The sequence below is a fragment of the Amycolatopsis sp. lyj-112 genome, from assembly GCF_046549055.1.
Lineage (GTDB): Bacteria > Actinomycetota > Actinomycetes > Mycobacteriales > Pseudonocardiaceae > Amycolatopsis.
The window spans coordinates 57,672-516,561 of sequence record NZ_JAJPWS010000004.1 but is presented as its reverse complement, the minus strand read 5'-3'; the positions used below and the strand labels follow the sequence as shown (position 1 = coordinate 516,561).

Sequence of the window (458,890 nt, the reverse complement as noted above, 5' to 3'; positions counted from 1 at the left end):
TAGGCGCGCATTTCCTCGCGGGAACGGGGGACTTGCGCGATGTCGATCGTCTGGAACTCCGCGGCCCGCGCGCAGTCCGCCCAGTATTGATCTTCCTCGGCCTGGTCGGCGGAGTGCCAGGCGGTCAGGTGGATCCAGAGTTGGGCTTCGGGGTCGTTGGTGTTGTACGGAAGTCCGCTGATCGGTTCCGTGCCGACGATCCTGCTGTGGATCTTGACCAGGATGTCGGCGGCCTTCAGCACCGACTCGCTATCACCGAAGACGATCATCGCCATGTACTGCAAGGTGCGGTCATAGCGCAGCGCCGGGCGGGTCATCACGCCTTGGGTGTCGTTCACCGAGGCGAGCAGGAACGGTTCGAACATTTCGCTCACCACGGTGCGCTGGAACCCGACCGTGAACGTGGTCGGATAGCTGAAAACCTTCCATGCGACCGAGTCCGGCCCGAAGAAGCCGTAGTCGGCGGGAACGGGGTGATCTGCCGAGTTCGAGCAGCGCGGCGCCATCGGCGAGACCGGCCTCGATGAGCCTGCCGGGCTCGTGGGTCGCGGTGCGGGCGATCACCGGATGTTCACGCGCGACCCGGAACGCGGCGACGAAGCCCTCGACGAGTTGTTCGGCCGGTTCACTGATCCCGTCGACCGCCCCCAGGATCGTCGCCGCCATCCGGCCGCCTTCCCGCATTGTCATCGCGGTAAGGACGCCATCGAGGTCACCGAATCGCCGGTACACCGTGGTCCGGTTGATCCCGGCCCGGCGGGCGAGTTGTTCCACGGTCAACCGTTGCACGCCGCCGGACGCGATCTCGGCCATTGCCGCATCGATGATCCGCGTCGACGTCGGGTCTTCGGGAACGCTCGAGTCGTCGACGAGCCATGGCCGGTAGTGCTCGGTCTCCGCGTCGGCGGCGATCGAAGGACTGCGGCCGCAGTCGCTGACGCGTGTACTCAACGCGCTGGAGGAGGACGGTTGCGTCATTTCTGTCGGTGTGGCCTCGTATCGTCCCCGGCATGACAGTGCAGCCGGCCCACGACCCGCGTGTGGTCTTCGCTCGGGCCCTAGATCAAACAGGGCAGCAGGTCGCAGCGGTACGCCCCGGCGAGCTGACCAACCGCACTCCCTGTGCCGACTACGATGTTCGCGCACTGATCGGACATATGGTCGCGGTTCTGCACAAGCTCACCGATGTCGGCACCGGAGGCAGCGCACGCGACTTCCCGGATGTGGTCGCCGGCATCGCCGATGATGGCTGGGTCGGCGCATTCGCCCGGGCCCGTGGCGAGGTCGAGCGGGTGTGGGCCGGCGATACGATGCTTGACCGCGAGGTCACACTGCCGTGGGCCACGTTGCCGGGCCGGGTCGCCTTGGAGGCCTATACCCATGAGTTCACGGCGCATTCCTGGGACCTCGCGCACGCCACCGGGAGGGTCGCCGCACTCGATCCGGACCTTGCGGTGCTGGCACTCGAAGCGTTCCCGAATTTCGCGCCGCCCGAGGCGCGCAGCGGGCAGGGCCCCTTCGGACCGGTCGTACCGGTCTCCAACGACGCCGACGTCTATACCCGGTTGGCTGCCTATCTGGGCCGCCAACCATAACCTCCAGCACCTGCCGCGATCGCGAGACTCGACTCCGCGGACCTCCTCAGGCGCCAAGGAAAGAGCCGGCCGCTTCGTGCGGCCGGCTCTTTCCTTGGCGGCATCCGACGACGGCTTGCCGTGAGGCGTCGTGCAACTGGCGGCCTGTCCCGGCGCGGTCAGCCGACCGCGCACCGCCCACATCTGGCGTCGTCGTCGGCCAGATGCGCTTGAGCGTGCGCCTGATCGGCCAGAGGCTCCGGGTAGAGCGTCAACGCTCTGTTCCAGAGCTGGCGAGCTTCGGCCTGCTCATCGTTTCGCAGTGCTACGTGGGCCTGGCCTTCGACGGCGCGGGCCATCTCCAGGATGAGGTCGCGGCTCGTGGCCAAACTCCCGGCGCGACGGTGCAGGTCTGCGGCCGTCTCGAGGTCACCCAACGCCAGGTACGTCTCGCCGAGGCAGTTGAGCGCGTCGCACTCGACGTCGGCGATCCCCGCTGCCGCGCCGACTTCGAGGGCCAGCCGGCCCAGCTCGATCGCCGACGCAAGGTCGCCTTCCCGGCGATGCAGGGCGGCCAGCCACGCCAGCGCCCACCCCTCGCCGAACCGGTAGCCGATCTCGCGGCTCAGTGACAGCGCCTCCGTCAGATGAGATCGGGCTTGCGGATACCGCTGGAAGTGCCCGTGCAGCCGGCCGATATTGGCCAGCGACAGCGCCTCGCCCTGCCGGAAACCGGTTTTCCGGTTGATGGACAGTGCTCGCAGGAACTGTTCCAGCGCCTCGGGGAACTCGCCGAGATCCGCCGCCACGAACCCGAGATTGTTGATGAGCACACCGACGTCACGTGTGCTGCCCAGCGTCTCCGACAGGTTATGGGCGATCCGGAAGCATTCCCGCGCCTCGCGGTACCGGGCGATCCGCACGTAGGTGATGCCCAGGTCCGCGGTTTGGTACGCCTCGCCCGACTGGTCGCCGGCCGCCTGACTGATGAGCAGGGCACGTCTCAGCAGCTCGATCGCCTCGGTGAGCTGGCCGAGCTCACGCCGGATAACGGCGATGTTGGCCAGCGCGGTGGACTCGCCACGCGGATCGCCCAGCTGCCGCGCCGCGACGAACGCGCCCTCGAACAGGTCCAACCAGGCGACGCGGAAGTTCATCCGCTCCAGGAACGGGCGCAGGACGCAGGGCAGTTGCCAGGAGTGCAGGGACCAGCCCGACGCCTGGGCGAGGGAGGCCACCGCGATCAGGTTCTGGTACTCGATCTCCAGCAGGCCGATCGCCTCGACCTCGTTCCGGGCAGGCGGTACCGCCACCGGGCCGGAAGGGATCTCCGGCTCGAAGAGCGAGAGCTTGCGGGCCATCGGGCTGCAGTGCAGGTGGGCCAGGTACAGGTAGTAGTCGAAGAGCCGTCCCGTCGCTTCATCGCGACCGGGCTCGGCTTCCTCGGTTTCCACGAGCTGCTTGGCGCAGTCGCGAACCAGGTCGTGCAGCTGGTATCGCCCCGCGACGGGTTGCAGGAGAAGGTTGCAGTCACAGAGGCTTTCCAGCTGCTGCTCGGCTTCATCCACCGAAAGGCCGGTGAGCGCGGCGATGGCATACCGGTCGAAGTTCTGGCCCGGATGGATACCTAGCAGGCGGAAGGTCTCACGCTGGCGCTCCGAGAGCGTTTCGTAAGACAGCCACAGTGTCGTGTAAACGCTGACGTCGTCCACCGTCAGGGTATGCATCCGGCGGCGGGTTTCCCGCAGTCGTTCGGCCAGATCCGCGACGGTCCAGGCAGGTCTGTGCCGCAGGCGGGACCCGGCGATCCGGATCGCCAGTGGCAGCCGGCCGCAGAGCTCGATCACGTCCTCGATCGCGGACGGGTCGCCGGTGGGCCGATCCGCGATCCGCCGGAACAGCGCGACCGCTTCGGCGGAGGACAGCACGTCCAGCGAGACCGGACGTCCGCTGTCCAGCGTCGTCAGCCGGCGGCGGCTGGTCACCAGCACCAGCGCCTCGGACGTGCCCGGCAGCAGCGGCCGTACCTGTGCCGCGTCGACGGCGTTGTCGAGGACGACGATGATCCGTCTGCCCACCGCCATCGACCGCCACCGCTCGGCGCGTTCGGTGAGCCCGGGCGGTACCAGTTCCACCGGAGTACCCGCTTGCCGGAGCAGGACGTCCAGCGCCGCTTCCGGCGTCCGCGGCCGCTCCTTGACGGAGAAGCCGTGCAGGTCGATGAAGTACATCCCGTCCGGGTAGTCGTGGTCCAAGAGCTCCGCCAGACGGATGGCGAGCGCGGTCTTGCCGACACCGCCCATACCGTCGATCGCGGTGATGATCAGCGGTCCGCTGAGTCCGCGGCGGACCTCGGTGAGCACCTGGTCGATGTCGGCCGAGCGGCCGACGAAGTCGCTCGCGCCGGCGGGCAGGCGGCGCGGCCTGCCGGGTGTCACCGGTGACGGTTCGAGCGGGACGCCGCGCAGGATCTGGGCGTGCGCCTCACGAAGTCGCTTACCCGGGTCAAGGCCCAGCTCGTCGGCAAGAAGCCGACGGCCCTCTTCGTACATGGTCAAGGCTTCGGTCTGCCTGCCCAGCGCGGCGAGGGTCAGCATGAGCAACGCCCGGAGCGGCTCTCGAAACGGATGTTCGCTCACCAGGCTGGTCAGCTGGATCACGAGCTCGTCGGCTTGTCCGAGCCTCAGCCGGAGCTCGCTCAGCCGTTCCACCGCGAGCAGATACTGCTCGTCCAGCCCGGTGGCCGCGGCGTCGATGGCACGACCGGTCCGTAGCCCGGCGAGCGCGGGCCCGCGCCAAAGTGCGGTGGCGGCCGACAGCGCCTCCATGGCTTCCGCCGGGTGGCCGTCGGCCTCGGCCTTTTCCCCGGTCTGGACCTCTGCCCAGAACCTGTTCAGATCGAGCCGGTCATCCGGCAGCACCAGCCGATAACCGGCGGGCTCGGTAACGATCGAATCCCCGTCCCCGCCCGCCTTGGTGATCGTGCGACGCAGGGCCCAGACCGCGTTGTGCACCTGTGCGTGGGCCGTCGGCGGGGCCGCTTCGTCCCACAGTCCTTCCACGAGGCGGTCGAGGGTGATCACCTTGTTCACATGGATCAGCAGCATCGCCAGCAGCCGCTGCTGGCGGCGACCGCCGAGGCGCACGACCCCTTCGTCAGTCCTCGCCTCGAGCGGTCCGAGGATGTGAAAGTCCATGCGCAACAGCCCCCTCCGCGTCGCGAACCCCACACAGGGTAGACCAAAGAACGAGGCGGTCGAGGCGCCGCTAAGAGCCGGTCGGCCGGTTCGATAGCGAACGAATAGCGGCCGTTGCCATCATGGGGCCCGCTGGGAAGATCTCCCAGGTAGGCGGGGTGTCTCGTCCGTGACATACCGCGAATCGACCGAAAGAGGAGTGCGCATGCGGAAAGCCGTCGTAACGGGTCTGGCTGTGGCTGTCACCGCCCTGGGGGTGCTGCTGGGGCTGTCCGGCGTCACCGAGGGGCCCTCGCCCACCTCGGCCGGCTCCGACGCGATGATGATCAACCGCCAGGCCCCGATCTGCCACCCGTCCTGCTAGCTCCTTCGCGATGACCGAACCGTCTTCCCCGAGGAAGAGCACCAGGAGTTTCGTTTCATCGCTGATCGCTCTGGCCGTCGTGTTCGCGGCCACCTGGTCGGTCCAGGCCGGGGCTCCGCGGTCCACCTCGGCTTGGTGGGCACACCAAGCCGAGACCGCGAGCCTGGTCTGGCACCAGGACTGGAGAGTTTTCACGCGGGCACCGATCGGAGAGGACACCGTCGTCTACGACGGGGGGCACCTGACCCCGGTCACCCTGTACGCGACCAGCCCCGGCAATCGCCGGGGTCTCAGCCGCATCGCCTACACCCAGTGGATGGAGACCGCGGCGCTGAAACAGAGAGTTCCCGCTGACCGGTGGTACGCCTGCGCGGCGAACGCGATCGAGGAGTGCCGTCCGGCCCTGGCGTCGGCTCCTTCTTTCCCGGTCGTGAACCCCACCCGCGACGCGACGATATGCGGGAAGGTCGTTTTATCCCAAGAAGTTCCGCTTCTCTGGCGGGACGCCGAGCCCGCCGCGGCCCGGACCCGCCGGATCAGCGCCGTCTCGCTGCTGGACGTGACATGCGGCCGGTGAGGCGATGGTGGGCGGCCCTCACCGGCGCGGCGGACCGGTTCGAGCCGCGCGGGCGGCCGCTGGCGGTGGGCCGGTCCCTGCTGGCATTGGCGAGCGGGTGCCTGCTGGCGTTCAGTCCGGACGGGGCGTTGTTCCCGCGTACGGAGGGCGTCACCGATGGCCCGGTCTGTACCGGGATCGGCCGGATCTCCTTGTGGTGCTTGGCCGAGTCCGCCGGGGTGGACCTTCAGGTCTGCCGGATGATCGCCCTCGCCGTGTTCGCGACCGTGGCGCTCGGCTACCGACCCCGGTGGACCTGCGTCCCGCACTGGTATGTGACCTACAGCCTCAGCGTGGCCGTGGCCCTGCCCGACGCGGGGGAACAGGTGATCCGCATCCTCACGCTGCTGCTCATCCCGATCTGCCTGGGCGATGACCGGCGGTGGCACTGGCAGCGCCCCGGCCGTCCCCTGTCCGCCGCTTGGCGGGGCCGTGCCTACGCGGCGTACCTCTTCGTCCGCATCCTCGGCGTCTCGATCTACGCGCAGGCCTCGCTCAGCAAGCTCGCGGTGCCGGCCTGGAGGGACGGGACAGCGGGCTACTACTGGCTGGTGCACCCGCATTACGGCTCGACCATGGCGATTCAACCGCCGGTCGGGGCCATCCTGCAGCAGCCGATCGGCGTGTCGGTCGTGACCTGGGGCGCGCTGGCGACCGAGCTGGCCCTGGCCGTGCTCCTGCTCTGCCCCGGACGTGCCCGCAGGGCAGGATGGGCGCTGGCGATCGGCATGCACGGCGCGATCGCGCTTCTGATGGGGTTCACCACGTTCGCCATGACCATGGTGGGTCTGTGGGCCATCGCCTGCGCCACGACGGCACGGCGCGAGAGGCCGGTGGACTTCACCTCACGGACAGCGTCGCCGGTGGCCCGCACCGACGTCTAGGGCTTGTCTCGCAAAATCCGGGCCGATATCCCTTCCGGCTCTTCGCCTCTCGGACCGCCTCTTCGTATGGCGGTCCGGCTCTCGCCTTCGGGATTCGAGTCGAGAGCCTCCCGAGAGAAGACGGTTCTAGCGTTGGCCGAGCTGAATCCCGGCATTTCCGGGAAAGGGTCGTTGCCAAGGTTGTGGGGGAGCTCGTGTCCGTTTCACCCGAAATCGATCAGGTGCCGGTCGAGGTGCCGTTGGCCGCCGAATCACCCAGGCTGGCCGGTGAAAATCTCGAATATGTCCGCCTCCTCGCGGAGGTCGACACCGAACTCCCGCCGATCATCGTCAACCGCCGGACGAATCGGGTCGTCGACGGTATGCATCGGTTACGCGCTGCCAGATTGCGCGGCGAAAGAACGATCGCGGTCCGATATTTCGACGGTGACGACGAAGCCGCGTTCCTGATGGCGGTGGAGATCAACATGCGGCACGGGCTGCCGTTGTCGCTCGCGGATCGTGAGGCCGCGGCGGTGCGCGTGCTGGCCAGCCGTCCGCAGTGGTCGGACCGGGCCATCGCGGCCAGTACGGGCCTTGCCTGGACGACGATCGGCGCCCTGCGCAAACGCGGTGGCCCGGACACGCCCCAGCCCACCTCCCGCCTCGGCAAAGACGGCCGGAGCCGCCCGGTCGACGGAAGTCTCGGGCGAGTGCTGGCGGGCAAGGAGATCGCGGCGCGCCCGGACGCGTCGTTGCGGCAGATCGCGAAGGCCGCGGGAATTTCCGTGGCCACCGCACGCGATGTGCGAGACCGCTTGCGGCGTGGGGAAGATCCGGTTCCCGCGCGGCTGCGCCGGGACTCCTCGCGGCCGGGAAGGCCCGTGGAGGTCGTCGACGTGCAGGCGACCGTGCGCGGTTTGAAGAACGACCCATCGCTGCGGCTGACCGAATCCGGTCGCGCGCTGCTGCGCTGGCTCGACGGTCACGTCATCGAAAGCGACGAATGCACGTTACTGGCCGCGGCGGTCCCGCCGCATTGTGTCGAAGTGATCGAGGCGATCGCGCGCAGATGCGCCGAAACCTGGTCGGAGCTGGCCACGGCGGTGCGGAAGAACGACTGTTCAACCGGGTGAATCCGCCGGTTGAACACCATGTCATTCACGCTTCTTGCCTCCGGAACGGTGTGACCGCCATTGTTTGCCGGGCGGATCACGGTGCATCGGTATTCGGAACAGCCGATGAAGGCGTCGGCCGATCCGGCCGGTAAATCGTCACACGGCGCGGAACGACGAAAGGTGCTGGCAGTGCTGAGTGTTCACCATGTCGGCGTACAAACAGACCATTTCGAGAATTGCCTTGACTGGTACCTCGATTTCTTCGAAGCCGAGCAGATCTGGCAGTTGGACCAGTTCTCGAGACTCACGCTGAGGCGGCTACCGGGTATCCGGCGGCTGACCGAGGTCACCGCTGGCGACGTCCGGTTCCACCTGTTCGACCGCGCCACGCACACCGGCAAGACCCCGCCGTCCGACGACTTCCAGTTCCAGCACGTGTGCTTGGTCGTCGACGACGCGGAGGAGCTGTCACGGATCCGGTTGCGATGGCTGAAGTTGTACAAGTCCGGCCGCTACAGGTTCACGTTGCCGGACCCGCCCTCCGAGATCGCGACCGACGCCGACGGTATTCAGAGCCTCTACCTGTTCGACGTGAACGGGCTGGAGTTCGAATTCACTTACGTGCCAGGAGAAACCGATGGGTGAAGCGAGGACGAGTGTCCTGGCTCCGGCCACCGAGCAGTGGGACTACGGTGATTTCCCGTACGGGTTGGAGCCCCTGGTCATCCCGCCGTGCGGATACGGAGCCGTCGCGACCGCGCAGCCGGCCGACCTGCTCGCCGTGTACGAGGTGGAACGGGCGTGCATCGGCGCCGAGCCCGCGCGTGACGGTGCGAAACCGTCCTCTTCGGACGCGTTGTACTGGTTCCGGTGGATCACCGGCCACCAGGTCACGTTCCTGCTGTGGCATCTGATGGGTGCGCACGTGAAGGCGATCGCCGCCGGGCGGGCGGCCGACGAAGCGACGCTCACCAGCCTGGAGTCGTACACCCACGGCTATTCCGCGATGCTGCGCTACAGCGGGTCGTGCCCGGTGGAGGTCTACCAGACCTTGATCCGGCCCCGGCTTTACCTGCAGCACCGTGGTTTCAGTGGTCTGTGGGCGGCGGATTTCGCTCCGCTGCGGCGGTTGTTGCGTGGGCACGATCAGCCGTGGATGACCGGGCCGGGTGGTGCGCGGCTGGCTGCGGCGATCGCGACCAACCTGGCCGCGCACGAGGCGCTCGCGGACCGGCTCGTGTCCGGTGGCAAGTCGTTGTTGCAGGAACGGGCCCCGGACACCGCCGTGCGGCCCTCGGCGCGGACCACCGCGCTGTTCGACAACCTGTTCGTGACGCTTCGCGCGCCGGTCGACCGGGACACGGTCATCGCGCAGCTGTTCCGCCGGTTGCGTGCCGTCCGCATGGACCTCGTGACCAACCGGCTGGATCCGGCCGGATCCGACGAGGACCGGCTGTTCGACGCCCTCCGGCGGGTCGTGGCGTCCGCGCTGACCGACCGCGAACGCCTTCCGCACTGAGCTTTGCCGTAATCCTGCAGGAAAGGGAACCGAGACGATGTCCGAAGATCTGACCTTTCAGGTTGTCCGCAACCACGAGGAGCAGTACTCCTTGTGGCCCGCAGAGCGTGCCCTGCCGCTCGGCTGGACGGCCGAGGGCACGACCGGGACCCGTGAGGCGTGCCTCGCGCGGGTGAGCGAGATTTGGACGGACATGCGGCCGCTGAGCGTCCGACAGGCCGCACGATGACGATCGGCACGCCGGCGGTGGACAGCCCACCCGCCACTCGGTGGCGACGGGCCGAGGACCGCTCGACGCTTTCGTACGCCGAGCGGCGGCTGTGGTTTCTCGATCAGCTGCACCCGGGGTCCACGGGCTATTCGCTGCCGTACTTGTTCCGTGTCAGCGGTCTGCTCGATCTCCCGGCGCTGCGCGCCACGATCACCGGCCTGCACCGTCGGCACGAGGTCCTGCGGTCCATGTATCGGGCCGAGGCCGGAGCACCGAGGCGGGTGATCACCACCCCCGGTGACGTAACTCCGGTCCTCACCGTCGTGGACTCCACGGGCGACGAATCCCTCGCACGCGAGTTGCTCGAACGTGAGCACCGGACGCCTTTCGACCTGGCGAACGAACATCCGGTCCGGTGGACGCTCATCCGGCTGGCGGCGGACGAGCACCTCCTGGCGCTCACCGTGCATCACATCGCGTTCGACGAATGGTCCGGTTACGTCCTCAGTGAGGATTTCACCGCTCTCTACGAGGCCGCGGTGGCCGGAGTCTCGCCGGGACTGAGCCCGCTCGTGTTCGACTACGCCGATCACGCGGCACGCGAACAGGCGACCGGGGCGATCGCCTATTGGGAGCGGCAACTCGACGGCGTGGACACAGTGGACCTGCCGCTGGATCGCGCCCGGCCGCCGGTGTGGCGTCCCGAGGGTGGCAGCGTGTCGATCGAGATGTCCGCCGAACTGACGGCGAAGCTGACCGCGCTCGGCCGCGCGACCGGAGCGAGCCGGTTCATGACGATGCTGGCCACGTTCACCGGTCTGCTCGCCAGGATCAGCGGCCAGGCCGATATCTGTGTCGGCACGCCGATGTCCTGCCGTACGGACGAAGAGACCCACGGCATGGTCGGCCTGTTCGCCAACACCGTGGTGATCCGGGGAAACGTGCGCCGGGAGACCACGTTCCGGGATCTGCTGGGAGAAACGGCCGCCACGTCCTTGGCCGCCATGGACCACCAGGACGTCCCCTTCGATCTGCTGGTCGAACGTCTCGGACCGGATCGCGACCTGTCGCGCAATCCGTTGTTCCAGACCATGTTCGTACTCGAAGAAGGATCCAGCGGCTCGTTCGAGGCCTCCGGTCTGCGCTTCGAGGAAATCCCCATCCCGCCGTCGGCCGCCAAAGTGGACCTGACGCTCGCACTGTGGGACGACGAGAACGGCGGGCTCTCGGGGCATCTCGAGTACGCGACGGCGCTGTTCGACAGGTCGACGATCGAGCGGATCGCCCGGCTTTTCCTGCGTCTCGCCGAAAGCGCGGTCGCCGAGCCGGACCGTCGCGTCTTCGACCTTCCACTTTCCTCCGCGCGGCAACAGCGCGAGGAGATGGGCTACCGGCCCGCTCGGGTCGAGGACGTCTCGGCGGTGGCGCTGGTGGCCCGGCAGGTGGAGTGGCGTCCGGACGCCACCGCGATCGAGGAAGGCCTTACCTACCAAGCAGTTGCCGACGAGGCCGACAGCCTCGCGCACGCCCTGACCCAGGCGGGGATCGCCCGCGGATCCGTGGTGGGCGTATGCGTGGAGAGAGGCCTTCGCCTTGGGCCGGCACTGCTCGGCGTGATGGCCGCGGGGGCCACGGTGCTGTGGCTCGATCCCGCGCAGCCGGCCGAACGGTCGCGCGAACTCGTCGCGGATGCCGGTGCGCGGTCGGTCGTCGCGAGCGGCGCGCTCGGCGACGTCGGGGTGCCGGTGCTCGACGTCGAGGCGGACCGGCCACCCGCGGACCGCGGGTACCTGGCGACGGCGCGGATCGACCAGTCGGACACCGCTTACCTCGCCTACACGTCAGGCTCGACCGGAAAGCCCAAGGGAGTAAGGATTTCCCACGGTGCCCTCAGCGAGCACCTGCAGGTCATCGCGGCCGAATACCGGATCACCGAACGGTCGAGGGTGGCGTTGATCGCGGCCCTCGGCTTCGACGTGTCGTTGGAGCAGATCCTCACCGCGCTGGTCAGCGGCGCCCGGGTGGTCCCCTTGGACCCTCGGAGCCTGAGCGCCGACCGAGTGCTCGACGGCATCCAGCGGCATCAAGTCACCCATGTCAACGTGACTCCGCTGTATTACCGGGAGCTGGTGGGCCGGGCGGCCGTGGGCGACCCGAGATTGGCCTCGGTCGAACTGCTGAATCTGGGCGGGGACGTCGTGCGAGGCAGCGACATCCGGCGCTGGCGCGACGGCGGTTTCACCGCGCGGCTCACCTGTTGCTACGGGCCCACCGAAGCGACGGTCACCTGCGCGCTGCTGGACACACCGGACGACTTCGCCTCCGACAACGTCGTGCCCATCGGACGGGCCGTCGCGGGGACGCGGGCCTACGTCCTGGACGGCGACCTGCAGGCGGTTCCCGTCGGCGTGCCGGGCGAGCTGTATCTCAGCGGTCGTCGTATCGCGACCGGCTACCACGAAAGGCCGGTGGCGACGGCCGAGCACTTCCTGCCGGATCCGTTCTCCGACCGGGCCGGGGCCCGGATGTACCGCACGGGCGACGTCGTCCGCCGTCGCGCCGACGGGGTTCTCGAGTTCCGCGGCAGGGTGGACCGGCAGCTCAAGGTGCGCGGGCACCGGGTCGAACCCGCGGAGATCGAGGCCGCGCTGCTCGCTCATCCGGTGGTCCGCGCCGCCGCCGTCGTGGCGCGCGATGCGGAACTGGTCGCCTACGTCGCGGCCGATTCCGAGCACGGAATCCGGGAGTGGCTCAGAGACCGGCTGCCCGCGTACCTGGTACCCACCACGATCGTCACGCTGGCCGAGCTTCCCCTGACTCCGAGCGGGAAGTTGCGGCACACCGCGCTTCCCGCGCCGCCACGGACCCGGCCCGAATCCGGAGCGGAAGCCGTCGCACCGCGTTCGGCCTCGGAGTCGACAGTGGCCGAGGCGTTCTCGGCGGTGCTGGGCATCGAGGGAATCGGCGTGCACGACGACTTCTTCCGGCTCGGCGGCCACTCGCTCGCCGCGACCCGGCTGGTGGCGCGGCTCCGCGACACCGCGGGCGCCGACCTGCCCGTCAGCGCCGTGTTCACCGCACCGACCCCCGCCGCGCTGGCCGTCGAGATCGACAGCGCCGGCGCGGCGGCCGGCGTCTCGATCGGCGGCGCCGACCGTGGTGCCCCGCTGGTCCTGTCCGCCGCCCAGCGACGGCTGTGGCTGCTGGACCGCCTCGACACGTCACGCCAGGAGTACCTCGTCCCGATGACGTACACCCTCAAGGGCCCGTTGGATGTCGCCGCTCTGCGGCGCGCGGCCGACGGGGTGGTGGAGCGGCACGAGATCCTCCGGACGCGGTACGTCGCCGGCGAGGACTTGGTGCAGGTCGTCGACGAACCCGGGACCGTCGTGCTGGAGGTCGTCGAAGCGGGCGAGCGTTCGGTCCAGCAGATCTTCGCCGACCTGACGAGGGACGGATTCGATCTGGCACGGGATCACCAGTTCCGGCTGGGGCTGGTGCGTTTGGGGCCTGAGCACCATGTTCTGCTGATCCTGACCCATCACATCGCGTGCGACGGCCGGTCGTGGCAGATCATCGGCGACGAACTGGCCGAGCTCTACCGCGGGGTGGAACTCCCGCGACCGGCTTGGCAGTACGCCGACTACGCGGCTTGGGAACACACCCAGGACTTGGCGCGAGGACTGGATTCCTGGAGTACGGCGCTGTCCGGGACCACCCCGCTGCACCTGCCCGCCGACCGGCCGCGTCCTGAGGTCCGTGACCCTTCAGGCGCGGTGTGCTCGTTCCGGGTACCGGGTGAGATCGTCCAGCTGGGTCAGCGCGATGGGGCGACCGTGTTCGCGACCTGGTTCGCGCTGTACTCGGTGCTGCTGAGCCGGGTGTCCGGGCAGGACGACCTCGTGATCGGTACCCCGGTCAGCGGACGTGATCACGACGGATCCGACACGCCGATCGGCTGTTTCGTCAACACGATGGCGGTGAGGGTGCCCAAGGTGGGCGGGAGTTTCCTCGCCCACCTCGCCTCGGTGCGGGCGCTGCTGATCGAGGCGTACGAGCATCGGCACGTTCCCTTCGACGACGTGGTCGCCACGCTGGGCTTGAATCGCGATCCGGCCAGAACGCCGGTTTTCGACGTGATGTTCCAGGTTCTCGATGAGGCCGGGCCCGGATTGCCACTGGACGGGTTGTCCGTCCAGGACGTCGAGCTGACCGCACGGTCCGCCATGGTCGATCTGAGCCTTTCCCTGCGCCCGAACCCGGACGGCAGCTGGACGGGCGAGTTCGAATACGCCACGGCGCTGTTCGATCCCGCCACGATCACCAGGCTGTCCGAGCGGTTCGCCCGGTTGCTCGCCGCGGTGGCCGAGCGGCCGGACGCCGACCTCGCGGAGATCGACCTTCGCTCGGACGCCGAACGGGCCGAGCGGGCGGCCGATCACCACGACGATCCACGGACCGTGGTGGAGATCTTCGCGGAGCAGGCGCGGAATCTGCCCGACGCGATCGCGGTCGCGGACCAGGCGGGGACGGTGACGTACCGGGAATTGGACGAGCGAAGCAACCGGCTCGCGCGGCATCTGATCGCCGGCGGTGTGGGCGCCGACGCGGTGGTGGCGGTCCGGGCGGGACGGACGGTGTGGACCGTCGTGACTCTGCTGGCCGTCCTCAAATGCGGCGCCGTCTACCTTCCGATCGACAACGCGGAACCCCGGCACCGGATCGACTCGCTGATCGCGGAGACAGCGCCGGTGGCGGTGGTGACGAACGGGGCCTTCGAATGCGGCGTCCCGGTGATCGATCTCGTCCAGGACGCCACCGCGATCGACGGGCGATCGTCGCGACCTTTGCGGGCACCACGGGCGGATCTCGCGTACATGATCTTCACGTCCGGCTCGACCGGCCGTCCCAAGGGGGTGCTGGTCGATCACGCCGCACTTTCGCATCACTGCCAGGTGATGGCGCGGGCGTACCGGCTCGGACCGGGGGAGAGGCTGGCCCTGCTCGCCTCACTGAGCTTCGACGCCTCGATGGACCAGATGCTGGCCCCGCTGGTCAGCGGCGCCGCGGTGGTCGTGCTCGACGCGCGGGCGGTGACGCCGGACCGGCTGCTGCAGGAACTCCACGACCACGGTGTCACCGTCGTGGACGTCACCCCGGTCTACTTCCGGGAACTGTGCCGAGCCGCGCGACCCCGTGATCCCCGGCTCGACCGGTTGCGGTTGATGAGCGTCGGCGGCGACGTGGTGACCGGGGAAGACGCGTCCGCCTGGCACGCACTCGGCGTGACGGCGGGGTTCGGCTGCACCTACGGGCCGACCGAGGCGACCATCGCCTGCACCTTCCAGCTCATCGACGAGCAGGAGGCCGAGCGAGCCGGACGGGGTGCCCTCCCCTTGGGGCAGGCACTGCCCGGCAGCCGGCTGTCGGTACTCGGCTCGTCGGGCCGTCCCGTCGTTCCCGGAGCGGTCGGCGAGTTGTACGTCGGTGGCGGCAGGGTCTCCCGCGGCTACGTGAACCGGCCCGACCTGACCGCGGACCGCTTCGTCCCGGACCCGTCCGGAGCACCGGGGGCACGCCTTTACCGCACCGGCGATCTCGTCCGCATGAGGCCGGACGGTGTCGTCGAGTTCTTCGGCCGCGCGGACCGCCAGGTGAAGATCCGCGGCTTCCGGATCGAACCGGCCGAGGTCGAGAGCGTCCTGTCCGCCTGCCCGGGGGTGCGGGCCGCGGTCGTGATCCCGGGCCCCCTCCCCGCCGGGGATCAGGGGCTGCTCGGCTATGTCGTCGTCGACACCGGAATCGAAGCCGCCGCGGTGCGGGCGTATGTCCACAAGCGACTCCCGGCGCACCTGATTCCCGCGGCGTTGACCGTGATTGACGAGATCCCTTTGACGCCCAACGGAAAGGTGGCTCACGCGCGGTTGCCGCGGCCGGTCTTCCTCGACAGCCGGGTGGACGTCCGCCCGATGGACGCCACCGAACGGGAGGTCGCTCGGATCTGGGGCGAAGTCCTCGGCATGACCGGCATCGGACCGGCGGACGACTTCTTCCGGCTCGGCGGCCATTCCCTGTCGGCCACGCGGGTGTCCATGCGGACGCAGCAGGCCTTCGGGGTCGAACTGCCCCTGCACCGGTTCTTCACGGCGACGACGGTCGAGGCCCTCGCCGCCACGATTCGCGGCGAAGTGGAAGCGGCCTTCGCCGGTTTGACAGACGCCGAAGTCCTGGCACTAGCAACCGAGAACTGGGAGGCCGACCAGCGATGACGATCGACGCAGAGCCCGCTGGGCGCACGCTCGCCGAACTGCGCAAGGCCTTGCTGGACCGGCAGCTGGCGGGCCGGGCTTCCGCACTGTCCGCCGCGGGAGGGATTCCCCGGCTCGACCGTACCGAGCCGCTGGCGCTGTCCTTCGCCCAGCAACGGCTGTGGCTGCTGGACCAGCTGCGGCCCGGCCAGGACGAATACCTGGTGCCGATGGCGTTCCGGCTCGACGGTGCACTCGACGAGAGCGCGCTGGCCGACGCGTTCACCGCTGTCGTCGCGCGCCACGAAGTCCTGCGTTCGCGTTATGTCCTCGACGGACGCGCGCCGGTCCAAGTGATCGACGAACCCGCCCCGGTGACACTCCGCCGTACGGCTTGTGACGAGACGCAGCTCCAGTCCGTGATCGCCGAGCTGACCCGGACGCCGATGGACCTTCGCCGCGAACATCCGATCAGGGCTGATCTGATCGAATTGGGACCCGCTTGGACCGTGCTGCTCGTCTGTGTGCATCACATCGCCTTCGACGGCTGGTCCAGCGGACTGCTGCTGCGCGAAATCTCCGAGCTGTACTCGGCGAAGGTGCAGTCCCGGCCGCCGTCGCTGCCCGAAGTCCGCACGCAGTACTGCGACTACGCCCGGTGGCAGCGAGACCGGAGCCGGGGGACTGTCGGCCAGGGACAGCTGGAGTACTGGCGTACCAGGCTTTCTGGCCTGCACACGCTCGCCTTGTTCACCGACCGGCCCCATCCGGTCGAATGGCGGTCCGCCGGCGGCTCGGAGGGGTTCGTTCTTCCCTCGGCCGTGGTGGACGCGCTGCGGGCGACCGGCCGGGACGTCGGTGCCACGGCGTTCGTCACCCTGCTCGCCGCGGTGCACGCGTTCCTCGCGCGGTACTCCGGGCAGCGGGACATCGCCGTGGGTGTGCCGTCCGCGTCGCGGCCACGGGCCGATCTGGCGGACACCATCGGCTACTTCGGGAACATGTTGGTCATGCGAGCCGACCTGTCGGCCGATCCGTCCTTCCGGGACTTGCTCGACGACGTACGGACCACGTCGGTCGAGGCGTATGCCAACCAGGACGTGCCGTTCGACTGGCTGGTCACCGAATTGCGGTCGAACCGGGATCTCTCGCGCAACCCCCTGTTCCAGATGAGCTTGACCGTGGCGGAGGGCGACGACGACGAAGACCTGGCGATGACCGGTCTCACCGGGGCGGCGGTGGACGTCGACTGGATCGCGGCGAAGTTCGACCTCTCGTTCGCGATCACCGTGACCGGGGAAGGTGACTGGACCGGCGACATCGTCTATCCGACCGCCCTGTTCGACCAGGCCACGGTCCAGCGGATGGCCAGGCATTTCGAGGCACTGGTCGCCGCCGTCGCCGCGCGGCCCGAGATTCCCGTCTCCCGGCTGGGTTTCAGCACCGAGCAGGATCGGCGGGAACCCGTCGAGACGACGTCGATCCCGGTCGTCCACGGCATCCACGAACAGGTCGCGCGGCGAGCCGCCGAGGCGGGCGAGCGTACGGCGGTGTCCTGCGGGACGAGCCGGCTGTCCTATCGGGAGCTCGACGAGCAGGCCAATCAGCTCGCCCGGCACCTGCGCGCTCTCGGTGTCGGCAAAGGTGACCTCGTCGGCGTCCGGCTGCCCGGCGACCCTCGCTTGATCGTCGCGCTCCTGGCGGTGCTGAAGGCCGGTGCGGCGTATCTCCCGCTCGACCCGGACCAGCCGGACGATCGTGTCAACTTCATGATCGGCGACGCGGCCGTCCGGCTCGTCATCACCGAACCTCGGTCGGGGCAAGGGATCGACGCACGGACGCTCGTCCTCGACGCCACGGCGCAGGACGTACTCGACGCGTACGCCAAGGACGACCCCGCCGTCGCGGTGGATCCGGACGACCTCGCGTATGTCATGTACACCTCGGGGTCGACCGGTCTGCCCAAAGGCGTCATGGTCACCCATCGCAACGTCATGCGGCTGTTCGGCGCTGTCGACCTCGATTTGGCGACCGGCCCCGGCGACGTCTGGACGGCCTTCCACTCCTACGCCTTCGACTTCTCGGTCTGGGAGATCTGGGGAGCGCTGGCGCACGGCAGCCGGCTCGTGCAAGTGCCGTTCGAGGTTTCCCGTTCACCGGAGGACTTTCTCCGGCTGCTGGTCGATGAAGACGTGACGGTGCTCAGTCAGACGCCGTCCGCCTTCGCCGGACTCACCCGGGCACTCGAGGAACGGGGTGACTACGCCGGGCTGGTGGTGAGGGCGGTGATCTTCGGCGGGGAGGCGCTCGATCCCGGCCTGCTCGGCCCGTGGTTGCGGCGGAGTGGCGCGGCCGCGCCGGTGATGATCAACATGTACGGCATCACCGAAACCACGGTGCACACCACTTTCCGGGTGATCGAGGCCGCGGAGTGCCAGGGGGGAACCGGCGTGGGCCGCAGCCCGATCGGCCGCCCGCTGGCCGACGTGCGGCTGCACGTCCTCGACGATGCCGGGCACCCCGCGCCGATCGGCGTCCCCGGCGAGATCTACGTCGGGGGAGCCGGGGTGGCGCGCGGCTACCACGGTCGCGCGGCGTTGACAGCGGACCGGTTCGTGCCGGACCCGTTCGCCGCCGAGCCGGGAGCGCGGCTCTACCGGTCGGGCGATCTCGGCAGGCTGACCGCCGCCGGCGAGGTGGACTACCTTGGCAGGGCGGACCAACAGATCAAGATCCGCGGTCACCGGATCGAGCTCGGCGAGATCGAGGCGGCACTGTCGAGCCACCCGGCCGTGGCCGCGGCGGTCGTCGACGTGGTGTGGTCGGGTCCTGGCGACGGACGCGTCTTCGGCTACGTGGTCGCCTCGGGGGAGTTCGAGCCCGCGGACGTGCTCCGGCACGCCGCGGCCCGGCTGCCGCGGTACATGATGCCCGCGGCGGTCGTCGTCATTCCCCGTATCCCGTTGACGGTCAACGGGAAACTCGACCGGGCGGCGTTGCCCGAACCGCGGGTGGAGTCCACGATCGCTTACGTGGCACCGCGTTCGGCGGCGGAGACCGCCGCCGCTGCGATCTTCGCGGCTGTCCTCGAAACGCCCCGGGTGGGGGCGGGGGACAACTTCTTCACCCTGGGCGGCGACTCGATCCGGGCCGTGCGGGCGGTGGGCATGCTGCGCGCACAGGGTTTCGAGGTCACCGTCGCCGACCTGTTCCGGCGCCAGACCGTCGAAGAGATCGCCGGGCTGGCAGGCGGATTCGTCGAAGCGGAAGAGCTGACGCAGCCGTTCGCGCTGATCACCGACGAGGACCGCGGCCGCCTGCCGGACGGTGTCGTCGACGCGTATCCGCTGGCGGAGGCCCAGGCGGGCATGCTCTACGAGTTCCTGCGCGACGACGACGTCCACCGCTACCACAACGTGACCAGCTACCCGGTCCGGGAAAAGGGGACGTTCTCCCTCGACGCGTTGCGGCGTGCGGCCCGGATCGTGACGGCACGCCACGACGTGTTGCGGACTTCGTTCGACGTCGAGAACTTCACCGTGCCACTTCAGCTCGTGTACGGGGAACCGGCGGTCGCGATCCGGTGTACCGATCTGCGCGACCTCACCGAGGCGGAACAGTCCTCCCGTCTGTGGGAGGTCATCGCGGCCGAGCGTGCCGAGCTGTTCGACCTCGAGGCGGCTCCGTTGTGGCGCCTGCACGTCGTGGTTTCGGCGCCCGACCGCTGGCAGATGTGCCTGGTCGAGTTCCACCCGATTCTCGACGGCTGGAGCCACAACTCCTTCGTCGTGGAGCTGTTGCGGACCTACGAGAAGTGCCGCGACGGCCACGAGATCGAGGAGTCCGGGCCGGACACGGTGCGGTTCGCCGACGCCATCGCACTGGAGCAGGCTTCGATCGGCTCCGCGGCGGATCGGGCGTTCTGGGCCGAGCGGGTGACCGGGAAGTGGGAGCGGCTCACGCTGCCCGAGCTGTGGTCCGGCCCCGCCGGCGCGCCGCACTACGAGGTGCGGGTGCCGTTGAAGGGGATAGAGGAGGGCCTGCGGGCTCTCGCGCGGACCGCGGCGGTGCCGTACAAGACCGTCGTGCTCGCCGCGTACCTGCGGGTGCTCGGAATCGCGACGGGGCAGGATCGGTTCTTCGCCGGCCTGGTGACCAACGGCAGGCCGGAACGGCTGCGTGGTGACGATGTCCGGGGCATGTTCCTCAACATCGTGCCGTTCGCCGCCCCCGCCGTCCCGGATACCTGGACGGGGTACGTCAAGGACGTCTTCGCCGAGGAGATCGCCATCCATCCGCATCGCCGCTATCCGATGCCCAAGATGCGACGGGACTGGGGAGGCGACGCGCCGCTCGTCGAGACGGCCTTCAACTTCCTGGACTTCCATGTACTCGACGAGGAACTGGTCGACGTCGGCGAACTGCAGGACGTCAGTCCCAACGAGTTCGCCGTCGCGGTGTCGACCGAATACGACTGCGTGGCGATCACGGCCCGGCCGGAGCGAGTGGCGCCGGAGTACGGCGAACTGCTGGGCCGGTTGCTCAACCAGGTGCTGACCGCGATGGCCACCACACCCCTCGGCGATCCCCGGCGGTGCCTGATCGATCCGGCAGACCGGCTGCGCGCGCTCGCCGTGTCCGACGGACCGGTGGAGCGGGCCGACACGGCCTTCGTCGACCTCGTGGATCGATGGGCGATCGAACGCGCCGACGAGCCCGCGGTCTGCGATGCCGACGGTGACCTCACCTATGCGCAGCTGTGCCACAGCTCGGATCAAGTGGCGGCCGGGCTCGCGGCGCGGGGCATCGGCCCGGACGACGTGGTCGGCATCGGTCTGCCGCGCGGCAGGCGACTCGTGGCGGCCCTCCTCGGCGTGCTGCGCGCGGGCGCCGCGTTCCTGATCCTGGATCTCGCGCAGCCCCAGGCGCGCAGGGAGACGGTCCTCCGTGAGGCCGGAGCGGTCGCGGTGCTCGGTGTGGACACCACCACCGCCGAAGTCCCGGTGCTCGACCCCGCGTCGTTCGACGGCCTGCCCGGCCTCGGCGCACCGGTCCCCGTCCTGCCCGATTCGCTGGCGTATCTGATCAGCACCTCGGGCTCGACAGGTACGCCGAAGAGCGTGATGCTGACCCATCGCGGGTTGACCAACCTCGTCGGCCCGCACGCCGCGGACCTGGGCATCGGACCGGGTGCCCGGGTCGCCCAGCTGGCGCCGGTCGTGTTCGACATGGCCGTGTTCGAGATCGTCCAGGCGCTGGCGCACGGCGGCACGGTCTGTGTGCCGGATCCGGAGGTGTCGGCGGTCGGGGACGCCCTCGCCGGCCAGCTGACCGAGCTGAAAGTCAGCCATCTCGTCATCGTCCCGTCTGCGCTGGCCATGCTCGACCCGGATAAGGTGCCCGGTCTCTCGGTGATCGCCGTGGCCGGGGAGAACTGCCCGCGACAGCTGGCCGACACCTGGTCGGACCGGGTGCGGTTCTTCAACCTCTACGGCCCCAGCGAGTACACGATCTGGGCGACCGGTACCGAGGTCGTCCCGGAGCTCGAACGAGGGGTGACGATCGGACGGCCGATCGCCAACACCGAGGCCTACGTCCTGGACTTGCGGCTCGATCCGGTGCCGGTCGGAGTACCGGGGGAGCTCTGCCTCGGTGGTGCCGGCCTCGGCCGTGGGTACGCCGGCAAGCCCGGCCAGACCGCGGACCGGTTCGTACCGGATCCGTTCGGCGAGGTTCCCGGCGCGCGCCTCTACCGGACCGGTGACCGGGTGATCCGCCGTCCCGGCGGCGAACTGGTGTTCCTCGGCCGGATCGACCACCAGGTGAAGGTCAACGGGCACCGGATCGAGCTCGGCGAGGTCGAGTCGGCACTCCAGGCGCATCCGGAGGTGCGCCAGGCGGTCGCCGTGGTCCAGGGCGAGGGCGAACTGAGGCATCTTTCCGCCTTCGTGACGACGGCGGAAGGCAGCCCCGTCGCCGAAACGGAGCTCGAGGACTTCCTTCGCGACCGGCTCGCCGGCTACCTGATGCCCTCCCGGATCGTCCGTCTCGACGAACTGCCCACGACTGAGAGCGGCAAGATCGACCGGGCCACGCTGGAAAGGACGCGGGTGGAGGACACCCGCCTAAGCGCTCTGGTGCCGCCGAGGAACGCGCTCGAAGCCGAGATCGCGGCCGTGTGGCGACGGGTCCTGCGGGTCGACCAGGTCAGCGTGCATGACGACTTCCTGCGGCTGGGCGGCCATTCCCTGCTGGCCGTGCGGCTGGCTTCGCAGCTGGCGACGACCCTGGGGCACGCCGTCTCCGGAGCCGACGTGCTCCGGTGGCGGACGATCGCCAAGATCGCGGAGGGAGCGGACAGCGCGCCGTCGTCGGAGGGGCCGCTGGTCTGGTTCCGCGAGACGGGTGACGCGGCGCCGTTGTTGTGCGTGCACCCCGGCGGAGGTGACGTGCACTGGTACGAGACCCTGGCCGGGTTGCTCCCCGAAAACCAGCCGGTGGGCGGATTCCGGTTCGAGGGATCGCGGCGGTTCCCCCATGGCGTGACGTCCGCTCAGCTGGCTCGGTACTACCTCGAGCAGCTGGACGATCGAGTGATCGCGGCGGGGGTGCGGCTTCTGGGCTGGTGCGGTGGCAGCCCCATCGCCTGGGAGATGGCCAGACTGCTCACCGAGGCGGGCCGAGACGTGACGCTCACCCTGATCGATCCGGTGGCCCCGGTTTCCGATGCCACCGACCAGCTCCGGGATTTCCAGCGGTGCGAAGAACTTTTCGCCGCGCTGAGCGGAGGCGAGGACCGCGTGCGCGCCGAGGCGTTCGCACTGCTGGCAGAGCTGCTCGACGAGGAATTGCCGGAAGACGTCCTGACCGATGACGAGTGGTCGGAGCGAGTCCGGGGATGGAACAGCCTGCTCAAGGCGATCTTCGGATATCGCTTCGGGGCCGCGCGGTGGCCGGTGGACCTCGTTTTCGGCGCGGAGATCGCCACCGGCACGCATACGGTGGTCCGCGACATCGACCCGGCCGAGTATTCCGCTTCGTGGCAACGGTTGCTGGTGAACACCGCGCACTCCCGGACCACCGTTCCGGGCAGTCATCTCGGAATCCTGGAGGAGCCGCACGTCAGGCGGGTCGCCGAACTGCTCGACGTACAGGGGAGCAAACCGTGATGGGGCAAGGTGTTCCGCTCAGCCGGAACCGGGACTTCCGGCTGTTGTGGATCGGCCAGGCGCTGTCCGCGCTGGGCTCGACGATGTCCTCGGTCGCGCTTCCCCTGCTCGTGCTGGTGGCCACCGGGTCACCGGTCAAAGCGGGGATCGTCGCTCTCGCGGGAAACCTGCCCTTCGTCCTGCTGCAGCTTCCCGCCGGGGCCTTCGTCGACCGGCTGAACCGGCGCATGGTGATGCTCGTCTGCGACCTGGGCCGGGCGTTGGCCGCCGGCAGCGTCGCGGTCGCGTTGCTCGCGGGCGAGCTGCACTTCATGCATCTCGTGGCGTTCGCCGCGATCGACGCGACGCTCGCGGTTCCGTTCCAGCTGGCCGAATCGGCGGCGTTGCGCAGGATCGTCGTCGACGAGAGTCAGCTTTCCACCGCCATCGCCCTGAACCAGGGCCGTGCCTACGGCGCCGAGCTGGCCGGACAGCCGTTGGGCGGTCTGCTGTTCGGCATCAGGAACTTCCTTCCCTTCGTCGCGGAGGCGATCGCCTACCTGGGTTCGATGCTGACCGTGCTGGCCCTGCGCACGCCGTTGCCCGCCCCGCCGCGGACCCGGTCGCCACATCTGCTGCGCGAGATCAAGGAGGGGGTGACGTGGTTCTGGAGCAAACCGTTCCTCCGCTGGACGGCGTTGTTCGTCTCCGCGAGCGACTTCGTCATCAACGGTCTTTTCCTGCTGCTCGTGGTGATCGCGCAGCGGAAGGGGACTTCGGAGGTCGAGATCGGTTTCATGCTCGCGCTCGGCGGTGCCGGGGGAGTGGTGGGTTCTCTGCTGGCGCCACTGGTGCAGCGGCGGGTCGGCTCGATGCGGCTCATCGTCGCCGGCGTCGCTTGGATCGGCGCGCCGATGATCGCGGCGCTCGCGCTGACCACCGACTATCTCTCGATGGGCCTCCTGCTCGGCCTGACGCTGTCGGTCTGGCCGGTGTGGAACGCGGTCATCATGGCGCGCTGGCTGGTGCTGATCCCGGACGAGCTGATGGGCCGGGTGCAGAGCGCGGCCGTCCTGATCGCCGGAGCGCCGGTCCCGCTGGCCGGACTCGCCGCGGCCTTCCTTTACGAATCGCTCGGTGCCGTCGGCGCCCTCCTCGTTTTCGCGGGCATCATGCTGACCGTCGCGATATTCGCCACGCTGAACAAAGCGGTCCGCGACGCCGACACGCCGATCGACGCCGATCGCGCGCTGACCTAGCTCGCGGTTCCCTTTCGAAACCCTGATCGTGAACAAAGGAGTGACCATGGCCAGGAATCCCGACAGCGTGCTGTCCTGTGTGGACATGAACGGGGACGTGCTCGCCGACGGCGTGCTCACCTACGCGTTCCGGCAACTGCTTCGGAACAACGGATATGTGCACGTCGTGAACGTTCCCGAAAGCTTCGACCACGTCGATTTCCTCAAAGAGATGGGCGAGTTCCAGCCGACGTCGACCGGGACGGTCGTGGGCGACGTGAAACCGGAGCGCGGCATGGACGACGTCAACCACGGGCAGAACCGCGGTGGCCTGACGCCGCATACGGAAGGCTACGAGTTCCACGGGCTCCCGCCACGCTATCTCGGCCTGTGGTGCGTCAACCCGCCCGCCGGGCAAGGCGGGGAGACCACGATCTTCGACGGCAACCGCATTCTCACCGAGTTCACCGACGGCGAGCGTGTCCATCTGCGTGACACCGCCTACAGCTGGGGATCCACCGAAGGCCTTGCCCGGCACGGCGTCCGCCCGACGGCGGAGCACCCGGTGCTGGAAGAACACGGTGACGAGACGATCTTCCGGTTCTCCAGCAACTATCTCGTCATCCCCGACGGCGACGAAGTGGCCCGGCGGGTGATCGACCGGGGCAACGAACTCTTCACCGACGGGCATATCGCGGTCCGCTATCAGCGGCACGACCTGCTGGTCTGGGACAACTGGCGGATGCTGCACTCCCGCAACGCCTTCGAGGACCCCGAACGGCACCTCAAGCGTGTGCAGATCGCGGCATGAACGGCGCACAAGTGGTGATGGAGACGCTCGACGCCGCCGGTGTCGACCTCTGTTTCACCAACCCGGGGACCTCGGAGATGCACCTGGTCGCCGAAATGGCCACCAGGCCCGCGATCCGCAACGTGCTCTGCCTGTTCGAGGGAGTCGCGACCGGCGCCGCCGACGGCTACGGCCGGATGGCCGGGAAACCCGCGGCGACGTTGCTGCACCTCGGGCCCGGGCTCGGCAACGGCCTGGCGAATCTGCACAACGCTCGCCGGGCCGCCACCCCGCTGGTGAATCTCGTGGGCGACCACGCCACCTACCACAAGGCGTTCGATCCACCGCTGGACTCCGACATCGAGTCCATGGCGGGAACGGTATCGACCTGGGTCCGCCGGACGACGAGGGTCGAGGACATCGGCTCGGACATCGTCGACGCCCTCGTCGCCGCGCGAACCGGGCGCGGCGTGGCGACCCTGATTCTCCCGTCGGACGTCTGCTGGTCGGACGGGGGGAGCGTCGCCCGGATCCCGGCGACCTCGCCGGAGGAGTTCGACGCGGGCGAGGTGGAGCGGATCGCCAAGGTCCTGCGAGACGAGGAAGGCTGTCTGCTGTTCGTCGGCGGCGCCACCCTGCGGCGTGAGGGATTGCGCGCGGCCGGCCGGATTGCGCGAGCGACCGGCGCCCGGTTGCTGGCGGAGAAATCCCCTGCACGGCACGAGCGCGGCGGCGGCATCCCGGACCTGGAGCGCCTGCCATATCCGATCGACGAGGCCCTGGCCACGTTGCGGGGATATCGGCACATCGTCTTCGCCGGTACCCGGCCTCCGGTGGCGTTCTTCGCCTATCCGGGCAAACCCAGTGCTCTCGTTTCCCCCGAGACCGAGGTGCACGAACTCGGCCAGACCTCCGCGGCACTGGAGTACCTGGCCGAACTGGTCGCGGCAGACACCCGCCCGGACGACGGGCCGCGGACGCGGCCGGGCCTGCCCACCGGAGGGCTGACCGCGGAAGCGGTCGCGGCCGTCACCGGTGCGCTGTTGCCCGAAGGCGCCGTGCTCGTCGATGAATCCATGACGTCCGGTCAGCGGTTGCCCGCCGCGACCGCCGGTGCGCCGTGGCACGACTGGCTCAGCCTCACCGGCGGATCGATCGGCATGGGCACGCCCGTCGCCACCGGCGCGGCACTGGCCTGCCCGGACCGGCCTGTGCTCTGCTTCGTCGCCGACGGCAGCGCGATGTACACGCCGCAGTCCTTGTGGACGCAGTCGCGCGAGAGCCTGAACGTCACCACCGTCGTCCTGAACAACTCCTCGTACGCGATTCTGGCGGGCGAACTGGGCAGAATCGGTGTCTTCACCGACGCGGATCTCGACCGGGCCCGGGAGTTCATCGACATCTCAGGGGTGGATTTCGTTTCACTGGCGGCGGGGATGGGCGTACCCGGCGCACGCGTCGATACCGCGGAAGGATTCGCCGGAAAGCTCCGCGAGGCACTCGCCGAGCCCGGCCCGCATCTCATCGAAGCCGTCGTGCCGCCCGTGGCCGCGTTGTGACGCGCGCGACGATGACGGCCACCTTCTCCCAGATCTCCGTGATGCCCGGTGTCTGGCCGACCACCGAGTTACTGGAGCGGTTGCGCGCGATGAGCGAGCGATCGCCACTGGTGCTGAGTGAATGGCCGTCCGCGGACTCCGTGGATCGCCGGGCGTTCGTCGGAACCGACGCCATCTTGGCCGGTTGGAAGGACGAACTCGGCGCGGAACGGCTGGCCCAGCTGCCCGCTCTGCGCTACATCGGCTTGCGGGCCACGTCGACCGACCGGGTGGATCTGGACTACACGACCAGCCACGGTGTCACCGTCTCGCCGATCCAGGGTTACGGAGACATCGGGACCATGGAGTTCGTCGCGGAACAACTCCTGCGGCACGCGCGGAACGGCGGCCCGGGGTGCGGGGAACTGGCCGGACGACGCCTGGGCGTCATCGGCTACGGCAGCGTGGGGCAAGGCGTCGGACGGATCGCCGCGGCACTGGGAATGGACGTCCTGTTCCATACGCCCACCCCCCGCCTCACGCCGGCGGACGGGCCGCGGTGGGCCCCGCTTCGGACGGTCCTGGAGACCGCCGACTACCTGACGTTTCATTCACCCGCCTATCGCCCCGTCGCCGGCATCGACGAGTTGAAGCGCGTGCCGTCGGCGGCCGTGGTCGTCCTGACGACACTCGGCCTGCCCATGGCCGAAGCCGATCTGATCGAGTGGCAGCGAAACCGCACCGGAAAGGTCGTACTCGACCTGTGCGCGGGGCATGGCCTGTCCCACGAGGCCAAGCAGGTGCCCGGACTCGAACTGCACGAACTCTATGCCGCCAGGACCACGGAATCGGTGCGTCGTGCCGAAGCCAAGCTGCTGGCCAACCTCACCGCCGGCCTGAACCCGGATGAAAGGGAAAGCCGTTGACTCCCAACCCCTTCGACGCGCCGGACGAGCCGTTCCGCGTGCTGGTCAACGCCGAGGGACAGCATTCGCTCTGGCCGGCTTTCGCGGACGTGCCCGCGGGATGGACCGTCGTTTTCGGACTCGCCGATCGCGAGTCCTGCCTGACGCACATCCGTGAGCACTGGACGGATATGCGACCACAAAGCCTGCGGGCACAACTGAGCTGACAGGAGCGAGCGAGTGGACGTCGGCCTTCTCATCGACGAACAGATCCGCCTGCGTGGCGACTCCGCGGTCGCGGTCGCGGCCGACGACGGCCGAATGACCTACCGTGAATTCGGCGCCGAGGCGGGAAGAATCGCCGCGGCGCTCATCGAATCCGGGGTCCGGCCGGATGACGTCGTGGCCGTGCGGCTGCCGAGAGGAGCCGGGCTCGCCGCCACCCTGCTCGGCGTACTCTGGTCCGGCGCCGCGTACCTTCCGCTGGACCCCGACGCGCCGCGCCCCCGCGGCGACCGGATGATCCACACCGCGGGAGCGCGGTTCATCGTCACCGACGAACCCGCGCCCGAGGGCGTGCGGAGGGTCAGGCCGGGGCGGGAAGTGGCGGGCCCGCGTACGTCACATCCTGAAGATCTCGCGTACGTGGTGTTCACCTCGGGTTCGACCGGCGAGCCGAAACCAGTCGCGATCCCGCGTCGCGCACTGACCAACCACACCGTGGCGGCGGGCCGGAAATACGGGCTGACGGGCGAGGACCGGGTGCTGCAATTCGCCAACGTGGCCTTCGATGTCTACGCCGAAGAGCTCTTCCCGACACTGGCGGCCGGTGCCCGGGTCGTGGTCATGCCCGAGGCCGTGCCGCCGCCGGCCCGCTTCGAGGCGTTCCTCGAGCGGGAACAGGTCACGGTGGTCAACTTGCCCACCTCCTACTGGACACAGTGGACCAAGGACCTCGACGCCTCCCGGCTGGACAGCCTGCGGTTGGCCGTGATCGGCAGCGAAGCGGGGCATGCCACGAATCTGCGCGTGTGGCGGAAGAGTTCCCCGGTGCCGGTGATCAACGCGTACGGGCTCAGTGAAACGACGATCACCACCACGGCGGCCGAACTGTCCGATGTGGAGGAAGGTGTGCTGCCCCTGGGGCGGCCACTCGCCGGCATGCGGATCCACGTCCTGGACGAACGACTCGAAGAGGTCATCGACGGTGCCGTCGGCGAACTCTACGTCGCCGGTGCGGGGCTGGCACGGGGCTATGTGGACCGACCGGGCCTGACGGCCGAACGGTTCGTCGCGTCCCCGTTCCAGTCAGGGGAGCGGATGTACCGCACAGGTGACCTTGTCCGGAGGAACGAGGATGGCGAGCTTCGCTTCGAGGGGCGCGCGGACGACCAGGTCAAGATCCGGGGAATCCGGGTGGAACCGGAAGAGGTCCGGGCCGCGCTGGAGGAACATTCCGAGGTCGTGTCCGCCGCCGTGGTCGCGCGCCGTCACGACAGCGGGGAAACCGGCCTGATCGGGTACATCGTCTCCCGGCACGATGACTCGCTGGGGCGCGTACGCAAGTGGCTCGGGCAACGGCTGCCCTCGTATCTGGTGCCGCACAGTCTCGTTCCGCTGGAGCGGATTCCGTTGACCAATAACGGAAAACTTGACCGCGCCGCGCTGCCGGTACCCGAACGGACGGCGGATTTCTCTCCGCCGCGCAACGCCGAAGAAGCGAACCTGTGCACGTTGTTCGCCGAGGTGCTCGGCGTGGACGAGGTAGGGGTGCACGCGAATTTCTTCGAACTGGGCGGCCATTCGTTGCTCGCCGCCCAGTTGGTCGGCCGTCTCGACGCCGAGGTGTCCCTCCGCTGTGTCTTCGACGCGCCCACTCCCGCCCTGCTGGCGGGTGTGGTCCGGGAACAGGGGACGGCCCGGACGGGGATCCGGCCGGTGGCGCGGCCCGAGTTGATCCCGCTTTCTCCCGCGCAGCAACGCTTGTGGTTCCTCGGCCAGCTGGGTGCGTCGCCGACCTACAGCTTGCCTTTCGCCGTCCGGTTGCGTGGCGATCTGGACCGCGCGGCCCTCGAAGCCTCGGTGGCGGACGTCCTGGCCCGGCACGAGGCCCTGCGCACGGTCTTCCCCGAGAATCAGGGCACGCCGTATCAGCGGGTGCTCCCGGTCGACTCGGTGCGCGTCGACCTGCGTGTCGAGTACCCCGAGGATCTGGACGCCGCGATCCGGCACGACATCGACACGCCGTTCGACCTGTCCGCGGATCCGCCGTTGAGGGTCCGGTTGTTCGCCGCCGGGCCGGAAGAGCACGTCCTGCTGCTGACGATGAACCACATCGGCACCGACGGCTGGTCGATGCGGCCCTTGGCACGAGACCTGCATGACGCGTATTCAGCGCGGCTGGCCGGACTGGCTCCCGAGTGGTCACCGCTGCCCGTGCAGTACGTGGACTACACGCTCTGGCAGGCCGATCTGCTGGGGCCACCGAGGAACCGGACGCCGCTCGCCGCGCGGCAACTGGACTTCTGGCGCCGGACTCTGCGGGACCTGCCGGAGGACGTGCCCGCGACGGATCTGCCGAGACCGTCCGTGATCAGCGGCCGTGGCGAGGCGGTGCCGATCACCCTCGAGCCGGCACCGCACCGGGCCGCCGTCGCGCTGGCCAGGCGGACCGGGACCACGGTCTTCATGATCGTGCAGGCTACCGTCGCCGCGTTGCTGACCAGGCTAAGTGCCGCGACGGACATCCCGATCGGCACGCCGGTGGCGGGCCGCGGCGATCCGGCGCTCGAGCACCTGATCGGGTTCTTCGCCAACACCGTCGTCCTGCGGACGGACACCTGGGGCGACCCCACACTGCTCGATCTGATGCGCCGGGTCCGGCAGACCGATCTGGACGCGTTCGACAACCAGGACGTTCCGTTCGGGGACGTCGTCGAGGCGGTCAACCCCGGACGGTCGCTCACCCGCAATCCGCTGTTCCAGGTGATGCTCCTGCTGGCCGCCGAGAAGGACGGCGAGGGGTTCCGGTTTCCCGGTCTGACGGCCGACACGAGGGACGTCTTCACCGGCGCGGCACTCGTCGACCTGCTGTTCGATCTCGTCGAGCGGTACAGCGAGGACGGGACACCCGCCGGCGTCCACGGCAGGCTGGAGGTCGCCGCCGATCTCTACCTGCCGGAATCGGTGTCGTTGATGGCGAAGCGCTTCGCCGCGCTCTTCGAAAGGTGGGTCGCGCGGCCGGACCTTCCCTTGTCCGAAGTGGACCTTTTCCTCGGTACCGAACGCGCGGATGTGCTTGACCGGTGGAACGCGAACGAGGTGCCGCTGCCCGAGACCACACTGCCCGAGTTGATCGAGAAACAGGTCGCCGCGACACCGGAAGCCCCGGCGATCAGGTCAGCGGACGGAGAGGTGACCTTTGCCGAGCTGAACGAACGGGCCAACCGGATCGCGCACCTGCTTCTCTCGCGTGGTGTCGGCCCGGGCGATCACGTCGGCGTCCTGCTGCCTCGTGGTCCCCGGCAGATCGAGGCGTTCGTCGGGGTTCTGAAATGCGGTGCCGCGTATCTCCCGATCGACCCGGCCTATCCCGGCGATCGGATCCGGTTCATGATCGAAGACAGCCATCCGGCGATCGTTCTCGCGGCGGCAGCCGATTCGCTGCCCGGCGACGTGCTGGCGCTGGACGACCCCGCGACGGTCGCCGACTTGCCGGTGACGAATCCCTTGCCGACGGATCGCCCACGGCCCTTGACGGCGGACACCCCGAACTACGTCGTCTACACCTCGGGCTCCACCGGACGACCGAAAGGCGTGGTCCTTCCCGCCAAGGTCTTGATCAACGAGATGCTCTGGCACGCCACGCAAGCACCGTACGAGCCGGACGCGCGGGTGGCCCAGTTCAGCGCCATCGGGTTCGACATGTCCGAGCACGAAATGCTCACGGTCCTGATCAACGGCAAGACGCTGTGCGTTCCCGACGAAGACACCCGCTCGGATCCGGCACGCCTGGCGCGCTGGCTCGACGACGAACGCGTCACCGAGTTCTACGCGACCAACGCGATCATGGCCGCGGTCTACGAGGCGGCCACCGAGCAGGGGCTGGGTTTCACCGCGCTGCGGCATCTGGTGCAGGGCGGTGAAATGCTCCACCTCACCCCGTCGGTCCGGGCGTTCCACGCCGCCCGGCCGGATCTGGTGCTGCACAACGAGTACGGCCCATCGGAAACCCACGGTGTCACCGGCGCCGCCTTGCCCGCCGACGTCGACGAGTGGCCGTACCTGCCCACGATCGGCCCGCCGATCTGGAACACCCAGGTCTTCGTGCTCGACGAGCGCCTCCGGCCGGTACCCGTCGGGGTCATCGGCGAGTTGTACCTGGCGGGCAACAACGTGGCGCACGGCTATCTCGGACAGCCCGGTCTGACCGCGGCACGGATGGTCGCGAACCCGTTCGGCCCGGCCGGCTGCCGGATGTACCGCAGTGGTGACCTGGGCCGCTGGCGCTCCGGCGGCTCACTCGAACTGGTCGGCCGGGTCGACGATCAGGTCAAGATCCGCGGTGTGCGGGTCGAACTGGGCGAGCTGAACTCGGTGATCGGGACGCATCCGGCCGTCGGACAGGCCGCCACCGTCCTGCGAGAGGACCAGCCGGGGGAGCGGCGCCTGGTCGCGTATGTCGTGCCCGCCCTGTCCGGCCCCGCGCCGACGGCGGCGGAACTGCGCAGGCATGTCGGCGCGGCGGTGCCCGAATCCGTTGTCCCCTCGGCCTTCGTCGTGCTGAACGCGCTGCCGGTCACCGCGAACGGCAAGGTCGACCAGGCTCGGCTTCCGAAGCCGGTCCTGGTCGGCACGGCACGGCACGCGCCGAGTACCGAACAGGAGGCGGTGGTGTGCGACCTGTTCATGGAGGTCCTCGACGCCGCCGAAGTCGGTGTGCACGACAACTTCTTCGAACTGGGTGGTCACTCGTTGCTGGTGACCCGTCTGGTCAGCCGGGTGCGCGGGAAACTCGGAGTGGAGTTGACCGTACGGATGGTGTTCGAGACGCCGACGCCCGCCGAACTCGCGGCCCGCATCGACAGCGCTGTGTAGTGGACACGCCAAAAGGCGGTGAGCGCGAGTCGCTCACCGCCTTTTCGCTATTTCGCGAAGACGTCGTCCAAGGACTCTTCCACGACACTCGCCATCAGTTCCAGCTCGTCGGATGTGATCGCCAACGGCGGCATGAGAACCAAGGTCCTGCCCAGCGAACGGATCCAGACCCCCCGCTCCTGCGCGGCCTGGCATACCCGGAAACCGGCTCGGGGATGGTCGGAGGCGAGCTCGATACCGGTCATCACACCGAGCCTCCGGACCTCGTGGACCGCTTCGTGTTTGGCGACGCGCTCGAGCAGATCACCGAGCAGGTCACCCTTCTGCTGAGCCATCGCCGGCAGATCGAGTTCGGTGGCGATGGCCAGGCTCTCCAGCGCCGCGGCGCAGGCGAGCGGATTGCCCGCGTAGGTGTGGCCGTGGAAGAACATCGACGAGGACTCCGACTCGGAAAAGGCGCTCGCCACCCGATCCGTCGTCAGAAGGGCCGACAGCGGGAGCACACCACCGGTGACTCCCTTACCGCACAACATGATGTCCGGCACGATCCCGGCGTGCTGCGTGGCCCACATCCGTCCGGTCCTGGCGACCCCGGCCGCCACTTCGTCGCAGATGAGCAGGATGCCGTACTTGTCGGCCAAGGTGCGGCACGCCCGCAGGAAGTCCGCGTGATAGGGCCGCATTCCGCCCGCGCCCTGGATCATCGGCTCGACGATGAGCGCACAGCACTGGCCGCCGACCTCGGCGAGCGTCGCTTCGAGTGCGGCGATCGCCCGCGCCGCCGCCACCGAGGCGGATTCGCCGTTCACCGGGCCGGGCGAATCGGTTTTACGGACCTTGAGCAGCAAGGGCCCATAGGTCGACTGCGACTGATCGCCACCCATGATGCTCGAAGCGCCGATGGAGTCACCGTGGAACGAGTTCTCCAAATGGACGATCACTTCCCGTGGGCTTCCCGACTGCACGGAGAACTGATAGGCCATCTTGAGCGCCGCGTCGACCATGGAAGCGCCGTCATTGCCGTAGAATACTTTGGAAAGGCGTTCGGTGCTGTCAGTGGATGTCGGTGCCAGCTCGATCAGCCGCTCGGCGAGTCGGATTCCCATCGTGTGTGTCGCCCCGAAGAACGAGGAATGATCCAGCTGCTGCAGCTGCGCGGCCACGGCCGCCTTGATACGAGGATCTCCGTGCTGGTACGAGGTCACCCAGAGTGAGCCGCATGCGTCGAGAAACCTGCGGCCGGAAACATCTGTCAGCCACACGCCCTCGGCACGATCGATGACCGGCGGATTGTCGGAAACCCAATTCTGGTGCTGAGTGTAGGGATGCCATACCGCTTTCTCGTCCCGCAACTGCCAGTCGTGGACAACATTCATTTTTTCATCCCATCTCGACAAAGGTGAAGTGAACTGGGCGCGGCGAGCAATGCGCTGCACTTTCCGAGTGGCGTGGAAAGGCCGATGACTTCATCTTTGCTTTGTCGGATCTGGGGTGTCAATGCTGTTGTTCGCACAGGGCCATGGTGGGCCGATGCCCTGGTATATCGCACCGAGCAGGTTTCAGCTGTCGAGGGGTGGTTCGCCGAGCAGGATGTGCACGAAGATTCCGGACAGTCCGTAGGTGCTGACCCCGGCGATGGCCGTGCCGGGGTGGGGCCAGGCGAGCTGGTCGCGCACGGGAGCGATGCCGAGCCCGGTCCAGTCGACGCTGGAGGTGGGCTGCGAGCAGTGCAGGCTGGCCGGCACACTGCGGTGCCGCAGCACGAGAGCGGTTTTGATCAGGCCGGCCAGACCGCCGGCCGCCTCGGGGTGGCCGATGTTCGTCTTGACCGACCCGACCAGGCACGGCTGTCCCTGCGCGCGACGGGTTCCGATGGCGGTGCCGATCGCCTGCAGTTCGATGGTGTCCCCGGTGGGGGCGGCGTTGCCGTGCGCTTCGACGTAGCCGACCTGTTCCGGCGCGATACCGGCGTTGGCGCAGGCCCGGGTGATCACCTGGAGGTAGCCCTCCGCCGACGGTGCGATGATGGCTTTCGCGGTGCGCCCCTTACTGGCCTGAGCGCTGCCGAGGATCACCGCGTGGATGGTGTCGCCGTCGGCCCGTGCCTGGTCCAGCCGTTTGAGGACGAGCACGCCCGCGCCGTCGCTGCGGATGAAGCCGTCGGCGTTCTCGTCGGCGAAACGGCAGCGGCCGGCCGCCGAGAGCATGCCCGCCGCGGAATAGCCGACGGTGTGGTCGGTGCCTAGCACGAGGCTCACGCCGCCGGCCAGGGCGGTGTCGCACTCGCCGGTGCGCAGGCTTTGGCGGGCCAGATGTACGGCCAGCGTGCCCGACGAGCAGGCGGCGTCCACGGTGGCGCAGGGACCACGCAGGTCCCAGGCGTGGCTGATACGTCCCGAGGCCATGCTGCGGGCGGCCGCGCCCACGATGGCGTACATGTCCACGGTCACGTTCGCGCGGAGCGCGTCCCAGTGCTCTGTCCCATGAAGACACCGATGTCGCGCCCGGCGATCGAGTCCGCGCTCAGGCACCGGGATGACCACTACCGGCAGGCGTTTTCGGAAGTTCCTGTGCTGCCAGGGGAAACGGGTGTCCAGCGCCGGATGCGCGAGGTGTTCCACCTGCACCTGACCCGGTGGCTGCCCGGCCTGCTCGACCGCAAGGACCGGCTGAGCATGGCCGTCGGCCTGGAGGTCCGGGTCCCGTTCTGCGACCACCGGCTCGTCGAGTACGCCTTCAACACCCCGTGGGTCCAGCACACCTTCGACGGCCGGGAGAAATCACTGCTGCGCGCGGCCACCGCCGACGTGCTCCCGGCCAGTATCGCGAACCGCACCAAGGCGCCGTATCCCGTCACGCAGGATCCGGCCTACGACCGGGCGATCCGGGAACAGGCGGCTGATCTGGTGGCGACACCGACCGCGCCGGTGTGGACTTTCCTTGACCCGCAACGGCTTCGTGCTCGGCTGGACCGCGAGATGACCGATCGCGCCACCCGTGCGGGTATCGACTTCGCGCTCAACCTGGACCTGTGGTTGCGGAGCACTCTCATGCCGAGGTGAGTGCGGACGCTACCGCAGTTGGTCGCGGCGGCGGGTCAGGTAGGCGTTCTCGGCGGTGTTGCCCGCCAGCTCGATGGCCTTGTCGTACGCCGCGCGCGACTGCCGGCTTCGGCCCAGCCTGCGCAGCAGGTCGGCGCGGGCGGCATGGTAGGCGTGATAGCCGGCCAACCTGTGCTCAAGACGGTCGACGGCCGCCAGCGCCACCTCCGGGCCGTCTAGCTCGGCGACCGCGATGGCCCGGTTGAGGGCGATGATCGGCGACGGGTCGAGGCGGACGAGCTGGTCGTAGAGGGCGACGACCTGTGACCAGTCGGTGTCGCGGATGTCGCGGGCGGAGGTGTGCACGGCGTTGATCGCGGCGAGGATCTGGTAGCGACCCGGAGCCACCCCGGCGGCGGCAGCGGCGAGGCGCTCGCGCACCAGCCGATGACCTTCGCCGATCAGCGTCGCGTCCCAGGCCCCGCGGTCCTGCTCGTCGAGAGCGACGAGTTCACCGTCCGCCGAGACCCGGGCGGTGCGGCGGGCCTCGGTGAGGAGCATCAGCGCCAGCAGCCCGGCCACCTCGCCGTCGTCCGGCAGGAGGGCACGGATCAGGCGGGTGAGCCGGATCGCCTCGGCGGTCAGGTCGTGACGTACCGGGTCGGTGTCCGGCCCGGTCGCCAGGTAGCCCTCGTTGAAGACGAGAAAGAGGACGGCGAGCACGCCGGTGACGCGCGCGGGGAGATCCTCGGCGGACGGCATCCGATAGGGGATGCGGGCCGCCTTGATCTTGGCCTTCGCGCGGGTGATCCGCTGCCCCATGGCACTTTCGGCCACCAGGAAGGCGCGGGCGATCTCGGGCATGGTCAGGCCGCCGACCATGCGCAGGGTCAGCGCCAGCCGGGCTTCCATCGCCAGCGCCGGGTGACAGCAGGTGAAGATCAGCCGGAGCCGGTCGTCGTCGATGGCGCCGGGAGGCTCGGGCGGGTCGTCGTCGTACCCCATCTGAGCCTCCTTCTGCTTGTCGTCGCGCTTGTTCTCGCGCCGGATCCGGTCGATGGCCTTGCGGTGGGCGGTGGTGGTCAGCCAGGCGCCGGGGTTGGGGGGTACGCCCTCGGCGGGCCATCGCTCGACGGCGGTCGCGAACGCCTCGGCGGCCGCTTCCTCGGCGATGTCGAGATCGCCGAAGCGCCTGGTCAGCGTGGCGACCACCCGTGCCCACTCCTCGTGGTGGGCCCGGGTGATCGCTTCCTCGACGTCGCTCATTGGAACGGCCGGACCTCGATCTTCCGATCGCAGACCTTCGACGCCTCGGTGGCGAGCTTGAGCGCCACATCCAGATCGGGGGCCTCCCAGACCCAGACGCCGGCAAGGTACTCCTTCGATTCCACGAAAGGCCCGTCGCTGAACACCGCCTGCTCGCCCCGGTTGTCGATCACCGTGGCCGCGTCGGTGTCGGCGAGTCCGCCCGCGAAGACCCAGTGGCCCTCGGCGATCAGGCGTTCGTTGAACTCGCTGATGGCAGGCTCCCGGTCCGTGCTGCCGGGATTGCTCTTGTCGTCGATCACGGAAACCAGATACCGCATCTGAAGATCATCTCCTCTGGGTGTCAAGACAGCGTGGGTGCAGTTCAAGCCGTCGCATACCGCGGGCGCCCGGCAGGCCGGAAGAGCTGAATCGTCACGCCCTTCGAGTCGACGCGCGACTCGACCAGGTCGAGCGCCAGATCCGGGCCGGTCTCCGGGAACAACCGCGCGCCCTGGCCGAGAATCACCGGTACCACGATCAGCGTCACCTCGTCGATCAGATCGTTCGCCAGCAGCCACCGGATCAGGGTGCCGCTGCCGTGCACCTGCAGCTCACCCCCCGGCTTGGCCTTCAGCTCCGCGATGGCGGTCGCGAGGTCGCCGGGCAGGACGCTGGTGCCCGGCCACGCTGGATCGGTGAGCGTGGTCGAGGCAACGTACTTGGGGGTCTCGTTCAAGGCCACGCCGACGGGATGTGCGCGCATCTGGTCGAGTGATCCCCAGGAACCGGCGAACAAGTCGTAGGTGCGCCGGCCGAACAGGAACGCTTCGGCACGCTGGTAGGTCCGCGTGATGAACGCCCTGGTCTCGTCGTCACCCGCCCCACGGGCCCATCCGCCGCGCTCGAATCCGTTCCTGCGGTCCTCTTCCGACGCGCCGCCGTTTCCCTGCGTCACTCCATCAAGGGTGATCTGGGTCATGGTGGTCAGCTTCATGATCGGGGTTCCTCACCTCGGCGCCGCCCCTCGCGGGCGGCCTCACCCCTGCTACGAACACCACCGACCCGATCCGACACCGGCTCCCGGAATTCTTCGGAGAACTTTCCGTCAGGGGAGGAGTTTGCCGAGCTTGTCCAAACCTTCGCTGATCCCGTCCTCGATGCGCCGGTAGGTGTCGGCGCCGGTGACCAGGCTGTCCGCGATGCCGCCGACCGTTTCCACCCCCGCGGTGAGCCGGTCGCCGGCCGCGGTGATGTGCTCGGTCAGCGTGTCGCTGAAGGTGATGGCGGCGGGAACGTCGCCGAGCAGGTGGGGCACCAGCTGCAGCCGCGACATCGAACCGGCCGCGCCGCTCAACGCCGACGTCGCCCCGTCCAGGACACCCGCGGCACCGACCAGCGAGTCGGGATCGGTTTCGTACCCGGCTTCCGCCGAGGAGAGCGCGCCGTCCGGGTCGAGGCCCAGCTCATCCAGGGAGATCCTGGTCAGCTCGGGCTCGTCCCACTTCGAGCCCGGGTTCTTCTGGTAGCCGTAGGCGCCGGATTCGTGCGCCAACACGATTTCGCCGTCGATCTCGACGGCTTCTTCGACGCCGTGCGAGTCGTAGCCGTCGTCGTTGCCCGGCTCGCCGCCCTTCAGCTCGATTTCTTCGCGATCGTTGAAGTCGAACAGCTCCGGCGTCCGGTCCTGCTTGTAGAACTTGCCGCTGTGCCCATCGGACGAGGAGAAGATGAACTCGTCGTCGCGCACCACGACACCCTGCACGTTGTTCGGTGTCTCGATCGGTTCCCCGGCTTTGTCCGGCTCGGGTGAGCCGTTCTTGCCGACGGGGATTTCGTACAGCCGGTTGTTGCCGTAGTCGCCCACGAAGAGCTTGCCCTGGGCGTAGGTGACATAGCTGTGGGCAGGTGTCGGGACCACGTCCACGGCGTTGACCGGTACGCCGCTGTCCTGTGCCGCGTCGAGTTCGGCCTTGTCGTAGACGTACACGTGTTCGTCGGACGACACCCAGACGTGTTCGCCGTCGGTCGCGACGCCCCCTGTATGCGTGGGCGCGCTTACTTTGCCGTCACCATTGAGGTAGACGTTCCCCGTTTCTTCGCCGGTCTCGTAGTCGACGTAGGTCAGCCGGCTCGGCGTCAGCCGGGGATCGATCGGGCTGTCGCCGTCCCCGTCCCCATTGCCGTCGTGGTACGAGCCCACGAGCAGGTTCTTGCCGTCGTAGGCCAAGCCCTGGGACGTCCACGGCTGCCCCGGATCGACACCGCTGATGTCGGCGTTGCCGTCACTGTCCCAGCCGCCACCGCCACCGCCGCCGTCGGTCGTGGCCGCCAGCGCGTTCAGCTTGCTTTCGTAGGTCTGCTGGGCGACGGTCAGCGCCCGGACGGTCCGCAGGGCGATTTCCGGCGCTTCGAGGAGGTCGCTCAGGCCGAGCTTGCGCCAGGGCGCGATGGCCGACTCGGCCGACGTCCGCAGCGCGGAGTAAGCCTTGGCAGCACCCTTGAGAGCCGACTCCGCGGTGTGGAGCTGTCCATACACCTCGGCGACGGCCCGCGATGACTCCTTCGCCTTACCGACGAACTCCGCCGCCGCAGTGCCGCGCCAGGACCGCGCCGCTCGCAGGGCGCCGTCGGAGATCCCGTCCGCGACGGTCTGCAACGACGTCTTGGCGTCGGCGATGGTGGCGCCGACCTCGGCGATGCCCGCCGCGTCGCCCGACGTGAGCTTGGCGTAGAGCGGTTCGGGATCAAGGAACGGCATCGGCTCCTCCTCGGGCGGTAGGTCGCGTTCTGACGTGGGCGGGCGAACACCGGTTCCCACGACCTTCCACCACCGCTGAGACGGTCGGGGGCCGACAGTACTGTGAAGCGGGAGTGCGGCCGGTGGCGCCGCGGGGTGCCCGAGAAAGTCAGGTTGTCTGTCTGTGTCGAGTCTTGTCTCCCGGGCGTCGACGCGCCTGCGCGGTTCGCGCCCGTCGTGGTTGTCGCCCAAGGTCGCCCGTACCGAGATCCTGGCCGGGCTGGTGGTCGCCCTCGCGTTGATCCCGGAAGCGATCTCTTTCTCCATCATCGCGGGCGTGGACCCGAGCGTAGGGTTGTTCGCCTCGTTCACCATGGCGGTCGTGATCTCGATCGTGGGCGGTCGTTCGGCGATGATCTCCGCCGCGACCGGCGCGATCGCGCTCGTGGTCGCCCCCTTGACGCGCGAGCACGGCCTGAACTACCTGATCGCCACGGTGATCCTGGGCGGCCTGTTCCAGATCGTGCTCGGCTCGCTGGGGGTGGCCCGGTTGATGCGGTTCATTCCGCGCAGCGTCATGGTCGGCTTCGTCAACGCGCTGGCGATCCTGATCTTCATGGCGCAGGTGCCGGAACTGATCGACGTGCCGTGGCCGGTGTACCCGCTGTTCGCGGCCGGTCTCGTGCTCATGGTGCTGTTTCCGAAGCTGACCAAGGTGATTCCGGCCCCGCTGGTGTCCATTGTGGCCTTGACCGCGCTGACGATCGCCGCGGGGATCGCGGTCCCGACGGTGGGGGACAAGGGCGCGCTCCCGTCGTCACTGCCTGCCCTCGGCGTTCCGGACGTGCCCTTCACCTTCGGCACGCTCGGCCTGCTCGCGCCGTACGCGCTCGCGTTCGCGCTGGTCGGGCTGATGGAGTCGCTGATGACGGCGAAGCTGGTCGACGACATCACCGACACCCACTCCAACAAGACCAGGGAAGCGATCGGTCAGGGTGTCGCCAACATCGTCACCGGCTTCTTCGGCGGCATGGGCGGCTGCGCGATGATCGGCCAGACCATGATCAACGTGAAGACCGCCGGTGCCCGCACCCGGCTGTCGACGTTCTTGGCCGGGACGTTCCTGATGGTGTTGTGCATCGCTTTCGGGCCGCTCGTTTCCCAGATCCCGATGGCCGCGCTGGTAGCGGTCATGGTGCTCGTGGCCTTCGGGACGTTCGACTGGCACAGCGTTGCTCCCGCCACGCTCAAGCGGATGCCCGCGGGCGAGATCATCGTCATGGTCGTCACCGTGGCCGTCGTGGTGGCCACCGGCAACCTCGCGATCGGCGTGGTCGTCGGGTCGATCACCGCGATGGTGATCTTCGCGCGCCGCGTCGCGCACCTGGTCGAGGTCGACGGCGTGGTCGGCCCGGACGGCACCCAGATCGTCTACACCGTCACCGGCGAGCTGTTCTTCGCCTCCAGCAACGACCTCGTCTACCAATTCGACTACGCGACCGACCCGGACAAGATCGTCATCGACCTCACCGACGCCCACATCTGGGACGCCTCCACCGTCGCCGCACTCGACGCGATCACCACCAAATACGGGTCACGGGGCAAGACCGTCGAAATCGTCGGGTTGAACAAGCACAGCGCCCGGATGCACGGCAGGCTCTCCGGCGAACTCACCGGCGGCCACTGACGCGACTCATCAGGGCTGGAGGCGTGCGCCGCGGCGAAAGGTGTTGACCCCGCCCCTGGGTCAGGCCGGAGTCTGGCCGTATGACGAACAAAATCACTTCCCCGGTTCGGCGGGGTTTCCGGCGAGTGGCGGTCACCGCGCTGGCTGTCGCTCTGCTTTCCGGTGCGGCCGCACCCGGGGCGGAGGCCGCCAGGCCGGGGCTGCAGGAGGCCGTCCAGGAATTCGTCGACATCGGTTTCGCCGGGGTGCAGGTGCGCGTGCACGATCAGCGAGGCGAGTGGGCGGGCAGCGCCGGGGTGCGCAAGCTGGGCGAGACCGCGAAACCGTCGACGGGCGGCCACTTCCGGATCGGCAGCAACACCAAGACCTTCGTCGCGACCGTGGTGCTGCAACTCGTGGCGGAGGGCAAGATCGGGCTGGACAGCCCCGTGGCCGGCTATCTGCCGCGGTTCGGGCTGGACGGCCGGATCACGGTGCGGATGCTGCTGCAGCACACCAGTGGGGTGTTCAACCACACCGGCGACGTCTATCCCGACGGGACGGCGAGGCCGGGGCTCCCCTCGGCGGGCGAGGAATGGGTGGACAACCGGTTCCGCACCTACCGGCCGGAGGAACTGGTCCGGTTCTCGCTGGCCAAGCCGCCGCTGTTCGCGCCGGGGACGGCCTGGAACTACTCCAACACCAATTACACACTGGCCGGACTGCTGATCGAGAAGGTCACCGGCCACTCCCTCGCCGAGGAGATGAAGCGGCGGATCCTCCGGCCGCTGGGGCTCTCGGGCACCGTGGTGCCGGGCGCCTGGCCGGGGATTCCCTCGCCACACGCCCACGGCTACTACCGCTACCAGGACGCCGGCCGGCCGGAGACGGTCGACGTCACCCTTCAGAATCCTTCCCTGTTGTTCGGCGCCGGTGACATGATCTCGACGACCCGGGATCTCCACACGTTCTTCTCCGCGCTGATGAGCGGCGCGCTCCTGCCCGCCCCGCTGCTGGCCGAGATGCGCAAGACACCTCCGAACGGCTACGGCTTCGGACTGGGGGTGCGCGTGCAGGACCTGGGTCCGAACTGCGGCGGCACCGTCTTCTTCCACAACGGCAACACCGTCGGCTACGGGGCGCTGATGTACAGCACGCCCGACGGCGGGAAGACCCTGACCGCGTCGGTGACCGGCGGGGACGCCGAAATCGATCTGGAAAAGAAGTTCCCGGCGGCGTTGGACGGACTCCTCAAGGAGGTGTTCTGCGGCGCGCGGGCCGGCCGGTGAGAGGACGGGCGGGTTGACCCTGACCTCGGGTCAGGCTTCACACTCGTCGCATGGCTTCCTCGACCGACTCGGTCACACCGACCGGCGGCGTCACGATCGGCCAGGCCGCGGCCTTCGCCGGGGTCACGGTGAAGACCGTGCGGCACTATCACCGGCACGGGCTGCTCGACGAACCACGACGCGACAGGTCCGGCTACCGGCGGTACGGATCGACCGACCTGCTTCGGCTGGTCCAGATCCGGACCCTGGCCACCGCCGGGGTACCGCTGGCCGAAGCCGGGCCGCTGCTCGACGCCGACGCCGAGCAGTTCGCTGCCGGACTCGTCGACGTCGAACGGCGTCTCACCGAGCGGATCGCCGACCTGATCGCCCGGCGCGACACACTGCGGCGGCTCGCCGACGGTGAGCGGCTCCTGCTGCCCGACCGTGCTCTCGCGATCCTGGACCGGCTCACCGATCTCGGCTTCGATCCTGATTACGTGGCCGGTCAACGGGAAGCCCTGGTGCTGGCCAGGGCGCTGGAGCCGGAGCTCTTCGACCTCTTCGTTACCCAGCTCGAACATCGGCTCGACGACCCGGAGTTCGTCCACCTGATCAAGCGCGGCTGGGACGCGAGGTCCTGGCATCCGGAGGACCCTCGGATCGACGAACTGGCGTCCGCGCTGGCCGACAACCTGCTGGCCGACCGTGAGCTGCTCGCGGTGCCGACGGGATTCCGGCCCCGGCCCGACGCGGTCACTCGGTACGGGCTGATCAATCACCACCGCGAAGACCAGGCAACGACGACCTGGGCACGGCTGAACGCGCTCGTCGAAGCCAGACTGCGCGCCGCGGGCGTCCCCATCCCTCATCAATGACGGCGAGCACCGAACGACACTAGAGGCGGGCCGGATTCGTCCTCGGCCTGGTCGGCCTGATCTTCGGCATCGTCGGAATGCAGCGTGCGAGCCGGGGACAGGCCAGCAACAAGGGCATGGCCATCACCGCGGTCGTGCTCTCGGCGATCGGTCTCGTCATCTGTGTCATCTGGACGGCCGCGTTCGGCAAGGCCGTCAACGACACCGCCAACGGCCTGCCGACCCAGGCCGCTCCGCCCGCCATCGAGGCGGAGGGTGCCCCGCCCGCCGCGGCCTCGGCCGAGCACACCATCGTCCTGGAAGTCACCACGGCCGCGAAGTCGAATTTGCAGTGGAGCAGCGGGTTCTCCGCGAACTCCCAGGAGGTGCTGGAGAAGGGCAAGACCTGGCGCCAGATCCTTTCGATGGACGACCTGACATTCACCTCGGTCAGCGTCAGCCCGGTCGACTTCAAGCTGGGCACCAAGGACAGCACCTGCAAGATCACCGTCGACGGTAAGACGGTCGTGGAGCAGTCCAACAGTATCGGCGCCTTCTGCACTTACCAGCCGTGAGCTAATTGCGTCTGGGTAAATCATCAATTCAGATACTTGCATTTGATGTTAAGTGTGGGGCTGCCTAACGTTTTCGGTATGAACCTCACCGTCCTCGCGGCCTCCGGCCAGACCGAAATCGCCCTCACCCGGCAGGCGCTGCGACGTGGTCACACCGTGACCGCGATCGCGCGTGATCCCGAGCGGATCGCCCTGCCCGACTCGCCGAACCTGCGCAAAGTGGCGGGCGACGTGAACGACGCGGCCGGTATCGCCGCCGTCGTGGACGGGGGTTCCGTGGTTCTTTCCGCGCTCGGCACGGACGGGCCGGGATTCTCCTGACCGGCGCCTGGCAGTTCGACAACGTCCGCTCCCACACGGCAGGCGTACTGCTGGTCCAGGAGGCCGGAGGCGTCGTGACCGACCTCGACGGCAAACTGTGGGAACCCGCCAGCGAGAGCTACCTCGCGGCGGCGCCGGGTGTGCACGCCGCCGCGCTGGAAGTCCTTACCTCCTAAGGAAAGTCCGGACCCTGTTTCGGTGTCAGCTGGAGGTGGGGAAGGTGAAGGCGGCGGTGTGCGCGCCGGTGTGCGGCCAGCGGGTGGTGACGACCTTGGCGCGGGTGTAGAAGTGGACGCCTTCGGGGCCGTGGATGGGGCTGTCGCCGATGAGGGAGTCCTTCCAGCCGCCGAAGGAGTAGTAGGACATCGGTACCGGGATGGGCACGTTCACGCCGATCATGCCGACCTTGACCTCCCGCTGGAACTTCCGGGCGGCCTCGCCGCCGGCGGTGAAGATCGCGGTCCCGTTGCCGTAGGGGTTGGCGTTGATCAGCGCGATCGCCTCGTCCACCGTGTCGACGCGGATGATGCCGAGTACCGGCCCGAAGATCTCCTGGCGGTAGGCGTCCATTTCCGCGGTGACGTGGTCCAAAAGGGACGGTCCGACGAAGAAACCCTCTTCGTGGCCCTCGACTTTGAGGCTACGGCCGTCGACGACCACGGTCGCGCCCTGTTCCGCGCCGGTGGTGACGGCGTCGGCGACGCGCTCCTGCGCGGCCTGGGTGATGACGGGGCCCATGTCGTTGCCGTCCTCGTGCCCGGGGCCGACCTTGACCTCGCCGGCTTTGCGCTTGAGGATCTCGACCAGCTTGTCGCCCGCCGCACCGACGGCGACGCCGATGGAGATCGCCATGCAGCGCTGCCCGGCGGAGCCGAACGCGGCCGCGGTCAGATGGTTCGCGGCGTACTCCAGATCGGCGTCGGGGAGTACGACGGCGTGGTTCTTGGCCCCGCCGAGGGCTTGTACGCGCTTGCCGGTCGCGGTGCCGCGTTCGTGCACGTATTTCGCGATCGGGGTCGAGCCGACGAAGGAGACCGCGGCGATGCCGGGATGGTCGAGGAGCGCGTCGACGGTGACCTTGTCGCCGTTGACGACGTTGAACACCCCGTCCGGCAGGCCGGCCTCGGCGTACAGTTCGGCCACGAGCCTCGACGCGGACGGGACCCGTTCGCTGGGCTTGAGCACGAAGGTGTTCCCGGTCGCGATGGCGATCGGGTGCATCCACGACGGGACCATGATCGGGAAGTTGAACGGCGTGATCCCGGCGACGACTCCGAGCGGCTGCCGGAAGCTGTGCACGTCCACGTCACGCGAAACCTGGTCGGAGAAGCCGCCCTTCAACGCGTCCGCGATCCCGCACGCGTATTCCACGACCTCGCGGCCGCGGACGATCTCACCGCGGGCGTCGTCGATGACCTTGCCGTGCTCGGAAGAAATGATCCGCGCCAGCTCGTCCTCGTGTTTCACCAGCAGTTCGCGGAACGCGAACATCACCTTGGTCCGCTGCGACAGCGACGAATTCCCCCAGGACTCGAACGCTTTCGCCGCCGCCGCGACCGCTGTGTCCACATCGGACGATTCAGCGAGCAGGACGTGCGACTGCGGCCGTCCGGTCGCCGGGTCGTAGACCTGCGCGGTGCGAGTCGAACCCGCGGGTGTCGCGGTGCCGTTGATCCAGTGTTCGATGGTCTTCACAGCGTTGCCCTTCACAGGTAGTGCTTCTTTCACAGCAACCCCACCGCGATGTCGACGGCTTTGGTGACGTCGCCGTCGTGGGGGTAGAGCAGTGATCGGCCGACCACGAGGCCTTGCACGGTCGGGAGCGCGAGTGCCTGTTGCCAGGCGGCGAACGCGGCGTCGGGGTCTTTGACCTCACCGCCGAGCAGGACGGCGGGCAGTGTCGAGGAGGCGAGTACGCGTTCCATTTCCTTGACGACGGGGAGTTTCAGCCAGGTGTAGGCCGAGGTGCGGCCGAGGCCGGAGGCGATGGTGATCGAACGGATCACGGCGTCGGGGGAGAGGTCGTTGCGGAGGCGTCCGTCGACCCAGTCGGACAGGAACGGCTCGATCATCGCGATCAGTTTCCGGTCGGCGAGTTCGTTGATCGCCTTCGCGGTGTTTTCGAGGACGTTCGGTGTCGCCGGGTCGGTCAGGCAGATCCGGGTGAGGGTCTTGCCACCGTCGAAGCGCATTCTTTCGATCGCGTCGGCGTCGTAGCAGGCGAACCGGTCGTCGATTTCGAAGCTCGACCCGGCGAGGCCGGTGCGGTTCATGGAGCCGATGACGGTCTTGCCGTCGAGTACGCCGAGGAGCAGCAGGTCGTCGATGATGTCCGAGGTCGCGAGCACGCCGGTGACGCCGGGGCGTTCCAGTGCCAGGCAGAGCCGGTCGAGGAGTTCGCCGCGGTCGGCCATCGCGAGGGGGTCCGGTCCGACGCCGTTGGCGCCGCGGGCGGGGTGGTCCGCGGCGATGATCATCGTGCGGCCCTTGTCGTTGAACGGCGACTTCGCCCGGATCCGGTTCGTCGCGGCCTCCGCGATCGCCTTCGGGTCGTGTACCCGTTTGGCGACGATCCGCTGAACTGTGTCGGACACTCTGAGCTTCTCCCGACTTGCGTTGTACCTGGTCTCCCGACCCTCGCAAGCTGACGAGACTTTGTCAAGACATACGGACATAGTGTCATGCTGATCTGAAAACGATCCCGGTAGGCTCCGCACGATGAACGTGCTTCCACTGTCCGAGGCCTGGGAACCGGGCGAGATCGTGGTGGATCCGAACAGCCCGGAGCCGCTGTACTCGCAGGTCGCCCGGCAACTTCGTGCCGCGATCGAGGACGGCAGGTTGCCGACGGGTGGGCGCTTGGACAACGAGGTCGACTTGGCGGCGCGGCTGCATCTGTCGCGGCCGACGATCCGTCAGGCGATTCAGACACTGGTCAACGAGGGTCTGCTCGTGCGCAAACGCGGGGTCGGCACCCAGGTGGTCCGCACGAAGGTCGACCGTCCACTGCGGTTGAGCAGCCTCTTCGACGACCTCAGCGAGCTCGGTGACAAACCGGAGACCGTGGTCCTGGTCAACCGCGTCGAACCTGCCGGCGAAGACGCGGTCGAAGGGCTGGAGACGCCGGGGCTGACGCGGGTCCGGCGGCTGAAGCGGGTGCGTTCGACCGGCGGCGAACCGCTGGCGATCATGAACAACTACCTGCCCGACGGCATCGTCGACCCGGGCGACGACGAACTACGGGACAGGGGTCTCTACCAGTTGCTGCGCTCCGCGGGCATCCGGTTGCACGCCGCCCAGCAGAGTGTCGGTGCGCGTCTGGCGACCGAGGAGGACGCCGAATTGCTGGGGGAGAAGCCGGGAGCGGCGCTGCTCACCATGCGGCGCACCACCTACGACGACACGGGCCGGGTCGTCGAGTACGGCTGGCACGTCTACCGCGCCTCGCGCTACTCGTTCAACCTGTCGCTCACCAATACCCTTTAGGTCGCCTTCACGGACTTCCCTGATCCTGCGGTGAATTCGTTTCCCGGGTGACGGCCAGCGCGCCCAGGCCGATGACCGCACAGGCCGTACCCCAGACGCCCGGTGCCCCGGCCCAGCCGGTGGCGGCGACGAGCGAGGTGGCGATCGCGGGACCGAAGCCGGCCGCGACGATGGTGCCGAGGTTGAGCCCGATGGAGATACCCGTGAACCGGGTGCGGGCGGGGAAGAACTCCGCGACGCTGGTGAAGACCGCCGCCGAGACGAACGGTTCGACGAGCAGATAAACCAGCAGGACCGGGAGTACGGCCCAGAGGCTGCCCGCCGAATCGACGTAGAGGAACAGTGGCACGGGCAGGATCACCGACGCGCTGAGGCCGAGCCACGCGACCGGGCGGCGGCCGATGGAGTCGGACTTCGCGCCCATGACGGGAAAGAGCCAGACCGTCGCCGCGAGCGCCAGCCCGAGCAGTGTGTAGACCTGGACCGGCGGGAAGTCCTTCTCCTGCACCAGATAGATGGCGATGTACAGCTTGCCGAGGGTCGAAGGGCCGAGGACGCCGATCGTCAGCGCGATGACGCGCAGCACGTCGAGCGGGTGCTGCCGCACCGTGTCCCGCACCGGTGTCCGGCTCACGCCCTCGGCCGACTCGGCGATGGCCGTGAACTCGGGGGAGTCCTCGAGGCGGTAGCGCAGTGCCACACAGACCACGGTGAGCGGAATGCAGGCCAGGAACGGAATCCGCCAGCCCCAGGTGCTCATGTCGAGACCGCTGCCGGATACCAGGGCCACCACGAGAGCGGCCGACAGAAATCCGATGCCCACGCCCATGGCGGGAACCGACCCGTACAGCCCGCGTTTGCGCGGCGGCGCCATTTCGGTGATGTAGGTCAGCGCGCCCGCCCATTCCCCGCCCGCGGAGAAACCCGCGAACAGCCGGAGGACCAGCAGCAGGATCGGCGCCGCGAGGCCGATGGACGCGTAGGTCGGCAGCACCCCGATGAGCGAGGACGCGATCCCCATCACCAGCAGGGTGGCCATCAGGATGGGGCGGCGCCCGAAGCGGTCACCCAGCACGCCCCACACCACGCCGCCGAGCGGCCTGGCCAGATATCCCGCGCCGTAGACCGTGAGTGCCGAGAGCGTGGCGGCCGCCGGTGAGGCGGAGGGAAAGAACAAGGGGCCGAACACGACCGCGAGGAAGCCGTAGATGGTGAATTCGTAGTACTCGACGACCGTGCCGACGAGGGACGCGCGAAGGGCGCGCCGGCGCGTGAGATCACTGACTGCCGGTGCGGGGTGGGTCGCGGGCCCTCGGGGATCGGGCTTGGTGGGCGACATTCGTTCTCGCTTCGTCCAGGGAAACCGTGTCGGGCGGAACGTGGGACGTTCGGACGGTTTCCGAAACCAGGCGGGGAGTTTCCCCGTCCAGGTAAGCACGATCCGCGGACGAGCGGTGTTGATCAGCTCAATCGGCTGCCAGAATTGTCGTCGATCGGCGGGAGCGCCTCGCGCGCCGCCCGGTACTCCCGCACGATCTTGGCCACGATCTCGGCCGCGGGCAGGACGTCGTCGACGAGCCCGGCGGACTGACCTGCCTCGACCTTGCCCCCGGAGACGTCGCCGTGCAGCGCGGCGTCCTTGAGCGTCGAAGCCTGGAAGATCTTGCGCCGCAACGCTTCTTCGGCGCCGGCCGCTTCCAGTTCGAGCATCCGCGCGGTGAAGTCGTTGTCCAGGGCGCGGATGACACCGAGGCCGCGCCCCACCGTGCGGGTGGCGTCGACGCCCGCTTCGAGCACCGCCCGCTTGTAGGCGTCGTGGACCGTGGCTTCCACACTGGCCAGGAACCGGGTGCCGAACTGGGCCGCGCCCGCGCCGAGCGCGAGCATCGCCGCCAGGCCGGCGCCGTCCGCGATCCCGCCGGATGCGATCACCGGCAGAGAGACCGCCCGAGCCACTGCCCGCACCAGCACCGAAGTCGCGACCATCGCGGGCGGCGGGTGACCGCCGGCTTCGGCCCCGACGACGACCAGGGCGTCGACGCCCGCGTCGGCGGCCTTTCGCGCGTGCTCGACCCCGGCCACCACGTGCAGGCACCGCGCGCCGACGTCGTGGAACCGGTCCAGGTATCGCCGAGGCCCGCCTTGCGACGCGATCAGCACCGGCGGCCGGTGACGTAGCAGGAGGTCGATCACCTCGTCCGCGCCGGCGCGGTACAGCGGGAGGTTCACCGCCCACGGCTTGTCCGTGCCGGCGGCCACCTCGGCCAGCGTGCGGTCCAGATCGGGTAGCCGCATCGGCCCCGCCGCGACCACGCCCAGACCGCCCGCGTTCGAAACGGCCAGCGGCAGCGCGGAACACGACGACGCCCACGACATTCCCGCCTGCACGATCGGCAGGTCGGTGCCGAGCAGCCGGGTCACCGGGGTTTCGATGCGGGTCACGCCTGCTCCAGGAGGGCTCGGGCGTGGGCGGCCAGCCGGTTCTTCTGCACCTTCGAGCTCGCGGTCATCCCGATGCCCTCGAAACCGTCGACGACGCGCAGGTGCCGTGGCACCTTGAAACCGGCCATCCGTTCACGCGCCCACGCCAGCAGTTCGGCCTCGGTGACGGCCGGCTCGGTCAGCACGACGAACGCGAACGGCACTTCCACCAGCCGGGCGTCCGGGACGCCGACGACGGCCGCCTGCTGAACGAGGGGGTGCCGGTGCAGGGTGTCCTCGATGTCGGCGGGCGCGACGTTTTCGCCGCCGACCCGGATGATGTCCTTGGTGCGGCCGGTGAAGTGGAAGCGGCCGGTCTCATCGAGCAGGCCGACGTCGCCGGTCGCGAGCCAGCCGTCGGCGTCGATCGTCTCGGCCGTCTTCACCGGGTCGTCGAGGTAACCGGCCATCACGTTCCAGCCGCGCACCAGGACCGAGCCCGGCTCGCCCGGGTCGCAGTCGCGGTCGTCGCCGAACGCGCGGATCCGGACCTCCACCCCCGGCTCGACGGCCATCGCGCCGGACGCGCGGATTTCCTCGGGTTCCCACCACGCCGATTGGGCGACGTTCGGTGACGCTTCGGAAAGTCCATACCCCGCAACGCATTCCCGCGCGCCGAGCTCGTCGATGACCCGCCGGATCACGGTGGGGGAGGCGGCGACCCAGGCGCCGCGCAGACACAGCCGGCGCCGCGCGCGATCGGGATGGTTGAGCAGAAGCAGTGCGATGGTGTCGTTGCCGGAGAAGTGCGTGCAGCGCTCGGTTTCCAGCAGGCGCAGGGTTTCCGCGGGCTCGAACTTCGGCATCGTCACCAGTGTCGTGGCGTGCTGGATCGACGTGAGCACCGAGAGCGTGCTGCCGGCGACGTGGAAGAACGGCCGCGCCGAGTGGAACCGGTCGCCCGCGCGCAGCCCCATCCGCGCGCCGGAGAAGAACGCGTTCGCGCACATGCTCCGGTGCGTGAGCAGGACGCCCTTCGGCCGCGACGTCGTGCCGGAGGTGTACTGCACGAGCAGGACGTCGTCGGGCGTCGCGGCAGGCTCGGGAACGTCGTCCGCGGCGAGGAAGTCCGGCCACGAGGTCGCGAACGCGGGGACTTCGTCGCCGAGCACGACAACGGATTCCAGCGCGGGCAAGGAATCGAGGTCGAGTTCGGCCAGCATGGCCGCGAAGTCGACGTTGAGCACCCGTGAAGCGACGAACAGCGTGCGGACGCGGGCGTGGGCCAGCGTGTAGTGCACCTCTTCGGCGGTGAACCGGGTGTTGACCGGCACGGCGACCGCGCCCGCCGACCCGACGGCCAGGAACAGCGTCACCCAGTCCGGACCGTTGCCGAGACAGATCCCGACGCGGTCGCCACGGCCGATACCGGCGGCCGCCAGCCCGGCGCGGACGTGCTCGACCCGGGCCGCGAGCTCGCCGTAGGTGATCCGCTCTTCGGCGGTGACGACGGCTTCGACATCCGGCGCGAGCAGGGCCGCGCGGGCCAGCACCTCGTGCGTGGTGAGCGGGCAGGCGGTGCGCAGCGCGGTCACTGGTCTTCTCCGTTCCCGGCGGTGAAGCGGGCGACGCCGTCACGCCAGCCGCCGTCGGCGAGGCACTGTTCGATGGCGGCGAGCTCGATCCGGATCCCGCGGTCCAGGTCGGTTTCCGAGCCGAGGTCGACCGCGCGTTTGGTGAGCGCGATGGCCAGCGGTGGCGCCTTCGCGATGCTCGCCGCCGTTTCGTCCCCGGCCGCCGCGAGCTTGTCCGGAGCGACGACGCGGGTGACGATGCCCAGGTCGGCGGCCTCGGCGACGTCGAGCGCGCGGTTGGTGAACAGCAGCTCCTTGGCCCGGCGCTTGCCGATCGCGCGCTGCAGGCGCTGGGTCGCGCCGACGGTACCCCAGTGCGGCTCGGGGAACCGGAAGACGGTGCCCTCGGCGGCGAGCGCGAAATCGGCGGCAAGGGTGATTTCGCCGCCTGAGCCGACAACCGCGCCCTGGACCACCGCGACCACCGGCACCCGGCATCGCTCGATCGCCGAGTACGCGGCGAACGCGGCGACCCGGCGGCGCCGGACCCACGCGGCGTCCTTGCCGGTGCGTTCCTTGAGATCGGCACCCGCGCAGAACACCGGCCCACGTCCGCTCAGGAGTACCACGCGAACACCGCCGTCAGCGTCGATCTCGTCGAACGCTTCCCGGAGCTGGTGGCACATCGGCAGGTCGAGGGCGTTGCGTGCCTCGGGCCGGGCGAGCTCGACCCGCGCGATCCCCTCGGTCACCTCGAGGTGCACCCGCTCGGTCATCAGATCACCCCCGCGGCCCGGAGGCCTTCGATGTCGGCGGCTTCGAGCCCCAGCTCCGTCAGTACGTCCTCGGTGTCGGCGCCGAGAAGCGGGGGAACCCCGGGAACCGGGGCGTCCCCGGCAGTCTCACGCAGGGGCGTCCGCAGCGCCGGGAACGATCCCTCGGCCGGGTGGGTGAACTCGCCGACGACGCCGCGGGCGAGGGCGTGCGGGTCGGCGAGAGCTTCCCGCACCGAACGGATCGCGCCGGCCGGGACATCGGCTGTCCGCAGTTCCTTCACGAGCGCGTCCCGGTCGTGCCGCGCGATGGCGCCGCGCAGCGCCTTCATCACCCGCGCGCGCTGCTCGACCCGGCCGGAATTACTTCGCAGCAAGGGATCCGCGGCCATTTCCTCAAGGCCGAGGACGGTACACAGTGGACCCCAGTGCTGGTCGCTGCCGCTGATGTGCAGCCATTCGCCGTCACCCGCCTGGAACGCCGCCGAAGGCACCCGGCCCGGATGCTCGGTGCCGGACCGGACCGGGTCCTCGCCCAGCGCGAAGAGCCGGGCCGCGTTGAGCGCGTGCAGACTGAGCTGGACGTCCATCATGGACACGTCGAGGTGGCGGCCCCGGCCGGACGCCGCGCGTCCGGCCAGCCCGGTGAGCACCGCGATGACCACCCAGAGCCCGGAAGTCATGTCCGCCACGGGGATCCCGGTCTTCGACGGCGGCCCGGCCGGCTCCCCGGTCATCGCCATCACACCGGACAGCGCCTGGAAGACGGTGTCGTAGCCCTTGCGGTCGCGGTCGGGGCCGGTCTGCCCGAACCCGGTCGCGGAGACATAGACCAGCTCGGGGTGCTCGGCCGAGAGGTCCGCGTAGCCGAGGCCGAGGCGGTCCATCGCGCCGGGCAGGAAGTTCTCGACGACGACGTCCGCACGCTCGGCCAGACGTCGTGCCACCTCCTGGCCGCGGGGGTTCTTGAGGTCGAGCGTCATTGACCTCTTGCCCCGGTTGAAGGCGAAGAAGTAGGCGCTTTCCCCTTGGGGCAGCCGGGGTTCGAAGCCGCGGGTCTCGTCGCCGGACCCGGGGCGCTCGACCTTGATGACGGTGGCGCCGAGCTCGGCGAGCACCTGCGTCGCCAGCGGAGCCGCGAGGACACGGGAGAAGTCCAGGACGGTGACGCCGGCCAGCGGGCCGGTCATGCGCGGAACCCCCGCATCAGCGCGTTGACGTCTTGGCCGGCGCGCATCGCGGCGTCGGTCGGCAGGTCCGCGACGCGGTAGAACAGGTCTTTCGCGGCGGCGATCGCCCGCGGCTCGACCTTCGCCCAGTGTTCGGCGATCTCCAGCGCGGTGGGCAGTACCTCCTGCGGCTCGACGACGCGGTTGACCAGCCCGTGACCCAGGGCTTCGGCCGCGGTGAGCAGCCGTCCGGTGCTGACCAGTTCGAACGCGAGTTTGCGGCCGAGGTGCTGGACGAGGCCGGTCATGACCAGCGCCGGGACGATCGAGTGCTTCAGCTCGGGATAGCCGAACTTGAGGTCGGCCCCGGCGACGACCATGTCGGCGCCGATCGCCAGCCCGGCCCCGCCACCCACCGCGGCGCCGCGGACCGCGGAGACCACCGGGACCCGCAGCTGCCGCGCCTGCACCTGCAGTCTGGCGGTGAGCGCGGCCCGTTCCAGGACGGCGTCCGGCTGGTCGGGGGTCAGCGTCGTGAACTCGCCGAGGTCGGCGCCGGCGCAGAAGCCGCGGCCGGCGCCGGTGAGCACGACGGCGCGGACGTCGCGGTCGGCGTCGGCGGCGGTGAAGGCTTCGCTCAGCTCGCGGGTCAGCGCCGTGTTCAGGGCGTTGAGCTTCTCGGGCCGGTTCAGCGTCAGGACGCGGACGGGGCCGTGGTCCTCGACGGCGAGGGGGACGGTCACGGGTTCTCCTGGGTCGGGTCGGAAATCAAATCAAGCTGCGCGGGTGAACCCGGCGCGGGCGACCATGCTGTGCAGGGGCCGGCCGAGTGCTTCTTCGCAGGCGGCCGACGCCTTGGCCAGCCGATCGAGGTCGAGGCCGGTGTCGACGCCCATCGCGTCGAACAGGCAGGCCAGGTCCTCGGTGCAGACGTTGCCGGTGAGCCCGGCGCCGTACCGGATGGCGGAGGGGTGGCCGCCGACGCCGCCGAGCGCGGTGTCGAAGTCGCGGCAGCCGGCTTCCAGCGCCGCGACGGCGTTGGCGATACCGGTGCCGCGGGTGTTGTGGAAATGCGCGACCACGGGCAGCCCGGGATGTTCGCGCTCCAGCCGGGCGAACAACGCGTGGACGGACGGCGGGGTGGCGACGCCGGTGGTGTCGCCCAGGGTGACCAGGTCGGCGCCGAGATCGGCGAACCGGGCCACGTCCTCGGCGACCCGGCCGGGGTCGACGGCGCCCTCGAACGGGCAACCGAACGCCACCGAGACGACCCCGACCAGCCGGAACCTGCCGTCGGCCAGCCGGATCATCTCGGTGATCCGCTTCCACTGCCCGGCTCTCGACGTGCGGAGGTTGCGCTCGGTGTGGGCTTCGCTGGCCGAGACCAGCAGGCTCAGCTCCTCGGCGCCGTGCCCGGCGTCGAGGTCGTCGAGGGCGCGCCGTACCGCGCGCGGGTTCGGGCAGGTCGCCTTGAACGCGACGCCGGGGCGGCGGGCGATCGCGGCGAGGACGGCGGAGGCGTCCGCGAAGCCGGGTACCCGTTCCGGGTGGCTGTAGCTGGTCGCCTCGATACGCCGGAACCCCGCGTGGGAGAAGGAATCGAGCAGCGCGACCTTCGTCGCGGTCGGCACGAACTCCGGTTCGTGCTGCAGCCCGTCGCGGGCGAAGCACTCGCAGATCGTGACGGCGTCGGACATCGGGCCACCTCCTCGTCGATGGCTCCAGATCTACGCATCAGTGTTGATAAAGTCAACAGCTGATGTCGTCCGGGTGGGCCCGCTCACGTTCTTCGACGGCCAGGGCCAGGTCGGCCAGCTTGTCCAGCGCGCCACTCAAGGTCGCCGCCTCTTCGGGGGTCAGCGCGGCCAGGAACTCCGCGTCGCGCTCGTTCGCCGCGGCGATCAGGCCGCGGTAGACGCGGGTGCCCTCGCCGGTCAGGGCGAGCTGCGACGTGCGGCCCGAGCCTGCTGTCCGGTCGACCAGGCCGCGCTCGGTCAGGCGGCTGACCACCCGGCTCATCTGCGCTTTGTCCAGGCCCGCGCGGCGGGCGAGGCGGTTGAGGGTCAGTGTGGGGTCGGCGGCGATGAGGGCGATCGCGCGCCATTCGCCGAGGCTGACGTCGAACTCCCGCCGGTAGCGCAGCGCGGCGCTGCGTGACATCGCCGATGACGTGCGTGAGAGCCGGTAGGAGAGGAGTCCGGAGATCGACTCGAGGTCTCGGCCGTCCGCGCGTTCCGCCATGCCGGTCATCGTAGCCGTTGCCGATCCAGTGTTGACAAACTCAACACCGGATGTCGACACTGGCGCCGCACGCCCCGCCTGACGAAGGAGTCGAGTAGCGATGGCCGAACCACCCGCCGTCACCGGACGGCCCGAAACCCCGGTGGCCGGCGTCGACCGCGCGTCGACGTACCGGACCATCGCCCTGCGGGTCATGCCGCTGCTCGTGGTCTGTTACGTCGTCAGCTTCATCGATCGCACCAACATCGGCATCGCGCAGCAGGGCCTCAAGCGCGACCTCGGGTTCGGCTCGGCCGTCTACGGGCTCGGCGTCACGCTGTTCTTCGTCGGGTTCATCCTCTTCGAGGTCCCCAGCAACGCCCTGCTGGCGCGGATCGGCGCCCGCAAGACCCTGGTCCGGATCATGGCCACCTGGGGCGTGATCACGATCGTCACGATGTTCGTGCGCGACGAGACCACGTTCTACATCGCGCGGTTCCTGCTCGGCGTCGCCGAAGCGGGCTTCTTCCCCGGAGCGCTCTACCTGCTGTCCCGGTGGTTCCCGTCCGCACGCCGGACGCGGATGACCGCGGTGTTCTTCATCGGCGTCCCGGTTTCCGGCGTGATCGGCTCGATCGTGTCCGGCTGGATCATGCACTCGTTCGGTGGCGTCGCCGGGCTGGCCGACTGGCAGTGGCTGTTCCTCATCGAGGGGATCCCGCCGATCCTGCTCGCTCTGCTGGTGGCGTTCTTCCTGGTCGACGAGCCGGAGCAGGCGAAGTGGCTGACACCGGCGCAGAAGGCCGCCGTCCGGGCCGACCTCGACGCCGACCGGCGCGGCAAGGACGAGACGCCGGAGCGGCACGGCGGCCTGCTTTCGGCGTTGCGCGACCCGAAGGTCTGGATCCTCGGCCTGTGCGCCTGCGGTGCCTACACGCTGGCCAACGCCGTGTCGTTCTGGACGCCGCGGATCATCGCCGAGGCCGGCGTCGGTGACGTGCTGAACCTGGGACTGTTCTCGGCTCTCCCGCCGCTGCTCGGCATCGTCGTGATGCTGGTGGTCGGCCGCCACTCCGACCGCACCCTGGAGCGCCGCTGGCACGCGGCGGTGAGCTGGCTGGTGGCGGCCGTGGCGATGCTGACGCTGGCGTTCTCGGGCGGCAACGTCGTCGTGGTGGTCCTGCTGCTCGCGGTGATGGCGGCGGCGCACTACTCGGGCCTGACGGTGTTCTACTCGATCCCGTCGATCTACCTGAGCGAACGGGCGGCGGCGACGGGTATCGCGGTGGTGACGTCGATGGGCTCGTTCGCGGCCGCGGCGTCTCCGTCCTTGCTGGGCTTCATCCAGGCCTCGACCGGCAGCCTGTCGCTCGGTCTGGTGATCAGCTCGGGCATCGTGCTGCTCGCGGTCGTCGTGCTGCTGGTCGGCGTGAAAGCGAAGGACCTCAAGGAGAAACGCCCGTAGGCCGGTCAGGGAAGGGGAACTTTGAGTGTCCGGGGATTGCCCTCCGCCGAATTCGGGTACCAGAGGATCATGTGGATGGTGCTGGTGATCCCGTTGCTGATCATGTCGTTCGCCTTGGTGATGGAACGCGTCGAAGCGATCGTGCCCGGCCGGGGTCCGCGGTCCAAACCCGGATCCACCGCCTGAATCGCGTGAAGCCTGCCATGGTCATTCGCCCTTCATCGGACGGTGGCGTCACGCTCGTCCGGGTCGGCGCCGCATTCTCGGATCGTGCGTCGGGTCGGCATACATCGGCGGACGGTCGCCGTCGATGGCTTCGGGGCGCAGTTCGTAGTGCCAGGGCTCGTTGCGGTAGATCTGGCACAGCCCGTACCGGGCGCCGTGCTCGGACAGCCATGCCCTGGCCTCGGAACGCCCGATGTCGACGGCGTCGCCCGACACATGGGCGGACGTTTCGGGGGTGGCCACCCAGCGGGCGGCTTCCGCTTCCGAGCCGTACTTCGAGACCGCCTCGTGGAGCAGCCGTTCCTGGTACTCGGGGGAGCGCCAGCCGCCGTTGACGAAGAATTCGACGCCGTCGTCCGCGGCATCGCCCGCTGCTCGTCGCAGGGCGCCTAGCAGCTCGGGATCCAGGTTGGCCACCGCCGGAATCCCGTCATCGAAGACGGTGACGGGGTCAGGGACAGCGCCATGGGCCTTGCCGAGTGCGCGCCGAACGGCCGAAGATGTCATGCCTCCAAATCAAGGCAATGCGCTGTTGCCGGCCCGTATGAGGTTTTCGATAGGCCGACGATATGCGGCTGCTCGTAGCATCGGAGCATGCGTGTGTTGGTCGTCGAGGACGAGCCCTTCATGGCCGAGGCCATCCGTGACGGGCTGCGCCTCGAAGCGATCGCCGCCGACATCGCCGGTGACGGCGACACCGCTCTGGAACTGCTGAGCATCAACGCCTACGACATCGCCGTCCTCGACCGGGACATTCCCGGGCCTTCCGGGGACGAGGTCGCCGAAAGCATCGTCGCTTCCGGAGGCGGCATGCCGATCCTGATGCTCACCGCCGCCGACCGTCTCGACGACAAGGCCTCGGGGTTCGAACTCGGCGCCGACGACTACCTCACCAAGCCGTTCGAACTCCGGGAACTCGTGCTCCGCCTCAGGGCACTCGACCGCAGGCGCGCCCACAACAGGCCACCCGTGCGAGAGATCGCGGGCCTGAGCCTGAATCCGTTCCGCCGAGAGGTCTACCGCGACGGCCGCTACGTCGCGCTGACCAGGAAGCAGTTCGCCGTTCTCGAAGTCCTCGTCGCCGCCGAAGGAGGTGTGATCAGCGCCGAAGAGCTGCTGGAACGGGCCTGGGACGAGAACGCCGACCCGTTCACCAACGCCGTGCGCATCACGGTCTCAGCCCTGCGCAAACGGCTCGGCGAACCCTGGATCATCGCCACCGTGGCCGGCGTCGGGTACCGCGTCGACACCGCACCGGACACCGGAGGCGGGGGAGGCGAGCGTGGATAGGGCACCCGGTTTGAGCGCTCGCCTCAAACTCACCCTCAGCTACGCCGGCTTCCTCGTGTTCGCGGGTGCCTTGCTCCTCGCGGCCGTGCTGGTCTTCTACCTGTACTTCCTGCCCCACGGCTGGATCCAGATCGACTCCGGTGATTTCAAGATCAACCGTTCGGTCCTCGTGCGCGCCTTCGTCCCGTTCATGGCCATCGTGATGGTCGCCCTGCTGGTATTCGGTCTCGTGGGCGGGTGGATTCTCGCCGGCCGGATGCTCGCCCCGCTGACTCACCTCACCGACGCCACCCGCAGGGCCGCGGCCGGATCGCTCTCCCATCGCATCCGGCTGCCGGGCCGTGAAGACGAGTTCCGCGAACTCGCCGACACCTTCGACGTCATGCTCTCGCAGCTCGAAACACATGTCGCCGAACAGCAGAGATTCGCGGCCAACGCCTCGCACGAGCTGCGCACCCCGCTGGCGATCACGCAGACTCTTCTCGACCTCGCCGCCAAGGATCCGGACCGCGCCACCAGCGGGATCGACGAACGCCTCCGCGTCGTCAACACCCGGGCGATCGCCCTCACCGAAGCCTTACTGTTGCTCAGCCACGCCGGCCAACGGTCCTTCACCCGGGAACGCGTCGACCTTTCCCTCATCGCGGAAGAAGCCACCGAAACGCTCTTTCACCTCGCGGAAAAGTACGGCGTCACCCTCGAGACCTCCGGCGACATCACCCCGACCACCGGCTCACCTGCGCTCCTGCTGCAGATGGCGACGAACCTCGTGCACAACGCGATCGTCCACAACCTGCCGGATCAGGGCACCGTGTGGGTCACCACCACCGAGCACCCCGGGTCCGTGGTGCTCGGTGTCGAGAACACCGGCGGGAAGCTCACCTCGCAGCTGGTCTCGACCCTCACCGAACCGTTCCAGCGCGGCACCCAACGCGTACGCGCCGACGACGCGGGTGTCGGACTCGGACTGGCGATCGTCAAAAGCGTCGCGCAAGCCCACAACGGAAGCCTGACTCTCACGCCCCGGGCCGCTGGAGGGCTTCGCGTCACGGTGCGGCTGCCCGTCGCTCGGCGACCGCGGTGAGCACGTGCCGGGCCAGGACGACGTCCGCATCCGCCGCGCCGGCCGTCGACGCGCGGGCCGACATCGCCGCGATCCGCCCGGGATCGGTGAGCACCGGGATCAGGGTGGTCTCTATCCAGGCCGGATCGAAGCCGGCGTCGTCGACGAGCAGCGCCCCACCGGCCGCGACGACCGGTTCGGCGTTCAGCCGCTGCTCACCGCCGCGCACCGGGAGCGGGATGTACGCGGCCGGTAGGCCGACAGCGGCCAGTTCGGCGCACGTCATCGCTCCCGAGCGGCAGAGCACGAAATCGGCCGCGGCGTAGGCGTACTGCATCTCGTCGACGTAGGGGATGACGACGTAGGGCGGGTCGCCGGGGCCGTTGCCCGGCACCTCGACCCCGTGCCGCGGCCCGGTGATGTGCAGGACCTGCACGCCGCTCGCCCGGAACGCCGCGGCCGCGCCGGACACCGCGGCGTTGATCGTCACGGCGCCCTGCGAACCGCCGGTGACCATCAGTACCGGCCCGTCGGTTCGCAGGCCGAACCGTCGCCGGGCGGCGTCGCGCAGCGCGGGCCGGTCGAGACCGGTGATCGCCGGCCGCAGCGGGATCCCGATGGCGGTGGCGTGCGCCAGCCGGACACCCGGCGCGGCGGTGAACACGAGTGTCGTCATCCGGGCGGCCAGCCGATTGGCCACTCCCGGCCGGGCGTTCGCCTCGTGGACGACGATCGGCAAACCTCTCTCGCGGGCGGCGAGGTAGGCCGACACGGCCACGTAGCCGCCGAAGCCCACCACGACCTCAGCCCGCACGCGGTCGAGCACCGCCCCGGCCGCCCGCACCGAGTCGCGCAGCCTGCCCGGTGTCCGCAGCAGAGCCCGATTCGGTCTGCGCGGCAGCGGTACCGGCGGAATGAGTTCGAGCGGATAGCCGCGGGCCGGGATGAGCGTGGTGTCCAGGCCGCGGACGGTGCCGAGGGCGGTGATCTCGGCCGACGGCTCCAGCCGGCGCAGCGCGTCGGCGAGGTTCATCGTGGGCTCGATGTGCCCGGCCGAATGGCCGCCGACGACCACGACGCGCGGCCGGGATGTCTGTGCCGGTCGTATCTGCATGCCTTCTCTGTCAACCTCGAAACGGATGCCCGGCGTGGGGCTCGGCTATACGATGGGAAAATCGAAATAGGTGGCCGGATAAGGCTCGTCTTTCAGTGTGTAATGCCACCATTCGCAAGCGTAGGCGCTGAAACCGCAGGTCTCCATGATGGAGCAAAGGTGTCGACGGTTTCTCGCTTCGATGTCCGTGACTTCCTCTGCTTGATGATGGGAGATCGCATCCATCAGGTCATGGCCGCCACCCATGGGGGCGAGGTCGCCGGTGGCCAGGTCGTACAGCGTCAAGTCGACCGTGCTTCCCCGGCTGTGGCCCGATTTCGTGGCCACGTAACCTTTTTCGAACATCTCGGCTCTGTCGATATTCGGATAGTGTCGTTGTTTCGTCCGGCCATCCTCCGGCTGCGCTGACCAGCGCAGAAAGCAGTTCACGGCCCGTTGCGGCCGATAGCCGTCCCAGAGAAGCAGGCCGAAGCCAAGGGAGGCGGCCTTCTCCTGCGCACACTCCAAAGCCGTGCACAAGGTCCTCGTGCCGACGATCCGGTTCGCCGTGTAGCCGTCCACGGGCTTGCCGGTGAAGTTGTCCCAGGTGGCGTACTTCGTATCCCAGCGTATTCCAGGCACGAACTCGTCCACGAAGACGAAATCGACCTTCATCGGGGTTTTCCGGTCAAGGCCAGCGACACCAGCCTGTCGACCACTTCGGCGAGCGGCAGTCCGGCGGCTTCCATCATCCTCGGATAACGGCTGTAGGAGGTCATACCGGGAAAGGTGTTGACCTCGTTCAGGGCCACCGTGCCATCCTCCTTGAGGAACAGGTCCACTCGCGACAGTCCCTGGCAGCCCAAGGCGCGATAGATGACCTTCGCCGTCTCTTGGACGAGCGATCGGGTCTCCGCCGAAATGTCCGCGGGAACGGTGATCGACGAGTTTTCGGAGCCGCTCTCAGGATTGCTTTCCTGATGGATCTTGAAAAACCCATGAGAGAGGGAGATCTGATCCACCTCGCCCGCGATCAGGTCCGGCTCGTTCCCCAGGATGGCGCATCCGACCTCGCTGCCCGCGACGGCCTCTTCGATCACCACCTTCGAGTCGTACAGTCCCGCGGCCTCGACCGCTCCCGGCAGTTCTTCTTCGCTGGATACCTTGCTGACGCCGAACGAGGACCCCGAGCGGGCCGGTTTGACGAAGACGGGATAGGCGAGCAGGCCGGGATCGATCTTCTCGTGCGCCGAGACGGTCCAGAAATTCGGCGTCGAGACTCCCGCGCTTTTGACGACCGCGTAGGCGAGGGACTTGTCCATGCACAGAGCGGAACTCTGGACATCGCAGCCGACGTAGGGGATGCCGGAGAGCTCCAGCAGGCCCTGCATGGCGCCGTCCTCGCCGAGCTTGCCGTGCAGGACGGGCAGTACGACGTCCAGGCTGATCGCTTCGTATCGTCCCTGCTCCAGGACGAGCAATCCGTGGACGCCGCTGTCCGGGGACAGCATGGCCGGGCGGCCGCCGGTGCCTTCCCAGTCCGCCTCCGGACTGTCGCAAAGCCGCCAAGCGCCGCTCTTCGTGATCCCGATCCAGAACGGTTCGTACTTGTCGGGGTCGAGGTTCTTGGCGATCTCTTGCGCCGACTTGACGGAGACGGGATGTTCTTCGGAAACTCCCCCGAAAATAATTCCGATTTTCATATCCAGCGCTGCTTCCTGATTTCAAAGTTCAGACAGTTGGTGATGGAGTTCTCGACGGTGTCCCGCAGGGCGTGGTCCGTGAAGTAGGCGGTATGCGGGCTGATGATCACGTTCGGCAGTTTTTGCAGGCGCAGCAACAGGTCGCTTTCGAGCAGTTTGTTGCTGTGGTCGGCGTAGAATATTCCGTCTTCGCCTTCGAGGACGTCCAGTGCCGCGCCGCCCAATCCGCCGCTTTCCAGTGCCGAAATAAGGGCATCGGTGTCGAGAAGCGAACCACGTCCGGTGTTGACGATATACGCGCCGGGCTTCATCTTCTCGATACGTCGGCGATCGAGGAGATGGCGCGTCGCGGCGTTGAGCGGTGTATGAAGCGTGACGATATCGCTCTGGTGTAGCAGTTCATCGAGCGGAACGTGGCCGGCGGGGGTCTGAGGTCGAGTGTCATGGGCCACGATGCGGCAGCCGAAGCCCCGCAGCCTGTCCATGACCGCTGTGCCGATGCGTCCCGTTCCGATCACGCCGACGGTCAGGTCGCGCAGTTCTTTCCCGCGTACCTCGTTCAGCCGGTAATCATGAACCTCTGCGCGCAGGATGGTGGATTTGGCGTTTCGTACCGCCATCAACATCAGCATCAAGGTGTAGTCGGCCACGCTGTCCGGCGAATAGGAGACGTTCTCGACGGAAATGCCGACGCTCTCCGCGTAGTGCACATTGATGTGGTTGTAGCCGATGCTTCTCGTGGAGATGTACCTCACGTCGGCTCGGCTGAGCGCGAGAAGGGTGCGATCCGTGATGCGGGTCTTGTGTCCCACGCTGATACATCGATTTCCGGATGCCAGTGCGAGAGTGGCTTCGGATGCCGCGGCCTCCGTGATGGTCGGCCTGACGCCCAAGCGAGGCGCCATCTCTCGGAACAGGACAGCCTCGTCCTGCCCGCATCCGTAAATCGTGATTCCCATTCCCGGGACGGCGGCGAAGGACCAGGGCGCCGGCGATCGAGTGCGGCGGGCCGCTGCTCGTGCCGGTTCGCTGTCGGACATGCCTTCAGTCAAGGCTGCGCGGTGTTGCCGGCACGTATGCGATTTTCGATATGCCGGCGATATGTTACCAAAGGGTAACATGTGGCGCGTCCGGATTTGTTCTCTCGGGCAGTTCGAAAAGTGCGTACGGGCAAGGACGCGGCCGGGTAGCCCGCGGGGTCGGTGCGGCTGCCCTAGTATGCCGAGCGAAACGGTGTTCATGATCTTCGAACTTGAAGACACCCAGCGATGACCAGTCTGAACCGAGTCGAGGCGGCGCATGCAACCCAATTTCGAAGCAGGTGAGGACTTCGCCCTCCTCCTGGAGCGGGAAGCCGGCAAACTCCAGGAGAAAGCCAGCGCCCTGACCGCCGCGTTCACCGCGTCCGCCTCCACGGCCCGGTCCTCGGACGGCTCGGTGACGGTGAAGGTCGAGGCCAACGGGTCGCTGAGCTCCATCGAGTTCGGCAACCGTGCGTGCACGCTGGGCCCGGCCCGGCTCTCCTCGCTCGTCATGCAGACCGTGCGCGAGGCCCAGCGCAACACCGCGGACAGGCTCATCGAGTCGTACATCGGGATCAACGGCGACGACCAGGCCGCGGAGCTGGTCCGCACGTTCATGCCGAAGGTGGACGACGTCGAGGAGACCGCCCCGGAGAACCCCGAACAGAACAAGTGGGCTCCGGAGGCGCACGACGACGTCCCGCCGCCGCCGGGCCGCCCGATGCCGCCGTCGCCACCCGCGTCACCGCGACCCCGTCGTCCGGTCACCTCCGACGACGATGAAATGAGGCCGTGGTGAGCGGATTCGGTGTCACGACGGAAGCGCTGAAGAAGTACCGCACCCACCTCGACCAGCTCGAAGAGGCGCTGCAGAAGAGCGCCGACATGGTGGGCAGCTGCGTCGCCGACCCCGGCATCTTCGGGATCATGGGCGGCCAGATCTACGGCGCCGGCGCGAGCATGCACTGCGCGAAGGCGCGAGATCATCTGAACAAGTACTCGGAGAACATGAAGGAGTTCTCCGACAAGGTGAACGAAGCCGCGAAGAAATACGAAGAAAACGACCAGGAGGCGGAAAAGATGATCACCGCCGCCGGTGACGGTCTCGGGGAGGTGAAGGTCAAATGAGCGACGAATACCACCGGGGCGATTTCGGGAACGGCACCGGCGTCCACGCCGACGACTTCAAGGACGAAAAGAACAGTTTCGGGGGTGGGGGTGACACCGCCGGCGCGGGGTTCTTCGATTCGGCGTTCGGGCTGAAGAGGGCCGTCAACGAAGGCGACACCGTCGCCGTCGCCATGGCCGGGGTCGGCATGGGGATCGACGCCCTCGGCATGATCCTCGACCCGCTCGGGTCGGTGCTCACCGCCGGGATCGGCTGGCTGATCGAGCACCTGGTCATCTTCCGCTGGCCGCTGGACTTCCTGATGGGCGACCCGAAGGGCATTGAGGCCGCCAAGACGGCGATCTATGCCGAGGGCAAGACAGTGAGGCAGTGGTCGGAGGACCACGCCAAGGCCACCAAAGACCTCATGACGGACTGGAACGGCCAGGCCGCCGACCAGTTCCGGGCCGACATGGAGGGCGTGGTCGCCCAGATCGACGCGCTGTCCGAGTACGTCGATTTCGCCGCCAAGCAGATGGGTATCGCGGGTGCCATCATCGGCACGGTCCGCGGCATCGTCCGAGACATCATCGCCATGACCTTGGCCGGCATCATCAAAGCCGCGATCGTGGCGGTGGCACTGGCGCCGATCACCTTCGGCGGTTCGATCATCGCGGCGATCACCACCACCATGGTCACGGTCGGCGTGGCGATCGGCAAAATCGCCTCGAAGATCGCCGATCTCGCCAAGACACTCGCCGAGATGCTCAAACTGCTGGCCAAGACGCGCGGGAAAGCCGACGAGGTCGTCAAGCTGACGCTCGGCGGCGGCAAGGTCAAGCTGCCCCAACCGAAACCCAAACCGCCGGCAGGTGGCGCGCCGGGCGGCGGCGGGAAGCCGATCGAAGGCGCGCCCGGCGGAGGCGATCACACGCCGGGTAGCGGCACTCCGGACGGGAAGAAGCCCGACACACTGTCCACGGCCAAGCCGGACAAACTCGGCGACATCGCCACCTGGATGGTGCGCGACAAGCTGTCGAAGATGCCGGACGCGACTCCGGAGATGATGAAGAAGTTCGACTATTGGTGCAGTATGCCGATGCCCGAGCTGGTCAAGAGGTTCGGCAAGAGCGCTGAAGCGCTGGAGAAAGCGGTCAAGCTCATGAGCGACCCGACCTACGGTGCGCCGGGACTGGCCGGGAAGATCATCATCGACACGATGAAGAACGTCTCGCCTGCCGTGTCGGAACCCAAGCCGGAATAGCTTCGGTTCTGGTCCGTGAAGGCCTCCTTGAGGGACTCAGAGTCCCTCAAGGAGGCCTTCACGGCATCAGCGGCGGATGAGGCCGAGGTCGGTCGCGGTGGCGACGGCGGAGGTCCGTGAGTCGACGCCGAGCTTGGTGTAGCTACGGGCCAAATGGGATTTCACGGTGCCTTCGGTCAGGTAGAGCCGGTCGGCGATGGCCCGGTTGGACAGTCCGTCGGCGACCAGGGTGAGGACTTCGATCTCACGCCGGGTCAACGCGGTGTCGGGCATGCGCATGCGGTTCATGAGCCGGTCGGCGACGGTGGGGGCCAGGGTGGTGCGTCCGGCCGCGGCGGTGCGTACCGCCGCGGCCAGATCCTCGGGATGGGCGTCCTTGAGGAGGTAGCCGGTGGCCCCGGCTTCGATCGCGGGCAGGGTGTCGGCGTCGGTGTCGTAGGTGGTGACGATCAGGACGCGGGGAGCGTCCGGTCGCGCGGTGATCGCGGCGGTGGCGTCGGCTCCGGTCATGCCGGGGCCGAACTGCAGGTCCATCAGGACGACGTCGATGTCGCCTTCGCCGGCGCGGGCCACGGCCTCCTCCGCGGTCGCCGTTTCGGCGACGACGACGAGACCGGGTTCGGTTTCCAGCACGGCGCGGAGCCCCGCCCGCACCACGGGATGGTCGTCGGCCAGGAGGAGACGGATCGGGCTGTCGGTCACGGGCGGTCCTCAGGCTGGGCGTCGATCGGCAAGCGAGCGGCCAGGGCGGTGCCGCGGCCGGGGGACGACTCGATGGTGAGGGTGCCGTCGAGCGCTTGGGTGCGGCTGCGCATCGCCGCCAGTCCGTAGCCACCGCTCTCGGGGTCGGGGGAGGGCGGCCGAGCGGCGTCGAAGCCGATGCCGTCGTCGACGACGTCGAGGGCGATGTGCTCGCCCAGAAAGCTCAGGGTGACCTCGGCGGTGGTGGCCCGGGCATGGCGGACGGTGTTCGCGAGGGCGGCTTGGCCGATCCGCAGCAAGGCGACCTCGTGGGCGGTCGGCAGCGGAACGGGATCGCCGGTGAGGTGAAAGCGCGCGGTGATCCGGTGGCGGGCGCTGGTGGTGGCGCACAACCGTTCCAGCGCGCCGGCCAAGGTGGTGTCGTCGAGAGCGGGAGGGCTGAGGGCGGCGACGAAGCGGCGAGCCTCGGCGAGGTTGTCCGCGGCCGCCTGGCGCGCCTGTTCGACGTAGCGGCCGGCGTTTCCCGCGGTGCCCGGCAGGGTTCGTTCGGCGGCGCGCAGCAGGAGCTGGATGCTGGACAGCCCTTGAGCGAGGGTGTCGTGGATTTCGCGGGCCAGGCGTTCCCGCTCGGCCATCACACCGGCGACGTGCTGTGCCTCGGCGAGGTCGGCGCGGGTGGCGGTGAGCTCCTCGATCAGATGCCGGCGTTGTTCGCTTTCGCGGTACAGGGCCTGGTATCCCCACACGACGGCGACCGCGACGGCGGCACCGAGGGCCGGGCCGATCGCGGCGGCCGGGCTGAAGAAGCCTTGGTGGGCGGCGAACGCGGCGATGGCGGCCAGCGCGGTCGCGGTCACCGCGAGCAGACCGGACCTGCGGGGAAGCAAATGGAGCTGCAGGAAGTACAGCGGGAAGGCGACCCACACGCCGTCGGCGGTCAGGACCACCAGGACGAGCCATACCGCGCTCACGGCGGCCAGCCATCCCGCGGCGTGACGGCGGGACGTCCGCACCCGTGGCAGGAGCGGCCCGGCGGCGTACACCAGGCCGCACGTCACCGCCACCACGACGATCGCTCCGGACCGGGGCAGGTCACCGGTCACGGCCCGGCCTGCCGCCAGGAGAAGCAGGGCGATGAACAGCAGGTGCAGGCACCAGGTCAGCACCCGGCTGGTCGGGGTCAAGGCGGGCGCGGCGGTGTTCACAGTGCTTCCAGGCTACGGAGAGGGATCGGGAATCGCCTCTATCGAAAGGTGGAACCGGCGCGCCGTCTTCCGGCCGGCCAAGTGCCCACTCCGGCCAGATGCCCGGCGGTACTCCGGCGGCGAAGGTGGAGACGTACCCAGTCCACCCGCCGGAAAGGACAGACCGGAGCCGTGTTCGTCGCCTGGAGAGACCTGAAGTTCGCCAAAGGGCGGTTCGCCTTGATGGGCATCGTCGTCGTGCTGATCACCCTGCTGGTCGGCCTGTTGTCCGGACTGACCGCCGGATTGGGGCAGCAGAACATCTCCGCCATCACCGGCCTGTCCGCCGACAAGATCGCCTTCGCCGCTCCCGGTGACGGGCAGAGCCTCTCGTATGCCAACTCCGTGATCACCGAGAAGCAGCGCCGGCAGTGGGCCGAAACCCCTGGCGTCACCGGTGTCGAACCGCTCGGCATCACCACCACCAAGGCCACCGCCGGGGACCGCGCCGGCGGGGTTTCCGTGTTCGGCGTCCGGACCGGTTCCGCGCTCGCCCCGGACAGCGCCGCGATCACCGGAGACTCGGTGGTGCTCTCGACACCGGCCGCCGACGACCTGGGAGTCCGGACCGGAGACACCCTCGTGCTGGCCGGGCGACGGCTCGCGGTGGCCGCGGTGTCGGGTGACGCCTGGTTCAGCCACACCCCGGTGATCTGGGCCGGCCTCGACGTCTGGGCGAAGATCGCGCCACCCACCGGCGGCGAACCGATCGCGACCGTGCTCGCGCTGACCACCACCGCTGACGCCGACCTCGCGGCCACCGACCGGGCCGCGTCCACCGCGACGGTTCCGACGGACGATTCGCTGTCCGCGATCGGCTCCTACACCTCCGAAAACGGCTCCCTGCAGCTGATGCGCGGCTTCCTGTTCGCCATCTCCGCGCTGGTGATCGGCGCCTTCTTCACCGTCTGGACCATCCAGCGCAGCGGCGACATCGCCGTCCTCAAAGCGCTGGGCGCCTCCACGGCGAACCTTCTGAAAGACGCGCTCGGGCAAGCCGTCGTCCTGCTCGTCGGCGGCACTCTCCTCGGCACCGGCCTGGCCGCCGGTTTCGGCGCCGTCCTCAGCGGTTCCGTCGTGCCCTTCGTGCTGACCCCCGCCACCGTTCTCCTCCCCGCCGCCGTGATGACCCTGCTCGGCGCGCTGGGGGCCGGACTGTCCGTCCGGCGTGTCACCTCCGTCGACCCGCTGACCGCCTTGGGGAGCGCACGATGAGCCTGCACCTGACCGACGTCACTCTCACCTACCCCGACGGCGACTCCCGCCTCACGGCCCTCGACGACGTCACCCTGAACGTTCCGCGAGGCAGCGTGGTCGCGGTCGTCGGCCCCTCCGGCTCCGGCAAGTCCAGCCTGCTCGCCGTCGCCGCCACCCTCATCAGCCCCGACAGCGGAACCGTCATCGTCGACGGCACCGCGACCACCGGCCTGACCCGCGGCGAGCTCACCGACCTCCGCCGCCACAAGATCGGAATCGTCTTCCAGCAACCGAATCTGCTGCCTTCCCTCACCGCCGTCGAACAGCTCCAGGTGATGGCCCAGATCGACGGCCGCTCCCCGGCCAAGGCACGCGGCCGCGCCATGGACCTGCTCGACGCCGTCGGGCTCGCACCGCAGGCAGGACGTCGTCCGCATCAGCTCTCCGGCGGCCAACGGCAGCGCGTGAACATCGCCCGCGCCCTGATGAACGAGCCCACCGTGCTCCTGGTCGACGAGCCGACGAGCGCTCTCGATCATGAGCGCGGCGCGGCGGTCATCGACCTGATCACCCGCCTGACCCACCAGCGGGCCACCGCGACCGTCCTGGTCACTCACGACCCCGCACACCTCACCGCGGTGGACCGGATCGCCGAAGTCCACGATGGACGGCTGAGCAGTCCGGCGCCGGTGAGCTGACGTCCCTTCCGCGCTGCGCGGGCAGGACGTGGGTGCGGTCGCGATCGGTGCTCAGGCACAGCGAGCAGACCGTGCCCCCGGCGGCACTCGCGGTCAGGTCGGGCCGTTCGTACTGCTGCCCGCAGACAGTGCAGCCGTAGTGGCTGCCGCTGGGGTTACCGTCCTCGTCCAGCAGCGGTTCGGCAATACCGTCGTCGGTGCGGCGCAGGTAGAACCGGCCTCGGGTGAGGATCGCCATCAACGGGGTGAGCACGACCGCGATCCCGACCGCCACCAACGGAGAATACGGCCGCAGGGTGTCACCGAAGAGTCCGAAGTAGACGGAGATCGACAGGAGCGAAGAGGCAAGGAACGACACGACGCCCACCGGATTGACGGCGTACAGCATGCCGCGGCGGAACTCCGGCTGTTTCGGCGACAGCTTGAGGACGAACTTGTTGATCGCGATGTCGGTGGCGACCGTGACGACCCACGCCATGGCGCAGTTGGAGTAGAAGCTCAGGATGTTGTTGAGGAAGCTGAACATGTTCGCTTCCATCAGGATCAGCGCGATCGTCAGGTTCACCAGCACGAACACCAGCCGGCCCGGGTACCGTTTCGTGACGCGGGTGAACGAGTTGGTCCAGGCCAGGGAGCCGGAGTAGGCGTTCGTGACGTTGATCTTGACCTGGCTCAGCACGACCAGGACCAGTGCGAGCGGCACGACCAGCCACGGCGGCATGAGTTCGGTGAACACCCCGGTGAACTGCTCGATCGGCTCCACCGCCGCCACCGCGCCGACGGCGTCGAGGATGTAGACCGCCATGAACACGCCGATGGCCTGCTTGATCGCTCCGAACACGACCCAGCCCGGCCCGGCCATGACCATCGACGTCCACCAGGCGCGCCGGTTCTCCGCCGTCCGCGGCGGCATGAACCGCAGGTAGTCGACCTGCTCGCCGATCTGTCCCATCAGTGACAGGCACACCCCGGCGCCGAGCATCACCGCCGCCGAGCTCAGACCGGAGCCACTCGTTCCCTGGTGAGCCAGCCACCGTTGCACCGAGTCCGGGTCCTTCACGATGAGGAACACCAAGGGCCCGACCATCAGCAGCAGCCACAGCGGGTTCGTCCAGCTCTGGAGTTTTGCCAGCGTTTTCATCCCGTAGATCACCAGCGGGATGATGGCCAAAGTGGACACGAGATAGCCCAGCCACAAGGGCAGTCCCAAGGCGTATTTCAAGCCCTGCGCCATGATCGAGCCCTCGAGGGCGAAGAAGATGAACGTGAAACTGGCGAAGATCACGCTGGTGATGACCGACCCGTAGTAGCCGAATCCGGAGCCGCGGGTGATCAGGTCGAGGTCGATGTTGTAGCGGGCGGCGTAGTAGGCCAACGGGAATCCCGTGAGGAAGATGATGACCGCCGCGACCCCGATCGCCAGCAGTGCGTTCGTCGTTCCGTGCGTGAGGCCGATGCCGGCGCCGATGGAAAAGTCCGCCATGTAGGCGATCCCGCCCAGCGCGGACGCCCCGACCACCGCCGGTGTCCACCGTCGATAGGTACGCGGCGCGAACCGCAGCGTGTAGTCCTCAAGGGTTTCCTTCGTCGCCCCCGGCGTGGTCGCCTGCGCGCGGGGGGTCACCTCGTCAACGGTCATCGGCTTCTCCTCGGGTGGGGACAGGCAGGGAGGGGGTGCTCAGAACACGGTGGCGTGCAAGGACATCGCCGACCACGCGCGCTGCGCGCGTTCCAGCACCACGGCCAGCGACTCGCCGACATGCGTGTGCAGGGCACGCAACGCGGCTTCGAGCTCACCGGCGAGGACGAGTTCGGCGATCTGAATATGCTCGGCGATCGTCGACGTGACACGGTCGGCGGTCAGGAAGTCGTACATCCGGACCCGGCGGATCCGCTGATTGATCCCGACCAGGGCCTCGGTCATCGCCGGGTTACCCGAGGCACGCGACAGCGCCGCGTGGAACCGTTCATCGAGAACCACGAACCGGGGGTCCGGATCGGGCGGAGCCTCCCGCAGTCGATACCACTGCTCCAGTTCGTCGCCCAAGACCTGTCGGTCGTGCCGGACACCGGCATCCTCGATCGCGCGGCTGATCCCGCGTAGTTCGAGAGTGACGCGTAACTCGTACAAGTCACGTAGTTCTCGCAAGTTCGGGACCGTGGCGAAGAAACCCTGTTCGCGACGCTCGACCAAGCCGTCGGACAGCACTCGTGCCAGCGCCTCCCGGACCGGCGTCCGCGATACCCCGAACCGTTCGGCCAGCGCCACCTCACCCAGGCGTTCCCGCGGCGAGATACGGCCGTTCATGACCTCCTCGCGCAGCAGGAGGTACACCCGCTCACGCTGGGACACCTCGCCCCCGGCCGGACGTGCATCCAGGCGTGTATACAGAGTCGCGTCCACGGAGGGGAACGTACGAACCCCGCGTTTCACGCGGCCACCGCTGATGTCACACGCGCGTTTCCGCGTGTAACCAGGAGCAGGGGAGGGCCGTAACACTCCACGCCACCATTTCACGGCCGCCCCAGGTCGCCTGCGGTGGCGAATCCTGGTCACCACGGCGGCCCCAGCGCGTTCTGGCTGTGGGCATGGTGAGGAGCCCGTCGCCGGTGTGGCTGGCGGGCTCCTCTAGTCAGACGAGGGCGCGATGGAGGGTGTTGCGTCTCGGCCGTTGTAGCGGGTCCAGGTATTGGGGCGGAATGAACTCCGGGAGGCCGTCGGCGGCCATGCGGACTTCCCAGTCGCCGTGGTGGATGAGGCGATGGTGGAACGAACAGAGGAGGCACATGTTGCGGAGGTCGGTGAGTCCTCCGTCTGCCCAGTGATGAACATGATGGGCGTGACAGCGCTTCGGTCTCCGTTGACAGCCGGGGAACGAGCAGCCCCGATCACGCGCGTTCAAGGCCCTTCGCTGGCCGGGGGTGACGAACCGTTTGATGCGTCCGACGTCGAGGGGTTCTCCGGCGGCGTTCATGACGATGGGGAGCATGAGGCAATCGCAGGCGGCCATGCGTGCTTCGCGGGCCGTCATCTGGCCGACGAAGTCGACGCTGGCGGTGCCGAGACCGGTTTTGAGTTCTTCGAAGCCGATCAGGACGTGCACCATGGTCCGATACCCGCAGGTGCCGGGCTGGTCCGGGCTCGCGATGGCCAGGTCAAGCAGGTCGACCCACGCGTCGCCCTGGCGTTCCCAGACTGTCCGCAGGTCGGCTTGGCCGAACTCGTCGACCGGTCGAGGCTTGGAGTAGGCCTCGATAGCTGCCATGGTCCGGGCGCCCGCTTCGTCATCGAGCAGGCCAGTGAGCTTCCAGAACCCGTCCTTGCGCCGGTGCAACCGCAACTCACGACGCGGCTGAACGGGTTCGGGATCCTTCGGCTCAGAGCCATCCGGATCCAGCCACGCCATCAAACCTGCCTCAGCGGCCGCGATCTGCCCAGCACCCCCATCACGAGCCAGATCAGCGAGAATCTTCTCCGCCGCGTCACGGTTCTCCACCGACACATGACCGGGGATCCTCTGCAGCACTCCGATGATCTGGTCGATGTGCTGATCCCCGACAGCGCCTTCGGCTGCCGCGACGGCGGTGGCGGGTGCGAATGCCGGGACTTCGGTGCCATCGAGAGCGCGGGTCGGGTTCAGCGCCACCGCGCGATCCACAACCTTCTTCGCATCAGCCGGAGCGATCCGCGCGATATCAGCAAGCCACATTTTCGTGCTCGCATACCCGTAAAGGTCTTTGGCGCCGCGGGATTCGATCTCCGCCAGATATGTGCCCAACACGGCGGACGCGGCACGCGCCAACCTCAACGCCTCAGTCGCACCACGGGCAAGCTCCAGTTTCCCGGCACGCCATAACTCCTGCGGCAGTGGGGGAAGAATGGAGGTCTCGGACACCTCTCCATAATACCAGATATGCGTCGAACATGTGTTCGTAATTATCTGCAACTACGAACCGGTGCGGATAACGCTAAAGGATGATTCGGGTCGTTGGAGCCTAACGTCACTAAGCTCGGTGGCATTGCCTCTAACGACCCGAATCACTCACGGCACGTCAGTCGACCTCGTTGACTATGTCGTTGATGTCCTTGCCCGAGTCCCGGATCGCCTTGAAGGACTCTTCCGCGACCGCGCTGCCGATGATGCCACCGGCGAACCCGCCACCGGTGCCGCCGAACCTTCCGCCGACCACACCGCCGACCACACCGCCGACGGTTCCCGTGCCTATTTCGCCCGGGGTCTTCTCGCCGTCGAACCAGTCGTACCCGACGCCCGCGCCGGTCATCAGCCCGTTCGTCACACGCCCGAGTGCCTTTGTCGTCTTCGCGACCTGCTGTCCGACCCGGAAGTCGTTCGCGGCTTCGGTGGTCACGGTCCTCAGTGCTTCGCGTTTCCGGGTCAGTTCCGCTTGATGCTGGGCCGGGATGCTGCCGTCGGCGTTGCGCACGCTCCTCTTGAAATCGGTCAATTCGCGAGCGGATGTCCGCGCGTTCGCCGCTGAAGTGGCGAACTTCTTCTTGGCGGCGGCGTCGTCCCTCTCCAGCTTCGCTCCCGCGCCGGCGTCCATGGCCGCGAGTCCCATTTTGATCGGGTCCACCAGGTCCCCGCCGATACTTTCGGCGATCTTCTGTGGGACCGATTTGCCCACGTCGTTCACGTACTCGAGCCAGACGGCCTTGCGCTTCGCGTCCTTGACCAGACCGTCGAACGTGGCTCGCTCCTCCGAGCCCTCCGGCTGCTGATCGCGGAGGGTTTCCACCGCTTTCACATCGTCCTTGGCCGGTTCGACGGCCGCTTCGATCTCGGCCTTGACCTCGAGGGCCCGCAGCCCGCTGACCGGGCGCGCCGGCTGCTGATATCCCCGGCGGATCGTCGGCTTCTGCTTCGGCGGTGGGGTGATGTACTTGTTCTTCGGGCCCCGGATCTTTTCCAGGCGCTTGGCTTCGGTTTCGGCCTCGTCCGCCAGGCGTGCCGTGGTCTCCCAGGCTCGAACCGATCCGACCGGCCCCTTGGCGCGATCCTTGGCCAGCCGATCCGCTTCGTCGCGCGCCTTGTCGGCGGATTCGTCGATTTCGATCTTCGTTTCGAGTGCCTTCAAGCCACTGGCCGCCGGGGCCTTCGGCTGGGTCGAATCTTCGTCACGGGTCTTCAGATAGATGTTGCCCTTCCCGGTCTTCCGGGTCTGCTCGTTGTTCTCCTCCCGCTCCTTGTCGCGGGTGTTGATCGCCTTCAGCTTCCGGTCGTTCTGATCCTCGATCGGATTCTTTTTCGCTCGCTCCACGGCGTCTTTCTCGACCCGCTTCGCTTCATCGGCCTTGTCCTGGTTCTTCTGCGGCGAAGAAGAACCGAAATTGTTCTCCTTCTGCGTTTGCCGGGCCTTGCCGGGATTTTGCCGCGCTTGCTCACCCTTCTCCTGCTGCTTCGGGTTCGCGGGTGGCTGCGCCTTGGCGGGTTTCGGCTGAGCCGCGGCGGCCTTCGCGTTCGCTGTCCTCGCCTTGTTCATCATGACTTTTTCGGCGTTCTGCTGGCTCGGGGTCCCGCCGGGTTCATTCGGGACGGCGGCCTGCGCCGCGGCCGCGCCGAGTACACCGAATGTGACTGTCAGAACCCCGCCGGACACCGAGTAAAAGACGGCTTTTCGCAAGTCGATACGGGTATTTTTCACACTATCCTCCGAACCTCGGACTCGCCGGTCACGATGCCCTCACGAGGTTCAGCGCCGGTACATCGGCGGTTCATCACGAGCTCAGCCGATGCGGTAGCCGGCCCTCGGGACCAGGGTGATCAGCGGCGGCGTCAGCAGCTTCCGCCGGAGGCCGGTCAAGACGACATCGAGGACATTGGACGAGGGATCGGCCTGCTCATCCCATCCGGTCCTGATGAGTTCATCCCGGGATACCGCCTGCCCCTGGTTCTCCAGCAGGCATCGCAGCACAGCGAATTCCGTGCGGGTCAGGCTGAGCAGCACCCCGCCCCGCCGGACCTCGTACCGGCCCGTGTCCAGTTCGAGGTCGCCCGCCCGCAGTACCGGCGGTGGCGCGACCCGGCCGCGGCGGCAGAGGCTGCGCACCCTCGCCACCATTTCCGCGCTGGCGAAGGGTTTTTCGAGATAGTCGTCGCCTCCGCGCCGTAGCCCGGCGACCCGCTGATCGGGGTCGCTCAGCGCGGTGAGGAAGAGCACGGGTGTCGCCCAGCCGGTTCCGCGTTTTCGCTCGACGTAGTCCAGCGCGTCGCCGCCGGGCAGCAGCCGGTCGAAGACCGCGCAGTCGTAGGAACTGACGAAGAGGGCCTCGTCGGCCGCGCCGAGATCGCCGACGGCGTCGACGGCGAAACCGGCGGAGCGCAGCGAGGAGAGCACCGCCGTCCTGAGCACTTCGTCGTCTTCGATGACCAAGATCCGCACTCGGCCACGGTAGCCAACCCTTACGCTGATCCGCACCGTGGCGCCGGAGCTGTAAGGATCTGATGACATGAGCGCGAGGGTGATGGTCGTCGAGGACGACGAGGACATCCGGATGGCGGTGTCCGCCGAGCTGCGAGCCGCTTCGTTCACCGTGGACACGGCGGGTTCGCTGGCCGCCGCGGCCGGTGTGCTCGACTCGGCGGGCGGGCAGCACGCGTGCGTGATCTTCGACCGGATGCTGCCCGACGGTGACGCCGCTCGGTTCGTGGACGAACGCCGGCGGCGGGGCTGGGCCGTGCCGGTGCTGTTCCTGACCGCGCTGGATTCGGGCAGCGCCCGGGTCGAGGGGTTCGAGCACGGCGGGGACGACTACGTGGTCAAGCCGTTCGTGATGGCGGAACTGCTCGCCCGGGTGATGAACCTGTGCCGCCGCGGTGACGGCAGGCCGCCGGTGCTGCGCCACGCCGATCTCGAGGTCGACTTCGCCCGGTGCGAGGTACGCCGGGGCGGCGTGCTGCTTTCGCTGAGCAACCGGGAGTTCGCGATCCTCGAATATCTCGCCAGCCGGCCGGGAATGGCGGTCTCGCGGGCGGACCTCATCGAGCACTGCTGGGACCTCGAGAGCGAACCGATCGCGAATGTGGTGGACGCCGTGGTCAAACGGCTGCGCCGCAAGCTGGGGGAGCCCGATCCGGTGGAGACGGTGCGCGGCATCGGGTACCGGCTCTCGTGACGGACTCCTCGACCGGACGGCTGCGCCGCCTCCGTCGCCTGCTGACGCTCCTGTTCACCACGATGAACGCGCTCGGCCTGGTGGTGCTGGCGTGGTTGCTGATCGACGCCGACGACGATCAGGGCAGGCAGCGGCTCGACAGCGACGTCCGCCAGGTCGCCGCCACGCTGGCCAGGCTGATCACCGCCGACGGCGGCACGATCGTCACCGCCTACATCGGCACCGACACCGTCAACGAGCAGTGCCCGCAGTTCGCCGTCCTCCCCGGTGACGCGCCGCGATTCGAGCCCTACCGCGGGAAACGTGAGTGCGTCACGGTGGACGACGCGCTGCTGAACCGGCTCGCGACCGAGGCGACCGGCACGAACCGGTCGCAGACCGGCTACGAGACTACGGCCGAGGGGCGGCTCGTGTACGTCGCGGCCGATCCGATCAAGGACCCTGAGAAGCAGATCGTCGGTGCCGTCGTCGTGGTGGCCGACGCCGAAAGCGTGCGGGAGGAGCACACCGAGTGGATCCTGCTGGTGGTCGGCGGGTGTGCGCTCCTGGTGCTCGGGCTCGGCGCCGCCGGGTACTTCATCGCGGGCCGGGCGATCCGGCCGGCCGCCGCCGCGCTGGAACAGCAGAAGGCTTTGCTGGACGGCGTTTCCCAGCTCGTCGACGGCGTCGTCCACGACCTCAAGACCCCGGTGGCGGGCTTGCGCGCACTCGCCGAAGCGGCGTCGCGGAATCCGGCCGAACAGGCCGAGATGCTGCCGAGGACGATCCGTCTGGCCGCGATGATGGGCGACATCATCGACCTCTGGCCGAAACGGGCCCGGGTCACCGCCGGGGTCGAGGAACTGTCGATCGGCCCGCTGATGCTCGACCAGCTGGTCGAGATGGTCGTCGAGGACATGCCGGGCGACGACGCGCGGATCGCGGTCAGCACGGTGCCGACCCGGGTGGACGGCGACGCGACGCTGCTGCGGCGCGCGGTCGCGAACCTGATCGGCAACGCGTTGAGCCACGGCCGGGCACCGGGTGAGGTGGCCGATATCCAGGTGACCGTGCTCGACGGCCGGGTGATCATCGCCGACCATGGCCCGGGCGTGGATCCGGAGGGGGCCGCGGCCCTGTTCGAACGGTTCGTCAGCGGGGGTGGCTCGACGGGGATCGGCCTGGCCGTCGTCCGGTGGGTGGCCGACATCCACGGTGGGACGCTGCGCGTTTACAACCGTGACGAGGGCGGGGCGATCTTCGAGCTCGACCTGCCGGTCAGCGCTCCCTGACCCGCGCCGGGGACCGGTCCCGGCCGCGGCGGGGGATCATCGCGATCCGAGCTCGGAGGGGGCGCGATGAATCAGCCGGCAGCGACCGCGGTGTACCGGGCGGTCGCCGAGAACGTGCAGCGCGTGCTGCGCGGAAAACCGGAGGTCGTCCGGCTCGCGATCGCCGCGCTGCTCTCCGAGGGGCATCTCCTGATCGAGGACGTGCCCGGACTCGGGAAGACGACGCTGGCCCGGTGTCTGGCGCGCAGCATCGGTGGAAGCTGGAACCGGATCCAGTTCACGCCGGACCTGCTGCCCGGCGACGTCACCGGGGTCATGGTCTACCACCAGAACAAGGAGCAGTTCGAGTTCCACCCCGGCGGTATCTTCGCCAACATCGTGCTCGCCGACGAGATCAACCGGGGCACCCCGAAGACCCAGTCCGCGCTGCTCGAGGTGATGTCGGAGCGGCGGGCCACCGTGGACTCGATTCCGCACGAAGTACCGCATCCGTTCCTGGTGGTCGCCACCCAGAACCCGATCGAGATGGAAGGCACCTACCGGCTGCCCGAAGCGCAGCTCGACCGGTTCATGATGCGGATCTCGGTCGGCTATCCCGATCACGACGCCGAGGTGCGCGTGATCATGAGCGACTGCGCCCGGGTCAGCCCGGACGAGCTGGATCCGGTGGTGGACCTGGAAACCCTGCGCCGCGCCATCGACCAGGTGCGCGAGTCCTATTTGGACCCGGCGATCTGTTCGTACGCGGTCCGGCTGGCGGCGGCGACCCGGGAACACTCGGCGGTCCGCTACGGGGCGAGCCCGCGCGGGAGCATCGCGCTCGTCCGTGCGGCACAGGGGATCGCGGCCACCGACGGCCGGAATTACGTGACCCCGGACGATCTCAAGGCCGTCGCGAAGCCGGTGCTGGCCCATCGCCTGGTGCTCACCTCCGACGCCGAACTCAACCAGCGGTCGGCCACCGAGATCGTCGACGAGGCGCTGGCGGCCACGCCCGCCCCCGCCGTCAACGCGGTCTGAGCCGTGGGTACGCGGCTGGATGCGCGGTTCCTCCGCGCGAGGGCGCCGATCGCCGCGATCGTCGCCGGAACCGTCGCGCTGGTGGGCGTCGCGGTCAGCGGAGCGGCGAAACCCCTGCCGGGTCTGGACATGATCCAGACCGGGCATTGGATCTACAACTCCGCGCTGGCGTCCGCGTTCCATATCGACGGCTCCGGCAAGCAGGCCGACGCCCAGGTGCCGTTGCCGGACGCCGACCCCGGCAGCCGGGTCGCGCAGGGGCCCACGCAGGGCTACGCGGTCTCGCCGTCGAGGATCATCCAGTTCGGGAAGTCGACGCTGTCGGTCGAGAACAGCACGCAGTCGCCCGCGAACGAATGGCCGGTGACCATCGAGACCAAGGGCGGGCCCTACGCCGTTTACCGTGATGCGGGAGTGGTGATCCGGCTCGGCGAAGGCATGGCGAAGATCCCGGTCGGTGGCAGGCTGGGTGATCCGGTGGCGACCGCCGACGGGCGCCTGTGGCTGCACCAGGTCGACAACGGGCTGCTGTGTGAGCTCGCGCCGGACGCCGACAGGGTCTCGTGCCCGATCGGGATTTCGGGCAGGCACAAGGGTTCTCTGGTGGTCACCGCGGACGGACCTGTGTTCGTGGACAACGACGAAGACACGGTGCGGCCGGTCGCTTCGACGGGATTCGGTGATCCGGTCCGGCTCGGGGTGGACGTGCCGGAAACCGCCGTCGCGGCCTCCTCCGACGTCGACGGCAAACTGGCGATCCTGGACCGGGCCGCCGCGAAACTGCACCTGATCGGTGGCGGCCGGCCGGTCACCGTCCCCCTGCCACCGGGCGACTACGTGGGGCTGGCCTCGTCCGGCTCCGTGGTCGCCTTGGTGGACAAGGGAAACCGGACCCTGCACACCTTCGACAGTGAGGGCCGGGTGAAGGACAGCAGGCCGATTCCGGGCGGTGCCGAGCATCCGCCGGTCCGCGGCCAGGATTCCCGGGTCTATGTGGACGGTGCCGACGGCGCCCACGTGCTGGTCGTCGATCAGGACGGCGCGGTCAACGAGGTTCCTGTGACCGGCGGCCCGAATCCGGCCGACAAGCCGAATCCGGTGATCCCGCCGACGCCCGGGAGGCCCGCGGACCGGCCCCAGGCGCCGCTGCCCCCACAAGGGCGGCCCGACGACAAGCCGGTCGCGCCGGTGCAGCCGAAGCCTCCGCCGAAGACACAACCGCCGGTGCCGGCGAGCCCGCCGGGCGCGCCGCGTTCGGTGACCGCGACACCCGGTGACGGTTCGGCGACGGTGAAATGGAACGCGGCCGCGACCAACGGCGCGACACTCACCGGCTATCGGATCACTTGGGCGGGCGGCGAAAAGACGGTCACCGGGGGAACGCGGACGACGTCGATCACCGGGCTGGCCAACGGGACGGCGTACACGTTCACGGTGGCCGCGAGCAACCGGGCGGGTACCGGCCCCGGCGCCACCTCGGCCCCGGTGACCCCGGTGAAGCCGCAGCCGAGCGTCAAGGTCCCCGGTGCGCCGGCGGGTCTCGACGTCCGGATCAAGACCGGGGACACCGACGCGAACGTGACCTGGAAGGCCGCGGCGGCCAACGGGGCGCCGGTCACCGCGTACCACGTGTCCTGGCGGCGTGCCGACGGTTCGGGTGCCGGTTCGGCGAAGGTGGCCGGCACCGGCAGGGCGCATCTCATCGCCGACATCGGGATCGAGCAGCCGATCACCGTCACCGTGACCGCCGAGAACTCGGCCGGGCGAGGTGCGGCCGCGCAGGTCACCAAGGCGCGCGGGGACGAGCCCGCCGACCGGGGCATCGTCATTTCGCGGGGTGCCGACACCACTGCCGATCAGTGCGAGCCACCGGTCTGTGGGCTGATCCGCATCGTGATGACCGGGTTCACGCCCGGCAAGACGGTGTCGGTCACCTGCACCACCGACGACGGCGTTCACGGCAGCAAGTCCGCGAAGATCGGGCAGGACGGAAAGCTGACCTTCGAGGCGTTCCCCCAGGGCAGTCCCGGCCGCAGAGTCTGGATCAGCGCCGAGGGTGTCGAATCGAACAAGCTGGTCTGGAAGTAGCGGATGAGGCTCACTGGACGCGGAACCGGGCTGCTGGTCGCCGCCGTGCTGCTCTACGGCGCGGGCGAACTCGCCGGGTACCCGTTGCTGCGCGCGCTGGCTGGAGCCGCGATCGGCGCGCTGCTCGCCGGGGTGGCGCTGGCGATCCGCCGTCCCCGCGTCGCGGTGAGCCGGGACGTCTTCCCGGACCGGGTCGAACGCGGGCGCCCGGCGCTGGCCCGGCTGCTGGTCGGGAACCCGGGGACGCGGCGGGAGCCAGGGTTCACCGCGCGGGAGCACGGGGAGCACGGCGCCGAACTCGCCGTGCTGGTCCGTTCGCTGCCACCGGGCGGTGAGGCGACGTACCACTACGAACTGCCGACACGGCGGCGTGGCCGGTTCACCGTCGGCCCGCTCATCCTCGAGCGGGCGGACCCGTTCGGCCTGGTGCGGCGGCCGCTCCCGGCCGGGGACACCGCGACGTTGTGGGTCTACCCGAAACTGCATCCCGTGCGCGCGCTCGCGACCGGTCATCCGCGCCACCACCACGAAGGGCCGACCACGGACGATTCGCTGCATGGTTCGGCGGACCTGCGCGACGTGCGCGAGTACGTCGTCGGCGACGAAGTCCGCCACCTGCATTGGAAGGCCACCGCCAGGACCGGGCAGCTGATGGTCCGGGACTACGTCGACCCCGACCACCCCCGGTTCACGCTGTTACTCGACACGCGGTCGAAAGTGTTGTCGGAGAACGAATTCGAAGAGGCCGCCGAGCTGGCGGCGTCCTTGGTGAACGCCGCGGCGACGGCGGGGCACCGCTGCCGCCTGGTCACTTCGACGGGCGAAGACCTGACCACGTTCGGCGGGGCACAGGCGGCCCGGCGCCTGCTCGACGTGCTCTGCGAGGTCGGCCAGGAACCCGCCGACCGCTCGCTGATCCCGATCGCGTTGTCCCGCAAGGGAGTCCGCGGTGGCTGTCTCGTGGTCGTCACCGGCCGGGCCGGTCCGGAGTTACGTGGCCTCGCGGCGGTCCGGCCGCATTTCTCGTCGATGTTCGTGCTCGGCGTGGGCACCCACGGGCTCGGCATGGACGGCCTCGGCGTGCACGGCGTCGACGGGGTGCCGAGCGCGCGCCGGATCAGCGCGGCGGACGCGGCCGAGGCGGTGAGCCGATGGAACGAGGTGGTGTCGTGACGCCTCGGCTCGCCGATGCCGCCGTGCTCGCCGCGGCGGCGATCGGCGGACTGCTCTTCGCGCCGGTGTTCGGTTTCGCCGCGCTGCTCCCACCGATCGCAGTCGTGCTCCTGGTGACGTACGGGGTGACCGAACTCGGCAGGCGGTTCCCGGGTCTGGTGCCGTGGCGGCCGCTGCTCGCGCTGGTGGCCGGCGCGCTCGCGGTGATCGAGACGGTGCTTCCCGGGACGACCGTCGCGGGGATCCCGACGGGGGAGACGCTGGCGGTGCTCGCCGACGGGACGGTCCACGGCTGGCAGTCGACCCTGCAGTCGACCTGGCCCGCCCGGCCGGAACCGAGGCTGCTTTCCTTTGTGCCGTCGGCCGTCCTGCTCGCCGCCGTCCTGGGAATCGAGCTGCTGCACCGGATGCGGCGGCCGTTGCTCGCACTGGTGCCTGGGCTGCTCGTCCTGATGCTGAGCCAGGCCTATGTCGCGGTCACCGGGGTCGCCGCGGTGGCGACAGGGATCGGATACGCGGCCCTGGGCGGGCTGGTGCTGGTGAGCGGCAGGGGAACGGCTCTGCCCCGGCTGCTGAAGCTGGTCGCTCCCGGAGTGGTGCTCGGCGTCGCGGGCGCGCTCGCGCTGACCGTGGCCGACCCGCTCGCGAGGACGGCGTACTCGTTGAAGGACAACGAATCCGTCCCGCTCGCCGAGGTGTCCGTCGCGAGCCCGCTCGCCGAGATCGCTTACCGGACCAAGAATCCTTCGCCTCAGGTGTTCCGGTACACCGGCGAGACCCCGGCTTCCCGGCGCTGGCCGCTGGTCGTGCTGGACGATTTCGACGGCTCGAACTGGTCGCCCGGCGGGGGATTCCGGCGGATGGGGGCGGAGGTCGCGCCCGGCGCCGGGATCGAGGTCCCGGCAGGCAGGCGCCAGGCCACCATCGAGATGACAGGCTCGGCGGGCCCCTGGCTTCCCGGCCAGACCTCGCCCGCCTCGGCCACCGGGACCGACGTCCTCGTGGACGAGGCACGCGGAACCCTGGTCGCCGCGCAGCCGTCACCGCGGTCCCGGTACACGCTCACCTGGTGGGAGCCCGAAGTCGGACGGGACGCGCTGGTGGGGGCCCGGATGAACGCCGGGCTGCCGGGCGGGCTCGGTGGTCTGGGCACGGTTCCCCCGGCGATCGACGATCTCGCCGACCGGGTGCTGCCCGAACTGCGGCCGTCGTTCCAGACCGCCGTGGCCCTCGAACGGTACCTGGCCGAGAACCACCGGCTCGCGACCGGCGACGACCTGCCGACCGGGCACGGCTGGCCGCAACTGCGCCGGTTCCTGATCGACGGCAAACGGGGAACGAGCGAACAGTTCGCCGCCGCCTATGTGGTCTTGGCCCGTCTCAAAGGGATCCCGGCCCGGCTCGTCGTCGGCTATCGCGCACCGGAACGGCCCGAAGCCGACGGTGCCCACGTCGTCCGCAACGCCGATATCGTCGCGTGGCCGGAGGTCGCGGTCGACAAGGTGGGCTGGGTGGCGCTCGACCCCTCGGGTGCGGCGGAACAAAGCGGTTCCGGGGCCGCGAGCGGGGTCACCGCCGCGGTGGCGGAGGTGCGGACCCAGTTGCCGCCGGTGCGGAAACTGGAGAACCCGAGGCTGCCGCCGGAGGAGTCCGAAGAGGACGGAACGGCCGGCACAGGGGACTGGCAAGCGACGGCGGTCGTCGTCGCGATCGGGGTCGCCGCCCTGCTGGTGCTCTGGGGCGCCGGCGTTCCCGGGGTGACCGGGTTCCGCGCCTGGCGGCGACGCCGCCGGAACGGACGGGCCGCGGTCATCGGTGCCTGGGCGGAGGCCAGAGACCGGATCCGGGCGCACGGAATTCCGGTGACCCCGGGAATGACCGTCCGGGATCTTGCCGCGTCCGCCACCGGCTTCGGTCAGAGTTCCACAGTGGACGGTCTGCACTCGCTGGCGAGATCGGTCGACGCCGCACTGTGGTCCGGGACAGCGTGGTCCGGGACAGCCCCGAACGCCGCCGACGAGGCGTGGGCCGCGGTGAAGACCGTCCGGAAAGGACTCAGGCGACGACCGTGGGGCGCGAGACTGCGGGCGGCGGTCAACGCCCGCGTCCTGTTCCCGCCGCGTGGTGCCTGACTCAGGGTTTGCACACGGCGCCCCGGATGGGATGCGGCGAGGTCTCATGGACTTCGCCGCCGTCGGTGATCTGGACCAGGAAGCAGTACTTCCGGCCCGGTTCGACGGGCACCTTCATCGTGCGTTGCTGCCGTACGATCGTGGTCCTCGCGTCACCGGTCTCGCCCGCGACGACGACGGCCGCGTCGAACCCGTCGGGTGCCCGCCAGGACAGTTCGACCATCGAGCCGTGGTCGATCGGCGTGGCCAGCTCGACCTGTGGCGCGGGCTTCGCGCTCGGCTTCGCCGGCCAGGCGGAGGCCGACGGATTCGGCTGCGCCCGCGGTGCGGGGTCCGGCGAATCCGGCAGGAGGAACCACGCGGTGACGGCGAGCGCGGCGACCGCGCCGAGGGTGAGCACGGGCCACAGGGATCTCTTATTCGACGCGGGTGGCGCGATCGGCTCCGGACCGATCGTCAGGAGCGGGACGCCCTGGATACCCGTCGTCACGGCAACGGGCTCGCCGCCGTCCACAGTGGACACAGCGGACATAGTGGATGCCGTGGACACAGCGGATGCCTCCGACAGGCCGCTCAGGATCTCCGCCACCAGAGCGGCGCCGGCCGGGCGGGAGGCGGGATCCTCGGCGAGGAGGTTTTCCGTGAGCGCGAGGAGGTCGATCGGCGCGTCCTCCCGGTGCAGGGTCGGACGGCCGGGCTGCCCCGTCAAGGCCAGGTGGAGCACGATGCCGAGTCCATAGAGGTCCGTGCGCTCGTCGACGACCTCGTCCGGGGCGAGGAAGCCGCTTCCGTGGTCCGGATCGCGGACGAACACCGGGCGGAGAGTGCGTTCGAAGTCGTTGATCACCGGCTCGCCCGACGCGCGGAACAGGACGTTGCCCGGGGTGAGCCTGCCGTGGACGATCCCGGCGTCGTGGGCCGTCGCCAGGGTCGAGGCGATCGCGGTGCCGAGTGTCAGGGTGTCCGCGACCGAGAGCGGGCCCGCCGCCTCCACGAGATCCAGCAGTGATCCCGTGCAGAGTTCGCTCCGGAGAGCGCACCAGCCGTCGGGCAGTTCCTCGATGGCGCCGGGTACGAGAATCTGCCCGTCCAGTGCGGAAAGCCGGTCGAGTTCGCGCTCCAGCCGGAGATGGGTACGCCGGTACAGCCTGCCCGCGAAAACCTTGAGCGCGACCTCGCCGCCGTCCGAAGGCACCGCGAAGACGACACCTGCCGATCCGCCGCCGAGTGCTTCGCCGTCCTCCGGTCGCATCGCCCCAGGATAGCTGTTTCCCGTCGCGTTTCGCGGCGGATGAACCGCCGATGTACCGGCACTGAACCGGCTCACCCCAAGCTGCTTTTCAGCAGCGCCGCGACGACGGCACGAATCAGCGAGGTGGGACGGATGAAGCAGAAGAACAATCTCCGGCGGGCCGCCGTCTACGGCGTCGCCGGTCTCGCCACCGCGGCCATCGGCGCCTCCACCGCGAACGCGCTGGTGGACGACCGGCCCGACGAGAAGCCCGCGCAGGACGCCGCCCAGGCCGCGCGACCGCAGCAGGTGCAGGCACCGGCGCCCCAGCAGCCACGGCAGCCACAGCAGGCCGGAAAACCTGTGCTCCGGAACGAAACCGCTCCTCAGCGGGTTTCCCCGCAGCCGGCGGTGAAGCCCGTCTCGCCGGTGCGGCATCCCGCCGCTCCGGTCGCCAAGCAGACGACGCCGCAGCGGCCGGTGAAAGTCGCGCCGCCGGTAAAGAAGGTGTCCCACTCGGTGCCGGTGGTGAAGAAGGCCGCCGCTGTCAAACCCCAGGCTGTCAAACCCCTCGCTGCCAAGGCCATCGCGCCGAAACTGGCCGGCGCCCCCGCGGCGAAGTCTTTCGTCGTCCGTGCCGCCGTCGTCGACCCGCCGACCTCACCGCGCGCGATCCGCAAGCAGGTGCAGGACACGGTCAAGGTGGTCGATTCCGCGAACGAGGCCGTCGAGCAGGCGGGCAAGGTACTGGAGAAGGCCAGGGCCGATCTCAAGAAGGCCAAGGGCGACCTGGAAAAGCTCCGCAAGAGCGTCGAAACGCTGAAGGACCACGACAAACCGTTCAAGATCATGACCGGCGACCGGGGCTGAGTGCCATGACCACGACCCTGGTCGAACGCCCGGTGCTGTCGCTGCGCGCGGCCTTCCGGCGGTTCGCCGCGCCTCGGATCCCGGTCATGCCGCAGCCCCGGTACCTCGTGATCCCGGAAGAGTTCTGGCTGGGCCAGTCACCGTCCCTTTCGGACACGGACACGGACGAGGCCGAGCGGACCGAGTACGACTACTACCTGGAGCACGAGGAACGGCCGCTCAGCAGGAGCACGGTCACCGGTTTCGGCGGTGGGACGGCGTCCTTGGTCTTCGGGGTGACCACCGGCCTGGTCATCGCGACCCCCGTCGGCATCGCCGTCGGCGTGGCCGCCGGGATCTTCGGCGGGCTGATGGGCAGGTCCTTGGCCGAAGAGTTCTATCAACGCCACCACGAGGACGAAACCCTGTCGTGACCGTCACGGCAGGCAACACCGAAACCGAGGTACCCATGGACATCAAGCGTGTAGGCGTGATCGGCGTCGCCGGACTGACGACAGCGGCCGTCGGCGCGTGGACCTTCGGCGCCTTCGACGGTGGCGAAGAGCCGACCGCGGCCGCCGCGCCCGCCGCCGTCACCGCCCCGAAACCGGCTGCCACACCCGCCCTTCCGCCGGTGAAGCAGGCCGCGCCGGCCGCCACGATCCCCGTGGCACCCGCCGCGAAACCGGTCCAGGTCAAGAAGGTGGCCAAGATCAAACCGGCCGTCGCCGTGAAGAAGGTGCCCCGCCAGAAGGCGCGGCCCCCGGTGGTCAAGGCGGCCGTTGCCAAGGAAAGCCGGGAACTGCGGCTCGTCCAGCACACGCCCGGCGTGATCGTCGTCCAGAAGCCCGCCACGGTGGCGCCGGACAGCGCGAAGAAGATCACCGACTCGGTCGACAAGGCCCGCGGCTCCCTCGACAAGGCCGAGAAGCTCGTCGAGCAGGCGAGGGGCGAGGTCAAGAAGGCCAAGGGAGAGCTGGACAAGGCGAAGGGCGAGCTGAAGAAGCTGAAGCCCGGCAAGCACCGGACCCTTCCGGAGAAGTACAAGCACGGCAAGAAGCCGTCGCACGGCGGGCATGTCTCCGTGGACGGCAAGGGCCTCAAGCCCGGCCAGACACGCACCGTTTCGACGTCCAGCCCGGACGGCTCGTCCTGGTCGAGCGCCACGGTCACCGTCAAATGAGCGGTTCCGGCCACCCGGTGGAGCACCGGGTGGCCGGAACGGTGTTCGAGTCAGGCACAGCCGCGGAGGGCTTCGTGGTGAGCGCCGGACAGCACGGCGCCGGGCTCGACGCCCAGCTCCCGCACGATGACCGACCGGGCGCGGCGATAGGTCGCCAGTGCCTCATTGCGCCGACCGGTTTCGGTGAGCACCTGGACCAGTTTCGCCCACGTGTGCTCGCGCAGAGGGCTCTCGTCGAGGAGACCGTGCAGAAGCGTGATCGTCTCGAAGTGCTTGCCCAGGCAGTGGTAGGCCTCGGCGAGGTCTTCGCGGAGCTGGGTGTGCAGACGGTCGAGGCGTGCGACTTCGGCGATCGCGGCGGGAGTCCGGAGACCTTCGAAAGGCCTGCCACGCCAGAGGTCCAGCGCGTCCGCGAGCAGCTTGGCCGCCCGTTCGGGATCGCCGTCGGAGAGTGCTTGGCGGGCCTCGGCGGCACCGAGGTCGGCGTGGTCGATGTCCACCTCGCCGACCTCGACGCGGAGCCGATACGCCCCCTGCCTGCTCTCGATGCGCGTACCGCTCCTGGCCGGCGGGAGCACCTGCCGCAGTCCGCAGACGTAGGACTTCAGATTGCCGGCGGCCGAAGCCGGAGGCGTCCGGCCCGTCCAGGCCGCGTCGATCAGCCTGTCGACGCCGACCCACCGGTCGCGGTCGAGAAGCAGCGCGGCCAGCACCGTGGTCGGTTTCCCCGGCTTGATCGCGAGCGGAGGACCTCCCGGCGTCCGCCCTTCGAGTGGTCCGAGCACCTGGAACAGCATCCGACGTCCCCCTTTGGCGTACTTGGTGCGATCCGAGAGGACGATCATGCCAAAGACGCAATGAGGATTTCGTGACAGTCGCGGGCGCTGCCGATCAGGGCAGCGGGCAGCTGACCAAGGACGCGGAGAGCCGCTTGTCCTTCGGAGCCGGGCACAGCAGGGAATCCACGCTGGTGTCGCCGTTCACGAAGCGTTTGAGCCAGGCGACGGTGTAGATCCCGGTGATCTCGTTGGGCGAAATCGGCGTGAAATGACTTCCGCCGGCGAATTCCAGATAGGCCTTGGGGCCTGCCTGCTGCTGGTAAAACGGCTTGGCGTGGACACCGGCCGGCGCGATCATGTCCGATTGCCCGGCGATGACCAAGGACGGGACCTTGACGGAGGAATAGTTCGCGCCGATATTGAAGGGCGCGAGAGGGATGGTTGCTTTGAGCGACGGAAACTTCTTCGCCGCGTCCAGGGAACCGCCGCCGCCCATCGAGTGCCCGAGCACGGCCAGCTTGTCGGGGTTCACCAGGCTCTTGATCTGGCTGGATCCGGTCAGATACTTCAGGGCCGCGAGCAACTGGTCGCCCCGCGAGCCGGGGGAGTCGAACAGGCTGTTCGTGTCGATGTTGATCACGGCGAAGCCCTGCTCCGCGAGCACTTGGGCCAGCCAGGCCAGAGCGCCGCGATTCTCGGTGAAACCCGGAGAGATCGCGGCCGCGCCGACCTGGCCGGTGATGCCCTTGGGATAGGAGATCGTGGCTCCGCCGAATCCGTTGCCGCCGGGCACGTCGAATTTCGCGACCTCGTAGGTCGCCGCCGACGCCGGCTTGTCGACGGTGAACGCGACGGTCATCGACATCGCGACGACCAGGGTGAGCACGAACGCGACGGCGCGTATCGAGAGGAAACGATTTCGGGGAGACGAAAAAGACCGACCGGTCATGGCATCCTCGGATTTCTCGGACAGTGATTCGAGGACGCCCATGATGGCGATGGCCGCCCCTACCGGTCCAGAGTTTTCACTCACGTCGAGAAAAGCCACGAAAACCCCTTATTCACACACTAAAAACCCCCAACACCACTCTGATCCCCATAACAAGATTTAGTGGTCCGTGAAGGCCTCCTTGAGGGACTCTGAGTCCCTCAAGGAGGCCTTCACGGACCTGGAGGACGGCCGTAGCGGGAGGGCTGGCCCGTTCGGCACGGCCCGTTGCGCCGAACGGGCCCTATTTGTTCCGCAACAGAACAAAACCATTGACCGGCATGTGACCTCCCCGTCATCGTCAACCGGGAGAGCGCTCTCTCGTTCCCTGCAGGAACCGTCGAGAGGGAGGTTGTCTTCAATGGCGAAGAAAATCAGATGGCTGACGCTCGGTCTCGCCGCGGTGCTGGCGGCAGGCACGGTCGTCAGCGGCGGGTTCGCGAGCGGGCCGGCCAAGGCGGTGATCCGCGTGGCCGAGTTCCCCGCGGACTGCCCGCTGAGCCACCGGTTGCCGGACGACCCGATCGTGCTGCCGGGCCTGCCCGGCGCGTCCCACTCGCACGACTTCTTCGGGAACCGTGCGACCAATGCCCACTCGGACTACCAGAAGCTGGCCGGAGCCACCGGTAACTGTGACCCGGCCATCGATATCTCGTCGTACTGGGTACCGACCTTGTACCGCAACAATCAGGTCGTGGTGCCGACCGGCACCACCTTCTACTACCTGGGCGAAGGGGTGAACAATCCGGCCGCGATCAGGCCGACCCCGGTCGGGCTCAAGATCGTCGCGGGGAACGCGAAGGCGACCGGTGACGCCGACAGCATCGCCCGCTGGTCGTGTCTGCACGCCGGGCACGTGGCCCCGTCGAAGAACTTCGTGAACTGCCCGTCCGGCACCCAGCTGGAGACCTATCTGGACTTCCCGCAGTGCTGGAACGGCACCACTTTGGACTCGCCGGACCACAAGTCGCATATGTCCTACCCGGTCGCGGGCAATTGCCCGTCGTCGCATCCGGTGCCGGTGCCGAAGCTGCGGATGGTGTTGCGCTTCCCCGTTTCCGGGGATCCGTCGGTGCTGCGGCTCTCCTCCGGCGACGGGCGAACCATGCACGGCGACTTCTTCAACGTCTGGCCCGCGGCGGAGATGGAGCGGCGAGTGCGGGACTGCATCAACCCGGTGATCAAGTGCGGGCACGACGGTCGTCCGCAGTGATCCGATGCTCGATGGTGGTCCTGCTGGCCGTCGTGCTCACCGCATGCGGCCGGCAGGATCCCGCTCCCGTCCCGCGACCGGAAGTCCAGGCGGCCGCTTCGCAGGGCGGTTTCGACGCGACCGCCCAGGCGTTCGTCGAGCTGGTCATCGCGACGGATGCCCAGGCCGCCAAGCTCATGGATCTCGGCGCCGCCCGCGCGAGCGACCCCGCGCTGCGCCGGTTCGCCGGCGAACTGGCCGCCGCCCGGCGGAGCGAGGCGGCCGGGCTCCACCAAATCCTCGGCGCGGCTCGAATCCCTTACGTGGACAACCATGCCGGGCACGACATGCCCGGTATGCCGACGGAGGCCGAACTGACGGCGCTGCCCGCGGCGGCCGATTTCGACGGCGAACTCACGAGGCTCGTGCGGGCTCACCTGACCGAATCGGCCACGGTGGCGACCTCCGGGGCGACGTCGATCACGCATGAGGAGACGAAGGCCGTCGCCGAGAAGATGGTGCTCGATCGAGCGACGGCGCTGAGGTCGCTGGACGCACTCGGCTGACCTCGTTCGTCCTGGCGTGTGGTTCGATCAACCCCTTACGACCTCGTAAGGAGCGGCTAGGTTCCCTTTTGTCAGAGTGCATTCTCTCCGAGTGAATCACCGACAGAAGAGGTGGAACCGAAATGGCCGAGGAGAAGAACCGTCCGGCCCGGAAAGCAGCGAAATTCCGGCGATACGCGGTCGCGCTGACCGTGGCCACGGGTGCGATCCCGTTCATGGCGGGCACGGCGCAGGCCGCCGCCTTCGTGCCCATTCCCAGCGGTTATGTGTACGACGTGAACCGTGGTGCGTGGCACGACTACTGCACTTTGTCGCCGGACAAACCCGTCGTGCCGCCCTGGGGCCAGGTGGACTTCCGCGGGCCGTGCGCGAACCACGACCTGTGCGAGGAAGGCGGCGGCCAGAACACTCTGCGCTGTGATGACCTCTTCTTCCGGCTGATGCACCAGCAGTGCGATCACACCTTCGGCGCCGGCCCGGCCCGCGGCCCCTGCGACTTCATCGCGGACACCTACTACAACGCGGTCCGCAACACCGGCTGACCCGGGCCCGACGGCCTGCGGCGGCTGGGGGTCGCCGCAGTACCCCTCGGTTTTGACGTCTTGATCGACGGCGACGAGCCCGCCTGAAAGCCCGAGAGTCGAGTGTCATACCGCCAATACGGTGAATGATAGGTAGGGTCCTTGATAGTTCGATGGTGGAAAGGTCCGCCATATGACTTGATGAGAGGCTCTACATGGCTCAGAAGGTTCTGGTCGAGATCGTTGATGATCTCGATGGCGAGGCTGCGACGCAGACCGTGCCGTTCGCGCTCGATGGTGTCTCGTATGAGATCGACCTGTCCGAGGAGAACGCGGTGGCCCTGCGCGAGGAGCTCGCGCGGTACATGGAAGCAGGCCAGCGTACGGGCGGCCGCCGGATCAAGGTCGCGGTAGGCCAGACGACCGCGAGCGGTGCTCGTGGTGGGACGTCGGCGACCGATCGGGAGCGCAATCAGCAGGTGCGTGCCTGGGCGGCGGCGAACGGGTACGCGATCGGTGATCGCGGTCGTATCCCGAACGGGGTCTACACGGCGTTCGACGACGCCGAGCTCGCCGCGTCCCGGGCCGCGGCCGAGCCCGTCGAAGCACCGGCCAAGCCGGCGCGGAAGCGTGCCACGCGCAAGAAGAAGTAGTCAGTATTCCGGTCGTCGTCACCGTCCTGAGTGGACGGTTCAGCGGTGGGCGGAGTCGTGGAGGGCCTGGATCAGCGCGGCCGAGGCGGGCGGGTCCGGTGGCTCGCCGTAGGTGACGGCGTAGAGCCGGCGCGGTGAGCTGTCGAGTTCGGTGGTGTGGATGTCGGACCGGCGGTGGGCTTGGAGGGCGAGTCCGGGCAGGGTGGTGACGCCGGTGCCGGCGGCGACGAGTGCCTGCACGACGACCATGTCGTCGCTGACGGACGCGATACGAGGGGTGAAGCCTTCTCGCCGGCACACGGTGGTCAGCTCTTCTCGGCACCGTGCGCAGCCGCCGATCCAGGGGGAGTGGCGATGGTTCGCGATGCTGTCGTCAGGTCGGCGGCTCACGAGATAGATCGGGTCGTCGCGGATGTAGACGAGCCGGAATCCGTCTTCCTCGACCGGGGCTTCGGCGTATCGGAAGATGAGCGCGACGTCGATCTCGCTGCGACGCAGCATCTCCAGCGCTTCGACCGGGTGACGGTCGAACACGATCAGCTCGACGCCGGGATGCGTCCCGGCCAGCAGGGTGGCCGCCCTGGGCACGATCGTGCTCAGGGCCGATGCGTTGGAAGCCAGGCGAACCCGACCGGACCGCAAGCCGACCTGTGCCGCGAGTTCGTGTGTGGCCGCGTCGACTCGGCCCACGATCTCGGTGGCCCGATTGGCCAGCAGTAGTCCTTCCGGCGTCAAGCGGATTCCGCGGCCGACGCGCTGTATGAGTTTGACTCCCACGGCCGCTTCCAGTCGCGACAGGTGATGGCTCACCGTCGGCTGGGAGTAGTGCAGTTCCTTCGCCGCTTCGGTCACCGACCCGTGACGCGCCACCGCGGCCAGGACGGTGAGATGCACCAGGTTGAGCATGTATAGAGGTTATCAATGTGTTCGCCACAATAATGGCATTGGACGCCATGAATCGAAGGGCTCAAGCTGAGTGCACAAGCAGCTCAGCGGATCAGCCGTCGAGCGAACACCTCTGGGGAGACACCCATGAGCAAGGTCACCAGCAACCTCACGATCTCGGCCGATGGCTACTCGGCCGGGCTCAACCAGACCGAGAAGCGTCCGTTCGGCGACGACGGCGGCGACGGCTGGGGCGACAAGCTGCACGCCTGGTACTCCGAAACCCCCGAGGAGGACCGGGCCGAGGTCGACCGGCTGACCGCCAAGGCCTTCATCATGGGGCGCAACATGTTCGGCCCGGTGCGTGGCGAGTGGGATCGTGAGTGGAACGGCTGGTGGGGCGGTAATCCGCCGTATCACGTCCCGGTCTTCGTGCTCACCCACTACCCGCGCGATCCGCAGCCGATGGACGGTGGCACCACGTTCCACTTCGTCACCGACGGAATCGGGTCGGCACTGGCCCAGGCGCGCGAGGCGGCCGGGGACGGCGATGTCGCGATCCACGGCGGCGCGACCACCATCAACCAGTATCTCGCCGCCGGCCTGATCGACGAGCTGCGGCTGCACATCGTGCCGATCACGCTCGGCGCCGGCACCCGGCTCTTCGACGGCGTCCCACCCCTGAATCTCGAGCAGGTGGATTCGCAGGCGACGAGCACGGTCACTCATCTGACCTATCGCGTGCTGTCCTGAATCCGGACTTCCGAGGAGATCCACCATGGAACCTCATGACCTGCAGACCTTCATCGACGACGTAGGCCTCGTGGTCGCCGGAGGCGACGACCAATACGGGATCACGAAGCGGCCGGTGAACAAGTGGGAACGCGGCCAGGTCACCGTGTGCTGTACGACCGACGACGACGTCCACGCTGTTGTCGCGGTCGGCGACGAGCCCACCGTCGGGATCCACGTCTACGGCGGCAACATCGGCACCATGAACCGGCCGTCGTACGACCCGGCCACGGGAGCGACCCGCTGGTTCGTCTCCGGTTGGGACGACCCGGCGGCCGACTTCTGATTCATTTCGGCGGTGATGCTCGTCCCCGATCATGCCGCCGATCATGAGGCTCTCCTCGTTGTACCGCAACAACTTTCGAAGAACTTTCGAAGACTGGCGGGATCGCCCGGTTGGAGGGTTGCTGCCGTCGGAAGCCACGCTACCCTCTGCCTGGGAGCGCTCCCGGAAATGCCACGACGAGGTGGCGGCAAAGGAGACAGTCATGGCTCGGCGAACATGGCAAGCGGGAATCAGCGCGATGGTGACGGCGCTCGGCGTCGTCGCGATCACGCTCACCAATGCCCCGGAAGCGGCGGCCGCGAGTCCGTTGCGGGACCTGGCCGCGGCGAAGGGAGTGTATTTCGGCACCGCGGCCACGGTGGGCGAATTGAACGACTCGGCGTACAAGGCTTTGGGCGCCAGGGAAGCCGACATGATGACGCCGGGCAACGAGATGAAATGGGACACCACCGAACCGAATCGGGGTCAATTCAACTTCGGCCCGGGGGATGCGGTGGTGGCGGCCGCGACAGCGGCGAATCAGCGGGTCCGAGGCCACACCTTGGTCTGGCACAGCCAGACGCCGAACTGGGTACAGAACCTTCCTGCCACCGAACTGCGTCAGGCGATGGTCGACCACATCACCACCGAGGTGAATCATTACGAGGGCAAGCTCTACGCCTGGGACGTCGTCAACGAAGCCTTCAGTGAGGATGGCACGCGCCGTCAATCGTTCTGGCAACAGAAACTGGGAGACGGCTACATCGCCGAGGCGTTTCGTGCCGCCCGGGCCGCCGATCCGGCGGTGAAGCTCTACTACAACGACTACAATACCGATGGCGTCGGCGCGAAGAGCGACGCCGTCTACAACATGGTGAAATCCTTCCTGCAGCAGGGAGTTCCGATCGACGGCGTGGGTTTGCAGGCGCACCTGATCGTGGGCCAGGTGCCCGGCTCGATGCGGCAGAACATCCAGCGATTCGTGGACCTCGGCGTCGAGGTCGCGATCACCGAGTTGGACATCCGGATGCCGACCCCGGCCACCGCCGCCAAGCTCGCCACACAGGCGTCGGACTACAAGGCCGCGGCGGACGCGTGTCTGGCCGTGGCCGGGTGCGTGGGCATCACGACCTGGGGGTTGTCGGACAAGTACTCATGGATCCCTTCGGTGTTTCCCGGGGAAGGAGCGGCGTTACCGTTCGACGACGCCCTGCAGGCGAAGCCCGCATACGACGCGCTGAACCGGGCCTACGGTGGAACCGGGAGCACGCCGACGTCGACAACAACACCGACTACACCGACCACGCCGACGGGTGGGGCCAAGAGCTGCACCGCGAGCTATGCGATCGTGAGCCAGTGGCAGGGCGGTTTCCAGGGCGAGGTCAAGGTGACCGCGGGCGGTAGCGCGGTCACAGCGTGGACCGTGACGTGGACATTCCCGAATGGACAGTCCGTGTCCTCCGTGTGGAACGCCTCCGTCGTCACCAGCGGATCCGGTGTCACCGCGAAGAACCTGAACTACAACGGCCGCCTCGATCCCGGCGCCGGCACGGCGTTCGGTTTCCTCGGATCATGGAATTCGGCCAACGGCATCCCGTCGGTCGCCTGCACGGCAAGTTGACGTCGTGAGTGATTTGGGTCGTTCTAACGACCCAAATCACTCACGACAACTTACGCCGCCGTGCAGGTGGTCGTGTTCAGCACAAAGGCGCTCGGGGCCGTGTTGCCGCCTGTCCAGGAACCGGTGAAGCCGATCGTCACCGAGCCGCCCGCCGGGATACGGGCGTTGTACGACGCGTTGGTCGCGACCACGTCCGCGTTCGTCTGTGCCGGCACGGCGTGCCACATGTTCGTGACCCGTTGCCCGGAAGGGAACGCCCACCGGATCTGCCAGCCTTCGATCGCCGCCGACCGGCGGTTGTGCACCGTCACCTCGGCCTGGAAGCCGTTCTGCCATTGACCTGTCACGCGGTAGTTCGCGGTGCACATGCCGGGCTCGGGTTCAGGATCGGTGCCGCCGCCGTACACGGTCGCCTCGCGGGACGTCGCCTTGATTCCGTCGGTGCCGTTGAAGATTCGCTGACCCCAGCTGGTGAGCCGTGCCGGGTCGAAGCCGGTCACCATGTCCAGGTACTCGACGCCGCCGCCGTTTCCGCTCCAGCTCCAGCCGAGATAGCCGATGCCCTGCGACCGCGTGGTCGCGAAGATGGTGTCCTCGTCGGGATTGCCGTCGGAGTGGTCGTGGCCGAATTCGCCCACCACGATCGGCAGGCCCGCGGAGCGGAAGCGGCCCAGATAGTCGTTGATCTCGGCGGCGGTGTCGAAGACGCCGTACATGTGGATGGAGAACACCGTGTTGCGATCCGGGTCCCCTGCGAACACCGACGCGGCGTTGTCACGCATCGTGAACGTCCAGTCCTGGCCCCAGTTCGGGGCGTCCACCATGATCGTGTGGGTGAACCCCGCCGCGCGCAGGCGCTGAATGGCCGTGGACGTGTCCGATGCCCACGTCTGGTAGCCGGTGTTGCCGTACGGTTCGTTGCCGATGTTGACGATCACGTACTTCTCTTGGCCCGTCAACGCGCTCTGTACCGACAGCCAGTAGTCCACGGCCTGCGCGAGTGTCGCCGCGCCGGACTGTTCGCCGAATCCGGTGGTGTCGTGTACTTCCAGAACACAGATGAGCTTGTTCTGTTTGCAGGACGACACCACGTTGGCGACGTCCGCGGTGTCGTTCTTCGTCCACCGCTGGCCCGACGCGAGTACGACTCTCACCGTGTTGGCGCCCAGTGCCTTGGTGTCGGCGAGCGCGCTTGTCTGCTGCTGGTACCAGGTGTGCGCGTGATTGACGCCGCGCATCACGAATTCGGCGCCGTTCGATTCGTACAGTTTTCCGCCGGACACCCGAAAACCCGTCGGCGCCGCCGAAGCGGTCACCGGCAGGCACAGGGTGGCCGCCATCAGCGCGGTCACTATGGCCAGTGCCTTTCTCATCGCCGTCCTCTCCCGTGACTATGGCTGGGAGCGCTCCCAGCCACGGCACCTTAGCGCGGGCCCGAGAGAGGGGGAACAGGTCCGAATGAGTGAGAATTTTCCGGTTCCGGTCATTTTGCGTAACAGTCTTCCCAGGTGCGGGGACTCGCGTTAGATTGTGGGAGCGCTCCCAAGAATCGGACTCCGAAAGGATCACGACGTGGTGGTCAGCAAGTGGTGGCGGATGGTGCTGCCCGCAGTTCTTGTCGCGGCTGTGGCGGTCGCTCCGGGGGCGCCGTCTTCGGCGGCCGAGGGGGTCGCCGAGTACGAACGGATCGTGAACGGCGACTTCTCGGGTGGCGGCGTCGACCCTTGGTGGGCCGGCGCGAACACCCGAGGCTCGGTGGCCGGCGGGGAATATTGTGTCGACGTCACCGGCGGTACGGCCAACGGGTACGACGCACTGTCCGGCCAGAATGGTGTGCCCTATGAGGCGGGCCAGTCCTACACGCTGAAGTTCGACGCGCGGGCGACGGTCGAACAGCCGCTCTCCGCGGTCGCTGGCGAGGCCGTCGCGCCGTACCGGAAGATCGCGCGCACCGAGGTGGCCGTCACGCCGGCCAAGCAGACGTTCACCCTGACCTTCGAGTCCACATTGGACTTCCCGGCGGCGGGCAACGGACAGTTCGCGTTCTGGTTCGGTGGCCAGTCGTTCGACAATACCGTGTGCGTGGACAACGTGTCGCTCGTCGGCGGGGTCCTGCCCCCACCGGGAGTGGAACCGGCCGGGCCACTGCGGGTGAACCAGGTCGGCTACGTGCCGGGGCTGCCCAAGCAGGCGAGCCTCGCGACCGGCTCCGCCACCCCGCAGACCTGGACACTGCGGGACGGCACGGGTGCGTCCGTCGCCACCGGCCAGACCATCCCGAAGGGCCACGACGCGGCGTCGGACGAGAACGTCCACGTCGTCGATTTCTCTTCCTACGACAGGCAGGGAAGCGGCTACACGCTGGCCGTCGGCGACGCCGTGAGTGCCCCGTTCGACATTTCCGCGACCGCGCTGACCGGGCTGCGGTACGACTCGCTCGCCTTCTTCTACCACCAGCGCAGCGGCACGCCGATCGAGGCGCGGTACGTGGGGGAGGAGTACGCGCGGCCCGCCGGGCACGTGAACGTGGCACCGAACCAGGGGGACGACGCCGTACCGTGCCGGGCGGACCTGAACTGCGGGTACACCCTCGACGTACGGGGCGGCTGGTACGACGCGGGCGACCACGGCAAGTACGTGGTGAACGGCGGCATCGCGGCTTGGCAGCTGCAGAACAGCTACGAGCGCGCCGTGCGGTTCGGCGACAAGACGGCGCTCGGCGACGGCACCCTCGCCATTCCCGAGCGGTCGAACGGTGTACCGGACGTGCTCGACGAGGCGCGGTGGGAGCTCGAATTCCTGCTGAGCATGCAGGTTCCCGACGGGAAGCCCCTGTCCGGCATGGCGCACCACAAGATCCACGACGAGCAGTGGACCGGTCTGCCGACCCTGCCGCACAAGGACGCGCAGCCGCGCAGGTTGTCCGCACCGAGTACGGCGGCGACCCTGAACCTCGCCGCGGCGGCGGCACAGGCTTCGCGGCTGTGGGCGCCCTACGACACCACGTTCGCGGCCCGAGCGCTGTCGGCGGCCGAGAAGGCATACACGGCCGCGAAAGCGCACCCCGACGTGATCGCCGACCCGAACGACGGCACCGGCGGCGGCTCCTACAGCGATCCCACGGTGACCGACGAGTTCTACTGGGCGGCGGCCGAGCTGTACGCGACCACCGGCCGATACCGCGCGGACGTGACGGATTCCCCGCTGTTCGGGGGAAAGAGCTTCAACGCGCGCGGTTTTGATTGGGGCTCGACAGGAGCGCTCGGCGACGTCTCGCTGCTGCTGGTACCGCGTGAACTGTCCACCGACGCGATCCGGTCCGCCATCATCGCGACCTCGGACACGCATCTCGCGAACATGGCGCCCGCCGGACACCCGGTTCCCTATCGGACGGCCGACGGCGGGTACGAGTGGGGTTCGAACGGCCTGGTCGCCAACAACGGCATGGTGCTCGGCCTCGCGTACGACCTGACCGGCACGGCGAAGTACCGGAATGGCGCCTTCGCCGCGATGGACTATCTGCTGGGCCGCAACCCGGTCGACCGGTCCTATGTGGCGGGCCGGGGTGACCGGCCGGTGCGCAATGTGCACCACCGGCACTGGGCGAACCAGGCGGACCCGTCGCTGCCGACCGCGCCGCCCGGCACCCTGTCCGGCGGACCCAACAGCGCGCTGCAGGACCCCGTCGCGCAGCGGCTGCTGCCCGGTTGCGCGCCCCAGCGGTGCTGGGTCGATCACATCGAGGCCTACTCGCTGAACGAGGTGACGGTCAACTGGAACTCGGCGTTCGCGTGGCTGTCGAATTGGGTGGCAGAGCGTTCGGTGCCTCCGGCGACGGCGTCGGGATGCCAGGTGAAGTACACGGCGTCCCTCTGGCAGACCGGACTGACCGCTTCGCTCACCGTGAAGAACACCGGCACGACCAAATGGGACGGCTGGGTCTTGGGGTTCGCCTTCGGTGGCGCGGAGCGGATCACGCAAGGGTGGAGCGCCGTCTGGACCCAGCAGGGTTCGGCCGTCCAGGCGGGCAACGTGCCGTGGAACGCCCGCGTCGAGCCGGGCGCGTCGGTGACCATCGGCTTCAACGCGGAGAAGACCGGTATCCACAAATCACCGGCGGAGTTCTCGGTCAACGGCGGGCCGTGCACACCCGCCTGACGTCCCGATCGGCTTCGCAACGATTTCCGGAGGTAGGGATGGCGCTCAAGAAATGGGTCGTGGCGGTCGCCGTGCTCGCGGTGGTTCCCGTGACCGCGGGGCCGGCGCAGGCCGCGCCGAACGGGTTCTACGTCGACCCGCAGACCAGTGCGGCCCGCTGGGTCGCGGCGAACCCGAACGACGGCCGCGCCGCGGTGATCCGCGACCGGATCGCGAACGTGCCGCAGGCACGGTGGTTCACCACGACCAACACCGGCACGGTGCGCGGCCAGGTCGACGCCTTCGTCGGCGCGGCGGCCGCGGCGAACCGGATCCCGATCATGGTCGTCTACAACATCCCGAACCGGGACTGTGGCGGTGCCAGTTCGGGCGGCGCGCCGTCACACGCCGCTTATCGCGCCTGGGTGGACGAGGTGGCCGCGGGTCTCGCGGGGCGGCCGGCCTCCATCGTGCTCGAACCGGACGTGCTGCCGCTGATGACGAATTGCCAGAACGCCGGCCAGCAGGCCGAGACCAGCGCGTCCATGGCGTACGCGGGCAAGCGGCTCAAGGCCGGGTCCTCGGCGGCCAAGGTGTACTTCGACATCGGGCATTCCGCCTGGCTGTCTCCGGGTGACGCCGCCGCGCGGCTGCGGGCGGCGGGTATCTCCGCCGGCGGGGACGGCATCTCCACCAACGTGTCCAACTACCGGAGGTCCGCCGACGAGGTCGCCTTCGCCAAGGCGGTACTCGCCAATGTCGGAGACGGCAGGCTGCGTGCTGTCGTCGACACCAGCCGCAACGGCAACGGACCCGCGGGCAGCGAGTGGTGCGATCCGCCGGGCCGTCGGATCGGTACTCCCAGCACCACGAACACCGGGGACGGTCAGATCGACGCGTTCCTGTGGGTGAAGCTGCCCGGCGAGGCCGACGGTTGTATCGCGTCGGCGGGCCAGTTCGTGCCGCAGCGCGCGTACGAACTCGCCACTTCCTGACCGCGTGCGGGTACGACGTCGGCCGCGGCCGACGTCGTACCCGGGCGTTACGCGGTGACGAGCGACAGGCCGTAGGTCTGCAGGATCTCGTTCACCGGCTGGAACCAGGTGTTCCCACCGGAGCCGCAGTTCCCCCAGCCGCCGGAGGTGACGCCCTGAGCCTGGTCGCCGGTGATGAAGGAGCCGCCGGAGTCGCCTGGTTCCGCGCAGACGTTGGTGCGCGTCATCTGGTGGACGGCGCCCTGCGAGTAGTTGACGGTCTCGTTGTGTCCCAGCACGGTGCCGCAGTGCCAGTGCGTCGTCGAACCCGACCGGCACACCGAGGTGCCCACCGGCGCGACCCATGATCCCCGCACGAGCGCGTCGCTCACCGTGCCCCAGCCGAGGACGACGGGTGCGGTCCACCAGCCGTTGCCGATCCGGATGAACGCGTAGTCGTTGCCAGGGAAGGAAGAACCGGCGAAGCTGCCCATCGCGGAGCCGTCCCAGCCGACCACCGGGCTTCCGTTGCCGCCGCAGTGTCCGGCGCTGACGAACCCGCCGTGCACGGAGAATCCGATCGAGCAGCGGGTGTTCCCGTTGATGTAGTAGGGATCCCCGCCGACGGTGCCGGCCGCGAACGGTTCGGCCGCCGGTGCGGTGACCACGGTGACCGGACCCGCTTTCCGCGCCCTGGCAAGGAAGTCGTCGACGTCGGCGCCGCGCGCGCCTGGCTGCAGGGCGACCACGACGCTGCCGCTACGCGAGTCTGCGCGCCAGCCGCTGACGGCCGCCGGGGCGGGCCGGGTCTTGACGGAGGAGTCGATCTCGGCCTTCGCCGCCTCGAGTTTCGCCGCGCTGATCGCGACGGCGGCGGGCTCGGCACCGGCCTGCCGGACAGCGGACGCCGCCGCGGGGTCGGTCACCCCGACGACGAGCTTGCCCAGCGCCGGGTCGAACCAGGCGCCGCCGAAGGCCGCGCCGGCAGCGTGCTGGGCAGCGGGCATCACACGCGTGGCGGTCATTTCCTGGGTGATCCGGGTTCGGGCCTGTGCGGCGGTGAGCCCCAGATCTCGCTGCATGGCGGCGATCTGCCCGGGGGAAGCCAGCGCGACGGGCGCGAGGGCGGCGGAGGCGAGGCTTGCGGTCAGGACGGCGGCGCCACTGAGGGCCAGGGCGATTCTTCGACGCATGGGAACTCCTCCAAGGCCGGGGGAAAGAAACACACTGCCCGACGAGTGTGAGGCCGAGCCCCGGGCGAGTCGAGAAATGTCCCGTCTTCTGTCCCGAACTCACAACGACACTGCCCTTTCCGGTAGGTGCTGGTCGCCGATGTCGATCACGTCGTCGAGGAACCGGTGCGACAACTTCAACGAAGTTGATCTCCGATCGGGGCGCTCATGCCAGGGTTTGCTCGCTTCTGTCGTGCGGCAACGAATTTGGCGTGTTGCCGCCACGGTCCCCGTTGCCCGAGGTCGCCAACAGCTACTTGGAAAGAGGCAGGTCGGTGTCTCTGTGTATTTTGCCACTGTATCAATGCCACTATCGGGTTAAATGCTCGAATCTATTCGTCACGCAAATTGAGCTAGCACAGATGTTCGAATAGGGGTAACGTTGAATCCGTGGTCAGCGAGAACAGTTCCCCGTCGACGCGCACCGAGTGGTGGCGTGTCGATACTGCGACGCTGCATGCCCGTAAGCAGGAGCTGGAAGTTCTGAAGCGTCAGTTGGATGCGGAGCAGTATACGATTCTGGCGGAGTTGAATACGCGGGGGATTCGGGGCTGTTCCGGGCATGCGACGTTGGCGGCGTTGATCGCCGAGGATTTCCATGTCTCGGAGGCGGAAGCGAAGTTGCGGGCGGATCGGGTACTCGCCCTGCATCCCGGGCCCGGCTTCGGGGATCCCACACCGCCGCTCGCGCCGCTAACCTTCGCTGCGGCTGCGGAGGGCGCGATCGGCGGTGGGCAGATCGACGCGATCATCCGGACCTTGGATCGCATCCCCTCGCACGTGCCCGAAGCTGCTGTCCGGAAAGGGGAGAAGGCGCTCGTCGACTTCGCCCGCCACTCCGGTCCTCGGGCGATCGCGCGGGCGGGTCGGCGTCTGCTGGACAGGCTCGACCCTGACGGCAAAGAACCCCGCGACGAGGATCCGAAGGACGCGCGGCCGGAGTTGCGGTTCATCAAGCACCGCAACGGCACTCTCGGCCTCGCCGCGACCCTCGACCTGGAGACCTACGCCCGCTTGAAGTCGGATCTCGATCCGCTGGCGAAACCACACAAGGCCATCGACGGCGTTCGTGACTCCCGAGGTCAGGATGAACGTTACGGCGATGCCTTTACTGACTATGTGCGGCTCAAGACCACCAGCCGGAACTTGCCCGGGCAGGCAGGCGAAGCCACTCACATCCTCGTGACCATGTCCTACGAGGACTTGATCAGCGACCTCGGCGCCGCGCATCTGGACCTGGTCGGGCCGATCAGCGCTACGGACGCCCGGATTCTGGCCTGCGACGCCCGCGTCCGGCCAGGTGTTCTCGGCACCGCCGGGGAGCCTCTGGACATCGGTCGCTCGAAACGCACGGTGTCGTTGGCCCAGAAGTATGCGTTGACCATCCGCGATGGCGGTTGCAGCTTCCCCGGTTGCGATATGCCTGTTCCGCGGTGTACGGCTCATCACATTGTTTTCTGGCGCCATCACGGTGAAACGAGAATCGACAATCTCGTGCTCTTATGCGCGCGACATCACCGGTTGATCCATCACAGCGAATGGAAGGTTCGGATAGCCCGAGACGGACTCCCCGAATTCGTCGCCCCTGCCTACCTCGACTCCACCGGGACACCGCGCCGCAACACCATGCACCTCAGGACATAGACCAGCCCACGTGAGGCTGCAGGACCTTGCTCGTGAGATCGGCGTCGTCGAGAGGGCCACCTTCCACGGCATCGTCACCGACGCGATGGCGCTGCCGCACCTGGTCTACTCCGGACTCAACGGCTACCTCATCCGCCCCGGGGACGTGGCGGAGCTCGGCGCGCACCTCGCCACCCTGGCCGCGAGGCTTTCGGAGAGCTCTACCGAGCGTCGCTCGGAGCTCACGTGAGCGCAGCGTCTGCGAGAGCTAGAGCCGCTTCCCGCGGTGCATAACTCGCCAGCGCGGTGACGAGGTCCCGGATCTCGTCGAGTGCCGATCGTGGCAACCGCGCATGCCGCGCGACGTCGAGTTCGTTGGCGAGCGTCAGCACGGCGAAGTCGCGCAGTTCGGCTGCTTGGACCGATCGCGGCTCGCCGGTGAAGCGGTCGGTCACGGGCAACGGCTGTCGGCCGAGGTCGCGGTAGGTCGGTGAGCGGTCGCATGCGCCGTAGAGGTACACCAGCGCTTCCGCCTCGGACCCGATGGCGGCTTGTAGGCGTTGCCGATCGGTGACCGGGAGGAGCGCACGCCGGAACCCGTCGGTTCCATAGGACGCGTGGCAGATCGAGGCCAGCCGTGTTCGCGGCGAGGCGGCCCATTCGACCGTGAGGGCGTGCACCCGGCGAAGGTGGGCGTACAGGGTGCCACCGGGGTGCTCGATCTCCTCGGCCCCGAGTGCGCGCTGCAGCTCGAACGCGCGGCGGACGACGTCGTCCGTGGCAAGCCACGTGGTGGCGTGGGTCGCGACGAGGTGCGCGAGCTCTTCCGGGGCATCCCGCGCCACCAGGTGGCCGGCGGCAGGCACGTGCGCGAGGGTGACGCGGCTGTTGGCCGTGTGCAGACGGCGTACGTCGGTGTCGCTGAGCGGCGATCCCTTTCCACCACGGATGAGCAGGATCGGCAGGTCCAAAGCGCCGGCCGTCGCGAGAAGGGCGGGGCCGGAGCCGAGGATGTCCTCCACGATGCAGGTGTAGCGATCGCCGAGTCCGTGGAAGTCGAGCCACGAGCGAGCGCGGGCCGGAGCGAGATCCGGGACGACGTCGACGAGCACGAGCCCGGCGACGCGCTGCGCGGCGGACGGTTCCGCGAGGGCGGCGATGGCCGCGAGGCCGCCGACGGAGGCGCCCACCACGACGAACGGCCCCGGTTCGCGGCTCACCATCTCGATCACGTCTTCGGCGAGCGCTCGCAGTGTGGACGCCCGGCCGGAGCTCTCCCCATGACCGCGCAGGTCGAAGGCGACCGTCCGCAGCCCGTTCCCGGCCAGCAAGGCGGCGACCGGAGCCCAGACGCCGCGTCGTTCCCCGCCCGCGTGCAGCAGCAGGACCGTCGGGCCGGTGCCGGTCACCGTCCCGCGCAGGGTGACCTCGCCCAGGGCGAGGCTGATGTCGGGCATGAGTTTTCCCCCACTGTGTCGGCGAACGCGCCATTACCTTGAGAGGTCAAGGTATCTCAGAGTACCTTGGTTCATCAAGGTAGGATGCCGATCGTGACCGCACCACGAACACGAAGGACTCCGGAGGAGGCACGCCGGTTGATCCTCGACGCCGCTGCTTCGCTGCTCGCCGAGGCGGGAGTCGCCGCCGTGCAAGTACGCGCGGTGGCCGCGCGGGTCGGCATGACCGACGCCGGCGTCACGCATCACTTCGGCAATCGCGAGAAGCTGCTCGCGGAGCTCCTTCGGCACGGCGGGCGCCAGCTTCGCGACGCGCTCCAGGACGTCCTCGCGGTGTGGCTGGACAACGATGCCGATCTGCACGCGCTCGTCGAGTCACTCCATGCCTTCTATCAACGCGGCTACGGCGAGCTCGCGGTGGCGCTGCACACGGCGGGATGGCGTGATCCGGGCAGTGGCATGCTCAATCCGGTCGTCGACGCGCTCCACGGCCTTCGGGCGCCTGGCAGCTCCATCGACGACACGCGGCTCGCCCTCGCGGCCTTGCACCAGGCGATGGCGACGGAAGCCCTTTACGGGAGCGGCTTCCGTCGCAGCACCGGCCTCACAGTCGCGGCTTCGAACGACTCGGCCACGCCCGTTCGCTGGTGGGCACGCCAGCTCCAGCTCGCACTCGAACTCGAACCGCGTTATGAGGGAATTGAGACAGCGGGTTCCCGGTGGCGCGCCGGCCAGGAATAGGGTCCGGGCTGTGGAGAGTCTGTTCCTGACCCGGGTGCTGGGCGCGCTGCGTTCGGGCGGCGACGAGGTGCTGTTCGTGCGGGACGGTCTCACGACCACCTACGCGCAGGCGCTCGAATCGGTGCGCCGGATGTCCGCGGGGTTGCCGGACGCCGGGGTGGTCGCCATCGACGCCGGTAACCGGCCGGAAACCCTGCTCCTGCAGATCGCCGCGCAGGTGCGGGGTTCGACTGTTCTGCTCATCGCCGCTTCGGCGAGCTTGCCGGACCGGCTCGCGGCGGTCGAGGCGGCCGGGGTCACGACGTTGGTGACCGATCAGGTCGGGGAGTGGCCCGCAGACGACGCGCGGGTGGTCGCGCTCGAGGAACTGACGAGTCATGAAGGCGCCGAGCCGGCCGGGCTGCCGGAGTCGGTCACCGTCATCTTTCCCACCGGAGGGACCACCGGGGCGCCGAAACTCATCCGGCACAGCGGGATCTACGACGGGATGGCGCATATCTTCGCGCCGGATCCGGCGGGGCCGGGGCGCACGCTGCTGATCGCGCCGATGACGCATATGACCGGGAACGCCACCGTGCTGGGAGCGATCCTGCGGCGGGAAAGTGTGGTGCTGCTGCGGGGGTTCGACGCGGGCGCCGTGCTGGACGCGATCGCGGAACACCGGGTCACCACGTTGTCGCTCACTCCCGCGCGGCTGGCCGCGGTGCTCGATCATCCGGCCATGACCTCGACCGACGTCAGCAGCGTGCGGCAGCTTTCGCTGGGTGCCGCACCGCTTCCGCCTCGGCGGCTGGCTCAGGCGCTCGACGTGTTCGGGCCCGTGGTCGGGCAGGGATACGGGCTCACCGAGGCGCCGATGATCGCGAGTATCTCCGCGGCGGAGCTCGACGGCCGGCCGGAGCGGCTCGAGTCCGTGGGCCGGATCGTGCCGGGGATGGAGGCACGCATCGACGACGGGGAGGTCCTGGTGCGCGGACTGTCCATGATGGACGGTTACCACGGGGCCGCGCCGATCGGGGACGGATGGTTGCGGACCGGCGACCTCGGGCGGTTCGACGACGAGGGGTACCTGTACCTGCTGGACCGGGCGAACGACGTCATCATCACCGGCGAGCACGGCACCAAGGTGTTCTCGACGGTGGTCGAGAACGCGCTCGCGCGGCATCCGCTGGTCCGTTCGGTCGCCGTGTTCGGGGTCCCGGGTGACGGCGGTGAGGGCGAACGCGTGCACGCCGTGGTCGTGCCGGTTTCTTCAGGGGCGTTGTCGGCCGAAGAGATCCGAGTACACGCCAGGGAGTTCTTCGGGCGTGAGCATTTCGTGCCGTCCGATGTGGACTTCACCGACGCGCTGCCGCTGACCGCGATCGGCAAGGTGGACAAGCGGGCGCTGCGGGCGCCGTTCTGGGCCGGGCACGACCGCCATATCGCCTGACCGTGCTTGACCGGTTCGCGGTCATCCGCCGAGAGCGGGTCCGATCCAGCGGCGGACGAGTGCCCGCAGCCGGTCGTCGGTGAGAGCGGGCGTCGAGGGGTACCGCAGAAACGACAGGAAGAGCCGCATCAGGATCTCGGCGAGCCCTTCGAGTTCGTCGTCGGTGGTGACGCCGACGGCCGTCCAGTCGACCGGCAGGTTCCGGAGGATGCGCGCGCCCAGGGCGAAGGCCTGCGGAGACGTGACCTCGACGGTGAAGAAGTCGGTCTCGCCCGCCTGCAGGAGCAGGCCCAGGTACGGCTCGTCGGGGAGCGTTCGGACGGCGAACACCACGGATTCCACGGCGGCTTCGGCGGCGCTTCCGAAGGTGTCCAGGTGGCGCTCCATCCGATCGGCGAACTCCTCGACGCCGGCGAGGGCGACGGCGCGGAGGATGTCCGCCAGGCGCGGGAAATAGCGGTAGACGGTCTGCCGGGTCACGCCGACCTCGGCGGCGACCTCGGAAAGACTGGTCTTGGCGAGTCCGTTGCGGTCGATGCAGGCCGTCGCCGCCTCGACGATCCGGCGGCGTGCCTCGTCCTCGGTGCGGGGTGGGTTGCCCTGCCAGCCATGATGCCCCATGCGCTCTATCTTCCCCGAGAGGAATCCTCAGACGGTGGCAGGTGCCTTCCGGCGATACAGCGCGGCCAGCAGCAGACCGGCCCCGAGGAAGCAGGCAAGCACGTACGGGCCGCTTCCGATCGGGGTGCCGTCGCTGGTGATGCCGTCTTTCGCGGCGAAGTAGCCCGGTAGGGCGCCGATCCAGAATACGGCCATCCCACCCAGATAGACGGCGGGATAGAACCGGGCGAAGGGGGACAACGGCTCGGCCGGTCCGGGATCCGGAGTCCGCAGGTGCGAGAAGATGATCCAGGCGCCGGCCAGCCAGAGCAGGGCCAGCTCGATGCCGAGGATCCAGGCCTGCGCGGTGGTGTCGGGATCCGGGCCGCCGAAGAAGCTCGACGGGATGCCGGCGATCGCCATGGTCGGCGGAGTGAGGACGCCGGCCATCACGGTTCGCAGTACCAGGGACCTTCCTCGTCGCGGGCCGCCGTCCGCGGCCGGTCCACCGGTCAGGCGTACGACCAGGTAGGTCATGGCTCCCATCGAGACGGAGGCGAACAGCAGCATGCTGTTCATCGGCACCGACGCCAGCGCGGGATGATTGACGATGTGGTTGTCCCCGTTCCAGGCCCACCACTTCAGTTGCGGGCCAAGGTGATCGAAGACCTCGTAGAACACCTGGCAGGCGAAGGCGACGGCCACCGACCCGGTCAGCGCGCCACGGCGCCGGAAGATCCCGAGTGAGCGCACGAGTTCGTAGGCGACCTGACTGATCACCGGATAGAACGCAACGATGTAGAGCGGCAAGCGGTCCCACATGAACTGCACGGTGAACTGGTTGTGGGCGAAGATGAAGCCGTACTGCTGCTCGAGACCGAACCATTCCGGGAAGTACAGCGGCGGTTCGATCACGAAGAGGTAGATCAGCGAGGCGGACCACAGCGCCAGGTTGATCGGATCGCCCTCGCGGCGACGGCGGAGGGCGTGCACCAGTGCGAACACCGCGCCGCCGATGATGAGCGCTTCGAGCAGTGGCATCGACCAGTGGGCGAGTTCCCAGGGAAAGCGAATCGAGCCCACGGGGGAGACGCCGTGGCAGTCGAAGCCGAGGTCGCGGGTGACGGCTTCCGCCTCCGGCCCGCATACGGCACTCATCGTGCGGGCGCCGGTGTCGCGGCACTTTCGGTGTCGTCCGGTGAGTAGTCCGTCGCCGGTGGCTCGGCCTGGGGATCGAACCCGAAGGGAATCCGGTGCTTGCCCAAGGCGGCACGGATCCGGTAGCGCGCCAGCCCCGCGAGCACCCGTGGGTTCCGGAGCATGTCACCGAGTGACTCGTCGAGATTGAACACCTTGGCGAAGTGCTCGTCGATGACCGGGTCCTCGCGGGCGGCCCCGACGATGAGACTGAAAGCGGGCCCGGACGCGGCCGCGACGACGCGACGTCTCCACTCCGGCAACTTCTCGGTACCCGCCGCGCACTCGTATCCCTGATCCCTCGCCATCGCCAGTTGCCACGGCACACCGAGCAACTTGCGCTGTGCCAAAAGGAATCGGGAGGAGAACCTCGTGTCGAGGCGCTCGGCGCGGGAGAGGTGTTCGCGCAGTAGCAGTGCCGAACCCGATGCGGAGCTGATTCCTTGTGCGTAGAAGGGATTGAAAGCGCAGATCGAGTCGCCGATGAACACCAGGCCCTTCGGAGGGTTCGCCCAGCGGTCGTAGCGCCGCCACTTGTTGCCGGTCGACCGGGTCAGGTGGACCTCCGAAGTGGGGGCACACCGGTCCATCGCGGCGGCGAACAACGGCGTCCGCACCCGGCGGGCCGACTCGAGGAACGCGTCGGTGGTGTGCGGCATCTTGAGCCCCCAGGAGCCCATGCAGGCGATGACGCGGTTCCCCTCGATCGGGAAGAAGTTCACCAGGAACTCGTGCTCGGCGGGGTGCTCACCCTTGTCCGGCGTCGGCATGATCACCAGGTGCTGCCACCACCAGGACGGGGGCCGCTCCGCCGGTGAGGGCAGGTCGTACCAGCGCGAGGTGTAGGTGACCTTGGCGTCGAGGGTCCGGACCTCGGGCTCGGGCCACCCCGCGTTCACCAGCCAGCCGCCGACCGGGGAACCGCGGCCCATCGCGTCCACCACGAAGTCGGCGTCGACGTGCTCATCGCCGGTGGACGCGGAGAAATCGACCCCGGTGACCGCTCCGTCGCGGGTGCCGCCACCTCGCACGGTCAGGCCGTTCACCGCGACGTCTTCGCGGATGACCACGTTGGCCAGACCGCGCACCTTGTCGCGCAGCACCCGCTCGATGAGGATCCGCGAGCCGTAGATCATCGTCATCGTGCCGCGTTTGCGTGCCGACCAGCCCTCGCCGTCGAGATAAGCGGCCTCCATGGACGGCATCAGATGCAGCCCGCCCGCGGCGATGAGTTCGTCCTCGAAACCGGGGAAGAGCGCCCCGATCGCGCGACGGCCCGAGTTCAGCAGGAAGTGCGGGTGTTTGCTCTGCGGCACGCCACGCCGGTGCTCGGCCTCCTCCGGAAGCTCATCGCGTTCCAGCACCAGCACCTGGTCGAAGTGCGGGGCGAGCGCCCCCGCGGCGCACAGACCGGCGGCGCTGCCACCGAGGACGACGGCGGTCTTGCCGAGCCGCATGCGGATCAACTCCCGTCATTCATACAAAGTGAGGATGAATGTATGAATGACGGGAGTTCGTGTCAAGGAGCCGGCCGCGAACGGCCTAGCAGCGGGAATCGCGTTCCACGTCGCTGAGGGGCGCCGGCCGGTCGGCGAGCGGACCGCCCGACCGGAGCAGGGTTTCCAAGGTCTCGAGCGGTTCGGGGACGATGGTGTACCAGCTCCAGGTCCCGCGCCGTTCCCGGTCGAGGATGCCCGCGGAGACCAGGACGCGCAGGTGATGGCTCAGCGACGGCTGGGGCATGTCGAATTCTTCGGCCAGGTCGCAAAAACAGGCCTCGCCGCCGGGGGAGTGTCGCACCAGCGACAGCAGGCGGATGCGCACGGGATCCGCCAACGCTTTGAAGAGCTTCGCGGCCGTTTCGGCATCGTCCGGGTCGACGACCGCGGCGGGTTCGGCCATCAGCAGGGTCACCGGAGCCGGCTTTCGGGTGCGACCGTTTTCGCTCGCCACGTGTCCCTCTTCCGTCGCGGATGACTGCCGGGACCGAGTCTACCGCCTGAATTGACAAATATCGATCCAACGTCTTCACTTTGTATCGACATACTTCAATCCAGCTGTCCTCGGGAGGGAACGGGCCATGACCCGCACACCTGAAGTGCTGTTCGTGTGCGTGCACAACGCGGGCCGGTCGCAGATGGCCGCCGCACTGGTGCAGCACTACTCGCTCGGCCGCATCGCCGTCCGGTCCGCGGGCTCGGAGCCCGCGGACCAGGTGAACCCGGCCGCCGTCGCGGCGCTCGCGGAGTGGGGATTGGACATCACCGCCGAGGTCCCGGCCAAGCTGTCCACAGAGGACGTCGAAGCTTCCGACGTGGTGATCACCATGGGGTGTGGCGACACCTGCCCGATCTTCCCCGGAAAGCGGTACCTCGATTGGCCGCTGGAGGACCCGGCCGGGCAGGGGGTGGACGCCGTCCGCCCGATCCGCGACGAGATCGACCGCCGCGTCCGCGGCCTGATCGCCGAAATCCTCGACGCGTGACCCGCGCCACCGACAAGACCTCGGGCGACGCCGACGTCTTGCGCAAACTGTCCTTTCTGGACCGCTATCTGCCGGTATGGATCATCGTCGCGATGGTGATCGGGCTCTTGTGGGGCAGTGTCACGCCAGGTTTGCAGGGGGTGCTGGACGCGGTGAAGATCGGGCAGGTGTCGCTGCCGATCGCGCTCGGGCTCCTGCTGATGATGTATCCGGTGCTGGCGAAGGTCCGCTACGACAAGCTTGGCACCGTGACCAAGGACAAGCGCACGATGGTGCTCTCCTTGGTGCTCAACTGGGTTCTCGGTCCGGCGCTGATGTTCGCGCTCGCCTGGCTGATGCTGCCCGATCTGCCCGAGTATCGGACGGGGCTGATCATCGTCGGTCTCGCCCGGTGCATCGCGATGGTGATCATCTGGAACGACCTCGCCTGCGGTGACCGCGAAGCCGCGGCCGTGCTGGTCGCGCTGAACTCGGTCTTCCAGGTGATCATGTTCGGCGTGCTCGGCTGGTTCTACCTCGACCTGCTGCCCGGCTGGCTGGGCCTGGACACGACGACACTGGACTTCTCGCCCTGGGAGATCGCGCTCAGCGTGATCATCTTCCTCGGTATCCCGCTCGCCGCCGGGTATCTTTCCCGCCGCATCGGTGAACGCAGCAAAGGACGCGACTGGTACGAGGGGAAGTTCCTGCCGAAGATCGGCCCGATCGCGCTCTACGGCCTGCTGTTCACCATCGTGATCCTGTTCGCCCTGCAGGGCGGCAACATCACCTCGCGGCCGCTGGATGTCGCCCGGATCGCTTTGCCGCTGCTGGTGTACTTCGCGATCATGTGGATCGGCGGCTATCTGCTGGGCAAGGCATCCGGCCTGTCGTATGAGCGCACGACGACGCTGGCGTTCACCGCCGCGGGCAACAACTTCGAACTCGCGATCGCCGTCGCCATCGGCGTCTTCGGCGTGACCTCGGGACAGGCGCTCGCCGGAGTGGTCGGCCCGCTGATCGAGGTTCCGGTGCTGGTCGGCCTGGTCTACGTCAGCCTCTGGCTGCGTAAACGCTGGACGGCGGGGTAAGCGGCGTCATGCGACAAGGCTCCGACCCTGACGCAGGGTCAAGGTCGACCCCGACTCGTCTCGAACGTGTCAGGAGAGGCGCGGGAGCGCGAGCCAGTCCTGCCAGGTGATGTCGCGGCCCAGGAAACGGGGCAGGCGGAAGGGCCAGTCGGCGGCGATCCACCGCGGCACCAGCGCGTCGAGCGTGCGCTCCACCTCACCGCCGACGAGATCGTCCACCACCCACCAGGAGACCTCGCCGTCGGCGCCGGTGCGTTCGGGCGGGTCGATGTAGACACAGCCGAGGATTGCCGTCTCTTCCTCGTCCATCAGCACGTAGTTGAACGACTGGTGCGCGGCTATCTCCTTCTCGTGCCGCAGCAGATCGATGCGATCCTCTTCATAGGTCATCGTCTCCTGGGGCCAGGCCCAGGCCGGGCCGAAGATCTTCCACAGGCGCTCTCGGGAGCCCATCACGGCCGGGTAGTCGAGAGCGGTGTCCGCCTCCCGGATCGGCCGAAGGTGAAGCGCGGTGTCGGGCACGGCCACGGAGACCGGGTGGACGAAGTCGTCAGGCAGCCAGCTCATAACGGCCGAGGCTACCGCCGGTCGCTCGACGCGACACCCGCATTGAGTTAGGGTTCGATCAACGCCTGCGCGTGATGCACCGCGCAGATCTTGCGAATCCCAGCCGCACGAGCCCCTCTCTGGCGCAACGCGGTCATCTGCCCCCTGCCGAACCGGGTGCCGACAGTCAAAACCAACCCTGCGAACAGAATCGAGCCGACAATGACGACCTGGTCCATCCCGCACCTCACCACCGGCGCCGAACGCCGTCTGCTGGAGGCCATGCTCGACCGCAACCGAGCCGAGCTGATCAACACCGCGCGCGGTCTGTCCGAAGCAGAGGCCCGCCGCCGCCTCGTCGCGTCGCCGACCACCCCGATCGGCTTGCTCAAGCACGCCGCGGTCGCCGAACGGATCTGGTTCCAGCACGTCCTGGGGGGAGTGCCCAAGAGCGAATGTGATGGCGGCACGACGCCGCGCGACCCCAGTTTTTTCGTCGACGACAACGAAACCCTGGCCGACGTGATCGCCGAATTCGAGCGTGCCAGCGAGCGATCGCGGGTGATCGCCGCCGGCTTCGACCTCGATCACACCACGCCGCACTACGACCTCGGCGACGTCAACCTGCGGTTCATCTATCTGCTCATCATGGAGGACTTCGCGCGTCACGCCGGCCACGGCGACATCCTCCGCGAGCAGCTCACGAATCCCGTCTGACGTCCCGGTACGCGTCTCTTATCGCCGTATGTGGGCCGCGATGCCGTCGAGGAGGAAGGCCAGCCCGGTCCGGAAGGTCTGGTCGGCGTCCAGATGGGCGGCATCGCGCACCACCGTGGCCAGCGCCGGGTGCCGGCCGTCGGCGAAGGTCCGTTCCAGATAGGGCCCGAGTGCGGCCTGCCAACGCTTTTCGTCCATTCCGGTGGCCCGCTCGGCACGTCGCTCGGCGATCTCCCGGCGCACCGCGCCGATCACGTACGCGTTGACGGCGGCGACCATCGGCATGATCGAGTCCACGTCGACGTCGCCCAGCGCGGCGACGATGGTTTCCCCACCGGCCAGCGCGTGCGGCCCGAGCTGGGGCCGGCCACCCAGGAGATCGGCGAGCCATTCGTGCTCGTGAGCGGCGTGCCGAGTGGCTTCGGCCAGGGACCGCAGGGCCTCCCGCCAGTCGTCTCCGGACGGCCGGATCTCGGCGTGGGCGGCGTCGACCATCAGGTCGAGTAACTCGTCCTTGGTGGCGATGTAGCCATACAGCCGCATCGGTCCGACATCCAGCGCGGCGGCGACCTTGCGCAGCGACACCGCGTCCAGGCCGTCCGCGTCGGCCAGCCGGATCGCCGCTCGCACGATCCGCTCCCGGCTCAGCTGGGCAGGCACCGGTCGATTCGGCGGCTCCGGCCGCTCCCACACCAACATGCCGAGGACAATACATCGCATGGTGCGATACAGTGTATCGGTAAATACACTGTATCGAAGGGGGCGTTATGAGGATCGCCATCGTCGGAGCCGGCCTCGGCGGACTGGCTCTCGCCCGCGTGCTGCACGTGAACGGCATCGACGCCGTTGTGTACGAGCGTGAATCGTCGCGCGGCGCGCGCGGTCAGGGCGGAATGCTCGACATCCACTCGGGGCAGCGGGCACTGCACGAGGCCGGTCTGATCGACCAGTTCCACGCGATCGCCCGTGGTGAGGGCCAGGACATGCGACTTCTGGAACCGGACGGCACCCTGCTGCTTCAGGAGGACACGCCCGAGGACGCCCCGCTTTTGCGACCCGAGGTGGACCGTGCGGATCTGCGCGACCTGCTGCTGGACTCTCTTCCGGACCACGCGGTGCGCTGGGGGCATGCGTTCGAGTCCGCTGACGACGGCGTGCTGCACTTTGTTGGTGGGCACAGTGTTGATGGCAGCACCGCGGCGTATGACCTGCTGGTCGGCGCCGACGGCGCGGGCTCCCGGGTCCGCGCGCTGCTCACCGACGCGCGTCCGGCGCATATTGGCCAGAACATCGTCGAGGTCGGTATCCCCGACATCGACCGCACCTACCCCGACCTCGCGGCGATGGTCGGGCGCGGCAACTACTGGGTGCTCGGCAACGGGAAATCCCTGGGGGCGCAGCGAAACGGCGACGGCCGCGTTCGCATCGGCCTCAGCTTCTACAACACCGCCGAGGACTGGCTCGCCACCAGCGGGATCCCGTTCGACGATCCAACCGCCGCCCGGGCGCGGCTGATCGAGCTGCTCGACGGCTGGGACTCACGGTTCACGGCGCTGATCGCGGCCTGCGACGACATGGTCGTGCCGCGGTCGATCACCACGCTCCCGGTCGGCCTGACCTGGCCGTCGAAGCCGGACGTCACGCTGGTCGGCGACGCCGCGCACCTGATGCCGCCGGTGGGGGAGGGGGCCAACATGGCGCTGCTCGACGGCGCCATGCTCGGTCTCGCGCTGGCCGCGCACCCGGACGACTTTCCCGTCGCGGTCAAGGAATACGAACGCGAAATGTTCGAACGCACCAGCGCCGCCGCCCGGGCGTCCGCGGATATGCAGGAATTGCTGATGTCGCCGGACGCCAGCCGGAGATTGCTCGAGTTCTTTCAGTCGTGAAGCCGTTCTCCCGGACATCGCTCATCAAGCGGGCGCGGTCCAGTCGCGGATCGCGGCGACGAATTCCTCGGGTGCGTCGGATTCCACGTAGGTGCCGGCACCCTTGACGATCACGGTCTTGTGGTCGGCGAAGGTCGCTTCCAGGCGTTCGCGTTCCTGGGGGCGGAAGGCGATGTCTTTGTCACCCCACACGATCAGTGTCGGCAGGTGGGCGATGTCCGCGAGGCCGGTCTCGACCTCGGCGAAGAAGGCTCGGCTGGCGAGGACCCGGCGGGGGAATACAGCGGAGGCCCGGCGCCGCTCGGGGGTGTCCATAGGCCGCCGGTAGTGGTTCATCTCGGCTGCCGTCGGCTTTCGCCGCCGGTGGCCCAGGGGGACGAAAATGTTGACGACGAAGTTCAGCCGCCGAGCCAGAAACCGGCCTGGAGGGCCGCCGAAGAGGCGAGAAAAGTATTCGAAGTGGAAGACGCCGTTGACCGGCCATGCCCAGGTGTTGGCGAGCACCAGCCGATCGAAGATGCCTGGCCGTCGCTGCGCGGCGGCCAGGCCGATCAGACCGCCCCAGTCTTGCCCGACCAGGGTGACCCCCTTGAGGTCGAGCGTGTCGACGAACGCGGTGACCACGTCTGCGTGCTCTTCGGGCAGGTAACGGTAGCCGGGCTTCGGCATCGACAGCCCGAAGCCCGGGTAGTCGAGGGCGATGCACCGGAAGTCGTCGCGCAGCGCGCGAATCACGTCGCGCCAGAGGAACGACCAGGTCGGGTTGCCGTGCAGGAACAGCAGTGTGGGACCCGAGCCCTCGTCGATGTAGTGCACGGTGTGCCCGTCGATATCGACGAAACGGCTCTCGAACGGGAACAGGTCGTCGTCGACCCAGGCGGGCCGCACGCTCTTGGTGGTATCAGTCATGGCGGCCCCCTCGGCTCGACCTTGCGGTAAACTTGAGCTTGTCACGCGTACTTGAGAAAGACAAGTAGAAGGAGATCATGCGTAGCTACGGCCAGTACTGCGGGCTCGCCCGGTCCCTCGAGGTCGTCGGCGATCGGTGGAACCTGCTCATCGTCCGCCAGCTCCTCATCGCTCCCGCCCGCTACCGGGACCTGATCGACGGTCTCCCCGGCATCGCGACCAACTTGCTCGCGGACCGGCTCCGCGACCTCGAGGGCTCGGGTGTGGTCGAGCGGCGACTGGCCGGCGCGGGCAGCGTGGTCGAGTACGCCCTTACGCCGTGGGGTGCCGAGCTGCGCCAGCCGATCGAGAGTTTGATCCGCTGGTCGACCCCTTTGATGGTCCGCGGTCCCGACAGCGACTCCTTCCGTCCGGAGTGGCTGGCCCTCGCCGTCCCCGCGCTGCTCGACGCCCGGGTCAAGGTCCGCCTCTCGGCGACGGTCGGCCTCGAGATCGGCGGCCGGCTCTTCGAGCTCCGCGCGACGCGCTCCGGATTCGAGGTCGGTCCGCATGACGGCCGCGACCTCGACGCCACCGTCCGCGCCGACCCGGCCTACGTCCTCGGCCTCGCTGCCGGCGCCCTCACACTCAGCGACGCCAGCACTCTCGGGCTGGTCGAGATCGACGGCGACGAGTCCGTCGTCCGCACCGTGTTCGCCGCTTGACGACGGCGAGCAGCGTCCTGCCTTGACCTTTCAACCTCTGTAACGGTCGGAGTATTCGGAGAAGATCCCGCCGAGAACGCGACGCGCGTTCGCGGCTTCCTCGTCGTCCCAGCCGATGGTCTGGGCGCAGACGACCAGCGTCTTCCACAGGGCCCAACCGCGTCCGCGCGCCCAAGTTTCCTCGTCGACGGACAGGCGCTCACGGAACGCCTTCCGGCCGTCGGCGGTCAGCAGCGTCCAGGAAATGGCCATGTCACAGGAGGGGTCGCCGACACCGCAGGTCCCGAAGTCGATGACCGCGGCCAGCTTCCCGCCGTCGAGCAGGAGGTTCCCCGGTGCGATGTCGCCGTGGAACCAGACGTCCACTCCGTCCCAGGAGGAATCCAGTGCGGTCTCCCAGATCTCGCGGGCCAAGTCGACGTCGATGTGGCCGTCCAGCGCCGCGAGCGCGCGCCGGACCTGCGCGTCGTAGGTGCGCAGCGTGGCGCCCCGGAACCAGTTGTGCTTACCCGGCTGGGGACCGTCGGCGGCATCGATGCTCTGCAAAGCAGCCAGGAACTCGGCCAAGTCGACGGCGAAGCGGACCGGGTCGGCAATACGGTCCGCGCTCGCAGGTTCGCCGTGGAGCCATCGGTAAATCGACCAGGAGAAGGGATAGTCCGCGCCGGGGCGTCCCTTCGCCAGCGGAACAGGAATGGGTAGCGGCAACCGGGGAGCGAGCGCCGGAAGCCACCGCTGTTCCTTGTCGACGGCCAGGGTGTATTCGGACGCGCTCGGCAGCCGCGCCACCATTCCGTCGCCGACGTGGAAAGTGACGTTGTCCCAGCCACTCTTGGCCACGGGCCGGACCGGGAGGCCGGCCCACCGCGGGAACTGGTCGCCGATCAGCCGGCGCACCTGCTCCGCGTCGACTGTGACGCGCCGGGGAAGGGGACCGAGATCCGGTGTGCTGCTCAGAGCGGATTCCTTGCTTGATAGGGAAAGTCGAACGGTCGCGCTGGTCGAGCGGTAACCCGGCCAGCGCGACCGGATGTACCTGTCCTAGTCGAGTGTCCAGTACGCCGCGTGGTCTTTCCCGGCAGCGGTGGTGGCGGTTCCGACGACGCGGCCGCCGTCGGTGATCCGGTAGGCCTGGCTGCGGTTGCCGCCGGGCAACAAGCCGAGTTGCCTGCGTTCCCCGTTCCGGTACCAGACTGTCGCCTGACGCTGGAAAGTGCCCGCCACGGTACCGTTCGCGTCGACCGCTTCGGCGTCGGCGCCAAGGCCGTCGTCAGGCAGGGCGGTGAGATCGCCGTCGGGGGCCCAGAGAACCGCCGATCGCTTGGGTGGGTAGAGGTAGCCGGAACCGACCACGTAACCGGTGGAGCCGATCTGGTAGACCCACAGTGAATGGGGGCTGGGCCATTCCAGTGGGTGCCTCGTGCCGTCCCGATCCCAGGTCGCCGGGATACGGGGCCCGCTCTTCGTGACGCTCAGCGCTCCGGCGGCCACACTTTGGTCGTTGATGCTGTGGGCCCCGCTGCTGTAATCCTGCGGTGCCAGCTCGGTGATCGGCCCGCCGTCCACCCACCGCACGGCTTGGTTCGCTCCGGTGCGGACGCCGCTGCCCACGATGACGCTGCCGTCGCTGGAGATGCCCTGGGTCATGCTCCAGGTCTCGCCGGGCAGCGCGCCCAGATCGGTGGCCTGGCCGTCCGGGTCCCAGCGGAAGCCGTGAAACTGGTTGTCCGGCGTCAACCAGTTTCCGACGACGACACCGGTGTCACTGATCGCTGCCGCGGTGGCGTTGTGGTAGCCGGGCGGAACCTGCAGCGTGGTCACCATGCCCGCGGCGTCCCAGCGGGCCGGCACGGCGGCGGTCGGGGTCAGGATGTAGCCGGCGGAAACCCCGTGACCGTTGATGTCACGCACCTGCCCCTCACTGCCGCCTGGCGTGGGCAGCGCCATGATCTGGCCCCCGGCGTCCCAGCGAACGGGACGAGTGAGCCGCGGGGCGGTGCCCCCGAACGACAGCCCCACCATCGCCCCCGCTTCATTGACCGCCAGAACCGTGCTGGAGTCGTCGCCGGGCAACGTACCGAGATCCACCGGCCCGGCCGTGGTGGCCTGCGCGGTCCCCGTCATTGAGCCGGCGAACACGACAAGAGCCGCCATCAGCGACCACACCGGTCTTCGGCCAACGGCCACACGATTTCTCATCACGATGACTCCCCATCCCTGCCCAGTAGTGTGCGATGTACAAACACCCCTACGTGGAACACTAATACAAGCGATTCACGAATTGCTCGCGCGGCGATGGCGTCCACACGAATAGCCGACTGACTGCCTGTCGCGAAATTAGGCCTTATAGCCCAGGTGCGAACATTGACAACCGGCGTGCGGCCTAGTAATTCATCGAGAATAGGAGGAAAATGCCGGAAGAGTGAAGAGGTGGTGCCTGGCCTGTCATGCTTCGGTCGCCGGGCGGTCGAGGTCGAGTGGCGGCATCGGTGCCGCACCCGGCTTCCAGGTGTTCAGAAATCCCTCTTGTGCGGTGAGGTCCACCAGTTCGACTCGTGCGCCGATGCTGTCGATGCGGTGATAGGTGAAGGGGCGACCAAAGGGGCAGGAGTCGAACTCCAGTGGTGCCCCGCGGTCCTCGAGCCGATGCTTGTCCGTGGCTATGTCCCCGGACCAATAGCCGATGTGGTCGAAGCGAGACCCCTCGGTCGCATCCCACGGGCTGCCCGGATCGCCTTGGATCACCTCGAAGAACGGCGGCCCCTCGACGGAGAAGACAATGCGGTACTCCCAGGCCCCCAGCCGGCCGGCGCGGATCGGACTCCATTGCACACCCAGGGTGCGCGTGAGGTCACCGGTCGCCCGCTCGATGTCCTGGACGACGAAGCACAGGTGGTAGAAGTTGTTCACCGAACACGTTGTAGCAGCGTGAGGACTTCCCGCTCCGGGCTGTCCTGAGACGTCGCTTATTCGGTGAGAAGGCCTCGCGGATACGGCGCGGGGTGGTAGCGGGTGAACGCCGGGGCGACCCGCACTCGCGTTTCGCTGAGGACGTCGAAGATCGTGCCAGCAGAGCGGCTTCGGCGTTGAGCGCGGCCGGGCCGTTCGCCGTCCAGCGTCCCTTGTCCAGGCGTCGCACCAGGGTTTGCAGTGCGGTGATCTCCTCCGACGCGGTGAACACACAATGCCCGCCGCGGTTCACGAACAACTGGCGGAGTTCCTTCCGGTCGCCGAACAGAGCGACTCGCTCGGCGTAGGCACGTTCATGCGCCGCTGGCGCGATGCCTGTCCAGAACCCGTTCAGACCAGTGCGTCCGGAGAGGAGAGCCGGTCAGTTGTCCCCGGCGCGGTGCGCCTCCGCCGCTACCCAGGCGGTGATGCCGTCCAGGAAACGGTCCACTCCGAAGCCGAGCTCGGCGGGCAGTACCTGCCCGTCGGGCTCAGGCTTCCGAGGCCCGGCGGCGCTTTCGGCGGCTTGGACGGCTGCCAGTGCGGGGTATTCCCGCGGGTCGATGAGCTCGGTAAGTGCTTGCGCCAGCTCGGTTTCGTTCTGTGGGCGGCCGTCGTCCGTCTTGTGGGCGCTGGTCATGTCCAAGCTGATCTGCGCGGTCCCGCGCACGACCGCGGTCAGGTGCAGCGCCGCGGCCCTCGCCTCGACCGCCGGCAGTCCGGCCTTGAGCAGGGGCTGAAGCAGGCTGTCGAGCCAGGCGAGCTGGTTGGGACCGATCGGGGTGTGGTCGAGCGGGAGGCGGAGCATCCAGGGGTGAGTCCGGAAACCGGCCCACAGCGCACCGACCCAGTGCCGGACCGCGTGCCGGAAGTCCGCCTTCTCGAGTTCGGAACCGTCGAATTCGGGTGGCTTCCCGGCCGCGATGTCGGCTGTCACCTCCAGGAGCAGGTCCTTGCTCGGGATGTGGTTGTAGAGGGACATCGTCGAATACCCGAGTTCGGTGGCGATCCGCTGCATGGACAGCGCCTCCAGCCCGTCGGCGTCCGCGATGAGGATCGCGGCGTGTGCGATGCGCTCCACGGTCAGCTGGGGGCGAGGCCCGCGCCTGCCGGGGGAGCGCCCGGCCCACAGCAGCGTGAGGCTGCGCTGAAGGTCCGGGGCCTTGCTGTCTCGTGTCGCCATCTGCCATCCCGTCGGTGTCGTCTTGACCATCCTAAAACTATGTACGACATACGTTCATGTGTATGTTGTACATAGTTTCTGGCTGTCACTTCCCGAATGGATCACCATGACCTCGACGACGAAACCGAACGTGGCACCTCCGGCTCCGCCTCGACCCGCGCAAAGCTGGTGGCGCCGCCCCTGGATCGGGCCGCTGATGCTGGTGGCGGCGGCCTTCCTGGCCTTCTCCGTGCCGCCCTACCTGACTTTCGACCCGGCCGCTTCCCGCCTGGAACCGCCGCCGGGCAACGACTTCTACTACCCCTTGCTCGTCGCGCACGTTCTCTTCGGCACGGTCGCCATGGTGACCGCCTGCTTCCAGATCTGGCCCGCGTTCCGGGCGCGCTACCGGCGCGGGCACCGGATCACCGGCCGGATCTACGTCTTCGCCGGAGCGCTCCCCGCCGGACTGCTGGGCCTGTACATCGGCTGGCACACGACGGCCGGACCTTCGGTGCGGGTGGCCAACCTCGTAGGCTCGACACTGTGGATCACGGTCACCCTCGTCGGGCTGCGGATGGCCCGCCGGCGCCGGTTCGGCGATCACCGCAAGTGGATGTCCCGCAGCTTCGCGCTCTCGATGTCGATCGTGTTGAGCCGCGTGATCAACGTGGTGGCCACGATCGTGTTGACGCCGCAGGTGAACACCACCTTCGGCGGCAGTGAAGAACTGATGCGGTACAGCGCCCTGAGCATCGGGGTCTGGCTCAGCCCCTTGCTCCTGCTCCTGCTCACGGACTGGCTGCTGGACCGCCGCAAACCCGGCGCGCGCCGCCCGGCCGCTGTTCGCTGACGGGTTCTGGGGAATCAAATCCGGCCGTCGGACGCTTGAAGGTGCTGTGAAGAAGATTGGATTCCTGTCGTTCGGTCACTGGTCGGCGAGCGCGCACTCCGAGACCCGCTCCGCCTCCGACTTCCTGCACCAGTCGATCGACCTGGCGGTCGCCGCCGAGGAACTCGGCGTCGACGGCGCGTACTTCCGTGTGCATCACTTCGCGCGGCAGGCGGGCAGCCCGTTCCCGTTGCTCGCGGCGATCGGCGCGCGCACGTCGAAGATCGAGATCGGCACCGGCGTGATCGACATGCGCTACGAGAACCCGCTGTACATGGCCGAGGACGCCGGCTCCGCCGACCTCATCTCCGGCGGCAGGCTCCAGCTCGGTGTCAGCCGGGGATCCCCGGAGCAGGTGATCGACGGCTGGCGTTACTTCGGCTACGAGCCCGCCGAGGGGGAGACCGCCGCGGACATGGCCCGGCAGCGCACCGAGGTCTTGCTGGACGTGCTCGAAGGCAAGGGCTTCGCGAAACCGAACCCGCGTCCGATGTTCGCCAACCCGCCGGGGCTGTTACGGGTCGAGCCGTATTCCGAGGGACTGCGCGAGCGCATCTGGTGGGGTTCCAGCTCGAACGCGACCGGCGTCTGGGCCGCGAAGCTGGGCATGAACCTGCAGAGTTCCACGCTCAAGGACGACGAGACGGGCGAGCCGCTGCATGTCCAGCAGCGCAAGCAGATCGAGGCCTACCGGCAGGCGTGGAAGGAGGCAGGGCACCCGCGGGAGCCGCGGGTCTCGGTCAGCCGCAGCATCTTCGCGCTGACCAACGACCTGGACCGGGCCTACTTCGGCCGCGACCGCGACTCGCGAGACCAGGTCGGCATGATCGACGAGACGACCAGGGCGATCTTCGGACGCTCGTACGCCGCCGAGCCGGACGAGCTGGTGAGGGAGCTGAAAGCTGACGAGGCGATCCAGGCCGCGGACACTCTGCTGCTGACCATCCCGAACCAGCTGGGCGTCGAGTACAACGCCCACGTGCTGGAAAGCATCCTCACCCACGTGGCGCCGGAGCTCGGCTGGCGCTGAGCCCGGTTTCGTGCAGCCCCGAAACGCGTACAGGGAATGCGCGATTCGGCGGCTGGCCGCGGCGCCCGGGCTGGCTACGATCGAGGCACTTCCCTGGCCATCGGAGGCCCCATGCGACCGCCCCGATTCCGCTGTCTGCTCGGTTTCTTCCTGGCGCTGTGCCTCGCAGCGCCGCCCGCCGCTCAAGCCTCCGCGCCTGCTCCGCTCGGCGGAGGCAGCCCTTTGGAGACCGGTAGTTCGTACCGGTGCACCGCCGGATTCGCCGCGACCGCGGGGACCGTCGGCTACCTGATCGCCCATACCGCCTGCGGCAAGCCCGGCGACACCGTCCGCAGCGGAGGCCGCCTGGTCGGCGTGGTCGCCGCGGCGCCGGTGCCGCCGAGCGGCGCGATCGTCATCCGGGTGACCAACACCGCCGAGTGGCGGCTGGTGGGGTCGATTCCGCCCACTGACAGCCGAGTGACGATCACGGGTTCTACCGAGGCCCCGGTCGGCGCGTCGGTGTGCAAGTACGGCAGGACCACCGGGTGGCGATGCGGGGTGATCCAGGCGAAGAACCAGACGATCACCTTCCCCGAGGGCACGCTGCGCGGTCTGACCCGGACGAACGTCTGCGCGGAGCCCGGCGACATCGGCGGTCCGTTCGTCAGCGGTACGCAGGCCCAGGGAGTGCTGGTCGGGGGCAGCGGGAACTGCACCTCCGGCGGTACCTCCTATTTTCTTCCGGTCAACCGGGTCCTGGCGGCCTACGGGTTGACCATCCTCACCGGAACGTCCCCTTGACCTGAGAAGGCCCGGACGGAGTCGGCGAGCTGGCGATCGTGTATCCGGCGCCAAATCAGCAGGGAAAGTATCGCGCCACACAGGCACAGGAACATGTCCCACTGCGTGTCCCAGATATCTCCTTGGGTGGCAAGGAAATCATCCGCGCCCGCTCCGGCGAGGAGCGCGCTGAACCATTCCACGAACTCGAAACAGGCGCCGATCGCCACGCAGACGCTCACGGTCAGGAACGCGACCCAGCCGCCGGGGCGCAGGGGTGTCCTGCGCAGGAGTACCTCGCGCACGGCGACAGCGGGTACGAAGCCTTGGATGAAGTGGCCGAGCCGGTCGTAGTTGTTCCGTTGCGTGCCCAGCAGGTCCTGTGCCCATTCGCCGATCGGGGTTTCGGCGTAGGTGTACTGCCCGCCGTAGCAGAGCACGATCGCGTGCAGCACCAGCAGCCAGCAAAGTAAGCGGGTCAAGGGAAAGCGCTTGCGCAGCGCCACCACCAACGGTAGCCCGATCAGCACCCAGACGACTTCCATGAACCAGGTGCCGAGCGACTTGGCCTGCAACCCGGTCGCCACAAGCGCTGCGAGCACCACGCCGGCCAGCAGCATCCCTTCGGCCCGACCGACTCCGCGCACCATTCGGAAACCCTACAGCGAACCGGATGAACTACCGGACCACTGGGCCCAGTGGTCCGGGTTACGCCGATCGGCCCTGGTTTCCTCCATCACCGGGCAATATGTTGCGACTAACAACAAATTCCTGCCGTCATCGATGCCCGTGGGAAGGACACCGTCAATGAGGTCTTCACTGCGGTGGCGCGCGACCATCGCGCTGCTGTCATCCGCACTACTCGCGGCGCCCGCACCGGCGGCCGCGGCACCGGCGGCCGCGGCACCGGCGGCCGCGGCACCGGCGGCCGCGGCACCGGCGGCCGAGGCTCCGGGCGCGCCGGGCACCGGTTCGGCCTGGACCACGGGGGGCAAAGAGGGTTTCGGCACCTCGGCCGGTACCGCGTCCAAGGTCTGGTTCACCCTCGGCCAGGGCATCAGCCACGAGGTCTATTACCCCACCGTGGACGTGGCGAACGTCCAGGACCTGCAGTACGTCGTCTCCGACGGGGCCGGGTTCACCCAGCTGGAACGCGATCACACCACGAAACAGCTGGTACTCACCGATCCTCGTTCGCTGAGCTACCGGCAGATCAACACCGCCACCAACGGCCGCTACCGGATCACCAAAACGCACACCACCGATCCGGCCAGGTCCACGATGCTCATCCAGACCCGGTTCGAGGTGCTCAGCGGTGGCCCGCTGCAGTTGTACGCGTTGTACAACCCCTCGCTGAACAACAGTGGCATGGGTGACACGGGCGCGAGTTCGGGTGGGCAACTGGTCGCCTCCGACGGCCCGGTGTCCAGCGCTTTGGCCGTCTCCACCGGTTTCACCAAGCAGACCAGCGGTTACAGCGGCAGCGTGAGCGACGGGTACGCCGACCTGAGCGGCAACCACGTCCTCGACACGCAGTACGACTCCGCCGCCACCCCGGGGAATCTCGTTCAGCTGGGCCAGATCCCGGTGGGTACCGACACGACGTTCACCCTCGCGCTGGGCTTCGGCAGTGATCGCGGTGCCGCGTCGGCGAACGCGTCGGGCTCGCTCGCCGGCGGTTTCGCGGCGGCAGACACCGCGTACCGGTCCGGCTGGAGCGGCTATCTGTCGTCACTGGCCGCGGTACCCGGCTCGATCACCGGCGCCGGGCTGACCACGCAGTACAACGTCGCGCTGATGACGCTGAAAGCCCACGAGGACAAGACTTATCTCGGTGCGAACGTCGCGTCGCTCACCAATCCGTGGGGTGAGGCGAAGGACGCGAACGGCACCGGGGACTGCGGCTACCACGCCGTCTGGTCCCGCGACCTCTACCAGGTCTCGACCGCGCAGATCGCCGCCGGGGACACCGCGGCCGCGAACCGCTCAGCCGACTACCTGTTCACCGTCCAGCAGCGCGCGGACGGTTCGTTCCCGCAGAACACCCGCCTCGACGGAACCAACTGCTGGACCAGCCTGCAACTCGACGAGGTGGCCTTCCCGATCGTCCTGGTGTGGCAGCTCGGCCGGTTCGACGCGGCGACCTGGGCGAAAGTGAAGAAGTCGGCGGACTTCCTGGTCTCGCGCGGTCCGGTGACCCCGCAGGAACGCTGGGAGGAGAACGGCGGCTATTCGCCGTCCACCATCGCCGCGGAGATCGCCGGGCTGATCTGCGCCGCCGACATCGCCGCGCGCAACGGCGACACGGCCGCCGCGAATTCCTACCGTGCCACCGCCGATCACTGGCAGGCGCAGGTCGCCGGGTGGACGTTCACCACGTCCGGCCCGCTGGGTGACGGCCGGTACTTCGAGCGCATCGACGGCAACGGGAATCCGAACGACGGCCAGAACATCACCCTGCAGAACGGTGGAGGCAACCACGACGAGCGCGCCATCATCGACGCCGGTTTCCTCGACCTGGTGCGCTTGGGCGTCAAGCCGGCCGGGGACCCGGACGTCGCGGCCGCGTTGCCGGAAGTCGACTCGACGCTCAAGGTGACCACGCCGAACGGCCCGATGTGGTACCGCTACAACCACGACGGCTACGGCGAACCCGCTTCCGGCGGCCCTTACACAGGTGCCGGCATCGGCCGGTTGTGGCCGCTGCTCACCGGTGAACGCGGAGAGTACGAACTGGCCAACGGGCGGCCGGCGAACCTGCATCTGGCCACCATGGCGGCTTCGGCGAACGCGGGTCACCTGATTCCGGAACAGGCATGGGATCGCGCGAACGCCAGTGGCTTCACCTTCGGGGAGGGCACCGGCTCGGCGACTCCGCTGGCGTGGTCGATGGCGCAGTTCGTCCGGCTGGCGCACTCGATCGACGCGGGCGCTCCGGTCGAGACACCGTCGGTGGTCAAGCAGCGGTATGCCAACGGGTGCGCCGGTTTGTCCGCGAACTTCTCGGTCAACGCCACCACCACGTGGGGCCAGAACATCTTCGTCGTCGGCGACCGGCCGGAACTCGGTTCCTGGAATCCGGCGAACGCGATCCCGATGTCCTCCGTGAACTATCCACTGTGGACGGCGAGCACCGCGCTGCCGAAGGGAACCGGATTCCAGTACAAGTATCTGCGCAAGGAGGGCGGCACCGTCACCTGGGAGTCGGGCGCGAACCGGGCGGCCACCGCTTCCGGCGGCTGCACGCTGGCACTGAACGACACCTGGCGGCCGTGACGGCTCGGCACGGCGATGACGGGTCCGTCATCGCCGTGCCTCGCTGCGGGCCAAGTCCTCGGTGAGGGCGTGTGCCTCGCGGAGCAACAGGGATCCGAGCTGGGGGAGCCGCTCAGCGTTGAACCGGTGCTCGACGCCGGTCAGGCTGAGCGCCCAGCGAGGTATCCCGGAGCGGTCGAAAACGGCCGCGGCGGCACCCCAGCTGCCTTCCAGCACGAGTCCGGGATTCACGGCGTACCCGTGGGTCCGGGTCGCCGTGATGTGCCTGCGGATCTCCCCGATGTCGTGCTGCGGCCCGAACCGCGCGCGCAGGTCCGCGTGCTCCAGGTATTCGTCGATCTCCCTGTCCGGCAGGTGGGCCAGCACCACCATGCCGGCGGAGACGACACCGAGGGGGAACCGGGCGCCTTCGTAGAGGACGTGGCTGCGGATCGGGAAGGCGCCGTCCTCCCGGATCAGGCAGATCGTCTCCTGTCCTCGCCGCGCCGAGAAGAACGCGCTCTCGCCGGTCGCGAGGGCGAGGCGGCGAACCACGGGCAAGGCGACTTCGGTGACGTCGTAGCGCCGCGCCGCGGCCGCGCCGAGCAGGTACAGCTCCGGCCCGAGCACCCAGTGATCGGTGCCCGGCACCCGGTCCACGAGCCCGACCCGCTGCAGCGACGTCAGCAGCCGGTGCACGGTGGGTCTCGGCAAGCCGGCTTCCCGGGCGATGGCCGTCGTCGTGGCGCCGTCCGGCTCGTGCGCACCGACCGCGCGCAACGAGAGGTAGATGCGCCCGACGAGGTCTTGAGGTGCGTCCACTCAGTGAACACTACCCCTTCGATTTCGGTCACGAAATGAACAATCCGCAGCCGGACGGTGTTCACTGATTGACCACCTGGTCGTGGTGTCGTCTGATGGCGGCCATGGACAAAGTGATCGTGTCAGCCGGGGAGGCCATCGCCGACATCCCGGACGGCGCCACGCTCGCGGTCGGCGGCTTCGGGTTGTGCGGGGTTCCCGCCGTCCTGATCCGTGCGCTCTTCAAGGCCGGCGCCAAGGACCTCGAGGTGGTCTCGAACAACGCCGGAGTGGATGGCTGGGGCCTCGGGATACTTCTCGGCGCGGGCCGCCTCCGGCGCGTGGTCGCTTCCTACGTGGGGGAGAACAAGGAGTTCGCGCGCCAGTACCTCGGCGGCGAGCTCGAAGTGGAGCTCACGCCGCAGGGGACCCTCGCCGAACGGCTTCGAGCGGGCGGATCCGGGATTCCCGCCTTCTTCACCGCCACCGGCGTCGGAACGCAGGTCGCCGACGGCGGTCTGCCGTGGAAGTACGACACCGAAGGCAACGTGGCGAAGGCCAGCCCGGCGAAGCAGGTGCAGACCTTCGATACCGCCGATGGCCCGAAGGAGTTCGTGCTGGAGCACGCGGTCGTCGCCGACTTCGCGCTCATCCGAGCCTGGCGTGGAGACCGGCACGGGAACCTCGTGTTCAAGGATTCCGCGCGCAACTTCAACCCGCTCGCCGGCATGGCGGGACGGGTGACCCTCGCCGAGGTCGAGGAACTGGTCGAACCGGGCGACATCGACCCGAACGAGGTCCACCTTCCCGGTGTCTTCGTGCACCGCGTGGTGCAGCTGACGCCCGAGCAGGTCGCGGACAAGCCGATCGAAAAGCGCACCGTGCGGGCCGCGAACGCGGGAACCACCAGCAAGGAGAACGACTGAGATGGCCTGGGACCGCAATCAGATGGCCGCCCGTGCCGCCGCCGAACTGCGAGACGGCGACTACGTCAACCTCGGCATCGGTCTTCCCACCCTGGTACCCAATTTCGTACCCGACGAGGTCGACCTCGTCCTGCAGTCCGAGAACGGCATCCTCGGCGTCGGGCCGTACCCGGCCGAGGACGACGTGAAGCCGGACCTCATCAACGCGGGCAAGGAGACCGTCACCGTCCGAAAAGGAGCTTCCTTCTTCGACTCCGCACTCTCCTTCGGCATGATCCGCGGCGGCAAGATCGACGCCGCGATCCTCGGCGCGATGCAGGTCTCGGCGGCCGGCGACATCTCCAACTGGATGATCCCCGGCAAGATGGTCAAGGGCATGGGCGGTGCCATGGATCTGGTCCACGGCGCCAAAAAGGTCATCGTGCTGATGGAACACGTCGCCCGGGACGGCACCCACAAGGTCGTCGACGAGTGCACGCTGCCCTACACCGGCCGCCGTGTCGTCCAGCGCATCATCACCGACCTGTGCGTCCTCGACATCACCGCCGACGGCCTCGAGCTCGTCGAACTCGCCCCGGATGTCACCGCCGAGGAAGTCCAGGAGAAGACCGGGCCGAAGGTCCTGGTTCGCTAGCTCCACGGGTCGTGAGTGGCGATGCGCGTGAGGGCCACCCTCAGGGACTCAGAGTCCCTGAGGGTGGCCCTCACGCGCTCCGGACCGGGATTCCCCAGGCGTCCGCAACCTGCCGCGAGGTCAGGACCGCTTGCGGCGGGCCTTCCGCGACGAGGCCGCCGTCTCGCAGCAGCAGGCAATGATCAGCCTTGCCCGCGACGGTGAGGTCGTGGGTCACGCGCATGATGGTCGTGCCTTCGGCGAGTGCGGCGTGCAGTGCCTCGTCGATCAGTTTCCGGGCATGCAGGTCCAGCCCCGACGCCGGCTCGTCGAGTAGCAGCAGTCCGGATTGCTGGGCCAGGCCCTGCGCCACCAGCGCCCGTTGACGCTGCCCGCCGGACAGGGTGCCGATCAGCCTGTCCGCGATCGACGTGATGTCGAGCCGTGTCAAACATTCTTCGACCACCTGGCGGTCCTTTGTGGTCAGTCGCCGCCACGCGCCGCGATGCGCCCAGCGTCCCATCGCGACGGTGGCGCGCACCGTGACCGGCAACGATCGCGACACCTCGCTCTGCTGGGTCACGTAGGCGACGCGGCCGGAATCCCGGCGGGTCACCGAACCGGCGGTCGGGGACAGCACCCCGGCGACGAGGTTGAGCAGCGACGACTTACCGGCTCCGTTCGCGCCGGCGATCACCGTGACCTGCGCGTGAGGTACCCAGGCGGTGACCCCGCGCAGGACCTCGCGGTGGCCGTAGTGCGCGTGTACGCCGTCGATCGTGAGTGCCGCTGTGTCCGGTTTCATCCCACCTCCTGAAGATAATGACAATCATTACCACTATAGTGTGACGCGTGGAGTGGTTGACGGTCCCCTTCGAGGTGTCCTTCGTGCAGCGAGCGCTGGTGGCGGGAGTGCTCGTGTCGGTGGTGTGCGCGGTCGTGGGCACGTGGGTGGTGTTGCGAGGCATGGCCTTCATCGGCGACGCCTTGTCGCACGGCATGTTGCCCGGCGTGGCGATCGCCTCGCTGACCGGCGTCAACCTGCTGATCGGCGCCGCGGTCAGCGCCGGGGTGATGGCGCTCGGCGTCACGGCACTCGGTCGTTCGCGGCGGTTGTCGGAGGACACCACCATCGGCTTGCTCTTCGTGGGCATGCTCGCGAGCGGCGTGATCATCGTTTCGCATTCACGGTCGTTCGCGGTCGACCTCACCGGATTCCTCTTCGGTGACGTGCTCGCCGTCGGATCCGGCGACCTGGTGGGCCTCGCGATCACGCTGGTCGTCGTGGCGGTGGTGGCCCTGCTGGGACACCGTTCGTTCACCGCGCTCACTTTCGACGTCCGGAAGGCGATCACGCTGGGCCTGCGCCCGCGCCTGGCCAACGCCTTGCTGCTCGCGCTGGTCACCCTGACGATCGTCGCCTCGTTCCGCGTGGTGGGGACCCTGCTGGTGTTCGGCCTGCTCATCGCCCCCGCGGCCGCGGCGCTGTTCTGGTCGCGGCGGATCACCACGGTCATGCTCGTCGCGGCACTGGTGGGCGTCGTGGCCACGGTCGGCGGCCTGCTCGTGTCCTGGCACTGGGGCACCGCGGCGGGCGCGACCATCGCCGCGGCCGCGGTCCTTCTGTTCTTCCTCTCGGCGTCCCTTTCCTTCGCGCGAGAGCGATTCCGTTCCCTGACACCGGAGATCGAGCGATCAACATGAGTCTCAAAACAGGCTGGGCGGCGGCGTTCCTCGCGGTCACGGCGGCGACCATGACGGCGTGTGGCAGCGAGCCGCCGCCGGACGTGCCCGCGGAGGCGCCCCATGGCTACATCGAAGGCGCCGAGGAGGCGGCCGAAGCGCAATCACGGCTGATCGTCGCCGACGACGTATCGGGCGCCGTGCGTGTGGTCGACCTGATCACCGAAGAGGTCCACGACGTCGGGCGCGTGGACGGCGTGCGCACCCTGACCGGTGACGGGCGATTCGGGTACCTGGCGGGCCGTGACGGTGCGGTTCACGTGATCGACAGCGGAGCCTGGATGGTCGACCACGGCGACCACGTGCACTACTACCGCGCCAAGGCCCGTGAAGTGGGTGTGGTGCCAGGTGAACGGCCGCTGGGTGCCTACAGCGATCCCGCGGTCTCGGCACTGTCCTTTCCGGACGGTACGGCGATCCTGCTCGATCGGACCCTGCTCGACAAGGGATCCGTGGCGGAACTGGGCAGGATCGTGCGGGAGCCCCATGCCGGTATCGCGGTGCCCTACGGCAAGCACATCCTGGCTTCGGTGGCGGATACCGGGAAGCCGCTCGCACGGGGAGTGCGCGTCCACGATCGTCAGGGCAGACCGGTGGCGGAGATCGATCAGCCCTGCCCGGAACTCCAAGACCAGGCGGTGACCCGGCGCGGTGTGGTGTTCGGCTGCGCGGACGGCGCGCTGCTGGTGTCCGAAAAGGACGGCGTCTTCACGGGGGAGAAGATCCCGTACCCGCAAGAGGCCGGTACGCGGGAGCGTGCCACCGGGTTCTCCCACCGGCCGGGCGGTACCACGCTCGCGGCCAAGGCGGGCGACGACGCCGTGTGGTCGCTGGACGTCGGCCGCCACGCCTGGCGGTACATCGAAACCGGACCGGTCGCCGCAGTGAACGCCGTAGGGGAGGGCGGTCCTCTGCTGGTGCTGACCCGGGACGGAAAGTTGCGCTCCTTCGACAGCGCCACCGGAAAGGAACAGGCGCAGATTCCCTTGCTGCCGCCCGAAGCGACCGGCGCCGCCGCTCCCTCGATCCAGGTCGACACGACACGCGCCTACGTCAACAACCCGCTGTCCGGAGAGGTGCACGAAATCGACTACAACGACAACCTCCGTCGCGCCAGGACCCTGAAGGTCGGCGGCAAGGCCGGCCACATCATCGAGACCGGCCGATGAGGCGCCGGGTACTCGCGCTCCTCACCGCGGCGCTGCTGACCGCCTCGGGATGTTCCGGGAGCGAGGGCGACAAGGCTTCCGTGGTCGTCACCACGAACATCCTCGGCGACATCACCCGCACCATCGTGGGAGATCAGGCCGAGGTGACCGTGCTGATGAAACCGAACGCCGACCCGCATTCGTTCGGCATCTCGGCACAGCAGGCGGCCGGGGTCGAGCGCGCCGGGCTGATCGTCTACAACGGACTCGGGCTCGAAGAGGGCATGCTGCGCACGGTGCGCGCCGCCGAGGAGAACGGCGTACCGGCGATTCCGGTGGGGGAGCGGGCGAACCCGATCGGCTACGCCGGGAACGACGCGGTGGACCGGCCCGATCCGCATTTCTGGACCGACCCGGGGCGAGTGCGCGACGCGGTGAAGGCGATCGCCGACGACGTCATCGCCCACGTGGCCGGGGTCGACGCGGCGGTGATCCGGGGCAACGCCGAACGCTATCGCGGCGAGATCGAGGCACTCGACGCCACCATGGCCGAGAAGTTCGGGCGCATCCCGCCGGAGCGCCGGAAACTGGTCACCAACCACCACGTGTTCGGCTATCTCGCCCAGCGGTACGGGTTCGAGGTCATCGGTGCGGTGATCCCCGGCGGAACGACCCTCGCCTCACCCAGTTCGTCGGACCTCAAAGCGCTGGCCGACACCGTGCGTTCGGCAGGGGTGCCGGTCGTCTTCGCGGACTCCTCCCAGCCGGACCGGCTCGCCCGGGTCCTGGCCGAACAGGCCGGTCTGCACGTGGAGGTCACCTCACTGTTCTCCGAATCGCTCAGTGAACCGGGGCAGGGCGCGGCCACCTACCTGGAAATGATGCGCGCCAACACCGAATCGATCACCACCGGCCTGACCCGATCCTGAATGACCTGGCACAGAAGAAAGGTGCAATGAAAATGGCACGAACCACCCGGTACGCCGCGCTGATGGTGACAGGGGTGAGCACGCTCGCGCTCACCGCCTGCGCGACCGAACAGCCCGCTCCGCAAGCTCAAGGGAACAACGCGGCGCCGGCGGCCGTCGTCGCCGACCCGGTCGCCGTGACCTATGACGGAGGAATCCTCCTGCTCGACGGGAAGACCTTGGCAGTGGCCAAGAATCTCCCGCTGGAAGGCTTCAACCGGATCAACCCCGCCGGGAACGACCGGCATCTGCTGGTCTCGACCTCCACCGGGTTCCGGGTACTCGACGCCGTCGGCGCCGTACTGACCGACACCGAAGTGAAAGCGACCAAACCGGGTCACGTCGTCCGCCACGCCGGCAAGACGGTGCTGTTCGCGGACGGGACCGGGGAAGTGACGGTATTCGATCCGAAGACGCTCGCCGGGTCGGCCGTTCCGGCGCCGAAACACAAGACGCCGGAAGCACATCATGGCGTGGCCGTCGAACTCGCGAACGGCGAACTGGTCACCACCATCGGGAACGAGGACGAGCGACCCGGAATCGTGGTACTGGACAAGGAGAAGAAGGAGATCGCGCGCAACGACCAGTGCCCCGGCGTGCACGGTGAAGCCACCGCGCGAGGCGAGGCGGTCGTGATCGGATGCGAGACCGGCGTCCTGATCTACCGCGACGGCGCCATCACCAAGGTGCCGAGTCCCGACCCCTACGGCCGGATCGGCAACCAGGCGGGCTCGGACCTCTCGCCGATCACCCTGGGCGACTACAAGGTCGACGAAGCGGCGGAACTCGAGCGTCCGACCCGCGTCAGCCTGATCGACACCGAGAAGGGAACGCTGAAGCACACCGAACTCGGGACCAGCTATACCTTCCGCTCCCTGGCCCGCGGCCCGCAGGGCGAAGGCCTGGTGCTCGGGACCGACGGGCAGATCCACGTGATCGACCCGGTGACCGGTTCGGTGACCCGGAAGATCGCGGTGCTCGGCACCTGGCAGGAACCGCTCGAATGGCAGCGTCCGCGTCCGGCGATCTTCGTCCGCGGCGGAACCGCCTATGTCACCGATCCGGGCAAGAAGGAGATCCATTCGGTCGATCTGGCCACCGGCGCGAAGACCGGCACCGCCACGTTGCCCGGAACGCCGAACGAGGTCAGCGGAGTACTCGCCCACTAGCCTGGGTGGACACCCCGGCGAACGCGTTCGATAGTGAGAGCCATGTACACCGGCAACCTCGACCTGCGGGCGCAGGCCGCGGAGATGGGGTTGTTCGGCACGAACAACGGCATCGCCGGACAGGTCCTGGTCGGCTTCGGCACCGAGGACCAGCGGGCGCGGTGGCTGCCCGGGATCGCGTCCGGCGAAATCGTGGCCTCGTTCGCGCTGACCGAGCCCGGCGCCGGATCGAATCCGGCCGGTCTGCGGTCCAGCGCGAAACCGGACGGCGACGGCTGGATCATCGACGGCGGGAAGCAGCTCATCACCAACGCCACCGAGGCCGGCCTGTTCGTCGTGTTCGCCCGCACCCGGCCCGCGTCGGAATCCGGCACCGGCATCGCGGTCTTCCTCGTGCCCGCCGATACCCCGGGCATCCAGGTCGGCGCCAAGGACGCCAAGATGGGCCAGGAAGGTTCCCGCACCGCGGATGTCACCTTCTCGCAGGTCCGCGTCGGCTCCGAGGCGCTGGTCGGAGGCGATGGGGACGTCGGCTACAAGGCGTGAACCGGCCGCTCGACGGGGTCACCGTCTGGAGTGGACGCGGACGATTTCCTCGCTCGCGGAATCGCCCTGCAAGCGTCCTGAGTCGAGCGTGCCGGCGGCTAGGAGGTGAAGACCGGGATCACCTCCGCGATCTTCGGCGCGACACTGCCCGGCGCCCAGAGAAGTCGAACGCGGTCGGTCACGGCGCCACCGGCGGGAAGTTCCCCGTAGTGGTCCTCGAGCCTGCCGATCGTGCGCCAGCCACCGGTCGCGTCCGCGATCTGGACGTCCGCGTTCGCACCGGGTTCCGTTGCCAGCACGACGACCTTGCCGAGCGGCTTCGCCGTGGTGGCAGTGACGACGAGCGCGTCACCGGGCACCGGCGCCGATCCCGCCGTGTACACCGAATCGGCGTTGCCGTCCGCGGCGGCCGGGAGATTCGTCCCCGCCGGCGTTCCGGTCACGGTGTACTTAGGAGTGTCCGGTGTGGACACGGTGAACTCCCGGATCACCAGCCAGAAGATCTGGCCGGCGGTCGCGCGTATGCGCACGAACCGGGCCTCGGCGCCGGCGGGAAGATCCGCCGACACCGTGGGTTCCGTGACTGTCTTCACCGTCGTCCAGTGCTCGCCGTCGGCCGAGTATTCGAGTACGCCTTCGTGGAAGAAGTCGTTCGGGTTGGTGGGCATGCCCATCGTGACGTCCACATGGGACACCGGTCGCACGGTTCCGAGGTCGACGCCGACGGACTCGTCGGCGTGCGGTCCCCGGTCGCTCCAGAAGTAGGTCTCGGGGTCGCCGTCGACCATCCGGTAGGGAAGGTTGTCGGTGTGGGTTCCCAGCGATGTCGTCGGCTGCGGCCGGATCCCCGGCAGGCCGAACCCGCGGTCGGCGGTGGCCAGCGCGGTGTTCAGGAACGGCACGCAGACCGAGATGCAGGTACTCGGATTGCGCACGCCTCGCGCGGTCGGGACACGGATCGCCTGCGCCTTCTTGAGCGCGGCAAGGAGTTCTCCGCGTTCCGCCCACGCCTTCCGCCCGTCACCGACGTACTGTGCCAGCAGCATTTTCACCGCGTGCACGCCCGCCTGGCCGTAGAGACCGACCTGATCGAGCCACGGACCGACCTCGGCGAGGAACTGCTGGTTCGAGGCCATCCCTTGCCGCAGATCGCCGGGGGCCGACGTCATCGCCGCGAGATAGCGATCCAACTTCGCCGCGGCGTCCCAGGGATCCTTCTTCTCCAGCGCCGTCCAGAACGCGCTGAGCAGCGGCCGCAGCACCGGTGAATCCAGGTCCGGTTTCCCGGTCTCGAGGCGGACGAGCAGACTCGAATAGTTGTTCTCCGCGAACACCTTCAGCGCCGGAGCCGACGACCCGGCGAGATCGGCGATACCCGCGAGCCACGACTTGTCGGGGTCGTATTTTTCCGGGTTCCACAGGAAGTCGCCAGAGGTGAACTCGGCGATCTTCGACGCCTCGGCCTGCACCATCGGGTTCGCGGTGATCCCCGACAGGAACTTCGCGACTCCGGGCTCACGGCCGATATACGGGCCGAGCAGCAGACGCTCGGTGATGTAGTCGTTGACCGGGTAGTTGTCCCAGATCAGGATGTCGTGCCCGAAGACCTCTTTCGCCTGCAGCGCCTGCTTTTCGGTGATCTGCCCGGCGATCACGCCGACGCCGGTCCACTCCACGATCACGGCCTTGTCGAGCTGGGTCCGCAGCGCGGTCTTGTACGCGGAGTCGGCGAGGTCGTAGTACTCGGTCGGGACCATCTGCAGCTGCTCGACACCGGGTTGGGTGGCGATGAAATCCTGCTGCACCCGGTTGAGCAGGAACGACTGAGCCGCGCCCGCGGCGCCGCCGCCGGTACCGAACTTCGCGGCGTCGGCGTCGCAGTTCCAGCGGGTGTAGGAGATGTCGTCGAGCGGGATCGCGAACGACCGCACACCGATGTCCCACAGGGATTGGAACTTCGTGAGCAGCGCGGCCTTGTCGGTGTCGGAGGAGTAGCACACCGAGAGACCGGGGGAGAGGGCGTAGGTGAATTCGACGTGGTTCGTGGTGGCCTTGGCGACCAGCTGCGAGATCAGGGCGAGCTGATCGGGTGGGTACTGGTCGCGCCAGCGGGCCCGGAGGTACGGATCGTCCTTGGGGGAGTAGACGTACATGTTCTGCTTGTTGCGGCCGTAGAAGTCCAGCTGCGCCAGGCGATCGGTGTGCGACCAAGGTGCGCCGTAGAAGCCCTCGATGACCCCGCGCAGCGGCGCCGCCGGCCAGTCGCGCAGGCTGAAACCGCCGCTCTTGCCGGAGGCGAAGAGCTGCCGCAACGACTGCGCGGCATAGAACGTTCCCGTGGTGTCCACTCCGGACAGTGCGATCAGGCCGCGCTCGGCGGCGAGGACGTATCCTCCGCGAGGCAGGCCTTCCGGGCCGCCCAGCCGTAATGCGGCGAGCGCGAGCGCGGTCGCCTCACTCTCCGTGGGGCCACCGACGAAGACGACGAGACCGCCGTTGGCGCGGTCCCGGGCAGCGGCCTTCGCCTGGTCGCCCGCGGCGATCTTGACGATGGTGCTCGCCCCTGACGAGCGGAGCACCTGCTCCACGACGGCCAGTGCGGACGGGTCGGTGCCCGGGCCGACGACCTCGACGACGGTGCGGGGAACGGCCACCTGCCCCGGCCGTGCCTTCACCTGCTGCGGTGTCGGCCAGACCTTCGCCAGACCTGCGGAGACATCCTCCGCCGCGCTCGCCGGTGCGGGAACGGCCACCGCCACCGTGACCGCGAGCAGCGTCACCGGAAAGAGTTTGATCACTCGACCGAAGGACGGCATCTGGCCCCCAAATCGTCGATAGTCGACGGTAAGTGAGCCAGTAAACACCCAATGCGATGACGGGGGACAGCTCCTTTCGGTGGTTCTTGGCCAACTTCACGCACGTTAGGTCAACGTTGTACCGCCCTTCGGCGGCAGCGGGCACCTCTCCGGATGCCTGAGACGTGACCTCCGAACGGATCTTGAATCACGACAGTGTCCATGTTTCGATGTGCTCGATAGATGCGTCAAAGGTGCAATTTCGATCACATTCGAACAGGTTCAACGCAGTTCCTGGAGGGCTTCGTGCGCCGTCGTACCCTGCTGAAGGCCGCTGGCGCGGCCTCCGCCTTCACCTTGCTCCCGGAGAGCGTCCGGCAGGCACTCGCCGCCGACGCACCGACGGGCGGCCTCGACGTCATCGAGCACGTCGTGGTGTTCATGCAGGAGAACCGATCGTTCGACCACTACATGGGGACGCTGCGCGGCGTCCGGGGCTTCAGTGATCCGGTGGCGATCAGGCTGCCTTCGGGGGCGTCGGTCTTCGAGCAGCCCGACGGCACGGGCACCTTGCTTCCCTACGCGATCGACGATCAGTTCATGGCCGACGTCGCGCACGGGTGGTCCGATGGGCACCGGGCGTGGAACAAGGGCCGTCACGACGGGTGGCGCGCGGCGAAAGGTGTGCGTTCGCTGACCTACCACACCCGGTCCGCGCTGCGGTTCTACCACGAGCTGGCCGACGCGTTCACCGTCTGCGACGCCTACCACTGCTCGGAAATGGGCCCCACCAACCCGAACCGGATGTACCTGTTCACCGGCAAGATCGGCTTCGAACCGGACGGCACGACCCGCGCCACCGGCAACGCCGCGTGGCAGAACCCCGGGCACACCGGCTACACCTGGAAGACCTACGCCGAGCGCCTCCAGGCCGCGGGCCGCAGCTGGCGGGTCTACCAGGAATGGGACAACTACGGCGACAACTCGCTGGACTACTTCACCAGCTTTCTGGCCGTCGGGACCAAGGCGCTGTCGAAAGTGAAGGACTCCGCGGGCAAGGCGTTCCCGAAGCTCGAGTACCTCTACTACGCCTTGGATTCCGCGTCGGCGGCCGAGCGGACCCGCCTGCTCGAAGGACTGGCGGCGGGCGTGGCGACGCTGACCGCGACCGAGCGCGCCCTCTACGACCGAGGGCTGGCCCGGGTCGCTCCGAAGCAGTTGCTGAGCACCTTCAAAGCCGACGTCGACGCGGGCAGGTTGCCGGCGGTGTCGTGGATCGTCGCGCCGGAACCGCAGACCGAGCACCCGGCGTGGGGGCCCAACACCGGTGCCGATCTGGTCAAGTCCACTTTGGACGCGATCGCCTCCAAACCGGAGGTGTGGAACAAGACGTTGTTCCTGCTGACCTACGACGAGGACGGCGGCTTCTTCGACCACATGCCGCCACCCGCGCCGCCCGCCTCCGACGACGAGGGCAAAAGCTCGGTCGCCACCACCGACGAGTTCGTCTCCGGCGAGCCGATCGGGTTGGGCGTGCGGGTGCCGATGGTGGTCATCTCACCGTGGAGCCGCGGAGGGAAGGTGTGTTCGGAGGTCTTCGACCACTCGTCCGTGCTGCGATTCTTGGAGCGGTGGAGTGGTATCGGCGAACCGAACATCTCGCCGTGGCGCCGCACGGTCTGCGGGGATCTGACGTCGGCGCTGGACACGACGGCGGCGGGCGCGACCTATCCGGCGCTGACGCCGCCGGTGCCGACGAGCGGTCCGTGGAACACGCAGCCGCAGCCGCCGTCCGTGCCGAAAGCGCCGGTGCCCGAAAGCGGAATCCGGGCGGCGCGACCGCTGCCGTATCAGCTGGCGGCCTCCGGCCGGGTGACGGCGGAGCGGTTCTGGATCGACTTCGCCAACACCGGGTCCGCCGGCGCGCACTTCTACGTCTACGCCACCGCGCACCGGACCGACGGGCCGTGGCGCTACACCGTGGGCGCGGGGGCGACGCTGTCGGACTACTGGCAGGTGGGATCCCCGGAGGGCGCGTACGACCTCACAACGCACGGCCCCAACGGTTTCGTGCGGCGCTTCGCGGGCAACCGGATCACCGCGACCACCGCGGGCAAACCGAATCCGGAGGTCGTGCTGCGGCCGGGCTCAGGAGTGGTCCACCTGAAGATGACCAACGCCGGCGGCGCGGGATGCGAGCTCACCGTGCGCACCGGCAACCGCGGCGGCGGACCGTGGACGTACACGGTGGCCCCCGGCGCGACCGTCGAGGACTGGTTCAGCACCGAGGGCGGCATGAGCGGCTGGTACGACCTGACAGTCCAGGGGCCCGACGGCTTCCTGCGCCGCTTCGCGGGTCACGTCGAGACCGGCGCGGAGACCATCAGCGACCCTGTCATGGGTTCCGGGCCGCTCCCGGCGACCGTCCGCTCGGCCGACAGCCAGGAGACCGTGGGCGAGCCCGGCGCCGCCGCGAACGTCGTCGACGGGAAGCCGGCGACCCATTGGCACACCAAGTGGTCCGGCGGCGCGGACCCGCTGCCGCACGAGGTGCAGCTCGATCTGGGCGCCACCCGCACGGTCACCGGTATGGCCTACCTGCCCCGCCAGGACGGCCATGCCAACGGCCGCATCGGCCGCTACGAGGTCCACCTGAGCACCGACGGGACGGCCTGGGGGAGCCCGGTCGCCGCCGGGGCCTTCCCCGACGACGCCGTCCGGAGGACGCTTCGCTTCTGGCCCACGCGGGCCCGTTACGTCCGAGTGCGTGCGCTTTCCGAGGCGGGGGACCGCGGGCCGTGGACGTCGGCGGCGGAGATCACTCCGCTGGGGTGGGCTTGAGCGCGAGCCTCCGCACCGCCCGGCCACGGGAGTTGTGAAAGCCACTTTCGCAACGTTGAAGGTTGTGAAAGTGGCTTTCGCAACGCGCGGCGGGCATCGGCACCCCGGGATCTCAGCCGAGCCGCACCCCGGAACGCCGTGCGGCGGCGATCCAGGGGGAGCGGTCGCCACTCGGTTCGTAGCGGGCGAAGGGCGGTTCCGGGCGGGCGTGGATTCCGGCGGCGCGGGCTTGGACGAGGATGTTGCCGACCGCGCTGGCCTCCACCGGGCCGGCGAGGACCGGCAGTCCGCAGGCTTCGGCGGTGAAGCGGCACAACAGTTCGTTGCGGGCACCGCCGCCGACCAGGTGGACGGTGCTCAGCTCGCGACCGGACAGCTCGGCCGCGGCCTGGAGGGTCGCCGCGTGCGCGAGGGCCAGGGATTCCAGGATGACGCGGACCATCCCGGCGCGTGTCGCGGGCACGGGCTGGCCGGTGCGCCGGCACTGTCCGGCGATGCGGGCCGGGATGTCGCCCGGCGCCAGCAGGGCCTCGTCGTCCGGGTCGATCACGGCGGCGAACGCGGGTTCGGCCGAGGCGGCGGACAGCAACGGTGCCAGGTCGGCGTTCCAGGTCCGGAGTGATTCGCTCAACAGCCAGAGACCCATGGTGTTGCGCAGGAACCGGACCGTTCCGTCCACACCGGACTCGTTGGTGAAGTTGGCCGCGCGAGCTTCTTCGGTGAGCACCGGCGCGTCGAGCCGTAGACCCGCGAGAGACCAGGTGCCGCAGCAGATGTAGCCGAAGGAGTCGCCGGTGGCGGGGATCGCCGCCACCGCGGAGGCCGTGTCGTGGGAGGCGACCGTGATGATCGGGGTCGAGGAGAACCGGCCGGCGGGTTCACCGGGCTGCCGCAACTTCGGCAGGAGGCCGGCGGGGATTCCGCTCCGGGAAAGGACTTCGGCCGACCAGGTGCGTGAGGTCGCGTCGAGCAGGCCGGTGGTGGACGCGTTCGTGACCTCGGCCCCCCTTTCGCCGGTCAGCAGGTAGGCGAGCAGATCGGGGACCAGCAACAGGGTGTGGTCCTTCAGCCGCTCCGGGGGTTCGGCGAGCAACTGATAGATCGTGGTGAACGGCAGATGCTGCAGCCCGGTGATGCCGTACAGGGAACGATCGTCGATCCGTTCCCGCAGGACGTCCGCCATGCCGTCGGTGCGGGGGTCGCGATAGCTGCGCACGTCGCCGTCGAGTTCGCCGTCGGCGCCGATCAGTCCATAGTCGACAGCCCACGAGTCCAGCCCGATGGAGACTGGGGCGGCTTGTTCGGCGAGCCTGAGCCCCTCGATCGTCTCGGCGAGGATTTCGTCGATGTCCCAACGAAACCCTCCTCCGGGCCGGGGTCGCGCGCCGGTGGGAAAGCGGTGCAGTTCGGTCAGCTCCACCAGCCCGGAATCGGCCGGCCCTGAATCGACACGGCCGAGCATCACCCGGCCGCTGCTGGCACCGAGATCGACGGCGGCGAACGTCGGCATCGGTCAGCCGACCTCGATCAGCGGCAGCCCGAGGAGGCTCGCGACCGCGCGCAGGGCCGGGATCCGGTGACCGGTGCCGAGTGCCCAGTGGTGCCCGATCCCGCTGGCGGACCAGTCATCGGTCCAGTCGCCGGGGTTGCGGCCGAAGTCGACGCGGCTGGTGGTGTTGCCGATCCGCATATGGGGCCCGTCGACGACGTTCCCCTCGGCGGCGATCAGCGTGTAGCGGCCGTCCCTGGTCTGCCCGACGCCGAGAAGGGTGACGGGGCCGTGAGTGACGTCGAATTCGACGGAGACGCCCCAGCCGCGTTTGCCGTGGAAGACGCCGAGGCCGCGCAGAAGGGGCTTGTTCGAGCTGATGCCGAGGTGGGCCGGTCCGTCGTGGCCCATCTCGACGTGCCCGCGCGTGAAGTCCAAGGCCTGGAGTTCGGTGAACGATCCGCCCGCGCCGAGGATGTCCATGACGAGCATGGCGAGGCTGGTGCGGAGTTCGTATTCGCCGACGGCAGGGGTGCCTCGGGCGGTGAGGAGACTGGCGCCGAGGATCATTCCGGCGGCGAGCCGTTCGTGCTGTTCGCCGCCGAGTCCCCGGTGGTAGTAGGCGAGGCTGTCGAGGCCGAAGTCGGCGACCAGCCTGTCGAGGCCGACGGAAACCTTGGCGCCCCAGGCGAGATCGTCGGCCTTGACTGAGTCGGTGACGTCGAAGACCGCTTCGGTTTCGGTGATCTTGGCGGCGACTTCGGCGTCGGTGACCTTGTCCACGCGGACGCGGAGGTCGTCGAATTCGAGGACTTCGACGTGGCCGCCGAGGTGCGCGTTGACCATGGTGAGGTCGGTGGAGACGTCGTACATGCCGGGGTAGAGGTGGCCCATGAGGCCGTGCCGTCCGGAACGGAGGACCTTGCGGACACCGGCGGCGTTGATCCAGTCGCCGATCTTGGCCCAGGCGCGTTCGTCCCGCAGATAGCCGGACACGCTGCGGAAATCGATCCCGGCGCGAGTGAAGGCGTTCGCCATCTCCGGTAGCGGGCAGGCGCCGCAGTAGGCGAGCCACTGCCCGGTGTCGACGCTCGCGTGGTCCATGGATTCGGTGGGCTGCAGGTTGATCAGCAGGACCGGGGCACCGGACCGCTGCGCGATCGGCATGAGCATGGTCGCGGTCATGTAGGTGGTGAGGAACCCGACGATCAGGTCGCATCCCGCCGTGCGCAACCGTTCCGCGGCTTCGGCGCCTTCCTGGGCGTCGGAGATGAACCCCGTGTCGACGATTTCCGCGTCATAGCCCGAGATCTGTTCGCCGACATAGGCGGCGGACCGCTGGAGGGTGGGCAGGAGATCGGGGAACTGCGGCCAATAGGCGCCGAGGCCGCCGGCGACGAGCCCGATCGTCGGCTTCCGGCGAGTCGTGGTCATGGCGGGCTCCTAGCGGAGGAAGGCGGCGGCGACACCGGCGTCGACGGGGATGTGCAGGCCGGTGGTGTGCGAGAGTTCGCCGGCGGTGAGCACGTAGACCGCGTTGGCGATGTGCTCGGGGAGGACCTCGCGTTTGAGCAGGGTCCGCTGAGCGTAGAACTCGCCGAGTTTCTCTTCGGGGACGCCGTAGACGGCGGCGCGCTGGGCACCCCAGCCGGAAGCGAAGATGCCCGATCCGCGGACCACGCCGTCGGGGTTGATCCCGTTGACGCGGATGCCGTACTCGCCGAGTTCGGCGGCGAGGAGCCGGACCTGGTGCGCCTGGTCGGCTTTCGCCGCACCATAGGCGACGTTGTTGGGTCCGGCGAAGACGGCGTTCTTGCTGGCGATGTAGACGATGTCACCGCCCATCCGCTGCGCGATCAGTACCCGGGCGGCCTCGCGTGCGACGAGGAACGAGCCCCGCGCCATGACGTCGTGCTGGCGGTCCCAGTCCGCGATCGTGGTGTCCAGCAAGGGTTTCGAGACCGACAAGCCGGCGTTGTTGACGACCAGGTCGAGCCCGCCGTAGGCCAGGCAGGCCACACGGACCGCCTCGGCGACAGCATCCTCGTCGGTCACGTTCGCGGTGACCGCGACCCCGCCGATGTCCGCTGCCACGGCGGAGGCCGCGTCGGCGTCGAGGTCGGCGACCACGACCGCGGCACCCTCGGCGGCCAGCCGGTGCGCGATCGCCTTGCCGATACCCGAGCCGCCGCCGGTGACCAGCGCGATCCGCGTGGCGAGTGGTTTCGGCGCCGGTTTGCGGCGGAGTTTGGCCTCTTCCAGGTCCCAGTACTCGATCCGGAACTTCTCCGCCTCGGGGATGGGGGAGTAGCGGGACACGGATTCCGCTCCGCGCATGACGTTGATGGCGTTGACGTAGAACTCGCCCGCCACCTGCGCGGTCTGCGGATCCGCGCCGAAGCTGAACATGCCGACACCGGGGACGAGCACGATCGCCGGATCCGCGCCGCGCATCGGCGGGGAATCCGGGGTCGCGTGCCGCTCGTAGTAGGCCGCGTAATCCGTTCGGTAGGCGGCATGCAGTTCGGTGACCCGGGCGATGACGTCCTCGAGCGGGGCGGTGGCGGGCAGATCCACCACCAGCGGTGCGACCTTGGTGCGCAGGAAGTGGTCCGGGCACGACGTTCCGAGCGCGGCGAGCCGCGGATGCTCGGACATGGCCAGGAAGTACAGGACTTCCTGGGTGTCGGTGAAATGCCCGACCTGCCGGTTGTCGGTGGACGCGAGTCCGCGCAGCACCGGGAAAAGCGCCGCCGCGCGCGCCTTCCGTTCCGGCTCGGGCAACGCGCGATGGCCCGGCAGTTCGGTGCCGAACGGGTCGGCCTTGCCGTGTTCGGCGAGGTAGCGCTCGGCCGTCCGGATGATCTTCAGCGAGTTCGCCTGGCACTCTGCACTGGTCTCGCCCCAGGCGGTGATGCCGTGCCCGCCGAGCACGCAGCCGATCATGTCCGGGTTCGCGCGCTGGAGTTCGGCGATGTCGAGCCCGAGCTGGAAACCGGGACGGCGCCAGGGAACCCAGCCGACCTTGCCGCCGAAGATCTTGCCCGTCAACGCTTCGCCGTCGGCGGCGGTGGCCAGCGCGATCCCGGAATCGGGATGCAGATGGTCGACGTGCGGGGCCTCGACCAGGCCGTGCATGGCGGTGTCGATACTCGGCGCCGCCCCGCCCTTGCCGTGCAGGCAGTAGTCGAACGCGGCGACCATCTCGTCTTCCCGGTCGACGCCGGGATAGACGCCGGTCAGGGCGCGCAGCCGGTCCAGTCGCAGCACCGCCAGGCCGGCCTCGGTCAGCGTGCCGAGATCGCCGCCCGAACCCTTCACCCACATCAGCTCGACGTCTTCGCCGGTCACCGGATCGCCCGCGAACGCCTTCGCCGACGCGTTCCCGCCGGCGTAGTTGGTGTTGCGGCGATCCGCGCCGAGTTCGTGCGCGCGGCTCAGCAGATCGGTCACGGCCGGCTGGCTATTCAAGAGATCTCCTTGAAGTGAAACGTTTCACTCAACGCATCCAAGCTAGGCGACCGTGGAAGGGCGGTCAACCCTGCCGGTCGGGGAATATCGGCTTGATACGATTCAGTCCATGGGTGCGAGCATCAAGGACGTCGCGGTGCGTGCGGGCGTCTCGATCGGCACGGTGTCCAATGTGATCAACCGGCCGGAGAAGGTCGCCCCCGGCACCAGGGAACTCGTCCTCGCCGCGATCGAGGAACTCGGTTTCATCCGGAACTCTTCGGCCGCGCAGCTCCGGGCCGGCACGAGCCGGTCTCTCGGCATGATCGTGCTCGACATGGCCAACCCCTTCTTCCAGGATGTCGCCAGGGGGGTGGAGGACGTCGCCGCCGAACTGGGCTACGCGGTACTGGTCTGCAACTCCGACGAGCGCACCGAGCGGGAAGAGTGGTACCTGCAGGTCCTGGAGGAACAGCGGGTGCGAGGTGTCCTCATCACGCCGGTCATGGCGGACTCGAAACGCCTGGACGCGCTGCGACGGCGTGGCACCCCCGCGGTCCTCGTCGATCGCCACGCGCCGCAGCTCGACTGCTGTTCGGTCGCGGTCGACGACATCGTCGGTGGCGAGCTGGCCGGAGCACATTTGCTGGAGCGCGGCCGCCGCCGCATCGCCTATGTCAGTGGTTCGCTGAGCCTGAGCCAGTGCACGGACCGGCTGGCCGGCCTCAGGCGTGCGGTGTCCTCGGCCGGGCTCGATCCGGACGACATCGTCCAGGTCGTCGAAACACCGGCGCTCAAGGCCCGATACGGCTATGAGGCCGCGCGGGACCTCTTCGAGAGCGGGTCCGATGTGGACGCCGTCTTCTGCGCGAACGACCTGCTCGCGCTGGGTGTGCTGAGGGCGGGCATCGGTGCCGGCCGGAAGATTCCCGAAGACCTCGCGCTGATCGGATACGACGACATCGATTTCGCCGCCGACGCGGCGGTTCCGCTGTCCTCGATCCGGCAGCCGACCGCTCAGATCGGCCGGTCGGCGGCGCAGTTGCTGTTCGAAGAGTGCGACGCGCCTTCCGGGCACGCGCACCAGCAGGTCATGTTCAAACCGGAGCTGGTCGTCCGGGAATCGAGCTGAGCCGGTCCTGCAGTCCTGGCAGCCTGACGCACGCGCCCGTTGCGGAACCGGGTGGGAACGCTATACGGTCGGATGGAACTAGAACAGGTTTCAGTTTCGGGCTGGCGGGCCGACCGAGGAGCGGAAATGGCGAAAAGGGCGTCGCGTGGCGTTGAGGCCGACTACGTGGTCGTCGGGTCGGGCAGCTCGGGGGCCGCGATCGCGGGCCGGCTGGCGGCGTCGGGCACGAGCGTGATCGTGCTCGAAGCGGGCAAGACCGACGAGAAGCTGATGGTCAAGAAGCCGGGGCTGGTCGGCCCCATGCATGCGGTTCCCCAGCTCAAGAAGCCTTTCGACTGGGGCTACTACTCGGTGCCGCAGAAGCACGCACTCGACCGCAGGATGCCGGTGCCGCGCGGCAAGGTGGTCGGCGGCTCCAGTTCCATCAACGGCATGGTCTACGTCCGGGGCAACCGCGCCAACTTCGATTCCTGGGCCGCTGAGGGCAACGAGGGCTGGGACGCCGACAGCGTGAACGCCGCGTACAAGCGGATGGAGGACTTCGAGGACGGCGAGAACGCGTTCCGGGGTGCGGGCGGGCCGATCCGGATCACCCGCAACAAAAGCCCGGAAGAGGGATCTCTGCAGTTCCTCCAGGCCACCGCCGACACGATCGGCTGCAAGATCCTCGACGACTACAACGCCGAGTCGCAAGAGGGCGTCAGCCGGATGCAGCAGAACGCCGCCGACGGCCTGCGCTACAGCGCCTCGCGCGGTTACCTCCACCACCTCGCGCCCTCGACGCTGGAGCTGCAGTCCGGGGTGCTGGTGAACAAGGTGCTCATCGAGAACGGCCGTGCCGTCGGCGTCGAGGTCGTCGACGCCGACGGCACGCGGCGCACCGTCCGGGCCGGCAAGGAGGTCATCCTCTCGGCCGGGTTCGTCGGATCGGCGCAGCTGCTCATGCTTTCCGGTGTCGGCCACGCCGAACACCTGAAGGAACACGGCATCGACGTCGTCGCGGACCTGCCGGTCGGCGACAACCTGCACGACCACATGTTCCACGCGCTGACCTTCCACGTGTCGTCGAGCCGGAACAAGGGCACGCCGCCGTACTTCGCGCGCGGGCTGGCCAGGGAGTTGATGCGGCCCGGCACCACCTTCCTGGCGAACTCGGTCTTCGAGGCCGTCGCGTTCCTCAAGACGTCCCAGGCCGACGCGATCCCCGACCTCCAGTTGCATCTGCTGCCGTGGGCGTATGTGACGCCCAACCAGGACGCGCCGATCCGGCACGATGTCGACAAGCGGACAGCGCTCACCGTGCTGACGACGTTGATCTACCCGAAGAGCCGCGGCACGCTGCGGCTCGCGTCGGCCGACCCCACGGCGGCACCGCTGATCGACCCCCAGTACCTGGCCGACCCGGCCGACCTCGAAGTACTCGGGGAGGGCTCGGAAATGGCGCGCGAGATCTTCGGGTCGAGCGCCTTCAACGGCTCGGTCAAGGAAGAACTCCACCCGGGCAGGCATCTACGGGGCCAGGCGTTGCGCGACGCGATCCTCAACCGCGCGACGTCGGTCTACCACGGTGTCGGCACCTGCCGGATGGGTGTCGACGAGCTCGCGGTCGTCGGTCCCGACCTCAAGGTCCGCGGCGTCGAGGGGCTGCGGGTCTGCGACGCCTCGATCATGCCGTCGATCACCGGCGGCAACACCAACGCGCCCGCCATCATGATCGGCGAGATGGGCGCGCAACTCGTGCTCGCGAACAACTGACGGGAATCCGACCATGACCCTCACCTCGCACGCGCTCACCCGTCCGGCGTCGACGACCGAAGCGGTCCTGCGGCGGCTCGTGGCCAGGGTGCCGGGTTCGTCCGGCGCGACCTGGAAGCTCACCGAGGTCTACACGGGCGAGACGCTCGTCGAGCTACCGCAATCGACGCCGTCCGATATCGAGCAGGCGTTCGCCGTCGCGCGCGAGGCTCAGCGGAAGTGGGCCGCCATGCCGGTCAAGGAGCGGCTGGCGGTGTTCAAGCGGGCGCACACGATCTTCGTCGACAACGCGCGGGCCGTCGCCGACCTCATCCAGGTCGAGAGCGGCAAGAACCGGCGGATGGCGATCGAGGAGACCTGTGACCCGCCGATGGTGATGAGCCACTATCTCAGGCGGGCGGCCAGACTGCTGGCGCCGAGGAAACGCGGGGGACCGATCCCGCTCCTGACGACGTCGACCGAGATCCGGCGGCCCAAGGGTGTCGTCGGCGTCATCGCGCCGTGGAACTTTCCTTTCGCCACCGGCATTTCCGACGCGATCCCGGCGTTGATGGTCGGCAACGCGGTGGTGCTGAAGCCCGACAACAAGACGGCGCTCTCGCCGCTCTACGGCGTTCAGATGCTGGAAGAGGCAGGACTGCCGAAGGGCCTGTTCCAGGTGGTGTGCGGCGAGGGCCCGGACGTCGGCCCCACGCTCATCGACAACGCCGACTACGTGATGTTCACCGGCTCCACGGCCACCGGCCGGGTGATCGGCGAGCGGGCGGGCCGGAACCTCATCGGCTGCTGCCTCGAACTCGGCGGCAAGAACCCGATGATCGTGCTCGAAGACGCCGACCTGGCGGAGACCGTGCAGGGCGCGATCTTCGGCGCGTTCGGCAACACCGGCCAGATCTGCATGCACATCGAGCGGATCTACCTGCCGGAGTCCCGCTACGACGAGTTCAAGAACGCGTACGTGGCCAAGACCGAGGCGCTCGATGTCCGCGCTGCCTACGACTTCGGCCCCGACATGGGTTCGCTCGTCTCCGTCGACCACCTGCGCCGGGTCAAAGCGCATGTCGACGACGCCGTCGCTCAGGGGGCCACCGTCCTTTGTGGAGGCAAACCCCGGCCCGATCTCGGCCCGGCGTTCTTCGAGCCGACGATCCTCGAAGGCGTCACGAAGGACATGCTCTGCGGCGTCACCGAGACCTTCGGACCCGTTGTCGCGCTGCACAAGTACCGCACCGTCGACGAGGCCGTGGAGCTCGCCAACGACACCGACTACGGCCTCAACGCCTCGGTCTGGGGCGGCGATGTCGACGCCGCGCGCGCCGTGGCCTCGCGGATCGAATCCGGCAACGTCAACATCAACGACATCCTGGCCACCGCCTACGCCGCCAAGGGAACGCCGTCCGGCGGGGTCAAGAGTTCCGGCGTGGGCGCCCGCCACGGCGATCAGGGCCTGCTCAAGTACACCGACGTCAAGAACGTGGCCCTGCTCAAGAAGCAGGTCATGGGCGCCCGGCCGGGACAAAGTTACGAAAAGTACGTCGAGGGAGTACTTTCCGGACTGAAGCTCATGCGGCGTTTTCGTATCCGGTAACCGTTTCGGCCGATTCCCGCGCGCTGGGCCGGATGGACCAGTCGCACGGCGGCCCCTGCCGCGAGCCGCGACACTCGGGAGAAACAACCGAGGAGCGTGAGTCGTATGCCCGCGACCAAGGCGAGTCAGGTTCGCCACAGCACCACGATCCAGGTGCTCGGACGGATCGGGATGGCGTGCTACGGACTGGTGTACCTGCTCATCGGGTACCTGGCGGCGCGGATCGCCCTCGGGGGCGGCGGCGGCCAGGAGGCCGACGGGCGGGGCGCGATCACCGAGATCGGCTCGACCGCGCTGGGTGGCGTGCTGCTGTGGGGGCTCGCGGCGGGGCTGATCGCGTACGGGCTGTGGCAGGCGCTGATGGCCGCCGTCGGGTACACCTGGATCGAGAAGCCGAGGCAGCGCGTCGTCAAGCGGGTGACGTCCGGGGTGCGGTGCGTGGTGGGGATCGGGATGGGCGTGTTCGCGGCCAAGTCGGCTCTGGGGTCGTCAGACCAGGGGAGCGGTGACCAGAAACAGCAGGAGCTCACCGCGCGGCTGCTCGAGTTGCCCGCCGGCCGGTTCCTGGTGACCGTGGTCGCCGTCGTCGTACTGGGTGTCGCCGTGGCTTCCGTGGTCAACGGCATCCGGCGGAACTTCCTGCGCGATCTCGACCTTTCGTCGCTGCCGCAAGGGACTCAGCGCTGGGTCGAGCGGCTCGGACGGATCGGTTACGTCTCCCGGGGCGTCGTGTTCGGCGTGGTCGCGGTGCTCATCGGGTACGCGGCGCTGACGCTGGATCCGTCCCAGTCCGGCGGGCTCGACGCCGCACTGCGCACCCTGGCGGATCAGCCGTTCGGCACGGTTCTGCTCCTTGTGGTGGCCGTCGGGGTCGCCGCTTTCGGCGCGTACTGCATCGGAGCGGCACGGGCACAGCGCGGTTGACTGGCTTTCGCGGCACTCCTGTGGCGGCCGGTGCGCTGTGGCTCGCCCTGTCGGATCGGGGTCATCCGGCGAGAAAGCGCAGCAACTCCGCGGTGACGAACTGAGGATTCTCCTCGACGAGCCAATGCCCCGCGTTCGGTACGTCCACCGCGCGCACGATGTTGGCCATGCGCGGGGCCGCCGTGGCCTGGATCGGGGCGAGCTGCCCCTGAGCGGTCATGAGCAGCGTCGGGACACGGATCGGTGCCGCCGCAACGGTGTCGCGGACGTCTTTGTCCAGAGCGCGGTAGAGCTCGAAGCCGCCGGTCAGGGCCTCGGGCCGGCCGTAGGTCCGTGCGTACTCGCTGATTTCGGCGTCGGTGAACGGAGAACGATCCGAGGTGCCGCCGAAAGCCGTTCCCCCGAACGAAACCTGGGGGTAGAACAGCGCCAGGTACGCACGCACGTCGTCGCTGACCACCGCCTCAGGGACTCGGCGTTGGGAGTGAAAGGCGATGTGCCAGCTCAAGGAACGGTAGGTGGACGCGTCGATCGCGGGCCCGGGCAGCGGCAGGTCGAGATAGCCGAGCCGGGCGGTGTCGGCGGGGAACTGGGTGGCGTACTGAAACGCCACCGCGGCACCGAGATCGTGCCCGATGACGCGGGCGTCGCGCAGTCCCAGCCGATCGGCGATCAGTGTGTGCACATATCGCGCCAGCGTGGCTTTGTCGTAGCCGGTGGGTGAACCGGTGCTGTCACCCAGCCCGGGAAGGTCGACGGCGTAGACGGTGTGGTGCTCGGCGAGCGCCGGCATGATCGGCCGCCAGCCGAACCAGGTCTGTGGCCAGCCGTGGATCAGCACCACCGGCGTGCCGCGGCCGCCGGTCACATAGTGCATGCGGACACCGTCGACGTCGGCGAACTCGTGGCGGAAAGTGCGTTCGAAGTCCGCGTCGCCCTGGGTGGCCGCGGCGTAGGCGGGAACGTCGTCGGCGGCCGGCGTCGCGCAGGCCGCGGAGCCGATCGTGAGCAGAGCGGCGAGGGCGATGGTCGCCAGTGCCCGTGCGGTGGTCATCGAGGCTCCTTCTGTCGGGACGCGCTCAGCTTCGCCGGGGCCGCCACGATCTGGCACGGAAACTTGCGGTTCTGGCAAGATGGCCGCGTGGATCGCGAAACGGAAGACGTGCTCGACGTGGTGGGGCTGCGGCTGCGCGCACTGCGTCGCGAACGCGGCATCACGCTCGCCGACCTCGCGGCGACGACCGGGGTTTCGGAGAGCACCTTGTCCCGGCTGGAGAGCGGGCAGCGCCGGGCGACCCTGGAGTTGCTGCTGCCGCTGGCCCGGACCTACGGCGTCCCGCTGGACGACCTCGTCGGCGCCCCGCGTACCGGCGACCCCCGGATCCATCTGAAGCCGATCCGGCGGTACGGGATGGTCTTCGTCCCGCTGTCCAGGAGGCCGGGCGGTACGCAGGCGTTCAAGATGATCATTCCCGCCGTACCCGAACCGCTCGAGCCGACTCCGCAGACGCACGAAGGCTTCGAATGGCTGTACGTGCTCAACGGGCACCTGCGGCTGGTGACCGGCGGGCGCGACCTGACGTTGCCGCCCGGCGAGGCGGCCGAGTTCGACACGTCTCTGCCGCACTGGCTGGGCAGCGCCGACGGCGGGGCGGTCGAACTACTCATCCTGTTCGGCCTGCAAGGAGTACGCGCGCACGTGCGATCCCACTCCTGAACGACGCCCGGTCATGATCGCTCGATGCGGTGAACCGCGCCCGGAAACCCATCACGACGCCGTTCTGGGGTACCTCCTAGGAAACGAGGAGGAGACGATGCCTGACAACGAGCTTCCGGGTTTCCTGATCATCGGCCTGATCTTCGTCGTCGCGGACGGCCAGATCCTCTACCGCGGTGCCCGCCGCTACCTGAGCGGGCCGAACGGCGGCGAGGGGAGCGGGTCGATGGCGTGGATGGTGGTGATGGTCTTCCACCTGGTCGCGATGGGTGTCCTGGCGCTGCTTTCGGTGGTGGGCCCCGAGTGGTCGGGATCGACGTCCGCGCTGGTCGGCAGGCTGGGCGTCTTCCTGCTGCTGTTGGCCGTCGCCCACGGGATCACCCTTGCGGTGCTCTCCCGGCGGCGTCAGGACGACGTCGTCGGAACCCGCTTCCACGACCGTGCGCCGGACCGGTCCGTGCCTCGGATGCGGTCGTCAGCCGACGCCGGGACCGAGCCGGCGCCGACTGACGCGTCGTGGCAGCCGACCGTCACGCCGGTGCCAGGACAGGAGGGCCCGCAACCGCAGGTGAGCCCGGATCTCGGGAATCGCGGCCCTTATCGAGCCTGAGACTCCTTTATCTAGTGCCGAAGGGCGGTCTCGCGGTAGAAGCCGGCGATCATCGCTTCGGTGCCCGGCGGATTGAAGGGTCGCCCGAGGGTGCGCATGAGCGAGTTCACGCTGGGGCGGTACATCCCCGTCTTGCAATAGCGGGAGCCTTCGAAGGCGCCGACCGTGCCGCCGTCGGGAGAGGGTTTTCCGAGCCAGGTGTACCACTTCGCGCGGCGGTCTCGCATCTGCGCGGCGGTGAGGGCGCTCGCGTTGGGCTCGCGGGGTTCCCGGGTTTCGCAGGTGCCGTAGTCGTATTCGTCGGCGAGCCCGCCGATGGAGTGGCCGAGTTCGTGGGCGACGATCTGGCTGGCCTGGGTGTTGCCACCGGACGAGGTCGCGACGTCGCCACCGGCGCCGCCGTACTTGGTGGTGTTCGCCAGGGCCAGGACCTGATCGACGTCCGGTACGGCCGCGGCGTACTGCTTCGCCTTGGTTTCGTTGACGCACAAGAGACGTTCGATGCCGCCGCACCAGAAGTACGCGCCCAGCGCGGTATTGCGCCGCACTCCCTGAGTCGGATCGTTGGTGACACCGGATTCGGCGGAGACGACGTCGACCTGCCAGATGTTGAACTGCTTGCGGTGACCCTTGTACGGCTCGATGGCGAACAGCGCCGCGATACTGGAGCGGACGTGCTGCGAGTAGGTGGAAAGCTGCGTGGACGTGTAGCCGTCACCGACGAAGACCAGGTCGAAGGTGCTCTCGCTGGGGCCGTTGGTCTCGATGGGCGTCACCTTGGCGGCATTCGCGAGGATCTGCGGTGCCGCGGTTCTGTCCGACGACGGCCGGGTGACGGCCACGCGCCGGATGGTCCCGCCGGGTTCGAAGGCCTCCATCGACGTCGTGAATCCGGGAGCCGCCGACGCCGTCGCGGGAACGAGAGTGGCGGCGAGGGTGCCGAGCAGCGCGAAAGTGAGACATGCGCGTCGCATGTGTACTCCTTGCGGGGAGAGGGAGAGAGCACGAAAAACGATCCCGACTTTCGACGGCTTCCGGCACATCCCAGCTCGCCATAAGGTCGGCGTGATGGACGTCGAGTTACGTCATCTGCGGGTGCTGTGCGCCGTCGCCGACGCGGGCAGCATCACGCGTGCGGCGACCGGCATCGGCAGTACTCAGCCGGCGTTGACCGCCTCGGTACAACGCATCGAGCGAGCGTTCGGCGGAACGTTGTTCCTTCGCAGCCGCAATGGGGTCGTCCCCACGGCGTTCGGCGAATGCGTGCTTTCCCGCGCCCGGACCGTCCTCGCCGCGGCGGACACGATGCACCGCGACGCGGCGCGCTGGCTGGCGGACGGCTCGGAGCGTCCGATCGCACTGGGCGGCATCGGCGGTTCGATGGTGGTCGAGCTGGCAGACCGGCTCGGCGGTCACGACCGGGCGATCTCGGTGACCACGGAGTTCTCGCCGCGACGCCTGCTGGATCTCGTCGCGGGCGGGCAACTCGACGCCGCCGTCGTCGCCGACTATCCCGGCCACGTTTTGCCCGCCCCGCCCGAGGTGACGCTGAAACCGTTGGCCGTGCAACCGGTGTTCGTGGCGCTCGCCGCGGATCATCCGGCCGCCGACGGGATCGAGATCGACCTGGGTGCTCTCGCGGACGAGCGATGGGTACTCGGGCCGTCCGACGGCGCCGGTTGGCCGGAGTGCTTCGAGGAAGCCTGTGCTCGCGCGGGATTCCGGCCCCAGGTCGCCCACCACAGTACGGAACTTCGCCCGCTGCAACGCCTGATCGCGGCGGGCCGGGCGATTTCCCCTTGCCAGGTCACCTTTCCCGCGGCACCGGGGATCGCGATCCGGCCGCTCGCCGGGGATCCCTTGTGGATGCGGTACCTCATCGCCTGGCACGCCGACGGCGCCTTCGGCGGGAACAGCGACGTCCTGGTCGCCGGCGCCGAGGCCGCCTGCCGGTTCGACACCGACAGCAGTCACACCTATCGGCGCTGGCTAGCCCGACGCGCCGGGCCCGGTGGCGCCCGGCGTGCCATCGGGTGACCCCTGGTCGGGGAATTCCCCTGGTCGCGGTGTGGTCCTAGCCTCGGGACACCTCCTCGAGAAAAGGGTAAGAAATTGCGTCTGCGCGCCCTGCTGGCCGCTGCTGTCCTGACCATCATCACCGCCCCGGCCGCGTTGGCCGCTCCGGCCGTCGCGCACGGTTCCGATGTGCCACCAGGGCAATTCGGGTTCGTCGCGAAGATCGCGATGACGAAGATCCCCCGTCCGGACGGTTCGACCTACGGCAGCTACTGCACGGGCGCGCTGATCGCACCCGGCTGGGTCGTCACCACCGGGCACTGCTTTCACGACGCGCACCGGAAACGGGTTTCGGGCAAGGTGCCGTACCCGACGACGGTGACGTTGGGCCTGGTGGACGAAGCGACCGAACCGGGTGTCGCCCGCAAGGTGACCGAAGTGCTGCAGGCGAAGGAGAACGACGTCGCCCTGATCCGCTTGGACACGCCGGTGAGCACGGTCGCGCCGCTGACGGTGAACCGCGTGCTCCCGAAGGTGGGTCAGCAGCTGACACTGGCGGGCTGGGGCAGCCTGACCGCCACGAACCCCGCGCCGGCGACCCGGATGCAGCACGGCACCGTCCAGGTGGCCAAGGTGGCTCCCACCACCATCGGCGTCCGCGGCGCGGCGCCGGCGATCACGACGAGCGCCTGCACGTTCGACTCGGGCGCCCCGTATTTCGTCCCCGAAGGCAAGGGCGGCCACCTGGTCTCGATCGAAGCGACCGGCCCGGGCTGCCCGCACGCCGGGATCGAGACGACCTCCCGCGCCGACGTCATCGCGGACTGGATCGCCGCCCGGACGGCCTGACGTTTCAGTTAAGGCCGGTCAGAGGGTGAAGGCCAGCCATAGTGCGAGCCAGGCGCACACGGCGACCGCGACGATGACCCCGAACACGCGCAGCCCGGCCGTGGCGATTCGGGCAGTGGCGATTCGAGGCGTGGCGGTCGTGCTGTAGCTCTCAAGGCGGTGGTTTCCCAGACGGCGGTTTCCCATGATGACGACCTCCTTCCAAGATCATCTTCCGCTTTCCTGGCGGCTGTCGCAGCGGAGCGGCCCGCCCGGGTGACCCCATCCGGGTGACGGACGCACGCACGCGCCGTGCGGAGCAAGCCTGCTCCGCACGGCGCGTGCCCCTGGTCAGGAGCAGGTCGCGGGATCCGTGACGAGCAGCGGATCCGTCACCTTGAGGCCGGTGAACGGGAGGGTGCTCTGGGTGGTCAGCGCGCCGTCGCGAAGCGTCGAAACGGTGCGGCTGCCGGAGTACGTCATCTGGTCCACCGGGCCGGCGATGTCGTCGACTTCGGCGGCGACGGTTTCGAAGGTGCGGCCCCCTTCGGCGGGGGTGCAGTGGTAGCCGAGGTGCGCGGCGATGCCGCCGCCTTCGGAGACCGAGAGCGGCTTGTCGTCCGCGCCGACGACCTGGCTCAGGTTGCGGCCGTCGAAGTGGAGCGCGGTGAAGAACGTGGTGTTGGCTCCGACGGACTGGGTGACGATCAGTTCCGCGCGGCCGTCGCCGTTCAGGTCGGTCACCCGCGGCGCCGTGAGGCCGGCGTAGCTGTCGGCGCCGACGTGGATCGAGGTGAACGTCCCGTTCACGGTGGCCGAGATGACCTGGTCGTCGCCGACCAGCTGGGCGTTGACGGTCTCGATCTCGCCGTCGCCGTCCAGGTCGGCGACGGTGGTGACCGGATCGGCGAGCGGCGCGGCCGTGGCGGGTGCGGCGACGGCGAGCCCCAGCGCCGCGGCGATGCCGGTGAGAGTGGCGGTACGGATGATGCCTGTGCGGTTCATGTGTCTCCCTCCAACTCCTCCGGTGAACTTTTCACCGAAAGTGTTCTCATGAGGTAAGACGGCCACGGTGCGGGCGGGTGCAGTGAGGGTGTGATGTGCCACACAAACGCAACCCGGTGACGCGGTTTCAGAGCCAGCCGTTGTGGGCGGCGAAGACCCCCAGCTGGAACCGGCTGGAGACCCCGGCGCGGCCCATCAGGTTTTCGAGGTAGCGGAACAGGGTCCGTCTGCTGATGCCGAGTTCGGCGGCGATCTCGTCGTCTTTGCTCCCGGCGGCCAGCAGGATCAGCAGGTCCCGCTCGATGGGCCGGATCGGTTGCCCGGACGCCTGCCCGTGCTGATCGAGCGGGATCGCCGCGGCCCACGAGGTTTCGAAAAGCCCCTCCAGCGCGGAGAAGAGGCTGCAGGGTCGCACGATGACGATGGACTGGTTGCGATCGGTCTCCCGGATGGTCAGCGCGATCGTGGCCGCCCGGTCGTCGTAGAGCGTCAGTTTCACCGGGAGTTCGGGCAGCAGCCTCGCCTGCTCACCCGCTCGCAGGCAGGGCACGATGTTCCCGGCGAAGTAGCCGGGATCGCCCAGTGACGCTCCACTGTAGACACAGCGATAGCTGATCCCGCGCTGAAGCTGTTCCTCCTCAAGGAGATTCCGGTGCCCGCCGCTGAAGTACGGCGGGGAATCGAGCCGGCGCACCTGGTGCCGCACCAGGGTGACGAGGTGCTGGAGCCGGGGAACGATGGCTTCGCCGGTGATCACCTCCAGCAGATCCTGTGCGTGCGGTATCCCCGAATGCGCCCGCCGGAAAGTCCTGTACGCGGTCTGGACCGCGATCCGCGCGTCGTGCAACTCGGCCTGGCGCCGCGTCGTCAACGCCGTCAGTGCCTCGCTGGGATTCGCGGGAACGTACCCGGCCCCCTCCGTCCCGGAGGGCAGCGCGAGCCCGGCGTCGACCAGTTCGTTCAGGGCCGGGTGGGCGGACACCGGCTCACTTTCGAGCATCCGGCAGTAGACGCCGGCGGCGCCCTCGCCGAGGCCCAGCTTGATCAGTTGTGCGCCGAGCCTGTCCGGGGGAGTCACCCGTGCCCACCTTCGCCGTCGTTGGAGAGGTCTGGGGGCGGCGGTGGGACACACCGCCCCCAGACCGGTTCGTCAGCGCCTAGACGCCCGAGGTGGTGCGGATCCAGTTGCGGTTCGACGAGATGCTGGTGTGCGTGGAGCTGTCCACCTTGTTGCCGGCGATGTGCACGCCGACCTGCTTGCCGCCGACGAACACCGGCCCGCCCGAGTCGCCGCCGTTGGTCAGGCCGTCGCCCACCCTGGCCTTGATCAGTCCATTCGCGACACTGGTCACCGACATGCGGGCGACCTTGAGATAGCGCTGCAGCGCACCGTCTTCGTTGTAGCCCCAGCCGTAGACGTGCTCGGTGTCGCCGGCGGACACTGCGGTGCCGAGGGTGGCGTAGGTCGTGTCGATCGACCGGTCGAGCCGCAGCAGCGCGATGTCGGCGCCGCCGGGGGTGTGGATGTCGGTCACCGCCGCGTAGATACCGGCCCGGTGGTCGACGTCCCCGACCCGGACCGAGTAGTCGGCACCAGGTTCGTCGATGCAGTGCTGCGCGGTGAGCACCCAGCGGGCGCTGATGATCGAGCCGGAGCACCACTGCTCACCGTTCTGCTCGATCATGGCCGCCCACGGGCCGGACCGGGCGTATCCGCCGTCGATGATGGGGGCCGCGCCGGAGGCGGGGGCGACCGCGATGAGCCCGGCCGTGCACAGCAATGCGGTGAGGAGACCTCGGATGCGCATGGTCTTCACAGGGTGCCTTCCACTACAGGGAACAACGGAAGAGGAATGGGAAATCGAACGTTTCCCCATTGCGGCCGCCGGGGGTTTCGCCATGCTAGGCAAGCGGATGCGGCCGTTGATAGCGACTAAAGAGGGGAGAAAGGCACGGGAGTGCCGATGGCACTGATGGGTCATGGACGGTGCGAATACTCGTGAGTGGCGTTTGTGCCAAGTGATGTGAAGGGGTCTTTCGCTGCATCACACGCGGGGAAAGACCTCTTCGCCCCGGGTGTCGAGGCGGTCACTGAACCGATCGACCTCTCGTACCGTTCGGTACCGGTACGTTCGGTGCCCCGAAAGCGGGGATGATCCGCTTTGCCCGGGAATCGTTCCCGGGCGGGTGGGTGGTCCCCGGCGCCATGCCGGCGCCGGGGACACCGTCACCCGGGCGATGCCTTCTGCCGCCATGTCACCTCTTCCCCCGTGCTGGGCCACCGGTCTGTTGACAAAGCGGAACACTGCTCCGTATGTTTGCGGAACAGTGCTCCGCTTTTGTTGGAGCCTAGACGTCAAGGGGAAGTACATGAGTGAAACGACGTACGCGGCCTCTGCGCCGGCGCCTGTCCTCTCGGTCGGCCCGGTGGTCCTGCCGACTCCCGGCCGCGCGGTGGACCTGCAGGTACGGGTTTCCGCGCCGATGACCGGAAGCGGGCTGCCGATCATCCTTCTTTCGCACGGCCAGGGATATTCGAACCACCTCTCGTCACTGAACGGCTATGCCCCGCTCGTCGCTTCCTGGGCGGCACAGGGCTTCGTCGTCATCCAGCCCACGCATCTGAGTTCGCGGACACTGAACCTGGACTCAGCCGATCCCGAAGCGCCGATGTACTACCGATCCCGGGCCGAGGACATGACCCGGATCCTCGACCGGCTCGACGAGATCGAGGCCGCCGTCCCGCACCTCACCGGGCGCCTGGACCGGAGCAAGGTCGCCGTGGCCGGGCATTCGATGGGCGGGCACACCGCGAGCCTGTTGCTGGGCGCGCGGTTCACCGATCCCCACGACGGAACGGAAGTGAATCTGACCGAGCCCCGGATCTCCGCGGGAGTGCTGCTCGCGGCACCCGGCCGAGGCGGCGACGCCATCACCGAATTCGTGGCCCAGAACTATTCCTTCTTCCTGACCACGGATTTCTCCACGATGACGACGCCCGCGCTCGTGGTCGCCGGGGACAAGGACACCTCCACGCACCTGACGGTTCGCGGTGCGGAGTGGCACACCGATCCGTACTTCCTTTCCCCGGGGCGCAAGACTTTGCTCACCCTTTTCGACGCGGAGCACGGGCTCGGCGGGATCTCCGGTTACGACGTCGCCGAGACCACGGACGAGAATCCCGAGCGGGTCGATGCGGTGCGACGGCTCACCGCCGCGTACCTCCGCACCGAGTTCTCCCCAGGGGATCCCGCTTGGCGGGAGGCCTGTGACGCGCTGACGGCCGGGCCCGACGCACTCGGCCGGGTCGAAGCCAAGTAGCCAGGTGCACGAGCGCGCGCGCACCTTCACCTCATTTCGCGAGATGTCGTAGCGAAATAATCCAGGTTCCAGGTCTCGCGGACGCAAGAGCGGTCGTAGGCTGGTCGGCGATGATCAAGCGAGCGCGATGGGGCGAGAGGTTGCAGGTCGCGCGCTACACCCTGTACGCCGGAGCCCGGCCGGAGGTGGGAGCGCGGTCTGCCGGGCTACGCCGGTTGCGCGCCGTCGCGGTGGCGGGAATCGGGATCTGGGCCGGGTTCGTCTCCGCGCTGATGACACCGTCGGAAGCGGTGGGAAGTCCCCGCGTCGTGGTGCTCGCCGTGGCGGCGATGGTGCCCGCGTTCCTCGCGATCCGCTCGCCCTTGTGGGCCTGGCGGGTGCTGGTGGTGCTGATCCTGGTCACCCCGGCCGTGCAGCCCGCCCTGCCGCGGATGTGGGGCTGGCCGTGGTCGCCGGGGCTGGCGTTGACGGCCGCGCTCGTCCTGTACCTGGTCGCGGCGGGCCATTCGCAGGCCGTTCTGGTCGTGGTCGCCGTCGTCTCGGCGGCGGCGATCGCCGTCCCGCTCCGTGATTGGCGCGATCTGGCCCTGGTGGTGGCGATGATGACGTCGCTCCTGGTCGGCGGCAACGCGGTCCGGCAGCGCCGGGTCGCCGAGCTGGAAAGTGCCGAGCAGCAACGGAGACTCGCGGCGGAGGAGACCAGGGCGGCGGTCTTGGAGGAACGCGCGAGGATCGCCCGGGAACTGCACGACGTGGTCGCCCACCACATGTCGGTACTCGCCCTGCGCACCGACTCCGCGCGCTACCGTTTTCCCGGCATGGCCGAGGACTTGCGCACCGAGTTCGCCGAGCTGACCGGAACCGCCCGTGAGGGCATGGTCGAGATGCGACGCCTGCTCGGGGTGCTGCGCGCGGACGGCGCCGGAGGCCCCGTCACGCCGCAGCCGGACGCCACCAGGGTGGGGGAACTGGTCGAGCGGGTACGCGCTCTCGGCACACCGTGCGCGCTGCGGGTGGACGGAGATTTCGACGCGCTGCCCGCCGGGGTCGCGTTGTCCGCGTACCGCATCGTGCAGGAGGCGCTGAGCAACGCCGTCCGGCACGCCCCGGGCGCGGAGATCACCGTCGAACTGCGCGTCGACCAGGATTCGGTGCACGCTGTAGTGCGTAACGCGCCGGGCGGCGCCGGGACCGTCGACGAGGGCGCCGGGCACGGCTTGCTCGGTATGCGCGAGCGTGCCGCCATGCTCGGCGGCGGGCTGAGGGCGGAGCCGACCGCCGACGGCGGCTTCGAAGTCGCCGCGAAACTGCCGCTGGATCAGGAGGAGAACGGGTGATTTCGGTGGTGATCGCCGACGACCAGACGATGGTCCGGCAGAGTTTCCGCGCCGTCCTCGACGCGCAGGACGACATCCGGGTGCTCGGCGAGGCCGCGAACGGTGTCGAAGCGATCGAGCGGTGCGCGGAACTGGCGCCGGACGTCGTGCTGATGGACGTGCGGATGCCGGAACTGGACGGTCTGGAGGCGACCCGCCGGATCCTGGCGGCCCGCGGTGACGACGTCCGCGTGCTGATGCTGACGACGTTCGATATCGACGAGTACGTCTACGGCGCACTGCGGGCGGGCGCCAGCGGCTTCCTGCTGAAGGAGGCGCCGCTGGACGATCTGGTCACCGCGGTGCGCGTGGTCGCGGCGGGCAACGCCCTGTTCGCGCCGTCGGTCACGCGCAGGCTGATCGGGGAGTTCGCCGTCCGCGGCCGGACCGCGGACGGCGGTTCCAAGGTCGCGGAACTGACCCAGCGCGAGACCGAAGTCCTCCGCCTGGTGGCCAAAGGGCTGTCGAACACCGAGATCGCCGAGGTGCTGGTGATCGCCGAGCAGACCGCGAAAGCGCACGTGAGCAGAGTCTTCGGGAAACTCGGTGCGCGGGACCGGGCGCAGGCCGTCGTCGCCGCGTACGAGGCGGGCATCGTGGTACCCGGCAAGTGATACCGGGGTAGCGCACGGCCGCGCGGGCGATACCCGGGTACTGCCCGAAGACGGCACTGGGGCCCGACGACCCGGCGCGGTTCTTCGAGCATCGTGGTGGCCATGAAGATCCTCCGCCGCCCCCAGACCGTCGTGGTGGTGGCTCTCGCCTTCGTCGCGGTGCTCTGGTGGCTCCTCGACCGCCCGCTCGGTGTCGACTCCGCGGTGTACCGAGCGGGCGGAATCGCCGTGCTGCACGGCGAACCGCTGTACGCGCATCTGGCGGCTTTGCCCGGCTGGGCCCCGGAACTCCCGTTCACCTACCCGCCGTTCGCGGCCGTGCTGTTCACGCCGTTCGCCGTCCTGCCGCCGCAGTTGTGCTGGGGACTGGTCGCGATGGCCGCCGCACCCGCGCTGTACCTGGCGCTGCGTCCGTTCTTCGACAACGGCTGGGCGTTGCTCGCCGCTTTCGGCCTGCAGCCGGTGTGGCAGAGCGTCGGCCTCGGGCAGCTGAACCTGATCCTTCTGGCGCTCGTGGTGGTGGATGTGCTGCGGCTGCGCGGTTCCCGGTACGGCGGCATGCTCATCGGGCTCGCGGCGGCGGTGAAACTGATCCCGCTGATCTTCATCGGGCACCTGCTGCTCACCGGCCGCCGGGCCGACGCGATGCGCGCACTCGGCACCTTCCTCGCCGCGACCGCGCTCGGCTTCGCGCTCCTGCCGGGCGACTCCGTCACGTACTGGACGTCCGCGATCTTCAACGACCACTTCGCCGCGATGAAGGGTTGGGTCGGAAACCAGTCGTGGCAAGGGTTTCTCGCCAGGACCGGGCCGGGGGAGGGGTGGCTGCTCGGGATCGCGGTCCTGTTCGTGGTCGCCGCGGTGTTCCTGATCCGGTGGCGGTACCGAGCCGGCGACGAGCAAGGAGCGCTGCTGGTGTGCGCGGGTTGCGCCTTGCTCGTCAGCCCTATTTCCTGGACGCACCACTGGGTCTGGATCGTGCCCGCGCTCGGCTATCTGCTGGCGCGGGGGTTTCGGTGGCTCGCGGCGGCGATCGCGGTGGTGTTCACCGGGTGGACCGTGGCGGTGGTGCCGGGTGGCGGTGGCGCGGAGCACGGGTGGGATCTCGGGCAGATGGTCGTCGGTAACGGGTACTTGCTGGTCGCTGTGGCCGCGGGGGTTTTCCTTGTGGTGAAAAGGATTCGTGAGTGGCGAGGAGCGTGGGTCAGGCGGGTCGTGAGTGATTCGGGTCGTTAGAACGACCCGAATCACTCACGACCCGCCCGGGATCACGAGCGCCACAGGGTCAGTTCCAGTTCGTCGGCCGCGCAGTGGTGTTCTCGCGCCCATCGGGCGAGCAGATCGCAGTAGCGCCGGTAGGTCTCCGGCGGCCAGGGTCCGGCGCGGTGCAAGGACTCCCAGCCGCACTTTTCGCGCAGGGCGGTGGCGACGACCCGGTCGAGAATGAGGCAGGGATGTTCCGGCGCTCCACCGCCGGCGAAATACAGGAACTTCGTGAAGAACGACGGGCCGAGCCCACGGATCTCGTTGTGCCGCGGGCGGAGCAATGCGTAGGCGCGTTCCGGATCGCGTCGGGACTCCTCCGCGGCTCGGGTCAGAAGGTCTTCGGCGCGCACGACGTCGGCCTCGATGCTGTTCAGGCGTTGGCTGTTCTGTCGCAGGTGGCTGCCGGAACCCCACGCCAGAGTCCGCCACAGGAGCGTGAACACGTGCTCGGCAGGCGCCCAGACATCGGCCCGGGTCAGTGTCGTGGCAGTCGGTGGGGATCCCGGGAGGCGACGGGACGCCACCGCCTTCTCCCACCACTCCTGCCGGATGCGGATCGCCTGCTCCTCGACGGTTTCCCGTTCCGGAAGCAAGGACACCACCCATTCCGGCAAGTGCAGGGCGCTGAGATCGGTTGCGGACACACCCACAGGTCGCGAGCGGGGCCCGAAGTCGTTACGGGCGATCGGTTTCCGACGCCGTGTCGAGATCCTGCCATGTCGGGTATCCGCCATCTCCCGGCCGTGTGGGAAGCGTGATCGCCCGTCTTTACTTCTCGTACGGACATCGGGGGCTCATGTCGAAAGGGATCATCGTGAGTACGAGAAAGACCTTGCTTGCCCGGGGAGGACGCCCGCGCACGACGGTGGTGGCGATCGCCGGCGCGTTCCTGGCTTCGGGCCTGGTGCTGGCTCCTGCGGCGGGCGCGGCACCCGCTGCGAACGCCGAGCCGGACACCGCGGCACTCGCCGGCGGGCTGACCGCGCAGAACGTCGCATGGGGCGAGTGCGACTTCCCCTCGGTCGCCCCCGCGACGGCCGCCGAGCTAAAGAAGGTCAAGGGCCTCGCCTGCGCCACCGTCACGGTGCCGCGCGACTGGCACAACCCGCAGGACGGCAACACCATCGGCATCCGGGTCTCCAAGACCGCGACCGCCTACCCCGGCACCGGCAGGCAGGGCATCGCGCTGGTCAACCCGGGCGGACCCGGCGGCGAGGGCCTGCCGTGGGGCGCCGCGATGGCGAAGCGCAGCCCGGTGCTGGCCGCGCAGTACGACTTCGTCGGCTTCGACCCCCGCGGTGTCGGCCAGAGCACCCCGCTGACCTGCAGCTACACCGTCCCGAACAGCACTGATCAGAATGTGATCAACAAGGCGAAGGTCGCGGGCTGCCTCGCGAACCCGCTGACGAAGTTCATCACCACCGAGCAGACCGCGTACGACATGGACTTCATCCGGGTCGTGCTCGGCGAGAAGAAGACCAGCTACATCGGTTACTCCTACGGCACCTGGCTCGGTACCTGGTACGCGACGACGTTCGCCAGCAAGGCGCACCGCTTCCTGCTGGACTCCTCGACCGACGCGAGCCGCTCGACCCTCGAGAAGACCTGGGACCTGCAGCCGCGCAGCCGTGACCGCCAGTTCCAGGACGCGCTGCTGCCCTACGTCGCGCGCAACGACGCCAAGTACAAGGCGGGCACCGATCCGCTGGAGATCCGCCGCAAGTGGGAGCAGGCGGGCGGCACCCGGGAGTTCGCGGGCATGCTGTACGCGGCCTGGTTCATCATCCCGGCGATGTACGACACCACGCAGTACCCGTCGGCGGCCTCCATCGTGGCCTCGGCCGTCACCGGCCCCGCTCTCACGGGCACCGATGAGGAGAAGGTCGACCAGCTCGTGGCGAAGGCGCTGCGGACCCCCGGCCTGACCGACGCGAACAAGGCGTTCCTGGCGAAGGCGAAGACCAACGCGCTGGAGGCCATCGCGAAGAAGGACTCGGTCGAGCGCAAGGCCTCGTACCAGGGCGGCGCCGAGGTCGAGACCTGGGACGCCACGTTCGAGGCGATCCGCTGCCAGGACGGCCAGTGGAACCAGAACCTGCACTACTGGACCTACTGGCAGGCCGACCTGACGGTCAACGCCCCCTTCATCGCGCCGATCATGGCGCTTTCGGGCGCGCCGCTGTGCGCCTACTGGCCGACCACCAACGCCAAGCCGGCTCCCCACGCGAAGACCTTCCCGAAGCTGCTGATCGCGCAGACCGAGCTGGACGCGGCGACGCCGTACGAGGGCGGGCTCGCCAGCGCGAACGGCCTCCCGGGCGCGAAGATGATCAGCGTCGACAACGAAGGCAGCCACGGGATCTTCCCGTACAACACCGACTGCGTCGACGACCCGATCGTGGCCTACTTCCAGACCGGCCTGACGCCGAAGAAGAAGTTCACCGGCTGCCAGGGTCTGCCGCTGCCGGGTGAGGACAAGACGGTCGAGGTCGGTGGCCACCTGGGTCACGACGGCAAGATCAAGATCAAGATGATCACCCCCGAGGTGCGCAAGGCGAACGAGATCGTGCGCGAACTTCTCGAGGGCACCGCCACGCCGGAAGCCGACGAGAAGGGGCTTCCCGCCAACAGCTGACCGAAGCCGACACGAGGACGAGGCCCCCCGCGGCGCGAGGGGTCTCGTCCTCGTGCGTGGATCCGTCACCTTTTCGTTATCGATTCACGCGCACGATCTTGGTCCTTTTCCCCTCTGTACAGGTGAGTGGGTGAGTTCGAAGCGGTGGGGAAGACGCACCGACATCGTTGTCAGGTGCTGTCGCACGTCCTCGACGGGGGAGGAGAAGGTCATGCTCGCCGAGTCGCGGGGCCTGTCGGTGGAGGCCGAGCAGCTGTACCGCGCCCTGCTGGACGGCAGTTCGACCCAGCCCGGCACCGCGCTCGCGGAACTCGAGCGGTTCGGCTTGGTCCGGGCGGGCGCCGCCGGTGTCGAGGTCTGCCCGCCACGGGCGGCGCTGTCGGCGTTCGCCGCGTCGCACGAGGCCGCCGCAGTCCGCGCGCGAGAGGTCGCCGAGGTGCTCGGCGCCGCGTACTCCTTGCGGACGGGCAGGGACGCGGACTTCGTCGAGGTGCTCCGCAGCGCGGTCACCGGGGCAGCTGCGTTCCGGTGAGCATCGGCGACCACGGATTCCTGCGCGGCGTGACAAAGCGAGCGCGGGGTGTGCGGTGGCCGTTGATCGAGCGCGGTGAACCCGGTTAACCTCGGCCGTTCCGGAAATCGGTACGCCGGTTTCCGGAACGAGGCGAAGGAGTTCGCGGAAATGGTTCAGCGGACGACATCGGCGGGACCGACGCTGGCACTGATCGCACTCGGCGCCTTCGTCACCACTCTCGACAACACGATCGTCGCGGCGGGAGCGCCGTCGATCGCCCGGGATCTCGCGCTGGATCTGCCCACCCTGCAATGGGTGAGCATCGGGTACATGCTCCCGTTCGCCGGCCTCCTGCCGGTGGCGGGAACCCTGGTGGACCGCTGGGGGCAGGCCGCGACGCTGCGGGCCGGGCTGCTCGTGTTCGGCGCCGGGGCGGCCGCCGGGGGGCTGGCCGCGACGGCGTGGCTGGTGATCTCCGCGCGAGTGCTGCAGGGCGCCGCGGCGGCGTTCCTGGTGCCCGCCCTGCTCAGCCTGCTCCGGACCAATCTCGACGCGCGCAAACGGGCGGTCGGCGCGACGGTGTGGACGGCCTGCCTCGCGGTCGCGCTGGCGCTCGGCCCGACGCTCGGCGGTGTGTTGAGCGAATACCTGGGCTGGGGCTGGATCTTCTTCGTCAACCTTCCCTTCGTCGCGGCGATGCTGCTCCTGCAGACGCGGGTCGCCGTCGCCGGCCGGGATCCGGCGGCCGGACGGCCTGCCGTCGTCTCGATGCTGGTGGTGACCACCGGCCTGGTGCTGTTCACCGCCGCCGTGGTGGAACTGGGGGAGGGAAGCCGAAGCCTGCTGACACCTCTGGCGCTCGGTGCGGCGGGAGTGTCGTTGTGCCTCTGGTTCGTGGTCAGGGAAAGACGCGCGCGCGTACGGCTGGTGCCCGCGGATCTGATCGGCCGGCGGGTCTTCGTCGGCGCGCTCACCGTGCAGTTGCTGTGGGGACTGGGTGTCTCGGGCGTCTTCTTCTTCACCCCGTTGCTGCACCAGGAATCCCTCGGGCTCGGCCCGGTGCTCGCCGGGTTACCGCTGGTCGTGGTGGCCTTCGCGGTCGTCGCCGCGACCCCGCTGGTGCCCTGGGCGGTACCGCGGTTCGGTCCACATCGGACCGTCGCGGCCGGACTGGGCCTGGTCACCGCGGGACTGCTCGCACTGGCCGTGGTCAACCACATTCCGGAGGTGTCGCCGAGAATCCCCGGGATGGTGCTGATCGGCGCCGGATCGGCCCTGACCACGCCGCTGACCTCGTACGTACTGGAAATCGTGGCGGAGCGGCAGGCGGGCACGGCGTCCGGTCTGCTCACCGCGTCCCGTGAACTGTCGAGCGCGCTGGGAGTCGCGCTGATCGGGACGGTACTGACGGTGGTGCGCACGGCACATCTCGACGAAGGCGCGGGCCCCGCCTTGGCCGACGGTTACACGGCCGGACTGCTGACCGCGGCCGCATTGGAACTCGCCGGCGCGCTCCTCGCGATCCGGGTGCTGAGCGTCCGTGCGGGTGAAAGTCCGTCCCAAGGTGACAAGCACGGTGCCTCGTTTCTCTCTTCCCGGTGAGCATGCCTGCACCGGCGTGAGCGTTTCGCGCTCATTTCATTGACACTCTTCCGGGCTGATCCATACAGTTCCGAGCAGAAAGAACGGCTTTCGGGAATTGAATCCGATTTCGGCAACGATGCCGTTCCGCTGGAATTCACCTGGTCCTGATCACGTCATCCATGAGGGGCTATGGAAACCATTTCCGAAACGGTCGTCGTCGCCCGCGGGCAGGACGACACACCCGGCGGCGAGTCGTTCGCGACGCTGCTTCAGTACTGGGCCCGGCGTCTGGGCGACGAGGTCGCCGTGACCTACCTCGACCACCGCGGCGGCGCGGACGGCCGGGCGGTCACGCTGTCCTGGCGTGAACTCGACGACCGGGTGGACGCGCTCGCCGCGCGGTTGACCGGGGTCGCCGAACCGGGGGAGCGGGCGGCGATCCTGGCCCGCCAGTCCGTCGACTACGTCATCTCCTTCCTCGGGGCGATTCGGGCCGGGCTGGTCGCGGTGCCGCTGTTCGCCCCGGATCTTCCCGGACACGCGGGCAGGCTGGCCGCCGTGCTCGCCGACTGCGCCCCTCAGGTCGTGCTCACGACCGCCGACGGGATCGACGGGGTCACCGGTTTCCTGGCCACGACGGAGATCGAGCCGCCCGCGGTCGTCGCCGTCGACACCCTCGTTCCGGTCGCGGCCGGTGACCATTCCTGGCCGCGACCGGGGCTCGACGACCTGGCGTACCTGCAGTACACGTCCGGTTCGACGCGGACCCCGGCCGGCGTGATGCTCACCCATCGCAACGCGCTCACCAACGCCCGCCAGGCATGCGACGCCTACGGTGTCCGGACCGGGACGTCGTCCACCGTGAGCTGGCTGCCGCTCTTCCACGACATGGGCCTGATCCTCGGTATCGGCGCGCCGATGGCCGCGGGCGCGGCCTCGGTGCTGATGGACCCGCTCGCGTTCCTCGAGCGGCCGTCCCGGTGGCTGCACGCGCTCTCGGCCAGCCCCGGCGCGATCAGCGCGGCGCCCAATTTCGCCTACGCTTACAGCGCTTCCCGGGTGTCCGAGGACGAGAAGAGCTACCTCGAACTGAGCCGGGTCGTCTCACTGATCAACGGGAGTGAGCCGGTATTGCCCGCCACCATCGCGAAATTCCACGACGCCTTCGCCGAATGCGGGCTCCAGCCCGAGGTTCACCGCTCCTCTTACGGACTGGCCGAGGCCACCGTGTTCGTTTCCGTCACCGACGCCGGCAAAGCACCGAGGCAGGTCACTTTCGATCGCGACCGGCTCGCCGCCGGATTCGCGCTCCCCGCCGGATCCGGTGCGGCGGCCACGACGCTCGTCTCGTGCGGTCGTCCGGCGGGCCAGCGGATCGTCATCGCCGACCCGGTCACCGGTGAGCCCGTCGAACCGGGCGATGTCGGCGAAATCCGGGTCAGCGGCCCGAATGTCGGAACCGGCTACTGGGGTCGGCCCGATACGTCGGCCGCCGTTTTCGGCCTGCCGCCGCTCGATCCGGACTCCGGCGAAGGCTGGCTGGCGACCGGCGACCTCGGCGTGCTCTTCGACGGCGAGCTGTTCATGACCGGCAGGCTGAAGGACCTCGTCATCGTCGACGGCCGCAACCACTACCCGCAGGACATCGAACAGACCGTGGAGGACCATCCCGCGGTCCGGCCGCATTCCGCCGCGGCCTTCGCGATCGAGCACGAAGACGGGGAAGCGGCGGTCGTGATGCTGGAACGGGCCAAGGGAATCGAAGCCGACGTCGCCACGGCGATCGCCGAGGTGCGGGTCGCGGTGTCGGCGGCGCACGGCTTGCGCCTGCACGACGTCGTTTTCCTGACCCCGGGCGAGGTACCGCGGACGTCCAGCGGCAAGATCAGCCGAGCCCTGTGCCGCCGGTCCTATGCGGACGGTGCGCTGATCGCACGGCGGCTCGGGTGAACGCGCCGGACGCCGCGGAGATCCGCGCCTGGCTCATCGGCCGGGTCGCGGAACGGACCGGCCTGCCCGCCGACCAGGTCGATCCGGACCGGCCCTTGCACGAAAGCGGGCTTTCCTCGCGGGAGGCGATGGCCCTCGCCGCGGATCTGGGCCGCCATCTCGGCCGTCCGCTGGCACCGACCCTGGTCTGGCAGTACCCGACGATCACCGCTCTCGCCGCCCGTCTGTCCACAGTGGAGCATGGCGCCGCCGCGGCAGCGGAAGGCCGCGAGGAGGAACCGATCGCGATCGTCGGCCTCGGCTGCCGTCTGCCGGGCGGGGTCGAGTCCCCGTCACGGTTCTGGCGGTTCCTGGACGCGGGCCGCGACGGCATCCGCGACGTCCCGGAAGACCGCTGGGAAGCCTTCGCCTCCGGCCACGACCTCGACTGGCTGCCCGGACGCGGCGGTTTCCTCGGCGACATCGCCGGGTTCGACGCCGAGTTCTTCGGCATCGTGCCGGGAGAAGCCGAGGCGATGGACCCGCAGCAACGGATGCTGCTCGAAGTCACGTGGGCCGCGCTCGAAGACGCCGGTATTCCGCCGTCTTCCTTGCGGGGCAGCCGGACCGGGGTGTTCGTCGGCCTCTCGGCTGGCGAGTACGGCTACCTGACGCTGACCGACCCCAACGCCGTCGACGTCTGGTCCGCCACGGGTGCCGCCACGAGCATCGCCGCCAACCGGCTCTCTTACCTGTTCGACCTGCGCGGGCCCAGCCTCACCCTCGACACCGCCTGCTCGTCGTCGCTGGTGGCGGTGCACCAGGCGGTGCAGAGCCTGCGCCGCGGCGAATGCGCGACCGCGCTCGCCGCCGGGGTGAACCTGCTGCTCACGCCGGGCGTCACCGCCACCTTCCAGCGGGCCGGGGTGCTCGCCGCCGACGGCCGCTGCAAACCGTTCGACGCCGCCGCCGACGGGATCGCCCGCGGCGAGGGCTGCGGCGTGGTCGTCCTCAAACCGCTCAAGGCCGCCCGCCGCGCGGGAGACCGTGTCCTGGCGGTGATCCGCGGCAGCGCGGTGAACTCCGACGGCCGCTCGAACGGTCTCGTGGCACCCAGTCCGGACGCGCAGGCCGCCCTGCTGCGCGACGCCTACGCGTCGGCGGGGTTCGAACCGTCCTCTGTGGACTATGTCGAGGCCCACGGCACGGGTACGGCGCTGGGAGACCCGATCGAAGCCGGTGCGCTCGGCGAGGTGCTCGGCACGGGACGCGAACCCGGCCGCCCGCTGCTGATCGGCTCGGTGAAGAGCAACCTCGGTCATCTCGAAGGGGCGGCGGGGATCGCCGGGCTGATCAAGGTCGTCCTGGCGATGGTGCACCGGCGGCTGCCGCCGAGCCTGCACTACCACGAACCCAGCCCGCATATCGATTTCCCCGGCCTCGGCCTGCGCGTGGTCGACACCGGCACGGACTGGCCGCGGTACTCGGGTGTCGCGCGCGCCGGGATCTCCGCGTTCGGCTTCGGCGGCACCAACGCCCACGTCGTGGTCGAAGAGTGGCCGGCCGCCTCGTTCCCTGCCCACGCGAAGAAGACCGAGGGCCCCCAGGTGTTCGCGCTGTCGGCCCGCTCGCCCGAAGTGCTGCGGGCGCGGGCGGGTGATCTGGCCGACTGGCTCGACGATCCCGCCCACCGCACGGTGCCGCTGGACACCGTCGCCGCCACGCTGGCGCGGTGCCGGGACCACCTGCCGGTCCGCGGCGCCGTGGTCGCCGAAGAGCGCGGCCGGGTCGCCGCCGCGCTGCGCGAACTGGCCGCCGGGCGCGACGGCGGCGACGTCGTCATCGGTGAGGCCGGCCCGGCGCCCCAGGTCGTCTTCGTGTTCTCCGGCTACGGTTCCCAGTGGCCCGGGATGGGCCGCCTGTTGCTGCGCACCGAACCCGCGTTCCGCGCCGAGGTCGAGGCGCTCGATCCGGTGTTCCGGGCCGAAGCCGGATTCTCCTTGCGTGAGGTGTTCTCCGGCGAGCGCGATCTGCCGGACCTCGGGGCGACGCAGCTCGCGTTGTTCGGCATGCAGCTGGCCCTCGCCGGGCTCTGGCGTGCGCACGGCGTCGTCCCGGCGGCGGTGCTCGGGCATTCGATGGGCGAGGTCGCGGCGGCGGTCGTCGCCGGTGCGCTGGACGTCGCCGACGGCCTGCGCGTGATGGCCACGCGGGCCCGGCTGCTCGCGGAGGTCGACGCGACCGGTGACGGCGCGATGGCCGTGGTCGAACTGTCCCCGGCCGAACTGGCCGACCTCGAAACGGAATTCCCCGGGATCACCGTCGCGGTCTACGCGTCGCCGGTCCAGTGCACGGTCAGCGGCGGCGCGGACCAGGTCGAGGCGCTGGTCTCGCACGTCGAGAGCCTCGGCAGGCTGGCCAGGAGGCTGCCGGTCCGGGGCGCCGGGCACTCGGAGGCCGTCGACGCCGTTCTCGGCCGGTTCCGTGCCGGACTCGACGGCCTGGCCCCGAAGCCGGCCGAAATCCCTTGCTACAGCAGTGTTCTCGATGATCCCCAGCAGACGCCGGCGTTCGACGTCGACTACTGGGCGGCGAACCTGCGCCGTCCGGTGCGGTTCAGCCAGGCGCTAGCCGCGGCGTCCGCCGACGGGTACGGCGTGTTCGTCGAGATCTCGCCGCACCCGGTGGCGCTGGCGGCCGTCGAGCAGACCACCCGCGCGCTCGCGCTGGCCTCGGCGAGCCGCAAGATCGACGAGCGGACGGCGTTCCTGACCGCTCTAGCCCGGCTGCACGCTCTCGGTCTGCCGGGGGTGCTCGACGCTCGCGGTCCTCGCCCCGTGCCGGTCGCCCTGCCCGGCCCGCGCTGGCGGCACGAACGGTTCTGGCCGCGGCACCCGGCCGCCCGGGCCGGATCCGGTGGCACCCATCCTCTGCTGGGCGTGCACATCGAGCAGCCCACCGGCGGAGGACACCTGTGGCGCGCCGATGTCGGCACCGCGGGGCTGCCGTGGCTCGCCGATCACGCGGCGATGGGTGTCCCGCTGTTCCCCGCCGCCGGTTTCCTGGAACTGGCGCTCGCCGCCGCCAGGGCGGTGCTGCGGCCCGGCCGCGGGCAACTGCGCGTCGGCGGCCTCGAACTGCACCGAGTGCTCCCACTCGCCGCGCACACCGAGGTGACCACCAGCCTGAGCACCGGTTCCGGTCCTTCTCAAGGACAAGTGGACGTCTACGCGCGGTCCGCACACGGCGGCTGGATCCGCCACGCCACCGCTCGCGTCCGCGACGGGGACACCCCGCTGGTCCCGTTCGGCGCGATCGACGGCGACACCCGGCCGCTCGACCTCTACCAGGCGCTGTCCGACATGGGCCAGAGCTACGGCCCGGCCTTCCGCGGGCTGCACGGGGTGCTCACCGCACCCGGCCGCGCTTCGGCGTCGATCACGGTGCCGGACGGCTCCCGCGAACACCCGGCGTTCGTCCTGCACCCGGTGATCGCCGACGCCTGCCTGCACGCGCTCGCCGCGGCCAGTGGTGACGCGCTCGGTGAAGCCGACGGCGTCTTCCTGCCGCTGACCCTGGGCGAAGTCGTGCTGGCCGGTGATCCGCGCCGCGTCGTCCGCGTCGACGCCGTTCTCGACTCGGTCGACCCGGCCGGTGACGGCCTGGTCGGCAGCGTCCAGCTGGTCGACGCCGACGACGCCGTCCTGGTGGAGTTCCGCGAGGTCTACTGCCGCCGGTTCCAGCGTTCGGCGCTGCCGGTCCCGATGGAAGACCTGCTGTTCGAGGCCGTGTGGCGGCAGACCGATCTGCCCGCGGCCGGTCCACGGGCGCACAGCTGGGTCGTGCTGTACGACGAGGAGCACAAGGGAACCCCGTGGCTGACGGCGTTGCGCAACCGGCTCACCGAGACCGGTGACGAACTGGCGATGGCGCCCCTCGGCGATCGTGCCGCCCTGGGGAAACTGGTGCGGTCCCGCGAGGTGACCGGAGTGCTCGCCTGTACCGGCCGCCCTGTCACGGAAGGCGACTTCGACCCGATGCACGCAGGGCGGAGGGTCGCCATTCTCTCCGGGGTGCTCGCCGAACTGGCCGAGGAGGCGTCGGCCGCGCGGCTGTGGCTGCTCAGCGCGGGCGCGTCGGCCGTCGAACCCGGCGAGACCGGGGACCCCGACCAGGCGTGGCTGCGGGGACTGATCCGGGTCCTCGCCTTCGAACATCCCGAACTGCGGGCGAGCCAGGTCGACTTCGACGCCGAGCCGGATCCGGCCCGGCTGTGGGTCGCCCAGCTGGTGTCGGAGATCCGCGCGGATGCTCCGGACGACGAGGTCGCCTGGCGCGAAGGTATCCGGTACACCCGGCGGCTGGCCCGGCCGCAACTCGCCGAACCCGGCAACGGAACCGTTGTGCGCGAAGGCGCGTACGTGATCACCGGTGGACTCGGCGGCCTCGGGCTCGTCGCGGCGGACTGGCTGGCCACGCGCGGCGCGACCAGGCTGGTGCTCTCCGGTCGCCGCGGCGCGAGCCCGGAGACCGAGCCGGCGCTGACGGCACTGCGTGAGCTGGGCGCCGATGTCCGGGTGGTGGCGGGCGACATCGCCGCGCCGGGTACCGCCGAGGCGCTGATCGCGGCGGCCACGGAAGACGGGACGCCGTTGCGCGGTGTGCTGCACGCGGCCGGTGCGCTGTCCGACGGTGCGGCCGTTTCCGTCGGCACCGACGCGGTCGACGTCGTCTGGCGGGCGAAGGCGCTGGGCGCGTGGCGGTTGCACGAGGCGACCGCCGGGCACGACCTCGACTGGTGGCTGACGTACTCGTCGGCGGCGGCGTTGTTCGGTTCGCCGGGGCAGGCCGCTTACGCCACCGCCAACGCCTGGGTGGACGCGCTCGTCACGTGGCGCCGGGCCGCGGGACTGCCGGCGGCCACCATCGGCTGGGGTGCCTGGGGCGAGGCGGGCGCGGCCGCGGGCAGCCGGAACCCGGTGCTCGAACCGCTCGGCACCGAGGAGGCGCTGGCGGCGCTGGAGGCCGTGCTGGCGCGTGATCGCGCGACGACCGGGATCGCCCGCGTCGACGCCGCGACCGTGCTGGCCCTGTTCCCGCGCCTGAGCGAACGGCCGTTCTTCGAAGTCCTGGTGCAGGCCGGGGAACGGGACGCTGAACCGTCCACATGGGACGGGATGGACGCGTTGCGGGCCGGCCCGCCGGAGGCGGCTCGCACGGTGCTGACCGACTATCTGGCCGGGCTCGTCGCCGGAATGCTGGGCTATGCCGCCGAGGAGGTCGACAGGCACGTCCCGCTCACCCGGCTCGGCCTGGATTCGCTCACCGCCATGCGGGCGCGGGGTGTGGTGGAACGCGATTTCGGCCTGCCGCTGCCGGTTCCGCTGCTGTTGCGCGGCGCCAGCCTGGCCGAACTCGCCGACCATCTCGCCGAGCAGGCCGGTTTCGGCGGGGAAAGCCCGCGGCCCGCCCGGGCGGACGTCGTCGTCGGGCCGCGTGATCCGGCCGAACGCTGGGTCGCCCGGCACTGGCAGGCCGAACTGGGCGGCGCCGAACCCGGTGTCCACGACGACTTCTTCGCCGCCGGCGGCGATCCGGCGGCCGCGGAACGACTGCGGTCGGCGTTCGCCGGTCAGCTCGGTTCGGTCCCGGACGTCGACCGGCTCTTCGCCACGCCGACGGTGGCCGCGATGGCCGATCTGGTGCGCAACGAGATCGAGGGCCGCGGCGGGTGCCCGGTCCGGCCGTTGCGTGAGGGCGGCGTCGATCCGGTGTTCCTCTTCCACCCGGCGGGCGGACCGACGAGTGTCTACGACGGACTCGTCCGGCTGCTGCCGGAGGGCAGGCCCGTCTACGGGCTCGAACGGATCGACGAAGAGGACACCGTCGAGGGCAAGGCCGACTGTTACCTCGAACTGATCCGGGAGATCCAGCCGCACGGGCCCTACCGGCTGGGCGGGTGGTCGTTCGGCGGCTGCCTCGCCTACGAAACGGCCCGGCGGCTGACCGCGGCGGGCGAGCGGGTCGACCTGGTGTTCCTGATCGACAGCATCCTTCCGTTGCCCGCGAACGGAAAGCCCATGCACGAACTGCTGCTGGACCGGTTCGCCCGGTTCGCCGAGCACGTCGAGCAGACCTACGGCGTTCCGCTGGACATCTCACGGGAGGAACTCGTCCGGCTCGGCGAGGACGAGCAGATCCGGCTGGTGATCAGCAGGCTGGCCGCGCAGGTTCCCGGGATGGGCCAGGGTGTCCTGCGGCACCAATATGAGTCCTATGTGGACGCGCGGGTCGCCGAACGCTACCACCCGGAGCCGTACGCCGGGCCCGTGCTGCTGATGCGCGCGCAGGAGCCGCACCCGCTGACCACCACTCTCGACCCGCGGTACCTGCGCACCGACGACACTCTCGGCTGGGATGCCTTTTGCAGCGCGTTGGAGGTCGTGCGGGTTCCGGGCGACCACCTGTCGATGATCGACCCGCCGCAGGTCGAGGTGGTCGCCGCGGCGCTCGCGGACCGGCTCACCGTTTGCGAGGAAAGGGCTTGCGAGGAAAGGGTGACGCGGACATGACCCTCGAAGACATCCCCTTCGCCCCGACGACCGCGTTCCGGATCGCCGATCTGGCCGCCCGGCAGGACGAAGCCGTCCGGATCGCCGAGAAACGGGCCGTCGACCGGCAGCACGCCAAGGGCAAACTGACCGCGCGCGAACGCATAGATCTGTTGCTGGACCCGGGTTCCTTCGTCGAACTCGACCAGTTCGCCCGGCACCGGTGCGCCGAGTTCGGAATGGACGCCAACCGGCCCTACGGCGACGGCGTGGTGACCGGACACGGCACCGTCGACGGCAGGCAGATCTGCGTGTTCTCCCAGGACTTCACCGTGTTCGGCGGAAGCATGGGGGAGGTCTTCGGCGAGAAGGTGCTCAAGGTGATGGACCTGGCGATGAAGCTGGGCTGCCCGGTCATCGGCATCAACGACTCCGGCGGCGCCCGGATCCAGGAAGGCGTCGTCTCGCTGGCGTACTACGCCGAACTCGGCAGGCGCAACGCCCTCGCCTCCGGCGTCATCCCGCAGATCTCGCTGATCATGGGGCCGTGCGCTGGCGGCGCGGTCTATTCGCCGGCGATCACCGACTTCACCGTGATGGTCGACGAGACCGCGCACATGTTCGTCACCGGGCCGGACGTCGTGCACGCCGTCAGCGGCGAGCGGGTCACCGCGCAGCAGCTCGGCGGCGCCGCGGTGAACAGCGAGGTGTCCGGGAACGCCCACCACCGGGCCGCGGACGAGCGGGACGCGATCGACTTCGTGCAGACCCTGCTCGGCTATCTGCCGTCCAACAACCTCGACCCCGCACCGGACTACGCCGACGACACCAGCGACGAGCTCACCGCGGCCGACCTCGAACTCGACCGACTGGTGCCCGATTCGCTGAACCAGGCCTTCGACATGACCGAGGTCATCGTCCGGCTGGTCGACGACGGCGAATTCACCGAAGTTCACAGTGCCTTCGCCCCCAACATGATCTGCGCGTTCGGCCGGGTGCAGGGGCGCACGGTCGGCATCGTCGCCAACCAGCCGCGCCACCAGGCCGGGGTGATCGACATCGACGCCTCCGAGAAGGCCGCGCGGTTCGTGCGGTTCTGCGACGCCTTCAACATCCCGCTGCTCACCCTCGCCGACGTCCCCGGCTATCTGCCCGGCGCGGCGCAGGAACGGCACGGGATCATCCGGCGCGGCGCGAAACTGATCTACGCCTACTCGGAGGCGACCGTGCCGAAGGTGACCGTGGTGACGCGCAAGGCCTACGGCGGCGGTTACGCGGTGATGGGGTCGAAGCATCTCGGCGCGGACGTCAACATGGCCTGGCCCACCGCGGAGATCGCGGTCATGGGCGCGGAAGGCGCGGTGCGGGTGCTGCACCGGCGCGAACTCGCCGAACTGCCACCGGACCAGCGCTCCGCCGAGCGGACACGGCTCACCGACGCCTACCGCAAACGCCACTCGAACCCTTACCTGGCCGCGGAACGCGGTTACATCGACCAGGTCATCGCGCCGTCGCAGACCCGTCTGCAGGTCGCCAGGGCGTTGCGCGCGCTGCGCACCAAACGGCAGACCCTTCCGGCCAAGAAGCACGGAAACATCCCGTTGTGAGCAAGGAGAAGCGATGAACCGAACGCGGCGCTGGGGCCTGCTGGTGTTGTCCATGGTCGCCCTGCTCGGGGCGAGCGCGACGTCGGTCCCGGCGAGCGCCGCACCGTCCTCGCCGGTGGCCGACAACGGCGCGAAAGTGGTCGAGGAGACGTGGCTGGACGCGCGCACGGTCGACCTCAAGATCAGTTCACCCGCGCTCGGCACCACCGGTATGGTGCGGCTGCTGGTGCCCACCGGATGGGCGGCGCAGCCCACGCGGACCTGGCCCACGCTGTACCTGCTGCACGGCTGCTGCGAACCGGTGGACTACCGCTCGTGGGACCAGTTCACCGACGTCAAGGCGTTCACCGCGAACAAGGACACCCTCGTCGTGATGCCGACCGGCGGCTCGGCCGGCATGTACACGAAGTGGTGGAACTTCGGGTTCAAGGGCGTGGACTGGGACACCTTCCACACCCTGGAAGTGCGTCAGATCGTCGAGCGCGGATACCGCGCCGGCACCCGGCGGGCCATCGCCGGGCTGTCGATCGGCGGGTACGGCGCGCTCGCCTACTCGTTCAAGCACAAGGGGATGTTCGCCGCGGCGGCGTCCTACAGCGGCGTGCCCAACACGCTCTACCCGGGAATTCCCCTGTTCATCCAAGGGATCCTGGCCCGTGCCGGTGTCTTCAACTATCTCGAACTCTGGGGCGACTCCTGGGGGATGCGGGGACTCTGGTCGTCGAACAATCCGTTCGACCACGTCGACGACCTGCGTGGCACGGCGCTCTACATCTCGTGCGGGAACGGCCAGACCGGGCCGCTCGACCCGCCTGGACAGTCCGACATCCTCGAACCGTCCGCGCTCCTCGCCTCCTCGAGTTTCACCGACCGGTTGAAGCTCAAAGGAATCCCGGTGACCGTCGACTACTACGGCGCCGGCACTCACAGCTGGCCCTACTGGCAACGGTCCCTGCGGAACTCCTGGCCGGTCCTGGCCGAAGCCCTGGGCGTTCCGGCCTGACCCTTTCCTTCCCCTATCCCTGCCCTTTCCCCGATGGAGGTTCCGGTGAAACCTGCCCGATTCCGACCGTTGTTCCTGGCGGCTCTGAGCCTGTCCGTGGCGGCGCTGGGCATCGTCGCGGCGACCTCGTCCGCCGCAGCCGAGCCGTCCGCCGCCGCGGTGGGACTGCCCGGCCCCTTCGACGATTCCTTCTACAAAGCACCTTCGCCGCTGCCTGCCGGAAGTCCCGGTGACGTCATCCGGTGGCGCCCGGCGGTGCCGCTGATGAACATCGCGAACGCCGACGCCTGGCAGGTCATGTACCTGTCCACCAATGGGCTGGGCCAGCGCAACGCGGTGACCGGGACCGTTTTCGTCCCGAAGGGTGTCGACCCGGCCAAGGCGCCGATCGTCGGTTACGCCGTCGGCACGCAGGGGCCGGCGTTCAAATGCACGCCGTCCAAGGCGATCGAGCGGGGCACGCTCTACGACCAGCCCGCCATCAACGACTCGATCTCGAGCGGCTACGCGGTCGCGGTGACCGACTACGAGGGCTACTCGGCGACGACCGTGCCCACCTACATCACCGGGCAGTCGATGGGACCGGCCGTGCTCGACTCGGTCCGGGCGGCACAGAACTTCTCGCCTGCCGAGCTGTCCAAGAGCGCCAAGGTGATCGTCCAGGGTTACTCCCAGGGCGGCGGAGGCTCGATGTGGGCGGGGGAGAAGCAGCCGACCTACGCTCCGGAACTGAACCTGGTCGGCGTCGTCGCGGGTGGCGTCCCGGCGGATCTGACGGAGGTGGCCAAGGGCCTCGACGGCTATATCGGCTTCGGGTTCCTGGCTTTCGCCGCTGTCGGGCTCGACGCGGCGTACCCGGATCTGAAGCTGGACTCGTACCTCAACGACACGGGCAGGAAGGAACTCGGCGACGCCAAGAAGAACGCCTGCGTCGCCGAACTGCTGCTCAACTACCCGTTCAAGAAGATCAGCGACTACACCACCACCAATCCGCTGAACACTCCGCAGTGGCAGGCGCGGCTGGCGCAGAACAAGCTCGGCGCGAACCCGCCGCGGGTCCCCGTGTTCCAGTACCACGCGACCACGGACGAGATCGTCAACACGCCGCAGGCGGAGACCCTGCACAAGGCGTACTGCGCGGCCGGGGTCCGTGAACAGTGGAAGACCTACATCGCCGAACACGCGACCGGCATCCTCGCGGGCAACGCGGACGCGCACCAGTGGATCGTGAAGCGGTTCAAGGGCGAGCAGGCACCTTCGAACTGCCCTTAGTCCTCTACTTGCGTTCGTAGCGGGAAGCGACATTCTCAGGTGCAGCGCCAGCGCACCGGGCCGATGTCGGGTTCGGCGCTGCCGACGATCGTCCCGTCGTCACTGGCGATGGCCGGATATGCGGACGTGGCGTCCTGGGGGAGCGGTAGCTTCGCCAGCAGGCGAGTGCCCCGCCAGACGGCGGGCGGTCCGTTCCAGTCGCCGGCGCTGCCGGCGATCAGGCCGTGCCGGTTGATGTCTTCGGCCTCGCCGCCGCCTTCGAGCAGATGGGGACTGCCCAGGTGCCAGAGCACCGCTTGGGCTTTCTCGCCGATGATCGTGCCGACCGCTCGTCCCTTGCTGAGGGCCCGTGTGACCACCGGGACGTCCGGGGAGGGTGGCAGCGGGGAGAGTTCGCCCGAACGCCACAGATAGGCCGAATACCCTCCGCTGATCAGGATGGTGCCGTCTTGGTCGATGTCGACCGGGGAAGCCCAGGGAAGTTCGGGCGGAGAGATGACCAGCGGTCCGGAACCGTAGGCGAACCACGCGATCACCACGTAGCCGGTGGAGTCCGGTTTTTCCGCCATGGCGACGACGTCGCCGCGATCGTTGATCGCCACCGCCCGCGGCTTTTCGTAGGGCGCCGGAACCGGCAGTGTCTCGTATTTCCCCTTGCGGTATAAGAAGACTTCATTCCGTATGCCGTCAACGGTGGCGTTGATCAGCGCGGTGCCCGACCGGTTCTGGTCGGCGGGCATGGCGGAGTCGGAGCCTTTCGGCAGGGCGACCTCTTCGGGCTGGTCGCCCTGCCATCGCAGCAGACCGGCTTTGCCGGAGCCATAGGCCCGATGGCCGAAGTAGCTGCCCGCGCCGTCGGTGGTATCGACCGACACGAGCCTGCGCTCCGCCCCCGGCGGTACCGCGATGGGCGTTGCCTGCCAAGAACACGATGCGGACTCCGGCGCCGGCAGCGCGATCGCCGGAGTCGCCGGCAGGGCGGAAAAGACGAGACCGGCGAACCCGGCCACGGTCATACGTCTCACTAGACGGCTGTTCCCCATGGGATCCCCTCAGCTGGCTGGTGCTGGCTGTGACGGGATCACGCGACGCCCCCGCCCGGTCGTTGCCCGGGGTACGCCGATATCACCCGATCGGCCGCAACGAGGTAGCGAATTGCCTCTCCGGTCAAAGCGCAACGACGAAAGTAGGACGTCCGTTATGGACCCTACTTTCGACGCTACGCCGAGCTATGGCGGTGCTTCTAGCCTTCGAATCGTCGAGGTGCCCGACTCGGAATAGGCCGTACCGGCCGTTTCTCTTTTCTTTGTCGTTCTGAATTCCTCGACGTCCCCGCCAACCCTGCCTGAAGGAAATTCGAATGCGAATTCGTGTACCCCTTGCGCTTTCTTTGCTGAGCGTGTGCGTCGGCACCGTCGCGCTCACCGCCCCGGCGGCCGCTGCCCCGGCCGATGCCGGTTACGACCGGACGATGCTGGAGGTGCTGGCCGACCAGCTGCACACCACTCCTCAGCAGGCGGCCCAGAAGCTGGACGCCGAGAAGAGCCTGATCGCGTCGCTGGGTGGTGTCCAGTCCCAGGGATTCCGTACCGACGGGGCGTACTTCGACGGCGCCGGCGCACTCGTGGTGAACGCGCCCGACGCCGGTGCCGCCCAGGCGCTGCGTTCGGCCGGGCTCACCCCGCGGACCGGTGTGCGCGGCGAGAAGGCGCTGACCGAACTGGCCGCGGCCGTCGGCAACACCATCGGCGCCGGTGTCGGCCAGGTTCAGTCGTGGGGCCCGGACGTGGCCTCGGACAAGGTCGTCGTCACGGTCGAACCGGCCGCGAGCTCCGCGCTCGTGCGGCGGCTGGCCGCCCTGCCCGGCGTGACCGTCCAGAAGGGACAGACCGGCGGTGACGTGGTCACCGCGGACGTGATCCCCGGCCAGATCATGGACCTCGACCCCGGCACCAACTGCTCGCTCGGCTTCCCCGGCACCACCAGCGACGGCGACAACGTGCTGCTCACCGCCGGCCACTGCGTCGAAGGCAACCCGGACATCCTCGACCGCAACGGAAACCACATCGGCCAGGGCGTCGCCACCGAGTTCCCGCGGACCGACATGGGCCTGATGGACATCGACGACGAGGACACCGGCCGCGGCTACGTGGACACCCGCAAGGGCACCACGGTGCGGATCACCGGCAGCTCGAAGGCCCCGGTCGGCACCACGCTGTGCAAGGCGGGCAACACCACCGGCTGGACCTGCGGAAAGATCAGCGCGTACAACCAGACCGTGCGCTACAGCGGGGAGAGCGTCGCGACCACCGGACTGGCCAAGTCCACCGTCTGCACCGAGGGCGGCGACAGCGGCGGCGCCTACATCGCCGGCAACACCGCACAGGGCATGACCTCCGGCGGCCCCAACGACGGGCACGACTGCGGCTACAACCAGGGTTCGAACGCCACCGGCTCGTACTCCTACTACCAGCCCGTCGTGGACGCGGCTAACACCTACGGGGTCACGCTGACCCGTTCCTGACCGAAGAAAACCCGGGAGCGGGAACGGCCGTGTCAGGCGGCCGTTCCCGTTTCTTGGCGTCCAGGGGAAGAAGTTCCGCGCCAACGGCGAAGTAGTGGTGAAAGCTGTCGCCGACGGGAAGGAACCCCATGACAGAGGCAGCCCCATGACGGCGGGACCGGTGACCGACGCCGATCTCGCCGCCGGGTTCCCCCAGGACCCGGAGCTGTTCATCGAAGTGCACGACCGCTACTTCACGGTGATCTACCGGTATATCGCCGGGCGGCTCGGTGCCCAGGTCGCTGAGGACGTCGCCGCGGAGACGTTCCTCGTCGCGTTCGACCGGCGCGCCACGTTCGACGTCACGCGCGGTGACCTGCGCGCTTGGCTGTTCGGCATCGCCACGAACCTGGTGGCCGGGCACCGCCGCAAGGAGGCGCGGCACTATCGGGCCCTTTCGCGTCTCGACCAGCCCGTGGCCGCTGAGGGGCACGAAGGCCGCGTCGTCGCGTCGATGGCTCCGCGACTGTTGTCGCCGGGGCTGGGGAAGGCGCTCGCCCGGCTTTCCGCCGGAGAACGCGACGTTCTGCTGCTGGTCGCGCTCGCCGAGCTCGACTACGCGGAAGTGGCGGCGGCACTCGGTATTTCCCCTGGCACGGTCGGCTCTCGGCTGCACCGCGCCCGCAAGAAGCTCACCCCCGTTCTCGCCCGGGAGGCACTCGATGAATGACCTGCGGACACTGCGCGCGACCCTGACTCCCGACGAGCCGTCCCAGGACGTCGTCGACCGCAGCCGGCACCGGCTCCAGAACCGGATGCTCAGCGGACCGAAGCCGCGCAAGCGCGTCGGCCTGCTGACCGTCGGCGCCGGTCTCACCGCCGCGGCGATCGCGGCGGCCGTGGTGGTCGTGGCCTCGCCCGGCGCTCCGGGCCCGCAGGGTGTCGTACCCGCCGTCACCGCGGGGAACGTCCTTCTCGCGGCGGCCACGGCAGCCGAGCGCGCCCCGGCGGGTTCCGGCGCCTACTGGTACGTCAAGGTGACGGTGGCGAGCCTGCCCACCCACAGCCAGGACGTGTACGAGTACTGGACCTCGGCCGACGGCCGGACGTTGTGGTTCCGGGGGGCGAAGAGCGGCGGCCGGGTCGAGCAGTTGACGCTCGCTCGGACCGGCTTCTCTCTGGGCGTGGTCACCGTGACCCTCGATCAGCTCCAGGGCCTGCCGACGGACCCGGCGGCGTTGAGGGCGTGGCTGGTCACGGCTGTGGAGAAGAGCGGCACCCGGACGAGCGCGGGACCACCCACCGCGAGCGATCGCGAGCTGTTCGTGCTCCAGACGCTGATCTCGCTGGTGTCCACGACGCCGGCGCCGCCGCAGATCCGCGCCGCGGCGTTCCGGGCGATCGCCGCGTACCCGGGGGTGCGCGAACTCGGCGCGGTGCCGGGTGGGCAGGGCCTGATGCTGCCCGAGGGGGTGCGGCTCGTCGTCGATCCGGCGACCGGGCGGGTGAACAAGACGTCGATGTACATGAGCGTGGACGGCGGGGCGCATTACACGGACGATCCGGACGGCGCCGCGATCAGCGCGGACTGGACCGACGTGCTGCCCGAGTGAGCGGGGACGCTCCTTCCTGGTCCTGACGGAGACGAGGAAGGAGCGTCGCCATGAACGCCATCATCGTCGGATCGGGGATCTTCACTTTCGATTTTTATCCGAGGTCGCGCCGATTCGTCCGGGCCCTGCCGGACAGGGAATCGCGCAAAGTCTTTGTTTCACCACCAGCGGTTTTCCGGAACCGCGGTTCCGGCCCTTATAGCCGTCGTTTGGCGGGGACTCTCGGCCGGAGGGGTTTCGAAGGTGGTCGGGAGCTTTTCCTGTCGATGTCCGGTGCTTTGACGGCCGTTGAACAGTCACTTCGGCGGATGGACTTCCCGGCGTCACACCGGTAGACCAGAGAGTCGTGACTTCCGTCAAGCGCCGCTTCGGCGCGCTCCTCGCCCTTCTGCTGCTCACCTCGGCCGGCCTCGCCGCTCCGGCCGCCGCCGCCACGAACCTCACCGTGATGAGCTTCAACATCTGGATGCGGGGCTCGCACGGCGGAATCGGCTCGGTGGTGAACCAGATCCGCGCCTCGGGCGCGAACGTGGTCGCGTTGTCGGAGACCGGTGGCGGCGCCACCGAAGCGATCGCCGACGCGTTGGGCTGGCAGCACACCGAACCCGGCTGGGACATCGACGTGATCAGCGCGCTGCCGATCCAGGACACCGACTGGAAGTCCTGGAACGACACGGGCGCGCAGGCCATCGCGGCGAAGATCGCCGGTGTCTGGGTCTACTCGATCCACCTCGACTACACCAAGTACGGCCCGTACAACGCGTGCTTCGACAAGGACAGTGTCAGCACGATCCTCGCCGACGAGACGAACCGGCGCCGTCAGGCCGAGCAGATCGCGGAGTGGACCGGCAGCAGTCCGGGTATCGTCGCCGGTGACCTGAACAGCCCGTCCCATCAGGACTGGACCGCGGCCGCCAAGTCCGTCCACTGTGGATACGAGGTGGCCTGGCCGACCACGAAGGCGTTCACCGCGCGCGGTTTCACCGACTCGTACCGCCGGGCACGGCCCGATCCGGTGGCCGCACCGGGCAACACCTGGTCGCCGGTGGTCAAGGACAACCAGGGCAGGCCGGAACCGCAGGACCGGATCGACTTCGTCTTCTCCCGCGGCGGCTCGGTCACGCCCACCGGCAGCCGCACCTTCGGCGGCGGCACCGGCTGGCCCTCGGACCACCTCGCCGTGATCAGCACCTTCACCGTCTCCTGAGCGTTTGTCACGTCCGTACGACCGGCGCGGGACGAGTTCGTGAGGCGCGCCGAAACGTTGTCCGCCTTGCTTTTCGCGGGTTCGGCCGGGTGTTAACGTGCGCCGACGTCGAGCGAATCGAGGTGGCAGCGTGGAAACCGGTGACGCTCGGCAGGACATCGCGCTGCTGTTCGACCGGACGGCGCGGACGTATGACGCTCTCGGCGTCGACTTCTTCACCGTCTTCGCCCGGGAATTGCTCGATCAGGTCGAGCCCGCTCCGGGAGAACATGTGCTGGACGTCGGCTGCGGGCGTGGCGCGGTGCTGTTCCCGGCCGCCGAGCGGGTCGGGGCCGCGGGATCGGTGCTGGGGATCGACCTGTCCTCGGCGATGATCGACCGCACCGCAAGGGATATCTCGGACCGCGGCTTGGCGAACATCTCGGTTTCCCTGATGGACGCCCAAGAACCGGTGTTGCCCGCAGGGTCCTTCGACGTCGTGACGGCGTCCTTGGTGGTGTTCTTCCTGCCGGACCCGATCGCCGGTCTGCGATCGTGGCACGGCCTGCTCAAACCGGGCGGCCGCGCCGGGGTGACGACCTTCGGCGCGGACGATCCGCGGTGGGCGGGCGTACGCGAGGTGTTCAAGCCGTTCGTGCCGCCGGCGCTGGCCTGGACCATGGCCGCCACCGCCGGTCTGTTCGCGACGATCGAGAACTTCGACCGGACCGCCGAGGCGGCGGGCTTCACCGGAGTGTCCTCGGTCGAGCGCGGCTATCCGGTGCGGTTCGTCGATCCCGGGCAGTGGATCACCTGGTCCTGGTCGCACGGCCAGCGGATGTTCTGGGAACTGATCCCTGACGACCGGCAGGACGCGGTGCGCCAGGCCGTGCTCGCGGAGTTGGAGCCGCTGCGCGAACCCGACGGCAGCGTGGTGTTGACGCAGAACGTGCGCTACACCGTCGCCCGCCGCGAGTGACCGTCGTGAGTGATTCGGGTCGTTAGAACGACCCAAATCACTCACGACAACTCTTAGTTCAGGCTGACGCCGTAAGCGCTCATCGCCTCGCCGAGGGGCTGGAAGTACGAGGTTCCGCTGCCCTTGCCGGAGGTGATGCCCAGGCCGACGCTGCCGGCGAACAGGCAGCCGCCCGAGTCACCGGGATTGACCAGCGCGCTGGTCTGGATCATCTGGTAGACCGAACCTTCGGCGTAGTTCACCGTCACGTTCAGCCGCTGCACCGAACCCGAAGTGAGGCGGGTGGTGCTGCCGCTCTTGCTGATCCGCTGCCCGACGGTCGCGCTGCCGGCGGAGCTGATCCGCTGGGTGGAGCCGTTCCACAGGGTGACCGCGCCCGGCCCGCTGCCGCTGGTGTTGCGGATCAGCCCGTAGTCGTTGGTCGGGAAGCTCGCGCCCTGCGACGGGCCGACGTTCCACTGCGACACCGCGCGGGTGCAGTGCCCGGCGTCGAGGATGTAGTTCTGGCCGCCGCGGTTGGTGTTGAAGCCGACGGAGCAGCGGGTGCCGCCACCGGTGATGGCCTCACCGTTGTAGATCGTCGTGTGCATCCCGCCCGCGGCCCGCTCCACGCGGACCCGGTCGCCGAGTGCTTCGGCGGCCTTCAGCAGAGCGTCGGTGCCCTTGGCCGCGTCGGCCACGGTCAGTACCACCTGGTTGGACTTCGGGTCGAGGCCGATCGAGGTGTGCGCCACCGTGGGCAGCGACTGCAGTGATCCCTGCGCGTTCGCCAGCGCCGCGCTGGAGTGCTTGACCACCCGGGCCTGCGCGCCGGTGGCGGTGACCTGGTCCGCGGTGGCCTGGTCGAGCACGTTCACCACCGGTTTGGCGGCGGCGTCGAGGTAACCGTCGACGGTACGGGCGCCGAGCGAGCCGGTGATCTTCTGCAGGGTCTCGACGCTCGCCGTCTGCGTGCGCAGCAGGTCGACCGCGGCGGCCTCGCTGATCTGCGCGTCCGCCGCCAGGGACGCGACCGCGTCCTGCTGCACCGTCGGCGAGTAGCCGTCGATGGTGGTGGCGGTGGCCGTGGTCGGTGCGAGGAACCCGATGGCCGCGGCGGCGGCCACCAGTGTGGTGGCGGAGCGGGCGATCAGATGATGTCCCGGGGACGTTTTGCGCATGCCGGTACTCACTTTCGCGGGGGACGAGCCGGCGCGGGGATGGCGGCGCCGGCCACAGGGGATGGCCGGGCACGACCCCGTGCCCGGACCGGTGATCCGGTTCGCCCAGGGTGATCCACGTCACCGTCGGGTGGTACCGACTTTCGTTGGACAGGACAAAAAATAGGTACCGGTACATTTCCCGCCGCGATCCGCGCTTACCGCAAACGATAGTGAAACGGGACAGTTCCCGTCGCGGGCGAAACCTGGGTTCGGTAGCGCCCGGTCTCGCGCAGGCTGGGCGCACACCCGAACCGAGTGGAGGTGAGCCTCGTGAACACAGTGGATCCGGCGCAGGCCCGACGCGCCCGCCTCGAGCACTGGCGCGGGCATCCCGGCGTGCTCGCCGGCGCGATCGTGGCTTCGGCCGCCCTTCTGGTCTTCGCATTCTCGGCCGGGTACGGGTTCGGCGGGATCCTGGAGCAGTTCCGGACCATGGCGATCGACAGCGTCTTCGACGACCGCGGTGACGGCGAGCCGCCGTACGAGGCCATCTGGGGAACCTTCGGCCTCCTGGGCACCATCGCCGCGGGAGCGCTCGCCGGTACCGCCGTGCGGCGATATCAGGGACGGCCGAAGTCACCCGCGTTCCCGGCCGTGCTCGCCATGGCGGCGACCACCGTCGGTCTCTGGGTCTCGTCGCTGGGGTGGCTCCCGCCGCTCGCCGTCGGTATCGCGGTCGACCCGGTCTTCCACACGGACGAAAAGTGGGGGTTCTGGGGCTGGGCGATGTACTACGCCGACTGGTGGGCACCCGCCGGACTGCTTGTGCTGACGGTGCTGGCGCTGGTCCACGCCGTCAAGGCCACCCGCGAATACGCCGAGATGGTCCGGACCAGGGAACGGCTGCTGACCTACGGCCGGCGCGTTCGCGGCGAAGTCGTCGAAGTCAAACCCCGGATCGCCGGTGACGAGTCGGGTTCCCGGGTCGTCGGCGCGACCGTGACGGTGGCCTTCTTCGACACCGCCGGCGTCCGGCGCTGGGTGACCCGGCGAACCAGCGAAACCTCGATCGCGGGCTTCGTCGAAGTGCTGTTCGATCCGGTGCGGCCCGGCGACGAAAAGTCGATCTTCGTGGCGCTGCGCCGCGAACCCGCTCTCAGCGACTGGCTGCCCACGGACTGATCGCCGTTCCTGACACCCGAATCCCTTCCACAGCCCGGAGTACGTCCATGTCGACAGTGCCCGCACCCACTCACGCCGACCCGGTCTCCCTCGCCCGGGGATTCCTGACCGGTGCCGTCTCCGGGGCGGCGTTGAGCGCGTTCGTCGTCGCCGCCATCATCGAGAAACTTCCTCTTTTCTTGATAGGACTGGGACTTCCGCTCTCCTACGGTGTCGTTCTCTTCATCGGCGGCATTCCGCGACGCGCCCGCGAGGCGGCGGTCGTCCCCGCCGTCGCACTCGCGCGGATCGAGAAGTTGAGCGCCAGTGGGACGGAATCGGGGGACATCCCGGTCACCTTCGTCCTGACGGTCGTGCCCGATGGAGCCCGGTCGTACCGCCTCGAGATCACGCACGGCGTCAACCTCGTCGATCTCCCGGACTATCGGCCGGGTGGCGTCGTGATCGTCCAGTACCCGCCGGACCGGCCGTGGAAGGCGCGGATCGTGCCGCCGCCGACGCTCGAGTGGGAACGCCGGGTGGCCGACGCCGTCCTGGAGCCCGCGCCCGAGTCGACCTTGGTGCGTCGGCCGCCGGAGGGCTGTGCGTTCGGGCTTCTCGGTTTCCTCGGACTGCTGCTCGGTGCGGCCGCCGTCCTCCTGCTGTGCCGCGCGGAGCTGTTCGGCCCGGAAGCCCTTGAGCGGCAACCCGAGCAGCAGACGTCATCGTCCACTTCGGTCACTTCGTCCTCGGGCTCCGCCGTGATCACCATCGGCCCGGAACAGTCCATGCTGGACGCGGGGGAGTTACGCCGGGCAGTCGATTCCCTCGCCCGGCACGCGGATGTCTCGCAGGTGCTCAGCGTGGTGATCGACGAGCGCCGTCTGACGGCGATCTTCGCGCCCACCGGCGTCCCTGTCCCGCGCTTCGACCTCCGCGCCCAGCCGCTCGACGGCGTGCCGGAGCTGGTCCGGAGGGCCACGGGCACTCTCGACGTCGGCTCGCCGGAGACCTGGCAGGTCGCGATCGTCCAGCTCGCCGACCACGTGACCACCCGCGTTACCTTGACCGGGCCTCAGGGGAGTGCGTCTCTCGACGGCGGACGGTGACCCCTTCCGTCTTGCGGGTCAGGGCCGGCAAGGGTGGGCTTCGGCGGCGGCCTTGAGCTCCTTCATCCAGGTTTCCAGCCCAGCGCCGAGATACCGGGTGGAGGTCTCGACGTCGGCCTCGACCTGGGCGCCGGACCAGTTCTCCTCGGTGCGCACCAGGACACCGCCCTTGACCTCGGTGAAGTTCCAGACGTGGATGCCGTTGTCGATGCGCAGTCCTTCGCCGATCGCGGGCCCGCTCCAGCGGATGCACTTCTTGGCCTGGATCTGATGAACGGTCGAGGTGATGGTCAACGTGGTGGCGGGGGTCGTCGCGGTGGGCGGCACCGGCGTGGTCCAGCGGAACTGCGAGCGCTTGCGCAGGGGCCCCGGGTCCAGGCGCTTCACGCCGGCGACGGGCGCCTGCCACGACGGCCAGCGCTCGACGTCGGTCTGCAGCCGCCAGATCTTGCTCAGCGGCGCGTTGATCAGCGTCTCGGTCCGGTAGTGGATCGGGGCGGCCTGATCGATGCTTTTTCCTTGGCACGTCAAGGGAGCCGGTGCGGTGGCGGCCTGGGCCGGGGCGGTGCTCAGGACGCCGGCGGCCAGCGGGATCGCGATGAGGGTGGCGAGCAGGCCGCTTCGACTGGTGGTGAGCATGAGATCTCCCTGGAGGCTTCGTTGTGATCGCTACTTGCGATAGTTAGAAGCTATAACAAAGGCGACGTGAGTGTCAATAGGGAAAGTGATAGCCTCTAACTGAGTCTCGGGGTCCAGGACAGGGTAAGGAGTGGTCGATGGAGACGGGCGCGAAGAGTTCGCGGGAGCGCTACCGGGCACAGGTGCGCGCGGAGATCAAGCAGCACGCATGGGAGCAACTGGCCACGACGGGCGTCTCCGCGCTGTCCCTCAACGCGATCGCCAAACTCGTCGGGATGAGCGGCCCGGCGCTGTACCGGTACTTCGCCAGCCGCGACGACCTGATCACGGACCTCATCCGCGACGCCTACCGCAGCCTCGCCGACGCCGTCCGCGCCGCCTTCGACGCCGGCGCCGACGTGGCCGGGATCGCCCACGTCATCAGGGATTGGGCGCTGGAAGACCCTCAGCGGTACTTCCTCGTCTATGGCACCCCGGTCCCCGGCTACCACGCGCCGGACGACACCACGGCGATCTCCTCGGAGATCATGGCGGTGCTCATCGACGCCTTCGTGGCGCTCCCCGCGGGCAAGCCGGAAACGCCGTTCGACGCTCATCTCGACGACCATCGGCAGTGGGACGGCGGCCACCCGGCGTCGTCGGCGACCTTGCACCGCGCCTTGACCTTCTGGACGCGGGTGCACGGCGTCCTCTCGCTCGAACTCGCCGGCCACTTCGCCGGAATGGGCTTCGACACCGCCCTGTTCTTCACCGGCGAGGTGGACGACCTGCTCGCGAACTGACCGCGGCTCGCGCTGCCGGGTCGGCAGCGCGAGCCGACGCTCAGTTCATCGCCTTGAGCGCGGCGGACGTCGCCTGGGCGAGAAGTTTGTTGTCCCGCTTGGCATCCACTGTCGGCCGGTCGGTCAGCACCGCGATGACGATCGGTGCCCGGTCCGGCGGCCAGATGACGGCGATGTCGTTGCGTGTTCCGTAGGCGGCGGAGCCGGTCTTGTCGGCCACCGGCCAGCCTGCCGGGACCCCGGCCCGGATGGTCTCGTTGCCGGTGGTGTTGGCGCGCATCATGTCGACGAGGACCTTGCGTTTGTCCTCGGGCAGGACGTCGCCGAGCGCGAAGGCGCGCAATCCGGCCGTGAGCGCCCGCGGGGTGCTGGTGTCGCGGATGTCGCCGGGCACGGTGTCGTTGAGCGTGGGTTCGATCCGGTCGACGTGGGTGGTGGTGTCGCCGATCCCGCGCAGCACCGCGGCGAGCCCGGCCGGTCCGCCGAGTTCACGGAAGAGCAGGTTGCCGCCGGTGTTGTCGCTGTAGCGAAGGGTGGCGTCCATGATCGCGCGCAGCGTCATCCCGGTCCCGGCGTGCTTTTCCGTCACCGGTGAGTCGGAGACGACGTCGTTCGGGCCGTAGCTCACCATCCGGTCCAGTTCGGCGAGCGGTGTCCGCTGCAGGACGGCGCCGGCGCTGAACACCTTGTGCGTGGAGGCGTAGGCGAAGCGTTCGTCGGCGCGGAAGGCGACTTCGCGGCCTGTCGCGGTGTCCAAGGCGTACAGCCCGAGCCGGGCACCGAAAGTGCGTTCGAGCTGTTCGAAATCGGCCCGCCCGGCGGCGACGGCCGTCGCGACGGCGGGCGAAGGGGCCGGCGGTTGCGCGGGTGCGGGAGTGGAACACGCGGCGAGCGAAACGACCGAAAGCGCCAGGAGGGCCGCTCGGACGCTCCACCGGCGAGAGGTGACGGACACGGGGATTCCTTTCAAGATCGTTCGATGTCCGTAGTCTTGCCGCGGGTCATCATGCTGTCCAAGACACGAACAGCCAGTTCCATGCGAAAGTGACATAGTATGTGGTCGTGGACCTGATCGGCAGCTGCCGGGCGTTCGTGAGCGTGAGTGAGGCCGGGACCTTCACCGCGGGCGCGGCGCTCGCCCGCATCCCCCAACCCGTGGCGAGCCGCCGCATCGCCGCGCTGGAACGGCATTTCGGCGAGCGGCTGTTCGACCGCTCCACCCGCCGCGCGCGGCTCACCCCCTTCGGCCGCGACATGTTGCCCTCGGCCCAACGCCTGGTGCGGCTCGCCGACGCCATGGAGCACGACGCGCACCAGGCCAGACTGCGGCCGATGCGGCTCGCGGTCCCGGAAACCTGCACCACCCGCGAACTCGCCGAACTCGACGCGGCGGCCCGCGCGCTCGACATCTTCCTCGAATTCCGCCCCGCCTCGCCGCGCGAACGAGCCGAACTCGTGCGCACGCAAGAGGTCCGCGCGGCCATCACGGCCGTCCCGGCGGAGGAGGGCGGGTGGTCGGTCGCGCTGGGGCTCGCGAGCGGCGTGAGAACGCGAGCGGGCGTCATCCATCTGGAAACCCTGCGCGTCGGCCGGTCGGGCCGCGCGCCCCGCCTGGTCTGGATCCAGCCCGAGGACGATGTGCCCCATATCCGCGATCGCTTGTTCCGCGTCCGCGATTCGGTGGGCCTGCGGCCGGCCCAAGTCTCCGTCGCAGCTTCACTCACCGCGGCCGCGGCGGCCGTGTTCGGCTCGGCCGATCTGCTGCTCTGCTCGGCTGCGCAGGCCGGAGAACTCGGCCTGGAATGGCGCCCGGTGGGGGAGATCGCGCTCGCGCGCGGGTTCGACATCACGGCGGGACTGGGCGAGGACGCCCAGCGGCTGCGCACGCGTTTGTGGCCGGATATCGCACGGTGCCTCGGCGCCACGGAGACCGAGGAGACCCGATGAACACCGAAACGCTGCTGCTGCGGCTGCGGGCGGAACTGGAGGAGGGTGGCCTGCGCGGCTCGTTCCTGGTGCGGGATCTGCGGACCGGGTACGAGGCCGGGATCGATCCCGAACTCGAATTCCCTTGCGCCTCCCTGGTGAAGATCCCGCTCGCCGCCGCGACGCTGGAGCGGATCCGCCGGGGCGAACTCGACGGCTCGGCACCGATCGACGTCCAGCCGGGGCGTGCCACCGCGCCCGGGCCCACCGGGCTGACGCGATTCCGGCACCCGGCAAGGGTGGCCGTCGACGATCTGCTCTATCTGACGATGGCGATCAGCGACGAAACCGCGGCGGACACGCTTTTCGAGCTGACCTCGCCCGCCGAAGTCACCAGGATGACGCGGGGCTGGGGCGTCCACGGGATCACCGCGCGCCATCCGGCCGGTGATCTCAGCGATACCCCCGCGGAACGGTTCGAACCGACGGATGTCCACCTCGCGCACGCCCTCGCGATCAGCGCCGGCACCACCGGGCAAGGACATCCCGTTCCCCAGCTCGACATCACCCGGGCCAGCTCCGGCTCGGCGCGAGCCTTCGTCGGTCTGCTCGAAGCGCTCTGGAAACCGTCCGGAATAGACGATTCCGTGTCCGGCCGGGTCCGGGAGCTCATGGGGCTCAACCTGCTGCGTCAGCGGCTGAGCCCCGATTTCGTCTCCGATGCCACGAAATGGTCCTCGAAGACCGGGACCCTGCTGAACCTGCGGCACGAAGTCGGCGTCGTCGAACACGCCGACGGCCAGGCCTTCGCGATCGCCGCGCTCACCGAATCCCGGGTCCCCGCGGCGATCCAGCCCGAGGCGGAAGTGCTGATGGCCCGCGTCGCCAGGACCCTGCGAGACCACCTGCGCGCCCGCTGAGGCGCCGCGCGCCACCAGCCGGAGCATCGCTGATAGAAATAGCCCGGTGCGGGATTTCATCAAAGGTGTCCGAATGTTCGGCCAGGGCCTGGCCATTCTGCTGCGGTCGCCGCGGCTGTTGCTGATCGGTGCGCTGCCTGCGGTGCTCACCACGTTGCTGCTGCTGGGCGGGGTGATCACGCTGGCGTTCTGGATCGACGATCTGGCCGCGCTGGTCACCCCGTTCGCCGACGGCTGGGCGGAGGGCTGGCGGACGACGATCCGGGTCGCGGCCGGTGTCGCGTTGTTCGGGTTGGTCCTGGCCGTCAGCGTGATCGGGTTCTCGGCGCTCACCCTCGCCGTCGGCGGCCCGTTCTACGAACATATCGCGGAGAAGGTCGAAGACGGCTTGGGCGGAGCCCCCGACACGGTGGAGCTGTCGGGGTGGCGGTTGCTCGGGATGGGCCTGCGCGACGGCCTGGTGCTGGTCCTGAGGTCGTTGCTGTTCACCATTCCGCTCTTCATCGCGGGTTTCATCCCGGTGGTCGGGCAGACCGTGGTGCCGGTGTTGCTGGCGCTGGTCACCGCGTGGTTCCTGGCGCTGGAACTGATCGGCGTCCCGTTCTATCGGCGGGGAATGGACCTGAAGCAGCGGCGGGAACTGCTGCGCAAGCGCCGGGCACTGGGACTCGGCCTGGGACTGCCTGCCTCCTTGCTGTGCCTGATCCCGTTCGCCGCGCTCATCGTGATGCCGGTGGCGTTCGTCGGCGGTGTCCTCGTCGCTCGCGAACTGCTCGCCGAAAGCCCTTCCCGATCAGACGCCGCCCGGTCCGCTCACGGCTGAGGTGACAGAGTGTCTCTCGTGCCTTCGTCGATGTTCCGCTGGATGCTCAGCCAGGCTTCGTGCTGCTGCTCGGTCTTCGCCCAGAGTGCGGCCAGTGATTCCGAGCCGATGTCGTCCAGCGGGACACGGAATTCCTGACCGAGCGTCTCGAGGAATTCGTCCAGTGTGGACAGTGTGCGGCGTTGGGAGCCGTCGGGTCCGCTGCGCGTGACCGTCCGTGCGCGTAACGCCAGTTCGTGGCCGTCGCGATGGTGTTGCGCCACGAGTACCCGGGCGAACGGGGAGTCCGGGGGCCTGATCCGGGCCCGGTCGGCGAACTCGGCGAGTTCGCGTGGCTCGGTGCGGAAGTCGTAGGAGGCGACGGTGCCTCCCGGATGGTGATGCAGCCGCCACGTCCCGGCGTCGAGACGCTCCATCCGGTAGGGCAGTTTCCCTTGCCAGTGCGTGCCTTCCCGGAGCGGCAGGGGCTCGAGGAAGGCGTCCCCGATCCCGGTGTCGGCCAGCCAGGATTCGCCTTCGATCTCCACCAGCAGGGCGATGTGGTTGCCCCATTGGCCCTCGCCGCGAGTGGCGCGCAACACCGCAGACTCGACGATCGCCACCGAGAATCCGGCCGCCCGCAACAGAAGTGCGAGCGCGCCGTCCATCTCGTAGCAGAGCCCGCCGCGCCCGCGACGCGCGAACTTGTCCGTCAGCGCGTCCGGGGTGAGCAAGATCGGCCTGCCGAGCTGGACGTCGATGTTCTCGTACGGGACCCGGAGCCGCCAGGCCCGGTGCAATCCCCGCAGCGTGGCCAGATCGGGCCGGACGGGCTCGCGGTACTCCAAGCGGTCGAGGAACGCGTCGAGCGTCATGGGAATTCTCCCTCGTTAGAGTGACTCTAAAATTAGAGTAACCCTAATCATGGTGAAACTCCAGTATGCTGAGCCCATGACCGAACCGGTGGGCTTGCGGGAACGGAAGAAGTGGCGCACCCGGCGGGTGCTGATCGAGACGGCGTACCGGCTCTTCGAGCAGCAGGGCTACGACCGGACGACCACCGCCGAGATCGCCGCGGCGGCCGAGGTGTCCGCCGCTACCTTCTTCAATCACTTCGCGACGAAGGAGGACCTGCTCCTCACCGACGACGGCGAGCACATCCTGCGTGCGGGGCTGGACGTGCTCGCCGAGCGCCGGTCGGCCGAGACGGCGTTCGAGGTCCTGCGCCGCGCGATGCACCGGATGCTGATCGAGGCGGGGACCGGTATCCGCGACCCGGGAGGCGAACCGGAGCGGATCCGGCTGGACCTGATCACCTCGGTTCCGGCGCTGCGCGCGACGATGCTGCAGCGGGCCTTCGACGCTCAGCAGCGGCTTTCGGCCGCGTTGGTGCTGGCCTGCGAGGGTGAACTGGACGAGACCGATGCCGCCGCGATGGTCGGTGCCGTCACCGGTGCCGTCTTCGCGGCCGGACAACTCGCCGTGCGTACCGGAGGCCCCCTCGATGACGCGATGCGCCGCGCCATCGATCTCGCCACCCGGTGACGGCGGATGATCAGCTCGCGACGACCTGAGCGCGGTCGCTTTCCTTGTCGGAAAGGAACAAAGCCACTTCCTGTCCTTCCTCGACGACGGCGGCGCGCTCGTCGCGGGAGAACCGTCGAAGCGGCGTGATGGTCACGGCGTCGGCCTGGACCGTCCAGGTCGCGGAGACGCGACCGTCGACCAGGACGACGCGGGCACCGGCGACCGAGAGGCCTCGGTGTTCGTCGTCGATGATCCGGCCGCGGTCGTGATAGCCGAGGATCGCGTTGTCGAACGCCGGCAGGAACCGCACGGGTGCGGGGGTGTCGGCGTCGGGGCGCGGCCCGTCGGGCAGGTCGAGCAGTTCTCGGCCGCGCTCGTCGCGGAAGACGACCAGTTCCTCGCGCAGTGCGTTGACCGCGGCAGGAAGTCCGGCGACGCCGCTCCAGGCGCGCACATCCGCTGTCGCCGCCGGGCCGAAGGCGGCCAGATAACGCCATACCAGCGCTCGGCCGACCGGATCGTCGCCGTCGGACGCGGGCGGGTCGACCTCGCGGCCCAGCCACGAGGACAGCAGCCGATAGCGGGCTCCGGCCTTGGTACGCCAGAGGCCGCGCGGCGGGAGCTGTGCCACCGGGAGCAGCGCGGCGATGACCAGTTCGCCCAGCGCCCGCGGCCAGACGTCCGGCCAGCGATCGCCGAGCGCCCGCGCCACCTCGGACATCGTGCGGGGTTCGTCGTCGGACAGCACCTCCCGGCCCGCGGCGGCGAGTTCGTCGAGGTCGATCCCTTCGAGTTCCTGGCGGTAGGTCGCGAGCACCTTCTGGCGCAGCATCGCCTCGTGCCGCGAGCGCCACGCCAGGATGTCCTCGGCGGTGAGGAGATGGACGGTGCGGCGCATGAGGTGGGTCCGCACCACGCGTCCCTCGGCCAGCAGGTCCGAGAGCGTGGCCGGGCCGAACGCGGAGAGCCGCGACCACAGCCCGACGAACGGTTCCTGCGGTTCCTGGGCTTGCAACCCGCACAGGTGCGTGACGGCGTCGAGCGCGGGAAGGTCGGAGCGGGCGAGCAGCAACTGGCGGGCCAGCGTCGCGCGGTTGAGCGCGCGGGCGTCCAGAACGGTCATCGAGGTGGTCACGAACGCAGTTTCGCAGGAATAGCGGTCAAATAGTGTCCTCAATGGCCGGTGACCGCCTGTGCGCCTCCGGCTGAGTGCGGTGCACAGGCGGTCGGGCCCGATCTCAGTTCAGCGGTTCGATCCAGATGTTGCGGAACCGCGGGTTCTCACCCGGATCGCCGTGGTCCTGGAGGCGGATCGCCCCCGGGCTCGCGCTTTCCGGGATGTTGTCGCCCGTGCCGCCGTCGATCGCGACGTCGTTGTGGACCACGACGCCGTTCCAGACGACGGTGACGCGGGCGTTGTCGGTCTTGTTCCCGGCGCCGTCGAACCGTGCGGCGCGGAAGGTGACGTCGTAGGTCTGCCAGGTTCCGGACGCCGTGGCCATGTTCCGGTCGGGCGCCCTCTTCGAGTAGATCGAGCCGGCCTCGTTGTTGGCGAGGGTGGTGTCACCGAACGATTCCAGCACCTGCAGCTCGTAGCGCTCCTGCAGAAAGACGCCGCTGTTGCCGCGGGCCTGACCGGTCACCTCCGGCGGGTAATTCGGCTCGTTCCACTCGACGTGCAGCTTGAAGTCACCGAACTGCCGCTTGGTGCGGATGTCGCCGCCGTTCGATTCCATCGCACCGCCCGCCACCGGCCAGGTCGCGGCGCCACCCGCGCGTTTCTCCCAGGCGTCCAGGTTCTTCCCGTCGAACAGCTGGATTCGTTGGGCCGCGGTGACGGTGAGGCTGTCGAGGTTGACGTTGCCCGCGTCGCCGCTGTCGTAGCGATAGGAGATGGAGTTGTTCCCGGCGGCCAGAGTGAGTGTTTCGGGCTGGGACGCCCAGGTGTCCCAGTTCCCGGTGCTGGCCAGCCGGACCTGTTTGACCTTGGTGTTGTTGACGTAGACGCTCACCGATTTCGTGCCGGGGGCCGGATCGGGACCGTTCGAGTAGCGCAGGGCCACGTTGTAGGCCCCGGCCTTCGGCGCGTTCACGGCGAACGTCGTCGAGGCGCCTTGGTTCCAGTAGCCGTCGACGAAGCCGGTGCCCGCGTAGCCCGCGTGGTTGGTGTTGAGCCCGGCGCCGCCGCTCAGCGCGGCCCGTTCCGCTTCGTAGGTCGTGCTCGCCGGCGGTCCGCCGACCAGGGAGTTGAGCGTGTACCACGCTTCGGTGCTCCACAATGCCGCACCGGACTCGGCGGCGAAAGGACGCGGAGAGCGGACGTGGACCACGTGCCCGGCCTTCAGGCCCGCCACCTGCAGGGTGACCTTCTTACGGTCGGGGGAGAGGGACGCGGCGGTGACGGACAGCGTCTGCTCGTCCACCTTCGGCCCGCCGTACGCGGACGTGGGCTGGTAGCGCCACTGCTGAGCCTGGTATTTCGACACCAGGTTCTGCGCGGTGCCGGCCGACAACGGCTGGGTGTACTCGAGTTCGAACCCGCCCGCGACGGCCCGCATCGCGAGGATGTCGAAGGAGTTCGCGCCGTTCGGCGTCAGCTTCTGGAGGCCGTAGGCGAGCTTGCCGGGCTGCCCCCAGTTGCCGCCGCCGTCGATCCCGCCGGTGTAGATCGCGCCGTCCGGCCCGAGGCTGATCCGGCTGACACCCGACTCGAGTCCTTGCGTGAGCCGGAAGACGGCGCCTTGGTACTCGCCGTTCACCTTCTCCAGGAACGCTCGCTGAAGGCCTCCGTAAGTCACGTCGCCGTACACCATCTGCCCGGCGAAGGTGCCCTGCGACAACATGAGCGGGTTGCTCGGCGAGTTCGCGATCTCGTTGTGCGGCAACCACAACACCGGAGCGGTCACGGGCTTGGAGTCGAACGGCCCGGACGGATTGGTGTAGTGGTTGAAGAACCGGTCCTGCTTGACCCGCACCAGCTTGTTCGCCGGCAGCCAGCCACCCTGGTTGTCGGTGACGAAGACGTCGCCTTCCGGGCCCCAACCGATGCCGTGCGGGGTGCGCAGGCCGCCGGCGACGTAGGACACCGCGCCGGTGGCCTTGTTGACCTTGATCGTGGTGCCGCGGTTCGGCGCGGGCTGCGGATCGGTCGTCGCGCCGCCGTAGTTGATGGAGACGGAAAGGTTGGCGTAGAAGAATCCGTCCTTGTACAGCAGGCCGAACGCGAACTCGTGGAAGTTGCCGCCGAACGGCCAGGTGGCGACCGTGCGGTAGTCGTCGGTCACGCCGTCGCCGTTGGTGTCGTTCAGTTCGACGAGCCGCGTCTTCTCCGACACGTACAGCTTGCCGTCGACGTACTTGACGCCCATCGGCTCCTTCAAGCCGCTGGCGACGCGCTTCGTCTGCACCTTCGTGGGGTCGGTGTTCCCGGTGACGTTGCTCAGCACGTGGACCTCGCCGAGCACCTTGTCCGACCCACCCCAGGTGGCGATGGCCATCCGTCCGTCGGGCAGCCAGTCCATCCCGGTGACCTGCGGCTGGAAACCGTCGGGACGCAGATTCGTCAGCGTGAAGCCCGGGTGCACCCCGTTCAGGGGCAGGCCGTCACCCGGCGAATCGGCGGCACCCTCGCACTCCTTGCGTCCGGGTGACGTCACCCGGACGACGTCGGCGTCGGTGCTGAGCACGGAAGTCGGTACGAGCGCGAAGTCCGCCGCGCCCGGCGGCTTCCATTCGAGGGTGATCTGCTGGTCGTGGAGATTGTCGAAGTGGTCGATCCGCAGCGCGTGGTACCCCGTGCTCAACTGGGCCGAGCCCGTCGCGGGAGTCGCCCCGTGCAGCCCGTCGTGGTTGATCACCACCGCGCCGTCGAGGCGCAGCCGGGACCCGTCGTCGCTGGTGAGCCGGAATTCGTACTGGCCCGCGGCGGCGATGTTGATGTTGCCGGTGACCTCGGAGGCGAACTGCTCACCGATCCCGAAATCGGCGGTGGCGGTCCAGTTGATCGTCGGCATCAGCTTGTCGACGTTGGGCGTCTGCCCGGACTTGATCACGCAGAGCTTGCTGATCTCGCGTTGGAGGTCGTAGGTGCGGAGTGTGACACCGGGTCGCTGCGGCGGGATGGCCGCTTCCGCCGGTGCCGTCACCAGCCCCGTCAACGCTGTGACCAGCGCTAACGAGGCGACGATGGGCCGGTTGAAGCGCTTGCGGACAGACGGAAGCATCGTTGCTCCTCGAGGTCGGCGGCGGGAGCACCTCTGTGGACGTCCGCTGAACCTAAGAGGACTTTCGTCCAGAGTCAACGAAAGTATGTACAACTCGGACGAAAGTTAGTCCTAATGGCCGGGCGGCCGGGTGGAAGATCCCCTGGTTGTCGCGTGAGCTGAGGGAGGACATGCGTGTCCAGACGGCGAACACTCGTGATTGAACGGCGATCACACGTGATGGGACACGGAACTCGCGGCGGAATCCGGCCACGGGCGAGTTCGCCGTCTGATCACGCGTGTTCGCCGTTCAATCACGGGTGACGTCCATCGACGCACATCCGCCCCGGCCACGAATTCGCCAACAGCATCGTTAGAACGACCCAAAACACTCACGAGTCCGAGCGGGGCCGCCCGCGTCGTCTGCTCGGTTAGAGTGCAACCGGAGCGAGGGAGGGCGATGACGACGGGAGCGGGCGAGTCCCGGCTGCGTTCGGCCGTTCTCGCGCAGGCGTGGGAAAAGATCCCGGGAGTGGAGGTCCTGTCGTCGGCCGACGGCGGGCCGCTGACCCGGACGATCAAGAAGATCATCGACCCGTTGGTGATCCGCACGGCGGCTCGTCCCCGGCTGGGGCGTCCCCTGCTGGATCCGGCCGCGGCGGCGGAAGTGGCCGAACTGCTGCGGGCCGACGCGCTCCGGCTGGGCGCGACGGCCGCGTGGTTCACGCATCTGAAACGGCAGCGCCGCGCGCTGCGCATCACGGCGGGCAACGTCCAGGACGTGTGCTTCCCGCTGGCGTACGAGCTGGCCACCGGCTTCGGCACGCCAGGTCCCGAGGCACCGGCGATGGCGGTGGCGGCGTTGCGCGACCTGCACGGTGAAGGTGGCGAGGCGGGCGTCGAGAAACTGACCGGCTATCTGGCGGATCCCCGGATCTCGGCGGGCCTGACCGCGGATCTGCACCGCCGCTGGCGTGCGACGTCGGCCGATCCGGTCGCCGGAGAGGGTGCCGAGCTACTCGAAAAGTTCGTCGACAGCCTCAGCGATTCCGCCTGGCGAGCCCTGGCCGACTCGGCGACCGGGCACGAGTTCGGCCTCGCCCTGCGCCGGCCGGGTGGCGCCACCGCCCTCACTCAGACCGTCCGCGCGATCTCCGGCCTGCCCGTCCCGGACCTCGGCCTGCAGCGCGGGGACCGCACCGCCGTCCCGCCGCTGAACCGCCGGGACGAAAACGGTGGCGAACTCCTCGAACGCAGCGTCGAACGGCGGGTGCGCGCAACCCTGCGCCGGCTCCCCGCGGACGATCGGGATCCCGTCGCCGACCTCGTCGACGACGAACTCGGCCGCGTCGCCGCCGGATTCGGGCTCGGCCTGCCCGCGCTGGCCGCCTGCTTTGCACTCGGTGTCGTCCTCGCGCCCGCGCTCCGCCCCCTCGACGGCGCCGCTCCCGCCGGAGTCCCCGAATTCGCGCGGCGGCTGAACGCGCAGGTCGCCCGTGAAGGCTATGTGCTGCATGCCCGCCGGGCGCTGGCAGGCGGCACGCCGCTCACTCCGCAGCCCGACGCCGAACTCCTGCGCGAGCTGCGGGAATTCGCCAAGCAGTTTCTCAGCCGGTTGTGGGTCCGCCTGCACGGTTTCGACGTCCGCGGCGACCTTCCGGCCGACGCCGCCGACGTCCGGGACCTCATCACCGGCGTCGTCCGGTCGACTTCGCTGGATCTGCGGACGAAGGTGCGCCGCGCGCTCGTGGCGCGGCTGCCGGATCTGGAGGCCGTGTCGTGACGCATCCGGTGCACACCCCCGTCGTCGCGGCGGACGGCGGCCTCGTCCGCTTCGCCCTCGCCGACCTGCTCTCCGCTTCGGTCCCGTCGATGCGGATCGAACTCAGCGACGCCGCGGCCGCCGAACCCTGGCTGACCCGGCTCGTGGGCGCGGAAGCCGGTTTGACCGCTCTCGCCGAGGGACACGCGGACGTCCCGGCCCGGCCGGAACTGGCCACGCTCGCACTGCTGCTCTGGATCCGCCGATGGTGGCCCGCAAGCCCGGCGCTCGGCGTTCCTTCGCTCGACCCGGCGCTGCTGGACCTCGAAGCGGCCGTGGCGACGGCCGCGATCGAGGACTTGGCCGAGGGGCTCCTGGACGGTTTCGAAGCCACCCCGGCGGAACTGTTCGACGCAGCGATCGCGGGTGACGCCCTCCTTGCCATGGCGCCGCCGGTCGCCGACGAGGTCCGCGGCCTGTGCACCCGGTTGTCGGCCTGGTTCGACGAGCAGGACGACGTCGCGCGCGCCGAAGCCGCGGCGGATCTGGCCGCGGGCATGGAAACCGCCGCGCCGGGCCAACGCGCGTACGCCTTGGCCGCGGGCGCCGACTCCACCGTGCTGGGCGAGGGTGTCCTGGCGGAAGGTCACGCGAGTGTCGACTGGGCTCGGGTGCCCCCGGGCGTCCTGGACGCCGCCGAAGGCACCGTGACCTGGCGGATCACCACGAGCATGACCGCCGCCCGGCTCGAGATCGACGTCGCGGGAGCGTTCGCCGACGCGGCCCTCACCGCGGTCGCGACCTACGACGGCGAGCCGTTCGCGGAGGTACCCTTGGCGCTGGGTGCGGGCCGGTTCGTCGTGACGGCCGATCTGGACGAGGCCGCGGCCCGTCTCGTGGCGACCCGGTCGCTCCACAGTGGACATATCGGGCTGATCGTGGGGGTGGCCGCCGAGGGCGTCGCCGGGACCACGGCGGAAGACCGGGCCGAGGTGGTCTCGCTGGTGCGGGCGCGCGAAGCGTTGCCGCCGGAGGCGAGGACCTTGGCCGAGCGAGCGGCGGCCGCGTCCGCCGATGAGGAGTTCTGACGTGCTCGTCGGCATGCCGCCGCCCCAGAACCCGCCGGACCGTCCGCTCCCGCCCGAACTGAGCGAAGCCAGCTCGCACGGTTACAACTGTCGTTGCGTCGCACGGCATTTCGGCCTCGACCCGGCCCCGTACGGCGAACTGCCCGCGTGCTCGCTCAGCGAAGCGAAATACCGCCGGCTGCTCGTCGAAGCCGTCCACGTCCAGGACAAGGCCAAGCAACTCGCCGCGGCCCGGAACGTCGCGGGCGCGCACCGGAAGTACGCCCGGATGCGGGAGATCGCGCAGCGGCTCGACCGGACCGACCTCGAAGTCGCCGCCGTCAGCGATCTCGCCCATGTCTGTTACACCGCAGGCGATCTGCGCAACGCGCGGCAGTGCGCCGAAGCCGTGCTCACCATTTTCAAGGTGAGCACGGTCGCCATCGTCCACTTCGGACAGTACGCCGAACTGCGGATGATCGAAGGTTCGTGCGAGGTCGCCGAGCGCGTGCTCATTTCTCTGTCCACGGAGGAAGGTGACCTCCCGAGGGCGCGCGAACTCCTAGCGGGCCAGCGCCGTCGCGCGGCGCTCCGCAAAGAGGCGGGCCCCGAGCAGTTCCCGCGCGAACAGCTCGACCCGCACGGCGCCGACGAACTGGAACTGCGCATCCTCGAGGTCCGTGTCCAGATCGCCGCCGGGGATCCGGCCGGTGCGCGGGCCGCGCTCGAGGACATCCTGGCCGGGTTGGACGGCATCGCCGAAATCGACGAGGTCCACGCCCAGGTGGTCTCCCTGCAGGCGATGGCGCGGGCCGAACGCGCCCGTGTCCGCCAGGCGGGCGGCGAGGACGCCGACGCGCGCGCGGACCTGTTGCGGCTGAGTGCCCGGCATGAAGGCCGTCCGATGGCCGCGAAGGCGGACATCGGGCTGGCGGAGGCCCGGGCGCTGGGCGGCGACTTCCCCGGCGCGATCGCGGCGATCGTCGCCGCCCGAGACGAACTCGCGGCGGCGGGCCTGACCGGCGACGTCGCCGAGGCGAGCCACGCGCTGGGCACCCTGCTGCTGTTCGCGGGCGAGGTCGTGCAGGCCCGGGACCAGTTCGACCACGCCGGGAAACTCTGGACGGCCAACGGCGACACCCCGGGTCTGCGCCGGCTGGACGTGGCGCTGGCCCGTTGCGCCGCGGCGGAGGGCCGCTGGGCCGTGGCCGAGGATCACGTGACCCGGGCGCGGGAATCGGCACAGGCGTCGGGGGAGTGGTCGGACCGCCTGCACACGGACTTCGTGGCGGCCACGATCGGCTACGCCCGCGGCGAAGACCTGCCGTCGGTGCTGGATCTGCTGCTCCCGCTGACGCTGGCCGCGATGGACTACCGGTTCGAGTTCACGTCGCCGCAGGCACGCACGGCCTGGGCGCGAGACGTCGCAGGTCCGGCGACGGCGTTGCTGATGGCGTTGCTGTCCCAGCTGAAGAAACCGAGACTGGCCGCGGAACTGGTCGAACGCACCTGCGCCGTCGGGGCGTACACGGGCGTCGAGGAGCGGTCGCTCGACCTCACCGGCACACTGCCCTCCCTCGACCTGACGCCGTCCACTGAGGACGAACGGCTTCCGTTGGCGGCCTTGGGTTCGGTCACCGCGTCGCTCCCGCTCCGGCTGGCCCCGCCGCCCGCCCTGCGCTGGTCCCCGGCTTCGCCCATGGAGCTGGACCCGTGGCTCCGCCTCGCCGCCGAGCGGTACGCCCTGCCGCGGCCCGCCACCGAAACCGTCGAGACCTGGCCCGCCGCCCAGCCCGGACGCGAGACGTTCCTCCTGCGCTTCGCCGAAGCCGGGCACACCTTTCTCACCTGGCGGACCACCGAAGACCTCGACACCGTCCACCTCCACCCGATCGACGCCGCCCTGGTCGGGACGGCCCGCGAGTACCTGGACGCCGCTTCCCCGACACCACACGAGGGCGAGAGCGTCGCAGACGCCGTCCGGCGTTCCCTGAGCGACGACGCGTTCGGTGGTCACGCCGGTGAACAACGCCTGGCCCGCGTCCTCGGCCTCAACCTCCTGCCCGCCGACCTCGTCGCCCGGCTCCGCGGCGCTGCCGCCGAAGGACGCCGCCCACACCTGCGGATCCAGCCGTCGCCGAGCCTCGCCGGGGTCCCGTGGGGACTCCTGGCCTTGCCCGATCGGCGAGCCGATCACGTGGTCGGCATCGAGGAGATCGGCACCTGCTTCGACGGCGACAACCGCGTCCTCGACGTCGCCGACGTCTCCCTGCTCGCGCCGGCCGGGATCCCGCGCCGCCCGGCGTCGGCCGGCGGTCCGCCCGTCTACCTGCTCGATCCGCGCATCCCCGGCCAGAGCGCGTTCGGTGAGCTGGGTTCCGTACTCGGCAAGCAGGACGTGACGTCCCCGCTGATCCGTCACCTGGACGCGCGGCTGGCCGCCGGCCCGGTCCAGCCGCCCGTCTCGCGTGGGCTCGACCTCGTCCGCCGCACCGACACCGATCGGCGCCTGCTCGCCGAACTGCTGGCGGAGCCGTGTTCGCGACTGGTGTTCGTCGGGCACGTCAGCCGCGTGCAGGACGACCACGGCGCGCAGACCGCGCTGCACCTGTCCTGCTCGGCCGAACTGCCCGGTACGGCGGCGCCGATCGGGGAGCACCGTCCGTTCACCGCCGCCGACCTCGCACTGTCCGAAGTGGACTTCATGCCCGCCAGGGTGGCGTTGATCGGCTGTGCCAGCGCGAGCGATTTCGGGCTGGCCGAACCGTTCGGCGTGCTGCTCGCCGCCGTCGCGGCCGGCGCCGGGCTGGTCGCCGCGACGGTCTGGGCACTGCCGACGTCGGCCGCCGTACCCGGCGCGGACCCGATGGCCGAACTGGTCGTCGCCGTCGACACCGCCCTCGACGGCGACGATCCGGTCACCGAGCTGTGCGCGTGGCAGCGCGCCAAGCTCGCGCTCTGGCGGGAGCAGGCCGAACCGGCCCGTTCACCGGTCTTCTGGGCGGCCCTGACCTGCCTCGACGCCACCGCCGACGGGCAAACCTGGGTTCGGTAGCGGAACGTCCCGCTGAAGCTGTGTGCAGCACGAACGGCACAGCGAAAGGCAGGACCCGATGTTCAAGAAGCTCCGCGACAAGATCAACGACGCGACGCAGCAGGGCATGAACCGTGGCACGCGGGAGTTCCAGCAGCACGCCGAACAGTTCCGAAAGTCCGCCGCCGCGCAGGGCTACGACATCACCCCGCAGCTGCCGACGCCGCAACTGGCCGCGCAGGCGTTCCGGAACCTGAACGCCGACCCGGACATGGCGGCGTTCCTCGCGCTGCCGATGGAGGAGCAGCTGCGCCAGCAGCAGGAACTGCAGGCCTACGGCACCGAGCTGCGGCGGCTCTACGACACCTGCGAGCCGGCCACGCTGGTGATCCGTGCGCTGGAGCCGACCGGCCGGACGATCGCCGGGCAGGCCCAGTACACCGCGACGCTGGAGGTCACCCGCGCCGACGGCACCGCCTACCGGACGGTGACCCCGCTGATCACGCCGCAGGCGACGATCCAGCAGTACGCGCCCGGCACCCGGCACGAGGCCCGCGTCGACCCCGCCGACCCGGCGAAGGTCGCCGTGTTCGGCCCGATCGCGTAGGCGGCGGCCGTGTTCGGCTCATTCGAGTCCGGCCTGCCGGAGGACCCCCGGCAGGCCCGCCGTCCCAGCGCGCGCCTGTGGCTGCTCGGCGTGCCCACGACGCTCGCCTGGGCGGTCGTGGGCTGGTCGGGCGCCCTCGGGCTGCTGGACGGCTTCCGGCTGATGTCGCTGAACCGCGTCGGCTCGTGGGGGGCCGACGCGGGTCCGGCGGTCTCGCTCGTCCTGTTCTTCAGCGTCTCGATCACGGTGGCGTCGTCACTCGGCTTCGCGATGCTGTGGGGCGGCGGAATGTCGTTGCGGGGGATGGGCATCGGCTTCCGGGCGAGCACGCTGGCCGCGTGCCTCGGCGTGGCCATCGGCGGTGCCGTGGCGATTCCCTCGTGGACACCACCGGAATCGGTGGGGCAACGGCTGCCCTTCGGCGACGGCGCGGCCGAGCCCTGGACCGACGTCGACTGGATCGTCTACTACGAGCCGTATCTGCTGCCCGGCGTGGCGGGGGTCGCGGCGCTGGTCATGATCATGGTGCTGGTGCGGGCCTTCGTGACCAAGGCGGAGGCGGACGACCGTGCGCAGGCCTTGGCCCAGACCGGCCGTCAGGTGATCGGGTACGTCTCCGACATCCAGTTCACGAACGTCTGGGTGATGGGGAATCCGCGGTTCACGGTGCACGTCCGGTTCAGCACGGAGTCGGGGGAGCGCACGGTGGTGACGACGATGATCACGCAGCCGCTGCAGGCGCCGTCCCGCGGCTCGACGGTGCGGGTCACCTACGACCCGCGGAATCCGGACGTGGTCCAGGTGGACCCGGATCCCGCAGACCGGGCGGCGGGCGGGCACCTCGGCGCCTACCTGCCCCCGATGTTCTGACCCGACCCCCTAGGCTCGGCCACGGGGCCGACGTGGGCAGGAGTACGAAATGGACGATCAGACGGCGGACGACCGGACGGCGGCGGAGGCATCCACCGCCCAAGCCGTGCGCAAGGCGATGTTCCGGCTGGTCCCGTTCCTCGGGCTGCTCTACCTCCTGAACTATCTCGACCGCGTCAACGTCGGGTTCGCCGCGCTCACCATGAACGCGGACCTCGGCATCAGCGCCGCGGCCTACGGGCTCGGCGCGGGCCTGTTCTTCGTCGGGTACTTCTTCTTCGAGGTGCCCAGCAACGTGATCCTGCACAAGGTCGGCGCCCGGGTCTGGATCGCGCGGATCATGGTCACCTGGGGCATCGTCGCTTCGGCCACCGCGTTCATCCAGGGCGAGGTCAGCTTCTACATCGTCCGGGTCCTGCTCGGCGTGGCCGAGGCGGGCTTCTTCCCCGGCATCATCCTGTATCTCACCTACTGGTTCCCGCGACGGCAGCGAGCCAAGATCGTCGCGCTCTTCTTCCTCGCGGTCCCGCTCTCGTCGGTGCTCGGCAGCCCGGTCTCGGCGCTGCTCATCGAGCACGGCGACGGCCTCCTCGGCTTCGACGCGGGCTGGCGCTTCATGTTCTTCGCCGAGGGACTGCCCTCGATCCTGCTCGGCGTGGCCGTGCTGTTCTTCCTGCCCAACCGGCCGCGGAACGCGAAATGGCTGACCCCGGAGGAACGCACGGCGTTGCAGACGACCATCGACGCGGAGGATGCCAGCGAGGTCGGTCAGGAGGTGAGCACGCGATCGGCACTGACCGATCCGCGAGTCCTCGCGCTCAGCGCCGTCTACTTCGGAATCGTCTTCGGCCTCTATGTGCTCGCGTTCTTCCTCCCGCAGGTGATCAAGGGCTTCCAGCAACAGTTCCAGACCACCTACAGCATCGTGGAGATCGGCCTCATCACGGCGATCCCGTATGCCGTGGCCGCGGTGGCGATGGTGGTGTGGGCACGGCATTCGGACCGCACCGGCGAACGCGCCGGCCACGTCGCCATCGCCGCGTTCGTCGGTGCGGTGGCGATCGCGGCCGCGCTTTACCTGGGCTCACCGCTGCTGGTGATGATCGCGGTGACCATCTGCGCGGTCGGGGTGTTCGCCGCGATCCCGGTGTTCTGGCAACTCCCGAACGCCTTCCTCGTCGGGGTCGGCGCCGCCGCCGGCATCGGCCTGATCAACTCGTTCGGCAACCTCGCGGGTTTCGCCGGCCCCTACCTCGCCGGGTGGCTGCAGGGCCTGACCGGCAGTTTCCGTGCCGGGATGTGGGCCGTCGCCTTCTTCATGGCGATCGCGGGACTCATCGCCCTTTCCTTCCGCCGCAAGGAGAAAGCCGGCCTCAAGTGAGGTGGTCGAACTCGCCGCTCACCCAGCGGATATGCGTTTCGGCGCTGCGGTGCACGACGGCTTGGGCGTCGTGGTTGATGGTGTCGCCGCCGAGGGTGTAGAGCCGGTCGTACGGGAACTCGTCGAGCCGGTCGACGATGCGGCGGACCACCGCCGCGGACATCGGGATGTGCTTGGGGAAGTTGCGCTGGAACGAGACCCAGTCCGGCGCGAGCCCACCGGTGATCGTGTCCCCGGCCAGGACGCTGCCGTCCGGGGTGCGGGCCACGGCGCTGCCGCGCATATGGCCGCCGAGCCGGACGAGGTCGACACCCGGCAGGGGTTCGCTGTGCTCGTCCCAGAACTCGAAGGCCGGGTCGTCGGTGGGCAGCCATTCGCGGTTGCGTTCGTTGACCAGTACCGGGATTCCGCCGAGCGCCCGGCTCCAGCTGAGCTGCGCGCCGAACATATGCGGGTGGCTGGTGGCGATCGCGGCGACGTCACCGAAGCCGCGCACGACGTCGAGCACTTCCGGGTCCAGCCACGACGGCGGGTCCCACAGCAGGGTGCCGGCCGGGGTCACCGCGATGAAGGACCAATGCCCGATGGCGAAATGCGGTTCCCGTTTCACGCTGTGCAGTCCGCGCCCGTGGTCGCGGTGCAAGGTCTTGTGCGGCGCCGCGATCAACTCGTCGTGAGTCCACCAGCGTCCGGTGTGCGCGCCGAGGTCACCGGCCTCTTCCATGCTGACGTCGCCACGGTCCAGGACGCACCTAGGCGGCTCTGGAGTGGCGGGATGTTCGATACCGCACCTGTCGCAAATCCACATGATCGACAGCGTGCAACCTCCAGTGCACTGGAGGTCAAGCAGCCTGCCCCCGGGTCGGGATCCGGGGGCAGGCAGTGATGCGGGACAGGCAGTGCTCAGCTGACGGTCGTCTTGCCGAGGACGGTGTCCTGGTCCGGCGGGTCGAGCGCGAGCTGGACGTCGAACTCGCCGAGCGAACTGTCGGTCACCACATGCGTGGTCGCCGCGCCGTCCACGCTGCTGGTCGCGTCACCGGCGGGCGTGCCCGTCGGGATGGTGAACTCGACCGTGCCCTCCGCGGTGAACTTCAGCGGCCCTTCGGCGGGCACCGCGGTGTCGGGGATGGGCAGTTCGACGGGGATGGAGACCGACTGGCCACCGGTGAGCGCGACGTTCACCTTCGAGGAGATCGTGCCGGAGATCTTCGTGGCGCCGACCAGCCGCAGACCGTCGCCCGCGGCCTGACCCGCGTCGACGTCGAGGGTGAACGGAACCGAAAGAGGCGTTCCGGCCTGGGCGGTCGCCGGGATTTCGGCCTTGACGACCACGGCCACCTGCTGGTCGCCGATGAGGGGAAAGCCGCCCTTGTACGTGAGGTTCTTTTCCGCGGCGGCGGCGGTTCCGGCGGCGGAAAGCAGCATCGTGCCGGCGACCGCGGCGGCGATCCCGGCCGTGCGGAACCGGCGAATGCCCTTCCGCACGAGGGTTTCCGTCATGTCAGGTCCTTTCATCGTTGAACAGGCCAACGGAACCGAACATAGGTGGAAACTCACCAACGAGAAAGGAAAAGATCTCTTCCCTTTTCTTTACCCGATGATCTTGTCACGCCTATGCGGAAAAACGCGATCGGGAATTGTCATTCGAAGGCGGAAAGGGGAAATTCCGAGGGGTGACCTGTCATCCCGGTGACAGTCGCGTGCCTCACGCTCCGGTCGAGGGAACCGCGCCGGACGGCTAGGGTCTGATCGTGAGCCGACGACCCGACCCGTGGCACCTCCGCACCCGCAGGTTCCTGCGCGCGACGGATCAGCGTGGCGAATTCGTGCACGCGGCGCGGTTCCTCCGGCGGCTCGTCCCCGGCGACAGTGCTCCCGGCGACCCGCTCGCGCCGTCGACGGGCCGCTCGTCCGACAGGCTCGCCCGGCTGCTCGGCGAGGCGGGGGCCGATCGCCCCAGCGCCAGCCGTGAGCTGGGGCTGGCCGCCGTACAGGCCTGGCAGTCCGTCACGCGGTCGAAGGCGGAGCCGGACTACTCGAACGGGATCACCGTCCTGTTCACCGACCTCGTCGGCTTCTCGACCTGGGCCCTGCACGCCGGGGACGACCGCGTGCTGGAACTGCTGCGCGCCGTCGCCGACGTCACCGAGTCGATCGTCACCGGGCACCGCGGCACCGTGGTCAAAGGACTCGGTGACGGCGTGATGGCCGTGTTCGCCGACCCGGGGGAGGCGGTGAACGCCGCCTACGAGACGTGCTCGGCGGTATCGGTGATCAAGGCCGACGGCTACCTGCCCCATCTGCGCGCGGGCCTGCACCGGGGGACCCCGCAGCGCGTCGGGAACGACTACTTCGGCGTCGACGTCAACATCGCGGCCCGGATCATGGCCGCCGCGGACGGCGACGAGGTACTGGCGAGCGGGAGCGTCGTCGAAGAACTGGACCCGGACGCGGTGAACGTGCGGCCGCGCCGCAGCTTCCGCGCCAAGGGGACGCCGAAGGACCTCCGCGTCTACCGGGTCGTCCCGCGGTACTCGTCCCAGGCCTGACGCTTCTGAATGCGCGTGAGGGCCACCTTCAGGGACTCAGAGTCCCTCTTGAAGGTGGCCCTCACGCGCTCAACTAGGACTTCGCGGGCATCTCCGAGGGCTGCGAGTCGAGACCGGCCCGCGGCTTCGACCAGCCGCCACGGGTGAAGTCCGGCACCGCGACCGGCTTTCCGCCGCGGGCAAGGGAAGTCACGCTCAGCGGCACGGGGGAGCACCACGTCGCGGAGTCGTAGACGTCGATGTCCGGGACGAGCCCGGCGCGCATCTGTTGCACGATCCGCCACTGCAGTACGTAGTCCATGCCGCCGTGGCCGCCCAGGTTCGGGTCGTCTTTGAGCTTCGTCCACAGCCAGTGGTCGTGGCGGTCGCGGTACGGGCCGAACGGCTTCCACGCGTGGCCGCTGTGGTCCGGCTCGACGTAGATCCGCGCGGGGTAGTCCTCCACGATGCCGCGGCTGCCCGCGAGACTGTTGATCCGGCTGTACGGCCGCGGCGAGCTGACGTCGTGCTCGGCGCGGATGATCCGCCCCTGCGAGGTCTCGATCAGGCAGCTGACCAGGTCGCCGTTGATGTAGTTCTCTTTCCACGACGGATGCCCGGCCGGCATGTGCCGCTCGCGGTAGTCCGCCAGGCCCTTCGGCTCGGTCGCGGTGGCGCGCAGCGTGGCGAACCGGTCGCCGCGGTTGACGTCCATACAGGCCGCGATCGGGGCGAGACCGTGCATTGGGTAGAAACTCGCGGTGCTGCGTGTGTGCCACTTCCGGCGCCAGGCGTCGGTGTAGTACGTGTCGGAGAAGAGCAGTTCCCGCAGGTCGTGCAGGTAGCCGCCGTGCCCGTTGGTGACCTCGCCGAAGACGCCTTCGTGCGCCATCTTGAGGATGGCCAGCTCGTTGCGGCCATAGCTGCAGTTCTCGGCCAGGAACAGGTGCTTGCGGGTGGTCTCGCTGGTGTTGACGAGGTCCCACAGCTCGTTGAGCTCGGTGGCGATGGGTAGTTCGATGCCGACGTGCTTGCCGGACTGCAGCGCGGCCTTGCCCTGCGGGTAGTGGAACTCCCACGGCGTCGCGATGTAGACCAGGTCGATGTCGGTGCGGGAGAGCATCTTCTTGTACGCGTCGTCGGATCCGCCGTACTCCGCGGGCCGTGGGCGTCCGTCGGCGGCGAGCTTGTCCGCGGCGGCCTTCGCGCGCTCGGCGCGGATGTCGCAGACGGCGGTGACCACCGCGCCGGGCACGGCGCTCCACCCGCCGATCATGGACATACCACGGTTTCCGAGCCCGATGAGTCCGATGCGGACGGTCGCGTGCCGCTCGAACGGCACCCCGATCATCGTGCGCTGACCGGGACGGCGAGGTGCGCTGTCCGCTTCGGTGGTCTCTTCCGCGCCGGCGCTCACCGGGATGGCGGCGAGCGCCCCGGCGGCGAGGGCGCCACCGAACAGAGTCCGCCGGGAGACGTGGGGCAGGTCGGCCATGAAGAACACTCCTTCGTGTCGCCTTCAGTGCCCAGACTCTGACTATTAGCCATCAGATATGTCAAGAGATGCGTCAAAGTAAGCAGTAAACTGCACAAACTTGCAGAAACGATGTGCGATACCGGACGTTTCGCGCAACCCGGGTGCGCACGCGCACCCGGGTCGCGCCAGGGGGTCGGCGCCGGGTTTCAGCGCCGGATCAGCACCTGATCGAGCGTTTTGCGCACCAGGTTCGGCACCACGCAGTCGTCCGCCGGATAGCCGACCGGGATGACGGCGAACGCCTTCTCGTTGTGCGGCCGCTCGAGCAGTTCGCCGAGGAACCGCATCGGCGACGGCGTATGCGTCAGCGCGGCCAGCCCGGACAGATGCAACGCCGTGAGCAGCATGCCGACCGCGATCCCCACGGACTCGTCGACGTAGTAGTGCTTGTGCTTGGTGCCGTCCTCCTCGACGAAGAACCGCTGCTGGAACACCACGATCAAGTAGGGCGCGTCGGTGAGGTGGGTTTTGATCGAGTCGGTGCCCAGCGGTCGCAGCGCGGAAAGCCACTCCTCGCCCAGCCGGCCGTCGTAGGAGACGCGCTCCTCTTCTTCGGCGGCCTCGCGGATGCGCTGTTTGGTCTCGTCGTCGCCGATGAGCACGAACGTCCACGGCTGCTGATGCGCGCCGCTGGGTGCGGTGGCGGCCACCGCGACGGCGTCGAGCAGCACCTGCTCGGGTACCGGATCGGTGGAGAACATCCGCACGGTGCGGCGGGTGTCCATGCGGCGGCGCAGATCGGCGGCGGTGGCCAGCGATTCTTCCGCCGACAGGCGAGCGGGCCGGTAGGGCACCGGTTCGAAGGGGTCGCCGTAGGTCGGGGTCCACTGTGCTGCGGTCATGATCCGATTGTGGTGGGAGCCGGGGTTTTCGGGAACCCCGCGGCTGACGTTATGGCCTTCGGGTTATACCGCCGTCTGTCCCCAGTGGACGGACGCCACTCGGGCTATTCTCGGGCGTCAGGGGGTACCTAGCGGTCGCCGTAGTCCAGAGATAGGTACCCCGCGAGACCTCTGCGCGACTTTCGTCGGTGTCCGATTTCTCCGGCGGAGTCCCAGAATCAGCGCCACCCCCGTCCTCGCGGCCACACCCCCGGCCGCAGATAAGGAGCCGGAACCATGCGACTGCGTTCCTTCGCCCTGATCGCGGGCACCGCCTTGATGGCGTTGCTCGGTTCGACCGCCCCCGTGGCCGCGGCCCAAGAACAGGCCGATGTCTCGGCACCGTCCGATGTCTCGCCGATGATCATCGGTGGCCAGAACGCGCAGAGCGGCCCTTGGGCGGCTCGGCTGTTCGCCAACGGCCGCCAGACCTGTACCTCCACGATCATCGCGCCGCAGTACATCCTGACCGCGAAGCACTGCGTGGCAGGCGGCGGCACGCTCACCTTCCGCATCGGCAGCCTCGACCAGACCACCGGCGGCGTCATGGCCACCGGCTCCACCGTCACCCGCCATGCCAGCGCGGACCTCGCGATCGTGCGGCTGACGGCGCCCGTCAACGCCACCTTCTCGCCGCTCGGCACCACGAGCAACGTCGCCGTCGGGCAGACCGTGCAGGTCTACGGCTGGGGCGCGACCAGCCGGTGCGGCTCGGAGATCAACTGCCAGTCGCGCTACCTGAAGGTCGCCAACGTCCGCGTCACCTCGGTCGCCTGCCGTGACTACAACGGTGGCGTCGCGGTGTGCGCGAGCCGGGTCGACGGCATCACCGCAGGTGGCGACTCGGGCGGGCCGATGTTCGCTTCGGGCAGTCAGGTCGGCGTCGCGTCGACCAGTGACCGGCAGAGCACGACGGCGTACACGAACATCACCCGGTACCGGCCCTGGATCCAGCAGGTGGCCGGCGTCTGATCGTCGATAACGATCCGGCCCTGCGGAGGATCCTCCGCAGGGCCGGCGTGTACATACTGTGCACCCGACCGGCCACTCTGCGAGAGGTTGCGACTGTGGCGACGAGTGCACAGGTGCGGCGAGGCGCGTTATCGCCGGTGGTGCAGGCGCGGCTGGCACTGTGGGCGTTCCTGGTCGTCAACGTGGCGATCCTCGAGATCTTGTTCTTCACCTCGGGTACCGGCAAGAACGACATCCTCACGGTCGCCAAGTTCTTCGGCCTGCACGCCGCCCTGCTCCTGATCTGCCAGTTGCTGCTGGTGGCCAGGCTGCCGTGGCTCGACCGGCGGATCGGCATGGACCGGCTGACGGTGTGGCACCGGTGGATCGGGTTCACGATGTTCTGGACCGTGCTCACCCACGCGACGATCGTCGTGCTCGGCTACGCGACACTGGACGACGTCTCGATGGCCAAGACCTTCCTCGCGTTGGCCGGTGTCCCGGCTTCGCTGCTGGGCATGCTCGCCGCCGCCATCGTCGTGCTGATCGCGGCCGTTTCGATCCGGTACGTGCGGCGCAAGCTGCGGTACGAGGTCTGGCACGGGCTGCACATGCTGTTGTACGTGGCCCTGTCGTCGGCGTTCGTCCACCAGTTGCTGGAGACGACGACGTTCAAGTCGTCCACGTTCGCGACGATCTACTGGTGGGCGCTGTGGTCGCTGGCTTTCGGCTCCCTTCTCGCCGGGCGGATCGTCATGCCGGTCTGGCGCAACGCCTACCACCGGTTCCGGGTGGCGGCGGTCGTGCCGGAGGCGCACAACGTCGTCTCGGTGCACGTCACCGGCCGTCACTTGGAGAAACTTCCCGCTCGGGCCGGCCAGTTCTCGATCTGGCGGTTCCCCGGCCACCGGCACTGGTGGCTGGCCAACCCGTTCTCGTTGTCGGCGGCGCCCAACGGCCGGTCGTTGCGCCTGACCGCCAAGGCGGTGGGCAGCGGCAGTGCCGGTCTGCGGCACCTGAAGCCCGGGACCCGAGTGTTCATGGAAGGCCCGTACGGCTCGTTCACCGCACGGCACCGGACACGGCACGGCATCCTGCTGATCGCGGGCGGTGTCGGCGTCACCCCGATCCGCGCCTTGCTGGAGGAGGACCCGACCGGCAACGTCGTCGTGCTCTACCGGGTGCGCGACGAGAGCGAAGCCGTGCTCCTGCGGGAGCTCCGGCACCTGGTCGGGGTCCGTCGTGGACGGTTGCACCTGCTCACCGGCCGGACCGGGCAAGGCGCGCGGCCGTTCGAACCGGACGCCCTGCGCTACCTGGTCCCCGACATCGCCGAGCGCGACGTCTACGTCTGCGGTCCGCCCGCGATGACGGCCGCCGTGGAGAAGGCTCTGAGGGCGCTGGGCGTACCGAGAAGTCAGGTGCACGCCGAGAAGTTCAGCCTGGCCTGATCTCCTGCCATAGGAATTCCCTATGGCGCCTGCTGACATTTCGTCTTTGCTTCTCGTTCTTTTCCGGACGTATCGTGAAATAGCTCGATGAGGTGCCATTCCGTGTACCTCGATCCCTTTTCTGTCGAGCGGACAATACGTATTCGAAAGGACCGGTGGCATGACCACGATCGAAAACGGATCGGGAACGCGAGAACTCGCGGGAAAGCGGGCCCTGGTCACGGGTGGTTCTCGTGGAATCGGGGCAGCTGTCGTGCGTCAGCTCCTGGACGCGGGCGCCGAGGTGCTCACGACCGCCAGGTCGGCGACGAGCACGGTGCCGGCGGGGGCCACCTTCGTGGAGGCCGACGTACGGACAAAGGCCGGTGCGGAGGCGCTCGCCGCAGCCGCGCGGGAGGTGCTCGGCGGGGTGGACGTCCTGGTCCACAACGCCGGTGGGGCACAACCGTTCGACGGCACCTCGGCCATCCCCGACGAGGTATGGCAGGACGCGCTGGACCTGAACTTCCTGGCGTCGGTGCGGCTGGATTCGCTGCTGGTACCGGGGATGCGGGAACGGCGTTCGGGGATGATCGTGCACGTTTCCTCGGCCGCGGTCCTCACCCCGGTGGCGCCATTCCTGCATTACGTGGCGGCGAAGGCGGCACTGGAGACCTACAGCCGGGGACTGGCCTTGGAGCAGGCCCCGTTCGGAATCCGGGTCAACACCGTGACTCCCGGCCGAGTCGCCACCCCAGGCGGCGAAGCGACGCGGGAGCAGTGGGCGCGCCTGAACCCGGTGGAGGGCCAAGGCGACGTCCCCGCCGTGCCGCTGGGGCGCGATGGCCGGCCCGAGGACATCGCTGACGCGGTGCTGTTCCTCGTGTCCGGGCGGGCGAGCTGGCTGACCGGGAGCAATCTCGTCGTGGACGGTGGCGAATTCCCCCGGGGATGAGCCGCTCCGGTCGTCAGGAAACCGATGAGAAAGACGGAGATTTCGACCAGGTTTCCTGATGCAGGAGTTCGAGCAGGGCCGTCTCCGCCGGGCCCGCGTCGTGCCGCACCACGGCGATGACGGGCTGGGACACGGCCGGGAACACCGGGCGGGCGAGGTGCTCTTGATCGCGGGGTACCGCGGAGGCGGGGACGAGCGTCGCGCCCAGCCCGTGGGCGGCCCAGCGCACGGCCGTCGCCGTCTGTGAGACGCGGGCGACCGTGGTCGGAGTCAGCCCGTTGTCCCGCAACACGGCCAGCAGCACCCCGTCGAGCGCGCTGTCGTGGTCGAACCTCACCCACGGTTCGCCCTCCAGATCGCGCAGTTCGACCCGGTCCGCGGCGAGCAGCCGGTGTCCGGCGCCCAGCACCACGACGAATTCCTCGTCGCCGAGGTGGTGGGCGTCGGCGGGGCTCTGGTCGCACTTCGCCATCAGGGCGAGGTCCACCACGCCCCGGCGGCCCAGTCGCTCCATCTCGGCAGAGCTCGGCTCCTCGAAGACGGTGACCTCCAGCCGCGGGAAGCGGCGCCGCAGCGCGCCGAGCGCGCCCGGCAGCTGCCACGTGCCGAAACCCATCTGCACCACGACCACCAGTTCGCCCACCAGATCATCGGCACCGGCCCGTGCCGTCGCCCTCGCGCGCCGCGACGCGCTCACCGCGACCTCCGCCTCCCGCAGGAACGCGCGTCCGACCACGGTGGGCACCAGTCCGGTCGGCGTGCGGGCGAACAGTTTCACGCCGAGTTCCCGCTCCAGGCCGCGGATCTGCTGGGACACCGACGGTTGAGCGACGTGCAGCAGCTCTGCCGCCGCGGTCACCGAGCCGTGCTCGGCGACGGCCAGGGCGTACTCGTACTGACGAAGACTCATCGGTTCCCGTCCCGTTCCGTTGTCATCGATGTCACAGGTAGTGAGCGCAGCGGCCAGGGGTAGTATTCCTGGCACTGGAAGTAAAAACGTGAGCTCCATGCCGGAGCACACGCGCACACGCGGTATCGGACGATCCGCCACTTCTTCACTTCGAAGGAGTGCGCAGTGCCTGTCCGCCGTCAGGGAGCTGTCGAGAATGCCGACGCCCCGCCCCGTTCTCTCCGCGAAGCCAGAGTCGCCCTCGCTGGGCTGTCAGCGGTGTTCCTGTTCGAAATGCTCGACAACTCGATCCTCAGCGTCGCCTTGCCGACCATCGGCCGCGAGCTGTCGGCATCGACGACCGGGCTGCAGTGGGTCACCGGCGGGTATGCCGTCGTGTTCGGTGGGCTGATGCTGGCCTTCGGCGCGCTGGCCGACCGGGTCGGCCGCCGCAAGATCATGCTGGCCGGGCTGGTGCTGCTGGGGGTGGCGAGTCTGGCGACCGCGTTCGTCACCACGGCCGAGCAGCTCATCGCGGTGCGCGCGGCGATGGGCGTCGCGGCCGCGATGACGACACCAGGCTCCCTCGCCTTGGCGTTCCGCCTGTTCGACGACGACGGACTCCGGGTCCGTGCGACGACGCTGATCTCGACCGTGGGCCTGGTCGGACTCGCGATCGGGCCCACAGCGGGTGGTTTCGCGCTCGCGTTCGCTCCGTGGCAGGTGCTGCTGCTGGTGAACGTGCCTGTCGCCGCACTCGCGTTCCTCGGTATTCGACGCGGCATCCCCGCCGACAAGGCGGACGAACGGCACCGCGACCCGATCGATGTCACGGGTGCCCTGCTCGGCACGGCCACGATCGTGCTCGCGCTGGTCACGCCGACGCTGTTCGTCGACATGGGTGCCGCATCGCCTCTCCCGTGGCTGACGGCGGCTGCGACCCTGGTGATGGCCGTGCTGTTCGTCCTCCGCGAGCGTTCTGCCCGCCATCCGCTGCTCGACCTCAAGCTCGTCGCTCAGCCACTCGTGTCGAGCGGCCTGGCGTTCAAGGCCGCCGCGGGCCTCGCGGTCGCAGGCCTCGGCTACCTCGTGACCCTGCAGCTCCAGCTCGATTGGGGCTGGACACCCGCACAGGCGGCCATGGGAATGCTGCCGCAGGTCGCCGTGCTCATCGCCGGCGGTGCTCTCATCGGCCCGCTGGTCAAGCGCGTCGGTCTCGACAAGGCCGCCTGGCTCAGCGCCGGAGCTGTCGTATGTGGACTCGCCGTTTATGGACTGCTGGGCCGTTTCGGGTACGAGTGGGTCGCCCTCGCACTCATTCTCGTCGCCGCCGGTATGCGTGTCGTCGGTGTCGTCGCCGGGACCAACGTGATGCGCGGCCTCCCGGCCGACCGCACCACCATCGGAGCGGCGCTGGTGGACACCGCCGGCGAAGTCACCACCGGAATCGGCATCGCTGTCAGCGGGACCATCATCGCGGCGCTCTTCACCGGCGACATCGCCACTTCCGGCTGGAGCGCTCACCAGACCACGGAATTCCGCGGGGCTCTCACCTGGGCCGGTCTCGCGCTCACCGGGCTGGCCGCGGCACTGGTGGGATGGGGGATCGGCCGTGCTCGTCGCGTCTCTTCGTGATGCTCCGCAACAAAACCCACTACAAGAGAGCCGACGTTCCCGCCTAGCATCACCAGCGTGATCAAGGACCAGCCAGGCGAGATCCAGCCGGGAGACATCTACGAGGACTGCTCGTTCCACCCCGTGCTCTGCACCTACATCGACGACGGCGACGAGATCGGCGGCATTTCTCTCGTCGACGCGAGCGCCCCTCGGGCCTGCTCACTCAGCGGCTGCGCCGTCATCAAACTATCCATCGATGACGTGCTCGCAGTGCAAGCCGACTGGCCCACCTACCTAGCCCGCCGCAAAGCTGAGTTCGAAGCCGAAAATCCTCCGTCAGCTTGACAACAACCATAGGGACACCCCGCCCACGACTACGCCACCTTTGCCCGTCCCCTCAAAAGGGAACCGTCATTACCACTCACGACCACCCAGGCGTTCTGGCTGTGGGCATGGTGAGGAGCCCGTCGCCGGTGTGGCTGGCGGGCTCCTCGGGTCAGACGAGGGTGGGGTGCAGTGTGTTGCGCCTCGGCTGTCGTAGCGGGTCCAGATACTGCGGCGGAATGAACTCCGGTAGCCCGTCGGCAGCCATGCGGACTTCCCAGTCGCCGTGGTGGATCAGGCGGTGGTGGAATGAGCAGAGCAGGCACAGGTTGCGGAGGTCGGTCAAGCCGCCGTCTGCCCAGTGATGAATATGGTGAGCGTGACAGCGCTTCGGCCTCCGCTGACAGCCGGGGAAGGAGCATCCCCGATCGCGGGCGTTCAAGGCCCTCCGCTGACCCGGGGTGACGAACCGCTTGATCCGCCCCACATCCAAAGGCTCTCCGGCGGCACTCATCACGATGGGAAGCATCAGGCAGTCGCAGGCGGCCATCCGCGCCTCGCGGGCCGTCATCTGACCCACGAAATCCACACTCGCGGTCCCGAGCCCGGTCTTCAGTTCCTCGAAGCCGACGAGGACGTGCACCATCGTCCGATACCCGCAGGTTCCGGGCTGATCAGGACTCGCGATCGCCAGATCCAGTAGATCCACCCACGCGTCCCCCTGACGCTCCCACACCGTCCGCAGGTCCGCCTGGCCGAACTCGTCGACCGGGCGAGGTTTCGCGTAGGCCTCGATCGCCGCCGCGGTGCGGGCACCTGCTTCGTCATCCAACAGGCCGGTGAGCTTCCAGAACCCGTCTTTACGCCGGTGCAACCGCAACTCGCGACTCGGCTGGACGGGTTCGGGATCCTTGGGTTCGGTGCCGTCCGGGTCCAGCCAGGCCATCAAGCCTGCTTCGGCGGCCGCGATCTGCCCAGGACCCCCATCACGAGCCAGATCAGCGAGAATCTTCTCCGCGGCCTCACGATTCTCCACCGACACATGACCGGGGATCCTCTTCAACACCGCCACGATCTGATCGATGTGCTGCTCCCCGACCGCACCTTCGGCTGCAGCCACGGCGGTGGCGGGTGCGAGCGGCGGCACTTCGGTGCCGTCCAGGGCGCGGGTCGGGTTCAGCGCCACCGCACGATCCACAACCTTCTTCGCATCGGCAGGAGCGATCCGCGCGACATCAGCCAGCCACATCTTCGTATTCGCATACCCGTACAAGTCTTTCGCGCCACGAGATTCGATCTCCGCAAGATAGATGCCCAACACAGCGGACGCGGCGCGGATCAGCGTCAACGTCTCAGTGACCCCGTGGGCGAGCTCCAGTTTCCCGGCACGCCACAACTCCTGCGGCGGCTGAGGAAGAACGGGAGTCTCGGACACTCCTCCATGATACCGCACATTGTCGAACAGGTGTTCGTAATTATCTGCAACAATGAAACCGACGCTAATAACACTAAAGGGTGATCGGAGTAGGCGTCTCGATTGCCCCAAATCGCGAATGCGACTAGTTGTATGAGGTCGTGACGTTGGTGACGCGGGTGTGTTCGCTGTCTCGGCCGTGGACACGTCAGCCGCCGCCGTCGGGGATGCGACCGGTTTTCTTCACGTCGAGGTGGACCATGTGTCCTGGCCAGCGGGCGATGATGCGGCGTGGTTCGCGGTTGGCGGCGCCGGTGGGGTCGAGGAACCGGCGGCGGTTGAGGCCGAGGTGCAGCAGATGCCGCCCGACGGTGCGCGTCGAGATCGTGACGCCCTCGGCGGTCAGTTCGGTGGTGATGCGGCGGGCGGAGTACTTCCGTTGCCGGCGTAGCCGTTCGATCCGGGCCACCACCTGTGCCGGGACAGCGGTGGGCTGATGATGCGGAACGCTGGGACGATCCTGCAGACCGGCTTCGCCGTAGCGGCGCCAGCGGTTGATCCACTTCGACGCGCACTGGCGGGAGATACCCATCTCAGCGGCCACATGCGCGATCGGACGGGTCTTTCTGTCCAGCGGACGTGTTGCTCGCACTTCACATCCTGCCGCCGAAAGACCCGTCCCCACCTTCCAGGCCCCATCAGCCGCCACGACCCACAACAACTAGCGCGAATCGCGAGCACCATTCCCTCAAGGGGTGCCGATCCCGCGCCACAGCAGGTCGACGAGGCTCGCGACGTCGCGCCGCCACTCGCCGTTCGGGTCGAGGTAGAGCAGGCCGCCGAGGCTGCGCAGCACGGTCTCGGGTTCCAGGTCCGGGCGGACGGTTCCGGCGTCGACGTTGGCCTTCAGCAGCGTGGAGACCGCGCCGACCATGGACTCGTAGGCTCCCGCGGGCAGTTCGCCGCGGGAGGACGTCGCGGCGCGCAGGGCGTCGGCCAGGCCGCGCTTGGTCATCATGTAGTGCGCCAGGTGGTCGGTCGTCCACGTCCGGAAGGCCTGCTCCGGAGCGTGTTCCTCGAGCAGGCTCGGCACGATGTCGACGAGCTGGCGCACCTCGCGCTGGTAGACCGCCAGGATGAGGGCTTCCGGGGTCGGGAAGTGCCGGTACACCGTGCCGACGCCGACCTCGGCCTTTTTCGCGATGGCGTTGAACGAGATCTCGCCCGAGCAGGCCAGTGACTTCGCCGCCGTGGTGAGGATGCGTTCGTGGTTGCGCCGGGTGTCCGCGCGCCGGGGGTTGACCGATCCCGTCGTCATCGTCCTCCCGTCCGCCGATCCCGTCCGTCGTGAATGTAGCCGAGGAACCCGGGGACCTGGAGCGACTCCAGGGCGAGTGCCGACATTGCCAAGCGGATTGTAATCCGCTAGCTTGAAAAGTGAAGCGGATGAATATCCGGTTCACTCCCTGAACAGACTCGCCACCACCTCAACCTACGCCGTCATGCCTCCCGGCAGGGACGATCTGCGGAAAGAGATCCAGTGGACATCTCACTCGAAGTTAATGGCAGGACGGAAAATCTGAGTGTCGATCCCGGCGTGACACTGCTGGACGCGCTGCGGGAACGGCTCGCCGTCACCGGCCCGAAGAAGGGCTGCGACCGGGGGCAGTGCGGCGCCTGCACGGTGCATGTCGACGGACGGCCCGTGCTCTCCTGTCTCACTTTGGCCGCCGCCGTGAAGAAGCCGGTGACCACGGTCGAAGCACTGTCCACAGGGGACGAACTGCACCCGGTCCAGCAGGCGTTCGTCGACCAGGACGCCCTGCAGTGCGGGTTCTGCACGTCCGGGCAGATCATGTCGGCGGTCGCCGCCGTCGAGCAGGACGTCCGGGACGTCCGGGAGTTCATGTCCGGCAACCTCTGCCGGTGCGCGGCCTACCCGAACATCATCGCGGCGGTCGAGCAGGCGAGGCGGGCCGATGCGTCCCTTTGAGCTGACCGCACCCGCGACCGTCGAAGCCGCGGTCACCTCGCCCGGCACCTTCCTGGCGGGCGGGACCACGCTTGTCGACCTGATGAAACTCAATGTCCTGACGCCGCAGCATGTGCTGGACATCAACGAAGTGCCGTTGCGCGGTATCGACACCGCCGACGGGCTGCGGATCGGCGCGCTGGAGCGGATGGGCGACATCGCCGGGCATCCCGGCGTGTACCCGGCGATCTCCCGGGCGCTGCTGCTCAGTGCCTCCCAGCAGATCCGGAACATGGCCAGCATCGGCGGGAACCTGATGCAGCGCACACGCTGCTCGTACTTCCGTGACGTCGCCATGCCGTGCAACCGGCGGGAGCCCGGCAGCGGCTGCCCGGCGATCTCGGGCGCCAACCGGATGCACGCCGTGCTGGGCTCGAGCGACTCGTGCGCGGCGACCCACGCCAGCGACGTGGCCGTCGCACTGGTAGCTCTCGACGCGAAGCTTCGGCTGGTCAGCGCCACCGGGAGCCGTACCGTCGAGCTGGGCTCCTTCTACCGGCCGCCCGGGGACACCCCCGAGGTGGAGAACGACCTGCGCCCCGGTGAATTGATCGCCGAGGTCGTGGTCCCTCGGCTGGACTGGGCGTCGAACTCCACCTACGTCAAGGTGCGGGACAGGCAGTCCTACGAGTTCGCGCTGTGTTCCGCCGCGGTCGCGCTGCACGTCCAGGATTCGCGCATCGTCGATGCCCGGGTCGCGGCCGGCGGGGTGGGGACGGTGCCGTGGCGGCTGCCCGCGGTCGAGGAGGCCTTGCGTGGCTCACCGGTGACCGTGTCCGCGTTCGAAGACGCGGCGTCACTGGCCGTCGAGGGCGCCCGGCCGTTGTCCGAGAACGGATTCAAGACGTCGTTGCTGCCGCGGACCATCGTCCGCGCACTGCTCGAACTGACCGAGGGGAGCCGCTGATGATCAGCCGGGTGGACGGGCCGCTGAAGGTCACCGGTCAGGCCGAGTACGGGGCGGATCACACCTTCCCTGGATTGGTCCACGGTTTCGTCGTGAGCAGTACGATCGCCCACGGCGAGATCCAGGCGATGGACGTCACGGAGGCGAAAGACGCTCCGGGCGTGATCGCCGTGTACACGCCGTTCGACCCGCTGCAGCTGAGCGCCCCGGTCACACCGTTCTTCGGCGTGACCTGGGTTCCGTTGCAGGACAAGGAAGTCGCCTTCTACGGCCAGCCGATCGGCTTCGTGGTGGCGGAGACCTACGAGCAGGCTCGCGACGCGGCGATGCTCGTCGAGGTCTCCTACTCGCAGCGACCCGCGTTGACGTCGTTGCAGGACGGCCTCGCCACGGCCGAAGACGCTCCGGCGGCCAGGGACGGTTCGCCGCCGACCCTCGACGTCCTTGCCCCCGGGGTCGAGTCCATCGAGGACGCGCTGGCCGCGAGCTCAGTGGTCGTCGAGGCCACGTACACCACCGCGACCCAGCATCACGCCGCGCTCGAACCGCATTCCGCGGTCGCGGTGTGGGGTCCTGACGGCCTGACGATCCACAGCGGCAACCAGGGATCCGACCTCCAGGCGATGGAACTGGCCGGCGCGCTGGACACGAAACCGTCCGAGGTGCACGCGGTGAACCCGTTCGTGGGCGGGGCGTTCGGAGGCAAGGGCCGTACGTCCGCGCCGGCGTTCCTGGCCGCGGCGGCGGCCCGGGTCCTCGACCGGCCGGTCAAGGCCGTGCTCAGCCGGGAACAGGTCTTCACCGCGACCGCGGGCCGCGCCGCGACCGTGCAGAAGATCGCCCTCGGCGCGGACCGTGACGGCACGCTCAACGCACTGCGCCACGATTCGTGGTGCAGCACCGCGATGGACCGCTCGTTCGTCGAGCCGACGTCCCACGGCACCTCGCGCGAGTGGTACGCCACCCGGAACCTGGGCATCAGCCAGAAGATGGTGCCGCTGCACATCCCGCCGACCACCTTCATGCGGGCGCCGGGCGAGGCGCCCGGGTCCTTCGCGCTGGAGAGCGCGATCGACGAGCTCGCGGTCGCGCTGGGCATGGACCCGATCGAGCTGCGTCAGCGGAACAACTCGACCGCGCCGCCCGGCAAGGACCTGCAGTGGTCCAGCAAGCATCTCGACGAATGCTTCCGCATCGGCGCGGCCCGGTTCGGCTGGGCGGACCGCTCGCCGCAGGGGCGGACCGACGGCGACTGGCTCGTGGGCATCGGCACGGCCACCGCCATGTTCCCCGCCCTGCGGTTCCCGGCCACGATCGAGATCACCCTGCTGCCCGACGACACGGCCGTCGTCGCGACCAGCGGGGCAGACCCGGGAACCGGCCTGCTGACCGTGCTTTCGCTGGTGGGCGCGGAATCACTGGACATCTCCCCGGACCGGATCGTGCCCCGGCTGGGCGACTCGGCACTGCCTTCCGGTGGCCTGTCCGGCGGCTCGACCGCCACCGCGAGCGCGGGGTCGGCCATCATGATCGCCGCCGCCAAGGCAATCGACGACCTGGTCGCCCTGGCGTCGTCCCCGGGCGCGCCGTTCGACGGCATGGACGTCTCCTATGCGAACGGCCAGGTGCTGGCCGGAGACCGGGCGATGACCTTCGGCGAGCTGCTGCGGGAACTGAAGCGCCCGTCAATCTCCGTGACCGGTTCGTCGGCACCCGGCGAGGAGCTGACCAAGCACTCGTTCAGCTCGTTCGGCGCCCAGTTCTGCGAAGTCCGCGTGCACCAGTGGACGCGCGAGATCCGGGTGTCGCGCATGCTCGGCGTATTCGACGCCGGCCGGATCATCAACCCGCCGGCGGCTCGAAGCCAGATCATCGGCGGCATGATCTGGGGTGTGTCGGCCGCCCTGCACGAGGGACTGGAAATCGAGGACAACGGACGCTTCGCCAACGGTGACTTCGCGAGCTACCTGATCCCGGTGAACGCGGACATCCCCGAGGTCGACGTCCATTTCGTCGAGTACCCGGACACCCTGCACAACCCCGTCGGCGCCAAAGGCCTGGGCGAGATCGGCACCGTCGGGATGGCGGCGGCCGTCGCGAACGCGGTCCACAACGCCACCGGCATCCGGGTCCGGCACATCCCCATCCTCATCGAGGACCTCCTCGAGGAGTCGTAGCGCCGGAAAATCTCGAGCGGGGAGGGTCGGGGACGTCGATCCTCCCCGCTCGGGTCAAAGGGGTCGAACAGACCACAGCGGCCGAGGGTTGTGTCGGATACGTTCGTGACGTGCCTTCGGTGGAGAGGCGTTCGACGGGGGAGAGGACCATGACCGTCTCGGGGCCGAGTCGGCCGCGCCCTCGGCAGGAGACCGTCAAACTCCAGGTGGAGCGGCTGCTGGGACCGCGAGTGGCCAAGCGGGTGGCGTCCTTTCGCGACGGTGCCCCCTATGTGGAGGCCAAGGCCTGGGTGCAGTTCCTGGCCTGGCTGGTCGATTTCGTCGTGCTCGTGCTCGGTGCGGGAGTCGGCATCGTCGTCCTGGCCGTAGTGGACCGCACGGCGAACCTCGACAACGGAGTGCTGGCCCTGTCGATGGTGGCGATCCTGTTCTTGGTGCCCTTGCTGTACGGCGGCGCGTGCTACCGGAATGGCCGCGCGCTGGGCGCGGTTCTCACCGGCACCCGGCTCGTGCGCGTCGCGGACGGTGGCCGGATCGGCGCCAAGGCGCCCTGGGCGATGCTGGTCAGGACGATACTGATGCCGCTGCTCCTCACCGTCGTGATCGGGGGCGCGCTCGCCGGCGGCGGTGGGGCGCCGGGCGGGTCGCAGGTCAGGGTCAGCGTGGACGTCGGCGCCACCGGCCGGCTACGCGAGTGCTGCGGAGAGGACGTACTTCAGTGAAGCGACCATGGTGGTTGCTCGCCGTGGTGGTGGCGGGGTCGGTGCTGCCCGTTTCGGCGTGTTCGATGGGCGTTGCCGCCAAGTGCGAGAAGACGTTCGCCGAGGTGGCGATGTCGGTCGACGGCGTGATCTCCGCGAAGTGGGACTGCAGCGAGCAGTTCGGGGGCGGCTGGCAGCGCGCTGACGTGGTGATCGAGGCGGCAGACAAGAAGGAGGCCGTCGCGGTGATGGACGCCGTCCTGAAGGCCTTCGCCGCGTCGCCGGATCTCGAGGACCGTTGGTCGACGCCGCAGAAGTACAAGACACAGGACCCGTCGATCATCGTCAGCGCGGGTGACGTGGGATTCAACGGCACGCCCCAGGTTCGCGAGGTCCGCGAGCACTACGGCATCACCCCTGGTTGAGGGGCGGCATGCGGCGTTTGGTCTCGGTCGCCCTTGCGGCCTCGGTCTTGGCCACCGTCGCGGCCTGCGGCAGCGGTTCCGGACGCCAGTGTGAGGCGCTGACCGCCGCCGCGAAATCCGTGGACGGCGTGGCGGCAGCCGAGTTCACCTGCCAAGAGTCGTTCGGGAACCCGAGCCGGGAGGGCGCGGTCACGATCGCGGGCGGCACCGAGCGGGAGGTGGTGGCGGTGATGGAGGGTGTGCTCCGGGCGTTCGCCGCATCGGCGGAGCTGGGGGACGCGGCTGTGGTGTATTCGCGGTTCGTCAGCGAAGACGGCAGGATTTCGGTGGTCGAAAGTCAGGCAGGGTTCAACGGGACGCCGTCGATCGGTGTTCTCCGCGAGCACTACGGCATCACCCCCGGCTGACAGGTGACTTCGGTAATGCGGACAAGCGGGCGGCATGCGCTGCCAGGAAACAGGTGACGGCTTGAGCGGCTTCGGCAAGTGGAATCTCGGGATCGGCGTCATCCTGTGCGGCGTGGCCGTGCTGTGTTCGATGCAGGACCTGATCCCGGCCTCGGTGATCACCGGCATCGTCGGCCTGATCGGGATCAGTATCGCCGGCTACGACGCGGTCGACGGCTGGCTGGAGCGGGCCGACCTGCGCCGCAGGGAAGCCCGGGTCCGCCGGGAACACGAAGGCCGGCAGGGCCACTGACTGCTCGATCTTGTCCATAAGACACCGGTAAAGTGCGTTATCGAGCACTTGACATGCCCGGTGATGCTCGCTTTACTGCTGGACACGTCGGAACGGACGCCCGACGCCAGAGGTACGCCCAGCCGGTATGTCGGCCTTCGCCGCGAGCCCGGACTGAGTCGCCAGGACCTGCTCGTGGTCCGAGGCGGGGTCGTGCCCACCATCATCCGGAGTTCGATGATGCCCACTTCTCGCGTTCAGTTCCTCGCAGGTGCCGTCCTGGGTGCCGCCGTCCTCGCCGGAACCGCGTGTTCGGCTTCGGCGGCGCCCGCGGCCGCCTTCACCCCGCCGCCGGTCAAAGCCGGTTTCGACTATCAGATCGGCGGCGCCTACGCACCGCCGTCCGGGGTGCGGGTCGTCAGCCGCGACCACACCGCCCAGCCGGCCGCGGGTCTCTACAACATCTGCTACGTCAACGCTTTCCAGGCCCAGCCCGACGCCGAGGGGGAGTGGGGCGACCTCCTGCTGCGCGACGCCGACGGGAACGTCGTCATGGACGAGGACTGGGGCGAAGCCCTGCTCGACCTGCGCACCGCGGACAAGCGTCAGCGCGTGGCGGCGAAGGTGAACGTCTGGGTCGACGGCTGCGCGGCCAAGGGTTTCCAGGCGATCGAGCCGGACAACTACGACAGCTTCACGCGCTCCCAGGGTCTCCTGTCCGACAGCGACGCCCAGGCCTACATCCGGTTGCTTTCCGCCCACGCCCACGAAAAGGGCCTCGCCATCGGGCAGAAGAACACCTCGGAACTGGCCGGGCAGCGTCAGGCCAACGGGCTCGACTTCGCCGTCGCCGAGGAGTGCGGCGAGCAGGACAACTGCGGCGAGTACACGCCCGCGTTCGGCGACCACGTGATCGTCATCGAATACACCGACGCCGGTCTCTCCCACGCTTGCGACCGTTGGGGGGCTTCGCTCAGCGTCGTCCGCCGTGACCGCGACGTCGTCCCCGCGGGCACGTCCGGCTACGTCCGCAAAACCTGCTGACCCGCGGATCAGGACGACGTGATGGACGTCCGTGGCTGGTCCGTACCCTTGAACCGGCGGGGTTTCCTGCGCGGGGCCGGCGGACTGACGCTCGGTGCGGCCGTGGCGGGCTGCGCCCCGGCTTCGACCGGGAGTACCGGTGGCCCGGTCACCGTCGAGGTCTGGCACGGCCAGACCGACACCGGCAAGAAGGTCCTCGAGGCGCTCGTCGCGGACTTCCACCGGATCCACCCGGGGATCCGGATCGATCTCGGTGGCGGCGTGATCGCCGACGCGATGTCGCAGAAGATCACCGCGGCGCTCGCGTCGGGGTCCTATCCCGACATCGCCTATGTTTTCGGTTCGGATCTCGCCAGTGTGGCGCGCAGTCCTCAGGTCGTCGACGTCACCGACCTCGTCGACGCAGGCCCCGGCTTCTGGGTCCCGGCTCGCGAGGCGGTCACCGTGAACGGCCGCGTGCGCGCCGTCCCGGCGTTGCTCGACTCGCTCGCCGTGGTGTGCAACAAGGCGCTGTTCGAGAAGACCGGGACACCGCTGCCCACCGCCGGCTGGACCTGGGCCGAATTCGTGGACACGGCGAGGAACCTCACCGACGCGAGCAGCGGCACCTTCGGTACCGGCTGGCCTGGCACCGGCGACGAGGACACGGTGTGGCGGCTCTGGCCGATGGTGTGGGACCTCGGCGGTGACGTCATCGGTGAAGGCGGCCGCGGGATCGGGTTCGCCGAACAAGGCGTGCGAGCGCTCGACGTCGTCCGCGACCTCGCCGCGGCGAAATGCGTCTACGTCGACCCGAAACCCGGCGGCGAGCAGATGTACCAGGCGTTCGGGGGCGGCAACCTCGGCATGGTCGTCACCGGGCCTTGGCAGCTGCCCGACATCGCCGACGCCGGGATCGACTACACGATCGTGCCGTTGCCGAGTTTCACCCGCCGCCCCATGACCATCTCCGGGCCGGACACCTGGACGCTGTTCGACAACGGTCAAGACCGCGTCCGGGCCGCGCGCACGTTCCTGTCCTGGCTGGCGGATCCGGCCCAGGACGTCCGCTGGGACGTCGGCGCCGGCAGTCTCCCGCTGAGCCGTCGGACGCAGGAACTGCCCGCGTGGCAAGAAAAAACCGCCGAAACGCCGGGACTGCCGGTGTTCGTCGACGCACTGGAACACGCCCGGGTCCGGCCGGTGCATCCGGCCTACCCGCAGGTGTCGGCGGCGCTCGGTACCGCGATCGTCGCCGTGCTGCTCGGCGAGGCGACGCCCGCCGACGCGCTGCGCGAGTGTGCCAAGGCCGCCGACGCCGCCCTGATCATTCCCCGATAGGGAGCCGCCATGCCCGGACTGCCGAGCCCGATCACCGTCACACCCGCGAGACGACACGCGAAAAGCCGTCGCCGTCGCGAGACCGCGGTGGCGTGGGCCTACGTTTCCCCTGCCGTGCTCATCATCCTCGGCCTCGGCGTGGTGCCCGTGGCCTGGTCGCTGCTGTTGTCCTTCCAAGCCGACGACCTCGTGACCCCGAGCCGGTTCGTCGGGTTCGACAACTACACGGCACTCGCCCAAGACCCGCGTTTCGCCCAGGCTGTCGGGAACACCTTGCTGTACACGGTTCTCTACGTCCCGCTGAGTGTCCTTTTCGGATTCCTGTTGGCGCAGGCGCTGAACCGGCGCATCCGATTGATCGGGCTGTACCGGACGCTCGTCTTCGTCCCGTTCGTGCTTTCGGCGACGGCCCAAGGCGTGTTGTTCTCCTTTATCCTCGATCCGCAGTTCGGCGCGGCCAACTCGCTGCTGCACCACCTCGGCGTGTCCCCGCAAGGGTTTCTGACCGACCCGGCGCAGGCGATGCTGGTGCTGGTCGGGATCACGCTGTGGAGCGGCACCGGATTCTGCGTCGTGGTCTACCTGGCCGCGCTACAGGACGTCTCGCCGTCGCTGGTCGAGGCCGCACGCCTGGACGGTGCGGGCACGTGGCGGGTACTGCGGCACGTGACGCTGCCCGCGGTCACCCCGGTGACGGCGTTTCTCGTGCTGTGGCAGCTGATCACGTCGCTGCAGGTGTTCGATCTGGTGTACGTGACGACCAAGGGCGGCCCGCTCGGCTCCACCACGGTGATCGTCTTCTTCGTCTGGGAGCAGGCGTTCAAGAACTTCACGGCGGGCTACGGCGCGGCGTCCGCCTACGTGCTCGCGCTGGCCCTGCTCGTGGTCGTGGTCGTCGTCCGGGTGCTCCGCCGTTCCCGGAAGGTGCTCCGGTGACCGCCCGGTTCAGTCCCTGGCATCTGCTGCTGGTGCCGCTGGCGCTGGTGTTCGCGGCGCCGCTGGTGTGGCTGCTGCTCAGTTCGGTGATGAGCAACGCGGAGATCAACCGGTTCCCGCCCTCGCTGTGGCCGTCCGAAGTGGACTTCGCGGGTTATCGCTATGTGCTCGAGAACGCGCTTTTCTCGCGCTGGTTCACGAACTCGCTCATCGTGTCGGCGGTGACCGTGGTGTCGAACCTGATCTTCGGCGCGCTCGGCGGGTACGCGTTCGCGCGGATGCGGTTCACCGGCTCGCGAGTGCTGCTCGCGCTGATGGTGGCGACGATGGCGATCCCGTTCCAGCTGACCATGATCCCGACGTTCCTGGTGATGAAGCGGCTCGGCCTGATCGACAGCCTGGGCGCGCTGATCGTGCCGTCGCTGGTGACGCCGTTCGCGGTGTTCCTGCTGCGCCAGTTCTTTCTTTCCCTGCCACGGGAACTCGAAGAGGCCGCGTGGATCGACGGCTGTTCGCGGCTTCGCGTGCTGTTCACGATCGTGCTGCCGCTGTCGCTGCCCGCGCTGAGCACCGTGGCCGTGCTGACGTTCCTCAGCACCTGGAACGACCTGACCTGGCCGCTGATCGCGCTCAACCACGACACGAACTACACGCTGCAACTGGGCCTCACGACGTTCCAGGGGCAGCATCACACCAACTGGGCCGCGGTGATGGCGGGCAACGTGATCACCGTGCTGCCGGTACTGCTGGCCTTCCTCGGCGCGCAGAAGACGTTCATCCAGTCCATTACCTCCAGCGGCCTCAAAGGTTAGGAAGCTCGTTTCATGCACCGTTTCGACCTGCTCGTGGTCGGTGACGCCAACCCCGACGTCATCATGGGTCCGCTGAGGACAGACCTGGAATTCGGCCAGCGGGAACAGCTCGCCGACTCCGGCGTGCTCACCCTCGGCGGCTCCGGCGCGATCACCGCCGCCGGCGCCGCCCGGCTGGGATTGAAGGTCGCCATGGCCGGGCGCGTCGGCGACGACGCCGCCGGCCGGTTCGTCCGTGAGGCCCTCGAGGAACGCGGCGTCGACACCGGCGCGCTGCGGATCGACCCGGCCCTGCCGACGCCGCTGACCACCGTGCTGACCCGTGACGGCGACCGCGCCATCATCACCTCGCCGGGCACGCTCGCCGCGATCACCGCCGACGACGTCCCACCGGAACTGCTCGCCGTGAGCCGGCACGTCCATTCCTCGTCGTACTTCCTGCTCCCGAAGCTCGCGCCGGCGTTGCCCGCACTGCTGCGCACCGCCCGCGGGCATGGCGCGACGACATCGGTCGACACCAACGACGACCCGGCCGGGGCCTGGGAAGTTGGAAACCTGCTGGGGGAGACGGACTTCCTGCTGCCCAACGCCGCGGAGGCGAGCCGGCTGACAGGCGCGGACGACGCACGGGAAGGCGCCCGGCAGCTGGCCGCGGGCGGCCCGGCCGTCGTGGTCAAAGACGGTGCCGACGGCGCGTTCGCGCACCGCGACGGCCAAGTCGTCACAGCTGCAGGTCTCCGGTCCGAGGCTGTCGACACCGTCGGCGCCGGGGACAGCTTCAACGCAGGGTTCCTCGCCGGCGTCCTGGCCGGGCTGCCGCTGGAAACGGCGCTGCGCTGCGGGATCGTCTGCGGCGGTTTCTCCGTCCGCGCCCGTGGCGGCACGGACGGCCAGGCCACGTGGGACGACGTCCTCGTCCACCTCGAACGCACCGGATCGGAACTCGCATGACCACCCCCAAGATCACCTTCGTCGGCGCCGGGAGCGTCGTGTTCACCCAAGGCCTGCTCGCCGATCTGTTCGCCTATCCGGAGCTGGACGGCGTGCACGTCGCGCTGCACGACATCGACCCGGAACGGCTGGCGACCGCCTTGGCCGCGGCCCGGCAGATCGCCGCCGCGCGCGGGATGAAGCCGGTGCTCACCGCGCACGCCGACCGGCGGGAAGCCTTGGCCGGTGCGGACTTCGTCGTCAACATGGTCCAGATCGGGATGGGCGAGGCGACCCGCACCGACTTCGCCGTCCCGGCGCGTCATGGCGTGCGCCAGACCATCGGTGACACGCTCGGCATCGGCGGGATCTTCCGCGCCCTGCGGACTTTCCCGTTCCTCGCGGAACTGGGCCGGGACATCGCCGACGTCTGCCCGGAGGCGTGGCTGCTGAACTACACGAACCCGATGGCGATGAACGTCCAGTACCTGGCCGAGGCGACCGGCCTGACGCGGGTCGTCGGGCTGTGCCACTCGGTCTACTGGACCGTGCACGGGCTCTCGGAGCTCGTCGGTGTGCCGTTCGACGAGGTCACGTACGTTGCGGCCGGAGTCAACCACCAGGCCTGGGTGCTGCGGTTCGAGCACCGCGGCACGGACCTCTACCCGAGGCTCGCGGAGCTGGCCGAAAACGATGCCGAGCTTCGGCGGAGGGTCCGGTTCGACATGTTCCGGCGGCTCGGCTACTACCCCACGGAGACCAGCGAGCACTCCGCCGAGTACGTGCCTTGGTATCTGAAGCACGACACCGAAATCGAACGGCTTCGGCTGCCCGTCGGGGCGTACCTCGACATCGTGGCGGAGAACGAGGCCGAGTACGAGCGGACCCGGCAGGCGACCGAAGCCGACGAGCCGTTGCCCGTCGAAGGCACGAACGAGTACGCGCCGCAGATCATCCACAGCCTGGTCACCGGCACGCCGCGCACGGTCTACGGCAACGTCGTCAACCGAGGCCTGATCGAGAACCTGCCGGCCGGTGGCGTGGTCGAGGTACCGTGCCTGGTCGACGCCACCGGCGTCCGGCCGACCCGGGTCGGCGCACTGCCGCCGCAACTGGCGGCGCTCAACCGGACTTATCTGAGTGTCAACGACCTCGTCGTGCGCGCGGCGATCGAGGACGACCCGCGCCACATCCGGCACGCCGCGATGACCGACCCCGCCACCGCGGCCGCGCTACCGGTCGAGACGATCTGGGAACTGTGCGACGACCTGGTCCGCGCGCACGGCGACCGTCTCCAGCCCGCGTTGCGCGCGGTCCTCGGCCGCTGAGCGTTCAGCTCACCGTGACGACGGCGAGCGCCGGATCCTGACCGGCGTCCAGGCCGCAGGGCAGCGGGAAGGTGCCGAGATCGGTCGGCGACCCGTCTGCCCTTCGCGGCGTCACCTGGCCGGTGAACGCGCCGCCGACGGCGAACGCGACGGTGCCGGAGTTCTTCACGGTGAGGCCGGGAATCGGGCCGGTGATGGCTATCGCCAAAGGACCGGTTTCCGGTACCGGGGTCGACGGGAAAGCGAGGCCATTGAGGGTGACGCCGAGTTCGGTGCCGTTGTAATCCACGTCGACGTTCGCCGCCGCGGTTCCCTCGATGGTCGCCGCGCCGATCAGATTCAGGGCGGTGAGGACGTCTCCTTCGAGTGAGACCCCCACGGAGAAATCGGTGACGTCGATCGGCGAGCCGGCGGCCACCGAGCCGGGGAAGACCGCCGAGACGTTCGCGGTGACCTGATGGGCTCCGATCAGCGGGAACTCGCAGGTGAAGGTGAGCGCTTTGGTCACCGGGCCGGTCGCCCGGGCGGGGGCGGCGGCTTCGGCGGTGGCCGCGGGCAAAGCCACCATGGCGGTCGCGGCCACCAATACGCCGGAAAACAGGGCTCGACGTCTCGCGCGCAGAACAGTGGCCACGGGAACCTCCGGGGAATCGCGGAACGGAAATAGGGTTTCCGGAATGTTAAGGCGAGAGAAATGGCTTAACAACGCGGTTTTCCGTTCGTATCGATCCAGAATTTCCGGGACCGTTTTTCTTGTCATCTGCGGCAGGGTCGGCGGGTGAGATTCTGTGTGACAAAGGTGGTCGTGAGTGATTCGGGTCGTTCTAACGACCCAAATCACTCACGAGCCTGGCGGGCCCGATGGTTGGCGACATTGACGCGGTTCCCGCACAAGCCCGGCATGCAGTACCGCCGCCGGCCGGGTCGCGTGGTGTCGATGAACGCACCGCTGCAGGTAGGTGCGCTACAAGCGCGGAACCGGTCCTCGCCGAGAGTCTGGACGACGCCGAGGACGCCCACGCCGCAGATCAACGAGAGCGCGTCGGAGAGGGTCGCCCTCGGCCGAAGCGACACGGCCCATCGAGTCCGGGCGTCGAGGGTGACCTGGCCGACGGTCGTGGTGAGCGCGGAGGCACCGGCGATGAGGCGCTCGCGATCGGGGTGATCGATCAGTTCCCGCACCGTGGCGCGCAGCCGGTGAACGGCCCGGAGGTCGGTGGCTCGCGCGCGCCCGGCGAGTTCGGCCAGTCCGTGCGGCTCCGCGAAAGCCACGAGAGCGTCGAGGTCCGGCAGGTGGTCTACGCCGTGCCAGACCTCGGCAGTCGTGTTGACCAGCTCCGTCGCGATGCCCGCCGTCCGGACGTAATCGTCCAAAGCCACTTGCATCCCTTACCGACCTCTCGTACGTTCGCGATTAACGGCTACTTTAACCCTTACCGGGAGGTCTGGTCCATGACCCACGCCTTGGTGTTCGACGTGCTCGGCACGCTCGTCGACGAACCCGCCGGAATCCGTGCCGGAATCCAGGACGCCGCGCCGCACGCGGATGCCGACGAGCTTCTGCGGCTGTGGCAGCACCACGTCGAAACCGAGCAGCGAAGGATCGTCGACGGAAGCAGGCCGTATGTCACCAGCGAGGTGATCGACCGTGAAGCCGCCCAACTCGTCGCCGACGCCTGCCAAGGTGATCTCGAAAAGCTCGCGATGGCTGCCCGGCGGCTGCCGCCCTGGCCGGACACTGTGGACGGTCTTGCCCGCCTCGCCGAGCGCTTCCCCCTGATCGGGCTCTCCAACGCCGGCCGCACGGCGCTTCTGGGCATCAACGCCCACGCCGGCCTGCGCTGGCATCAGGCGCTTTCCGCGGAGGACGCGCGGACGTACAAACCGGATCCGGCCGTCTACGAGCTCGCGATCCGGGTATCCGGCGTAGCGCCGGAACGCCTGCTGATGGTCGCCGCGCATGCGTGGGATCTGCGAGGGGCGCAGAAAGCCGGCCTGCGCACGGCCTACGTCGCCAGGCCGGTCGGGGACCCGCCGTCGGCCTCGGATCACTTCGACCTCCATGCCGAAGGTCTCGCCGACCTCGCCGAGCAGCTCGGCGAAGCCTGACCAGCGGGTAGGCGCCGATTTCGCGGAGGTGATCGGAACTGTCGGTGGGCTTCGCTAGATTCTTCCTCGTCCCCGCCGAGTCACGGCCGCAAGGAGAAGATGCGTTGTCAGATTGGGAAAGAGCGAGCACGGCCCGGGTGCTGCCACCCGCCCGCCCGCGCAAGCTCGCCAAGGTCCCGTTCGTCGAACTGGCCGACGGCCGGGTGCAGGGCGTGGTGTCCAGCGGCTCGGACATCGGGCGGGTGTACGTCTCGTCGGTCGCCGCGAGCACGTACGAATTCGCCTGCAGTACCAACAACAACCGGCCCTGCGGCGGGGCACGGGGCATGTTCTGCAACCACATCCTCGCCCTGATCACCGAAGCGGTGCTGCAATACGGCGCCGAGCGCGTCGCGCGGTATCTGCGGGTCGAGGTCGCGGCCGATGAACTGACCGCCCAGGTCATCGCCGGAACGATGAGCGGCACCCGGCCGTCTCAAGGGGACAACGCCGCCGCCGCGTCCGTCTTCAGCCAGTTCCTGCGGCATCTCGCCTATCTCGAATTCGCCCCGTCGACGGCGCCGGTGCCGGAACTGCAGTGGTTCCCGCCGACCAGGGCGGTGGTGTGATGCGCACCGACCTGCTCAGCGATCCCCTCGCCGGTCTCGACGAGGCGTTGACGGCCGTCGACGCCTTCGACAGGGTGCTCGTCTCCGGGCTGCTTCGTCCTCAACCCGCGCAGATCACCGGTCTGACCGAGCTTGCCGACGCCGTCGCGGGCTCGCCACTGGCGGTCCGGGTCGCCGAGGCCGCCGAGAAGACCGCCGCCGGAGCCGCAGGGGAGGAACACTTCGTTTCCCTTGCGGTGGCACGGATCGCGGTGTTCGGCTCGGTCCACGACGCCCTGCTGGCCAGGGTCACCGAAGCGACCGGCCGTCCCTTCGGCGAGGAAGCCGTTTCGGGAACCACCGAGACCGAGTCGCCGAATCTGCTGGCCGCCGCCCGATCCTGGCTGTCCGATCTGGCTCGTGCCGGGTGGCAGGGCATCGACCACGATCTCGTTTCCGGTGCCGCACCGATGATTTCCGCGCTGCTAGCGGAACCCAGCCTGCGTCGCTTGGCTGTCCTCCTCGACGGTTTCGCGGCCGAACTCGCCGCGTCGTGCCCGGGGGCGGCGCTGGAACGCGTGCCGATCCGTCGCTGGGCCGACCTGTGGTCGCGCGGGATGCTGCTGACCCTGCCCGGCGTGGCCTCGACGCCCGCGATCGGCACGGTCACCGGTCGGCTCCTGCCGCTCGGTGTCGACCTTCTGGAGCACTCCACCGCCGCGCAGGCCCAGGTGCACGCGGTGTTCGAACCCGAGGACGGCACCGCGCCGCGCCTCGTGCGGGCGAGCGTGTCCGCGCCCAAACCCGACACGATCATCGGCGCGGGTATCTGGCAGCTGCTGCGCCCGCGGCTGTCCCTGCTCACGGCGGTCAGCGAAGGCCGTTCGATGGACCTCGCCGACATGCCGGTCACCGCCGAGGGCGACCTTCTCTGGCAGGACGAGCACGCCCGGCTCGGCGAGCCCGCCGACGCCTTCACCACCGCCCGCGTCGCCCTGACCACCGCCACCACTTCGGCGACAGCGCCGCTGGACCGGCACCCGGCCCGCATCGCCGTCCCCGTCTTCTTGGAGGGTTACGGCATCGAGGGTGATGAGGAGGCGCCGGCGTTCACCTTCTCCGGCCACCACCTGGCCGTGGACACCGATCGCCTTCCCACCGCCGGCCCGCTGACCCCGAAGGCGGTCGCGACGTCGAGCGCGTGCATCGGTCTGCTGCGGTGGGACGCGGGCGCCTTCCGGCTCCAGCCGCTGGCCGTCGAGACCACCGTGCGCAAGAAGACCACCGCCGTGCACGCCGGTGCCTGGGCCGGGGGCACCGAAGACAAGGCCGGGGTCAAGGCGGAGAAGGCCGCCACGGATGCCGCCGCAGTGCTGCGCGAGCGCGCCGGAAGGTTGTTGCGGACATGACCGAGGCCCACGACAACCGCCGCCAGGTCCTGTACTGGCGGCTGCTCGGTCGCCTCTTCGACGGCGAGGAGCAGGCCACCCTCGAAGCGGCGAGCCTCGCCGTGGTCGAGGACATCGGCCTGCCGCCGGCGTTGCTGGACCCGCACGTCGGGGTCGACTCGCTGGTGCAGCGCCATCCCGAACTGGCCGCCGAACTGGAGGGCCTGATGGTCCCCGAACCGGATGGCGACGAAGGCCGGGACAAGGCCGCCGAAGTACGGCGCGCTGCACTGGCGTCGAAGGTGCTGCTCAACGTCTTCGCCGCGGCACCGGGAACGGTCACCGCCGGGCAGCTGTCCCGCTGGCAGGCCGACGCGGCCTGGCTCGAGCGGGCACTCGGCTGCAAACCGGGGGAGTTGCGCAACGGCAGGCCCGGTGGCCCGAGCAGCCCTACCGGAGCCGGCGGCACCGGGGGTGGCGGGACGCCCGACCTCGGTACGCTGGTCCCGCCGATCGGCCCGGAACTCGGGTCCATCGAGGCCGACCTCGTCAAGCGGATGCATCTGCGCGAGGTACTGGCCGACCCGGCGCTGGCCGCGAAGCTCAGCCCGAGTATGTCACTGATCGAACAACTGTTGCGTGACAAGGACAATCTGTCCGGGGTCGCGCTCGCCAACGCCAAATCGCTGATCCGCCGGTTCGTCGACGAGGTCGCCGACGTGCTGCGCACCCAGGTCGAGAAGGCCACGGCCGGCAAGCTGGACCGCTCCGTCCCGCCCAAACGCGTGTTCCGCAACCTGGACCTGGACCGCACCATCTGGAAGAACCTGACCAACTGGAGCCCGGAAGAAGAGCGGCTCTACGTCGATCGCCTCTACTACAAGCAGACCGCGCGCAAGACCACGCCCCAACGGCTCATCGCCGTCGTCGACCAGTCCGGTTCGATGGTCGACTCGATGGTCAACTGTGCCGTCCTGGCCTCGATCTTCGCCGGACTGCCCAAAGTGGACGTTCACCTCATCGCCTACGACACCCAGGCACTCGACCTCACGCCATGGGTGCACGATCCCTTCGAGACGTTGCTGCGCACCAACCTCGGCGGCGGGAACGACGGCATGGTCGCCATGGCGCTGGCCCAGCCGAAGATCGCCGAGCCCGCCAACACCGTGGTGATCTGGATTTCCGACTTCTACGAGACCCGCGTCGAGCAGCTGTTCGAGAGCATGGCCGCGATCCACCGCTCCGGGGCGAAATTCATCCCGGTCGGCTCGGTCACCAGCTCCGGCCGCGGCAGCGTCAACCCGTGGTTCCGGGAGCGGTTCAAGGATCTCGGCACACCGGTGATCTCCGGCCACATCACCAAGCTCGTCCACGAACTCAAGACCTTCCTCACCTCCTGAACCTCCCTGAACTTTCTCGAAAGGCACGACATGTCCGACGTCCTGCGCGCCCCCGCCGAACTCAAGTACGCCGAAGAACTGGACTGGCTGGAGTCGGTCGACGACAGCCCCAAACCGTTCGCCTGGCGCCTGTCCCCGAAGATGGTGCGCCTGTTCGTCCTGGGCGCCGAGCGCGCCGACGGCCTCGACCGCGAGATCTCGCAGAAGTGGTTCGGGGACCGGAGCATCGTCGAGCGGGCCATCGTCACGCTCGCCTCGGACCGGGGCCTGCTGCTGATCGGCGACCCCGGCACCGGCAAGAGCTGGCTCGCCGAACTGCTGGCCTCGGCGATCTCCCGCAACTCCACCCTCGTCGTCCAGGGCACCGCGGGCACCACCGAGGACCACATCAAGTACTCGTGGAACGTCTCCATGGTCATCGCCAAGGGACAGTCCCGGGAGTCGATGATCCCCTCGCCGATCATGACCGCGATGGAACGCGGTTCGATCGGCCGGTTCGAGGAGCTGACCCGGTCCACCAGCGACGTCCAGGACGCGCTGATCTCGATCCTGTCCGAGAAGTACATTTCGGTGCCGGAACTGGAAAGCGACGGCATCGTCTTCGCGAAGCCCGGGTTCTCGGTGATCGCCACCGCCAACAGCCGTGACAGGGGCGTCAACGACCTGTCCTCCGCGCTCAAGCGCCGCTTCAACTTCGTCCGCATCCCGGTGGTGACGAACAAGAAGAGCGAGGCGGAGATCGTCCGCTTCCGCACCGAGGAACTCCTGCGGCGTCACCAGATCGAGCTGGACGTGCCGCCGACGCTGCTGGACGTCCTGCTGCGCAGCTTCGGCGACCTGCGCGCCGCGGCGGCGTCGGCGGGCAGCGACGACGAGAAGCTGGAATCGGCCCTGTCCACCGCCGAGCAGATCGGCGTGCTCGAGGACGCCGTCCTGCACAGCAACTTCTTCGGCGAGCGTGAGCTGACCGCGCGCGCACTCGCGTCCTCTCTCGTCGGCTCGCTGGCCCGGCGCGAACCGGAGGATCTGGCCATCCTCAACAAGTACCTGCACGGCGTCGTCGAGCCGCGCAGCAAGGACGAGGGCGGGGACTGGCCCGAGTTCCTCGACGGCGGGCGCGACACGATCGCCACTCTCTCGTGAGCGGCGCCTTCGAGGCGTTGCGCGGCCAGTTGCGGGAGGCCGCGGCGGTGTTCGCCGACGGGCCCGGCGCGCTGGAGGGCATCCTGCTCGGGCTCGTCGACGACGTCGACCGCGCCGTGCGCGAACCCCTGGAGATCTTCCCGGTCTGCCACCATTCCCCCGCGTCGGCCGTGGCGATGGCGCGGCGTCTGCGAGAGAAGCAGCCCAAGGTGGTCTTCCTCGAACTGTGCGAGGACATGGCGCCGCTGCTGACCGAACTGCGCAATTGCCGCCTTCCCGTGGCGGTGCAGGCGTTCGCGACCGACGTCAAGGGATTCCCGGCCGAGTGGGCGCCGCTGTCGGTGGTCGCGCCGATCACCGAGGCTTCGGCGGAGTACCAAGCGATCGCGTATGCCTTGGACACCCCGGGTGTCGAACTCGTCCTCGTCGATCGCTCCGCGGATCACGTCTACCAGTGGGACGACCGGGAAACGCCCGCCGCGGATCCGGACGCGGCGCCCGCCGAGGAGGAGGCCGCGCTGCACGGTGACGCGGTCGGCGTCGAGATCGGCGACCTGCGGCCGCGGTTCGCCGAACTCGAAGAGCATCTGCTGCGTCACGGGCGGGTGCGGCACTGGTCGGAGTGGTGGCACCAGTACGTCGAAGTGCCGCTCGGCGACAGCGACCACGACACCTACCGCCAGGTGATGTTCCTGATCGGCAGCCTGTTCCGCCGTCTCGCGCCCGGCGATACCCGCCGGGTGCGGGTGGACGAGGACCGCGAGCGCTACATGTGGACCAGAATGCGCGAGCACCTCGCCGGCACGGACACCGATCCCGCCGACTGCCTCTACATCTGCGGCGCCTTCCACGCGGCCAGCCGGGTCGCGGAGTTCGGCGTCGAGGGCACGGACGGTTTCGTGATCAGCCCGCGCAGCGCGAGCACGTGGCAGTACGGGCTGATCCCGTCCAGCCACGCGTCGATCGAGGCTCAGTTCGGCCTGGCCGGGGGCTCGGTGTCGATCGCCGCGACCGAGTGGGCGAAGAACCTCAAGCGCACCCGTGTGAAGCCCTTCCAACTGGAGGGGCAGGTGGGTGGACCGAAGCGGAAGAAACCGGCCGAACCGGCGGATCCCGCGCCGGATCTGGTGTCGGCGGACCACCTTTCCGGTTTCCTCCAGCGACCGCCGACGCTGGACCGGCTGGACGAGGCCGAACTGCTGGGCTGGTCGGTCGAGATCGTGCGGGCGGCCCGGCGCAACGGCTATCTGGCGTCGACCGCCGACGCCATTGCGGTGTTCGAGACCTCGATCCTGCTGGCGGGCCTGCGCGACCGCGCGAAGCCCACGCCTTACGACTTCCAGGACGCGGCGGTCACCTGCATCGAGAAGGACGTCGTGCCCGGCAGGCGTGACGTCCGGCGCATCGTCGAGATCATGATGGGCGGCGACCGGATCGGCCAGGTCGGCTACGACGCGCTGCCCCCGCTGGCCTGCGACGTGCACGACAGGCTCGCACCTTTGGATCTCAAGCTTCAGCAACGAGGCGTGCAGCGGGCGCTGCTCGACATCGCCTCCCGGCCGGAGCTCGAGCCCTGCTCGGATCTGTTGTGGATGCTGCGGTACCTGATGCCGCACGGCGCGGCGCGGCCGATCATGGGGGAGCGGCGGCTCGGCGAGCGCCCGATCCAGGAGTCGTGGGACCTCGCGCTGGGCACGCACCAGCGCGCTCTCATCGAGCTGGGGTACGAGGGCGTCAGCATCGAACAGGTGCTGGAACAACGTCTCCGGCGTGCCGCGTACCACCCGCAGGCCACCGCCGCGAAGGTGCTCGCGACCGTCGAGGACGCGACGCTGTACCTGCGCAGCCCACGCCTGGCCGGTGAACTGGGCACCCGCGCGCTGGAGGTGCTGGCCACCGAACGCACCGTCGACGGCGCACCGGAGGTGCTTCGCCGGGTGCGGAGGCTGCTGGCGCACTACCGGACCAGCGAGCCGGTGCTGCCCCGGTGGATCGAGGACTTCGTCAAGACCGGGTATGCGCACTACTGCACCATGCTGCCGGCCGCGTTCACCGACGAGGAAGCCGGTGCCGAGCAGGTCGCCGCGATGCTGGGCTTCCTGTTCAGCATGGAGTCGCTGGCCTTGTCGCTGGGGTGCGATCGCACCCAGCTGGAGCTGGCGATGGCCGGATCGCATCCGCAGGAGCCGTCGAAGGTCGCGCTGCTGTGGGCCGCACAGGTCCAGCTCGGCCATCTGTCCCGGGCGGAGCTGCGGGAACGGTGCGCAGGTCTGCTGGCGAACCCCTTGGTACTGCCCGCTTATCCGCGTTACCTCAGCGGCTTCGTGCACGCGCTGGAACCCGCGCCGGGACTGGCCGACTTCGTCGTCGAGGCGGTGTCGAACGCCTTCGCCCAGCTCCCGGACAGGTTGCTGCTGCCGTGGTTGCCGACGCTGATCACCACTCTGCGCTCCCGAGGTGCCGAACTGGTGCCGTTGCTGATCCGCGAAGCCGGCCGAGTCTTCCCGGGCCGCCTCGCGGCGCTCGACGAGTGGGTACCGCCGTGGGAGGCACAGCCGGAACCCGTTCGCGCACCGAGGAAAGCGGGCGGCAGCGGGGTGGCGCTGCTGGCCGCGTACCCGGCCACCTGCGACGCGGTCGCGGGCCTGCTGGGCTGTGACGAGCCCTGGGGGAGCACCGGGTCCGCCGGCTTGGCGCTGATCGGGCAATACCCGGGCACCGCGGCGGCACTGGAGGAGGTGCTGACCGGCGCTTGATCCGACCACCCCTGCCTGGCGTGTCCTTTTGTGGACACGCCAGGCAGGTGGTCCGTCAGCCGGCCACCCAGCTGCCGTGGAAGCCCAGCGGTACCGGCTTCGGCAGGTGGATGCGGGCCAGGGGCTTCGCGGTGAAGTCCTGGGCCGAGAGGATCACCAGGTCCGAGGCATTGCGGTCGGGGTTGTTCACGTAGGCGAGGGCGTATCCGTCGTCCTCGGCCTTGCCGCCGGCGGATGGTACGAAGACCGCCTCGCTCGCGTCCGCACCCCGGCCGAACCGGTGCACTTCCGAGCGGCCGCCGAGCAGATCGTGCTTGATCAGCGCGTTGCCGAAGGTAGTGGCCGGCTTGTCCAGGTAGACGTCGAAGAGCTCACCGGGCGAGGCCGAATACCCGTACCGGTGCCGCCGCGACACGAAGCTTTCGTTGACGCGCGGGAATTCCTGCGGCCGGTCGTCGAGCACTCGCCTCCGCACCGTTCCGCGCACCAGGTCGATCGTCCAGCGCTCCAGCACCGGCGGGCCCGAGGCCGACGGGCCGCCGTACCCCTGGTTGCCCGCCACCTCGAAGGGCGCCGGCATCGTGGTCAGGTCGATCACCACCGAGGAGCCGTGCTGGTACGCGTTGAGCGTATGCGAGTAGAACACCGGGTCCACACCGAACCAGCGGACCGGCCCGCCTTCCCGTTTCATGACCCCCACCCTCGCCTGGTGGTTGATGTTCCACTTGTACGGCACCACCTTGCCCGGCTGTGGGTCGAAGGTGACCGGCACGTCGAAGACGACCACGTAGTTCTTCGTAAGCCCGAAGTCGTGCATCATCGGGCTGTCGGTGACCGGGATTCGCGTGGTCCGTACGACGCGGCCGGTCCGGTCGATCATCAGATGCCGCACGTGGTCCCAGGTCGGGTAATAGGTCACCGCGTGCAGTTCGTCGGCGTGGGCGTCGAACTTGGTGTGCGCGGTGTACGAGCCCTCCAGTGAACCGCTGAAATCGAAGGGGCCCAAGGTGTTCAGCTCGCCGTCGAGTTCGTACGGCGGCGCGCCGGACTCTTGGAGGGCGAGGATGCGGCCGTGATGGCTGATCACGTGCGTGTTCGGCGCGAAATCGTCCGCGGGAACCGGCCACGGATACGGCTCGCCCAGCTTCGCCGCGACGCCGGACGCGCGCACCCAGCGGTTGCGGTACCACTCGGCACGCCCGTCGCGGAGCCGGACGCCGTGCACCATCCCTTCGCCCAGCATCCAGTGATGGGCGCGCGGATCTTCGAGTCCGAGCACGTTCGGCCCGGTGCGCAGATACCGCCCGTCCAGGTCCTTCGGGATGCGGCCGGTGACCGGCAGGCCGAACGCGGTCACCTCCTCTCGTACCGGCGCGAAGGCGCCTTCGAGGAACGGGTGCCGCTCCGCCGCCGTCCCGATCGAACCGCTCTCGCTCGCCAACGCCGCCGGTACGCCGCTGTAGGTCGCGGCGGCTCCGCCGATCGCCAGCGCGGCCGCTCCCCGGAGCACGTTCCGCCTGTTCGCTTCGCTCATGATCGATGCCCCCATCGACAAGTAACTGTGCATGGCGGGAACAGTATATGGCTTTACCGGTTTTGAATGCAACAATGCCCCGATGGACGACGACAAGATCGAGTTGCTGCCGCCGGGCACCGCGCTGGCCTGGGGGCACACTCCGGCGCCCCGGCGGGGGCCGAAACCGGGTTACAGCCTCGAGCAGATCGTCGAGGCCGCGATCGCGCAGGCGGACGCGGAGGGCTACGCGGCGCTGTCCATGCCGTCGATCGCCAAGCGGCTCGGCGTCACGGCCAACGCGCTGTACCGCTATCTGAGCTCCAAGGAAGAACTGCTCGTCCTGGTCGCCGAGGCGGCCTGGGGCCCGCCGCCGGAGCCGGTGCCGGGCGACTGGCGCGCCGCGGTCACCGCCTGGGCCCGCGCGCTGCTCGAACGCGGCCGGCGGCACCCATGGCTGATCGACCTGCCGGTCCGCGGCGCGCCGACCACGCCGAATCTCCTGGGCTGGCTGGAAAACTTCCTGGAAGGGATGGCGGACGCGGAGCTGAGCACCAGTGACGTGATGGGGTGCGCGGTGCTGGTCGACGGCTGGGTGCGCAGCACCGCGGCCCTGCTTCGTGACGTGAACGCGAGCGCGCCCGAGCGAGTGCAGGCGGTGAGTGAATTCCTGCGGCCGCATCTCCAGGAGCGGGGCTATCCGCGCGTCGCCACCGTCGTCTCCGGTGAAGCCTATGGCGAGGAAGGTGTGGAGGAGGCCGACGTGGAGTTCGGTCTCGGACGCATCCTGGACGGCATCGAGGCGCTCGTCGTCAGTCGTGAGTGATTCGGGTCGTTAGGGCCAAGAGTGTTTGAGGTGCCTGCGTCGGCGAGTTTGTGTTCGTGCTTGCTTGAGGTTGGTGGTTCTGCCGGCCGGTGCGCGGACGGCGGTTTCGCGTGACCGCAGGGACGACAGGTGTGTCCAGATGGACGACACGGGCCGAATCCGGCCGCGGGTGTGTCGTCCGCTCAGTCACACGTGTCGTCCGTCCACTCAGGACACCTTGAAAGCAGTTCAGGCTTTGTCGGGCCACGAGGGAGAACGCCCCAGCAGGGCGACGATCCGGTCCAAAGCGGACGGTCCCGTCGCGTCGACGGCTGGGCCGAAGGGGGCACCCGGCGACTTCCGGTTCGCCCCGTCCGGGATCGACTCGGCGAACCGTAGCCCGGCGTCGAGGACCTCCTTCTCGAACTTCACCGGCAGGCCCAGGGCCTTGGCCACGTCCCAGGAATGCGCCAGGTAGTCCACGAAATGGAAGCTCAAGGCCTGCTCCGCGGTGAAGGTGACCTCGGTGGAGAACTCGGCGAGCTCGAACTTCCGGTCCTGGAGGTCGTGGGGCGCGAAGGCGTTCAGTACCCGCGTGACAGACGCGCGGTAGGTGGCGACGGGGTCTTCGCCGAGCGAGATCAGCTTCCAGTGGTCGAGGTCGGCGTCGCCGTCCGCCGCGGCCGCGAAGCCGTGGTTCTGGGTGGCCATGTGGGACAGCAGGCCGTGCAGGGTCCAGGCGGCGCACGGTGTCGGCTTGTCCAGGTCGGCGGGGGTGATGTTCGCGACGAGGTCGAGGCTGGCTCGGGTCACGATGGCGTCGAGGAAGCGGAGTTCGTTGGTATGCATGCGCATATCATCTACATACGCATACGAGTTCGTCAACAGGAATCGTGAGCGCGGTCGGTATGGTCTGCGCATGGCGGAGCAGAGGAGGCCGGATCTCGCGGCGATGCTCGGCGGGCTGATGCGCACGCTGATGGCGGCCGAGTCGCCGGTACTGGCCGAGCACGGGCTGACGATGTGGGGCTACGTGGTGCTCAGCGCGCTCGACGACCGGCCCGTTCGCACGCAGGCCGCGCTCGCGAAGGCGATCGGGGCGGACAAGACGCGGATCATCGGCACCCTCGACGTGCTCCAGGAAGACGGGCTGATCAACCGCGAGCCCGACCCGGCCGACCGCCGGGTGCGGCTGCTGGAGATCACCGACGCGGGCCGCAAGGCGCGCCGCTCGGCTCAGACCCGGATCCAGGCACAGGAGAACCGACTACTGGCGCAGTTGCCCGCGGGAGACCGGGAAGCCTTCCTTCGCGCCGCGCATGTGCTGTCCGAAATCGAACGCAATTAGAGGACTAAACGCGGGTCGTGACCATGCCCGGCGGGTAGTCCGACGGGGCATAGTCGGCGCTGGCGGACACGAATCCGACGACCTTCGTCGCGCCGATCCGGTGTGCCTCGTCGATGATGGCGTGCTCGAGCACTCCGGACGGCCAGTCGCTGAGCCTGAGTTTCCGGTCGTAGTAGGCGATCGGCTCGTCGGCGCGGAGGATTCCGTAGCCACCGCTGAGGATCAGCGTCCGACCGTGTGCGGCGGCCTCGCCGATCGCGCTGCCCACGTTCCGGTAGAAGTGCCCGTTGTAGCGGAGCCATGCGGGCCGCAGGCCATGGTCGTCGACCTTGGACTTGGCCAGGACGTCGGCGCGGGCGTGGAGCATCGGTTCCGGCCACCGCGTGCCGGCCTCGCCCGCGGGCGTGTCTCCGCCTCGCGCCTTGCCTTTCGAGCAGCCGACGATCGACAGCGCCTCGTGCGGATCGATCGCGTTCAAGACGGATTTCACCGGGCGGATTCTAGTCGCGGAAAGCCTCGGTGGAACCGGCTGGATCCGTCAGGACCCTCGCTGATCGGATGCTGACCGGCCGGGGGCATGCTGGAGTGACACAACAGCGACACAACTGCGACGCACGGGAGGGGTGAGCATGACGAGCGAACCGCCGCTGGTCGTGCACGGCCTGTGGTCCCGGGGCCGGGGAGTCGTGCTGTGGGCCGAGCACGGTGACCGTCCGGCCACGACTTCGATGCGGCCCTCCAGTTCGGCGCGCCCGCATCCGTTCGCCGCGACGGTCGCGGACCTGACCGCGTTGCATCCCGGGAAACCCGCCTCGGCCACCCTGCTACTGCCGTCACGTCGCGGTGGGCCGGTCGCTTCACCCGAACTGGTCGAGCTCACCGGGTCTCGCGGACGTCCGACGTCGGAGCTGGCGCTGGAGCCCTGGTCGGTGCCCGCGCTCATGATCGATCCGTCGGAACTGGACGACCTGGCGGGCTCGGTCCGGTACGGCACTTCGGTCCGCCACCTGCGTGCCATCGCCCGGCTGGCGGACGACCTCGTGCGCCGCGGCCGCGTGCTGCCGAGCATCCGCCGGAACGATCACCTGGCCCGGGCCCGCTGGCGGCCGGTGGCCCGGGGCGGCGACGCTGTCGCGCTCCGGAGCTTGATCACGGCCACACCGCCGGTCGGGCGCGCCGAACACACCAGACCGAACCCGTCGACGCTGGTCACCGACGCCCTCCACACCTTCGTCGACACCACCGTCCGCGACAGGCTGGCGGCCGCGGGCTACGCCACGGAAAGCACGGGGGACGAAGGCCCGTTCGGTTCCTGGCTGCACGCGCTGCGGGTCGCCGACGACCGGGTCGGCCTCCCGCCCGGCCGCCTGGGCATCGTGGCCGAAGGGATCGCGGCCTGGGACGCCGTGGCCGACACCGACCTCACCGAGGGCACCGTCTGCATCCGGCTCGACGAGGTCGCCACGCTGTACGGCCCGGTCGACGATCCCGACGACCAGACCGGCGACGGAACCAAGTGGCAGCTGCGGTTCTTCCTGCGTTCGACGGCCGATCCCAGCCTCCTGATCCCGGCCGAGGACGTCTGGTCGGGCAAGTCGGGCGCGCGGTTCTCCGATCCCGAAGGCCTGTTCGCCGCCGAACTGGAGCGAGCGGCGGGAGTGCTGCCGCTGCTCGGCCCGGCCGTCCAGGCGGCCAAGCCCGGAATCTACGACCTCACCGTCGCCGAAACCGAAGAGTTCCTCGACGGCGGAGCGGAGTCGCTGGTCGCGGCCGGATTCGACGTGCAGCTCCCGTCGAGCTGGGGTGGCAGGCGCCGGCTCGCACTCCGGCTTTCGGCCAAGGGAGCCGCCGTCGATCAGGCCGCCGTGCACCGGCTCGGCCGCCATCAGCTCGCTTCCTACCGCTGGTCGCTGATGGTCGGCGAAGACGCACTGAGCGACGAGGAACTCGCCGGGCTCGCGGCCGCGAAATCGTCCTTGGTGCGGCTGCGCGGCAGGTGGGTGAGCGTGGACCCCGAACTGCTGCGCGCCGGTCTCGACTATCTGCACCGCGACCTGGACCGGAAGAAGCCGCCGCTGCCCACCGCGGCGGATCTGCTCGCCCTGCTCCACGGGTTCACCGAAGCGCCGCTGCCGGTCACCGGGGTGTCCACAGAGGGCTGGATCGACGACTTCCTCACCGGCCGGGTGCACAAGACCATCGAGCCGGTCGAGCCGCCGCCGACGTTCCTGGCGACGCTGCGGCCCTATCAGAGCCGGGGCGTCGCCTGGCTTTCGTTCATGGCGTCGATCGGGCTCGGTGCGTGCCTGGCCGACGACATGGGGCTCGGCAAGACAGTCCAGCTGCTCGCGCTCGAAGCGATAGAGCGGGCGCGGGAGGAGTGCGGCCCGACGCTGCTCGTCTGCCCGATGTCGCTACTCGGTACGTGGCACCGGGAAGCGGCCAAGTTCGCCCCGGATCTGCGGGTCCACATTCACCACGGGGCAGCGCGGGACCACGGCGTCCGGCTGGACGGGCGCATCGCCGCCGCGGACCTCGTCGTCACCACCTACTCGACCGCCGCCCGGGACGCCGACGAACTCGCGGCCACCCGATGGCATCGGCTCGTGCTCGACGAGGCGCAGGCGGTCAAGAACCAGAACACCGGTCCGGCGCAGGCACTTCGCCGGATCCCCGCCGGGCACCGGGTCGCGCTGACCGGGACGCCGGTGGAGAACCGGCTCGCCGATCTGTGGTCGCTGTCCGATCTGCTCAACCCCGGCGTTCTCGGTGGCAGGCAGGAGTTCCGGGAGCGGTTCGAGATACCCGTCGAACGGCGGGGCGACCTGACGGCGGCCACCGAACTGCGCCGGCTCACCCGGCCGTTCCTGTTGCGCCGTCTCAAAACCGACCCCACCGTCGTCCCCGACCTGCCGGAGAAGATCGAGATCCTGCAGGAATACCGGCTCACCCGCGAGCAGGTGACGCTCTACCGCGCGACCGTGGACGAGATGATGACCAGGATCGCCGACAGCGCCGGGGTCAAACGGCGCGGCAACATCCTCGCCGCCATCACGAAGCTCAAGCAGATCTGCAACCACCCCGCGCATCTGCTGCACGACGGCTCGCCGCTCGGAGCCCGCTCAGGCAAGGTCAACCGGCTCGAAGAACTCCTGGCGGAGATCCTGGATTCCGGCGACCGCGCGCTGTGCTTCACGCAGTTCGCCGAGTTCGGTCACCTGCTCGTGCCGCATCTCTCGCACCGGCTGAACGCGAAGATCGCCTACCTGCACGGCGGGCTGTCCCAGCAGCGCCGCGACTCGATCGTCGAGCACTTCCAGTCCGGCAGCGGGCCGTCGATCCTGTTGGCCTCACTGAAAACCGGGGGAGCGGGCCTGACGCTGACCGCCGCCACCCACGTCCTGCACCTGGACCGGTGGTGGAACCCGGCGGTCGAGGAACAGGCCACCGACCGCGCCTACCGCATCGGTCAGCGCCGCAGCGTCCAGGTGCGGAAGTTCGTCTGTCCCGGCACCATCGAGGAACGGATCGACGCCGTCATCACGAAAAAGGAGGCGTTGGCGGGGCTGGTCGTCACCGACGGGGAGGACTGGCTCACGGAGCTGTCCGCCGACTCGCTGCGCGAAGTCCTCGAACTGGGAAGGGAAGCGGCCGATGACTGAACGGTTCCGGCACACCCTCCAGGAGTTCGGCGTCCACAAAGGACTAGTTCCGCCCTGTCGCGTCGACACCCTCACGATCGGCCCCGGCGCCGTCGTCGCCCAGGTACGGGTGACGCGGCAACGGTTCTACGAAGTCCGCATCGGTGTGCCGACGTTCGGCAAGCAGGTGTGGACGGCGGTCACCGGCGCGACCGTGGAAGAAGAGTCCACGACCGCGGCCATGCTCGACGGCCAGGTCCCGGACGACATCGAACGCTTCTTCGCCGCGGAAGACGTGCCGTTGTTCCCGGAGCCGAGGGAGATGTCGCTGGACTGCACGTGCCCCGGTACCCGGGTTCCGTGCGATCACCTGGTCGCGGGTCTGATCGCCATGGCGGACGAGTTCGAGGCCGAGCCGTTCGCGATCTTCGCCCTGCGCGGCCGCGACCAGACGGCGCTGCTGGACGAGATCGGACGGCTGGCGGGTGCCCGGGTCACGGCCCCGCCCGCGGAAGCCGAGACACCGGGCCTCGACGAGGTCATGGACGACTTCTTCGGCTGGGGCCCGGCCGGCGACGTCACGAACACGCGACGCCCACCGGCCGGGGACACCAGGGGACTGCTCGACGAAGTCCCGCGCCTGTCGGCCACAGTGGACGGAACCTCGGTCACCGAACTGCTCAAACCGCTCTACCGGGTGTTCACCGGTCAGGAGTGAAGGAACTTCGGCACGCGCTTCTCGGTGAACGCGGCCATCCCTTCCTTCTGATCGTGGGTGGCGAAAGTCCCGTGGAACAGGCGCCGCTCGAACCGGAGACCTTCGGCCAAAGTGGACTCGAAAGCCTGATTGACGGCTTCCTTGACCATCATCGCCGCGGGGCGGGACATGCTCGCGCTCTTGGTCGCGACCGCGAGCGCCTCTTCGAGCAGGCTTTCGGCGGGGACGACGCGGGAGACGAGGCCCGAACGCTCGGCTTCGGCAGCGTCGATCATGCGGCCCGTCAGGCAGAGATCCATCGCCTTGGCCTTGCCGATCGCGCGGGTGAGCCGCTGCGAGCCGCCCATGCCCGGGATGACGCCGAGAGTGATCTCCGGCTGGCCGAACTTGGCGGACTCGGCCGCGATCAGGACGTCGCACATCATGGCGAGTTCACAACCGCCACCGAGCGCGTAGCCGGAAACCGCGGCGATCAACGGGACGCGGACGCGGGAAAGTGCGTCCCAGCCGGCGAACCAGTCGGCCGCGTAGACGTCGCTGAACGACTGCGGCTGCATCTCCTTGATGTCGGCGCCCGCCGCGAACGCCTTGGCGGAACCGGTGAGCACGATGGCGCCGACGCCGGGATCCTGGCCGAGTTCGCCCGCCGCGCCGGTGATGTCGCGCATGGCCTGCAGGTTGAGCGCGTTGAGCGCCTTGGGGCGGTTGAGGGTGATGAGGGCGACACGGTCGGCGGGCCGCTCGACGGTGATGGTCTCGTACTCGCTCATACGCTGGATTCCTTAACGAGGAGGCCGTCGCGGACGGCGGTGATGATGGCGGAGAAGTCCCGGCCCGGGCCGTCCCGCTCGACGAACGCCGCATAGAGTTCCGCGGCCCTCGTGCCGAGCAGGGTGGCGACGTCGTTGTCCCGGGCGGCGGACTCGGCCAGGCGCAGGTCCTTCAGCATCAGCCCGCTGGCGAATCCGCCGGAGTAGCCGCGGTTGGCGGGGCTGGCCGGAACCGGCCCGGGGACCGGGCAGTTGGTGGTCAGTGCCCAGCATTGGCCGGACGCGGTGGAAGCGACGTCGAACAGGGCCTGGTGGGTGAGGCCGAGTTCCTCGCCGAGCGCGAACGCCTCGGAGACGGCGATCATCGAGACGCCGAGGATCATGTTGTTGCAGATCTTCGCCGCCTGCCCGGCGCCCGACGCTCCACAGTGGATCGCCCGGGCGCCCAGGACAGCCAGGTACGTTTCCGCGTCGGCGAACGCCTCCGGGTCGCCGCCGACCATGAACGTCAACGTGCCCGCTTCGGCGCCGACCACACCGCCGGACACCGGCGCGTCGAGGGCGCGGTGCCCCGCATCCTGGACCAGTTCGGCGGCCTTCCGGGCATCGGCGACGTCGATGGTGGAGCAGTCGACGAACAGCGTCCCGGGACGCACCGACGGCAGGATCTCTTGGTAGCAGTCGAGAACGTGCTTGCCGCTGGGCAGCATCGTGACGACGACGTCCGCGTTGGCGACGGCCGCGCCGGCGCTGTCGAACCGGGCCACCCCGGCGGCATGAGCCGCGGGTGCCGGGTCGTAGCCGTGGACGGTCTCACCGGATCCGGCCAGGTTGGCGGCCATCGGGCCGCCCATGTTGCCCAGCCCGAGGAAGGCGATCGTCATCGGGCCACCCCGCTCAGTTCGTCGTCACCGAGGCCGGCGAAATAGGACGCGACGAGATCGTCGTCCACTTCGGACAGGGTGGCCGGATTCCAGTGGGGCGAGCGGTCCTTGTCGATGATCTGCGCCCGGATCCCTTCGGCGAACTCGGCCGAGGAGAACGCGCGGTGCGAGACGCGGTATTCCTGTGCCAGCACGGTTTCCAGATCGGGCATCGCCGCCGCGGTGCGGAGCGCGCGCAGGGTCACCTTCAGTGCGGTGGGGGACTTCGCCTCGATCTCCTTGGCGGCGGTGGCCGCCGCGTCACCACCGGTGTGGAGCCGGGACAGGATCTCTTCGACCGTGTCCGCCGCGTAGCAGTGGTCGATCCATTCGGCGTCGGCGGCCAGGCCGCTCGGGGGAGCGGGTTCGGCGATCAGGTCCAGCGCGGTGTCCGGGGTGCGTGACGCGAGCGCGTCCAGCAGATCCGGGATTCGCTCGCCGGGCATGAAATGATCGGCGAGTCCACAGTGGATCGCGTCGGGCCCGGAGATGGAACCCGCGGTGAGGGCGATATGCGTGCCGAGCTGCCCCGGAGCGCGGGACAGCAGGTAGGTGCCGCCGACGTCGGGGATGAAGCCGATGCCGACCTCGGGCATGCCGATACGGGAGCGTTCGGTGACGATCCGGTGGCTGCCGTGCGCGGAGACACCGACCCCGCCGCCCATGACCAGGCCGTCCATCAGCGCCAGGTACGGCTTGGGATAGCGGGAGATCAGCGCGTTGAGGCGGTATTCGTCCGCCCAGAACCGCAGTGAGGCGGTTCCGCCGGCGCGGGCGTCTTCGTGGATGGCGCGGATGTCGCCACCCGCGCAGAGCCCGCGGTCGCCGGCGCCGTCGATCAGCACGGCGCGGACGCCGGGGTCCGAGCGCCACGTTTCCAGGTGGTCGAGCATGGCGAGCACCATGTCGTGGTTCAGCGAGTTGAGCGCTCGCGGCCGGTTCAGCGTGATCCGGCCGATTCCACTGTGGACGAGGAATCCGACGTCGTTCACGAGGCCTCCTGCAGCATTCGGCGCGAGATGATCACGCGCATGATTTCGTTGGTCCCTTCGAGGATCTGGTGCACCCGCAGGTCGCGGACGATCTTCTCCAGCCCGTATTCAGCGAGGTAGCCGTAGCCGCCGTGCAGTTGCAGCGCCTGGTTGGCGACCTCGAACCCGGTGTCGGTGCAGAACCGCTTGGCCATCGCCGAAAGCTGGGTCGCGGTGTCCTCACCCTGGTCGAGCGCGTCCGCCGCCCGCCAGAGCAGGGTGCGGGCGGCTTCGAGATCGGTGCGCATGTCGGCGAGGCGGAACTGCAACGCCTGCTTCTCGGACAGCTTCTCGCCGAACGCCGAACGCTCCGACAGGTGCCGGACGGCCATGCCGAGCGCGGCTTCCGCGCCGCCGAGGGAGCAGGCCGAGATGTTGAGCCTGCCACCGTCCAAAGCGGACATCGCGACCCCGAACCCGTTGCCCTCGCCGCCGAGCAGCGCGGAAACGGGGATGCGGGCGTCCTCGAAGACGACCTGCCGGGTGGGCTGGGCGTTCCAGCCCATCTTGATCTCGTTGGGGCCGAAGGAGACACCTGGCGTGTCCCGTTCGACGATGAACGCCGAGATACCCCGGGCGCCGGGCGCGCCGGTGCGGGCGAGGACGACGTAGACGTCGGAGGTACCCGCGCCGGAGATGAACTGCTTGACCCCGTCGAGGACGTAGTGGTCGCCGTCCCGGCGGGCGCGGGTGGACAGGGCCGCCGCGTCGGAACCCGCGTCGGGTTCGGTCAGGCAGTAGCTGCCGAACGCGTCCATCGTGGACATTCGCGGCAGGTACCGGTGCCGCTGGGTGTCGTCGCCGAATTTCTCGATCATGGTGGCGACCATGTTGTGGATCGAGATGTAGGCGGCCAGCGACGGGCACCCGGTGGCGAGCGCCTCGAACACGAGGACGCCGTCGAGCCGTCCGAGCGCGGAACCCCCGAGGTCTTCGGGCAGGTAGATGCCGCCCATGCCCAGCTGGGCGGCCTTGCGGAGGACGTCGACCGGGAAGTGCTTGGCCTGGTCCCATGCGATCGCGTGCGGGGCGAGGTGTTCCGCGGCGAATTCCGCCGCGGTGTCCCGTAAGGCCCGCTGTTCGTCGGTCAGTCTCATCGCGGCCTCAGTTCATCGTCGGGATGACGAAGCTGGCGCCTTCCTTGGTGCCCGAAGGCCAGCGCGAAGTGACGGTCTTGGTCTTGGTGTAGAAGCGGATCGAGTCCGGTCCGTGCTGGTTGAGATCGCCGAAACCGGAACGCTTCCAGCCGCCGAAGGTGTGGTAGGCGATCGGGACCGGGATGGGCACGTTGACCCCGACCATGCCGGTGTTCACCCGCGAGGTGAAGTCGCGGGCGGTGTCGCCGTCGCGGGTGAAGATCGCGACGCCGTTGCCGTACTCGTGTTCGCTGGGCAGGCGCAGTGCCTCTTCGTAATCGGCGGCCCGCACGATCGACAGCACCGGGCCGAAGATCTCTTCGCGGTAGATGCGCATGTCCGCGGTGACCCGGTCGAACAGGCAGCCGCCGAGGAAGAAACCGTTCTCGTGACCGTCCACAGTGGTCTCGCGTCCGTCGACGAGCAGTTCCGCGCCTTCCGCGAGACCGATGTCGATGTAGTCGCGCACCCGCTGGACGGCTTCGGCGGTGACCAGCGGCCCGAAATCGGCCGTCTCGTCGAGGGAAGCGCCGATCTTCAGGGTCTTGACCCGCTCGGTCAGGCGGGCGGCCAGCGCGTCGGCGGTGGCCTCGCCGACCGGGACGGCGACGGAGATCGCCATGCACCGTTCGCCGGCGGAGCCGTACCCGGCGCCGATCAGCGCGTCGACGACCTGGTCGAGGTCGGCGTCCGGCATGACGATCAGGTGGTTCTTGGCCCCGCCGAAGCACTGCGCGCGTTTCCCGTGCGCGGCGGCGGTGGTGTAGATGTACTCCGCGATCGCCGACGAGCCGACGAAGCCGACGGCCTCGACGCGAGGATCGGTCAGCAAGGCGTCGACGGCTTCCTTGTCCCCGTTGACGACGTTGAACACGCCCGGCGGCAGACCGGCTTCGAGGAAGAGTTCGGCCAGCCGCAACGGGACCGACGGGTCGCGCTCGGACGGCTTGAGCACAAAGGAGTTTCCGCAGGCGATCGCCGGGGCGGCCTTCCACAGCGGGATCATCGCGGGGAAGTTGAACGGCGTGATCCCGGCGACCACACCGAGCGGCTGCCGCATCGAGTAGACGTCGATCCCGGTGCCCGCGTTGTCGCTGTATTCGCCCTTGAGCAGGTGCGGGATCCCGATGGCGAACTCGACCACTTCCAGGCCGCGCTGGATGTCGCCGCGCGCGTCGGGGACGGTCTTGCCGTGTTCGGAGGAGAGCAGGCGGGCGAGGGAGTCCTCCTCGGCGCGGACGAGGTCGACGAACTTCATCAGCACGCGGGCGCGCTTCTGCGGGTTCCAGCGGGCCCATTCGAGCTGGGCCTCGGCGGCGTCGGCGACCACGGCGGCGACCTCGGAGGCCGAGGCCAGCGGCACGCGGGCCTGGACTGCTCCGGTGCTGGGGTCGAAGACGTCGGCGAACCGACCGGACGTGCCCGGTACCGGCTTACCGCCGACGAAGTGACTGAGTTCGGTGCTCATGGATGCCCTTTCCGAAAGTACGCAGGACGAAGCCGCCCGAGGACCACGATCGGTGGCCGGGCAGGGAAGTACGAACGATTACCGCCGGGGTAGTGGCGGTTCGGCGTCTTTCGCGCAGGCAGGAATGATCCGCATGCGTTCAGCTCCATCCTCGTGGACGAACACGACACGTCTGCGGCCGGTATCCTGGCTTCCGGATCTACGACGGCTCCGGCCTTCCCGGCTCGCGCCAGTGGCCCTTCTCGCATGGAGCGCCGCTCCCCGGTCACAGTGGCGGGACCGCACCGGATTTTCACCGGCTTCCCTGCACCGCAGACCTGAGGACACCATAAAGTAGGAAGTCCTACTATGTCGACTGTGGCCTGCGCCTCAACCACCCGCGCCGCTGTCCGTGAAGGCCTCCTTGAGGGAATCAGAGTCCCTCAAGGAGGCCTTCACGGACTTCACGCGAGCGGCGCAGCCCGTGGCACGGGAACGGTGCGGGCGAGCCAGAAGTACTTCTTCCGTCCAGGAGTTCGGCGACCTGGGCGAGCCGAACGCCTCGTAGACAATCCACAGTGGACATGAGCCACCCGGCCGGAAGAAGTAGCGGATGATCGGCTGACCGAGAAAACGCCAGCGCGAACGCGGGCGGTTCTGGTAGTTGTCGAGTATGAGCGATCAGCCCACCGCGGCGGAGCTGGCAGACGATCTCCTCGACGCCCTCGCGGCCGACATGCCGTTGATGGCGACCTTCGACAACATTCCCGGGTACGACCACGAGTTGCGCGACGTCTCCGAGGCGGGCGACGCCCGCCTGAGGGAGCGGGCCGTCCGCGCGGCCGAGTACGCCGCCCGGTCCACGGATCCGGACCGGGTCACGCTCGGCGTGGTCATCCACCACGCGGAAGCGCTCCTGGCCAGGCTCGACTCCCGGAAGATCGAGTTCACCCTGGCTGATCCGATGTCGGCCGAAGGAACCGGGGTGCTGGCCTGGCTTCCGCAGCTGGCGCCGTCGGGGGAGCAGGCCGAGGAGGACTACCTGGCCAGGCTGGAGGCGATTCCGGGGTTCTTCGCGGCGCTGGCCGACCGGCATCGTGCCGGTGTCGAGGCGGGCCGGACGCCGGTGGAACGCGCGGTGCGCAACGCGATCGCCCATGTCGACCGGTTCCTGGCCGACGAGCCCAACGCATTGCTGGTCCCGCCGCTGACCGGTGACCGGGTGACAAGGCGGGAGCGGCTGTTCACCGAGAAGGTCCGGCCCGCGCTCGTCACCTACCGCGAGATGCTCGCCCGCGACATCGCCGGGCACGGCCGTCCCGACGAGCGGCCGGGGCTCTGCTGGCTGGACGGCGGAAAGGAGAGTTACGCGGGGCTGGTCAAGACGCACACCACCACCGGGATCTCCCCGGAGGAACTGCACGAGACCGGTCTCGAAATCGGCCGTGCGCTGGACGAGGAGTACCGGCGGCTCGGCATCGCCGCGTTCGGGGAAGGCGACCCCGCGGCGGTCCGTCACCGGTTGCGCACCGATCCGTCACTGCGGTGGCGCGACGCGGACGAGATGCTCACGACCGCCACGGAAGCGGTCGCGCGGGCCACGGCGGCCGCGCCCGGCTGGTTCCGCCGGACCCCGTCCGACGACTGTGTCGTGCTGGCCGTGCCGGAAGCGGACGGGCCGGGCGCCGCGCAGGCGTACTACATGACACCGGCGGCCGACGGCAGCCGTCCGGGTCGCTACTACACCAATACCTACCGGGTGACCGAGCGGTTCCGGTTCATCGCGGAATCCGTGGCCTTCCACGAAGCCGTTCCAGGACACCATTTCCAGGCCTGCGTGGCCCACGGACTGTCCGGAGTGCCCCGGCTGCGCAAACTCGTCCCGTTGTCGGCCTTCGACGAGGGCTGGGCGCTCTACACCGAACGCCTCGCCGACGAAATGGGCCTGTACTCGGATGACGTGATGCGCCTCGGCATGGTCACCGAGGACTCCCTGCGCGCGGCGAGGCTCGTCGTCGACACCGGACTGCACGCGCTGGGCTGGACCCGGCAGCAGTGCGTGGACTACCTCAGCGAGCATTGCGTGCTCAGCGACGTCGAGGTCGAGTCCGAGACCGATCGGTACATCGAATGGCCCGGCCAGGCGCTTTCGTACATGACGGGCAGGCTGGAGTTCCAGCGGTTGCGCGCGCTCGCCGAGAAGCACCTTGGCGAGGCCTTCGACATCCGCGACTTCCACGACGTCGTGCTGAGTCACGGGCAGTTGCCGCTGCCCGTGCTCGACGACGTCGTCCGGGAGTGGCTCGGGCTGGAGACGCGGTAGCGCGGCGCCGGGGTCCCGTCCCCGGCGCCGCGTGTTCTCAGTCCCGCTTCGCGAGCGTCGCGACCTCGGCGTCGGCCAGTGCCCGGTCGTAGAACCGGACGTCGTCCACCGCCCCGCGCAGGAAGTCGACCTGCTGGCCGCCGTACTGGCCCCGCCCGATCACCGTGTGGCCGGTGCTCTGCTGAGCCGAGCAGGCGTTCTGCGAAGCGACCTTCTGCCCGTCGACGTAAAGCGACAACGAGCCCGCCTTGGCGTCGCGGACGCCGGTCAGGTGATACCAGCGGCCGACTTCCGGCTTCTCCGGCGAAAGGGCGCGCAGACCGACGAAGCTCATCGCCCAGCGCTGGTCCTGCCCGGAGTACTGCAGGAAGAACGAGCTGTCCCGGCCGGTGTCCTGGCTGACGACGGTCTGGAAAGCACCGGTCGCCTCGTCCAGCTTGGCCCACGCGGACACCGAGTAGCTGCCCGCCGTGTTGACGAGGTTCGCCCCGGTGTCGGCCTGGCCGTTGCCGGCGAACGCCAGCCCGCCACCTTCGACGCCGCCCGCCCACTGCGCGTTGGTCAGCGTGGCGTGCGCGGTGCCCACCGAGTCCGCGGCGCTGGTTCCGTTGCCTTCATTGAACTTGTAGGCGTGCACCCCGGTGAGTCCCGGAGTTCCCGGACCGGGGTCGGGTGCCCCGGTACCGCTGCCGTCGGCGTTGCGGATGATCGCTTCGTTGACGGCGCGCACCTGCGCGAAGTCCATCTTCTTCACTTGCCGGTCGTAGGTGAAGAAGCCGTTGACCTCGTGCTCGACGTCGGTGATCTGCGTGTAGATCGAGCCGCTGATGCCACAGCTCTGCGCCGAGGTCAGCACGTCACGCTGGTTCTGGACGTAGCGGCTGTTCAGCGTCGCCTGGTCGGGCACCATCTCGTAGGCGTGGCCCTCGCCGAACCACATGTGGTCCTTGACTTCGAGCCCGTAACCGCCGTGTTCGCCGTCGATCGAGATCCGCTTGCCGTCGGGCATCGGCTTCGCCGGGCCCGGGTAGGCGTGCCAGTCGAGGACGTCGCCCTTGCCGGAGTCGCCCAGCGAGTCGCAGCAGTTGACCCCGCTGTGCGCGTTGACGAGCCGGGTCGGGTCCTGTGCCTTGACGTCGTCGGCGATCTTCCCGGTGGTCTCGCGCGACCACTCGCCCCAGCCCTCGTTGAACGGCACATAGCCGACGATCGAGGTCCAGTTCTTCTTCTGCTCGACCAGTTCCTTCAGCTCGACCTGGAACTGCCGCTGAGCGTCGGCGGGCGGACGGCCACCGGTGCGCATCGACGGCATGTCCTGCCAGACGAGCAGCCCGAGCTTGTCGGCGTGGTGGTACCAGCGGTCGGGCTCGGTCTTGATGTGCTTGCGCACCGTGTTGAACCCGAGGACCTTGTGCTGCTCGAGGTCGAAGCGCAACGCCTTGTCGGTCGGCGCGGTGTAGATGCCGTCCGGCCAGTACCCCTGGTCCAAAGTGGACTGCAGGAAGAGGATCTTGCCGTTGAGGGTGAACCGGAGCTTGCCGTCGGCGCCCTTCGTGGTGCCGAACTCCCGCATGCCGAAGTAGGAGGACACCTTGTCGACGGTGCGGCGGCCGTCCTTCAGTTCGACGTCGAGGTCGTAGAGGAAGGGCGTGTCCGGCGTCCACAGCTTCGGCTTGGGGACGGACAGCGAGATCGGCGCACCCGCGACACCCTTGGTGCGGCTGACCACCTTCTTGCCGTCGCGGACCACGGCCTCGACCGTCAGCCCGCTGCTCGCGCCGGTGTCGACGGTGAGCTTGAGCACGGAGGACTTGAGATCGGGGACCATGCCGAGGTTGGCGATGTTCTTGGCGGCGACCGGTTCCATCCACACCGTCTGCCAGATACCCGAGGCGCCTTCGTAGAAGATGCCTCGGTCCGGGACCAGGCGCTGCTTGCCGACCGGCTGCCAGGTGGCGTCGGCGCGGTCCTCGACGCCGACGATGATCTCTTGCTCTCCCTTGGGTTTCAGCGCCGAAGTGACGTCCGCGGAGAAGGCGCCGTAGCCACCCTGATGGGAAGCCACCTCCTTGCCGTTGACGTAGACCTTCGCCTTGTAGTCGACGGCGCCGAAGTTGAGCTTGAGGGTGTTGTCCTTGCCCACCTTCCAGTTCTTCGGCACGGTGAACGTGCGCCGATACCACATGTGGTCTTCGTGCCGCTGGATCCCGGAAAGGGCCGACTCGATGGGGTAGGGGACCAGGACCTTCTCGGCGAGCCGCGCGCCCACCGGCGGAGCTTCACCGGGGGCGGCGCCGGCGAACTCCCAGAGCCCGTTGAGGTTCTGCCAGTCCTTGCGCACCAGTTGCGGCCTGGGGTACTCGGGCAGCGCGTTGGACGGCGACACCTGGTCGGTCCAGGGGGTGGTCATTCGCGGCTTGCCCATCTGCCAGCCGCTTTCCCCGGCGATCGCGGAGCCGGAGGTCATCGCGAGAGCGGACATGACCGCCACCGCGGCGGTCAGGGATTTTCGGAAGCGGCTGGGGGACCGGCTCGTTGACAACGTTGACAACATCTTTGTTCGACACCCTTCTCCGGGGGCGGCCGCCTCGGCGGGGGAGCGCCTCCCACTGGACACGTACAGGCGTGAAACACGACGTCGTGTCCGGCGAACAGGGGTGTGAGCCGGGCCACGTGAAGTCGTCAGGACTTTTTTACATCGTTGATACAACGTTGTAAAGCGTCGAATGGCTCGAATCGGTCCGGGTTCTGTGCTTCCGTTGACACGGAATCTGACCGGTGAGTAACTTACTGGTGAGTCAGATCTGAACGGAGACATCGATGTCGACCGCTACGGCTGAAGACCGGTCCTGGTGGGGCTGGGGTACCACCGCCGGCGAACTGTCCAAGGAAGAGTCGGACGCACTGGTCGCCCGAACGGCGGCGGTGCTGCCGGGCCACGATTTCACCGACCACGCCCCGCCCGGCCCGGACGACCTCGACGTCGCACCGCCGCGGGTCACCCCGCCGGACGTGCTCGCCGCGTTGTGCAGCGACATCCCCGTGGACAGGCTCTCCCACGCTCGAGGCAAGGCTTTCCGCGACATCGTCCGCAACCTCCTCGGACGGCTCGACCACATCCCGGATCTGGTCGCCCGGCCGCGCACGGAGCAGGACGTGGTCGATCTTCTCGACTGGTGTTCCACCGCGCGGATCCCGCTGATTCCTTACGGTGGCGGCAGTTCCGTGGTCGGCGGCGTCGAGCCGCGGTTCGACGGGCCCGCCGTGTCGATGGATCTGGGCGGCCTCGACGACGTGCTCGAAGTGGACCGGACGAGCCGGGCGGCCCGGATCCAGGCAGGGATCCACGGTCCGGCGCTGGAAGACCGGCTTCGTCCGATGGGGTTGACGCTGCGGCATTTCCCGCAGTCGTTCGCACATTCGACCCTCGGTGGCTGGCTCGCGACCCGCGCCGGCGGGCATTTCGCCACGCTCGCCACGCATATCGACGATCTCACCGAGTCGCTGCGCGTGGTCACCCCGGCCGGGATCAGCGAGTCGCGACGGCTGCCCGGTTCGGGTGCGGGCCCGTCGCCCGACCGGATGTTCCTCGGTTCCGAAGGCACGCTCGGCGTGATCACCGAGGCGTGGATGCGCCTGCAGGACAGGCCGGTCTGGCAGGTCACCGCGTCGGTCGCCTTCGAGCGCCAGGACGACGCCGTCGCCGCCACCCGGGCGATCGCGCAATCCGGGCTCTACCCGTCGAACTGCCGCCTGCTCGACCCCGCCGAGGCGTTCATCAACGCGGGCGCGAGCGTCGGCGGAGGACTGCTGCTGGTCGCGTTCGAATCGGCCGACCACCCGGTGGACGCGTGGCTGGATCGCGCGCTGGAACTGGCCACCGCGTTCCACGGAACGGTGAAGACCAAGCGCAGCAAGGATTCCGCGCGCCAGGACGGCGATTCGTCGTCGGCGTGGCGGTCGTCGTTCTTGCGGATGCCTTACCAGCGTGACGCTCTCGCTCGCCGGTCCCTGATCGTGGAGACCTTCGAAACCGCGTGCACCTGGGACGACTTCGAGGACTTCCACCACGCCGTCACCGAGGCCGCGCGCGTCGCGATCGACGAAGTGTGCGGTGGCGCCGGTGTGGTGACCTGCCGCTTCACCCACGTCTATCCCGACGGTGTCGCGCCCTACTACGGCATCTACGCCGCCGGGCGCTGGGGGAGCACGGTCGGGCAGTGGGACGAGATCAAGGCCGCGGTGTCCGAGGCGATCGCCGGCCACGGCGGCACGATCACCCACCACCACGCCGTCGGCCGCGACCACCGACCCTGGTACGACCGGCAGCGTCCCGACCCGTTCGCGGTCGCGCTCAGCGCCGCCAAGACCGCACTCGACCCGGCCGGGATCCTCAATCCCGGCGTTCTGATCCGCTGACGGGCGGCCGGACGAACGTGGTCAGCAGCGCGGTGAACCGCATGGCCGCCAGCGACAACGTCCGCCCGGCCATGGTCTGCACCTGTGCTTCCCGTTTGCGGAACACCGCGTTGTCGAGGAGCACGTAGGCGACGCCCTCGGTGGCCGCGTCCTGCCGGATGTCCCCCAATCCGCCGACGAGCGCGATGCCGCCGCCGCAGCGGACGAACTCGTACTTGGGGCTCAGTTCGTTGCACACCAGCACCGGACGGGCCGTGAGGTTCTCGATCCGGGTGGCGATGTCGAACAGGTCGCGCAGGCTCTGGCCCGGCATGGGCAGCGCGAGCGGATGTTCGCACAGTTCGGCGAGGCCGACGGCGTCGCGGCTGTTCAGCGGATGGTCCAGCGGCACGATCGCGTACACCGGCACGACGACGGCGCTTTCGACCCGCACGCCGTGCTGAGGTCCGGTCGCGAACGTGACGGCGACGTCGGCGGCACCGTCGAGGACGCGCTTCGTCGCTTCCTCGCGGGTCACGACGTCGATGTGGAAGAGGACGTCGTGCTCGCGCCGGAAGGCGGCGATGGCCTGCGGGATGACGCGGCGGGCGAACCCTTCGGAACAGGCGACCGTGAGCGAACGGGCGTGCAGCCCGCGGCCGGTGCGCAGTTCGTCGACGAGCACGGACGATTCGGCCTCGCTGCGGCGGACGTGGTCGAGCAGGCGGTTCCCGGCGTCGGTCGGCACCATGCCGCGCGGATGCCGGACGAACAGCGGTACCCCGATCCCGGCCTCGAGTTTGGCGATCTGACGGCTGATCGCCGAGGGCGCGACGGTCAGCTCGGTCGCCGCTTCGGACACCGAGCCGGTGCGGGCGACTTCGAGGAAGTACGTCAGCGCGATGGGGAGCAGTCGCATCGAGTCTCCTCTCGCACGTCGGTTTGCCTTAATGAGAACCCAGGACGTCGTAAACGGCAATGGTCAGAGTAGGAAAACCGACTTACGCTCGTCCTCACATCCGGCGAGTGAATCGGGAGAGAGAACGTGGCAGTCTCTGCGAAACTGGTTTCGAAGGCCCAGGAGCACGTCGACTCGGGCGCCTTCTTCACCGAACTCGCCGAGCTGGTCCGGTATCCGACCGTGAGCGATCATCCGGCCGGCCGCATTGCCATCAAGGCATACCTGGACGACGCGCTGACGCCGGCGCTGACCGCGCTCGGCTGCGAGGTGACGACGTTCCCCAACCCCGACCCGGCCGGAGGTCACTTCCTGATCGGCACCCGGATCGAGTCGCCGGAGCTTCCGACAGTGCTGTGCTATGGCCACGCCGACGTCGTCGACGGGCACGAGGGGCGGTGGAGCGGCCGGGACCCGTGGACCCTGACCGCCGACGGCGAGCGCTGGTACGGCCGCGGTTCGGCGGACAACAAGGGGCAGCACCTGATCAACCTGACCGCGCTGCGGCTGCTCCTGGCCGAGCAGGGCTCGCTCGGGTTCAACCTCAAGTTCCTGTTCGAGACCGGTGAGGAGATCGGCTCACCCGGCCTCGCCGAATTCGTCGCGGCACGGTGGCAGGCGCTGAACGCCGATGTCCTCATCGCCTCCGACGGCCCCCGCCTGGACGCCGCGACACCGACGGTGTTCCTCGGCGCTCGGGGCAGTGTCCGGATCGCACTCGACGTCGACCTGCGCCCCGACGCCTACCACTCGGGTAACTGGGGCGGTGTGCTGCGCAACCCCGCCACCACGCTCGCCGGGGCGATCGCCTGTCTCGTCGACGGGCACGGCCGCATCCAGGTACCCGGTCTCCTGCCGCTCGAACTCCCGGACAGTGTTCGCGAGGCGCTCGCCGAGATCCGGATCGGACGCACTCCGGGTGATCCGACGCCGGACGAAGGCTGGGGTGACACCGGGCTGACCGTCGCCGAACGGCTTTACGGCTGGAACACCCTCGAAGTCCTTTCGCTGGGCGCCGCGGACATCGATCGGCCCGTCAACGCCATCCCGGGCCGGGCTCGCGCGATGCTGCAACTTCGCTACGTCGCGGGCACCGACGTCGCCGGTCTGGCCGATACGGTCAAGAAACATCTTGCCGCACAAGGGTTCTCGATGGTCGATGTCACCGCCGAAGGGAGTTTCCGGGCCAGCCGCACCCCGGTCGAGGACCCGTGGGTGGGCTGGGCGAAAGGGGTCCTCGACGAGGTTTCCGACCGGCCGGTGGCGATCCTGCCGAGTTTCGGCGGCGGCCTGCCCAACCACGTGTTCACCGACATCCTCGGCCTGCCCACCCTGTGGCTGCCGCATTCCTACCCCGGTTGCCTGCAGCACGCGCCCGACGAGCACCTGCTCGCACCGATCGCGCGCGAAGGCCTCGTCCTCGCCACAGCGTTGTTCCACGCGCTCGGCCGGCGTGGGAAGGAAGCCTGATGCTCGACAGCGAACAGACGGAGCCAAACCGCGCACGCGATCACCGGCTCGCCGGTTACAGCTCCCGCAACAGATATCGCTGCAGTTTCCCGCTCGCGTTGCGGGGGAGTTCCTCGATGAACCGCACCTGTCGCGGGTACTTGTAGGGCGCCGCGGTCGCCTTCGCGTGGTCCTGCAGGGCCCGCGCGACGTCCGGGCCCTGCGCGGCCCCGGGCCGGAGTACGACGAACGCGGTCACGACCGAACCGCGGTCCGGGTCCGGGGTGCCGATCACCGCGCATTCCGCGACGTCGGGGTGGGTGAGCAGGACTTCCTCGACCTCCGGCGCCGCGATGTTGTAGCCCGAGGAGATGATCATGTCGTCGCTGCGCGCGACGAAACTGAAGTAGCCGTCGGCGTCCCGGACGTAGGTATCGCCGGTGATGTTCCAGCCATCGCGGACGTAGTCACGCTGGCGCGGGTCCTCCAGGTAGCGGCAACCCGTGGGACCCCGCACGGCGAGGAACCCAGGCGTGCCATCAGGAACAGGTGTGCCGTCGACGTCCAGGACGGCGGCCTGGTAACCGGGGACGACCTTCCCGGTCGCGCCGGGTCGCGCCGCTTGGTCGGCGGCGGAGAGGAACACGTGCAGCATTTCGGTGCTGCCGAGGCCGTCGATGAGCGGGCGGCCGACGACCTCCCGGAACCGTTCGGCCACGGCGGCGGGAAGCGACTCACCCGCCGAGACCGCGCGGCGCACGCCGGACAGGCGGCGGCCGTCGCCGGAATTGAGGATCGCGCGGTACGCCGTGGGGGCGGTGAACAGGACGGTGACGTCCTTCGCGGCGACGATGGCGGCGAGTTCGGCGGGGGTGGCGCGTTCGACCAGCAACGTGGCCGCGCCCGCGCGGAGCGGGAAGACCAGCAGGCCGCCGAGACCGAAGGTGAACGCCAGCGGCGGTGTGCCGCAGAAGAGATCTCCGGGGACCGGGCGCACGATGTGCCGCGAGAAGGTGTCCGCGATCGCGAGCAGGTCGCGGTGGAAATGCATCGTCGCCTTCGGTGATCCGGTCGTGCCGGAGGTGAAGGCGAGCAGGGCGACGTCGTCGGCGGCGGTCGGGACGTCGGCGAAGGTCGCCGGATGCCGCTCGGCGCGCACGGCGAGGTCCGTTCCGTAGGACGCGACAGGCAGATCGGGCGGGAGTTCGTCCAGCAGGCGTTCGTCGCACAACGCCAGCGCGGGCTTCGCGCGGGCGACGATCTTGTCGAGTTCGGTACGGCGGAGCATCGGCATGGTCGTGACGGCCACCGCGCCCGCCTTCAGCACGGCCAGCCAGGCGACCGCGAGCCACGGGGTGTTGGGGCCGCGCAGCAGGACCCGGTTGCCGGGCACGACACCGAAGTCGGTGACGAGGACGTGCGCGACGCGGTTGGCGCGCGCGAGCACGTCGCCGTAGGTCCAGGTTTCGGTCGGCGACAGCAGACAGGGCCTGTCCGGGCCGAGGCGCGTGATGGTGTCGTCGAGCAGCGCGGTCGCGGCGTTCAGACGCTCGGGATAGGACAGTTCGGGCAGGTCGAACAGGAACTCGGGCCACTGCGACCCGGGAGGCAGCCGATCGCGGCAGAACGAGTCGACGTGTGCGCTGGGCGAAAGCCTCATCGGCGCTCCTCGGTCCGGGCCTGCACCGCGAAGGTAGCACTTGTTACGACCGTCGAGAAGGCGCAATGTCCGGCACGTGACGACGACGCCGGATGAGGCATAGCCCGCCGGGGTGCGGTCAGAAGACGACGCCGACGTCCTTCGCGACGATCTCGTCCATCGCCCGTTCGGCGACGGCCGCGATGGTCATCGACGGGTTGCACGCCGCGCTGTTGCCCGGCATCAGGGCGCCGTCGAGCACGTACAGGCCTCGGTGCGAGCCGACCCGGCCCGCCAGATCGCAGACGCTGCCCATGGACGCGCCACCGAGCGGGTGCCAGGTGCTGGGCACGAGAGTGGTCGTGTCGAGTTCGACCGAGGCCGGCCCGGCGATCTTCGTGACCCGCTCGTGGATGCGCTTCGCCACCACACTGTCGGCGCCGGCGGGCCAGTGCAGCGTCGCGTCGTCCTTGGCGGAGTCGTAGACGAACCGTCCCCGGCCTTCGCTCACGCCGTAGCCGACCAGCATCGTCGTCCGCAGGTTCGGCAGCGGCGGGAGCGACGCCTGGATGACGGTGTTCGCCGTGGCCGGGTCGTCCCATTCCTTGCTGCCGTAGACGACCGGACCGCCCTGGGGTGAACCGAAGTCGTCCGCGAGGTTCGTCCAGGTGTAGATGCGGTCGCCGTTGGAACCCCAGTTCGCGCCGAGCCCGTCGGGCAGGTCCGGGATCGCGCCGGAAGCCTCGGCGCGCATCAGCAGTTTCGTGGTGTTGGCGGTTCCGGCCGCCATGATGAGGGCTCGGGCGGTGAGGATCTTCTTCTCCAGCACTGTGCCGTCGGTGCCGATGCGGTCGACGGAGATCCGCCAGCGGCCGTCCCCTGCCATCGCGACGTCGGTGACGTTGTGCAGCGTCGCGACCGTGCAGCGGCCGGTGGCCTCCGCCGCCGCGAGGTAGGTGACGTCCACCGAGTGCTTGCCGCCGTTGTTCACCCCGAGACTGCAGTCGCCGTTGGTGTAGGACGGTTTCATCTCGCCGTTCACTTCGCGCAGCGCGTAGGACCAGTCGATCGGCATCGGGATCTTCGAGACCGCGTAGCCCGCTCGCTCGGCGTTGCGGGCGAACACGCGCGCGGCCTTGTACGTCGGGCCGGCGATCAGTTCGTCGGGCGCGGTCGCGAGCCCGAGCATGGCCGCGACACGCGGATAGTGGATCCGTGCCATGCGGGCGTAGTCGAGTTGCTCGGGGAAGTGGGTGTTGAACACGTCCTCGGCGGGTTGGAGCGTCATCCCTTGGTAGACAAGGGAACCACCGCCGACCCCGGCGGCGCACATGATGTCCATCCCCTGGCCGGGCACCCGCTCCAGGAGACCGGTGTAGCGCTCGAACGGCAGCAGCGGCACGATCCCGAACAGCGACGGCGCCGATCCCAGCCAGAAGATCCGCTTGTCCGGCGAGGTCGGATGGGGGAACGTCTCCGCGTCCGGTCCGGTCGGCCAGCGGAGACCGCGTTCCAGCACCAGCACCGGAACCCCGGCCTGCGCCAGCCTCAACGCGGTGACGCCACCGCCGAACCCGGATCCGATGACGACGACCCGGTGGTCCTCCCGCGTCACCGGGACCCGGCCCGGCGCGGCCGCGAGAAGGGGGAGACCCGCGGCACTCTTGAGAACGGTCCGTCGGCGCAGAGGAGACATGGCCCGAACGTTAGGGAGATCAACCGAGACAAGGAACGAATTGCGAGTCTCACTACTCGCCAGTAGTATCCGGCGGATGCGGAGTCCCCGGCGCACCGACGCCGAGCGCAACCGCGAAACGATCCTTCGCGTCGCAGAGGCCGCTTTCTCCCAGGGCTCCGAAATCATCCCGCTGGCGGAGATCGCCCGGCGGGCTCGCCTCGGACGGGCGACCGTCTACCGCCATTTCCCCGACCGGCAGGCACTCGGCCTCGCCGTGGCTGCCCGGCAATTGGCCGCCTTCAAACGCATCGTCAACCAGGACGATGCGCGTGGCTCGTTCCGTGAACTCCTGGCCGCGGTGCTGTTCGAGCAGATCTCCTGGCGACCGCTGGTCCGCCTGTTCCGCGAACTGCCCGTGCGCTACCAGCAGCAGTACGCCGACACGCTGGTCACGGTCCTCACCCCGGCGTTCCGGCGGGCGCAGGCCGACGGACGGCTGCGCGAGGACGTCGAGCCCACGGATCTCCTGCTGGTCTTCGAAATGGTCGAAGCGGCCATCGTGACCGGGACCGCGAGAGCCCACCCCGGTGACCCGACACGGCGAGTGGTCGCCGTGATCCTCGACGGGTTCCTCGCCGAGCGGGCGGCTTGAACGAGACTCAGGCGATCACGTCGGCGACGGCGCGGCGCAGGGTGTCGCGCACGGTCGCGGCGTCGTCGAGGTTCCCGCCGTGGAGCGCGCCGTCCCGCAGCAGGACGAGCACGCGGGCGGCGTGTTCGGGGTCGGGATGCCCGAGTTCGGCGGCCAGTTCGCGGAGCACGCCGAAGAACCACTCGCGGTGGTCGTCGATGACCTGGCGGACCTTGTGCGCGGGGTCGGGATATTCGGCGGCGGCGTTGAGGAACTGGCAGCCGCGGAAGTCGTCGTCCAGCGTCCGGTCGCCGATGACGCCCATGGTGCCGGCCAGTGCTTCGCGAGCGGGTTCGGCCTTCAGGATGGCGCCGATGCCCTCCCGGATCCGCCTGCTCGTCGTGTCCAGGTAGGCCGCGACCAGGTCGTCCTTGCCGGGGTAGTGACGGTAGAAGGTCGCCCTGGTCACGGACGCCTCCGAGGTCAGGCGGTCGACGCCGACGGCGTGGATGCCCACGGCGTAGAACAGGCGCGACGCGGTCTCGAGCAGCCTGTCCTTGGGGTGGATGTCTCGATCGGCGGTCGTCATCCCCGCAGCTTAGAGAAAGAACGGTCATTCTGCTAGGTCTCGCTCGTCACATTGCGGAAGGCGGAGCGGGTGGGCATTGTTCATGGAGAAAGACCGATCGTTCTCTCTGAGCTTGAAGGAGTCACCATGACTGTCCAGAAGCCCACCGTCGTCCTGGTTCACGGCGCGTTCGCGGACTCGTCCAGCTGGAACGGCGTCGTGGCGAAGCTGCGCGAGCAGGGCTATCCGGTACTGGCGGCGTCGAACCCGCTGCGCGGTATCGAGTCGGATGCCGAGTACGTCGCCGACGTCGTCAACGGCGTGTCCGGCCCTGTCGTGCTGGCGGGACACTCCTACGGCGGCGTGGTGATCAGCCGGGCGGCCGCCACCACGCCGAACGTGAAGGCGCTCGTCTACATCGCCGCGTTCCAGCCGGAGGCGGGGGAGAGCGTGTTCGAGCTGTCCGGCAAGTTCGGCGGCGGCAAGCTCGGCCCGGACACCACGAACGTCCTCGCGGCCCAGAGTGAGCTGTCGATCAAGCCGGCGAACTTCTCCGACGTGTTCGCCGCCGACGTCCCCGCGGAGACCGCCGCCGTCATGGCGCTCACCCAGCGCCCGGTCGCCGAGCGCGCGCTGGCCACGCCGTTCGACGGCACGCCGGCGTGGAAGAACCTGCCTTCGTGGGCGCTGATCGCCGAGCAGGACCACGCGATCCCCGCCGCCGCGCAGGAGTTCATGACCGAACGCGCCGGCTCGGAGGTCACCCGGGTCGCGGCTTCGCACGCCGTCTCGGTGTCGAGGCCGGACGCCGTCGCCGACGTCATCCTCGCCGCTGCCGCCAAGGTCAGCTGATCGCGGGTCGTGAGTGTTTTGGGTCGTTAGAACGACCCAAAACACTCACGACCTTGACGTCGCCCTCGTTCCCGGAGAGACTGCAAAAGCGTTTTTGCACCGGTCAGCCGTCTCCGGGGAGATCCACATGAAGGTCCTCGTGCTCAGTTCGAGCCCACGCCGCGAAGGCAATTCCTGGGCCCTGGCCCAGTCCCTGGCAAAGGGAGCGGAGGAGGCGGGGGACACCGTCGACTTCGTCCACCTCGCCGACTTCGTCGAAGCGCCGTTGGGGGACTGCCGCAGCTGCCGGCTGAGCGACCGGTCGTGCGGTATCGCCGACGGCTACGAGCGGCTGTTGTTCGATCACGTGCTCCCGGCGGACGCGATCGTCTACGCGACACCGCTGCACTGGTACGGCATGACCGGGCGGCTGAAGTCCTTCTTCGACCGGCTTTTCTGTTACACCTCGGGCAGTTCGCCGCATACCGGCCGGGTCATGCCCGGGTTGATGGGCAAGCGCGCGGCGGTGGTGATCTCCTGCGAGGAGAGCTACCGGGGTGCGACGCTCGGCCTCGAAGCCCAGTTCCAGGAACTCACCCGGTACCTCAAGCAGGACCTCGCCGGGATCGTGGTCGGCATCGGCAACAGCCGGGGCGAGGTGGAACGCGATCCCGCGCGTCCGCTGGAGGCCGCGGCGGACCTCGGTCGTAGGCTGGGCCAGGCCCGAGTCACCGACTACCGGCTCGACACCGATCGGCCGAATCGCGTGTGGGGACCGCCCGAGGAGTCCCGTGTCGCCGACCATCCGTGACGTCGCCGCCGCCGCGGGAGTCTCGATCACCACCGTTTCCCATGTGCTCAGCGGGCAGGGCCGGATCTCCGAAGACACCCGCCGCCGCGTCGCGCAGGCCGCCGCCGACCTCGGCTATCAGGCCAGCGTCCACGCGCAGCAACTGGTCACCCGGCGCAGCCGCACCCTGGCGATCCAGATCGCGAACTCGGTCGACGCGAGCAGCGCCTGCGCGCTCGTCCCCAACTCCGACTACTTCCTCGAGGTCCTCAACGGGGCGGCCGAGGCCGCGTCGAAACGCTCGTACGCCTTGCTGCTGACCCCGGCGGACGCGGATCTCGACCGGCTCAACGCCTTCGCGGTGGACGGCGCCATCCTCGTCGACCCTCGCGGTGACGAGCCGTTCTTCGCCACCGGCTGGTGCCGTGACCGGCCGCTGGTGACCACCGGCCGCCCGATGGCCACACAGTGCCAGGTCCCGGTCATCGTCGACAACGACCTGGTCGCCGCGGCCCGTTTGATGCTCGACCATCTCGCCGAGCGCGGATACGAGCGGCCCGCGATGATCACCACCGACACCAGCCGTTCCTACGCGGCGGATCTCGTCGCGGGCTACCGCGGCTGGATGGACGACCGAGGCCGGGAACCCGTGGTCGTCGAGATCGACGAACCGCCGACCGGCGAAGGCACCGCCGAGGCCTTGGGCAGACTGCTCGACCGGACCCGATGCCCGGACGCCGTCTTCACCACATCGGAGAACCTCGCCCTCGGCGTCCTTCACGAAGCGCGACGGCGACAGCTGGCGGTACCGGCGTCACTCGGCCTCTGCAGCGCGGTGGACAGCGGTTCGCTCCGGCTCACCTCGCCGCAGGTCACCGGCATGTTCGTGCATCCCCGCGAGGTGGGCGGCCGGGCGGCCACGGCGTTGATGGACCTCATCGAGGGCGGGTCCACCGGCACCGAGACGCGCCGGATCGAAGTACCCGTGCGGTTGAACGCGCGAGAATCCACCCATCGCTGGGTTGTCGTGAGTGATTCGGGTCGTTAGAACGACCCGAATCACTCACGACCCCCGCCCAGCGCTAGGAGCCGCGGCATACCGCGACCGGCGGATCCCCGTCCCCGGCGTCCGTGGTCGCGATGAGGCCGAAGGTGGTCGTCCCGCCGGCGGGCAGGATCGCGTTCCAGTCGAGGTCGGTGACCCGCACCCGGTCACCGTCCTGTTTCAGGGAACCGTTCCACAGACCGGAGATCCGGGTCCCGGGCGTCAGCGTCCAGCTGACCTCCCAGCCGGTGATCCTGGTGTCCTGCGCGTTCCGCACGGAGACGCGGATCTCGGAGCCACCGGGCCAGGTGTTGGTGACCTCGTAGCGCGCCTCGCATTGCGGCTCCTCCGCCGTCGTGCTCGCGGGCGCGGTGGTCTGCTGGGCGGCGGGCGGCCCGGCGACCGGGACGCCGGGCTCGTCACCGTCGAAGAGCAGGATCCCGGCCACGACACCGGCCGCGACCACCGTTCCGGCCGCGATGGCGATCGGCCGCCGCGAACGCCGGGCAGGTGGCGGAAGACGTTTCGTGCCGGACAGGAGCGCGGGACGTCCTTCGGCGACGGCGGTGAGCATCCGCTCGGCTTCGGCCATGGTGGGCCGCTCCCGCGGGTCGCGCTGGAGCATCTGCAGCAGGACTTCCGGGAGCGGGCCGGTTTGCCGCGGTGCGGCGACCTCGCCCTGGGCGACCCGTTTGAGGAGCGCGATCTGGTTGCCGTCCGTGCCGAACGGAGGTGCGCCTTCCATGGCGGTGTAGAGCGTGGAGCCGAGGGAGAAGACGTCCGACGGGTAATCGGGTTCCTCCCCGTCGGCGACCTCGGGGGAGAGGAACGCAGGGGTGCCGACGACGAGCCCGCCGCCGGTCATGGTCCCTTCGCCCATCGCGTGCGACAGCCCGAAGTCGGCGATCTTCGCCGCGCCGTCGTCGGCGATGAGGACGTTGTTGGGCGTGACGTCGCGGTGCAGGATCTTGTCCGCATGGGCGGCGGACAGCGCGGAGGCGATCTGCCCGCCGAGTTCCGCCACCCGCCCCGGCGGGAGCGGGCCGTGGTCGGCCAGGATTTCGGTCAGCGGCCGCGACGGCAGGAACTCCATGACCAGGAACGGGGTTCCGTCCTCCTCCACGACGTCGTAGACGGTGACGGCGTGCGGGTGCTTGAGCCGGGCCGCGACCCTGGCCTCGCGCATCGCGCGCACGAGCGGCCGGAACTGGGCGTCGTCGCCGGACGTGCTGTCGGGCAGCAGCTGCTTGACCGCGACCGCCCGCCGCAGCCGCTCGTCCTGCGCCTGCCACACCACGCCCATCGCGCCCCGGCCGACCTTCTGCCGCAACCGGTAGCGCCCGGCGATGAGCTCACCTTCACGCGTCACGCCGCCCCCTGGGCCTTGGATTCTCTCCGAAGATCACACGGACCCGGCAGCAGGCCGGTTCACTCCGGGGTCCGAGTTCACCCTAAGCGAGAGACGCCGTTCAGGACCGCGGGATCCCGTCTTCGACCGGTACTCCGGCCGCCGCGAGCCAGGCTTCGGCGAGGATCCGGTGACCGAGCGGGCTGGGGTGGACGCCGTCCGGAGCGAGGGTCGCGTTGCCGTGTTCCGCCGCCGCGCGTGGCATGAAGAGATCGGCCCGGACCAGGCGTGCGCCGAACTCGGTGGCGACGTCGAGCGCGACTTCAATGCGGGGTGCCAGGTCGTCCTGCCATGCGTGCTGCTCCGGTTCGACCGGCAGCAGGAACGGGGTGATCACGTACAAGTCGGCCGGAAGGTGCTGCCTCGCACTGGCCAGGATCCGGGTGTAGGCGGCGCGGAACTTCCCGACCGGGCTGGGCAGGCCGCGGTCGAAGGTCCGCCAGGTGTCGTTGATGCCGATCTTCACGGTCAGCACCGTCGGCCGGAGCGCGAGGACGTCGGCGGTCCAGCGGGCTTCCAGGTCGTAGATCCGGTTGCCGTTGAGCCCTTGGTTGACCACCTCCGGCCCGCCGCGCAGCCGGTCCGCGCACAGCCGGTCCGCGATCTGCCGGACGTACCCCTTGCCCAGCGACGCCGGATCGGTGCGGTCGCGGCTGGAATCGGTGATCGAGTCGCCCGCGAAGAGCAACCGGTCCTGTTCGGTGAAGCTCACGCGCCGGCCCCGTCGATCATCTTGCGCAGGGAGTCGGCCTCGCCGGCGATCAGCTCCGGATCGTTGTCCGGGACGAACTCCAGCAGGGCGTCCAGCGGCCGGTCCAGTGAACCGAGCAGGGCGAAGGCCTTCTGCCACAGGTCCGTCCTGGCGGTCAGCGGCCGCCGTTCGTTGCTGGGCCACCACGAGAACACGTGCACCGCGCGAACCTGGTCGAGCACCTTCTCCAGTCCCGCGAGCGCGGGCCCGTCCGGCAGATCCTGGGGCGGCTGCCAATAGGTGCCGAGATTGGCGCGGCCGACCTCTTCGAGCACCTGGACCGTCGACTCGGCGGTGTCGGTCAGGGTCCCGCCGTGGAACTCCAGCGCGACTTCGAGGCCGTGCCCGGCGGCGACGTCCGCCGCCTCGCGGAGCCCGGCCACGACCTGCTGCCGTTCCTCCGGGTCGACGTCGGCCGAACCGGCCTTGCCCGCCCACACCCGCACCCGGGACGCGCCGAGGCGGACCGCGGTGGCGGCGATCTCGCCGAACTTCCCGGACTCCGCCGGAGTGGCGCGGAAATAGGACCCGTAGGAATCGCAGGCCAGCCCGTGCCGTCCCATGGCTTCGACCACGCGGTCGGCCGCCCATTCGTCCCCCGGGCGCACATGGACGTCGGCGCCCCACTCGATCACCTCAAGGCCGGCCGCCGCGGCGCGGCGGATGACCTCTTCGGCGTCCAGCCGCCGCAGCGTCACCGAACACAGTCCCGGCCGGATCATCGTGGCTCCCTCGTTCCTTTCGGACGTGCTCACAGCGACAGCTCTCCGAGTTCGACGCGGCGGCCTTCCCGCGAGGACAGCAGACCCGCCTCGGCGAACCGCAGACCTCGCGCGCCCGCCAGGAAGTCGTACGAGTTGGGCGCGTCTTCGACCACGTGCCGGACGAACTGCTCCCACTGTGCCTTGAACCCGTTCTCCGGCACCGCGTTGTCCGGAACGTCCTGCCACTGGTCCCGGAAGACCTCGCTGGTGGGGAGATCGGGGTTCCAGACCGGTTTGGGGGTCGCCACCCGCGGCTGGACCTTGCAGCCGTGCAGCCCGGCGACCGCGCTGCCGTGCGTGCCGTCCACCTGGAACTCGACCAGCTCGTCCCGGTTCACCCGCACGCACCAGGAGGAGTTGATCTGCGCGACGATCCCGCCCGCCAGCTCGAAAATGCCGTACGCGGAGTCGTCGGCCGTTGCGGCGTAGGCGTTTCCGCGCTCGTCGAAGCGCTCCGGAATGTGCGTGACGGCCTTCGCGAGGACCGATTCCACCGTGCCGAACAGGTTCTCCAGCACGTAGCTCCAGTGGCAGAACATGTCGAGCACGATGCCGCCGCCGTCTTCGGCGCGATAGTTCCAGCTGGGTCGCTGCGCGGTCTGCCAGTCGCCCTCGAACACCCAGTACCCGAACTCGCCGCGCACCGAAAGGATGCGCCCGAAGAAGCCGGAGTCGATGAGGCGCTTGAGCTTCAGCAGCCCGGGGAGGTACAGCTTGTCGTGCACCACACCGTTCTTGACGCCGGCCGCCTTCGCCCGGCGGGCGAGGTCGAGTGCGCCGTCGAGGGATTCCGCGGTCGGTTTCTCGGTGTAAACGTGCTTTCCGGCGTCCATCGCGGTGACGAGCGACTTCTCGCGGGCTTGCGTGAGCTGAGCGTCGAAGTAGAGCGGGTAGCCGTCATCGGACAGCGCCGCGTCGAGATCGGTCGTCCACCGTTCGAGCCCGTGGCGCCGTGCGATCTCCCGCAGTTTGTCCGCGTTCCGCCCGACCAGCACCGGTTCCAGCTGGATCCGGGAGCCGTCGGCCAGTTCGACGCCGCCCTGCTCGCGGATCGCGAGCACCGAGCGCACCAGGTGCTGGCGGTAGCCCATCCGGCCGGTCACGCCGTTCATCACAACGCCGAGCGTGCGCTCCGCGGTCATTGGTCCTCCCAGAAGTAGGTGCTTTCGCGCAAGACGACTTCACCGCCGATGTGTTTGACCCGAGGGTTTTCGGCGCGGTCGGCGAGGACGAAGTCGAGTGCCTGCTCGCCCATCACCTCGATCGGCACGCGCACGGTGGACAGCGACGGCCTGATGTCGCGCAAGGTGATGATGTCGTCGAATCCGGCCACCGCGATATCCGACGGCACCTGCAGCCCGCGGTCGCGGCACGCGGCCATGGCGCCGACGGCCATCACGTCGTTGACGGCGAAGACACAGCCGTCGCGGAAGCCGTTCTCCAGCGCCCGCACCATGGCCGCGTACCCGCCGTCGCGGGTGAATTCCGCGTGCACGACCCGGTTCGCGGGCAGCGTGACGCCGTGGCGGGCGAGCCCGTCCCGGAAACCCTGCACGCGATCGCTGGAGGTCAGCAGGCCGGGCGGGCCGGCGAGGACGAGGAAGGAACGATGCCCGAGCCCGGCGAGCTGTTCGCCCAGATCGGTCGCGCCAGGCCGGTTTTCGAGCATGACGGTGTCGAAGGGCAGTTTCCGCTGCCCGATCACCACGACCCGGCCGTCGGCGGCTTCGAACGCCTTGAGTTCCTTGGTCAGATTCCGTTGCAGGGCACTGTCCTCGTTGCGCGAACCGGCCAGGATGACCGCCCGCGCCCGCTGCCCGCGCAGGGTCGTGACGTACTCGAGTTCCTTCTCCGGGCGGTTTTCCGTGCTGGCGATGGTGACGGTGAGCCCGTGCCGCGCGGCCACCCGCATGACACCGGAGGCGATCGAGGAGAAGTACGGGTCGACGATGTCGTGTACCAGCAGGCCTACGACGTTGCCGCGGCCGCGGGCCATCGCCTGCGCGGGCACGTTCGTGGTGTACTGCAGCCGTTCGGCCGCTCGCAGCACGGAATCCCGCAGTTCCCCGCCGACCTGTCTGGTGCCGCCGTTGAGCGCTCTCGACGCCGTCGCGAGCGACACGCCCGCCTCGCGGGCGACATCGGCCAGGGTGACCGAACCTGCGGCGCGCTGCGGCATGGTTCCTCCTCGGTGGTGCGGATGGGCTCACGCCGGAGGCCGCCCTCCGGCGTGAGCCCGGTCTGGCTACGGAGCGGCGGGGCCGACGTCCGCGGTGGTGAGCGGCCGGTTGGCGATGGCCGCCGTCGAGTACTCGTCCGCGCCGACGTCACGCTTGCTGCCGCGGGCCTGGCCGTCGATGTCCAAAGCGACCGGTGCCGTGGCGAGTGTCGCCGTGTCGATCGCGGGGCTGCCCGAGGCGAGCCGTGAGACGCCGTCCGTGCCCTGCACGAGTTTCGGGTCGATCCGGCGGAAGGTGCCGGCCGGGATGTTGCCGTCCCCGCCCGAACCCCACAGGATGTTGCCGGACCACGTGAAGTTGCCCGTGGTGCTCATCGCGACCAGGTCGCCGTTGCTGCCGACGAAGAGGTTGTCCGAGATCGTGCAGTCGCGCGGTTCGATCGTCCGTTTGGTCTCGCCGGAGAGCGTGCCGCCGTTGTTCAGCAGCGTGTTGTGCGCGATGAGCACGCGGTCCGCCGCGTCGTTGCCGCGCCGTGATTCCTTTGATTCACCCGGGAAGTGGTCCCGAACGGAGCCGCTGCCGACGACCAGCGCGCTGCTGGACACTCCGGCGATGTAGTTGTTGAGGATCTTGTGGTCGTTGCCGTAGATCCGGATGCCTTCCTTGCCGCCGAGGATGAAGTTGGATTCGACGACGGATTTGTTCCCGTGGCGCAGCACGATGCCGCCCAGGCTGTTCCGGATGGTGTTGTTGCGGATGAAGTTGCCCGAGGACTTGACCGAGATCGCCTCCGGGTCGCCGTTCGCGCGTTCGAACAGGTTGAACTCGATCTTGGCGCCGGCGGTGGTGAGCGCACGCGGGCTGACACCGAGCCGGATCGGCTCGCCGCCGTTGTCGCCGGGGAAGGTGTGGTCGGAGAAGTAGTTCCGGAAAACTTCGACGCCCGTCGCCATCTTGTCTTCGTCAGCGCCCTCGATGCAGAGCATGACGCCGAGCGTGGTCTTGTGGTGGAAGTGGTTGCGGTCGATCTTGCTCTTGTCGGCGCGGACCATCACCCAGTGGAGGCCTTCGATGTCGGCCAGCTGGAAGTCGTTGCGGGTCAGGCGGATCACGGAACAGTTCGGCGGGATCTCGATCGTGGTGCTCTGGCGGAACTTGAACCCGCTGATCGTGACGCCGGTGGAGTCGTCGAAGACGAAGCTCTGCTCACCGTTGAGCGTCACGCCGCCGCGGGACTGCGCGACGATGGTGATCGGGTTGTCCTTCGTGCCGCGCCTGCCCTTGATGCTGATCGGCTTGCCCGTGGGCACGGTGTACGTGCCGTTGTTCAGGGTGATGACGGCACCGGCGGCGGCCGAATTGAGGGCGTTCTGCAGTTCGGTCAGCGAACTGACGTTCAGGGCGCACAGCTTGTTCGGTTTGGCCGACGCCGTACCGGCGGTGACCCACGGGACGGTGATCAGTGCGGCGCCGAGGGTGGCGCCGCTGAGGAACCTTCTGCGATCCATGATGCCTCCGTGCTCAATCGGTGGGGAGGGTGGCGGCGGCGGGGCTCTCTGTGTTCAGGAACAACTCGATCACCGGGACCGGGGTGTCCGGTTTCCGGATGGGGAGCTTGAGGGTGAGCGTGCCTGCCGGCTGCCCGCCCATCTGGGTGTTCTGCGCGGTCTGCCCGGGATCGGTGTGGACCTGCTGGATCTCCGAGGCGTCGTTGAGCAGCTGGGCGTAGCGCACCCGCCCGGCCATTCCCGGCAGGTGGACATGGTTGAGCGGCCAGGCGAACAGGTGCAGGTAGAGCCGGTCGCCGTTCTGTGTGAAGCGGCAATCGTGAGGAGCGGTGAACCCGGCGGGCCCGCAGCCGCGGATCGACCGTTCGTGCCGGTCCATCCAGCGACCGAGTTCGGCGAGCACTCCCCGGGCGAGCGGGTCGATCTCGCCCCGGCCGTTCGGGCCGACGTTGAGCAGCAGGTTGCCGTCCTTGGAGACGCCGTCGATCAGCATCCGGAGGAGCAGTTCGGGGCTCTTGTAGTCGAAGTTGTCGCGGTCGTAACCCCAGCTGCCGTTGAGGGTCTGGCACGCCTCCCACACCACCGGGACGCCGTCGCGGGTCATCGGCCCGGACGGCTGGTACTGCTCGGGGGTGATGAAGTCGCCGGGGATCCCGGTCCGGTCGTTGACCAGGATGCCGGGCTGGAGTTCGCGGACCAGTTCGAGCAGGCCGGGGGAGTCCCAGTCGTCCGGTCCCTTGCCGCCCCACCATTCCTTGCGGCCCTGGTAGGAGAAGTCGAAGAACAGGTAGTCGACGGTTCCGTAGCGGGTCAGCAGTTCGCGGATCTGGCCGTGCAGATAGCGCTGGTACTCGGCGATGTCCGCGTCCGCGGTGGCGGCGATGTGCTCCGCGTCGTCACGGCGGGGATGGGTGCCGTCGACGGGGAACGAGGGGTGGTGCCAGTCGATCAGCGAGTGGTAGAAGCCGACCTTGAGGCCTTCCTCGCGGCAGGCGTCGACGAACGGGCCGAGCAGATCCTTGCCGTACGGGGTGTTGGTCACCTTGAAGTCGGTGAGATCGCTGTCCCACAGGCAGAATCCGTCGTGGTGCTTGGTGGTGAGCACGACGTAGGTCATGCCCGCGGCCTTCGCGGCGCGTGCCCATTCCCGGGGGTCGTACTTGTCGGGCTCGAAGTGATCGAAGTAGACGCGGTACTGCTCGTCGGTCAGCTTCTCGCGGTTCTGGACCCATTCGTGCCGGGCGGCCAGCGAATACAGTCCCCAGTGGACGAACATCCCGAACCGGTCGTGGGTGAACCAGGCGGTGGAACTCACTTCAGGATCGCTCCTCTGAGATGGTGGGTCAGCCCTTCAGCGCGCCCGAGGCGAGGCCGCGGACGAACGAACGCTGGAAGAACAGGAACGCGGCTACCGAGGGGAGCAGCGCCAGCAGCGACGCGGCCATGATCACGCCGGGCGTCACGTCCGAGTCGATGCGCAGGGTCCGCAGCGCCAGCGGCAGCGTGTAGGTCGAGGCATCGGTCGAGACCAGCAGCGGCAGCAGGTACTGGTCCCAGATCATCGTGAAGCCGAAGACACCGATGACCCCGAGCGCGGGCTTGCACATCGGCAGGATGATCTGCGCGAAGATCCGCAGGTCCCCGGCACCGTCGATCCGCGCCGCCTCTTCGAGTTCGCGGGGCACGTCCTTCATGAACTCGGTCATCACCAGGATCGAGAACGCCCAGGCGCCCAGCGGCACGATCATCCCGGCCAGGCTGCCGATCAGATTGATGTGCACCAGGGGCAGGTCGGACAGGATCAGCGACAGCGGGATCGCGAGGATCTCCTCCGGCAGCATCAGCGTCGCCAGTGTCGCGACCAGCACCAGCGTCATGAAGCGGAACTTCTTGCGTGCCAGGGCATAACCGGCCAGCACCGAGACGACGACCTGCAGCAGCAGGCCGAAGCCGACCACCAGGAACGAGTTGAGCAGGTACATCCCGACGCCCTGGTCGAACGCGATGCCGAAGTTCTCCAGGGTGGGGCTCGACGGGATGATGCTGAGCGCCGTCGGGTCGGACACGTCGCTGAACGCGCTGACCAGCAGTGCCAGCAGCGGGCCCGCGAACACCAGGAGCAGCAGGGTGTACAGGACGAACCTCAGGATCCGTCCGCCCGGCGACTTGACGGCGTCGAGGCCGAGTGCCGAATCGTTGGCCGCGGTCATGCGTCTCGCCTCCGTCGGAGCACCTGGACGAACAGGGTCAGGACAAGCGTGGCGAGGAACAGTAGGACCGCTCCCGCCGCGCCGACGCCCAGCCGGTTCTGTTCCAGGCCGAGTTTGTAGATCAGGGTCATCGCCACCTCGGTCGAGCCGTTCGGCCCGCCGTTGGTCAGCAGGAACACCTCGGTGAACACCCGCAGGCCGCGGATCGCCGCGAGGATGAACAGGATCGAGAACACCGACCGCAGGCCGGGCAGCGTCACGTGGAGGATCTTGCGCCAGCGGGAGGCACCGTCCACAGTGGCCGCTTCGTAGAGTCCTCGGTCGATCCCGGCCAAGCCCGCGAGGAAGATCATCATGTCGTACGGCGCCCCGCGCCAGATACCGGTGATGATGACCGAGATCATCGACGTGTCGGGATCGTTGATGAAGCCCGACGGCCCCAGCCCGACCATGCCGAGGATGGAGTTCAGCATTCCTTCCTCGGTCGGGTGGTACATGATCCGCCAGAGTTCGGCGACCACCGCGATCGGCACGACCACCGGCAGGAACGCCGCCGACCGCAGGAACTTCAGCCGTTTGCTCTGGCCCTCCATCAGCAGGGCGAGCGCGAGGCCGATGATCATCGACCCGGCCGTCTGCCCGACCGCGATCACGATGGTGTGCCAGATGGCGGAGTGGAACGCCTCGTCACCGAGGACGGTGCTGTAGTTCTGCCCGCCGACCCACTGGTTTCCCAGGTAAGGCTGGACGTCCTGAAAGGACATCGTCACCGCGGTGATCATCGGGATGAACTTGAAGTACACGAACAGGATCAGGGCGGGGGCCAGGAACAGCCATGGCGTCCACCACCTCCCGTCGCGATCGCTGCGCCTGCGGCCCTTCGGCGCGGGCGCCCGCTTGCCGGCGGGACGGTCCGCGCCGACGGCAGCCGGCTTGGCGTGATCTACGGTCATGACGCGCTGATCCCCTGTTGCTGCAAGGTCGCGGTGAGCTTGGTGTCGAGTTTGGACAGTTCCGCCTTGAGGTCGAGCTTGCAGTCGGCGACGAGCGCGCTGACCGTGTCGGCGGTGTCCTGGCGGACCGGCGTCCAGTTCGGGATGGTCGGCGCGTAGTGGCCGGACGTGGCGTAGATATCCGCGTAGGTCTTCCATCGCGGGTCCTTGCGGACCTGGGTGATGTCGACGTTCTTGTTCACCGGGAGCTGCACGATGAAGGCCGATTCGCCCTCCATGCCGATCTTCTGGCCCTCGGCCGAAATCGCGAAGTCACCGAAGGCGTCCTGCCCGGCCTGGTTCGGCGAACCGGCCATCATGTAGATCGACAGCCCTTCGGCGAGGACGTCGGAGTTCTTGGCGCCCTTCGGCATCGGGACGACTTCGTACTTGTCCTTGCCGAGCGACTTGTCGAAGCGCGGCAACAGATACGGGCCGACGACGTACATCCCGGCCTTGCCCGCCTCGAAGGTCTCGTTGGTCGCCGGGGTCGGCATGGTGACCGAACCGGGCTGGATCGCGTTGTCCTTGCAGCCGAGGTCGCGGAACCACTGCATCGCGGCGACGGATTCGGGCGTGCTCATCGACGGCTTGTACTTGCCACCACCGGTCTCGGTGATGAAGTCGCCGCCCGCGGCCCACAGGAAGTTGGAGAAGTACCAGGAGGCGTAGCCCCGCTTGGTCGACAGCGTCGCGTTCATCCCGGCGGTGTCGTTCTTGCCGTTGCCGTCAGGGTCGCCGGTGGTGAAGGCCTTGGCGAGATCCGCCAGTTCCGGCCAGCTCTGCGGGACGCTCTTGCCGAGCTTCTCCCGCCAGTCCTTGCGGATCAGCAGTGCCGAAGCCTGTGCGCTGTAAGGCAGGCCGTACAACTTGCCGTCCGAGGTCTGGTTCGACTTCAGCGCCTGCTCGGTGAGTTCCGAGGCGTGCTTGATCTTGCCCTGTTCGACTTCACGGACGAGACCCTGGCTCTTCAACGTGCCCAGCTGCGTGACGTCGTTCATCACGATGTCCGGCAGGTCGCGCTGGGCGGCGCGCTGGGCCAGCTTCGTCTCGAAGTCGTCGAAGATCGCGGTGACCTGCACCTTGAACCCGGTGGCCTTCTCGAAGGCTTCCGCGAGCCGTTTGGTGCCCTGCTCGCCGGCGCCGCCGGGAGTGGTCCGGGTCCACAGTTCCAAAGGCGCCTTGGTGTCCTGCGCGACGTTCGTTCCGGCGGGGCCTGCCGAGCAGCCCGAAAGGACCAGCGCTGAGACAGTGAGTCCCACGCCGATCCACCGCGATTTCCGCATCGCTTCTCCTGTTCACTGTGGACCACGCTGTCTACTCCGCTGGGGACGGTAAGCGCTTTCCCGGCTCCGGGTCAATGGTCCGATGATTACGAATTTCAATCGGCCGGGTTCGCCATTGTGCGGGACTTGCCGCTCGTGGACCGGCTCAGGCATCCGATGTATGGTCGCCGACGGAGGCATAGATGACGGAACTGCAGCACCGGCCGACGGCGGTCCTCGTGATGGAGGAACGCCGCCGCGGCGACGTTTACCCCGACACCGTCCTGCGGGAGATCGCCGCGCTGGCGCAGCTGCGCGAGCCGCTCACCCGTGAACGGCTCGCCGAGGACCCCGGGGCACTGGACGGCGTCGAGATCCTGCTGTCCGGCTGGGGTGCCCCGGTCCTGGACTCCGCCCTGCTGGGACACGCGCCGGACCTGCGCGCCGTACTCGTCGCGGCCGGCTCGGTCCGCCCGCTGACCACCCCCGAATTCTGGGCACGGGGGATCCCGATCGTGTCCGCCGCGGCCGCGAACGCCATCCCGGTCGCCGAGTTCACCCTGGCCCAGGTCCTCTTAGGACTGAAACAGGTGCACCGGATCTCCCGGGAGATCCGGGAGCGGCGCGAGTACCCGTCCGACCCCAGGGTCGCCGGCGCTTACCGCTCCAAGGTGGGGTTGCTCGGCCTCGGCGAGATCGGTGCTCTCGTGGCCTCGCACCTGCGGACCTTCGACGTCGAGGTGCTGGCGAGTGACCCCGTCGTCGACGCCGAGGCCGCCGCCGAACTTGGCGTGCGGCTGGTGGACCTGGACGAACTTTTCGGCACGTCCGCGGTGGTCAGCCTGCACGCGCCCCTGCTGCCGGAGACCGAGGGGCTGGTGAACGGCGACCTCGTAGCCAAGATGGGCCTAGGCGCCACCCTGATCAACACCGCCCGCGGCGCCGTCGTCGACGAGCCGTCGGTCATCCCGGTGCTGCGCGACCGTCCCGACCTCACGGCGATCCTCGACGTCACCTGGCCCGAGCCGCCGGTGCCCGATTCGCCGCTTTACACCCTGCCGAACGTGGTGCTGACCCCGCACCTGGCCGGGGCGCTGGGCGCCGAGCGAGCCCGCATGGGTGAACTCGTCGTCCGCGAGCTGCGCCGGTTCGTGCTCGGACAGCCGCTGCAGCACGCCGTCGCGCCGGATCGGGCACACCTGCGGGCGTAGGTTCAGTCCTCTCCTTGCGATCAGCCGGGACACGGCATAATTCGCCCGATCGGGTAGGGGCAAGGTGGCCGTGTTCGCGTGCGCGGGATGTGGCGCCGAGCTGACGTCGCCGGTTTCGTGGGTCGCGCTCCCGGCCCATGCCCGCTACAGCTAGATCGGCGCGGACGCGGCCGAAGCGCGAGGCGTGTTCGCTCCCGTTTTGTCCCTTTCGGACGGTCTGGGGGGATCGATCGTCGTGGCCCCGGGAGATCCCGGATGCCGTGCGAGCCACGTCCGACGACGCACTCCCGAAGACTCCGGCCGGCCGGATGAAGGCGTGCCGCCGGTCGAGCCGCCGGGGCTGTGGAGCCCGTATTGGGCGGCTGCCGCCGGCGAGGCGCTGGCTCATCTGCTCGCCGCTTCGGAGGGCAAGGCGATCGCCCTTCCGGAAGGGCTCGTCACAGCCATCTTCGGGCCGGTTCGGCTGAGGTCCACAAAGGACCGCCGGTCACTCCGTCCAGTTCCGGACGGCCGGGTGGTACCCCGCCGGTTTGTCGCCCACCTTGACGCCGGGGCTGATCACCCAGTTCTGGTAGGCGGGCGTGAACATCCGGTAGACCGACTCGGGCGGCACGGCACTGGCCTCGTCGAGGATCGCCCGCAGTTCCGGCGGTAGCTCGAAGTCCAGTGCGGCCATGCTCGCGCCCAGCTGGTCCGCGCTGCTCGCACCGACGATCGCCGAGGCGACACCGGGCTGCGTGGCGACCCAGTTGATCGCGACCTGGGCCATCGTCACGCCGAGCTTGCCCGCGACCTCTTCCAGCGGCTTCAGCAGGTCCCAGTCTCGTTCGGTCCACGCCTTGCCGGCATTCCCCGGGTCGTTCAGCCGTCCTTCGCCCGCCGGACCGCGGTCGTCACGGCGGTACTTGCCGGTCAGGAATCCGCCCGCCAGCGGACTCCACGCCGTCACGCCGAGCCCGAGATTCTGTCCCATCGGGACATGTTCGGTCTCGATCGTCCGCTCCACCAACGAATAGGGCAGCTGCAGGTTCACCACGGGCGTGAGGGAATGCGCCTCCGCGAAGGTCTGCGCCTTCGCGGCGTACCAGGCGGGCACGTCGGAAAGCCCGGCGTAGCGGATCTTCCCGGCCCGGACGAGGTCGTCGAAAGTGCGCATCACCTCTTCGACCGGCGTGACCCGGTCCCAGGTGTGCAGCAGGAACAGGTCGACGTGGTCGGTGCCCAGACGCCGCAGCGACCCCTCCAGTGCCCGGATCAGGTGCTTGCGCCCGTTGCCGCCCGCGTTGGGGTCGCCGGGGTCGACGCTGTTGGTGTACTTGGTGGTGAGCACGACCCGGTCCCGCACGTTCGCTTCGGCGATGAGGCGGCCGAGGATGGTCTCACTTTCGCCCGCGGTGTAGAAGTCCGCGGTGTCGATGAAGTTCCCGCCCGCTTCCAGATACCGGCGGAAGATCGGACGGACCTCGTCTTCGGTCTTCCCATAGGCGGCGTGGAAACCGCCGGTGCCGAAGTTCATCGTGCCGAGCGCGAGCCTGCTGACGCGCAGACCGGACCGGCCGAGCAGGTAGTACTGATCCAGTGTCATCGAAGGAACTCCCAAGGATTCGTCTCAGTGGAGTTCACGCTAGGACCGCCGCCGGGGCCGCGGCGCCCGTCGGACGACGTCATCGGTGTAAGTCACCGTGACACTTTCCGGTGATACGCCGCTGAACAGGAGTGATCCGGGGAATATCCCAGACACCAGGCACTGGGGAGTCGAGAGAGGAAAGCACGATGAGATCTCGTATCGCCGCTCTGGCGGCCGCTGTCACGCTCATGGTCTCCGCGGGCGCCATCGCGGCCTCGCCCGCTTCCGCGGAAGGGGTTCCCGGGAAGCCGAACCAGTTCTACGCCTACTGCGCCGTCGATCTGCTCGGCATTCCGTTGGGCTGCACGGAGACCGACGCCGAGCACGCGTCGCATATCTGCCAGTACGTGCTGACCGGGTTCGGGCTGGGACTCGACTGCCTCCAGCGCTGATTCAGAGGCCGTCCTCCCGGACCATCCTGCGGAGTTTGCGCAGGGCGCGGTGCTGGTTCACGCGGACCATGCCCGGTGTCACGTGCAGGACCGCGCCGGTCTCGGGAGCCGACATGCCCACGGTGACGCGCAGGTGGACGACGTCCCGCTGAATCCCGGGCAGAGTGCGCATCAGCCGGGTCAGGCGGTCGTGGCCGTCGGCGGCGAGAGCCTGCTTCTCGGGTTCGTTGGGCTCGGCCGTCGCGCGGTCGGGGACCTCGGGCGTGGGTTCGGACCTGTCCCGCGCCCGTCCCAGGAAGGCGGCGGTGACCTTGCGGGCCGCGATCCCGAGCACCGCCGCGAGGAAGGAGCCACCGGTGGTCCGGGCGGTCGGGAGGGCGGTGAGCACGGCCAGGCAGGTTTCCTGCGCGACGTCGTCCGCGGCGACGACCCGGGTCTCGGCCTTGTCCATCCGGCTCCGGCAGTACCGCATGACGACCGGGCGGAGCAGGCCCATCAACGCCTGAGTCGCGGCGGGGTCGCCGCCGCGAGCGCACGGGACCAGGGACTCGAGATCCGCGGTCAGCGCGCTGTCGTCAAGGGGAGGAGCCGCCCCCGGCGCATCGCCGGGGGCGGTCCAGGTCAGACGCGTTCCCAAAGCGCCGGGACGTTGGGCGGTTCCCAGCCCACCTGCGAGGTGTGCGGCTGGATCACCCGGTAGTTGCTGCCGCCGAAGGTGGCGGTCGCTCCCGAGCCGTAGTAGGTGTACGGCGCCCAGGTGCCGCCCGGCGGGTTCGACGTCGTCGGGCTGGTCGGGGTGGTGGTCGGCGTCGTGGTGGTGCTGGACGGCGGGTTGCCGGTCACGGTCAGACGCAGGCTGTAGACGCTGAGGATCTCCGAGATCGGCTGGAAGTAGATGGTGCCGCCGGAGGTGCAGTTGCCGGAGCCACCGGAGGTGACGCCCTGCGCCTGGTCGCCGGTGATCCACGAACCGCCGGAGTCACCGGGCTCGGCGCACGCGTTCGTCCGCGTGAGACCGGTGATCGTGCCCTCGGGGTAGGTGACCGAGGTGTTCTTCTGCAGGATGGTGCCGCAGCGCCAGCCGGTGGTGGAACCGGAACGGCAGACCGAGGAGTTGACCGGAGCCTCGGTCGAGCCCGCGACCGGCACGGTGCCCGGGTAGCGGTTGACCAGCGCGCGCGGGGTGTTGCCCGCGTCGGCGCGGACCCAGGCGTAGTCGTTGCCCGGGAAGCTGGAGCCGACGACGACGCCGCTCGGGTTCGAGGTGCGGGTGCCCGCGGTGCCACAGTGCCCGGCGGTCACGAAGCCGCCATCGACCGCGAAGCCGATGGAACAGCGGCCCGAGCCGAAGGTGTAGGCGTTGCCGCCGATGATGTCGATCAGCGGAACCGGGTTCTCGGTGCTGGTCTCGACGCGCACCAGATCGCCCTGCACACCGGACTTGACCACCCATGACTTGGCCGCGGCTTCGCCACCGGCGTTGGCCAGGACGACGATCGAGTTGGTGGTGACGTCGGTGTACCAGCCGGGGACGGTTTCCGGCGCCTGGGCGGATTTGGCGTCCAGCTGCAGTTTCGCCGCGTCGAGCTGGCCGGCGCTGCGGGCGACGGTCTTCGGGGTCGCGCCGCTCGCGCGCACCAGGTCGGCGTGTGCGGCGTCGGTGATGGCCACGGTCAGCGTGGTGCCGGTGCCGTCCAGCCAGGATCCGGCGTAGGAGGTGCCGAGCTGCTTCTTGAGTGTGGTGTCGGCGACCGCGGCACGCTGCTCGCTCGCGAGCCGGACCTTGGCCTGTTCGGGGCTGATCTTCAGGTCCCGGGACATCGCGGCCAGCATGTCGGACTGGGCCTGCTCGGCCGCCGTGACAGTCTGCCCGGCATTCGCGCTCGGGGTCAGGACGATGGCGGTGACCAGCCCTGCACCGGTGATCGCCGCGGCGGTGGCGGCTAAGATCTTTCTGTTCATTTCGACGCTTCCTTGGAACGGGCGGGGGAGGGGGATTCGTTCCCGACCGTACGAGGCGCATCACTTAACTGGTACATACCATTTGGGTCATACCACCCGGCTTGAGCGCCAGGCGGTATGACGGTTTGGCGAACGTTATGGCCAGTTGAATCCGTTGTTGCGCAAGGGATTCAGCTGCGTTGTGAGTGGACTGGACCTTTCGGTCCGTCAAGGTGTCCTTGTCGTCAATACCGTACTTTTGACGGGTATGGCAAAGGTCGAGCCGGAAGTTCTCACGGGGTGAGGAGGTCGACGGCACGTCCTGATCGGACGGTTTGGGTATGGTCGGGTGAGCAGTCGCAGACAGTGACGGGAGAAATGCCGCGCCATGCCGCTTTTCGGACGGGAAGCCGAGCTGAAGGACCTGGGAGAGCTCGTCGACGGGCCTTCGGAATGCGCCGGTGTCCTCATCCGAGGCGAAGCAGGCGTCGGCAAGACCGCCCTCGTCGCGGAAGCCGTCGCCGCGGCGACGGTCGCCGGTCTGCGAGTGCTGCGCACCACCGGTGTCGAGGCGGAGCGGAACTTCGCCTACGCGGGGCTGCATCAGTTGCTGTACCCCGTGCGGGCCGGTGCGGACGCCTTGCCCGCGCCGCAGCGTTCCGCGCTCTGGACCGCGCTGGGTCTCGCCGAGCCGGCGGAACCGAACGCCTACCTGGTCGGGCTCGCCGCGCTGACGGTGCTCGCGGAGGAGGCGGCGGCCAAGCCGTTGCTGATCGTCGTCGAGGACGCGCACTGGCTCGATCGCGCGAGTGCCGACGCGCTCGCGTTCGTGGCCAGGCGGATCGAGGCGGAACCGATCGTCCTGATCGCGACGATCCGGGACGGCGAGCCTTCGCCGCTCCAGGACGCCGGACTGCCGTCGATGGACGTCGAACGGCTGCCCGACGAGGTCTCCGCGGAACTGCTCGACGCCGTCGCCCCCGGGCGCACCTCATCCGTCCGGGACCGGCTGCTCGCCCAGGCCGCGGGAAACCCGCTGGCCCTGACCGAACTGCCGTCGGCCGTGCCGGACGCCGCCGGGCTCGACCCGGTGCTGCCCTTGACCGAACGGCTGGAACGCACGTTCGGGGCGCGGACCACCGCGCTGCCGGAGCCGACCCGCGCCGCTCTGCTGATCGCGGCGCTCAACGAAACCGGCTCGGTCGCCGAGGTGCTCGCGGCCACCGGGGTCCTGCTGGGCACTGAGGTCGAGCCGGACGTCCTGGCTCCCGCCGTCGACGCTCGCCTGATCGACCTCGAGCCCCGAACGGTGACCTTTCGCCATCCGCTGATGCGCTCGGCCATCCCGGGCGCGGCGGCGGTCGAGCGACGACGGCGCGCTCACCTGGCCCTCGCCGAAACACTGGGCGATCAGCCCGACCGGCGGGCCTGGCATCAGGCCGTCGCGACCACCGGGACGGACGAAACGGTCGCGACCGCACTGGAGCGGGCCGCAGACCGTGCCCAGCATCGAGGCGGGGCCGCGGCCGCGATCGCGGCGCTGGAACAGTCGGCCCGGGTGAGCGCCGAGCCGGGCAGACGGGCCGGCCGGTTGCTGCGCGCCGCCGAAATCGCCGTCGAATCGGGCGGACGCGGGACGGCCGAACGGCTGGTGCGGGAAGCGCGGTCCGAGGATCTCTCGCCGCTGCAGCGGTCCACCGCGAGCTGGCTGCTGAGCGGGTTCGAAGACGGTGTGCGCGAAGACGTTTCCCGCGTGCTGGAACTGGCGAAGCTGGCCGAGTCGGTCGCCGCAGACGGCGAGCCCGACGCGGCGATGCGGATCCTCTGGGGAGCCGCCATGCGCTGCTTCTGGGTCGAGCCCGGCCTGGACGCGCGGAGGTCGCTGCTGGCGGTGGCCGACGGGCTCCCGATCGAGAACTCAGACCCGCGTCTGGTCGCGGTCTCCGCCTACGTCGCGCCGTTCGAGCGGGCCGAGACCGTGCTCGGCGAGCTTCGCGGACTCGCCGCCCAGACCGGTGCCGACCCGGAAACCGACCGCTACCTCGGCAGCGCGGCCCTGCAGATCGGCGCGGTCGACCTGGCCGCGCGGTTCTCCGCCGCCGCCGCGCCCGGCCTTCGCGCGCAGGGCAGGCTCGGGCTGCTGCCCCGCGCCTTGGCGGTCCAGGCGTGGAGCCGTGTCCGTCTCGGCGACCTCGCCGCGGCGGTACCGGTCGCCGCGGAAGCCGCGAGATTCGCGCGGGAGACCGGTCAGCCGTTCATGTACGGGCTCGCCACCGCGGTCCAGGCCGAGATCGCCGCACTGCGAGGCGAACACAAACAGGCCAAGACGCTGGCCGACGAGGCCGAGCGGGCCGGGCTCGCCGCGGGCGCCCGGCCGGTGCTCGCGACCGTCCAGCTGGCGCGGGGGATCGCGGCGTCGAGCGAGGGCCGCTTCGACGACGCGTTCGCCGACCTGCGCCGTCTGTTCGACCCTGCCGATCCCGCCTGCCAGCTGGCCTTGCGCGTCTACTTCGTCGCGGAACTCACCGAAGTCGCGATGCGGGCGGGACAGGTCGAGGCGCTGCGGGACATCGTGGCGGAGATGGAGAAGCTGGCCGAGTCGACGCCGGCACCGGCGCTGCACCTCGGCCTGCGCTACGCCCGCGCCGTGCTCGCCCCGAACGACGGCGCCGAGGAACTCTTCGAGACAGCGTTGCACGCAGACCTGAACGGGTGGCCGGCGGAACGTGGACGTCTGCATCTGGCGTTCGGTGAATGGTTGCGGCGGCAGCGCCGCGTGGTGGAGTCGCGGGCGCACCTGCGCACCGCCCGGGAGACGTTCGACGCGCTCGGCATGACCGCGTGGGCCGAACGCGCGCGCCGGGAACTGCGGAGCGCGGGGGAGTCGAGCCCGAACCGCGGCCCGGACGCGCGGGACAAGCTGACCCCGCACGAGCTGAGCATCGTCCAACTGGCCGCGGAGGGCCTGACGAACCGGGAGATCGGGCAGCGGCTCTACCTGTCCCACCGCACGGTGGGCACGCACCTGCACCGGATCTTCCCGAAACTGGGCGTGAGCTCGCGCGGAGAACTGGCCGGTCGTGAGTGGTAATGACGGTGAGAGCGGATGCTCATTTGTGTACTCATGCCTTGAGTCCGATCTAGGTCGTCTGCGTTTAGTCCTCTGGTTGCGTTCTCCCTGTGGGGTCGCTGGTCCGTGAAGGCCTCCTTGAGGGACTCAGAGTCCCTCAAGGAGGCCTTCACGGTCGTTTGCCTGGACGGCATGTGGTGAGCGGCACCCGGCCCGGCAAGCGCCATACCCGCCACAGTGGGTACACAAATCAAGGTTCACCAGAACCGTCATTACCACTCACGAGTCAGGCCACGGTGGCGTCGAGCGTGACCTCGATGTTCCCGCGCGTCGCCTTCGAGTACGGGCACACCAGGTGCGCGCCTCGGACCAGTTCGTCGGCGGTCGCCTGGTCGATACCGGACGCCTCCAGGTGCAGCACGGCGCTGAGCTTGAACTCGTCGGCCTCGTTGTCGTGGTGCAGGGTCACCTCGGCGACGACGGCGAGGTCGTCCAAGCGCACCTTTTTCGCGCCCGCGACCCGACGCACGGCGCCGACGAAGCAGGACGCCCAGCCCGCGGCGAAGAGCTGCTCGGGATTCGTGCCGTCGCCGGCGCCACCGAAGGCCTTCGGTACCGCGAGGCCGACGTCGAGTGCGCCGTCGTCGGAGGTAGCGCGGCCGCCGTTGCGGCCCTCCGCGGTCGAAGTGGCGACGGCGGTGTAAGTGGTTTCAGACATGGCTCCAAGGTAGGAATCCGGCGGAGGCGGCGGCGACCGTCGGACGACGTCATCCGTGTACGTCACCCTCAGGGGACCTACGCCGGTGACTAGGTGCGCAGCCACACCGCCGTGTCCGTCGGGAGTTCACCCTCGACCGGGTCGCTGGACAGGAGCACTTCGCGGTGCGGTGGAAGCGAAACCGGCGAGGCGGAGAAGTTCAGCACGAAGGTGAACCCCGGTCCCCGGGTGAAAGCGAGCACCCCGTCGCCGAGCGAGAGCCACTCCAGATCACCGGGTCCGAGCGCGGGCAGTTCCTCCCGCATCCGCAGCCCCGCGCGGTACAGCCGCAGCATCGACGCCGGATCGGTCGCCTGCGCCTCCGTCGTGCTGGACCGCCATTCCTCGGGCTGGGGCAGCCAGGTCCCGCCCGTGCCGAAACCGAACGGCGGGGTGTCGCCGGACCAGGGGAGTGGCACGCGACAGCCGTCCCGGCCGGGGTCGGCGCCGTTCGTCCGCGCCCACACCGGATCCTCCCGGAGTTCGTCCGGGATGTCCTCGATCTCCCACAGGCCGAGCTCTTCCCCTTGGTACACATACAGACCGCCGGGCAGCGCCAGGGTGAGCAGCGCCGCCGCCCGCGCCCGCCGGGTGCCGAGTTCGCGGTCCACCGGCGTGCCGTGCAGCCGGTCGGCGAAGGCGAAACCCGTGTCGCCGTCACGCCCGTAGCGCGTCACGTGGCGGGTGACGTCGTGGTTCGACAGCACCCAGGCGGCGGGAGCGCCGACTTCCCGGTGCGCCAGCAGAGTCCGCTCGATGGCGTCCTGGAAGCGCGCGTGATCCCACGGGCACACCAGGAAGTCGAAGTTGAACGCCGCGTGCAGTTCGTCGCGGCGGAGATAGCGCGCGGCGCGGGACATGTCGGGCAGCCACATCTCGCCGACCAGTACCCGGTCGCCCGGGTAGCTGTCGGCGATCTTGCGCCACGAGCGGTAGATCTCGTGCAGCCCCTCCTGATCCGAGAACGGGGTTTCGTCGCCCTCCTCGACATCAGGAAGCCGCGGGTCCTTCACCAGACCGTCGGCGACGTCGATGCGGAAGCCGTCCACCCCGCGGTCGAACCAGAACCGCAGCACATCCTCGAAATCCGCGCGGATCTCCTGGTTGTCCCAGTTGAAATCCGGCTGGCGCGAGCTGTAGAGGTGCAGGTACCACTCGCCGTCGGGCACCCGCGTCCAGGCGGACCCGCCGAAGCGTGACTTCCAGTTGTTCGGTGGCTCGGCGCCGTCCGGGCCGAGGCCTGGCCGGAACCAGAACCGTTGGCGCTCCGGCGATCCCGGCTCGGCCGCGAGCGCTTCCTGGAACCAGCGGTGTTCGTCGGAGCAGTGGTTCGGCACGATGTCGATGATCACGCGGATGCCCTTGGCGTGCGCCGCGACGATCAGTTCCTCCGCCTCGGCGAGTGTGCCGAACAGCGGGTCGATGTCGCGGAAGTCGGCGACGTCGTAGCCGCCGTCGTCCATCGGTGACGGGTACCACGGGGTGAACCAGATCGCGTCGATCCCCAGTTCGGCCAGGTAGCCCAGCCGCGCGCGGACGCCGGCGAGGTCGCCGACGCCGTCGCCGTTCCCGTCGGCGAAACTGCGGATGTAGACCTGGTAGATCGCCGCGCTCCGCCACCATCCGGCGGTGGCGGACTGCCCCAATGCGGTCACGAAATGCCCTCCTCATCGTTGTGAAACCCCGAGTGCGGCGAAAAAATCAGCCTTTGACGCTGCCGGCGGTGAGCCCGGCGAGGATGTGGCGCTGGAAGGCCAGGAACAACGCCACCATCGGCAGGCTGGCCAGCACCATGCCGGCGACCAGCACGTTCAGCGGCATGTCGATGGCGACGCGCTGCAACATCACCGACAGCGTCTGCTTTTCGGTGTCCGGGAACACCAGCAGCGGCCAGATGAAGTCCTTCCACGCGGCGACCACCGCGAGGATCGACACCACGGCGAGGATCGGCCGCGAGATCGGCAGGATGATCCGCCACAGCGTGCGCACCGGCCCCGCGCCGTCGAGCCGCGCGGCCTCGATCAGCTCGTCCGGGATCTGGTCGAAGAACCGTTTCAGCAGATAGATGTTGAACGCGTTGGCCGCGGCGGGCAGCCAGACCGCCGCCGGTGAGTTGATCAGGTTGACGTGCAGGATCGGCAGATCGGTCACCGTCACGTACGTCGGCACCAGGAGTGCCGCCGCGGGCAGCATCAGCGTCACGAGCATGAGCCCGAGGACGACGTTGCCGAACTTGGGCCGCAGCTTCGACAACGCGAACGCCGCCGGAACGTCGATGGCCAGCTGGGCCAGCCACGCGCCACCGGCGACGATGAGTGTGTTGAGGAAGTACTTCCCGAGGCTCAGCTGATCCCACGCGTCGGCGAAGGTCTCCGGATGCCACTCGTTCGGGATGAACGTGGCCGGCGTCTGCGCCAGTTCCTGCGGCGACTTCATCGCGCCCGTCACCGCCCAGTACAACGGGAACAGGAACGCGATCACGAACAGCAGCAGCGTGCAGGTGAACACGACGGCGTAGCCGATCTTTCCCCGGCGGGTGCGCAGGGTGCCGGGGGAGACGAGCGTCCTCATGAGAGGTCCGCCTTCCGGGTCAGGCGCACGTACAGCGCGGAGAACAGCCCGAGCGCGACGAACAGCAACAGGCTCAACGCGCTGGCCGAGCCGAAGTCGTTGTAGACGAAGGCATAGCGGTACAGCAGCAGGAGCACGGTGACGGTGGAATCGTCCGGCCCGCCGCCGGTCATCACATACGGTTCGGTGAACACCTGCATGGTCGCGACGACCTGCAGCAGCAGGAGGACGAGCAGGACGAACCGGGTCTGCGGCAGGGTGACGTGGATCAGGCGCTTCCACATCCCGGCCCCGTCGAGTTCCGCGGCTTCGTAGAGCTCGCCGGGAATCGTGCCCAGCGCGGCGAGGTAGATCAGCGTGGTGCTGCCCATGTTCGCCCATGTGGAGACGAAAACCAGCGACAGCATCGAGGTGTCGCTGGAATCGAGCCACTGGCCACCGGACAGGCCGACGGCGTTGAGCGCCGAGTTGAACAGGCCGGAACCCGGGTCGTAGAACCACTTCCACATCAGCGCGGTGACCACCGGCGGGAGCATCACGGGGAGGTACACCGCGAGCCGGAAGAACGCCTTGGCGTGCCGGAGTTCGTTGAGCAGCACCGCGGTCAGGAACGGCACCACGAAGCCGAACACCAGTGCCAGCAAGGTGAACAGCAGGGTGTTGCGCCAGGCGACGCCGAAGAGCGGGTCTTGGAACAGCCGGGTGAAGTTGTCGAAGCCGACCCAGCTGGGCGGGTTGACGAAGTCGACCTGCTGGAAGCTCAGCAGGACGCCGCGCACGATGGGGTACCAGGAGAACAACGCGAAAACGATGAGCGCGGCGCACAACAGGCCGTACGCGGTCAGGTTCTCCTTGACCTTGCGGCGGAACCGGACGCGGCGGCGTTCGGCCGCGGACGCGACCGGGCGACCGGCCCGCGACGAAGACGCCGCGGGCCAGTCGAGGACGCTACTTGACTTGGGCGAGGACACTGTTGACCTTCGACTCTGCCGACGAGAGCTGCTGATCGATGTTCGCGTTCTGGTCGGTGAGCACCGCTTGCATCACGCTGTCGAGAACGGCGTAGACCTGCTGCGCGTTCGGCGGCTCGATGCTGCCCTTGATCTTCGAGCTGGCATCCACATAGGACTGGAAGTTCTCGGCGGGAACGTTGGCGTGCTTGGTCTTCAGTGCGATCTGCTGGTCGCGGATCGCGCCCTGCCAGATGTCCGGCGTCGGCTCGGCAGGCAGCCCGACCGGCTGCTTGCCGTCGACGTACTGCTGGACGTGCTTCTCGAAACGCTCCGGGTTGAGGTACTTCCACCGGACCCATTCGAGGCCTGCCTTGATCTTCTCCGGCGAGGCCTTGGGATTGATCATGTAGCCTTCGCCGCCGAGCAGCGTGCCCTGCCCGCCCGGCATACCGGCGACACCGTAGTCCTCGTACTTGCCGTTGAACTGCTTGACCAGCACCAGGACGTTGTCCGGGGCGGCCATGTACATGCCGAGCTGGCCCGCGCCCATCATGCGCTGGACGTCCTGGGCTTCGAGCAGCTGCTTGCTGCCCATGGTGTTGTCGGTCCAGCGCATGGAGTGCAGCTGGTTGAGGGCGGCCTTGGCCTTCTCGTTGTTGAAGGCGGCGACCCACTTGTCGCCGTCCTTGCGGGCGACCTCGCTGCCCATCGAGTAGAGCCAGCTGGTCAGGTGCCAGCCACCCTGGTTGTTCTTGCTGTAGTCGGCGTATCCGACGGTCCCGTTGCCCAGCGCGGAAATCTTCTTCGCGGCCTCGCGGACCTCGTCCCAGGTCTGCGGCGGCTTGTTCGGGTCGAGGCCGGCCTTCTGGAACAGCGGGCGGCTGTAGAGCAGCCCCATGCTGTAGTTCATCGTCGGCAGCCCGTACAGCTTGCCGTCGGAGCCGCGGAAGTTGTCCAGCAGCTCAGGTTTGATGTCGTTGAAGTTCTTCAGGCTCTTGGCCGCTTCGGTGATGTCGGCCGCCTGGCGGCGCGTGATGATCTGCGCCGGGTCGGTGAAGTAGACGTAGTAGACATCCTCGAGCTGTCCGCCGGCGAGCTTGGCGGAGAACGTCTTCGGGTCCATGAACCCTTCGTGGGGTTCGATGTCGATGTCCGGATGGGACTCCTCGAACTCCTTGACGTCGGCGTCGAACACGCTGCGCTCGAACGGCTGGCTGGTCGGGGGCTGCCCGGTGACGGTGATCTTGACCTTGCCTCCGGTGCCGGCCTCGTCGCCGGTGCCGGACCCGCAGGCGGCCACCCCCAGAGCGAGCCCACCCGCGGCGAGCAGACAGAACATTCGGCGGCGCACGGTCGGGGACCAAGTGCTGCTCATCTCAAAGCCTCATCTCGGGATCGCGACGGCTGTCACGTGATTGCGGTCACTCTAAAGTGAAGACCAGATTGACGCAATAACTCGATGATAACTTGCAACTTACCGACAATGCCTGTCGGCGAACGCAACTAGGCACCCCTCGCGGTACTTGAGTGCGAGAGGTGCCTAGGTGTGGAGCGGGGAGTGACTACCGGCGGGCGGTGGAGCCTCGGACGACGAGTTCGGGCGCGAACAGCAGTTCCTCGGCCGCCACTTCGCCACCGTTTATGCGCTTCACCAGCAGTTCCACCACCGCTCGGCCCATCGCTTCGATCGGCTGGCGGGTGGTGGTCAGCGGCGGGTCGGTGCAGTTCATCAGGGCCGAATCGTCATAGCCGACCACCGAGATGTCTTCCGGTACCGAGAGGCCCTGCCGCCGGGCCGCGCGGATCGCGCCCAGTGCCAGCAGGTCGCTCGCGCAGAGGACGGCCGTGGCCCCGCGCGGGTACAGCCGCGCGGCGGCCGCGTGCCCGCCCTCGATGGAAAACATCCCGTGCTCCACCAGTTCGTCGAGCACCGGCAGGCCGAGTTTCGCGGCGTAGGAACGGAAAGCCTCGAGCTTGCGCCGAGAAGGCACGTGATCGGTCGGCCCGAGCACCAGCCCGATCTTCTCGTGCCCGAGCGAGCTCAGATGCCCGACGACCTGCTCGACGGCCACCGCGTCGTCACACGAGATCTGCGGCAGGCCGAGGTGGTCGACGGCGGCGTTGATCAGCACGGTCGGGAGCTGGCGTTCGGCCAGGTGGTGGTAGTGCGAATGCACCGCGTCGGCCTGGGCGTACATACCGCCGGCGAACACCACGCCCGAAACCTGTTGCTGGAGCAGCAGTTCGACGTACTCCGCCTCGGACACCCCGCCCGCCGTGCGCGTGCACAGCACGGGGGTGAAGCCCTGCTGGGCGAGGGCGTTGCCCATGATTTCGGCCAGTGCCGGGAAGATCGGGTTCTGGAGTTCGGGCAGCACCAGCCCGACCAGGCGGGCGCGATCCCCGCGCAGCTGGGTCGGCCGTTCGTAGCCCATCACGTCCAGCGCGGTGAGAACGGCGGCCCGGGTGGTGGCGGAGACCCCGGACCGGCCGTTGAGCACCCGGCTGACCGTGGCTTCACTGACCCCGACCTTGCGGGCGACTTCGGCAAGACGACGCGTCATGGCTGAAACTTTACAGCAAGCGAGCGCAAAAGTAAGACAGATCCCGTCAAGCCCTGCTCACCCGGAAGTCCCGCGCGGACGGAACCAAGGCGGCGGCGCCTGGCGCGGCGAAGCAGACGACGGCGCACACGGCCAGCACCGGTACCGCCCCGAACTGGTCGATCGCGGGTGCGATCAGCGCCAGCCCCGCCGGTGCCAGCCCGTACGAGAACAGGAAGTCCAAAGAGGACACCCGGGCGAGCTTCCCGGGCTCGACCTCTCGCTGCGTCGCGGTGAACCACGGGACGTTGAACAGTTCGATCCCCAGCCCGGCGACGACGTAGGCGGCGATGACGAACGCGGGGTGCACCGGGAACAGCAGGCTCAGCGGTGCGAATCCGTAGCAGGCGAGCCCGATCAGGGCCGCCCGGCCTTGGTGTCGCGGCCGCCAGCGGGAGATGACGACGGCGCCCGCGAGCGCGCCGAGCGTGTACGCGGTCAACGCGGCGGCCAGCACGGCTTCGGTGCCGTAGCGGTCGCGGCTGACGAGCGGGAGCACTACGCCGGTGGCGGAGTAGCCGGTCGCGATCACGGCGGTCAGCGCGCCGAGCCCGGCCAGGAACCACGGGTGCCGCCGGGCTTCGCGGATCCCGTCGGCGAACTCGCCGAAGAACCTGGCCTTGGCGGCCGGCGGCGCCGGGTTGTGCGTGCCCTGCGGCGGGATCAGCGCCGCGCACAGCCACAGCACGCCGGTACCGATGACCAGAACCGACGTCGAGGCGACCACGGAGAGCAGTGCGGTGAGACCCGGGGCGACCAGTGTCGTGACCCGCACCGCCAGCGTCATCGCGGCGTTGGCCTGCTGACGCTGGTCGTCGGCGATCACCTCCGCGGTCAGCGCCTGGAACGCCGGGCGGCACGCGCCCTGTCCGACCCCGACGACGGCGGCCGCGACGGCCATCAGCAGGAGGGAGCGGCCCATCCCGACGGCGATGAGCGGAGTGGCGAGGCCCGCGATGAGGCCGGCCCAGAGCACCACCTGACGGCGGGAGTGCCGGTCGGCGAGGACACCGGCCACGGGTACGGCGACGAGGAACCCCGCGGTGCGCGTGGCCAGCACGATGCCCAGGTCGACGGCCGAAAGAGAGCGTTCGAGCACGGCCAGCCCGAGGATGAACGGCAACGCCCAGGTCGCCAGCCCCGAAGCGGTGTTGCCGGTCCAGAGCCGCGCGAACGACAGGCTGCGGAACACCGGAACCGGCTTCCTCCGGATGTCGTCGGTCAAGGTGGATCGCTCCTCAGCTCACGGGGAATCGATGGTCGGCGAGCCGGAAGAATAACGAACGGATAACTCAGCAGGGCTCGAGTGATCCCCGATCGATCCCACTCCGTAGTACCCGATATGGCCCGGGCGTCCTTGATGCGCGACAAGGGCACCGATCGCGCTCTAGTCTGCGTCGCGTGCGCGTGCTGACTCCGACTCGAGGGCTGCCACGGCGCCTCCGGGGCGGAGCCGTGGGGCTGCTGACCGGCATCCTGGCCACCGGCGCCCACCTCGGCGCCAACGGGCGCGTCCCCGATCTGGGCCTGGTGGTCCTGCTCATCGCCCTGCTGAGCTGGGTGGCCTACGCGTTCGCGGGGCGCCGGCGTGGTCCCCTCGTCATCCTCGGTCTCGTGGCCGGCGGGCAACTGGCGATGCACGCTTCCCTCACCTTCCTGGCGTGGGAAGCGCACTCCCACCACGCCGAGACCTCGGAAAACGGCCTGCTCATGACGGCGGGCCACGCGATCTCGACCCTCGTGGTGGTCGCGGTACTGGCCGGCGCGGAACGCGTGCTGTTCGCGCTCATGACCCTGATCGCCTCGGTGCTGCCGCGACGGCTCGCACCGCGGCTCGCGACGGCGCCGTTGCGGATCCATGTCCCGCTCGCGGTGGAGCACCCCGCGACCGAGGCACTCCTGCGTGACGTGCTCTCCCGGCGCGGTCCGCCGGTGTCGTTCGCCTGATCCCCGAAACCCTGCCGAGGCCCGTGTCCCGGCAGGTTTTGCGCACGCGCGCCGTGACCGTCCCGGCGCGTGGTGCGGGCGTTCGCCACCCCACCGACGCATCAGGAGTTCCCTCATGGCAACACGAATCGAACCGACCACGAGTCCACCACGCACGACGGCCTGGCGTGGGCTGTTCCTCCGTCTGCACTTCTACGCCGGCGTTCTCGCCGGACCCTTCGTGCTGATCGCGGCGCTCACCGGCGTCCTGTACGCCGCCACGCCCCAAATGGAGTCCTGGATCTACTCCGACCAGTTGGAGGCGCCCGTCGGTCTGCATCAGGCGTCCCTCTCCGACCAGGTGAAGGCGGCGCAGACGGCCAATCCCGGCGGCGATCTGGTCGCCGTCCGTCCCGCTCCCGAGCCGGGCGACACGACCCGCGTCCTCTTCTCCGAGGAAGGGCTGGGGGAGTCCGAACGCCGGGCGGTGTTCGTCGACCCCGCCACCGCTCAGGTGCGCGGCGACCTCGTCGCCTACGGCACGAGCGGCGCGCTGCCGTTCCGCACGACCCTCGATCAGTTGCACCGCAATCTCTTGCTCGGCGAGCCGGGGCGGCTGTACAGCGAACTGGCCGCGTCATGGCTGTGGGTCGTCGCACTGGGCGGCTTGGTGCTGTGGGTGAGCCGCCGCCGGGCCCGCCGGAACGAGAGCGCCGAGAAGGCCGAGTCCGTGCGAGGGAAATCGGTCCGCCGGCACGGAACGATCGGTCTCTGGGTCCTGCTTGGTGCGCTGTTCCTGTCCGCCACGGGCCTGACGTGGTCGGCCTACGCGGGCGAGAACGTGTCCGACTTGCGTGCCTCCCTCGGCTGGGAAACACCGGCGCTCAAGGTCGCGGGCGGTGGTGAACACGCAGGCCACTCCGGCCACGGGGACGTGCCCGCCCCTCCGGTCGCCGATCAGCCCGAGCGGGTGGACGCGGTGCTGGCCGCGGCCCGCGCCGGCGGGATCGACGCCGCCGACCTGGAGATCGGGCTACCCGCCGAGCCGGGTTCGCCTTGGAAGGTCACGGAAGTCGGGCGCGGCTGGCCGACACAGGTGGACGCGGTCGCGGTCGACGGCGGTACCGGGCAGGTCCTCGGCGAGGTCCGGTTCGCCGACTACCCGCTGATGGCGAAGCTCGCCCGGTGGGGGATCGACGCGCATATGGGCGTGCTGTTCGGCTGGCCCAACCAGATCCTCCTGCTCCTGCTCGGCGCGGGCCTGGTCACGCTGGTCGTGCTCGGCTACCGCATGTGGTGGAAGCGCAGGCCGACCCGTGCCACCGGGCTGACCTTCGGGCGGCCCATTCCGCGTGGGCAGTGGCGGAAGGCGCCGCGTGTGCTGGTGGCCGGCCTGGTCGTGCCGGCGGCGGTGATCGGCTGGTTCATCCCGCTGCTCGGCATCAGCCTGGTGCTGTTCCTGGTGATCGACCTCCTTCTGGGCTTGCGATCGCGTGGCCGGTCCGAACCGGAATCGGACGTCACGGTCTAGCCGTCGTCAAAGGTTCGAGGCTGGGTCGACACCGGTGAGTTCGACGCTCGCCGTCCACAAACGGGCGGCGAGCCCGGTGTCGGCCAGCTTGCCGCGGATCGGCTCGAGCCGGGGCTCGCCGCGGAGACCGAACACGCGGGGACCGAACATCTCGCCGCCGCGCACGGCGGGGTCGAGTACCGCGCGGACAGCGGGCCATGCGCCGGCTTCCTTGCCCTGCAACAGAAGCCCGGCGGGGAACCGGCGCCCGCCGGGCGCCGGCTGCACCGTGGGGCGGGCCGGGGTCAGGGAATCCAGTGCGCCGCCGGGATGGTCGACCACGCTCAGCACCGTGCTCCCGGCCGCTCGCAGCCGCCGGTCGAATTCGAACGCGAAGAGCATCTGCGCCTGCTTCGAACGGGAGTAGGTGCGCTTGGGCTGGTAGTCCCGCTCGCTGTGCAGATCGTCCAGGTCAAGTTCCGCCGACTTGCCCACGAAGCTGCCTGTGGTGACGACGCGTCCGGCCTCCGCCGCTTCGAGCAGGGGCATCAGCCGGTGAACCAGCGCGAAGTGCCCGAGGTGGTTGGTGGCGAACGTCAGCTCATGACCCTCGGCCGTCTCCCGTCGCGGTGGCTCTTCCAGGAGTACGCCCGCGTTGCAGACGACCGCGTCGATCCGGTCCGTCTCCAGAGCGTCCACAGAGGACTTGATCGACGAGAGGTCGGCGAGATCCAGTCGGAGATGCGCGAGCCGTGCGTCCGGCACGTGGGACCGGATCGAGCTCATCGCGCTCTCGGCCTTGGCCGCGTTACGGCTCCCGAGGATCACGGTGGCTCCGGTACCCGCCAGTTGCTCGGCGACGAAGTATCCGATACCCGCGTTGCCGCCGGTGACCAGAAAGGTCCTGTCCTCGGCGCGAGGCAGGTGGTGCACGTCCCAGTCCGTCATGAGGTCTCCCCATCGAAATCGAAGTCACTCCGAATATACACACATTCCGAACTTGAAGTGACTTCGAGTATCGTGTACCTTGTGGGCATGGGACAGGGTGAGCCGGGCAGACGTGAGCGAAAGAAGGCGGCGACTCGCCAGGCGTTGTCCTCGGCGGCGCGGGAGTTGTTCCTGGAACGAGGCTTCGACAACGTCACCGTCGCCGAGATCGCGGACGCCGCGGACACGGCGGTGTCGACACTGTTCGCACATTTCCCGGGAGGAAAGGAGGCACTGGTCCTCGGCGACGGGCACGAGCGCGAGCGCGCACTGGCCGAGGCGGTACGGAACCGTGCCGAGCAAGTCACGATTCTGGAGGCGCTGCGGGAGTTCCTCGCGACTCGGGGTCCGTTCGACCCGGACTCCGATCCACGGTCCCGCCGTGTCGCGGATCTGGTGGTCTCCACCCCGGCCCTGCGTGCCTACGCCAGGACACTGTGGACGGGTTGCGAGACCGAGCTCGCGCGGGTGATCGCCGAACAGACCGGCCGCGACGAGGACGATTTCTCGCTGCGCCTGCTGGCTCGCTACGTGCTGGAGATCCCCGACCTGGCGGGGATCGAGCCGGATCCGCCCGCCGCGTTGGACGCCGCATTCGCTTCTCTGCACCGAGGTTGGCCCGGCCTCTGAACGGTCAGGCCGAGTCCTGTAAGTCAAGAAGCCCATCGAACAGACTCACAGGACCCGGCCTAGCCTGGTGAGATGAAAGGTCTGCTCCTGCGGCTTTCCGCGGTGGACGCCGACGCGGAAGCCGCAGTCCGGGTCATCGCCTACTTCGACGAACTCGTGGCCCGCCGGGCGCGTCTGTCGGATCTGGTGCGGGCCACCGCGGCGCTGGCGGACTGCGTCGCCGGGTTGCGGCGGGACGGATCGCCGTCGCCGCTGAGGTTCCGGCCCGACGGCGAACGCGCGGGCGACGCGGTCGCCGAGCCGGTGTCGGCGGACCTGGGCAGGGATCCGGCGGGCCAGGTGTGGTTGGAGCGCCCCGGTTCCCCCGGGCCGTTCGACGACCTCGTGCTGGAGCGGTTCGCGATGGCGGCGCGGGTGCTCGGCCCCGTCGTGCCCGCCGAACCGGCACCGCATCTGGCGGACCCCGCGCTGGTGGAACTACTGCTGGGGGAGCAGGCGGCGGAAGAAGACCGCGCCCGCGCCCTCCTGTTGCTCGGGCTGGATGCCGCGCGTCCGGTGCGGGTGGTGGCCGTCGGCACCGACGACGGACGTGATCCCGGAGTGGCCGCGGTCGGTCTCCTGGCTCGGGGCGGCCCGCTGCCCCGGCTGCACGTGGCGGTGGTCGGGGAGGTGGCCGCGGTCCTGCTGCAACCGCGCGACGACTCGGTGGTCGAGTCGCTGCGGTCCGCGCTCGCCGACCGGGCTCGCGAACGCGAGACCACCGGGGGCGTGCGGGTCGGCGTCGGCGACACCGTGCCGGGGCTCGAGGCACGCCGGTCCTGGCTGCAGGCCCGGCTGGCCGAACGGTTCGCCGTACCAGTGGCGGAACCGGTGGTGGTGCACGGCGAACTCGGCTCGCTCACCCTGCTCGCCGAGGTCCCGGTGACCCGGTTGCGGGCACAGGACGACGTCCGGGCACTGGACGTGCTCGCCGCGACGCCGACCGGGGCGGCCGACGTCGCGGCACTGGAAGCGTTCTGCCGTACGGGATCCCTGCGGCAGGCCGCGGTCGCGCTGCACCGTCACCACAGCTCGGTGGCAGCGCGCCTCGCCCATGTGGAGGACGCGCTGGGCTGGCGGCTGGACGAGCCGGGCGACCGGTTCCGAGCCCGTCTCGCCTTGCTCGCCCGCCGCCTGGCACAGCGCGGTTAAATTACCCAGCGCGGTTAAATTACCCAGCGCGGTTAATTACCCAGCGCGGCTAGCGCTCGACGTCGAGGGCCCGCGCGAGCACGGTGAGCGCTTCGGCGACCTCGCGTTTGCTCACCGCGGCGTGCTCCACTGAGGACGAACCGTGGAACGTGCCGGGGAACAGGTGCAGTTCGGTGGTGACGCCGGAGGCCAGAAGTGCTTGGGCGTAGGCGATTCCTTCGTCGCGAAGCGGGTCGAACTCCATCACCGAGACATACGCGGGCGGCAGGTCGCTCAGGTCCACCGCCCTGGCAGGTGCCGCGTAGACGGGAACGTCCGCGCTGCCGCGGACGCCCTCGCCGAGGTAGGAATCCCAGCTGATTTCCGCCCGCGGCCGGTTCCACTGCGGGGTGTCGACGAACGCCCGCATGCTCGGCGTCTCCAGCCTGTCGTCCACTTCCGGCACCCCGAGGTACTGGAACATGATCGCCGGGCCGCCCCGGTCGCGGGCCAGCAGCGCGAGCGCCGCGCACAGCCCGCCGCCGGCGCTGATGCCGTGGATCGCGATCCGAGCGGGATCGACGCCGAGTTCGGCCGCGTTCTTGGCCAGCCACGTGAGTGCCGCGTAGCAGTCTTCGAGCCCTCCCGGGTACGGCGCTTCCGGGGCGAGCCGGTAGTCGACCGACACCACGACGACCCCGAGTTCACGGGCGAACCGGAGGTTGCTCGTGTGGTCGATCTCCAGGTTGCCGATGATGAATCCGCCGCCGTGGACGTTGAGGATCGCGGCGGGGGCGGCGATCCGGTCCGGCGTGTAGATCCGCACTCGTACGTCCGGGGCGCCATCGGGGCCGGGCACCAGTTCCTCGCGGATGGTGATGCCCGTCGTGTCGACCTCGCCTTGCCGCTCCGCGAACACCGTTTCCAGGAATTCGCGGGCGGCAGGCAGGTCGTCCAGGTCCACTGTGGGCAACAGCGAGACCGCCGGGGCGATCTCCGGGTCGAACGCGTAGCTCATCGGTCGCACTCCTGTCGTGGCATCGGGATCTGCCACCGATTGTGCTCAGCCCGGCCGAGGCGCCGCATCCGCCACGCGTCGCGGAACCGTACCCGTTCACCCACCAAGCGTGCGGGTTCAGCCCGCGTGGGGAACGGCCGTGGCCCTCGCCGGCACGGGCTCCACCACACCGAGGTCCTCGGTGGGGATCTTGTGCGTTTCGCGCGCGGTGAGCGCGGCCGTCGCACTGAGCAGGCAGACCGCCGCGGTGAAGATGGCGACGCCGAGCCAGTCGTCCTTCCCGGAACCGATCGCGGCCACCACGCTCGGGGCGAATCCGGCGATCGCGAAGCCGATCTGGGTGCCGATCGCCATCCCGGAGAGACGGACCTTGGCGCTGAACATCTCGCCGTAGAACGACGGCCACACCCCGTTGACCGCGCTGTAGGCCACGCCGAACATCACGATGCCGAAGGTGAAGATCAGCGCGTACGAGCCGTCCGAAATGGACCACAGGTAGGGGAAGATCAGCACGGCGCAGGCGAGACAGCCCGCGATGAACACCGGCTTGCGGCCGATCCGGTCGGAAAGCCCGGCCAGGAGCGGGATCGCGAGCAGTGCGGCGATGTTGGCGAGGATGCCGACCCAGAGCATCGGACCGCGCTCCAGGCCGACCGTGTTGACCGCGTAGCTCAGCGCGTAGACGGTGAAGATCGTGCTGACGGAGGCGATCGTGGCGGCGGCGATGACGCGGAGCACGTCCCTCCAGTGCGTGCGGAACAGCACCGCGACCGGCAGTTTGGCCACCTCTCCGCGGTTCTGTTCGAACACCGGGGTCTCGTCGAGCTTGCGGCGGATCACGAACCCGACGACCACGACGACGGCGCTGCACCAGAACGGGATCCGCCAGCCCCAGGTGAGCAGCTGCTCCTGGGGAAGCGCGGCGATCGGCAAGAAGACGGCGGTGGCCAGGATCTGGCCGGCCTGAGTGCCGCTGAGGGTGAAACTCGTGTAGTAGCCGCGGCGGTGCCCGGGCGCGTGTTCCATCGACATCGAGTTGGCGCCCGCTTGCTCACCGGCGGCCGAAAGTCCTTGCAGCAGACGGAGAACCACCAGCAGGATCGGCGCCATCACGCCGATGGAGGCGTAGGACGGCAGGCAGCCGACGAGGAACGTCGTCGCGCCCATCAGCAGCAGGGTGAAGACCAGGACCTTCTTGCGGCCGAGCCGGTCGCCGACGTGCCCGAGGACGAACGCGCCGACCGGGCGCGCGAGGTAGCCGACGCCGAAGGTCGCGAGCGCGAGCAGGGTTCCGGTGGCGGGGGAGGAGGCCGGGAAGAAGACCTTGTTGAACACCAGCGCGGCGGCTGTTCCGTAGATGAAGAAGTCGTAGTACTCGAGCGCGCTGCCGATCCAGGCGGCCAGTGCGGCTTTGCGGGGCGTGCCTTGCGTGACAGGGGAGGGAGGGGCCACGTCGGTGCTCCTGAAAGTCCGTGCTCCGTTGCTCAGACACAGCATGAAGCAATGTACGATCTAGTTAGTTAATACAGATTGCGAGACGGTGCCCCGGTTGTCAAGAGCCGGAGTTTCAGGCCGTCAGGTACTCGATCACCAAGTCGCCCAGCATCAGGCGGTAGTGCGCGCGGCGCTTCGGGTCGAGCATGTCGCGGCCGAAGATCGCGGAGAAGGTGTGCCGGTTCGCGAGGCGGAACACGCAGAACGAGCTGATCACCATGTGCAGGTCGAGCGCGTCGACGTCGTCACGGAACCGGCCGGCCTCGCGGCCGCGGTCCAGGATGCGGGTGAGCACGTCGAGTGCGGGGTTCGCCATCCCGGACAGTGCCTCGGAACGGGCGATGTGCTCGCCGTGGTGGATGTTCTCGATGCTCACGAGCCGGATGAAGTCCGGGTTCGCCTCGTGGTGGTCGAAGGTGAGCTCGGCCAGCTGCCGGATCGCGTCCTCAGGCTCGAGGTGTTCGACGTCGAGGTCCTGTTCGAGGGCACGGATGGCGATGTACGCCCGTTCGAGCACGGCGACGTAAAGCTGTTCCTTGCCGCCGAAGTAGTAGTAGATCATCCGCTTGGTGGTGCTGGTGCGAGCGGCGATCTCGTCCACCCTGGCGCCGGCGTAGCCCTTGTCGGCGAACTCTCTGGTGGCCACCGCGAGGATCTCGGCGCGCGTGCGTTCTTTGTCGCGCTGACGCTCGACCTCGGATGATGGTGCGGCCACCGGACTCCCTTCGAACCGCTGGTGGAAGGCCCCACTCTAACGCAGGCCTTCTCGCATCGGCCCGTTCGCGCTACAGTGAACTCACTAGTTCGTACATTAATCCTGGTTTGTCTCAACGGAGGGTCCTTGGTGACCAGCTACCTCATCGGCCTGGTCGGCGCCGGTATCGGGCCGTCGCTGAGCCCGGCACTGCACGAACGGGAAGCCGACGAACTCGGTCTGCGCTATCTCTACCGGCGGCTCGACCTCGACGCGCTGAGCCTGCCGATCGGCGAAGTGTTCGCCGCCGCGCGGACCGCGGGCTTCGACGGGCTCAACATCACGCACCCCGTCAAACAGCGGGTTCTCCCGTATCTGGACGAGATCGTGCCCGACGCCGCGGCGCTGGGCGCGGTGAACACGGTGGTGTTCCGCGAAGGCAAGGCGACGGGCCACAACACCGACGCGACCGGTTTCGCCCGCAACCTGACCCAGGGACTGCCGGACGCGGACATGGACACCGTCGTCCTGCTGGGAGCGGGCGGTGCGGGCGCGGCCGTCGCTCACGCCCTGCTTTCGCTCGGGACCGGGACGCTGATCGTCCACGACGTCGATGAGGTCCGCGCGGGGGTCCTGGTCGCCGGCCTGCGGCGACGGTTCGGCGACGACCGCGCTCGCCCGGGTTCTCTGGAGGACATCCGGACCGCCGACGGGCTCGTGCACGCCACCCCGACCGGCATGGCCGCGTACCCGGGATCGCCTGTGTCCGCGGACTTGCTGCGCTCCGGTATGTGGGTGGCCGACATCGTGTACCGGCCACTGGAGACCGCGCTGCTGAAGCAGGCGCGCGAGCGTGGGTGCCGGACGTTGCACGGCGGCGGGATGGTGGTCTTGCAGGCCGCCGACTCCTTCCGCCTGTTCACCGGCGCCGAGCCGGACGCCGACCGGATGCTCCGGCATTTCGAGGCTCTGGAAGGGAAACCAGCCCATGCCCGCTGACCGGGTCAAGACCGCCATCGCGACCGTCTGCCTGTCCGGAACGCTGGAGGACAAACTCGCCGCCACCGCCGCGGCCGGGTTCGACGGCGTCGAGATCTTCGAGAACGACCTGATCGCCTCCCGCCGGTCGCCGTCCGAGATCAGGCGGCTTTGCGCTGATCTCGGTCTCTCGATCGACCTCTACCAGCCGTTCCGCGATTTCGAGGCGGTCCCACCGGACGTGCTCCGGAAGAACCTTCGCCGCGCGGAACGGAAATTCGACCTCATGGCAGAACTGGGGGCCGACACGGTCTTGGTCTGCTCGTCCGTGTCGCCCGACGCGGTCGATGACGACGACCTCGCCGCCGAGCAGCTTCGTCTTCTGGCCGACTCGGCGGGGGAGCGGGGAATCCGCGTCGCCTACGAAGCACTGGCGTGGGGCCGGTTCGTGAACAGCTATGAGCACGCGTGGCATATCGTCCGGCGCGCCGATCATCCCGCGCTGGGTGTCTGTCTCGACAGCTTCCACATCCTGTCCCGGCGCAGCGATCCGAAAGCGATCCGGACGATCCCCGGCGAGAAGATCTTCTTCCTGCAACTCGCCGACGCGCCGTTGCTGGACATGGACGTGCTGCACTGGAGCAGGCATCACCGGCTCTTCCCGGGACAGGGTGCGTTCGACCTGACGGAGTTCACCGGGCATGTGCTGGCCGCGGGGTATCAGGGGCCGCTGTCGCTGGAGGTGTTCAACGACGTCTTCCGGCAGTCGGACCCCCGGCCCGCGGCGATCGACGCGATGCGCTCTCTGCTCGCCTTGCGGGAATCCCTTGGCGCGCTTGATGTTCCGGCGCCACCACGGCTCGACGGCCACGCCTTCGCGGAACTCGCCGTGCCGGCGGACTCGGAGACCGGAAAGGTCCTCGCCACCCTCGGCTTCACGCGCGCCGGAACTCACCGCACGAAGCCGGTCGAACTGTGGCAGCAAGGCTCGGCGCGGGTGCTGGTCAACGAAACCGGAGAGGGCGGCGCGATCAGCGCACTCGGCCTGACCAGCGCCGACCCCGCCGTCTCGGCTCGCCGCGCGGAAACCTTGCTCGCCCCTGTCCTGCCCCGGCAACACGGCCCGGACGAGGCCGACCTGTCCGCCGTCGCCGCGCCGGACGGGACCGAGATCTTCTTCTGTGGCAACGACGAATGGCTCCGCGACTTCGTGCCTTCCGGAGATTCCGGTGCTGGAACGGGGATCACCGGAATCGACCACATCGCCCTGACACAGCCCTTCGATCACTTCGACGAAGCGACCTTGTTCTATCGTTCGGTGCTGGGGCTCCGGCCCGACCCGGTCTCGGAATTCGCGGCGCCGTTCGGCCTGGTGCGCAGTCGTGAGGTGGCCGACTCCGATGTCCGGCTCACCCTGGACAGTGCCTTGGTGAGGCGAGGGGAGTGGGCGCCTGGAGTTCCTTCGCCGCAGCACATCGCTTTCGCTTGTGACGACGCGATTTCCGTTTCTTCCGCGATGCGGGAGTCCGGAGCTCCTTTGCTGGACATTCCCGGCAACTACTATGATGATCTCGATGCCCGGTTCGACCTGCCGGCCGAACTCTTGGCGGCACTGCGGGAGAACTCCGTGTTGTACGACCGTGACGACGAGGGCGAGTTCCTGCACTTCTGCACTGAGCTCGTCGGGTCTCGGGTGTTTTTCGAGGTGGTGCAACGGGTTGGTGGATATCGGGGGTATGGCGTCGTTAACACTCCTGTGTACATGAGCGCGCATCGGGAACGTCGCCTTAGCGGGGCTTGAACGCAAGTAGTCGACTACTTGCGTAAGGCGCGGCAGGCGAGTCCACACGTTGCCGAATTCCGGCAACGAGGGCGCCGGTCGCCGAAGTCGGGCAGTGCGTGTTGGTCGGTCTTAGTGGTGAATGAGTCAGAAACCGAGGGGTAGTCCGGCATAGTTCTCCGCCAGCCCGGCCCGCCCCGCCGCGCTGTGGGCGAGCCACCGCAGCTGCGAAAGCTGCAACTGCTGGTCGAACGGATCCCCGGACTGGTGCAGCATCGTCGTCATCCACCACGAGAAGTGCGTACACCGCCAAACGCGGCGCAGGGCCGTGTCCGAGTACGCGTCCGCGAGCGCGGAATCCTTGTCGCGCACCAAAGCCGCCAGCGCGTGGGCGAGGAGGGCGACGTCGGCGACGGCGAGGTTGAGGCCCTTCGCGCCGGTGGGCGGCACGATGTGCGCGGCGTCGCCGGCGAGGAAGAGGCGGCCGTGGCGCATCGGCTGCTGGACGAAGCTGCGCATGGGCAGCACGCTCTTGTCGGTGATCGGGCCGGGTGTGAGTGTCCAGCCGTTCTGGCCGTGGCCGAGCCTCGCGGCGAGGGCGTCCCAGATCCGGTCGTCGGACCACGTGCCGATGTCGGTGCCGTTGGGCACCTGCAGGTAGAGGCGGCTGACGGTGGCCGAGCGCATCGAGTGCATGGCGAAACCGTCGGGATGCCAGGCGTAGATGAGTTCGTCGGTGGAGGGGGCGACGTCGGCGAGGACGCCTAGCCATGAGTAAGGGTAGGTGCGTTCCCAGGTCTGCTTCGCGGCGTCGGGGATCGCGGTGCGGCAGGGGCCGAAGGAGCCGTCGCAGCCGACGACGACGTCGGCGTCCAGTCGTTCCTTAACGCCATCGGGGCCGGTGAAGGTGACGTAGGGCCGCTCGGTCTCCAGATCGTGGACGGCGGTGTCGCTGACTTCGTACCGGATCTCCTGCCCGGCCGCCGCCCGCGCCTTGCCGAGGTCCTTGGTCACCTCGGTCTGGCCGTACACTGTCACGCTGCGCCCGACCAGATCCATGAAGTCGAGGTGGTGCCGTTCTTCCGGCCACTGCAGGTAGATGCCGCGGTGTTCGTCGCCCTCCCGGTCGAGCCGGTCGGCGAGCCCGATCTCGCGCAGGAGATCCACTGTGGACTGTTCGAGGATGCCGGCCCTGATCCGCGCTTCGACGTACTCGCGCGTGCGGGTTTCGACGATCACCGATTCGACACCCGCCAGATCGAGCAGATGCGACAGGAGCAGGCCGGCGGGGCCGGCGCCGACGATGGCGACTGGGGTGCGCATGGGAGGAGTCTGGCCGGGTGGCCGCTGAACTCCTAGCGTTCGCTTCCACTCAGTGAAACTCGAAGGCTCCGGCCGATCCCGGCCGCCGCCACCTGGAGTGCGGAGATCAGCCGCGCGCGGCCACGGCTCAGATCCGGTACGACCAGGCCGAGCGCCGCGACGACGTCGCCCGCCGCGGACGGCCGGATCGGCACGGCGACCGAGCAGGCGCCCGGACTCATCTCCTCAACGGTCTGCGCGTGACCCTCCCGGCGGATGCGCCGCATCTGCTCGCGCAGCCGGCCCGGCTGCGTGATCGTGTACGGCGTGACGCGGGTGAGGGTGGCGAGCACCTGGCGCTGGACGTCTTCCGGCGCCCAGGCCAGCAGTACTTTCCCGACCCCGGTGGCGTGCAGCGGCAATCGCCCGCCGATCCGGCTGACCACCGGCACGGACGCGTTCCCGGAGAGTCTGTCGAGGTAGAGCACCTGGGTGCCGTCCCGTTCGGCGAGGTGCACGGTGGCGCCTGTCGCGCCGTAGAGATCCTGCAGGAAGGGCGCCGCGACCTGCCGTAGTTCGAACTGGACGGGCGCGAGCAGTCCGAGGTCCCACAGCCGCCTGCCGACGGTGTAGTGATCGTCGCGCCGCTCCAGCGCGCCGAGGCCCACGAGTTCACGGGCGATCCGGTGGGCCGTGGGCAGCGGCAGTCCGGCGCGGGCCGCGAGGTCGGTCAGCGACAACGCCCGATGCTCGACGTCGAAGGCGCCGAGCAGGGCGAACGCCCGCGACGTGACGCTCGCTCCCGGCGTGGAGAGGTTTCCGGACACCCGGCCATTCTCTCACTGAGTGGAAGATTCAGGGCATCAGTGCGAGCCCGGCCCACAGACCGGCGACGGCCAGCACGATCGACGCCGGCACGGTGAGCAGCCCGAGCCGGGTGAACTCGCCGAGATCGGGCCGCGCGTCGTGCCGGTGCAGGATCCTGCGCCACAACAGGGTGGCCAGCGAGCCGACGTAGGTGAGGTTCGGGCCGAGGTTGACGCCGATCAGCACGGCCAGCACCACCGGCGTCCCGCCCGCGGCGGCGAGCGGCAGCAGCACGAGCACCGCGGGCAGGTTGTTGATCAGGTTGGCCAGCACCGCCGCCACCGCGGCGGCCGCGAGCAGCGCGGGGAACGTGCTCGACGTGGGGACGAGGTGGCTGAGCGCTCCCGCCAGCCCGTTGTCGACGACGGCGCGGACCACGATCGCCAGTGCGAGCACGAACGCGAGGAACGGGATGTTCGCCGACCGGACGATCGCGACGGGCGAGGTCCGCCGCTGCGCGAGGGTGCGGCAGGCGAGGACGGCGGCTCCGGCGAACGCGGCCCACGCGGGACTGAGGTCCAGCAGCGAGGTGACCACGAACCCCACCAGTGTCAGGCCGAGGACGACCAGGACGAACGCCGGGACCTTCCGGCCAGGGACGGCCTTTCCGCCGCGGGGCTCGGCCGCGAGGTCGGCGGCGAAGAACCGGCGGAAGACCAGGTACTCGGTGGCCACCGCGGCCAGCCAGGGCAAGGTCATCAAGGCGGTGAACCGGAGGAACGAGATCCCGGTCGCGGCGACCGCGAGCAGGTTGGTCAGATTGGACACCGGCAGCAGCAGCGAAGCGGAATTCGCCAGGTGCGTACAGGCGTAGGCATGCGGTTTGGCCCTCGCGCCCATCCTCGCGGCGGTCGCGAACACGACCGGGGTCAGCAGGACCACGGTGGCGTCGAGGCTGAGCACCACGGTGACCGCCGCGGCCACGACGAACACCGCGGGCAGCAGCCGTTTCGGCCGGCCGCGACCGAACCGGGCCATGAGTGTCCCGGCCGCCTGGAACAGCCCTTCGTCGTCGCACAACTTGGCCAGCACGAGCACCGCGGCGAGGAAGCCGACGACGGGGGCCAGCCGGGTCACTTCGTCGACGGCGTCGGCGAAGGGGATCACGCTGGCCAAGAGCACGATCCCGGCGGCGGGGACGGCGGCGACGGCCTCCGGCAGACCGCGAGGCCGCATCACCGCGAACGCCAGTACGACCAGCAACAGTGCGATGGAGACCATTTCGCCCGACAAACCGGTCAGGGAGCACCGCCGCTGCGTGAAGCCATACCCCGCAATCTAGCCTGGGTAGGCTGGGCCTGGTGAGCGAGACGAACTGGGCGGGAAATCAGACCTTCTCCGCGGAACGGGTCGTCCGTCCACAGACGGTCGGCGAGATCCAGGAAGCCGTTGTCGCGGCGCCGGCGGTCAAGGCGTTGGGCAGCAGGCATTGCTTCAACGACATCGCCGATTGTCCCGGGGGAGTGCTGCTCGACCCCTCCGCGCTCGACACGGCAGCCGAACTCGACGCCGAGGCCTCGACGATCACGGTCCCGGCGGCGGCCCGCTACGGCGACATCGCCGAGCAGGTGCACGCCGCGGGGTTCGCGCTCGCCAACCTGGCGTCGTTGCCCCACTGCACGGTGGCCGGCACCGTCGCGACGGCGACACATGGCTCCGGACGGCGCAACCAGAGTCTCGCGTCGGCCGTCTCCGCCGTGGAGCTGGTCACCGCCGACGGCGAGCTGAGGACCTACTCGCGAGGCGACGACGTGTTCCCGGGCATCGTGGTCGGCCTCGGCGCACTGGGAGTGGTGACCCGGCTGACCCTCGACCTGGTGCCGTCCTTCGACATCCGGCAGGACGTTTTCGACGGATTGCCCTGGGAATCGGCTTATGCGCACTTCGAGGAGATCCACGACGCGGGCTACAGCGTCAGCATGTTCACGAACTGGGCCCGCGACGAGATCGACCAGGTCTGGGTGAAGAGCGTGGCCGGTCAGCCGGGGCCGGACTTCTACGGCGCGAAAGCCGCGGACGGCCCGCGTCATCCGGCCCACGCGGCGGGGATCCCGGCGGACAACACCACGCGGCAGCTCGGGGTGCCGGGGCCGTGGCACGAGCGGATCCCGCATTTCCGCCTGGATTTCACCCCCAGCGTCGGCAACGAGTTGCAGACCGAGTACTTCGTCCCCGTCCGGCACGCGGCCGCGGCGATGGAAGCGTTGCGCGGTCTCGGTCACCGGCTGGCCCCGGTCCTGCTCACATCCGAGATCCGTACGGTCGCGGCGGACGAGCTGTGGCTCAGCCCGTTCCAGGGCGGCGACCGGGTCGCGCTGCACTTCACCTGGCAGCCGGAGCAGGACACGGTCCGCGCGCTGCTGCCGGCCGTGGAGGAACGCCTGGCCCCCTACGGTGTCCGGCCGCATTGGGGAAAGCTCTTCCACCAGGCCGCGGACTACCCGCGTCTGGCGGATTTCCGGGCGCTGGCCACCGAACTGGACCCGGACGGCAAGTTCCGGAGCCCGTTCGTCCGGCGGCACGTCTTCGGCGAGCGCTGAAGCTCTCAGTCCGATTGCGACCAAGCGGCCACGGGCAGTGAGAGATAGACGCCGACGTCGTCGATCCCCGTCGCGGACTCGATGCTCGTGCGCAGCAGATCCACCCGGTCCTGACGGTTGTCCGCCCGGCTGGGGAACCACTTGGACCGGACTTCGATCAAGAGGTCCAGGCCGAAGCGGTCGTACGGGCCCGGCTGCCGGAACCGTAGTTCCACGTCGCCCGGCTGCAGATCGCCGTCGTAGGGCTCCTCGGGGCATTCGACCGCGACGGACACGAGGTGCGGCAGTACTGATCCCAGTTCGCGCAGCTTGGCTTCCGGGAGATGAGGCGCGTAAGTGATTTCGACGAGTGGCACAGCACAAGACTAGGACAGCCGAGCTGATATCCTCCGAAGCACTGGCGACAGTTGCTTGCTCGTACGGGCGGATCCCCGGTAGCGCACTGGGCGTAGGACGGAAAACAGAGTCCCGCGCCACGAAAAGCCTTCCAGATCCGCCTGTTTTCTTCCAGGAGCGGCCATGTCCTTGCCTCTTGCCCGTCGTATGGACGGCGTCACCGGTTCTCCCGTGCGCGACCTGCTCGCGCTCACCGCCCGCCCGGGCGTGATCTCCTTCGCCGGCGGTATGCCCGCGCCCGAACTGTTCGATGTGGACGGTATCCGGGCCGCGTTCGGGCGCGCGCTCGACGGAGCGTCGGCGCCCCGGACGCTGCAGTACTCGCCCACGGAGGGAAACCCGCGGCTGCGCGACCTGCTCGCCGCGCGGCTCACCGGCCGCGGGCTCCCGACCACTGTGGACGACCTGCTGGTGACCACCGGTTCGCAGCAGGGACTGCAGTTGCTGAGCACCGCGCTGCTCGACCCCGGCGCCGTCGTGCTGGTCGAAGAGCCGGTGTACCTCTCGGCCCTGCAGTGCTTCCAGCTCGCCGAGGCGCGGATCGTGCCCGTTCCCGGCGACGACGAGGGAATCGATCCGGCGGCGTTGGACGAGATCGCGGCGCGGGAGCGGCCTTCGCTGCTTTACCTCGTCCCGACCTTCTCCAACCCGTCCGGCCGCACGACCAGCGCCGGACGGCGGCTCGAACTCGCGGAAGTGATCGCCCGTCACGGTTTCTGGCTCGTCGAGGACGACCCGTACCACGAACTCCGGTACCGCGGCGAGCGTGAAGAACCGCTCTCGGCCCGCCCGGAACTCGCCGACCGCTCGATCTACCTCGGCAGCTTTTCGAAGGTGATCGCGCCGGGGATGCGGCTGGGCTGGCTCCGCGCGCCCCAGGAACTCCTGCGCCGCGTCGCGATCCTCAAGCAGGCGAGCGATCTGCACACCTCGACCATCGACCAGGCCGCCGCGGCCGAGTACCTGGCGTCCGCGGATCTCGACGCGCACGTGCGGAAACTGTGCGCGACCTACAGCGTCCGGCGCGACGCCATGCTGGCCGAACTGCCCGCGATCACCCTGCCCGGCACCACCTGGACGGACCCCGACGGCGGCATGTTCGTGTGGGTCACCCTGCCCGCCGGGGCCGACACCGACCGTCTCCTGCCCGAAGCCTTGCGCCACGACGTGGCCTTCGTGCCGGGGTCGGCGTTCCAGGTGGGGGAGCCGGACCGGTCGGCTCTGCGGCTGTCGTTCGCCACGCACGCGCCGGAGACGATCGCCGAGGGACTGCGGAGGCTGGCGAAGGCGCTGCCGTGACTCCCGTCAGCGTTTGGGCCAGTACCAGGAAGGGCGGTCCAGCGTTCCCTGTCCACTGAGGATGGTCTGCCCGAACTCCTTGACCAGCGCGAGTGTTCCGACGTCGAGACCGAGTTCGTCGCCGGCCGCCTCCAGCGCGCGGACCAGCGGCTGGGCATGGGAGACGACGATCAGCTGCGTCGACTCGGCGGCCTTCGCGATCAGTTCGGCGAGCGCGGGCAACAGGTCCGGGTGCAGGCTCGTCTCGGGTTCGTTGAGCACCAGGAGTTCCGGCGGGCGCGGGGTGAGCAGCGCGGCGACCCACAGCAGGTAGCGCAGGGTGCCGTCGGAGAGTTCGGCCGCGTCGAGCGGGCGGAGCAGGCCGTGCTGGCGGAACCGGATGCCGAACCGGCCGTCGACGTTGGCGACGTCCAGGCTGGAACCCGGGAACGCGTGGTCGATCGCCTCGTCGAGAGCCGCGTCGTTCCCGGTCTCGCGGATGGTCTGGAGTGCCGCGGCGAGATCCGCGCCGTCGTGGCCGAGCACCGGGGTGCGGGTGCCGATCCGGGGTGTCCGGGCAGGCGCGCCGGAATCGGTGCGGAACTGGTCGTAGAACCGCCAGGAGCGGATGCGTTCGCGCACGAGCAGCAGTTCGGGCGCGCGGCGCGGATCGGCGAACTCGCTGAGCATGCTGTCGGTGTGCCGGATCGGGTCGACATCCTCGGACCAGGCACCGGTCTGTTCCCGGGTGCGCACGCTCGGCCCGGCGCGGTCGGCGAGCAGCTTCGCCTGTTTGAGGACGGGACCCGTCCAGACGCTTTCCCTTTTGAATTCGGGATCCAGCCCGAACGACGTACGCAGGTCGGGGACCGGGAGGCCGAGATCGAGCGCGTAACCGAACTCGTCGCCGGAGAAGCCGAGCCGCAGGCCGACCGGCTTCGACCGGACTGTGCCCTGCACCCGCGTCCGGCCTTCCCGCACGGCGCGCCCGATGGTCTCCGGACCCGCCCACAACGTCGAGGGCAGACCACCCTCGCGGGCGAGCGCGGCGACGGCGCCGTTGCGGGAGGCGTCGGCGAGCAGGCGCAAAGACCGGTACAGGCTCGACTTTCCGCTGCCGTTCGCCCCGGTGACCAGGGTCAGCCGCGACAGCGGCAGCACGAGGTCACGCAGGGATCGGTAGTTCTCGACGGCGAGCGTGGTCAACATCCGGCCATGCTAAACACGGGGTACGACAGATCCGTCGGTTCGGGTGTCAGTCGCTCTGCGGGTCCCAGGTCAGCAGGCGGACCTTGCTCACGGTCTGGACGTGCCTGCGCATCGCGTTCGCCGCGGCCTTCGGGTCACCGGCGCGGATGGCGTCGGCGATCTTGTGGTGCTGGGTCAGCGATCGCGACGGCCGTCCGGGCTGGCGAAGCGACTCATTGCGGCTCTCGGCGATCTGCGCGTCGATCGAACGCATGAACTCGGCGAGAAGACTGTTGCTGGCGGCCGCGGTGATGGCTTCGTGGAACCGGCGGTCGCCTTCGGCACCGTAACCGCCTTCCTCGACCTCGGCGGTCATGTGCTCGAGCGCGGCGTCGATGGCGGCGAGGTCGGCTTTGGAACGCCGCAGTGCGGCCAGTTCCGCGAGCTTGGTCTCCAGCGCTTCGCGGGCTTCGAGGACTTCGGGGAGGCGGCTGCGGCGAGCCACGAGTTCGTCGACCGGTTCGACGTCGAGGTGGTCGTTGAGCAGGTAGGTGCCGCCGCCGTGCCGGGATTCGAGCAGCCCTTGGACTTCGAGGACCACGATCGCCTGCTTGATCGACGCGCGGCTGACCCCGAGCCGTTCGGCGAGGTCGCGTTCGCTCGGGAGTTTGTCGCCCGCGTGCAGGCCGGATTCCTCGACGTGTGCCTTGATCCGCTCGACGACCTGCTCGTAGAGCTTCGCCCGGTTCAATCGGCTCAACGCCTCCGGCACTGGCCCGCCCCCTCGCTCGTCCTGCTGTTCAGTGCCCTGTCCGGTGGACAAGTGGCTCAGCCAATTTACCACTATGGGTTGACAGGTGGTCGCCGTCACAGGGAAAGTGGCTCAGCCACTAGTCCACTGAGCCACTGTCCACTGAGCCACTGATTCACGGAGCCATTGCTTCACCTGGCCGCTTGCCAGGGCTCCGCCGTCAAGGAGGACGGTTCATGTCCGCCCAGCTGATCTCGATCCTCGTCCTCGTGGTGATCTTCACGCTCGCCACGACCCGCTCGATCAACATGGGGGCGCTCGCGTTCGCGGGCGCGTTCCTCGTCGGCACCCTCGCCGGTGGCCTGGACACCGACGGCATCTTCGCCGGCTTCCCCGGCGACATCTTCGTGGTGCTGGTCGGGGTCACCTATCTGTTCGCCATCGCCAGGGCCAACGGCACCACCGATTGGCTGGTGGCCGCCGCGGTCCGGCTGGTGGGCGGCCGCATCGCGCTCATCCCGTGGGTGATGTTCGTGGTCACCGGCGCGCTGACCGCGATCGGCGCGGTGAGCCCGGCGGCCTGCGCGATCGTCGCGCCGATCGCCCTGGGTTTCGCGGCCCGGTACAAGATCAGCCCGCTGCTGATGGGCGCGATGGTCGTCCACGGCGCGCAGGGCGGCGGATTCTCACCGATCAGCGTGTACGGCTCGATCGTCAACGGGATCGTCGACCGCAACCACATCGCCGGCAACCCGCTCGTGCTGTTCCTCGCGAGCCTCTTCATGAACCTCGCCATCGCGGCGGTCCTCTTCGTCGTCCTCGGCGGGACCAAACTGCGTCGCAGGCAACTCGTGACGGTCGGTGCCGGCGGGAGCGCGGAGGAGACCGACGACGAACCCTTGCCGCACGAACAGCGCATTCCCTTGGACGGCCCCAAGATCGTCACACTCACCGGCCTCGTCGCGCTCGTCGTCGGCACGCTGGTGTTCGACCTCGACCCGGGCCTGACCGCGATCACCGTGGCCGTGTTGCTGAGCGTCGTGTGGCCCAAGACCAGCCGGTCCGCCGTCAGCGAGATCACCTGGCCGACCGTGCTGCTGATCTGCGGTGTGCTGACGTATGTGGCCGTGCTGAAGGAAATCGGCACGATCGACTACGTGGGTAACGCGGTCACCATGGTCGGGATCCCGTTGCTCGCCGCGTTGCTGCTGTGCTACATCGGCGGCATCGTCTCCGCCTTCGCGTCTTCGGTCGGGCTGATGGGCGCGCTCATCCCGCTCGCCGTGCCGTTCCTGGCGCAGGGCACGATCGGGCCGGTCGGGATGATCGCCGCCCTCGCGGTCTCGGCGACGATGGTCGACGTCAGCCCGTTCTCCACCAACGGCGCGCTCGTCCTCGCCAACGCCAAGGACATCGACCGGGACAAGTTCTTCAAACAGCTTCTGGTGTACGGGGCGCTCGTGGTGGCCATCGTGCCGCTGCTCGCCTGGCTCGTGTTCGTCGTGCCCAACTGGGGCTGAGGAGGAGATCCATGACACCGCGTCTGCTGCCCGGGCTGGTGACCGGGAACGACCGAGTCGCTCTGCGCTTCGGTACCGACGTCCTGACCCACGGCGAACTCGCGTCCGTCGCGGGTTCGCTCGCCGCCGGGCTCGCGGGCCGGACCCGGGTGGCGGTGTGGGCCACGCCGACGATCCAGACCTGCGTCGCCGTGGTCGCCGCGCTCACCGCGGGGGTCCCGGTGGTGCCGGTCAACCCGAAGGCGGGCTCGCGTGAACTCGAGCACATCGTCGCGGACAGCGCACCCGACCTGGTGCTGGCGGCCCCGGACGCCGTGCTGCCCGGCGAACTCGGTGCCCTGCCCCGGATCGCGGTCGAACTCGGCGTCACCGGAACACCGTGGCCCGGTGAGGAACCGGACCCGGAGACCCCGGCGTTCGTCGTCTACACCTCCGGGACGACGGGGCCGCCGAAGGGCGTGGTGCTCCCGCGCCGGGCGGTGGCGTCCAATCTCGACGCGCTCGCGGAAATGTGGGAGTGGACCGGCGCCGACGTGCTCGTGCACGCACTGCCGCTGTTCCATGTGCACGGGCTGATCCTCGGTGTGGTCGGGCCGTTGCGGCGGGGTGGCTCGCTGCATCACCTCGGCCGGTTCGCCAGTGAGGTCGCCGCCGCCGAACTCGCCGGGCCGGGCACGATGCTGTTCGGCGTCCCGACGATGTACCACCGTCTCGCGGCCGACTGCGAGGCCGATCCGGCACTGGCCGCCGGGATCGGCTCGGCACGGCTGCTGGTCTCGGGTTCGGCCGCGCTGCCCGCGACCGATCACGAGCGGATCGCCACCACGACCGGCCAGCGGGTGGTCGAGCGCTACGGCATGACCGAGACGTTGATGAACTGCGGAGTCAGGGTTTCCGGTGATCGCCGGCCGGGCTCGGTCGGGTTGCCGCTGCCCGGCGTCGAACTCCGCTTGGTCGACGACGCCGGTGTCCCGTTCGAGGCTGCCGACAGCGAGACGGTGGGGGAGATCGAGGTCCGCGGGCCGAACCTGTTCCTCGGATACCTGAACCGGCCGGACGCCACGGACGCCGCGCTGCACGACGGCTGGTTCCGCACCGGGGACATGGCGGTGCGCGATCCGGACGGCTACGTACGCATCGTGGGCCGTCGCGCCACCGACCTGATCAAGAGCGGCGGCTACAAGATCGGCGCGGGCGAGATCGAAAACGCGCTCCTGGAGCACCCGGGGGTGGCGGAAGCCGCCGTCACCGGCGAACCGGACGAAGACCTCGGCGAGCGGATCGTCGCGTGGGTCGTCCCCGCCGAAACCACCCCGACGGCGGACGAACTCGCCGATCACGTCGCCAAACTGCTCTCGCCGCACAAGCGGCCGAGGGTGGTCCGCTACCTGGACGCCTTGCCGCGCAACGAGATGGGCAAGGTCCTCAAGCGGGCACTCGATGGCTGACGGTGCCAGGGCGACCATCGCGGCGCTGGCGTCCGGGTTCGTCGAGTTCACTGTGGACGGACTTTCGTCCGAAAAGGATGGACCGCTGGGCTGGGACGGTTACGACGCTTCCCGCGCCCGTGCCACGGAACGCACGGGTACCGACGAGTCGGTGGTCTGCGGGCGAGGGAAGGTCGGCGGCCACGAGGTCGTGGTGATCTGCTTCGAGTTCGGATTCCTCGGCGGCTCGGTCGGGACCGGGACCGGCGCGCGCATCGAAGAGGCACTCGACCGGGCGGGCTCGCTCGGCCTGCCCGTGGTGTCGCTGCTGTCGACCGGTGGCACGCGGATGCAGGAAGGTGTACCCGCGGTGCGTCAGCTGCAGCGTATCGCGCGCGGTCTGGTTCTGCTGCGGGAGAAGGGACTGCCGCATATCACCGTCGTGCGCCACCCGACGACCGGTGGCGTGTGGGCGTCCCTCGGCGCCGATGCCGACGTCGTGCTCGGGATTCCGGGCGCACAGGTCGGTTTCGCCGGCCGCCGGGTGCGGCCCGAGCGGTTCGCCGACGATCCCGCCTACGCGGCCGAGAGTCAGTTCGCGGCCGGGCATCTCGACGAACTGGTACCCGAGGACGCGCTCGCCGAGCGGCTGGAGACCTGGCTCGGCTTCCTGACCGGTGGCGCCCGAAACCGTCCCGCGGACGTGCCAAGAGCGCTCGGAGCCCTCGAACCCGCGCCCGACGGCTGGTCCGCGGTGCTGCGCGCGAGGTCGGCACACCGGCCGCGCGCTGCCGCCTACCTCGACGACTACTTCGACGCCCGTGCCAGTATCCGAGGCGACCGGAGCGGCGGCACCGACGACGGTGTCCTTTGTGGAATCGGCAGGCGGGGCGGGCGGTCGATCGCGTTCGCGGCTCAGGCGGGTACGGCGACCACACCCGCCGGATTCCGGACGGCGACCCGGCTGGTCCGGCTCGCCGACCGGCTGGGCCTGCCGGTGCTGACGCTGGTCGACACCCCGGGCGCGGCGGCCGGCCCGGACGCGGAAACGGCCGGGACCGGGCACGCGATCGCCGAACTGTTCGCCGCGATCGCGGCGGCGAGCGTGCCGATCACCACCCTGGTGATCGGTGAAGGAGGTTCGGGCGGCGCGCTCGCCTTCTGCTCTCCGGACCGGATCTGGCTGACGCCCGACGCCTATTTCTCCGTGATAGCACCGGAACTGGCGGCCGGGATCCTCAAACGGCCATCCGGCGACGTACCGGCCTTGGCCGGTGAACTGAAGCTGCGTCCGGCGGATCTGCTCGTCCTCGGCGTGATCGACGGCATCGCGAGTGCCGGACCGGCTCGCTCCTGAGAAGAAGGGGAATTCGCATGCTCAAACGGTTGACCGTCGCGGCCATCGTCCTCGTCACCGGACTCATCGGACTACCAGTCCAGGCCGAGGTAGCTGCCCGGTACGTCGCCATGGGCAGTTCCTTCGCCGCGGGACCGGGAATCCCGCCCCTGCGGCCCGGCACCCCGGCGGCGTGCGGGCGGTCGGTGAACAACTACGCGAGCCTGGTGGCCGAGGAGCGTGGACTCGCCCTCACCGACGTCACCTGCAGCGGCGCCACCACCGCGAACATCCTCACCGCCGGACAGGCCGGGCAGCCGCCGCAGATCGAGGCCGTCACTTCGGACACCCGGCTCGTCACGGTCACCATCGGCGGCAACGACGTCAACTACGTCGGCAGCCTTTTCGCCTACGCGTGCCAGAACACCGGCGGGACGAACTGCGGCCAGGTCGACCAGGCCGCCATCCGCACCGCGCTCACGACGGTGCACGAGAAGATCGGCGCCGTGCTCGCCGCGGTCCATCAGCGTGCCCCGCGGGCCCGGGTGCTGGTCGTCGACTACTTGACGATCGTGCCGCGCACCGCGGCGGCCTGCGACGGCGTGCCGCTCACCCCGGCGCAACTGACGTTCGAACGCGAGGTCGCGGAGAAGCTCGCGGCGGCGACCCGGCGGGCGGCCCGCGCCGAGCGGGCCACCCTGATCCCGGCCGCCGCCAAGAGCGCGACCCACGACTCTTGTGCCGCGACGCCCTGGATGGAGCGGTACGTGACCGCGTCAGGGCGCGTTCCCTACCACCCGAACGAGGCGGGAATGGCGGCCGTCGCGAAGCTCATCGGCGGGGTCTCTTCGTAAGCGGGGATGGCGATTCGGGCTGGAGTCTCAGCCGCTCGACGATGCGGGAAGTGGGGATACATCGAGCTCGAGCCGAGGTGGACCACCGTTCCCGACCTTGATCAACGGAGGATTTGGGACGTTGAGTGATGCTGTTGGCGAATTCGTGGCCGGGGCGGGTGTGCGTCGATGGATGTCACCCGTGATTGGACGGCGAACTCGCGTGATCAGACGGCGAACACGCGTGATTGGTCGGCGAACTCACGCGTGTCCTCCCTCAGATCACGCGGAACGGCCGTCCCCGAGGACTGCGCTGTCCGCGACCGTCCGGTCAACGGCGGTCCAGGTGCGTGGCGTCTACCCGGACAAGCTCGCCCGCCTGCCCGATTCCGGTGCCTGAGCCCGGAAGGTCCGGCGATAGGTGTCCGGCGGCACGCCGACCGTGCTGTTGAAGTGACGGCGCAGGGTCGCGGCGGTCCCCATGCCGGTGGCCTCCGCGATGGCGTCGATGCCGTCGTCGGTGCGCTCCAGCAGTTCCTGCGCGCGGCGGATCCGCTGGGTCAGCAGCCAGCGCAGCGGCGTGGTGCCGGTCGCCGTCCGGAAGTGCCGGGCCAGGTTGCGCGAACTCATGCCGGCTTGGCGGGCGAGGTCTTCCACGGTCAGCGGCCGGTCCAGCCGCTCGGTGATCCACGGCAGCAGCCCGCCGAGCGGGTGGTCGTCCTGCGCGGGGACCGGGGCGGTGACGAACTGGGACTGGCCGCCCGCGCGGTGCGGCGGGACGACGAGGCGGCGGGCGACGGTGTTCGCGACCGCGGACCCGTGGTCGGAGCGGACCAGGTGCAGGCACAGGTCCATCGCGGCGGCCTTGCCCGCCGAGGTGAGCACGCTGCCGTTGTCGACGTAGAGCACGTCCGGGTCGACCTCCACCAGGGGATGGCGCGCGGCCAGCAGGTCGGTGTGCGCCCAGTGCGTGGTCGCGCGGCGGCCGTCCAGCAGGCCGGCGGCGGCCAGCACGAACGCGCCGGTGCACAGGGACGCCACCCGCGCGCCCGCCTCGTGGGCGGCGCGCACGGCCTCGACCAGGTCGGGGGGCGGATCCGCGTCGAGGTCGGCCCAGCCGGGGACGATCACCGTGTCCGCGCGGGCGAGGTGGTCGAGGCCGCGCTCCGGTTCCAGCCGGAACATCCCGACCTGCACGGCGCCCGAGCCGCAGACGGCTAGGTCGTACCAGGAGCCGGCGAGGTGGGACAGGTCCGAACCGAAGACCTCGTAGGCGATGGCCAGCTCGAAATGCAGCATCCCGTCCGTGGCGGCCAGGGCGACAGTGGTCATGTCCGAAAGTGTACGCATGATGGCGTTCCAGACACTGTCGGCGCGGCGATTTCGCCGGAAGACTGGTCCTCAGTGGATCAGTCGAAGGTGGGAGAACCAATGGAAACGGGCTACAAGGTCGCGGTGTTCGGGGCTTACGGGCACACCGGGCGGTTCGTGGTCGCGGAGTTGAGCGAGCGCGGATTCGGCGTGGTGGCTTCGGGTCGCGACGAGGCCAAACTGCTTGACCTGGCAGCGGATCGGCCCGGTCTCGACGTGCGCCAGGCCTCGGTCGACGACCCGGCCTCGCTCGACCGTGCGCTGGAGGGCGCGGACGCGGTGATCAACGCCGCCGGTCCCTTCGCCGACACCGCAGCGCCGGTGATCGAGGCGGCGCTGCGGGCAGGCCTCCCGTATCTGGACGTGGCGGCGGAGCTCGAGGCCAACATCGACACGTTCGAAGCCTTCGCGGAGCGTGCGGCGGGCGCGACGGTGATCCCCGCGATGGCGTTCTTCGGCGCTCTCGGCGATCTGCTGGCCACCGCCGCGATGGGCGAGTGGACGTCGGCCGACGAAGCGCACATCGCCTACGCGCTGAGCAGCTGGTACCCGACGGCCGGGACCCGCGCCGCGAGCAAGGTTTCGAGGGAGCGGCGGAACGGGCAGCGGATCCGGTTCAGCGGTGGACGGCTGGAGCACGTCAAGGGTGATCTGCCGACCTCGGAGTGGACGTTCCCTTCACCGGTCGGAGCTCGGAAGGTGTTCGGCGAGTTCACGATGGCCGACGTCATCACCATCCCGAGCCATCTCGCCATCCCCGAGGTGGTCACCTACATGACGGTCGAGGCGGCGAAGGAAGTCGTGACGGAGACGTCGGCGCCGGCCGCCGTGGACGAGAGCGGACGGTCCGCGCAGACGTTCCTGGTCGACGTCGTCGTGCGTTCCGGTGGCGAGGAACGGCGACTCGTCGCTCGTGGGCAGGACATCTACGCGGTGACGGCGCCGCTGGTGGTGGAAGCGGTCCACAGGGTGCTCACCGGGCGGACCAAGGCGACCGGCGTCGTTTCGGCGGGGGAGATCTTCGACGCGGCGGACTTCCTCGCGGCGCTCGCTCCGCACATCACCGTGGAGTCCTGAAGGGCGCCACAACGCTCACGAGGCCGGGGTGCGGCAGGCGAGTGGGAGCGCCGTCGGGCCGGTGCTCGAAGTGCCACCATTCGTTGTCGTAGGTGCGATACAGGCCGAAGCGGGAACCGTGGTCCTCCAGCCACTGCGCACCTTCGCGCGGCCGGATGTCCAGTGCGATCCCGCGGACGTGCACCGAATCCCGCACCGGCAGCACCCGCCTCCGCGCGGCCCGTTCCGACCCGGTCCTGGCCACCTCGGTCAGGAAGAGCCGGTGCTGCTCGGCGGCGTCACGATGGCCTGACGTGACGCCGATCAGCGTGTGGTGCCGCCAGAACGCCTCTGTCCGCGCGGCGGTGAACGCGGTCAGCGTGGCTTCGGTGAGCCCGGTGAGTCTCTCGGCCGGGAACCGCAGCGACAACGCCCAGCCGCAGGCGATCCGGCGGGCGTGGCCGGGGGAGCGCAGCCACGCCGGGATCAGCAGCAGCACCGCGAGGATTCGGGTGATCGCCGCGAAGACGCGGTCCCGTCGTTCGTTCATAGGCTCCACAGTGAGCGGCGCGTGTGCGGCGACGATCTCGGCGAAGTGCGCGGACGACGACGGAAATGTCACCGTTTCGCACGGATCGCGCTGTGACAGAACGAAGACATGACGCGGACACTCCGCGGAAGCCCGCCGGGCACACTGACGAATCATGGACGAGCGGATTCCGTCCGGCGCTGCGATAGTCGTCGGCATGCCCCGGGTGCTGCTGATCGAAGACGACCAGGCCGTGCGCGACGGCCTGAGCATGGCGCTGGGCGGCCGCGGGCACGCGGTCGACGCGGTGGCCACCGGTGAGGAAGGGCTGGCGCGGCTCGCGTCGCGGCAGCCGGACGTCGTCGTCCTGGACCTGATGCTGCCCGGTCTCGACGGTTTCGAGGTCTGCCGCCGGATCCGGGCCGCGGGCGACCTGCCGATCATCATGCTCACCGCGCGCAACGACGACATCGACGTGGTGGCCGGGCTCGCCGCCGGGGCGGACGACTACGTGGTCAAGCCGGCCAGGGCGCGAGTGCTGGAGGCGCGGATCCTCGCGGTGCTGCGCCGCAGCGGGCACGCGTCCCGTCCCGCGCCCGCGCAACCCGGGATCGAACAGCACGGTGACGTCGCCATCGACCGGTCCGGGCTGGTGGTGACCAAGGGCGGCGAACCGATCGGGCTCGCGCCGACCGAACTGCGGCTGCTGCTGGAGCTGTCTCAGGTGCCCGGCCGCGTGCTCAGCCGCCAGTACCTGCTGGAAAATGTCTGGGAGCACGGCTATTTCGGCGATTCCCGGGTCGTCGATGCCTGTGTGCAGCGGCTTCGGGCGAAAATCGAGGACGACTCCTCGGCGCCGGTGTACGTGCAGACGGTCCGCGGCTTCGGCTACCGCTTCGGGCCACTGTGAAGTTCGGGGGACTCCGGACCCGGTTGCTGCTGGCGTTCAGCCTGCTCGTCGTGGTCACCGCCGTGATGGTCGCCGGGGGCACTTATGTGCTGTCCCGCACCGTGATCCTCCAGCAGTCCCAGGACGCCACCGCGCGCCTCCTGGTCGACAAGGTCAGCGCGCTGTACCCGCTCGGCCCGCTGCCGCCGAGCGACGGGACACTGGACCGGATCAACGGTGAACTGAGCGCCCGCGACCTCGGCGCCCTCGTCCTGTACGAGGGCAAGGCGACCGGGAACATGCAGCTGGAATCGGTGCTCAGCACCGAACTCCGCGACGCGGTCCGGGCCGGAGAGGTCGCCTGGCAACGCGTTCTCGTCGGCGACGCCCCGATCTTGGTGGTGGGCACCAGACTCGACGTCGTTCTCCCCGGCGGGCGAGCGCAGGCTTCGGGCATCGAGACCTACATCTCCCGCAGCATGCTGCCCGAGCAGGAAAGCATCGGCGAACTGGCCACTCGTGCCTGGCTGATCGGCGGCGTCGCCCTGCTCTTCGCCGTCGCCTTGGCGTTGCTGGCCGCGAGGGGCGTGCTGCGGCCGGTGCGGGAGCTGGGTGACGCCGCGCGCTGGCTGGGGAAGGGCTATCTGCGGACGCGGATCAGTGTCCGCGGTTCGGACGAACTCGCCGGGGTGGCGACCACGTTCAACGAGACGGCCGAGGCGCTGGAGCGGCATGTCGGTGAGCTGAAACGGATGGAGGCGGACGCGAGACGGTTCGTCGCCGACGTCTCCCACGAACTGCGCACCCCGCTCGCCGCGATGACCGCGTTCGCCGACGTGCTGGAGCAGGAGGCGCCGAAGCTGTCCGGCGACGCGGCCCTCGCGGCGCGGATGACCATCGAGGAGACGCACAACCTGACCGGTCTGGTGAACGACCTCATCGAGGTGTCCCGGTTCGACGCCGGGGCCGCCGCACTGGCGACGGAGGAGGTCGACGTCGCCGAGGTGGTGACGGCGAGCCTGCGGATCCGGGGCTGGACGGGCGAAGTCGAGGGCGAACTGCCCGACGGCGTGTTCGCCCGGCTCGACCCGCGCCGGGTGGACGTCATCGTCGCGAACCTGGTCGGGAACGCGTTGCGGAATGGTGCGAAGCCGGTTTCGCTCCGGCTCGCCGAAGCAGGGGAGTGGCTCGTCTTGGAGGTCGCGGATCGCGGTCCCGGGCTGTCGTCCGAAGCGCTCCCCCAGGTGTTCGACCGGTTCTACAAGGCCGACACGGCCCGGGCGCGGTCCGGCGGCAGCGGGCTCGGCCTGGCGATCGCGTGGGAGAACGCGCGCCTGCACGACGGCACGCTGGTCGCGGCGAACGGTCCGGAAGGGGGCGCGGTGTTCACGCTTCGCCTTCCCCGCGGGGTGGTGACGGCATGAGGCGGTCTTGGCTCGCCGTCCCGCTGGTCGCGCTGGCCGTCGCGGGCTGTGGTGTGCGGCCCAGCGTGGTGATCACGGGCGCGCCCGCGCCGTCGGGCCCGGCGAACGGCGCGGTGCTGTACTTCCTCACGGACGGTCTGCCGGTCCGGGTGCTGCGGCCGCTGGCGGAGGAGGCGACGATGGACAGGACGATCGCGCTGCTCGGCGCCGGACCGGACGAGACCGAGCGGGAACTGCGCTACACCACCGAAGTCCCGCCCGGCGTCACCTTCGTCGATCAGGAAGGCGAGGCGGGCAGGCTGACGCTGACCCTCTCGGTGAACGTCTCCACGCTTTCGCCCCGGGCTGTCGACCAGATCGTCTGCACGGTCCGGGACACCCTCATCCTCGGCCCGCGGATCACCTTGCGGGGCGGCGGAAGTGAACGCGCCCCGCAGACCTGTCCCTTGCCGGGCTAGACGAGTGATTTCGTGAAAGTGGCCTTCGCGGCGCTCTCGGCCTCAGGCCGAATTTCTAGGTTGTGAAGGAGGCCTTCACAACGATCCCCGCAGGTAGGCGAGTGAGGGTGGCCGGAGAGTGGCCCTGCCACTCCCCGGTCGTCCACAAAGGACACCGAATGCGCCGAATTGTCCGATTGATCGCCAATCGTCTGGATTTCGAAGTCCGTGAGGGCCACCTTCAGGGACTCAGAGTCCCTGAAGGTGGCCCTCACGTACCTACCGGAACATCACCTGGCACCCCATGCTCAAGGCCACCGAAGCCACAACCCCCAGCCCGATCACGCCAACTTCACGTCCTGGACTCGCGGCCCGCCGGGCGTGGTCGGCTTTCCCGAGGCGATCGATCACTCACGATCCGCGGCACCGAAACCTAATACCAACTTCACGGAATCACTCAGCTAGGCCTGGTCAGGCCCCTGATGGCCGCGGCCGATCCGCCGATCGGCCCAGGCTCCTTCCTTCGACGTGGCCTGAATCACCGGTGTCGGTCCCTCGCAATGTCCGGTTTGACAGCTAGCTTAGGCAAGGCTAAGCAAAGGGACGTGGGGTGGTTCGGGGTGGACGGGATCGAGGGCAAGGTCGCGCTCGTCACCGGTGGTGCGCGCGGGATCGGCAAGGCCGTCGTCGACGGTCTGGCCGAGGCCGGTGCGATCGTGGCGGCGGTGGACCTGGTGGACGCCGGGCCTTCCCGGAGCGGGGTGACGTCCTTCGTCGCGGACGTCGGGGATCCCGCGGCCGTGGCGAGGGTCGTCGACGAGGTCGAGCGTGAACTCGGGCCGATCGGGATCGGGGCGTCCGTCGCGGGCGTGCTGAAGCCGGGGTCGGTGGTCGAGACCAGTGACGAGGACTGGGCGGCGACCTTCGCGGTCAACTCGACCGGGGTTTTCACCGTGCTCCGCGAGATTTCGCGGCGGATGTTGCCTCGCCGCAGCGGCGTGCTGGTGACGGTCGGGTCCAACGCGGCGGGCGTGCCAAGGAGTGGGATGGCCGCCTACGCCGCTTCCAAGGCCGCGGCGACGATGCTCACGCGCTGCCTCGGCCTGGAACTGGCGGGCTCCGGAATCCGGTGCAACATCGTCTCTCCCGGCTCGACCGACACCGATATGCAACGTCTACTGTGGACGGACGAGAACGGCCCGGACCGGGTCATAGCGGGAAATCCGGAGCAGTTCCGGGTCGGTATCCCGCTCGGCCGCATCGCCGACCCGGCCGATATCGCCGACGCGGTCCTGTTTTTGGCCTCGGATCGCGCGCGGCACATCACCATGCAGAACCTCTACGTGGACGGCGGGGCGACGCTCCGGGCCTGATATCGATGGGGCAACGGAGACTTCTCGGGGCCATATGATTAGGTTAGGCTAACCAAAAAAGGGTGTTCGGCGCGTCCGGGGGTCGCGTTCCGCGCCGGCTTACGGCATTGCGCTACGGCATGAGTGCACACATGGTCGGTTGTATTTGCGAAAGGGAATCCTGTCGTGTCCTCACCTGCACCGGCTCGACCTAGGCCGGTCCACCAGGCGGCCGATCTGCTGGCGGCGTACCTGCCCGGATCGTTCTACTACTCCTCGGCGCGGGGATCACTGCTGGCCGACGGGGTCTACGCCCCGGTCCACGAGGCGCCGGGCAAGCGTGCCCGTGCCGCCGCCGAAATCCTCGACGCCGCACTAGTGGCGGGGGTGACCGAACCGGTGGTGGCCGGAGCACTCGGGTTCCGGCCCGATGCCCCGAGCAGCCTCGTGGTGCCCGCCGTGGTGCGCCGTGCCGGTGCGCCGGGACCCGGCCGTCCGGTGGGCCCGCTCGGCGGGAGCGGCTGGTCGCTCACCCCGCGGCCCGCGCCCGAGGTCTACACCGGCGCCGTGAGCCGCGCGCTGGACCTGATCGACGACGGTGATCTGCGCAAGATCGTGCTGGCCCGGTGCCTCGACGTCACCGGCGGCGACCCCGTCGCCGTGCCGCGGCTGCTGGCCCGGCTGGTGCACGCGGACCCGGCGGCCCACGCTTTCGCCGTCGACGTCAGCGCACCGGGGGACGCGGTGCCCCGCACCCTCGTCGGGGCCAGCCCGGAACTGCTGGTCTCCCGGCGCGGCTCGGTGGTGACGGCCAACCCGCTGGCAGGGTCCCGCCCGCGGGTCACCGACGAAGCCGAGAACGCCCGCCGGATCAGCGATCTGCTGGCGTCGGAAAAGGACCGTGCCGAACACGCCCACGTCGCCGCGCAGGTGGCCGAAGTGCTGGGCCGGTTCTGCGTCGACCTCGACGTCCCGGCCGAGCCCGAGGTGATCGGCACACCCACCATGTGGCATCTGTCGACCCGTGTCACCGGCCGGCTCGCCGATCCCTCCGACGCCGGTTCGTCGGCGCTCGCGCTGGCCGAGGCCCTGCACCCGACCCCTGCCGTCTGCGGGGTGCCGACCGTGCTCGCCCGCGACACCATCGCCGCGCTCGAACCCGAAGACCGAGGCTATTACTCGGGTCTGGTCGGCTGGACCGGCCCGGACGGCGACGGCGAATGGGTGGTCACGATCCGCTGCGCCGAGGTCCGCGACCGGACGGTGCGTCTGTTCGCCGGCGCAGGCGTCGTCGCGGGTTCCGACCCGGAGGCCGAACTCGCCGAGACCGGCGCGAAATTCGGCACCCTGCTGCGCGCGCTCGGCCTGGAAGGAGCGGTGTGAACCAAGACGAGATGAACTCGGACCACGTCGCCTGGCCGCCCGAGACCGCCGCACGCTACCGCGCTTCGGGGTATTGGCGAGGACAGACTTTCGGCGCGCTGCTCACCAGCCTCGCCGACGCCTACGCCGAACGTCTCGCCGTGATCGGAGAGACCGAGCGCTGGACGTTCGCCGAACTGGACGAGCGGGCGCATCGCCTCGCCGCCGGGTTCGCGGGAGCCGGAATCGGTGCGGGTGACCGGGTCGTCGTGCAGCTTCCGAACGTTCCCGAGTTCGTGTCCGTGGTCTTCGGGCTGTGGCGAGCGGGCGCGCTCCCCGTGTTCGCGCTGCCCGCGCACCGGGCCAGCGAACTGCGCCACTTCGCCGAGCAGAGCGAGGCGGCGGCGATCCTCACCATCGGCGAGCACGAACGCTTCGACCACGCGGCCATGGCGCGTTCGGTCGCGGCCGGAATCCCTTCGGTACGAGAGGTCTTCGTCGTCGGGACCGGCGAATTCGCCGAACTGGAGGCGACAGCGCCGCGTGCGCTGCCGGACCCGGATCCCGCCGGAGTGGCGTTCCTCCAGTTGTCCGGGGGCAGCACCGGGCTGCCGAAGCTGATCCCGCGCACCCCCGACGACTACCTCTACAGCGTCCGGGAGAGCGCGCGGATCTGCGGACTGCGCCCGGAAAGCGTGTACCTGGCCGCGTTGCCGGTCGCGCACAACTTCCCGCTCAGCTCGCCCGGCCTGCTCGGCGCGCTGCACGCGGGCGCGGCCACGGTCTTGGCCCCGCGCCCGGACGCCGACACCGCGTTCCGGCTGATCGAAGCCGAAGGCGTCACGATCTCCGGGCTGGTGCCGCCGCTCGCGGCCGCGTGGACCCAGGCCGCTGCCCGGACCACCCGCGATCTGTCCTCTTTGGACGTCCTCCTGGTCGGCGGCGCCAAATGTGCCCGGGAACTGGCCGAGAAGATCGGGCCCGCGCTGGGCTGCCGTCTGCAGCAGGTGTTCGGCATGGCCGAGGGCTTGGTCTGCTACACCCGGCTCGACGACCCGGACGAGTACGTCCTCGCCACGCAGGGACGGCCGATTTCGCCGGACGACGAGGTCCGCGTCGTGAACCCGGACGACCCACTGTCCACTTCGGACGATGTGGTCGCACCGGGCGAGATCGGCGCCCTGCTGACCCGTGGCCCGTACACGATCCGCGGCTACTACCGCGCTACCGAACACAACAAGACGGCCTTCACCTCGGACGGTTTCTACCGCACCGGGGATCTGGTGCGGCAGCACCCTTCGGGACATCTCGAAGTGGTCGGCCGGGCCAAGGAACAGATCAACCGCGGTGGTGAAAAGGTGGCCGCGGAAGAGGTCGAGAACCATCTGATGGCCCACCCCGGCGTACTCGACGCCGCCGTCGTCGCGGTGCCCGACCCGTACCTGGGCGAGCGCACCTGTGCCTACGTCGTTCCCGCTGCCGGGGCCGAGCCGGACGCCGCACAGCTGCGCCGCTTCGTGCGTGAGCGCGGGGTCGCCGCGTTCAAGGTGCCCGATCTGGTCCAGGTGGTGCCGGAGTTCCCGGTGACGGGCGTCGGCAAGACGAGCAAGCGCGAGCTGCGAGCGGCACTGGCCGCTCTGGCAAAGGAGAGGTGAAAGTCGTGTCACTGCCCAAGATCAGTTCCTACCCGTTGCCGACGGAGGCCGAGCTGCCCGCCGGGCGGGTCGGCTGGAAACCCGACCCCGCGCGCGCCGCTTTGCTGGTGCACGACGCCCAGCGGTACTTCCTGGCGCCGTACGAGGGTTCGCCCGTCCCCGAGATGGTCGCGAACATCGCCGCGCTGGCCGACGCCGCCCGCGCGGCGGGGGTGCCGGTGTTCTACACCGCCCAGCCCGGCCACCAGGCCGCCGAAGAACGCGGACTGCTCACCGAGTTCTGGGGTGACGGCATCGGCGCGGTCATCGAGGACGACCCGAGTGCCGCCGACGTCGTCCCGGAACTCGCCCCGAAACCCGGCGACTCAGTGCTGACGAAGTGGCGCTACAGCGCCTTCCAGCGCAGCACGTTCACCGAGCAGCTCGCCGAAGCGGGCCGCGATCAGCTGCTGATCACCGGTGTCTACGCGCATATCGGCTGCCAGGCCACCGCCGTCGAGGCGTTCATGCGTGACATCCAGCCGTTCCTGGTCGGCGACGCGGTCGCGGACTTCTCCCGCGAGCGCCACGACCAGGCGTGCGAATACGTCGCCCAGCGCTGCGGCGCGCTGACCACCACCGCCACCGCGCTCGCCGCGCTGGCCCCGATCCACGCCGGAGCAAGGTAATGAGCACCGCATCACTGACCGTCGAGAAGATCCACGCCGACGTCGCCGAACTACTGGGCTGCGACCCGGCCGAGCTGAGCCCGGAGACCGACCTGACCGACCTCGGGCTGGACTCGATGCGGATCATGGGCCTGGTCGAGCAGTGGCGCGGCGCCGGAGCGGACACCCTGGAGTTCGCCGATCTCGCCGAGCAGCCGAACCTCGGTCACTGGACGAAGCTCCTCGCCGGGAACGCCGCGTGAGCCGCGCCGACCACCGTCACCGCCACCTCGAACGCATCGCCGAGGTCCGCGTAGGCGAGCACGCGGAGAAGGTGGGCTACCCGATCCGCGTCCGGCAGGCCGAAGTCGTGCGCACCGAGATGATCGGCTCCGGACTGGTTCGCGTGACCCTTGGCGGACCTGGCACGGCCGGGTTCGAGGCGCATTCGCCCGACGAACACGTGAAGCTGATTTTCCCGGAGTTCGACTCGGAGCCGAGGCTGCCGGAGCCGAACGGCGACATGCTGCGCTGGCCGAAGCCGTTCCCGACGACGCGTGAGTACACGGTCCGCCGCTACGACCCGGCCTCCGGGGAACTCGACCTCGACGTCGCGCTGCACGACGGTGGGCTCGGCGCTGACTGGGCCAAGGCCGTCACGCCGGGTACGCCGGTGCACGTCGCGGGTCCGCCCGGCGGGCTGATCGTGCCGCACAACTACGACCGCTACCTGCTCGCCGGTGACCTCACCGCCCTGCCCGCGATCGCGCGCTGGCTGGAGGAACTGCCGCGCACCGCCGCGGGTTGGGCGTTCATCGAGGTCGCGGGCGCGGCCGAGGAGATCGAGCTGTCCGCGCCCGAGGACGTCGAAGTGCACTGGCTGCACCGGGGTGACGCCGCGCCGGGCACCACCGACATGCTCGCCCTCGCGGTACAGACGATCGAGGTTCCGGCAGGCGAGCGGCTCTATGCCTGGGTCGCCGGTGAAGCCGGGCAGATCAAACCGCTGCGCCGCTGGCTCAAGAACGACCTCGGGCTCGGCAAGGCCGACCACGACGTCACCGGCTACTGGAAACTCGGCGTCGCCAACTTCGACGACGACCACGACCACTGATCCCCACCCACTGAAATAACGAGGAAATCCCATGCGCACCACCAGAACCCGCCGCTTCGCCGGAGCGATCGCACTCGCGTTGACGGTCGTGACCGCGGCCACCGCCTGTGGCTCCGGCGACGACGGCAAGGCGGCCGACGGCGGCCAGACCCGGGTGTTCGCCGCCGACAACGGGCAGATCACCATCCCGGTCTCGCCGAAGCGGGTCATCGCCACCGGGTACGCCGTCCCCGCGCTGCTCGAAGCGGGCGCGCCGCTGGTCGGCGTCTCCAGCTGGAAGCGCGGCATCCCGCTGTTCAACGAGCAGGAGCGCAAGAAGTACGACGAGCTGGCGAAGGTCGCCGGCGAGACGGCGGCGGAGACGAACTACGAGGCGATCGCGCAGGCCGATCCCGACCTCATCGTCATCGGGGTGCCGAAGCCGGTGCTCGCCGACATCGACATCAAGCGCCTCGAAGCCATCGCCCCGGTAGTGGCGATCGGCCCGTCGGTACCGTCGATGTGGCGTGAACTGTCCCGCAAGCAGGCCGACGCCGCGGGTGCGGCCGCCGGGTTCGATGCCGTCAAGACCGCTTACGACACCAAGGCCAAGGGACTGGCTGACAAGTACAAGGCCGTGCTGCCGCAGCTGAAGCTCGGCCACGTCGGCGCCTACGGCGAGGTCGCGAAGGGCAACTTCCAGCGCGAGTTCAACGGTTCGTGGGGCACCAATGCCGCCCAGGACGTGGGCGCCACCTACTACGGCCAGGTCAAGGTCAAGGGCGGCGGCTCCAAGGACGTCAGCGAGTACCCGTCGATCGAAGAGCTGCCGACGGCGTTCGCCGAGGCCGACGCGATCACCTACTCGGTCAGCGCCGACGGTGCCGTGCCGGCGCCGGTCAAATACGTCCTCGAATCGCCGCTGTGGAAGGAACTCCCCGCGGTGAAGGCGGGCAAGGTCTACGCGTTCCGTTACACCGAGGCCGCCACCTACCGGGCCGCGACGTCCACTTTGGACGCCATCGACCAGGCGTTCACGCCTCTGCTCAAGAAGTGACCACCACCGGGCGGTCCGCGCTGCTCGGCGGCGCACTGCTCGGGCTCGTCGTGGTCGCCGTGCTGAGCGTCGGCATCGGCGCGCACGCCATCGCTCCCGGCGAGGTCGTGCGCGCCCTGCTGGGCGACGGGAACCCGAGTGACCGGGCGATCGTCATCGACATCCGGATGCCGAGGGCGGTGCTCGCGGTCGGCGTCGGCGCGGCACTCGCCGTCGGCGGCGTGCTCGTGCAGGCCCTGTCGCGCAACGCTTTGGCCGAACCCGGCGTGCTCGGCGTGACCGCGGGGGCCGGGTTCGCCATCGCGGTGGGGTCGGCTTTCGGGCTCACCGCTTCGGCTCCCGCCGAACTCGGCCTGGCGGTGGTAGGTGCGGTCGGCGCCGTGGCGCTGGTCTACGCGGTCGGCAGCCGGTCGCCACTGCGGCTGGTGCTCGCCGGGACCGCGCTGAGCGCCGTGCTGCTGGGCCTCACCCTCGGCCTGCGGCTGCTGTTCCCGGACACCTTCGACGTCTACCGGTTCTGGTCGGTGGGTTCGCTGGCAGGCCGTGAACAGGCACCGACCACGATCCCGCTGATCGTCATCGGCCTGTCGCTGCTGGGCGCGTTCGTGGTGAGCCGTCAGCTGAACGCCATCGCGCTCGGCGAGACGGTCGCGCACACGCTCGGCGCCAACGTCGCCCGTGTCCGGGCGTTCACCTTGCTGCTGATCACGCTGATGGCGGGCGCGGCCACCGCGCTGGCCGGGCCGATCCTGTTCGTCGGGCTGATCGTGCCGCATCTGGCGCGGCGGGTGGCGGGTGCGTCGATCCCGTGGCTGATCGCGTTCGCCGCGTTGCTCGGCCCGGTCCTGATGCTGGCCGCGGACGTCGGATCCCGGGTCCTCCTGCCGACCGGTGAGGTGCCGGTCGCGATCGTGACCGCGTTCCTCGGCGGCCCGGTGCTCATCTGGGCCGTCCGCAAATACGGGGCGGCGCCGCTGTGAATACGACAACTGTGACCACCGCATTCGTTCTGCGGCGCGGGCGGTTCTCCGCCCGGCTGGAACGCCGCACCCTCTGGTTCCTCGTCGCGATGATCGTGGTCATCGCCGGGCTGACGCTGCTCGGGCTCTGCTACGGCGCGGCGTGGGCGAGCCCCGCCCGCGTGTTCGCCGCGCTCACCGGTTCCGGTGGCGGCCCTGGGGTGGTCATCCGCGAATGGCGCCTGCCCCGGGTCCTGGCCGGGCTGGTGTTCGGCGCCGCGCTCGGGCTGGCCGGCGCGATCTTCCAGAACATCACCCGCAATCCGCTCGGCAGCCCGGACGTCATCGGTCTCGACGCCGGCGCCTACACCGGCGCGCTGGTCGCGATCACCGTGCTGTCGGGGACTTCCACGCAGCTGACGATCGGTTCGGTGCTCGGCGGCGTGATCACGGCGGCCGTCGTCTACGCGCTGTCGCTCGGCGGCGGGTTGTCCGGGCTGCGGCTGATCGTCATCGGCATCGCGATCAACGCGATGCTGACCGCGTTCAACTCGTGGATCGTCCTGCGCGCCGAACTGGAGGTCGCGATCGCGGCCGTCGGCTGGCACGCCGGTTCGCTCAACGGTGTCGGCTGGGACGACGTCGCCATCCCGTTCGGGGTACTGGCGGTGCTGTTCACCGTGCTGTTCACCAGGGCACCGTCGTTGCACCAGGCCGGGCTCGGCGGCGAACTGGCGGTCACCACCGGCGTCCGCTGGGACCGGCTGCGGCTGCATCTGGTGCTGATCGGGGTCGGCTGCACGGCCACGGTCACCGCCGTCGCCGGGCCGATCGCGTTCATCGCGCTGGCGGCGCCGCAGATCGGGCGGCGGCTGGCCCGCACTCCCGGTATCGGCCTGCTTCCCGCCGCGCTCACCGGCGCCGTGCTGCTGACGGGCGCCGATCTGGCCGCTCAGATGCTGCTGGCGCCGGTCTCACTGCCCGTCGGTGTGGTCAGCACCGTGATCGGCGGCGGATATCTGATCTGGCTGCTCACCAAGGAGGTTCGGCGCACATGAGTGCCCGTTTGACCGCGCGGGATCTCACCCTGCGCTATGGCGACCGGATCGTTTCGACCCGGCTGAGTCTCGATGTGCCCGACCGCGCGTTCACCGCCGTCGTCGGGCCGAACGCCTGCGGCAAGTCGACCCTGCTGCGCGCGTTCGTCCGGCTGCTGCGGCCCGCCGAGGGCGAGATCTCCTTCGACGGCAAGGAGGTCGGCTCCTATCACGGCAAGGGACTGGCGCGGGAACTCGGTTTCCTGCCCCAGGATCCGGTCGCGCCCGAGGACGTCCGCGTCCGCCAGCTGATCGCGCGAGGCAGGTTCCCGCACCAGTCGTTGTTCGCCTCCTGGTCCGAAGAGGACGAACGGGCGGTGCTCGAGGCGATGACCGCGGCCGGGGTGGCGGGGCTCGCCGACCGGCCGGTGCAGGAGCTGTCCGGCGGCCAGCGTCAGCGCGTGTGGGTGGCGCTGGTGCTGGCGCAGCGGACGCCGTACCTGCTGCTGGACGAACCGACGTCGTTCCTCGACATCGCGCACCAGTACCAGCTCCTGCAGTTGCTGGCCCGGCTGCGCGACGAGGGCCGCACGGTGATCGCCGTCCTGCACGACATCAACCAGGCCTGCCGCTACGCCGATCACCTGGTCGCCCTGCGCGACGGCCGGATCGTGGCCGAAGGCGCCCCCGCCGACATCGTCGACGCCGAGCTGATGAAAGAGGTCTTCGATCTCCCCAGCGTCGTCGTGCCCGACCCGGTGACCGGCACCCCGATGGTCGTGCCCGCGCTGTGAGTCCGGCGGCCGCGCGACCCCGAAACAGGAGCACGAAATGAGCAACGGCCTCGCCCTCACCGGAGCCCAGCTGGGTATCTGGACCGCGCAGCGACTGGAGCCCGACTCGCTCTACTACGTCGTCGGCGATGTCGTCGAGGTCCGTGGTGAGAGCCCGATCGACACCGTCGTGCTGGCCGAGGCGATCCGGGCGACCGTCGAGGAGGCGGACAGCCTGCGGCTGCGTGTCTTCGAGACGCCGGACGGCCCGCGTCAGGTGGTGTCCACTGAACCGGTGCCGCTGCCGGCCGTGGTGGATCTGCGCGGTGAGGCCGATCCGGTGGCCGCGGCGCATCGCCGGGTGGAGGCCGAACGCCGCCGGACGGCCGAGGCATGCCGCGAAATGGTGGAGCGGCCGCTCTTCGCTCATCTCGTGCTGCGGCTCTCGGAGTCGGAAGTGTGGTTCACGCAGCTCGGGCATCACCTGGTGTTCGACGGCTACACCGCGGCGATGCTCGCGCGCCGCACCGCGGCCCGCTATACCGCTGTCCTGAACGGAAAGGACGTGCCGCCCACGACGTTCTCGCCGCTCGCCGACCTCGTCGAGGCCGACGGCGCCTATCGGGCGAGCGAACGGTTCGAGCGTGACCGGGAGTACTGGCGCTCGCGCTTCACGCCGTTGCCGGACGTCGACGACGGCGGTGGCGCGTCGGGCCCTCCCGAAGCCACGGTGACCGCGCGGTCGGTCCTGCCCGCTTCGGACGTGGCGCGGTTGCGAGCCTTGGGCGAACGGGCCGGGACGACCTGGGGTGACGCGCTGATCGCCTGCTACGCCGCGTTCCTGCACCGCGTGCTCGGCTGGACCGATGTCGTGTTCGCGATGCCGTTGATGTGCCGTGAAGGCAAGGCCTTGCGGACACCGGCGATGGCGGTCAATGTGCTGCCACTGCGGGTTTCGGTACGTCCGGACGACGAGCCGGCCGCGCTGGTCGCCCGGGTGACCGGTGCGCTGAAGGAGATGCGCACGCACCAGCGCTACCGCGGTGAGGACCTGCCGCAGGATCTCGCGGTACCGGGCGCGGGAGCGCTGCTGCACGGCCGAGGCATCAACCTCAAGGCCTTCGACCTCAAGCTCGACTTCGCGGGCGCGCACGGCACGATGCGCAACGTCGCGGGCGGGCCGCCCGAGGACATGGGCCTGTCCGTGCTGCCCACCGCGGAGGGCGGGCTGCTGCTCGGCTTCGAGGTCGACGCGGCCACCCACGACCAAGCGGCCGTCGACGCGAAGCTGACCGCGCTGCGCTGCCTGATCACCGCGCTGACCGCACCGGACGGCCCGCTGATCGGGGGCGCCGACCTGGTCCCGCCGGGGGAGCGGACGGCTCTGCTGGACGCGTGGGCCACCCCCGCCCCGGCCGGTGAACCGGTCGGGGTGCCGGAACTGCTGGACGAACTGTCCGTCCATTCCGGACAGACCGCGCTCGTCTTCGGTGACGAACGGCTGACCGCCGGGGAACTCGTCACACGCGTGCACCGGCTCGCGCGGGTCTTGCGGGCACACGGCGTCGGCCCGGACGACGTCGTCGCACTCGCCCTGCCGCGGTCGGCGGATCTCGTCGTCGCGCTGCTGGCCGTCCTCGACGCCGGTGCCGCGTTCCTGCCGCTGGACCTCGCCCACCCGGCGGAGCGGCTGCGGGAACTGGCCGCCGAGGCCGGGGCCGTACTCACCGTGTCCTCCGGCGCCGCCCTGGTGCCCGGGCCACAGCTCCGGCTGGACGAAACCGATTTGTCCACACTGGACGGATCGCCACTGTCCACTGAGGAACTGGCTGCGCCACGCCATCCGGAACACCTGGCCTACGTCATCTTCACCTCCGGCTCGACCGGCCGCCCCAAGGGGGTACTCGGCCGCGTCGGCGGGCTGGCGACCCTGCTGCACCACCACCGCGCGACCACGGTCGCCGAGACCGAACGGGCCGCCGGACGACGGCTGCGGGTGGCGCACACCTATTCCTTCGCCTTCGACTCCGCGCTCGACCAGCTGATGTGGCTGCTGTTCGGGCACGAACTCCACGTCTATAGCACCGATGTCGCCCGTGACGCCGACGATCTGCTGGCCGCCTTCGCCCGCGACCGGATCGACGTCGTCGACACGACGCCGTCGATGGCCGCGCCGCTGGTGGACGCCGGGCTCCTCGACGGCCCGCACCCGCCTGCACTGCTCGTCCTCGGCGGCGAGGCGACCCCGCCCGCTTTGTGGCGTCGCGTCGCGGAATCCGGTGTCCCCGCCCGCAACATGTACGGTCCGACCGAGGCCACTGTGGACGGTTCCGGGTCCTGGCTGGACGACGGCGAACCCACCATCGGCGCCGCCGTCCCGGGCACGGCGGTCCGGGTCCTGGACGCCGCGTTGCGGCCGGTGCCCACGGGAACGCCCGGTGAGCTGTACCTCGCCGGACCGCACCTCGCCCGCGGCTACCTGGGCAGGCCGGACGCGACGGCAGAGAGGTTCGTCGCGGACCCGTTCGGCGCACCCGGCGAGCGGATGTACCGCACCGGAGACCTGGCCCGCTGGGTGCCGGGACGCGGTCTGGAGTACCTGGGCCGCCGCGACGGCCAGGTGAAGGTGCGCGGCTACCGCGTCGAACTCGGCGAGGTCGAGGCCGCGCTGGCCGCTGTTCCCGGCGTACGCGCGGCGGCCGCGGCCGTGCGCGGACCGAGACTCATCGGCTACGTCGTCGGTGACGTCGTCGCGGACGACGTCCGGGCGAAGCTCGCCGACCGGGTGCCCGAGCACCTCGTCCCGGCGGTGGTGGTCGTGCTGGACACGCTTCCGTTGACCCCCAACGGAAAGATCGACCGCGCGGCACTGCCCGCCCCGCGTGCGGCGGCGGGTGGCCGGGCCGCGGGCACCGAACGCGAACGCCTGCTGTGCGCGACCATCGCCGAAGTGATCGGCGTCGACGAGGTCGCCGTCGACGACGACTTCTTCGCCTTGGGCGGCGACAGCATCACCGCGATCAGCGTCAGCAGCAGGCTCCGCGCCCACGGTCTCGACCTCCGGCCGCGGGATCTGCTGGCACGACGTAGTTTCGAGGCACTCGCGGCGGCGAGCCGCGAGATCGGCGGCCCGGCGGATGTTCCGGACGAACCCACCGGCGCGGTGCCCGCCCCGCCGATCGTCCGCGCGCTGCTCGACCCGCATCCCGACGTCACGGCCGTGGCCGGGTACGCGCAGTGGACCGCGTTGCGGCTCGATGAGGAACTCCCGCTCGACGAGCTGACCGCCGGCGTGCAGACGCTCCTGGACCACCACGACGTCCTGCGGCTGCAAGTAGAGGACGAAGTGCGGGTCCGTGAACAGGGGGCCGTGCGGGCCGCGGACGTGGTCACCGAAGCCACCGGAGACCCGGCCGACGTCGCCGGGGAACTCGCCGCCTCGCTCGACCTCTCCGCGGGCGACCTGGTCCGGATCGCGTTGCTGCCGGCCCACCTGGTGATCGTGATCCATCACCTGGCGATCGACGGCGTCTCCTGGCGGATCCTCCTGCCCGACCTGCGCGCCGCGTGCGCGGGCGAAAGCCTTGAACCTGCCGGGACGTCGTGGCGGCGGCACGCGCTCCGCCTTGCCGAGCAAGGGGCTTCGGGCGCCCGGCACGGCGAACTCGGTCACTGGCGCCGCGCCGTGGACGGTCCGCGTCTGGGCCACCGCCCGCTTGACCGGGCCACCGACACGGTCGTGACCGCACGACGGTCGGTCACCGTCGCTTCGCCGGAGCAGACCGAGGCGGTGCTCACCGGTCTGCCCACCGCCTACCGCGCCGGGCCGGACGACGTGCTGCTCGCCGCGCTGGTGCTCGCCCTGCGGTCGTGGCGGGACGCCCCGGCCGAGGCGGAAACCGTGTCCCTGGAGGGCCACGGCCGCGATCAGAACGGACTGGACCTGTCGCGTACCGTCGGCTGGTTCACCGCCGAGCATCCGCTGCGCGTTCCCGCCACGGCGGTCGCCGCGACCACGGACTTCGACGACGCGCTCGCGGGCGGGGACGCGGCCGGGAATCTGGTGCGGGCCGCCAAGGAGGCCAAACGCTCGGTGCCGGACAACGGCGTCGGGTTCGGCGTCCTGCGTTATCTCGATCCGCTGACCCGGGACGAACTCGCCGCCGTCCCGCCGCCGGACGTCGTCCTGAACTACCTCGGCCGGTTCGCGCCGCTGGCGGGCACTGGCTGGCGGCTGCCCGAGGAAGACCCGTTCGCGGTGACCGAGCCGTCGGCGAAGTCGCTGGAGCAGGTGTTGGCGCTGAACTGTTTCGTCCGCGAGGACGGCCGCCCCCGGCTCGCCGTCGAGTGGACCGCGGCCGGTGCGGTGCTGTCCGCGGAAAGCGTTGCGGCACTTCAGGAAGCGTGGGCGCGGGCACTGGACGCGCTCACCGCGCACGCCGCCCGGATCGGCCCCGACGGCGGCGGGCTCACGCCGTCGGATCTGCCGCTCGTCGGCCTGGACCAGACCGCGATCGACACACTGGAACGCGGCGGCCGGATCGAGGACGTCCTGCCCGCGACCCCGTTGCAGACCGGGCTTTCGTTCCACACCCTGGCGCGCGGCGACGAGGACACCGACGTCTACGTGGTGCAGGCGATGACCCTGCTCAGCGGCGAACTCGACGCCGAACGGATGCGCGAGGCCGTGGCGGAACTGTTGCGCCGCCACCCCGCTCTGCGCGTCCACCTGCACACCACCGACGCGGGCGAGGTCGTCCAGGTGGTGCCCGCGGCGGTGTCACTCGACTGGCGGCACGCCGACCTGACCGGGACGCCGGAAGCCGTCGAGGCCGAATGCCGAGCCGAACTGGCCCGCCCGTTCGATCCGGCGACCCCGCCGCTGATCCGGTTCCTGCTGCTGACGCTCGGCCCGGACGAGCACCGGCTGGTGCTCACCAACCATCACGCGCTGCTCGACGGCTGGTCGATGCCGCTGGTCGGCCGCACCCTGCTGGCCACCTACGCCGAACTCGGCGGCGGCCCGGCCGCGCCGGTCTCCCCGCCGCTCTCGGAGTACCACAGGGTTCTAGGCGACCGCGATCCGGACGCCGCGCTGGAGGCCTGGCGTGCGGCGCTGGCCGGGCTCGACGAGGGAACCCGGCTCGCTCCCGCCACCGCCGAGTCCACTGTGGACCGTCCGGAGCGGGTCATCGTCGAACTGGGCGGGAAGTTCAGCGAACGGCTGCGTGCCTTTGCCCGCGAGCGCGGGGTCACCCCGACCACGGTGTTCCAGACCGCGTGGGGTGTCCTGCTCGCCCGGCTCACCGGCCGCCGCGACGTCGTCTTCGGCTGCCCGGTCTCCGGACGGCCCGCCGACGTCCCCGGCGTCGAGCGGATGATCGGTCAGCTCGGCAGCACGATCCCGGTCCGGGTGCGGTTCGACGCCGCCGACACCGCGGTCACCGTGCTGGACCGCGTGCACACCGAAAGCGTCGAGCTCACCGATCACCACCACGCCGGGCTGCCCGGCATCCAGCGCGTGGCCGGCGTCGGCGACCTGTTCGACACGATGCTGGTGATGGAGAACTTCCCGCTCTCCAGCCGCGCCCGCACCACGTTGGCGCCCGGCCTCGATCTCGTCGGCGTCGACATCACCGACGCTACGCACTATCCGCTCACGGTGATCGTGCTGCCCGGCGACGAGTTCACCGTCGGCCTCGGCTACCAGCCCCAGGCCTTCACGAAGGACGAGGCCGAGGCGTACGGCCGCTGGCTGCGCGCCGTACTGCACGAGATCGTCGCCGATCCGGCGCGGCCGGTCGCGCGCCTGCGAGCCCTCGACACGGACGAGGAACGCGCGATGCTGCGCCTCGGCGAGGGGCCGGAACCGAAGCGTGAACGCGGCGGCATGCTGGAGGAGTTCGGCCGCTGGGTCCGCGAAACCCCGGACGCCGAAGCCGTCGTGTGCCGGGACCGCAGCCTGACCTACGCGGAACTGGACCGGCGCGCCAACCGGCTCGCGCACGCGCTGATCGACGCCGGGGTGAAACCGCAGGACCCGGTCGCGGTCCTGCTGCGCCGCGACGTCGACCTCGTGGTCGCCCTGTTCGCCGTGGTCAAGGCCGGTGCGGTGCATGTGCCGATGGACCCGGACTACCCGGCCGACCGGCTGGCGTACATGCTCGGCGACATCGCGCCCGCGGCCGTCGTGTCCACTTCGGACCCCAGCGCCGGAGTGCCGGTGGTGAACCCGGACGCACCGTCCACTGAGGACACGGACCCGGTGGAGGCGCGCAGGCGGATCACCGAGGACTCGCTCGCGTACGTCATCTACACCTCCGGTACCACCGGCAAGCCCAAGGGTGTCGCCGTGCCGCACCGCGGGATCCCGAGCCTGATCTCGTTGCAGGAGGACATCGTCGGCATCGGTACCGCCGAGCGGTACCTGCACTTCGCCTCGACCAGTTTCGACGTCGCGTTCTGGCAGTTCATGTTGCCGCTGCTGTCCGGTGGCACGTCGGTGATCGCGCCCGAGGAAGTGCGTGTCTCCGGTGACGATCTGCTGGCCTACGCCGCCGGACACCGCGTCACCGGGCTCAACCTGCTGCCGTCGTTCCTCTCCGCGATGCCCGACGACGCGACCGTCGAGAAGGACGTGTTCTTCGTCGTCGGCGCCGAACGGCTCGACCCGGAACTGGCGCGGCGCTGGGGAAACCGGCGTGCGCTGTTCAACGCCTACGGCCCGACCGAGGTCACCATCAACTCGGTCACCTGGCACTACGACCCGGCCGACCCCGGCCCGCTGCCGATCGGCCGCCCGGACCCGGAGGTCCGCGCGTACGTGCTCGACGGCGGCCTGCTCCCGGTCGGTACGAACGTCACCGGTGAGCTGTACCTCGCCGGGCCGAAGCTCGCACAGGGGTACGTCGGCCGCGCCGCGCTCACCGCGGAACGGTTCGTCGCCGATCCCTTCGGTCCGCCGGGGGAGAGGATGTACCGCACCGGCGACCTGGTCCGCTGGCGGCCGGACGGCCAGATCGTCTTCCTCGGCCGCGCCGACCACCAGGTCAAGCTGCGCGGGTTCCGGATCGAACTCGGCGAGATCGAAACGGCGCTGGCCGCGCACGAGGACGTCCGCGCCAGCGCGGTGATCGTCCGGGAAGACCGTCTGGTCGCCTACTTCGTCCCGGTCGACGGCACGGAACCCGACCCGGCCGCGCTGCGCGAGTACCTCGCCGCGGACATGCCCGCCTACATGGTGCCGACCGCCCTGGTCTCGCTGGACCGGCTGCCACTGGGCCCGAGCGGCAAACTCGACCGGGCCGCGTTGCCCGCTCCGGACGCCCGCACCGACGGCGGAAGGGAACCGGCCACCCCCGCGGAAGCCGTGCTGCTGCGGGTGGTCCGCGATCTGCTCGGCCCCGGCGTCGCCCTGGACGACGGTTTCCTGGAAGCGGGCGGGGACAGCATCGCGTCGCTGCGGGTGGTCTCCCGTGCCCGGCGCGAGGGGCTGCACTTGACCGCGCGCGACGTCCTCGAAGGCGGCACGGTCGCCGGGATCGCTGCGCGCTGCGGCGAACCCGAACGGTCCGAGGAAGCTCCCGCCGTCGGCGACGCTCCGCTCACGCCGATCATGCGCGATCTCTTGCGGCGCGCGGAAAAGGCGGCCGACGGCTTCTGCCAGTGGGCCGAGATCTGTGTGCCCTCGGCCGGCGACGTGGCGCGGTGGCGCTCCGTGCTCGACACCATCCTCGCCCGCCACGACGTCCTGCGCGCGCACCTCGTCGAGGACTTGCTGCGGATCCCCGACGTCGGCGCGGTGACCGGCGCCGACGTGCTCACCGCCGTCCGCGCACCGGACTCCGCTGACCTGCGTGCGCTGCTCGACGCCCACGTGGAGCACATCCAGGCAGCGCTCGACCCGCGCACCGGGCCGCTGCTGCGCGCGGTGCTGGTGGACGCCGGCGAGGACCGGCCGGGCAGGCTTTTGCTGGTGGCGCACCATTTGGTCGCCGACGCGGTGACCTGGCGCGTGCTGCTCGACGACGTCGAACAGGCCTATCACAGGAACCCGCTGCCGCGGCGCGGGCAGTCGTTCCTCGGCTGGGCCCGTTCGCTGCGGGCCGCCGTCCCGCACCGCCAGGACGAACTGCCGTACTGGCAAGGAATCGCCTCGGCGCCGTCGGCAAGGCTCGGCCGCACCGATCTCGACCCGGCCCGCGACACCGTGGCGACCGTGCGGCACCACCGGATCGACCTCGGCGCGGAGACGACCCACGCCGTGCTCACCACGCTGCCCGCGGCCTACCGCACCGGCCCGGACGCCGTGCTGCTGACCGCGCTCGCCCGCGCCGTCGCCGAGTGGCGCGGGACCGAAGCCGACCTGCTCGTCGCCGTCGAGAGCCACGGGAGGCCAGGGCATACCCCGGACTTCACCGGCACTGTCGACCTGGCGCAGACCGCGGGCTGGTTCACCGCCGTGCACCCGGCCCGGATCGCCCCGCCCACCGGACCGGTCCCGGACGCGCTGCGGGCGGTCCGCGATCACCTGCGTGCCGCCGGCGACGGTCTCGGTCACGGAATCCTCGGTGTGGAGGGCACCCGGCCCGAGGTCGCCTGGAACTACCTCGGCCGGTTCCCGGCGGCCCCGGTCGCCGAAACGCCTTGGCGGCGACCGCCGGACGCGGACCCGCTCGGTTCGGGCGGTGGCGCGGAACTGCCGCTGCCGCACGCGCTGACGGTGAACGCGATGGTCCCCGACGGCGGCACGCTCGGCGTCCGCTTCACCTGGCCCGCCGCGCTGTTCACCGACGACGAGATCGCGGCACTGGGGGAGTGTTTGCTCCGAGAGCTGGACGAACTCGCCGCCGACCTGCCGGGCCCGGGCGAGATCCTGCCGCTGACCCCGCTCCAGGAAGTGATCCTGCGCGAGTCCCGTTCCGCGAGCGAAGACCCGTACCCGGTGCAGGCCGCGTTCGCGCTGTCCGGAGATCTCGACGTCGAGGCCCTTCGCGCGGCGGCGTCGGCGCTGGTGCGACGGCACCCGAACCTGGCCGCGGTCTTCCCGCCCTCCCACGAGGTCCAGGTCGTCCCGGCGGTTCCTGGAGCCGGCTTCCGGGTCCGCAAAGTGTCCGAAGTGGACGCCGAGCGGGTGCTGGACGAGGAGCTGGCGGAGCCCTTCGATCTGGCCGCCGGACCGTTGTGGCGGGTCACCGTGCTGCGGCACGCACCCGGCCGCCACCGGCTCATTCTGACCAGTCACCACCTGCTCTCCGACGGCTGGTCCGCGCCGCGCATCCTCGCCGAACTGTTCGCGCTGTACGCGGGAAAGCCACTGCCGGAGCCGGTTCCGCTGGCCCGGTACACGCGGCGGCTCGCCGCCCGTGACCACGCCGCCGATCTCCGGGCCTGGCGGACGGAACTCGACGGCCTGCCCGAAGGCGATCACCTGCCGCGCACCGGCGGGACGGCCGAGCCGGTGCTGTTCACCGTGGACGGTCCGCTGGTGATGGAGCTGACCCGGCTGGGCGCGTCACGCGGGCTGACCGCCAACACGCTGCTGCAAGGGGCCTGGGCCGCTGTGCTCGCGACCAAAGCCGGGCGCACGGACGTCTGCTTCGGGGTGATGACCTCGAACCGGACGTCCGAAGTGGACGGTGTCGAGGAGATCATCGGCCTGCTGGCCAACAGCGTCCCGGTCCGCGCGCGGTTCACCGGCACGCTCGCCGCGGCGCTGGCCGACCTGCAGGCACGGCAGCAGGCGATGGCCGGGCACCACGAGATCGGCCTGCCCGAACTCGCGACGCTCACCGGGCGCGAGCGGCTGTTCGACAGCCTGCTCGTGTTCGAGAACTACCCGGTGGACCCGGCGAAGCTCCGCGAACCCGCACCCGGGCTCACCGTCACCGGGACCCGGTTCCGGGAACGGACGCACCATCCGGTGAGCGTCACCGTCGTTCCCGACGAGCACGGCTGGGAGGGCGTTCTGTACGCGCGAGACGGGGACGCCCGATCCTTGGCCGACCACCTGGTCCGGTTCCTGCACGACCTGCCGTCCCGGCTGGACGGCGACGCGAGCGCGTTCGTGGGGCAGCCGTGACCGCGCGGCCGATCGACGGCGCGTTGTGGCGCACCGCGTCGGTGCTGGTGCTCGGTACGTTCATGGCGACGCTGGACAGCACGATCGTCTCGCTCGGCGTCGACACCCTCGCCGAGGAGTTCGGCGCCCCGGTCACCGGTGTCCAGTGGGTGACGACGGCCTACCTGCTGGCCGTGGTCACCGCGGTCCCGGCGTCGGGCTGGCTCGCTGACCGGTTCGGCGGCCGCCGGGTGTGGCTCACCGCGATCGTGGTGTTCCTGCTGGCGTCGTTGTTGTGCGCACTGGCGCCGACACTGCCCGCGCTCATCGCCTTCCGTGTCCTGCAAGGGCTCGCGGGCGGCCTGCTGCCGCCCACCGGTCAGGCGTTGCTGGCGCGCGCCGCCGGGCGGGACCGGATCGGCCGGGTGATCAGCGTCGTCGGCCTGGTGCCGCTGCTGTCCCCGGTACTCGGCCCGCTGGCGAGTGGCTCGATCCTCACGGTCGCCGACTGGCCGTGGCTGTTCTACGTCAACCTCCCGGTCGGGGTGGTGGCCGTGATCCTGGCCCTGCGCTGGGTCCCGGCCGGCGAACCGGGCAGCCGCGGCGATCGGTTCGACTTCCGGGGCGCGCTGCTGCTTTCACCGGGTCTCGCGGTACTGGTCTTCGGGCTCACCTGGTTCGAGCAGGGCGACCCGGTGTTCGCCGGAACCGCTGTCGCGGCGGGGATCGTGATGCTCGCCGCGTTCGTCCGGCACGGACTGCGCGCCGAGGCGCCGCTGCTCGACCCGAGGCTGTTCGCCAAGCCGCCGTTCGGGGTCGCGGCGCTGGCGCTGGTCCTGCTCGGCGCGTCGGTGTTCGGCACGATGTTCCTGCTCCCGCTCTACCTCCAGCGCGCCGCCGGACTGTCCACTTGGGACACCGGGTTATTGCTGGTGCCCCAGGGCATCGGCGCGGCCGCCGGGTCGGTGCTGGTGAACCGGCTCGTCGACCGGATCTCGCCGCGCACCCTCGTGCTCAGCGGTATCGGGCTGGTCGCCCTCGGCACCGCGCCCTTCACCCAGCTCGGTCCGGGGCTCCCGGACTGGATGATCGTGGTTTCCCTGCTGTTACGCGGTTTCGGCGCGGCACTGATCGGCGCGCCGGTGATGACCATCGTGTACCGCCGGGTCGAACCCGCCCGGCTGCCCCGGGCGGCCGGGGCACTGAACCTGCTCAACACGCTCGGCGGCTCGATCGGCACCGCGGTGCTGGCCGTGGTGCTGCAGGCCCGGCTGGCCGCCCGCGGCCCGGATGTCGCCGCGGCCTTCGCCGACTCTTTCTGGTGTGTTCTCGGCCTCGCCGTCGTGGCGGTCGCCGGTGCGACGCGGCTGCCCCGGGCCGGTGCGGCCGCCCCCGACAAGGAGAAAGGTCATGCGGATGCCTGACCAGGACACTCTGCCCAGTCCGGCCGAAGTCGCCACCGGCGGAGGTGCCGTGCCGGAGGACATAGCCCGGCACCGCGAAACCGTCGCGAACGTGCTCGCCCGGCGCGATTCCCGGCTGCTCGTCGTCGTGGGACCGTGTTCGGTGCACGACCCGGCGGGCGGGCTCGAGTACGCCCACCGGCTCGCCGACGTCGCCGCCCGGTTCGCCGACGACCTCGTCGTGGTCCTGCGGGCCTACCTGGAGAAACCGCGCACGATCTCCGGCTGGACCGGCCTGATCCCCGACCCCACCCTCGACGGCAAGGGAGACCTCGCCTCCGGTATGCGGATCGGACGGCGGTTCCTGGTCGACGCCGCCGCCACCGGGCTGCCGCTGGCCTACGAGTTCGTCGACCCGTTGCTGGCGCCGTACATCGCGGACACCGTCAGCTGGGGCGCGATCGGCGCCCGGACGGTGGCCAGCCAGCCCCACCGGCATCTGGCGTCGTGGCTGCCGATGCCGGTCGGGATGAAGAACTGCGTCTCGGGGCGGCTGGACACCGCCGTCGCCGCCGTCCGGGCGGCCGGCCTGCCGCACGTGTTCCCGGGCGCCGCCCCGGACGGACGGCTCCGGATCCTGCGCAGCGCCGGGAATCCGGACGCCCACGTGGTCCTGCGCGGCGGCCCGAAACCGAACCACCACGCGCACGCCGTCGCGGACGCCCTCGACGCGCTGACCGCCGGGGGCCTGCCGCACCGGCTCGTCGTCGACGCCTCACACGGCAACAGCGGCAAGGACCACAACCGGCAGCCGGTGGTCGTCGCGGATCTGGCGGACCAGATCTCGGCGGGCAACGACGCGCTGGCCGGCGTGATGATCGAGTCGTACCTGTCCGACGGCAGACAGGACGTCGGACAGGTGCCGCCCCGGCCGGACCTGAGCATCACGGATGCCTGTCTCGGCTGGGAACGGACGGTGCCGCTCCTGGAGTCGCTGGCTTGCGCGAACGCGGTACGCCGGATCAGCTCGCCACGAAAGGTCGGCGCTTTGTGACGCTCGCTAAGGGTGCCGCGAAAGCCACTTTCGGGGCATGCGCTGCCCTGAAAGTGGCTTTCGCGGCTTCCTCCACGGGGTCTTGAGGTGGTGGTTCCGCTGGCCGGTGCGTGGGTAGCGAACACGCGTGATTGGAGGGACATCACGCGTGCTCAGACGGACGGCGAGCGTGGTCAGATGAAAGCTCTCAGAGCGCTTCGAGAGCCTTCGTCATCGTCGGCACCAGTTCGTCGCCGAGCTTCTCGAACTCCCGCTTCAGCAACGGATCCGCGAGTTTCGCCAGCCCGTGGAACTTGATGGTGGCGTGGTAGCTGATGGTCGTCACGCCGCCTTCTTCGGTCACCGTCAGGTCGTCGGTCGACGTCGCGGTCTTGTTGCTGCCGACGAAGACGATCCGGCCGGGTTCGAGCTGTTCGAGGCGGTAGGTCAGTTCCGTCTGCTTGCCGCGGAACTCCGACACGTTGTGCCACTGCGATCCCACGGCGATCGGGCCGCCGCCCTCGCGCGTGCAGGACACGGTCCCGGGATCCCACGCCTCGGCGTGGGCGAAGTCCTGGAGGTAGTCGACGACGGTCTGGCCGGGGGTTCGGACGGTGATCGTCCGGTGCACGTGGACCACCTGGCCAACGGTACGCAGGTGTCCCGGGACCTGCAGAACGGTCAAGCCCTGAACGGTCAAGCACAGGCCGGGCCCGCCCAGTCGGGAGCGGGGTTCTTCGCGCCCGGGCCGCCGGGGCCGGTCGTGTGGGTGCTTTCGCCGACCTCGCCCCAGGCGCCGCCGTAGCGGAACCACGGCCTGGTGCGGGCGTCGTGCGCCGTCGTGGTCTGCCAGACGGCGCCCTTGCCGGTGTGGTCGGAGAACCCCAGGGCGGTGGGGAAGTCACCTTCCCGCGGATAGCTCGCGTGGGTGCCCCGGGCGGAGAACACGATCGGATGGCCGTTGCTCTTCGGTGCCGACGACCACGGCTTGACGCACGAGTCGCCGTGCCCGAAGTAGGCGACCGTCACCGGCTTGTCGTTCGCGTCGAGCCGGAGGGCGACGCGTTCCCAGTCGCCCTCGTGGTTCTGCACGAGCGGCCCGTTGTTGTACGGGTAGAACATCCAGTAGGTGATGAAGTTCTTGGGCTCGTACTCGTAGTACACCGGCGCGCTCGTGCTGCCGACGCCGCGACGGCCGTTGTCCAGATCGAGGTACATGCCGTCGCGGGCGCCCATTTCGTGCGGGCGGACACGTCCGTTGCTGGCATAGAAGGTGCCCGAGTCCTTGCAGCCCGGCCAGCCGCCCTTCTTCTGGTGCCGGTACGAGCCGTCGCCGAGCCCGGCCGCGTTCACGCTGCCTTGCCCGGCGAGCTGGTGATCGCTCGGGCAGGGCGCGGAATGCGACCACTTGAGCGCGGAGTGCTGGACGAACTGCTCCGCGTCCACCGGCCGGTTCTGCTCGTCCGGGGCGAGGTAGACGTACGGCGTCAGGGTCCGGGGGACCGGCGCCGGGGCCGCCTCGGCCACCGGAACCGCCAGTCCCGCCATCAGCATCGCGGCCACCAGTGCGCGCATCGGTCCTCCTTCGTCGGAGGACGATCTTGGACCGCGCCGCTAACTTTCCGCTAAGGGGCTACTTCTTCCAGACGATCGGGTCGTCCTTGTAGGTGTCGCCGTCGCCGAAGGTCGCGCCGCCGACGTCGTTGCCGTCCTTGACCGCTTGGAGCTCGCAGGTGTCGTAGGTCGCGCCGGCCCTGGTGAAGTCCTTTTTCGCCGTTTCGGACTGGCAGTTCGGGGTCTCACCGGTGATGATCACGCCGGTGCTGCGGCCGTCCGGGCCCACCGCGCGCAGCCGCACCGTGCTGTAGGCGAGGTCCGTGCCGCCGACGTTCTCCACCGAGAGCCGGATGTAGACCGGAGTCATGCCCTTGGCCTTGTCGCCGTACTTGGCGAGGTCGTCCTTCGGGCCCAGCTCGATCGACTTGACGGTGATCGCGACGGTGCCGTTCTTGTCGGTGCCGTACTTGAACGGGACGACGGCGCGGTCGCCGACCTTGAGCTCGGAGCCGGGAGCGGTCGCGTCGGCGTTGCCCACGGGGAGGGTGCCGCTGGTCGCGGGAGCGGACGACGGTGCCGACGTGGGAGCCGGGGCGGGAGCCGGGGAGCCGTACTCCTTCTCGCCACAGGCGGACAGCAGCAGCACGGCGACGCAGCCGGTGGCGAACAGGGCGATGCGGTCGGACTTCATGGATCTCCTCGGACTCCCCGCCGAATAGGCTCCGGCGTTCTCGCCACGCACCATAGTCGCAGACGGCCCTCGCCGGTGTGGACCGTTCGCACCACAAGTGATCACAAATCGCTTACGCCGATCAGCCCATCCTGGATCGCTCGCGCCACGAGCGCGGCCTTGGTCGGTGCCTCCCGGCCGATCTGGGCGTATTTGATCCGGATCCGTTCGAGATGCGAGTTCACCGTGTTCGGCGAGATCCCCAGCCGGTGGGCGACGAAGTCCTTCGACTCCGACTGGAACCACTCGATGAGCACCTCGGTCTCCCGTGCCGAGAGGGCGGGACGCCGGTCCGAGCGGTCTCCGGCGAGCGCGCCCGCGAGCGATGGCGGGGTGTACGGCCGGTCGGTCGCCGCGGCGCGCACCGCTTCGAGGAGGTGCTCCGCGCCTTCGGCCTTGGTGAGGTAACACAGCGCACCCAGTTCCAGGCACTGCAGGACGGTCTCGTCGTCGGCCCGCATCGAGTAGACGACCACGCGGCGGCCCGCCTCGGTGAGCCGGCGCAGATCGCCCATCGCCGGGGTGGTGCTGTTCAGATGCAGGTCGAGGATGACGACGTCCGCTGTCGCTCCTTCGCCGATCCACGCGGCCCGCACGTCCTCGCCTTCGGCCACCACGGTCACCGGTGGGCTGCCCGAAGACAGCCAGTGCACGACACCGGCCCGGACCGCCGGATGATCGTCGACGACCACCGCGGTCAGTTCGGTTCCGAACGCCATTTCGCCTCCATCCACGAACGTTCACCCCAGGCGTGCCATTCGACGTCGACGGGGCCCGATCCGTTCGGCGTCGCGCCGGGTTCACCGTCGGTGATCGCCGCGACGCGGACCTCGTCCCCGGTCCGCAGCACGCTGACCCTGGCCTGCGAGCGGGCGGCCACGAGCGCGGTCATCAGCGGGGTGGTCAGCTCGCGGCGGATCTCGGTCGGCACCGGCGCCGGTTCCCCGCTGACGGCCAGCGTCACCGTCAGACCGCGCCGTTCGGCGAGATCGACGCAGGCGGACACCTCGTGCACGAGCGGGTCGGGGACGTCGTCGTTCTCCGCGAACAGCCGTCGTAACTGGGTGGCGGCGAGCGCGCACCGCCGCCGGACCGTCTCGTCGCGCGGGTCGAGGGTGCGGTCGGCCAGCCCGGCGAGCAACGGCAGGGTGGTGCCCAGCTGACCGGCGAACCGGCTGCGCTGATCGGCCTCCTGGTGTTCGGCGAGCGCCTTGCGGTGTGCCAGCCGGTCGCGCTCGGCCGATGCCTCGGCGGCTTCGCTCGCCCGCCGGTGCACGACCATGGCCGTGGCCAGCGTCGCCACTTGGAAGCTGATCACGCTGAGCCCGCTGATCATCACTCCGCCGATCTCGGCCCGGTCGGCGGGAGTCGAGGTGACCAGCCGGAGGATGTCCAGCGCCAGTTGCGCGCCGAGTGCGGACACCGCGGCCACCGGCCGGTCGAACAGCAGCACCAGCAGATGCCAGCCGGCCAGGCCGAAGACCCAGTGCCGGTCGCCGAACAGCTCGCCGGGAGGTACCGCGGAGGTGGCCACCGCCGCGGCGGCCAGGACGACGACGGTGCCCGCCGCACCCACGGGCCAGGGGACCGGCCTGCCGCGCAGCACCCACCACGACGCGACCACGAGGACCGCGCCCAGCGCCGCGAACGCGGACCAGCTCTCGGCGCCGTTCACTCTGGGCGTGCTGAGGCCGACCTGGATCACCGCGGTCACGGTCAGCAGCGCGATCCGCCAGCCGCCGAGCACCCGGTCCGCCGTCTCACCCATCGGGCCACACCAGGTCCACCGTGGTCCCCGCGCCGGGCCTGGAGGTCACGGTCGCCCGGCCGCCCGCCGCGGCCATCCGCTCGACGAGCGAGCCCCGGACACCGCGACGCTGCGCCGGCGTCCCGGCCGGATCGAAGCCCCGGCCCTCGTCCCGGACGGTCACCCGGACCCCGTCCTGGACCGTCAGCCGGGCCTCGCCCACGCCGGCGTGCCTGTCGACGTTCACCAGCGCCTCGCGCACCGCGCGGACCAGCGCGAGCGCGACCGACGCGGGCATCGGGGGAACGGGCGACCAGCGCGCGTCGACCGTCACCGGGCTCTGCGCCAGCACCCCGCGCAACGACGCTTCGAGGTCGACCATGCTGTCCTGCCCGGAACCGCCGGACTCGCCGGTCAGGATCGCCAGATCCCGCCGGGCGTACTCGGCGACCTCCGCCGGGTCGGTGGTTCCCCCGCGCTGCGCCACGGTCAGGAAGGTGGCTGACGCGGTGTCGTGCAGGACGGCCAGATACTCCCGCTCCTGGCGGCGTCGTTCCTGCGCCAGTGATTCTTCCCGCGCCAGCCGGGCCCGCCGCTCCCGGAGGTGGTCGATCCGCTTCGTCGTGCGCAACAACAGCAGGAAGGCGCCCCGCGCGAGGACGGCCTCGATCAGCACGCGCAGCACCGTCGTGAGGCCGTTTTCCATGCCCAGCGGGATCACCTGGATCGCCAGCAGGCAGGCGACGGCGGGCACGGTGACCTTCGGCGGCCATTCCCACTGCAGAGTGATGGCGGTGAGGGTGAGGACGTTCAGCGCCCACTGGTTGATTTCCCCGGCCTCGGGTGCGGTCAGGAACTGTGTCCCGCAGATCGCCCCGGCGCGGAGCATCGCCAGCGTGAACGCCACCGGCCTGCCGCGGCCGGTCCTCCCCGCGACCAGTTCGGCCAGCCCGGCCACCAGGGCCAAGGCCAGCAGCCCGAAGCCCAGCGGCAACGCGCCCTCCGGGGTCGCGAGCACCCCGAACACGCTGATCAGCAGCAGCACGGTGCCTCGCGCGGGACCCGCCAGCCTGCCTGTCACCGCGAGGAACTCCGCTTCGACGGAGGTCTCACGAGCAGGCGGCACGGGCAGAAGTCAAGCAGACGGGGTGAGGGCGTGCACCACCCGGCGGGCGTTTGTGTTCTCGCGGTAGCGGACCTTCGGAAACGGGTGATCGGGGTGGGTTACGGACCTCGCCCGGTCGGGGGTAATTTCGCATTCCGATTGTGTTCGCCCGGTCTCCAGGCACAAGAATCGGCCCCATGCGTGCAAGGCGATTCGCCACGATATCCGCCGGTGCCGCCGCGGCGGTGTGCGTGGCGGCCCTGGTGGTCACCGGTGGTGCGGTCGCGGCACCTTTACCGGGCGGGCTCGGGCCTTGTGTCGGAGACGCCTGCCCCGGCAAGTATCCGCCGGTGAACAACCTGGACTACGCGGGTCGGGACAACGGCATCAACGTTTATGTCGGCGGCGATTTCCAGGTACGCGGAGCGGCGGCGGAAGCCGAAGGCCGAGTGGTCGTCCTCGGTGATTTCGACATGGCGAAACGCGCCGGAGCGTCCTCTGTGTACAACGTCGGCGTCGCCGGGGTCGGCTCCCGCGTCCCACCGCCGGACGGCGCGGATTTCCTGACCACCGGGGGGAACGTGAGCATCGCCCGGGAACAGCGGCTGCTCGCCGAAGACGGAGTCGTCCGGCACGCGGGAACCGCCACCGGCACGGTCATCGGAAAACTCGAACAGGACCCGGACGCGGCGAAGCCCTATTCGAGCCTGCGAGAAGATCTGCGCCTGGCGAGCGAATGCTATGCGGGCCAAGGTGCGCAACCACGACCCCCCACGGGCACGGCACGCAATGACGGATACCGGACCCTGTTTACCGGGGACGGGAAATCCGCGTTGCAGGTGTTCACCGTGGACTTCGACCTGACCGGCCGCACCGGCGGAATGCAGGGAATCGAATTCGAGGGAATCCCGGCCGGGGCGACCGTCCTGGTCAACATGGTCGGCGCCGCCCGGACCATCAATACCTACACCGGCGACCTGAATGACCAGGACCCGCTGAACAAACTGCGGGAACGTCTCCTGTGGAACTTCCCCGACGCCACGCGGGTGACGATCGCCGGAGGCGCCCAATTCCAGGGCAGCGTGCTGATCGGTGATCCGGGCAGCCAGGCGACGATCACCGCGTCCGGGATGAACGGCCGGTTCTTCACCACGGGCTCGCTGCTGCACACCTCGGAGGCTTCCGGTGGTGGCGGGCAGGAGTTCCACGCGTACCCGTTCACCGGAGACCTGCCCGACTGCGTCACCACGCCGACCTCGACCAAGACCTCGACCACGACGTCTTCGTCGAGCCTCACGACGAGTAGTTCGACGACGACCAGCAGCACCACGACCACGTCCAGCCCGTCGTCGAGCACGAGCACCACGACTACGACCACGTCGAGTTCGACGACCACGAGCAGTACGACGTCGACCAGCCCGACCAGCACCACGTCGACCAGCACCACGTCGACCAGTGCCACTTCGAGCGGCACGTCGTCGAGCACGGCGCCCACGTCGACCAGCAGCAGCACGTCCAGCACCACGCCGGTGCCGGGGGTGTCCACCAGCGCCACCCCCGGGCAGCCGGGGGCGACCACCCCGGGTGGCGGCCCCACCGACAGCGGGCCGCTGGCCTCGACCGGCGGTGAACTCCGCGGCATCCTGACTGCCGGCCTGTTCCTGCTGCTTCTCGGTGGCGCGCTGGTGGCGCTGACGATCCGGTCGAGGCGCCGCGAGTCCTAGGCGACGCGGTCGAGCGCGGTGTCGATCACCTCGCGGCGGTCCGCCAGCAGTGCCTCCGCGGCGGTGCGGCCCGTCGCGGCCAGGTAGGCGTCGACGAGCCGGTTGCCGACGGCGTACCCGGCCCCGGTCGGCAGTCCGACGGGAGTGCCGCCGTAGCGGGCGGCGGTCTCGTCGCCGTGCACCCAGGCGGCGAAGTTCTGCATGCCGGTGATCTCGAGGCCGGAGACGACCTTCATGAACACCGCGTCGTCGTCCAGGTGCGGCACGCCGATGCGGGTGTAGCCGAGTTCGTCGCCGTACAACTGGCGGGCGAAGGCGTCGGCGAGCCCCTCGGACACGATCTGCTCGCCGACGGTCACCGTCGCCGGATCCCAGACGACGCCGCCGGTGCTGTAGCGGAGGTTGTGGTTCAGCTCGTGGACCGCCGTCGCCTCCAGCCGCGCCAGGTTCTCCGCGTACGGCCAGAAGTTCAGGTAGATGTACCCGGAGACGCTGCCGTTGGCCGTGAGACCCAGGTTAGGCCCCATGAAATGCGCGTCACCGGGGTCGCCCAGCACGGTGAGGACGGTGATGTCCGGGACCGCGAGCCCGGGCGTCGCCGCGACCTGGGCCACGACCGCGTCGTCGAGGGCACGCTGGATCCGGTTCCAGGCGTCGGCCTCGTGCAGGGCCTCCAGCGCTTCCCGGCAGCGCTCCTCGTCGCGGTCGAGCGGGAACCCCGAGCTCATCGCGTGCATCGCGACGAGGTCCACCTCGCCGGGGAAGTACCGGTACATCCCGGCGGCGGGCTCCGCCATCGCCTTGAGCAGCTCGGGACGGTCCGCTTGCGGCGCGCGCAGGATCTCGCGCATCGCCGGGTAGGTGTTCAGAACCTTGATCGTCATGACGGTCACGGTAGAGTCTCCAGTCGGTGGAGACTCAAGCCTCGTGAGCGATTCGGGTCCTCAGGGCCCAGAGTGTGGCGGACACGCGTGCCTGGAGGGACGACACGTGTGTCCGGACGGACGGCGAGCGTGTTCAGGCGGACGACACGGGGCTGAATCCGGCCGCGGGCGTGTCGTCCATCCAGTCACACGTGCCGTCCGCTCAGTCACACATGTCGTCCGTCCACTCACGACCTCACTCGCCGAGGAACTCCGCGACAGCCTTCCGGCCAGCGTCACCAGGCTCCCGGTTCTGGATCGAATGCGCGGCGCCCTCGACGATCACGACCTTTCCCCGCGGCGCGACCTTGGCCTCCGCATACGCCCATTCCATCGGCGTCGACAGGTCGTGGTCGCCGTTGAGCAGCAGCACCGGAACGTCCGGCAGTTTCCCGGCCGGGTTCGAGTTCGGAGGCGAGGCGGGCCACGGCAAGCAGGTCTGCACGAAGCCCACCCCGGTCGCGACAGCCGGGCTGAACGGCCACGTGTCGCGAGTGCTCAGCCGCTTCTCGGCGAGTTTCAGCAGGGGCTCCCGGACGAACCCGGGAGAACCGGCGTCGCCCCACGGGAAGCGCATGTCCGAGCACAGCGTGGCGGCGTGCAGGCCCGCGCTGAACGAACCGAGCGGGTCACCGCCGGACGCCAGATTTTGGAGCAGCGAATCCAGTTTCGCGGTGTCGCCCGCTCGGGCGGTGCGCAGCGCGGTGATCAGGTCGGTGCCCATCACCGCCGGATCCCGGTAGGTCGGGTCGACGAACTCGTAGGTGACGATCATGTCGAACAGTGCGACACCCGCGGCGGTGTCGCGGTCACGGACGAGCCACGCGAGGTCCTCGGCCGGGTCGGAACCGCAAGCCGGTGGTTTGGCGCAGGCGCTGCGCAGCACCCGCGCGGTCGCCGTCAGGGACTGCAGGTAGAGCGACTGCTCGACCGTCGCGTGATGGGGGAGCACCGAATCGAGGACGACCTTCGAGACGTTGCCCGGATGCGCGATGGCGTACCTGGCCGCGGTGAACGAACCGTAGGAAACCCCGTCCACCACCATTTTCCGGACGCCCAGCGCCCGGCGGAGCAGATCGAGGTCGGCGATCGTCGAGTCGCTGCCGTAGAACCGGGTCTTGTTCCCGAGGACGGCGGCGCATTCCGAGACGGCTTCCCGGGTCGGCGGCTCGATGTCGGAACTGCCGACCTGTGCCTGCAGTTCGGGGCAGTCGAGGGCGTTCGGTCCGGTCCCACGCTGGTCGATCATCACCAGCCGGTGGTCCTTGAACACCTCGGGCATGCGGTCGAACAGCTTGGTGCTGAACGGAACCCCCGGCTGCCCGGGGCCGCCGGTGAGGAACAGCAGCACACCTTTCGGCGCGTCCGCGTTGTTCGCGGTGGCGACCGGGAGTTTCAGGGTGCCGGGGGTGCGGCCGCGATGGTCGAGCGGCACGGTCAGCGTCGAGCAGGTGAACCGCGCGTCGTGCGCGCAGGTCCGGGGATCTTCGAGGCGCGGGCCCGCGGCGACGGCGGTGGCCGGTCCGGTGAGCCCGGCCGACACGGCGACGATCGCGGCGAGGGTGAGCAGTTTCGATCGCATGGAACCGATTCTGCCCAAGTGTGACCCAGGTCGCAGTCGCTTCACCGAACCGGAACCAGGGAAAATCCCGGATGCCGGTGGCGACGGCGGCTCCTACCGTCCTGATCATGATCCGACGGATTCTGCTGGCCGTTCTCGCCGGGGCGGCGGTCTGTCTGCTGCCGTGGACCGTCTACCTCGCGCACACGCTGCCCGACAGGTACGACACCGGTCAGTGGCGGACGGCCTGGGTCGGCTTCGACATCGCCCTGCTGCTCTGCTTCGCGGCCGGGGCCTGGCTGGGGTTGCGGCGGCGCCGCGCGGCCGTCCCGCTGTTGTCGGCCACGGCCGCGATGTTGTTCTGTGACGCCTGGTTCGACGTCATGCTCGGCTGGACCTCGCCCGATCGATGGGCCAGTGTCGCGCTCGCAGTCTTCGTCGAGGTGCCGGTCGCCGTAGTGCTCCTTCTCGCCACGCGGCGGCTCCTGAGCGGCGGTATGCGGCAGCGATCGGTGACGATGGCCGACATCGCGATGCGGGAAGACCCGCGATACCAGCAGGTCGTCCGCGAGCTGCCCGCCACCGCCGACGAAGTGGCGCGGAAGGCGGCTCTCGGCCGCGACGAGGTCGAAGAGTTGCTGAAAACCTTGCAGGACAACGGGTTCGTCCGGCGGGGCCGGAAAGGCGCCTGGACCGCCGTCCCGCAGGATCTGCGTGAGCCGAAGCCGGACGAGTTCGACGAGGCCGACCGGGAGCGGGTCGCCGCGTTCCTCGACCAGAAGTACGAACGCGAGCTCGCGTTGCTCTCCTGGGCGGCCGAGAACCGGGACGACTTCGGCCCGTGGGCGACGGCGCAGCGGACGTCGGCGCGGCTGACCGAGGCGGAATTCCGTGAGCTCGAAACGGAATACCGTGAGCTGATCCTCCGATTCTGCCAGCGGCGACGTCGTCCGATGACCGACGAAAAGGAGCTTTCGGTGCGCTTCTACGCCTTCCCGTCGCCGGAGGCCGTCCCCTCCTGAGTGTGGCGGCCCGCCTGGTAGGCGAGGAAGGTGTCCAGCGTCGCCAGCCGGTGCTCGCGGACGGCTTGTTCGATCTCGCCGGCGGCCGCGCCCCGGTCGAACAGGTCGAGGATCTTCAGGTGCTCCCGCACGGATTCGTGCGCCCGCCCGGGGACGAAACTGAACGTCGAGGTGCGCAGTCCGGCGAGCCGGTTCCAGCCGCGGTCGACCAGATCGAGCACCTGGGGATTGGGGCAGGTGCCGAACAGCGCCCGGTGGAAGTCCCGGTTCAGCGCGGTGAACCGGGACGGCTCGAAATGGTCGAGGCAGGCGGTGAGTTCCGCGTTGATGCCCTTGGCCGTGTCAAGTGCCTTGGCGGGCAACGACGGCGCCGCCAGCGCGGCGGCATAGCCCTCGACGAGCGCGAGCGTCTGCATCGTGTGCTGGTAGTCGCTCTCGTCGGCCATCGCGACCTGCGCGCCGATGTTGTGTTCGTAGGTCACCAGTCCCTCGGCCTCCAGCCGCCGGACCGCCTCGCGGACCGGTACCGGGCTGAACCCGAGTTCCTGCGCGATCTGCCCGAACACGAGCCGGTAGCCGGGGGAGAAGGTGCCGTCGCCGATGCGGGCCTTGATCCACTGATAGGCGATCTGCGACTTGCTCATCGCGGTCGAGTTCACCGCGTCGCCGGCTGTCACGAGTAGTGCAGCCAGACGGATTTGATCTCGGTGTACGCGTCGATCGCCCACGGGCCCATCTCGCGGCCCCAGCCGGACGCCTTGTAGCCGCCCCAGGGCGCGGCCATGTCGGGGATCGGCGGCATGTTCACGAACACCGCGCCCGCCCGGATGCCGTTGGCGAACCGCTGCGCGGTGCCGATGTCGCGGGTCCACACGGTGGCCGCGAGCCCGTATTCGGTGTCGTTCGCCCTGGCCAGCAGCTCGTCCTGGTCGTCGTAGGCGGTGACGGCGAGGACCGGGCCGAAGATCTCCTCGCGCATGATCGTCATGTCGTCGGCGACCCCGGCGAACAACGTCGGCGTGTAGAAGTAGCCGTCCCGGTCGAGCGCCTTGCCGCCGGTGACCAGTTCGGCGCCCTGTTCACGACCGGTCGAGACAAGGAAGTCCACGTGTTCGCGGTGCTTCGCGGACACCAGCGGGCCGAGCTGCGTCGACTCGTCGAGGCCCGGTCCCAGCTTGAGCCCCTCAAGACCGGTGCCCAGTTTGTCCACGAACTCCTGTTCGCGCTTGCGGTCCACGAAGAACCGGGTGTACGCGGCGCAGACCTGCCCGCTGTTCAGCGTGGCGCCCGCGAGGTTGCCCGCGACGGCGGCGTCGATGTCGGCGTCCGAGGCGATGATGCTGGGTGCCTTGCCGCCGAGTTCGAGGGTGAGCCGTTTGAGGTTCGACTCGGCGCTGGCGGCCGTGATCAGTTTCCCGACCGCGGTCGAACCGGTGTAGGACACGTGATCGACGTCGAGGTGCGCGCTCAGCAGCGCCCCCACCGCGCCGTCGCCGGTGACCAGGTTGACCACGCCCGGCGGGAACCCGGCCTCGTGGACCAGTTCCACCAGCCGGATGCTGGTCAGCGGGGTGACCTCACTGGGTTTGATCACCACGGTGTTGCCGGTGGCCAGTGCGGGCGCGAGCTTCCACACCAGGATCATCAGCGGGAAGTTCCACGGCGTGATCAGCGCGTTCACCCCCACCGGCTCGCGGCGGGTGTAGTGCAGCGTGTCCGGGAAGGACACCGGGTTGGTGGTGCCCTGGATCTTGGTCACCCAGCCGGCGAAGTAGCGCAGGTGCTCGGCGGCGCCGGTGACGCTGACCTGCCGGGAGATGCCGATCGGCTGCCCCTGGTCGCGTGTTTCGAGCGCGGCCAGTTCCTCGCGGTGCGTGTCGACGAGGTCCGCCAGCCGGAACAGCAGGGCCGCCCGCTGGACCGGCAGCAGCCCCGCCCACGCGGGGTCGCTCAGCGCGCTCCGCGCGGCACCGACGGCGGCGTCGACGTCGGCTGCCGAGGCGGTGCCCACTTCGTCGATCACCTTGCCGGTGGCCGGGTCGTACGTCGGCAGCGCGCCGCCTCCGGCGGCGGTCCACTGTCCGTCGATGAACAGGCGTGTGGCCATGGCAAGCTCCTCCTCGACCGGTGTGTGATCGAGTATCGGGCGCCGCCGGTGCCCCGGTCTTGCCCGCCAGGGCACGCCGATTGTCGGCCAGCGAACCGAATCCGCCGGACGGGGTCCCGCCTTGCGAGGGTGAGGGGCATGGACGTCATCGTGGTGGGTGCGGGTTCGGCCGGTTCGGTGGTCGCCAGGAGACTGGCGGACGCGGGGGCGCGGGTGACCCTGCTCGAAGCGGGCGGGCCGGACACCAACCCGGCCATCCACGACCCTTCCCGGGCGGGAGAGCTGTGGCACGGCCCGGAGGACTGGGACCACCACACCGTGCCGCAGCCGCACGCGGCGAACCGGCGGCTGCACCTGCCGCGCGGCAAGGTGCTCGGCGGGTCGCATTCGCTCAACGCGATGATCTGGGTGCGCGGTGCTCCCGCCGACTACGACGGCTGGGATCTGCCCGGCTGGCGGTGGGACGACGTGCGTCCGGTGTACGAGCGGATCGAGAAGGATCTGCTCGACGTCGTGCCGAACGAACCGCTGCACCCGATCCAGCAGTCCATTGTGGACGCGGCGGTGGAGGCGGGGCTGCCGTTCAACCCGGACTACAACGGAGACGAACTCGACGGCGTCTCGGTGCAGCGCATCACCGTGCGGGACGGACGGCGGCTCAACACCTGGCTCGCCTACGGCCTGCCCGCGGCCGAACGGATGACCGTCCACACGGGAGCGCTGGTACACCGGTTGTTGTTCGAGGGCACCAAGGTGACCGGTGTGCTCGCCGAGGTCGACGGACGCCTGCAACGGCTCTTCGCCGACGAGGTGGTGCTCGCCGCCGGGGCGCTGTCGTCACCCGCGATCCTGTTGCGCAGCGGTGTCGGCCCGGCGGCCGACCTCGCCGTGCTCGGTATCGACGTGGTCGCGAACCTGCCTGGAGTGGGCAAGAACCTGCACGACCACCTGTTGTCCCCGGTCATCTTCGCGACCGATCGCCGTCAGGTGGAACCGCCCGCGCCCGGCCGCTCGGTCACACAGACGCACCTGTTCTGGCGCAGCCGCCCCGGCCTCGCGGTGCCCGACACCCAGCCGATCCACTTCAGCGTGCCGATGTACGAGCCGTGGATGACCGGACCGGAGACCGGGTTCTCGCTGATGGCGGGCATGGTCACCCCGCGCAGCCGGGGCAGCCTGCGGATCTCGGGGCCGAGCCCGTACGACGAGCCGTTGATCGACCTCGCCGCGCTGGAGAATCCGGCAGACTTCGAGAGCCTGGTCGCGTCGGTGGAGCAGTGCCGGGTGATCGGCCGATCGGCCGCGCTGGCCGGCGAATGGGGTGCCCGGGAGCTGTACCCGGGGCCGGCTGCCGACGTCCGCGAGTACGTTCGGCGGACCGCGATCACCTACCACCACCAGGTCGGGACCTGCCGGATGGGCATCGACGCGGGGTCCGTCGTCGATCCCGGGCTGGCCGTGCACGGGCTGACCGGGCTCCGGATCGCGGACGCGTCGGTGCTGCCGGCGGTGACCACCGGCAACACCAACGCACCCGCGGTGCTGGTCGGCGAGCAGGCCGCGCGGTTCATGCTCGACCGATGACGCGGCGCAGCCAGGAGGCCCGGGCGGCGAGCGCGGCCCGGGTCACCTCGCTGTCCGGCGCGATCCGGTCGAAACCGTGATAGGCGCCCGCCCACACGTGCAGTTCGGCAGGAACGCCGGCCTGCCAGAGACGTCGTGCGTAGTCGACGTCCTCGTCGCGGAAGATCTCGGCCGCGCCGACCTCGATGAACGCGGGCGGTAGCCCGGCGAGATCGGGTGCGGTCGTCGGCGTCGCGTACGGGGAAGTCTGTCCGTTCAAGAGGGACCGCCAGCCGAATTCGTTGGCGGCGCGACCCCAGACCCCGCGTTCTGCGAATTCCACTGTGGACGCGGAGTCGTTGCCGCTGTCGATCATCGGGCACAGCAACAGCTGCCCGGCCAGCGCCGGGCCTCGGCGATCCCTTGCCAGAAGGGTGATTCCCGCGCTGAGTCCGCCGCCCGCGCTTCCGCCGCCGACGATCAGTTTCGCCGGATCGAAACCGAGTTCGGCGGCGTTTTCAGCCATCCAGGTAAGTCCCGCGTAGCAGTCTTCCAGCGGCGCCGGATGCGGATGCTCGGGAGCGAGCCGGTACTCCACGGTCACCGCGACGAAGCCGAACTCTTCGACCAGCGGGACCATCCTGGGCAGGTCGGCGAACCGGTCGTCCAGCACCATGCCGCCGCCGTGGATGTTGTAGAACCCCGGAGCGCCGGGCTTTCCGTTCCGGGGCTTGACGATCGTGACGACGACATCGGTGCCGGGCACCGTCCGGTCTTCCCAGACGAGGTCACGGTCGCCGATGGCCTCGGCGCAACTCGGGTTCCCGTCGGCCATCGCCTGCCGGACGCTCGCCAGCGAATCGGCGCTCAGTGGTGGCCCGGACGGTAGCCCTTCCAGAGCCGCCGCGAGTTCGGGATCGAAGGCCGTCACGGTCCCTCCGGATCGACGGTGTCGCGGTCCGCCCAGAACGGTTCGACCAGTTCGCGCAGCTGTTTCGCACCGACTCGGTCGACGAGGTCGACCGAGCCCAGATTGTCCCGCAGCTGTTCGGTGCTGGTCGCGCCGAACAGTGTGGTCGTGTTGGCCGGGTGGGTGAGCGTGAAGGCCAGACAGAGCTGCGCCGGTGTCACACCGAGGTCGCCCGCGATCTTCGCGAGTTCCGGGGCGGAGGAGGCGATGCGTTCGCGGATGTCGCCGGGGTCCCGGCCGACCTGGCGCGCACCACTGTTCTTGCCCAGCAACACGCCGCCCTCGAAGATGTCCGAGGACTGCAGGGTGACGCCGAGTTCGCCGAAGACCTTCGCGAACGGCTCACCGTCCGGAATGGACCGTCGGGCCACGCTGTACTTCAGCTGCGCGAGGGCGGGGCCGGGTACGTTCTCGGCCGCGGCGAAGTCGTGCAGGGCCTGGATGGTGGTCGCGGACCAGTTGTTCACGCCCCACTGCCGGATGAGCCCGGCCCGGCGGAGTTCGTCCAGATCCAGCACGAGCCGGTGCAGGTCGGTGTCGTCCCGCCGGAGATCGCCCAGCACCACCAGGTCGGCGTGTTCGACCCCGGCGCGGAACAGCGCGTTGTCCAGTTGGTCCCGAAGGTTGTGCTCCGGATAACCCTCCAGCCAGAGCTTCGCCGACAGCAGGTAGTCCTCGCGCTTCAGCCCGGCGGCGCGGACCATGGCCGAGAACAGCACGTCGGTGAACACCGGTGTGCTGCCGGGGAATCCGTAGACGCCGACGTCGAAGAGCGAGATGCCGGAGTCGACCGCGGTGCGGACCAGCGTCACCGCCTCGCGGAAGTCCATCCGGTCGTAGGTGTGCCACGAACCGAGCGAGAGCACGCCGGTGAGCGGCCCGTCGCGGCCGATGCGACGCTGGGGGATGGCGGACATGCGGTCTCCTTAGTGTCTGGTGGTGAACCCGCGTCCGCGATCGCGTCGGAAGGGCGCGACCTGGCCATATCTCTCGCGTTGGCGGGGAAGGGCGCCCTGCCACCGCGATAGCGGGGCCTTCGGCGGGGCGGGTTCACGCGTTATCTCCCTTTTCGGGGTGCATCTCAGCTCCGCCAACAGGCTCTAAGGAAGACGAGGATCGATGACGGCTTTGAGTTCACCGAGCCTCGACATCGACTCGACGCGGTTCGAGGCTTCAGAGAGCCCGACGGGCGCGCTGAACAGTTCGTCCCAGGGCATCCGGCCGGCGAAAGTGCGGAAGAAGTCCACGGAGCGGTGGTAGTCGGCGATGTCGCCGTTGAGCGAGCCGGCGATCGTAAGTTCCTTGCCCATCACGGTGCCCAGCGCCACGGGGGAGGGGGCAGGGCCGGTGGAGCCGACGATCGCGACCGTGCCGCGCTGCGCGGCGAACGCGACCGCTTCTTCGCCGATGGTAGGGCCGCCCGCGAAATCGAAGACATGGTCGGCGCCGCGACCGCCGGTGAGTTCCTTGACCCGCTCGATACGTTCTTCGGCGCCGCCGTCGACCGGGATCGTCGTTGTCGCACCGAAACGTTCAGCCGTCTTCAATCGATCGGCCGGTCCGCCGAGGGTGATCACGTCGCCCGCGCCGGAGATACGCGCGACGGCGGTGGCGAACACGCCGAGTGCTCCCGCGCCCTGGATCACCACTGTCGCACCGGGACGGATGCCGCCGGAGCGCGCGACGGCCCGCAGCACGGTCTTCCCCGCACAGCCGGACATCGACGCCCAGGTGTCCTTCACGTCGTCGGGCAGCACGAGCTTGGCCGCACCGGGAGTCACGTAGCAGTACCGGACGAGGCCGCCGGTCGCGTAAGGGAAGACGTCGGAGCGCTGGAGGAAACCATAGCCACGCTTCTCGCAGGCGACCGGTTCACGCAGGATCGTGCAGCCGTAACACTTTCCACATGTCGACTCGGACCAGCCGATGCGGTCGCCCTCGGCGATCTCGCGGCCGAGCGTGTCGGTGGTGCCCGGTCCGACGGCCACCACCTCGCCGACCATTTCGTGGCCCAGCACCATCGGCAGCATTCCGGGGAAGGTCATCTGGCCCGACCAGAGATGCACGTCGGTGCCGCACAACGTGGTGCAGGTGATCCGGACCAGCGCGGCGCCCGGTTCCGGTTCGTCCGGCAGGGGAAGCTCCCGCAGGGTGAGCGCGGAACCGTGTTCGGTGAGCACCGCGGCTTCGGTTCTGTTGGCCATCTTTTTAGTCTACAGTCGTAGGAGAAAAAGTCCAGATCCTGGAGGAAACCATGCCGTCGCACCATAGTCGTTCTGCATCGCTGGTGGTCCGCGGCGGTCCGATCCTCACTTTCGACGACGCGGACACGGTCGTGCGGGCGATGGCGTCGCGCGACGGCAAGATCGTCGCGCTCGGTGCCGACGTGGCGGACTTCGTCGGCCCGGACACCGAGGTGATCGAGTTGGCGGGAAGAACCGTTCTGCCCGGTGTCAACGATGCGCATCTTCACGCGACCTGGCTCGGTGCGCGCTGGCCGGACACCCTCATCGGCGGCGCCGGATTCACCGGGGGAGCGGAAAAGACGGTGAGTACCGCGGACGAACGTCGGGCCGCCATCCTGCGAGCGGGCGACCTGTGCGCGTCACTCGGTATCACCAGCTACACCGAACCCGGGCTGGGGCCGGGGGAGACGGGATGCTTCGGGCACGAGGTGCTGGAGGAGTACGCGGCGCTGGTAGCGGAGGGGCGCCTGCGAGCCAGGGTGACCGTGTTGCGGTTGTTCGGGCTGCTCGACGGAGCCAGTTCGCTGGCCGACTTCGAACGCGGCCTGGGCACGCCGGTTCCGGAGTCGGATCCGTTGTGGCTCACCGTGCCCGGCGTGAAGATCTTCGCCGACGGCATCCCGCCGATGCGGAACGCGTGGACGCACCACTGCTACGCCGACGGTTCACACGGTTCGCTGCTCGTCGACGGTGACGATGATCCAGGCCGCGCCGCGAATCTGACCGCCATGATCGGCCTCGCCCACGAAGCCGGGCTGGTGGTCGCGGTGCACGCCACGGGGGATCGCAGTATCGAGACCGCGTTGGAGTCGCTCCGCGCGGGTGATCACCTCGTCCACGGCGACCTGGTGACGGCGGATCAGCTGGCACGGATGGCATCGCGGGGTGTCGGCCTGACCACGCAGCCCGCGATCGCGGTCGCGATGCGGGGAATGCTGTCGGAAGCGCTGGGTGCCGAGGTCGGCGCCCGTGCGTGGCCGCTGGCGCAGATGCTGGATTCGGGTGTCCCGCTGACGTTGAGCAGCGATGCCCCGGTGGTCACCCCGGACTGGCGGGTGCATATCGCCGCCGCCGCCCGGATGCTGGACGTGTCCGAAGTGGACGCCGGGCTGATGAACCGGCTGCTGCGTTGCTACACGACCGCGGCCGCCGAGCAGGACGGCGCGGCGGAGTGGAAGGGCGCCCTGACCGTGGGCCGTGTCGCCGACTTCTGTGTCCTGGCGGCGAATCCGCTCGAGGTCGGCTTCGCGTACCTGCCGGACGTCGGTGTCGAACTCACCGTGTCCGGCGGCCGCGTCGTGTACTCAAGTGAGCAGTTGCCCGCCGTCGACCTGCAGGCTCACGCCGGTGAGATGGCCGGCGCCGGCGGAGGCGAGGAACAGGACTGACGGCACCACGTCGGCGACGGAAGCGATGGTTCCCAGCGGGATCCTCGCTTCCCACGCCGCGCGGGCCGCGGAGTCCGAGGCGAATCCGGCGGTCATCGGGGTGAGCACCGGGCCGGGCGCGACCGCGTTGACCCGGATCCCGTACGGGGCCAGTTCGAGGGCCGCGGACCGGGTCAGCGCCTCGACGGCGGCTTTGGTGGCCTCGTAATGGCCGAGTCCGGGGGTCGGCTGCCGGGCGCCGATGGAGGTGATGTTGACGATGGTCCCGCGGGTGCCCGCTTCGATCATGTGCGCGCCGACCGCGCGGGTCATCAGGAAAGTGCCGCGGAAATTCACCCGCACGCACAGGTCGAAGATGCCGATGTCCAGTCCCACCAAGGGGCCTCCGCCTCCGGCGAGTCCGGCGTTGTTGACGAGGACGTCGACGGGACCGAACCGGTCGGTGACGAAAGCCAGTGCGGCGTCGACGGACCCCGGGTCGGAGATGTCCAGTTCGACGTGCTCCGCGCCGAGTTCCCCGGCCACGTCATGGGCCGCGCGCGCGGAGACGTCGGCGATGACCACCCGGTCGCCCGCGGCATGGAACGCTTCGGCGACGCCACGGCCGATACCACTGGCGCCGCCGGTCACCACTACAAGTCTCTTGTTCATTCTACGATCGTAGACTAAAAATTGTTTCCGTTGCCGGCGAAAGGAAAACTCGTGCATGAGAAGCAGAACGGGCTGGGGTTCGCGACCTCGGCGCTGAGCCTGGGCTCCTGGAACACCTGGGACCGCATGGACTTCGACGACGCGGTGCGGCTGATCCGGCACGCGATCGATGCCGGGGTCACGCTTTTCGACGTGGCCCACTACAACATGGGGCCGCATTCCGAACAGTCACGCACGGATCTCCTGTTCGGCGAGGCCGTCCGGGCCGCGGGGATCGCGCGCGAGGAGTACCAGCTGTGCGGGAAGCTGTGGCTCTGGGACTATCCGAACACCGGTTTCGCCGAGCAGCTCGCGACGTCGTTCGACCGGATCGGCGTCGACAGCGCGGAGGCGGTGGTGGTCGGCGACTACTTCGAACGCCCGGACGTCCCCCGGATCGTCACCGAGATGGCCGAACAGATCCGGCTCGGCCGCTTCGCCGTCTGGGGTGTGAACAACTGGATCGCCGATGACCTGGACCGGGCGCTGGACTTCGCCGAGCGGGAAGGCCTTCCGGCGCCGCGGTTCGCGCAGCTGAAGTACAGCGTGGCGCGCCGGTCGATGGCGGAAGGCCTGTTCTACGGCGTCCACTTCGGCTCGGGGCGGTTGACCCTGCAGGCGTCGGACGTCTTCGAGGGCGGGGTGCTGCTCGGCAAGACCCCGGAACGCAAGATCGGCGCCGACATGGGCGGCATCCGCGACTCGATCAGGGACGCGGCCGGCGGTGTCGCCTCGGTGGCCGCCGAGTTCGGCGTGAGTGCCTCGCAGCTGGCGATCGCGTTCTGCCTCGCCTACGAACCGGTGGCGAACGTCCTGTTCGGGGTGAGCCGCCTTCGGCAACTAGAGGACAACTTGGGCGCCGTACAGCTGGCCGCCGAGCACGGTGCGGAGGTCCGGGCGGCTCTCGAAGGTCTGTGGCTGGACCGCTCCGTGTCCGCCGACGGCACCATCTGACGGTGCCCCGGGATGTCATGAAAGGGTCTTTCAGGACAAAAAACGTCCTGAAAGACCCTTTCATGACACACGCGGTATTCGCTACTTGAGGAACTCCAGCACGGCCGCCTTGAACTCAGGGCTCCGCAGCGCCCCACCGTGGTCTCCGGGGACCCGCACCAGATCCGCTCCCGGCACCAGGTCGACCAGTGTTTCGATGCCCTGGCTGATCGGATCGTCGGCGCCCGCGACGAACCGCGTGGGCACCGTGACAGCACCTGCGGCCGGAGCGAAAGGTTCCGAGCGCAGGTCTTCGATGCACCGCGCGAGAGCCGCGGGATTCCGCCCCGGCGCTGTGATCATGTGCGCGATCATCGCGGTCAGCGGATCGGCCGGAGCCTTCCCGCCGTCGGCGAAGGCCAATGCCGCCTCGACGTCCACCGCACCGAACGGTTCGAACGGGCTCACACCCGCCAGCACGAGCCGCCGCACAGGCGCTTGCGCCGGTAGTTCCCAAGCGAGCCGGGCACCGAGCGAGTAGCCGACGACGTCCACTTCGGACAGTTCCCCGACGAGCCGCGTGAGCTCGGCGCACACCGCCTTCGCCCCGAGCGAACCGGACGACGCCGGACTGGATCCGTGCCCGGGCAGATCGGGCACGAGCACGGCGCGCCCGGCGGCGGTGAGCGCCGACGGCCAGCCCGTGGTGATCCAGTCGGTGTGCCCGTCCGAGGCGAACCCATGTACGAGCAGCACAGGCGGTCCCGAAGTGGTTTCGGGCTCGAACCGGCGCACGGTCAAGGAAGTGTTGACAGACAAGGGAGTCCTTTCTCAGCTGCCGGAGGAACGGCGGGTGCGCAGGCGCTGCAGTTCGCTCAGCGTCCGAGCGCGGGCGTCGACGGCGATCCGCAGCGACGATCCGATGAGGTTCAGCAGGAACACGCACACCATGATCGTCACGCCGGGCACGATCACCAGCCACGGCGCCTGCACCAGGTACGAACGGCCTTCGGCGATCATGTTGCCCCAGGTCGGGGTCGGGGGAGCGATGCCGAGCCCGAGAAAGCTCATCGCGCCGTCGACCAGCATCGCCGCCGCGGACAGGATCACCACCTGCACCAGCGCCAGCGGCAGCACGTTCGGGAACACGTGCACGAGGAGGATCTTTCCCTTGCTCATCCCAGAGACCCGCGCCGCGCCGATGTAGGCGCGGCCGGCGATGCCGAGCACCCGGCTGCGGATGACCCGCGCGGTGAACGGCGTGAAGATCACGGTCAGCGCGATCAGTTCGGTCCAGATGCTCGCGCCGAGCGAGATCGCCAGCGCCATCGCCAGGATGATCGCGGGGAACGACATCCAGGCGTCCATCACCCGCATCAGCACCGCGTCCGCGGCCCGGAAGAACCCGCTGATCAGCCCGATCACCAGCCCGGTGAAGGCCGCGCACAGGGTGATCAGCGCGGACAGCCCGAGCGAGGCTCGCCCGCCGGAGACGAGCCGGGCGAGCACGTCGCGGCCGAACGAATCCGTGCCCAGCAGATGCTCGCCCGAGGGCGGCAGCAGCCGGTTGACCGGGTCGGTGGCGCTCACACTGGGCAGGAAGAACGGCAGCACGATCACGGTCAGGACGATCAACGCGAGCAGCGTGCCGCAGATGACGAGCATCCGGTTGCGCCGGAACAGCCTGGTCATCCGGCCGGTCGCAGGGGCCTCTCGCACCGACGGGGTCCTTTCCACCAGAGCCACGCTCATGAGACACGCACCTTCGGGTCGAGCAGTGCGTACGACAGGTCCACCAGCAGGTTGACCAGGACGAACAGCACCGCGACGAACAGCGTCACCCCCTGGATCAGCGGGAAGTCGCGAGTGGACACCGCACCCATCAGCAGATGGCCGAGCCCGGGTACGACGAAGATGGACTCGATGATCACGATGCCGCCGACCAGCATGGCGAAGTTGCTGCCCAGCTGGGTGATCAAGGGCATCAGCGCGTTCGGCAGCACGTGCTTGGTCATCACCTGCCGCTCGGAAAGCCCCTTGACCCGCGCGGTGCGCAGATACGCCAGCGGAAGCTCACCGAGCAGGCTTTCCCGCAGCGTCAGCACGAACAACGCGGTCTGCCCGATGACCAGCACGGTCAGCGGGAGCACCAGTGCGGGCACCGCCGTGGCCGGATCGGTGAACAGGTTTTCGTAGCCGCTGGAAGGGAACCAGCGCAGCGTCACCGAGAACAGCAGCACGAGCACCAGCGAGATCCAGAAGTCAGGCATCGCCATGCCGAGCGCGGACAACCGGTCCAGCGCCCGCGCCACCGGATTGCGCGGCGACACCGCCTGCCAGGACGTGATCGCGACCGAGAGGAAGAAGCTGATCACCGTGGACAGCACGGCGAGCGTCAACGTCGGCAGGATGTGGTCGGCCACCACACCGAGTACCGGTGCGTGGTAGGTGATCGACGTCCCGAAGTCGCCTCGCAGCACGTTGCCGGCCCAGCTGAGGTACTGCTCCCACAGCGTTCCGTTGAGCCCCATGCTCTCCCGTAACGCGTCCACATCGGACGGACGCGCCGTCGGGCCGAGGATCGCCTGCGCCGGGTCGCCGGGGATGAGCCGGATGACGAAGAACATCATCGTGCCGACGATCACCAGGATGATCGCGAGATCGCGCAGCCTGCGCAGCAGCAGACCGGTCATGATGCCAGCCAGGTGTTCCAGAACACGCGGTAGAAGTCGCCGTATCCCTTCAGTTTGGGGGAGTAGGCCGCGTAGAGCCTCGACTGGCTCAGCGTGATCACCGAAAGCTGCTTCCAGGTGAACGCCTGCAGCTTGTCCACCACGGCCCTGGCCTGCTCGGGATTGGTCGAGGCGTTGTACTCGGCCATCAGCGCGTCCAGTTCGGGGGAGGACGAGCCGTTCAGCGTGCCCAGGGTGAGCGCGGGCATCTGCGCGGGCGAGGTCAGCGCCGAGTCGAAGAACAGCGTGGTGATGTCCCAGCCGCCGGGTTCCTTGGTCAGCGTGCCGAGCATGGTGGCGAAGTCGAAGGTGTCGATCTTGGTGTTGATGCCGATCTTCGACAGGCTGTCCTGGATCAGCACGGCCCACTTGCCGAACTCCGGGTACGAATTCGTGGTGACGATGCGGATGGTCGCGCCCGCGGTGATCCCGACTTCGGCCAGCAACTGCTTGGCCTTCTCCGGATCGTGCCGCTTGTAGATCTCTTCGCCCTGCGTGGAGTAGAACGCCTTGTTGTCCGGGGAGGCGAAGGCGCCGGTCTCGAGCGTGAGGTCCTTGCTGCCGCCGGTGGCCGCGTTGATCGCGGGCTTGTCCAGCACCAGGTTCAGCGCTTCCCGGGCTCGCGGGTCGGCGAACTTCGAACCGGGATTGAAGTTCGGGATGACGACGTTATCGTTGCCGCCGGGGAGGTTGTGCACGACCACGGCCGGGTTGTTGCGCAGGGTCTCGTACTGGTCGTTGGTGGGCATGATGTGATCCCACTGCCCGGTCTGCAGGCCGTTGATCAGCGCGTCCTGGTCGGAGACCACCTTGTAGGTCACGGTGTCCAGGTACGCGTGCTTGGCGCCCGCCTGCCCGCCCCAGTCCTCTTCGGACCGGGACTTGTAGCCGGTGTAGCGCTCCAGCACCAGTTCGCGGCCGATGTCCCAGCTCTTCAGCTTGTACGGTCCGGTGCCGATCGCCTTGTCCTGCGCGAAACCGGTCGGTGCCACCCCGGCGAGGTTCTTGGCCTCGTAGATCTCCGTGCCCGCCCCGGCGAGTTCGTTGATCAGCGGGTAGCGCGGCTGCTTGAGCTTGATGGTGACGGTCGCCGGGTCGGCCGGCGTGATCGCCTCGATGTCCGGGGTGACCAGCTGGCCGGTGCGGTGGACCTGTTGCCACCGCTTCAGGCTCGCCACGACGTCCTCGGACGTCAGCGGGTTGCCGTCGTGAAAGGTGATGCCCTGGCGCAGCTTCAAGGTGTAGGTGAGCCTGTCCGGGCTGGTGGTGTAGTCCTCGACCAGCATGGGCCGGGCGGTGAAGCCACGGTCCACTTCGAACAGTTTCTCGTACATCATGTTGCCGATATGCGCGGTGACCTGGCCGGGATTGGCGACCATGTCGAGCGACTGCGGATCGGTGGGCACTGCGACGTTCAGGTTGCCGCCTTTCACCGGGGGGCCGTCGGCGGCGCCACCGCCCGCCTGCCCTCCCATACACGAGCTGAGCAGCAGGACGGTGGCCGCGCCGAGCACGGCCGAGGTCAGGGTTCGTCTCATGGGTTCCGCACTCCGATTTCGGGGTTCGCCGCGAGGAGGCGGCGGGTGTAGTCGTGCCGGGGACGGAGCCGGATCTCGTCCGGGTCGCCGGTCTCGATCAGTTCGCCCTGGTACATCACGCCGACGCGGTCGGCGACCGAGAGCACCAGGCTCAGGTTGTGCGTGATGAACAGGAAGCTCAGCGCGCGGGTCCGCCGCAGGTCGAGCAGCAGGTTCATCACCTGGCCCTGCACCGAGACGTCGAGCGCGGAGGTGGGTTCGTCGGCCACGATGAGGTCCGGTTCGGCGGCGATCGCGCGGGCGATCGAGACGCGCTGCCGCTGGCCGCCGGAAAGCTGTGAGGGCAGTTTCTTCGCGGTGTCCGCGGGAAGGCCGACCTCGTCGATCAGCTCGGTGACACGGCGGTCCAGTTCGGCGCCGCGCAGGCCGGTGAGTTCCCGCAGCGGCTCGGCGATGATCCGGGCGGCCGAATGCCGGGGATCCAAGGAACTCTGCGGGTCCTGGAAGATCAGCTGCGCGCGACGGCGGAACGCGCGCTCGTCGCCGTCGAGACCGGTCGGGGTGCACCGGTGCTCGCCGAAGGTGATGGTGCCGCCGGTGGGCGTTTCCAGCGCGCTCACCAGCCGGCCGAGCGTGGTCTTGCCCGAGCCCGATTCCCCGACCAGGCCGAAGAACTCGCCGGGCGCGATCTCCAGAGTGACGTCTTTGACGGCGTGTACCTCGGGCTCCCGGTTCAGGGAGAACCGGCCTCGGCGTCCGTACACTTTGGACACCGAGTCGATGACGAGAGCGGTGCCCTTGCCACTGTCCGATGCCGGCGCCCGGCTCAAGGTCCTGGTCTCGGTCGCGACCGCCGATTCGCCGTTCATCGCGGCTTCGAGCAGCGCTTCGGAGATGGTGGGGAAGCCGTCACGCCTGCTCACCCCGAGCTTCGGCACACAGTCGAGCAACGCCTTGGTGTACGGGTGCTTCGGCGCGCCCAGGATGTCCTCTTTGGACCCGAGCTCGACCAGTTCGCCGCGGTACATCACCGCGATCCGGTCGGCCACCTGCGCGGCCACCCCCATGTCGTGCGTGATGAAGACACAGGCGGTGCCGTGGTCGCGACGGACGCGGTCGAACAGGGTGAGGATCTCCGCCTGCGTGGTGACGTCGAGCGCGGTGGTCGGCTCGTCGGCGATCAACAGGCTCGGGTCGGCCATCAGCGCCAGCGCGATCATCACGCGCTGCTGCATCCCGCCCGACATCTGGTGCGGGTACAGCGAAAGCACCCTGTCGGTGTCGGTGAGCCCGACTTCGTTCAGTAGTCCGCGGGCCTTGGCGTCGGCCTCGCGGTGCAGCGGTGTGCCCTTGCGGGCGGCTTGCCGTGGCAGGGAACCGGGTTTGCGGAACGCCTCGATCAGTTGCTTGCCCACCCGCTGGCTCGGGTTGAGTGAATCCAGGGCCTCCTGGAAGATCATCCCGATCCGCGGGCCGCGGTAGGCGCGCATCTCTTCGGCGGACAACCGCGTGAGGTCCACACCATCCACGGTGATCTCACCCCGCGTGCGCACCGGTGCGACGAATTCCAGTAACCGGATGATCGACAAGGCCGTCACCGTTTTACCACTGCCGGATTCGCCGACCACGCAGAGTGTCCGGCCTTGTTCGAGATCGAACGAGAGTTCGCGGACCAGCTCGCGTTCGGTCTCGTCGGCGAGTACGCCGACGGTCAGTTCTCGTATTTCGAGCAGGGTCATGAATCCCCTTTCCCGTGGCCGCCCGAAGCGGACCGCACTGCCGGGGAACGTGCCTCCGGCGGGGGTAGTTCTACGCATGTTGACACTGGGGGAGTGCCCTGTCAATGGGTATATTCTACGAATGTAGGAAGTTGATATCCGGCCGGTTTTGCCTGGCAGTGGGCGAAAACTGTCCCTGGATTCTTTTGTCTACACCTGTAGACTCTCGGCGGAAACGAGCTAAGGAGGGCACCCGTGAGCGGGTCGACCAGAACAGCCGGTCCCGAGCGGATCGTGGACATCGCCGTGGGATACATGGCGGCCAAGCAACTCTTCGCGGCTAGCCGGATCGGCCTGTTCAGCGCGCTGAGCGCCAGGCCGCTTTCGGCAGCCGAACTGGCCGAAAAGACCGGGAAGCCGCCGAAGATCACCCGCATCCTCGGTGACGCCATGTCATCGCTCGGACTTCTGTCGCGTGTGGACGGACGATACGAACTGGCCGAGGACGCGGCCGCGTACCTGGGTGGCGGCGACCTCGATCTGGCACCGTTCCTGACCTTCCTCGACTCCATCAGCTACGGGCACTGGCTGCAGTTCGGTCGCACGGCCGACACCGGCGAACCCGGCGAACTGGAAATGGACGACGCACGCTGGGGCACGTTCATGTCGGGTGTGATGACGTATAACGCCCTACACGCCAGGATGCTGGCCGGCGCGTTCGACTACCGCCCCTACCGGAAACTGCTCGACCTCGGCGGGCTGTCCAGCGCGTTCGCGGTCGAAGCCATGGGAGCCAACGAAGAGCTGCACACGACCTTCGTCTTCGACCCCGGCTTCGTCGGCTCGGTCACCGATGCGGCCGCCGAGGCGGGGTTGGCGGACCGGACGACCGTCGTCGGCGCGGAGACGCCCACCGCCCGGCCGGAAGGCGAGTTCGACCTGGTGATGGTCAACCACGTCGTCCACCGTTTCGACGCGAAGCAGAACGCGGAGATCCTGCGCAACGCCCGCGCGGCCGCGGCGCCCGGTGCCCGTTTGCTGCTGCTCGACTTCTTCCTCGACGACGACCCGGTCCAGCGGCCGATCGACGCCCTGCACGCGGGGGAGTACCTGGTGATCGACGGGACGGTCGTCTACCCGGAGTCGGAGGTCCGGGAATGGCTGAGCGGGGCGGGCTGGCGCGTCGTCGACCGGCTGGCGCTGCCGGGCAGCCCGCGGGTGCTCGTCGCGGAAGCGGTGTGACCGTGACCCTCGATCCCGCGGTCAAGGAACTGCTGGCCCGGAGTGCTCCACCCGAGGCGCCGGCCGCTCCTCCGACGGCCGCCGAGTTGCGGGCCGCTTTCGCGGCCGCGTGGCGGCGTCCCGAAACCGTCGAGCAGGTCGCCTCGGTCAGCGACCACGTGCTGCCCAGCGGGGTGCGCGTCCGGGTGTATCTGCCGGAGTCGTCCGTGCCGGTGCCGGCTTTCGTGTGGATTCACGGTGGTGGGTGGACGATCGGCTCGATCGACGAGAACGAGGTCGCGTCGCGCGCGGTGTGCAACGCGGCCAAGGTCGCCGTCGTCGCGGTGGACTACCGGCTCGCGCCCGAGCACCCGTTCCCGGCAGCGCCCGACGACTGCTATTCGGTGGTCGAATGGCTGGCCGCGGGCGGCGCCGGAGCGGCGGTGGACCCGGGACGGATCGCGATCGGCGGCGAGAGCGCGGGCGGCAATCTGTCCACAGTGGTCTCGATGATGTCCCGTGACCGCGGCGGCCCGCCGTTGGCCGCGCAGGTGCTGATCTGCCCGGTCTACGGCCACCCGGACGACGGTTTCGGGTCGTACGCCGACTTCGCCGAGGGATTCGGGATGACCGCCGGGGCGATGCGGTTCTTCTTCGAGCAGTACGTGTCGGATCCGGCGCACCTGGACGATCCGTATCTGCTGCCGCTGCGCTCGGACGACCTGACCGCCTTGCCGCCCGCGTTGGTGCTGACAGCCGAGTACGACGTCCTGCGCGACGAGGGCGAGGAGTTCGCGCGCCGCCTGGCCGACACCGGCACGCGGGTGGAGATGACCCGGTACTCGGGGCAGATCCACGGTTTCTACGGGCTGTACACCGACCTTCCGGCGTCGCCGCGGTCCCATGCGCACGTGGCGAGCTTCCTGACCCGCGTCTTCGATTAGGTATCGGTTGTCCGTGAAGGCCTCCTTGAGGGACTCTGAGTCCCTCAAGGAGGCCTTCACGGACAGTGTTCGAGGAGGGGTTAGGGGCGGGTCAGGCGGTCGAAGAACGACTCCAGGTGCTGCCGCTGCAGGGCGACGGTGGAGAACTCGCCGGCGACCAGGCTCATCACGTTCGCCCCGGCGTTGATCAGCACGACCTCGTCGACCAGTTGCTCGTCGGGGGTCTCGGTGACGATGTCGCCGTCTTCGCGGCCCTCGGTCAGATAGCGGTGGAGCAGGCCGCGCCACGAGCGGATGTGCTCGAGGTACTTGTCCTGCAGCTTCTGGGTGGTCAGCGACAGCTGCCAGAAGGTGAGCAGCACCCGGCCCGCGGCGATGCGGTTCTCGTCGATCGGCATCGAGGAGACGCACAGCTCCCGGAGCGCGACGAGGCCACGGAGTTCGTCCAGTTCGACGTACTCGCGCATCATGCCGAGCGCACGTTCGTAGGTGGCCTCGATGATGTCTTCCTTGCTCGGGAAGTACAGCTTGAGCGCACCGTTGGCGAAACCGGCGGCGGCCGCGATCTCGCGCATGGTGGCGGCTTCGATCCCGCCCTGGGTGATCAGATCCCAGGTGACGTCGACGATGTGACTGCGACGTTCGTCGTGATCGATGATCTTCGGCATCGGTGGACCTCCCGCACTGGTTCTTCTACCAGTGTAGGAGATCAGTCGCGCTGATACACCCGGTGTCCGGCAAACCACGTTTCGGTGACCTTTGTCGTGGCCAGCGCGGAAGGGTCCGTGCGGAACGGATCCCGGTCCAGCACCACGAAATCGGCCGACTTCCCGGGCACCAGTGAACCGGTGACCTCGCCCAATCCCATCGCGCGGGCCGCGGCGTGGGTGAAGACCTCGATCGCCTCGGCCAGTGTGATGGCCTGCTCCGGCCACAGCGCGCCGGGGAACGAGCCGGTCGGATCCCGGCGGGTGACGAGGCCCTGGATGCCTTCCCAGGCGTCCGGCGATTCGCTGACCGGCCAGTCCGACCCGCCGGCGACGAGCGCGCCGCTGTCCAGCAAGGACCTGTTCGGCTGCATGTGGGCGGCCCGTTCTCCGGGCAGGACCTCGGCGATGGCCGCCGGGATGACCCCGGGGACCCACAGGAACGGCGAGATGTCCGCGGCGACGTCCAACGCGGCGAAACGCGGGACGTCGTCCGGGTGCACGAACTGACCGTGCGCGACCTGGAAACGCGCGTCGGTGAAGCCTTCCGCCCGCACCTTCCCGACCGCGTCGAGGGTCGCGCGCACCGAAGCGTCGCCGGTGCAGTGGACCTTGGCCGACAACCCGGCCGCGGCCGCCGTGCGCAGCCAGCCCTCGAGTTCGTCGCCGGGCATGGTGGTGGCGCCGTGATGGCAGGCGCCGTGCGCGTCGTCGGGCAGGTACGGCTCCAGGAACGCGGCCGTGCGGGTGGGCGGCACGCCGTCGAGGAAGATCTTCACGAAGTCGGGCCGGTGATGCTCGCTGCGGTACTCACCGGCGACTTCCAGCAGCGGCGCGCCGATCGGGTCGAAGCCGAAGATCGGGTCGTTGATCAGCAGCGACGACACCACCCACGCGTTCAGTTCGCCGGCGTCGTCGAGCGACTTCAGCGCGCGCAGGATGTCCGCGGACACCCCGGCGTCCTGGAACGCGGTGACCCCGAACGAATGCAGGGTGCCGATCCCGTGCCGCGACGCCGCCGCGTGCTGCTCGTCGGTGAGCGTCCTCGTCTCGCGCAGCGCGTGTTCCACCAGGACACCCGCCGCTTCGAGCAGGACACCGGTCGGCTCGCCGGTGGCCGGGTCGCGGACGATCACCCCGCCCTCGGGATCCGGGGTCGACGTGGTCACCCCGGCCAGTTTCAGTGCTCGGCTGCTCACCCAGCGGTTGTGCCTGCTGTCGTCGGAGAGCGTGACCGGCCTGCCGCCCGCCGCTTCGTCGAGGGCGTGCCGCGCCGAAACCCGGGAAAGCGTACTGACCAAAGTGGACGCCCACGCGCCGCCGACCACCCACTCGTCCGGCCCGAGACCGGCGGCCCGTTCGCGGACGGCGGCGAGGATGTCGTCGAAACCCGCGTCCGCGCCGAAGTTCAGTTCGAACAGTGCCGCGCGCCCGGCGAGGGCGTGGTGGTTGTGCACGTCGACGAGGCCGGGCATGACGAACGCGCCGCCGAGGTCGACGACTTCGGTGTTCGGGCCGCGTTCGAGGTCTTCGAGGGAGAGCACCCGGCCGTCCTTGATCGCGAGCGACGACGCCCACGGCCGGACGGGATCCACTGTGTACACGGTGGCGTTGGTGAGGATCAGGTCGGCGGTCACGGGTTCAGCTCCCGGCAGGCTCGTAACCTTCGGGGTGCACGGTGGTGCTCAGCAACCTGCCGTGCGCGCCGAAGGTGAAGTGGGTCGGAGTGCTGCCCGTGGCGTCGAGTCCGAAAAGGACACCGTGCGAGCGCAGCCGCCGGGCGTCGCGGTGGTCGGCGACGGTCACCGAAGCGCAGGGGATCACCTTCTCCCGCCAGGCGAAGACATAGATCCCGGGCCGTAGCTCGTAGACCGAGTTCTCGTCGGTGTCGGCGAGCCCCTTCTCCGGGCCGGCCAGGCACTGCCAGGTGTACCAGTGCGGGCTGAGGTACACGTGCTCGTAGGCATGCGCGGTGCTGTACACCCACAGCACCCGCCGTCCGACCAGCGAGGTGCTGGGCGCGAGCGATTCCCCGCTGGGCTCGATGCCGCCGATCGTGGCGGCCAGGAACGTCTGGGTGACCCGGGGAGCGGTGTCGCCGATCCGGCTCATCACCAGCAGCGCGCGGCCGCGGCGCAGGTCGAGCAGGAGGGTGAACGCCTCTTCCTGCCGGGCCCGGGGATGGAACTGGACGTAGTACAGGTCGTCGTCGACCAGGAAGGTCTCACACCGGTCGGTGCCGGAACCGTGGTGGTTCCAGTCGATCCGGGTGCCGGTGAAGGCCGCGGTGAAGGTGGTGCCGCCCTCGCACGCGAGAGCGAAGGTGCGGCCGTGCAGATCGCCGACCGTGGGGGCCTTGTTCGCGTCGAACCCGGGCGCCAGCCCGTCCAGGGGCAGCCAGGTGGAAGTGTCGGACAGGGTCAGTTCGGGCATCAGCGGAGTCCTAGTGCTCGTGAGCGGAACAGTGGTCGTCGGAGGCGCCGGCAGGCAGATCGAGCGCGGGGTTCCGGTCGAAGAATCCATAGGGGCGCAGGGTGAATCCCGAGTAGTCGACCGGCATTACCGGCCAGTCCTCGGGACGCGGGATATGCGTCGGGCCGAACACGTGCCACAGCACGAGATCGGTGTCGGTGAGGTCCCGGTCCTCGGCGGTCCAGGCCGGCAGGCCCGCACCACCCGGATGCGCGTTCGGCCGGTCGCCCGCGGGGAACCGTTCGTCCGCGCGGTACGGCGTGGCCCACAGATGCCGGGAGGCGAACGTCGCTCGCTTGTGGACACTCGACTCCGGCTGGGCCATCAGGGTCGCGGACGGCCGGGGCACCAGCTGGTACGCGGTGGGCGTGCCGAGCCGGTTGGTCCGCTCCGTGCTGCGGATCTCCCACACCCGCGCCTTGGCCGGATCCGCGAACCGCTGCGCCTCTTGCTCGCTCCGCAGCGGGGTTTCCTTCCAGGTGAAGGCGTTCCCGTACGGGTTCTGGTCCCCGGTCGGGACGCCTTCGACGTCGATCTCGACGAGCGAGTTGCGTTCGCCGTCGATCGCCACGTCGAGCCGGGCGCAGAACAGGTGCTGGTGCACCGGTGCGAACAGGCCGGGCGCGATCTCGTTGGCGTGCGGGTGTTTCGTGCCGGGATGACCGGCGCCGGCGAACACGATGCCGGTGGCCTTCGCCTCCAGTTCGACGGTGCCGTCGAGGTAGAGGTACCAGAAGAAGCCGTAGTCGTAGTTGCCGATGGTGGAGATCGACGAGATGACCAGTCGCCGTGAGCGGCGGACTTCGGCGCGGCCGTCGAGATCGGTGTGCTTCCAGAGGATCCCGTAGTCCTCCTCGTGCATGCAGATCGCGCGGGGGATCTCGACCGGACGGCCGTGGTCGTCGGCGACGTAGGCGGGGAAGTAGTGGATGACGCCGAGGCAGTCGCAGCCCAGCCGGAGGTCGTTGGCGTTCTTGCCCAGCAGGTACTCACCCGCGTCGAAGTAGCTGATCCAGAACCGGCCGGGCGCCGTGTCGCCGTAAGGCACCACCATCTCGGGCACGGACGCCCGGTGGAGCACCGACCGCTCCTGGAAGGTGAGCTGGTGCAGCGTCAGACCTTCGCGGGCGTTGAACCCGACGCGCAACCGCCAGCCCTCCCAGGTGACCTCGCTGCCGTCGACGGTGAAGCTGGGACCCTCCGGCTGGGTGATCTCGATCGGCTTGAGCGTGGTGCGGGCCGGGACGTCGCCGTAGCGGCCGTGTTCCGGCGGGACGGGCACGTCGCCTTCGTCCTCGACCCGGAGGACGCGCTGCTCGGTCAGGTCGATGTGCACGATCAGGCCCTCGACCGGATGCGCCCACGGGCTGTCCGCGTCGTCGTCGCGCAGGAACGTCAGCGAGCGGATCACGCGGCCGGTCTCGTCGGGCCTGCCGAAGAAACCGGGCGCCAGGGGAGCGCAAAAGGCGTGCTCGACCCGGTCGGCGAGCCCGCGCCGTGTCATCGCGGCCAGCCATTCCGGCGACGCCTTGGTGATCGACGCGGCGAGGTCGTACTCCTCGAACAGGTACGCGGGCTGGCCGTCGCCGCAGTCCTCGGAGGAGACCAGTTCGCGTTTCGTCAGCGAGACGACGGCGTCGCGGGCCTGTCCGGTCGCGGTGTCCAGCAGCGTGTACTGGACGCGGCGGTCCGGGGCGGCGTCTGCCTTGTCAGGCTCCACTGGCAGTACCGCCGGGAACCGCGTGGTCTCGGTCAGCAGGCCCTCGGCGGCGAGGATCGCGCGTCCGGCGTTCAGTTCGTCGGCGGTCAGCGGGTCGAGGGGATGCGGCCTGGTCATGCTTCGCAGTCTTGCGGGTTCGCCCTCGCGGGGAAAGGCCGCGCGCCCCTCATGCGGCCGCGGACAAGAAGGATGCACTGACGGCCAACCCCCTGACGAGGGCCGGACCGCAGGATGACGCCATGCGACTGGATCTCGCGGGCAAGGCCGTGCTGGTGACCGGCGCGGCATCCGGTATCGGCCTTGCCTGCGTCGAGGCGTTCCTCGCCGAGGGTGCGCGGGTCGGCGGCCTCGACCGGGCGACGATCCCCGTCGTCGGCGACGACTTCCTGGCGGTCCACGCCGACGTGACCGACGAGCGATCGGTCGCCGCCGCGGTCGGTGCGGTGGCCGGGAGGTTCGGCGGGCTGGACGTCGTGGTCGGCTGCGCCGGGATCTCCGGCCCGGTGGGGACGCCGGTCGCCGAGACCCCGGCGGCGGACTTCGCCGCGGTGATGACGGTCAACGTGACCGGCCAGTTCCTGGTGGTCAAGCACGCCGCGCCGTGGCTCACCGAGGCGCGCGGTGCGGTGGTCCTGCTCGCCAGCGATTCGGCGTTCACCAGCGCGCCCGGCATGGTGCCCTACTGCGCGTCGAAGGGCGCCGTGGTCGCGATGACCAGGGCGCTCGCGGTCGATCTGCCGCAGGTGCGGGTGAACTGCGTATGCCCGTCGGTGGTGGACACCCCGATGGCGCGGGACGATCTCGGTGCGGTGCTCGACGATCCCGCCTTTCCGGTGCAGGCGACCGAAGACGTCGCCTCCCACGTGCTCTACCTGGCCTCCGCGCGTTCGCGGACGGTCAACGGCCAGGCCGTGCTCGCCGACTTCGGCGTCTCGGCCCGCTCGGGTTTTCCCGCTTAGAAAGGACTCCGCAGTGAACAAGGTTGTCGCGATCACGGGTGGCGGTACCGGTATCGGCGCGGCGGTCGCCCGCCGTTACGCGGACGAGGGCGCCCAAGTCGTGGTGCTCGGCAGGCGCCGCGAACCGCTGGAGAAGGTGGCCGCCGAGACCGGCGCGCACGTCATCGCCTGTGACGCCAGTGAACGGGAGGCCGCCGAGACCGCGGCGGCGGAGATCGTCGGCAAGTTCGGCAGGCTGGACGTCGTGGTGGCCAACGCCGGCGGGCACGGCCTGTCCTCGGTCGTCGACACCGGTGACGAGGAATGGGAACTCGCGCTGCGCTCGAACCTGTCCAGTGCCTTCGTGTTCTGCCGGGCCACGCTGCCCTCGCTGATCGAGACCAGCGGCCAGGTAGTCATCGTCTCCTCGCTGGCCGGGCTGTTCGCCGGGCCGAACGTCGCCGGCTACACCGTCGCCAAGCACGCGCTGATCGGGCTGACCCGCTCGATCGCCCGGGACTACGGGCCCAAGGGCGTCCGCGCGAACGCGGTCTGCCCCGGCTGGGTGCGCACCCCGATGGCGGACGGCGAGATGGACCAGTTCGCTGAGGCGGCGGGCTTCACCGGCGGCCACGACGAGGGCTATCGCCGCGTCACCGCCGAGGTCCCGCTGCGCCGTCCCGCCGAGCCCGAGGAGATCGCGTCGATCGTGCGATTCCTCGGCTCGGCGGAATCGTCCTACATCACCGGTTCGGTGATCGTGGCCGACGGCGGCGCGCACGCCGTCGACCTGCCCACTCTCGCCTTCGAACGCGCCGGCATGGGCTCCTAGCGCGGGCAAGTCCGTGAAGGCCTCCTTGAGGGACTCTGATTCCCTCAAGGAGGCCTTCACGGACTGCCGGGTACTGGGGTCAGGATTCGCCCAGGTAGGCGGAGTGCAGGGTGCTGGGGGAGTCCAGCAGGTCCTGCGCGCCGCCGGCGTAGGTGACGCGGCCCGAAGACACCACCAGCGCGTCGCTCGCCACGCCGAGAGCCAGATGCGTGAACTGCTCGACGAGCAGGATCGCCGCGCCTTCCTCGGCGAACCGGGTGACCAGCGGCAGCAGCCGGGTGAACACCACCGGGGCGAGACCGAGCGACATCTCGTCGATCAGCAGGAACGACGGCCGCGCGGCGAACGCGCGGGCCAGCACCACCATCTGCTGTTCGCCTCCGCTGAGCAGCGCGGCCGGGGAGTCGCGGCGTTTCTCCAGTTCGGGGAACAGTTCGAACAGTTCGTCGGCTCGCGCGCGGATGCGCGCGGTCAGCATCAGGTTCTCCAGCACGGTCAGGCCGCCGAACACCGCGCGGCCCTGTTCGATATGCGCCAGCCCCCGCCGGGCACGGGCGACCCGCGACTGCTTCGTGATCTCGCTTGTTCCTATGTGGACGGTCCCGGCCGACGCGGGGACGACTCCGGAGATCGCCTCCAGCAGGCTGGTCTTCCCGGCCCCGTTGGGTCCGACGAGCGCGGTGATCCGGCCCGGTTCGAGGGTGACGTCGACGTCCCGGATCACCGGCCCCGCGCCGCGTGTGACCGTCAGTCCCGTTACCCGCAAAGCGTTCACAGCAGCTCCGTTTCACCCATGTACGCCTTGAGCACGGCCGGATCGGCCAGTACCTCGGCCTGCGGGCCGGAGGCCAGCACGCGGCCGAAGTCGAGGACGGTGATCGTGTCGCAGACCGAGCGCACCAGGTCGAGGTCGTGCTCGATGAGCAGCACCGATACCCCGAAGCGGGCGGGGACCTGCCGTAGCCGTTCCCCGAAGGCGACGTGTTCTTCGTGTGGCAGCCCGGCGGCCGGCTCGTCCAGCAGCAGTACCCGTGGCCTGGCCAGGAGATGCCCGACCACCTCGACGAGCCTGCGCGCGCCGACGTCCACTTGGGACAGTGGCGTGCGGGCCGCCGGGCACCCGAAGAAGTCCAAGGCCTCGCCGATCTCGTCGGCGGTGAGCCGTCGGCGGGCGAGGAACCGCAGGTAGGCGTCGACAGTGAGGCCCGGGGGAACGCGGTCCTGCTGGAACGTCCGGCGCAGCCCGGTACGGGCCCGGTTCGACGGCGACCCGGTCAAGGGTTTGCCGCCGAGTTCGGCCTCGCCGTCGGCGTTCGGCAGGAACCCGCTGATCGCGTCGACCAGGGTCGACTTGCCGGCACCGTTGGGCCCGATCACGCCGAGGATGCCGTTCTCCGGTACCTCGATGTCCACTGAGGACAATGCGGCGACGTGGCCGAAGTTCACGCTCAGCCCGCGGACCACCAGCACCGGGGGACCGGGTGGTACCGGTTCGACGGACGTGGTGCCCGCCGCCAGTTCGAGTTTCGCCGGTTCCTTCGACCGCCGGTACCACAGCTGCCGCACCGTGGTGCCCAGGTTCCCGCCGCCGGCCAGTGCCTGGACGCCGAGCACGCCGAAGACCACGAAACCCCAGTCCTGCGGGATTCCCCAGCGTTTCAGCAGTTCCGGGACACCGACCCACAGCACCGCGCCGAACACCGCCATGTCGATCAGGTGCGCGCCGGACATGATCGCCAGCACGTACAGCGCGAGCGACTGGATCGCGGTGAAACTGGCCGGGAAGGCGAGCCCGACCTGGCCGGTGAGCAGGCCGCCGCTGATCCCGCCCAGCGTGGCGCTCACCGCGAACGCCGTCAGCTTCGACGTCCGCACGCTCGCGCCCGCCGCCGCGGTGCCCCGTTCGGAGAACGCCACCGCCTGCCACGCGCTGCCCCAGCGCCCGCGGCGCAGGAAGTACACGGCCAGGCAGCAGAGCACCAGAACCACGACGGCCAGCAGGAAGTAGGACCGGTCGTCGGAGAAGGCGTCCGGGCGCTCGACCGAGATGCCCTCGGCGACGCCGGGGAACTGCAGTTGCACCAGCGCGAGGTCGGCCGCCGCGGCGAGGCCCAGCGTGACCACGGCGAGGTTGATCCCGCGCAGGCGCAGTGCCGGGAGCCCGACGAGCACACCGACGACGCCGGCGGCGAGCCCGCCGAGCAGTAGCCAGGTCAGGAACCCGCCGGGCGCCTCCGCGGCGTTCAGCGCCGAGACCACCCAGGCGCCGACAGCGCCGAAAGTGAGCTGGCACAACGAGATCATGCCCGCGCTGCCGGTGACCACGCCCAGCCCGAGCAGTGAGATCCCGGCGACGACCGCGCTCATGCCCAGGTAGACGAAGTACCCGTCGAGCCCGACGCTCAGCGCGTACCCGGCCGCGATCCCCGCGAGGGCGACCACGAACGGGATTCCGGTGCGCACGCCACGTTCAGCGAGCCGCATCCCACACCTCCTTGCGCTGCGACCAGAGCAGCAGCGCGACGATCACTGCGAACGGCAGGAAGTACCGCGCGACGGAAAGGCCGTCGACCTGGGCGGCCGCGCCCTGCACCAGACCGAGCATCAGACCACCCGCGACAGCGAGGTCCAGCCGCCGGAATCCGCCCAGCAGCGCCGCCGCGGAGGCCGGGACCACCAGCATCGCCAGCGACGTCGCGTCGTTGGACTGCGACGGCGCGACGATCGAGATCACCAGCGTGCTGACCACGCCGGTGACCGCCCAGACCGCGACACTGAGCCGTTTCGCCGGGATGCCCAGCAGTTCCGCCGTGGTCGGGCGCTCGGACAACGCCCGCAGCTGCACCCCGGCCGAAGTCCGGCTCAGCACGATCTTGCTGGCCACCGCGACCAGCACCGCCAGCGCGACGGTGACCACGGTGACCTGGCTGATCACCACCCCGCCGACGGTGAGCGCCGGGCCGTCGAGGATCGGGTGGAACGGCTGCGGTTTGTTGCCGAACAGGATGAACGACAACGAGATCAGCAGGAGCAGCACCGCGACGGTGACCGCCGACCTGGTGCCGGTGTCCGCCTCGGCGAGCCAGGTGGACACGATCCAGCCGAGCAGCGCGCTGAGCAGCCCGCCCAGCACGATGCCCGCGATGGTGCCGAGCCACATCGGCAGTCCTAAGTCGACGGACAGGAACACCGCCACGTAACAGCCGAACATCCCGGTGGCCGACTGGGCGAAGTTGACCACCCGCACCAGCCGCGACATCAGCGTCAGGCACACCGCCAGTACCGCGTACAGCCCGCCGGCGGCCAGGCCGGCCAGCGCTCCCTGCAGCATCGGATCCTCCTACTTCTTCGGGATGCGCAGCCAGTCGTCGGCGACGAGCTCCCACTTGTTGGTGCCGGAGGCGAGTTTGATCGGCCAGCCCGCGGTGTTGTCGTGATGGGTTTCGCCGGGACCGAAGACGTACGGCGTGCCCACCATGGGATCGCTGACCGGCTTCATCTCCCGCAGCGCCTTGGTCACCGACTCGCGGGTGATGTCGCCGCTGATCCCGCGGATCACGTCGAGGAAGTACTTCGCCGCCAGGTAACCGCCCTGGCTGAACGAGGTCAGCGGGATGCCGTTCTTCGTCATCAGTTCGCGCCAGTCCTTGTTCTGCGGGCTGGTCGCGTCGGTGAACGGGTAGAACTCGGCGGGCACGTACACCCCGGCGCCGGCGTTGGAGATGGCCTTGGCGTAGTTCTCGCTGTAGACGCTGGTCAGCAGCAGCCACGTGACGTCGGTCCAGCCCTGGGCCGCGGCGGCCTTGAGCTGCCCGATGGAGTCGGGTTCGACCGGGTTCACCGTGATCGCCTTGCACCCGGCGTTGCGTGCTTTGACGATGTAGGAGGTGTAGTCGGAACCGCCGTAGGGCACGGTCGCGTCGAGGTACTTCAGCTTCTTGCCGGTGATGGCCGACCACTCGTCGATGGCCGCCTGATACGAGGGCAGCGTGTTGCCCGCGATCTCCAGCAGCGCGCAGATGTCGTTCAGCTTCAGCGTTTCCGAGCCGTAGAGCAGGGTCAGCGTCATGTCGTGGTACGGCCCGACGTTGACCGGAGCGATGTTAGGACTGTTGAAGCACGCGGGATCCACGCCGATGCCCTGCATGGACAGGATCTTCTGCTGCTCGTAGTACTTGGAGTTGATCTCGCATTCGAGGAGGCTGGACGAGCCGACCAGTGCCACCGCCTCGTCACGGCCGACGACCTCGCGAGCCGCCGCCGCTGCCGCCGCGGGGTCGCCCTTGTCGTCGAGGGCCTTGTATTCGATCTGTCTTCCGTTGACACCACCGCTCGCGTTGGCCGCGTCGAAGACGGCCTTGGCCGCCTGGGAGGACTCGGGGAAGGTGGCGGCGCCGCTCAGCGCGTTGACCGAGCCGACCTTGATCGGCCCGCCGGAACCACTTTCGGCTCCGGCGCAGCCCGCGGTCGCGAGCAGGACGGCGGCGGAGAGGGCGACCAGGCGCCGCGCGGGCTTCATCGGTCCTCAGCCGCGTTGAGGACGGGCACGGAGTCGACGATCTGCTCGAACGTGGCGAGCTTGCCGCCGTCGAACTTCCACACGTGCGCGACGCGCGCGGTGAACGAGCGACCGGTTTTCCGGTGCTTGCCCTGGTAGGTGCCCAGGCCGATCACCGTGTCGCCCGCGTCGGCGATCTCACCGAGCGTGAAGCGATAGCCCTCCCAGTCACGGGCGATCGGGCCGAAGACGTTGTCCCGGACCTCTTCGGGGCCGACATAGGTGCCGGCGTAAGGGAAACCGGCGGCCTCCGTCCAGGTGGTCTCGGGGCCGAGCGGGGCCAGCATGCCCGCCAGGTCTCCTCGGTCGCTCGCGGCGTAATGCGCGGCGATGACGTCTAAATTGGACACTCGAACTCCTTCAGACCGGTTGCGCGTCGGGATAGGCGACGGCGCCGAGTGGGTAGATGTGCCCGCCCGCGCGGGAATGCTCCGACCGGCCTTCGCCGGTCAGGCCGAGGAAGACGCCGGTGGTCTTCAGCGCGTATCCGAGGTCGTGCAGCCACACACTGGCCACCGCGATCCGGAACTCGCGGAAGCAGAACAGGTAGAGCCCGTCCTGGAACTTCCACACCGTCGACAGGTCCATGTCGCCGTGGCCGCGCTGAACGCCTTCGAGGCATTGCCAGGCATAGCGTTGCGACGACACGTACACGTGCTCGTAGAGATGTTCCGGGCTGTAGCGGTAAACGTTGCGCTTGCCGATCAGGTCGCGCGACGGCCCGGGCACCTCGCCGGTGGGGGCACCGGCGTCGGTGGTGCCGGACCAGAACGTCTGGGAGACACGGGGAACGCCCTCGACGTCGCCGGCGCCGATGACCGAGCGCACGGCCAGCGCGCGATGCGTGGTCGTGGAGAAGACCACGGTCAGGGCTTCGCCTTCCACGCTGGTGTGCGGGAGATTCACGAAGAAGACGTCGTCCCGGACGGCGACCGCGTCGTAGGGATCCTTGATGCCGTTGCAGGTGACGGTTTCGGCGTCCTCGAACCGCAGCGCGAACGTCGTTCCGTCGTCGAGGGTGACGGCGAGCTCGCGTCCCGACAGGTCCGCGTTCGGCAGGCGGTAGGTGGCTATTCCGGCGGCGAACTCGTCATAGGTGCGCCATTGTTCCTCGGGTGCTTCGGGCATGCGGTCATCGTCGAGGCGCCCGCCCGGCCGGGGCCAGCTGTCACGCGCTGGGCGGCAACAACCGGTCGCTCACGGTCAAGCCGCGGCGCAGTTCGCTCGGCGAGCGGCCGAATTCGGTCTTGAACACCCGGCTGAAGTGCGGCGCGTCGACGAAACCCCACTTTGCGGCGATGGCCGCGACGGGCCGTGTGGAGTGAACCGGGTCGAGCAGTTCGCGGCGGCAATGTTCCAGACGCCGCGTGCGGATCCAGCCCGAGACGGTCGTTCCCTGTTCGTGGAACAGCCCGTGCAGATGCCGGGTGGAGATGTAGTGCTCGGCGGCGATCTGCGCCGGGCCGAGGTCGGTGGAGGAGAGGTTCGTGTCGATGAAGGCGAGTACCCGGCGCATCAGTTCGTGGTGCGGCCCCGCCGTCGTGCGGGCGAGGTCGAGTTCGGTGGCGAACAGCGTGGCGAGCAGATCCACCGCGGTATGGGCCAGCCGGACGCCCGCCGGGCCGCCGAGCTGATCGAGGTTGGAGCCGAGCTGGGCGAGGAACGGCACCACGACGTTGCCGATGCCGCGTTTCCCGGACATGCGGACGGCGGTGAGCTGGCCGATCAGGTCGCGGGGGAGATCGATGAGCCGCTGCGGGAACATCACCACGAGCGTGCGGAAGTCCTCCTCGAACGCCAGCGAATACGGCCGGTGTGTGTCGTACAACGCCACGTCACCGGGGCGGAGCATGGCTTCGCGGTTGTCCTGCACCAGCAATCCGGTGCCGGACAGGATCAGGCTCAGCTTGTAGTAGTGCCTGTCGGCCCGGGCGATCAGCTCGGGCGTCCGCTCGACCACGTGCGCGGAGGCGGTCACCTCGGACAGCTGCACGTCGTCGGCGCCGCACGAGCGGATGCGGCCGCGGAAATGGTCGCTGTGCTCGCTCGTCACGTGCAACGGAACAAAGGATTGCGACACCACCGTGCGGAAATCGGTGAAATCTCGCGCGACCATGGTGGTGGTCGGGTCGGCGGTGGCGGTGGTCACGACGTCACCTCGCAGCATCGAGAGGAGTGAATTTCATATACGATAAGCGATACGATGCTGTCGGGCAATGATCTCGCCGGGTCAGTCGGCGAGGCGGAACAGGTTGGTCCGCGGGTCCACGTCGACCGGGACCCGCGTGCCGAGTCCGTAGCGGCCGACGTCCTCGGTGACCAGGCCCGCCCCGAACGCCGTCACGCCCGTTCCGGTGACGAGGAACCGGAGTTCGTCCGCGGCGGTGGGCGATTCACCGACCCAGATCCGTTTGCTGGAGACGACTTCGGCGGTGGCGCGGACGCCGGCGCGATCGAGGCCGCGGTGGATCTCGCGGGCCTTGGCGTTCTGCCGGAGGTGCGCGACGACGGTCCCCGTGCAGGCGATCGTGAACACCGCGCCCATGGCGACGACGACCATGCGGTCGTCGTCGCCGGGATCGAACTGCGTGCTGAGCCAGAGCAGCGTCGGCCCGATCAGGCACATCCCGGTCATGAAGAAGCCCATCAGGCAGCCGAAGGCGCTGAAGACGGGCATCTCCGGGGCTTCCTTGCCTTCGTGGCCGGGAGCGGTGTTCATCAACGCGAGACTAGGGGCCGGAACGCGAACGTGGCCCGGTAGAAATACCCGCCTAGCCTCGTGAGTGGTAATGACGGTTCTAACCGTTATTACCACTCACGAGAGGGAGGCGGGCAGGTTCTGGAAGCCGCGCAGGATCCGGGTCTCCCGCCGCCGCGCCCCCGCCAGCAGCCGCACGTCAGGGAACCGCTCGAAGATCGACCGCAGCCCGATCTCCCCTTCCATCCTCGCCAGCGACGCGCCCAGGCAGTAATGCCGCCCGGCGCCGAAGGAAACGTGGTCGCGCGCATTCGCCCGTGTGACGTCGAAAGTGTCCGGATCGTCGAAGATCTCCGGGTCCCGGTTCGCACCGGCGAGCACGGTGCTGACGATCGCGCCGCGGTGGATCGGCGCCCCTTCGATTTCGGTGTCGCGTGCGCACAACCGGCCGGTGAGCAGGACGGGCGGGTCGTAGCGGAGGATCTCGTCGACGGCGTTGCTCCACAGTTCGGGGCTCTCACGCAGTTTCCGGAGCTGGTCAGGATGCCGGGTGAGCAGCGCGATGCCGTTGCCCAGAAGGTTGACGGTCGTCTCGAAACCCGCCGCCAGGACCAGGCCCGCGGTGGCCTTGAGTTCCCGTTCGGTCAGGCCGACCCCGTCTTCGCGGGCGGCGATCAGCTTGCTGAGCAGGTTGTCGCCGGGATCTTTCCGCAGCCTCTCCAGATGCCCGGTGAGCCAGGCGTCGAACTCGGCCAACGTCGCTTCGACGCTCCGGAACGTCCGCCACGGCAACCCGAGGTCGAGACTCGGTGCCGCGGCACCGCCGAGCGCGAGCACCTTGTCGCGATCTTCGGCCGGGACGCCGAGGATCTGGCTGATCACGGTGACGGGAAGCAGCCCGCAGTACGACTCGATCAGATCGACGGGATCGGCCGGGTCGAGGCCGTCGAGCAGTTCGTCGGTGATCGCCTGGGTCCGTTCCCGCAGCTGCTCGACCGCGCGGGCGGTGAAGACCCGGGTGACCAGTTTGCGGTAGCGCGTGTGGTCCGGCGGTTCGCTGGCCAGCAGCGACGGCGGTTCGATGGGGTGGATCAGCCCGGACGCCGACCAGGCGGCGAGCCGGTTGAGCAGCGGGTTGTCCGGCAGGAACCGGACGGACTTGAAGGCGTCGCTGGTGAGGATCGCCTTGACCGCCGAGTGCCGGGTGGTGACCTGGCCGACCCGGGTCGCGGCCACCGGCCCGTGCGCGCGGATCTCCTCGAACAGTCCGGTCAGGTCCGCGCCGGTGGACGCCTCGACGGAGAGCCGTCCTTGCAGGTCACCTCGTCGCGCCGCGGCCCGGAGGGCGACTCGCGGTAGCGCGTGACCGATGCTCCAGCGCGCGACCGGTTTGGCCAGTTCCCCGGTCCGGCGCAGAAAGGACCGTGCGGGAGCGGTCTTGAGGGTGAACATCAGGACTCCGTCCGTGCGGGTCCTTCGACGGTAGCGGAACGACGTGTCAGTATCGAGCCGCGGCGATATCTGCGAGCTTTTGTTTCCCTGGGTACAGTTTTCTCTTCCAGCGGGCCGGGGAGTACTTGTGGGCGGCTACGGTTTCGACATCGCACTCGTCGCGGTGCTGGTGGTGCTCAACGCGGTGTTCGCGGGCAGCGAGATGGCGCTGATCTCGCTGCGCGAGGGCCAGCTGAGGACGTTGGAGCGGGACGGCCGGACGAGCGCTCGCACGCTGGTGCGGCTGGCGCGTGACCCGAACCGGTTCCTCGCGACGATCCAGATCGGCATCACCCTCGCCGGATTCCTCGCTTCGGCGACGGCGGCGGTGTCGCTGTCCGAGCCCGTGGTGCCGTTGCTCGGCTTCTTGGGCAATGCCGCCGGTGCCGTGGCCGTCGCGCTGGTGACGATCGTGCTGACGTTCCTGACCCTGGTCCTCGGCGAACTCGCGCCGAAGCGGCTGGCGATGCAGAACGCGCTGCGGTGGGCGCTGCTGGTGGCGCGCCCGCTGAACCTGCTTTCGACGATCTCGAGGCCCGTGGTGTGGGCCCTGAGCGCGTCGACGAACTTCGTCGTGCGGTTGTTCGGCGGGCGGCCGGAGTCGGATCCGGACCAGATGTCGCCGGAGGAACTGCGGGAACTGGTCTCGGCGCAACGCGGCCTGAACGCCGAACAGCGCATGATCATCAACGGTGCCTTGGAGATCCACGAGCGACGGCTGCGCGAGGTACTGGTGCCGCGGCGGGCGGTGCTGACGCTCTCGTCCGAGCAGGATCTGACCTCGGCTCGGAAGCAACTCGCCGAGTCCGGGTACTCACGGGCGCCGGTCGCGAGCGGCGGGCATCTGGACGACGTCGTCGGCGTGGTGCACCTGCGCGACCTGCTCGACGAGCACACCGAACTCGCGGAGGTGGTGCGGCCGGCGGTGGTGTTCCCCGATTCGCTGCGGGTCTCGGATGCCTTGCGGCGCTTCAAGGCCGAGCGTGAACAGATGGCGCTGGTGGTCGACGAGCACGGCGCCGTCGCGGGCATGGTCACCCTGGAGGATCTGCTGGAGGAGATCGTCGGGGAGATCTACGACGAGACCGATCGCGACGTCCTGGCCGTGCGCGACGGCCAGGACGGTTCCCTGGTGCTGCCGGGCACCTTCCCCGTGCATGATCTCGTCGACGTCGGGGTCGAACTGCCGGACGCGCCGGCGGGGGAGTACGCCACGATCGCGGGCCTGGTCCTCGTGATCCTGGGCCGGATCCCGGAGAAGCCGGGCGACCGGGTGGTGCTTTCGGGGTGGACGGTCGAGGTGCTCGGCGTGGATCATCACGCGATCACGCGGGTGGCGCTGCACCGCACCGCGAAACAGCCGAGCGGCGAGTAGGAGTTGCGCCCGGCGCCCGGTGTTGGCAGCGTGCCCGGTGTCCCACCACAAGCGGTCAGAAAGAGGTGCCCCCGATGCCGGAGGCGAGCGATCAGCGCGATTTGAAGCCCCGTTCCCGCGACGTGACCGACGGGCTGGAACGGGCCGCGGCGCGCGGCATGCTCCGCGCGGTCGGGATGGGGGACGACGACTTCGCGAAGCCGCAGATCGGGGTGGCGTCCTCGTGGAACGAGATCACGCCCTGCAACCTGTCGCTGGACAGGCTGGCCAAGGCGGTCAAGAACGGGGTGCACGCGGGCGGGGGCTACCCGCTCGAGTTCGGCACGATCTCGGTGTCCGACGGTATTTCCATGGGACACGAGGGCATGCACTTCTCGCTGGTGTCGCGGGAGGTGATCGCCGATTCCGTCGAGACGGTGATGATGGCCGAGCGCCTCGACGGCTCCGTGCTGCTCGCCGGCTGCGACAAGTCGCTGCCGGGCATGCTCATGGCCGCCGCCAGGCTCGATCTCGCCTCGGTGTTCCTCTACGCGGGTTCGATCATGCCCGGCCAGGTGGACGGTCAGGACGTCACGATCATCGACGCCTTCGAAGCCGTCGGCGCCTGCCTCGCGGGCAAGATCACCCGCGCCGAGGTGGACCGGATCGAGCGCGCGATCTGCCCGGGTGAGGGCGCGTGCGGCGGTATGTACACCGCCAACACGATGGCTTCGGTGGCCGAGGCGCTCGGCATGTCGCTGCCTGGTTCGGCCGCGCCGCCCGCCGTCGACAGGCGCCGCGACGGTTTCGCCCATCGCTCGGGGGAGGCCGTGGTCGGCATGCTCCGCCAGGGCATCACCGCGCGGCAGATCATGACCATGGAGGCGTTCGAGAACGCCATCGCCGTGGTGATGGCGCTGGGCGGCTCGACCAACGCCGTCCTCCACCTGCTCGCGATCGCGCGCGAGGCGGAGGTCGATCTGCGCATCGACGACTTCAACCGGATCGGCGACAAGGTCCCGCACCTCGGCGACCTCAAGCCGTTCGGGAAGTACGTGATGAACGACGTCGACAAGGTCGGCGGGATCCCGGTGGTGATGAAGGCGCTGCTCGACGCCGGGCTCATGCACGGCGACGTGCTGACCGTGACCGGCAAGACGATGGCCGAGAATCTCGCCGGCCTCGCACCGGCCCCGGTGGACGGCACGATCATCCGCCCGCTCGACCGCCCGATCCACAAGACCGGCGGGCTGACCATCCTCAAGGGATCGCTGGCGCCGGACGGCGCGGTCGTGAAGTCGGCCGGTTTCGACGAATCGACGTTCACCGGCACCGCGCGGGTGTTCGACGGCGAGCGAGCCGCTCTCGACGCGCTCACCGAAGGCCGGATCGTGGCCGGTGACGTCGTCGTCATCCGGTACGAGGGCCCCAAGGGCGGACCGGGCATGCGCGAGATGCTCGCCATCACCGGCGCGATCAAGGGTGCCGGGCTCGGCAAGGACGTCCTGCTCATCACCGACGGCCGGTTCAGTGGCGGCACCACCGGCCTCTGCGTCGGCCACATCGCGCCCGAGGCCGTCGACGCCGGGCCGATCGCGTTCGTCCGTGACGGCGACCCGATCACCCTCGACGTCGCGAACCGGACTCTCGAGGTCGAGATCGCGGACCTCGAAGCGCGCCGCGTGGGCTGGACTCCCAAGGCTCCCGCGTACACGCGCGGAGTCCTCGGCAAGTACGCGAAGGTCGTGCAGAGCGCCGCCCACGGGGCCGTTTGCGAGTGAACGACGAAGGTCGGTTTTCAGTTGAATCAAGTCGTGAATTAATAACCGCGTGCCAACGTATCGGGACAACCGGAACGGATGATGTGCATGCGACGGTTCACCACGGTCTTCATGGGCGCGCTCGCCGCGCTCCTTTTCGTGACCGGAACGGCTCACGCGGCGCCGCCGCAGGCCTTGGACTGGTCGGCTCCCGGGGCCGACCGGACCTATGAGCCCGCTTTCGACTACGACGGGGACGGTTGCTATCCCACCCCGGCGATCGGCCGGGACGGCACGCTCGCCCCGGGTCTCGCGCTCGGCGGCGACGTCAACGGCCAGTGCCGTGACCTCTCCGATCTGGACAACACCAACGCGTACTCGCGCGTGAAGTGCAACAACGGCTGGTGCGCCTACCTGTACGCGCTGTACTTCGAGAAGGACCAGGCCGCGCTGGGCCCGGGCAGCGCCGGGCACCGGCACGACTGGGAGCACGTCGTCGTGTGGGTGCAGGGCGACTGGGGCAGGTACGTGTCCACCTCGGCGCACGGGAAGTACACGACCAAGCACCGCGACCAGGTCCCGTGGGACGAGACCGGCAAGCACCCGAAGGTGATCTACCACAAGGACGGCATCAGCACGCACTGCTTCCGGCACGCGGGCTTCGGTGAAGAGCCGGAGAACCACAAGAAGCAGTGGCAGTACCCGCCCCTGGTCGGCTGGGACGGCTACCCGGCGGGCCTGCGCGACAAGCTGACCGGGCACGACTTCGGCAGCGCCCAGCTGGGCATCCGGGATTCGTCGTTCAACGGTGAGCTGAGCAAGGCCAAGCCCGCCGGGATCCCGTTCGACCCGAACGCCTGACGGCAGGAACCGAAGCGGCGGTCCGTGTGAAGGCCTCCTTGCCTACCTTGAGCGTAGGCAAGGAGGCCTTCACGGCATTGCTTCGTGGACGGTGCTGCCGGCCGCCACGAACGGGTGATCTGTAGGCGGAGAGGCCCGAGTACGTAATTCACACGATGTGTCCCGTTACCCAGGAGTAGCAGACTCGGCGGCCCGACGATTCCCGCTGCTCCGGAGGTCGACGATGACCGTGTCGCACGCCCCAGCCCGCTCCGCCTCCCTGGTGATCGCCCGTGCGATCGTCGACAACCTCCGGCACGCCCTGCCCGAGCACACGCTCCTGTTCGACGTACGTGCCACGGAGTTCGTCGCGTCGCTTTTGGAGAACTCCCGAGCGGACTCCGCGCTGGGCATCGCGCCCGGTGCGGACGCCTTCCGGGAGGCGGGGGTGGCCGAATACGCCGCAGGTCACGACCTCGACAGACTCGCCAGGGCCTACCACGGGGCAGGCCGGTCCGCGCTGCCAGTCCTGGCCTCGCTGTCCCGTCAGCCGGGAGCCGGAGCGTCAGTGGTGGACACCGGCGTGGAGGCGCTGCTCCGCTGTTCCGACGTCCTGATCCGGCTGTCCACGGCGGCCTACCGGGCGGCTCACACACCCTCTCCGGCAGAACTGCGCCGCGACCTGCTGAAGGAAATCGTGAGCGGCCGCGCGCCGGCGCAGTGGGCGGCCCTGGCGGCTCGCGCGGGCTGGGCGCCGCCCGCGCAGGTGGTCGCCGTCGCCGCTGAGCCTGGGACCGTGCTGGCCTCCTTCGGCCCGGAGGTGCTGGCCGACCTCGCCGGCGAGTATCCGTACCTGCTGGTGCCCGACGACCTCGACGTCGGCCGCTTGCTCGCCGGGGCGCGGGTGGCGATCGGGCCAGCCGTGTCTCCCGCCGACGCGGCGACGTCGCTGCGCTGGGCACGGCGGACCCTGGAACTGGTGCGGCGCGAGGTGATCGAGGACGGCCCGCTCGTCCGCTGGTCGGACCACCTGACCACGCACTGGCTGTACGCCGACGAAGTGCTCACCACCGCGCTCGTCACGCGCAGCCTGGCGCCGATCGCCGGTCTGCCCGCGAACGAGCGAGGCAAGCTCGCCGACACCCTCGACGCCATGCTCTCCGCCCGCGGTGGGGCACCCGAGATCGCGAACAATCTAGGCGTCCACCCGCAGACGGTGCGGAACCGTCTGCGACGGCTCCGCACGTTGTTCGGCTCCCGCCTCGACGACCCGGACGCGCGGCTGGATCTGCGGATCGCCCTGCGCGCCGACCTGCTCGTCGGCGACCCCGAACCGGCTCAGCCGACCACGCCGGTCCGGGCGGCCTGAGGGGCACGACCGGTCAGGCGCGGTCCGCGTTCCGGGTCACCCAGGTGGCGACCTGCACGCGGTTGGAGTAGCCGAGCTTGGTGAGAATGTGGTCGATATGGGTGTCCACGGTGCGCCGGGCGATGCCGAGCCGGTCGGCGATCTCCTGGTTCGTCAGCCCCTCGGCGACCACACTCGCGATCTCGGTCTCGCGTTTGGTGAGGATCTGGTCGCCGTTCTTGCGGGGGTCGATGCGGCGTTCTCCGAGCGCGTACGCGATGGCGTCGGCGGTCGGCATCGCGGCGCCGTCGGTGAACTCCTTGAGGGCGACCTCCCAGCCGATCGCGGCGGTCACGGTGTCCGTGTCGGTCTGCAGTGGTTCGGTGAAGGCCTCGTAGCGGGTGGGCCACGCGCCCACCGTGCGCCAGACGTTCATCGAGGCCCCTTGCAGGATCGCCGCCCGGTCGGGCCGGTTCGTCCGGGCCGCACAGCCCGCGAGCACGGTCAGCGTGAAGCCGACGACCACACGGTCGTCCACCCGGGCGTGCAGGCGGAGCACCTGCTCGCAGCACCGCTCGGCGACGGCGAGGTCGCCTTGGAGATACTCGGCGGCGGCCCGCGACCACAGGGCCCAGCCCCGCCAGAAGACCTCGCCCTGCCGTTCGCAGCGCGCCACGGATTCGGCGAGGATCGCCCGGCCGCGGTCCATGTCGCCGTTCAGCGCGACAGCCAGCCCGTAGTTGTAGCTCGCCCAGAGGTCCGCGCCCTCGTCGCCGTGGGCACGGAAAAGATCGATGGCCGCGCCGAACAGTTGCGACGCCTTGGGCATGTCGCTGCCGATCAGCGCCGCGTAGGCGCGCACATGGAGGACGTAGGCGGCGGCGAGGTCGTCGCCGGTCGCCTCCGCTTCGGCGGCGGCTCTGTCCATCATGGACTCGTACGCGGCCATGTCGCCCTGCACCAAGGCCAGGAAAGCCGACAGCCACAGGATTCGCGCCCGCTCCGGCGCGCCCGGCGCGGCGGCCTCGTCCAGCCGGCGCACCCACATGCGGCCCTCGGTGTTCAGCCCGCGGACGATCCAGAACTCCTTGACGTCACGCAGCATCCGCAACCCGACGACGGCTTCGTCGGGGCCGCCGGTGCAGTAGTCGAGCGCGACGCGGAGGTTGGCGTGCTCGCGGCGCAGCCGCCCGATCCAGGCGAGCTGATCGGTCTCCAGCCACTCCGCCGCGTACTGCTCGGCCAGTTCGGCGAACCGGTCGCGGTGCCGTCGCCGGACGTCGGCGACCTCGCCCGCCTCGCTCAACCTGTCGGCGCCGTACTCGCGCACCGATTCCAGCATCCGGTACCGCACCCCGCCCGGATACTCCTCGCGTAGCAGGATGGACTTGTCGAGCAGGCCGTCGACGACCTCGAGCACCCGGTCCCTCGGCAGCGCGCTGCCCGAACACACCTGCTCGGCGGCGTCGAGGTCGAAACTGCCGGAGAACACCGACGCGCGCGCCCACAGCAGCCGTTCCGGCCCCGTGCACAGTTCGTGGCTCCAGTCGATCAGCGCGCGCATCGTCTCGTGCCGCTCCGGCCTGCCGCGCCGGTCCTTCGTGAGCACACTGAACTGGCGGTCGAGCCGGTCGGCCAGCTGGTTCAAGGACAACGCCCGGATGCGGACGGCGGCCAGTTCGATGGCCAGCGGAAGCCCGTCGAGCCGTCGGCACAGCCGGATCAGCGGGTCCGCGTCCTGCTCGGTGAGCCGGAACGACGGCGCGACCGCGGTCGCCCGGTCCACGAACAGCCGCACGGACTCGTAGTTCACCGCGCGCTCGAAGGAATCGCCCTGCTCGGGAACCGCCAGCGGCGGTACCGGCAGGACCCGCTCGCCGGCCACACCGAGGGACTGCCTGCTGGTGGCCAGCACGGTCACGTCGGGGCATTCCCGCACGATGGTGTCGGCCAGCCAGGCGCAGCTGTCCACCAGGTGCTCGCAGTTGTCCAGCACCAGCAGCAACCGGCTCGAGCGCAGCGCCTCGACGACGACCTCGATGGCCGGTTTGGCCGATCTGTCACCGAAGCCCAGTTCGTTCGCCACCGTCGGCACCAGCAGGGCGGGTTCCCGCAGCTCCGCCAGCGACACGAACACGACCTCGTCGGCGGTCGCTTCCCGGTGCGCCATCGCGATCTGCCAGGCCAGCCGGGTCTTGCCGACCCCGCCGGGCCCGGTCAGCGTCACCAGTGACGCGGCCGCCAGCAGACGCCGGGCCTCCTCGGCCTCGGCGTCGCGGCCTACGTAGCTGGTCACTTCGGTGGGTTCCGTGGACCACACCGAAAGCGAGCCAACCCCGTCCGCCATGCACTCTCCCGCGATCGACCGTCCCCGCGGCTTCGGTCCGATGTAGACGGAAGTCGCCCGGGAGCGGATCCTAGCGGACCGGGTACTCCCGACAGTTAGACCAAAGTCGAAGCCGGGTCGTCCTGTCTCCGGCTGCGCCGGTGCGGGCCGATCGACGATGATGGGCCGGTGAACGCGAAGGCCGGTGCGGCGCCCTCTCTCAGCGCGTGGCAGCAGGCCTGGCGGCTGTCGGCCGCCGCCGCGCTGGGCGCGGTGCTCTGGACCATCACCGCCGCCCAGATGCCGCCGGGTGCGGTAGGGCCGGCCGTTGTTTGGCTACGCGTCGGGGACCCACTGGTGGCGCTGGCCTGCTTGATCGCGCTGCTCTGGCGCCGTCGCCACCCGCTCGTCGTCGCGGCGGCGGTCGTGATCGCCTCCGCCGTTTCGATACTGGCCGGCGGCGCCGCGCTGCTGGCCGTGGGCTCGCTGGCCGCCCGGCGGCGTCCGGTGGAGATCGCGGTCGTGGGGGTGCTTTTCACGGTCGCCTCCCGGGTCACCTCCGTTCTCTACCCTCGGCGAACAGCCCTCGAACCGTTGTGGCTCTCCTTTTCCGCCTCCGTCCTGATCGTGGGCATCGCCGTGGCCGTGGGCGTCGCGATCGGGGCGCGCAGGGAGGAAGTGCGGTCGCTGCGGGAACGGGCGGAGAGCGCGGAACGGGAGCAGACGGCCCGCGCCGCCGAGGCCCGGATCGTGGAGCGGCACCGGATCGCCCGCGAGATGCACGACGTCCTCGCCCACCGGGTCTCGCTGGTCGCCATGCAGGCCGGGGTGCTGGGGCACCGCCCGGACCTCCCGGCCGACCAGGTCGCGGTGCTGGCCCGCGGTATCGCCGACGGCTCCCACCAGGCGCTGGAGGAGCTGCGGGACGTCCTGGGCGTGCTCCGGGCGGGCCCGGAAGAACCCGGACCACCACAACCTTCGCTCGCCGACCTCCCCGCTCTCGTCGCCGACGCGCGGGCGCTGGGGCTGGACGTCGCCTTCACGACGAAAGCGGCAGGGGAGCCGCCGGACGTCACCGCCCGGACCGCCTACCGGATCGTCCAGGAGGGGCTGACCAACGCGGGCAAGCACGCGCCGGGCTCGCGGGTGCGGGTCACCGTCGAAGGCGCGGCGGGCGACGGACTACGGGTCTCGGTCCGCGATTCCGGAGCCGCGCGGATCGCCGGCGGACCACCCGCCTCCGGTTTCGGGCTGCTCGGCCTCACCGAGCGGGTCGCGCTGGCCGGCGGCGAACTGGACCATCACCCGGATCCCGGCGGCGGTTTCGTGCTCGGCGCGAGGCTGCCCTGGCCGGTCCGCGAAGGGAGCGAGTGAGTGGACACCGAGCAGGCACCGCTTCGGGTCGTGATCGTCGACGACGAGGCCATGGTGCGGATGGCGCTGCGGCTCGTCGTGGACGGCGAGCCCGACCTGGTCGTCGTCGGGGAAGCCGTCGACGGGGACTCCGCGATCACCGTGGTCGCCCGGCAGCGGCCCGACGTCGTCCTGATGGACGTCCGGATGCCCGGACGGGACGGGCTGAGCGCGACTGAAGAGATCCTCGCCGCGCCGTCGCCGCCCGGGATCCTGGTGCTCACCACGTTCGACACGGACGAGATGGTGCTGGGCGCGCTGCGCGCCGGCGCCTTGGGGTTCGTCTTGAAGGACACGCCGCCGCCGCGGATCCTGGCCGCCGTCCGCGCGGTGGCCGCGGGGGAGCCCGCGCTCTCCCCGGCCGCCACGGCCCGGCTGATCACCGCGGCTACCGGCCCGGAGTCGTCCGACGCGCGCCGGACCTCCCGCGAGACGGCCCGCGGCAGGCTCTCCACCCTCACCGAACGCGAAGCCCAGACCGCGCGCGCCATCGCCGAGGGACTGTCCAACACCGGCGTCGCGCGGCGGCTGGACGTCACCGTCGCGACGGTGAAGGCCCACACCAGCAGCATGCTCGCCAAACTCGGCGTCGAGAACCGGGTCCAGATCGCCCTTCTGGTCCGCGACGCGGAGGGATGAAAGATTCGTCGCGAGCCGTGTCGAAGAGAACGACCCCTGTTCGACGCAGTGACGAAAGCACGTCAGAACAACCGAGGAGAACCCCATGCGCACCCTGATCGCCACTTCGTTCGTCTCGCTCGACGGCGTCGTCGAGGCACCCGGCGGGGAGCCGGGCTACCGCAACGCGGGCTGGACCTTCGAGGGCATCGAGTTCGACCCGGCCGCCTACGAGATCAAGGGCCGCGAGCAGGACGAGGCGTCGGCGATGCTGCTGGGCCGGGTCAGCTACCAGGCGTTCTCGCCGGTGTGGCCGGGGATGACCGAGGACTTCGCCGGCTGGAACGCGATGCCGAAGTACGTCCTGTCGACCACGTTGCGGGAGCAGGACCTGGTGTCGAACTGGGGCGAGACGACCATCCTGCGCTCGCTGGACGACGTCGCCGCGCTCAAGGAGACCGAGGGCGGGCCGATCAGTATCCACGGCAGCGCCACGCTGGTCCGGAACCTTGCCGACGCGGGCCTGATCGACCGTTACCACCTGCTGCTGTTCCCGGTCCTGCTCGGCGCGGGCAAGAAGCTGTTCAGCGACACCGACAAGGACAAGCAGAACCTCAAGCTGGTCGAGAGCGAGGCCTACGGGAACGGGATCCAGAAGCTGATCTACGACGTCATCCGATGATCGGGCCCCTGGCCGGGACCTGGCGGCGTCCCCTGCGTGCGCTGACCGGAGTCCCGGTTTTCGTTCTTAAAGACGTCCGTCACTCCTCGGGGTTGCATTCCTGGGAGCAACATCATCTCCGCGCATCTTTTCGGGGCCCGTGGGCATCTTTCTCAGTGAGTTCGATCGACGTGAATCGATCACCGAGCGGAGGAGATGATCATGGACATCCGGGTGAAGCGAACCGCGGCCGTGGTGACCGTCGGGGGAGTGGTGGTGGCGGGCGGGCTCCTGGCCGCCGGCGGGATCGCCGGTGCCATGCCGAGCGACAAGCTCTGCGGCGCGTCCGACGTACGGGTGACCATGACGGCGGATCCGGAGCACGCCGCCGGACACGAGGCCTACGTCCTGACGTACACCGCGGCCTCGCCCACCACGAACTGCAAGCTCCAGGGCGCGCCCACCGCGATGGGTTTCGTCGCCGACGGGCAGCTGATCAAGGACGTCACCGCCGTACCGGAGGCCACCGCGGCGAACGCGGCGCCGGTGAACCTGCGTGACGGGCACCCGGCGGTGTCGCGGATCGTGCAGCGCTCGGCCGAAGCGCCGAACCCGGTCACACCGACGACGGTCACGTTCGACCTGCCGACCGGCCCGGGCGGCGTGCCCGTGGTCGTGGACTGGCCCGCCGGAGCGCCGCTCAAGGGCGGCACCGTCCAGGTCACCGCCGTCAGCGGCTGAAAGCGGCGATCGAGGGAGGAAAGTCATGACCAGCAAGCAGATCAAGCGTGTTTCGATCGGTGTCGTGGCCCTGACGGGAACGCTCGCCCTGACCGCCTGCGCCCAGGCCGAGGCCGCCGTGCCCGACGGCGGCGCCGCGACGACCCTGGTCGGCCCGGACGACCCGAACGGGCCGGTCTATCCGCTCCCGCGCGTCGACAACGGCGTGCGCGTCAACGAAGTCCCGCCGGGGAAGACGGCGTCCGCGACCATCACCGTGCTCACGCCGATGCCGGGCTCGGTCGGCAGCGGTGGTTCCACATCCTGGACGCCGGCGAAGGTCGAGACCATTCCGCCGGGGCAGACCGAGGCGCTGAGCGCCGCTTGGCCGTCCTGGCTCCCGGTGCTCCGCCAAGACTCCGCGACGCATCCGGGCAGCTGGGTCAACGGGATCCTCGCCGATCCCGCCTGATCCGCGCGGAGCGGTCAGAGGCCCGCGCAGGGCCAGGAAAGCCGGACGATCGTGCCGGTGGGCGTGCTGGTCACGCTGGCCTCCGGCGCGAACGCCCGGATGATCGGCAGACCCCGTCCGCCGTCGGGGCGGCGGCCGTCGCGCCAGCGCCCGGCGTCGGCGACGGTGACCGTGACGGTGCCGGCCTCGTGCGTGGCGGTGACCGTCATGGTGTTGTCTTCGGTGCCGTCCGGATAGGCGTGCTTGACCACGTTGGTCATCGCTTCGTAGGCGGCGAGCTTGAGATCCTCGGCCAGTTCCCGCGGGAGCCCTCGTTCGCCCGCCCAGCTCGCCAGGACGTCTCGTAACGCGGCGGCCTGCGCGGGTACGGCGGCGACTTCACGGACGAGCTCGTCGGCGCCGCTTTTCACGGGCTCCTCGATCGGCATCACGAAGCGTCTCCTGTCGCCAGCCGCGGTTCCTTCTCACGATGTGGGGAAACCGCCGGATTCATGGACAAGATTAAGGCACCGACGAGAATGCGGCGCGGGTGCCGCGCAGGCCGCCGGATGCCGTCATCGGATAGGTTCGGGATATCGGTGCGCCGGCGGTGAGGGAGTGTGACGGTGACTAGCGGAGACGGCCACGTCCGGGAGGTTCCGTTCTCGGTGACGGTCACCAGGCCCGACGGCACCCAGGTCGTCATGGCGGTGGCGGGTGAAATCGACCTGACCACGTCCGAGGACCTCAAGGAGACGTTCGACCAGGCGCTGGATCCTGTGCCAGGCCGCCTGACCGTCGACCTCGAAGGCGTGGAGTTCTGCGACTCGACCGGTCTGGCGACGCTGGTCGGGATCAACGATCGGTGTACCACCGCGGGGGTCGACCTCAGCTTCCTGCCCTCGCCGACTATTCGCCGGCTGGCGCTGAAAACGGGGCTTTCCACGTTGCTGCCGCTGGCCGGTTCCTGAGCTTCGGCAGTTCCCGGACCGCGTCGGGCAGATACCGGTACACCGGGATGCGGACGTCGACGTCGAACAAGCGCAGCAGGCGCATGACCAGGCGGGTACTGGCCACGATCCCGACCGTGCGGCGCTCGACGTGTGCGCGGTTCGCGGCCGCTTCCAGGACTCGAAGGCCCGCGACGCCGAGGAAGCTGACGTCGGTCAGATCGAGCACTGTGGCCGCGGGGAGGTCGTCCCAGAGCGCTCTTTCCAGGTGACCGGCCGTGGCGAGATCGATTTCGCCTGCCGCGGACACCACGAGCAGGTCTTCACTCCAGCGGGTCCGGCGCACCTGGAGCAGAGCGTCGGCGGGCAACCTGGGCCGCGGCACGGCGGCGGAAACCACGGGTTGGTCGTTCATTGTTCTGTCTCCCGGAAAGCCGGGGACGAGACGGACAACGGGTAAGCCTGCACTGCGCTGCGCAAGTGAACTCGCCGCCGCGTCGCCCGAAGGAAAAATCTGGGCCGCGGACATGCGGGTCGTTCGCGCGGGGCTGCAGGTCTCAACCTCACGTGGGGGTAACGATACGCCAGCGGCGTCATTCGCGCAGTGCCTGCTGCCACGTGAACCCCCACTTTTCCAAGGGGTGCAACGCCTGGAGGAGTTGTTCACCGAGCGGGGTGAGGCGGTAGCCGTCTTGGCCGGTCTCGACGATCCGGGCCTCGGTGAGTTCGCCGAGCCGGGTGGCGAGCACGCTCGACGACATGCGCTCGCAGCGCCGCTGGAGTTCGCGGAAGCCGACCTGCCCCTGGCGTAGCTCCCAGATCACCCGCAGCGTCCACCGGCGGCCGAGCAGGTCGAGGGCGGCCATGAGGGGGCGGCCGGTTTCGGAGCCGCGGACGGGCAGCCCGGGGAGCGGGATCGGTTCGTCTGGCATGACACCCCTTGCGCTTCTGGTTTCGAAGCAGCATGGTAGCCACCAGACACGTGGTTCGAAAAAAGAAGCACTCGAATGGTTCTGATTGAGGTGGCCATGTCTCGTATCGCACCGCTCGCCCCGCCGTACGACGCCGACGTCGAAAAGGCGCTCCACAAGTGGATGCCGCCCGGTGTCGCGCACGAACCGCTCGCTCTGTTCCGGGTCTTGCACCACCATCCGGAACTGGCCTCACGGATGCGGGTCCTGGGCGCGGGTTTGCTGGCACACGGCGAACTGCCCGCGCTCGACCGGGAAATCGTCATCGCCCGGGTGACCGCGCGGTGCGGCTGCCGCTACGAATGGGGCGTCCACGCCGAGGCGTTCGGTCCCCTCGTCGGGTTGACGCGGGAACAGCTCGAAGCGACCGTGACCGGCGACTCCGCTCATCCGGCTTGGTCGGCGAGGCAGCGCGCGCTGATCCACGCCGTCGACGAACTGCACGACACGGCAACACTTTCCGGCCAAGGCTGGGCCGAACTCGCCGAGCACTACTCGACCGGACAGCTCCTGGAGTTCCTCGTTCTCGCGGGCTGGTACCGGACGATCGCCTACGTCGCCAACGGTGTGCTCCTCGAGAACGAGCCGTGGGCCGCTCCGTATCCCGGACCCGCGGATCCTACGATCCGTGCGAATCGATCTCGCTGACCTCGTCCCTTCGCCGCTTGGAAGCCTTCCAGGCGGCGAAGACGCAGAGAAGTGCCGCCAGGAAGCCGATCGCGGTGAGGGTCCCGGCCCAGACGGCGCCGGTGCTGGCGGTGAGGTAGAGCTGGATCGCGGCGGTGCAGGTGTAGACGACCGCCAGTCCCAGCCACAGCCGTTGCGTCATCATCTCCCGCCTCCGTTTCCCGGTACCGGGGTTCCATCGCGGCGACCCCGGATGGGGTTACAGCGTGTTCGAAAGCGGTGGTTTCCTGACGCCGGGCCGAAGGCTGTCAGGCGAGATCACGGCTCATCCGGTGGATCGGGACTCGTGAGTGATTCGGGTCGTTAGAACGACCCAAATCACTCACGAGTCTGTGTGGTTCCTGTCGGCAGGTGGCGGTTTCGCGTGATGGGACGGACGACGCGTGTGACTGGATGGACGACACACCCCGCGGCCGGATTCAGCCTCGTGCCGTCCGTCGGGACACGCTCGCCGTCCGTCTGTCTGGACACGCGTGCCGTCCCTGCGGTCACGCGTAACCGCGGCCTGGGATGGCGGAGGTCGTCCGCGTTTAGTCCTCTGGTTGTGGCCACCCACAGGTGTCAGGTCAGGTGCACGGTGACCGTGACGCGGCCCTTCTCGTCCCGCCGGGCCACGGCATGACCGGAGCGCTCGACGTCGTCCACCTCGAGGCTGATCGGCCCGCCGTCGCCGGAGAAGTTGCGCCACCACGACTTCGCGTCGGGCATCTGAACGCCGATGGTCACGACGTCGCCCGTGCGCCGGTAAGCGACGGGAATGCTGAACGTGCGGCCGGAGCGCCGTCCGGTGTAGGTCACGACGGTGAGCCGCCGCCGGACCAGATGTCCCCAGCGCGGAGACTGCCGGGCCTTGCCGACGCAGGCGTTGACCCGCTTGACGGCGGCCTGGGGGAGCGGTCCTGAAAAGCCCACGGTGATCTCCTCGTCGTCTTGAGAACGAGCCTAACCGCGAAGTGGAGATGTGTCTTCCACTTCGCGGCTGCGATACTGGCCCCTCGATCGGATCGACATCGACGGGGGCGTGCGGGCGGCATGGGGAGCAAGGGGGAGCGTCCGGTGCTGCGCGCCGAACGTGACACGGTGCGTTACACGGTGTTGTCGCCGAAAGCGATCTGGGCCGCCGCGGCGGTGATCGTGCTCGTCGGCATCGGCGTCGCTGTCTGGCTGCTGTTCGCGTACGGCAAGGGAGACGCCCAGCAGCGGAACCAGCTCGAAGCGATCAAGACCGCCGGGACCATCATCGTCGGCACGGGCGGCGCGGCGGCCCTGCTTCTCGCCGCCCGGCGGCAACGCAGCGCGGAAATCGCGTTGAAACAGAAGGAACTCGACCAAGAGGCCGTCGCCAGGACGCACGTCCTCCAGGAACGGGTCGCCGATGATGCGAAGCAGGACGCCACCGAACGCCGCGTCACCGAGTCTTACACGAAAGCGGTCGAGCAACTCGGCTCGGACAAGCCTCCGGTGCAGCTGGGTGGTTTGTACGCGCTGGAACGGCTGGGACAGGGAAACACCGACCAGCGCCAGACCATCGTCAACGTGGTGTGCGCCTACCTGCGGATGTTCACCGGACTGACGGACGACCTGGCGGCGGACCGCACTCGCGAACAGGAACGCCGGGTTCGCCGGGCGGCGCAGGCGATCCTCGCGGCGCACCTGCGGCCCGACACCGCGGACGGGAAGTACTGGCCCGACACGGACATCGACCTTTCCGGGGCCAGCCTGCTCGATTTCGACCTGCGCGACTGCCGGGTCCGATCGGCCACGTTCGCCACCACCACCTTCACCGGTGAGGCGCGGTTCGCGGGCATGACGTGCGTCGGCGACGCGAGCTTCGCATCGGCGACGTTCGGCGGCGCCTCCGACTTTTCGCGAGCCTCGTTCGGCGCGGCGGCGGTGTTCGATTCCACGGTGTTCACCGGTGCCGCGCTCTTCGAGTCGGCGAGGTTCGCGGAAGGACCCCGATTCGAGTACGCCGTGTTCGCCGCGCAGTGCCGGTTCGCGTCGTCCGTCTTCGACACCGGCAAAGAGCCGGAGGGGGTGCCCTTCGAACAGCTGCCCGTCGCGGCGCGCACCAAAATGCGGTCTCTGCCGCTGGAGCTGCCGTACCGGGATCTCGTGGAGGCCGGGACTGAACGGATTCCGGTCGGATTGGACGCTGAAGAGCACCAGCCCGTGAGCCTGGACTTCTCGGCCGATTCCCATTTCATGGCGTTTCTGGGTGCCGGGTCCGGCAAGACGAATCTCTTGCGTGCCGTCGTCCGCGGCATCACCGATCGCCACACGCCGAAGGAAGCGGCGATCATTCTCGTCGACTTCAAGCGCACGATGCTCGAACTGAGCGATACCCCGCACTTGCTCAGCTATGTCGTCTCGTCAGAGCAGCTGGTGGCGGTCATGGCCGACGTGGAGAGTTCGCTGCGCAAACGGCTTCCGGGCAAGGACGTTTCCCTGGAGCAGCTGAGAGATCGCAGCTGGTGGACAGGGCCGGAGGTGTACGTCGTCATCGACGACTACCAGATTCTCCGTCATCGCGGGACCAACCCGCTCGATCCGCTGCGAGAGTTCCTGCCGTTGGCCAAGGATGTGGGGCTGCACCTGGTCGTCGCGCGCGACACCAAGGGAGCGGGTGGTACGAACGGGGACCAGGTACTCGACGCGCTCCGCTCCCTGGGGACACCCGGGCTCGTCGGGAACGGCGATCCCGCCGAAGGCTCTCTCGTCGGCGACGTCGCCCCAGCGGGTCTGCTCCCGGGACGGGCCACCAGGTCCGGCCGCGGCGGTGAGGGGCTTCTCCAGATCGCTTGGCTCGCTCCGGAAGGCTGATCAGGGGGTCAGGCGCCGGCCGTCCGGAAGAAGTCGATCAACCCGTCCGGCGACCGCGAATCCCGTCGCCGCTCCCACCAGGTCCGGAACGGTGTCGACGCCATCGCGTGCCGCGTGTACGACGTCATCACCGCCCGGTAGACGTTCTCCGTCTGATCCCACGTCAGCCGCTCCTTGCGCCACGCCAGCACGAGCCGCATCCGCATGGGGTCGTCCTTCAGCGGCCGGACGACCATGCCGGGCAATTCGGGCGCGGTCGGCTCCACCAGCTGCACCGCCTGCCCCGCGGCGATCAGGTGCCGCCCGCCGCCGTTGGGGCACTCGAAGCGGATCCGCGGGGTGAAGCCGGCGCGATGCGTCGCCGCGCGCAGCGACGTGAGCGAGCCGTCTTCGGGGCCGGGCGGGCCGATCCAGGCCTCGTCCGCCAGCTCGGCCAGGTCGACCTCGAAGGAGTCCGCGAGCCGGTGCCGGGCGGGAAGCCCGACGAAGACGGGCAGCCACGAGAACAGCACCCGGTGCCCCAGGTGCTTCGCCAGCGGCACCTCCTGGTCGTCCGACATCGCGATGACGGCGATGTCGAGTGTCGCGCGGGCCAAGGCCTGCGCCAGCACCGAACTGGACGGTTCCACATGGACGGTCACGTCGAGGCCCGGCAAGGCGTCGTCCAGCCGTTCGACGAAGGTGGGCAGACAGTCCATTTGGGACGAACCGAGCCGGAGCGGGCCGTCGCCGATCGCGCCGAGCAGGTCGCTTTCGAAGCGGTCGAACTCGACGAGCAGTGTCAGTGCCCGCCGCAGCGTCTGCTCGCCGACCGGGGTCGGGGTCACGCCGGTGTGGCTGCGGACGAACAGCGGCGCGCCGATCTGCCGTTCGAGCCGCTGCAGCAACGACGTCAGTGAGGGCTGCGACATGCCCAGCGCGGCGGCGGCCTGCGAGAGGCTGCCCGCTTCGGCGATGGCGCAGATCGCCCGCAGGTGCCGGATCTCCAGGGCCATAGGCGGAGTCTATCGCCGCCGGTCATTACGACCGGGACCTTCGCGGTGTGAGGGTGCGCCTAGGACTTCGACAACGTGAAAGGGGAGCCGATGACCGGCGATCGAACCCGGCCGGATCTGCGCGCGCTTTTGGCCGCCAAGGGATTCCGGAACTGGATCCGCGAGGGCTGGGAGCCCGCCGACGACGTGGTGGAGGTACCACCGGGTACCGCCGAGGCCGCCGCCGCCCATCGCGGCAGGCTGTCCGCGGAACTGCCCGGACAGCGGATCGCGCTCGCGGCGGGCCGCGCCGTGGTGCGGTCCAACGACACCTTCCACGGCTTCCGGGCGGACAGCGACTTCGTGTGGCTCACCGGCTGCCAGCGGGAAGGCGCGATCCTCGTGCTGACCCCGGCGGGCGACGGCCACCACGCCACCCTCTACGTCCCGCGCCCGGCCGCGCCGGACGAGCCCGACTTCGTGGGCGACGCGGACACCAGCCCGTTGTGGGTCGGGTCCGCCGCGGGGCCGGCGTCCTACGCGGACGCGTTCGGCATCGACTGCCGTCCGCTCGAAGACCTGCCGCACGGGCTGCGCGGCCGGAACCCCGGCGTGCTGGTCGGTGCCGGTGTCGACCCCGTGCTCGACGCGTTCGGTCACGGCCACAGTGAACGGCTGCGGACGGTCCTCGCGGAACTGCGCCGGATCAAGGACGACTGGGAGATCGGCCAGTTGCGCGCCGCCGTCGACGCCACCGCACGCGGGTTCGCCGACGTGCTGGCCGCGTTGCCGGAGGCGGTGCGCGGCGGTGGGGAACGCTGGTTGCAGGGTACTTTCGACCGGCGGGCCCGCACCGAGGGCACCGGCCCGGGGTACACCTCCATCGTCGCGGCCGGGCCGCACGCGCCGATCCTGCACTGGACGCGTTGCGACGGTCCGGTGACCGAAGACAGCCTGCTGCTGCTCGACGCCGGCGTCGAGCTGGATTCCCTGTACACGGCCGACATCACCCGCACCTTCCCGGTCGGCGGGGAGTTCACCAAGGCACAGCGCGACGTCTACGACCTGGTGCACAAGGCGCACGTCGCGGCGCTGGCCGAGGTCCGGCCCGGCCAGGACTACGGCGCGTTCCAGGCGACGGCGTTGCGGGTGCTCGCGACGGGCTTGCACGACTGGGGCCTGCTTCCGGTGTCGGTGGACGAAGCGCTGTCGCCGGACGGCCAGCAGCATCGGCGGTACATCGTCTGCGGGACCGGCCATTTCCTCGGCCTGGACGTGCACGACTGCGCGGCCGCGCACCCCTCCACCTACCGGGAGGGCAGCCTGGTCGAGGGCATGGCTCTGGCCGTGGAGCCCGGTCTCTACTTCCACGCGGGCGACACCACCGTGCCTCCGGAACTGCGCGGCCTCGGCATCCGGATCGAGGACAACGTCGTGGTGACCGGGGCGGGACACGATCTGCTGTCCGCCGCGTTCCCGTCGACCGCCGACGAGGTCACCGCCTGGGTCCGGGTGGCCAGGGGGTGAACCACCGGAGGGCCGGGTCAGGCCCGGCCCTCCGGTGGTCCGCTTCAGTAGGAAGTCGTGTGCTCGGTGAGGATCCGCTCGGCCGCACCGGCGGTGGACAGGCCCGCGGCGGGCCGGTCCTCGGTGAAGTACTCGCGGAAGTCCTGGCTGAAGTCCCGGGTCATCAGCGCGATCGTGCGGTTCCAGTTCCCGCCGTCCGGACCGCGAGCCGCCCACAGGTCCTCGTACACGTAGCGGTAATCGCCGAGGGCATAGGCGGCGACGGCGTCGGCGAAGCCCTCGGTCCACGCGCACGATTCGGAGCTGCTCTTCTCGACGTAGTGCGGGTTGCAGCGGTCGACCTCGGGAAAGTCACGCCCGTAGAGCTGCCACTGCAGCCAGTGCCCGGCTTCGTGGAGCACGAGGTGCTTCGAATCGGGCATCGTGTTGCCGAGGAAGACCGGTTGGTGAAGGAGTTTCATCGCGGCGCGGACCGCTCACCATCGCGTCGCCCCATCGGCCGCGGCTATGCCCTCCCCGGGAAGAGGCGTGTCATGATGTCCGCGAACTTGATCGGCAAAGCGAACGATTCGCCCACCGATCGTACGGTTTGACGAACGACAGGGGAGAAACGGTGGAGGACGAGACGCCCTCGATCCGGGACATGCTGGCGGTCAACCTGCGCGCGGCCAGGGCGGCGAGGGGGATTTCGCTGTCGGAGCTGTCCCGCCGCTCGGGCATCGGCAAGGCCACGCTGTCGCAACTGGAGTCGGGCGGCGGCAATCCGACCATCGAGACCGTGTTCAGCCTGTCCCGGGTGCTGGAGGTGGCCATCTCCGACCTGCTCGATCACCGGGCGGGCGGCGCGCTCACCGTGGTGCGCGGCGCCGACGTCGAGGTCCTCCGCGGCGAAGGCGTCGACCTGCGCCCCCTGCGCCGGATCGAGACCGGTGACGGCGTCTTCGAGGTGTACGACCAGGTCGTCCGCGGTGACGCGCCGCAGCGTTCGCAGGGGCATGTCGGCGTCGAGCACACCATCGTGCAGACCGGGTCGCTGCGAGTCGAGGTGGCGGGCCGGACCGTCGATGTCGGCCCCGGTGACTATGTGGCCTTCGATGCGCGGGAATCGCATTGCTACACCGCGATCGACGCGCCGGTGCACTCCGTCCTGCTGCTGCAGTATCGCGCGGACGAGCGGCTCGACGGCAGACCGCATCCCGTCCTGAAGGGCTGACAGCGCGCTAGGTATTGACACCCTTCGTGGAGGGAATCTACCCTCCGATCGTTCGCTTTACCGAACGCTGGAGGGCCGATGAACCGAACGCGCGTGGTCGTACTCGGCGCAGGCATCATCGGCGCCGCGTGCGCCCGGGAGCTGAGCCGAGCCGGCTTCGACGTCGTGGTCGTGGACCGTGGCCGTCCCGCCGGGGGAACCACCTCGCACGGTGAGGGCAACGTCCTCGTCTCGGACAAAGGGCCGGGCGCCGAACTCGAACTCGCCCGCCTTTCGGTGCGGCTGTGGCCGCGAGTGGTCGCGGAGATCGCGGACGAGGACGCGCGCGCCGCGTCGGCGATCGAGTACGACCCCAAGGGCGGCATCGTGGTCGCCACGACCGAAGACGGCGCCCGCGCGCTCACCGCGTTCGCCGAGCGGCAGACCGGTGCCGGAGTCCGCGCGGAACCGTTGTCGCTCAAGGAACTCGCGACCGCCGAGCCCGCGCTGACCCGCGAGGTGACGGCCGCCTTCCGCTACCCCGAAGACGCGCAGGTGCAGCCTGCCGGAGCGGCGCTGGCGCTGCTGGGTTCCGCGCTGCGCCACGGCGCTCGCCTGTGCGCCGACACCGAGGTCGTCGGCGCGGTCGTCCACAGTGGCCGGATCACCGGCGTCCGCGTACCCGGCGAGGTGATCGACGCCGACGTCGTCATCAACGCCGCGGGTCCGTGGGCCGGGCAGGTCTCCGGGCGCCTCGGTGCCAAGATCGCGGTCCGGCCCCGCCGGGGCGAGGTACTGGTGACCACCCCGATGCCCGGCGTCGTCCGGCACAAGGTCTACGACGCCGATTACGTCGGCGCCGTCGGTGCCGATTCGGGTGACCTGCAGACTTCCGCCGTCGTCGAGTCGACCTGGGGTGGAACCGTGCTGATCGGCTCCTCCCGCCGCCGGGTGGAGTTCGACGACTCGATCCGCCCCGACGTGCTGAGCGCCATCGCGGTCAAGGCGGTCCGGTTGTTCCCGGCGCTCGCCGACGCCGCGATCATGCGGGCCTACGGCGGCTTCCGGCCCTATGTGGACGATCACCTCCCGGTGCTCGGTGAGGATCCGCGGCTGGAGAACCTGTGGCACGCCACCGGACACGAGGGCGCCGGTATCGGCTTGAGCGTGGGCACCGCCCAGCTGCTGCGCGAACTGCTGACCGGCACCACGCCCGCGATGCCGGTCGAAGAGTTCACTCCTGCCCGTCCGGCGGTACTGGCCGGGGTGGCCGCGTGAGCGGGCGGCTGCTGCCCCGCGACCGGGACCCGGTGGGCCGCACCGACCGGCCGATCCGGATCACCGTCGACGGCGAATCGCTGTCCGGGATCGCGGGCCAGAGCGTGGCGGGCGTGCTACTCGCCGCCGGACGGTCTTCTTGGCGTACCACGCGTTCCGGTGCGCCCCGCGGCGTCTTCTGCGGTATCGGCGCGTGTTTCGACTGCCTGCTCACCGTCAACGACGTACCCGACGTCCGTGCGTGCCGCCGTCCCGCGGCCGACGGCGACGAAATCCGTACGCAGTCCCGGGAGGAGGGCGCATGAGCGAACACGTGGTGATCGTCGGCGCGGGGCCCGCCGGGCTCGCGGCGGCCGAGCAGGCGTTGCGAGCGGGTGCCCGCGTCACCGTGCTGGACCAGGCGGACGCTCCCGGCGGGCAGTACCACCGGATGCTGCCGGAGGCTTACGCGGCGCGGCATCCGGACCGCGTCCAGCACGGCTGGGCCGAGTTCGACAGGCGCCGTCGCGTGCTGGCGCATCCGCGTTGCCGGTGGTGGCCCGGCACGACCGTCTGGGCCTTGGATCGCACCGAAAGCGGGAACCCTCGCCTGCACCTGCTGCGAGGACAGGTCGACGGCAGCGGACGAGAGCGGCTCACGCTCGAACCGGACGCGCTGCTCCTGGCGACCGGAGCGCACGACCGGACGCTGCCGTTTCCCGGCTGGGAACTGCCCGGGGTGTACACGGCGGGTGCGGCGCAGGCGCTGGCCAAGGGGGAGCGGGTCGCGATCGGAAGGCGCGTGCTCGTCGCCGGGGCCGGTCCGTTCCTGTTACCGGTCGCGGAATCGTTGCTGGGTGCGGGCGCCGAGGTGGTCGCCGTACTGGAAGCGAATCCCTTGAGGACAGTCCGAAAAGGATGGTCGGCCCGGCCGTGGCGGCTGGCCGCCCACGCGGGCAAGGCGGGCGAACTGGCCCGCTACGCCGTCACGTTGGCCCGCCACCGTGTCCCGTACCGGCTCGGCCGGGCCGTCATCGAGGCGCGCGGTGCCGACAGCGTGCGCGAGGTCGTCACCGCCAAGGTGCGGCCGGACTGGTCGGTCATTTCCGGTACCGAGCGGACCTACGAGGTCGACGCGGTCTGCGTCGGGCACGGTTTCGTCCCGCAACCCGAACTGGCCGTCGCCGCGGGCTGCGTCCTCGACGACGGTTTCGTCCGGGTCGACGGCGAGCAACGCACCACAGTGGACGGTGTCCTGGCCGCCGGCGAGATCACCGGGATCGGCGGCGCGATCACCGCCGCCGCCGAGGGCGCGGTGGCCGGATGCGTTGCCGCGGGCGGGAATCCGGACCGCTCTCTGCTCCGCGCACGTGATCGGGCCCGGACCTTCGCCGAACGGCTCGCCACCGCTCATCCGATCGGCGAAGCCTGGCCCACCTGGCTGCGCGACGACACGATCGTCTGCCGCTGCGAGGAAACCACCTACGGCGAACTCACCCGCGCGGCCGATGATCCGGCCCGCCCGGGTTCGCACGCGCTGAAACTCGGCACCCGCGCCGGGCTCGGCCCTTGCCAGGGCCGGATCTGCGGCCCGACCGTCAGCGAACTCCTCGGTGGCGTCGAACGGCACCACCGCCCGATCGCCCAGCCGATCCGGCTGGGCGAGCTCGCCACCCCGGCGAGAACCGAACCGAAGGAGACACCTGCATGAGCACCCCCGATCTCGGTGGCGTCGTCGTCGCGACCGCACTGCCGTACCGGCCGGACGAGTCGGCACCCGCCGGCCTGGCCGTGGACTACGACGCCTACGCCGCGCACTGCCGCTGGCTGATCGACAACGGCTGCCGGGGCGTCGGGCCCAACGGCTCCCTCGGCGAGTACTCCTCGCTCACCGACGACGAGCGCCGCCGCGCCGCGCGCACCGCGATCGAGACCGTCGGCAAGGACGGGATCGTCGTCGTCGGAGTGCACGGACCCGGTTCGCACCAGGCGAAACACTGGGCGGAGATGGCGGCCGAGGACGGCGCGGACGGCCTGCTCTGCCTGCCGCCGACGATGTATCGCGCCAACCGCGGCGAGGTGCTCGCCCACTTCGAGGCCGTGGCCTCGGTCGGGCTGCCGGTGATGGTCTACAACAACCCCATCGACACCAAGGTCGATCTCACCCCGGCGCTGCTGGCCGAGATCGCGCAGATCGACAACGTGGTGGCGGTCAAGGAGTTCTCCGGTGACGTCCGCCGGGTGCTGGAGATCCGTGAGAGCGCCCCGGGCCTCGACGTGATCAGCGGCGCCGACGACGTCGTGCTGGAAAGCCTGCTGATGGGCGCGACAGGCTGGTTCGCGGGCTTCCCCAACGTGTTCCCGGCCGAATCCGTGCGCCTGTTCGAACTGGCGACGTCCGGCAGGCTCGCGGAGGCCAGGGCACTGTACGAGCCCCTGGTGGCGGCGTTCCGCTGGGACTCGCGCGTCGAGTTCGTCCAGGCCATCAAGCTCGGGATGGATCTCGTCGGCCGCTACGGCGGGCCGTGCCGTCCGCCGCGGGGACCGCTGACGGACGAGCACCGCGAGCAGGTCCGCGCCGACATGGGCCGCGCGCTGGCTTCACTGGGGATCGAGTAGATGCGCTCCAACCGGTCGATCACCGCCGTCGACTCGCACACCGAAGGCATGCCGACCCGGGTGGTGACCGGCGGGATCGGTGCCATTCCGGGCGACACCATGGCCGAGCGCCGCCGGTACTTCATGGAGCACCTGGACCATCTGCGGCATTTCCTGATGGACGAGCCGCGCGGCCATTCCGCGATGAGCGGGGCGATCCTGCAGCCGCCGTGCCGTCCGGACGCCGACTGGGGCGTGGTGTACATCGAGGTGTCCGGGTGCCTGCCGATGTGCGGGCACGGCACGATCGGCGTGGCGACGGTGCTGGTGGAGACCGGCATGGTCGAGGTCACCGAGCCGAAGACCGTGGTGCGCCTGGACACCCCGGCCGGGCTCGTGCACGCCGAAGTCGACGTCCGGGACGGCCGCGCCGAACGGGTCAAGCTCCGCAACGTCGCGTCGTTCCTCGCCGAGCGGGATGCCGAAGTCGAGGTACCCGGCCTCGGTGGGGTGCGCTACGACCTGGCCTATGGCGGCAACTTCTACGCCATTCTCGAACTGTCCCAAGTGGACATCCCGTTCGAACGAGCCGAGAAGGACCGGATCCTGGCGGCAGGGCTGGACATCATGGCGGCGATCAACGAGCAGCGTCCGCCGAAGCATCCGGCCGATCCGCTGATCGGCGGATGCAAGCACGTCCAGTTCCTCGCCCCGGGGTCGGACGCCCGCGTGTCGCGGAACGCCATGGTCATCCACCCGGGCTGGTTCGACCGGTCGCCCTGCGGCACCGGCACTTCGGCCCGGATGGCGCAGCTGCACGCCCGCGGTGAGCTGCCGTTGCACACACCGTTCCGGAACAGTTCGTTCATCGGCACCACCTTCACCGGTGAACTGGTCGCCGAGACCACCGTCGGCGGTGTTCCCGCCGTGGTGCCGGAGTTCTCCGGGCGGGCCTGGATCACCGGCAACGCCACCTATCTGCTCGACCCGGACGATCCGTTCCCCGCGGGGTTCGTCCTCTAGAAAGCCGCCATTAGTCCTCTAGTCGCGGTACTTGCGCACGCAACCATCGCAAGTAGAGGACTAATGGCGCGAGTTCTAGAGGACGGTGCCGCCCTGCACGATGTGCCGGAAGTGCTTCGGCTCGGCCAGAACGCCGATGTCCTCCAGCGGATCCCGGTCGACGACGAGCAGGTCGGCGTGCGCGCCCGGCGCCAGCGTGCCGATCTCTCCGGTCAGGTTCAGCAGGTCCGCCGCGGTCGACGTCGCCGACCGGAGGACGTCGAGCGCGGGCTGGACCTCGCCGCGCAGCCGGAACTCGTGGTTCTGGTGCCGGTGCATACCGCCGAGAAGGTCGCTGCCATAGACCAGCTTCACCCCACCGCGGGCGGCGCGGTCCAGCGCGGCCATACCCGCGCCGAGGACGTCGTCGACCTTCCGCCAGCTCGACTCCGGCAGGCCGTGCTCACGTCCCTCTTCTTTCAGCGCCCAGTAGGTCACCAAAGTGGGCACGAGGTAGGCGTCGTGGCGGCGGAACAAGTCGACGCTGAGGTCGTCGAGCAGGTTGCCGTGCTCGATGGACCGGACACCCAGTTCCAGCGCGCGGTTCACCGCACGGGCGGTGTACGCGTGCGCGGCGACGTAACGGTTCGCCGCTTCCGCCTCCTCGACGATCGCGCGGAGTTCATCGGCGGAGTACTGCGTCGAGTCGATGCGGTCGGTGGGGGAGGCGACGCCGCCCGAGGCCATCACCTTGATGTGGTGGGCCCCCTTGCGGAGTTCGTCGCGTGCCGCCGCGCGGACCCCGTCCACGCCGTCGGCCACGCGCCCGAGTCCCGCGCAGCACGGATGATCGTCACGGGCGTTGGCACCACGGGTCCGGCTGTCGCCGTGCCCGCCCGTCTGGCTCAGCGCGCGTCCGCAGAACAGCAGCCGCGGGCCGCGGAACAGCCCTTCGGCCTGGGCGTCGGCGAGGCCGTAGTCGGCGCCTGAGGCGTCGCGGACCGTGGTGAAGCCGCGGTCCAGCATGCTGCTCATGGTCCGGGCGGCGTGCGCGGCCACATAGGACGGTGACGACGAGGGGAGCGACCCCAGATCCGCGGTCGACGCCGTCACGTGCACGTGGGCGTCGACCAGGCCGGGCAGGACGACGGCGCCCCGCAGGTCCTCGGTCCGCACGTCGGCGGCGGTGAGACCCGGCCCGGTTTCGACGATACGGCCGTTTTCGCACCGCAGGTCTCCCTCGGTGTACTCACCCGTGAGCGGGTCGAGCAGACGAGCGTTGCGCAGCAGCAGGGATCCGTTCACCGGTTCTCGGTCTCCTTCATGAGGTCAAGCAGGGCCGGGACGGCCAACGGTGCCAGATTCCGGGCGGCCTCGACGGAATCGTCGTCGTAGCTGCCTTCCGCGTCCAGGATGTTGAGGACGCCGAGCGTCCGGCCGTCGGCCACCACCGGCACGTTGATCACCGCGCCGCAACCGAGCCCGGCGATCAGTTCGTGGTCGGCGAAGATCTCCCGCACCGCCGCGCTGTCCGGCCCGAGGTAGGGCTCCTGCGCGGTGATGCACCGGGCCAGCCAGCCCGCCGCGACCTCGACGGTCTTCTCGCCGCCCACCGGATACTCCCGCGGATGGCTGCTGTGCACCCGCCGCAAGGCCTGCCTTTCGGGCACCCAGGCCAGCACGGTGAACAGTCGCACGCCGATCGTGGCGCGGGTCTTGTCCTCCACAGTGGACAGTGAAACGGTCACTTCGTCATCTCCTTCGCGGTCGTCACGGGGGCGCCGTGCTCGGTGAGCTCTTCCAGGGATCGGCCGGCGGTGGACAGGCCGAACACGACCACGACCACCACTCCGATCGCCAGAACCGCGGTGGTCATGCCGAAGACGCCGCCGAAGCCGAGGCTCGCCGCGGAAAGACCGATGATCGTCGGCGCCAGGATGCTGCCCACCCTGCCGAACGCGCTGGACAGCCCGGTCCCGCTGGCGCGGATCCAGGTCGGGAACACCTCGGGGGTGTAGGAGTACACGCCGGCGTAGGTGCCGTTGAGGAAGAACGACAGCACCGCCCCGGCCAGCGTGATCGACCACGGCGCGTCCATCTGGCTCAGCCAGAACGCGCTGACCGCCGACCCCGACAGGTAGAGGGCGATGGTGTGCTTGCGGTCGAGCCGCTCCGAGAGCCACGCGGCGGAGAAGTACCCGGGAATCTGGGCGAGGTAGATGATGATCGAGAATTCGAAGCTCTTGGTCACCGTGATGCCCCGCTCGACGAGCAGCGTCGGGATCCAGGAGAAGAAACCGTAGTAGGAGAACGTGATCACGAACCAGACGGTCCAGATCACCGCCGTCCGGCGCGCCATCGCGGGGCTCCACAGGAACTTCAGCGCGCTGACGAGGTTGACCTTCGGGGTTTCCGTCGCGGGCTGGGCATCGGTGGCGGGCACGGGGGGAAGTGGTCGTCCTGTGGCCTTTTCGACGTCTCGTTCGAGCTTCGCGACGATCTTCTCGGCTTCGTCATGGCGGTTGTTCGCGACCAGGAAACGAGGCGACTCCGGCAGTGAACGGCGCCACCACAGCAACATGACGATCGGCAGCGCGGTGATCAGCTGGGCGACCCGCCAGCCTTCCGGCACGGTCGGGACGACGAACCGCCCGATCAGCGCGGCGGCGACGAAGCCGAACGAGAAGAACCCGGCGAGCGCGCCGACGAACCAGCCGCGGCGTTTGGCGGGGACGAACTCGGACAGGAACGGCGCGATGATGGCGCTTTCGGCGCCCGCGCCCGCTCCGGCCAGCACCCGCGCGCCCAGGAAGACCTCGTAGTTCGGGGAGAAGGCCGCGATCACCGAGAACACCGCGTAGAAGGCCAGCGCGTACATCATGACCTTCTTGCGCCCGATGCGGTCGCCCAGCAGGCCCGCGGCGATCGCGCCGAACAGGAAGCCGAACGGCGTCGCCGAGCCGATCAGCCCGAGCTGCCCGTTGTCCAATCCCCAGACCGCTTTCGCGCTGGGCAGGAGGAACGCGACGACCGCGGAGTCCATCCCGTCGAAGGTGTAACCGAGACCGCCGATGAGCAGCAGAAAGTAGTGGGGACGGCTCAGGGGGAGCCGGTCCAGTCGTGCCAGCAGCGTCATGGGGAACGCCTTCCGTGGATCAGGGCGACGAGGAGTGCGGACAACGTATACTGCGTTTTAAGAAAACTGCAATACTTGTTGCAAGTGGTCTCGTGGGCACGATGCGTTACCGTGGCGCGATCGAGGGAGGGTGTGCGTGGCAGAGACGGGGATCGACGACGGTTTCGAGGCGTGGCTTCGGGATCGGACGCCGGAGCGAGGGCTGCGTCCGAAGTCGGCCGCCGTGCTCGAGGTGCTGGTCTCCCAGCCGCGCCGGGCTTCGTTCGGTTCGACGGCCGAGCTCGCGCAGCTGGCCGGGGTCAACATCGCCACCGTCACCCGCACCGCGCAGGCGCTGGGTTTCGCCGGATGGCCCGCGCTGCAACAGGAACTGCGGGCGCGGTACATGTCCTCGCTGAGCGCGCCCCAGGTCGCCGAGGAACACCGCGACGTCGACTCGCCGGGCTCGGCGTCGCTGCGCCGCGATCTGGACAGTCTCGCTCTGCTCAACCGGCGGTTCGCCGAGGACGAGATCCGCAACGTCGCCCACGCCGTCGCTTCCGCGCGACGCACCCTGGTGATCGCCGACGGTAGCTACGCGGCCGTCGGGATCGCCTTCGCGCACAACGCCCGGCTCGCCGGATACGACGTCCACGCGGTGACGGCCGGTGACGCCGAACTCGCCAACGCCACCGCGAAACTCACGGCCGACGACGTGCTCATCGCGATCAGTTTCTGGCGGCTGTACGAAAGCACCGTGCTCGCCGCGAACGAGGCCAAGGCCAGGGGGGCGCGCGCGTTCGCGATCACGGACGCGGCCAGTCCCGCGCTGGCGAGCGCGGTCGAACAGGTGCTGATGGTGCCGGCCGAAGGCGTGACCTTCTTCCCGTCGCTGACCGCCGGGATGGCTCTGGTGCAGGCCATCGTCGCCCAGCTCGCCGCCGTCGATCCCGCTCGTACCAGCGAATCCATCGAAGCGGCCGAGGCCATGTGGTCCCGGTTCGATCTGCTGCACCGCCGTCCCGCGGGCAAGCGCCCGGCCGCGTCCGGAGACTGAACGACCCGGCCGGGGTCGGCCGAACGGACGGTGCCGAAAAGGCCGACCGGTCGAGGTGTACCCGCCGGATGACCGATCCGCCGGACCCCGGTGATCGGCGATTCTGGTTCCAGGCCGCAAGAAAGCGGCGCAGGAATCGAGGAGGCCGAAATGTCGATCATCGCGACCGTGGGTGCTTACGCAGGGCTCGCTCTTCTGGCGCTGATGGCGGTGACCCCGCTGCTGCTCGATCTCGACCAGCGCTTCCCGGTCGCCCGCCGGGTCAAGACGACCGTGCGGAGCGAACGCGCGGTCCTCAGCAGGCTCGCCTCCGCGTAAATCGAGTGACGCAGAGCACATGCGAGGCGTGGGACTACCTCACGTGAGTGATTCCCCGCTCGCCGATTGGTAACTTTGAGTCGCGTCATGAAACGCTGAGTGACGTGACCGTGGATCTTTGCTTTGACACCACCCCTGGCGATGCCTTCGCGGAGTTCCGGGGAAACATCGACGAACTGACCCAGGCTTTCATCGACGCCTGCCGTCAAGGCCGCAGTCCTGGCGACGCCACCCTCGATCTCCTGCAACGTGTCCACCGCGAAGATCGCAACTGGGTCGTCGTCCACCTGACCTTCGCCATCGCCGCCCTGGCGCGCCAGCGTGTGCTGGCGCCGACTGCCTGCGTCACCCGGCCAGGTGACTCCGCCGGTGCACCCGGACGACCGTTGTTAGCGTCCGCGCGTGAGTGATCCCACCGTGTCCGCGATCATCGCGGTGTTCGCGGGCTTCGCCCTCGCCGCCTTGCTGGCCGTCCCGTACATCGCGGGCAGCTACCGGCGTCGCGGCGAGGTCGGCTTGTGGCGGACGCTGCTGGTCTTCGCCTTCCTGGTCTACGCCATGTCCTTGTGGACCTACACGTTGCTGCCCGTCCCTCGGACGACGGCGGCGTGGTGCGCCGAACACGCGGCGAGTCACCTGCAACTGCGCCCGTTTCAATTCATCGCCGACGTCCGCCATGAACAGACCGGTTCCGGGCTGCGGGCGTTCCTCCGCAATCCGGCGGTCCAGCAGTCGGTGTTCAACGTCGCGCTGTTCGTGCCGCTGGGAATGTTCCTCCGGCACCTCTTCCGCCGAAGCTTCGTGAGTACCGTGGTCCTCGGTTTCGCGGTCTCGCTGTTCATCGAGTGCACTCAGCTCACCGGCGTCTGGTTCCTGTTCGAGTGCCCGTACCGGTTGGCCGACGTCGATGACCTGCTGACGAACACGATCGGTGCGGCGGTCGGCTTCGGCCTCGCCCCCTTGTTGCGGCTGATGCCTGGAAAGGCGCCGTCCGCACCGCCGGGGCATCCCCGGCCGGTCACCGCTCGCCGTCGGCTGCTCGGGATGGCCGTCGACCTTCTTTCCGTGGTGCTGCTCGGCACGACCGTCGGGGTCGCGACGACCTTGCTGGCCGGCGAACCGAACCCCGTGGTCTCGGCCCTGATCAGCACTCTGCTGCCGGCCGTGCTCCTGCTCTTCGTCATTCCCCTGGCGGGCAACGGCGCCAGCTTCGGACAGCGGGTCGTGTTGCTGCGCCCCGCCGGGCCGGACGGAGGCGAACCCGCCGTGTGGCGGATGGTGCTGCGGTTCCTCGCCGGTTCCGGCGGCTACTTCTTGTTGCTCACCTTGGCTTCCGCGGTCAACAGCGGATTCGAGCCGCTGGCGAACCTGCTCTTCTTCGCCAGCGGGATCCTCGCGTTCCGTCCTCAAGGCCACAAAGGACTGTCCGGGCTCGTCGCCGGTCTGCATATCGTGGACGTCCGGACGATCGACGACTCAGAAGGTTCAGAGTCGCCCGACGGCCAGTAGATCCGGACGAGGGCGGCATCACCCGATGGGGTCGATTCAACACACGATCTGGCGCTTGCGCGCGTCATTCCGCCGGTCTCCGGAGGCGGGCCGGAACACTCCTCGCGGTGGAAGTCGAGTCGATGGACGACGTGGCCGACTGCTTGCTGTCGGTGGCCTGGAACATTTTCCCGTTGCTGGGCAAACCCCCGGAGCGTCCGGAAAACCGAGCGGAAGAGATCCGGGGCTTCCTCGTCGATTCGTGCCACGACGCCGGAATGCGGGCCCGCGAATGGGCGGCCGTGCACGGAGCCGGCGCCGAAGCCGACCACCGTCCCTTCCTGCGCCTGGCGGAAGTCGCGGCGGACACGAATCTGTTCCTGAGCATGGTGTCCGGCACCCTGGTCGCCGACCAGGAGCGGGTCCATCGCCGCTGGACCGAGATCGAAGGCCTGATCCGCGAAGCCCGGAACCTGGCCGAAGGCGTCACCGAGTTCCTCGACCGGCCTGCGGCGCTGGCCTGAGGGCGAGGACGTCCGGATCACGGAATCCGGACGTCCCCGGGGAGATCAGTTCGTTTCGAGGGTGAGGTCGTAGCGGTTGAGCACCTCCCTGACCGGCTGGAAGAAGGTGGTGCCGCCTTCGTCGCAGTCACCGGACCCGCCCGAGGTCATGCCCTGCGCCTGCACCAGTTTCGTACCGGAACCCGAAGAAGGACGGCTGACGAACGAACCGCCGGAGTCGCCGGGCTCCGCGCAGGCGTCGGTCTGGGTGAGGCCCTTGACGATGTTCCCGTTGCCGTAGTTCACGGTCTGGTCCAGCGCTTCCACCCGGCCGCACTGCCACTGGGTGGTGATCCCGGACCGGCAGATCCGGCCGCCGACCCCGACGACGTCCGTGCCGTCGACCCGCACGTCCGAACCGTCCTCGTACCGGTCGACCCGGGGCGGGGTGGAGACGTCCCCCTGGGTCACCTTGACGGTGCCGTAGTCGTTGGTGGGGAAGGAGGATTTCGCCACCTTGCCGATCGTGCCGTCGACGCCGTGCACCGTGCCGCCGAGTTCGGTGCAGTGGCCGGCGGTGATCACGAAACGGTCATCGTTGTCGTTGTAGGCGTTGAACCCGACCGAGCAGGCCCCGCCGTTGAAGTAGAGACCTTGCCCGCCGATCACGTCCCACAGCGGCCGTGGTGCGGCCGCCACCCGCTCCACCCGCACAGGGACCCCGGCGGAAGTGGCCCAGGCCTGGCCGGCGGCGTCGCCGCCGACCACGCTCACCACGACCTCGTTGGCCGGGGCGTCGACGTACCAGCCGGCGACCGTGGCGGGTACGCCGGGCGATCTCGCGTCCAATGTGGACTGGAACCTCTTCAGGTCGGCGGCGCTGTGCCGCAGTGTCTTCGGAACCGCGCCGGCCGCCCGGATCTGGGCCGAGCGGCTCGCGTCGGTGGTACCGACGACCCATTCGCCGGTCGTGATGTCCAGCCAGGAATGGGCGAACGCGGCTCCGAGAGAAGTGCCGATCTTCTGCTCCGCGGCGGCGAGTGCGGCAGGGCCCGCGGCTTCGTTCAAGGCGGGTGGTGCCGCACTCGCAGGGGTCGCGAAAGCGGTGACAGCGGCCGCGGCACCGGTCAGGGCGATCAGGGTGCGCAGAGGACGTCGGATCACGAAAACCTCCATGGATTACGAAATTCGTAGCGGGGTGAGCCCTGGAGACGAAACTCCTGAATCGACGTTACGACAACGCCGTACCGGTCGAATGCCGCCATTTGAGTAGCGCTGACGATTCCCCTTTCCGGCTCAATGGATCGGCTATTTCGCGACGTTACTCACTCTTGTGAGTGGATCATGCGTGAATTGACGTCCCCGATTCATCGACGGATGCTCGACAATCCGCGATGCCCGTGCGGCATTCGGGAAAAGGTCCGCTCGCGGCGTGAAGACAGGCATCACCTGATGGTGGCCCACCCCAACCCATTCGCCCGCGGTGATGACGAAAGGGTCTCTTCCGGTTCGGCGGTGTGCGGGGTCGTTCACCGATTCCGTTGCGCCGAATGTGCGACTTGTTCAACGAGATCCAGAACCCCCGGCCGTGGCCCGAAGGGCACGAACAACTCAGGTTCACTCAAGCAATCGAACAGGCCGTACTCGCCGACGAACTCGGTTACGGGTGCTGGTGGCAGGTCGAGGCGGCACTGTCACAGTGCACCAGCCGGATGACGCCCGCGCCCAGACGCAGCAGGCGTTCGAAATGGTGCCTCGGATGTGGACGTCCGAACGCTTCTCCTACGAGAGCGACGCCTACCGCGTCGACGACGTCCCGATCTCGCCGAAACCGCTCCAGCGGCCGCATCCGCCACTGTGGCAGGCGGCGGCGAGTCCCGCGTCGTTCGAGGAGGCGGGCCGTTGCGGGGTCGGTGTGCTGGGCACGACGATGTGGGAATCGCTCGAGCGGGCGGGCAGGGTCATCGACCTCTACCAGGCGGCGGCCGGGCAGTGCACCGACCCGGTCGGCGCTTTCGTCAACGACCAGGTCGGGTTCTTCACCTTCGTCCACTGCGCGGACACCGACGAGGAGGAGGAACTCGTGGCCGCACCGGACGGCGGCGGGCTCACCGGCGACTTCCTGCGCGGTGAAGCGCGGAACGCGCCGACGGAGGCGAATCTGCTGATCGCCCGGATCCTTCAGGGCGAATCGGTACCGGACGAAGAGATCTTCACGATCCTCAGCGCGCAGGATTCGCTGATCGTGGGCAGCCCGGAAACCTGCCGCAAGAAACTGCGGGCGTACTCGGAACTGGGGATCGACCGGATGATGTGCCTGCAGCAGATCGGTGGCATCCCGCACGACAAGGTCTTGAAGAGCATCCGCCTGATCGGGGAACTGATCCCGGAGCTGAGCTGAGGCGCCCGCCGGAACGCGGAAGGCCTCTTTCCCCCGCGGGAGAAAGAGGCCTTCCGATAGTGCGGTCTACCGCAACGGGATCACCGAGTGGGCGTCTGGCCCGGGCGCAGGACGTCCCCACAGGTGCGAAGGTGCGCGATCGCGTTCTCGGCGACGACCTTCTGGGTCTCCGTGGTCACGTAGTTCTGCGCCTGGGCGAGCAGTGCGGGGTCGCGTACGAGGTCCTTGCGCACCCACACCCCGACATCGCCGAACGCGGCCGGGTTGCGGGGGCTGCGGTAGAGCACCTCGTACTCCTGGCCGAAGCGCGGGTCTTGGGCGAAGCCGAGCGTGGTGTCCCAAGTGCCGATCAAGGAGATCAGTTCCGGCCGGACCTGGTTGAAGACATAGTCGCGCTCACCCGCGAAGTCCGCGGTGTGGAGGTAGTCGGCGATGACGCGGTCGGCGAGACCGGCGAGGTCGACCACCTGGAGCCTGCTGACCAGCGACATCCCGCCGAGGTCGATCAGGCCGATCTTGGCGGAGTCGGGCAGCTTGAGCAGGTCGGCCGCGCCGTTGGTGACCCGTGCGTCGCGCTCGACCACGCTGCAGAACGGCGTCTTCGGGACGGCGCGGTAGCTCTTGCCCTGGTCGTAGAACCCGCTGACCGACGACACGGTCGCGATGACGAGCGTGACCACCAGGAGGACCCGGCCGCGGATCCGGGCCTTGCGGACGGTCTCGACGACCACGATCGCACCGCCGAGCGTGCCGAGCGCCCAGATCGGCGTGGCGAACCGCAGCTGCCCCATCCAGTCGGACTGAAGGATGCAGAAGGCGACCACCGACAGGCCGAACGGGACCACCAGCGCGACCATCGCGGCGCGGAGCTTCGACGGCTTCTGCATCACCTGCGCGAGACAGACGATCGCGACCGCGACCAGCAGCCAGCCCGCGTACTGCAGGACCGTCCCGGCCTTGGCGATGTCGTCGATGGTCGGGAGCGGCTGTGCCTTGGCGATCGCGGTGTTGGGCAGCAGGCGCCCGTACTCGATCCAGCGGAACAGCAGGTAGCCGCCGAAGGGGACCAGGAACCCCGCCGCGGACAGCAGCACGGCCCGGATCGCGGGGGAGATACCGCCGCGACGGGTGAACAGCGCGACCACGAGCGGGAACGCGGCGGCGTAGATGACGCCGTCAGGGCGGCTCAGCCCGGCGAAGGCGGCGAGCGCTCCGGTCGACACCGCGACCTTCGCGGTCAGCAGCGTGCCGGAATTCACGCCACAGAGGGTGACCACGGCGAGCGCGGTGACCATGAGGGCGTAGACCGAGTTCTCCAGGCCGGAGAAGCACCAGATGACGAACGACGAGTTGGCCGCGAGCGCGGCACCGGCGACCAGGGTGACCAGGGCCGGGCGCGGTGTCACGCGCTTCGCGGCGACGTACACCAGCGCCAGGATGCCGGCGCAGCACAGCAGCGCCAGGCCCTTGGGGAACAGGATGTAGTCGGGGACGCCGAAGATCGTGCCGTGGTCGAACAGGCCGACCAGCTTGCCCAGCGCCAGCAGCACCATCCAGACCGGGTTCGAGAAGCCCTCGACGGGTTCCACACCCGGCTGCAGCACCGGTCCGAAACCGTCGGCGAGGTTGCGGGAATAGGCGAACGTGATGGCCGCGTCGTCGATCATCCAGTTGCCGTAGAAGGTCGCGTGGATGGCGATCAGCACGGTGCCGGTGAGGACGGAGGCGATGGCGCCGGCGAACGGCGGGAAACCGCGGCGCGAGGGCGCCGGTCTGGCGCCGGTCGGCCGGTCGCGGCCTGGATCCGACTCCGCCGCCGGCGGCGGATCGGTCAATTCGACGGTGCTCACTTGGAAAATCCCCCACATCCGAGGTCGAAATGCTTTTAATGTGCCGCGTGGACCACTCGTTCGGGCCCGGCACTGACTCGTTCGTGGAGCACCGTTGCCCTCGGTCGATGAGCCGATATCACGAGTTGTGCCGCGAGCTGTTCACCCAGAAGTGGGATTTTACGGCGCAGGATGGTGACGCCCGGAACCAGGGCCGATGTTCTGGTCAGCGGGCTCCGCGGAGCGGCAGGAACCTCCGGATGGGTACGCCCGTTCGGGGTAACGCAACCGGAGGCTCCTGTTTCAGATCAGCGTCCGCCAGCGTGTGATTCGGGTTCTGGTGGGCCTTGATTTGCCTACCCATCGGGACAGGTCCTCGTGCGGTGCGGAAGGCGACCTCACGCCCGCATCCGTCCTGGGTCGGGATCGGGTCGTGTGGGCCGAGGCACGGGACTGTGTGGAAATAGGGATTGAGCGTCCCTATTTCCACACACCCCTCGGTTCCGGAGAGTCACCCAGCTCACACGTAGGCACATAAATGAAGGTCCGCCTTAACCCGAATCGCCACTCGCGAGTCCGTCCTAGCTGGTTGCCCGTGGGCAGGTGGCGGTCTCGCGTGACTGGACGGACGACAGGTGTGCTCGGGCGGACGACACGTGTGACTGGAGGGACGACACGCCCCGCGGCCGGATTCAGCTGGCGACCTAGCCGTTCTCTCCGACCAGACGTGCCCGGATCTCGGTCTTGAGCACCTTGCCGACCGTCGACCGCGGCAGATCCGGCCAGATCAGGATCTCCTTGGGGGTCTTGACGCTGCCCAGCCGTTGCTTGACGGCCGCGCGGAGCTCGTCGGCCACGGTGGTCTTGTCGGTGTGGAGCTGGACGACCGCGGTGATCTGCTCACCCCATTTGTCGTGGGGCAGGCCGATCACGGCGCAGTCCCGCACCGCGGGATGGGTCATCAGCGCCTGCTCGACCTCGGCCGAATAGACGTTGAAGCCGCCGGTGATGATCATGTCCTTGGCGCGGTCGACGATGTAGAGGTAGTCGTCCTTGTCGAGGTAGCCGATGTCGCCCGTGTGATGCCAGCCGTGCGCGCTCGCCTCGGCCGTCGCGCCGGGATTTTTGTAGTAGCCCAGCATCACCAAGGAGCCGCGGACGACGATCTCGCCGCGTTCACCGGGCGGGAGCAGGTCGCCCGAGTCGGACATGATGGCGACCTGGGTCAGCGGTGTCGGCCTGCCGGCGGAGGTGAACCGTTCCCGGGCAAGGGAACCGTCGGTGTGGACGTGGTCGGCGGGGGCGAGGGTGGAGACCATCATCGGAGCCTCGCTCTGCCCGAAGAGCTGTCCGAAGACCGGCCCGATGCGCGTGATCGCCTCGGCGAGTTTGGTGGCCGACATCGGCGCGGCGCCGTACCAAAGGCACTGCAGCGACGACAGATCTCTGTCCGCCAGCGCCGGGTTGTCGAGCAGGAGATAGATGAGTGTCGGTGGCAGGAAGGTGTGCGTGATGCCGCGGCGTTCCACCAGGGCGAGGAACTCGCCGAGATCCGGGGACGGCATGACCACGATCTCCCCGCCGAGCGTCAGCACCGGGAAGCAGAGCACCCCCGCGGCATGGGTCAGCGGCGCGAGCGCCAGGTAGCGCGGCCGTCCGGCGAACGGGTAGCTCATCAGGGTGAGCGCCGACATCGTCTCGACGTTCCTGCCGCTGAGCATCACCGCCTTGGGATGGCCGGTGGTGCCGCCGGTGCCGACGAGCATGACCATGTCGTCCGGCGGTTCCGCCTGCCACGGCTCGACGCCGGCGCCGTCGAGCCACTCGGAAAAGGTGACGGCGCCGGGCATCGAGCCGTCCAGGCAGACGACGGTGGTCAGCTTGGGCAACTGGGGCAGTATCCGGGCGACGAGCGGTGCGAAGGACTCCTGCACCAGAAGACAGGTGCAGTCGAACAGGTCGAGGAGTTCGCTGTTCTCGGCCGCCTCGTTGCGCGGGTTGACCGGGCACCACACGGCGCCGGCCCGGCCGATGCCGAACACGCAGCCGAACGACAGGGGATCGTTCCCCGAAAGGATCGCGACCTTGTCGCCCGGCCGGACACCGGACCGGGCCAGCGCTCGTCCCACCTGCCAGGACAGGTCCTGGACGGCGCGGTAGCTCAGCGACTCGCCGCCCATGCTCAGGCACGGTGCCGCCGGGTCGAGTGAAGCGCCTTTGTCGAGGTAGTCGGTCAATCGCACGCGCTCGTCCTTCCGCTCAGCCGTGGACGGTCAGGACCGGATTCGACACCAACCCGAAGCTGCGCAGGACGCCGAGCAGTTCCCGGTGCCCGAACGCCTGGCAGCCGGAAGCGAACCCGACGCGCTTCGGCGGCTGCTGCAGGAGCGAATAGGCGGCGTACGCCTGCATCAGTCCGGTCTGCTTGTAGTTGCAGGTGCCGTGGATGACGCAGTGCGCGCGCCCCAGCGGGCCGGAGGCGTGCACGGAATCCAGCGAGGTGTTGATCCGCTGGTTCTCCCGCGGCGGCATCTCGTCCCGGACCGCGGCGGCCTGTTCGGCCAGGACCTTCAGCTTCTCGGCCTCGGGCAGATCCTTCACCTGTTCGAGCGCGGCCGCGACGATCTGTGGCACGGCCTGCATGAGTCCGCGGTCGAAGACACCGCCGACGGCCTTGACGTTGGCCACGCGCGGGTCGCGTTTGAACCACACGGGATGCGAGGTGCCGCCCCACGGCAGCGCCAAACCGGTTTCGTGATGCCCGGGAACGGTGACGTCCTGAACGCCGCCGTCCGCCGGCCAGGGCCGGTACTCGTTCTGCTCGAGGTGATAGGCCGACGACAACGCGGCGTTGACCAGGATCGTCTTGGTGGAAGCGACTGTGGGATAACCCTTCCAGAACACCAGGATGTCCAATGTGTCCAGTCCGGGGGTTTCCAGGCACAGGTTCGCCGCGATCTCGCCGGTGGTGTACATCTGGGCGATGCCGGGGGAGAGCAGCAGGCCTTTCTCGGCCATCTGCGCGCCGTACCGTTCCTCGGCGGAGATCAGCCAGTCCTGTTCACCGGTGGTGTCGAGGTAGTGGGTTCCGGTGCGCACACAGGCTTCGACGACCTCGTGGCCGTGCTCGCTGAACGGTCCGACGGTGTTGCACACGACCTGAGCGTCGCGGAAAAGCTCGGTGAGCGCCTCGACGTCATGGGACACCTCGACGATCTCGTGGTCCACGGTGTCGAGGCCGGGAATGCGATCCAGCGCGTCCTGCAGTCGCGCCTTGTCACGGCCCGCCGCGACGAAGGGGACGTTGTACTCGCGCAGGTACTCGCAGATCAGCCGTCCGGTGTAGCCGGAAGCGCCGTAGACGACGACGGGTTTGGGGGTGCTCATGGAGGTCCTTTCGTTTGTCGCCAAGGGAAAGCGGGTCACATGCCCATGCCGCCGTCGACCGGGAGGCCGGCGCCGGTGATGAACCGTGCCGCGTCCGAGGCGAGGAACACGACGGCGTCGGCCATGTCGGCGACCTCGCCGAGCCGTCCGGCCGGGGTCTGTGCGATGACGGCGCCGATGGCCTCTTCGACGCTGGGGAAGAGACCGACCTCCACGACGTCCTGCGCGAGCTGGTTACCCATCTGTGTGGGCACGAGACCGGGGTAGACGCAGTTGACCCGCACGCCGTAACCGAGCTTCCCCGACTCCATCGCCGCGACCCGGGTGAGCCTGTCCACCGCGGACTTCGTCGCCGAATAGCCGGCGATGCCGGGGAAGGCGATGGTCGCCGCGACGGAGGAGATGTTCACGACGGCGCCACCGGTGCCCGCGGGGCCGCCCGGCCGCATCGCGCGGAAGGCGTGCTTCACGCCGAGCGCGGTGCCCAGCACGTTGACTTCGAGCATCTTCCGTACGTCGGCGGGATCGAGTTCGGCGACGAGCCCGGTGATCTCGACGCCGGCGTTGTTCACCACGATGTCCAGGCCGCCGAGCTCGCCGATCGTCGCGGTGATCGCCTGCTGCCAGCTCTGCTCGTCGGTGACGTCCAGTTGGACGAAGCTCGCTGTGGCGCCCTTCTGCTTGATCGCGTCGGCGGTGGCGCGCCCGAGATCGTGCTGCACATCGCCGATGACGACCGAGGCCCCGGCTTCTGCGAGTGCCTCGGCCATGCCTGCCCCGAGACCCTGCGCTCCGCCCGTGACCAGGGCTTTCCGGCCGGAAAGGTCATACGAACCCATGGACTTCTCCTCCTTGAGACGGTCCGCGGCTGCGGCGTGGGTCACATCATCAGCCAGTTTTGGACAGTCGTCAAGATTTTCTTGGACAGTCGTCAAGATTTAGGCGACGCTAGACTGTGAACCCCGCGGCAGGCGCGGGCTTCCGGACCGGACAGGAACCCGTGGTGACCGAGACGAGCGAGCGGATCGCGCGCAGGAGCGTGGACAAGTTCGCCCAGCGCCGGGCGGAGCTGGCGGAGTCCGCGCTGCAGACGCTGTCCGAGCTGGGGTACGCCAGGACGAGCCTGCGGGAGATCGCGCAGAAGTCGAACTTTTCCCATGGCGTGCTGCACTACTACTTCACCGACAAGGTGGAACTGCTGACCTACGCGGTCCGCAAGTTCGAAGAAGTGTGCGTGACGCGGTACGACGAGGCCGTGGCCGCGGCGCGATCGGCCGACGAACTCCGGCACGGTTTCGGCACCGCGATGGCGGGCACGCTCCGGGCCGACGCGGTGATGCACCGGCTTTGGTACGACCTGCGTAACCAGAGCTTGTTCGAGGCGGCCTTCCGCGCCGATGTCCTGGACATCGACGTGCAGCGGCAGGGGATGATCTGGCGCGTCGTGGAGCGCTACGCCGAGCTTGCCGGTGCTTCGCCGGTCGCCACCCAGGCGTTCGCTTACGCCGCCTTCGACGGGCTCTTCCAGCAGGCGCTGCTGCACCACCTCGCCGGTGAAGAGAGCGCCGCGGACGACTTGGCGGAGAACGCCGGCCTGATGCTGGAGCGTTTGGTCACAGGCTGACGCGCCGGGCCGCCTCTCCGGTGCTCGGCTCGGGCATGATCGACTCATGCGCGTCCTGTCGGAGAGCCAGCTGAGTGCGGTCCTGTCCGGTGTCCCCTCGCGGCAGCCCCGAGTGGTGGTGAGCGGGAACTTCGCCACCCCGATGCGGGCACTGGCGGTTCTGGACGCCGCGCTGGCGGAATACCGTTTGTTCGCGCTGAACGCGCAGGTCGGTGTGCCGGATCGGCCGGGGGTCCTGCTGGAGACGCCGTTCGTCGGAGCGGGGATGCGCGGCCGCGCCGGATTGCGGTACTTCCCGTCGCGCCTGTCGCTGGTACCGCAGCTGCTCAAGCAGGCACTGCCGCCGGACGTCGTCCTGGTGCACACTTCCGTGCCGGTGGACGGCGTGGTGTCGTTGGGGACGGAAGTGAACATCCTGCCGGCCGCCGTCGAGGCCGTCCGGGCGCGTGGCGGTCTGGTGATCGCGCAGCTCAATCCGAATATGCCGTTCACCTATGGCGACGGTGTCCTGCCGGTCGAAGAAATCGACTACGCCCTGGACGCGGAAGAACCACTCCTCTCGCCGGAGCCGAGGCCGGTGGGCGACACGGCACGGACCATCGGTGAGCGGGTGGCCGGGCTGGTGGCGGACGGCGCGACCCTGCAGCTCGGCATCGGCGGCATCCCGGACGCGACGCTGGCCGCGGTGACCGGCCGGAAGGGCCTCTCGATCTGGTCGGAGATGTTCAGCGACGGCGTGCTCGAACTCGACCGCGCCGGGGCGCTCGATCCGGCGGAACCCGTGACGGCTTCGTTCGTGTTCGGCAGCGCCGAGCTGTACCGGTGGCTCGACCGCAATCCCCGGATCCGGTTGCTGCGCACGGAGAAGACGAACGATCCCGCGGTGATCGCCCGGCAGCGTGGTCTGGTTTCGGTGAACAGCGCTCTAGAGGTCGATTTGTTCGCGCAGGCCAACGCGAATCGGGTCCGAGGGGCGATCTACTCGGGGTTCGGTGGGCAGACCGATTTCGTCGTCGGGGCACTGCACTCGCCCGGTGGCCGGGCGATCATCGCGCTCCCGTCCTGGCATCCCAAGGCCGACGTCTCGACGGTCGTGCCCCGGCTGGCCGGGCCGGTGACGTCGTTCCAGCACAGCTTCCTCGTCAGCGAACACGGCGTCGCAACCATCTGGGGCAACGACTCGAGCGAGCAGGCGCAGCAGATCGTCGACCACGTCGCGCATCCGGCGGCGAGGGAAGAACTCCTGACGCGAGGCCGGGAACTCGGATTCACCCTTCACGGCTGAGGTGCGTCAGGACTCGCCGCTGATCCTGGTCGAGGCGAGCGAAGCCGCGGTGATCGTCCTGGCCGCGGTCTGCGTCGACGAGCTGGAGTTCAGGCTGGTGAGCGACGTCTGGCTGAGCGCGTGGACGACGAATTCGTAGGTGTTCACGGTCGAGGGCGAGCACGGGCCCTGGTAGCCGTAGAGGCTCGCGCTTCCCCGGTAGTAGACCTGCCTGGCTCCTGCCGGCAGTGACGGCCGATAGGCGTGTTCGACGGCCTGGGGGAGCGAGGCCGTGTTCGCCGGGATGTCGTAGATGACCCAGTGGATGAGGTTGGCGTTGTCGAGGTCGCGCATGACGATCGCGTAGCTCTTGGCGGCGGCGGGAGCGCCTGACCAGGCCAGGGGAGGGGACTCGTTCTTCTTGGCCGGGTCTTGGCCGCCGCCGCTGGTGCACTCGTGGGCCTTGGGAATGATTCCGCCGTTGACGAAGGCGTTGCTGGACAAGGTGAACGCATTCCGGCCCGGCGAAGCGGCGGCGGGTGAAAGGCCGGCGGCCAAGGTGAAGGCCAAGGCGCAGAAGGCAATTTTCGCGGTTCTCACTGGGGGCTCCCGAGGATGCTTTCGGTCCGTGGGGCTGATGAACTCAGCGTAGGCATCCCGGATTGCTTGGGCAGCGCACTTTTCCGGTCGAACAGGGTGTATTCAACGGCTTTCGGCCGCCGCTATTTCGATTTCGAGGATCCTCTTAACGTGCATCTTTCGCAGGAATCGCACGGACTTTTGTTGACCTCATACAAAAGGGCTGGCCTACTGGGGGCCACGCGGTCGTCGCGCAGCGGAGCGCGACCTGTGTCCCCACCGAGGAGGAACGCCCATGCGGCCGTTCGCCGCCTTGCTCGCGTTGGTCCTGGCCGTCGGGTTCCCCGCCCCGGCCCTTGCACAGCCGTTTAGCGCCGCGCAGCCGGAAATACCACCGCAGGAACCTGGTGTGACGCTGCGCGTGTTCGACGTGCAGGTTCCGCTGGAGAAGTACTGCACGCTCAAACCCAGCCAGACGCCCAATATCGACAAGCTGATGCCGACGATCGACTGGGCGGGCGCGGAGCATTTCGGCGTCACGGACAGATTCGTCACGGAGGTCACCGGCTACCTGAACATCACCGCCGCCGGCCGCTACGACTTCCGGCTCACCAGCGATGACGGTGCCAGGTTGTTCCTCGGCGGTACCCAGGTCATCGACCATGGCGGCAAGCACGGCGCGACCCCGAAGGACGGCTCGATCGAGTTGTCCCCAGGCGCCCATCCCTTGCGTATCGACCATTTCGACGCCGACTTCGACCAGCGGCTCAAACTGGAATGGCGGTCTCCCGGAGCGGCTGATTTCTCCCTGGTGCCCACCTCGGCGCTGAGCACCGATGCCGACGTCACACGGGTCACCTCGCCCGGCCGCAAGGAGTGCGAGGGTGTCACGGAATCTCCCGGCGACGGCCTGCCGCTGACCGGCGTCCACCCCGGCTACAAGCTGACGAATCTGCGTCCCGAGGGTTTCGAGCCCCAGGTCACCGGCATGGATTGGCTTCCGGACGGCCGGCTGGCCATCTCCACCTGGGGCGGCGGCAGGCAGACGACGCTCGGTGAGGTGTACCTGCTCGGCAACGTCACCGGCGCCACCGATCCGTCGCAGGTGACGACGAAGAAGATCGCCGGGGACCTCCAGGAGCCGATGGGTGTCAAGTACGTCGACGGCACGTTGTACGTGTCCGAGAAGAAGGGCCTGACCGCGCTCGTCGACACCAACGGCGACGAGGTCACCGATCAGTACCGCACGATCGCGACCTGGCCGTTCGGCGGCAATTACCACGAGTTCGCGTTCGGTCTGCTGTACCGGAACGGTTCCTTCTACGTCTCCACCGGCATCGCCATGGTCCCCGGCGGCGCGACCCTCGACCCGCAGCTCGCCGCCAACCGGGGTTCCACGCTCAAGATAGACAAGGCCACCGGGAAAGTGTCCTATGTGGCCGGTGGGCTGCGCACACCCAACGGCCTCGGCTGGGGCCCGGAGGGCGATCTCTTCGTCGCCGACAACCAGGGTGCGTACTTGCCGACGTCGAAGCTGCTACGCGTCAAACAGGGCCGCTTCTTCAATCACCACACCAATCCCGACGGACCGTTCGACGACCAGCCGGTGACCCAGCCCGTGCTGTGGCTGCCCCATGGCGAAATATCGAACTCGCCGAGCAATCCGCTGATCCTCCCGAACGGGGTGTTCGCCGGTCAGATGGTCTTCGGCGACGTGACCTACGGCGGGCTGCAGCGCGCGTATCTGGAGAAGGTCGGGGGCGAGTATCAGGGTGCGGTGTTCCGGATGACGCAGGGCCTGGAGTCGGGTGTCAGCCGGATCAGCCTGGGGCCGGACGGCGCGATCTACACCGGCGGCATCGGCTCCGAAGGCAACTGGGGCCAGGCGGGCAAGCTCAAGCACGGCCTGCAGAAGTTGTCGCTCAGCGGCGCCGACGCGTTCGACATGCTCGCCATGCGCGCGATCGACGGTGGTTTCGAGATCGAGTACACCCAGCCACTTTCGGAGAAGACCGCGCAGGATCTGGTGGCGAAGTACAACGTCGCGCAGTGGCGGTATGTGGCGACGCCCCAGTACGGCGGCCCCAAGATCGACGAGGAGACCCTTCAGGTGACTTCGTCGGCGCTGTCCGCGGACCGCAGAACCGTGACACTGAAGGTGAACGGCTTGAAGCCGGGCCGCGTGGTCCACGTCCACTCACCCCGTCCGTTCGCGGCGGACTCCGGACAGGCGCTGTGGAGCACCGAGGCCTGGTACACCCTCACCACGCTGCCGGACGGTTCGACGGCGCCGCCGGAGTACGAGGCGGAATCGGCCAAACTGGCCGGTGGAACCGGGTTCAACACCACTCACTCCGGCTACTCGGGCGCCGGTTTCGTCGACCGCAACTGGACTCCCGGCAGCAGCACCACCTTCGCGGTCAACGTCGCCAAGGGTGGCCGTCACGACGTCGCCCTGCGCTATGCGAACGGGCCGAACCCCGATCCGCAACCCGTGACCAAGTCGATGAGCCTGTACGTCAACGGCCAGAAGCAGAAACAGATCTGGCTCGCCAGTACCGGTGCCTGGAATCAGTGGGCCACCCACGTCGAGTCCGCGTTGCTGCGGGCCGGGGCGAACACGATCTCCTTCGTCTACGAGCCGGAAGACGACGGCCACGTCAATCTCGACAAGATCAGCGTGACGCCGGGCCGGCGGATCACCTTGTTCGACGGGAAGAACCTCGACGCCTGGGAATCGACTGCGGGTGGCGCGGCGAAGTGGCCGGTGGCGAACGGCTCTGTGGAGTCGTTCGGCGGAGACATCCGCACCAAGGAGAAGTTCGGTGATTTCCGGATGCACGCCGAGTGGTACCAGCCGCACTACCCGCCGGAGCAGACCGGGCAGGCCCGCGGCAACAGCGGGGTCTACCTCCAGGAACGCTACGAAATCCAGGTACTTGAGTCGTTCGGCGTCACCGCACCGAAACCGAACGACGCAGGCTCGATCTACACGAAGAAGGCACCGGACGTGAACGCCGCGAGGCCGCCGGACACGTGGCAGAGCTACGACATCACGTTCCGGGCCGCGCGCTTCGACAGCAGTGGCAAGAAAGTGGCCGACGCACGAGTGACCATGTGGTGGAACGGCAAGCTGGTGCACGACAACGTGGCGATCAACGGCAGTACCGGCGCGGGGAATCCGGAAGGCCCGGCACAGGGCCATATCCGTTTGCAGGACCACGGCGACCCTGGGCCGAACCCGAGGTTCCGCACCGTCTGGATCGAACGGCTCTAGGCCCGCGCCGCGTCACTGCTTCGCCTGGTGGAACGTCACCACGAAGTAGTGACGCGGCGTCACTGTCGGAAACGCGCGGAAGAGTGTGAGATCAAGGTATGGACCTGACGTTGCCGCAACGGCTGTACCTGCTCATCTTCAATCTGGACAAGAACAAGCTCGATTCCGCCAGCGCGCTGGTTCGTGGTCAGCTGATGCGAGCGGGTGCGATGGCCGAGTTGACCATCGCGGGGCTGCTCGGTGATCAGGACGGCAAGGTCAGCCGCGACGCCACCGCACCGCCGCCGGGCGATCCGTTCCTGGCCGAGGTGTTCGACGATGTGTCCCCGGACAAACCGCGGTCGTGGTTCAGGCTCGTGGACCGCAACTGGCACAAGGCCGAAGCCACCGTGCGAGACCAACTCGAAGCGGCGGGAACGGTCACGGTCACCCGCGGCCGGATGCTGGGAGTCTTCCCGACCCGTCGGATCGCGCTCGGCGATCCTCGGCAGGTGGCCGCTTTGCGGGAGAACACACGGAACGCGGTCCTTCTCGGCCGCGACCCGGCCACCCTCCCGATAGAGGACGCGGTCGTGGCCGTGCTCGCCGCCGACGGCGATCTCTACAGCGTGTTCACCCCCAAGGAACGTCGTGCGCACAAGCCCGCGCTCACCGCGCTGCGCGACCACGTCGACGCCACCCTCCCCGGACTGCGCAAGGCCGCCGGCCGTGCACTCGCCGCCTACCTTGCCGCGGAACAAGAACTCGGCCGGGTCGACAAGGACGCAGACCCGGCAGCCGCGGCGGGGCTCCTCCTCGGCGCTTGCCTCGAACGCGCGTTCCTCGGCCACTTCATCGACGCGGCCGACGCCAGGCCGAGCGTCGATCAGTTCGCCACCTCGCTGATCCGTACGCTCGGCGGCGGGCTCGCGCCGAGATGATCGGGCGTGGCGTCGGCGTCTCCGGCCGGTGTCAGCGCGGTGACCGTCCTGTGTCAGGGCGGTCGGCGATCGTGGCTCCCATGATCAGTTCATCGATCGCGGCCTCGGAGCCGCGAATGAGCAAGGGTGCCGACGACAACAGGGTCCGGAAGTCGCGGGTCTTCCGGAGGGCTGGGGCGACGGCGGCGGCGGCCGCTTTGCTGGCCGGGCTGGCCATGCCCGGGGTGGCCGCCGCGGACGGCACGGCCGCTGCCGGGCGAGATCGTCCGGATCTGCGGGCGATGGTCCAGGAGATCGCCGACTCCGGTTTCGCCGGAGCGCAGCTGCGGGTGCACGACGAGCGGGGCGACTGGGCCGGCAGCGCGGGAGTGCGCAAACTGGGCGAGACCGCCAAGCCGCCGACGAACGGGCGATTCCGGATCGGTAGCAACACCAAGACCTTCGTGTCGACCGTCGTGCTGCAACTGGTCGGGGAGGGCAGAGTGGGCCTGGACGCACCGGTGGCCGGGTATCTGCCCGAGTTCGGCTTGGACCGTCGGATCACGGTGCGAATGCTGTTGCAGCACACCAGCGGTTTGTTCGACTACACCGGCGCGATGTTGCCCGACGGGACGATCGTGCCGGGAATCCCCTTGGTGGGCAAGGAGTTCCTGGACAACCGGTTCCACACCTACCGGCCGGAGGAGCTCGTCCGGTTCGGCCTGTCCAAGCCGCCGCTGTTCGCGCCTGGAACGGACTGGAACTACACGAACATCAACTACGTGCTGGCCGGGCTGCTGATCAAGAAGGTCACCGGCAATCCCTACGGCGACGAGCTCCAGCGACGGATCCTGCGCCCGCTCGGACTGCGGGACACCGTGGTGCCGGGCACGTGGCCGGGGATCCCCGGGCCGCACGCCCACGGCTACTACCGCTACGAGGAGGCCGGGCAGTGGAAGACGGTCGACATCACCGATCAGAACCCTTCCTGGGCGTCCAGCGCCGGTGAGCTGATCTCGACCACCAAGGACCTCCACACGTTCTTCTCCGCGTTGCTGTCCGGGAGGCTTTTGCCCGCCCCGCTGCTGGCCGAGATGCGCAAGCCACACCCCAAGGGCGGCTACGGGCTGGGGTTGTACGTCCAGGACGCGGGCTCGAAATGCGGCATCGTCCTCAAAGGCATGGGCGGCTTCCACGGCTACGGAACGCTGATGGCCAGCACGCCTGACGGCAGCAGGACCTTCGAGCTGTCCATGACTTACGGGGACTCCGCGGCCGACCTGGGGCAGGCGTACAACAAGGCGGACCGGATGCTCGTCGACAAGGTGCTCTGCGACGGGAAGATCGGGTAGCCCACCAGGCGCGTTGGTACTTCTTGCCTTGCGCAGCGGCGCATTCGGTGACGAACGGCTGAGCGGAGGGCCGGGCGGTGTCACACCGCCCGGCCCTTGCGCGTTAGTGTCCCCTTTTTGTCCTGGGCCGGGTCCCACGGCGCGGCTAGCATGCTTGCGTGTGACTGCTGACGGCGTGCCACCGGAGCTTGAACAGCTGGACCAGATGATGCGGTTCGCGGTCGGAACTCTTGCTGCGACGCCCTTTTTGCGGCCGGATACCGCCCAGGAAGTTCTGGAAGCCGTTGCGCGCGGACGAGATGGGTCGGTCTTTTTCGACTGGCCGCGCGAGATGCCCGATGTCGAACGTCGGCACAGGGTGACCGAGTTGCTGTGCGCGACCGGTCTTGCCGTCGTCGATGGCGGTGAGGTTCGCTTCAGCCGTCGGGATGTAGCCGACTATTTGAGTGCGCATTACCTCTTTCGGCGGTATCCGCGTGCGCGGTCGCTGCGAGTGAGGAATTACTTGGCGCCGCAGGCTGTCTGGCCATGGCCGGATGCCGGGATGCAGCTGTTCCTGGCCGCCCTTTGGTGGCGGTCCGCCCGACCGGCGGTGGAACGGCGGCTTCGTCGGCTGCTGCACGAGCGGCATCGGGTTCCGAACATCCGTTTCGTGATCGAGCTTGCCCGGCGGGACCTGCTGCCGGGCAGCGGCATTGTCGAGCAGGTCGTGGAAGTACTGCGCGATGCGCTGACCCAGCCGGACGGGTTCGAGGCAGCGGTAGGCTTGTTGGTCGACCTCGACCCCGGGCAGGCGCTCGTGGAGTTGGAGTCGCTGGTCAGTAACCCTGGTCCAAGAGCGACGGACCGGCGCAGGCTCGACGCTGTCGACGAGATCGCGAAGCAGGACAAGCCCCGAGGCGCCAAGAGTCTCGCGATCCTGGCCGGCAACCTGACCGGTACGCCGTCGGATCGCTTGGAGACGGCGACCCTCATCGGGGAACGCGACCGCGCGCAAGCGAACCGGGCACGGCACCTGCTGGCCGCGAGCCCGGACATGGGAGATCTGCGAGCGGACGTCGTCATCGGTATAGGTTCGTCCGAGCTGATGCGGGAGTTCGTCGCGCTCGGGCGCGGCCTGCCCGACCGGAAACGCGAGGAGATCCTTGTCGCGCTACTGGGCATGCCAGGAGGGGACGGCATCGTGGCCGCGGAGCAATTTGCGGACACGGCCGCGCGGGAAGACACCCCGCTGCGTATCGCCGAGCTGGTGCGAGGCAGGGATTCCGGGACAGCGGTGCGGATCCTGGACTCGCTGCTCTGGCGGGACGAACCGGTCGACGGCGAAATGCGGTTCCGCGCGGCCGTCATGATCGGTGATCTAGAGCCCGCACAGGCGATCCCGGTGCTGGAGCGGTTCGCGGCGGATCCGGAAGCACCCGGTGGGCTGAGGGTGACCGCGGCGAAACGGATTCACGCCGTGTATGGCGGGCCGTCAGCCACGTTGGTGAACCTCGCCGAGGATCCCCGGCTCGAGGCTATTTACCGCGGTGACGCGGCGCAGGCGGTCAGTGAGGTGGACAAGGTGCTGGGCGCCCGGCTGTACATCACGATCTCGAAGTCGGGTTCAGGCAGCCACGTGACCCGGCTTTCCTGGCTGCGCCAGGCCTACGACTGTGACGCGGAGCAGGCCACACCTGAGCTCGCCGAGCTCGCCGCACATGCGCCCGCCCCGGGCAAGACCAGGCTCGGCGCCGTCAAGGTGCTCCGGTCCACGCTGTCTCAAGTTCGTGTGGTCGCCTTGTACACCACGATCGCCGACAGCGCCGACGACCGAACGGCCCTGGAAGCCGCCCGTGAGGTCGTGACGCTGGATACGCCGGCCGGACACCGGCTGCTGGCCGGGCTGGCGGACCGGCGGAAGGCGACCATCGACTTCCGGATCGCCGCCGCTGTCGAGGCTCGGGGAGCGGGAGTGCGGGCCTTGCGCGAGTTCGCGTTGACTGCCCGCCCGGATACCGCGCGTCTGAAGGCCGCGTCGGCGTTGCTCGAACACGATCGTTCAGCCGGAAAGGCGGCGCTGTGGGCCATCGTCAAGCGTGCCGACGGACGTGTCCGGATCCAGGCCGCGCTGGCCCTGCCGGGAAGCTCGGCCATGGCCGAGGCGCTCGTCTACGTGTCAGAACACGACCGTAACGCCGCGCTTCGCTTCGAAGCAGCGGACACGGCCATGGACCACGACGCGAAACGTGGGCGCGCGGCGATGCAGAAGCTTCTGGACGACCCGAGAACGTCTCCCAAGATTCGGGAGAAGGCCCGTAGGCGGCTGGGCTGACGGCGCTGTCCCTGGGTGATCTCGGCGAGTCGAACGTCCCTTGAGTTTCGCTACTACAGTTGCGTAATACGGTGCTGTGCCCTAGCCTAATTACGAAACGACGGTAGCGATATGGAAGGGGCGCCGGGTGAACAGGTCCAGGGGCAGGCCGAGGGACGACACGGCGGACGAACGGATCCTGGATGCGGCACTGGAAGCGCTGCTGTCGAAGGGATATGACGGTTTCTCGATGGACGCCGTGGCCGCGCAGGCCGGTTGCGCCAAGACGACGCTTTATCGCCGCTGGCCGAGCCAGGACCACCTGATCGTCGCGGTGGTCGCCCGGATGCAGCAGGACGTCGACGTGGCGGACACCGGTGACATCCGGCGCGACCTCGTGCGTTATCTGACGGCCATCGCCGCGGGCCTCAACCGGATGCGCAGGGCCGGCCGGCCGGAGACGGCGGGCGGCAGTTCGGCCGGGGTCATCGCGGAAATCACGGCAGCCGCGGCCAGGCACGAGGACATCGGCCTGGCGGTACAACGCATGTTCGAACACCGCAACAAGGTCCCCCTGGAGCTTATCGAGCGGGCGAAGGCTCGCGGGGACCTGCCTGCCGACCTTGACGCCGAGGTGCTGTTCGACCAGCTCGCCGGGGGGCTGTACTACCGCGTCCTCGTTACCCAACGGCCAGTCGGACCGTCCTATGTGGACCGCCTGGTGAAGACCGCATTGGCAAAGAAAGGAACAGAAGAATGACCACTGTCGCCGAAACCGCACCCACGAGGAAACGCCGGTCCAGACGTGCACCGGCCATCGTGGCGGCGGTACTGCTCGTCCTCACCGGCTACACGATCTGGAGCAACGTCCGGGTGGTGACTCTGACCGCGTCGCTCGACATCCCGGCGCCCGCCGACCGGGTCTGGGCGGTGCTCACCGACTTTCGGTCATACCCGGGTTGGAACCCGTTCATGGTCTCGGCGGAGGTCGCCTCGCCAGACGGCACGCTCGCGGTGGATGCCACCCTGCGGATCGTCCTGCGCGACGCCGGTGGCGACATGTCGTTCGAGCCGACGGTTCTGGCGGTCGAGCCAGGCAAGGAACTGCGCTGGCTCGGCAAGCTCGGTCCGGGCTGGATCGCCGACGGCGAGCACGAGTTCACACTTCAGGCCCTCGGCCCGGACAGCACTCGTCTGGTGCAGACCGAGCGCTTCACCGGCGTCGCCGTCCCGTTCGCCGAAAGTACGTTGCGGGACACAGAACGCCAGTTCGATGCGATGAACCGCGCCCTCGCCATCCGTGCTTCCTCGTGAGTAGGTAGCGGCTGTTCACCCTTTGTCACCGGCGCCCGCTCGGGTCGACCCGTTCCGGTGGGTCAGCGGTGGGTCAGGGTGGCCAGCCAGCCGGGGTGGTCGGTGGTGCCCGTCATGTCGATCGAGGTGGTCCGGCCGAATGACAGGTCGTCGCTGGCGTACAAATGCTGGACGTCGCCGTCGCCTCGACGGGAAAACCCGGTGGGATCGCAGTCTCGCATGCCGGGGGAGCCCTGGTCTTCGAGGTTGAAGTCGCCGACGACGATGGCCGGCCGTGGATGACCGGCCGCGCGGTTCATCAGGTCCCGGCATTGGGCGAGCGCGGTCGGTGCGTCGTCGGAGGACAGATGCGTGGTGCAGGCGCTGAGTTCAGCGGCGGACAGGCATGCCCAGGACCGCAGCTCCAGGTGGCCGTCCGCGGCCGTGTACTGGGCGGTGTAGGTGCCGGACTCCTCGTCTGTGGCGGCGAAACTGTTCGCGACCATGATGATGTTGCCGTACTGCTGGGCACCGTCGCGGCACAGCGTGGGAGTGCCGTCGAGGTTGCGTGCCGCGACGAACAGGGCCCGCGCGGGGCCCATGGCCGGTCGCAGCCGGTCGACGTCACCCGAACACGCCTCGTTCACTGACAACACTTGCGGCTTACTCGACCCGATCACCTCGGCGGCTTTGACCAGCACCGCGTCGCCTCGGTAGCAGCCGGCCATTCCGCCGTGGCAGATGTTGAGCTGGAGCACGGTGATCGTCCCGGCGCTCGTCGGCGCGGTGCAGGCCGCTGCCGAGGGCACGGCCAGGAGCCCGAGCGCCATCAGCGAGACGATCACGCGATTCATGACAAGACACAAGCAGATGACCCAGCTTGACCACAACAGTCCGTCAGGCTCCGTATGCGGCGAGGAAGACGCGGGCGCCCTCGTCGGCGACCTCGTTCAGCTCGGCCTTCGTGCCGACGGCGGCATTGCCCATGAACGCCGTGCGCTGCAACGGGATCGACACGACGAGCCAGGCGAACAGATAGGCCGCGCGCGCAGGGTCGTCGACCTTGAGCAGTCCGCGCTCGGTCAAGCGCGTCAGGGTTTCCGCCAACAGGCCGGTCGTCCGCACCCAGCTGCGTTCGTAGTACTGGCGGCCCACTTCGGGGAATCGGTCCGCCTCGGCCATCACCAGACGGCGCATCTGGAGGACCTCGGGGTTCATGATCCCGGAGACCGTGATGCGGGCATGCTGCCGCAACGCGTTCTCGAGGTCGTCGGTCTCGGCGAGGGCGAGGATGTGCGGCCGGAAGAACTCGAAGCCTCGGTCCACCGTCTCGAGGACGACCGCCGCGAACAGCTCCTCCTTGTCGGCGAAGTACTGGTACACGGTCCGCTTGGACGCGCCGGCCGCCGCGGCGACCGCATCCATGCTGGTGCCGAGGTAACCATGCGTGGTGAACACCTTTCGCGCGGCGGCCACGATCTCCGCACGCTTGGTGGCCGACCGCTCCTCGCGACGTCCTGCCATGGACGACCCCCTTGACTCAGGAAACTACCCGGTTTAGTTTTCTAATATGAACACTAGCCAGTGTAGTTTTCAAGTTGGGTGCTCAGCCAGACCGGGCGATGTGAGATGACCGTCATCGCCGCGATCCTGACCTCGGCGATCGCGTCCTTCGTGATCAGCAGCGTCTGGTACTCGGTGGTGGACCGTGACCGCGCCTCGGACGGCCGTCCGTCCCCGCTGCAGATCGTCGCCGAGTTCGGCCGCAGCGCACTGGTGGCCGGCGCCATCGTCGGGTTGGCCAAGGCCATGGAGATCGCGACGGTCGGCCCGATGCTGCTGCTCGCGCTCGTGCTGTGGCTGGCGTTCCCGTTCGTGCTGCTGTCCGGTTCGGTCATGTGGGACAAGGTTCCGGTGGCCACAGCGGCCCGCCATGGCGGAGACTGGCTGATCAAGCTGCTCGCTGTGGGCACCATCGTCGGCCTGTGGCTCTAGAGGAGGCATCGTGAGTTATGAGAAGGACCCACGCGTCGACGACTACATCGACAAGCTGCCGGACTGGCAGCAGGAGATCTGCCGCCAGGTGCGCGACATCGTGCACGCGGCCGACTCCGAGGTCGTCGAGACGATCAAGCGGACGGTCCAGCCGTACTTCGTGCTGAACGGCAACGTCTGCGCGCTGCTCGCCACCAAGGACCACGTGAACGTGTTCCTCTACGACGGCGGCATCGTCCCCGACCCAGAGGGCATCGTCACGGCCGGGCACCAGAACAAGACCGGCCGGATGATCTCCTACTACGAGGGCGAACCGATCACCGTGCCCGCGCTCACCCGGTATCTCGAGCACATCATCGCGAACAACCGCGCCGGCGGCTGGCGCAAGATCAAGGCCGCGCAGGCGTGAATTCGTGACGTCCACAAGGAGAAGACGTGTCCACACATACGACCGGCGACTCGACCGCGCCGCAGACCAGCCTCGGTCCGTTCTCCTCGCCCGGCGCCAGCCCGACGCCTTGGGAGGAGACGGAGTGGGCACTGCGCCGGACCCAGAAATTCCAGCTGTGCACGGTACGCCGCGACGGCCGCCCCCACGTGACACCGTTGCTGGCGATCTGGGCGCTCGGCGCGATGTGGTTCACCACCGGTGACAACGAGCAGAAGGCCAAGAACCTCAGCGCCAACCAGCACTGCGTGCTGAGTGCCGGAACCGACACCCTGACCGGCATGGACTACATCATCGAAGGCACTGCGAGCCTGGTCGCCGATCAGGCCACCAGGGAAGCTGTGGCGACCGCGTTCGAACAGGCCTATGGCTGGCAGCTCACCCGCGAGGACGGAACCTGGTATCAACTGGGCGACTCCGTTCGGGCCGGGAAACTTCAGCTCTACCGGGTCCGGCCGGACAAGGGATTCGCCTTCGCCGTCGGTGGTAAGTCGTCCCAGACTCGCTACCGGTGGAGCTGAGGGCGAGGCCAGGTTCCGGCAGCCGTCAGCGCTCGAGCATCGCCACGGCGACCTCGTCGGCGGCTGTGCCCGAGAGGGCGGTCCCCATCTTGTCGAGCACGAGCAGACGTGCGTCGGGGATCGCGGTGGCAAGCGCCTCTCCGTTGCCCACGGGGAAGAACGGGTCGTTGCGCCCATGCACGATGAGTGTCGGCAGCGCGAGATCGCCCAGGCGCTCGCGCCACCGCGGCGCGCAGTCGAGCCGGGAGAACACCATCCCGAGCTGATTCGCCTGCTGCACCGCCGGTTCGGTCGACGGCGTGCGGTCCCAGATTCGGGCCGCTGTCGCGCGTGCCTGCTCCGGGTCGTTGCCGAGCAACTCCGCGCCGTCAGCCGCGAAGGCCGCGACCGCTGTCCGGTCGGTCCAGTCAGGCATGGGGCGGGAGAACACCGCCGCCATCGTCGCCGCGTCGTGGTCCGGCAGATCGTCGTCGACAGGGCCGGGCGCGACCGGCCGTGTGCCCACCAGGGTCAGCGCCGAGAACGCAGCCGGATGGTCGAGCGCGGCGACCTGGGCGACCATCCCGCCGACACCGACTCCGCCGAGGTGGGCCGTCGCGGCGCCGAGAGCACCGACGAGCGCCGCTGCATCGGCGGCGAGATCGCGCAGGCTGTACGCCGGCGCCTCCGGGTCCAGGGTCGTCGACGCTCCGCAGTCGCGCAGGTCGTAACGGACCACCCGTCGCCCACCCGCCGCGAGCCGCTCGCACACCGCATCCGGCCAGGAGAGCATGGTGGTTCCGCCGGCCAGCAGCACGAGCGGATCAGTAGCGCGACCGAAGCTCTCGATACCGAGTTCGACGCCGTTCGCTCGCTGTGAGGTCATGCGTCACCGTACCCAACGCGCGCACGTTCGGCGTGGTCACTTATCGCCCCTTGTGCTGCCCCATCGACGGTTCCTCCGCGACAGCGGTCCTGGGACGCTGCCCAAAGAACTCCCACCAGGAACCGCAAATGGCGAAAGGTTTCACCTTCATGCGCCGAATTTCTCGAGGGATACTGGCACTGGCCGGGGCGCTGGCGTTGACAGCCGGCGTGACCCTCCCCGCGAACGCCGTCGAAGGCCACCCCATCCGCAGTGTGGCCAGTATGAGCACCAAATGCGTCGGCTTGGACAACAACGGCAGCTCCGCCAACGGGACACGGCTGGTCCTGTGGGACTGTCACCTCAATGCCGATCAATACTGGTATTGGGCCGGTAGCACCGCGTTGCGCAGCAGCGCATCCGGAAAGTGCGTCGGCCTGGCCAACTACGGCAGCACGGCCAACGGAACCGAACTGGTTTTGTGGGACTGCCACGGAAACCCCGACCAGCAGTGGCATTGGGTCGCCCTGAGCACCCCGGGTTGGGCCCTGAAGAACACACCCTCCAACAAGTGCGTCGGCTTGGCCAACAAGGGCAGCACGGCCAACGGGACTCGGCTGGTGCTGTGGGACTGCCACCTCAACGTCGACCAAAGGTGGATCTGACGTACGTACGTGGGGTGGAGAAAGTCGTCAGCTGACACCGTGGCGTCGGAGCGGAGACCCTTGCCAGTCACCTGGCGAGGATCTCCGCCCCGATTTCCCTTCGCCTTCCGGTCACCCGCCGGCGGGCAAGGAAACGATCAGAGGCTGTCGGGCAGGTGGATATCGGTGACGTGGACGTCCACGCCCGCGACGTCGAGGCTGAGGAACTGTTCGACGGCTTCGATCACGGCGATCCGGGTCTGTTCGGCCACCGTCATGACCACGTGCCCGAACTCGACCACCACGGAGACCTTGATCGTGGCGATGTCGCCGTCGAGTTCGACCGAGATGCCCTCGTCGTCGAGGCCGTACACGCCCTCGGCCTTGAGAGCCATCCTGGTCACGACCTTCGCGACGACCCCGTCGCCCACCGTGGTGTTGCCGCGGCTGCCTGCGGCGGGCCGCGTCTCGGCCGTGACCGGCTCGACGGCCGACTCAGTCTGCTCGACGTCATCCTCGTCGGACTCGGCAACGACTGCCACCGGCGCGTCAACGGATTCGAGGGCGACTGCATCGGTGCCTTCCGCGATGCCGCCGTCCTCCTCGGGGGATTCGATGTCGGCATCCACTGCCGGAACGGTCTCGGTCGAGGACTCGGCCAGTTCGTCCTCGTCGGCGGTTTCGGTGACGAGGTCCGCGTCGGCGGCGATATCCTCGGACTCCGTGGTGCTGCCCGCCGGTTCCACCGTCTCGGTCTGGTCGACCTCGTTCGCTTTGGTGTCAAGGGTTTCGTCGGCGACGGCCACGTCCGCGGCGTCGGCCTGGAAGGTGTGGGGCTCGGCGGTGGTGGAATCCGTGCCGTATCCACCGGGCCGGGGCGTCTCGTTCTTGGCGCGGCCGAAGATGCTGTTGATGACGTCGGACATGGGTGTGGTTCCCCTTTTCGGGAGCGACGACTTCGGGGGGACGAGCAGACGGCGTCATGCTAGGGGGTAGGGCCATGATGCCGGTCACTTGTCCGCGCGTTCGAGATTTCCTTGTGTACCAAGGAAACCATCGCTCCCTGAGGTTGGCGTTCCCTTAGCCGTCGCCGAGCTTTCGTGCTGCATTCGGCAAAAGTTCAACCGGTGACGTGCCTACCGTTGATCGGCTCCGTCTAGCTGCGGTCCGCTCGCCAGATCCGGCTGCGCAGGTCGCCACCCCGGATCACCTGGATTCGCCACGTGTTGCTTGACCTGGGGTTCGTTGTCCCAGACGGCGACCGCGTCGACGGCCACTGAGTCGTTGCCCGGTGCCCAGTAAGAGAAGTTGGTGTGCGGATTGCCTTCGAGGTGTGCCGCCTTGATCGGGTCCGATAGGTGGCCAGCCAGCCGACCGGGCGGTCGTCGACCTTCTCCCACACCGGGATGAGGACCCGGGTTCGCGGGCGGTTCTCGGCGTCGATCGTCACCATCGTGGCGTAGTTGATGGCTCCGACGTAGGTGTTGAACTCGGCTCCCAGCTCGCCGAAGTCGTCGGTCGTCGTGCTCATGCGTCGTTCCGGAAGGACTCGACGGCGCGTGCGAGGCTGGCCGCGCCGTGTCCGTCGGCGATCTGCCGGTCGATCAGGTCCTTGATCGGGAGCAGGGTGCCGGCCGGGACGCCGAGTTCCTGGCTGGCCCGGATGATCGTGGCCAGCCCTGCCTGGTTCATGGCCAGACTGGACTCACCATCGGTGTAGTCGCCGCTGTCGATCTCCGAGGCGAAGGTGGACAGCGCCGGGAACGCGTCCGCCAGCCACGACAACAGCATCGGCGTCAGCTCGGTGGCCCGGACCCCGGCCGTCGCCGCCATCGCCGTGGCGTGCAGGAAACCGCCGATCATCCCGTACATCCCGGCGAGGATGGCGACGTCGTAACTTGAGGCGAGACCGGCGTCGGCGCCGAGGAAAGTGCCCTTTCCCAACAGGTCCAGCCGCGACTGCGAACGCTGGTGGACGGTCTCGGAACCGCTGTAGCTGATCGACGATTCAGTGGTGCCGATTGTTTGCGGCACCGCGTAAACGGCTCCGTGGAGGTACTGCGCCCCGTGTTCTGCCGCCCATGCGGCCAGGGCTCGTGCGTCCTCCGGCCCGCCGGAGGTGACGTTGACCAGCGAACGCCCGGCGACCGCGGCGGCCGCGGTGGCCAGGACCTGCCGGGCGACGGTGGAATCCAGTAGCGCGACGATCACGAGATCGCCCGCCGCGATCGCCTCCGCGGCCGAGGGCGCCACCGTCGCGCCGGCCGCGACGAGTGCGTCCGCCTTGGCCGCGTCGCGGTTCCAGACTGTCGTGGGATGGCCGTGGCGAAGGAAGGTCTCGGCCAGCGCGCGGCCCAGATTGCCGAGGCCGAGGACGGTGACGTGGTCAGGTGTTGTGCTCATGTGCCCAGCCTCGCCACGGGGACTTCCGGCTGCCAGTGACACTGATGACCGGAACCACCAAATTCGTGCCATAGGATGTGGACCATGAGCGCTGGTTCGGTCGCCCTGGTCGTCCCCGAGGAGATCGGGGTCGCCTTCTGGGATCTGTACGAGGTGAGCATCCCCGCCACCGTTTTCGGGATGCCGCAGCCCGATCTCGCCGATCCCTGGTACGACCTGAGGATGTGCGGAACCGGCGACCGGGCCCGGGAAGCCACCCCGGGATTCGCGCTGCGCACCCCGTACCGGCTCGAAGACATCGTCGGCGCAGACACGGTCATCGTGTCATC

General features: G+C 69.2%; 406 protein-coding genes, 1 pseudogene and 1 riboswitch (2 of these 408 only partly in view). Of the genes and pseudogenes, 225 read left to right on the top strand and 182 right to left on the bottom strand.

All coding sequences use genetic code 11. The features are described from left to right. Both ACLJRL_RS18130 and ACLJRL_RS18125 read right to left on the bottom strand, forming a co-directional pair. Positions 1–374, bottom strand: partial view of an oxygenase MpaB family protein gene (locus ACLJRL_RS18130; RefSeq protein WP_410657362.1) — the 5' portion only. Its footprint begins 112 nt before the window's first position; the window shows 374 of its 486 coding nt (coding positions 1–374); its start codon is at positions 372–374; its stop codon lies off the left edge, out of view. Beyond that, the gene (locus ACLJRL_RS18125) at positions 292–978 is read right to left on the bottom strand and encodes a TetR/AcrR family transcriptional regulator (protein ID WP_410657361.1); all 687 of its coding nucleotides are present in this window, start codon (positions 976–978) and stop codon (positions 292–294) included. The genes ACLJRL_RS18130 and ACLJRL_RS18125 overlap by 83 nt, the downstream gene beginning before the upstream one ends. Positions 979–1,010: 32 nt before the next feature. On the opposite strand from ACLJRL_RS18125, the gene ACLJRL_RS18120 reads away from it, so the two are divergent. Next, a complete protein-coding gene (locus ACLJRL_RS18120; protein WP_410657360.1) occupies positions 1,011–1,595 on the top strand; it encodes a TIGR03086 family metal-binding protein in 585 nt (194 codons plus the stop codon). 158 nt (positions 1,596–1,753) lie between these two features. Here ACLJRL_RS18120 and ACLJRL_RS18115 read toward each other — a convergent pair whose 3' ends face one another. Further along, entirely contained in the window at positions 1,754–4,771 is a 3,018-nt protein-coding gene (locus ACLJRL_RS18115; protein WP_410657359.1) for a BTAD domain-containing putative transcriptional regulator, read from the bottom strand. Between the two features lie 235 nt (positions 4,772–5,006). On the opposite strand from ACLJRL_RS18115, the gene ACLJRL_RS18110 reads away from it, so the two are divergent. From ACLJRL_RS18110 to ACLJRL_RS18040, 15 genes are all read left to right on the top strand, one after another. Continuing rightward, complete coding sequence (locus ACLJRL_RS18110; RefSeq protein ID WP_410657358.1) at positions 5,007–5,135, top strand: hypothetical protein; 129 nt, start codon at positions 5,007–5,009, stop codon at positions 5,133–5,135. A 10-nt stretch (positions 5,136–5,145) separates the two neighbouring features. Continuing rightward, positions 5,146–5,712, top strand: a complete 567-nt coding sequence (locus ACLJRL_RS18105) for a hypothetical protein (RefSeq protein WP_410657357.1) — start codon at positions 5,146–5,148, stop codon at positions 5,710–5,712. After that, positions 5,700–6,635 carry a sporulation-delaying protein SdpB family protein gene (locus tag ACLJRL_RS18100; protein WP_410657356.1) on the top strand — a complete coding sequence of 312 codons (936 nt, stop codon included), beginning with the start codon at positions 5,700–5,702 and terminating at the stop codon, positions 6,633–6,635. The genes ACLJRL_RS18105 and ACLJRL_RS18100 overlap by 13 nt, the downstream gene beginning before the upstream one ends. A gap of 194 nt (positions 6,636–6,829) precedes the next feature. Next, positions 6,830–7,750, top strand: coding sequence for a ParB N-terminal domain-containing protein (locus ACLJRL_RS18095; RefSeq protein ID WP_410657355.1), 921 nt, complete (start codon positions 6,830–6,832; stop codon positions 7,748–7,750). Positions 7,751–7,921: 171 nt separating this feature from the next. Next, entirely contained in the window at positions 7,922–8,377 is a 456-nt protein-coding gene (locus ACLJRL_RS18090) for a VOC family protein (RefSeq protein ID WP_410657354.1), read from the top strand. Next, the gene (locus ACLJRL_RS18085) at positions 8,370–9,251 is read left to right on the top strand and encodes a hypothetical protein (RefSeq protein WP_410657353.1); all 882 of its coding nucleotides are present in this window, start codon (positions 8,370–8,372) and stop codon (positions 9,249–9,251) included. Before ACLJRL_RS18090 ends, ACLJRL_RS18085 begins: the two co-directional genes overlap by 8 nt. Positions 9,252–9,288: 37 nt before the next feature. Next, positions 9,289–9,480, top strand: coding sequence for an MbtH family protein (locus tag ACLJRL_RS18080; protein WP_410657352.1), 192 nt, complete (start codon positions 9,289–9,291; stop codon positions 9,478–9,480). Further along, on the top strand, positions 9,477–15,731 hold the full coding sequence (locus ACLJRL_RS18075) for an amino acid adenylation domain-containing protein (RefSeq protein ID WP_410657351.1): 6,255 nt from the start codon (positions 9,477–9,479) through the stop codon (positions 15,729–15,731). Before ACLJRL_RS18080 ends, ACLJRL_RS18075 begins: the two co-directional genes overlap by 4 nt. Then, positions 15,728–22,879 carry an amino acid adenylation domain-containing protein gene (locus ACLJRL_RS18070; RefSeq protein ID WP_410657350.1) on the top strand — a complete coding sequence of 2,384 codons (7,152 nt, stop codon included), beginning with the start codon at positions 15,728–15,730 and terminating at the stop codon, positions 22,877–22,879. Before ACLJRL_RS18075 ends, ACLJRL_RS18070 begins: the two co-directional genes overlap by 4 nt. Beyond that, positions 22,879–24,117 carry an MFS transporter gene (locus tag ACLJRL_RS18065; protein WP_410657349.1) on the top strand — a complete coding sequence of 413 codons (1,239 nt, stop codon included), beginning with the start codon at positions 22,879–22,881 and terminating at the stop codon, positions 24,115–24,117. The genes ACLJRL_RS18070 and ACLJRL_RS18065 overlap by 1 nt, the downstream gene beginning before the upstream one ends. Positions 24,118–24,163: 46 nt before the next feature. Then, positions 24,164–24,907: a TauD/TfdA family dioxygenase gene (locus tag ACLJRL_RS18060; protein ID WP_410657348.1), complete on the top strand. Its 744-nt coding sequence runs from the start codon at positions 24,164–24,166 to the stop codon at positions 24,905–24,907. Beyond that, complete coding sequence (locus tag ACLJRL_RS18055; protein WP_410657347.1) at positions 24,904–26,445, top strand: acetolactate synthase large subunit; 1,542 nt, start codon at positions 24,904–24,906, stop codon at positions 26,443–26,445. The genes ACLJRL_RS18060 and ACLJRL_RS18055 overlap by 4 nt, the downstream gene beginning before the upstream one ends. A gap of 11 nt (positions 26,446–26,456) precedes the next feature. Then, the gene (locus ACLJRL_RS18050; RefSeq protein ID WP_410657346.1) at positions 26,457–27,350 is read left to right on the top strand and encodes an NAD(P)-dependent oxidoreductase; all 894 of its coding nucleotides are present in this window, start codon (positions 26,457–26,459) and stop codon (positions 27,348–27,350) included. Beyond that, positions 27,347–27,556 carry an MbtH family protein gene (locus ACLJRL_RS18045; RefSeq protein ID WP_410657345.1) on the top strand — a complete coding sequence of 70 codons (210 nt, stop codon included), beginning with the start codon at positions 27,347–27,349 and terminating at the stop codon, positions 27,554–27,556. Before ACLJRL_RS18050 ends, ACLJRL_RS18045 begins: the two co-directional genes overlap by 4 nt. Before the next feature lie 13 nt (positions 27,557–27,569). Further along, complete coding sequence (locus ACLJRL_RS18040) at positions 27,570–32,426, top strand: amino acid adenylation domain-containing protein (RefSeq protein WP_410657344.1); 4,857 nt, start codon at positions 27,570–27,572, stop codon at positions 32,424–32,426. A 47-nt stretch (positions 32,427–32,473) separates the two neighbouring features. Here ACLJRL_RS18040 and bioA read toward each other — a convergent pair whose 3' ends face one another. Beyond that, positions 32,474–33,802, bottom strand: coding sequence for an adenosylmethionine--8-amino-7-oxononanoate transaminase (bioA, locus tag ACLJRL_RS18035; RefSeq protein ID WP_410657343.1), 1,329 nt, complete (start codon positions 33,800–33,802; stop codon positions 32,474–32,476). Between the two features lie 183 nt (positions 33,803–33,985). After that, positions 33,986–34,864 carry a polyketide synthase gene (locus ACLJRL_RS18030; RefSeq protein ID WP_410657342.1) on the bottom strand — a complete coding sequence of 293 codons (879 nt, stop codon included), beginning with the start codon at positions 34,862–34,864 and terminating at the stop codon, positions 33,986–33,988. Between the two features lie 57 nt (positions 34,865–34,921). Between ACLJRL_RS18030 and ACLJRL_RS18025 the strand changes: the two genes are divergently transcribed. Further along, positions 34,922–35,488: an asparagine synthase-related protein gene (locus ACLJRL_RS18025; RefSeq protein WP_410657341.1), complete on the top strand. Its 567-nt coding sequence runs from the start codon at positions 34,922–34,924 to the stop codon at positions 35,486–35,488. A gap of 9 nt (positions 35,489–35,497) precedes the next feature. Here the strand turns inward: ACLJRL_RS18025 and ACLJRL_RS18020 are convergent, their stop codons facing one another. The 4 genes from ACLJRL_RS18020 to ACLJRL_RS18005 form a co-directional block, all read right to left on the bottom strand. Beyond that, on the bottom strand, positions 35,498–36,733 hold the full coding sequence (locus ACLJRL_RS18020; RefSeq protein WP_410657340.1) for an RNA polymerase sigma factor: 1,236 nt from the start codon (positions 36,731–36,733) through the stop codon (positions 35,498–35,500). Then, complete coding sequence (locus ACLJRL_RS18015; protein WP_410657339.1) at positions 36,730–37,053, bottom strand: YciI family protein; 324 nt, start codon at positions 37,051–37,053, stop codon at positions 36,730–36,732. The genes ACLJRL_RS18020 and ACLJRL_RS18015 overlap by 4 nt, the downstream gene beginning before the upstream one ends. A gap of 44 nt (positions 37,054–37,097) precedes the next feature. Next, entirely contained in the window at positions 37,098–37,709 is a 612-nt protein-coding gene (locus tag ACLJRL_RS18010; protein WP_410657338.1) for a dihydrofolate reductase family protein, read from the bottom strand. A gap of 111 nt (positions 37,710–37,820) precedes the next feature. Continuing rightward, complete coding sequence (locus ACLJRL_RS18005) at positions 37,821–39,473, bottom strand: WXG100 family type VII secretion target (RefSeq protein WP_410657337.1); 1,653 nt, start codon at positions 39,471–39,473, stop codon at positions 37,821–37,823. A 163-nt stretch (positions 39,474–39,636) separates the two neighbouring features. On the opposite strand from ACLJRL_RS18005, the gene ACLJRL_RS18000 reads away from it, so the two are divergent. From ACLJRL_RS18000 to ACLJRL_RS17975, 6 genes are all read left to right on the top strand, one after another. Next, entirely contained in the window at positions 39,637–41,139 is a 1,503-nt protein-coding gene (locus ACLJRL_RS18000; RefSeq protein ID WP_410657336.1) for a SulP family inorganic anion transporter, read from the top strand. 80 nt (positions 41,140–41,219) lie between these two features. Continuing rightward, positions 41,220–42,407: a serine hydrolase domain-containing protein gene (locus ACLJRL_RS17995; RefSeq protein WP_410657335.1), complete on the top strand. Its 1,188-nt coding sequence runs from the start codon at positions 41,220–41,222 to the stop codon at positions 42,405–42,407. A gap of 50 nt (positions 42,408–42,457) precedes the next feature. Beyond that, positions 42,458–43,264 carry a MerR family transcriptional regulator gene (locus tag ACLJRL_RS17990; protein ID WP_410657334.1) on the top strand — a complete coding sequence of 269 codons (807 nt, stop codon included), beginning with the start codon at positions 42,458–42,460 and terminating at the stop codon, positions 43,262–43,264. Between the two features lie 77 nt (positions 43,265–43,341). Further along, positions 43,342–43,818: a DUF4190 domain-containing protein gene (locus ACLJRL_RS17985; protein ID WP_410657333.1), complete on the top strand. Its 477-nt coding sequence runs from the start codon at positions 43,342–43,344 to the stop codon at positions 43,816–43,818. Positions 43,819–43,896: 78 nt separating this feature from the next. Further along, positions 43,897–44,139 carry an NAD(P)H-binding protein gene (locus tag ACLJRL_RS17980; RefSeq protein WP_410657332.1) on the top strand — a complete coding sequence of 81 codons (243 nt, stop codon included), beginning with the start codon at positions 43,897–43,899 and terminating at the stop codon, positions 44,137–44,139. After that, on the top strand, positions 44,130–44,315 hold the full coding sequence (locus ACLJRL_RS17975; RefSeq protein ID WP_410657448.1) for an inositol monophosphatase family protein: 186 nt from the start codon (positions 44,130–44,132) through the stop codon (positions 44,313–44,315). The genes ACLJRL_RS17980 and ACLJRL_RS17975 overlap by 10 nt, the downstream gene beginning before the upstream one ends. A 25-nt stretch (positions 44,316–44,340) precedes the next feature. On the opposite strand, the gene ACLJRL_RS17970 is transcribed toward ACLJRL_RS17975, so the two are convergent. Together ACLJRL_RS17970 and ACLJRL_RS17965 are read right to left on the bottom strand one after the other, a co-directional pair. Beyond that, positions 44,341–45,834 (bottom strand): CoA-acylating methylmalonate-semialdehyde dehydrogenase, encoded by a 1,494-nt coding sequence (locus ACLJRL_RS17970; RefSeq protein WP_410657447.1) that lies wholly within the window; start codon positions 45,832–45,834, stop codon positions 44,341–44,343. A gap of 29 nt (positions 45,835–45,863) precedes the next feature. After that, the gene (locus tag ACLJRL_RS17965; protein ID WP_410657331.1) at positions 45,864–46,733 is read right to left on the bottom strand and encodes an aldolase; all 870 of its coding nucleotides are present in this window, start codon (positions 46,731–46,733) and stop codon (positions 45,864–45,866) included. Between the two features lie 124 nt (positions 46,734–46,857). On the opposite strand from ACLJRL_RS17965, the gene ACLJRL_RS17960 reads away from it, so the two are divergent. Next, a complete protein-coding gene (locus ACLJRL_RS17960) occupies positions 46,858–47,625 on the top strand; it encodes a GntR family transcriptional regulator (protein WP_410657330.1) in 768 nt (255 codons plus the stop codon). Between the two features lie 7 nt (positions 47,626–47,632). Here the strand turns inward: ACLJRL_RS17960 and ACLJRL_RS17955 are convergent, their stop codons facing one another. The 8 genes from ACLJRL_RS17955 to ACLJRL_RS17920 all read right to left on the bottom strand — a co-directional run bounded on the left by ACLJRL_RS17955 (position 47,633) and on the right by ACLJRL_RS17920 (position 55,803). Further along, positions 47,633–48,964, bottom strand: a complete 1,332-nt coding sequence (locus tag ACLJRL_RS17955; RefSeq protein ID WP_410657329.1) for an MFS transporter — start codon at positions 48,962–48,964, stop codon at positions 47,633–47,635. A 122-nt stretch (positions 48,965–49,086) separates the two neighbouring features. After that, a complete protein-coding gene (locus ACLJRL_RS17950; protein ID WP_410657328.1) occupies positions 49,087–50,067 on the bottom strand; it encodes an NAD(P)H-dependent flavin oxidoreductase in 981 nt (326 codons plus the stop codon). Then, positions 50,064–51,641 (bottom strand): AMP-binding protein, encoded by a 1,578-nt coding sequence (locus tag ACLJRL_RS17945; RefSeq protein WP_410657327.1) that lies wholly within the window; start codon positions 51,639–51,641, stop codon positions 50,064–50,066. Before ACLJRL_RS17945 ends, ACLJRL_RS17950 begins: the two co-directional genes overlap by 4 nt. Then, positions 51,638–52,396 carry an enoyl-CoA hydratase/isomerase family protein gene (locus ACLJRL_RS17940; RefSeq protein WP_410657326.1) on the bottom strand — a complete coding sequence of 253 codons (759 nt, stop codon included), beginning with the start codon at positions 52,394–52,396 and terminating at the stop codon, positions 51,638–51,640. The genes ACLJRL_RS17945 and ACLJRL_RS17940 overlap by 4 nt, the downstream gene beginning before the upstream one ends. Then, on the bottom strand, positions 52,396–53,583 hold the full coding sequence (locus tag ACLJRL_RS17935; protein ID WP_410657325.1) for a CaiB/BaiF CoA transferase family protein: 1,188 nt from the start codon (positions 53,581–53,583) through the stop codon (positions 52,396–52,398). The genes ACLJRL_RS17940 and ACLJRL_RS17935 overlap by 1 nt, the downstream gene beginning before the upstream one ends. Further along, entirely contained in the window at positions 53,580–54,305 is a 726-nt protein-coding gene (locus ACLJRL_RS17930; protein ID WP_410657324.1) for an enoyl-CoA hydratase/isomerase family protein, read from the bottom strand. The genes ACLJRL_RS17935 and ACLJRL_RS17930 overlap by 4 nt, the downstream gene beginning before the upstream one ends. Before the next feature lie 30 nt (positions 54,306–54,335). After that, positions 54,336–55,259: a hydroxymethylglutaryl-CoA lyase gene (locus ACLJRL_RS17925; RefSeq protein ID WP_410657323.1), complete on the bottom strand. Its 924-nt coding sequence runs from the start codon at positions 55,257–55,259 to the stop codon at positions 54,336–54,338. 52 nt (positions 55,260–55,311) lie between these two features. After that, on the bottom strand, positions 55,312–55,803 hold the full coding sequence (locus ACLJRL_RS17920; RefSeq protein ID WP_410657322.1) for a MarR family winged helix-turn-helix transcriptional regulator: 492 nt from the start codon (positions 55,801–55,803) through the stop codon (positions 55,312–55,314). A 100-nt stretch (positions 55,804–55,903) separates the two neighbouring features. On the opposite strand from ACLJRL_RS17920, the gene ACLJRL_RS17915 reads away from it, so the two are divergent. Continuing rightward, positions 55,904–57,247, top strand: a complete 1,344-nt coding sequence (locus ACLJRL_RS17915) for an MFS transporter (protein ID WP_410657321.1) — start codon at positions 55,904–55,906, stop codon at positions 57,245–57,247. Positions 57,248–57,481: 234 nt separating this feature from the next. Here ACLJRL_RS17915 and ACLJRL_RS17910 read toward each other — a convergent pair whose 3' ends face one another. Next, positions 57,482–57,979, bottom strand: coding sequence for a M15 family metallopeptidase (locus ACLJRL_RS17910; protein WP_410657320.1), 498 nt, complete (start codon positions 57,977–57,979; stop codon positions 57,482–57,484). 87 nt (positions 57,980–58,066) lie between these two features. Between ACLJRL_RS17910 and ACLJRL_RS17905 the strand changes: the two genes are divergently transcribed. Both ACLJRL_RS17905 and ACLJRL_RS17900 read left to right on the top strand, forming a co-directional pair. Beyond that, positions 58,067–58,762: a response regulator transcription factor gene (locus ACLJRL_RS17905; RefSeq protein ID WP_410657319.1), complete on the top strand. Its 696-nt coding sequence runs from the start codon at positions 58,067–58,069 to the stop codon at positions 58,760–58,762. Further along, positions 58,755–59,846 carry a sensor histidine kinase gene (locus tag ACLJRL_RS17900; RefSeq protein WP_410657318.1) on the top strand — a complete coding sequence of 364 codons (1,092 nt, stop codon included), beginning with the start codon at positions 58,755–58,757 and terminating at the stop codon, positions 59,844–59,846. The genes ACLJRL_RS17905 and ACLJRL_RS17900 overlap by 8 nt, the downstream gene beginning before the upstream one ends. Here ACLJRL_RS17900 and ACLJRL_RS17895 read toward each other — a convergent pair. The 4 genes from ACLJRL_RS17895 to ACLJRL_RS17880 are packed head-to-tail and all read right to left on the bottom strand — an operon-like array spanning position 59,809 to position 63,580. Next, positions 59,809–60,939 carry a UDP-N-acetylglucosamine--N-acetylmuramyl-(pentapeptide) pyrophosphoryl-undecaprenol N-acetylglucosamine transferase gene (locus ACLJRL_RS17895; RefSeq protein ID WP_410657317.1) on the bottom strand — a complete coding sequence of 377 codons (1,131 nt, stop codon included), beginning with the start codon at positions 60,937–60,939 and terminating at the stop codon, positions 59,809–59,811. The two genes, ACLJRL_RS17900 and ACLJRL_RS17895, sit on opposite strands and share 38 nt — an antisense overlap. Positions 60,940–60,984: 45 nt before the next feature. Next, complete coding sequence (gene vanX, locus ACLJRL_RS17890; protein ID WP_410657316.1) at positions 60,985–61,593, bottom strand: D-Ala-D-Ala dipeptidase VanX; 609 nt, start codon at positions 61,591–61,593, stop codon at positions 60,985–60,987. After that, positions 61,590–62,621 carry a D-alanine--(R)-lactate ligase gene (gene vanA / locus ACLJRL_RS17885; RefSeq protein ID WP_410657315.1) on the bottom strand — a complete coding sequence of 344 codons (1,032 nt, stop codon included), beginning with the start codon at positions 62,619–62,621 and terminating at the stop codon, positions 61,590–61,592. The genes vanX and vanA overlap by 4 nt, the downstream gene beginning before the upstream one ends. Then, the gene (locus ACLJRL_RS17880) at positions 62,618–63,580 is read right to left on the bottom strand and encodes a D-isomer specific 2-hydroxyacid dehydrogenase family protein (protein ID WP_410657446.1); all 963 of its coding nucleotides are present in this window, start codon (positions 63,578–63,580) and stop codon (positions 62,618–62,620) included. Before ACLJRL_RS17880 ends, vanA begins: the two co-directional genes overlap by 4 nt. Before the next feature lie 340 nt (positions 63,581–63,920). On the opposite strand from ACLJRL_RS17880, the gene ACLJRL_RS17875 reads away from it, so the two are divergent. From ACLJRL_RS17875 to ACLJRL_RS17865, 3 genes are read left to right on the top strand one after another with little or no spacing between them, the layout of a single operon-like run. After that, positions 63,921–64,442, top strand: a complete 522-nt coding sequence (locus ACLJRL_RS17875; protein WP_410657314.1) for a YbaB/EbfC family nucleoid-associated protein — start codon at positions 63,921–63,923, stop codon at positions 64,440–64,442. After that, positions 64,439–64,771 (top strand): type VII secretion target, encoded by a 333-nt coding sequence (locus ACLJRL_RS17870; RefSeq protein WP_410657313.1) that lies wholly within the window; start codon positions 64,439–64,441, stop codon positions 64,769–64,771. The genes ACLJRL_RS17875 and ACLJRL_RS17870 overlap by 4 nt, the downstream gene beginning before the upstream one ends. Next, complete coding sequence (locus tag ACLJRL_RS17865; RefSeq protein ID WP_410657312.1) at positions 64,768–66,015, top strand: WXG100 family type VII secretion target; 1,248 nt, start codon at positions 64,768–64,770, stop codon at positions 66,013–66,015. Before ACLJRL_RS17870 ends, ACLJRL_RS17865 begins: the two co-directional genes overlap by 4 nt. A gap of 66 nt (positions 66,016–66,081) precedes the next feature. On the opposite strand, the gene ACLJRL_RS17860 is transcribed toward ACLJRL_RS17865, so the two are convergent. Further along, positions 66,082–66,717, bottom strand: a complete 636-nt coding sequence (locus ACLJRL_RS17860) for a response regulator (protein ID WP_410657311.1) — start codon at positions 66,715–66,717, stop codon at positions 66,082–66,084. Next, positions 66,714–67,922 carry a sensor histidine kinase gene (locus ACLJRL_RS17855; protein WP_410657310.1) on the bottom strand — a complete coding sequence of 403 codons (1,209 nt, stop codon included), beginning with the start codon at positions 67,920–67,922 and terminating at the stop codon, positions 66,714–66,716. Before ACLJRL_RS17855 ends, ACLJRL_RS17860 begins: the two co-directional genes overlap by 4 nt. A 171-nt stretch (positions 67,923–68,093) precedes the next feature. Here ACLJRL_RS17855 and ACLJRL_RS17850 point away from each other — a divergent pair, with 171 nt between their 5' ends. Continuing rightward, complete coding sequence (locus ACLJRL_RS17850) at positions 68,094–69,176, top strand: ABC transporter permease (RefSeq protein ID WP_410657309.1); 1,083 nt, start codon at positions 68,094–68,096, stop codon at positions 69,174–69,176. After that, entirely contained in the window at positions 69,173–69,856 is a 684-nt protein-coding gene (locus ACLJRL_RS17845; RefSeq protein WP_410657308.1) for an ABC transporter ATP-binding protein, read from the top strand. Before ACLJRL_RS17850 ends, ACLJRL_RS17845 begins: the two co-directional genes overlap by 4 nt. On the opposite strand, the gene ACLJRL_RS17840 is transcribed toward ACLJRL_RS17845, so the two are convergent. From ACLJRL_RS17840 to ACLJRL_RS17820, 5 genes are all read right to left on the bottom strand, one after another. After that, positions 69,789–71,495, bottom strand: a complete 1,707-nt coding sequence (locus tag ACLJRL_RS17840) for a purine-cytosine permease family protein (RefSeq protein ID WP_410657307.1) — start codon at positions 71,493–71,495, stop codon at positions 69,789–69,791. The genes ACLJRL_RS17845 and ACLJRL_RS17840 overlap by 68 nt on opposite strands. 39 nt (positions 71,496–71,534) lie before the next feature. Further along, positions 71,535–72,260 (bottom strand): GntR family transcriptional regulator, encoded by a 726-nt coding sequence (locus tag ACLJRL_RS17835; RefSeq protein ID WP_410657306.1) that lies wholly within the window; start codon positions 72,258–72,260, stop codon positions 71,535–71,537. A 229-nt stretch (positions 72,261–72,489) separates the two neighbouring features. Beyond that, on the bottom strand, positions 72,490–73,752 hold the full coding sequence (locus ACLJRL_RS17830) for a DUF222 domain-containing protein (protein ID WP_410657305.1): 1,263 nt from the start codon (positions 73,750–73,752) through the stop codon (positions 72,490–72,492). Between the two features lie 157 nt (positions 73,753–73,909). Further along, the gene (locus tag ACLJRL_RS17825) at positions 73,910–75,475 is read right to left on the bottom strand and encodes a hypothetical protein (protein WP_410657304.1); all 1,566 of its coding nucleotides are present in this window, start codon (positions 75,473–75,475) and stop codon (positions 73,910–73,912) included. Positions 75,476–75,601: 126 nt separating this feature from the next. Beyond that, entirely contained in the window at positions 75,602–76,258 is a 657-nt protein-coding gene (locus ACLJRL_RS17820) for a response regulator transcription factor (RefSeq protein ID WP_410657303.1), read from the bottom strand. A gap of 67 nt (positions 76,259–76,325) precedes the next feature. Here ACLJRL_RS17820 and ACLJRL_RS17815 point away from each other — a divergent pair, with 67 nt between their 5' ends. The 6 genes from ACLJRL_RS17815 (at position 76,326) to ACLJRL_RS17790 (ending at position 84,675) form a co-directional block, all read left to right on the top strand. Then, complete coding sequence (locus ACLJRL_RS17815) at positions 76,326–76,991, top strand: response regulator transcription factor (protein WP_410657302.1); 666 nt, start codon at positions 76,326–76,328, stop codon at positions 76,989–76,991. Further along, complete coding sequence (locus ACLJRL_RS17810; RefSeq protein WP_410657301.1) at positions 76,988–78,262, top strand: sensor histidine kinase; 1,275 nt, start codon at positions 76,988–76,990, stop codon at positions 78,260–78,262. The genes ACLJRL_RS17815 and ACLJRL_RS17810 overlap by 4 nt, the downstream gene beginning before the upstream one ends. Before the next feature lie 66 nt (positions 78,263–78,328). Beyond that, positions 78,329–79,282 (top strand): AAA family ATPase, encoded by a 954-nt coding sequence (locus ACLJRL_RS17805; protein ID WP_410657300.1) that lies wholly within the window; start codon positions 78,329–78,331, stop codon positions 79,280–79,282. Positions 79,283–79,285: 3 nt separating this feature from the next. Beyond that, positions 79,286–81,370, top strand: coding sequence for a fibronectin type III domain-containing protein (locus ACLJRL_RS17800; RefSeq protein ID WP_410657299.1), 2,085 nt, complete (start codon positions 79,286–79,288; stop codon positions 81,368–81,370). Positions 81,371–81,373: 3 nt separating this feature from the next. Beyond that, positions 81,374–82,543 (top strand): DUF58 domain-containing protein, encoded by a 1,170-nt coding sequence (locus tag ACLJRL_RS17795; RefSeq protein WP_410657298.1) that lies wholly within the window; start codon positions 81,374–81,376, stop codon positions 82,541–82,543. Next, entirely contained in the window at positions 82,540–84,675 is a 2,136-nt protein-coding gene (locus ACLJRL_RS17790; RefSeq protein WP_410657297.1) for a transglutaminaseTgpA domain-containing protein, read from the top strand. Before ACLJRL_RS17795 ends, ACLJRL_RS17790 begins: the two co-directional genes overlap by 4 nt. A 1-nt stretch (position 84,676) precedes the next feature. On the opposite strand, the gene ACLJRL_RS17785 is transcribed toward ACLJRL_RS17790, so the two are convergent. Continuing rightward, positions 84,677–85,927 carry a serine/threonine protein kinase gene (locus ACLJRL_RS17785; RefSeq protein ID WP_410657296.1) on the bottom strand — a complete coding sequence of 417 codons (1,251 nt, stop codon included), beginning with the start codon at positions 85,925–85,927 and terminating at the stop codon, positions 84,677–84,679. A 132-nt stretch (positions 85,928–86,059) separates the two neighbouring features. On the opposite strand from ACLJRL_RS17785, the gene ACLJRL_RS17780 reads away from it, so the two are divergent. The 3 genes from ACLJRL_RS17780 to ACLJRL_RS17770 are packed head-to-tail and all read left to right on the top strand — an operon-like array spanning position 86,060 to position 87,938. Further along, a complete protein-coding gene (locus tag ACLJRL_RS17780; protein ID WP_410657295.1) occupies positions 86,060–86,776 on the top strand; it encodes a hypothetical protein in 717 nt (238 codons plus the stop codon). Positions 86,777–86,781: 5 nt separating this feature from the next. Further along, positions 86,782–87,189, top strand: a complete 408-nt coding sequence (locus ACLJRL_RS17775) for a hypothetical protein (RefSeq protein ID WP_410657294.1) — start codon at positions 86,782–86,784, stop codon at positions 87,187–87,189. Further along, positions 87,186–87,938 carry a hypothetical protein gene (locus tag ACLJRL_RS17770; protein ID WP_410657293.1) on the top strand — a complete coding sequence of 251 codons (753 nt, stop codon included), beginning with the start codon at positions 87,186–87,188 and terminating at the stop codon, positions 87,936–87,938. Before ACLJRL_RS17775 ends, ACLJRL_RS17770 begins: the two co-directional genes overlap by 4 nt. Before the next feature lie 50 nt (positions 87,939–87,988). Here ACLJRL_RS17770 and ACLJRL_RS17765 read toward each other — a convergent pair whose 3' ends face one another. Both ACLJRL_RS17765 and ACLJRL_RS17760 read right to left on the bottom strand, forming a co-directional pair. Then, the gene (locus ACLJRL_RS17765) at positions 87,989–88,783 is read right to left on the bottom strand and encodes an AfsR/SARP family transcriptional regulator (RefSeq protein ID WP_410657292.1); all 795 of its coding nucleotides are present in this window, start codon (positions 88,781–88,783) and stop codon (positions 87,989–87,991) included. A gap of 46 nt (positions 88,784–88,829) precedes the next feature. Next, on the bottom strand, positions 88,830–89,603 hold the full coding sequence (locus ACLJRL_RS17760) for an alpha/beta hydrolase family protein (protein ID WP_410657291.1): 774 nt from the start codon (positions 89,601–89,603) through the stop codon (positions 88,830–88,832). 463 nt (positions 89,604–90,066) lie between these two features. Between ACLJRL_RS17760 and ACLJRL_RS17755 the strand changes: the two genes are divergently transcribed. From ACLJRL_RS17755 to ACLJRL_RS17740, 4 genes are all read left to right on the top strand, one after another. After that, the gene (locus ACLJRL_RS17755; RefSeq protein WP_410657290.1) at positions 90,067–90,918 is read left to right on the top strand and encodes a DUF1996 domain-containing protein; all 852 of its coding nucleotides are present in this window, start codon (positions 90,067–90,069) and stop codon (positions 90,916–90,918) included. Between the two features lie 11 nt (positions 90,919–90,929). After that, the gene (locus tag ACLJRL_RS17750) at positions 90,930–91,463 is read left to right on the top strand and encodes a DUF305 domain-containing protein (RefSeq protein ID WP_410657289.1); all 534 of its coding nucleotides are present in this window, start codon (positions 90,930–90,932) and stop codon (positions 91,461–91,463) included. Positions 91,464–91,585: 122 nt separating this feature from the next. After that, positions 91,586–92,005, top strand: coding sequence for a hypothetical protein (locus ACLJRL_RS17745; protein ID WP_410657288.1), 420 nt, complete (start codon positions 91,586–91,588; stop codon positions 92,003–92,005). Positions 92,006–92,199: 194 nt separating this feature from the next. After that, positions 92,200–92,637: a histone-like nucleoid-structuring protein Lsr2 gene (locus ACLJRL_RS17740; protein ID WP_410657287.1), complete on the top strand. Its 438-nt coding sequence runs from the start codon at positions 92,200–92,202 to the stop codon at positions 92,635–92,637. A 39-nt stretch (positions 92,638–92,676) separates the two neighbouring features. Here ACLJRL_RS17740 and ACLJRL_RS17735 read toward each other — a convergent pair whose 3' ends face one another. After that, positions 92,677–93,543, bottom strand: a complete 867-nt coding sequence (locus ACLJRL_RS17735) for a LysR family transcriptional regulator (protein ID WP_410657286.1) — start codon at positions 93,541–93,543, stop codon at positions 92,677–92,679. Positions 93,544–93,669: 126 nt separating this feature from the next. On the opposite strand from ACLJRL_RS17735, the gene ACLJRL_RS17730 reads away from it, so the two are divergent. The 3 genes from ACLJRL_RS17730 (at position 93,670) to ACLJRL_RS17720 (ending at position 96,200) form a co-directional block, all read left to right on the top strand. Then, on the top strand, positions 93,670–94,275 hold the full coding sequence (locus tag ACLJRL_RS17730; protein WP_410657285.1) for a dihydrofolate reductase family protein: 606 nt from the start codon (positions 93,670–93,672) through the stop codon (positions 94,273–94,275). Between the two features lie 25 nt (positions 94,276–94,300). Beyond that, the gene (locus tag ACLJRL_RS17725) at positions 94,301–94,600 is read left to right on the top strand and encodes a hypothetical protein (protein ID WP_410657284.1); all 300 of its coding nucleotides are present in this window, start codon (positions 94,301–94,303) and stop codon (positions 94,598–94,600) included. A gap of 202 nt (positions 94,601–94,802) precedes the next feature. Continuing rightward, positions 94,803–96,200, top strand: coding sequence for an endo-1,4-beta-xylanase (locus tag ACLJRL_RS17720; RefSeq protein ID WP_410657283.1), 1,398 nt, complete (start codon positions 94,803–94,805; stop codon positions 96,198–96,200). Positions 96,201–96,250: 50 nt separating this feature from the next. On the opposite strand, the gene ACLJRL_RS17715 is transcribed toward ACLJRL_RS17720, so the two are convergent. Continuing rightward, on the bottom strand, positions 96,251–97,573 hold the full coding sequence (locus ACLJRL_RS17715; RefSeq protein WP_410657282.1) for a cellulase family glycosylhydrolase: 1,323 nt from the start codon (positions 97,571–97,573) through the stop codon (positions 96,251–96,253). Between the two features lie 199 nt (positions 97,574–97,772). On the opposite strand from ACLJRL_RS17715, the gene ACLJRL_RS17710 reads away from it, so the two are divergent. Both ACLJRL_RS17710 and ACLJRL_RS17705 read left to right on the top strand, forming a co-directional pair. After that, positions 97,773–100,358 (top strand): glycoside hydrolase family 9 protein, encoded by a 2,586-nt coding sequence (locus ACLJRL_RS17710; RefSeq protein WP_410657281.1) that lies wholly within the window; start codon positions 97,773–97,775, stop codon positions 100,356–100,358. A 38-nt stretch (positions 100,359–100,396) separates the two neighbouring features. After that, on the top strand, positions 100,397–101,332 hold the full coding sequence (locus tag ACLJRL_RS17705; protein WP_410657280.1) for a glycoside hydrolase family 6 protein: 936 nt from the start codon (positions 100,397–100,399) through the stop codon (positions 101,330–101,332). A gap of 47 nt (positions 101,333–101,379) precedes the next feature. Here ACLJRL_RS17705 and ACLJRL_RS17700 read toward each other — a convergent pair whose 3' ends face one another. Then, the gene (locus tag ACLJRL_RS17700; RefSeq protein WP_410657279.1) at positions 101,380–102,504 is read right to left on the bottom strand and encodes a S1 family peptidase; all 1,125 of its coding nucleotides are present in this window, start codon (positions 102,502–102,504) and stop codon (positions 101,380–101,382) included. 429 nt (positions 102,505–102,933) lie between these two features. Between ACLJRL_RS17700 and ACLJRL_RS17695 the strand changes: the two genes are divergently transcribed. Continuing rightward, a complete protein-coding gene (locus ACLJRL_RS17695; protein ID WP_410657278.1) occupies positions 102,934–104,187 on the top strand; it encodes a DUF222 domain-containing protein in 1,254 nt (417 codons plus the stop codon). Between the two features lie 10 nt (positions 104,188–104,197). After that, a complete protein-coding gene (locus ACLJRL_RS17690) occupies positions 104,198–104,416 on the top strand; it encodes a hypothetical protein (protein ID WP_410657277.1) in 219 nt (72 codons plus the stop codon). Here the strand turns inward: ACLJRL_RS17690 and ACLJRL_RS17685 are convergent. After that, positions 104,409–105,623 (bottom strand): alpha/beta fold hydrolase, encoded by a 1,215-nt coding sequence (locus ACLJRL_RS17685; protein ID WP_410657276.1) that lies wholly within the window; start codon positions 105,621–105,623, stop codon positions 104,409–104,411. The two genes, ACLJRL_RS17690 and ACLJRL_RS17685, sit on opposite strands and share 8 nt — an antisense overlap. Positions 105,624–105,716: 93 nt before the next feature. Here ACLJRL_RS17685 and ACLJRL_RS17680 point away from each other — a divergent pair, with 93 nt between their 5' ends. Together ACLJRL_RS17680 and ACLJRL_RS17675 are read left to right on the top strand one after the other, a co-directional pair. Beyond that, positions 105,717–106,364 carry a TetR/AcrR family transcriptional regulator gene (locus ACLJRL_RS17680; protein WP_410657275.1) on the top strand — a complete coding sequence of 216 codons (648 nt, stop codon included), beginning with the start codon at positions 105,717–105,719 and terminating at the stop codon, positions 106,362–106,364. Positions 106,365–106,374: 10 nt separating this feature from the next. Beyond that, positions 106,375–107,796, top strand: a complete 1,422-nt coding sequence (locus ACLJRL_RS17675) for an AMP-binding protein (protein WP_410657274.1) — start codon at positions 106,375–106,377, stop codon at positions 107,794–107,796. A 21-nt stretch (positions 107,797–107,817) separates the two neighbouring features. On the opposite strand, the gene ACLJRL_RS17670 is transcribed toward ACLJRL_RS17675, so the two are convergent. The 4 genes from ACLJRL_RS17670 to ACLJRL_RS17655 all read right to left on the bottom strand — a co-directional run bounded on the left by ACLJRL_RS17670 (position 107,818) and on the right by ACLJRL_RS17655 (position 111,393). Beyond that, the gene (locus ACLJRL_RS17670) at positions 107,818–108,417 is read right to left on the bottom strand and encodes a TetR/AcrR family transcriptional regulator (protein ID WP_410657273.1); all 600 of its coding nucleotides are present in this window, start codon (positions 108,415–108,417) and stop codon (positions 107,818–107,820) included. Positions 108,418–108,444: 27 nt separating this feature from the next. After that, a complete protein-coding gene (locus ACLJRL_RS17665) occupies positions 108,445–109,554 on the bottom strand; it encodes a hypothetical protein (RefSeq protein ID WP_410657272.1) in 1,110 nt (369 codons plus the stop codon). Then, positions 109,551–111,050, bottom strand: coding sequence for a hypothetical protein (locus tag ACLJRL_RS17660; protein ID WP_410657271.1), 1,500 nt, complete (start codon positions 111,048–111,050; stop codon positions 109,551–109,553). Before ACLJRL_RS17660 ends, ACLJRL_RS17665 begins: the two co-directional genes overlap by 4 nt. 85 nt (positions 111,051–111,135) lie before the next feature. Continuing rightward, positions 111,136–111,393 (bottom strand): ArsR/SmtB family transcription factor, encoded by a 258-nt coding sequence (locus ACLJRL_RS17655; protein ID WP_410657445.1) that lies wholly within the window; start codon positions 111,391–111,393, stop codon positions 111,136–111,138. A gap of 280 nt (positions 111,394–111,673) precedes the next feature. On the opposite strand from ACLJRL_RS17655, the gene ACLJRL_RS17650 reads away from it, so the two are divergent. Beyond that, positions 111,674–112,078 carry an arsenate reductase ArsC gene (locus ACLJRL_RS17650; protein WP_410657270.1) on the top strand — a complete coding sequence of 135 codons (405 nt, stop codon included), beginning with the start codon at positions 111,674–111,676 and terminating at the stop codon, positions 112,076–112,078. Continuing rightward, on the top strand, positions 112,075–113,148 hold the full coding sequence (gene arsB, locus ACLJRL_RS17645) for an ACR3 family arsenite efflux transporter (protein ID WP_410657269.1): 1,074 nt from the start codon (positions 112,075–112,077) through the stop codon (positions 113,146–113,148). The genes ACLJRL_RS17650 and arsB overlap by 4 nt, the downstream gene beginning before the upstream one ends. Positions 113,149–113,217: 69 nt before the next feature. On the opposite strand, the gene ACLJRL_RS17640 is transcribed toward arsB, so the two are convergent. Together ACLJRL_RS17640 and ACLJRL_RS17635 are read right to left on the bottom strand one after the other, a co-directional pair. Beyond that, on the bottom strand, positions 113,218–113,715 hold the full coding sequence (locus ACLJRL_RS17640; RefSeq protein ID WP_410657268.1) for an N-acetyltransferase: 498 nt from the start codon (positions 113,713–113,715) through the stop codon (positions 113,218–113,220). Positions 113,716–113,762: 47 nt separating this feature from the next. Then, positions 113,763–113,933 (bottom strand): hypothetical protein, encoded by a 171-nt coding sequence (locus ACLJRL_RS17635; protein WP_410657267.1) that lies wholly within the window; start codon positions 113,931–113,933, stop codon positions 113,763–113,765. Between ACLJRL_RS17635 and ACLJRL_RS17630 the strand changes: the two genes are divergently transcribed. Next, positions 113,917–114,411, top strand: a complete 495-nt coding sequence (locus ACLJRL_RS17630) for a DinB family protein (protein ID WP_410657266.1) — start codon at positions 113,917–113,919, stop codon at positions 114,409–114,411. The genes ACLJRL_RS17635 and ACLJRL_RS17630 overlap by 17 nt on opposite strands. An 18-nt stretch (positions 114,412–114,429) precedes the next feature. On the opposite strand, the gene ACLJRL_RS17625 is transcribed toward ACLJRL_RS17630, so the two are convergent. Next, positions 114,430–115,110, bottom strand: coding sequence for a TetR/AcrR family transcriptional regulator (locus tag ACLJRL_RS17625; RefSeq protein ID WP_410657265.1), 681 nt, complete (start codon positions 115,108–115,110; stop codon positions 114,430–114,432). Between the two features lie 68 nt (positions 115,111–115,178). Here ACLJRL_RS17625 and ACLJRL_RS17620 point away from each other — a divergent pair, with 68 nt between their 5' ends. Beyond that, the gene (locus tag ACLJRL_RS17620; RefSeq protein WP_410657264.1) at positions 115,179–116,300 is read left to right on the top strand and encodes an FAD-dependent oxidoreductase; all 1,122 of its coding nucleotides are present in this window, start codon (positions 115,179–115,181) and stop codon (positions 116,298–116,300) included. 24 nt (positions 116,301–116,324) lie between these two features. Here the strand turns inward: ACLJRL_RS17620 and ACLJRL_RS17615 are convergent, their stop codons facing one another. Next, positions 116,325–117,209: an alpha/beta fold hydrolase gene (locus tag ACLJRL_RS17615; RefSeq protein WP_410657263.1), complete on the bottom strand. Its 885-nt coding sequence runs from the start codon at positions 117,207–117,209 to the stop codon at positions 116,325–116,327. A gap of 77 nt (positions 117,210–117,286) precedes the next feature. On the opposite strand from ACLJRL_RS17615, the gene ACLJRL_RS17610 reads away from it, so the two are divergent. Next, a complete protein-coding gene (locus tag ACLJRL_RS17610) occupies positions 117,287–117,913 on the top strand; it encodes a winged helix-turn-helix transcriptional regulator (RefSeq protein ID WP_410657262.1) in 627 nt (208 codons plus the stop codon). A 30-nt stretch (positions 117,914–117,943) separates the two neighbouring features. On the opposite strand, the gene ACLJRL_RS17605 is transcribed toward ACLJRL_RS17610, so the two are convergent. The 4 genes from ACLJRL_RS17605 to ACLJRL_RS17590 all read right to left on the bottom strand — a co-directional run bounded on the left by ACLJRL_RS17605 (position 117,944) and on the right by ACLJRL_RS17590 (position 122,045). Further along, a complete protein-coding gene (locus tag ACLJRL_RS17605; RefSeq protein WP_410657444.1) occupies positions 117,944–118,870 on the bottom strand; it encodes an aminoglycoside phosphotransferase family protein in 927 nt (308 codons plus the stop codon). 84 nt (positions 118,871–118,954) lie between these two features. Then, positions 118,955–120,112 carry an HAF repeat-containing protein gene (locus ACLJRL_RS17600; RefSeq protein ID WP_410657261.1) on the bottom strand — a complete coding sequence of 386 codons (1,158 nt, stop codon included), beginning with the start codon at positions 120,110–120,112 and terminating at the stop codon, positions 118,955–118,957. Positions 120,113–120,358: 246 nt separating this feature from the next. Then, positions 120,359–120,823 (bottom strand): VOC family protein, encoded by a 465-nt coding sequence (locus tag ACLJRL_RS17595; protein ID WP_410657260.1) that lies wholly within the window; start codon positions 120,821–120,823, stop codon positions 120,359–120,361. 421 nt (positions 120,824–121,244) lie between these two features. Next, the gene (locus ACLJRL_RS17590) at positions 121,245–122,045 is read right to left on the bottom strand and encodes a TetR/AcrR family transcriptional regulator (protein WP_410657259.1); all 801 of its coding nucleotides are present in this window, start codon (positions 122,043–122,045) and stop codon (positions 121,245–121,247) included. A 196-nt stretch (positions 122,046–122,241) separates the two neighbouring features. On the opposite strand from ACLJRL_RS17590, the gene ACLJRL_RS17585 reads away from it, so the two are divergent. From ACLJRL_RS17585 to ACLJRL_RS17575, 3 genes are all read left to right on the top strand, one after another. After that, positions 122,242–122,877, top strand: a complete 636-nt coding sequence (locus ACLJRL_RS17585; RefSeq protein WP_410657443.1) for a DUF2306 domain-containing protein — start codon at positions 122,242–122,244, stop codon at positions 122,875–122,877. A gap of 46 nt (positions 122,878–122,923) precedes the next feature. Next, on the top strand, positions 122,924–123,946 hold the full coding sequence (locus tag ACLJRL_RS17580; protein ID WP_410657258.1) for an LLM class flavin-dependent oxidoreductase: 1,023 nt from the start codon (positions 122,924–122,926) through the stop codon (positions 123,944–123,946). A gap of 111 nt (positions 123,947–124,057) precedes the next feature. Further along, positions 124,058–124,729: a S1 family peptidase gene (locus ACLJRL_RS17575; protein ID WP_410657257.1), complete on the top strand. Its 672-nt coding sequence runs from the start codon at positions 124,058–124,060 to the stop codon at positions 124,727–124,729. Here ACLJRL_RS17575 and ACLJRL_RS17570 read toward each other — a convergent pair. After that, on the bottom strand, positions 124,693–125,358 hold the full coding sequence (locus ACLJRL_RS17570) for a DUF2238 domain-containing protein (RefSeq protein ID WP_410657256.1): 666 nt from the start codon (positions 125,356–125,358) through the stop codon (positions 124,693–124,695). The two genes, ACLJRL_RS17575 and ACLJRL_RS17570, sit on opposite strands and share 37 nt — an antisense overlap. Positions 125,359–125,515: 157 nt before the next feature. Here ACLJRL_RS17570 and ACLJRL_RS17565 point away from each other — a divergent pair, with 157 nt between their 5' ends. Further along, entirely contained in the window at positions 125,516–127,984 is a 2,469-nt protein-coding gene (locus ACLJRL_RS17565) for a glucan 1,4-alpha-glucosidase (protein WP_410657255.1), read from the top strand. 27 nt (positions 127,985–128,011) lie between these two features. On the opposite strand, the gene ACLJRL_RS17560 is transcribed toward ACLJRL_RS17565, so the two are convergent. Continuing rightward, a complete protein-coding gene (locus tag ACLJRL_RS17560) occupies positions 128,012–128,785 on the bottom strand; it encodes an IclR family transcriptional regulator (protein ID WP_410657254.1) in 774 nt (257 codons plus the stop codon). Positions 128,786–128,889: 104 nt separating this feature from the next. Between ACLJRL_RS17560 and ACLJRL_RS17555 the strand changes: the two genes are divergently transcribed. Together ACLJRL_RS17555 and ACLJRL_RS17550 are read left to right on the top strand one after the other, a co-directional pair. Continuing rightward, complete coding sequence (locus ACLJRL_RS17555) at positions 128,890–129,690, top strand: CoA transferase subunit A (protein WP_410657253.1); 801 nt, start codon at positions 128,890–128,892, stop codon at positions 129,688–129,690. A 1-nt stretch (position 129,691) separates the two neighbouring features. Then, the gene (locus tag ACLJRL_RS17550; protein WP_410657252.1) at positions 129,692–130,324 is read left to right on the top strand and encodes a 3-oxoacid CoA-transferase subunit B; all 633 of its coding nucleotides are present in this window, start codon (positions 129,692–129,694) and stop codon (positions 130,322–130,324) included. A gap of 70 nt (positions 130,325–130,394) precedes the next feature. Here the strand turns inward: ACLJRL_RS17550 and aztA are convergent, their stop codons facing one another. Beyond that, positions 130,395–131,108, bottom strand: coding sequence for a zinc ABC transporter ATP-binding protein AztA (aztA, locus tag ACLJRL_RS17545; RefSeq protein WP_410657251.1), 714 nt, complete (start codon positions 131,106–131,108; stop codon positions 130,395–130,397). 47 nt (positions 131,109–131,155) lie between these two features. Between aztA and aztB the strand changes: the two genes are divergently transcribed. The 5 genes from aztB to ACLJRL_RS17520 are packed head-to-tail and all read left to right on the top strand — an operon-like array spanning position 131,156 to position 135,877. Then, positions 131,156–132,007, top strand: coding sequence for a zinc ABC transporter permease AztB (gene aztB / locus ACLJRL_RS17540; RefSeq protein ID WP_410657250.1), 852 nt, complete (start codon positions 131,156–131,158; stop codon positions 132,005–132,007). Continuing rightward, positions 132,004–133,215: a hypothetical protein gene (locus tag ACLJRL_RS17535; RefSeq protein ID WP_410657249.1), complete on the top strand. Its 1,212-nt coding sequence runs from the start codon at positions 132,004–132,006 to the stop codon at positions 133,213–133,215. Before aztB ends, ACLJRL_RS17535 begins: the two co-directional genes overlap by 4 nt. Further along, entirely contained in the window at positions 133,212–134,123 is a 912-nt protein-coding gene (aztC, locus tag ACLJRL_RS17530; protein WP_410657248.1) for a zinc ABC transporter substrate-binding protein AztC, read from the top strand. Before ACLJRL_RS17535 ends, aztC begins: the two co-directional genes overlap by 4 nt. Before the next feature lie 32 nt (positions 134,124–134,155). Beyond that, entirely contained in the window at positions 134,156–135,331 is a 1,176-nt protein-coding gene (aztD, locus tag ACLJRL_RS17525; RefSeq protein WP_410657247.1) for a zinc metallochaperone AztD, read from the top strand. 42 nt (positions 135,332–135,373) lie between these two features. Next, positions 135,374–135,877, top strand: coding sequence for an acyl-CoA dehydrogenase family protein (locus ACLJRL_RS17520; protein ID WP_410657246.1), 504 nt, complete (start codon positions 135,374–135,376; stop codon positions 135,875–135,877). Between the two features lie 98 nt (positions 135,878–135,975). Here the strand turns inward: ACLJRL_RS17520 and ACLJRL_RS17515 are convergent, their stop codons facing one another. After that, entirely contained in the window at positions 135,976–138,657 is a 2,682-nt protein-coding gene (locus tag ACLJRL_RS17515; RefSeq protein ID WP_410657245.1) for a beta-N-acetylglucosaminidase domain-containing protein, read from the bottom strand. Between the two features lie 321 nt (positions 138,658–138,978). Between ACLJRL_RS17515 and ACLJRL_RS17510 the strand changes: the two genes are divergently transcribed. Next, entirely contained in the window at positions 138,979–141,513 is a 2,535-nt protein-coding gene (locus tag ACLJRL_RS17510) for a phosphocholine-specific phospholipase C (protein WP_410657244.1), read from the top strand. Positions 141,514–141,625: 112 nt separating this feature from the next. Here ACLJRL_RS17510 and ACLJRL_RS17505 read toward each other — a convergent pair whose 3' ends face one another. The 3 genes from ACLJRL_RS17505 to ACLJRL_RS17495 are packed head-to-tail and all read right to left on the bottom strand — an operon-like array spanning position 141,626 to position 146,455. Next, a complete protein-coding gene (locus ACLJRL_RS17505; protein WP_410657243.1) occupies positions 141,626–143,023 on the bottom strand; it encodes a rhamnulokinase in 1,398 nt (465 codons plus the stop codon). 3 nt (positions 143,024–143,026) lie between these two features. Then, a complete protein-coding gene (locus ACLJRL_RS17500; protein WP_410657242.1) occupies positions 143,027–144,436 on the bottom strand; it encodes an arabinose isomerase in 1,410 nt (469 codons plus the stop codon). Positions 144,437–144,445: 9 nt separating this feature from the next. Further along, a complete protein-coding gene (locus ACLJRL_RS17495) occupies positions 144,446–146,455 on the bottom strand; it encodes a bifunctional aldolase/short-chain dehydrogenase (RefSeq protein WP_410657241.1) in 2,010 nt (669 codons plus the stop codon). Positions 146,456–146,582: 127 nt separating this feature from the next. On the opposite strand from ACLJRL_RS17495, the gene ACLJRL_RS17490 reads away from it, so the two are divergent. From ACLJRL_RS17490 to ACLJRL_RS17475, 4 genes are all read left to right on the top strand, one after another. Further along, on the top strand, positions 146,583–147,584 hold the full coding sequence (locus tag ACLJRL_RS17490) for a LacI family DNA-binding transcriptional regulator (RefSeq protein ID WP_410657240.1): 1,002 nt from the start codon (positions 146,583–146,585) through the stop codon (positions 147,582–147,584). 126 nt (positions 147,585–147,710) lie between these two features. Beyond that, a complete protein-coding gene (locus ACLJRL_RS17485) occupies positions 147,711–149,339 on the top strand; it encodes a GMC family oxidoreductase (RefSeq protein WP_410657239.1) in 1,629 nt (542 codons plus the stop codon). A gap of 13 nt (positions 149,340–149,352) precedes the next feature. Continuing rightward, a complete protein-coding gene (locus tag ACLJRL_RS17480) occupies positions 149,353–150,927 on the top strand; it encodes a succinic semialdehyde dehydrogenase (protein WP_410657238.1) in 1,575 nt (524 codons plus the stop codon). Positions 150,928–151,032: 105 nt separating this feature from the next. Then, positions 151,033–151,851: a DUF1206 domain-containing protein gene (locus ACLJRL_RS17475; protein ID WP_410657237.1), complete on the top strand. Its 819-nt coding sequence runs from the start codon at positions 151,033–151,035 to the stop codon at positions 151,849–151,851. Positions 151,852–151,912: 61 nt separating this feature from the next. On the opposite strand, the gene ACLJRL_RS17470 is transcribed toward ACLJRL_RS17475, so the two are convergent. Then, positions 151,913–152,905 (bottom strand): alpha/beta fold hydrolase, encoded by a 993-nt coding sequence (locus ACLJRL_RS17470; protein ID WP_410657236.1) that lies wholly within the window; start codon positions 152,903–152,905, stop codon positions 151,913–151,915. Positions 152,906–152,992: 87 nt separating this feature from the next. Here ACLJRL_RS17470 and ACLJRL_RS17465 point away from each other — a divergent pair, with 87 nt between their 5' ends. Both ACLJRL_RS17465 and ACLJRL_RS17460 read left to right on the top strand, forming a co-directional pair. Then, positions 152,993–153,568: a helix-turn-helix domain-containing protein gene (locus tag ACLJRL_RS17465; RefSeq protein ID WP_410657235.1), complete on the top strand. Its 576-nt coding sequence runs from the start codon at positions 152,993–152,995 to the stop codon at positions 153,566–153,568. A 97-nt stretch (positions 153,569–153,665) separates the two neighbouring features. Continuing rightward, positions 153,666–154,178 carry a hypothetical protein gene (locus ACLJRL_RS17460; protein ID WP_410657234.1) on the top strand — a complete coding sequence of 171 codons (513 nt, stop codon included), beginning with the start codon at positions 153,666–153,668 and terminating at the stop codon, positions 154,176–154,178. 11 nt (positions 154,179–154,189) lie between these two features. Here ACLJRL_RS17460 and ACLJRL_RS17455 read toward each other — a convergent pair whose 3' ends face one another. Beyond that, positions 154,190–155,152, bottom strand: a complete 963-nt coding sequence (locus tag ACLJRL_RS17455) for a M64 family metallopeptidase (protein ID WP_410657233.1) — start codon at positions 155,150–155,152, stop codon at positions 154,190–154,192. 94 nt (positions 155,153–155,246) lie between these two features. On the opposite strand from ACLJRL_RS17455, the gene ACLJRL_RS17450 reads away from it, so the two are divergent. Continuing rightward, complete coding sequence (locus ACLJRL_RS17450; RefSeq protein ID WP_410657232.1) at positions 155,247–156,215, top strand: LysR family transcriptional regulator; 969 nt, start codon at positions 155,247–155,249, stop codon at positions 156,213–156,215. Positions 156,216–156,290: 75 nt separating this feature from the next. Then, positions 156,291–157,043, top strand: coding sequence for a S1 family peptidase (locus ACLJRL_RS17445; protein WP_410657231.1), 753 nt, complete (start codon positions 156,291–156,293; stop codon positions 157,041–157,043). An 18-nt stretch (positions 157,044–157,061) separates the two neighbouring features. Here the strand turns inward: ACLJRL_RS17445 and ACLJRL_RS17440 are convergent, their stop codons facing one another. The 4 genes from ACLJRL_RS17440 to ACLJRL_RS17425 all read right to left on the bottom strand — a co-directional run bounded on the left by ACLJRL_RS17440 (position 157,062) and on the right by ACLJRL_RS17425 (position 159,835). Then, positions 157,062–157,229: a hypothetical protein gene (locus ACLJRL_RS17440; RefSeq protein ID WP_410657230.1), complete on the bottom strand. Its 168-nt coding sequence runs from the start codon at positions 157,227–157,229 to the stop codon at positions 157,062–157,064. A gap of 144 nt (positions 157,230–157,373) precedes the next feature. Next, positions 157,374–158,027, bottom strand: coding sequence for an FG-GAP repeat domain-containing protein (locus tag ACLJRL_RS17435; protein WP_410657229.1), 654 nt, complete (start codon positions 158,025–158,027; stop codon positions 157,374–157,376). 127 nt (positions 158,028–158,154) lie between these two features. Next, positions 158,155–159,105 (bottom strand): helix-turn-helix transcriptional regulator, encoded by a 951-nt coding sequence (locus ACLJRL_RS17430; RefSeq protein ID WP_410657228.1) that lies wholly within the window; start codon positions 159,103–159,105, stop codon positions 158,155–158,157. 79 nt (positions 159,106–159,184) lie between these two features. Further along, on the bottom strand, positions 159,185–159,835 hold the full coding sequence (locus tag ACLJRL_RS17425) for a S1 family peptidase (protein WP_410657227.1): 651 nt from the start codon (positions 159,833–159,835) through the stop codon (positions 159,185–159,187). A 562-nt stretch (positions 159,836–160,397) separates the two neighbouring features. Here ACLJRL_RS17425 and ACLJRL_RS17420 point away from each other — a divergent pair. From ACLJRL_RS17420 to ACLJRL_RS17405, 4 genes are all read left to right on the top strand, one after another. Further along, entirely contained in the window at positions 160,398–161,348 is a 951-nt protein-coding gene (locus ACLJRL_RS17420; protein WP_410657226.1) for an alpha/beta hydrolase family protein, read from the top strand. Positions 161,349–161,458: 110 nt separating this feature from the next. After that, positions 161,459–162,685, top strand: coding sequence for a sensor histidine kinase (locus ACLJRL_RS17415; RefSeq protein ID WP_410657225.1), 1,227 nt, complete (start codon positions 161,459–161,461; stop codon positions 162,683–162,685). Then, positions 162,682–163,338: a response regulator gene (locus tag ACLJRL_RS17410; protein WP_410657224.1), complete on the top strand. Its 657-nt coding sequence runs from the start codon at positions 162,682–162,684 to the stop codon at positions 163,336–163,338. Before ACLJRL_RS17415 ends, ACLJRL_RS17410 begins: the two co-directional genes overlap by 4 nt. A gap of 102 nt (positions 163,339–163,440) precedes the next feature. After that, on the top strand, positions 163,441–164,574 hold the full coding sequence (locus tag ACLJRL_RS17405; RefSeq protein ID WP_410657223.1) for a glycosyltransferase 87 family protein: 1,134 nt from the start codon (positions 163,441–163,443) through the stop codon (positions 164,572–164,574). Between the two features lie 32 nt (positions 164,575–164,606). Here the strand turns inward: ACLJRL_RS17405 and ACLJRL_RS17400 are convergent, their stop codons facing one another. Continuing rightward, entirely contained in the window at positions 164,607–165,248 is a 642-nt protein-coding gene (locus ACLJRL_RS17400) for a hypothetical protein (RefSeq protein WP_410657222.1), read from the bottom strand. Positions 165,249–165,418: 170 nt separating this feature from the next. On the opposite strand from ACLJRL_RS17400, the gene ACLJRL_RS17395 reads away from it, so the two are divergent. From ACLJRL_RS17395 to ACLJRL_RS17360, 8 genes are all read left to right on the top strand, one after another. Continuing rightward, positions 165,419–167,239, top strand: coding sequence for an alpha/beta hydrolase (locus tag ACLJRL_RS17395; protein WP_410657221.1), 1,821 nt, complete (start codon positions 165,419–165,421; stop codon positions 167,237–167,239). Between the two features lie 211 nt (positions 167,240–167,450). Further along, positions 167,451–167,771, top strand: a complete 321-nt coding sequence (locus ACLJRL_RS17390) for a hypothetical protein (protein ID WP_410657220.1) — start codon at positions 167,451–167,453, stop codon at positions 167,769–167,771. A gap of 150 nt (positions 167,772–167,921) precedes the next feature. After that, positions 167,922–169,355 carry an MFS transporter gene (locus ACLJRL_RS17385; RefSeq protein ID WP_410657219.1) on the top strand — a complete coding sequence of 478 codons (1,434 nt, stop codon included), beginning with the start codon at positions 167,922–167,924 and terminating at the stop codon, positions 169,353–169,355. Positions 169,356–169,526: 171 nt separating this feature from the next. Further along, positions 169,527–171,287, top strand: coding sequence for a fatty acyl-AMP ligase (locus ACLJRL_RS17380; RefSeq protein WP_410657218.1), 1,761 nt, complete (start codon positions 169,527–169,529; stop codon positions 171,285–171,287). Further along, positions 171,284–177,838, top strand: a complete 6,555-nt coding sequence (locus ACLJRL_RS17375; protein ID WP_410657217.1) for an SDR family NAD(P)-dependent oxidoreductase — start codon at positions 171,284–171,286, stop codon at positions 177,836–177,838. Before ACLJRL_RS17380 ends, ACLJRL_RS17375 begins: the two co-directional genes overlap by 4 nt. After that, positions 177,835–179,424, top strand: coding sequence for an acyl-CoA carboxylase subunit beta (locus ACLJRL_RS17370; protein ID WP_410657216.1), 1,590 nt, complete (start codon positions 177,835–177,837; stop codon positions 179,422–179,424). The genes ACLJRL_RS17375 and ACLJRL_RS17370 overlap by 4 nt, the downstream gene beginning before the upstream one ends. Positions 179,425–179,437: 13 nt before the next feature. Then, on the top strand, positions 179,438–180,427 hold the full coding sequence (locus ACLJRL_RS17365) for an alpha/beta hydrolase (RefSeq protein ID WP_410657215.1): 990 nt from the start codon (positions 179,438–179,440) through the stop codon (positions 180,425–180,427). 33 nt (positions 180,428–180,460) lie between these two features. After that, positions 180,461–181,699 (top strand): lipase family protein, encoded by a 1,239-nt coding sequence (locus tag ACLJRL_RS17360; protein ID WP_410657214.1) that lies wholly within the window; start codon positions 180,461–180,463, stop codon positions 181,697–181,699. 35 nt (positions 181,700–181,734) lie between these two features. Here the strand turns inward: ACLJRL_RS17360 and ACLJRL_RS17355 are convergent, their stop codons facing one another. After that, complete coding sequence (locus ACLJRL_RS17355; protein WP_410657213.1) at positions 181,735–182,715, bottom strand: hypothetical protein; 981 nt, start codon at positions 182,713–182,715, stop codon at positions 181,735–181,737. Positions 182,716–183,059: 344 nt separating this feature from the next. On the opposite strand from ACLJRL_RS17355, the gene ACLJRL_RS17350 reads away from it, so the two are divergent. The 6 genes from ACLJRL_RS17350 (at position 183,060) to ACLJRL_RS17325 (ending at position 187,980) form a co-directional block, all read left to right on the top strand. After that, positions 183,060–184,223 carry a S1 family peptidase gene (locus ACLJRL_RS17350; RefSeq protein WP_410657212.1) on the top strand — a complete coding sequence of 388 codons (1,164 nt, stop codon included), beginning with the start codon at positions 183,060–183,062 and terminating at the stop codon, positions 184,221–184,223. Between the two features lie 145 nt (positions 184,224–184,368). Next, positions 184,369–184,932 (top strand): RNA polymerase sigma factor, encoded by a 564-nt coding sequence (locus ACLJRL_RS17345; protein ID WP_410657211.1) that lies wholly within the window; start codon positions 184,369–184,371, stop codon positions 184,930–184,932. Further along, positions 184,925–185,815 (top strand): CU044_5270 family protein, encoded by an 891-nt coding sequence (locus ACLJRL_RS17340; RefSeq protein WP_410657210.1) that lies wholly within the window; start codon positions 184,925–184,927, stop codon positions 185,813–185,815. The genes ACLJRL_RS17345 and ACLJRL_RS17340 overlap by 8 nt, the downstream gene beginning before the upstream one ends. 50 nt (positions 185,816–185,865) lie before the next feature. Next, positions 185,866–186,150 (top strand): hypothetical protein, encoded by a 285-nt coding sequence (locus tag ACLJRL_RS17335; protein ID WP_410657209.1) that lies wholly within the window; start codon positions 185,866–185,868, stop codon positions 186,148–186,150. Between the two features lie 11 nt (positions 186,151–186,161). After that, positions 186,162–187,022: an endonuclease/exonuclease/phosphatase family protein gene (locus ACLJRL_RS17330; RefSeq protein ID WP_410657208.1), complete on the top strand. Its 861-nt coding sequence runs from the start codon at positions 186,162–186,164 to the stop codon at positions 187,020–187,022. A gap of 130 nt (positions 187,023–187,152) precedes the next feature. Beyond that, entirely contained in the window at positions 187,153–187,980 is an 828-nt protein-coding gene (locus ACLJRL_RS17325; protein ID WP_410657207.1) for a class I SAM-dependent methyltransferase, read from the top strand. Between the two features lie 53 nt (positions 187,981–188,033). On the opposite strand, the gene ACLJRL_RS17320 is transcribed toward ACLJRL_RS17325, so the two are convergent. Further along, positions 188,034–189,140: a S1 family peptidase gene (locus ACLJRL_RS17320; RefSeq protein WP_410657206.1), complete on the bottom strand. Its 1,107-nt coding sequence runs from the start codon at positions 189,138–189,140 to the stop codon at positions 188,034–188,036. A gap of 312 nt (positions 189,141–189,452) precedes the next feature. Here ACLJRL_RS17320 and ACLJRL_RS17315 point away from each other — a divergent pair, with 312 nt between their 5' ends. After that, entirely contained in the window at positions 189,453–190,304 is an 852-nt protein-coding gene (locus ACLJRL_RS17315) for a hypothetical protein (protein WP_410657205.1), read from the top strand. Between the two features lie 47 nt (positions 190,305–190,351). Continuing rightward, the gene (locus ACLJRL_RS17310; RefSeq protein WP_410657204.1) at positions 190,352–191,392 is read left to right on the top strand and encodes a hypothetical protein; all 1,041 of its coding nucleotides are present in this window, start codon (positions 190,352–190,354) and stop codon (positions 191,390–191,392) included. Between the two features lie 18 nt (positions 191,393–191,410). Here ACLJRL_RS17310 and ACLJRL_RS17305 read toward each other — a convergent pair whose 3' ends face one another. Then, positions 191,411–192,031, bottom strand: coding sequence for an SRPBCC family protein (locus ACLJRL_RS17305; protein WP_410657203.1), 621 nt, complete (start codon positions 192,029–192,031; stop codon positions 191,411–191,413). A 137-nt stretch (positions 192,032–192,168) separates the two neighbouring features. On the opposite strand from ACLJRL_RS17305, the gene ACLJRL_RS17300 reads away from it, so the two are divergent. Beyond that, entirely contained in the window at positions 192,169–192,813 is a 645-nt protein-coding gene (locus ACLJRL_RS17300; RefSeq protein ID WP_410657202.1) for a TetR/AcrR family transcriptional regulator, read from the top strand. A 40-nt stretch (positions 192,814–192,853) separates the two neighbouring features. Here the strand turns inward: ACLJRL_RS17300 and bla are convergent, their stop codons facing one another. After that, entirely contained in the window at positions 192,854–193,768 is a 915-nt protein-coding gene (gene bla, locus ACLJRL_RS17295; protein ID WP_410657201.1) for a class A beta-lactamase, read from the bottom strand. A gap of 101 nt (positions 193,769–193,869) precedes the next feature. Between bla and ACLJRL_RS17290 the strand changes: the two genes are divergently transcribed. From ACLJRL_RS17290 to ACLJRL_RS17280, 3 genes are read left to right on the top strand one after another with little or no spacing between them, the layout of a single operon-like run. Beyond that, positions 193,870–194,760, top strand: coding sequence for a LysR family transcriptional regulator (locus tag ACLJRL_RS17290; protein ID WP_410657200.1), 891 nt, complete (start codon positions 193,870–193,872; stop codon positions 194,758–194,760). Next, positions 194,757–195,659 carry a serine hydrolase gene (locus tag ACLJRL_RS17285; protein ID WP_410657199.1) on the top strand — a complete coding sequence of 301 codons (903 nt, stop codon included), beginning with the start codon at positions 194,757–194,759 and terminating at the stop codon, positions 195,657–195,659. Before ACLJRL_RS17290 ends, ACLJRL_RS17285 begins: the two co-directional genes overlap by 4 nt. A 46-nt stretch (positions 195,660–195,705) precedes the next feature. Then, complete coding sequence (locus ACLJRL_RS17280; protein WP_410657198.1) at positions 195,706–196,482, top strand: EI24 domain-containing protein; 777 nt, start codon at positions 195,706–195,708, stop codon at positions 196,480–196,482. Here the strand turns inward: ACLJRL_RS17280 and ACLJRL_RS17275 are convergent. Beyond that, positions 196,473–197,336: an arylamine N-acetyltransferase family protein gene (locus tag ACLJRL_RS17275; protein WP_410657197.1), complete on the bottom strand. Its 864-nt coding sequence runs from the start codon at positions 197,334–197,336 to the stop codon at positions 196,473–196,475. The genes ACLJRL_RS17280 and ACLJRL_RS17275 overlap by 10 nt on opposite strands. Positions 197,337–197,412: 76 nt before the next feature. Between ACLJRL_RS17275 and ACLJRL_RS17270 the strand changes: the two genes are divergently transcribed. Beyond that, positions 197,413–198,006: a TetR/AcrR family transcriptional regulator gene (locus tag ACLJRL_RS17270; protein WP_410657196.1), complete on the top strand. Its 594-nt coding sequence runs from the start codon at positions 197,413–197,415 to the stop codon at positions 198,004–198,006. A gap of 10 nt (positions 198,007–198,016) precedes the next feature. On the opposite strand, the gene ACLJRL_RS17265 is transcribed toward ACLJRL_RS17270, so the two are convergent. Continuing rightward, positions 198,017–199,111, bottom strand: coding sequence for a winged helix DNA-binding domain-containing protein (locus ACLJRL_RS17265; RefSeq protein ID WP_410657442.1), 1,095 nt, complete (start codon positions 199,109–199,111; stop codon positions 198,017–198,019). 115 nt (positions 199,112–199,226) lie between these two features. After that, complete coding sequence (locus ACLJRL_RS17260; RefSeq protein WP_410657195.1) at positions 199,227–202,211, bottom strand: family 16 glycoside hydrolase; 2,985 nt, start codon at positions 202,209–202,211, stop codon at positions 199,227–199,229. A gap of 439 nt (positions 202,212–202,650) precedes the next feature. Here ACLJRL_RS17260 and ACLJRL_RS17255 point away from each other — a divergent pair, with 439 nt between their 5' ends. The 6 genes from ACLJRL_RS17255 to ACLJRL_RS17230 are packed head-to-tail and all read left to right on the top strand — an operon-like array spanning position 202,651 to position 210,911. Next, entirely contained in the window at positions 202,651–203,973 is a 1,323-nt protein-coding gene (locus tag ACLJRL_RS17255; protein ID WP_410657194.1) for a hypothetical protein, read from the top strand. Continuing rightward, a complete protein-coding gene (locus ACLJRL_RS17250; protein WP_410657193.1) occupies positions 203,970–205,040 on the top strand; it encodes a hypothetical protein in 1,071 nt (356 codons plus the stop codon). Before ACLJRL_RS17255 ends, ACLJRL_RS17250 begins: the two co-directional genes overlap by 4 nt. Then, a complete protein-coding gene (locus ACLJRL_RS17245) occupies positions 205,027–208,074 on the top strand; it encodes a hypothetical protein (RefSeq protein WP_410657192.1) in 3,048 nt (1,015 codons plus the stop codon). Before ACLJRL_RS17250 ends, ACLJRL_RS17245 begins: the two co-directional genes overlap by 14 nt. Positions 208,075–208,132: 58 nt before the next feature. Beyond that, entirely contained in the window at positions 208,133–208,660 is a 528-nt protein-coding gene (locus tag ACLJRL_RS17240; protein WP_410657191.1) for a hypothetical protein, read from the top strand. A gap of 9 nt (positions 208,661–208,669) precedes the next feature. Beyond that, complete coding sequence (locus ACLJRL_RS17235; protein ID WP_410657190.1) at positions 208,670–209,530, top strand: DUF3592 domain-containing protein; 861 nt, start codon at positions 208,670–208,672, stop codon at positions 209,528–209,530. A 49-nt stretch (positions 209,531–209,579) separates the two neighbouring features. Continuing rightward, positions 209,580–210,911 (top strand): MFS transporter, encoded by a 1,332-nt coding sequence (locus ACLJRL_RS17230; protein WP_410657189.1) that lies wholly within the window; start codon positions 209,580–209,582, stop codon positions 210,909–210,911. On the opposite strand, the gene ACLJRL_RS17225 is transcribed toward ACLJRL_RS17230, so the two are convergent. Continuing rightward, entirely contained in the window at positions 210,904–211,635 is a 732-nt protein-coding gene (locus ACLJRL_RS17225) for a hydrolase (protein WP_410657188.1), read from the bottom strand. The genes ACLJRL_RS17230 and ACLJRL_RS17225 overlap by 8 nt on opposite strands. Positions 211,636–211,814: 179 nt before the next feature. Continuing rightward, positions 211,815–212,414: a DUF6801 domain-containing protein gene (locus ACLJRL_RS17220; protein WP_410657187.1), complete on the bottom strand. Its 600-nt coding sequence runs from the start codon at positions 212,412–212,414 to the stop codon at positions 211,815–211,817. 245 nt (positions 212,415–212,659) lie between these two features. On the opposite strand from ACLJRL_RS17220, the gene ACLJRL_RS17215 reads away from it, so the two are divergent. Continuing rightward, positions 212,660–213,463: an adenylate/guanylate cyclase domain-containing protein gene (locus tag ACLJRL_RS17215; RefSeq protein WP_410657441.1), complete on the top strand. Its 804-nt coding sequence runs from the start codon at positions 212,660–212,662 to the stop codon at positions 213,461–213,463. Positions 213,464–213,536: 73 nt separating this feature from the next. Here ACLJRL_RS17215 and ACLJRL_RS17210 read toward each other — a convergent pair whose 3' ends face one another. Both ACLJRL_RS17210 and ACLJRL_RS17205 read right to left on the bottom strand, forming a co-directional pair. After that, entirely contained in the window at positions 213,537–214,937 is a 1,401-nt protein-coding gene (locus ACLJRL_RS17210; protein ID WP_410657186.1) for a Gfo/Idh/MocA family protein, read from the bottom strand. Positions 214,938–215,125: 188 nt separating this feature from the next. Beyond that, the gene (locus ACLJRL_RS17205) at positions 215,126–215,821 is read right to left on the bottom strand and encodes a nitroreductase family protein (RefSeq protein ID WP_410657185.1); all 696 of its coding nucleotides are present in this window, start codon (positions 215,819–215,821) and stop codon (positions 215,126–215,128) included. Positions 215,822–216,097: 276 nt separating this feature from the next. On the opposite strand from ACLJRL_RS17205, the gene ACLJRL_RS17200 reads away from it, so the two are divergent. From ACLJRL_RS17200 to ACLJRL_RS17190, 3 genes are all read left to right on the top strand, one after another. After that, positions 216,098–216,832, top strand: coding sequence for a S1 family peptidase (locus tag ACLJRL_RS17200; RefSeq protein WP_410657184.1), 735 nt, complete (start codon positions 216,098–216,100; stop codon positions 216,830–216,832). A gap of 95 nt (positions 216,833–216,927) precedes the next feature. Continuing rightward, a complete protein-coding gene (locus ACLJRL_RS17195; RefSeq protein ID WP_410657183.1) occupies positions 216,928–218,262 on the top strand; it encodes a ferric reductase-like transmembrane domain-containing protein in 1,335 nt (444 codons plus the stop codon). A 160-nt stretch (positions 218,263–218,422) separates the two neighbouring features. Next, the gene (locus ACLJRL_RS17190) at positions 218,423–219,196 is read left to right on the top strand and encodes an SDR family oxidoreductase (RefSeq protein ID WP_410657182.1); all 774 of its coding nucleotides are present in this window, start codon (positions 218,423–218,425) and stop codon (positions 219,194–219,196) included. A gap of 13 nt (positions 219,197–219,209) precedes the next feature. Here the strand turns inward: ACLJRL_RS17190 and ACLJRL_RS17185 are convergent, their stop codons facing one another. Continuing rightward, positions 219,210–220,106, bottom strand: coding sequence for a LysR family transcriptional regulator (locus tag ACLJRL_RS17185; protein WP_410657181.1), 897 nt, complete (start codon positions 220,104–220,106; stop codon positions 219,210–219,212). 258 nt (positions 220,107–220,364) lie between these two features. On the opposite strand from ACLJRL_RS17185, the gene ACLJRL_RS17180 reads away from it, so the two are divergent. Then, entirely contained in the window at positions 220,365–221,720 is a 1,356-nt protein-coding gene (locus ACLJRL_RS17180; protein WP_410657180.1) for an MFS transporter, read from the top strand. A gap of 57 nt (positions 221,721–221,777) precedes the next feature. After that, entirely contained in the window at positions 221,778–222,047 is a 270-nt protein-coding gene (locus ACLJRL_RS17175) for a hypothetical protein (RefSeq protein WP_410657179.1), read from the top strand. A gap of 151 nt (positions 222,048–222,198) precedes the next feature. On the opposite strand, the gene ACLJRL_RS17170 is transcribed toward ACLJRL_RS17175, so the two are convergent. The 3 genes and pseudogenes from ACLJRL_RS17170 to ACLJRL_RS17160 form a co-directional block, all read right to left on the bottom strand. Continuing rightward, positions 222,199–223,461 (bottom strand): DUF222 domain-containing protein, encoded by a 1,263-nt coding sequence (locus tag ACLJRL_RS17170; RefSeq protein WP_410657440.1) that lies wholly within the window; start codon positions 223,459–223,461, stop codon positions 222,199–222,201. Between the two features lie 190 nt (positions 223,462–223,651). Beyond that, positions 223,652–224,125, bottom strand: a pseudogene (locus tag ACLJRL_RS17165) (helix-turn-helix domain-containing protein); the annotation flags it as partial. Positions 224,126–224,188: 63 nt separating this feature from the next. Then, positions 224,189–224,758 carry a TetR/AcrR family transcriptional regulator gene (locus ACLJRL_RS17160; protein ID WP_410657178.1) on the bottom strand — a complete coding sequence of 190 codons (570 nt, stop codon included), beginning with the start codon at positions 224,756–224,758 and terminating at the stop codon, positions 224,189–224,191. Positions 224,759–224,980: 222 nt separating this feature from the next. Between ACLJRL_RS17160 and ACLJRL_RS17155 the strand changes: the two genes are divergently transcribed. From ACLJRL_RS17155 to ACLJRL_RS17095, 13 genes are all read left to right on the top strand, one after another. Further along, a complete protein-coding gene (locus ACLJRL_RS17155; RefSeq protein ID WP_410657177.1) occupies positions 224,981–225,433 on the top strand; it encodes a (2Fe-2S)-binding protein in 453 nt (150 codons plus the stop codon). Then, positions 225,420–226,379, top strand: coding sequence for an FAD binding domain-containing protein (locus ACLJRL_RS17150; protein ID WP_410657176.1), 960 nt, complete (start codon positions 225,420–225,422; stop codon positions 226,377–226,379). The genes ACLJRL_RS17155 and ACLJRL_RS17150 overlap by 14 nt, the downstream gene beginning before the upstream one ends. After that, a complete protein-coding gene (locus tag ACLJRL_RS17145) occupies positions 226,379–228,556 on the top strand; it encodes a xanthine dehydrogenase family protein molybdopterin-binding subunit (protein WP_410657175.1) in 2,178 nt (725 codons plus the stop codon). The genes ACLJRL_RS17150 and ACLJRL_RS17145 overlap by 1 nt, the downstream gene beginning before the upstream one ends. A gap of 149 nt (positions 228,557–228,705) precedes the next feature. Then, positions 228,706–229,278, top strand: coding sequence for an RDD family protein (locus ACLJRL_RS17140; RefSeq protein ID WP_410657174.1), 573 nt, complete (start codon positions 228,706–228,708; stop codon positions 229,276–229,278). Beyond that, positions 229,275–229,682, top strand: coding sequence for a hypothetical protein (locus ACLJRL_RS17135; protein WP_410657173.1), 408 nt, complete (start codon positions 229,275–229,277; stop codon positions 229,680–229,682). The genes ACLJRL_RS17140 and ACLJRL_RS17135 overlap by 4 nt, the downstream gene beginning before the upstream one ends. Before the next feature lie 8 nt (positions 229,683–229,690). After that, entirely contained in the window at positions 229,691–230,089 is a 399-nt protein-coding gene (locus ACLJRL_RS17130) for a hypothetical protein (RefSeq protein ID WP_410657172.1), read from the top strand. Between the two features lie 61 nt (positions 230,090–230,150). Next, positions 230,151–230,381, top strand: a complete 231-nt coding sequence (locus tag ACLJRL_RS17125; protein ID WP_410657171.1) for a hypothetical protein — start codon at positions 230,151–230,153, stop codon at positions 230,379–230,381. 63 nt (positions 230,382–230,444) lie between these two features. Next, entirely contained in the window at positions 230,445–231,404 is a 960-nt protein-coding gene (locus ACLJRL_RS17120; RefSeq protein WP_410657170.1) for an endo alpha-1,4 polygalactosaminidase, read from the top strand. A gap of 21 nt (positions 231,405–231,425) precedes the next feature. Then, the gene (locus ACLJRL_RS17115; protein ID WP_410657169.1) at positions 231,426–232,724 is read left to right on the top strand and encodes an ABC transporter substrate-binding protein; all 1,299 of its coding nucleotides are present in this window, start codon (positions 231,426–231,428) and stop codon (positions 232,722–232,724) included. A gap of 9 nt (positions 232,725–232,733) precedes the next feature. After that, positions 232,734–233,660, top strand: a complete 927-nt coding sequence (locus ACLJRL_RS17110; RefSeq protein ID WP_410657168.1) for a carbohydrate ABC transporter permease — start codon at positions 232,734–232,736, stop codon at positions 233,658–233,660. Continuing rightward, positions 233,657–234,472, top strand: a complete 816-nt coding sequence (locus ACLJRL_RS17105; protein WP_410657167.1) for a carbohydrate ABC transporter permease — start codon at positions 233,657–233,659, stop codon at positions 234,470–234,472. The genes ACLJRL_RS17110 and ACLJRL_RS17105 overlap by 4 nt, the downstream gene beginning before the upstream one ends. A 12-nt stretch (positions 234,473–234,484) precedes the next feature. Next, positions 234,485–235,423: a carbohydrate kinase family protein gene (locus tag ACLJRL_RS17100; protein ID WP_410657166.1), complete on the top strand. Its 939-nt coding sequence runs from the start codon at positions 234,485–234,487 to the stop codon at positions 235,421–235,423. Continuing rightward, positions 235,420–236,730, top strand: coding sequence for an alpha-glucosidase/alpha-galactosidase (locus ACLJRL_RS17095; RefSeq protein ID WP_410657165.1), 1,311 nt, complete (start codon positions 235,420–235,422; stop codon positions 236,728–236,730). Before ACLJRL_RS17100 ends, ACLJRL_RS17095 begins: the two co-directional genes overlap by 4 nt. A gap of 4 nt (positions 236,731–236,734) precedes the next feature. Here ACLJRL_RS17095 and ACLJRL_RS17090 read toward each other — a convergent pair whose 3' ends face one another. Both ACLJRL_RS17090 and ACLJRL_RS17085 read right to left on the bottom strand, forming a co-directional pair. Further along, positions 236,735–237,364 (bottom strand): DUF6801 domain-containing protein, encoded by a 630-nt coding sequence (locus ACLJRL_RS17090; RefSeq protein WP_410657164.1) that lies wholly within the window; start codon positions 237,362–237,364, stop codon positions 236,735–236,737. A gap of 203 nt (positions 237,365–237,567) precedes the next feature. Continuing rightward, on the bottom strand, positions 237,568–238,110 hold the full coding sequence (locus ACLJRL_RS17085) for a CGNR zinc finger domain-containing protein (RefSeq protein ID WP_410657163.1): 543 nt from the start codon (positions 238,108–238,110) through the stop codon (positions 237,568–237,570). Positions 238,111–238,182: 72 nt separating this feature from the next. Between ACLJRL_RS17085 and ACLJRL_RS17080 the strand changes: the two genes are divergently transcribed. From ACLJRL_RS17080 to ACLJRL_RS17055, 6 genes are all read left to right on the top strand, one after another. After that, complete coding sequence (locus ACLJRL_RS17080; protein ID WP_410657162.1) at positions 238,183–238,839, top strand: haloacid dehalogenase type II; 657 nt, start codon at positions 238,183–238,185, stop codon at positions 238,837–238,839. A 104-nt stretch (positions 238,840–238,943) separates the two neighbouring features. After that, on the top strand, positions 238,944–239,447 hold the full coding sequence (locus tag ACLJRL_RS17075) for a hypothetical protein (RefSeq protein ID WP_410657161.1): 504 nt from the start codon (positions 238,944–238,946) through the stop codon (positions 239,445–239,447). Then, complete coding sequence (locus tag ACLJRL_RS17070) at positions 239,447–240,835, top strand: hypothetical protein (RefSeq protein WP_410657160.1); 1,389 nt, start codon at positions 239,447–239,449, stop codon at positions 240,833–240,835. Before ACLJRL_RS17075 ends, ACLJRL_RS17070 begins: the two co-directional genes overlap by 1 nt. Beyond that, positions 240,832–242,214, top strand: a complete 1,383-nt coding sequence (locus ACLJRL_RS17065) for a VWA domain-containing protein (protein WP_410657159.1) — start codon at positions 240,832–240,834, stop codon at positions 242,212–242,214. The genes ACLJRL_RS17070 and ACLJRL_RS17065 overlap by 4 nt, the downstream gene beginning before the upstream one ends. A 30-nt stretch (positions 242,215–242,244) precedes the next feature. Then, a complete protein-coding gene (locus ACLJRL_RS17060) occupies positions 242,245–243,357 on the top strand; it encodes an ATP-binding protein (RefSeq protein WP_410657158.1) in 1,113 nt (370 codons plus the stop codon). Then, positions 243,354–246,113, top strand: a complete 2,760-nt coding sequence (locus tag ACLJRL_RS17055; protein WP_410657157.1) for a DUF5682 family protein — start codon at positions 243,354–243,356, stop codon at positions 246,111–246,113. The genes ACLJRL_RS17060 and ACLJRL_RS17055 overlap by 4 nt, the downstream gene beginning before the upstream one ends. 55 nt (positions 246,114–246,168) lie before the next feature. Here ACLJRL_RS17055 and ACLJRL_RS17050 read toward each other — a convergent pair whose 3' ends face one another. Further along, on the bottom strand, positions 246,169–247,647 hold the full coding sequence (locus ACLJRL_RS17050; RefSeq protein ID WP_410657439.1) for a carotenoid oxygenase family protein: 1,479 nt from the start codon (positions 247,645–247,647) through the stop codon (positions 246,169–246,171). An 82-nt stretch (positions 247,648–247,729) separates the two neighbouring features. Between ACLJRL_RS17050 and ACLJRL_RS17045 the strand changes: the two genes are divergently transcribed. After that, a complete protein-coding gene (locus ACLJRL_RS17045) occupies positions 247,730–248,452 on the top strand; it encodes a TetR/AcrR family transcriptional regulator (protein WP_410657156.1) in 723 nt (240 codons plus the stop codon). Between the two features lie 228 nt (positions 248,453–248,680). Here ACLJRL_RS17045 and ACLJRL_RS17040 read toward each other — a convergent pair whose 3' ends face one another. Next, positions 248,681–249,280, bottom strand: coding sequence for a TIGR03086 family metal-binding protein (locus ACLJRL_RS17040; RefSeq protein WP_410657155.1), 600 nt, complete (start codon positions 249,278–249,280; stop codon positions 248,681–248,683). A gap of 70 nt (positions 249,281–249,350) precedes the next feature. On the opposite strand from ACLJRL_RS17040, the gene ACLJRL_RS17035 reads away from it, so the two are divergent. Beyond that, the gene (locus ACLJRL_RS17035) at positions 249,351–249,779 is read left to right on the top strand and encodes a MarR family winged helix-turn-helix transcriptional regulator (protein WP_410657154.1); all 429 of its coding nucleotides are present in this window, start codon (positions 249,351–249,353) and stop codon (positions 249,777–249,779) included. A gap of 4 nt (positions 249,780–249,783) precedes the next feature. Here ACLJRL_RS17035 and ACLJRL_RS17030 read toward each other — a convergent pair whose 3' ends face one another. Continuing rightward, positions 249,784–250,269, bottom strand: a complete 486-nt coding sequence (locus ACLJRL_RS17030; RefSeq protein WP_410657153.1) for a hypothetical protein — start codon at positions 250,267–250,269, stop codon at positions 249,784–249,786. A gap of 139 nt (positions 250,270–250,408) precedes the next feature. Between ACLJRL_RS17030 and ACLJRL_RS17025 the strand changes: the two genes are divergently transcribed. After that, a complete protein-coding gene (locus ACLJRL_RS17025; protein ID WP_410657152.1) occupies positions 250,409–253,441 on the top strand; it encodes a DEAD/DEAH box helicase in 3,033 nt (1,010 codons plus the stop codon). Beyond that, entirely contained in the window at positions 253,434–254,138 is a 705-nt protein-coding gene (locus ACLJRL_RS17020) for a hypothetical protein (RefSeq protein ID WP_410657151.1), read from the top strand. Before ACLJRL_RS17025 ends, ACLJRL_RS17020 begins: the two co-directional genes overlap by 8 nt. Here the strand turns inward: ACLJRL_RS17020 and ACLJRL_RS17015 are convergent. Genes ACLJRL_RS17015 through ACLJRL_RS16995 form a run of 5 tightly spaced genes read right to left on the bottom strand, consistent with a single transcriptional unit; the run spans position 254,129 to position 259,466 of the window. Beyond that, positions 254,129–254,908 (bottom strand): enoyl-CoA hydratase, encoded by a 780-nt coding sequence (locus ACLJRL_RS17015; RefSeq protein WP_410657150.1) that lies wholly within the window; start codon positions 254,906–254,908, stop codon positions 254,129–254,131. The two genes, ACLJRL_RS17020 and ACLJRL_RS17015, sit on opposite strands and share 10 nt — an antisense overlap. Continuing rightward, positions 254,905–255,792, bottom strand: coding sequence for a 3-hydroxyisobutyrate dehydrogenase (gene mmsB / locus ACLJRL_RS17010; RefSeq protein WP_410657149.1), 888 nt, complete (start codon positions 255,790–255,792; stop codon positions 254,905–254,907). The genes ACLJRL_RS17015 and mmsB overlap by 4 nt, the downstream gene beginning before the upstream one ends. Beyond that, positions 255,789–256,823: an enoyl-CoA hydratase/isomerase family protein gene (locus tag ACLJRL_RS17005; protein ID WP_410657148.1), complete on the bottom strand. Its 1,035-nt coding sequence runs from the start codon at positions 256,821–256,823 to the stop codon at positions 255,789–255,791. Before ACLJRL_RS17005 ends, mmsB begins: the two co-directional genes overlap by 4 nt. Then, on the bottom strand, positions 256,820–257,959 hold the full coding sequence (locus tag ACLJRL_RS17000) for an acyl-CoA dehydrogenase family protein (RefSeq protein WP_410657147.1): 1,140 nt from the start codon (positions 257,957–257,959) through the stop codon (positions 256,820–256,822). Before ACLJRL_RS17000 ends, ACLJRL_RS17005 begins: the two co-directional genes overlap by 4 nt. Positions 257,960–257,966: 7 nt before the next feature. Continuing rightward, entirely contained in the window at positions 257,967–259,466 is a 1,500-nt protein-coding gene (locus ACLJRL_RS16995; RefSeq protein ID WP_410657146.1) for a CoA-acylating methylmalonate-semialdehyde dehydrogenase, read from the bottom strand. Between the two features lie 158 nt (positions 259,467–259,624). Next, a riboswitch (cobalamin riboswitch) is annotated at positions 259,625–259,812 on the bottom strand. A gap of 306 nt (positions 259,813–260,118) precedes the next feature. Between ACLJRL_RS16995 and ACLJRL_RS16990 the strand changes: the two genes are divergently transcribed. Continuing rightward, a complete protein-coding gene (locus ACLJRL_RS16990) occupies positions 260,119–261,768 on the top strand; it encodes a DUF885 domain-containing protein (RefSeq protein ID WP_410657145.1) in 1,650 nt (549 codons plus the stop codon). 37 nt (positions 261,769–261,805) lie between these two features. On the opposite strand, the gene ACLJRL_RS16985 is transcribed toward ACLJRL_RS16990, so the two are convergent. Further along, the gene (locus ACLJRL_RS16985) at positions 261,806–264,250 is read right to left on the bottom strand and encodes a LamG-like jellyroll fold domain-containing protein (RefSeq protein ID WP_410657144.1); all 2,445 of its coding nucleotides are present in this window, start codon (positions 264,248–264,250) and stop codon (positions 261,806–261,808) included. 338 nt (positions 264,251–264,588) lie between these two features. Between ACLJRL_RS16985 and ACLJRL_RS16980 the strand changes: the two genes are divergently transcribed. Next, positions 264,589–266,187, top strand: a complete 1,599-nt coding sequence (locus ACLJRL_RS16980) for an FAD-binding oxidoreductase (RefSeq protein WP_410657143.1) — start codon at positions 264,589–264,591, stop codon at positions 266,185–266,187. On the opposite strand, the gene ACLJRL_RS16975 is transcribed toward ACLJRL_RS16980, so the two are convergent. Next, the gene (locus ACLJRL_RS16975; RefSeq protein WP_410657142.1) at positions 266,162–267,085 is read right to left on the bottom strand and encodes a LysR family transcriptional regulator; all 924 of its coding nucleotides are present in this window, start codon (positions 267,083–267,085) and stop codon (positions 266,162–266,164) included. The genes ACLJRL_RS16980 and ACLJRL_RS16975 overlap by 26 nt on opposite strands. Positions 267,086–267,211: 126 nt before the next feature. On the opposite strand from ACLJRL_RS16975, the gene ACLJRL_RS16970 reads away from it, so the two are divergent. Beyond that, the gene (locus ACLJRL_RS16970) at positions 267,212–268,594 is read left to right on the top strand and encodes a M20 family metallopeptidase (protein ID WP_410657141.1); all 1,383 of its coding nucleotides are present in this window, start codon (positions 267,212–267,214) and stop codon (positions 268,592–268,594) included. 55 nt (positions 268,595–268,649) lie between these two features. On the opposite strand, the gene ACLJRL_RS16965 is transcribed toward ACLJRL_RS16970, so the two are convergent. After that, entirely contained in the window at positions 268,650–270,233 is a 1,584-nt protein-coding gene (locus ACLJRL_RS16965; protein ID WP_410657140.1) for an AMP-binding protein, read from the bottom strand. A gap of 118 nt (positions 270,234–270,351) precedes the next feature. Next, the gene (locus tag ACLJRL_RS16960) at positions 270,352–271,908 is read right to left on the bottom strand and encodes a GMC oxidoreductase (RefSeq protein WP_410657139.1); all 1,557 of its coding nucleotides are present in this window, start codon (positions 271,906–271,908) and stop codon (positions 270,352–270,354) included. Between the two features lie 76 nt (positions 271,909–271,984). Between ACLJRL_RS16960 and ACLJRL_RS16955 the strand changes: the two genes are divergently transcribed. Then, positions 271,985–272,542 (top strand): TetR/AcrR family transcriptional regulator, encoded by a 558-nt coding sequence (locus ACLJRL_RS16955; protein WP_410657138.1) that lies wholly within the window; start codon positions 271,985–271,987, stop codon positions 272,540–272,542. A gap of 7 nt (positions 272,543–272,549) precedes the next feature. On the opposite strand, the gene ACLJRL_RS16950 is transcribed toward ACLJRL_RS16955, so the two are convergent. After that, positions 272,550–273,110, bottom strand: coding sequence for a TetR/AcrR family transcriptional regulator (locus tag ACLJRL_RS16950; protein WP_410657137.1), 561 nt, complete (start codon positions 273,108–273,110; stop codon positions 272,550–272,552). A 126-nt stretch (positions 273,111–273,236) separates the two neighbouring features. On the opposite strand from ACLJRL_RS16950, the gene ACLJRL_RS16945 reads away from it, so the two are divergent. From ACLJRL_RS16945 to ACLJRL_RS16935, 3 genes are all read left to right on the top strand, one after another. Continuing rightward, complete coding sequence (locus ACLJRL_RS16945) at positions 273,237–273,941, top strand: alpha/beta fold hydrolase (RefSeq protein WP_410657136.1); 705 nt, start codon at positions 273,237–273,239, stop codon at positions 273,939–273,941. Between the two features lie 127 nt (positions 273,942–274,068). Beyond that, positions 274,069–274,731, top strand: a complete 663-nt coding sequence (locus tag ACLJRL_RS16940) for a flavodoxin family protein (RefSeq protein WP_410657135.1) — start codon at positions 274,069–274,071, stop codon at positions 274,729–274,731. Further along, complete coding sequence (locus ACLJRL_RS16935; RefSeq protein WP_410657134.1) at positions 274,712–275,758, top strand: LacI family DNA-binding transcriptional regulator; 1,047 nt, start codon at positions 274,712–274,714, stop codon at positions 275,756–275,758. The genes ACLJRL_RS16940 and ACLJRL_RS16935 overlap by 20 nt, the downstream gene beginning before the upstream one ends. A gap of 34 nt (positions 275,759–275,792) precedes the next feature. Here ACLJRL_RS16935 and ACLJRL_RS16930 read toward each other — a convergent pair whose 3' ends face one another. From ACLJRL_RS16930 to ACLJRL_RS16885, 10 genes are all read right to left on the bottom strand, one after another. Then, positions 275,793–277,124, bottom strand: coding sequence for a serine/threonine-protein kinase (locus tag ACLJRL_RS16930; protein ID WP_410657133.1), 1,332 nt, complete (start codon positions 277,122–277,124; stop codon positions 275,793–275,795). A 100-nt stretch (positions 277,125–277,224) separates the two neighbouring features. Continuing rightward, complete coding sequence (locus ACLJRL_RS16925) at positions 277,225–277,875, bottom strand: SGNH/GDSL hydrolase family protein (RefSeq protein WP_410657132.1); 651 nt, start codon at positions 277,873–277,875, stop codon at positions 277,225–277,227. Then, entirely contained in the window at positions 277,872–278,636 is a 765-nt protein-coding gene (locus ACLJRL_RS16920; protein ID WP_410657131.1) for a sugar phosphate isomerase/epimerase family protein, read from the bottom strand. The genes ACLJRL_RS16925 and ACLJRL_RS16920 overlap by 4 nt, the downstream gene beginning before the upstream one ends. A gap of 29 nt (positions 278,637–278,665) precedes the next feature. After that, positions 278,666–279,820 carry a Gfo/Idh/MocA family protein gene (locus ACLJRL_RS16915; protein WP_410657130.1) on the bottom strand — a complete coding sequence of 385 codons (1,155 nt, stop codon included), beginning with the start codon at positions 279,818–279,820 and terminating at the stop codon, positions 278,666–278,668. Next, positions 279,817–280,857: a LacI family DNA-binding transcriptional regulator gene (locus ACLJRL_RS16910; RefSeq protein WP_410657129.1), complete on the bottom strand. Its 1,041-nt coding sequence runs from the start codon at positions 280,855–280,857 to the stop codon at positions 279,817–279,819. The genes ACLJRL_RS16915 and ACLJRL_RS16910 overlap by 4 nt, the downstream gene beginning before the upstream one ends. A 66-nt stretch (positions 280,858–280,923) precedes the next feature. Beyond that, a complete protein-coding gene (locus ACLJRL_RS16905) occupies positions 280,924–282,366 on the bottom strand; it encodes a chondroitinase-B domain-containing protein (RefSeq protein WP_410657128.1) in 1,443 nt (480 codons plus the stop codon). 13 nt (positions 282,367–282,379) lie between these two features. Next, positions 282,380–283,681, bottom strand: coding sequence for an alpha-L-fucosidase (locus ACLJRL_RS16900; protein ID WP_410657127.1), 1,302 nt, complete (start codon positions 283,679–283,681; stop codon positions 282,380–282,382). Positions 283,682–283,709: 28 nt separating this feature from the next. After that, positions 283,710–284,576 (bottom strand): carbohydrate ABC transporter permease, encoded by an 867-nt coding sequence (locus tag ACLJRL_RS16895; RefSeq protein ID WP_410657126.1) that lies wholly within the window; start codon positions 284,574–284,576, stop codon positions 283,710–283,712. Beyond that, positions 284,573–285,529: a carbohydrate ABC transporter permease gene (locus ACLJRL_RS16890; protein WP_410657125.1), complete on the bottom strand. Its 957-nt coding sequence runs from the start codon at positions 285,527–285,529 to the stop codon at positions 284,573–284,575. The genes ACLJRL_RS16895 and ACLJRL_RS16890 overlap by 4 nt, the downstream gene beginning before the upstream one ends. Then, the gene (locus ACLJRL_RS16885) at positions 285,526–286,854 is read right to left on the bottom strand and encodes an extracellular solute-binding protein (protein WP_410657124.1); all 1,329 of its coding nucleotides are present in this window, start codon (positions 286,852–286,854) and stop codon (positions 285,526–285,528) included. The genes ACLJRL_RS16890 and ACLJRL_RS16885 overlap by 4 nt, the downstream gene beginning before the upstream one ends. A 182-nt stretch (positions 286,855–287,036) precedes the next feature. Between ACLJRL_RS16885 and ACLJRL_RS16880 the strand changes: the two genes are divergently transcribed. Next, positions 287,037–288,044, top strand: a complete 1,008-nt coding sequence (locus ACLJRL_RS16880) for a hydroxyacid dehydrogenase (protein WP_410657123.1) — start codon at positions 287,037–287,039, stop codon at positions 288,042–288,044. A gap of 487 nt (positions 288,045–288,531) precedes the next feature. Here ACLJRL_RS16880 and ACLJRL_RS16875 read toward each other — a convergent pair whose 3' ends face one another. Then, a complete protein-coding gene (locus ACLJRL_RS16875; protein WP_410657122.1) occupies positions 288,532–289,629 on the bottom strand; it encodes an aldo/keto reductase in 1,098 nt (365 codons plus the stop codon). Positions 289,630–289,817: 188 nt separating this feature from the next. On the opposite strand from ACLJRL_RS16875, the gene ACLJRL_RS16870 reads away from it, so the two are divergent. Then, positions 289,818–290,063, top strand: coding sequence for a hypothetical protein (locus tag ACLJRL_RS16870; protein ID WP_410657121.1), 246 nt, complete (start codon positions 289,818–289,820; stop codon positions 290,061–290,063). A 1-nt stretch (position 290,064) separates the two neighbouring features. Here ACLJRL_RS16870 and ACLJRL_RS16865 read toward each other — a convergent pair whose 3' ends face one another. Both ACLJRL_RS16865 and ACLJRL_RS16860 read right to left on the bottom strand, forming a co-directional pair. Further along, positions 290,065–290,700 carry a sigma-70 family RNA polymerase sigma factor gene (locus tag ACLJRL_RS16865; RefSeq protein WP_410657120.1) on the bottom strand — a complete coding sequence of 212 codons (636 nt, stop codon included), beginning with the start codon at positions 290,698–290,700 and terminating at the stop codon, positions 290,065–290,067. Then, positions 290,685–292,025 carry an alpha-lytic protease prodomain-containing protein gene (locus ACLJRL_RS16860; RefSeq protein ID WP_410657119.1) on the bottom strand — a complete coding sequence of 447 codons (1,341 nt, stop codon included), beginning with the start codon at positions 292,023–292,025 and terminating at the stop codon, positions 290,685–290,687. The genes ACLJRL_RS16865 and ACLJRL_RS16860 overlap by 16 nt, the downstream gene beginning before the upstream one ends. 367 nt (positions 292,026–292,392) lie before the next feature. Between ACLJRL_RS16860 and ACLJRL_RS16855 the strand changes: the two genes are divergently transcribed. Then, positions 292,393–295,095 carry an ATP-binding protein gene (locus tag ACLJRL_RS16855; protein WP_410657118.1) on the top strand — a complete coding sequence of 901 codons (2,703 nt, stop codon included), beginning with the start codon at positions 292,393–292,395 and terminating at the stop codon, positions 295,093–295,095. 265 nt (positions 295,096–295,360) lie between these two features. Here the strand turns inward: ACLJRL_RS16855 and ACLJRL_RS16850 are convergent, their stop codons facing one another. From ACLJRL_RS16850 to ACLJRL_RS16820, 7 genes are all read right to left on the bottom strand, one after another. Continuing rightward, positions 295,361–295,792 (bottom strand): organic hydroperoxide resistance protein, encoded by a 432-nt coding sequence (locus tag ACLJRL_RS16850; protein WP_410657117.1) that lies wholly within the window; start codon positions 295,790–295,792, stop codon positions 295,361–295,363. Positions 295,793–295,881: 89 nt separating this feature from the next. Further along, complete coding sequence (locus tag ACLJRL_RS16845) at positions 295,882–297,486, bottom strand: glycoside hydrolase family 13 protein (RefSeq protein WP_410657116.1); 1,605 nt, start codon at positions 297,484–297,486, stop codon at positions 295,882–295,884. Positions 297,487–297,532: 46 nt separating this feature from the next. Next, entirely contained in the window at positions 297,533–298,402 is an 870-nt protein-coding gene (locus tag ACLJRL_RS16840; RefSeq protein WP_410657115.1) for a carbohydrate ABC transporter permease, read from the bottom strand. Next, entirely contained in the window at positions 298,399–299,373 is a 975-nt protein-coding gene (locus ACLJRL_RS16835; RefSeq protein ID WP_410657114.1) for a carbohydrate ABC transporter permease, read from the bottom strand. The genes ACLJRL_RS16840 and ACLJRL_RS16835 overlap by 4 nt, the downstream gene beginning before the upstream one ends. After that, the gene (locus ACLJRL_RS16830) at positions 299,351–300,730 is read right to left on the bottom strand and encodes an ABC transporter substrate-binding protein (RefSeq protein WP_410657113.1); all 1,380 of its coding nucleotides are present in this window, start codon (positions 300,728–300,730) and stop codon (positions 299,351–299,353) included. The genes ACLJRL_RS16835 and ACLJRL_RS16830 overlap by 23 nt, the downstream gene beginning before the upstream one ends. Positions 300,731–300,917: 187 nt before the next feature. Further along, complete coding sequence (locus ACLJRL_RS16825; RefSeq protein WP_410657112.1) at positions 300,918–301,919, bottom strand: LacI family DNA-binding transcriptional regulator; 1,002 nt, start codon at positions 301,917–301,919, stop codon at positions 300,918–300,920. Between the two features lie 46 nt (positions 301,920–301,965). Beyond that, positions 301,966–303,150, bottom strand: coding sequence for an MFS transporter (locus tag ACLJRL_RS16820; RefSeq protein ID WP_410657438.1), 1,185 nt, complete (start codon positions 303,148–303,150; stop codon positions 301,966–301,968). Between the two features lie 209 nt (positions 303,151–303,359). Between ACLJRL_RS16820 and ACLJRL_RS16815 the strand changes: the two genes are divergently transcribed. Together ACLJRL_RS16815 and ACLJRL_RS16810 are read left to right on the top strand one after the other, a co-directional pair. Continuing rightward, on the top strand, positions 303,360–303,905 hold the full coding sequence (locus tag ACLJRL_RS16815) for a hypothetical protein (protein ID WP_410657111.1): 546 nt from the start codon (positions 303,360–303,362) through the stop codon (positions 303,903–303,905). 115 nt (positions 303,906–304,020) lie between these two features. After that, a complete protein-coding gene (locus tag ACLJRL_RS16810) occupies positions 304,021–305,415 on the top strand; it encodes a PepSY-associated TM helix domain-containing protein (protein WP_410657110.1) in 1,395 nt (464 codons plus the stop codon). A gap of 6 nt (positions 305,416–305,421) precedes the next feature. Here the strand turns inward: ACLJRL_RS16810 and ACLJRL_RS16805 are convergent, their stop codons facing one another. Then, positions 305,422–306,342 carry an SDR family NAD(P)-dependent oxidoreductase gene (locus ACLJRL_RS16805; protein ID WP_410657109.1) on the bottom strand — a complete coding sequence of 307 codons (921 nt, stop codon included), beginning with the start codon at positions 306,340–306,342 and terminating at the stop codon, positions 305,422–305,424. Between the two features lie 87 nt (positions 306,343–306,429). Here ACLJRL_RS16805 and ACLJRL_RS16800 point away from each other — a divergent pair, with 87 nt between their 5' ends. Beyond that, on the top strand, positions 306,430–307,011 hold the full coding sequence (locus ACLJRL_RS16800; RefSeq protein ID WP_410657108.1) for a TetR/AcrR family transcriptional regulator: 582 nt from the start codon (positions 306,430–306,432) through the stop codon (positions 307,009–307,011). A 72-nt stretch (positions 307,012–307,083) separates the two neighbouring features. Further along, positions 307,084–308,202, top strand: coding sequence for a helix-turn-helix domain-containing protein (locus ACLJRL_RS16795; RefSeq protein ID WP_410657107.1), 1,119 nt, complete (start codon positions 307,084–307,086; stop codon positions 308,200–308,202). A gap of 49 nt (positions 308,203–308,251) precedes the next feature. On the opposite strand, the gene ACLJRL_RS16790 is transcribed toward ACLJRL_RS16795, so the two are convergent. The 3 genes from ACLJRL_RS16790 to ACLJRL_RS16780 all read right to left on the bottom strand — a co-directional run bounded on the left by ACLJRL_RS16790 (position 308,252) and on the right by ACLJRL_RS16780 (position 311,408). Continuing rightward, a complete protein-coding gene (locus ACLJRL_RS16790) occupies positions 308,252–309,199 on the bottom strand; it encodes an alpha/beta hydrolase (RefSeq protein ID WP_410657106.1) in 948 nt (315 codons plus the stop codon). Between the two features lie 117 nt (positions 309,200–309,316). Continuing rightward, on the bottom strand, positions 309,317–310,651 hold the full coding sequence (locus tag ACLJRL_RS16785) for an MFS transporter (protein WP_410657105.1): 1,335 nt from the start codon (positions 310,649–310,651) through the stop codon (positions 309,317–309,319). A gap of 115 nt (positions 310,652–310,766) precedes the next feature. Further along, positions 310,767–311,408 (bottom strand): TetR/AcrR family transcriptional regulator, encoded by a 642-nt coding sequence (locus ACLJRL_RS16780; protein ID WP_410657104.1) that lies wholly within the window; start codon positions 311,406–311,408, stop codon positions 310,767–310,769. A 129-nt stretch (positions 311,409–311,537) separates the two neighbouring features. Here ACLJRL_RS16780 and ACLJRL_RS16775 point away from each other — a divergent pair, with 129 nt between their 5' ends. Both ACLJRL_RS16775 and ACLJRL_RS16770 read left to right on the top strand, forming a co-directional pair. Then, positions 311,538–312,386 (top strand): shikimate dehydrogenase, encoded by an 849-nt coding sequence (locus ACLJRL_RS16775; protein WP_410657103.1) that lies wholly within the window; start codon positions 311,538–311,540, stop codon positions 312,384–312,386. Then, positions 312,376–314,166, top strand: coding sequence for a bifunctional sugar phosphate isomerase/epimerase/4-hydroxyphenylpyruvate dioxygenase family protein (locus ACLJRL_RS16770; protein WP_410657102.1), 1,791 nt, complete (start codon positions 312,376–312,378; stop codon positions 314,164–314,166). The genes ACLJRL_RS16775 and ACLJRL_RS16770 overlap by 11 nt, the downstream gene beginning before the upstream one ends. 126 nt (positions 314,167–314,292) lie before the next feature. On the opposite strand, the gene ACLJRL_RS16765 is transcribed toward ACLJRL_RS16770, so the two are convergent. Genes ACLJRL_RS16765 through ACLJRL_RS16755 form a run of 3 tightly spaced genes read right to left on the bottom strand, consistent with a single transcriptional unit; the run spans position 314,293 to position 317,535 of the window. Further along, positions 314,293–315,468 (bottom strand): 4-hydroxybenzoate 3-monooxygenase, encoded by a 1,176-nt coding sequence (locus ACLJRL_RS16765; protein WP_410657101.1) that lies wholly within the window; start codon positions 315,466–315,468, stop codon positions 314,293–314,295. 32 nt (positions 315,469–315,500) lie between these two features. Next, positions 315,501–316,274 (bottom strand): IclR family transcriptional regulator, encoded by a 774-nt coding sequence (locus ACLJRL_RS16760; RefSeq protein ID WP_410657100.1) that lies wholly within the window; start codon positions 316,272–316,274, stop codon positions 315,501–315,503. Positions 316,275–316,302: 28 nt separating this feature from the next. Continuing rightward, entirely contained in the window at positions 316,303–317,535 is a 1,233-nt protein-coding gene (locus tag ACLJRL_RS16755; protein WP_410657099.1) for an SLC13 family permease, read from the bottom strand. A gap of 80 nt (positions 317,536–317,615) precedes the next feature. On the opposite strand from ACLJRL_RS16755, the gene ACLJRL_RS16750 reads away from it, so the two are divergent. Continuing rightward, a complete protein-coding gene (locus tag ACLJRL_RS16750; protein WP_410657098.1) occupies positions 317,616–318,854 on the top strand; it encodes an FAD-binding protein in 1,239 nt (412 codons plus the stop codon). A 5-nt stretch (positions 318,855–318,859) separates the two neighbouring features. Here the strand turns inward: ACLJRL_RS16750 and ACLJRL_RS16745 are convergent, their stop codons facing one another. Then, positions 318,860–319,210 (bottom strand): hypothetical protein, encoded by a 351-nt coding sequence (locus ACLJRL_RS16745; RefSeq protein WP_410657097.1) that lies wholly within the window; start codon positions 319,208–319,210, stop codon positions 318,860–318,862. Between the two features lie 163 nt (positions 319,211–319,373). On the opposite strand from ACLJRL_RS16745, the gene ACLJRL_RS16740 reads away from it, so the two are divergent. After that, entirely contained in the window at positions 319,374–320,549 is a 1,176-nt protein-coding gene (locus ACLJRL_RS16740; RefSeq protein WP_410657096.1) for a PLP-dependent aminotransferase family protein, read from the top strand. Between the two features lie 6 nt (positions 320,550–320,555). Here the strand turns inward: ACLJRL_RS16740 and ACLJRL_RS16735 are convergent, their stop codons facing one another. Both ACLJRL_RS16735 and ACLJRL_RS16730 read right to left on the bottom strand, forming a co-directional pair. Next, positions 320,556–321,737, bottom strand: coding sequence for an AAA family ATPase (locus ACLJRL_RS16735; protein WP_410657095.1), 1,182 nt, complete (start codon positions 321,735–321,737; stop codon positions 320,556–320,558). 46 nt (positions 321,738–321,783) lie between these two features. Continuing rightward, a complete protein-coding gene (locus ACLJRL_RS16730; protein WP_410657437.1) occupies positions 321,784–322,488 on the bottom strand; it encodes a FadR/GntR family transcriptional regulator in 705 nt (234 codons plus the stop codon). 215 nt (positions 322,489–322,703) lie between these two features. Here ACLJRL_RS16730 and ACLJRL_RS16725 point away from each other — a divergent pair, with 215 nt between their 5' ends. Genes ACLJRL_RS16725 through ACLJRL_RS16710 form a run of 4 tightly spaced genes read left to right on the top strand, consistent with a single transcriptional unit; the run spans position 322,704 to position 327,604 of the window. Next, entirely contained in the window at positions 322,704–323,987 is a 1,284-nt protein-coding gene (locus ACLJRL_RS16725; RefSeq protein ID WP_410657094.1) for an SLC13 family permease, read from the top strand. A gap of 11 nt (positions 323,988–323,998) precedes the next feature. After that, a complete protein-coding gene (locus tag ACLJRL_RS16720; protein WP_410657093.1) occupies positions 323,999–325,435 on the top strand; it encodes an acyl-CoA synthetase in 1,437 nt (478 codons plus the stop codon). Continuing rightward, positions 325,428–326,771: a carboxyl transferase domain-containing protein gene (locus ACLJRL_RS16715; RefSeq protein WP_410657092.1), complete on the top strand. Its 1,344-nt coding sequence runs from the start codon at positions 325,428–325,430 to the stop codon at positions 326,769–326,771. Before ACLJRL_RS16720 ends, ACLJRL_RS16715 begins: the two co-directional genes overlap by 8 nt. A gap of 17 nt (positions 326,772–326,788) precedes the next feature. Continuing rightward, positions 326,789–327,604: an SGNH/GDSL hydrolase family protein gene (locus ACLJRL_RS16710; RefSeq protein ID WP_410657091.1), complete on the top strand. Its 816-nt coding sequence runs from the start codon at positions 326,789–326,791 to the stop codon at positions 327,602–327,604. Between the two features lie 336 nt (positions 327,605–327,940). Here the strand turns inward: ACLJRL_RS16710 and ACLJRL_RS16705 are convergent, their stop codons facing one another. Continuing rightward, a complete protein-coding gene (locus tag ACLJRL_RS16705) occupies positions 327,941–328,915 on the bottom strand; it encodes a helix-turn-helix domain-containing protein (RefSeq protein ID WP_410657090.1) in 975 nt (324 codons plus the stop codon). A gap of 99 nt (positions 328,916–329,014) precedes the next feature. Between ACLJRL_RS16705 and ACLJRL_RS16700 the strand changes: the two genes are divergently transcribed. Next, complete coding sequence (locus ACLJRL_RS16700; protein ID WP_410657089.1) at positions 329,015–330,031, top strand: saccharopine dehydrogenase family protein; 1,017 nt, start codon at positions 329,015–329,017, stop codon at positions 330,029–330,031. On the opposite strand, the gene ACLJRL_RS16695 is transcribed toward ACLJRL_RS16700, so the two are convergent. Then, positions 330,015–330,560, bottom strand: a complete 546-nt coding sequence (locus ACLJRL_RS16695) for a M15 family metallopeptidase (protein WP_410657088.1) — start codon at positions 330,558–330,560, stop codon at positions 330,015–330,017. The genes ACLJRL_RS16700 and ACLJRL_RS16695 overlap by 17 nt on opposite strands. A gap of 154 nt (positions 330,561–330,714) precedes the next feature. On the opposite strand from ACLJRL_RS16695, the gene ACLJRL_RS16690 reads away from it, so the two are divergent. The 16 genes from ACLJRL_RS16690 to ACLJRL_RS16615 all read left to right on the top strand — a co-directional run bounded on the left by ACLJRL_RS16690 (position 330,715) and on the right by ACLJRL_RS16615 (position 355,741). Beyond that, on the top strand, positions 330,715–331,449 hold the full coding sequence (locus tag ACLJRL_RS16690) for a response regulator (RefSeq protein WP_410657087.1): 735 nt from the start codon (positions 330,715–330,717) through the stop codon (positions 331,447–331,449). After that, the gene (locus tag ACLJRL_RS16685) at positions 331,446–332,852 is read left to right on the top strand and encodes an ATP-binding protein (protein ID WP_410657086.1); all 1,407 of its coding nucleotides are present in this window, start codon (positions 331,446–331,448) and stop codon (positions 332,850–332,852) included. The genes ACLJRL_RS16690 and ACLJRL_RS16685 overlap by 4 nt, the downstream gene beginning before the upstream one ends. Beyond that, positions 332,849–333,310, top strand: coding sequence for a hypothetical protein (locus tag ACLJRL_RS16680; RefSeq protein WP_410657085.1), 462 nt, complete (start codon positions 332,849–332,851; stop codon positions 333,308–333,310). Before ACLJRL_RS16685 ends, ACLJRL_RS16680 begins: the two co-directional genes overlap by 4 nt. A 599-nt stretch (positions 333,311–333,909) precedes the next feature. Further along, positions 333,910–334,662: a 2,3-dihydro-2,3-dihydroxybenzoate dehydrogenase gene (gene dhbA / locus ACLJRL_RS16675; RefSeq protein WP_410657436.1), complete on the top strand. Its 753-nt coding sequence runs from the start codon at positions 333,910–333,912 to the stop codon at positions 334,660–334,662. Between the two features lie 165 nt (positions 334,663–334,827). After that, positions 334,828–336,024, top strand: coding sequence for an isochorismate synthase (locus ACLJRL_RS16670; protein WP_410657084.1), 1,197 nt, complete (start codon positions 334,828–334,830; stop codon positions 336,022–336,024). 11 nt (positions 336,025–336,035) lie between these two features. Further along, the gene (locus ACLJRL_RS16665; RefSeq protein ID WP_410657435.1) at positions 336,036–337,658 is read left to right on the top strand and encodes a (2,3-dihydroxybenzoyl)adenylate synthase; all 1,623 of its coding nucleotides are present in this window, start codon (positions 336,036–336,038) and stop codon (positions 337,656–337,658) included. A gap of 5 nt (positions 337,659–337,663) precedes the next feature. Then, the gene (locus ACLJRL_RS16660) at positions 337,664–338,326 is read left to right on the top strand and encodes an isochorismatase family protein (RefSeq protein ID WP_410657083.1); all 663 of its coding nucleotides are present in this window, start codon (positions 337,664–337,666) and stop codon (positions 338,324–338,326) included. Next, entirely contained in the window at positions 338,326–338,568 is a 243-nt protein-coding gene (locus ACLJRL_RS16655) for a phosphopantetheine-binding protein (RefSeq protein ID WP_410657082.1), read from the top strand. Before ACLJRL_RS16660 ends, ACLJRL_RS16655 begins: the two co-directional genes overlap by 1 nt. Continuing rightward, a complete protein-coding gene (locus tag ACLJRL_RS16650; RefSeq protein WP_410657081.1) occupies positions 338,565–339,419 on the top strand; it encodes a siderophore-interacting protein in 855 nt (284 codons plus the stop codon). Before ACLJRL_RS16655 ends, ACLJRL_RS16650 begins: the two co-directional genes overlap by 4 nt. 31 nt (positions 339,420–339,450) lie before the next feature. Then, entirely contained in the window at positions 339,451–340,455 is a 1,005-nt protein-coding gene (locus tag ACLJRL_RS16645) for an ABC transporter substrate-binding protein (RefSeq protein ID WP_410657080.1), read from the top strand. Beyond that, the gene (locus tag ACLJRL_RS16640; protein WP_410657079.1) at positions 340,452–341,435 is read left to right on the top strand and encodes a FecCD family ABC transporter permease; all 984 of its coding nucleotides are present in this window, start codon (positions 340,452–340,454) and stop codon (positions 341,433–341,435) included. The genes ACLJRL_RS16645 and ACLJRL_RS16640 overlap by 4 nt, the downstream gene beginning before the upstream one ends. A gap of 11 nt (positions 341,436–341,446) precedes the next feature. Next, on the top strand, positions 341,447–342,472 hold the full coding sequence (locus ACLJRL_RS16635) for a FecCD family ABC transporter permease (RefSeq protein ID WP_410657078.1): 1,026 nt from the start codon (positions 341,447–341,449) through the stop codon (positions 342,470–342,472). Further along, positions 342,469–343,245 (top strand): ABC transporter ATP-binding protein, encoded by a 777-nt coding sequence (locus tag ACLJRL_RS16630; RefSeq protein ID WP_410657077.1) that lies wholly within the window; start codon positions 342,469–342,471, stop codon positions 343,243–343,245. Before ACLJRL_RS16635 ends, ACLJRL_RS16630 begins: the two co-directional genes overlap by 4 nt. Positions 343,246–343,282: 37 nt before the next feature. Next, the gene (locus ACLJRL_RS16625; protein ID WP_410657076.1) at positions 343,283–353,305 is read left to right on the top strand and encodes an amino acid adenylation domain-containing protein; all 10,023 of its coding nucleotides are present in this window, start codon (positions 343,283–343,285) and stop codon (positions 353,303–353,305) included. Continuing rightward, the gene (locus tag ACLJRL_RS16620; RefSeq protein ID WP_410657075.1) at positions 353,302–354,708 is read left to right on the top strand and encodes a DHA2 family efflux MFS transporter permease subunit; all 1,407 of its coding nucleotides are present in this window, start codon (positions 353,302–353,304) and stop codon (positions 354,706–354,708) included. Before ACLJRL_RS16625 ends, ACLJRL_RS16620 begins: the two co-directional genes overlap by 4 nt. Next, positions 354,695–355,741, top strand: coding sequence for a 3-deoxy-7-phosphoheptulonate synthase (locus ACLJRL_RS16615; RefSeq protein ID WP_410657074.1), 1,047 nt, complete (start codon positions 354,695–354,697; stop codon positions 355,739–355,741). Before ACLJRL_RS16620 ends, ACLJRL_RS16615 begins: the two co-directional genes overlap by 14 nt. Positions 355,742–355,928: 187 nt before the next feature. Here ACLJRL_RS16615 and ACLJRL_RS16610 read toward each other — a convergent pair whose 3' ends face one another. The 6 genes from ACLJRL_RS16610 to ACLJRL_RS16585 all read right to left on the bottom strand — a co-directional run bounded on the left by ACLJRL_RS16610 (position 355,929) and on the right by ACLJRL_RS16585 (position 360,880). Beyond that, positions 355,929–356,360 carry an SRPBCC family protein gene (locus tag ACLJRL_RS16610; protein WP_410657434.1) on the bottom strand — a complete coding sequence of 144 codons (432 nt, stop codon included), beginning with the start codon at positions 356,358–356,360 and terminating at the stop codon, positions 355,929–355,931. A 56-nt stretch (positions 356,361–356,416) separates the two neighbouring features. Further along, entirely contained in the window at positions 356,417–357,295 is an 879-nt protein-coding gene (locus tag ACLJRL_RS16605) for a hypothetical protein (RefSeq protein ID WP_410657073.1), read from the bottom strand. A gap of 58 nt (positions 357,296–357,353) precedes the next feature. Further along, positions 357,354–357,968, bottom strand: coding sequence for a hypothetical protein (locus ACLJRL_RS16600; RefSeq protein ID WP_410657072.1), 615 nt, complete (start codon positions 357,966–357,968; stop codon positions 357,354–357,356). 101 nt (positions 357,969–358,069) lie between these two features. Continuing rightward, positions 358,070–358,726: a response regulator gene (locus ACLJRL_RS16595; RefSeq protein WP_410657071.1), complete on the bottom strand. Its 657-nt coding sequence runs from the start codon at positions 358,724–358,726 to the stop codon at positions 358,070–358,072. Beyond that, positions 358,705–359,775, bottom strand: coding sequence for a histidine kinase (locus ACLJRL_RS16590; protein WP_410657070.1), 1,071 nt, complete (start codon positions 359,773–359,775; stop codon positions 358,705–358,707). Before ACLJRL_RS16590 ends, ACLJRL_RS16595 begins: the two co-directional genes overlap by 22 nt. Then, the gene (locus tag ACLJRL_RS16585) at positions 359,768–360,880 is read right to left on the bottom strand and encodes a sensor histidine kinase (RefSeq protein ID WP_410657069.1); all 1,113 of its coding nucleotides are present in this window, start codon (positions 360,878–360,880) and stop codon (positions 359,768–359,770) included. The genes ACLJRL_RS16590 and ACLJRL_RS16585 overlap by 8 nt, the downstream gene beginning before the upstream one ends. A gap of 176 nt (positions 360,881–361,056) precedes the next feature. Here ACLJRL_RS16585 and ACLJRL_RS16580 point away from each other — a divergent pair, with 176 nt between their 5' ends. Continuing rightward, positions 361,057–362,583 (top strand): choice-of-anchor A family protein, encoded by a 1,527-nt coding sequence (locus tag ACLJRL_RS16580; protein WP_410657068.1) that lies wholly within the window; start codon positions 361,057–361,059, stop codon positions 362,581–362,583. Here ACLJRL_RS16580 and ACLJRL_RS16575 read toward each other — a convergent pair. Both ACLJRL_RS16575 and ACLJRL_RS16570 read right to left on the bottom strand, forming a co-directional pair. Further along, positions 362,580–363,467 (bottom strand): DUF2268 domain-containing protein, encoded by an 888-nt coding sequence (locus tag ACLJRL_RS16575; protein WP_410657067.1) that lies wholly within the window; start codon positions 363,465–363,467, stop codon positions 362,580–362,582. The two genes, ACLJRL_RS16580 and ACLJRL_RS16575, sit on opposite strands and share 4 nt — an antisense overlap. Before the next feature lie 235 nt (positions 363,468–363,702). Beyond that, positions 363,703–365,088, bottom strand: coding sequence for an alpha/beta fold hydrolase (locus ACLJRL_RS16570; protein ID WP_410657066.1), 1,386 nt, complete (start codon positions 365,086–365,088; stop codon positions 363,703–363,705). Positions 365,089–365,195: 107 nt separating this feature from the next. Between ACLJRL_RS16570 and ACLJRL_RS16565 the strand changes: the two genes are divergently transcribed. Then, a complete protein-coding gene (locus tag ACLJRL_RS16565; RefSeq protein ID WP_410657065.1) occupies positions 365,196–366,089 on the top strand; it encodes a hypothetical protein in 894 nt (297 codons plus the stop codon). Here the strand turns inward: ACLJRL_RS16565 and ACLJRL_RS16560 are convergent. Together ACLJRL_RS16560 and ACLJRL_RS16555 are read right to left on the bottom strand one after the other, a co-directional pair. Then, positions 366,053–366,766, bottom strand: a complete 714-nt coding sequence (locus ACLJRL_RS16560; protein WP_410657064.1) for a GntR family transcriptional regulator — start codon at positions 366,764–366,766, stop codon at positions 366,053–366,055. The genes ACLJRL_RS16565 and ACLJRL_RS16560 overlap by 37 nt on opposite strands. Then, positions 366,763–368,196, bottom strand: coding sequence for an aldehyde dehydrogenase family protein (locus ACLJRL_RS16555; RefSeq protein ID WP_410657063.1), 1,434 nt, complete (start codon positions 368,194–368,196; stop codon positions 366,763–366,765). Before ACLJRL_RS16555 ends, ACLJRL_RS16560 begins: the two co-directional genes overlap by 4 nt. A 138-nt stretch (positions 368,197–368,334) precedes the next feature. On the opposite strand from ACLJRL_RS16555, the gene ACLJRL_RS16550 reads away from it, so the two are divergent. After that, complete coding sequence (locus tag ACLJRL_RS16550; protein ID WP_410657062.1) at positions 368,335–369,780, top strand: GMC family oxidoreductase; 1,446 nt, start codon at positions 368,335–368,337, stop codon at positions 369,778–369,780. On the opposite strand, the gene ACLJRL_RS16545 is transcribed toward ACLJRL_RS16550, so the two are convergent. The 3 genes from ACLJRL_RS16545 to ACLJRL_RS16535 all read right to left on the bottom strand — a co-directional run bounded on the left by ACLJRL_RS16545 (position 369,764) and on the right by ACLJRL_RS16535 (position 372,933). Further along, a complete protein-coding gene (locus tag ACLJRL_RS16545) occupies positions 369,764–370,690 on the bottom strand; it encodes an alpha/beta hydrolase (protein ID WP_410657061.1) in 927 nt (308 codons plus the stop codon). The genes ACLJRL_RS16550 and ACLJRL_RS16545 overlap by 17 nt on opposite strands. Then, positions 370,687–371,646: an aldo/keto reductase gene (locus tag ACLJRL_RS16540; protein WP_410657060.1), complete on the bottom strand. Its 960-nt coding sequence runs from the start codon at positions 371,644–371,646 to the stop codon at positions 370,687–370,689. Before ACLJRL_RS16540 ends, ACLJRL_RS16545 begins: the two co-directional genes overlap by 4 nt. 183 nt (positions 371,647–371,829) lie before the next feature. Next, a complete protein-coding gene (locus ACLJRL_RS16535) occupies positions 371,830–372,933 on the bottom strand; it encodes a zinc-binding dehydrogenase (RefSeq protein ID WP_410657059.1) in 1,104 nt (367 codons plus the stop codon). A 50-nt stretch (positions 372,934–372,983) separates the two neighbouring features. Between ACLJRL_RS16535 and ACLJRL_RS16530 the strand changes: the two genes are divergently transcribed. Next, complete coding sequence (locus ACLJRL_RS16530; RefSeq protein WP_410657058.1) at positions 372,984–374,363, top strand: amidohydrolase; 1,380 nt, start codon at positions 372,984–372,986, stop codon at positions 374,361–374,363. Here ACLJRL_RS16530 and ACLJRL_RS16525 read toward each other — a convergent pair. After that, entirely contained in the window at positions 374,280–375,014 is a 735-nt protein-coding gene (locus ACLJRL_RS16525) for an SDR family NAD(P)-dependent oxidoreductase (RefSeq protein ID WP_410657057.1), read from the bottom strand. The genes ACLJRL_RS16530 and ACLJRL_RS16525 overlap by 84 nt on opposite strands. A 51-nt stretch (positions 375,015–375,065) precedes the next feature. Between ACLJRL_RS16525 and ACLJRL_RS16520 the strand changes: the two genes are divergently transcribed. Then, a complete protein-coding gene (locus ACLJRL_RS16520) occupies positions 375,066–376,007 on the top strand; it encodes an aldo/keto reductase (protein WP_410657056.1) in 942 nt (313 codons plus the stop codon). Positions 376,008–376,088: 81 nt separating this feature from the next. Here the strand turns inward: ACLJRL_RS16520 and ACLJRL_RS16515 are convergent, their stop codons facing one another. The 5 genes from ACLJRL_RS16515 to ACLJRL_RS16495 all read right to left on the bottom strand — a co-directional run bounded on the left by ACLJRL_RS16515 (position 376,089) and on the right by ACLJRL_RS16495 (position 381,995). Beyond that, the gene (locus ACLJRL_RS16515; RefSeq protein ID WP_410657055.1) at positions 376,089–376,742 is read right to left on the bottom strand and encodes an alpha/beta fold hydrolase; all 654 of its coding nucleotides are present in this window, start codon (positions 376,740–376,742) and stop codon (positions 376,089–376,091) included. Between the two features lie 75 nt (positions 376,743–376,817). Then, positions 376,818–377,738, bottom strand: a complete 921-nt coding sequence (locus ACLJRL_RS16510; protein WP_410657054.1) for an ABC transporter permease — start codon at positions 377,736–377,738, stop codon at positions 376,818–376,820. Then, positions 377,735–378,679 (bottom strand): ABC transporter permease, encoded by a 945-nt coding sequence (locus ACLJRL_RS16505; protein WP_410657053.1) that lies wholly within the window; start codon positions 378,677–378,679, stop codon positions 377,735–377,737. Before ACLJRL_RS16505 ends, ACLJRL_RS16510 begins: the two co-directional genes overlap by 4 nt. Next, positions 378,676–380,256 (bottom strand): ABC transporter substrate-binding protein, encoded by a 1,581-nt coding sequence (locus ACLJRL_RS16500; protein ID WP_410657052.1) that lies wholly within the window; start codon positions 380,254–380,256, stop codon positions 378,676–378,678. The genes ACLJRL_RS16505 and ACLJRL_RS16500 overlap by 4 nt, the downstream gene beginning before the upstream one ends. Beyond that, positions 380,253–381,995 carry a dipeptide ABC transporter ATP-binding protein gene (locus ACLJRL_RS16495; protein WP_410657051.1) on the bottom strand — a complete coding sequence of 581 codons (1,743 nt, stop codon included), beginning with the start codon at positions 381,993–381,995 and terminating at the stop codon, positions 380,253–380,255. Before ACLJRL_RS16495 ends, ACLJRL_RS16500 begins: the two co-directional genes overlap by 4 nt. Before the next feature lie 234 nt (positions 381,996–382,229). On the opposite strand from ACLJRL_RS16495, the gene ACLJRL_RS16490 reads away from it, so the two are divergent. After that, the gene (locus ACLJRL_RS16490; RefSeq protein ID WP_410657050.1) at positions 382,230–383,216 is read left to right on the top strand and encodes a methyltransferase dimerization domain-containing protein; all 987 of its coding nucleotides are present in this window, start codon (positions 382,230–382,232) and stop codon (positions 383,214–383,216) included. Further along, a complete protein-coding gene (locus ACLJRL_RS16485) occupies positions 383,213–384,139 on the top strand; it encodes an alpha/beta hydrolase (protein ID WP_410657049.1) in 927 nt (308 codons plus the stop codon). The genes ACLJRL_RS16490 and ACLJRL_RS16485 overlap by 4 nt, the downstream gene beginning before the upstream one ends. Positions 384,140–384,219: 80 nt before the next feature. On the opposite strand, the gene ACLJRL_RS16480 is transcribed toward ACLJRL_RS16485, so the two are convergent. Genes ACLJRL_RS16480 through ACLJRL_RS16465 form a run of 4 tightly spaced genes read right to left on the bottom strand, consistent with a single transcriptional unit; the run spans position 384,220 to position 389,155 of the window. Continuing rightward, positions 384,220–384,807, bottom strand: a complete 588-nt coding sequence (locus ACLJRL_RS16480; RefSeq protein ID WP_410657048.1) for a TetR/AcrR family transcriptional regulator — start codon at positions 384,805–384,807, stop codon at positions 384,220–384,222. Between the two features lie 41 nt (positions 384,808–384,848). Then, positions 384,849–386,483, bottom strand: coding sequence for an amidohydrolase (locus ACLJRL_RS16475; protein WP_410657047.1), 1,635 nt, complete (start codon positions 386,481–386,483; stop codon positions 384,849–384,851). A 4-nt stretch (positions 386,484–386,487) separates the two neighbouring features. Further along, on the bottom strand, positions 386,488–387,279 hold the full coding sequence (locus ACLJRL_RS16470; protein WP_410657046.1) for a molybdenum cofactor biosynthesis F family protein: 792 nt from the start codon (positions 387,277–387,279) through the stop codon (positions 386,488–386,490). 10 nt (positions 387,280–387,289) lie between these two features. Next, complete coding sequence (locus tag ACLJRL_RS16465; RefSeq protein ID WP_410657045.1) at positions 387,290–389,155, bottom strand: primary-amine oxidase; 1,866 nt, start codon at positions 389,153–389,155, stop codon at positions 387,290–387,292. Between the two features lie 122 nt (positions 389,156–389,277). Between ACLJRL_RS16465 and ACLJRL_RS16460 the strand changes: the two genes are divergently transcribed. Further along, on the top strand, positions 389,278–389,997 hold the full coding sequence (locus ACLJRL_RS16460; protein WP_410657044.1) for an SDR family NAD(P)-dependent oxidoreductase: 720 nt from the start codon (positions 389,278–389,280) through the stop codon (positions 389,995–389,997). Positions 389,998–390,010: 13 nt separating this feature from the next. Beyond that, positions 390,011–390,808, top strand: a complete 798-nt coding sequence (locus ACLJRL_RS16455) for an SDR family NAD(P)-dependent oxidoreductase (RefSeq protein ID WP_410657043.1) — start codon at positions 390,011–390,013, stop codon at positions 390,806–390,808. A gap of 79 nt (positions 390,809–390,887) precedes the next feature. Here the strand turns inward: ACLJRL_RS16455 and ACLJRL_RS16450 are convergent, their stop codons facing one another. The 9 genes from ACLJRL_RS16450 to ACLJRL_RS16410 form a co-directional block, all read right to left on the bottom strand. After that, positions 390,888–391,583, bottom strand: coding sequence for an ABC transporter ATP-binding protein (locus ACLJRL_RS16450; protein ID WP_410657042.1), 696 nt, complete (start codon positions 391,581–391,583; stop codon positions 390,888–390,890). Further along, the gene (locus ACLJRL_RS16445) at positions 391,580–393,292 is read right to left on the bottom strand and encodes an ABC transporter permease subunit (RefSeq protein WP_410657041.1); all 1,713 of its coding nucleotides are present in this window, start codon (positions 393,290–393,292) and stop codon (positions 391,580–391,582) included. Before ACLJRL_RS16445 ends, ACLJRL_RS16450 begins: the two co-directional genes overlap by 4 nt. Further along, entirely contained in the window at positions 393,279–394,139 is an 861-nt protein-coding gene (locus ACLJRL_RS16440) for a branched-chain amino acid ABC transporter permease (RefSeq protein WP_410657040.1), read from the bottom strand. Before ACLJRL_RS16440 ends, ACLJRL_RS16445 begins: the two co-directional genes overlap by 14 nt. A 9-nt stretch (positions 394,140–394,148) precedes the next feature. Beyond that, the gene (locus ACLJRL_RS16435; protein ID WP_410657039.1) at positions 394,149–395,327 is read right to left on the bottom strand and encodes an ABC transporter substrate-binding protein; all 1,179 of its coding nucleotides are present in this window, start codon (positions 395,325–395,327) and stop codon (positions 394,149–394,151) included. Next, a complete protein-coding gene (locus ACLJRL_RS16430) occupies positions 395,324–395,716 on the bottom strand; it encodes a nuclear transport factor 2 family protein (RefSeq protein WP_410657038.1) in 393 nt (130 codons plus the stop codon). Before ACLJRL_RS16430 ends, ACLJRL_RS16435 begins: the two co-directional genes overlap by 4 nt. A 10-nt stretch (positions 395,717–395,726) precedes the next feature. Further along, positions 395,727–396,494: a MoaF C-terminal domain-containing protein gene (locus tag ACLJRL_RS16425; protein ID WP_410657037.1), complete on the bottom strand. Its 768-nt coding sequence runs from the start codon at positions 396,492–396,494 to the stop codon at positions 395,727–395,729. A 40-nt stretch (positions 396,495–396,534) separates the two neighbouring features. Further along, positions 396,535–397,533, bottom strand: coding sequence for a helix-turn-helix domain-containing protein (locus ACLJRL_RS16420; protein ID WP_410657036.1), 999 nt, complete (start codon positions 397,531–397,533; stop codon positions 396,535–396,537). Between the two features lie 63 nt (positions 397,534–397,596). Further along, positions 397,597–398,085 (bottom strand): hypothetical protein, encoded by a 489-nt coding sequence (locus ACLJRL_RS16415; protein ID WP_410657035.1) that lies wholly within the window; start codon positions 398,083–398,085, stop codon positions 397,597–397,599. Positions 398,086–398,181: 96 nt separating this feature from the next. Beyond that, complete coding sequence (locus ACLJRL_RS16410; RefSeq protein ID WP_410657034.1) at positions 398,182–399,516, bottom strand: cytochrome P450; 1,335 nt, start codon at positions 399,514–399,516, stop codon at positions 398,182–398,184. 127 nt (positions 399,517–399,643) lie between these two features. Between ACLJRL_RS16410 and ACLJRL_RS16405 the strand changes: the two genes are divergently transcribed. The 4 genes from ACLJRL_RS16405 to ACLJRL_RS16390 all read left to right on the top strand — a co-directional run bounded on the left by ACLJRL_RS16405 (position 399,644) and on the right by ACLJRL_RS16390 (position 404,878). Next, a complete protein-coding gene (locus ACLJRL_RS16405) occupies positions 399,644–400,930 on the top strand; it encodes a hemolysin family protein (RefSeq protein ID WP_410657033.1) in 1,287 nt (428 codons plus the stop codon). Between the two features lie 74 nt (positions 400,931–401,004). Continuing rightward, on the top strand, positions 401,005–402,690 hold the full coding sequence (ilvD, locus tag ACLJRL_RS16400; RefSeq protein ID WP_410657032.1) for a dihydroxy-acid dehydratase: 1,686 nt from the start codon (positions 401,005–401,007) through the stop codon (positions 402,688–402,690). 87 nt (positions 402,691–402,777) lie between these two features. Continuing rightward, positions 402,778–403,530, top strand: a complete 753-nt coding sequence (locus tag ACLJRL_RS16395) for an NPP1 family protein (RefSeq protein ID WP_410657031.1) — start codon at positions 402,778–402,780, stop codon at positions 403,528–403,530. Positions 403,531–403,753: 223 nt separating this feature from the next. Continuing rightward, complete coding sequence (locus tag ACLJRL_RS16390) at positions 403,754–404,878, top strand: helix-turn-helix domain-containing protein (RefSeq protein WP_410657030.1); 1,125 nt, start codon at positions 403,754–403,756, stop codon at positions 404,876–404,878. A 13-nt stretch (positions 404,879–404,891) separates the two neighbouring features. Here the strand turns inward: ACLJRL_RS16390 and ACLJRL_RS16385 are convergent, their stop codons facing one another. Continuing rightward, positions 404,892–407,204 carry a LuxR C-terminal-related transcriptional regulator gene (locus tag ACLJRL_RS16385; RefSeq protein WP_410657029.1) on the bottom strand — a complete coding sequence of 771 codons (2,313 nt, stop codon included), beginning with the start codon at positions 407,202–407,204 and terminating at the stop codon, positions 404,892–404,894. Positions 407,205–407,372: 168 nt separating this feature from the next. Here ACLJRL_RS16385 and ACLJRL_RS16380 point away from each other — a divergent pair, with 168 nt between their 5' ends. From ACLJRL_RS16380 to ACLJRL_RS16360, 5 genes are all read left to right on the top strand, one after another. Next, positions 407,373–408,557 (top strand): sensor histidine kinase, encoded by a 1,185-nt coding sequence (locus ACLJRL_RS16380; RefSeq protein ID WP_410657028.1) that lies wholly within the window; start codon positions 407,373–407,375, stop codon positions 408,555–408,557. Then, the gene (locus ACLJRL_RS16375) at positions 408,558–409,235 is read left to right on the top strand and encodes a response regulator (protein ID WP_410657027.1); all 678 of its coding nucleotides are present in this window, start codon (positions 408,558–408,560) and stop codon (positions 409,233–409,235) included. Positions 409,236–409,320: 85 nt separating this feature from the next. Continuing rightward, positions 409,321–409,896 carry a dihydrofolate reductase family protein gene (locus ACLJRL_RS16370; RefSeq protein WP_410657026.1) on the top strand — a complete coding sequence of 192 codons (576 nt, stop codon included), beginning with the start codon at positions 409,321–409,323 and terminating at the stop codon, positions 409,894–409,896. Between the two features lie 201 nt (positions 409,897–410,097). Continuing rightward, complete coding sequence (locus tag ACLJRL_RS16365) at positions 410,098–410,616, top strand: DUF4232 domain-containing protein (RefSeq protein WP_410657025.1); 519 nt, start codon at positions 410,098–410,100, stop codon at positions 410,614–410,616. 25 nt (positions 410,617–410,641) lie between these two features. Beyond that, on the top strand, positions 410,642–411,067 hold the full coding sequence (locus tag ACLJRL_RS16360) for a hypothetical protein (protein WP_410657024.1): 426 nt from the start codon (positions 410,642–410,644) through the stop codon (positions 411,065–411,067). 14 nt (positions 411,068–411,081) lie between these two features. Here the strand turns inward: ACLJRL_RS16360 and ACLJRL_RS16355 are convergent, their stop codons facing one another. Next, positions 411,082–411,495 (bottom strand): ATP-binding protein, encoded by a 414-nt coding sequence (locus ACLJRL_RS16355; RefSeq protein WP_410657023.1) that lies wholly within the window; start codon positions 411,493–411,495, stop codon positions 411,082–411,084. Between the two features lie 177 nt (positions 411,496–411,672). Between ACLJRL_RS16355 and ACLJRL_RS16350 the strand changes: the two genes are divergently transcribed. Continuing rightward, a complete protein-coding gene (locus ACLJRL_RS16350; protein ID WP_410657022.1) occupies positions 411,673–412,017 on the top strand; it encodes an STAS domain-containing protein in 345 nt (114 codons plus the stop codon). On the opposite strand, the gene ACLJRL_RS16345 is transcribed toward ACLJRL_RS16350, so the two are convergent. Together ACLJRL_RS16345 and ACLJRL_RS16340 are read right to left on the bottom strand one after the other, a co-directional pair. Continuing rightward, on the bottom strand, positions 411,956–412,411 hold the full coding sequence (locus tag ACLJRL_RS16345; RefSeq protein ID WP_410657021.1) for an STAS domain-containing protein: 456 nt from the start codon (positions 412,409–412,411) through the stop codon (positions 411,956–411,958). The two genes, ACLJRL_RS16350 and ACLJRL_RS16345, sit on opposite strands and share 62 nt — an antisense overlap. A gap of 178 nt (positions 412,412–412,589) precedes the next feature. Continuing rightward, positions 412,590–412,928: a winged helix-turn-helix transcriptional regulator gene (locus ACLJRL_RS16340; protein WP_410657020.1), complete on the bottom strand. Its 339-nt coding sequence runs from the start codon at positions 412,926–412,928 to the stop codon at positions 412,590–412,592. A gap of 96 nt (positions 412,929–413,024) precedes the next feature. On the opposite strand from ACLJRL_RS16340, the gene ACLJRL_RS16335 reads away from it, so the two are divergent. Beyond that, the gene (locus ACLJRL_RS16335; protein ID WP_410657019.1) at positions 413,025–413,615 is read left to right on the top strand and encodes a carboxymuconolactone decarboxylase family protein; all 591 of its coding nucleotides are present in this window, start codon (positions 413,025–413,027) and stop codon (positions 413,613–413,615) included. On the opposite strand, the gene ACLJRL_RS16330 is transcribed toward ACLJRL_RS16335, so the two are convergent. Then, positions 413,587–413,799, bottom strand: coding sequence for a hypothetical protein (locus tag ACLJRL_RS16330; protein ID WP_410657018.1), 213 nt, complete (start codon positions 413,797–413,799; stop codon positions 413,587–413,589). The genes ACLJRL_RS16335 and ACLJRL_RS16330 overlap by 29 nt on opposite strands. A 416-nt stretch (positions 413,800–414,215) precedes the next feature. After that, a complete protein-coding gene (locus tag ACLJRL_RS16325) occupies positions 414,216–414,566 on the bottom strand; it encodes a hypothetical protein (RefSeq protein WP_410657017.1) in 351 nt (116 codons plus the stop codon). 120 nt (positions 414,567–414,686) lie between these two features. Between ACLJRL_RS16325 and ACLJRL_RS16320 the strand changes: the two genes are divergently transcribed. Continuing rightward, positions 414,687–416,477, top strand: coding sequence for an FtsK/SpoIIIE domain-containing protein (locus ACLJRL_RS16320; protein ID WP_410657016.1), 1,791 nt, complete (start codon positions 414,687–414,689; stop codon positions 416,475–416,477). 8 nt (positions 416,478–416,485) lie between these two features. On the opposite strand, the gene ACLJRL_RS16315 is transcribed toward ACLJRL_RS16320, so the two are convergent. Beyond that, positions 416,486–417,472 (bottom strand): LysR family transcriptional regulator, encoded by a 987-nt coding sequence (locus ACLJRL_RS16315; RefSeq protein ID WP_410657015.1) that lies wholly within the window; start codon positions 417,470–417,472, stop codon positions 416,486–416,488. A gap of 90 nt (positions 417,473–417,562) precedes the next feature. Between ACLJRL_RS16315 and ACLJRL_RS16310 the strand changes: the two genes are divergently transcribed. Further along, on the top strand, positions 417,563–418,978 hold the full coding sequence (locus tag ACLJRL_RS16310; protein ID WP_410657014.1) for an aminopeptidase P family protein: 1,416 nt from the start codon (positions 417,563–417,565) through the stop codon (positions 418,976–418,978). 44 nt (positions 418,979–419,022) lie between these two features. On the opposite strand, the gene ACLJRL_RS16305 is transcribed toward ACLJRL_RS16310, so the two are convergent. Continuing rightward, positions 419,023–419,439 (bottom strand): hypothetical protein, encoded by a 417-nt coding sequence (locus ACLJRL_RS16305; protein WP_410657013.1) that lies wholly within the window; start codon positions 419,437–419,439, stop codon positions 419,023–419,025. A 152-nt stretch (positions 419,440–419,591) separates the two neighbouring features. Here ACLJRL_RS16305 and ACLJRL_RS16300 point away from each other — a divergent pair, with 152 nt between their 5' ends. The 6 genes from ACLJRL_RS16300 to ACLJRL_RS16275 all read left to right on the top strand — a co-directional run bounded on the left by ACLJRL_RS16300 (position 419,592) and on the right by ACLJRL_RS16275 (position 425,048). Continuing rightward, positions 419,592–420,191, top strand: a complete 600-nt coding sequence (locus ACLJRL_RS16300; protein ID WP_410657012.1) for a helix-turn-helix domain-containing protein — start codon at positions 419,592–419,594, stop codon at positions 420,189–420,191. 78 nt (positions 420,192–420,269) lie between these two features. Next, positions 420,270–421,448 carry an NAD(P)/FAD-dependent oxidoreductase gene (locus tag ACLJRL_RS16295; RefSeq protein ID WP_410657011.1) on the top strand — a complete coding sequence of 393 codons (1,179 nt, stop codon included), beginning with the start codon at positions 420,270–420,272 and terminating at the stop codon, positions 421,446–421,448. After that, positions 421,445–421,753, top strand: coding sequence for a (2Fe-2S)-binding protein (locus ACLJRL_RS16290; RefSeq protein WP_410657010.1), 309 nt, complete (start codon positions 421,445–421,447; stop codon positions 421,751–421,753). Before ACLJRL_RS16295 ends, ACLJRL_RS16290 begins: the two co-directional genes overlap by 4 nt. After that, positions 421,750–423,138: an NAD(P)/FAD-dependent oxidoreductase gene (locus ACLJRL_RS16285; protein ID WP_410657009.1), complete on the top strand. Its 1,389-nt coding sequence runs from the start codon at positions 421,750–421,752 to the stop codon at positions 423,136–423,138. The genes ACLJRL_RS16290 and ACLJRL_RS16285 overlap by 4 nt, the downstream gene beginning before the upstream one ends. After that, on the top strand, positions 423,135–424,046 hold the full coding sequence (locus tag ACLJRL_RS16280; RefSeq protein WP_410657008.1) for a dihydrodipicolinate synthase family protein: 912 nt from the start codon (positions 423,135–423,137) through the stop codon (positions 424,044–424,046). The genes ACLJRL_RS16285 and ACLJRL_RS16280 overlap by 4 nt, the downstream gene beginning before the upstream one ends. Then, the gene (locus ACLJRL_RS16275; RefSeq protein WP_410657007.1) at positions 424,047–425,048 is read left to right on the top strand and encodes a proline racemase family protein; all 1,002 of its coding nucleotides are present in this window, start codon (positions 424,047–424,049) and stop codon (positions 425,046–425,048) included. A gap of 75 nt (positions 425,049–425,123) precedes the next feature. Here the strand turns inward: ACLJRL_RS16275 and ACLJRL_RS16270 are convergent, their stop codons facing one another. Genes ACLJRL_RS16270 through ACLJRL_RS16260 form a run of 3 tightly spaced genes read right to left on the bottom strand, consistent with a single transcriptional unit; the run spans position 425,124 to position 428,163 of the window. Beyond that, positions 425,124–426,332: an amidohydrolase family protein gene (locus ACLJRL_RS16270; RefSeq protein WP_410657006.1), complete on the bottom strand. Its 1,209-nt coding sequence runs from the start codon at positions 426,330–426,332 to the stop codon at positions 425,124–425,126. Then, positions 426,329–426,775 carry a GAF domain-containing protein gene (locus ACLJRL_RS16265; RefSeq protein WP_410657005.1) on the bottom strand — a complete coding sequence of 149 codons (447 nt, stop codon included), beginning with the start codon at positions 426,773–426,775 and terminating at the stop codon, positions 426,329–426,331. Before ACLJRL_RS16265 ends, ACLJRL_RS16270 begins: the two co-directional genes overlap by 4 nt. Continuing rightward, positions 426,772–428,163: an MFS transporter gene (locus ACLJRL_RS16260; protein ID WP_410657004.1), complete on the bottom strand. Its 1,392-nt coding sequence runs from the start codon at positions 428,161–428,163 to the stop codon at positions 426,772–426,774. Before ACLJRL_RS16260 ends, ACLJRL_RS16265 begins: the two co-directional genes overlap by 4 nt. Positions 428,164–428,299: 136 nt before the next feature. Here ACLJRL_RS16260 and ACLJRL_RS16255 point away from each other — a divergent pair, with 136 nt between their 5' ends. From ACLJRL_RS16255 to ACLJRL_RS16235, 5 genes are all read left to right on the top strand, one after another. Further along, the gene (locus ACLJRL_RS16255) at positions 428,300–429,199 is read left to right on the top strand and encodes a MurR/RpiR family transcriptional regulator (RefSeq protein WP_410657003.1); all 900 of its coding nucleotides are present in this window, start codon (positions 428,300–428,302) and stop codon (positions 429,197–429,199) included. Between the two features lie 150 nt (positions 429,200–429,349). Further along, positions 429,350–429,517, top strand: a complete 168-nt coding sequence (locus ACLJRL_RS16250; protein WP_410657002.1) for a hypothetical protein — start codon at positions 429,350–429,352, stop codon at positions 429,515–429,517. Between the two features lie 47 nt (positions 429,518–429,564). Next, positions 429,565–429,927 (top strand): hypothetical protein, encoded by a 363-nt coding sequence (locus ACLJRL_RS16245; protein ID WP_410657001.1) that lies wholly within the window; start codon positions 429,565–429,567, stop codon positions 429,925–429,927. After that, positions 429,920–431,026, top strand: coding sequence for a VanZ family protein (locus ACLJRL_RS16240; RefSeq protein WP_410657000.1), 1,107 nt, complete (start codon positions 429,920–429,922; stop codon positions 431,024–431,026). Before ACLJRL_RS16245 ends, ACLJRL_RS16240 begins: the two co-directional genes overlap by 8 nt. Before the next feature lie 107 nt (positions 431,027–431,133). Then, the gene (locus ACLJRL_RS16235; RefSeq protein WP_410656999.1) at positions 431,134–431,529 is read left to right on the top strand and encodes a hypothetical protein; all 396 of its coding nucleotides are present in this window, start codon (positions 431,134–431,136) and stop codon (positions 431,527–431,529) included. A 45-nt stretch (positions 431,530–431,574) separates the two neighbouring features. On the opposite strand, the gene ACLJRL_RS16230 is transcribed toward ACLJRL_RS16235, so the two are convergent. After that, positions 431,575–432,672: a S1 family peptidase gene (locus ACLJRL_RS16230; protein WP_410656998.1), complete on the bottom strand. Its 1,098-nt coding sequence runs from the start codon at positions 432,670–432,672 to the stop codon at positions 431,575–431,577. 535 nt (positions 432,673–433,207) lie between these two features. Between ACLJRL_RS16230 and ACLJRL_RS16225 the strand changes: the two genes are divergently transcribed. Next, positions 433,208–433,909, top strand: coding sequence for an LLM class flavin-dependent oxidoreductase (locus ACLJRL_RS16225; RefSeq protein ID WP_410656997.1), 702 nt, complete (start codon positions 433,208–433,210; stop codon positions 433,907–433,909). An 80-nt stretch (positions 433,910–433,989) separates the two neighbouring features. On the opposite strand, the gene ACLJRL_RS16220 is transcribed toward ACLJRL_RS16225, so the two are convergent. From ACLJRL_RS16220 to ACLJRL_RS16205, 4 genes are all read right to left on the bottom strand, one after another. After that, positions 433,990–435,759, bottom strand: coding sequence for a hypothetical protein (locus ACLJRL_RS16220; protein ID WP_410656996.1), 1,770 nt, complete (start codon positions 435,757–435,759; stop codon positions 433,990–433,992). A gap of 683 nt (positions 435,760–436,442) precedes the next feature. Continuing rightward, positions 436,443–437,981 (bottom strand): AMP-binding protein, encoded by a 1,539-nt coding sequence (locus ACLJRL_RS16215; RefSeq protein WP_410656995.1) that lies wholly within the window; start codon positions 437,979–437,981, stop codon positions 436,443–436,445. A gap of 16 nt (positions 437,982–437,997) precedes the next feature. Then, complete coding sequence (locus ACLJRL_RS16210; RefSeq protein ID WP_410656994.1) at positions 437,998–439,125, bottom strand: DUF5938 domain-containing protein; 1,128 nt, start codon at positions 439,123–439,125, stop codon at positions 437,998–438,000. A 35-nt stretch (positions 439,126–439,160) separates the two neighbouring features. Next, positions 439,161–439,964 carry an SDR family NAD(P)-dependent oxidoreductase gene (locus ACLJRL_RS16205; RefSeq protein WP_410656993.1) on the bottom strand — a complete coding sequence of 268 codons (804 nt, stop codon included), beginning with the start codon at positions 439,962–439,964 and terminating at the stop codon, positions 439,161–439,163. 164 nt (positions 439,965–440,128) lie between these two features. Between ACLJRL_RS16205 and ACLJRL_RS16200 the strand changes: the two genes are divergently transcribed. Beyond that, the gene (locus ACLJRL_RS16200) at positions 440,129–440,749 is read left to right on the top strand and encodes a TetR/AcrR family transcriptional regulator (protein WP_410656992.1); all 621 of its coding nucleotides are present in this window, start codon (positions 440,129–440,131) and stop codon (positions 440,747–440,749) included. Positions 440,750–440,795: 46 nt separating this feature from the next. Beyond that, positions 440,796–442,034: an acetyl-CoA hydrolase/transferase family protein gene (locus ACLJRL_RS16195; protein WP_410656991.1), complete on the top strand. Its 1,239-nt coding sequence runs from the start codon at positions 440,796–440,798 to the stop codon at positions 442,032–442,034. 6 nt (positions 442,035–442,040) lie between these two features. On the opposite strand, the gene ACLJRL_RS16190 is transcribed toward ACLJRL_RS16195, so the two are convergent. After that, positions 442,041–442,613, bottom strand: a complete 573-nt coding sequence (locus tag ACLJRL_RS16190) for a YbhB/YbcL family Raf kinase inhibitor-like protein (protein WP_410656990.1) — start codon at positions 442,611–442,613, stop codon at positions 442,041–442,043. Positions 442,614–442,887: 274 nt separating this feature from the next. Between ACLJRL_RS16190 and ACLJRL_RS16185 the strand changes: the two genes are divergently transcribed. The 3 genes from ACLJRL_RS16185 to ACLJRL_RS16175 all read left to right on the top strand — a co-directional run bounded on the left by ACLJRL_RS16185 (position 442,888) and on the right by ACLJRL_RS16175 (position 448,120). Next, complete coding sequence (locus ACLJRL_RS16185) at positions 442,888–445,869, top strand: family 16 glycoside hydrolase (RefSeq protein ID WP_410656989.1); 2,982 nt, start codon at positions 442,888–442,890, stop codon at positions 445,867–445,869. Positions 445,870–445,967: 98 nt separating this feature from the next. Beyond that, positions 445,968–446,789 (top strand): GOLPH3/VPS74 family protein, encoded by an 822-nt coding sequence (locus ACLJRL_RS16180; RefSeq protein ID WP_410656988.1) that lies wholly within the window; start codon positions 445,968–445,970, stop codon positions 446,787–446,789. A 116-nt stretch (positions 446,790–446,905) separates the two neighbouring features. Continuing rightward, positions 446,906–448,120 carry a serine hydrolase domain-containing protein gene (locus tag ACLJRL_RS16175; RefSeq protein WP_410657433.1) on the top strand — a complete coding sequence of 405 codons (1,215 nt, stop codon included), beginning with the start codon at positions 446,906–446,908 and terminating at the stop codon, positions 448,118–448,120. A gap of 145 nt (positions 448,121–448,265) precedes the next feature. Here the strand turns inward: ACLJRL_RS16175 and ACLJRL_RS16170 are convergent, their stop codons facing one another. Next, complete coding sequence (locus tag ACLJRL_RS16170) at positions 448,266–448,751, bottom strand: hypothetical protein (RefSeq protein WP_410656987.1); 486 nt, start codon at positions 448,749–448,751, stop codon at positions 448,266–448,268. 21 nt (positions 448,752–448,772) lie between these two features. Here ACLJRL_RS16170 and ACLJRL_RS16165 point away from each other — a divergent pair, with 21 nt between their 5' ends. The 3 genes from ACLJRL_RS16165 to ACLJRL_RS16155 all read left to right on the top strand — a co-directional run bounded on the left by ACLJRL_RS16165 (position 448,773) and on the right by ACLJRL_RS16155 (position 451,727). Beyond that, positions 448,773–450,434 (top strand): hypothetical protein, encoded by a 1,662-nt coding sequence (locus ACLJRL_RS16165; RefSeq protein WP_410656986.1) that lies wholly within the window; start codon positions 448,773–448,775, stop codon positions 450,432–450,434. Between the two features lie 127 nt (positions 450,435–450,561). Continuing rightward, positions 450,562–451,173: a TetR/AcrR family transcriptional regulator gene (locus ACLJRL_RS16160; protein WP_410656985.1), complete on the top strand. Its 612-nt coding sequence runs from the start codon at positions 450,562–450,564 to the stop codon at positions 451,171–451,173. Next, the gene (locus ACLJRL_RS16155) at positions 451,170–451,727 is read left to right on the top strand and encodes an SRPBCC family protein (RefSeq protein WP_410656984.1); all 558 of its coding nucleotides are present in this window, start codon (positions 451,170–451,172) and stop codon (positions 451,725–451,727) included. The genes ACLJRL_RS16160 and ACLJRL_RS16155 overlap by 4 nt, the downstream gene beginning before the upstream one ends. A gap of 62 nt (positions 451,728–451,789) precedes the next feature. On the opposite strand, the gene ACLJRL_RS16150 is transcribed toward ACLJRL_RS16155, so the two are convergent. Both ACLJRL_RS16150 and ACLJRL_RS16145 read right to left on the bottom strand, forming a co-directional pair. Then, complete coding sequence (locus ACLJRL_RS16150; RefSeq protein WP_410656983.1) at positions 451,790–452,560, bottom strand: endonuclease/exonuclease/phosphatase family protein; 771 nt, start codon at positions 452,558–452,560, stop codon at positions 451,790–451,792. A gap of 43 nt (positions 452,561–452,603) precedes the next feature. Beyond that, positions 452,604–453,230 (bottom strand): TetR/AcrR family transcriptional regulator, encoded by a 627-nt coding sequence (locus ACLJRL_RS16145; protein WP_410656982.1) that lies wholly within the window; start codon positions 453,228–453,230, stop codon positions 452,604–452,606. Between the two features lie 105 nt (positions 453,231–453,335). Between ACLJRL_RS16145 and ACLJRL_RS16140 the strand changes: the two genes are divergently transcribed. Genes ACLJRL_RS16140 through ACLJRL_RS16130 form a run of 3 tightly spaced genes read left to right on the top strand, consistent with a single transcriptional unit; the run spans position 453,336 to position 454,670 of the window. Continuing rightward, a complete protein-coding gene (locus ACLJRL_RS16140) occupies positions 453,336–453,701 on the top strand; it encodes a DUF1761 domain-containing protein (protein ID WP_410656981.1) in 366 nt (121 codons plus the stop codon). A gap of 10 nt (positions 453,702–453,711) precedes the next feature. Beyond that, on the top strand, positions 453,712–454,110 hold the full coding sequence (locus ACLJRL_RS16135) for a DUF1801 domain-containing protein (protein ID WP_410656980.1): 399 nt from the start codon (positions 453,712–453,714) through the stop codon (positions 454,108–454,110). A gap of 26 nt (positions 454,111–454,136) precedes the next feature. Continuing rightward, the gene (locus tag ACLJRL_RS16130; protein ID WP_410656979.1) at positions 454,137–454,670 is read left to right on the top strand and encodes a pyridoxamine 5'-phosphate oxidase family protein; all 534 of its coding nucleotides are present in this window, start codon (positions 454,137–454,139) and stop codon (positions 454,668–454,670) included. 25 nt (positions 454,671–454,695) lie between these two features. Here the strand turns inward: ACLJRL_RS16130 and ACLJRL_RS16125 are convergent, their stop codons facing one another. After that, entirely contained in the window at positions 454,696–455,535 is an 840-nt protein-coding gene (locus ACLJRL_RS16125) for an alpha/beta fold hydrolase (RefSeq protein ID WP_410656978.1), read from the bottom strand. A gap of 128 nt (positions 455,536–455,663) precedes the next feature. On the opposite strand from ACLJRL_RS16125, the gene ACLJRL_RS16120 reads away from it, so the two are divergent. Beyond that, entirely contained in the window at positions 455,664–456,179 is a 516-nt protein-coding gene (locus ACLJRL_RS16120; protein ID WP_410656977.1) for an RICIN domain-containing protein, read from the top strand. Positions 456,180–456,316: 137 nt separating this feature from the next. Here ACLJRL_RS16120 and ACLJRL_RS16115 read toward each other — a convergent pair whose 3' ends face one another. The 3 genes from ACLJRL_RS16115 to ACLJRL_RS16105 all read right to left on the bottom strand — a co-directional run bounded on the left by ACLJRL_RS16115 (position 456,317) and on the right by ACLJRL_RS16105 (position 458,561). Further along, complete coding sequence (locus tag ACLJRL_RS16115) at positions 456,317–457,084, bottom strand: Asp23/Gls24 family envelope stress response protein (RefSeq protein WP_410656976.1); 768 nt, start codon at positions 457,082–457,084, stop codon at positions 456,317–456,319. Positions 457,085–457,314: 230 nt separating this feature from the next. After that, on the bottom strand, positions 457,315–457,689 hold the full coding sequence (locus ACLJRL_RS16110) for a hypothetical protein (RefSeq protein ID WP_410656975.1): 375 nt from the start codon (positions 457,687–457,689) through the stop codon (positions 457,315–457,317). Next, positions 457,686–458,561: an NAD(P)-dependent oxidoreductase gene (locus ACLJRL_RS16105; protein ID WP_410656974.1), complete on the bottom strand. Its 876-nt coding sequence runs from the start codon at positions 458,559–458,561 to the stop codon at positions 457,686–457,688. The genes ACLJRL_RS16110 and ACLJRL_RS16105 overlap by 4 nt, the downstream gene beginning before the upstream one ends. Before the next feature lie 84 nt (positions 458,562–458,645). Here ACLJRL_RS16105 and ACLJRL_RS16100 point away from each other — a divergent pair, with 84 nt between their 5' ends. Next, on the top strand, positions 458,646–458,890 hold the beginning of the coding sequence (locus tag ACLJRL_RS16100) for a GlxA family transcriptional regulator (protein WP_410656973.1). The gene runs 751 nt beyond the window's last position; only the first 245 of its 996 coding nucleotides appear in the window; it begins with the start codon at positions 458,646–458,648; its stop codon lies beyond the right edge, outside the window.

Coding starts and splice junctions, on each gene's coding strand:
- ACLJRL_RS18125 (WP_410657361.1), bottom strand. CDS start 978: ATGACGCAACCGTCCTCCTCCAGCGCGTTGAGTACACGCGTCAGCGAC.
- ACLJRL_RS18120 (WP_410657360.1), top strand. CDS start 1,011: ATGACAGTGCAGCCGGCCCACGACCCGCGTGTGGTCTTCGCTCGGGCC.
- ACLJRL_RS18115 (WP_410657359.1), bottom strand. CDS start 4,771: ATGGACTTTCACATCCTCGGACCGCTCGAGGCGAGGACTGACGAAGGG.
- ACLJRL_RS18105 (WP_410657357.1), top strand. CDS start 5,146: ATGACCGAACCGTCTTCCCCGAGGAAGAGCACCAGGAGTTTCGTTTCA.
- ACLJRL_RS18100 (WP_410657356.1), top strand. CDS start 5,700: ATGCGGCCGGTGAGGCGATGGTGGGCGGCCCTCACCGGCGCGGCGGAC.
- ACLJRL_RS18085 (WP_410657353.1), top strand. CDS start 8,370: ATGGGTGAAGCGAGGACGAGTGTCCTGGCTCCGGCCACCGAGCAGTGG.
- ACLJRL_RS18080 (WP_410657352.1), top strand. CDS start 9,289: ATGTCCGAAGATCTGACCTTTCAGGTTGTCCGCAACCACGAGGAGCAG.
- ACLJRL_RS18075 (WP_410657351.1), top strand. CDS start 9,477: ATGACGATCGGCACGCCGGCGGTGGACAGCCCACCCGCCACTCGGTGG.
- ACLJRL_RS18070 (WP_410657350.1), top strand. CDS start 15,728: ATGACGATCGACGCAGAGCCCGCTGGGCGCACGCTCGCCGAACTGCGC.
- ACLJRL_RS18065 (WP_410657349.1), top strand. CDS start 22,879: ATGGGGCAAGGTGTTCCGCTCAGCCGGAACCGGGACTTCCGGCTGTTG.
- ACLJRL_RS18060 (WP_410657348.1), top strand. CDS start 24,164: ATGGCCAGGAATCCCGACAGCGTGCTGTCCTGTGTGGACATGAACGGG.
- ACLJRL_RS18055 (WP_410657347.1), top strand. CDS start 24,904: ATGAACGGCGCACAAGTGGTGATGGAGACGCTCGACGCCGCCGGTGTC.
- ACLJRL_RS18050 (WP_410657346.1), top strand. CDS start 26,457: ATGACGGCCACCTTCTCCCAGATCTCCGTGATGCCCGGTGTCTGGCCG.
- bioA (WP_410657343.1), bottom strand. CDS start 33,802: ATGAATGTTGTCCACGACTGGCAGTTGCGGGACGAGAAAGCGGTATGG.
- ACLJRL_RS18030 (WP_410657342.1), bottom strand. CDS start 34,864: ATGTACGCCATCGTGGGCGCGGCCGCCCGCAGCATGGCCTCGGGACGT.
- ACLJRL_RS18025 (WP_410657341.1), top strand. CDS start 34,922: ATGTCGCGCCCGGCGATCGAGTCCGCGCTCAGGCACCGGGATGACCAC.
- ACLJRL_RS18020 (WP_410657340.1), bottom strand. CDS start 36,733: ATGAGCGACGTCGAGGAAGCGATCACCCGGGCCCACCACGAGGAGTGG.
- ACLJRL_RS18015 (WP_410657339.1), bottom strand. CDS start 37,053: ATGCGGTATCTGGTTTCCGTGATCGACGACAAGAGCAATCCCGGCAGC.
- ACLJRL_RS18010 (WP_410657338.1), bottom strand. CDS start 37,709: ATGAAGCTGACCACCATGACCCAGATCACCCTTGATGGAGTGACGCAG.
- ACLJRL_RS18005 (WP_410657337.1), bottom strand. CDS start 39,473: ATGCCGTTCCTTGATCCCGAACCGCTCTACGCCAAGCTCACGTCGGGC.
- ACLJRL_RS17995 (WP_410657335.1), top strand. CDS start 41,220: ATGACGAACAAAATCACTTCCCCGGTTCGGCGGGGTTTCCGGCGAGTG.
- ACLJRL_RS17990 (WP_410657334.1), top strand. CDS start 42,458: ATGGCTTCCTCGACCGACTCGGTCACACCGACCGGCGGCGTCACGATC.
- ACLJRL_RS17985 (WP_410657333.1), top strand. CDS start 43,342: ATGCAGCGTGCGAGCCGGGGACAGGCCAGCAACAAGGGCATGGCCATC.
- ACLJRL_RS17980 (WP_410657332.1), top strand. CDS start 43,897: ATGAACCTCACCGTCCTCGCGGCCTCCGGCCAGACCGAAATCGCCCTC.
- ACLJRL_RS17960 (WP_410657330.1), top strand. CDS start 46,858: ATGAACGTGCTTCCACTGTCCGAGGCCTGGGAACCGGGCGAGATCGTG.
- ACLJRL_RS17955 (WP_410657329.1), bottom strand. CDS start 48,964: ATGTCGCCCACCAAGCCCGATCCCCGAGGGCCCGCGACCCACCCCGCA.
- ACLJRL_RS17940 (WP_410657326.1), bottom strand. CDS start 52,396: ATGACCGAGCGGGTGCACCTCGAGGTGACCGAGGGGATCGCGCGGGTC.
- ACLJRL_RS17935 (WP_410657325.1), bottom strand. CDS start 53,583: ATGACCGGCCCGCTGGCCGGCGTCACCGTCCTGGACTTCTCCCGTGTC.
- ACLJRL_RS17925 (WP_410657323.1), bottom strand. CDS start 55,259: ATGTCCGACGCCGTCACGATCTGCGAGTGCTTCGCCCGCGACGGGCTG.
- ACLJRL_RS17920 (WP_410657322.1), bottom strand. CDS start 55,803: ATGGCGGAACGCGCGGACGGCCGAGACCTCGAGTCGATCTCCGGACTC.
- ACLJRL_RS17915 (WP_410657321.1), top strand. CDS start 55,904: ATGGCCGAACCACCCGCCGTCACCGGACGGCCCGAAACCCCGGTGGCC.
- ACLJRL_RS17910 (WP_410657320.1), bottom strand. CDS start 57,979: ATGACATCTTCGGCCGTTCGGCGCGCACTCGGCAAGGCCCATGGCGCT.
- ACLJRL_RS17905 (WP_410657319.1), top strand. CDS start 58,067: ATGCGTGTGTTGGTCGTCGAGGACGAGCCCTTCATGGCCGAGGCCATC.
- ACLJRL_RS17895 (WP_410657317.1), bottom strand. CDS start 60,939: ATGCAGATACGACCGGCACAGACATCCCGGCCGCGCGTCGTGGTCGTC.
- vanX (WP_410657316.1), bottom strand. CDS start 61,593: ATGAAGGTCGATTTCGTCTTCGTGGACGAGTTCGTGCCTGGAATACGC.
- vanA (WP_410657315.1), bottom strand. CDS start 62,621: ATGAAAATCGGAATTATTTTCGGGGGAGTTTCCGAAGAACATCCCGTC.
- ACLJRL_RS17880 (WP_410657446.1), bottom strand. CDS start 63,580: ATGGGAATCACGATTTACGGATGCGGGCAGGACGAGGCTGTCCTGTTC.
- ACLJRL_RS17875 (WP_410657314.1), top strand. CDS start 63,921: ATGCAACCCAATTTCGAAGCAGGTGAGGACTTCGCCCTCCTCCTGGAG.
- ACLJRL_RS17865 (WP_410657312.1), top strand. CDS start 64,768: ATGAGCGACGAATACCACCGGGGCGATTTCGGGAACGGCACCGGCGTC.
- ACLJRL_RS17845 (WP_410657308.1), top strand. CDS start 69,173: ATGAGCCTGCACCTGACCGACGTCACTCTCACCTACCCCGACGGCGAC.
- ACLJRL_RS17840 (WP_410657307.1), bottom strand. CDS start 71,495: ATGACCGTTGACGAGGTGACCCCCCGCGCGCAGGCGACCACGCCGGGG.
- ACLJRL_RS17815 (WP_410657302.1), top strand. CDS start 76,326: ATGAGCGCGAGGGTGATGGTCGTCGAGGACGACGAGGACATCCGGATG.
- ACLJRL_RS17805 (WP_410657300.1), top strand. CDS start 78,329: ATGAATCAGCCGGCAGCGACCGCGGTGTACCGGGCGGTCGCCGAGAAC.
- ACLJRL_RS17795 (WP_410657298.1), top strand. CDS start 81,374: ATGAGGCTCACTGGACGCGGAACCGGGCTGCTGGTCGCCGCCGTGCTG.
- ACLJRL_RS17785 (WP_410657296.1), bottom strand. CDS start 85,927: ATGCGACCGGAGGACGGCGAAGCACTCGGCGGCGGATCGGCAGGTGTC.
- ACLJRL_RS17780 (WP_410657295.1), top strand. CDS start 86,060: ATGAAGCAGAAGAACAATCTCCGGCGGGCCGCCGTCTACGGCGTCGCC.
- ACLJRL_RS17775 (WP_410657294.1), top strand. CDS start 86,782: ATGACCACGACCCTGGTCGAACGCCCGGTGCTGTCGCTGCGCGCGGCC.
- ACLJRL_RS17765 (WP_410657292.1), bottom strand. CDS start 88,783: ATGATCGTCCTCTCGGATCGCACCAAGTACGCCAAAGGGGGACGTCGG.
- ACLJRL_RS17755 (WP_410657290.1), top strand. CDS start 90,067: ATGGCGAAGAAAATCAGATGGCTGACGCTCGGTCTCGCCGCGGTGCTG.
- ACLJRL_RS17750 (WP_410657289.1), top strand. CDS start 90,930: ATGGTGGTCCTGCTGGCCGTCGTGCTCACCGCATGCGGCCGGCAGGAT.
- ACLJRL_RS17745 (WP_410657288.1), top strand. CDS start 91,586: ATGGCCGAGGAGAAGAACCGTCCGGCCCGGAAAGCAGCGAAATTCCGG.
- ACLJRL_RS17740 (WP_410657287.1), top strand. CDS start 92,200: ATGGCTCAGAAGGTTCTGGTCGAGATCGTTGATGATCTCGATGGCGAG.
- ACLJRL_RS17735 (WP_410657286.1), bottom strand. CDS start 93,543: ATGCTCAACCTGGTGCATCTCACCGTCCTGGCCGCGGTGGCGCGTCAC.
- ACLJRL_RS17730 (WP_410657285.1), top strand. CDS start 93,670: ATGAGCAAGGTCACCAGCAACCTCACGATCTCGGCCGATGGCTACTCG.
- ACLJRL_RS17725 (WP_410657284.1), top strand. CDS start 94,301: ATGGAACCTCATGACCTGCAGACCTTCATCGACGACGTAGGCCTCGTG.
- ACLJRL_RS17720 (WP_410657283.1), top strand. CDS start 94,803: ATGGCTCGGCGAACATGGCAAGCGGGAATCAGCGCGATGGTGACGGCG.
- ACLJRL_RS17715 (WP_410657282.1), bottom strand. CDS start 97,573: ATGAGAAAGGCACTGGCCATAGTGACCGCGCTGATGGCGGCCACCCTG.
- ACLJRL_RS17705 (WP_410657280.1), top strand. CDS start 100,397: ATGGCGCTCAAGAAATGGGTCGTGGCGGTCGCCGTGCTCGCGGTGGTT.
- ACLJRL_RS17700 (WP_410657279.1), bottom strand. CDS start 102,504: ATGCGTCGAAGAATCGCCCTGGCCCTCAGTGGCGCCGCCGTCCTGACC.
- ACLJRL_RS17685 (WP_410657276.1), bottom strand. CDS start 105,623: ATGCCCGACATCAGCCTCGCCCTGGGCGAGGTCACCCTGCGCGGGACG.
- ACLJRL_RS17670 (WP_410657273.1), bottom strand. CDS start 108,417: ATGGGGCATCATGGCTGGCAGGGCAACCCACCCCGCACCGAGGACGAG.
- ACLJRL_RS17665 (WP_410657272.1), bottom strand. CDS start 109,554: ATGAGTGCCGTATGCGGGCCGGAGGCGGAAGCCGTCACCCGCGACCTC.
- ACLJRL_RS17660 (WP_410657271.1), bottom strand. CDS start 111,050: ATGCGGCTCGGCAAGACCGCCGTCGTCCTCGGTGGCAGCGCCGCCGGT.
- ACLJRL_RS17650 (WP_410657270.1), top strand. CDS start 111,674: ATGACCCGCACACCTGAAGTGCTGTTCGTGTGCGTGCACAACGCGGGC.
- ACLJRL_RS17640 (WP_410657268.1), bottom strand. CDS start 113,715: ATGAGCTGGCTGCCTGACGACTTCGTCCACCCGGTCTCCGTGGCCGTG.
- ACLJRL_RS17630 (WP_410657266.1), top strand. CDS start 113,917: ATGACGACCTGGTCCATCCCGCACCTCACCACCGGCGCCGAACGCCGT.
- ACLJRL_RS17635 (WP_410657267.1), bottom strand. CDS start 113,933: ATGGACCAGGTCGTCATTGTCGGCTCGATTCTGTTCGCAGGGTTGGTT.
- ACLJRL_RS17625 (WP_410657265.1), bottom strand. CDS start 115,110: ATGTTGGTGTGGGAGCGGCCGGAGCCGCCGAATCGACCGGTGCCTGCC.
- ACLJRL_RS17620 (WP_410657264.1), top strand. CDS start 115,179: ATGAGGATCGCCATCGTCGGAGCCGGCCTCGGCGGACTGGCTCTCGCC.
- ACLJRL_RS17615 (WP_410657263.1), bottom strand. CDS start 117,209: ATGACTGATACCACCAAGAGCGTGCGGCCCGCCTGGGTCGACGACGAC.
- ACLJRL_RS17610 (WP_410657262.1), top strand. CDS start 117,287: ATGCGTAGCTACGGCCAGTACTGCGGGCTCGCCCGGTCCCTCGAGGTC.
- ACLJRL_RS17600 (WP_410657261.1), bottom strand. CDS start 120,112: ATGAGAAATCGTGTGGCCGTTGGCCGAAGACCGGTGTGGTCGCTGATG.
- ACLJRL_RS17590 (WP_410657259.1), bottom strand. CDS start 122,045: ATGGCGACACGAGACAGCAAGGCCCCGGACCTTCAGCGCAGCCTCACG.
- ACLJRL_RS17585 (WP_410657443.1), top strand. CDS start 122,242: ATGCTGGTGGCGGCGGCCTTCCTGGCCTTCTCCGTGCCGCCCTACCTG.
- ACLJRL_RS17575 (WP_410657257.1), top strand. CDS start 124,058: ATGCGACCGCCCCGATTCCGCTGTCTGCTCGGTTTCTTCCTGGCGCTG.
- ACLJRL_RS17570 (WP_410657256.1), bottom strand. CDS start 125,358: ATGGTGCGCGGAGTCGGTCGGGCCGAAGGGATGCTGCTGGCCGGCGTG.
- ACLJRL_RS17565 (WP_410657255.1), top strand. CDS start 125,516: ATGAGGTCTTCACTGCGGTGGCGCGCGACCATCGCGCTGCTGTCATCC.
- ACLJRL_RS17555 (WP_410657253.1), top strand. CDS start 128,890: ATGGACAAAGTGATCGTGTCAGCCGGGGAGGCCATCGCCGACATCCCG.
- ACLJRL_RS17550 (WP_410657252.1), top strand. CDS start 129,692: ATGGCCTGGGACCGCAATCAGATGGCCGCCCGTGCCGCCGCCGAACTG.
- aztA (WP_410657251.1), bottom strand. CDS start 131,108: ATGAAACCGGACACAGCGGCACTCACGATCGACGGCGTACACGCGCAC.
- ACLJRL_RS17535 (WP_410657249.1), top strand. CDS start 132,004: ATGAGTCTCAAAACAGGCTGGGCGGCGGCGTTCCTCGCGGTCACGGCG.
- aztC (WP_410657248.1), top strand. CDS start 133,212: ATGAGGCGCCGGGTACTCGCGCTCCTCACCGCGGCGCTGCTGACCGCC.
- aztD (WP_410657247.1), top strand. CDS start 134,156: ATGGCACGAACCACCCGGTACGCCGCGCTGATGGTGACAGGGGTGAGC.
- ACLJRL_RS17520 (WP_410657246.1), top strand. CDS start 135,374: ATGTACACCGGCAACCTCGACCTGCGGGCGCAGGCCGCGGAGATGGGG.
- ACLJRL_RS17505 (WP_410657243.1), bottom strand. CDS start 143,023: ATGCCGACGTTCGCCGCCGTCGATCTCGGTGCCAGCAGCGGCCGGGTG.
- ACLJRL_RS17500 (WP_410657242.1), bottom strand. CDS start 144,436: ATGACCACGACTCGCCGGAAGCCGACGATCGGGCTCGTCGCCGGCGGC.
- ACLJRL_RS17490 (WP_410657240.1), top strand. CDS start 146,583: ATGGGTGCGAGCATCAAGGACGTCGCGGTGCGTGCGGGCGTCTCGATC.
- ACLJRL_RS17485 (WP_410657239.1), top strand. CDS start 147,711: ATGGCGAAAAGGGCGTCGCGTGGCGTTGAGGCCGACTACGTGGTCGTC.
- ACLJRL_RS17480 (WP_410657238.1), top strand. CDS start 149,353: ATGACCCTCACCTCGCACGCGCTCACCCGTCCGGCGTCGACGACCGAA.
- ACLJRL_RS17475 (WP_410657237.1), top strand. CDS start 151,033: ATGCCCGCGACCAAGGCGAGTCAGGTTCGCCACAGCACCACGATCCAG.
- ACLJRL_RS17470 (WP_410657236.1), bottom strand. CDS start 152,905: ATGACCACCGCACGGGCACTGGCGACCATCGCCCTCGCCGCTCTGCTC.
- ACLJRL_RS17460 (WP_410657234.1), top strand. CDS start 153,666: ATGCCTGACAACGAGCTTCCGGGTTTCCTGATCATCGGCCTGATCTTC.
- ACLJRL_RS17455 (WP_410657233.1), bottom strand. CDS start 155,152: ATGCGACGCGCATGTCTCACTTTCGCGCTGCTCGGCACCCTCGCCGCC.
- ACLJRL_RS17450 (WP_410657232.1), top strand. CDS start 155,247: ATGGACGTCGAGTTACGTCATCTGCGGGTGCTGTGCGCCGTCGCCGAC.
- ACLJRL_RS17440 (WP_410657230.1), bottom strand. CDS start 157,229: ATGGGAAACCGCCGTCTGGGAAACCACCGCCTTGAGAGCTACAGCACG.
- ACLJRL_RS17435 (WP_410657229.1), bottom strand. CDS start 158,027: ATGAACCGCACAGGCATCATCCGTACCGCCACTCTCACCGGCATCGCC.
- ACLJRL_RS17425 (WP_410657227.1), bottom strand. CDS start 159,835: ATGCGCATCCGAGGTCTCCTCACCGCATTGCTGTGCACGGCCGGGCTC.
- ACLJRL_RS17420 (WP_410657226.1), top strand. CDS start 160,398: ATGAGTGAAACGACGTACGCGGCCTCTGCGCCGGCGCCTGTCCTCTCG.
- ACLJRL_RS17415 (WP_410657225.1), top strand. CDS start 161,459: ATGATCAAGCGAGCGCGATGGGGCGAGAGGTTGCAGGTCGCGCGCTAC.
- ACLJRL_RS17405 (WP_410657223.1), top strand. CDS start 163,441: ATGAAGATCCTCCGCCGCCCCCAGACCGTCGTGGTGGTGGCTCTCGCC.
- ACLJRL_RS17390 (WP_410657220.1), top strand. CDS start 167,451: ATGCTCGCCGAGTCGCGGGGCCTGTCGGTGGAGGCCGAGCAGCTGTAC.
- ACLJRL_RS17385 (WP_410657219.1), top strand. CDS start 167,922: ATGGTTCAGCGGACGACATCGGCGGGACCGACGCTGGCACTGATCGCA.
- ACLJRL_RS17380 (WP_410657218.1), top strand. CDS start 169,527: ATGGAAACCATTTCCGAAACGGTCGTCGTCGCCCGCGGGCAGGACGAC.
- ACLJRL_RS17370 (WP_410657216.1), top strand. CDS start 177,835: ATGACCCTCGAAGACATCCCCTTCGCCCCGACGACCGCGTTCCGGATC.
- ACLJRL_RS17365 (WP_410657215.1), top strand. CDS start 179,438: ATGAACCGAACGCGGCGCTGGGGCCTGCTGGTGTTGTCCATGGTCGCC.
- ACLJRL_RS17360 (WP_410657214.1), top strand. CDS start 180,461: ATGGAGGTTCCGGTGAAACCTGCCCGATTCCGACCGTTGTTCCTGGCG.
- ACLJRL_RS17355 (WP_410657213.1), bottom strand. CDS start 182,715: ATGACCGTGGCCGGGTTCGCCGGTCTCGTCTTTTCCGCCCTGCCGGCG.
- ACLJRL_RS17350 (WP_410657212.1), top strand. CDS start 183,060: ATGCGAATTCGTGTACCCCTTGCGCTTTCTTTGCTGAGCGTGTGCGTC.
- ACLJRL_RS17345 (WP_410657211.1), top strand. CDS start 184,369: ATGACGGCGGGACCGGTGACCGACGCCGATCTCGCCGCCGGGTTCCCC.
- ACLJRL_RS17340 (WP_410657210.1), top strand. CDS start 184,925: ATGAATGACCTGCGGACACTGCGCGCGACCCTGACTCCCGACGAGCCG.
- ACLJRL_RS17335 (WP_410657209.1), top strand. CDS start 185,866: ATGAACGCCATCATCGTCGGATCGGGGATCTTCACTTTCGATTTTTAT.
- ACLJRL_RS17320 (WP_410657206.1), bottom strand. CDS start 189,140: ATGCGCAAAACGTCCCCGGGACATCATCTGATCGCCCGCTCCGCCACC.
- ACLJRL_RS17310 (WP_410657204.1), top strand. CDS start 190,352: ATGTCGACAGTGCCCGCACCCACTCACGCCGACCCGGTCTCCCTCGCC.
- ACLJRL_RS17305 (WP_410657203.1), bottom strand. CDS start 192,031: ATGCTCACCACCAGTCGAAGCGGCCTGCTCGCCACCCTCATCGCGATC.
- ACLJRL_RS17300 (WP_410657202.1), top strand. CDS start 192,169: ATGGAGACGGGCGCGAAGAGTTCGCGGGAGCGCTACCGGGCACAGGTG.
- ACLJRL_RS17285 (WP_410657199.1), top strand. CDS start 194,757: ATGAACACCGAAACGCTGCTGCTGCGGCTGCGGGCGGAACTGGAGGAG.
- ACLJRL_RS17275 (WP_410657197.1), bottom strand. CDS start 197,336: ATGACGCTCGACGCGTTCCTCGACCGCTTGGAGTACCGCGAGCCCGTC.
- ACLJRL_RS17270 (WP_410657196.1), top strand. CDS start 197,413: ATGACCGAACCGGTGGGCTTGCGGGAACGGAAGAAGTGGCGCACCCGG.
- ACLJRL_RS17265 (WP_410657442.1), bottom strand. CDS start 199,111: ATGACCGTTCTGGACGCCCGCGCGCTCAACCGCGCGACGCTGGCCCGC.
- ACLJRL_RS17260 (WP_410657195.1), bottom strand. CDS start 202,211: ATGCTTCCGTCTGTCCGCAAGCGCTTCAACCGGCCCATCGTCGCCTCG.
- ACLJRL_RS17255 (WP_410657194.1), top strand. CDS start 202,651: ATGACGACGGGAGCGGGCGAGTCCCGGCTGCGTTCGGCCGTTCTCGCG.
- ACLJRL_RS17245 (WP_410657192.1), top strand. CDS start 205,027: ATGAGGAGTTCTGACGTGCTCGTCGGCATGCCGCCGCCCCAGAACCCG.
- ACLJRL_RS17240 (WP_410657191.1), top strand. CDS start 208,133: ATGTTCAAGAAGCTCCGCGACAAGATCAACGACGCGACGCAGCAGGGC.
- ACLJRL_RS17230 (WP_410657189.1), top strand. CDS start 209,580: ATGGACGATCAGACGGCGGACGACCGGACGGCGGCGGAGGCATCCACC.
- ACLJRL_RS17225 (WP_410657188.1), bottom strand. CDS start 211,635: ATGGAAGAGGCCGGTGACCTCGGCGCGCACACCGGACGCTGGTGGACT.
- ACLJRL_RS17220 (WP_410657187.1), bottom strand. CDS start 212,414: ATGACGGAAACCCTCGTGCGGAAGGGCATTCGCCGGTTCCGCACGGCC.
- ACLJRL_RS17210 (WP_410657186.1), bottom strand. CDS start 214,937: ATGGCCGACCTGCCCCACGTCTCCCGGCGGACTCTGTTCGGTGGCGCC.
- ACLJRL_RS17205 (WP_410657185.1), bottom strand. CDS start 215,821: ATGACCGCAGCACAGTGGACCCCGACCTACGGCGACCCCTTCGAACCG.
- ACLJRL_RS17200 (WP_410657184.1), top strand. CDS start 216,098: ATGCGACTGCGTTCCTTCGCCCTGATCGCGGGCACCGCCTTGATGGCG.
- ACLJRL_RS17190 (WP_410657182.1), top strand. CDS start 218,423: ATGACCACGATCGAAAACGGATCGGGAACGCGAGAACTCGCGGGAAAG.
- ACLJRL_RS17185 (WP_410657181.1), bottom strand. CDS start 220,106: ATGAGTCTTCGTCAGTACGAGTACGCCCTGGCCGTCGCCGAGCACGGC.
- ACLJRL_RS17160 (WP_410657178.1), bottom strand. CDS start 224,758: ATGACGACGGGATCGGTCAACCCCCGGCGCGCGGACACCCGGCGCAAC.
- ACLJRL_RS17150 (WP_410657176.1), top strand. CDS start 225,420: ATGCGTCCCTTTGAGCTGACCGCACCCGCGACCGTCGAAGCCGCGGTC.
- ACLJRL_RS17145 (WP_410657175.1), top strand. CDS start 226,379: ATGATCAGCCGGGTGGACGGGCCGCTGAAGGTCACCGGTCAGGCCGAG.
- ACLJRL_RS17140 (WP_410657174.1), top strand. CDS start 228,706: ATGACCGTCTCGGGGCCGAGTCGGCCGCGCCCTCGGCAGGAGACCGTC.
- ACLJRL_RS17130 (WP_410657172.1), top strand. CDS start 229,691: ATGCGGCGTTTGGTCTCGGTCGCCCTTGCGGCCTCGGTCTTGGCCACC.
- ACLJRL_RS17120 (WP_410657170.1), top strand. CDS start 230,445: ATGCTCGCTTTACTGCTGGACACGTCGGAACGGACGCCCGACGCCAGA.
- ACLJRL_RS17115 (WP_410657169.1), top strand. CDS start 231,426: ATGGACGTCCGTGGCTGGTCCGTACCCTTGAACCGGCGGGGTTTCCTG.
- ACLJRL_RS17110 (WP_410657168.1), top strand. CDS start 232,734: ATGCCCGGACTGCCGAGCCCGATCACCGTCACACCCGCGAGACGACAC.
- ACLJRL_RS17100 (WP_410657166.1), top strand. CDS start 234,485: ATGCACCGTTTCGACCTGCTCGTGGTCGGTGACGCCAACCCCGACGTC.
- ACLJRL_RS17095 (WP_410657165.1), top strand. CDS start 235,420: ATGACCACCCCCAAGATCACCTTCGTCGGCGCCGGGAGCGTCGTGTTC.
- ACLJRL_RS17080 (WP_410657162.1), top strand. CDS start 238,183: ATGACCCACGCCTTGGTGTTCGACGTGCTCGGCACGCTCGTCGACGAA.
- ACLJRL_RS17070 (WP_410657160.1), top strand. CDS start 239,447: ATGCGCACCGACCTGCTCAGCGATCCCCTCGCCGGTCTCGACGAGGCG.
- ACLJRL_RS17065 (WP_410657159.1), top strand. CDS start 240,832: ATGACCGAGGCCCACGACAACCGCCGCCAGGTCCTGTACTGGCGGCTG.
- ACLJRL_RS17060 (WP_410657158.1), top strand. CDS start 242,245: ATGTCCGACGTCCTGCGCGCCCCCGCCGAACTCAAGTACGCCGAAGAA.
- ACLJRL_RS17050 (WP_410657439.1), bottom strand. CDS start 247,647: ATGAGCGAAGCGAACAGGCGGAACGTGCTCCGGGGAGCGGCCGCGCTG.
- ACLJRL_RS17045 (WP_410657156.1), top strand. CDS start 247,730: ATGGACGACGACAAGATCGAGTTGCTGCCGCCGGGCACCGCGCTGGCC.
- ACLJRL_RS17040 (WP_410657155.1), bottom strand. CDS start 249,280: ATGCATACCAACGAACTCCGCTTCCTCGACGCCATCGTGACCCGAGCC.
- ACLJRL_RS17035 (WP_410657154.1), top strand. CDS start 249,351: ATGGCGGAGCAGAGGAGGCCGGATCTCGCGGCGATGCTCGGCGGGCTG.
- ACLJRL_RS17025 (WP_410657152.1), top strand. CDS start 250,409: ATGACGAGCGAACCGCCGCTGGTCGTGCACGGCCTGTGGTCCCGGGGC.
- ACLJRL_RS17020 (WP_410657151.1), top strand. CDS start 253,434: ATGACTGAACGGTTCCGGCACACCCTCCAGGAGTTCGGCGTCCACAAA.
- ACLJRL_RS17015 (WP_410657150.1), bottom strand. CDS start 254,908: ATGAGCGAGTACGAGACCATCACCGTCGAGCGGCCCGCCGACCGTGTC.
- mmsB (WP_410657149.1), bottom strand. CDS start 255,792: ATGACGATCGCCTTCCTCGGGCTGGGCAACATGGGCGGCCCGATGGCC.
- ACLJRL_RS17000 (WP_410657147.1), bottom strand. CDS start 257,959: ATGAGACTGACCGACGAACAGCGGGCCTTACGGGACACCGCGGCGGAA.
- ACLJRL_RS16995 (WP_410657146.1), bottom strand. CDS start 259,466: ATGAGCACCGAACTCAGTCACTTCGTCGGCGGTAAGCCGGTACCGGGC.
- ACLJRL_RS16990 (WP_410657145.1), top strand. CDS start 260,119: ATGAGCGATCAGCCCACCGCGGCGGAGCTGGCAGACGATCTCCTCGAC.
- ACLJRL_RS16985 (WP_410657144.1), bottom strand. CDS start 264,250: ATGTCCGCTCTCGCGATGACCTCCGGCTCCGCGATCGCCGGGGAAAGC.
- ACLJRL_RS16980 (WP_410657143.1), top strand. CDS start 264,589: ATGTCGACCGCTACGGCTGAAGACCGGTCCTGGTGGGGCTGGGGTACC.
- ACLJRL_RS16975 (WP_410657142.1), bottom strand. CDS start 267,085: ATGCGACTGCTCCCCATCGCGCTGACGTACTTCCTCGAAGTCGCCCGC.
- ACLJRL_RS16965 (WP_410657140.1), bottom strand. CDS start 270,233: ATGAGGCTTTCGCCCAGCGCACACGTCGACTCGTTCTGCCGCGATCGG.
- ACLJRL_RS16960 (WP_410657139.1), bottom strand. CDS start 271,908: ATGTCTCCTCTGCGCCGACGGACCGTTCTCAAGAGTGCCGCGGGTCTC.
- ACLJRL_RS16955 (WP_410657138.1), top strand. CDS start 271,985: ATGCGGAGTCCCCGGCGCACCGACGCCGAGCGCAACCGCGAAACGATC.
- ACLJRL_RS16950 (WP_410657137.1), bottom strand. CDS start 273,110: ATGACGACCGCCGATCGAGACATCCACCCCAAGGACAGGCTGCTCGAG.
- ACLJRL_RS16945 (WP_410657136.1), top strand. CDS start 273,237: ATGACTGTCCAGAAGCCCACCGTCGTCCTGGTTCACGGCGCGTTCGCG.
- ACLJRL_RS16940 (WP_410657135.1), top strand. CDS start 274,069: ATGAAGGTCCTCGTGCTCAGTTCGAGCCCACGCCGCGAAGGCAATTCC.
- ACLJRL_RS16920 (WP_410657131.1), bottom strand. CDS start 278,636: ATGATCCGGCCGGGACTGTGTTCGGTGACGCTGCGGCGGCTGGACGCC.
- ACLJRL_RS16915 (WP_410657130.1), bottom strand. CDS start 279,820: ATGACCGCGGAGCGCACGCTCGGCGTTGTGATGAACGGCGTGACCGGC.
- ACLJRL_RS16910 (WP_410657129.1), bottom strand. CDS start 280,857: ATGCCGCAGCGCGCCGCAGGTTCGGTCACCCTGGCCGATGTCGCCCGC.
- ACLJRL_RS16905 (WP_410657128.1), bottom strand. CDS start 282,366: ATGGATCGCAGAAGGTTCCTCAGCGGCGCCACCCTCGGCGCCGCACTG.
- ACLJRL_RS16895 (WP_410657126.1), bottom strand. CDS start 284,576: ATGACCGCGGCCAACGATTCGGCACTCGGCCTCGACGCCGTCAAGTCG.
- ACLJRL_RS16890 (WP_410657125.1), bottom strand. CDS start 285,529: ATGACCGTAGATCACGCCAAGCCGGCTGCCGTCGGCGCGGACCGTCCC.
- ACLJRL_RS16885 (WP_410657124.1), bottom strand. CDS start 286,854: ATGCGGAAATCGCGGTGGATCGGCGTGGGACTCACTGTCTCAGCGCTG.
- ACLJRL_RS16880 (WP_410657123.1), top strand. CDS start 287,037: ATGACGGAACTGCAGCACCGGCCGACGGCGGTCCTCGTGATGGAGGAA.
- ACLJRL_RS16875 (WP_410657122.1), bottom strand. CDS start 289,629: ATGACACTGGATCAGTACTACCTGCTCGGCCGGTCCGGTCTGCGCGTC.
- ACLJRL_RS16870 (WP_410657121.1), top strand. CDS start 289,818: ATGAGATCTCGTATCGCCGCTCTGGCGGCCGCTGTCACGCTCATGGTC.
- ACLJRL_RS16860 (WP_410657119.1), bottom strand. CDS start 292,025: ATGAACAGAAAGATCTTAGCCGCCACCGCCGCGGCGATCACCGGTGCA.
- ACLJRL_RS16855 (WP_410657118.1), top strand. CDS start 292,393: ATGCCGCTTTTCGGACGGGAAGCCGAGCTGAAGGACCTGGGAGAGCTC.
- ACLJRL_RS16850 (WP_410657117.1), bottom strand. CDS start 295,792: ATGTCTGAAACCACTTACACCGCCGTCGCCACTTCGACCGCGGAGGGC.
- ACLJRL_RS16840 (WP_410657115.1), bottom strand. CDS start 298,402: ATGAGGACGCTCGTCTCCCCCGGCACCCTGCGCACCCGCCGGGGAAAG.
- ACLJRL_RS16830 (WP_410657113.1), bottom strand. CDS start 300,730: ATGAGCAGCACTTGGTCCCCGACCGTGCGCCGCCGAATGTTCTGTCTG.
- ACLJRL_RS16825 (WP_410657112.1), bottom strand. CDS start 301,919: ATGACGCGTCGTCTTGCCGAAGTCGCCCGCAAGGTCGGGGTCAGTGAA.
- ACLJRL_RS16810 (WP_410657110.1), top strand. CDS start 304,021: ATGGCAACACGAATCGAACCGACCACGAGTCCACCACGCACGACGGCC.
- ACLJRL_RS16805 (WP_410657109.1), bottom strand. CDS start 306,342: ATGACGGACTGGGACGTGCACCACCTGCCTCGCGCCGAGGACAGGACC.
- ACLJRL_RS16800 (WP_410657108.1), top strand. CDS start 306,430: ATGGGACAGGGTGAGCCGGGCAGACGTGAGCGAAAGAAGGCGGCGACT.
- ACLJRL_RS16795 (WP_410657107.1), top strand. CDS start 307,084: ATGAAAGGTCTGCTCCTGCGGCTTTCCGCGGTGGACGCCGACGCGGAA.
- ACLJRL_RS16790 (WP_410657106.1), bottom strand. CDS start 309,199: ATGAGCTACGCGTTCGACCCGGAGATCGCCCCGGCGGTCTCGCTGTTG.
- ACLJRL_RS16770 (WP_410657102.1), top strand. CDS start 312,376: ATGCCCGCTGACCGGGTCAAGACCGCCATCGCGACCGTCTGCCTGTCC.
- ACLJRL_RS16765 (WP_410657101.1), bottom strand. CDS start 315,468: ATGCGCACCCCAGTCGCCATCGTCGGCGCCGGCCCCGCCGGCCTGCTC.
- ACLJRL_RS16755 (WP_410657099.1), bottom strand. CDS start 317,535: ATGGTCTCCATCGCACTGTTGCTGGTCGTACTGGCGTTCGCGGTGATG.
- ACLJRL_RS16740 (WP_410657096.1), top strand. CDS start 319,374: ATGTCCTTGCCTCTTGCCCGTCGTATGGACGGCGTCACCGGTTCTCCC.
- ACLJRL_RS16735 (WP_410657095.1), bottom strand. CDS start 321,737: ATGTTGACCACGCTCGCCGTCGAGAACTACCGATCCCTGCGTGACCTC.
- ACLJRL_RS16725 (WP_410657094.1), top strand. CDS start 322,704: ATGTCCGCCCAGCTGATCTCGATCCTCGTCCTCGTGGTGATCTTCACG.
- ACLJRL_RS16720 (WP_410657093.1), top strand. CDS start 323,999: ATGACACCGCGTCTGCTGCCCGGGCTGGTGACCGGGAACGACCGAGTC.
- ACLJRL_RS16715 (WP_410657092.1), top strand. CDS start 325,428: ATGGCTGACGGTGCCAGGGCGACCATCGCGGCGCTGGCGTCCGGGTTC.
- ACLJRL_RS16710 (WP_410657091.1), top strand. CDS start 326,789: ATGCTCAAACGGTTGACCGTCGCGGCCATCGTCCTCGTCACCGGACTC.
- ACLJRL_RS16705 (WP_410657090.1), bottom strand. CDS start 328,915: ATGACCACTGTCGCCCTGGCCGCCACGGACGGGATGCTGCATTTCGAG.
- ACLJRL_RS16700 (WP_410657089.1), top strand. CDS start 329,015: ATGGAAACGGGCTACAAGGTCGCGGTGTTCGGGGCTTACGGGCACACC.
- ACLJRL_RS16695 (WP_410657088.1), bottom strand. CDS start 330,560: ATGAACGAACGACGGGACCGCGTCTTCGCGGCGATCACCCGAATCCTC.
- ACLJRL_RS16690 (WP_410657087.1), top strand. CDS start 330,715: ATGGACGAGCGGATTCCGTCCGGCGCTGCGATAGTCGTCGGCATGCCC.
- ACLJRL_RS16680 (WP_410657085.1), top strand. CDS start 332,849: ATGAGGCGGTCTTGGCTCGCCGTCCCGCTGGTCGCGCTGGCCGTCGCG.
- ACLJRL_RS16665 (WP_410657435.1), top strand. CDS start 336,036: ATGAACTCGGACCACGTCGCCTGGCCGCCCGAGACCGCCGCACGCTAC.
- ACLJRL_RS16655 (WP_410657082.1), top strand. CDS start 338,326: ATGAGCACCGCATCACTGACCGTCGAGAAGATCCACGCCGACGTCGCC.
- ACLJRL_RS16645 (WP_410657080.1), top strand. CDS start 339,451: ATGCGCACCACCAGAACCCGCCGCTTCGCCGGAGCGATCGCACTCGCG.
- ACLJRL_RS16630 (WP_410657077.1), top strand. CDS start 342,469: ATGAGTGCCCGTTTGACCGCGCGGGATCTCACCCTGCGCTATGGCGAC.
- ACLJRL_RS16625 (WP_410657076.1), top strand. CDS start 343,283: ATGAGCAACGGCCTCGCCCTCACCGGAGCCCAGCTGGGTATCTGGACC.
- ACLJRL_RS16615 (WP_410657074.1), top strand. CDS start 354,695: ATGCGGATGCCTGACCAGGACACTCTGCCCAGTCCGGCCGAAGTCGCC.
- ACLJRL_RS16605 (WP_410657073.1), bottom strand. CDS start 357,295: ATGCGCGCACTGGTGGCCGCGATGCTGATGGCGGGACTGGCGGTTCCG.
- ACLJRL_RS16600 (WP_410657072.1), bottom strand. CDS start 357,968: ATGAAGTCCGACCGCATCGCCCTGTTCGCCACCGGCTGCGTCGCCGTG.
- ACLJRL_RS16595 (WP_410657071.1), bottom strand. CDS start 358,726: ATGGCGTTCGGAACCGAACTGACCGCGGTGGTCGTCGACGATCATCCG.
- ACLJRL_RS16590 (WP_410657070.1), bottom strand. CDS start 359,775: ATGGGTGAGACGGCGGACCGGGTGCTCGGCGGCTGGCGGATCGCGCTG.
- ACLJRL_RS16580 (WP_410657068.1), top strand. CDS start 361,057: ATGCGTGCAAGGCGATTCGCCACGATATCCGCCGGTGCCGCCGCGGCG.
- ACLJRL_RS16575 (WP_410657067.1), bottom strand. CDS start 363,467: ATGACGATCAAGGTTCTGAACACCTACCCGGCGATGCGCGAGATCCTG.
- ACLJRL_RS16570 (WP_410657066.1), bottom strand. CDS start 365,088: ATGCGATCGAAACTGCTCACCCTCGCCGCGATCGTCGCCGTGTCGGCC.
- ACLJRL_RS16565 (WP_410657065.1), top strand. CDS start 365,196: ATGATCCGACGGATTCTGCTGGCCGTTCTCGCCGGGGCGGCGGTCTGT.
- ACLJRL_RS16555 (WP_410657063.1), bottom strand. CDS start 368,196: ATGGCCACACGCCTGTTCATCGACGGACAGTGGACCGCCGCCGGAGGC.
- ACLJRL_RS16550 (WP_410657062.1), top strand. CDS start 368,335: ATGGACGTCATCGTGGTGGGTGCGGGTTCGGCCGGTTCGGTGGTCGCC.
- ACLJRL_RS16540 (WP_410657060.1), bottom strand. CDS start 371,646: ATGTCCGCCATCCCCCAGCGTCGCATCGGCCGCGACGGGCCGCTCACC.
- ACLJRL_RS16535 (WP_410657059.1), bottom strand. CDS start 372,933: ATGGCCAACAGAACCGAAGCCGCGGTGCTCACCGAACACGGTTCCGCG.
- ACLJRL_RS16530 (WP_410657058.1), top strand. CDS start 372,984: ATGCCGTCGCACCATAGTCGTTCTGCATCGCTGGTGGTCCGCGGCGGT.
- ACLJRL_RS16525 (WP_410657057.1), bottom strand. CDS start 375,014: ATGAACAAGAGACTTGTAGTGGTGACCGGCGGCGCCAGTGGTATCGGC.
- ACLJRL_RS16510 (WP_410657054.1), bottom strand. CDS start 377,738: ATGAGCGTGGCTCTGGTGGAAAGGACCCCGTCGGTGCGAGAGGCCCCT.
- ACLJRL_RS16505 (WP_410657053.1), bottom strand. CDS start 378,679: ATGACCGGTCTGCTGCTGCGCAGGCTGCGCGATCTCGCGATCATCCTG.
- ACLJRL_RS16500 (WP_410657052.1), bottom strand. CDS start 380,256: ATGAGACGAACCCTGACCTCGGCCGTGCTCGGCGCGGCCACCGTCCTG.
- ACLJRL_RS16495 (WP_410657051.1), bottom strand. CDS start 381,995: ATGACCCTGCTCGAAATACGAGAACTGACCGTCGGCGTACTCGCCGAC.
- ACLJRL_RS16480 (WP_410657048.1), bottom strand. CDS start 384,807: ATGCCGAAGATCATCGATCACGACGAACGTCGCAGTCACATCGTCGAC.
- ACLJRL_RS16470 (WP_410657046.1), bottom strand. CDS start 387,279: ATGCCCGAACTGACCCTGTCCGACACTTCCACCTGGCTGCCCCTGGAC.
- ACLJRL_RS16465 (WP_410657045.1), bottom strand. CDS start 389,155: ATGACCAGGCCGCATCCCCTCGACCCGCTGACCGCCGACGAACTGAAC.
- ACLJRL_RS16460 (WP_410657044.1), top strand. CDS start 389,278: ATGCGACTGGATCTCGCGGGCAAGGCCGTGCTGGTGACCGGCGCGGCA.
- ACLJRL_RS16445 (WP_410657041.1), bottom strand. CDS start 393,292: ATGCGGCTCGCTGAACGTGGCGTGCGCACCGGAATCCCGTTCGTGGTC.
- ACLJRL_RS16440 (WP_410657040.1), bottom strand. CDS start 394,139: ATGCTGCAGGGAGCGCTGGCCGGCCTGGCCGCCGGCGGGCTGTACGCG.
- ACLJRL_RS16435 (WP_410657039.1), bottom strand. CDS start 395,327: ATGAAGCCCGCGCGGCGCCTGGTCGCCCTCTCCGCCGCCGTCCTGCTC.
- ACLJRL_RS16425 (WP_410657037.1), bottom strand. CDS start 396,494: ATGCCCGAAGCACCCGAGGAACAATGGCGCACCTATGACGAGTTCGCC.
- ACLJRL_RS16420 (WP_410657036.1), bottom strand. CDS start 397,533: ATGCTGCGAGGTGACGTCGTGACCACCGCCACCGCCGACCCGACCACC.
- ACLJRL_RS16415 (WP_410657035.1), bottom strand. CDS start 398,085: ATGAACACCGCTCCCGGCCACGAAGGCAAGGAAGCCCCGGAGATGCCC.
- ACLJRL_RS16410 (WP_410657034.1), bottom strand. CDS start 399,516: ATGTTCACCCTCAAGACCGCTCCCGCACGGTCCTTTCTGCGCCGGACC.
- ilvD (WP_410657032.1), top strand. CDS start 401,005: ATGCCGGAGGCGAGCGATCAGCGCGATTTGAAGCCCCGTTCCCGCGAC.
- ACLJRL_RS16395 (WP_410657031.1), top strand. CDS start 402,778: ATGCGACGGTTCACCACGGTCTTCATGGGCGCGCTCGCCGCGCTCCTT.
- ACLJRL_RS16390 (WP_410657030.1), top strand. CDS start 403,754: ATGACCGTGTCGCACGCCCCAGCCCGCTCCGCCTCCCTGGTGATCGCC.
- ACLJRL_RS16385 (WP_410657029.1), bottom strand. CDS start 407,204: ATGGCGGACGGGGTTGGCTCGCTTTCGGTGTGGTCCACGGAACCCACC.
- ACLJRL_RS16370 (WP_410657026.1), top strand. CDS start 409,321: ATGCGCACCCTGATCGCCACTTCGTTCGTCTCGCTCGACGGCGTCGTC.
- ACLJRL_RS16365 (WP_410657025.1), top strand. CDS start 410,098: ATGGACATCCGGGTGAAGCGAACCGCGGCCGTGGTGACCGTCGGGGGA.
- ACLJRL_RS16360 (WP_410657024.1), top strand. CDS start 410,642: ATGACCAGCAAGCAGATCAAGCGTGTTTCGATCGGTGTCGTGGCCCTG.
- ACLJRL_RS16355 (WP_410657023.1), bottom strand. CDS start 411,495: ATGCCGATCGAGGAGCCCGTGAAAAGCGGCGCCGACGAGCTCGTCCGT.
- ACLJRL_RS16345 (WP_410657021.1), bottom strand. CDS start 412,411: ATGAACGACCAACCCGTGGTTTCCGCCGCCGTGCCGCGGCCCAGGTTG.
- ACLJRL_RS16340 (WP_410657020.1), bottom strand. CDS start 412,928: ATGCCAGACGAACCGATCCCGCTCCCCGGGCTGCCCGTCCGCGGCTCC.
- ACLJRL_RS16335 (WP_410657019.1), top strand. CDS start 413,025: ATGTCTCGTATCGCACCGCTCGCCCCGCCGTACGACGCCGACGTCGAA.
- ACLJRL_RS16330 (WP_410657018.1), bottom strand. CDS start 413,799: ATGATGACGCAACGGCTGTGGCTGGGACTGGCGGTCGTCTACACCTGC.
- ACLJRL_RS16320 (WP_410657016.1), top strand. CDS start 414,687: ATGGGGAGCAAGGGGGAGCGTCCGGTGCTGCGCGCCGAACGTGACACG.
- ACLJRL_RS16315 (WP_410657015.1), bottom strand. CDS start 417,472: ATGGCCCTGGAGATCCGGCACCTGCGGGCGATCTGCGCCATCGCCGAA.
- ACLJRL_RS16310 (WP_410657014.1), top strand. CDS start 417,563: ATGACCGGCGATCGAACCCGGCCGGATCTGCGCGCGCTTTTGGCCGCC.
- ACLJRL_RS16305 (WP_410657013.1), bottom strand. CDS start 419,439: ATGAAACTCCTTCACCAACCGGTCTTCCTCGGCAACACGATGCCCGAT.
- ACLJRL_RS16295 (WP_410657011.1), top strand. CDS start 420,270: ATGAACCGAACGCGCGTGGTCGTACTCGGCGCAGGCATCATCGGCGCC.
- ACLJRL_RS16285 (WP_410657009.1), top strand. CDS start 421,750: ATGAGCGAACACGTGGTGATCGTCGGCGCGGGGCCCGCCGGGCTCGCG.
- ACLJRL_RS16280 (WP_410657008.1), top strand. CDS start 423,135: ATGAGCACCCCCGATCTCGGTGGCGTCGTCGTCGCGACCGCACTGCCG.
- ACLJRL_RS16275 (WP_410657007.1), top strand. CDS start 424,047: ATGCGCTCCAACCGGTCGATCACCGCCGTCGACTCGCACACCGAAGGC.
- ACLJRL_RS16260 (WP_410657004.1), bottom strand. CDS start 428,163: ATGACGCTGCTGGCACGACTGGACCGGCTCCCCCTGAGCCGTCCCCAC.
- ACLJRL_RS16250 (WP_410657002.1), top strand. CDS start 429,350: ATGTCGATCATCGCGACCGTGGGTGCTTACGCAGGGCTCGCTCTTCTG.
- ACLJRL_RS16210 (WP_410656994.1), bottom strand. CDS start 439,125: ATGAGCACCCCCAAACCCGTCGTCGTCTACGGCGCTTCCGGCTACACC.
- ACLJRL_RS16205 (WP_410656993.1), bottom strand. CDS start 439,964: ATGGGTTCGTATGACCTTTCCGGCCGGAAAGCCCTGGTCACGGGCGGA.
- ACLJRL_RS16195 (WP_410656991.1), top strand. CDS start 440,796: ATGCGCGTCCTGTCGGAGAGCCAGCTGAGTGCGGTCCTGTCCGGTGTC.
- ACLJRL_RS16185 (WP_410656989.1), top strand. CDS start 442,888: ATGCGGCCGTTCGCCGCCTTGCTCGCGTTGGTCCTGGCCGTCGGGTTC.
- ACLJRL_RS16180 (WP_410656988.1), top strand. CDS start 445,968: ATGGACCTGACGTTGCCGCAACGGCTGTACCTGCTCATCTTCAATCTG.
- ACLJRL_RS16175 (WP_410657433.1), top strand. CDS start 446,906: ATGAGCAAGGGTGCCGACGACAACAGGGTCCGGAAGTCGCGGGTCTTC.
- ACLJRL_RS16170 (WP_410656987.1), bottom strand. CDS start 448,751: ATGCCGCTCGTGCAGCAGCCGACGAAGCCGCCGTTCCACCGCCGGTCG.
- ACLJRL_RS16155 (WP_410656984.1), top strand. CDS start 451,170: ATGACCACTGTCGCCGAAACCGCACCCACGAGGAAACGCCGGTCCAGA.
- ACLJRL_RS16150 (WP_410656983.1), bottom strand. CDS start 452,560: ATGAATCGCGTGATCGTCTCGCTGATGGCGCTCGGGCTCCTGGCCGTG.
- ACLJRL_RS16145 (WP_410656982.1), bottom strand. CDS start 453,230: ATGGCAGGACGTCGCGAGGAGCGGTCGGCCACCAAGCGTGCGGAGATC.
- ACLJRL_RS16140 (WP_410656981.1), top strand. CDS start 453,336: ATGACCGTCATCGCCGCGATCCTGACCTCGGCGATCGCGTCCTTCGTG.
- ACLJRL_RS16125 (WP_410656978.1), bottom strand. CDS start 455,535: ATGACCTCACAGCGAGCGAACGGCGTCGAACTCGGTATCGAGAGCTTC.
- ACLJRL_RS16120 (WP_410656977.1), top strand. CDS start 455,664: ATGGCGAAAGGTTTCACCTTCATGCGCCGAATTTCTCGAGGGATACTG.
- ACLJRL_RS16115 (WP_410656976.1), bottom strand. CDS start 457,084: ATGTCCGACGTCATCAACAGCATCTTCGGCCGCGCCAAGAACGAGACG.
- ACLJRL_RS16110 (WP_410656975.1), bottom strand. CDS start 457,689: ATGAGCACGACGACCGACGACTTCGGCGAGCTGGGAGCCGAGTTCAAC.
- ACLJRL_RS16105 (WP_410656974.1), bottom strand. CDS start 458,561: ATGAGCACAACACCTGACCACGTCACCGTCCTCGGCCTCGGCAATCTG.